The following is a 345,607-nucleotide window of genomic DNA, read 5'->3' on the forward strand; positions in this document are numbered from 1 at the left end:
AACAGCGTGGTCACGCGTCCTCCAGAACCTCAGCCTTTTCAATAACGACATCGTCGGCGGGTACATCCTGGTGGCCTGCGCGCATGGTGGTGCGCACAGCGCGGATCTTATTGACTGTGTCCATGCCTTCGGAAACCTTGCCGAATACGCAGTAGCCCCAGCCTTCTGCGTTTTTGGCAGTGTGATCGAGGAAACCATTGTTCTCAACGTTAATAAAGAACTGAGCGGTGGCGGAGTGAGGGTCCATGGTACGGGCCATAGCAATGGTGCCCTGCATGTTGCTCAGGCCGTTGTCGGCTTCATTCTGGATCGGGTCGCGGGTTTTGCGCGGCGCCATGCCGGGCTCAAAGCCGCCGCCCTGAATCATGAAGTTGCTGATGACACGGTGGAAAATCAGGCCGTCGTAAAAACCGTCTCGTACATACTGCTCAAAATTTTTGGCGGTTTCCGGTGCCTTGTCATAATCCAGTTCGAGTTTGATGTCACCGTAGTTAGTAGTCAGCAGAATCATCAGGGTTTCCTGTTTGCAAAGGTTGATCACAATAGAAGCGCTATTGTACTGAAGAGTTTGCCGCTATGCATGAGTCCGGGATGGATTTATGGGTATAATACGCGGTTTCAGATTCACACCCCTGTCAACAGAGAACGTATGAGCGCCGAGTCGAAGAAAGCCCATAACTTTATCCAGAGCCTGATCGAAGACGCCATCGCCAAGGGCGAACACACCGGGAAAGTGGTTACCCGTTTTCCGCCCGAACCGAATGGTTACCTCCATATTGGCCACGCGAAGTCTATCTGTCTGAACTTCGGCATCGCCGAAACCTTCGGTGGTGAATGTAACCTCCGGTTTGATGACACCAACCCGGAAAAGGAAAGCCAGGAATACATTGATGCGATCAAGCAGGATGTTGAGTGGCTTGGCTATAAATGGGCGGGTGATATTCGCTATGCGTCAGATTACTTTGATGCCCTCTATGACTTCGCAGAAGAACTGATTCAGAGCGGCAAGGCCTACGTTTGTGAGCTGTCGGCCGAGCAAATGGCAGAGTACCGTGGCAGCCTGAAAGAGCCTGGCAGGAACAGCCCGTACCGCGACCGGTCCGTCGAGGAGAATTTGCAGCTGTTCCGGGACATGCGTGCCGGTAAGTTCGGTAACGGTGAAAAAGTTCTGCGGGCCAAGATCGACATGGCGTCCCCGAATATTAATCTGCGGGACCCGATCCTTTACCGTATCCGGTATGCAGACCACCATCAGACTGGTGACAAGTGGTGCATCTATCCGATGTACGATTTTACCCATCCGATTTCCGACGCGTTGGAGAGTATTACCCATTCCCTGTGCACGCTGGAATTCGAGGATCATCGCCCTCTCTATGACTGGGCGCTCGATAATGTCTCCGGGCCATGCCATCCCCGCCAGATCGAGTTTGCGCGCCTGAATCTCAACTACACCATTACCTCAAAGCGTAAGCTCAAGCGCCTGGTGGATGAGAATTTCGTGGATGGCTGGAATGATCCCAGGATGCCGACGATCTCTGGCATGCGTCGACGTGGCTACACGCCGGAATCCATTCGCGCTTTCTGCGACATGATTGGCGTAAACAAAGCGGGTGGAACTGTTGATGTGAGCATGCTGGAATTCGCTATTCGCGAAGACCTGAATGCCCGTGCTCCCCGCGCCATGTGCGTTATGCGGCCATTGAAGGTCACCCTGACCAACTATCCGGCAGACAAGACAGAAACGCTGGTTCTGCCTGTCCATCCGCAAAATCCGGATATGGGCGAGCGCGAGGTGACCTGGAGCCAGACGCTGTACATCGACCGCGAGGACTTTGTCGAAGAGGCTCCGCGAAAGTGGAAGCGTCTTGCTCCGGACCAGGCGGTACGATTGCGCGGCGGCTACGTAATGACCTGTTGTGAGATTATTCGTGACGATAGCGGAGAGATTGTTGAACTCAGGTGTGAGTACGATCCTTCGACCCTTGGCGTTAACCCCGAAGGCTACAAGCCGAACGGAGTGATTCACTGGGTATCGGCATCTGACAGTGTGGAAGCCGACATTCGCCTCTACGACAGACTGTTCAATCACGAGTCGCCGGACAGTGATAAGGAGGGTGACTTCGTGGAGCACCTGAATCCGGAATCCCTGGTCGTGCTTGCGGGCGCGCGAGTCGAGAAAGGCCTTGCCGATCCGAGAACGGACCTGCCGTACCAGTTCGAGCGTGAGGGCTATTTCTTCTGCGATCAGCAGCTTTCGGCCGAGGCAGGTCGTCCCGTCTTCAATCGTACGGTTACCCTCCGGGATTCCTGGGGCAAGGGGGGCAAATGATTCGCATATACAACACTCTAACCAAGGAAAAAGAAGAGTTTCATCCGCTGGAGCCCGGCAAAGTTCGGATGTATGTCTGCGGGATGACCGTTTACGACTTCTGTCACCTCGGCCACGGTCGGGTACTGGTTGCCTTCGACGTGATCACCCGTTACCTGCGCCATCGTGGCTATGATGTTCATTACGTGCGGAACATTACCGATATTGATGACAAGATCCTGCGTCGGGCAGATGAAAACGGTGAGGTCTATACCGATCTGACCGACCGCATGATCCATGCGATGCATGAAGACGAGGCCCGTCTTGCTGTCCTTCCGCCCAGCGAGGAGCCGCGGGCAACGGCTTTCATCGACGACATCATCGCTATGATCCAGAGGCTGGTTTCCACTGGCCACGCCTATCCGGCAGACAATGGCGATGTTTATTTTGCAGTCGAGTCATTCCCGGATTACGGCAAACTCAGCCGTAAAAAGCTTGATGATCTGGTGGCTGGCGCCAGGGTTGACGTTCAGGAAGCGAAGCGCAGTCCGGCGGATTTTGCGCTCTGGAAGGCGGCGAAGTCGGGAGAGGTCAGTTGGCAGTCTCCGTGGGGTGATGGTCGACCGGGATGGCATATCGAATGCTCTGCGATGTCCACCAAATGCCTGGGAGACACCTTTGATATTCATGGTGGAGGCCCGGATCTGCTGTTTCCGCACCATGAAAACGAGATCGCCCAGTCCGAGTGCGCTACGGGCCACAAGTTCGTTCATACCTGGATGCATGCGGGTGCTATCCGGGTCAATAAAGAAAAAATGTCCAAGTCTCTGGGTAACTTCTTCACTATCCGCGAGATTTTGGAAAAGTATCCCGCCGAAGTGGTGCGTTACTTCCTGGTTTCCAGCCATTACCGGAGTCAGGTGGACTACTCGGAAGAAAGCCTGGCCGAAGCAGGACGAACGTTGACAAAGCTTTATCATGCCCTGCGCGGACTGATTCCGGCCAAGGCCAGCGAAGTCGAAGAAACCGAGCATGATCGCCGCTTCGAAGACGTTATGGATGATGACTTCAATACCGCCGGTGCCATTTCCGTGCTTCACGCTGTTGCGGGTGAAATCAATCAGCATCGCCGCGATGGTAATGAAGACGAAGCGTCCAGAGCGGCCGCAGTACTGGTTCGGCTGGGTGCGGTTCTGGGTCTCTTGCAACAGGACCCGGAGGCCTTTTTCCAGGTTGGTGGCAGTGAGGGGCTATCCCCGAAAGACATCGAAGCAATGATTCAGGCGCGTGCCGATGCTCGTAAGGCCCGGGATTTCGCTGAGGCAGATCGTATCCGGGATGAATTGCTCGAAAAGGGCATTATCCTGGACGATTCCTGTGAGGGAACCAGCTGGCGGAAAGCCTGATTTTTCCGTGAAATAGCGCATGGTCAGACCAGTTTTGCGTGTGCAGGAATGATCTCGTAAGGATTTTCCCGTACAATGCGCGGCTCAAATTAGAAAGCCCCCTCACGGTGAAGGGGAGTCGGGAAACATAACCCACTGAGGCAGACAACGATGACAGAACGCGTACAAATCGGCGGCATTCAGGTCGCGAAGAATCTGTATGATTTCGTAAACAACGAAGCGATTCCGGGAACCGGCGTCGACGCTGATAAATTCTGGGCGGAATTTGACAAGATCGTAAACGAACTGGCTCCGCGCAACCGTGAGCTGCTGGCCAAGCGTGATGCGATCCAGGAAAAAATGGACAGCTGGAACCGGGACCACAAGGGCCAGAAGCTGGATATGGCTGAATACAAGGCCTTCCTGACTGACATCGGTTACCTGGTTGAAGAGCCTGCTGATTTCAAGATTTCCACGTCCAACGTTGATCCTGAAGTGGCCACTATGGCCGGTCCTCAGCTGGTTGTGCCGATCATGAATGCGCGTTTCGCGCTGAATGCTGTCAATGCGCGCTGGGGCAGCCTGTACGACGCGCTGTACGGTACTGACGCAATTTCCGAAGAAGGTGGCGCAGATAAGGGCGCTGGCTATAACCCGGTTCGTGGCGCCAAGGTTATCGAGTGGGCCCGAAACCTGCTGGACGGTTCTGCACCGCTGGCTTCCGGTAGCCATAAAGATGCTGTCAAATACTACGTCGATGGCGGCAAGCTGGCCGTTAAGCTTCAGAACGGTGAAGTGACTGGTCTGAAAGACGAAGCTGGATTTGCCGGTTATGTAGGTGCGGCTGACGCGCCGACCGGTGTTTTGTTGTCCAGGAACGGCATGCGTTTCGAAATTCAGATCGATGCAACCCATCCGATCGGCAAAGATGACGGTGCTCACGTCAAGGACGTTCTGATGGAGTCTGCTCTGACCACCATCATGGACTGTGAAGACTCTGTTGCGGCAGTTGATGCTGACGACAAGGTTGTTGCCTACAAAAACTGGTTGGGCCTGATGAAGGGTGACCTCGAAGAAACCTTCGAGAAGGGCGGCAAGTCCCTGACCCGTAAGATGAATGGCGACCGCGTATACACCGGCGCTGACGGTGGTGAGCTGAGCGTCAAGGGGCGCAGCCTGCTGTTCATCCGCAACGTTGGGCACCTGATGACCAACCCGGCTATCCTGTTGAGCGATGGCAACGAGATTCCGGAAGGTCTGATGGATGGCCTGATGACATCTCTGATCGCGATCCACGACCTGAAAGGCAACAGCCGCTTCCAGAATACCACTCAGGGTTCTGTCTACATTGTTAAGCCTAAGCAGCATGGTCCGGAAGAAGTTGCGTTCACCAACGAATTCTTTGGTCGTGTTGAGGATGCCCTTGGTCTGCCGCGCTTCACCCTGAAAGTTGGCATCATGGACGAAGAGCGTCGTACCACCGTTAACCTGAAGGCCTGTATCCACGCTGCTAAAGATCGTGCGGTGTTCATCAACACTGGCTTCCTGGATCGTACCGGCGATGAAATCCATACCTCCATGGAGCTGGGTCCTTTCATCCGTAAGGGTGAAATGAAGCAGGCCGTCTGGATCAATGCTTACGAAAACGCCAACGTGGATATCGGTCTGGAAACCGGTTTCTCCGGGGTGGCTCAGATTGGTAAAGGTATGTGGGCAATGCCAGACCTGATGGCGGGCATGCTCGAGGCCAAAATTGGTCATCCTAAGTCTGGTGCGAACACTGCCTGGGTTCCGTCTCCGACTGCCGCTACCCTGCATGCGACACATTACCATCAAGTGAATGTGTTTGATGTACAGAAAGAGCTGGCTAGCCGTCAGCGCGCAGCGGTGGAAGACATTCTGACCGTTCCGGTTCTGGAAGATCCCTCCACTCTGACTGCTGAAGACATCCAGCAGGAGCTGGATAACAACGCCCAGGGTATTCTTGGCTACGTTGTACGCTGGATCGATCAGGGTGTTGGCTGCTCCAAGGTGCCTGACATCAACAACGTTGGCCTCATGGAAGACCGCGCAACCCTGCGGATCTCTTCTCAGTTGCTGGCCAACTGGTTGCGTCACGGTATCTGCACTGAAGAGCAGATCGAAGAAACCATGAAGCGCATGGCTGCGGTTGTTGATCAGCAGAACGCTGGTGATGCAGCTTATCGCAACATGGCTCCGAACTTCGATGACAGCGTGGCGTTTGAAGCTGCAATGGCGTTGGTTCTGAAAGGCTGTGAGCAGCCGAACGGTTACACCGAGCCACTTCTGCATGCATACCGTCTGAAGGCTAAGGCCAAGTACGGCGCGTAAGCGATTCGCAGTAACAAAAAAACCCGCTCAGGCGGGTTTTTTTGTGCTCCGGATTCGGCTCGGGCTGTTACTGAATCCGGAATGGGTTGTTCTGTCAGTCTTTGTGCAGGACGTCTGCTGCGTAAAGCGTATTCTGCAGCAGGGTAGCAATGGTCATCGGGCCGACGCCGCCAGGAACGGGTGTTATATAGGCTGCGCGCTCAGCAGCTGCATCAAACTCCACGTCTCCCTTGAGTTTGCCGTCTTCCATGCGGTTGATGCCTACATCAATCACAGTGGCACCGGGTTTGACCCATTCGCCTTTTACCAGGCCGGGTTTTCCGGCAGCAGCAATCAGTATGTCCGCTTCCCCAACGAATTTGGCGAGGTCGGGAGTAAAACGGTGGCATACCGTCGTGGTGGCGCCCTTTAGCAGTAATTCCATGCTCATGGGGCGTCCGACGATGTTGGATGCGCCAACGATGACCGCGTGCTGGCCCTTGTATGGGGTGTTGATGCTGTCCAGTAAGGTGATGACACCTGCTGGTGTGCACGGGCGCAGGGTAGGTTTGCGCTGCATCAGGCGGCCGATGTTGTAGGGGTGGAAGCCGTCAACATCTTTGTCTGGGCGAATCTTGACGAGAATCGGGTCCGCATCCAGATGCGCTGGAAGGGGTAGTTGCACAAGAATGCCGTCGACTGCCGGGTTCTCGTTAAGTTCGTCTATCAAGGCTTCCAGGGCGCCCTGTGAGGTGTCCTCGGGCAGGTCGTAGGAGAGCGAAAGGATGCCGGCCTGATCGCAGGCTTTGCGCTTGTTGCCTACGTAAACCTGGGAGGCGGGATCGTTGCCGACCAGTACGACCGCAAGGCCCGGAGCTCTCAGCCCCTTTTCTTTGCGGGCTTCAACGCCGGCAGCAACCTGCTGTCTGACATTGGCGGCTATTTCTTTTCCGTTAATAAGTTTGGCGCTCATGTCTCGTCTTGTAGATTAAGCATGGATAAATGAAGGTCGCGCATTGTCTCATGGTTATGGCGGAACTCCAATTGGCCATTAGGCCGTTGAGCGGGAACTATTTGGTGTGCCATTTGTCTGTTGATGAGCAAGTGTTTCAGATAATTTGAAATTGTCTGTTGACGAGGCCGCCCAGCGCCGGTAATATGCGCGCCAACTTTGCTGAGGCACTTGTTGTTCAGTCGAATCGGGGTATAGCGCAGTCTGGTAGCGCGCCTGCTTTGGGAGCAGGATGTCGGGAGTTCGAATCTCTCTACCCCGACCATTTTTCTGGATATTCAGGTGGGCGAACGGTTAAGCGCCCGTAGCTCAGCTGGATAGAGCATCCGCCTTCTAAGCGGATGGTCGCAGGTTCGAGTCCTGCCGGGCGCGCCATTAAGCCGTCGGTATGGTAGGTGTGTCATCCGAGGCCACCGTTGCCAGCAAAGTTGAAGTATCAGATAGCCGGCCTTGTGTCGGTGGTGCCAAACGGTACTGTCCTTTGTGGTGGACGTAGCTCAGTTGGTAGAGCTCAGGATTGTGACTCCTGCGGTCGAGGGTTCGAACCCCTTCGTCCACCCCACTTTTCCTTCTCCGTGTGTTGCTTGAAGCGGTCCCTAAAGGGTGAGGCTTCATGCAACGTCTACCAGGAACGCGGGGCGGGTCAGATTTCAGGTTTATGCTCAGGTGGCGGAATTGGTAGACGCGCCAGATTTAGGTTCTGGTATCGAGAGGTGTGAGAGTTCGATTCTCTCCCTGAGCACCAATCTTCAGAAAGCCCCCGGAGAGTCTTCGGGGGCTTTTCTGTTTCTGGGTTGCTGATCTTCCTGTCTTGCTGGTTTAACCCGTCAAATCCGCGAAAGCTGTCGTTTGGTTCATGCTCTGGAACACTGTGGTAAGTAGGTGATTCTCTCGGCGGGGCAAACCGTGATAAACTACCGGCTTTTAATTTTCGGTCCTTTTCCGGGAGTTAGCCCGAAACTGGACTTTTTGCTTTAAATTCATTCATATACCGAACCTGTAATTTGAGGATCTTCCATGCAAGTGTCTGTTGAAACGACCTCCAACATCGAGCGTCGAATGACGATTGGTGTGCCCGCCCAGGAAATCGACCAGGCGGTTCAGAAACGCCTGCAGGAAACCGCACGTACCGTGCGTCTGAATGGTTTCCGCCCGGGTAAGGTGCCCATGAGCGTGGTCAAGCGTCGTTTCGGTGCCAGCGTCCGTCAGGAAGTGGTTGGCGAGGTTATGCGCGACAACTACATCAAGGCACTGCAGGAGCAGGACATCAATCCTGCCGGTTGGCCGCAGTTTGAACCGAAGACAATGGAGGAAGGTAAGGATCTGGAATTCGTAGCCGTCTTCGAGGTTCTGCCGGAAATCGAACTGGGAGACCTGAGCAAGATCTCCGTTGAGAAGATGAACTCCGAAGTGACTGACAAGGATATCGATACCATGATCGATAACCTCCGTCGCCAGCAGGCCACCATGAAGGAAGTCAAGCGTAAGTCCAAGAACAAGGACGTGCTGACCATTGATTTCAAAGGCTTCATCGACGGTGAAGAGTTTGAAGGTGGTGCCGCTGAAGGCCATCGTCTGACACTGGGCTCCGGTCAGATGATTCCTGGCTTTGAAAAGTCTATCCAGGGCGGTAAAGCCGGTGAAGATCTGGAAATTGAGGTGACCTTCCCGGAGGATTACCAGAACGAAGAACTGGCTGGTAAGCCTGCCAAGTTCGAAATCAAGATTCACAAGGTAGAAGAGCCTCAACTGCCGGAACTGGATGCCGAGTTCTTCCAGAAGTTCGGTATTGAAGCTGAAGACGAAGCCGCGTTCCGTGAAGAAGTGAAGAAGAACATGGAGCGTGAGCTCAAGCAGGCGATTTCCAACAAGGTCAAGAATGACGTTGTTGACGGACTGCTGGAAACGACTGAACTGGAAATCCCGACCGCGCTGGTTGATCAGGAAATCGATCGTCTGCGTCAGGACGCAGTCCAGCGCTTCGGTGGTCAGGTTGACTTCCAGCAACTGCCTAAGGAAATCTTTGAAGAGCAGGCCAAGCGTCGCGTGAAGACCGGTCTGCTGTTCCAGGAAGTGGTCAAGAAGAACGAGCTGAAGGCAGACCCTGCCAAGGTAGAAGAGAAGATCCAGGAAATCGCTTCTACGTACGAGCAGCCTGAAGAAGTTGTTGCCCACTTCAATGGCAACCCGGAGCAGAAGTCGCAGATCGAGTCTTCTGTTCTTGAAGACGCTGTTGTTGACTGTGTTCTCGAGCAGGCCCAAGTCAAAGAAAAGAAAGTTAAGTACGAAGACGCCGTCAAGGCGGGCCAGGCCCAGCAGGGCTGATCGTGCCGGGACTGGTAACCATTCCGGTCCCGTAGGCCGACCCTATAAAACAGCCGGCTTGTCCGGCTGTTTTCATCTGGGGCTACTGCTGGCAAAGTATGGGGTGGAATTACACCTATAATGAATGACGTGGCTGCGAGTCCACGACCCATTGTCCATAAGGAGTTCAGGCGTATCATGACGCAGAAACCAATTGATGGTCCCGCAATGATAACCAGTTCCGGCCTGGTGCCGATCGTTATCGAGCAGACAGCCCGGGGTGAGCGCTCTTTCGATATTTACTCCCGTCTTCTCAAGGAGCGGGTGATTTTCCTGGTAGGCCAGGTCGAAGACCATATGGCTAACCTGGTAGTGGCTCAGCTGTTGTTCCTGGAGTCCGAGAATCCGGACAAGGATATCCACCTCTATATCAACAGTCCGGGTGGTTCAGTGACTGCAGGCATGTCGATCTACGACACCATGCAGTTCATCAAGCCTGACGTCTCCACCTTGTGCATCGGGCAGGCTGCCAGCATGGGCGCCTTCCTGCTGGCTGGCGGAGCAGCTGGGAAGCGTGCCTGTCTGCCCAACTCCCGTGTAATGATCCATCAGCCGTTGGGTGGTTATCAGGGGCAGGCGACGGACATTGAAATCCACACCCGTGAGATTCTCAAGATTCGTCATACGCTGAATTCTATCCTTGCCCATCACACGGGCCAGGACCTCGAAACCATCGCCAAAGACACGGATCGGGACAATTTTATGGACCCGACCCAGGCGAAAGAATACGGCCTGATCGATTCGGTACTTGATAAGCGCGTACCGAATCAATAATACTGGAAGTAATTGCATCATTATTGGCCGGCGCCTCAGTGTGGCGCCGGCAAACCCGAAACAGAGGTAATTCAATGGCAGATGAAAGAAACGGCAGGGGCGACGATAACGGCAAGTTGCTTTACTGCTCGTTTTGCGGAAAGAGCCAGCATGAAGTCCGCAAGCTCATTGCAGGGCCCTCGGTGTTCATCTGCGACGAGTGCGTAGACCTGTGCAATGACATTATCCGGGAAGAAATCCAGGAGAATGCTCAGGAGGAGGCCAGCGATCGTCTGCCGACACCCGCTGAAATCCGCGACACCCTGAATGAGTACGTGATTGGTCAGGATCGTGCCAAGATTGTTCTGTCAGTAGCGGTGTACAACCACTACAAACGTCTTCGCTATGGCGAAGGCAAGTCCGATGTGGAGCTTGGTAAAAGTAACATTCTGCTGATTGGCCCTACCGGTAGTGGTAAGACACTGTTGGCTGAAACGCTGGCTCGTATGCTGAATGTTCCGTTCACCATTGCGGATGCTACGACACTGACGGAAGCAGGTTACGTTGGCGAAGATGTTGAGAACATTATCCAGAAGTTGCTTCAGAAGTGTGATTATGATGTCGACAAGGCCCAGCGCGGCATTGTGTACATCGATGAAATCGATAAGATCTCGCGCAAATCGGACAACCCGTCCATTACCCGTGATGTGTCCGGTGAGGGGGTTCAGCAGGCTCTGTTGAAGCTCATCGAGGGTACGGTTGCGTCGGTACCGCCGCAGGGCGGCCGAAAGCATCCGCAGCAGGAGTTCCTGCAGGTGGATACGGGTAACATCCTGTTTATCTGTGGTGGCGCGTTTGCCGGGCTGGACAAGGTTATCCAGGATCGTTCCGAGCGTAGTTCTATTGGTTTCTCTGCGACGGTCGTCAGCCAGGATGACAGCAAGAGTACCGGTGACATCATCAAGGCTGTTGAAACAGAGGATCTGGTCAAGTTTGGCCTGATTCCCGAGTTCGTCGGACGCCTGCCTGTTGTGGCTACCTTGACGGAGCTGGATGAGGAAGCTTTGGTTCAGATTCTCACCGAGCCGAAGAATGCGCTGACCAAGCAGTATCAGAAACTGTTCGACATGGAAGGCGTCGAGCTGGACTTCCGTGAAGATGCGCTGCGTGCTGTTGCCCGTAAAGCGATGGAGCGGAAAACAGGTGCCCGCGGTCTGCGGTCCATTATGGAAGCAACATTGCTCGATACCATGTACCAGATTCCCTCTGAGCATGATGTCAGTAAGGTGGTGATTGACGAAAGCGTGATCAAGGGGGATTCAGAGCCCTTCAAGATCTACGCCAGCAGCGACCACGCCAAGGCTGTGCCTGAAGATTGATCAAGTCCGGGCCAGATGAAACTCCTTCATCTGGCCCTTTTTGTTTTTGCAGTATCCCTCCCCGCTGTCACACTGTGTTTTTCCTCCTGTAAAAAGATTGCAATTTCCGGAGCCGCCCCAATGAAGGGTGATATGCTGAAAGAAATTCCGTCAGAGGACTCCCTATGACCCGGATACCCGAGAATACTGTGCAAGAATACCCGCTGCTTCCATTGCGCGATGTGGTGGTGTTTCCGCACATGGTGGTCCCCCTCTTTGTGGGCCGAGAAAAATCCATCCAGGCGCTAGAGGCCGCCATGGAAGGGAGCAAGGAAATCCTCCTGGTTGCCCAGAAGGATGCTTCCACTGACGAACCTGGCCCGGATGATGTGTTTGAAATGGGCACGCTGGCAACGGTCCTGCAGATGTTGCGGCTACCGGACGGTACCGTGAAGGTGCTGGTGGAAGGCAATGCCCGTGCAACGATCAGCAACATTACCGAAGGTGATTACCTTTCCGGTGGGGCGATGCTGATGGATGAGGACTCTCTGCCTGAGCGTGAGCAGGAAGTGCTCAACAAGACGCTGATGGATGAGTTCGAGAAGTACGTCAAACTCTCCAAGAAGGTGCCCTCAGAAGTCTCCAATGCATTGACTGGCATCGATGAACTCGAACGCTTGGCGGATACCATGGCCGCGCATCTGGAAATGCGCATCCCCGAAAAGCAGGAGCTGTTGGAGGCGCTTGATATTCGCAAGCGTGTTGACCTGCTGCTGGGCAAGCTGGATGGCGAGATCGACCTGATCGAAGTTGAGAAGCGCATCCGGGGCCGTGTGAAAAAACAGATGGAGCGAAGTCAGCGCGAGTATTACCTGAACGAGCAAATGAAGGCCATCCAGAAGGAAATGGGCCAACTCGGAGAGGGTAATAACGATTTCGAAGAGCTGGAACAGAAGCTCGAAGAGGCCGGTTTGCCGGAAGAGGCGAAGAAGAAGACCGAGGCCGAACTGAACAAGCTCAAGATGATGTCGCCGATGTCGGCCGAAGCCACTGTGGTACGCGGCTACATAGACTGGATGCTGGCCGTGCCCTGGAAGAAGCGTAGCCGGGTTCGTCACGACCTTGAGAAAGCCCGGGAGATTCTGGATCGCGATCACTACGGTCTGGACGAAGTCAAAGAACGTATTCTGGAGTACCTGGCAGTGCAGAGCCGGGTCAAGAAAGTCAAAGGTCCTGTTTTGTGTCTGGTCGGGCCTCCGGGTGTGGGTAAGACCTCGCTTGGGCAGTCCATTGCCAAGGCGACTAACCGAAAATATACCCGTATGGCGCTTGGTGGTGTGCGGGACGAGGCAGAAATTCGCGGCCATCGTAAAACCTATATCGGTGCGTTGCCGGGTAAACTGCTGCAGAAGCTGTCCAAGGTTGGCGTTAAGAACCCACTGTTCCTGTTCGATGAAATCGACAAGATGGGTATGGATCACCGTGGTGACCCGGCCTCTGCGTTGCTGGAAGTTCTGGATCCGGAGCAGAATCACACCTTTAACGACCATTACCTGGAGGTGGATTACGATCTCTCGGATGTGATGTTTGTGTGTACCTCCAATTCTATGGACATTCCTCCCGCGCTGATGGATCGCATGGAGATCATCCGGATCCCCGGGTATACGGAGGACGAAAAGGTCAACATTGCCCTGCGTTACCTGTTGCCAAAGCAGATAAAGGCTAATGGGCTGGGTAAGGATGAACTGAAAATTCCTGAGGAAACCCTGCGGGATCTGATCCGCTACTACACCCGTGAGGCGGGTGTGCGGGGGCTTGAGCGAGAGATTGCCAAGATCTGCCGGAAAGTGGTGAGGGAGCACGTAGAAGGCTCTGACAAAGCTACAGTAACGCTGACACCTGAGATGCTCGAAGACTATTCGGGCGTTAAAAAGTTCACGTACGGTCTGGCGGAAGAGAAGAACCAGATTGGTCAGGTCACCGGCCTGGCCTGGACTCAGGTGGGCGGTGAATTGCTGACCATCGAATGTGCGTTGACGCCGGGTAAAGGGAGGGTCGTCAAGACCGGATCCCTCGGGGATGTCATGCAGGAGTCCATCCAGACAGCTTTGACCGTGGTTCGTAGTCGGGCACCTGGATTGGGTGTTGCGGATGATTTTCACGAGAAGCACGACCTGCATGTCCACGTTCCCGAAGGTGCAACACCGAAAGACGGTCCGAGCGCTGGTATTGGCATGTGTACAGCACTGGTCTCTGCCTTGACCCGAATCCCGGTTCGCGCAGACGTTGCGATGACCGGTGAGATCACTCTGCGCGGGCGTGTTCTGCCCATTGGCGGGCTTAAGGAAAAGCTCCTGGCAGCCCATCGTGGCGGTATCAAGACCGTACTGATCCCTGACGAGAATGTTAGGGATCTCAAAGAGATACCGGACAACATCAAGGAATCTCTGGAGATTCGTCCAGTCAAATGGATTGATGAGGTTTTGGATATCGCGCTGGCTTATCCGCCGGAGCCCCGTACTGAAGAAGCGTCAGATGAGTCCGGTTCTGCGAAACCGAGGGACGAAGATGGCGACAGTGCAGAACGCATAAATACGCATTAAACACTTGATGAGTTGTTGACACGCCGGAGAGCCCATTGGTATAACTGTTTCGCCGTGAAGCAGCCAATACCAAGGGCTCCCGCGCAGTATGTGCCTATTCCGAACACCGGTTAACAACCGAAAGGAATAAGAATACAGAAGAATGGAATTCTCTGACCGCTTATGCGATAGTCGAGAACGTCCGAGAAAAAACAAACCAACCTATAACATCTTCAACCTGGAATCGAAGGGGTTTAGTGTGAACAAGTCCGAACTTATCGATGCAATTGCAGAGTCTGCAGATATTTCCAAAGCCGCCGCTGGACGTGCTCTGGACGCAATGACTAACTCTATTACCGGTGCACTGCAAAAAGGCGATCAGGTGACTCTGATCGGTTTTGGTACATTCTCCGTTAAAGAGCGTGCTGCCCGTACTGGTCGCAACCCGCAGACTGGTGCCGAGATCAAGATTCCGGCCTCTAAAGTGCCTGGCTTCAAGGCTGGCAAGGCCCTGAAAGACGCCGTTAAGTAACGGTTCTTTCTCTGGCAGCTCGCGTCATACCGGGCTGCCCAAGAAGAGTTCAAGGCGCATTCCGACAGGGTGCGCCTTTTTACGTTCAGCTCACCCAAAGGTGGTCGTCAGATAAAAAGGCTGGACGACCTTGAACAGGGATCCGAGAGAAACATGCTTCAAGATATTCGGGAAAACGCCCAGGGCACCATTGCCAAGATCATCATCATTCTGCTGATTGTGTCGCTATCGATCTGGGGAATGGATGCCATTATTGGCGGCTTCTCCGGTGAGCCGGAAGTAGCCACAGTGAATGGCGAAGACATCACAGAGCGGGACTTCCTCCGGTTGGTTCAGATAGAGAGTCAGCGCAGGCTCACTAATATGGAAACGCCTGATCCTTCGCTTCTGGATGAAGGTCAGATCCGTAAAGACGTTCTGGAGTCCCTGATTCAGCAGCAGGTTCTGACTCAGGATGCCCAACAACAGGGGCTGGAACTCAGCGACGCCGATATCGATGCGCTGATTACCCAGATGCCGCAGTTCCAGGTGGACGGCAAGTTTAACCGGGATCGTTTTGTCGCGACGGTCAGGAATATGGGATTGGGTGTCGCGGAATTCCGCGACACCATGCGTAAGCAGTATGTGATCAACCAGATTCGCGCGGGAATTGCGCAAAGCGGCATTGCGACTGACGAGAACGCAAAGCAGTTGCTCCGGATTCAGAATCAGACCCGTGATTTCCGTGTTCTGACGATTCCTGCATCAGCGGTTGCTGGTCAGATTGAAGTCAGCGACGACGAGATCCAGGCTTACTACGATGACAACAAGGCGAGCTTCAAACAGCCTGAGCAAGTTGATGCCGCCTACATTTCACTGTCTCTCGGGTCACTTGCCGAGGGCGTGGAAGTAAGCGATGAGGAACTGGAATCGTACTACCAGCAGCGGGCATCCGATATGGCTCGTGAGGAGCGTCGTGCGGCGCATATCCTGATCGAGGATGGTGAAGGGGCCGACGAGACCATTGCTACCATTCAGGATCGTCTGGCGAACGGAGAGTCGTTTGCGGATCTGGCAAAAGAATACTCCATTGATACCGTTTCTGCCGAGCAGGGCGGTGATCTCGGGTTTGCGGGCCGTGGTGTATATGATCCCGCATTTGAAGAAGCCTTGTTTGCACTTGAGCCGGGAGAAGTGTCTGGTGCAGTAGAGTCGAGTTTCGGTGTTCACCTGATCAAACTCGAAGATGTTCGCCGTTCCGATGTTCCGACCCTGGCAGACATCGGCGATCAACTGCGTAACGAACTGGCGATGAGCAAGGCCGAGGAGCAATTCGCGTCGGTGCGAACCAAACTGGCGGATGCAGCCTATGCGGCAGACGATCTGGCGGGGCCGGCAGAAGAGTTTGGTCTTGAGGTTCGGGAAGTCACTGGCATAACTCGCGATGGCGGTTTGGCGCCTTTCGATCACGAGGGGTTGGTTCGCCAGTTGTACTCAGATGACGTGCTCAACGCTGGCTACAACACTGAGCTGATTGATGTGGGAGATAGTGTGTCTGTGGTTGCCCGTGTTCGCGCCCATCGCGATGCTGAGCAGCTAAGCATGGATGATGTACGTGAAGACATTCGCGGTGTACTGATCGCTCAGGAAACCCGGAAGGCGCTTTCCGAGCGTGCTGATGAGATCATAGCGGGACTTGAAGGCGGAGCGTCCCTGGAAACTCTGGATGCAGGGGAGTGGCAGTACTACGAAGCTCAGGGCCGAACGTCTGCCGACGTGAGTATGACAGCGATGCAGACCGTATTCTCCATGGCTCGTCCGGAAGAGGACGGTGTCCGTTATGGCCAGTCGGTGACAGCCGATCAGGCTGTGGTTGTTGCTCTGGATAAAGTGAATGATGGTGAAGTGAATCAGGACGGCACCGAGTTTGCCCAGTTGAGTCAGTTCCTCGCTTCGCTGGAAGGTCAGCGTGAGTACACGGCTTACCAGCAGTACCTGCGAAACAAGGCTGAGGTCGAGCGCCCGTAAGGGTGTTCGTTCAGGTCAATGAAAAAGCCCGGCGTATGCCGGGCTTTTTCATTATTGAGAGGGCTGCTCAGGAGGGTGGGAATCGCGTTGCCCTCAGACTTTCCTTGATCTTTTTCAGGTGACCAAGAAAGTCTGCGCCGCGCTTGAGAGTCACCCCTGTGGCAAGGATGTCGATAACGGCCAGATGAATGATCCGGGATGACATCGGCATGTACACCTCGGTGTCTTCCTGCGCTGTCACCCCAAGCACAACGGTACAGATTTCTGCCAGAGGTGAGTCCGGGTTGGTGATACCTATGACGGTCGCGCCGTTGGCTCGTGCGAGCTGTGCAATATCTACGGTTTCCCGTGTCCGGCCGGTATAGGAGATCAGCACGATGACATCCCCGACGTTTGCACCAGCGGCGACCATTCGCTGCATCAGTGCATCGTCATAGGCCATAACGGGGATATTGAATCGGAAGAACTTGTGTTGAGCGTCCATCGCCACAGCGGCCGAGCCGCCCATGCCAAAGAAATTGATCTGTTTGGCCTGGATAAGATAATCAATGGCGAGGGCGAGTGCTTTGGAGTCGAGGGCCTGCCGTGCTTTATCCAGGTTGGCGATGGTGCTGAGCATGATTTTATCAGCGAATTCGGCGACGGTGTCATCGGGTTCAACGTTCTGGCCTACATAGGGGATGCCGGTGGCAATGCTCTGGGCCAGTCGGATCTTGAAGTCGGGAAAGCCGGTGGCCGAGAATCCTCGGCAGAAACGGTTGACGGTAGGCTCACTAACGTCGGCGGCCCGGGCCAGGGCTGCGATGCTGTATCGGGTAGCTGCGCTGGGATCCCGGAGTATGGCTTCAGCTACCTTGCGTTCGGATTTGTTGAGGCTCTCCAGGCGAGCCTGGATATCCTCCAAAAGGTTGTCGTCGCGGTGAGCCTGGGACATGGCCATCGAAGAAACTCCCTGAATCGTGGCTTAGTTATTTTGAAAGTGCGCCGATTATAGCGCTTTTTGCAGAGCCAAGTTGTAGTAAAGTTGTCACATGAACGATATTTTTCTTGGAATATGCCGCTGCGAGTGTAAGTATTTTCTTAAAGTTACGACATTTTGCCTATAGATAGAATGTTCTGGCTGGCCAGGCCGGCACAGTAAAATTCCGTTTTGATCGGGGTGCCGCGTGTCTTTGATCGGGTGTTGGTCGGGTGTTGGTCAGATAGTTGCTTGAATAATCATGTATAGCTAACCGGGTTGGCGTGTACTCTACAGGCGGAGAGAAAGGAAATGGTCAATAACATGGATACCCGTTGCGACCTTATGCTGTTCGGTGCTCTGGGCGATCTGGCGCAACGCAAGCTGTTTCCGGCGCTCTATCAACTTGAGCGGGCAAAGCTCCTGGCAGACGGCAGTCGTATTCTGGCAATCGCTCGTACCGAAAAGGATACGACGGGTGTCCGCAAGCAATTGTTCGAGAAGCTCCAGAAGGCCATCAAGCCCGATCAGTTTGAACCTTCTGTTGCCGAAGCCTTTCTGCAACGGGTTGACTATCAGGTTCTCGATTTCAATGATCCTGAAGGGTTTTGCCAGCTGAATGACTGGCGCGACAGTGACAACAATGAACTGATCGTTTACATGGCGACGCCGCCGTCAATGTATGGTGTGATTGCCAGAAATCTTCGGTCCGCCCAGTGTTGCACCGAAAAGACCCGGGTGGTGGTGGAGAAGCCGATCGGTCATGACCTTGAGTCCTCAAAGGTTATCAATGATGAGCTCGGTGAGGTCTACAGAGAAAGCCAGCTGTTCCGTATCGACCATTATCTGGGTAAAGAAACGGTCCAGAACCTGATTGCACTCCGTTTTGCCAATAATCTGTTCGCCTCCCAGTGGGATCAGAATCATATTTCTCATGTCGAGATCACAGTGGCCGAGGCCGTCGGTATTGAAGGGCGCTGGGGGTACTTCGACAAGGCAGGCCAGATCAGGGATATGATCCAGAACCATCTGCTGCAACTGCTATGCCTGATAGCCATGGACCCACCTTCGGACCTCTCAGCGGACAGCATCCGTGATGAAAAGGTGAAGGTACTAAAAGCCCTGCGCCAGATAACGCCCGACATGATGGAGCGCTATGTGGTCCGGGGTCAGTACACCGCCGGGACCAGTGCAGGCCAGCCGGTTCCCGGCTATCTGGAAGAGGAAGGAGCAAATCGGGGTAGCAGCACCGAGACCTTTGTTGCGCTGAAAGCCGAAATTGATAACTGGCGATGGTCTGGTGTGCCTTTCTATATCCGTACCGGGAAGCGCCTTCCCGAAAAACTTTCCCAGATCATCATTCACTTCAAACCAGCGCCACACTACATTTTCGACCCGGATCAGAAACATCTTGCGAACAACAAGCTGATCATCCGTCTGCAGCCGGATGAAGGCATGGAGCTGAAGATCCTGACCAAGGATCAGGGTTTGGACAAAGGCATGCGGTTACGCCAGGGGCCATTGGAACTTACCTTTTCCGAAACCTTTGATGCTGAGCGCATACCGGATGCCTATGAGCGTTTGTTGTGGGAGGTCATGAAGGGTAATCAGTACCTGTTTGTCCGCCGTGATGAGGTTGAACATGCCTGGCGATGGGTTGACCGGGTAATCCGCAACTGGCACGACAGTGGGGAGCCGCCAAAGCGCTACGCAGCCGGAACCTGGGGTCCTGTTGCCTCCATTGCCATGATTACCCGTGATGGCAGGAGCTGGTATGAAGATGTCTGATCTTACTTTACCTGACGGCGTTATTGCCCATCTGGGTAGCAGTGCTGAGCCCGTAGCGCAGTCCCTGGCTGATGAGGTCGCGAATGTGCTCTCAGAACGACTGAGCAGCGCACCAAGGGCTAGCCTCGCAGTATCCGGAGGTTCAACGCCCGTACCTTTTTTCCGGGCATTATCGGATAAAAACCTGGACTGGTGCCGCGTTGATATTGTGCTGGTGGATGAGCGGTGGGTCGATGAAAACGACCCGGCCAGTAACACCCGGCTCGTGAAAGATAATCTGCTCCAGGGACCATGTGCCCAGGCTCGGTTTTTCTCGCTCAAGCAGCCCGGCGAGTCTCCTGCTGCGGCATTGTCTGAGGTAGAGAAGGTTCTCGACGGCCTGTGGTTTCCGCTGGATGTTCTGATTCTGGGAATGGGAACCGACGGCCACACAGCGTCTCTGTTTCCGGATGCTCCGGAGTTACCGGAAGCGCTGGCGCTGGGCGGTTCCGCCAGAGTTGCTGCGATGACACCGATTTCCCAGCCGCAACAGCGGATTACGCTGACTTTTCCTGTTCTTGCGGCAGCAGGCTACACCGCTCTGCACCTGCGGGGAGATGACAAGCTCGAAACACTCGCCCGGGCGCTTGCCCACCCGAATCAGATCGAAGCAATGCCTGTACGAGGGTTTTTGAAGCCCGGGCTGCGTCTGTTCTGGAGCCCCTGAACCGGTGATCCGAACGGCAGTCCTGTTGCTATTTCATGGAGAGATTTATGACCCAGCTATCCAATGACCATAGGGAACAAGTCAAGGCGGTGCTTGCGGCTTCGCCGTTAGTCCCGGTGATTGCAATCCGGAAACTTGAGGATGCGGTACCCCTGTGCCGAGCCCTCGTCGATGGCGGGATTAACGTCCTGGAGATTACCTTGCGCACGGAACATGGGCTGGAGGCCATCAAGCAGGTACGCCAGGCGATTCCGGAGGCGTGGGTGGGGGCGGGGACCGTCACCAGTATTGAGCAGTACCGCCAGGTCGAAGCAGCCGGTGCGCAGTTTGTGATTACGCCGGGGGTGACGGAATCCATTCTCGAATTCGGATTGACCTCGGAAGTGCCATTGCTTCCGGGGGTGGCGTCTGCGTCGGAGTTGATGTTGGGGTATGCCCTTGGCTACCGGGAATTCAAGTTTTTTCCGGCAGAAGTGGCTGGGGGGAGGCCGGCCCTGAAAGCGTTTAGCGGCCCGTTCTGGGATGTAACCTTTTGTCCCACAGGTGGCATCACAAGAGAAACCGCCAGAGATTATCTGGCATTAAGCAATGTGCAGGCTGTTGGGGGATCCTGGCTGACACCCGCTGAGTTAGTGGCTGCAAAAGACTGGCCGGGAATAACCGAAGTTGCCCGGTCCAGCCTTGAGGTCCTGACGCGTTAACGAATGTCGGGGCCGACCCGCACAATTTTCATTGTGTTGGTTCCGCCCTGGGCATTGACGTAATCGCCTTTGGTAAGGACGACGAGATCGCCTTCCTTCACCACTTCCTGATTCACCAGTTCCTGAACCGCGAGGGCATTAGTCTGGTCGTTAGCAACCTCCGCCGAGTCAAACGGTACAGTCTGGACGCCTCGGAAAAGCGCGACCCGGTGCTGAGTTGAGTGGTGCCGGGAAAACGCGAAGATTGGCAGGCTGGATTTGATACGTGACATCAGCTTTGGTGTTGCTCCGGTTTCCGTCAGGCAGATAATCGCGGTCACACCGTCGAGATGGTTGGCAGCGTACATCGCAGACAGCGCAATGGCTTCATCCACCCGTTCCATCGCTTCGTGAATGCGGTGTTTGGACTGGTGCATGGAGGGGTGCTTTTCCGCGCCAAGGCAGATGCGCACCATGGCTTCCACCGCTTCGACGGGGTAGTCGCCGACGGCCGTTTCGGCTGACAACATGACCGCATCGGTGTAATCCATCACCGCGTTCGCCACGTCAGAGACTTCTGCGCGCGTGGGCATCGGGTTGGTAATCATGGATTCCATCATCTGGGTTGCCGTGATAACCGCTGTATCCAGCTGGCGGGCACGTCTGATGATGTGCTTCTGCACAGCGACCAGTTCAGCATCGCCGATTTCCACCGCGAGGTCTCCGCGGGCAACCATAACAGCGTCAGACGCTTCGATAACTGCATCCAGAGCTGCTTCGTCATAGGCGAGTTCTGCCCGTTCGATCTTGGCGACAAGGCCAGCATCAGAGCCAGCATCTTTTAACAACTGGCGGGCAACGTGCATATCTTCAGCGGTCCGTACGAAGGAAACCGCAACGTAGTCAGCGCCCAGTTGTGCTGCTGTTACAATGTCTTTTTTGTCTTTCTCGGTGAGCGCGTCTGCGGACAGTCCGCCGCCCCGTTTGTTCAGGCCCTTGTTGTTGGATAGTGGGCCGCCGATAAGAACTTTCGATGAAATGCTGTGGTCATCAACAGCCTCCACTTCCATTTCAATGCGGCCATCGTCCAGTACCAGGATGTCGCCAGGTTCAACGTCCTGAATCAACTGCTCATAATCAATACCGACACGGTCCGGGGTGCCTGCGCTCTTGTCCATTGAGGCATCAAGCACGAAGGTCTGGCCTGCGGTGAGTGTAACCTTGTTATCGGTGAAACGGGCGATCCTGAGTTTCGGGCCCTGAAGGTCAGCAAGTAATGCGACAAATCGTCCCTGTGTTGCGGCGGCTTCGCGAACCCGTCGGGCTCGTTCAATATGCTCATCGGCGCTACCATGGGAGAAATTCAGGCGAGTAACATCGACGCCGGCCTTGATAATGGCGGACAGCGATTCCGGGGAGTCCGTTGCCGGGCCGAGGGTTGCGACAATCTTTGTGCGCCTGAGCATGTTCTGTGTCCTTCTGGTTGTTGGGGGTAGTGCAGATCCTGTTTTTACGATACCGGTTTACACCACGGGCGTCGCTTATCATTTGGTCGTTGGTGCGGGAGTTGCAGGGTTGTGAGTGGGCACCACCGAATATGTTATGCACGCTATCATATTCAGATGGACCGTTTGTTTCAGCAACGCCCAAATGATCTCTTCCTTGGTGGATGAAGCTGTCATCGCCAAGTTTATGTAGTAAAAATATCAATAAAATGGTGTCTGTGCACGATATTTGTCGTTAGAGGCACTAAAAAGAACGTAATGCTACGTTTATAGCTCGAAATGTCAGAGGCCATTGGAGATTGTCATGCACCCTATTGTAGACAAGGTTACCCAGCGGATTATCGAGCGCAGTCGAGATTCCCGCCAGGCATATCTTGACCGCATGAACCGGTTGAAAGAGCAGTCACCTCACCGGAGCAGCCTGTCTTGCGGGAATCTCGCCCACGGATTCGCCGCCTGTAATCAGAACGACAAAGACGTTCTGAAGTTCATGAACCGGGCGAATGTGGCCGTGGTTTCGGCCTATAACGACATGCTCTCAGCCCATCAGCCCTATGAAAAATATCCCGATATCATTCGAGAGGCGGCGCACGGCATGGGGTCTGTTGCACAGGTTGCTGGTGCTACGCCGGCTATGTGTGATGGTGTAACCCAGGGGCAGCCAGGGATGGAGCTGAGTCTCTTTTCCCGAGACACAATAGCCATGAGTACGGCGGTCTCCCTGAGCCACAACATGTTTGATGCCGCCCTGTTATTGGGCATCTGCGACAAGATAGTTCCCGGATTGTTGATCGGGGCCCTGAGTTTTGGGTACTTACCAACGGTGCTTGTGCCATCTGGCCCTATGCCGTCCGGCTTGCCCAACAAGGAAAAACAGCGGATTCGTCAGCTCTATGCCGAGGGGAAAATTGGCAAGGATGAGCTGTTGGAGGCGGAGAGCAAGTCATATCACAGCCCGGGAACCTGCACGTTCTACGGTACGGCAAACAGCAACCAGTTGTTGGTCGAGGTCATGGGGTTACACATGCCCGGAGCGGCCTTTGTTAATCCCGGTACGCCATTAAGAGATGCGTTGACTCGGGCCGCTACCGAACAGGCGATAAAACTGTCGAAACCCCACGGTGGCCAGTTGGGGCTGGGAGATATGGTTGACGAAAAGAGTATCGTTAACGCACTGGTGGCATTGTTGGTGACGGGGGGCTCTACCAACCATACGATTCACTGGATCGCCATTGCGCGGGCGGCGGGCATCATTATCGACTGGAATGACTATGCAGACCTGTCCGCCGTCGTACCATCGATGACCCGAATCTACCCGAACGGACAGGAAGACGTTAACGCATTCCATGAGGCCGGTGGAACGCCGCTCCTGATCCGCGAGCTACTGACTGCAGGCTATTTGCACAATGATGTGGAAACGGTGATCGGCCCGGGCCTGGAAAACTATGCCCAGATGCCGGTGATGGAGAAGGGGGCCTTGCAGTGGCAGCCGGCACCCGGGAAAAGTCTGCGACCGGATGTTCTAAGCTCAGCGACCGAGCCGTTCGCGCCTGATGGAGGGCTCCGGGTGCTCGATGGCAATCTCGGTCGAGGGGTCATCAAAGTATCAGCGGTTGCCGAGGAGCATCGCGCGGTGGATGCCCCTGCGGTGGTGTTCAACGACCAGAACGAACTCAAGAACGCTTTCGAAGCCGGGCAGCTTGACCGGGACTGTGTTGTGGTGGTCCGATTCCAGGGGCCGAAGGCCAACGGTATGCCTGAATTACACAAGCTGACGCCTTATCTGGGAGTGCTCCAGGATCGGGGTTTCCAGGTTGCTTTGGTGACGGATGGCCGTATGTCCGGTGCCTCCGGTAAGGTTCCGGCAGCGATACATGTATACCCTGAGGCTCTGGACGGTGGGCCACTGGCGCGCATCAGGGATGGTGACAGGGTAATCCTCGATGCGGGTACGGGCAAACTGACGGTCGATGTTGAGGCGCGGGAGTTTATGGCCCGGCCACTGGCGGAGGTGGATCTTTCTGGTAGCCATCAGGATTACGGGCGGGAGCTGTTCGGCTGGATGCGTCGGGGAGCAAGTACGCCGGAGGAGGGTGCCAGCTCATTCTGGACAGCAGGCCCATGACAGAACATCAGTATGCCCTTGTGGGTGATATTGGTGGCACCAATGTGCGCTTTGCATTGGTGAAGCATGGTATCCCTTCGTTTGGACGAGCAGACGATGGGAGAGCAATGTCTGGGCTTGAGTCCGTGGAGAGCTTGCCCTGTACAGGCTATCCGGATATTTGCGCAGCGATTGCAGACTACCTTGGTCACGTGGGAGTGGGCTCGGTGGTATCCGCCTGCCTTGCCGTGGCGGCACCGGTATACGGAACCCAGGTACGTTTGACCAATAACCCATGGCAGTTTGACATCGAAGAACTCCGGCAACGCTTTGGCTGGGAGAGGTTCGAGGTGATAAACGATTTTACCGCTATGGCGCTCGGGGTTAGTGTTGTGCCGTCCGATGAGCTGATCCATGTCTGCGGTGGTATTGGTGACGCCAGTGCCGTCCGGCTGGTCATGGGGCCTGGTACCGGGTTGGGGGTTTCCGCTCTGGTACCGGTTGGGAATGGATGGGCACCACTGGAAACGGAAGGTGGCCATGTGGATTTGCCGGTTACCAACGACCTCGACATGGAGATTCTTAAGCGATTGCAGGCCCGGTTTGGCCGTGTTTCTGTAGAACGTGTTCTCTGTGGTGATGGTCTGGTGAACCTCTATAGAGCATTGGCTGACATCAGCGGAATCCCGGCCCCACTGGTCAGCCCGGAAGCCATAACTGAATCAGCAATTGAGGGGACTGATGCCCTGGCTGTTCGCACCCTTCACACGTTTTGCGAGATACTGGGGCGCACCGTTGGAAACAGTGCATTGACGTTGGGTGCTACCGGAGGAGTCTACCTTTGTGGCGGTATCCTCCCGAACATTCTGGATTTCTTCCTTAAAAGCAGGTTCCGGCAAGGGTTTGAAGACAAAGGGCGCATGCGACCAATCATGGAGCGAACGCCAGTGTTTGTGGTTACTGATCGGTTTACCGGTTTGCGGGGCGCTGCGGTCGCTCTTGGTTCAGCGGTTGGGGAAGTGTATGAATAGTGAACTGGCCGACCTGCCTTTCGACGCCCTGATAAGAAAGGTTCGTGCGTGCACGCTGTGTGCTGGCGCGCTGGACCATGAGCCTCGCCCGGTTATACAGCTGTCCGAGAGTTCCAGAATTCTCGTGGTTGGGCAGGCGCCGGGGCGGCGGGTCCATGAAACCGGTTTGCCATTTAACGATCCCAGCGGAGACCGGCTAAGGCAGTGGATGGGTATCACCAGGGATACCTTTTATGATGAGCAGAAACTGGCGATTCTCCCAATGGGCTTCTGTTACCCGGGAACCGGTAAATCCGGTGACCTTCCGCCAAGACCCGAATGTGCCCCGGCCTGGCGAATGGCGCTGCTGGACCGTTTGAAGAATATCGAGCTTACGCTGGTTATCGGTCAATATGCCCACGCCTGGCATCTCCCTGAACCTTCCGGGTCTGTCACCGAAAACGTCAAGCGGTGGCGTGAATTCTGGCCTTCAGTGGTGCCATTACCTCATCCGAGCCCCAGAAATAACCGCTGGCTGAGAACCAATCCCTGGTTCGAGTCGGACGTTGTGCCCGCTCTTCAACAGGTGGTCAGGGACACACTTGCCGGCTGATCAGGCTCGTGCGGGAACCTTGTCTGCGAGATAATTCTCAAGCTGGCCGAGATGTTCCCCGCTGATATAGAGCCCCTGTTTGGTCCGGCGCCATAGAACATCTTCTGTCGTCTGGGCCCACTCATTGTCAATCAGGTAGTCAACTTCACGTTGGAACAGGGTATCGGTAAACGGTGTTCCCAGATCCTCAATCGTGCGACATCCTTCGACGATTCTGAAGCTGTCGGTTCCGTAGGTGCGGACATAGCGCTTGATGACCGAAGGCGGAAGCCAGGGGTGCCGAATTTCAAGCTGCTCCGCGAGAGTTTGCTGGTTACTGAACTCCCCTCCCGGCAGCACTGCGTTGCGGGTCCATGGTTCGCCGGCTCCAGGGAAGTACGTGCAGAGACGATTGGTGGCGGCTTCGGCCAGTTTCCGAAAGGTGGTGATCTTGCCGCCAAATACGGAAATCAGCGGAGCATGTCCCTCCGCTTCATTAACCTCAAAGGAATAGTCTCTGGACGCTTTTTGGGCAGCTTCCTCTTCGCCATCCATCAGTGGCCTGACACCAGAGTACGACCAGACGACATCCGATGGTTGCAACTGGTGTTGGAAGTATTCGTTGATGACTCCCAGAAGATAGTCGGTTTCCTCTGGCGAGATTTGTGCCTTTTTCGGGTCTCCGTGATATTCCACGTCGGTCGTACCAACGAGAGAGAAGTGGTCTTCATAGGGAATGACGAAGACTATGCGTTCGTCTTCGTTCTGGAGTATGTAGGCCTCGCTGCCCTGGCTGATCCGGGGTACGACGATGTGACTGCCTTTTACCATACGTATCTGCTTTGGCGCCTTCATCGAGAGGCTTTCATCGAACAGCCGGCTTACCCAGGGGCCAGTCGCATTGACGATGACTCGTGCCGACACGTTCTTTTCGGTACCAGTCACCATGTCTCTCAGCTGAGCGTTCCATTGCTCCTTGCCCCGTGTGGCTTTGATGCACTTCGTGCGGGTCAGAATGGTGGCACCGTGTTGTTGGGCGTTGCGTGCGGTGAGTACAACCAGCCGGGCATCGTCCACCCAGCCATCCGAGTATTCAAATCCCCGGGTAATTTCGGGCTTTAGAGGAGAGCCAGGACCGAAGCGAATGGAGTGCGAGCCCGCCAGGGTTTCGCGCTTGGCCAGGTGGTCATAGAGAAAAAGACCGGTTCTGATCATCCAGGCTGGGCGGAGATGAGGGCGATGGGGGAGCCTGAATCGCATGGGCCACATGATATGTGGTGCATTGCGCAAGAGTGCTTCCCGTTCAGCAAGGGCCTCTTTGACGAGTCGGAATTCGTAATGTTCGAGATAGCGCAGCCCACCATGAATTAACTTGCTGCTGCTTGATGAGGTGGCCGATGCGAGGTCATCCATCTCGCATAACAATACTTTAAGGCCTCGCCCCGCCGCATCAAGGGCAATTCCCGTCCCGTTTACGCCTCCGCCCACGACGAGTACGTCATAGAGGTCGGTCTCAGTTTCCATGGCTCGATTTCCTAAAACGAACATTGAATGTTTGAAAACGACTATAAATAGTGGGGAATTGTTCGTAAAGGGGAATTTGAGGTGCTTCACCTGGAGCGTGAATCAGGCCTCAACTCAGACGATATGCAGGGCCACACCATTGTCTTTGAGGGCGCGGGTGATTTCCCTGGGCGGTCTGGCGTCGGTAAACACCTGGTCTGCCTGTGTGATGCTGCCAAGCCGGACCATGGCGTTACGCCCGAATTTAGAATGGTCAGCGGCAAGCAATACCTGGCCTGAATTGGCAATGATGGACTGGGCAACGCGAACTTCCCGGTAGTCAAAGTCCAGCAGCGAACCGTCAGAGTGGATACCGCTGATCCCGATAATGCCAAAGTCCATTTTGAACTGGTTGATGAAGTCGACCGCGGCCTCTCCGACGATTCCGCCATCCCGGTTGCGCACCTCGCCCCCGGCAATGATGATGTGGAAATCCTCACGGGCAGAGAGAATGGATGCCACGTGAAGGTTGTTGGTAACAACCCGTAAATTTCGCTTGTCGAGTAACGCGCGGGCAATGGTTTCTGTGGTTGTACCTATATTGATGAACATGGAGGCGCCATCCGGTATCTGCTTCACGAGTGCTTTGGCGATGCGTTCCTTTGCCTCCAGGTTCATGATCTTCCGCTCCTGGTAGGCGGTGTTCACTGTGCTTGAATCGATGCCCGCGCCGCCGTGATGACGGGTGAGTTTGTTCTGGCTGGCCAGTTCGTTCAGGTCGCGCCGAATGGTCTGGGGGGTTACCCGGAACTGTTCGACCAGCTGCTCCGTGGTAACGAACCCGCTGCGCTGGATCATCTCCATGATCTGGTCAAGGCGGCGCTGCTGGGACATTCTGAAATCCTTCTAGTGTTCGGAAACGAAAGTCTAAGTGTTCTGAGGCCCCGATTCTACGGGGCCTTCTCCTTTCGATTCTGAACATTGCGCAAAGGGGGCGTCACAGTGAGGTGGATTTGCCAGCCGCGCGTCGTCGGGCTTCCCATTCTTCCCTGGTCTGGGCAGCCTCATCCCCGACCATTGAATCGATAATGGTGAAGTAGTCCGAGCTGTAGGCATCCTCGACAATGCTGTTGCGCGGCTTCACCTTGACCACATACACGGTCTGGATGTTTTGGTGATCAAAGTCTCGCCAGTACTGTTCATCCTTCAGGAACGTGTAGTGGTGGCCTTCAAGCGCATCGATGACACGACTGGTATCGGTGGTGCCGGCACGTTCGACAGCATCCTTGTACTGATAGACGATGCTGTAGGCGGACGCCGCAGCTGTCGAAGGCCGCATCTCATAGCGCTTGGAGAACGCTTCGACAAATTCCTTGCCACGGGGGTAGTTGAGTTCGTACGGAGCGTTCCAAACCCAGGGAGAACCGCCGATAACGCCTTCCATAATCGTCGGGCCTACCTGCCGCGCCATGCCCAGCGTCAGGTTTGGAACAACGATCTGCAGTTTGTCCTTAAGGCCCATTTCGTAGGCTACATTGAGGGCACGGACCATATCGTCACCGAACAGGACCATCATCAGGACTTTGGCGCCGCTGGTTTCGGCCTGTTCAAGCGCGGTGCGAAAATCGCTGATCAGAGCCCTTGGGAAGGGAGTTTTAACACCGGGATTCGTGGCGGTATCTTCCGTTCCTGAGAATTTGCGGACGGACTCTTCAACAGACCAGCCCCAGGTGTAATCGGCAGTGATGTAGAAATATGTGTCGTCAGCATGATTCGCGCTGAGATATTTGCTCAGTGCTTTCGCGGTCATCCAGGCGTTGTAGGGTTCCCTGAACATATGGGACTGCCCCTCTTCGCCGGTCGTTGCGTTGGAGTAGGTGAGAGTACCGAAGTATAAACGGTCGCGGGCTTTGGCTGCTTTCCCTGACGCAATGGCGACAGCGCTTGAAACGCCGCCAAATACCATGCTGGCGCCTTCCTGATCGATCAGCTCTGCGGTATTGCGGGCACCCTTGTCAGGCTCGCTTCGGGAATTGCGGATAACCAGTTCCAGTTGCCGGCCCATAACGCCGCCTGCCTGGTTGATTTCGTCAATGGCGAGAAAAGCGCCAAGCCGCTGTTGCAGTCCCTGATCCTTGTAGCGCCCGGTTTGGGGGTAGTTCAGCCCCAGCTTCAGGGTTTCTGCAGATACAGTTGAGCATGCGAGCAATAGCAGGCACGCAGAAAAGAGTGCTTTTCTGAAAGTCATTGTTGTTAGCCTCTGGGGATACTGCCCCACCTTGGGCGGAACAGAGGTGTTGTTGTTTGTTGTTGGTCGAGGGTAGTTTCATGGTTGGCAAAGTAGGCAACAATCGGACTAAAGTGGTAATTTGAGTAACAAATTGTTAGGCCGTCCGGAGGGCCCTGCTCATGTCTGCTCAACACGTAGGTTCCGGTGAAATCATCACCTGGCAAGTGGGTAACTGTTATCTGGGCTCTGTGCTTGTCGCCCACTCGGATCACGGTGTGTGTGCGGTTCTCCCGGGGGATAGCACCGAGGGTTTGCTTGCGGATCTTGCTGGCCGCTTTCCGGGGGCGCAGTTGCAGCACTCTGAAACCTCCAGTGAGGACTGGTTCAGTGAGGTGATGGATTACCTCGTTGATAGTCGCCATACGTTGGGGGTTGATCTCGATCTTCGCGGGACGGAGTTCCAACGCCGGGTCTGGCAAACACTGAGAACGATCCCTTCAGGAAGCCGGGCCAGTTACGCCGAAGTGGCTCGTAAGGTGGGCGTACCGTCCGGATCCAGGGCTGTTGCTGGCGCCTGTGCGGCTAATCACCTGGCGGTGCTGGTGCCTTGTCACCGCGTGGTTCGGTCTGATGGTTCTCTTTCCGGCTACCGTTGGGGGGAAAGCAGAAAGAGGGCATTGCTGAATCACGAACAGGCATTGTCTGACCGATGATAGGCCTTGAAGGTCCTAGAAATGCTCCAATATAGTGCCCTGCTCTGTTGGGGTGCACATTTTGTGCGCCAATTCAGGGCATTTTGTGCGTTGTGTTTTTCCTGACTCCTCGGATATAACCTCCTTTGAAACCAAAGAATTGCGGGGCTTATTCCTGTCCAACGGAAATGGGCCTGATCCTTGCAGCGCTTATCCTCTTTTCCGGAGTGACTGCCCTGGCCTGGTGCCAAACAGTCTCTGATGTACGGTTTGGAGGATGGTGTAATGACCCTTAAAAGCGACGCAATGAATCTCACTGACAAGGAGCGTGGCTGGCTGCCGATATGGGGCTCAACAGGGAAGCTTGCCATGGGCTGGTCCTGTTTTCTGAACAGGAAAATGTACAGCACCAATGAGCAGATTTTTGAAAGTGTGGCCCGTACCCGGCGCGATGGACTGGTGGCCTGGGCAGAGCACAAGTGGGTATTCATGGAATCCCTGGCCGCGAGGATTAATGGTCAGGACGAGTCTGCAGTTTGCGAAGTTGTTCGGGCCTCCGGAGGCAGACTTCGTGAAATATCTGAACTGTTTGTGATTGATCAGGACGGTGTCGTACTGGAATCCACCGCCAGGAATCGCCAGGGTAAGTGTGATCTTCCCCGGTCTGCGGTTGAGAAAGGTTTGCAGGGGCGTTTTCTGCACGGACCCTATCGGGATCCGGTCACTCAGGAACTGGGAGCCACGACCTCCCGGTTTCATGATGCAGTCACCCTGATGTTCTACCAGCCAGTCACACTGGACGGTAATCGGTCAGCCGCTATCTGTGCCCGCATCCCAAACGATGTGATGAGCGATCTGATTCAACGGGAAGCGGGCCACGTGTTCGAGGAATCTGGCGACAACTACATTTTTATGATCGAAAGTCGCTTTGATTCCACCATTCTTCCTGGCACTGCGCTTTCCCGTTCCCGGTTCGAGGACGCCACCTTCAGCCACGGTGATAATCTCAAAGACGGTATTCGAACGGGTTTTGGTACCGTCGGGGTTCGTGAGCACACGGAATTTGAAATCCGCTTTACCGACCCCGCGACTGGTCAGTTACACCCAGGGGTCAGGGAAACCATCGCCAAAGGTGAGAACCTTTATGTGAAGTACCCTGGCTACTCGGACTACCGACATATCCCTGTCATTGGTAAAGGCGTGACGTTCCAACTGCCCGGCTCACCCGATCGTTGGGGCATGATGTGCGAGGGAGATCTCGAAGAAGTCTATCGACGTCGGTCCGTATCCTTCCTGTTATCGGCCAGACTGGCATTTTTTGCAGCCGTACTTTGGGGCATAAATCTGGGGCTCTTGGTCAGTGGTGTTCCTGTCTGGGTTAATGCGGGTGTCAGTGCGCTGGCAGCAATGATGATGGTGTTGATGTTCCGGGCCACATCGGTTCGACCGTATTCGGAACGTCTGGGCGCTATGGCGGATGTCATCAGAAACATAGCTGAAGGTGGCGGAAACCTGCGCCAGCGCCTGGATCTGTCAGAAATGAAACGGGATGAGTCAGGAGACCTCGCTCGCTGGATTAACAGCTTCATCGATAGCCTCGATGGTATGGTGGGGCAGGTTATTACCCTGGCGGCCGATACGCGGCAGGCGGGTGATCAGTTGATGACTCAGAACCAGTTGGCAGATGAACGGATTCGACAGGTGCTGGAACACATTGATGGAATGGTGCAGGGGGCAACCGCGCAGGAGAATGAAATCACCAATGCCTCGACCACAGCTCAGGAAATGCGTTCAAGTATGGAAGAAGTGGTTGAGCGGGCTCGGCAACAGTTTGCCCGGGTAAGCCAGGAAACCCAGAGTATCCGCGATGTGGTTAATCGATCTGCAGAAGGTATTCGGGCGGCTAATGACCGTACCGAAGAAATCAGCAAGACGGCGCTGGTGATCAACGACATTGCGGCCCAGACCAATCTGCTGGCACTGAACGCTGCCATTGAGGCAGCCCGGGCAGGGGAGTCCGGCAAAGGTTTTGCGGTTGTGGCGGATGAAGTGCGCCAACTGGCCAGCAGAACCGCTCAGGCAACCAAGGATATTGGCGAGCGCCTGAGCGGAGTGCAGGATGAAACCCGAAGAGCCGTTCAGACCATGGAAGAAGGCATGTCTGAAATGGAAGAGCGTCTGCAGAAAGCGGAGGCCGCGGCCGATGACAATTCAGCTTTGCATCACATGGTCGAAAAGCTGTTCCGGGCGATTTCAGGCATCGAAGAGACCAATCGTCAGCAGAGCGCCCAGACCACTGGTGTGGCAGAAAGCGCCTCGGTAATGAATGGCGTCATCAATCAGTTGACGCTCAGCTCGGAACGAACACAGGCTTCGGCGAACAAACTTCAGCGCCTGACGGGCCAGTTTCAGGTCTCCGGCCAGGCAGCCTGAGGTCAGAGTGTCGCCCGGCTGAACGCTCGCGCTGCCTTTCATGGCGTGATTTTGACGGGCATCAAGCCGAAGATCGGCTTATGCTCTACTGTAGTGGAATATCTGACATTACTGGCATCAAGCCGTAACGGGAGGTGTGCACTATGAGTAACAGAAAATCTGAGCTGGAAACCCTTAGGGCGGATCTCAAGGCCCGGTTGGCGCGGTATGAAGCTCATCAGCACCGGGAAGGCGGTGCGCTGGACAAAGATTTTGAAGAGCAGGCAACTCAGACCCAGAACGATGAGGTAGTGGACTCCCTGGAGTCTGAAGTTCGTGAGGAGCTGGTTCAGATCGAACGGGCTCTTGAGCGGATCGACAACGGCATCGGGGATGAATGCGAGTCTTGCGGTGAGGAAATTGATCCCCGACGACTGCAGGTGCTGCCCTATACAACACTATGTGTTGATTGTGCAGGTGACTGATCAGCGCGCTTGAGTCGCGGATGGATGCTATGAGCCGGGAGCCGGTTTTTCATACCAGCGGGCTGACCAAAATCTATGATCAGGGAGAAGTCGAGGTCCGGGCACTCCGGGGCGTAGACCTTGATCTCTATGCTGGCGAACTGGTGGTCATGCTCGGGGCATCCGGCTCCGGTAAATCCACGCTTCTGAATATTCTTGGCGGCCTTGATGTCCCCACCGGTGGTGATGTCCGGTATCGGAATGTCGACCTCAGCAAGGCCAATGACCGTGAACTGACACGCTATCGCCGCGACCATGTTGGTTTTGTCTTCCAGTTCTATAACCTGATACCCAGCCTGACCGCCCGAGAGAACGTGGCGGCGGTCACTGAAATCGCCAGAAGTCCGATGACGCCGGAAGAGGCCCTCGATCTTGTGGGGCTGAAGGACCGGATGGACCATTTTCCGGCCCAGTTGTCCGGTGGTGAGCAGCAACGGGTAGCGATTGCCAGAGCGGTGGCCAAGCGGCCAGATGTGCTGTTGTGTGACGAGCCAACCGGAGCACTGGATTCCACCACCGGGATATTGGTGCTGGCGGCGCTGGAAAAAGCCAATCAAGAAACCGGTACAACCACGGTCATCATTACTCACAATGCCTCTATTGCGGGCATGGGCGATAGGGTCATTACGCTTTCTGACGGTAATATCAGCGGAGAGCAGCGAAATACCCGGCGCCAGGACCCGCACAGCCTGAGCTGGTGATGCGATGAGTATGTTCGCCAGCGTACTGAACACCAAACTCCGCCGTGAACTCTGGCAGATGCGTGGTCAGGTCTTTGCCATTGCGCTTGTGATCGCAGGCGGTGTGGCTGTGTGTGTGATGTCTCTCCTGAACTACTCATCTTTGTCTGCTACCCGTGCCCAGTACTACGAGCAGTACCGTTTTGCCGAGGTATTTGTCGGTTTGAAACGGGCACCTGCACATGTGCTGGAGGAGGTGGCTTCAGTTCCAGGTGTGGGTGCTGTGTCTGCACGGGTTGAAGGGGGCGCGAAACTCGATATCCCGGGGTTTGACGACCCTGTGTCGGCTCACCTGGTGTCATTACCCAAGTCTGGCCAGCCTGACGTGAATCGGATATTTGTCCGTGAAGGTCGCCTTCCAGCCAGTGGCCGCAGCCGGGAAGTGGCCTTGATTGGCAGCTTTGCTGAGGCGCACGGACTTGGTCCCGGAGACCGTTTCGACGCCATTATTAATGGTCGCCAACAAATGCTGACCGTGAGCGGCGTTGTCGAATCTCCCGAGTTTATCTACGTGATTCCGCCCGGTGGAATGCTTCCTGATTTTAAACGCTATGGCGTGCTCTGGATGAACGAGGAAGGGCTGGGGGCGGCCATGGATATGAAAGGCGCGTTCAATAGTCTGGTGCTGCAGGTGCAGAGTGGCTATCCGGTGGCTTCGGTTATTGATGCCCTGGATCGCCTGCTGGACCGGTATGGTGCTGCTGGTGCCTTCGGCCGTGAAGACCAGTTCTCCCATCGTTTCCTGACTGATGAGCTCAGCCAGCTTAAAACCATGGCGACAGTCTTTCCGCTCATTTTTATGAGTGTCGCCATGTTTCTGCTGAACGTAGTCATTACCCGGCTGATCAGTACCCAGAGGGATATTATTGCTGTGTTGAAGGCCTTTGGTTACAGCAACCGGGATATCGCGGCGCACTACAGCCAGTTGGTCCTGGCTATTGCAGTGCTGGGGCTGGTTCTGGGGCTGCTGATCGGATTCTGGCTGGGGCATGGGCTTGGCGAGATGTACATGCAGTACTACCGTTTCCCGCGGCTCCTGTTTCGTATAAATCCCTGGTGGATTGCGTTGCTGGCGGGCATCACCTTGCTGGTTGCCTGGCTGGGGGGATGGCGCGCTATTCGACAGGCAGCCATGTTACCCCCGGCGGAAGCCATGCGTCCCGAGGGACCGGCAAAGTTCCGTATTACTCTGGCGGAGAAGCTGTTGTCCGGCATCCGGTTCAGCCAGCCCTCCCGGATGATCGTACGCCAGACCATGCGCCGTCCTGTCAGGACTCTGTTTTCAATGCTGGGAGTGGCCATGGCAACCGGTATTATCATGGTCGGTAACTTTCAATTTGATTCTGTCACCCTGATGGTTCATGCACAGTTTGCCCGGGTACAGCAACAGGACCTGAGCGCAGCCCTGATCGATCCGGTAAACAGTGCCGTGCTTTTCGGCATGAGCCGGCAGCCGGGTATTCGCTATGCTGAGGGGCGCAGAACGGTCTCGGCCCGCCTGGTGAGTGAGCATCGGGAATGGCGAACGGCGATTACCGGAATCCCGCGGGAGGCTCGTTTGCAGCACATTATTGATGCCAATCTGGAGCCGGTTCCGTTGCCGGAACGGGGGCTGCTGTTAACGGATTTTCTCGCCAGAAAACTGGCGGTCTCGCCCGGTGATCGTCTCGACATCGAGATATTGGAAGGCGACCGTCGTTGGATCACCACGACGGTGGCGGGTGTCACCAGTGAATTTATCGGAGTAGGGGCGTACATGAGCCTTGATGGTCTCAATAGGGCGCTCGGCGATGGTCCGTTGGTCAATCAGATACTGATGAATGTTGACCCGGCTCGGGCAGACAGTGTTTACCGGGAACTCAGGGAAACCCCCAAAGTGTTGGGTATTGCCATACGGCAGGCCATGCTCGACAGCTTTTACGAAACACTCGCCAAGACCTTTCTGACATTCACCTTTTTCAGCAGCCTTCTGGGGGGCGTTATTGCATTCGGCGTTATCTACAACACGGTTCGCATATCGCTCGCAGAAAAGGGGCGTGAGTTGGCAAGCCTTCGGGTTCTGGGCTACACCCACAACGAGATAGCGCATATTCTTCTCGGCGAGATGGCCGTGTTGCTTGTGCTGGGTATCCCGCTGGGCTGGTTGATCGGAGACGGATTGGCAATACTGCTGATCACTGCCATGCAGACGGAACTGTACCGGGTACCTCTGATTGTTACTGCCCAGACGCTCGGGATATCTGCTGCCGCGGTGGTGTTATCCGCAGTGGCCTCCGGAGTGATCGCATGGTGGCGACTTCGAAATCTGGATCTGGTGGCAGTACTGAAAACCCGGGAATAATCACGGCTGTTATTCAGCGGGGTAATCCAGGAGACAAGCTTATATGGTGACAAAAGGTTCTGTTGGTAAGTTGAGCTTCTGGGCGGTGGTTGTATCGCTGGCAGGCGTTGTTCTGTTCATTGCGCTTCGTCCCGATCCGGTCTGGGTTGATCTGGCAACGGTCACGAGGGGGGAGCTTGAGGTCTCGATCAGTGAAGAGGGCAAAACCCGGGTGAAAGATCGCTACCTGGTATCGTCCCCCGTTGCGGGTTACCTCCACCGTGTTCCCCTGGAAGTCGGTGACCGCGTGTCGCCGGGGCAGTTGCTTACCGAGGTTGATCCCATGCCATCCAGCGTGCTTGATGCCCGCAGCCGGGCAGAGGCGGAGGCACGGGTCGCCGCTGCCCAATCGGCCCTGAATTCGACCCGTCAGAAAGTTGCAGCAGCCCGTGCGGAAGCAGAACTGGCGGAAAAGGAACTGGTGCGGTTGCAGTCACTGAGTGCTGACAGGTTCGTTTCCAAGGATCGTCTAGAACAGGCGGAGTCAGCCGCTGATCGTGCCAATGCCATCCTCCGCTCTGCCAGGTTTGATGAAGAAGTCATGATTCATGAATTAAAGGCCGCGAGAACCCGGCTTGAAGTGTCTGCAGCGAGCTCGTCCGGTAACGGTAATGTGGAACGGGTTGGGGTGAGGTCTCCGGTGGAGGGGGCTGTCTTGCAGATGGTTCGAAAAAGTGAAGGAGTCATCCAGGCGGGAGAGCCGATTGTAGAAGTGGGAGACCCCGCTGCTCTCGAAGTGGTGGTGGATGTTCTCAGCTTTGACGCGGTAAACCTTGCACCTGGGGTGGCCGTGCGCCTCTCTGGTTGGGGGGGGAAGGTGCTTGAAGCTGTTGTTCGCCGGGTTGAACCGGTTGGTTTTGAGGATGTGTCTGCGCTGGGAGTGGAAGAGCAGCGGGTCAAAGTCGTTGCCGATATCGTCAGCCCGACACCGGATTGGAGCACACTTGGTGATGGCTACAGGGTGGACGCAACCTTCGTGCTGTGGTCGGGTGGGGATGTGCTGAGTGTTCCGACGTCAGCAATATTCGATCATCTGGAGGGCAAGGCTGTGTTCCGGGTTGAGGATGAGGTCGCGGTGCTGACGGAAGTGACAATTGGGAGAGGTAACGGACTTGATACGGTGATTACCGAGGGGCTGGAGGCGGGAATGACCGTTATCCGCCATCCCGACCGGCAGGTTGAGGATGGTGCCCGGGTTCGCGAGCGCTAATGGCTTGCGGTTGTGTATCCGTACAATAACGGGCTGCAGGCACCGGTAACCTGTCGATACCATCGCGCCGCAGTCACCATCAGCTGAATGACGGGGGTTGTATGAATAGCAGGTTGTCTGCACCGGTTCTGCTCTGGACCTTTGTTTATCTCGCCGTCCTGATCTGGTCGGGTATCGGGCCCAAGGATCGGATGACCTGGGTGCTGGAAGTGCTCCCGGCTGTTATCGGTCTGGTGCTGGTAGCCTGGTGTTGGCTTCGATTCCCGTTAACGCCGCTGCTCTATGTGCTGATATTGTTCCACGCCGTGATCCTGATGGTCGGCGGCCATTACACCTACGCCGAAGTGCCGTTGTTTGACGGGCTGGCGGACTGGTTTGGTTGGGAGCGCAATAACTACGACAAGCTGGGGCATTTTGCCCAGGGGTTTGTGCCGGCGATGATCGCCCGGGAGCTGGTACTGCGTTTCGGGGTCTTTGCTCGCCGGGGTTGGCCGTCGTTTTTCATTGTCTGCTTTTGTCTGGCGCTGAGTGCTTTTTATGAACTCATCGAATGGTGGGTTGCTCTGGCCAGCGGCCAGGCTGCAGATGCATTTCTTGGTACTCAGGGCTACATCTGGGATACCCAGTCGGATATGGCATGGGCGCTGTCTGGTGCCATTCTGGCGTTATTTGTTCTTGGCCGGTTCCATGACCGCCAGCTATCTGAATTGACAACGCATTAACCTCACCGGGAGCGGTATTAGATGTCTGACTCGAACCAACCAACGAGCGCTGAAGGCTTGCCTAAAACTCAAGTCATCGGGCTGTTCCTCGGTGCTTTTTTCCTGTTGTTTACCTTGCTGGTTCCCGCTCCGGAATCCATGAAGCCTGAAGCATGGTCTGCTCTTGGGTTGATGTTACTGATGGCCACCTGGTGGTCCACTGAAGCGATACCGATCCCCGCTACGGCATTGTTGCCGATTGTCCTGGTTCCGGCCTTGGGGCTGGGCAGCATTGGTGATGCGACCGAACGTTACGCGCACCCGATTATTTACCTGTTCCTTGGTGGCTTTACCCTTGGGCTGGCCATGCAACGATGGAATCTTCATCGCCGTATTGCGCTCTTGACGCTGAAGGCCGTGGGAGATGAGCCGAAACGACAGATAGGCGGGTTCATGATCGCAACGGCATTCCTCAGCATGTGGGTGAGTAACACTGCGACCGCGATCATGATGCTACCCATCGGGTTGTCGGTGGTGGCCATGATGGACGATTCTAATCCTGAAGGCGTTCGCCGTTACGCAGCGTCGCTGCTCCTGGCGATTGCCTATTCAGCCAGTATTGGTGGCATGGCAACGCTTATCGGGACACCTCCGAATGCCTTGCTGGCTGCGTATCTGGCTGAGAATCAGGGCATTGATATCGGGTTTGCCCAGTGGATGTTGCTGGGGGTTCCAGTCACTGTAGCAATGTTGGCTGCTGCCTGGTGGTGGCTTACCCGCAAAGATTTTGGTGTGTCCAGAAAGGGCGGTACTGGAAGCGGTGTTCATGAGGAACTTGCGGCCCTGGGGCCATTGTCCCGGGGCGAAAAACTGGTTGCTCTGGTGTTCGTACTGACGGCTGCAGCATGGATTCTGAGGCCCCTGCTTTCGAATGGCCTGATGCCGTGGCTAAGCGATACAGGCATTGCGATTGCTGCGGCGATTGCGATGTTCACCATTCCTGTGAATACACGGGAGCGGGTTTTCCTGCTGGATTGGGAAAGTGCCAAAGGCATTCCCTGGGGCGTTCTTCTGCTGTTTGGTGGAGGGCTGGCAATGGCGGGGGTCATCAGCAGTTCAGGGTTAGCGGACTGGATTGCAACCAACCTCGGAGCTGCGGGCTTCCTGCCGCCTCTGGTGATGATCGCACTGGTCACCACAGTGATCATCTTCCTCACTGAAGTTACCAGTAATACGGCGACGGCAGCGGCGTTCCTGCCACTTCTGGGTGCCGTGGCGTTGTCTCAGGACGTGTCGCCGTTGCTGCTGACGGTTCCTGCTGCTGTGGCCGCCAGTTGTGCCTTCATGATGCCTGTGGCGACGCCGCCCAACGCGATCGTGTTCTCGTCAGGACATATGCAGATCGGTGATATGATTCGTGCCGGTTTCGCACTCAACCTGATTGGCGTCGTGGTAGTCACTCTGTTCAGCTACAGCCTGCTCGGGTTTGTGTTCTCCCTTTGAGGGGTTGAACCAGTTCTCAAAACAGGTCCCTTCGGCCTCTTATGCACCAGCAGATTTGAGGCACAGTTATCTTTAAGGGCGGGGTGTTTTCGGTATCTTACCGTAACAATATGTAACCCCGCTCAAAGGTTACTGCCAATAACAACAGGGACTGCCGCGGACATGTTGCTGGTACTTGCCGGATCCATCCTTACATTCACTATGGTGCAGGAAGCAACCGTGGTGGAGCCGTTTGAAAAAGGCACGGTTGTCATCGAGCAGGATGTGGATTCCGGTCCCGTCAAATTGCGTTCAGACGTACAGGTTGAACCGCTGGTAGAACAACGTTACCGGAATATTGTTCGCCAGGCCTACGATTACAGCTGTGGCAGTGCCGCACTGACCACGGTGCTGAATTATTACGTCGGACGGACTCTGTCAGAACGCCAGGTGATGGAAGGGCTGCTTCACTACGGCGAGAGCGATCGGATTGTCGAACGGCGTGCGTTTTCGATGCTGGATATGAAGCGGTTGGTCACGGCCCTGGGTTATCCATCCGGTGGCTTTCGTGCCACCATCGATGACCTCAAGGACCTTGATCACCCTGCCATCGTTCCGATCCACCATGCCGGTTTCAAGCACTTTGTGGTGCTCAGGACCATCAGGGATGGCCGGGTCTACATGGCGGACCCCTCTGTAGGCAACATCTCCTTTCCCTTGGCCCAGTTCGAGGAAAAATGGGACGACAACGTCCTGTTTATTGTTTTTCCCGGAAGTGACACGCCGCTGGATAACCTCGAGCTGAAAGAAGAAGACCTCCGTTTTATAGATGACCAGACAATGACGCTGCTGGCCCTCGAACGAATGCCAGCGTTTCATGAGGCCACAGAGAGGCGCGTGCAGAACCTCCTTGAGCGGCAGAAGAACAATCCCGACGGTACGGTCGAAAATACCCGAAAACAACTTTACTACCGTCGCAACTAAAGCCCCGGACCAGACACCGGGACGACAACCAGATAAATATAATCATAGGGAGTCAGGATGAATCGTTGGTTTGTGCGAGGCGTTATCCTTGTTTCCGCAACCGGTCTGCTTCCAGGAATGGTCCTGGCACAGGAAGGCAGTGTGGATCAGGCGCGGGAAGCGCTGGCCCGGCAAGAGGGAGACGAAGATGCCTCCCAGCAGCTGGAAGAAGTGTTTCAGGCAGCGGAAAAGAACTACTCCCTCCAGAAAAAGGGAACCCATTCGCTTAATTATTCTTTTGATTACTCCTACACCGGCGACCAGCGGCTGGATCTTGAAATCGTAGGTGGGTCAGTACGGAACATGGACATCGTACCGTCGGCTACCCACACCTTTACCAACGCCTTCTCTTACGACTACGGTCTGTTGAACAACCTTACGGTAGGCACACGTATCCCGTTGGTCGTGAAGTACGACACTGAGGATGAACTCAACGTATACGACGTTGGAGATGTGTCGTTTACCGGCCGTTGGCAACCTTTTGCCTATGTTCCCGGCAAGATGTCGACCACCTTCTTCGGAACCCTGACCACAAAAACCGGAGTCAGCCCCTACGAAATTGACATCAAGGAACAGCTATCTACCGGGAGTGGTTATTACTCCATCGGTGGCGGCGCGAGTATGTCCAAGGTGCTGGATCCCGTGGTGGTCTTCGGCTCCGTTAGTGCCACCTATAATCTGCCGGCAGAAGATCTCCAGCAGGTGCGGGGGGCCAGATTGTTGCTTGAGGTGGATCCCGGCTTCGGCTTGTCCGGCTCTGCAGGATTTGCCTACTCCCTTTCCTATGACATCTCCCTGAGCATGTCCGCTCAGATCAGCTATAGCGATGAAACCGTTCTGACCTTCAGCGACGGCTCGCAGGCTGTCGCTCAGGATCAGATGACGGGCTTCCTGAGTATGTCCCTGGGTACCCGTGTGAGCGACACCACCATCGTAAACACGAGCCTTGGTATCGGTCTCACCGAGGATGCCCCGGACTTTTCCCTGGGTATATCCCTGCCGATTAATTTCTCCGGCCTCAAAGAGTGATTGACGCTGCTGACGTTCGACGGGAAGGGAAAGACTCCATGGCACATTGCAGCCACAAAAGGCAGACTCTTGCGGCGTTGATGGCCTTGAGCATCTCGTGTGGTGCCGAGGCCCAGTTTGCCCAGAACCTGACGATTCACCCGAAGGCTCTGGCGTTGGGGAATGCCGTTACCGCTGACCCGCCCGGGGTGATGGCAATTCACTATAATCCTGCGGGTCTGACCAGGCTGGACGACCGCCAGCTTGAAGTAAACCTGATGAGTGTTTACCTGGATATTGATGCTGATTTCATCGCGCCGGAGGGGTATGAAATTTTTGGTATTGATGGCCTGGAAACAGATCCGCGTACGGGCAAACAGCGTGATCCGGTAGCCAATACCCATAGCCACACCAACAACGTTGCTCTCTTCGTTCCGGGATTTGGAATCCTGCGCACTCCCCCGGGGCCTGCTATTGCCCCATCAGCCGGAATCAGTATCAACCCTCCTGGGTCGAAGCTGACGTTTGCGAATGCCTTTTATCTTCCGCTCGCGGCCGGTTTTTATCGGGATAAAGATGACCCCGGACGCTACCAGCCGCAAGCCACCGCCTTGCAACGTACAACCTACCTGTCTCCTTCTGTGGGTTATGAACTTAACGATGAATGGTCGGTCGGTGCTGGTATCCACCTCTCCCATATGGGGATTGCCGCTGATCAGTACATGCGTGCCCCGAACATGTTGCTCGGTGTGGCTGAAGTCCTGCAGGATGCTTTTAACTGCGAAAGCGGCGATGAGCCGCTACAGCCCTGGCTGGCACTGTGTGGAGGCAATGTGGGGCCGTGGGATGACATCGGTGCTTTGAGCATTAACGTTCAGGAAACGCTGTCACCCACCTATACCCTGGGGGTTATGTGGGAGCCAACGGACTGGTTCAGCTGGGGGGCAAGTTATACCTCTGAAGCTGACATGAACATGAAGGGTACCTTCGAGATTGAGTATACGGATGACTGGTCCGGGTTCTGGCAGAGTGTGAACGGCTCGGTACTCGGAGCCATTACCTCGGCGATTCTGAGCCTGCCGTCAGGTGCCCCGAGGGAAGCCGGTAACGTCAGCATGGATCTGGTCTATCCTCAGCATTTCCAGACCGGTATCAGCGTGGATGTGCACCCGAAACTGACGCTGAATGCTGATATAGGCTGGACGGATTACGCTCAGTGGGATGCCTTTGTGTTTCGCTTTGACAGAAACCTTGAGTTTCTGAATGCTGCAAAAATACTGTCACCGGATAACGCAACGTCCAATACTTTGCGTTTGCCCCTGGGCTTCAAAAGCCAGTGGACATGGGCCTTTGGTGCGGAGTTTCACGCATCGACGCGGCTGGACCTGCGAGCAGGGGTGGAAATCCGTGATTCGGTGATACCGGATGATCAGCGCCAGGTGATGGCTCCATTCGGCGGTGCAAACCTATACAGCATCGGGATGGGATACCGCTGGGACAAAGACACAGAAATCGATATGAATCTAAGCTACCTGCAGTCCATTGAGACGATCCCGGCAGACACCAGTTGCAATGTAAACTGCGATAACATCACCAATATTATCTACAACCCTTATGCGGGCCTTGATATCAAAACCTCACTCCGGGTTGTGATGGCGGGCCTAAGCTTCAGAACCAAGTTCTGACATAAGGACAGAGTTCCGGCAACTGCATGACGATGATTCGTTCCCGATACGTTCGATATTCTGGCCTGATACCCGTCGCGATACTGCTCGCTGGCTGCCAGGTGGGCGGTTCGACGGTTTCGCAACGGGAAGGATATTTCACCTGGGTTGATGAACAGGGCAGGGTGAGGTATTCGCCGATTATCGAAGCCGACGATCAGGCGTCCGCACGCGATTTGGAAGAACAGCCTCAGGACGCAGAATCGGAATACACGTTGGAGAATTATCCCGACGCTGACGAGTTGGCAAAGGATGGTTATGTCCGGCCGGGCGAACGCCAGCCTTACTTCACCTGGCGGGATGCCGAAGGCAATGTCCGGGTCAGCTACTACCGGCCTGATGTTCGTTCGGATATTGAAAAAGGGCTGGTCCCACCTCCCATTGAGATTACTCAGGCCAGTGTCTACTACCCCGGCCCGGAGTTGGTTCCAACTGAACCGGTCGAAGGATATGATCCGCAAGTCTTTGAGCTGTTGGGCGTTGAAAACGGTACCGGCAACTTTTTCGAGCAGTTTGCCGGAAGCTGCTGCCAAGGTCTTGAAACTGAGGGCTATACCGAATGGCAACAAGGGCGGGAATTCGGAGTTGATATTGCATCACAGTCACCGACCCATCAGTTCGTGACCGGAGAAAGTCCATACCACCTGATTGCCCTGTCCAGCGTCATAACCCGGCCGGATTTTGTGATGCGATTGCGGTCCTTTGCCCGGGACGGTGTTTTTGTACCCTCGCTGGCGTTTCTCGACCGTAATTTCCAACCACTGAGGCTGGTCACGGATATTGTCAGTCGCTATGAGCCGGAAAACTGGCATCGCCGAGGTTTCCTTGAAGCGTGGGTGCCCGTATTCCCGGGGCAGGGCGAACGTTGGATTCTTGTCTTTACCCGGGAGGAGGATTTGATGACCCAGGACGTTATTGAAAGCTCCCGCGGGCCCAGGGCCATCCCTCATATAAACCAGGGTGAGCTGGGCCTGATGATGTTTGAGGAAGAATGACTTCCGACGTCAGTCCTCTGGCTGCGCCAGATCAAGCCACTGCTGCGACATCCAGTAAAACCGGCCACTATTGGCAGGATAGGTACAGTTGTATCGGAACCGCCTGCTGCTGAAGGATTTGGGGGCCATGACCTCGATCATGCCTTTATCGGTTACCTCAAAGTCGATCGCGCCCATACCGGACGCAAAGCAGGTAAGCCGGGATGGGGGCATCGACTCGGGCAGAGTAAATGTCAGTTTCGGAGGATTCCGCTGAATAATGCCGTCCGGGAACTGACGCGTATCGACAGGGAAGGCTTTGCTTCTGAGCTTGTCTTTCAGGCTGTCGAGTTGGCCATAAGCATTGGCCATAGGAAATCTGGGCAGTCGTCTCGGGTCTGAGTCCTTGCCGATGGCGCCTGATTGCTGGCCATAGCCGTACCATCGCCGATCCGAGATCTTTTCCAGTAGCGCTCCGTCAAATTCGCCATAGGGATAGGCGACCATCGGGACATTGGTTCCCAGCCGTTGCTTCAGTGCTGCCTGGGCATCATCAAGGCTGCTCTGAACCCGTGACTCCCAACCTGCTGCGGCTTCACCGGGCTTTCGTGCGAGGTGGCCGTGATCGGCGCTGTGATTCGCCAGCGTGACTCCCTGCTTTGCGCCTATCTCCGACAGTTGCTCCCACGTCATATAGCCATGGCGGCCTACGGCCTCGGTGTTTACAAAGACTGTGTAGGGGAACCCGAAGGATTCAAGCAAGGACGCTGCATTGGCGTAAACCGACTCGTAGGCATCATCAAAGGTGATGGCCACGAGTTGCTCATCAGTAGCCTCGCCAGCCAGAGCTTCACGAGTTGCGGTTTCAAGCGGAGCTACCTCCAATGCCATGTCCGAGATCATCCGGAGCTGCGCTTCAAAGAGCGAACGGGAGGTGCTGGTTGATGATGGTGTTGAGTCGCTCACATGATGATACTGAAGCACAACCAGATCGGCGGATGCTTGAGTGGCCACTAGCAGAAACAGTGCAGGGCGGAGAGCGTTCAGAAAACGTCGGTAGATCATGTCATGCTCCTTGAAACAACTTTGGAGGCAATCTGGATTGGCGTCATTAAAGCTTGCCCGTCTGAAAGTGGGCCTTGAGTACCGAGAATGCATGGTTGAGCTGCTGAATCTGTTCCGTATCACCGCCCCGGTCCGGGTGAGCGTACATTACGGCCCTACGGAAACGGTGTTTGACGATGGAGAATTCAGGCGGGATCCCTTCAAATCCGAGTGTTTCCGCAGCTTGCTGAATGTCTTCCGGGGCGAGTGCAGCGGGGCTGCGACCAGCCCAGAAGTCCTCCATCATTTTGTGAATGGCTGATTCCGGCAGTTCATACTGGGACAGATCGAGGTAGAACTGGCGAAGCTCATCGACGCTATCTGGCAGGCCGGTTCCTGCAACTGTATCCTGTGGAGTCAGTTGGATATTCAAGGGAGAAATGTGCAACTGTTCATTACCCTCGGCCAACTGATCCCGCAACTGGTAGAGCACATGAAACAGCAGGAAATGGACCGGGTACAGGGCTTCGGGTTCATGGAATGATACCTGGCCAATCAGTTCCCACGGCGCTCGCTGCAACGCTCTGATCAACTCCAGCTCGCTGATGCCTTCTTTAGCGGCCCTGAGTTCGTGCTCGACAGCTACCAGCATGAGCTGGATATGGCCATCGAGCATCGTGCCGGAATCCGATTGGATCGGCGTATCGGCTTGTTGTCTGCTGGCTTCTGTTGTAATCATGGCTTCATACTAGGCAACTCACGCCTCTCAGGAAAGGCTGGCCAGCTTGGGAATACCACCAAGAAACAGGTTGGTGGAGAAGTTGGCGGCCCTCAATGCTTCCTCACTGGCGGTATCTGGCTGCTTGTGAGCGCGCCGGGCGACCGTCATGCTGGTTTCGTAGGCAACCCCAAAAAAAGCAGAGCACAGGTAGGTATGATCGACGTCTGGTAACAACCCCCGGGTGATGGCCTCACCAACGTCTTCTTCCAGCGACAGCATTGTCAGGCCAAGGATATCCGAACCGAAGAGCTCTTCGAGCGCCCGGGCGTTTCGGTGGGCGAGTTCGTAGACCAGAGGGTCGTTTGCCGTTGCGGTGTAAAGAGCCAGATAGGCGTTGTGGATGAAATCCCGGGTGTTATTCGACTGACGCCGATTCTGGCTCAGGCTTTCGTTGAGCTGGGTAAAAAAGTGGGTGAGCAGGTCTGAAAAAATGTCCTGTTTGTTTGAAAAGTAGTTGTAGAAGGTCCCGGCAGCCAGATCAGTCTGACGGATAATATCCCTGATGGTGGTGGCATCGTAACCCTTGTCCCTGAAGCATTCACGGGCGGCGGAGAGGATGGCCTGGCGGTTCCGGATCCGGTTGAGTTCACGTTTGCCCGGAATCTGGTCTGATGAGTGCAACATATCCATGTCTGTATCCTGTCCCTGGCCTCATGGGAGGCGTATAATCCGTCGTTCATTTTCCTTATGAACCTGGTTGGTATGTCCGAAGCAGCAATCACCCCTCCTGAACCGTCTTCTGCTTATGAACTCGAACGCAGTCAGAAGCTGGAACTGAACAAATTGCAGAAGCGTCTGCGCCGTGAGGTCGGGCAGGCCATTGCCGATTTCTCGATGATCGAAGCTGGTGACAAGGTTATGTGTTGTTTGTCCGGTGGCAAGGACTCCTATGCCATGCTGGACATTCTCCTTAACCTGCAGAAAAGCGCCCCGGTATCGTTCGAAATCATCGCGGTAAACCTTGACCAGAAGCAGCCCGGATTTCCGGAGGAAGTTCTGCCAGAGTACCTGAAGTCGATGGGTATCGAATATCACATCATCGAAAAAGACACCTACAGTATTGTTAAGGAAAAAGTGCCGGAAGGGAAGACGACCTGTGGTCTCTGCTCGCGGTTGCGTCGCGGTATCCTATACAACTTTGCAGAAGAACACGGAGTGACCAAGATTGCCCTGGGTCACCACCGGGATGATCTTCTGGAAACCCTGTTCCTCAACATGTTTTATGGCGGCAAATTGAAGTCCATGCCTCCGGTTCTGCACAGCGACGATGGTCGCAATATCGTTATTCGTCCAATGGCGTACTGCCGTGAGAAAGATATTGCCCGCTACGCGTCGCTGCGGGAATACCCGATCATTCCATGTAATCTTTGCGGCTCCCAGGAAAATCTTCAGCGTCAGGTAATCAAGGAGATGTTCCAGAGCTGGGATAAGCAGCACCCCGGTCGCCTTGAAACCATGTTCAGGGCCATGTGTAACGTGGAGCCGTCTCATTTGGCCGATACTGACCTGTACGACTTCAAGGAAGGTAAACGACTGGGTGGCAAACGACAGGCTGTTGTCCAGGTGGGTGGTGCCGAGGAAACCGGTAACTTCGGCCGGCTGGATGTGCTGAATCTCTGATTAATGGAAGTTGGGTAGCAGCGCAGCCCAGGGAAGGCTCCAGAGCCCGAAGATAATCAGTAGCGTGCCGGTTATTCGCCTGAAAGCCGGATTGCCCCTGAGGTTGCTCACCCAACCTGCCGCATACCCAGTAGCCAGCATGGATGGCAGGGTGCCGAGTCCGAAAAAGACCATAGTCAGGGCGGCCGATGCAACGGTAGGCTGCAGAGCTGCCCAACCTAACGTACTGTAAATCAGGCCGCAGGGCAGCCAGCCCCAGAGCGCCCCCAATGCGAGCGCCTGTCCGGTGTGATTGACCGGTAACAGACGGCGGGTCAGGGGCGACAGACGTTTCCAGACCGGGGCACCCACTTTCTCGATATAGCGAATACCCTGCCACCACTGTGCCATGGAGAGCCCCATGAGCACCAACAGGAGCCCCGCCAGACTTCTCAGGGCTGTTCCCAGTTCCGACCATTGGTTGACTGCGGAGGTGCTGAGCAGGGCGATCAGTGCGGCGATAACGGCGTAACTGGCAATCCTCCCTCCATTGAACGCCAGTAGCATCAAGGTCTGACGAACACGGAATCCTTTGCCGACCGGAAGCGCCATGGACAGCGAGGCACTGATACCACCACACATACCGAGACAATGGGTACTGCCGAGCAGGCCGATCAGGAAAGCACTCGAGTAACTGAGATAGAGCTCTGGCGACATCAGCTTTTCGGCTCTTCCTCATCGTCAGGCTTTTTATCGACACGGGCTTCTTCGGGAATCATGTCCTTGTCGTCGTCATACAGGATCCGATGGGCCGGTCCCTCCAGGTCATCGTACTGGCCACTTTTGACCGCCCAGGAAAACAGGAGGACACCCAGCCCCACCACGATCAGGACCAGTGGTACCAGGATCATGACTATTTGCACGGTTAAATCTCCACAAAAGGATTTGTATCACGGTATCAGGACGCGGCCGGGGCGCCAACCGGGGCACTTCCGGGATCTTGCCGGGGTTTAGGCGCAATACCAAGCCTGAGAGCATTCAGAACGACGATAAGCGAGCTCACTGACATGCCGATCGCTGCCAGCCAGGGTGGAACCATCCCGGCAGCCGCAAGTGGCAGGGCGCACAGATTGTAAACCAGAGCCCAGATCAGGTTTTGACGAATAATCCGGCGAGTCTTGAGGCTGGTTTTCAACGCTTCGACAATTTGCAGCAATTGTCCGTTCAACAGCACTGCATCCGCTTTCAGCTGCGTCAGGTCTGCCGCGGTGCCCATGGCGACTGACACACCAGCCCCGGCCATGGATGGCAGATCATTGAGGCCGTCACCGACCATCATGATATGTCGGCCTTCGGCGCGGAGTTGTTCAAGCACTGAAAGCTTCTGTTCCGGTGAGGCTTCGCCAATAGCAGTTTCAATACCCAGGCGTTCGGCTATGCTGGCGACGTGTCCCGAGCGGTCACCACTTAGCAGGATCGTCCGGATCCCCTCGTGTTGCAGGGCCTGTATGGCCGCAGCGGCGTCTTCTCTGGGTTGATCGTCAAGTCGGAAACAAGCCAGCCATTCACTGTCCGTTGCCAGCCATATTTCCATGCCTTCATGGGGAGGAAGCTCGGGCGCCGGCTGTTTAACGTGCTCTGCAACGAAGGGCTTGTGACCAACAAAGTAGTTTTTGTTGTCGAGGCAGCCTGAGAGTCCGCCGCCGAGATGATTGATCACCCCGGTAACGTCGGCGGCGGGAAAATCCCGGAATACCTTGGCAATCGGATGCTCTGAATGCCGCTCGAGCCCGGCAGTCAGTCTGAGGCAGGTTTCAGCATCATGCGTTCCGGTCGTTTCCTGACCAACCAGGCTGAGTTCGCCTTTTGTTAGCGTGCCGGTCTTATCGAATACGATGGTATCAACATCATTCATCGACTCCAGAGTGTGCCCCCGGGTTGGCAGGAAACCCAGACGACGCAGCTTGACGGTTGCAGAGGTGATGGCGGTGGGCGTTGCCAGAGAGAGTGCACAGGGGCAGGTGACTACCAGCACCGAGAGGGTTATGTCGAAAGCGTTATCGGCACCGGCCAGCCACCAGCCAATCCACACGACGGGTGCCAGGATCAGTACGCGCCCGACAAATTTCCCAGCCATCCGGTCCGCCATTCTGGCTACTTTAGGCTTTTCTGACTGAACCCGGTCCAGCACCCGGAGTATGCCGGACAGCCGGGTTTTTGCACCGGCTCTCACCACGCGAATATCGAGGGGGTTTTCACCGTTGATACTGCCAGCGTGTACCGTATCGCCGGGCCCGCGGGATTCAGGAAGGTATTCCCCGGTCAAAGCTGCTTCGTTCAGGGTGGAGTGACCGCTGACAATCTTGCCGTCTACGGGCAGGGTCTCGCCTGGGCGTACGCGAATTATGTCGCCAGCAACGATGTCGTGGGCAGGAACAATGTCTGTGTTTTCACCGTTTACCCGGGCCGCGACAGTCGGGTGAAAGCCGGCGAGGGCGTTACCGGTCAGGCCTGCCCGGTAGCGTGCCTGCACCTCTATAAAACGGCCCAGGAGAAGAAAGAAGGTAAACATGCAGACGGACTCGAAATACACTTCGTCGCCCCCAAACACCGTGACCCAGGCGCTGGCGGCATAGGCCAGGCCTATGGCAATCGCTACGGGTACGTCCATGGTCAGGTGTCTGGATTGCAGATCCCGGCGGGCGTTGCGGAAAAAGGGCCGGGCACTGTAGAACACCACCGGCGTAGCAATCAGCAGGCTGAACCACCTGAAAAAAGTCACGAACTGCGGATCGACTTCGGTAATCATGTCGAAATACAGGGGGAAGGCCAGCATCATGCTTTGGAATGATCCTACACCGGCCAGTGTCAGCCTGATCAGCATGGATCTGTGTTCGGCCTTCAGCGCTTGCTCGGCCTCGTCCGGCTGGTATGGTCGGGCAGTGTAGCCTAACTCGTGGATAGCAATCAGCAGGTTGCTGAGCGTCGTCTGATCCGACGCCCACACCAGGCGAGCCCGCTGGGTCGTATGGTTGACGGAGAATGCCTGGACGCCGGGCTGCTGCTTCATATGATTTTCAAGCAGCCAGATGCAGGCGGCACAGGTAATGCCACCGATCAGCAACTGGGCTTCCTGACCACCTTTAACTGGCGCAACGAAGGATTGCTGCACCAGCGGGTGGTCCAGCTCCCGGAGGCGGGCTTCTTCTGAAGCGGTCAGCTCGCGGGGAGTAACTGCGGATTCCGTACGCAGTGCATAGAATCCGGTAAGGCCTTCGTGATGGATGGTTTCGCAGACGGCTTTGCAGCCCTGACAGCAGAAATGCTGTTCTTTGCCATCCAACTCAAGAATGATGGGCGGTTCGCCGCTGGCTGGCTCACCGCAATGAAAACAATCGACTGGCATTAGCCTTGGCTGGCGTCTTTAGCTTGAATCTTCAGTCCATTTTCCGCAGGCAGCCAGGCTTCTCCCTTCAGGCGCCACTCGTTGCTCGGGCCGCGGAGGTCGTAATACCAGCGGCCGTCGATGTCTTCCAGCATCTTGCCACTGTAGTGGCCATTGCCAGTAGCCTGGAACTGGATCGTGCGGTCATTTTCCGAGAGCGTCGGATGGTACAGATTGAGAACCAGGTACGGAAAGTCAGCAACCCCTTCGTTGGATTCCAGCGACATGTAGAGGTCACGCCCCTCAAAGTCCAGCTCTGCGACCATGCCGAGGGCGGTAGCCCTTTCATCCCGGGCAATGTCCATGTTGATACTCCGACCTTCCTTGGAATAATCGTCTGTCACCATCGGGTCTCTGGTATTGATGGCAACGATGATCATGAAGATGCACCAGATGATCGCAGCCAATGGGAATATGGTCAGGAACCAGAACCATGGCTGTCGATACCAGGGTGCTACGGGAGCTTGATCAGTCATAAATCTCTATCTCATTGATGAATCTTGTCGGAGCGCTGAACCTTCAGGTCAGCGCGTTGGACCGACAAAACGGCTTTCAGTTTCAAGAATCAGGGAAGTATCTGTCTCGGACACCGCCTTGAAGAGAATCTCGTTGTTGGACTCAGAGATTGACTCGGGAGGAACATCAACCACGGTTGGCAGCGAGCGGTTCTCTCCGCTGGCGACGGTTACGCGAGTCTCGGTAAGGATCTGAATGTCATCCAGGCCGGCGACCGAGAGCGTGAAGGTCTGAGGGACTTCCGACATGTTTGCGATTTTTAGGGTATAGGAGTTCTCTATACGACCCTGGCCATTAAAGCTGAACAGGGCACCCCGATCGCGGAGAGCATCCATTTGAGCCGGTACCCGGGTGGCAATGGTCACGATGATGGCAGAGATCATCAGCGCCAGCATAATGCCATAACCGAAGGTGCGGGGACGAAGCAGTTTCGATTGCTTCCCTTCGAGCTCGTTTTCGGTGGTGTAACTGATTAACCCCTTCGGATAATCCATCTTTTCCATGATTTCGTCACAGGCATCAATACACAGTGCGCAACCGATGCACTCGTACTGGAGGCCATCCCGGATATCGATACCCGTCGGGCACACCTGAACACATTGCCCGCAGTCGATGCAGTCACCCAGGCCCGCTTCATCAGGTTTGACGCCTTTTTTGCGGCCGCCCCGGGGTTCTCCACGATTCGGGTCGTAGGAAACAACCCTGGTATTCGGGTCAAACATAACCGATTGAAAGCGGGCGTATGGGCACATGTACAGGCAGACCTGTTCGCGCATCCAGCCGGCATTGAGGTAGGTGGCAACAGTGAAAAAAGCGACCCAGAAATAGGCCCAGCCGTTGGCCTGCAGGGTAAACAGGTCAACGATCAACTCCCGGATGGGATAGAAGTATCCGACGAAGGTCAGCCCGGTCGCCAGGGCAATCAGCAGCCAGACAGTATGCTTTGCGGACTTCTTGATGATCTTTCCTGAACTGCTGGGGCTCTTGTCCAGTTTCATCCGCTTGTTGCGGCTACCTTCGATGCGTTCTTCAACCCACATGAAAATGAAAGTCCACACTGTTTGCGGGCATGTGTAGCCACACCAGACCCGGCCAAACAGGGTGGTGATAAAGAACAGTCCGTAGGCACAGATGATCAGCATGCCGGAGAGCAGGATGAAATCTTTCGGGTAGAAAGTGGCGCCGTAGAGATGAAATTCCCGGGCAGGCAAATCAAAGTGGATTAACGGCTGGCCATCCAGAGTAAGCCAGACGAACAGGAAGTACATGCTCATCAGCAGAGTCAGGCTCACATTGCGAATGCGCTGAAAAAAGCCTTTGACTTCCTTAACGTAGATCTTTTTGCGACTTGCGTAGAGCTCGACCGTTTCGCCTTTGTTGTTTTTATTGGAGGGGTCGGAGGAAGGGTCAATCTGTTTGACCGGAATTTCACTGCTCATCGTTACCTCCCGAGGATAAGGAAAATCTGGGAGCGGGCCCGGAGGGGTCTGCTGATCTTTTCAAGCCTGTGCCCGCATAGCAGACACAGGGTTGAAAAGACCAGTCAGGGCAGGGTTGCCCTGACTGAATCATTTTCAGTTAGATAGGCTGTAAACGTACGCAGCCAGGATCTGGATCTGGTCTTCGGTCAGACGACCTTCCTGCGCGGGCATCTGGTTCTGACGGCCGTGCATGACAGTTTCCTTGATCCAGTCGTAGGTGGAGCCATACAACCAGGTGTTGTCCGTCAGGTTCGGGGCGCCCATGGCTTCCATACCCTTGCCTTCCGGTCCGTGGCAGGCTACGCAAGCCTGAGCAAAGACGGCTTTACCCGCTTCTGCAGCGTCTGCATCTTTTTCGCGGCCGCTGAAGCTCAGCACGTAGTTCACCACCTGATCAACCTGTTCGTTGGTCATGCCAGGCATCAGGCCTTTGGCAGGCATGTTACCCATGCGACCGATTTTGATGGTCTCGTGGATCTTTTCAGGAGACCCTCCGTGCAACCAGTCGTTGTCAGTCAGGTTCGGGAAGCCAACCTGGCCCCGGGCTGCTGAACCGTGGCAAACCGCACAGTTGTTGGCAAACAGGCGCTGGCCGATTTTCAGCGCATCTTCGTTAGTAGCGAGTTCTGCTACCGGGGTCTGGCCGTACTGCGCGTAGATCTCACCATACTTTTCCTCAGCTTCAGCAACTTCTGCTTCCCACTGGTTATGAGAGGTCCAGCCAAGCAGGCCTTTGTAACTGCCCAGGCCCGGGTAGAGTGCCAGGTATCCAAGAGCGAATACGCAGGTCGCCATGAACAGATAGAACCACCATTTGGGCAGAGGGTTGTCATATTCCTCAATGCCGTCGAAGGCGTGGCCCATGGTGCGGTCTGTTTCAACGTCCGTGGTCTGGCTCTTACGGGTTGCCCACAGAAGCCATACACAGCCAAAAACAGTACCGAGCACGATCACACTGATCCAGATGCTCCAGAAGGTACTCATTGTTTCTTCTCCGTTTTTTCCTGTTCGAGAGTACGCTTTTCGACGTCATCGTCATCGAAGGGCAGATGGGCTGCTTCGTCATTGGCTTTCTTGCGGTGGGCACTGTAGGCCCACCACACGATGCCGAAGAAGGCTGCCATTACCAGAATGGTTTGAATGCCGCGTAACTCATTGATATCCATGGGATCACCGTTTGTCTGAAATCACAGTACCCAGATGCTGCAGGTATGCGACCAGCGCTTCGATTTCAAACTTGCCTTCAACCTCTGCAGGCCCGTTGGCGATCTCTTCGTCAGAGTAAGGCACGCCCAGGGTTTGCAGGGTTTCCATCTTCGCTGCCGTCTGGGTGTGATCTACCTTATTCTCGAACAGCCATGGGAATGCTGGCATGTTGGACTCGGGTACCACACTGCGTGGATCGAAAAGGTGCTGGCGCTGCCAGGCATCAGAGTAACGGCCGCCTACACGGGCAAGGTCAGGACCAGTCCGCTTGGAGCCCCACAGGAACGGGCGGTCGTATACGAACTCGCCCGCCACGGAGTAGTGACCATAGCGCTCGGTTTCAGCCCGGAAAGGACGAATCTGCTGCGTATGGCACACGTGACAACCTTCACGGATGTAGATGTCCCGTCCTTCCAGTTGCAGAGCGGTGTAGGGCTTGAGGCCCTCTACCGGCTCATTGGTCTCCTTCAGGAAGAAGAGGGGAACAATCTCAACAAGAAAGCCGCCGGAGATGGTCAGGATGATCAGGATGATCATCAGACCAAGGTTCTTTTCTACTATTTCGTGATTCATCTGGTCTCTCTCCCGTTACGCCGCCTGAGCTGCTGCGTTGTCCTGCGCAACCGCTTCCTTCTGGCGAACGGTCATGTACACGTTGTAGGCCATGATGAGCATGCCGCTCAGGAAGATGGCGCCGCCCAGGAACCGGACAAAGTAACCCGGGTAGGAGGCTTCCACGGACTCTACGAAGCTGTAGGTCAGGGTGCCGTCAGCGTTAACTGCACGCCACATCAGGCCCTGCATGATGCCGTTAACCCACATGGCGACGATGTACAGTACGGTACCGACAGTAGCCAGCCAGAAGTGGATGTTGATCAGGGCCGTGCTGTACATGGCCTGGAGGCCCCACAGCTTGGGAATCAGGTGATAAACAGAGCCGATACTGATCATAGCAACCCAGCCCAGTGCACCGGAGTGTACGTGGCCGATGGTCCAGTCAGTATTGTGAGACAGCGCGTTTACAGTCTTGATGGCCATCATCGGGCCTTCAAAGGTAGACATACCGTAGAAGGACAGGGATACCACCAGGAAGCGCAGGATCGGGTCAGTGCGCAGTTTGTGCCATGCGCCGGACAGGGTCATCATGCCGTTGATCATACCGCCCCAGGATGGAGCCAGCAGGATCAGGGACATTACCATGCCTGCGGTCTGTGCCCAGTCTGGAAGGGCAGAGTAGTGCAGGTGGTGGCCACCAGCCCATACGTAGGTGGTGATCAGAGCCCAGAAGTGAACGATGGACAGGCGGTAGGAGTAAACCGGGCGCCCGGACTGCTTCGGTACGAAGTAGTACATCATGCCCAGGAAGCCGGCAGTCAGGAAGAAGCCTACTGCGTTATGGCCCCACCACCATTGCATCATGGCATCGGTCACGCCGGCGTATGCAGAGTAGGATTTGAAGGCGCTGACAGGCAGTTCCAGGTTGTTACCAACGTGCAGGAAAGCAACGGTGATAATGAAGGCACCAAAGAACCAGTTGGCAACGTAGATGTGCGCAGTGCTGCGCTTCATCACCGTGCCGAAGAAGACCAGAGCATAGGTAACCCAAACCAGGGTGATGGCAATATCAATCGGCCATTCCAGTTCGGCGTACTCCTTGGTTGTGGTCAGACCCATCGGTAAGGTGATCGCTGCCGCAACAATGATCGCCTGCCATCCCCAGAACGTGAAGGCGGCAAGGCTGTCTGAAATCAGGCGAGCCTGGCAGGTGCGCTGCACGATGTAATAGGAGGTAGCAAACAGGGCACTTCCACCAAAGCCGTAGATTACGGCGTTGGTATGCAGCGGCCGCAGGCGACCGAAGTGGGTAAAGGGCAGGTCCAGGTTCATGGCGGGCCAGACGAGTTGAGAAGCGATCAACACGCCAAGGCCCATCCCGACGATACCCCATACCACTGTCATGATGGCGAACTGTCTCACCACCTTGTAGTTGTATGTCAGGTTTGGATTTACTGTGCTCATAGCCTTACCAATGGATTTAGAATGGGGAAATGTGCGGGCGCAAGTATGGAGAAACCATTAGCTCTTTGCAATGACTCAGGTCAACTCCATATGCCTGTCAAATGCGCCGGAATCAGCAACATGGCATCCTTTCCACCTTCGTTATTCAGGGGCTTTCTTGTATAGGTTTGAGACGTTGCTTGAGGTGTAATGATAGCCCCTAAGACGGGTAAGGTGAATTTCGTGAAATTGATTTATACCAAAGAATATGTAAACAACCCGGAAGTTGTACTGATTCTGGCGCATGGTGCCGGCGCTCCAGCCGATTCTTCGTTTATGGAAGCGCTTGCAAGCGCTTTGGAAAAGGAAGGGATAGCCTGTGTCCGGTTTGAGTTCCCTTATATGGTGAAACGGAGGGAGGATGGGAAGAAACGCCCACCAGACCGGCAACCGAAGCTGCTTGAGTGCTTCTCCGGTGTCGTGGATGCCGTCCTCAAGGATGTCGGTCCGGATTCACTGGTGCTGATTGGCGGGAAATCCATGGGTGGGAGAATGGCCACTCTGCTGGCCACGGAAAAGAAAGGAATCGAGGGTGTCGCCTGCTTTGGGTACCCGTTCCATCCTCCCGGAAAGTTGGATCGGTGGCGAACGGACCACTTTAAGGATGTCGAGGCGCCTGTGCTGATTGTCCAGGGCACCCGGGACCCTTTTGGCAAACCGGATGAAGTTGCTGATCATTTGGGTGCACAACCCGGTATCCTTTTGCACTGGCTGGAGGGTGGTAACCATGATTTTCAACCGCCAGTGAGGCTGCAGAAATCCCAGCAGGGGCTCATTGAAGAGGCTGCGGCTGAAACGCGGCGGTTCATTGACGAAAACCTTAACGTTCGTGGCCGCTAGTCAGCTCACCGGGATTTCATCTGCGACTACCGTTCGGTTTCTGCCACTCTGCTTCGCCTGGTAGAGAGCGTTGTCGGCACGGCTGAAGAACGCATCCTTATCCTCGCCGGCAATCAGCGAGGCTATGCCTGCACTGAGAGTGATCCGGGCGGGTGTCCCATCGGGGCCTGTCAGCGATGAGCGTTCAGCGTTGTGTAGAATCCCTTCGCAGACTTTCTGAGCACCATGAATGTCCGTGCCCGGCAACAGCAGCGCAAATTCCTCGCCGCCGAATCGTATGGCGATATCCCGGGGTCGTTTGACATGCCGGGTCAGCACCTCGGCGATACACTGAAGGCAGGAGTCGCCGAAACCGTGACCCCAGGTGTCATTGATGGTCTTGAAGTGGTCGGCATCAATCAGCGCCAAGGTAAGGGGTTGTCCGGTTCTCCGGGCTTCGGCACAAAGCTCCGGCAGGACATTGTCCATGTGTCTACGGTTGTACAGGCCAGTCAGTGAATCGTTGAGACTCAGTGTCGCGAGCTGTCGGTTAGCTTTCTCCAGCTCTCTCATTGTGTTTCGCAGCTGGGCTGTACGCTCATGGACTTTGAATTCAAGCTCGGTCCGTGCGTTGTGCTCTACCGCAAGAAGCTTCTGATTCAATAGCCGCCAGCGCTGTACCATGGCGTAGTTCAGGAGGATCACCTGGCCGCCCACAGCCATTTGCATTAACGATTCCTGGGCGAGGAAATCGTTCAGATATCCGAACGCCGCGAGAGCATAGATGAGGGCACCAATCAGCATGATGAGCCAGGAGGCGATGTACCAGACCGCCGGCTGATAGCCCTGTCGCCAACGAATGAGTGCGATGACGAACAAGCTGGCAATGACGGTCAGAGTCAGTACCGTGTTTAAAAGAATGGTCTTGGTATAAGGAAGTAAGAAGGTCAGAGCGAAAAAACCTGCGCAACACCAGGCAAGTACTTTGATAGCCATGGCTGGCTGGGTTTTTTTGTCGATTTCCAGAAATGATCCCCCGAACAGAGTCATCGAGAGGGCGCACAGCGCCAGGGCGAGGGGAATTGAGGTATTTGCAAACCCGGTGCTGTCTGGCCAGAAATACTGGTTGGCGAAACCACCCATGGCGAAAAGAAACAGGCCCATTGTCGCCATGTAGAAGGCGTTATAGAAGTAATAGACTGTCCCCGCGCTGAAAAATAGCAGCAGGTTGAAGGCAGCGAACACCATCAATGCGCCATAGAACATACCATGGGTCAGTGTCAGGTGGTTGCTGTGGGAAATAACGTCACCGGGCGTTTCAAAGCTCAGGGGTACATTCAATGCGCCGCTGCTCTTCACCCGAAGGGTAATGATTTGGCTTTCTCCAGCATCAAGCGTGACGGGGAGCAGGAAATACCGGTAGTCTACGCCCCGCGAAGCAAAGGGATGGAGATCCCCGGTTACAATGGGGTCAGCGGGAGCCTGGCCGGAATGCCAGAAAGTTACCTCATCCAGCAGGGGGTAGTTGAGCTTTAAGTACCATAGCTGCCGGGAACTGCGGGAATTGACGACCTGAAGCCGAACCCAGTAAACAGAGTTGGTGTGGCTGAACACCAGATCATGGCCGTTGGCAGGTGTCCATTGAATGCCCTCTGCCAGTTGATCGGGCGATGGGGCTTCGTGAGCCGGATCTCCCGGTGGTGCGCTGTGGTAACAGACATAGTCCATCAACGACTGCCGGGCAAGATAGTCTGCGGCGTCAAGAGTTCGGCATCCGGTGTTTGAATCCGGGGTTGTGGCCATGGTCCCGGCCAATGTGCCAACGGTTATCAAAGTAAAGCTGACAGCGACAAACAGGCGGGTCAACAGTGACATTTCAGGCTTCCGCAATTCATAAGGCCGAAAATGTAGCTGAAGTACACAAGTTTCGCTGTTAAACAGATTCAAATTTAGGCGGTTGGCTTGCAAGTCAGCGCCAGAGAATGGGTAAGGTATGGAGCAGATCCTCGCATTCTGCAGGCCGGGTTTCGAAACCGAAGCCGGGCGGGAATTGACTGACGTGGCCGGGGGGCAAGGCCTGTTTGGCTACTTTGAACCCCAAAAGGGACAAGGGCTGGTGTGGTTTACGCTGACGCCTCCGGCGAGTTCAGACGCGCTGATGAAGCGTGTGCATCTGGAAAACCTGGTTTTCGTCCGTGACTGGTTTGTGGTGCTAGGGCAGTTTACCCTCCCAGATCAGGATCGTGTGGGTGCTGTGATCGAAGCCTTGTCGGATGTTGAACGGGATATTCCCCGTTGTGCCCGGCTGGAGGTTCGCCTTCCCGAAAACAATGGTGATGGTGATCTTGGCAAGTTTTCGCGGAAGTGGGTGTCGCCATTATCCCGAAGCTTGAGGAACGCCGGATTCCTGTTGGCGGACCAGGACGAGCTTGCAGATGCGCGTCTTGAAATCCTGCTGCCGGACTTTTCGTCCATGGTTATCGGGTTCAGCCTTGTGAAAAACAGGGCTCGCTACGTTAGCGGTATTCCCCGGCTCAGATTACCTGCATCGGCACCGAGCCGTTCTGCCTCGAAGCTGGAAGAGGCCTGGAAGGTGTTTCTGCCGCCAGAGCGGGAGCTGGAATATCTTGGTGGTGGAAAGAAGGCCGCAGATCTGGGGGCTGCCCCCGGTGGCTGGACCTGGCAACTGGTTCGCCAGGGGATGATGGTCACGGCCGTGGATAATGGGCCGATGAACGAGGAATTGATGGCTTCGGGGCAGGTGGAGCATGTTCAGGCTGACGGTTATGCCTGGAGACCGAAGCGGAGCATCGACTGGATGGTTTGCGACATTGTTGATCAGCCAAGAAAAACAGCAAAAATGGCTGTGGACTGGATCGCCAATGGGCACTGCCGGTTCACCATTTTCAATCTGAAACTACCTATGAAGAAGCGCTACGATGAGTGGTTGATTTGCCGTGATATTATCCATAGCGGGTTGGTAGAGGCAGGCGTGGTGTTTCAGCTAAAAGCTCGCCATCTCTACCATGATCGGGAAGAGATCACCTGCTTTATCGAGCGAACCGGTTAGTTCAGCTCTGGTGCAGGACTGTGATGGTTTCGTCTTTATCCATCATCGGGACCAGTTCCGTCATAAGCTCCCGCCGTTTGTTGGATTGGAACCAGCGATCCCAGTCCGCTTCTGAGCGCCAGTTGGCGAGCGTGATGCGGTGATTGGGGTCATGGCTGTCTGACAGGGTCTCTCCGGAAATAAACCCCGGTGCGGCAACAGCCTGCTGGAGCACCAGGCGAGCTCGTTCCTCATAGGCGGATTCCAGTGATTCCGCGATGTGGCGTTCGATCAGCACCCGAATCATGACTTACCTCCGTTTTTTTAACTGTTATAAACAACAATTTAGCAGGTCTTTCTGGAAAATCAGCTGAAATTAAAGGAGTTGGCTTTGACCGCCCCAAACTATGATTCCGAACTGGATGCCCGGGGGCTGTTTTGCCCGGAGCCGGTAATGATGCTGCATAACCGAATCAATGATGTTGAGCCTGGGAGGGTACTCCGCGTGGTGGCGACAGATCCGTCTACAACCCGTGACATCCCTCGGTTCTGCCAGTTTCTTGGCCATGAACTTGTCAGTGAGCAGGAGCAGGGTGGCGAATATATCTACCTGATTCGCAGAGGCGAGGCGTAAGGCTTCATCATCTCAGGCTCCCGGGTTGAGTCCCCTGATATGGGTAAGGAACTCGTCCTTATCCATTTCTCCAAGAACCCTTTGTTGGGACAGCTCGTCACCTTTTGAGCGGTAGAACAGGATGGCGGGTGGCCCGAACAGTCCCAGTTCATTCAGTAAAGCCTGTTGTTCGGGCGTGTTGTCGGTGATGTCGATTTGTAGCAGGGTAAATGGTGTCATGGCTGCTATGACTTCGGGGTCACTGAAAACGGTGCGTTCCATAACCTTGCAGGAGATGCACCAGTCAGCGTAGAAATCCAGCATGACAGGTTCTCCCCGGTCTTTTGCCTGAGCAAGCAAAGACCGGATTTCTGACGTGGAGTCAGTGCGAAGGAATCCCGCATGCTGCGTTGCGTTACCCGGTGTCGTTGTGGCATGTGCCGTAAAGGGTTCAAGCGGTTTGAGAGGATCGTTTGCGCCGGTAACAGCGCCTGCCAATAGTGCGATGCCATAGGCAAACATGACCAACCCGAGGCCTTTGCGTGTCCTTTCCCAGCCTGCTTTGGCGGCATCAAATGCCCCAAGCTGAACCCCTGTAATCGCGACGAGCAATCCCCACATTGAGAGTGATGCCCACGCCGGGACCAGTCGCTCTACCAGCCAGATAGCGACAGCGAGCAGCATGACACCGTAAAAATGCTTTACTGCCGTCATCCAGTGCCCGGTTCCGGGCAGCAGCTTACGCCCTCCCACCGCAACCAGAATCAGTGGTACGCCCATGCCCAGCCCCATCGCAAACAGAGCGATACCTCCAACTACGGCATCCTGGGTGGTGGAGATATAGAGCAGACTACCTGCCAGTGGGGCAGAAACGCAGGGCGAAACGATCAACGCCGAAAGGGCGCCAATTCCGAAGATGCTCAATACCCGCGATCCTGTCAGCCGGTGGCTCGCATCGTTCAGCGGTTCCCGTATGAAGCGCGGTAGCTGGATCTCGAACACGTCAAACATCGATAGTGCAAAGACCACAAACAGGGTTGCAAACAGGCCCAGTACAAACGGTGACTGTAGTTGCGCCTGAAGATTGAAACTGGCGCCCAGCAGGCCAGTAATCACGCCAGCAGCTGCGTAAGTCAGCGCCATCCCCAGTACATAGCTGGATGCCAGCAACAGGGCGTGGCCGCTGGTGCGGGTATTATGCCCGGAGACCAGGCTGGAAATTATCGGGACCATCGGTAACACGCAGGGCGTAAATGTCAGCCCGAGACCCAACAGGAAGAAAACGCCGGCAATGACCAGCGTAGATTGGCGGGCAAGAAAGCCCGCCAGACCCGTGGCGGAGGACGTATCGAACTCTTCGGCTGCCGGGCTTGATGTTTCTGGAACGGCTCCTGTGTCTGCTTTTGCGTCAGGCGTTACGGAGTTGCCGGGGTAAAACAGGACTTCACGGGTTTGCGGGGGATAACACAGACCCGCCTTGGCGCATCCCTGGTAGGTCACTTCCAAGGTGGCTTCTGTGGCATTGCCGCTGAGCTGAACAGGAACCCGGGCTTCTACCGGATCGTAGAATACCTCTACCTCGCCGAAATACTCATCCTCGTACGGTTCGCTTTTTAGTGAAAACTCGGGTTCGCCGAGCTTTACGTTGTCTGAGGTTGCAGTGACGCTGATCCGCCCTTTATAGAGATAGTGCCCCGGGGTTATATTCCAGGACAGTACGACACTGTCGTTATCAGTGCGGTCTGAAAAAGGAAGTGCCTCGTCAACCGGCAGAAAACCGTTGTTGCTCTCTCCAAACAGGGAAGAAGTACCGAAGGCGAACACCGAGCCTGTTGCGCCAAACAGGGAGATAAAGAACAACAGATAGAGCGCCAGCCGAACAGCCAAACGATGCCGGAAAATGGTAGATGGGGCAGTCATGCGTTATCGTAAATCCTGTCTGATGAACGGTTCGAGCCAATGGACAGAGGCCGGGTGGCAAAGTTCCCTCTGGTATTGACTGAAGTAAAGTCGCACAATAGCCACCCAATGAAACACTGTCCGAACGATCTTATCATGCTGTTCAATGACCTGTTCCGGGAAGATTACCGGACAATTCTGGTCAAGGGCAGTGACGAGCCGGAGTATCTGCCTGCAGTTGAACCCGCAGGGGTGGCGCAGGTGGTATTTGCCCACGGCTATTATGCCAGCGCTTTACATGAAATCAGCCACTGGTGCATAGCGGGTGAGCGGCGGCGTACTCTCCACGATTATGGTTACTGGTATTGCCCGGACGGTCGGACATCGGAACAGCAACGGGAATTCGAACAGGTAGAAGTGAAGCCTCAGGCGATCGAATGGCTGTTTGCGTTGGCTACTGGCTCTCGCTTCCATATCAGTGCCGACAACCTGAGCGGTGACGGCGCGGCCGACGATAAAGGGTTTCGGACCCGGGTACGGGCACAAGTCGAGAAATACCTTAACTCGGGGCTCCCGTACCGGGCCAACCTGTTTTTTGAAACACTGAAGACCTTTTATGGAACCGGAGATCGGCTAGTTCAATCCTGGGAACTGGATAGAACTCGTGTCGCCCCGGCCGATTCTGAATCTGACGCATATAGAAAAGCAGAGGTTGTATGACATCTGATCCAAAGCACACCGGTGATTTGCGATTCCGGGATCTCCACCTGGATAAGCGGTTACTGGATGCCATCACGGCGATTGGCTTTGAGTACTGCACGCCAATCCAGGCAGAGACTCTACCGTGGACACTGGCCTGTGAAGACCTTATTGGCCAGGCCCAGACCGGTACCGGAAAGACCGCAGCTTTTCTGATTACTGCTATTCAGGCATTGCTGGAAACGCCGGTTTCAGAAAAGGAGCGCTTTGCTTCTGAGCCACGCGTGCTTGCCCTCGCGCCTACCCGGGAGTTGGCCATGCAGATTGCCAAGGATGCAGAGCAGCTCTGTAAGCACACCGGGCATAACGTGGTTACCGTGGTTGGCGGGATGAACTACGACAAGCAACGGGATCAGTTGCAGAATGAAATCGTCGATATTCTGGTCGCAACCCCGGGCCGACTGATTGACTTTCTGGGGTCTCAGGACGTGTTCCTCGATCAGCTCGATATCCTGATTCTGGACGAAGCCGATCGCATGCTGGACATGGGCTTTATTCCGGATGTAAAGCGGATTATTCGAAAGTGCACGCCTAAAGATGACCGCCAGACCCTGCTGTTCTCCGCTACCTTCAATCAGGACGTTCTTAACCTCGCGTCCATGTGGACCAAGAACGCTGAATTCGTAGAAATTGAACCTGAGCAAAAGACCGCAGAACGCGTCGAGCAGACGGTTTACCTGATCGGCGAGGAAGAAAAGTTGCCGGTATTGGTGAATTACCTGAAGCGTGCTGAAGTCGAAAAGGCGATTGTATTCGCCAATCGACGGGATCAGTGCCGTGATCTGGAAGAAGATCTGAAAAATCAGGGTGTGAAAGTTGCTCTGATGTCCGGTGAAATTGCCCAGAACAAGCGCCTCAAGACCCTGGATCAATTCAAGAAGGGGACCATTCAGGTACTGGTTGCAACTGATGTTGCGGGGCGGGGAATTCACGTAAACGGCGTCACCCACGTGTTTAACTATAACCTTCCTGAAAACGCGGAAGATTATGTACACCGCATAGGACGGACAGGCCGGGCCGGGCAAACCGGTGTATCGGTCAGTTTTGCCGGTGAGGACGACTCTTTTGCCCTCCCGGAGATTGAGAAATACATCAGTCAGAAACTGAAAACCGCCGTGCCGGATGAAGCTCTGATGGCAGAGCTGGAAAAGCCACGGATTACCCGCCGGCGCGGAGGCCGACGCCCCCAGCAGGGTGGTCGCAATCAGCGCCAGCGCAGGAGCTGACGAAGAGACGGCAGTGCTGAGCGTGGTCTAAACCGAGAGAAGTCAGAGATGTTGATTGTAGCCGACGAGAATATACCCTTACTGGACTCATTCTTCGGGGATATCGGGGAAATCCGCCGTGTGCCCGGTCGCACCATGAGCGCCGAGGATGTACGTGATGCTGATGTCCTGCTGGTTCGCTCGGTTACCCGTGTTGGCGCTGAGTTACTTGAGGGAAGCCGGGTTCGCTTTGTTGGAACATCCACGATTGGCACAGACCACATTGACCAGGACTGGTTAAAAGACAGAGGCATTGCCTTCTCGGCAGCACCTGGTTGCAACGCCAATAGCGTAGCGGAGTACGTGCTCTCGGTTCTCCTGCTACATGCTGAGCGCCAGGGCCTGGACGACTGGACCAATCTGAGTGTTGGCATTGTTGGTGTAGGGAATGTGGGTAAAAAGGTAGCCCACAAGCTGGAACGTCTTGGTTTTGATGTACATTTGTGTGATCCACCGAGGTCGGAAGATCCGGGGGATCAAGACGCTGAGCGCTTTGAGTCACTGTCCGATGTGCTCAAATGCGACGTGGTGAGTCTTCATACGCCGTTAACGCGAGATGCCCGCCATGCGACCTGGCATATGATTGGCAGCGCCGAGTTGGCTGGTCTGAATGCATCGCAGTTATTGATCAGTGCAGGTCGCGGCGAGGTTATCGATTGCACGGCCCTTTCAGAACGTCTGGATCAAGCCGGTGCGCCGGTTGTCGCCCTTGACGTTTGGGAGCCAGAGCCTGCCATAGAGCCTGAGTTGCTGACCAAGGTTTGGTTGGCCACGCCCCACATTGCAGGCTATAGCCTTGAGGGCAAAGTCCAGGGAACTGAAATCGTGTACCAGGCGCTGAGCCGTTTTCTGGGGTTGCCTGTTCGCAAAAAATCCGGTCAGTTCCTGCCTGAACCCGCGCTTAACAAGGTATCGTTTACCAGTTCCGCTGACGAGGGCGACGCTCTGCGTGTTGCCCTGTTGTCCTGCTACGACCCTCGACGGGATGATGCGCGCATGCGGGCGGCGATCAAAGGAAATGCGAAAGAGCGGGCCGAGGCATTTGATTTGCTGAGGAGAGACTACCCTGTCCGACGGGAGTGTTCGAGCCTGAAAGTGCAGCTCAAGGGAACCAGTAAATCCCTTCAGGATAGTTTTCGGACCATCGGGTTCAAGCTGAAGATCTGATCACCATGCTCGATTGAAGAAAACAAAAAAACCGGGGTTATTGCCCCGGTTTTTTGTTTGAACGTTATAGCTGCGCTTGCTGCAACGCCTGGATACGTTCGTCGAGCGGTGGATGAGTCATGAACAAGGCACTCAGGCCACCTCGGGCACCTTTATTGATTGCGAAGGCCTGAAGAGTATCCGGCATCTGATCTGGAATTTCGCTTTCCTGTTTCAATCGGGAAAGAGCTTTGATCATAGCGGACCGGCCAGCCAACTGGGCGCCGGCGATGTCTGCGCGGAATTCCCGTCTACGGGAGAACCAGAAAACAATCGTGCTGGCGAGAATGCCCAGTACAAGTTCCGCAACCATACTGACCACAAAAAATCCGATACCATGGCCATTCTCATTCTTGAACACGACACGATCGACGAAGGAACCGATTACCCGGGAGGCAAAGATAACAAACGTGTTTACGACACCCTGGATAAGCGCGAGAGTGACCATGTCGCCGTTTGCCACGTGCCCGATTTCATGGCCCAGAACTGCCCGGATTTCGTCCTTGTCAAAACGCTGAAGGAGTCCTTCGCTAACCGCAACCAGCGCATTATTCTTGTTCCATCCAGTGGCAAATGCATTGGACTGGGTAGCTGGGAAAACGGCGACCTCAGGCATGCCAATGCCGGCATTTTTAGCCAGTTCCGCTACGGTGTCCACCAACCAGCGTTCGGCAGGGTTACGGGGTGAGGAGATAACCTGGGCGCGAGTGCTCCACTTTGCCATGGGCTTGGAAATCAGGAGCGATACGATGGCTCCGGCGAAACCGAAAACCGCAGCAAATGCCAGCAGTGGGCCATACTGGATTCCGTGTTGCGACAGGTAGCTATCAACGCCAAGCAGGCGTAGGGTGAAACTGGCAACCAGAATAACGGCAAGGTTTGTAGCCAGAAACAGCAGTATTCTCATTTGGTTTCCCTGAGTAGTTGAACGAACACAAACGTTGAGTCCTCAGACCGGAATATGTGGGCGAGGTTCAAAGCTTCAACAACTTTACGTCGATTTAATGCGCCTGGTCGGCAAAGAATGTTGCCTGCATGATCCGGCTGATCCGCCCGGAGTGGCCGTCTTTCAGCGCAGTGCGGATCAGGTGGATATAGGTGGAGAGGTCTTCTTGCACGGACGTAGGAAGGTGCTCTTCAGCCCGTTGGTGGCTCTGACCGAACTCCCGTGTGAGTGGTGCAGGTGCCGGAGCGCTCAGACGGATAAAGGCATCACGGGTCAGAACCGCCTGATCGAGTGCCTCCTGACGGATCGTATCGACGTATCGAAGCAGGCCTTCTTCCTGCAACCAGAGCAGGGCACCGAAACAGGCCATATGGCGCTTGCTGTGAAGCCCGAATTCATCCGGTTCGTCTGGGCCTGCGATGTCCTCGACAAACAGGTTTACCCGCCTTGGGAAAGCGCCGTAGAGCTGAACCAATGCGATGGCAACGTCCTTGTAGAATTCCTCGACATGTATGTCGGCCATGAGTGCTCCGCGTTACTGCTGGTATTTATCCAGGAAGCGCCCGAGGCGCATCATGGCGTCTTCGAGGGTATCCACCCGGGGAAGAAAGACCACCCGGAGATGCTGTTTGTCATCAATATTAAAGGCTGAACCCTGAACCAGAAGGATTTTTTCCTGTAGGAGCAGATCCAGTACCAGCTTCTCATCATTGACGATCGGGAAGCGTTTCGGGTCCAGTTTCGGGAACAGGTAGAGCGCTCCCTGGGGCTTGACGCAGCTCACACCGGGTATGTCGTTCAGCATCCGCCAGGCGGTTTCACGCTGTTCGTAGAGGCGGCCTTCCGGTGCCACCAGGTCATTGATTGACTGGTATCCGCCAAGAGCGGTCTGGATGGCGAGCTGGGCCGGAACGTTGGCGCAAAGACGCATGTTGGACAACATCTCGATGCCTTCGATCAGGTCAGTGGCACGGTGTTTGGCGCCGCTGATAATCATCCAGCCGGAGCGGTAACCAGCTGCGCGGTAGTTCTTGGACAGACCGTTATAGGTGAAAAACAGAACATCATCCGCAAGCGAGGCCGTGGAGACATGGGTCGTGCCATCGTACAGGATCTTGTCGTAGATCTCGTCGGACAGCACGATCAGGTTGTGTTTGCGGGCCAGCTCAATCACCTGCTCGAGGAGCTCGGTGGAGTAAACGGCGCCGGTCGGGTTATTAGGGTTGATCAGAACAATAGCCCGGGTGCGACTGGTGATCTTTTTCTTGATGTCATCGATATCCGGGAACCAGTTCTGCTGCTCGTCACAGCGGTAGTGCACGGGCTTTCCGCTGGACAGAGTGACGGCTGCGGTCCAAAGCGGGTAATCCGGAGCCGGGATCAGTACTTCGTCGCCGGTATTGAGCATGGCCTGCATCGACATGACGATCAGTTCGCTGACACCATTGCCGAGGTAGATGTCATCGATATCCACCTTGTCGATGCCCCGTTGCTGGCAGTAGTGCATGACTGCCTTGCGGGCGGAGAACAGGCCTTTGGACTCAACGTAGCCCTGAGCCTGATGCATGTTGTAGATGACGTCCTGCTGGATTTCTTCCGGCACGTCGAGTTCGAAGGTGGCCGGGTTGCCAATATTGAGTTTGAGGACCCGATGTCCTTCTTCCTCGAGACGACGCGCTTCACGCAGAACTACGCCACGAATTTCGTAACACACATTATCCAGCTTGGCGGATTTGTAGTAGTTCTGCATGGAATGGGGCTTCCTTTATCTGAAAATGGAAAACGCGAAACAGGCTTTATTCTAGCGGAGCTGAGGGGGGCGGCAACAGGGGAATTATGATGAATTGTGGCGTGATCCTGCAGATTTAGCCGGTAAACCTCAGGATGATTTGAAGGTGTTCTGCCTCTGAGCTGAAAAAGGTGTACCTTCAATTAATATTGTGCACAATATAACGGTGCAACATATAAGATAACAGCTGACGGAGAACAGGGTATGTCTGATAGCACCGTTTACGACTTTACGGTCCGGGATATCAAGGGTAATGAGAAGAACATGTCGGAGTACCAGGGCAAGGTACTGCTGATTGTGAATACTGCGAGCAAGTGCGGCTTTACGCCCCAGTTCGAAGGACTGCAGACGCTGCATCAGGAGCTCGGCGAAAAAGGTCTGGAAGTGCTCGGTTTTCCCTGTAACCAGTTTCTGAGCCAGGACCCGGGTGATGACGATTCCATCAGTCAGTTCTGCAGTCTTAACTACGGTGTCGATTTTCCGATGTTTTCGAAGATCGAAGTGAATGGTCCCGGGACACACCCGCTTTACCAGTTTCTGAAGAAACAGGCCAAAGGGGTTATGGGGTCCGAGAAGGTAAAATGGAACTTCACTAAATTCCTGGTTAACCGGAAGGGAGACGTGGTCAAGCGTTACGCGCCGACTGTGAAGCCTGAGGACATCCGTGCGGATATCGAAAAGCTGCTCTGACCATGGTGGATAATGGCGATAGCCTGAGCCTCGATGACCAGATCTGTTTCGCCCTTTATGCCGCCAACAGGGCCGTTACCGCCCGTTACCGGCCGATTCTTGAGGAGCTTGGTCTGACCTACCCCCAGTATCTTGTGATGCTGGTGCTGTGGCAGGAACAGTGTGATAACGCTGCAGATATAAGCAATCCCGAGGGGCTCAGGATTTCAGATCTTGGCCGTAGGTTGAGGCTTGATACCGGAACACTGACCCCGCTACTGAAAAGGCTTGCCGAGCGGGAAATGCTGACTCGCGAACGCAGCAGCAGGGATGAGCGGGTGGTGGAGGTCAGGCTCACGAAAAAGGGCGCAGCCTTGAGGGCGCGAGCTCAAGGCATTCCGGGCCGGTTGCTATGCGGACTGGACGTTCAGCCGGAGCGGCTTATTGCGCTGCGTACAGAATTGCAGGACATGCTCAGGATTCTTGAGGAAACGGGCGGGTCCAGCGGTTGATGGCAGCTCGAAGTTCATTTCGTTTGTATGGCTTGGTGATGTAGTCGTTCATCCCGGCAGCGATACAGTCATCACGATCACCTTGCATCACATTGGCGGTCATGGCGATGATGGGGAGGGTTCGCCAGTCCGGATTCTCCCGGATTTTTCTGGTGGCGGCGTAACCGTCCATAACGGGCATCTGGCAGTCCATCAGAACAAGGTCATAGGCGTGGTTCTGTAGCGCCTCAATAGCTCTTAGCCCATTCTCGGCATGATACACCTGATGCCCCATCTTCTTTAGCAGGCTGCTGGCCACCAGTTGGTTTACCTGATTGTCTTCGACCAGCAGTATATTGAGCGGGCGCTGCGGGCCGCTAACGGAGTCGTTGTGATCAATAGCTGAGGTGTCCAGGTCCGTCATAACGCCAGCGGCCCGGCACAGCGTTTGATACAGATTGCTTCGATTCAGTGGTAGTGGCAGAACCTGATAGGCTGGATCAGCGGGTACCGTTCCGGTGGTATCGGCAATGATCACACCGGCCCCAGTCCAGCGGGTTGCTGTGCCAGTGATGTCGGATGGGGTATCCGCAAGGGCAATCAGGATGGCATCTGGTGCTTGATTCGGACTGCTCACCGGTATGCCCCAGGCTTCAAGTTGACGCTTCAGGGACTGGCCGTGGGGGCTGGTGTCCGGAAAATCCAGTGCGACACCTATCTGTTGCAGGCTAGAAGCAACATCAGGCAGTTGGAGTGTGCCGCTGTCCTCGTGAATCGGGAGTGGGAGGGTAACCGTGAAATGGGTACCTTTGCCCTCCTCGGAGGTTACGGCTATCTGGCCGTGCATCCGTTCGACCAGTTGGCGACATAGAGCAAGCCCGAGCCCGGTGCCGCCATAAAGCCGTGTGGTGTCGGCATCGGCCTGGGAAAAGGGTGAGAAGATCTTCTGGAGGCCTTCGCCAGACATGCCGATGCCGGTGTCTATGACGTCAAGATGGAAGATGCCTTCCTTGTGGTACGCACGGATACGGACGCTACCTTCATCGGTGAACTTGATGGCGTTACTGACGAGATTGTTGACGATCTGACGAACCCGCGTCGGGTCGCCCAGGAAGTTTTCAGGGAGCTCGGGATCAAGATCCGTGACCAGGTCGATGTTTTTCCGGCGAGCCTGTTGGGCATGAAGGGTGGCGCATTCCTCGATCAATGCACGGGAACTGAAGGGTATGTTCTCCAGGTTGAGTTTGCCCGCCTCGACCTTTGAGATGTCAAGAATGTCATTGAGCAGACCGAGCAGGCTCTCGCCGGCATTCAGTGCGATCTCCAGACGATCGCGCTGGGAGGGATCGGCTTCCCCTTCCAATGCCAGGCCAAGCATTCCCAGAACACCATTCAGTGGTGTTCTGATTTCATGGCTCATGCTGGCCAGGAAGTTGGCCCTTGAGCGAGCTCGGCGGACAGCATCTTCCTTGGCCCTTACCAGAGCGCGGTTGCCTCTCTGCAGAGCGTCATTTTTTTCGGAAATTTCCCGGGTGCGGTCTTCGACTTCCTGTTCGAGCCGGGAGGAATAGTTCTTCATCGCACTCTCGGCCAATCGTAGCTGGGCAAGCGTGGAGTCTATGGTTTCGAGATGCTGGTTGATGATCCCGACCATGGTGCCGATTTCATCTTCGGTATGACCTGCAGGAACCGGGAGTCGCATTTTTTCCGGGGTCCTTGGGCGAGCCTCGCTCAGGGAGCTGATCACGTTCAGCATGGGTCGGGTCAGAACGAGATAGAAAATTCCCAGCAATGCGGCAGAAAGTACCAGGCTCTTGAACAAACCGCTCACCAGCGTGTAGCTGGATCTTTGTAGAAACTGAAGCCCGTAGTGGTAGGTGTCAATGGTGACGGTCAGTTGACCAAGTGGCAGGTTCTGGAGTTGTGGTACCTTGAGTTCCTGACTGAATGCACGGCTGGAGCCGAACAGCAGGTCACTGACCCAGCGATAAGGCGAGTCCGGGCTGCGCTTGCTGGCAGCGGCCATTGTCTGTTTCTCGCTGTCGAGAATCCTGGCGTCGATGGTTGCGGGATGCCTCAGCAGGCCGTCCAGCAGTTCCTCTGCCAGACGCACGTCGATGTTGTACGCTATCTGTGATGCCGGGCTGAGGCTGATCATCAACAGCGCCTGAATTTCCTCTTCCATGGATTCCCGGGCGTTGAAGAAGTCCAGGGTAATCTGAACGATATTCAGGATAAGGCCGAGCGTCATGGCAACGAGGACGGTGTCCCTCGTCAGGCGATAGGAGAGGCGCTTTCTGAAGCCTTTAATCACGGTGAGTCACAGTCCTTGTATGCGAGTCATGATCAGGAATTGTCTGGCCTTGGATCAGTTATCGTAGTCGGCCTTTTTCTTCCATTCATCATCGTGAAGGAAAGTATCCCATTCCCGGTCAAGCTTGGCCTGGGATTCTGCACTCGCGTTTTCCTTGCCTTCGGCGGCGCCCATAGCTTCAAGCTCCTTGATACGGGTACGGAAACTCTTCACCGCCTTCATGGCTAATGGATTGTCCCGGGATTTACCCATCTCGGTGCTGGCAAGGTGGTAGGCGTGGATGGCCTTGCGGAACTGATTTTGTCGGACGTAGTCCCGGGCCTGAAAAACATGAAGGTCAGCATGAGTCTTGTGAATCAGGAACAGCACATACTTGAGATTTTTTTTCGCGGCAGCGGTATTGACTTCGCGCGCTTTGTGCATGCCCTCAATCATTTTGAACAGATTCTGGAGCAGCTCTTTGACGTAGGCGGACTTCTCTGGAGAATCGATTTTGACAGGTGCCCGGGTATCCCGCTTTTCCAGAACAGCAGTCTTCAGCTCTTTTGTGCTTTCCTGCCAGTTGCTTACCGGAAGATCAGATTTGAGTCCTGACAGCTCATTACAGGCTGATTCCATTCGTTTGATCAAGAGAAGCTTGAGGTCGGTTGTCAGGTACTGACCCGGAATCTCCGAATACAGACGGTTGGCCCGGTTGAAGATGTCTTCTTGTGACGTAATCTTGCGCATACGCTCAATGCGGGCGCGTTCCCGCATCTGGGTAGCAACAATAATGGCGATTGATAGGGTAACGATACCCACCAACACAAGGACAATCGTCGTGGTATCCATGCTGTCCGTTACGACTCCGGGTTATAGGTCAATCCATGGAAGGCTCAATAGCTCTGCCAGGAAATGACGACATTATTCTGCAAGTTACAGAAAGACTAGCAGAAATCCACAGTTGAATCTGTTTTCTAAAGTTACAGTTGATGGCTTTATTTTTTTGGTGAATTATCACTGGTGTATATATTATTGTGATGAATGTAGGAACGTTGAACCTGTGCCCTGGAGTCCCTTATGGATATTTCCCGTGTGGATCTCAACCTGCTGGTCTATCTCGATGTACTTCTTCGAGAGCGAAATGTTACCAAAGCGGCGAACCACCTTGGCATTACTCAGCCAGCCATGAGTAATGGGCTGCGGCGGCTTCGGGATCTGTTCAGCGATCCGTTGCTGGTTCGTACCAGTGAAGGTATGACGGCAACGGAGCGGGCCAGAGAGCTGCAACCGCTGGTGCGCGGCATCTTGTCAGATATCGAGCAGGCGGTTCAGGAAAAAACGCCATTCTCTGCACTTGAGAGCCAGCGGGTATTCAGGATCATGGCCAGTGACTATGCTGAGTCGTGTCTGATGCCGCGTGTGTTGAGGCGGATTCGTCAGGAAGCTCCTCATGTGACTCTGGACGTATTGACTCCCAGTGACGTAAGTTTCCTCGACGTCGAACAGGGGCGGTTGGATATGGCCATCAACCGCTTCGACAAGATTCCCCAGTCTTTCCATCAGAAGACCCTCTGGACAGAATACTTCGCCTGTCTGATGAACGCCCGCAATCCTATCCTGAAAGAGCCGTTTACCCTCGATACCTACCTGGACGCAAGCCATATCTGGGTAAGCAAGACGGGTTTCGGTGTCGGGGTAGGGGTCAATCCTAAAGATGTCCAGCGCCTTGGCTGGGTTGATGAAGCTCTGACGCGGATGGGAAGGAAGCGGCAGATTTCGGTTTTCACCCGGCATTATCAGGTGGCGATGTTGCTGGCGGAACAGCACGATCTGATTGCGACCTTGCCATCACGGGCAGCCTGGCTTCAGAGAGATAATAACAATCTGGTGGTCAAGGTCCCGCCGTTCGACGTTCCTCCCTTCGAGCTGAAGATGGCCTGGAGTCCACTGCTGCAACACAATGCAGACCATCAATGGCTGAGAAAACTGATCATGGAAGTGGCGGAAGAGGTCGATCGCGAGTTTGCAGAATTCGGGGCTCGTTTTGAATCACCCGACACCCCACAGTTCCACCACTCAGAGCGGTAGTTCCCTTAGTTCAAGGGAGCTTCGGCTTGCATCCCACATGCGCTGAAACCGTTCTGAGAGAAGCTTGACCCTGCCGCCGTCGGCAAAGTTTGCGAAGCCTTCAGGTTTGTAAAAGTCATGTCGGTAAACAACACCTTCCCGATCGGCCAGCATGAACGGCTGATCATCAGCGGGGTATTCGTCGTTGACCAGTCTGAGCTCAATTTTGCTCGGCAGACGGCGCATGAGTTCGACAAGCTGGTGACGCCTTTTTACCAGTGGTTTGTCGTCATGAATCAATAGCCGGACTTCGCTGATCCTGTGACGACGGGCAAGGGAAGAAATCAGTTCCCGGAAGCGGTGACGATCATACAGGTCATGTTCCAGAAAACGATCGTAGATCCATAGCCGCTGTCGGGCCTGGCCTGCCAGGGAGTCCATCAGGTTCAGCATTCGTGGTTCATCAGAGAAAAGCCAGGATTCGGTATCCTTCCCCATCAGCAGGGGGCGTTCTCGAGACTGAAGTGCTTCATGCTGCAGGGCAGGGGAGAGACTGCGCATGTCAACATGGGGAATGCCTGCATCGTCATAGGTCTCGGAACAGACGTGAAAGCCAGCCTTTTCATAAAACGGAATGGCGTATTCCTGAGCTGAAAGCACCAGTTCCTGATAGTTTTCTGCCGCCTCAGCAATCAAGTGCCTGAGCATCGATTCACCGATACCCAAACCGCGATACTCGGGGAGAATGGCCATTCGCCCGATACGTGCGGTTTCCTCGAGCGCTGTAAACATACGGGCAACCCCCATGGGTTTATTGTCCGGGGTTACGGCAAGGTAGTGGTCGGCGATTTCGTCGGTGTCGTCCCACTCCAGCTCAGGGGGGACTTTCTGTTCGTCGATGAAAACGGCCTGCCGGATATCTTTGATGGGCCCAGGGGCCAACTGCCAGCTGTATTTCCGGATTCGTGTCTTCATGGAGAAACTTATTCGAAGTAGATAGAGCCCTGATTGTACAGTGTGCAGAGCAACCCGAGCAGCGCCTCATCCTGAGCTAACCGGCACAAGGCCGTCATCTCAACCCGGGAGCTGGCACAGAGTAAGGGGGCCAGGGGGGTAGCATCTCCGCGAAGCAGGTATTGTTCGCCGTCCACGAACAGGGCGGTTTCATCGCCCAACTCGTGATACGCGAACCGGGAGCCCTCGTTCCAACGCAATTGCTCACCACTGGAGAGTGCCTCTGCAAAGTCTTCGGGAGCGGCGGGGGCTTCGGCAGGAACGACGATATCCATGCTCTTGGGAGCGGTGGTGTACTGTCCGAACCAGAGGGCCAGGTTGCGCCGATCTCCCAATTGCTCGCGAATGATGTGGTCAAGCTTGTCGATAACATCTGTTTTGATGGTCCCGGGATTTTCCTGGACAGTCAGGTCCGGGTCGTTGATGTGCTCTGCCGCTGCTGACTTGCTACACAGGAAGTCAGTGAAGCCGGTGAGAACATCGTCCACGGTGGGTGCCCGGAAGCCAACCGACAGGGTAATACAGTCATCTTCAGCTACGCCGTGGTGGCCGATACCCGGAGGCAGATAAAGCATATCGCCGGGCGCAAGAGTTACGGTTTCCTCGCCATCCCAACTGCTCAGGATGCGAAGTGGCGTTCCTTCCACCCTTGGTGAGGTATGATCGCAGTGGCCGCCAAAGGTCCAGCGCCGGTGTCCCTGGGCCTGAAGCAGGAATACATCGTACTGGTCGTAATGGGGGCCTACGCTGCCGCCTACGGGAGCATAGCTGGCCATGATGTCATCCAGCCGCCAGTTGGGAACGAATCGGAAATGCTCAAGAATGTCTGAAATTTCCGGTACCCAATGGTCGAGGCCCTGAACCAGCAGTGTCCAGTCTTTTTCTGGCAGTTCGCTGAACTGCTCCGGGCTGAAGGGCCCATTATGCAGCTGCCAGGGCTTGCCTTTGTCGTCCTCGATGACAATTCGGGACTCAACGCCTTCCTCACAGGCCAGCCCAGCCAGTTCATCTGCGCTGACCGGGCACTCGAAAGCAGGAAACGCCTGACGGATCACCAGTGGTTTTTTCTGCCAGTAGTCACGCAGAAATTCAGAGGGGGTGAGGCCGCCAAGCATGTCCATGGTTAAACTCCCGGATTCAGATGTTGTTTGCCTGATCGACCGCGTTGCCGATATAGGAACCTGGCGTCAGGGCCATCAGTTCGGCTTTGGCGGCTTCAGGAATATCAAGCGTTTCTACGAAATTCTTGATGACTTCGGGAGTCATTGCCTTGCCCCGGGTCAACGCTTTCAACTTTTCATAGGGCTTTTCGATGTTGTAACGGCGCATCACGGTCTGGATGGGTTCTGCGAGAACTTCCCAGGCGTGATCAAGGTCTTCATCGAGACGGGCAGGGTTGATTTCCAGTTTGCCCAGGCCTTTGAGGGTTGCTTCATAGGCGATCAGGCTGTGGGCGAAACCAACACCGAGGTTCCGGAGAACGGTAGAGTCGGTCAGGTCACGTTGCCAGCGGGAGATCGGCAACTTGGCGGACAGGTGGCCGAACAGGGCGTTGGCAATGCCCAGGTTACCTTCGGAGTTTTCGAAGTCGATGGGGTTTACTTTGTGGGGCATGGTGGAAGAACCCACTTCACCTTCAACAGTCTTCTGCTTGAAATAACCGAGGGAAATGTAGCCCCAGACGTCCCGGTCCAGATCAATGAGAATGGTGTTGAAGCGGGCAACCGCATCATACAGCTCGGCAATGTAATCGTGAGGCTCGATCTGGGTGGTGTATGGGTTCCAGTCAAGGCCCAGGCTTTCAACAAATTCCTGAGCGTTGGCCGCCCAGTCCACCTGCGGGTAGGCCGAAATGTGCGCATTGTAGTTACCTACAGCCCCGTTAATTTTGCCCAGCAGTTCAGATTCGCGGATCTGCTTGAGCTGACGGCGCAGACGGTAAACCACGTTGGCCAGTTCTTTGCCGACTGTTGACGGAGAGGCGGTCTGGCCATGGGTCCGGGACAGCATCGGCTGCTGCGCATGTTCCTGTGCCAGTTCGGCCAGCTTGCTTACAACCCGGTCCATGGCAGGCAGCATGCCCTGGTCCAGACCTTCCCGCAGCATCAGGGCGTGGGACAGGTTGTTAATATCTTCAGAGGTACAGGCAAAGTGTACGAATTCCGTGACGGCGTGCAGTTCAGGCACGTCAGCAATCTTATCCTTGATGAAGTACTCGACCGCTTTGACGTCGTGGTTGGTGGTACGTTCGATGGCTTTGATGCTTTCAGCGTCTTCCAGGCTGAATTCGGCAACCAGTTTGTCCAGGAACGCATTCGCCGCCGCAGAAAATGCCGGTACCTCAGCGATTTCCGGATGTGCCGCAAGTTTCTGGAGCCAGCGGATCTCAACAGTCACGCGGTTCCTGATCAGGCCATATTCACTGAATATTTCACGAAAAACGCTGACTTTGCTGCCGTAGCGTCCGTCGACCGGGGAAATGGCGGTCAGGGCGGTGAGTTCCATTGAAAACCTCTCAAATCGTCAAAGAATCGGGTCAAAAAAGATTGGGCTGCACATAATACACCAGCGCAGCCCGGGAATCAGTCGTGTCGGTGCTTAAAGGGGGTGGTTCGCCTGTTCAGCAAGCTGTTTCGCATGCTGGATCACTTTCCTGCGGGAGAAAATGAGCTGCCAGCGTCGCCCGCCACTCTGTCTCCAGAGCACCGCTGAGCGTATGCCGGCCAGCAGCAACGCACGAACTTTTGCTGCATTTTCTTCCCTCTGCAGAATGGACGGGTTGCCACTGACCTGAATGCGCAGCCGGAAAGTGCTGATGGTGTCGGTGTAAATCGAAGCCAGGTTACTGACAAGGTTGCTATGGGTGTAGCCGAAATGACTTGCTGTATGCCGTGCCTGATCAATGCGGCTGGAAATCACGTCCAGCATGTCAGGCCTGCGATTCAGTTTCGATTCAAGGTGAATCAGATTCAGGGTATAACGGAGCACCTCAGCGTCCTGGGCTCTGCTCTGCTGGCTCATTACCGAGGACAGTGTGACCAGACCTTCACGGATATCTGTCAGATCTCCACCATACACATCCAGCGTGGTCGCGGGGTTGGTCGCAAAAAGTGAGCGAATGCAGGTCTCAAAGGTAGCGTTTGAGCACTGTCCGTTATGGGCAATCTGCTGGACCAGGTTGGCAGCCTGGAACAGCCCTGCCAGTGCCAGGGTCTGGTCATGCAGGGAACGGCTCATGCATTTGCTCCCTGGCTCTGGATCCCGGTGAGGCGAACCGGAAGGGCTTCGCCATCACGCCAGGTTTCCTCGATTACGCCACCGCCCAGGCAGATGTCGCCGTCATAGAATACGACAGATTGTCCGGGAGTAACGGCACGCTGGGCATCATCAAACACCACTTTTACACCGTGTTCGATGACGGTGACCTCGCAGTCCTGATCTGGCTGGCGATAGCGTGTCTTTGCCTTGCAGCGGAACTGCCTGGCGGGCGGTTCTCCAGCTACCCAGTCAACCGGGCCGGAAACGAGACCACGAGAGAACAGGAGTGGGTGATGCTTGCCCTGAACCGCGATCAGTACATTACGATCAAGATCCTTTTCCGCGACATACCAGGGTTCATCGCTGTAGTTGGCCAGGCCGCCGATACCGAGGCCCTGACGCTGACCAATAGTGTGGTACATCAGGCCCTGATGGCGACCTATCTTTTCGCCATCGGGGGTTTCGATGTCGCCGGGCTGGGCCGGAAGGTACTGCTTCAGGAAATCGGTGAACTTGCGTTCGCCAATGAAGCAGATGCCGGTCGAATCCTTCTTGTCGTGAGTAACGAATCCTTGTTCTTCAGCAATCCTGCGCACCTCCGGCTTTTCAAGCTCGCCAACAGGAAACAGTGTGCGGGCAATGCGGTCACCAGATACGGCGTGCAGGAAATAGCTCTGATCCTTGTTCGGGTCCAGCCCTTTCAGAAGCAGTGCCCTGCCTGAACCGTCGTCAAGAGGGCGTTGGCGGGTATAGTGGCCTGTGGCGATGTAATCAGCGCCCAGGGTAACGGCGTAGTCCAGAAAAGCCCGGAACTTAACTTCCTTGTTACAGAGAATATCGGGGTTGGGTGTACGGCCAGCACGGTATTCTGCCAGGAAATGTTCGAACACCCGGTCCCAGTATTCATCCGCAAAACTGGCGGTATGAAGTTTAATGCCGATAGCGTCGGCCACGGCCTGGGCGTCTGCCAGGTCGGTCATGGCTGTACAGTATTCTGTGCCGTCGTCCTCGTCCCAGTTTTTCATAAACAGGCCTTCAACCTGATAGCCCTGGTCCTTGAGCAGCCAGGCGGCGACGGAGGAATCCACGCCGCCGGACATGCCGACGATAACGCGAGTGTTTTCCCTGGAGGGGGTAGAGGACGTATTGGTCATGAGTACTTCAGTGCCGGTGAAAAGCTGGGAATTTTATCACTTCCGAACGATTACGTCTGTGTATCGACGATAACCTCCAGGGGAAAGCAGCGCCCGTTTCGGTAATCTTCTATACACTCAAGCACCAGTGGACTGCGTAGCTTGTCGCCGAGTGCCCGGATGTCTTCGATACTCAGCCAGTGTGCAGCAATGATTCCGGAGTCCAGCTCACTGGAGACCTGGCGCAGCGCTCTGGCTGCGTAACAGAACCGGAAGTAGGTAACGCCGTTGGCTGGTGCCTTGTAGGTGTACATGCCGAGGAAGTGAATGGGTTCGATTTCCCAGCCCGTTTCCTCTAGAGTTTCCCGTCGTACAGCATCGAGAATGGCTTCATCTTCTTCAATATGGCCGGCAGGTTGGTTGAACACCACCTGACCACCACTGAATTCCTCTACCATCAGGAAACGACCTTCCTGATCTTCAACAATCACTGCCACCGTAGCATGAGGTGTCCAGGTCATTATTTTCGCGGTCTCCTTGAAGGATTTGGGGACTTTCGCCTGCCCTGAGTGGGCTTGTTGACGCGGGCTCCGGGAAGATTGACGGTTTCGGTCCGGTATTGTCCCGGTGCCAGATCATCCAGGGTCCAGTTGCCAATCCGGTAACGGATAAGGCGAAGTGTGGGGAAACCAACGGCGGCAGTCATGCGCCGGACCTGCCGGTTCCGCCCTTCGCTAATGGTGAGCTCGACCCAACTTGTCGGCACAGACTCACGATACCGGACTGGCGGGTTGCGAGGCCAGAGATCCGGTTCGCCTATTCTGGTGGCCTGGGCTGGCCGTGTCAGGCCATCTTTGAGTTCAACGCCTTTGCGGAGTCTTTTGAGGGCATCTTCGGTGATCTCACCCTCGACCTGAACCCAGTAAGTTTTTTGCATCTTCTGTGCGGGATTGGCGATGCGATGCTGCAGGACGCCGTCGGAGGTGAGTAGCAGCAAGCCCTCAGAATCATAGTCCAGGCGGCCAGCAGGGTATATCCCCGGCTTGTTGATCCAGTCAGCCAGGGTGGCGCGTGCCGGTTGGCTGCTATCAGTCCGCTCATCGGTAAACTGACTCAGCACCTGAAAGGGTTTATTGAAAAGGAAAAGGTCTGCCATGTTGCTCGGTCGGGTCCAAAGATCAATCAGGATGTCATGACCGCAAGGTTACTGGATTGGATTGTTTTGGCAAAATCGGAGAGTAGCGGTGTTGTGGAGACACTCACCGCCTGTTTCGCCCATCGTTGGCCTGGATGGGCGAAGAAATGTATTTGGCAGCCCGATCTTCAGGCGTTCACAGCACGGGGCGGGTAGCCGCCTCGGTGGGTATCGTCTGAGTCGCTGTTGTTCGCTGTAGCTTCGTGATCAGTCTGAGACTGTTCGTCAGGAACGATATTGACAGCATGGACGCCCTTATCGCTGGGCTTTTTGTCAAAAGTGACAGCCTGCCCGGCTTTCAGGGTCTTGTATCCATCCATTTGCACCGAAGAGAAGTGAGCAAACAGGTCGTCACTGCAGCCATCTTCGATGATGAACCCGTACCCTTTGGCATTATTGAACCACTTTACTTTGCCTCTTGGCATGATGAACTCCCCTGTTCCTTTCCTGTCACATCTTGTTGTAGGTGTTCTGGGCATGCCGAGCGGACGCAGCCAGCTCAGCTTTCGTCAGTCGCCTGGTTACATAAATAACGCATGCGTTAACATTATTTTACATTGCACATTAACTTTCGGCCAATCAGGGCGGCGAGTCAATAGTTTCTATCACAGGAATGTGTGGTTGAACGCAGTCTGGAAGCGGTATCATGCTCAGATTGATAAATTTCTCACGCCCGGCACCGGTGTCAGCTTGAAAACACGGGGACGGACATCCACATTTAGAAAAGAGTACCGATAATCCGGTAAAGAATGATGCGAACTATCGAAAATTCTCTACTAGTATTTAATCAGGGGGGAGATGATCAGCCGGAGCGGCAGGACGATCTCAGTGTAGCCCCGGAAAAGCCTGCTCTGAAGCGCCCGGCGCGTTATCGGGTAGTGTTGTTGAATGATGACTACACGCCGATGGATTTTGTGGTAGACGTATTAATGAAGTTCTTCGGAATGAACGAAGAGAAGGCGACGCAGGTGATGCTGCTCGTCCATACGCAGGGAAAAGCTGTATGCGGGGTATATACCCGGGATATCGCCGAAACAAAGGCAGCACAGGTGAACCAGTATTCCTCGGAATGCGAACATCCGCTCCTTTGCGAGATTGAACGTGCGGACTGACAGACGTTGGGGTGGCCCATGCTGAGCAAAGATCTAGAAATTACGCTGAATACGGCTTTCAAAAATGCCCGCGACAAGCGTCATGAATTCATGACTGTGGAGCATTTGTTGTTGGCTCTGCTGGATAATGAATCGGCTGTCGGGGTTCTCAAAGCTTGTGGTGCAGATTTGAAACGGCTGCAGGATGAGCTCGTGGAGTTCGTTGATTCAACGACACCGCTGATTCCGAGCAACGACAGTGAGCGTGAAACCCAACCGACCCTGGGGTTCCAGAGGGTTCTGCAAAGAGCTGTGTTCCATGTCCAGTCTTCTGGCAAGAAAGAAGTTACCGGGGCCAATGTGCTGGTGGCGATCTTTAGTGAGCAGGAGAGCCAGGCGGTTTATGTTCTCAAGAAGCAGAACATTGCGCGTATCGACGTGGTGAATTTTGTGTCCCACGGCATTTCCCGGGTTCAGGGTGCCGAGGACCAGGAAGGGCATGATCAGTCGGCTTCGGAAGAAGTCGGAGAAGAGAGCGGCCATTCCAAACCATTGGAAAGCTACGCAACCAACCTTAACGAACAGGCTCGACTTGGCCGGATTGATCCGCTGATTGGCCGGGAACATGAGGTTGAACGGGTTGTGCAGATCCTTGTTCGCCGCCGTAAGAACAACCCTCTGCTGGTAGGCGAGGCTGGCGTTGGTAAGACCGCCATTGCAGAAGGGCTGGCCAAACGAATCGTTGATGGCCAGGTGCCAGAGATTATCTCTGATGCGGTGGTCTATTCCCTGGATCTTGGTGCTCTGCTGGCAGGGACCAAGTATCGCGGGGACTTCGAGAAACGCCTGAAGGGTCTGTTGGCTGAACTCAAGAAAGAGAACCACGCCATCCTGTTTATTGATGAGATTCATACCATCATTGGCGCCGGGTCTGCGTCTGGTGGCGTGATGGACGCCTCGAACCTGCTCAAGCCGATGCTCAGCTCTGGCGAACTGCGGTGCATTGGTTCCACCACGTTCCAGGAGTTCCGCGGGATTTTCGAGAAGGATAGTGCGCTCGCCCGTCGCTTCCAGAAGATCGACGTTAATGAGCCGAGCGTTGAAGATACCTATCTGATTCTCAAGGGCCTCAAGCCGAGCTTTGAGAAGCACCATGACCTCGAATACACCGACAAGGCGCTTCGCGTGGCGGCAGAACTGGCTGATCGCTATATCACGGATCGCCATCTGCCAGACAAGGCGATTGACGTAATCGACGAAGCCGGTGCCCGACAGCGCCTGGTGGAGGAAAGCAAGCGCAAGAAAACCGTCGATGTCGAAGACATTGAGGATGTGGTGGCCAGTATCGCTCGCATTCCACCCAAAAATGTCTCTACCAGTGATAAGGATCTGCTCCGGAATCTTGAGCGTGACCTTAAAATGGTGGTGTTCGGGCAGGATCCGGCCATCGAATCTCTGTCTACAGCAATCAAGCTTGCAAGGGCAGGCTTGAAAGCACCGGAAAAACCGGAAGGTGCCTTCCTGTTTGCCGGCCCGACAGGTGTTGGTAAGACGGAGGTCACTAAGCAGCTGGCGAAGGTTCTGGGTATCGAGCTTGTTCGCTTTGATATGTCCGAGTACATGGAGCGGCACACGGTGTCTCGCCTGATTGGCGCTCCTCCGGGGTATGTCGGCTATGATCAGGGCGGATTGCTGACCGAAGCCGTCAACAAACAGCCGCATTGTGTGCTGTTGCTGGATGAGATCGAGAAGGCGCATCCGGAAGTGTTTAACCTGCTGCTGCAGGTGATGGATCACGGCACGCTGACTGACAACAATGGCCGTAAAGCTGATTTCCGTCACGTCATCCTGGTGATGACAACCAATGCGGGCGCCGAGAGCATGGCTCGTCGTTCAATCGGCTTCAGCGAGCAGGATCACAGTACCGATGGCATGGAAGTGATCACCAAAACCTTCACTCCGGAATTCCGGAATCGCCTGGACGGCATTATCCAGTTTGGCGACCTCCAGAAGGACACGATCACCCATGTGGTCGACAAGTTCCTCACCGAGTTGCAGGCGCAACTGGATGAGAAGCATGTGGTGCTGCACGTGGATGAGGATGCCAAGGTCTGGTTGGCGGATAAGGGGTATGACGTCACCATGGGCGCGCGCCCGATGTCACGCCTTATTCAGGACAAGATCAAGCGTCCGCTGGCGGAGCAGATCCTGTTCGGGCGGCTATCCGAGAAGGGTGGAGATGTCTTCATCCAGCTCAAAGGCGACGAGCTGGTTTTCGAATATGAGGACGAGCCGGCCGAGGCGGTATGACGGTCTTCCGAATCAAGGCATAAAGAAACAAAAAAAGCCCCGTTTTCGGGGCTTTTTCAGATGCCTGCAGCCTTAACGGGCCCGGTACACGATGCGGCCTTTGCTAAGGTCGTAAGGTGTCAGTTCCACCTTGACCTTGTCGCCGGTGAGGATACGGATGTAGTTCTTGCGCATCTTTCCGGAAATGTGTGCAGTCACCACGTGTCCGTTGCTCAGTTCAACACGGAACATGGTATTTGGAAGCGTATCAATGATTACGCCTTCCATTTCAATGACATCTGTTTTCGCCATTCAGTAGAAACCTCGTTGGAATGTGCTTTCTCGTGATTTTAAATTGCGCAATTCTGCCTGAATTATCGGCATTTGGCAAAAATCAGTCGATTTGAAGTTCTCGCCAATGACCATCGCGCAATGCTTCGATGGGTCTGAAGCGGGTTTTGTAGCTCATTTTTCGGCATTCGCGAATCCAGTAACCCAGGTAGAGGTGGGGTAACCCCCTGCGTTGAGCCTCCTGCAATTGCCATAGCACTGCAAAGGTACCCAGGCTTCTATCCTCGTGAGAAGGGTCGAAGATGGTGTAAATTGCTGAAAGTCCGTCGTCGAGCAAGTCGACGGCTGCCAAGCCTACCAGGGCGCCATCCAGTCGTATATCGAGAAACCAGGAGTCGGTTGCACCTTCCACCAGGAATGAAGTGAATTGCTCCCGTGAAGGTGGATACATGTCACCATCCTTGTGGCGTTGCTCTATGTAGTTTTCGTAAAGTTGGTAGTAACTTTCTGAAAAGCTGGCAGGTACCAGCGTGCATTCCAGATCCTCGTTTCTTTTCAGGACCCTGCGCTGATTTCGGTCTGGCTTGAATTCGGTTGCCTTCAGGCGAACGGGTACGCAGGCGTTACACTGCTCGCAGTGGGGGCGGTAGTAGTGGGAACCACTGCGGCGAAAGCCGAGCGCTGTTAACTGGCTGTAGAGCTTTTTATCAATGTTCGCTCTTGGGTCAACGAACATGGTTGTGGCTTCGCGATCTGGCAAATAACTGCAGTCATGAGGCGGTGTCGCGAAGAATACCAATGTCCTGAGATTACTCATTCACACCTCCGGCTCCGGCCAGCGCCAGTGAATTTCCCAGTTCTGTTGATCAGGTTGTTGATCAACATTTGCCTTGAGTATAGATAAAAACTCGCTTCTGGGTATGCTGCGAGCTCCCATCGTCAGGAGGTGCCGGCTTTCTACCTGGCAATCCATAATCCGGTAACCCCACTCTCGTAGCTGGTTCGCGAGATGGACCATCAGAACTTTGGATGCATTGGTTTCCAGCGAAAACATCGACTCGCCAAAAAAACAGCGACCAATGGCAAGTCCGTACATGCCGCCTGCAAGGTCACCCTGGGAGTTCCATACTTCGATGGAATGGGCTATTCCCTGATGGTGCAGGTCCGAATAACTGGCCATCATGTCTTCGGTGATCCAGGTACCTTCTGCGCGGGTTGTGGCGCACAGCCGGATGATGCGGCCGAAGCACTGGTCTGCCGTTACCCGGAAATGTTGCCGGTTGAGTGTGCGGCGTAGGCTCCTGGATACATGGACTTCCTCCGGGAAAAGGACGCAGCGAGGATCCGGTGACCACCAAAGGATCGGCTGATCGTCGCTGAACCAGGGGAAGATGCCATTGCGGTAAGCCAGCCCCAGTCGTTGGGTGGACAGGTCGCCACCGAGGGCCAGCAGGCCGTCAGGGTCTTCGAGGGCTTCGTGGGCGGGGGGGAACCAGAGTTGGTCGGGGTCAAGCCAGGGTAGTGAGCTCATCCTGCTCCGCTTTCAATTGAACTTCGCGGTGATGCTATCGGGAGTTCCGGCTGGCAGGCACCGGCTTCTGAAACACGCTGTTGATACTTCCATGTACGCTTGGCTCCGCCATCCCTGGCTCCGCACAGTTTCAGAAGCCGGCGCCTGCCAGCCTTGGCTAACCGACGCGCTTGGCCTCAGTTTAGCTCAATTAGAATCAGTCTTGCTGGTCCAGATACTTTTCGGCATCCAGTGCAGCCATGCAACCGAAGCCGGCTGAGGTAACGGCCTGGCGGTATACGTGGTCTGCCACGTCGCCGGCAGCGAATACGCCTGGAATGCTGGTTTGAGTCGCCATACCTTCCAGGCCTGAACGAATTTTCAGATAGCCATTGTGCATGTCCAGCTGACCGTCAAACAGGCTGGTGTTCGGCTTGTGACCGATGGCGATAAATACGCCGGCCAGGTCGATGTCCCGGGTTGTGCCATCTTCAGTGCTTTTGATGCGCATACCGGTAACGCCGGTACCGTCGCCCAGGACTTCGTCCAGGGTGTGGTTCCAGACAATATTGACGTTGCCGTTTTCAGCCTTTTCGAACAGTTTGTCCTGCAGGATCTTTTCAGAGCGCAGGCTGTCGCGGCGGTGTACCAGGGTGACTTCGTCTGCGATGTTGGACAGGTAGAGGGCTTCTTCAACGGCAGTGTTACCGCCACCGATAACGGCGACCTTCTGTTTGCGGTAGAAGAATCCATCGCAGGTTGCGCAGGCGGAAACGCCCTGTCCTTTGAATTTCTCTTCCGAGTCCAGGCCCAGATACATGGCGGAGGCGCCGGTGGCGATGATCAGTGCGTCGCAGGTGTATTCGCCGCTATCACCCTTAAGACGGAACGGGCGGTTTTGCAGGTCGGCTTCATTGATTGTGTCGTAGACAATGCTGGTCTCGAACCGTTCTGCGTGTTTCTGCATCCGCTGCATGAGTTCAGGACCCTGAACGCCGTCGTTGTCACCAGGCCAGTTATCAACGTCAGTGGTGGTAGTGAGCTGGCCGCCGACTTCAATTCCGGTGATCAGTGTAGGGTTCAGGTTGGCGCGGGCAGCGTATACAGCCGCAGTGTAGCCAGCCGGGCCGGAGCCTAGGATGATCAGTCGGGAATGTTTGGTTTCGCTCATTTGTGTGTCTCTCACTTCGAATTCGGTGCAATACTGACATCAGTTGAGGGTCAGTTTGGCGGGGAAAGGGCCAAAGGCTACCACGAATACGGCAGCCTGCCATTCATTTTGGCCAATCCAGCTTATAAATCTTTGCTATTTATTCAAGGACAGAAACCGTTGCCAGGAGCTGGCGGACTCTTTCGGCGCTTTTGCCCGAGTCGCCCTGTTCCAGGCGATGCTCCGCGATGGCGGGGAAGACAGCCTGGATATCGTCGGGCAGTACATGGTGTCGTCCTTCCATGAGCGCCCAGGCTTTCGCTGCTCGGAGTAATCCCAGCCCGGCACGGGGTGAAAGTCCGTACAGCAGACCAGGCATGCGACGACTTTGTTCCAGCAACCTTTGGACGTAATCGAGCAGGGCAGGGCTCGCGTTGACGCGGTTGACAGCTTGTTGGAGGGTGTTCAGTTCCTTTTCAGGTAACAACGCGTTCAAGCGATCTGTCATGGTCCGGCGGTCTTCGCCTTCCAGCAACTCCCGCTCGGCTCGTGGGTCCGGATACCCAAGCCTCAGGCGCATCAGAAACCGGTCGAGCTGGGACTCCGGCAGCGGGTAGGTGCCTCCCTGTTCAGTCGGGTTCTGGGTGGCAATGACGAAAAACGGTTCGGGCAAAGGGCGTGTTTCTCCTTCAATAGACACCTGGCGTTCTTCCATTGCTTCAAGCAAGGCGCTCTGGGTGCGAGGCGACGCCCGGTTGATTTCATCAGCCAATACTACCTGGGCAAAAATTGGCCCTGGATGAAATACCAGTTTCCCTGCTTCTTTGTTGTACATCGAGTAACCCAGGACATCGGCGGGCAGGAGGTCGTTAGTGAACTGGATTCTCTGATAGCTGAGCCCCATTACTTTCGCCAGGGCATGGGAGAGGGTTGTTTTGCCCATGCCGGGAATATCTTCGATAAGCAGGTGGCCCTTGGCCAGCAGGCCACAAAGTGCCAGGCGTACCTGCTGCTCTTTGCCGAGGAGAATCTGGTTCAGTTCGCCAACAACCGAGTCGACAAGTTTTTTCATTCTCCGGTCAGTCCCTTACCCGTTTGATAATGTCGCCATAAGCGTCGATGCGCCGATCCCTGAGGTATGGCCAGATCCGGCGCACGGATTCCGTGCGCGTGCGGTCAAAAGTGACCGACAGAATTGATTCGCTGCTGTCATCAGCCCGGGCAAGAAACTCCCCTTGGGGGCCACAGATAAAACTGTTACCCCAAAAACGAATGCCATCTGAGTTGCCGGAGGGGTCAGGTTCTGTACCAATGCGGTTTGGCGCGATCACCGGAAGGTTGTTCGCAACGGCGTGCCCTCGCTGAACGGTAACCCACGCTTCTAGTTGTCGCTCCCGTTCCCCGGCATCGTCGGTGATATCCCACCCGATCGCTGTCGGATAGATCAGCACTTCAGCGCCTGCGAGAGCCATCAGCCGGGCCGCTTCCGGGTACCACTGATCCCAGCAGACCAGAACGCCCAGTTTGCCGACGGAGGTTTCGATGGGGCTGAAGCCGCTGCTGCCATCGTTGAAGTTGGCGTCTCCGGGCGTAAAGTAGAATTTTTCATAGAACCCGGGATCATCCGGGATGTGCATTTTTCGGTAAATTCCCGCGATACTGCCGTCCTTTTCGAAAACGACGGCGGTATTGTGGTATACGCCATTCATCCTGCGTTCGAAGATGGACCCTACCAGAACTATACCGAGTTCTTTGGCCAGGTTTGCCAGGCGTTCACTGGTGGGGCCGGGAATGGGCTCGGCCAGTTCATATACCTCCGTGTCTTCTGTCTGACAGAAGTACAGCGTGGCGTGGAGTTCCTGCAGAACCACCAGTTCAGCACCCTGTTCGACAGCTTGGCGAACCAGTCGTTCGGTTGTTGCCAGGCTTGCGGCTTTATCGGAATGACAGGTTTGCTGGATTGCGGCAACGTTTAACTTGGCACTACTCATGGATTAACCACTCCGGCCGGAATCTGCATGGTGACACAGTGAAGGCTACCATGTTGGTACACCAGTGGTCGGCAGTTGATCGGGATAATTTCCCGGTCAGGGAAGATTCCCTGCAGTACAGTAACCGCCTGTCCGTCCTGGGGTACTCCGTAAACCGGTAGCAGAACGGCATCGTCAATGATAAGGAAGTTCGCGTAGGTTGCCGGCAGGCGTTCTCCTTCTTCGTCGTAGATCGCATCCGGCCACGGCAGGGCGGTGAGTCGGTACGGGCTCCCGTCTGGCTGACGGAACTCCCGTAATTCTTCTTCCATGGCCGCCAGAGCACTGTAGTGCTCATCCGCAACGTCCGGGCATGCCACGTAAGAGATATGGTCTGGGGCGCAAAAACGGGCCAGAGTGTCAATGTGACTGTCGGTGTCATCGCCGGCCAGATAGCCGTGGTTAAGCCAAAGGATACGATCCGTGCCGAGCACCTCGCCAAGAAGCTGCTCAATGGCGGAACGATCCAGGGAAGGATTCCGACTTGGGGCCAGCAGGCACTCGCTGGTAGTGAGTATAGTGCCCTGGCCGTCGGATTCTATAGAGCCGCCTTCAAGGATGAAGTCGACCGCCTGAAGCTGGCTCCGGCCAAACGTTCCCGCGTTCGCAATGTGTTCGTTCAGGGCGTTGTCTTTTTCCCAGGGGAACTTGTTGCCCCAGGCATTGAACCGGAAATCCAGAATGATGTCTTCGCCATTCTCCAGGACCGTTATCGGTCCGTGATCCCTGGCCCAGGTGTCATTAGCTGGCGCAGGCACTGCCAGAACCCGCCCGGGCAAACCGTGTCGCCTGGTGTAGGCAGTCAATTCCCTTTCCAGTTCCTGAAGCCGGGCGACGTGCTCGCAACTGATGACCAGGTGTTCAAAGCGAAGAACCGCCTTGGCAATTTCGAGAAACACCGGCTCCACTTCGGTGAGGATGTCGGCCCAGTCTGTACCCGGGTGGGGCCAGGTCAGCATTACGGCGCTTTGCGGAGCCCATTCTGCGGGCAACACGCGTCTGGATGTCACGTTACAGGGTCCTTAGATATCAGGAAGTCAGTGTTTCCGCTTTAAAACGGTATGAAGAACCTTGTCGTTCTCGAAGTAGACAATAAAGTCCGGATAGTGCCATTGCGAGATTGCCGGTTCTCCTACTGGACCCTGAATCTCGGATGGGGTTCCCCAGGTAGCGCGCACAGAGCTCTGGCTCATGCCCGTTGTAGGCAGTTTGACGGCACTGCGGTCCCCCTGTTGCCCGACAGGAATGGCAATTTCTTCTGCGAATACGCTGGTTCCCGGAGCCAGGCCCAGCGTGGCGGCGAGGGTCAGTGCACAGAACAGCGATTTGTTATGGTTCATCCGTAATCTCCATGGCTACTTCGGATCCTCCCGGGCTGAGCCGGAATGGATATGGATAAAACGTAATATCCGAAAAAGACTGATAAATGTCACTCGTTTTCCGAGTCTATCCTTTTTGTCGTTGCCGAATCTGCCAACGCATCACATGACGGGCTATTTGCTGGCGGTCGCCCTCACTGATGTGCTCAAACTCGGTGTGAAGTGTGTTGTGGCCGCCAGTAGCGGGTGTTATGCCGGTAACGCGGGTGGTGGCCTGAAGCTGAAAAAGTTCAGGCGGTAGCGTCAGACGAATGGCTAACCTGTCGCCGGTATGCCACTCAGAATCCGAACTGATAAACGACAGCCCGCCTTCACTCAGCGTAACATCCCGCCAGTCCTCCGGTTGCAACGGATTTTGCTCAAAGGCCATAATGCGCGCGAGCATATCCAGCTTGCCGTTGAGAGACTTGATCAGTCCGGTCAGAAGCCGATCCCGTTCTGCCAGACTGGATAGTTGGGATTTGACGTCCTGATCGAGACGCCTGAACTCGGCCTTCAGGCTTTTCAGGTGGTTGTCGTCAAAAGCGTGCTCTTCGGCGGGGCCAGTGGGTGCCAGCCTCCGGATCTCCAGGCCAACACGGTCTTCGATGCGAAAATAATCCCGGCGCTCCGACAGGGAGTCAGTCGAGTCGCTGGGAAGAGTGTCTGACGGCATCCTGGCTCCGTGGATCAGAAATGTTATTGGTAAAGAGTAGTTTAGCAGTTTCCTGCCGTGCTGAAAGCGTGCGGGGAATACCCGAATCACTACAGACCCGAAGGTAGCGGCAGGCTCACCACATGTTCAAACCCTTATCGTTCTATATAGGTTTGCGGTATACCGCGGCCAAGCGTCGCAATCACTTTATTTCCTTTATCTCTCTGACATCCATGATCGGACTCATGCTAGGGGTTGCTGTACTGATCATTGTGCTTTCGGTGATGAATGGCTTTGACCGGGAGCTCAAACAGCGAATTCTGGGCATGGTTCCACACGCCGTGATTAAAGGGGCCGGTCCATTACCGGACTGGCAGCAAGTGGACCGCCTGGTGGAAGAGCATCCACGTGTGTTGGCTGCTGCGCCATTTGTTCAGGGGCAGGGCATGGTCACCGGCGGTGGTAATGTTCGAGGCGTCATGCTGAACGGGGTGTTGCCTGAGCAGGAAAAAACCGTATCGATTATTGAGAACCACATGGTCGAGGGAAGCCTGGATGACCTGGTTTCAGGTGAATTCGGCATCATCATCGGGAAGTTGATGGCGGCCAGTCTGCGCCTTGGCATCGGTGACAAGGTGACGGTAGTTCTGCCTGAAGCATCGGTGACACCAGCGGGGGTTTTGCCCCGCCTGAAGCGTTTTACGGTCAAAGGTATTTTCAGCGTAGGTGCCGAGCTTGACGGTAACTACACGCTGATCCACATGGATGATGCGTCCAAGCTGATGCGAACCGGAGGTAAGGCCGAAGGTGTCCGCTTATTGGTGGATGACCTGTTTGCGGCTCCGAAGGTGGCGGAAGAAGCGGCCCGAATGCTGGACGGCCGTTATTATATTTCAGACTGGACCCGAACCCACGGCAATCTGTTTCAGGCCATCCGGATGGAAAAAACCATGATTGGTTTGCTACTGATGTTTATCGTTGCTGTAGCGGCCTTCAACATTGTGTCGACCCTCGTGATGGTGGTAACGGATAAAACCGCTGACATTGCCATCCTGCGTACGATGGGTGCGACGCCCGGACGTATTATGCGGATATTCATCGTTCAGGGCGCGGTTATTGGCATATTCGGAACGCTGGTCGGAACCACGCTGGGGGTTGTGGGAGCGCTGAATATCAGCGACGTCATTTCCTGGATCGAAGGCATACTTGGCCACAAGTTCTTGAGTGCAGACGTCTATTTCATCAGTTATCTGCCTTCCCAACTCCAGTGGCAGGACGTATTTATTATCAGCGGTGCCGGCCTGGCTATGAGCCTTCTGGCAACCATCTATCCCGCCTGGAGAGCGTCCAGGGTCGATCCTGCGGAGGCGCTGCGCTATGAGTAACACTAATCCCGGCATGCAATCTTCACTGGTCATCAATTGTCGGCAGGTTACCCGCACCTACAGTGAAGGGCCTGAAAAATTAACGATCTTCTCTGATATTTCACTGCAGGTTAATACTGGAGAGACGGTTGCTATTGTAGGTAGTAGTGGCGCCGGTAAGACCACCTTGCTGAATCTGTTGGGCGGGTTGGACAGACCCTCCTCGGGTGAAATTGCCATCTGCGGAAAGGATATACACCGGATGTCTGAGGCGGGCCGGGCCCGCTTCCGTAATAGGCATCTCGGGTTCGTTTATCAGTTCCATCATTTGTTGCCCGAGTTTACGGCGCTGGAGAACGTAATGATGCCTTGCGCTCTGGGCGGGCAGTCAGTACCCAAAGCCCGAGCCAAAGCGAGCCGGCTGCTGGAACAGGTCGGGTTGGCGGAACGCCTGACCCACAAACCGGGGGAATTGTCCGGCGGCGAGCGCCAGCGAGTGGCAATAGCCCGCGCACTGGTGAACGAACCGGAATGTGTCTTGATGGATGAGCCTACCGGTAACCTGGATGAGCACACGGGCGAGGGGGTTCGCGGGCTTATAGAGTCACTTCGGGATCAATTGGGTATTTCGTTCGTGATGGTGACGCACGATATGGCGATGGCCCGAAGCCTGGGACGCGTGCTTCGGCTGGAGCAGGGAAGGCTGGTTCAGGAACTCTGATCGGTGGTTTGGCGGCGTTGGCTGCGCTCCGCTCTGCGGGAGTGCCAGTCAGACCGGATTTTTCTGCGCCAGAGGTACTGTATCGCCAGATAAGACAGGCAAGCTGTCACTGTTGCGACAATCAGTGAGCCCAGGTAAAGGGGAATGCCAATATCCACCAGTCGGTGGCTGATCCAGGCCCAGGATAACTCGAAGTCGAAATCAAGAACCGGTCTGTTCAGCGCCAGCGCGCCAATCTTGTAATTGAAATAGAACAGCGGCGGCATGGTGATCGGGTTGCTGATCCATACCAGCACAACGGATAGCGGCAGATTGGCATTGAACCAGATAGCAAAGAAAGCAGCTGCCACCATCTGGAATGGCATTGGAATGAAGCAAAACCAGATGCCAACCAGAAATGCCCTGGCAACGCTGTGACGGTTGATGTGCCAAAGGTTGGGTTCATGAAGGATATCCCCGAGAAAATGAAGCGACTTCATCGCTTGCACCTTTTCGGGTGTCGGTAGATAGCGTTTCATGAACTTCTTTGGCATAGGAAGTTCTGCCTGTAAATAATGGAACAGCCTGCCGTATGGATATGGCAGGCAGACAATAGTCAGTATGCTCAGGAGGACATGGATTGTCCGAAGGAAAAAACGGCTATCCTGGACTCCCGGTCCGGCACGGCCGGGCGATTCAGGGAGTGTTCGCCTTTGCGTGCGGCGCTATCTTACTTTATCGGTTAACAGTGTTGCCACCTTGGGAGTGGTTCATTGTTGCGATGGTTGCTGTATTTTTGATTTGTTATGCCCTGCGTGCGGCCCTGCCAGGATGCATTCTGGTCTGTATCCTGGGGCTTGTTCTGGGTGTGTCCTGGACCGCCTGGCACGCGGGGAATCGCCTGTCCCAGCAGTTGCCGTCCTCTATGGAGGGCGAGCGCCTGACGGTCTCGGGCTATCTTTGCGATATCCCCTCTGTAGGTGGTTTCCGAAGTGTGCGATTCAGTCTGTGTGTAACTCATTGGCATACGCCTTCATCCGGCAACAAGAACGCCCCCAATCTCCCCCGAAGAATCCGGCTCTCCTGGTACGGAACGGCTCTCACAGACCTGCCCGGTCACCGCATGACCATGGAAGTGGTGCTCAAGCGACCACACGGCACCCTCAACGGAGCTGGCTTTCGGTATGAGGACTGGCTGTTTCGCCAAGGTTACCGAGCCACCGGAACTGTGAAGGCTGCTTCACTGAATGAAAGTGTGCCCTGTGGCATTCATTGCACTTACCGTAAGTCACACGCAGAGCTGGTGCTATGGGTTCAGCGGGCGTTTGGGGAGGCACGACAGTTTCCGCTGATATCTTCTCTGATGGTTGGTTACCGGGGCTATCTGACGGATACCCACTGGGATGTGCTGAAAGCGACGGGAACGATTCACCTGGTTGCTATTTCAGGTCTTCATCTGGGGCTGATTGCCCTGGGGGCGGGTTTTTTCTGCCGACGGGTTCTCTTACTTATACCTGGGCGGTGGGTGTCTGAAGGCCGGATCCGGGTGTTGTCGTTTGTTCTTGTTGTTGTTTCCTGTCTGGTATACGGGCTGGCTGCCGGGTTTACGGTTCCTACCCAGCGGGCGCTGGTCATGGTAACGGTTGCTGGCTGGTCTTTGTTGGTTGCTCAGGAGCAAACTCCCTGGTCAGCTTGGGTTCTGGCATTGGTATCGGTTTTGTTGCTGGATCCGTTCGCGCCTCTGGATCAGGGCTTCTGGTTGTCCTTTGTCGCCGTGTCGGTGCTTATCTGGGTCTTCTCGGGGCGGTTTCGGCAGGTGTCCTGGATTAAAGGACTGCTCATCGCCCAGTTAGCGATCTTCGCCGGTCTCTGGCCTGTCCTTGAAGGCCTGGGGCAGGGGCAGCCTTTGGCGGGAGCGGCAGCCAATCTTCTCGCAATACCCTGGGTGTCGTTCGTGGTGATGCCGGTGGTTATTCTCTCAGGGCTTCTGGTGGCTGTGTTCCCGGCGGCAATGAACGTGGCCATTCCTTTGCTGGACCTGGTGCTTGGTGGGCTCTGGGATGCTCTTGTGTGGGTTGCATCATGGCCGGTTCCGGAGTTTCGGTTGCCAGTGCCGTTGTTGGCCGCGTCGGCAGTGATGGTGCTGTTGATGGTTTGGGTTCCGTGGATTCGTCTTCAGTTGGCGTGTGCGGGGATACTTGGCGTGACCCTGGTCTCGATGTGGGATGAAAGCGGGCAGGTCAATCCCTATGTCGAAACCCCGGAAGTGCGTATATGGGATGTGGGACAGGGGCTTTCAGTACTGGTGCGACACCAGAGAGATGTGCTGCTTTACGATACTGGCCCTGAAGTACCCGGGCTGTTTTCGAGTGTTGAGTCGACTGTATTGCCGGAGTTGCGGAGACTCGGCGTGAAACGCATCGACACGCTGGTGATCAGCCATGGGGATAACGACCACGCTGGCGGAATGGAAATGCTGGTGGAAGGGGTGGAGGTCGGAAGCATCGTATCGGGTGAACCCGGGGTGGTCCGTGAGCGGTTGGGGCATGCCGAAGCGGGGGTGACGCTCTGTAAGCAGGGCATGTCCGCGAAGGTGGGTCGCCTGACGACAGGCTACTGGCGATACAAATCAGGAATCGAAGGTAACGATGCTTCCTGTGTACTAAGTATCCGCGATCATGAGTTCGGACATGAATGGATACTGCCGGGGGATATAACCGTCAGGTCCGAACAAGCCTATATCAATGATCGTCGGCGCTACGGGGATCTCGCAATACCAGGTAAACGACTGGTAGTGGCTCCACACCATGGCAGCAAAACCTCTTCTTCTCAGGCCTGGGTAGAGGACCTCCGTCCGGATTACGTGGTTTATTCAGCGGGATACCGCCATCGTTTTGGTCATCCTCATAAAGATGTCGTGGCGCGTTATCGGGAAGTTGGAGCGACACCGCTGAACACTGCCTGTAGTGGAATGATCACGGTATCGGCAGGCGTTAATGCCATGATCATAAGGGAAATTCGTGATAGTGCGCCATTTTGGATCAAGGCTCCGGGCCTCGCTCGTGACCAATGTAAAATACCGTGACATTGCGGGTGTGGCCCGGACCCGCAGCTATGCTAAAGTAGCGCGGCTTGTAAATTTTCAGGGAGACCGAGCGTGTTCGAGCTGTTGAAAGCCGGTGGCATTCTGATGGTGCCAATTGTTGCCTGTTCCATTCTTGCCCTCGCAATAATTCTGGAGCGGTTCTGGACTTTGCGTGCCTCGCGGGTGGCGCCACAGGAAACCATTAATGAATTGTGGCGCTGGATCAAGAAGAAGGACCTTAACGGACGTAAGCTCAAGGCGCTGCAGGGCTCCTCACCGGCAGGGCGGATCCTGGCGGGCGGGCTGCTCAACGCGAAGCACGGCCGTGAAATCATGAAAGAAAGCATCGAACATGAAGCCAGTCAGGTGATCCACGAACTGGAGCGCTTCCTGAACCCGCTTGGTACGGTTGCCACCATTGCGCCATTGCTGGGGCTGTTGGGTACTGTCATAGGCATGATCAAAGTGTTTGCTGAAATCCAGCTCGCTGGTGTGGGTAATGCGGGTAACCTTGCCGGCGGTATCTCAGAGGCTCTGATCACCACTGCCGCTGGTCTGAGTGTGGCTATTCCGGCGCTGATCGCGCACCGCTATTTCATTCGCCGGGTAGATGAATTGGTGGTAGGCCTTGAACAGGAAGCGATCAAACTCGTGGAAGTGGTTCACGGTGATCGTGAAATTGACGTGGAAGGAGCCTGAACGTCGTGAAGTTCAAGCGCCAGAGAAGTCAGGAAGTCGGGGTAGACCTGACACCACTGATCGATGTGGTATTCCTGCTGCTGATTTTTTTCATGGTTTCCACCACGTTCACCCGGGAAAGTCATCTCGAGGTAGAGCTTCCGGAAGCCAGCGGTGAACCTGCCTCCCCAGCTGAGGTCAGGCAGATCGACGTAGTGATCAATGCTGCGGGCCAGTACACCCTCAACGACCGGGCTCTGGTCAATAATCGCCGTGAAACCCTTGAGCGTGGAGTAAAGGAACTTTCCGAGGGTGATAGCACATTGCCGTTTATTATCACGGCCGACGCACGCACACCCCATGAATTTGTTGTCCGAGCCATGGATGTTGCAGGCCGTCTGGGTTTTGCCAAACTGAGCATAACCACAGAACGCGAGGCTGAGAGCCAGTGAGCAGTATTGAAACTGATCCGACCCAGTCGCCAGCGCTGCCAGACAGCAGTTGGGGAACCTACAAACGGCTGCTTGCCTATGTAAAACCCTTCTGGCTGGCGTTTGCACTTGCTGTCGTAGGTAATGTGATTTATGCCGGTGCGTCGACCGGCATGGCAGCGGCCATGGAGTATGTCATCGCGGCTATCGAGAATCCCACCGAGGACAATCGCCTATTGCTCACGGTCGTGATTGTCGGCGTGTTCGCCTTGCGGGGTGTCGGTACGTTCATGAGCCAGTACTTCATCAACTACGTTGGGCGCCAGGTGATCAATGCGTTGCGGAATGATGTCTTCGACCGCCTGCTGACGCTGCCTTCCCGTTACTTCGATGACAATGCGGCTGGTCGTCTCGTCTCCAAACTGACGTTCAATGTAGAGCAGGTGGCCGAGGCCACGACCAATGCGGTAACGATATCCCTCCGGGAAGGTCTCACCATTGTTGGTCTGCTCAGTTTCATGCTGTACACCAACTGGAAACTTACCCTTATTTTCCTGGCTGTAGGCCCCATTATCGGCGCTGTTGTCAGTTATGCGAGTAAACGTTTTCGTCGCATCAGTAAGCGTATCCAGGGTTCTATGGGTGATATTACCCATGTCGCTTCCGAGTCCATTTCAGGCTACCGGGTTGTGCGGACCTTCGGCGGTGAGGATTACGAACAGCAACGATTCCGAGAGGTTAACGAGAGAAACCTAAAGCAAAGTCTTAAGATGGCTTCTACCCAGGCGATCAGCGTACCGGTGATTCAGGTGCTGGTTGCAATAGCCATTGCGGCACTGGTCTGGACCATGTTGGCTCCGGAAATTCGTGGCGGCATGACCACCGGTCAGTTGGTGGCATTCATTACCGCGGCGACCACCATGGCCAAGCCCATTCGGCAGGTGACCTCCGTACACGCCAAGATCCAGAAGGGTGTCGCGGCAGCCTACGATGTGTTTGAAACCATCGACGAACAGCCGGAACAGGACCCTGGTACCTATTCACCTCAGCGGGTAGAAGGCACGATTCAGTTCAAAGATGTGGCGTTTCGCTACCGGGACCAACTGGATAATGTTCTTGAAGGCATTTCTGTCGAGATCCCGGCAGGCCAGAGTGTTGCTCTCGTTGGTCGTTCCGGCAGTGGCAAATCCTCCATGGTCAGCTTGTTGCCCCGTTTCTATGAGTTCACCGGTGGAGACATTCTGATTGACGACCATTCCCTGCGTGAATACTCCCTCAAGGCACTAAGGTCCCAGATTGCACTGGTGACGCAGAATGTCGTGCTGTTCAATGACACCATTGCTGCGAATATTGCTTATGGTGCTCTGAGAGACTGTGGCCGGGAGGAAATCCGCGAGGCAGCCGCGAAGGCCCACGCGCTTGAGTTCATCGATCGTATGCCTGACGGACTCGATACCATGATCGGTGATAATGGTGTGATGTTATCCGGTGGTCAGCGGCAGCGTCTGGCCATTGCCAGGGCATTGCTGAAGAATGCGCCTATCCTCATTCTGGACGAAGCTACCTCGGCTCTGGATACCGAATCCGAACGTCACATCCAGGAAGCTCTCGAAACCGTTATGAAAGGCCGTACCACTCTGGTGATCGCTCACCGCCTTTCCACCATCGAGACGGCCGATCGTATCCTGGTGATGGACAACGGCAGAATTATCGAGACTGGTCGCCACGACGAATTGCTGTCAGCGGGAGGGGCCTACGCTCAACTGCATCAAATGCAGTTCAGTGATCAGACATGAGTTCCTTTGTAGATCGCGTCTGGTATGGCGGTAACAGGCCTCTGTGGTTCCTCTCTCCGTTGGCCTGGCTGTTCCAGTCAGTGTCCGAGTCCCGGCGCAGGAAAGCGTGGGAAGCCAATCGCCATAGTCTTCCTGTCCCGGTAGTCGTGGTAGGCAATATCACCGCTGGCGGAACAGGCAAATCCCCCCTCACAGCCTGGCTGGTGAAAGCCCTGGCCGCTGATGGCTGGCGGCCTGTCATTATCAGTCGCGGCTATGGTGGAAAATCCCCTGAATACCCTTTACTGGTGACCCCTGAGACAACACCCGGGATGGCCGGAGATGAGCCCGTCATGCTGGCTGATGCGACAGGCGTTCCTGTCGTGGTTGACCCGGACCGGCGCCGCGGCGCCTGCTGGGCGCTGGAGCAGGGGCTTGGTGATGTGCTGATCTGTGACGACGGGCTTCAGCACTACCGTTTACCCAGAGACATCGAGCTTGCCGTTTTTGATGGGGCCCGGGGCATTGGCAACGGCGCGATTATCCCCGTCGGCCCGCTTCGCGAACCGGTATCCCGCCTGTCATCGGTGGATTTCCTGGTGATCAACGGCGGCAGTGAGGACTCGGATCATCCCCTGAATTCATTTCAGGGCATTGAGCATCCGGCCATTTATTCAATGTCGCTTGCGCCTTCCTCCCTGGTGAACCTCCGGTCTGGTGAATTCCGGCCGCTTGCGGATCTTGATGGCAAAGTCGTCAAGGCGGTTGCGGGTATCGGTAATCCGGGCCGGTTTTTCGATACCCTCAGGGCTCTTGGGGCAACTGTCTCAGAGGCCCCGTTTCCGGATCATCATGCGTTTAAGGCGCATGACCTTGAGGCGCAGGGCGATCAGTGGGTGGTTATGACCTCCAAGGACGCCGTAAAATGCCGGGAATTTGCGTCAGACAATGTCTGGGTCCTGGCCGTGGAATCCAGGTTACCCGAGGCTTTTGAACAAGCCGTGCTGGCCGCTGTGCGGGCATGTGCTGATCAGGTTGTTACTACTACAGTTGATGAGATGCATCATGGATAAAAAACTTCTGGGCCTGTTGGCCTGCCCGGTGTGCAAGGGCGAGCTCAAACTGAACGACACCAAAACCGAACTGGTGTGCTATCAGGACGCCATGGCGTTCCCTGTACGGGAGGGCATTCCTGTCATGCTGGCCTCCGAGGCCCGTACGCTAAGCACCGACGAACGTCTTGATAAACGATAACCGACTTTTCTGAGGCCGTTAGCCATGTCCTTTACCGTTGTCATTCCGGCCCGATACGGCTCCAGTCGCTTACCTGGTAAGCCGTTGGCTGAGATCGCAGGCAAGCCCATGGTTCAGCACGTCTATGAGCGGGCTATGGAGAGTCGGGCTGATCAGGTGGTCGTCGCGACGGATGATGATCGTATTCGTACAGCCTGTGAAGCTTTCGGGGCGGAAGTGGTGATGACATCACCAGAGCATGCCAGTGGAACAGATCGCCTCGAAGAGGTTGCGCGAGTGTTGGGGTTTGGCGGTGATCACCGGGTGGTGAATGTTCAGGGCGATGAGCCTCTGATCCCTCCGGCGTTAATCAATCAGGTAGCAGATAATCTGGAGCGATATCCTGAGGCTGCAATTGCGACTCTGTGTGAACGCATTCATGACGTGGCACAGGTCTTCAATCCGAATGTGGTAAAGGTGGTCTTTGATCAGACCGGGATGGCCCACTATTTCAGCCGGGCTCCGATTCCCTGGGCAAGGGATCTCTGGCAAAACGGCACGCCGATGACGGGTGGTGATGTTTCGCTGCCAGAGGGCATTGGTTATTTTCGTCACATTGGCATCTACGGATACCGGGCCAGTGTGCTGGGGCAGTTCGTGAGCTGGCCGCCGGCGCCGACAGAAACCGTGGAATCGCTGGAGCAGCTTCGTGCGCTCTACAACGGCGCGGGCATTCATGTGGATGTGGCGGTTGAAAACCCACCCGCGGGTGTCGATACCGCAGAGGACCTCGAGAGGTTGCGTCAGAGAATGGAATCAGGGGGGTAACGTCATGTCCGAACCGGTAAAAGTTCTGTTTGTCTGTCTTGGTAATATATGTCGCTCACCCAGTGCCGAAGGCGTGTTCCGTACCTTGGTAGAAACACACGGGCTGACGGAGCGTATCCATATTGATTCATGCGGAACCGGTAACTGGCATGTTGGAAATCAGCCTGATCCCCGAGCGATTGAGGCGGCAAACCGTCGTGGAATCGACATCAGTCAGTTAAGAGCACGGCAACTGGACTCCGGCGACCTGGATACCTTTGACTATGTGTTGGTGATGGATCGGCAGAACCTGGCCGATGTAAAGGACATATGGCACCAGAATGGCGGCACTGAGCCGTTGTTGTTTCTGACTTTTGGTCGTTCCGGACATCAAGAGGTTCCAGACCCGTATTACGGCGGTGATGATGGCTTTGAAACGGTACTGGATATGATCCACGAGGCAGGTGAAGGCTTATTGGCCGAGATCAGGGGGCGCCTGGCTTGAGCGCTGCGCTGGATGTCCGCCGTGATGTAGAGCTGGTTTCGCTGAACTCCATGCATTTGCCTGCTACGGCGAAATACTACGTGGAAGTGACCGACGCCGGGTCTTTGGCCGGAGCTCTGGGCTGGGCGAAGGAACACGCGGAACCCGTGCTTATCCTGGGCGGTGGTAGCAATCTGGTCTTTACCGGAGATGTTGAAGGGCTTGTCATCAGGCTGTGTATCCGTGGCCGGTGCTGGGAGCATGCCGAGGGTAACGAAGCAACGCTGGTCCTGGGAGCGGGGGAAAGTTGGCATGAATCGGTACTGTACGCCGCCCGTTCCGGTTACCGGGGTATAGAAAACCTGGCTCTGATTCCAGGCACGGCGGGCGCTGCTCCGGTCCAGAATATCGGTGCCTACGGTACTGAATTAAAAGACACTCTGGAATCGGTCACTGCGTTTGATCGGGAATCCGACCAGTGGGTTGAGCTGAAGAATTCGGACTGTGAGTTTGGCTACCGGGAAAGTCTGTTCAAACGGCTTCCAGGGCGTTATGTCATTACTGAAGTGAGGCTCAGGCTCTCACGGGTGAGGGCTTTCCAGACTGCTTATCGCGATCTTGAGGAATACCTCGGAGACACCGCAAAAACTGACTTGAGCGCAACGGCGGTAGCTGAAGCCGTGATGGCTATACGCCGCCGGAAGTTGCCGGATCCGGAAATTCTGCCTAATGCAGGGAGCTTTTTTAAAAATCCGGTGGTTACGAAAGAAGCCTATTCAGCGCTCAAGGCCGGACATCCGGAAATTGTAGGCTATGAGCAACCTGAAAATGTAAAGCTGGCTGCGGCCTGGTTGATTGATCAGTGTGGCTGGAAGGGTTACCGAAATGAGCGGGTTGGGGTGCACAACCGCCAGGCTCTGGTACTGATCAATCATTCAGAAGGTAATGGTCAGGACATACTCGCGCTGGCTGAACGTATCAAAGCATCCGTATTCGAGAAATTTGGGGTAGCGCTGGAGATGGAACCGGGAGTTGTCGGCAAACTATAGCGAGGGTTTGCCGGAAATGATTGCTTCGGTCCTGACAGAACGTGAGCGATATTCAACAAAAGGCCCCGGTGTGATCGGCTCATACCGGGGCTTTTTCATTCTGCAGGATCAGAGTCCCTTGCGTGGGGAAGCTTTAACCAGGAAAGACAGAGCTTCTTCCACCGGGATGTCCTGCTTGTCCTCGTCGCGGCGGCCCTTGTATTCCAGGGTGCCCGCAGCAAGGCCGCGATCGGAGACCACGAACCGGTGCGGAATACCGATCAATTCCATATCGGCAAACTTGACACCAGGGCGCTCATTACGGTCATCCAGAAGTACATCGTATCCTGCCTGGCGGAGCTGCTCGTAGAGCTTCTCAGCGGCCTCGGCCACTGTCGGAGACTTGTGGCCGTTCAGGGTGACAATAGCGACTTCGAACGGGGCGATGGCATCCGGCCAGATAATGCCCTTGTCGTCATGATTCTGCTCAATGGAGGCAGCGACGATGCGGGACACTCCGATACCGTAGCAACCCATCTCCATGATCACGCTTTTTCCGTTTTCGTCGAGTACAGTCGCGTTCATGGCCTGGCTGTATTTGTTGCCCAGTTTGAAAATGTGGCCAACCTCAATACCACGGCGGATCTCCAGAGTGCCCTTTCCGTCCGGGCTGGGGTCGCCTTCGACCACATTGCGAAGATCCTCAACGCGGGTGAGCGGCACGTCCCGCTCCCAATTCACTCCGGTAAGGTGGAAGTCGTCCTTGTTGGCGCCGCAGACGAAATCTGCAAGGTGAGCAGCACTTCGGTCGACAATGACGGGAACGCTGAGATTGACCGGGCCGATAGAGCCTGGTTTGCAGCCCACCGCTTTTTCTATTTCTTCATCAGTTGCCATGGTAAGTGGTTCGGCAACGCCTTTGAGATTCTCGGCTTTGATTTCGTTGAGGGTGTGGTCACCACGGAGAATCAATGCCACCAGGCCGGCTTCTTCACCTTCCTCGGCTTCGGCTTTGACCAACAGGGTTTTTACCGTACGGACGGCATCAATGCTCAAAAACTGGGCTATCGCATCGATGGTACGCTGGCCAGGTGTTGAAACTTCCTGCATGTCTTCAGACGGGGCAGGCCGATCTCCGGCAGGTGCAAGCGCTTCCGCCTTTTCGATATTTGCTGCGTAATCACTCTCGGTGCTGAACGCAATATCGTCTTCACCTGAGGAGGCAAGTACGTGGAATTCATGGGACGCGTTGCCGCCGATGGCGCCGGAATCCGCTTGTACCGGGCGGTAGTCAAGCCCCAGTCGATCAAAGATCGCGCAGTACGTGCGGTGCATGACGTCATAGGTTTCGCCGAGAGATTCGGTGTCCAGATGGAAGGAGTAGGCATCCTTCATCACGAACTCACGGGCGCGCATCACGCCGAAACGGGGGCGACGTTCATCGCGGAACTTGGTCTGGATCTGATAGAAATTGGCCGGTAGCTGTTTGTAGCTCTTGAGCTCATTACGAATCAGGTCAGTGATGACTTCCTCGTGGGTCGGGCCGAAACAGAATTCCCGTCCATGACGGTCGTTCATACGCAGGAGTTCGCCACCATACTGGGTCCAGCGACCGGATTCTTCCCACAGTTCTGCCGGCTGAACCGCAGGCATCAGTACTTCCTGAGCACCGCTCTTGTCCATCTCTTCACGAACAATCCGCTCAACCTTGCGCAGGGTCTTCAGCCCCATAGGCAGCCAGGTGTACAGGCCAGCGGCCAGTTTGCGGATCATGCCTGCACGCAGCATGAGCTGGTGGCTGATAATTTCGGCGTCTGCCGGGGTCTCTTTCTGGGTTGCAATCAGATAGCGGCTTGCTCGCATCGTATCTTCCGTTTGGTTCAGAACAGGGTTGTTAGACTAATGGACAGGCGGGGGTTGGCCCGCGGAAGCCTTTATTTGTCGTAGAGTGGTGGTTATTGTACGGAGCCTGTCGAACAAGGTACAGATGATGACTGACGAAACTATCGATGTTACTCCCCGGCGGCGTCCGGTACAGGCTCGCAGCCGAGAACGGGTGAATGTAATTCTGGCCCATGCTGCGGCGATCTTTCAGGAGCATGGTGTCGATGCGACCAGCATGTCCGCCATCGCGCGAGGCTCGGATATGTCGCTCGCATCGCTGTATCGTTATTTCCCTAACAAGGCTGCTATCGTGCATGCGGTGGCTGAGCAGCACGTGGAAAAAATGGAAACGGCACTGCGGGAGCGCCTTCCAGAGCTTGGCTTAAACGAGGCGGTAGACGTTCTGCTCGACCAGTTTTACGAGTTCTATCGCACCGAGCCTGCCTACTCAGCAATCTGGAGCGGTATCGAGGCGATGCCTGAACTGAGAGAGCTTGATCTGAGGGAGTTATACAGTAATGCCCGGGATCTGGACGCTAAACTCAAGCAGGAATGCCCTCATATTCCTGGGGATCGCCGGTGGACCGCCAGCGTCCTGCTGCCGCGCTCAGCCGGGACCATTCTCCGCCTTGCCGCAACCTTGCCTGAGGACGAAGGGCGGCGGATGGTGGACGAACTGAAGTGCATGGCTGGCGCCTACGTGCGCGAGTTGATTCGCTAATCCTGTCAGTCCAGATAGCCCAGAGGCAGCGATGTGCTGTCGATGACCCGCCTGAGCACAAAGCTTGAGTGAACTCCGCTGACACCCTGGATCCGGGTAATCCTGTTGAGCAGAAACTGGTGGTAGTGGTCCATATCCGGTACCACGATTTTCAGCATGTAGTCTGCGTCTTGTCCTGTAATCAGGTAGCACTCCTGAACTTCAGGGTACTCGGATACCTTCTCTTCAAATTCGGCAAATCGTTCGGGTGTGTGGCGATCCATGCCGATTAATATAATAGCGGTCAGGTCCAGGCCGAGTTTTTTGTGGTCCAGAATAGTCACAGTGCGGACGATGATGCCTGCCTCTTCAAGCGCTCTGACACGCCTGAGGCAAGGGGAAGGTGAGAGTCCGACTTTGTCTGCCAGCTCCTGATTGGTTAAAGAGCCGTCCCGTTGGACCTGGTCCAGGATTCGTCGATCCGTTTTGTCGATTTCTAACAGATTTTTTCTTTTGATTGGCATAATATTGCGTCAAAAATGATTTAATGGGTTTTTAATGGCCAAAAAATAGTATTTTTCTTTGAAAATAGCAATCAAATGCCGGCGGATAGCGGTTAATCTATATCAAGCTAATTAAACCACCAGCGCAGCAGCAAGGAATCACCACCATGGCTTTCGATCATCGCAAATATGTTGCTTTCAAACCTGTCGGCAAAACAGACCGTCGCTGGCCTGACAAGGTCATCGAAAAGGCGCCTGCGTGGTGCGCGGTCGATCTCCGGGATGGCAACCAGGCGCTGGTCAAACCGATGACGGTGGCTCAGAAACAGAGGTTGTTCGATCTGCTCGTCAAGCTTGGTTTCAAAGAAATTGAGATCGGGTTCCCGGCGGCCAGCCAGCCCGATTTCGATTTCTGCCGGAAGTTGATTGATGAAAACCGAATTCCGCACGATGTGAAGATCCAGGTACTGACCCAGGCCCGTCCAGAACTGATCGAGCGCACTTACGAGGCGCTGGACGGTGCAAAGCAGGCCATTGTTCATGTCTATAACTCCACGTCTACGGTCCAGCGTGAGCAAGTGTTCGGGCTCGATCGTGCAGGCATTCGTGATATTGCAGTTCAAGGCGCGACGCTGGTTCGTGATCTGGCGGCTAAGCATCCGGAAACCGAGTGGACTTTCCAGTATTCCCCTGAAAGCTTCACAGGAACCGAACTGGACTTTGCTGTGGATGTTATCGATGCGGTGACTGAAGTCTGGCGTCCGGATCAGGGGCAGCCGGTTATTATTAATCTGCCGGCTACGGTTGAGATGGCGACACCCAATGTATTTGCGGATCAGGTCGAGTGGGTGTGCGATAACATCAAACGTCGGGAGCATGTGAGCATCAGTCTTCATACCCACAATGATCGCGGCTGTGCGGTCGCTGCAGCAGAATTGGGTGTGATGGCAGGTGCTGATCGGGTGGAAGGCACTCTGATGGGTAACGGTGAGCGTACTGGCAACATGGATCTGGTGACCATGGCCATGAACCTTTACTCACAGGGCATTGATCCGACCCTCGATCTGTCCGGAATGGCAGAAATTACCGAAGTGGTTGAAGCCTGTACCGAGATTTCCACACATCCGCGGCATCCTTACGCTGGTGAATTGGTCTTTACTGCCTTCTCCGGTAGTCACCAGGACGCCATCCGGAAATGCCTGTCCAAGCGCAAGGAAGGAGATGTCTGGAATGTGGCGTATTTGCCGATTGATCCGTTTGACGTCGGGCGCCGTTATGAAGAAGTTGTCCGTATTAACAGCCAATCGGGCAAGGGCGGGGTGGCTTATGTGCTGGAGCGTGATTACGACATTACGTTGCCTCGCTGGCTGCAGATTGAATTCAGTAAGGTCGTCCAGCGCGAGGCTGAGAATAATGGCGGTGAGATCGATTCGTTAACCATCCATCGACTGTTTGAAGATCGTTACCTGAAAGTGCATCGTGACTGGGCTTTGCGCTCCTATGACCTGCATCGGGATGAAGATGGCGTGCGCGCAGAGGTTTCGGTCGGTGACCCGGAAGCCAGTGTTCAGCTCGAAGGCCGTGGGCTGGGTGCTGTGGAAGCTGTGTCTGAGGCGCTGGAGCAAAGGTTTGGAGTTGCCATTGCAGTGGAGGCCTACGATGAGTTTGCGCTGGGTGAGGGAACTAATGCCAACGCGTTGGCCTGTATCCGACTGACCGTGAATAGCGAACACAGCAGTGCCGCAGCGTTGGCTGAAGACACCACGTCGGCCACCCTGCAGGCTTTGCTGTCAGCAGTGGCGCAGGTTGTTGGTGTGACCATGCCGGCCCAGGTAGGAGAGTCAGCGTTGGCCTGAGTGTCGGCGTTTTGAGCGGATATAAAAAAACCGGCGGAATCTCCGCCGGTTTTTTTGTTTCTCCAGTGCCCGTGAGGGGCAGCAGGGGAATAGGTAACCCTTAGAGCGGGGTTACGTTTTCCGCCTGAGGGCCTTTAGGGCCCTGTGTCACGGTGAACTGTACCTGCTGGCCTTCAGCCAGGGTACGGAAACCGTTTGAGTTAATTGCGCTGTAGTGAACGAATACGTCACTGCCACCGTCCTGAGCAATAAAGCCGAAGCCTTTTGCTTCGTTGAACCACTTCACGTGACCGGTTTTGGTATCGGACATTGATCTTTCCTGTCTTTCTGAAATTTAGCCCTCACGGGACCTTCAATACTGCAAGTTTTGTCTGAGCAATTGCTGAGAAATCCAGAGAGTACTGAGGAAGGGGCAACGCTGAGCTCTTGGGCAGGACGTTGGAACGCATTCACCAAATACCGCTGTATTTTCACAGCAATTTCAGTATAGACCGACTTTGGGGGTCGTCAACGCTTTTTTGGGGATTTATTGCGAATTTTAGTGGTTTAAAAACAAGGGGTTGCTTCAAAAGGGTGCAAAAAATCATCCGACCCCTTTAAGAGTCGGATGAGAATTCAGGGTAGCGGGGATCAGGCGCGGAAGTGCTCGCTGATCTCTTCCAGAATGGCTGGATCATCGATGGTGCTGGGTACGGAATACTCTTCACCGTCTGCGATCTGGCGAATAATCCGGCGAAGGATTTTGCCTGATCGGGTTTTAGGCAGACGTTCGACCACCATGGCTCTCCGGAAGCACGCGATCGCACCGATCTTGTCGCGAACCATTTCCACGAGTTCGTCTTCAAGCTCATCGTGGTCGATGGTCGCGCCATCTTTGATAAGCACCAGGCCGACGGGAATTTGCCCTTTCATATCGTCATGAGCGCCGACGACGCAGCATTCTGCAATCGCCGGGTGCGAGGCGACCACTTCTTCCATTTCACCGGTGGAAAGGCGGTGGCCTGCGACATTGATAACGTCATCAGTCCGGCCCATGATGAAAACGTAGCCGTCGTCATCGATGTATCCGCCGTCGCCGGAGCTGTAAAAGCCGGTAATAGGTTTCAGATAGCTGCTCTGGAACCGTTCATCATCGCCCCATACCGTTGTGAGACACCCTGGCGGCAAGGGAAGCTTGACTGCGATCTGGCCCTGCTCGCCCGCAGGGACCTGGCTACCATTGAGGTCAACAACCTGAACGTTGAAGCCCGGGGATGGTACGGTGGCAGAGCCGGGTTTGGTTTCCATCATTTCAATGCCAACCGGGTTGCAGCAGATTGCCCACCCGGTCTCGGTTTGCCACCAGTGATCGAGAATGGGGAGGCGGGTGTGTTCCCTGAGCCACTCGTAAGTGGGTGGGTCCAGGCGTTCGCCAGCCAGGAAGATACGTTTCAGTGAACTGACGTTATAGCGCGACAGTTGGTCTGCCTCGGGATCTTCTTTGCGAACAGCGCGAAAGGCGGTTGGGGCAGTAAACAGCAGATTAACAGAGTGATCCTGAACCACTCGCCAGAAAGCGCCCGCATCAGGGGTTTTCACTGGCTTGCCTTCGTAAAGTATTGTGGTGCAACCGGCAAACAGCGGTGCGTAGACAATGTAACTGTGGCCGACAACCCAGCCTACGTCTGAAGCTGCCCAGTAGACGTCTCCGGGGTTGGCGTCATAGACGACACCCATTGAATATTTGAGGGCTACTGCATGGCCGCCATTATCACGAACCACGCCCTTGGGTTTGCCTGTTGTTCCGGATGTATACAGGATGTAAAGCGGATCGGTGGATTTCACGGGTACAGGGTCGATTGGGGTCGCTGATGTCATCAGCTCGTTCCAGTCGTAATCCCGGCCGGTCTGCAATGTTGCCTCGACCTGGGGGCGCTGGTACACGATGCAGCAGTCTGGCTTGTGGCTGGAATGCTCAATGGCTTTATCTACCAGAGGTTTGTATTCGATGACCTTGGTGATTTCGATGCCGCACGAGGCGGTAACCACAGCCTTCGGTTTGGCGTCTTCGATCCGGACCGCGAGTTCGTGTGCCGCGAACCCCCCGAATACGACCGAATGAATCGCGCCGAGTCGGGCGCAGCCGAGCATCGCGATGGCTGCTTCGGGAATCATCGGCATATAAATAATGACCCGGTCGCCCTTGCTGACGCCCCGTTCTTTCAGGGCGCCGGCAAAGGAGGCTACCGCATCTCTGAGTTCTGTGTAGGTGTAGGAACGCTGGGTGTTGGTGACCGGGGAGTCGTAGATGAGGGCTGTCTGGTCCCCGCGGCCTGCCCGGATATTGGCATCCAAAGCCACGTCGCTGGTGTTGAGAACACCATCGGGGAACCACTCGCCGTGACCGTTGTCCTTGGCTTGCCAGATGGTTTTCGGCGTCTCGATCCAGTCAATTCTGGTCGCCTGCTCGCGCCAGAAGTCCTCCGGTTGATCGACTGAACGCCGGAATTCTGAGTGGTAGTCCATAGTTTCCACCTCGTTGTGCCTGTTGTTGTTTTGTTTGGTTTGTAAACAACTTTAGGCAGTTTGAGGTCTGGAACTAGTAGACCATAGGCTTAGTCTAATCTGTTTTTGGTGTTATTCCGCCCCCGAATTGACGGAGGTCACAGAAGCTGAGATCTCACCTCCCGAAACGCGCGCGGTGATCTGGTCGCCATGGGTGAGGGATGATGGGTCCCGGACAATGGCTCCGTCGGCGTCTTTGACGATGGCATATCCGCGCCCAAGCGTCGCCAGGGGGCTGACTACGTGGAGGGTCTTTCCGAGATGCTCCAGACGATCCCGGCGTCGGCTCATCTGATGGCTGGCGCAGCTTGCCAGGCGCTCCGAGAGGCGGTCCACAGTTTCCCGGTTGGCCGATAGCTGGCGCTCGGGGGATTGCATGGCCAGGCGCTTTGCCAGGTGCTGTTGGCGCACAACTGATCGCTCAAGCCGATTCCGGATCACTTTGGCCAGCCGGATCTCTAGGTCATCCATGCGCTGGGCCTTTTCCTGGAGGTCGCGCCGGGGATCTCTCAGGCGGGCCGACAGGTGACTGAGCTGGGTAGCCTGTTTGAGCAGGGTGCGCCTGACGGCATTCGCAAGTCGCAATTCCCGGTCCGCCAGTTGCTTCAGCCATTCTGATTGATCTGGCGAGACTTTCTCTGCCGCCGCAGAGGGAGTCGGTGCCCGGAGGTCGGCAACGAAATCTGCAATGGTGAAATCAACTTCATGCCCGACCGCACTGATCGTCGGGATCGGGCTGTTGGCGATGGCTCTGGCAATGGCTTCCTCGTTGAAGCACCACAGGTCCTCGAGGGAACCACCGCCCCGGCCGACGATCAGCACGTCAGCGACATTGTGCGCGTTGGCCCGGTTAATGGCGTCAACGATTTCGGCAGTTGCAGCCTTGCCTTGAACTGACGTCGGGTAGAGCGTCACCGGAATGGCAGGGCAACGCCTGGCAAGGACCGTCAGTATGTCGTGTATGGCCGCGCCGGTCGGCGAGGTGATGACCCCGATATGGCGTGGAACTGTCGGCAATGGTCTTTTCCGCGAAGGGTCAAACAGGCCTTCGCTCTGTAATTTGCGCTTTAGCTCGTCAAAGGCCTGCTGCAGCGCGCCGAGTCCGGCGGGTTCAAGATGTTCGACAATGATCTGGAAGTCCCCCCGGTTTTCATAGAGGGTAACCTTGCCCCGAATACGGATCTGATCGCCTTCCTTTGGCAGGGTTCGTATACGCTGATTCGCACCGCGGAACATCGCACACCGGATCTGACACTTCCGGTCCTTCAGGGAAAAATACCAGTGACCTGATGACGGGCGCGAAAACCCGGAAATTTCTCCCTCAACCCAGACCTGCATAAAGCTGGTTTCCAGCAGATGCCGCGCCTGGTGGTTGAGCTCAGAAACCGTCAGCGCACGGGGCCGGGTGTCGGAAAAAGGTTGGGAAAACGGGGGTGTACCGAGTTGATCCATACGCAATAGCCGAAAATTGGGGAGGTAAAAATAACGAAAATTCAAAAAGATGCAATCGAACCTTAAAAATGCCCCGGTTTACTGTCCAGGAGAGCCCCTTTATAATAGGTCGATTAAGGATTTTGCTTTGCTGCGCCGTCGCGGCGGCGGCACGGAAATTCCCAACTTAGCACGTTCAAAAGGCGGATCCCAATGCTGCGTATTGCCGAAGAAGCCCTCACATTTGATGATGTTCTGCTTGTCCCTGGATATTCTGAAGTTCTTCCTCACCAAGTCAACCTGCAGACCCAGTTGACCAGAGGTATTACTCTGAATATTCCTCTGATATCCGCAGCCATGGATACAGTGACCGAAGCCGAGCTGGCCATAGCCATGGCCCAGGAAGGCGGCATCGGTATCATGCACAAAAATATGTCTGTTGAGCAACAGGCCGCAGCCGTTCGGAAGGTCAAGAAGTTCGAAAGCGGTGTGGTCAAGGACCCGATTACAGTATCTCCGGATACAACCGTTCGGGAACTGGTCGACATCACTATCGCCAACAGCATTTCAGGTCTTCCGGTTGTGGATGGTCATGACCTTGTGGGTATCGTCACTGGTCGTGATATTCGTTTTGAAAGCCGCATGGATACGCCGGTTCGGGAAATTATGACCCCGAAAGAAAAGCTGGTTACGGTGAAAGAAGGTGCCAGCCTGGATGACGTCAAGGAGCTGCTCCATCGTCATCGCATCGAGAAAGTCCTGGTCGTCAATGACAACTTCGAGCTACGCGGTCTGATTACCGTTAAGGACATCCAGAAGGCGAAAGACTATCCGCTGGCCTGCAAAGACGATCAGGGACGTTTGCGCGTCGGCGCTGCTGTCAGCACTGGTGGTGACACCGAGGCCCGGATTACCGCGCTTGCTGAAGCGGGTGTTGACGTGATCGTAGTTGATACAGCCCACGGGCACTCCGCCGGTGTTATCGAACGTGTTAGCTGGGTCAAGAAGAACTTTCCGGAAGTTCAGGTGATCGGCGGCAACATCGCTACGGCTGAAGCGGCTATCGCGCTGGCTGATGCTGGTGCAGATGCCGTCAAGGTTGGTATCGGTCCCGGTTCTATCTGTACCACCCGGATCGTTGCTGGTATTGGTGTTCCGCAGATTTCTGCAGTTTCCAATGTGGCCGCAGCCCTGAAGGAGCGCGGTGTACCGTTGATCGCTGACGGTGGTATTCGTTTCTCCGGCGACATCGCCAAAGCCATCGCTGCAGGCGCTCACTGCGTGATGGTCGGAAGTCTTCTGGCGGGTACTGACGAGGCTCCTGGTGAAGTGGAGCTCTTCCAGGGTCGTAGCTATAAAGCATACCGGGGCATGGGATCTCTGGGTGCTATGGGGCAGGGCTCCAGCGACCGCTATTTCCAGGACGCCAGTAAAGGTGTTGAGAAGCTTGTGCCGGAAGGTATTGAAGGTCGGGTTGCCTGCAAAGGCCCGATGCGCAACATCGTTCATCAGTTGGTAGGTGGTTTGCGTGCTTCCATGGGTTACACCGGTAGCGCGACCATGGACGCCATGCGTACCCAGCCGCAGTTCGTGCGTATCACCAACGCTGGTATGCGTGAGAGCCACGTTCACGACGTGACCATCACCAAAGAAGCACCTAACTACCGTATCGGTTAAACTACTGTTTCGGTAATGTCGGCACATTGACCGATGCCTGACTTCAACGCGGCTCCCTTTGGCGGGCCGCGTTTGTTATTTCTGATTCCGAGGACTCCATGGCCCAGAACATCCACGACCACCGCATCCTGATACTCGATTTTGGCTCCCAGTACACCCAGCTCATCGCGCGCCGGGTTCGGGAAGTTGGCGTCTACTGTGAAATCAGGGCGTTTGATATCACCAACGAAGAGCTCGAAGAGTTTAATCCCAAGGGTATTATTCTCGCGGGTGGACCGGAATCTGTAACCCAGTTGGGTGGGCCGCGGGCTCCGGAAGGTCTGTTTGAAAGGGGCATTCCGGTTCTCGGTATCTGCTACGGCATGCAAACCATGGCGGAGCAGCTGGGTGGTCGTGTTGCCAGCTCCGAAAAGCGGGAGTTCGGGTACGCCCAGGTAAAGGTTCGTGCCAAAGGTCCTCTGCTGGCTGACATCTCCGATCACTTGACGGCAAACGGGGACACCCTGCTGGACGTCTGGATGAGCCATGGAGACAAAGTCGTTGATATGCCTGAGGGCTTTGAGCTGCTGGCCTCAACCGAGAGTGCACCCGTTGCAGCGATGCAGGATGTGGGGCGTGGCCTTTACGGCGTACAGTTTCACCCGGAGGTAACCCATACCTTGCAGGGCAAACGAATTCTGGAGCACTTTGTACTCGGTATTTGCCAGTGCGAGGCGCTGTGGACTCCTGCCAAAATCGTTGACGATGCGGTTCAGCAGATCCGGGCCCAGGTCGGCAATGACAAGGTTCTGCTGGGGCTTTCGGGCGGTGTGGATTCTTCTGTGACCGCGGCATTGCTGCACCGGGCAATTGGTGATCAACTGACCTGTGTTTTCGTGGATAACGGCCTGCTTCGACTGCACGAGGGCGATCAGGTGATGGATATGTTCGCCAGCAATATGGGTGTAAAGGTCATCCGCGCAGATGCAGAAGACCTGTTCCTCTCCAAATTGCAGGGAGAAAATGATCCGGAGAAGAAACGGAAGATCATCGGTAACACCTTCATTGATGTGTTCGATGAGGAAGCGACGAAGATCAAAGACGTGAACTGGCTGGCTCAGGGCACCATCTATCCGGATGTTATCGAATCCGCTGCTTCAAAAACCGGCAAGGCCCATGTGATCAAGTCCCACCACAACGTGGGTGGCTTACCCGAAACCATGAAGCTCAAGCTGGTTGAGCCGCTCCGTGAGCTGTTCAAAGATGAGGTTCGCCGTATCGGCCTGGAATTGGGGCTGCCATATGACATGGTTTATCGCCACCCGTTCCCGGGTCCTGGACTGGGCGTTAGGATCCTCGGTGAGGTGAAGAAGGAGTATGCGGATATCCTGCGCCGTGCAGATGCCATCTTCCTGGAAGAACTGCACCGAGCGGACCTGTACCATAAGACCAGCCAGGCATTCGCGGTGTTCCTGCCGGTCAAGTCCGTGGGCGTTGTTGGTGATGCGCGGCGCTATGAATACGTTATTGCTCTGCGTGCCGTCGAGACGATCGACTTCATGACCGCGCGCTGGGCACACTTGCCGTATGAGTTGCTTGAAACGGTCTCCAACCGGATCATCAATGAAATTACCGGGGTCTCTCGTGTGACTTACGATGTATCATCCAAGCCGCCGGCTACGATCGAGTGGGAGTGATCGGAGCAGGCTGCAGTTAATGAGTTCGCAGTGTTCTGCAGATGAGTTCTGGATGGGGCGCGCCCTGGAACTGGCCGCGCAGGCGGCCGCCAGGGATGAAGTGCCCGTCGGGGCGGTTGTGGTGTTGGATGGTAAAGAAGTCGGCGCCGGCTTCAATGCGCCGATTACCGGTTGTGACCCGACCGCGCACGCTGAAATCCGGGCGTTGCGGGATGCAGCAGCGAGGGTAGGGAACTACAGGCTCTCCGGCGCTACGCTTTATGTGACGCTGGAGCCCTGTACCATGTGTGTTGGTGCGATCGTGCACAGCCGCATCAGCCGGTTGGTATACGGCGCCACAGAGCCGAAGGCGGGGGCAGTGGAGTCAGCCCGCAAAACGTTGGAAGAATCTCACCTCAACTGGGTTGTGGAGCCGGTTTCGGGTATTCTCAGCGAACAGTGCAGTCAGATCATCAGTGATTTTTTCAGCAGGCGCCGAAACGAAATCCGGCAGCGGCGCAATCAATCATCAGGGAAGGAGTGAACATCTGACATGAAAGTTCTCGTTACTGGCGGCGCCGGCTATATCGGCAGTCATGTGGTGCGCCAATTAGGGCAGGCCGGGCACGATATCGTGGTCTACGATAACCTGTCGACCGGGTATCGTTGGGCTGTGACAACCGGGGAGCTGGTTGTTGGAGACCTGGCGGATGAAGCGGCACTGGATGCCGTGTTCGCCCGGCACCGGTTTGACGCGGTTCTTCATTTTGCCGCCAATATCGTTGTGCCCGAATCTGTTGCCAACCCCCTGAAGTACTATAGCAATAACACCCGCAATACTCTGAATCTTCTCAAAGCTGTCGAGAAGTATGATATCCCCTATATGGTTTTTTCGTCGACGGCGGCAGTTTACGGCATGCCCGACGAGACAGTGCTGACTGAAGATATGCCATTGGCTCCGATAAATCCGTACGGAGCCTCCAAAATGATGAGTGAGCGGATGATCATGGATCTGTCTGCTGCTTCCAGTCTTAACTACGTTATCCTTCGCTACTTCAATGTTGCCGGCGCTAATCCGGATGGTCTTCTGGGGCAGGCAACACCCGAGGCGACACACCTGATCAAGGTAGCCTGTGAGTGTGTTACCGGTCAGCGGAGCGGGATGAGTGTATTCGGAACAGATTACGACACCCGCGATGGCACCTGCATTCGCGATTACATCCACGTGGAGGATCTCGCCAAGGCTCACGTGATGGCGCTGGACTACATGAGCCAGGGTGGCGAGTCGAAAGTATTGAATTGCGGCTATGGCCGCGGCTTCACGGTTCGCGAAGTCATTGATGTGGTGAAAAAGCAGTCCGGAGTCGATTTTCCGGTCGAAGAAACCGGCCGGCGAGCGGGCGATCCGGAGGCGCTTATGGCTGATAATAAGCGGATCAAAGAAGCCCTGGGGTGGGAGCCGGACTACGACGATCTTGAAACGATTGTTGGCACCGCGCTCGCATGGGAAGCGATTTGGCTGAACAAGAAGTCTGAACAGAATCATTGACGTTTTACATTGGAATTACAGGGATATAGCCAGTGAAAATCACGATTTTTGGTAGCGGTTACGTTGGGCTCGTAACAGGGGCCTGCCTTGCTGACGTTGGCCACGACGTTTTGTGCATGGATGTGGATCAAAGCAAGATTGATCGCCTGAAAAACGGACAGATTCCAATTTATGAGCCTGGGCTGGATGCCATTGTCCGGCATACAGTTGAAGCCGGGCGCCTGTCCTTTACCACAGATACAGCTGCTGCTGTAAAGCATGGTCAGCTGCAATTCATTGCTGTGGGAACCCCGCCGGATGAAGACGGCTCAGCCGATCTTCAGTACGTTACGGCTGTTGCGAAGTCCATTGGCGAGCATATGGACGAGTACAAGGTAGTTGTCGACAAGTCTACTGTGCCGGTCGGTACTGCGGATAAGGTTCGGGCGGCTGTCAGGGCACAGTTGGATCACCGTGGCCTGGAGCTGGATTTTGATGTTGTTTCCAATCCGGAATTCTTGAAGGAAGGCGCTGCGATTGGTGATTTCATGAAGCCGGATCGCATTGTGGTCGGTACCGACAGCGACAAGGCGACCGAGTTGCTGCGTGAAGTTTACTATCCCTTCAATCGCAGCCACGACCGGATGATCTTTATGGATGTCCGCTCAGCCGAACTGACCAAGTACGCGGCAAACGCGATGCTGGCGACCAAAATCAGCTTCATGAACGAAGTGGCGAACCTTGCAGAGCGGTTGGGCGCCGATATTGAAGCGGTGCGTCGTGGTATCGGGTCGGACCCGCGGATTGGTTACCACTTTATCTATCCGGGCTGCGGATACGGTGGGTCCTGTTTCCCGAAGGACGTGCAGGCTCTTGCCCGCACCGCCAGCGGTTGTGATTACGACGCGAAACTTCTGCAGGCGGTTGAAGCAGTCAACTACGCCCAGAAGCATGTGTTGTTTGACAAAATCAGTCACTATTTTCAGGGTGACCTGAAAGGCAAAGTTGTGGCGCTTTGGGGGCTGGCTTTCAAACCCAATACCGACGATATGCGCGAAGCCTCAGCCCGCACTCTGATGGAAGATCTCTGGAAAGCGGGTGCGGTTGTGCAGGCGTTCGATCCGGAAGCGATGGAAGAGACCCAGCGCATCTATGGTGATCAGGATGGTTTGACCCTGTGCGGCACCAAGGAGCAGGCGCTGAAGGGGGCAGACGTTCTGGCTATTTGCACCGAATGGAAGGAATTCCGGTCTCCGGATTTCGACATGGTGTCTTCCGCCTTGCGGGAGCCAGCTGTATTTGACGGGCGTAATCTCTATGAGCCCGAGATGCTCGAGCGTTATGGTCTGGTCTACTACGCCATTGGGCGTGGCAGAAACCAGTTTCATTCGGCATGAGTGCGCAATCGGGTCAGGGCTTCCAGCTGAACGAAAGGCTGGAAGCAGACACCGTAAGCCTGGGCCAAAGCCGGTTGTGTGATATCCGCCTGATGAACGACAGTACCTGGCCGTGGATTATCCTGGTGCCACGGGTTGCCGGAATCCGGGAAATTTACGAATTGTCGGATGAGCAGCAAAGGCGCTTGCTGGAAGAGTCTTCTTTGCTCAGCAAAGGGATGATGGAGTTGTTCGGTGGCGACAAAATGAACGTTGCTGCGTTGGGCAATATGGTGCCGCAACTGCATTTGCATCATATTGTCCGCCTGCAGGGTGATCCTGCCTGGCCCGGGCCTGTGTGGGGTGTTCAGCCTCCGGTGCCTTATTCGGAACCGCAGCTGATTGAGGTGGTTGGTCGTCTCAAGTCGGTTATTGAACAGCTCCAGTGACGATTATCCACCGGTAGCGCGCTTGCATAAAAAAGCCCGCCTTGGCAGGCGGGCGGAAATGCCCATTTGGGCAGCGACTCAACAACGGGTAGGCTCGTACCCGTATTAGTTGAAACGTGCCGCTTGCCAAAAGGTTCCATCGGCCTGCCATATTATTTTCTGGCCAGAGTCTGGGCGCCGACCAGAATCATCCTCAGCTCAGTTTTCAGTTTGGTTTTCAGCTCTTCCCGTTCCGTCGGGGTTGCATCCAGCGCCTCTGCCCCCTGGTTGAACACCAGCGTGACCATGGCTTCTGCAACCAGGCGGGCATCGGACAGTGACTTGCCCTGTTCTTCTGCGAAACGATTCAGGTCATCCACCAGTTCGGTCACGAAGTGGTCGATCTCGGCCTTGACGGCGGTCCGGAACGGTTTTGATACGCCGGTCCGCTCCCGCAGCATCAGACGGAACAGGTTGGCGTTATTGCCCAGATACTCCATAAACGTTTCCACCGAGGTGGAAATGGCGCTGCCGTCTCGCGCAATCCGTTTTCGGGCCTGTCGCATCAGTTGCCGCAGGGCAACACCGCCTTCATCCACGAGTGCCAACCCGAGTTCGTCCAATTCCGAGAAGTGCCGGTAAAACGAGGTGGGCGCTATGCCGGCTTCCCGGGCGACTTCTCTCAGGCTCAGGCTGCCAAAACCCCGGTCTGCACTCAGTTGGGCCAGGGCCGCGTCCATGAGTGCCCGGCGGGTACGAAGTTTTTGCTCTGCTCTGGATGACAAGGCAGGACTCCAATAGCTTGGTGAAGGCAGCATTCTAACGGCCCGCCAGGGGTGAGTCATCCGGCACGTTTTTCCCATAGAAACACGCCTGATTTTCAGGACCATTGTGTTTATAATGGGCGGCTTTTCCAGACATCGCGAACAAACGAATACATCTGACATTACGGGAACCGGTATGCGCAGTCATTATTGCGGTGGGATCAATGAATCCCACATCGATCAGGAAGTCACTCTATGCGGATGGGTACACCGCCGCCGTGACCATGGTGGGGTTATTTTCCTAGATCTGCGGGATCGGGATGGCATGTCCCAGGTGGTTGTGGATCCTGATACCCCCGAAAGCTTCGCGCTGGCAGAGAAAGTTCGTAGCGAATTTGTTGTACAGGTGACTGGCCGGGTGCGTCGCCGTCCCGCAGGTACCGAGAACAACAACATGCCGACCGGTCAGGTAGAGCTGCTCGGTAAGCAGGTTGCCATTCTGAATGCCGCCGCGACGCCTCCCTTCCCGCTGGATGAGCATGTGGACGTGGGTGAAGACGTTCGTCTGCGTTACCGTTTCGTGGATCTTCGTCGTCCCGAGATGATCAATCGTCTGCGCTTCCGTTCACGGGTAACCAGCTATATCCGTAACTACCTCGACAGCAACGGCTTCATGGACGTTGAAACACCGATCCTGACCCGCGCGACACCGGAAGGTGCCCGTGATTATCTGGTTCCCAGCCGTACTCACGAAGGATCATTCTTTGCGTTGCCGCAGTCTCCACAGCTCTTCAAGCAGATGCTGATGGTGTCTGGCGTCGATCGTTATTACCAGATTGCCAAGTGCTTCCGCGATGAAGACCTTCGTGCCGATCGCCAGCCTGAATTTACCCAAGTGGATATCGAGGCTTCTTTTATTGATGAAGAGACCTTGATGGCACTGAACGAAGACATGATTCGCACCCTGTTCAAGGACGTGCTGGATGTCGAGTTGCCAGAATTCCCGCGCATGCCGTATGCCGAAGCCATGAGTCGCTTTGGTAGCGACAAGCCGGATCTGCGTATTCCTCTGGAACTGATTGACGTTGCCGACCTGGTCGAAGGCGTTGACTTCAAAGTCTTTGCCGGCCCCGCCAAGGATCCCAAAGGCCGGGTTGCAGCGCTGCGCGTGCCGAAAGGTGGCGAGCTGACCCGCAAGCAGATTGACGAATACACCAAATACGTTGGTATCTATGGTGCTAAGGGGCTGGCCTACATCAAGGTCAACGAGCTGGCCAAAGGTGTTGAAGGCCTGCAGTCCCCGATCATCAAGTTCCTGGGTGATGACGTTGCCCTGGCCATGATGGAGCGGGTAGGTGCTGAAGACGGCGATATCGTGTTCTTCGGTGCGGACAAAACCACCGTTGTGAACGAAGCTCTGGGCGCACTGCGTATCAAGGTTGGTCACGATCTCGACATACTCACCAGCGAGTGGGCGCCTATGTGGGTGGTCGATTTCCCGATGTTTGAGGAAACGTCTGACGGCGGCCTGACCGCCATTCACCATCCGTTCACAGCACCTTCCTGTTCTCCGGAGGAGCTGGAAGCTAATCCTGCAACCGCCTTGTCCCGCGCTTATGACATGGTGCTTAACGGCACGGAACTGGGCGGTGGATCCATCCGTATTCATGACGAGAAGATGCAGGAAACCGTGTTCCGCATTCTCGGTATTGGTGAAGAAGAGTCCCGAGCCAAGTTCGGCTTCCTGCTGGATGCACTGAAGTTTGGTTGTCCTCCTCACGGTGGTCTGGCCTTCGGCCTGGATCGCCTGGTGATGCTGATGACGGGCGCCAGCTCCATTCGTGACGTGATTGCGTTCCCGAAAACCCAGAGTGCCACCTGTCTGATGACTCAGGCGCCGGGTGAAGTAGACGAAAAGCAGTTGCGAGAGCTGCATATTCGCCTGCGTAAATCTGCCAAGGCTGCCGAAGGCAACAAGGCGGAGAGCCAGTAAGCAGTAGCGAGGTTCGATGTGGCGATCATTCTGGGCGTTGATCCGGGTTCACGAATTACCGGCTACGGTATCATTCGGGCTCAAGGTCGCCACATCGAATACATCGACAGCGGATGCATCCGGGTTGGTGAAAAGCCCATGGCCCAGCGTCTGCAAACCATTTTTCAGAGTCTCGCCACGCTGATCGGTGAGTATCGCCCCGAAGAATTCGCCATAGAACAGGTGTTCATGGCCCGGAATCCGGATTCAGCGTTGAAGCTTGGTCAGGCGCGTGGTGCAGCCATTGTAAGTGCCGCCAACAGCGGCCTTGCTGTACACGAATATTCTGCCCGCCAGGTAAAACAAGCGGTTGTCGGTACGGGTGGGGCGGACAAATCTCAGGTACAGCACATGGTCCAGGCTCTTCTTTCCCTGTCCAGAAAACCTCAATCTGATGCCGCGGATGCGCTTGCCATTGCACTCTGTCATGCCCACATGAGCCAGAGCGTCTTAAAGGTGGTCAGTGCCGGTGGCAAGGTTCGGAGTGGGCGGGTAAGGAAACAATAATACGCTCTTCGGAGCGACAGGAGGCTGCTCTTGATTGGTCGTATCCGTGGCACACTTGTAGAGAAAACACCTGGCCAGGCGTTGGTGGAATGCGCTGGGCTGGGTTACGAAATTGACATCCCCTATACCACCTTCTTTCACCTTCCTGATGTGGATCAGGAGGTCATACTCCATACCCATTTTGCTGTTCGCGAAGATGCTCAGAGTCTGTTTGGTTTTGCTTCAAAGCTGGATCGTGATCTGTTTCGTCTTTTGATCAAGGTTAACGGTGTGGGCCCGAAAATGGCCGTTGGTATTCTGTCTGGTCTCGATGCCGCTCAGTTCATTCGTGTTGTTGAAGCGCGGGACGCCTCGGCGCTGGTGAAGCTACCGGGCGTTGGCAAAAAGACTGCAGAGCGGCTTCTTATTGAAATGGCAGACCGGATCGGGCAACTTGAAGGTCAGTTTATACCTTCGTCGGCGGACACCGTGGCACCTTCGGATGTGGTTTCCACAATCGGTATGCATGGGCCTGATCCCCGAGAGGAAGCTGAAGCTGCACTGATTGCCCTGGGCTATAAGCCTCAGGAAGCGAGTAAAGCGGTCAGCAGGATTGCTGAAGAGGGAATGTCCAGTGAAGAACTGATACGTCTGGCCCTCAAGAACATGATTCCTGCCTGATAACATAACGGTAATATGTCGTCTGCGTAGCGCCAATTGTGTAGAGAGCGTAACGTGACAGCCCCAAAGCCGTTTGTACAATTGGCACAACGTTAACTTTCAGGCGATTACGCAGGCACGATGTTGATTCCCGACAAATGGGTGATGCCATGATTGAATCCGACCGACTGATTTCAGCCGGTGCTGGTGAATATGAAGAGGTGCAGGATAGGGCTATCCGTCCGACGTTATTGTCTGAATACGTGGGTCAGCCTGCGGTGCGTGAGCAGATGGAGATCTTTATATCTGCAGCCCGTCGGCGCGAGGAAGCGCTGGATCACGTACTGATTTTCGGTCCTCCGGGCCTGGGTAAAACAACCCTGGCCAACATCATTGCCAATGAAATGGGTGTTTCCATAAAGACCACCTCCGGCCCGGTTCTGGAAAAGGCGGGTGACCTTGCGGCGATGTTGACCAACCTCGAGGAAGGCGATGTCCTGTTTATTGACGAGATTCATCGCCTGAGTGCTGCTGTAGAGGAAGTCCTTTATCCCGCCATGGAGGACTACCAGCTGGACATCATGATTGGTGAAGGTCCGGCGGCGCGATCGATTAAACTCGATCTGCCCCCTTTTACCCTGGTAGGCGCTACCACAAGAGCCGGCCTGCTGACGTCACCCCTCAGGGATCGTTTTGGCATCGTTCAGCGTCTGGAGTTCTACAACACTCAGGACCTGACCAATATCATCATGCGATCCGCCCGCCTGTCTTCGGTGGATATTGATGAAGCCGGTGCTTTCGAAATTGCCCGCCGCTCCCGTGGTACGCCGAGGATCGCCAATCGCCTGCTCAGACGGGTGCGCGATTATGCCGAGGTTCGTTCCAACGGGCATATCAGTTCCGACGTTGCCGATCAGGCCCTGAACATGTTGAAAGTTGATAATCAGGGGTTTGATCACATGGACAGGCGGTTGTTGCTGGCGATGATCGAGAAATTCGATGGAGGCCCGGTGGGCGTCGAAAGTCTGGCAGCAGCTATTAGCGAAGAGCGTGGAACTATAGAAGATGTTCTTGAGCCCTTCCTGATCCAGCAGGGATTTATGGTACGCACACCCCGCGGGCGGATGGTTACCTCTAACGCCTATCAGCATTTTGGCGTGTCTCCGGCGAGATCAGGAAAGGAGGACGATCTCTTTGACTGATCAGCAAGAGTCTCCTTTATTTGAATTACCCGTTCGCGTGTATATAGAAGATACGGATGCCGGTGGCATTGTGTATCACGCGAATTACCTGCGTTACATGGAGCGGGCCCGAACAGAGTGGGTCAGAAGCTGTGGTGTCGGTCTGCGTGCCGGGCTGGCAGAGAATATCAGCTACGTGGTCCAGAAAATGGCGATCCACTATGTAGCACCGGCCAGGCTGGATGACGAGTTGCTCATTACCGCTGAACCCACTGGGTTTGGGCGAGTATGGATGGACTTCAGGCAGCGTGTGATTCGGTCCGGGGAACGCAAAGTGCTGTGTGAAGCCGATGTGCGCGTTGCCTGTGTGGCTCTTGATAGCGGTCGCCCGAGGCGACTGCCGGACAACATGAAGTCGTTGCTGACAGAACAGGTTCAGCTCATGGAAACAAAAAACGGAACTAGCCAGGAGTAAAAGGTGGAATCAGAAGTTTCAGTCTGGTCTCTAATTGCGAATGCCGGCCCACTGGTCAAGCTGGTGATGCTGTTGCTTATGCTCGCCTCAGTTGTCTCCTGGGCCCTGATTTTTCAGCGCTTGCAGGTATTCAAGAAAGCCAGGCGGGCCCAGCTGGCATTTGAGGAGCGTTTTTGGTCTGGCATGGACCTCGGGCAACTTTATCGTGAAGTGAATGCGGATCCAACGCCGTTTTCTGGCATGGAGGCTGTGTTTCGGGCCGGTTTCAAGGAGTTCTCCCGTTTGCGCCAGCAGAGTCGTGATGCAGATGCTGTGATGGAAGGGGCACAACGTGCTATGCGCGTGGCGTTTTCACGGGAACAGGAGCGCCTGGAGACACACCTCCCATTCCTGGCAACCGTAGGTTCCACCAGCCCATACGTAGGCTTGTTCGGAACGGTGTGGGGCATCATGAATTCATTCCGCGGGCTGGCACAGGTTCAGCAGGCAACACTGGCAACGGTAGCACCGGGTATTTCAGAGGCGTTGATTGCAACGGCAATGGGTTTGTTTGCGGCGATCCCGGCGGTTATTGCCTATAACCGTTTCTCCGCCATGTCTGATGCATTGCTCAAGAACTATGAAACTTTTGCGGAAGAGTTCTCGAGCATTCTTCACCGCCGTGTTCATAGCAGTGAAAAAGGCACCGCATAATGTCTTTGTCTGTTGAAGAGCGGAGCGTAACACAATGAAAGGTATGGGAATGATGCCTCCGCATCGGCGCAAGCCGATGTCCGAGATCAATGTTGTCCCCTATATCGATGTCATGTTGGTGCTGCTGGTTATTTTTATGGTCACAGCCCCGATGATGACCCAGGGTGTAAAGGTGGATTTGCCTGAGACAACCTCCGATCCGATCCAGACAGACAAGGATGTGGAGTCCATCGTGGTCTCGGTGGATACCAATGGGGCCTATTATCTGGAAGTGGGGGATCAGGGCAGTGATCCAATGGCGCTCAGCGAGTTGCGGGCCCAGGTATCCAAAATTCTCTCACAGCGGGCGAACAGCGAAGTTCTCGTGCGCGGGGATGAGCACGTTGAATACGGTACTGTGGTTCGTTTGATGGCGGAGTTGCAAGGGGCTGGTGCCAGCAGCATAGGCCTGATTACCGACGTACCGGCGAATGACGAGTGACAGGGACACAGGCGGAGTTGTTGTGACAGGTCACGAACGGGAAGAAACCAACACAGGAGTGCCTCACTGGAAATCTCCTGTGGCGATGTCGGTCGCACTGCATCTGCTGATTGTTGTCGTGGCAGTGGCGGGGTGGTCCTGGTCCGATCCGGATCATGAGGCGCCACCTCGGAGTATTTCGGCCCGATTGATCGCTCCGGAACCCGCGCCAAGCCCGGTAGTGGACAAGGTTGATCAGCCGGATCGCGATGCTGAACGACGTGAAGAGCAGAAGCGTCAGGCTGAAGAAAAGCGTAAAGAAGAAGCTCGCAAGGCTGAGGCAGAAAAAGCCCGTGTCGAAAAGGAGCGTAAGGCCAAAGAGGAAGAGCGTCAGCGTCAGGAAGCGCTAGCCCGAAAACAGCAGGAAGAAAAGGCCAGGGCGGAAGAGGCTGCCCGCCAGAAGGCTGAGGCTGAGGCCAAAGCTCAGGCACAGCGCAAAGCGGAGGAAGAGGCTCGTCGCGTAGAAGCCGAACGGCAGAAAGCGGAAGAGGAGCGCCGAAGGCAGGAAGCGGAAGCAGAGCGTAAGCGACAGGAAGAAGAGGCCAGAAAGGCCGCTGAGCAGAAGCGTCTGGACGCCGAGCGTCGCCTGAGGGAGCAGCAGCTTGAGGCGCTGGCGGAAGAGGCACGCCGCGCTGAAGCGGCGGCAGCGCAGGAAAAAGCCCAGGCTGCGGCCGCACGTGCCCGGGAAACTCAAATGCTGAGTGAGAGCGAGAAGTATCAGGCATTGATCAGGGAGCGGCTGAGCCAGGCGTGGTATCCGCCGTCCTCGGCAACCGAAGATATGACGGCTCGTCTTCAGATAACTCTGCTACCGACGGGCGAATTGGCCGGAGTCAAGCTGGTCGGCAGCAGTGGTAACACGGCTTTCGATAATTCGGCATTGAGCGCGGTGCGTTCACTGTCCCGGTACCCGATACCCGATGAGAGGGATACGTTTGAGCGCTATTTCCGCCAGTTTACAATTGAATTCAATCCTCGCCGGCTAAGATAAGGAACGGATAACACAATGAGACAGCGAGTTCTGACTATGGGGTTCTTCAGGCTATTGGTCGCCACGGCGCTGCTGATTCTGGCTTCGGCGAGCGCTAACGCTGAGTTACTGATACGGATCACCGAAGGCGCTGATTCCGCGCTGCCAATTGCCGTTGTTCCGTTTGCGGAAAATGGTCAGATCCCACCTGGAGACAAGGTAAGCACTATCGTGCAATCGGACCTGAACATGAGCGGTGAATTCCGTACGCTGCCGCCTTCGAAGATGCTGAGCCTGCCGTCCAAGCGTGAGGAGGTGTTCTTTCGGGACTGGAAGATGCTCGGCCAGCGTTATGTTCTGGTTGGCGATCTGAGCCGCTCTGCTGACAAGGTAACAGCGCGCTATGAGTTGTTTGATGTGAACCGTGAAGAGCGGATTTTAGGTGAGCGCGCAGCCGCCCCGGCTACGAACATGCGGTCGTTGGCCCATCACATCAGTGACAAGGTCTATGAAGCGATTACTGGTGTGCAGGGAGCATTTTCGACCAAGCTGGCCTATGTCACTCTGGATTCGTTTAACGGCAAGCCCCGTTATCGGCTCCAGGTCAGCGATGTTGACGGAAAGCGGGCGAGAATCCGCCTTGAGAGTGAGGAACCGATTCTGTCACCGGCCTGGTCGCCCGATGGAAGGCAGCTTGCTTACGTTTCCTTTGAAACCGGTAAGCCGGTGATCTTCCTGCACGAGTTGTCCAGTGGCAAGCGTACAAAGATTGCCGATTTTCCAGGGCTTAATTCAGCGCCCGCCTGGTCAGACGATGGCCGCTCTCTGCTCATGACTCTGTCAAAGGATGGTAATGCTGAAATCTATCGGATGGATCTGCAAAGCCGGCAGGTGACCAAAGTCACCAACCATTGGGCGATTGATACCGAGGCCAGTTGGGACCATACCGGTAAAGGTCTGTTCTTTACCTCGGACCGTTCCGGGGGGCCGCAAATTTATCACATGGACCGTCCGGGCGCAGAACCCAGGCGTATAACCTTCGGTAGTCGCTATAACGCCCGGCCGCGGCCGGATAATGAAGGCAAGTATGTGTATTACGTTCATCAGCGCGAGGGCGCGTTCCATATCGCCCGAACGAACCTGAATACAGGTGAGGAAACCGTACTCACCCGGACACAATCCGATGAATCTCCCAGCGTCTCTCCCAACGGACGTATGCTGATTTACGCGACGAAACAGGGGAATGATAGCGTGCTCACCGTTATTTCCGCAGACGGCGGCGCGGCATATAGTCTGCCAGCCTCTGAAGGAGGGGTTCGGGAGCCCGCATGGGGACCGTTGGTAAAGTAGAGCAGCGTGCCATATGCCTTCAATCAGAGGGGCGCTGCATAAACAGATCGTCAATCAAACCAAGCAACTGAAAGGAAATGAATATGATGTTCTCGGCAAAAACCAAGGCATTTGCACTGCTGCTCACCGTTGGTCTTTTCGCAGGCTGTAGTTCCACCGGTGAAACCGTTGAAGACGGCACCTATGGTTCTGACGTTGCTGCTATCGATCAGGACGGTGGTTCAACCGTATACGGCGGTGACGACCAGGGCGGAATTTCCTCTTCCAGCCTGACTGAAGAAGAGCGTATGGCTGCTCAGCAGCAGGCCGCTCAGGAAGCACTTCGTGATATTACAACCTTCTACTTTGATTTCGATACTGCCGAGATCAAGCAGGATGCACGTGATGTGCTCGTTGCTCACGCCCAGTTCCTGGCTGCAAACCCGGGCCAGACAGTTCGCCTGGAAGGCCACGCTGATGAGCGTGGTACCAAGGAATACAACCTGGCTCTGGGTGAGCGTCGTGCCAACGCAGTTCAGCGTTTCCTGATCGTCAACGGTGCTTCCCGTGGTCAGATTGAAACCGTAAGCTATGGTGAAGAAAAGCCGGCGGTCATGGGTTCCACTGAAAGTGCCATGGCACAAAATCGCCGTGTTGAGCTCGTATTTGAGTAAATACATGACTAATCAGGTATCTCCATGAGAAAGCACCTCATGGCGACAGTGGTTTTCCCGCTTGCCCTCGGGCAGGCGGGACTGGCGCTGGCGCAATCCTCTACTCCCGCATACCAGAATAACGCCTCAGAGGCGCAGCGTAAGGCAAATAGCAGCCAGGCAACGGCTGAGCTGTTTTACATGATCCAGCAGCTTCAGGGCGATGTGAGGCGTCTTCAGGGGCAGGTTGAAGAACAGCGGCACCTGATAAAACAGCTGCAGGAGCAGGGCAGGGATCGTTATATCGATCTCGACCAACGTATTCTGGATCTCTCCGAAAAGGTCTCGGCGCAGCCGGAGGCTCCGGCTCAGGCAAACTCTGGTGAGGCAGCTACGCCGGTAGCCATCTCCAAGGAATATCGCCAGCCTGACGCGAAAGAGCGTAAGGAGTACGAACAGATTCAGGATCTGATCCGAAACCAGAAAAAGTACGATGAGGCGATTAGTCGAATATACGAGTTCCTTGATACTTATCCGGACGGTGACCTGACGGTCAACGCCTACTACTGGCTGGGAGAGGTCTATCTTGTTAAACCTCAGCTTGAACAGGCCAAGCAGGCATTCACTATCGTTGCTACGCGCTTCCCCGATCACCGTAAAGCGCCGGACGCGGTTTATAAACTGGGCATTACCCTGGACCAGTTGGGTGAAAAGGACGAGGCGCGCCGGAGAATGGAGCAGGTCGTCGGAAGCTACCCTCAAAGCAGTGCGGCCAAACTCGCCCAGAAGTTTTTGGGTGCAGAAAACGGTTAAAATATAACCGTTGAAAAAATATTGAGAAACCTCGAAAAAAGGGGTTGATCAACGGAAAAAAATCATTACTATATGCGCCTCGTTTGGGTCGTTAGCTCAGTTGGTAGAGCAGTTGGCTTTTAACCAATTGGTCGAAGGTTCGAATCCTTCACGACCCACCAAACACGAGCTGTCGGAGTTTTCTGAGTGACTTCGGTAGCGGTTAGGCAGCAGGTCCTGACCAGCAGTTGCGGGTCGTTAGCTCAGTTGGTAGAGCAGTTGGCTTTTAACCAATTGGTCGAAGGTTCGAATCCTTCACGACCCACCAAATAGCCGGGATACAGCATCCTGGCGGAAAAAAGAGCCTCCGGGCTCTTTTTTTTTGCCCATAGGTTCATCTGACGGGTGGCGAGTAGAATATGCCTGATCACCGGGTTGTTACAGAGCCATGTCAGAACCGTTAAAATGGGTATCGAGGTGATATACTCCCCGGAAACGCAACACAGAGATGTAGTAATGACACACGCTGAAGACCGCATTCTTGTTCAGGAACATCTGGCCCACGCTGCAGAACCGAAGCCCCTGAGTGCCGAGGAAAAGGCCGATTTGGAAGCCCGGATCAAGGCTGAGCTGAAAGCGAAGGATGCTGTGCTGGTTGCTCATTACTATACAGACCCGGATCTCCAGCGCCTGGCTGAGGAAACCGGTGGTTGCGTGGCGGACTCACTGGAAATGGCTCGTTTTGGCAATCAGCATCCGGCATCCACGGTTGTTGTGGCGGGCGTGCGTTTCATGGGCGAGACGGCCAAGATTCTGAATCCCGAGAAAAAGGTGCTCATGCCGACGCTGGAGGCAACCTGCTCGCTTGATGTGGGCTGTCCTGCCGACGAATTTGCCACCTTCTGTGATCAGCACCCGGATCGTACGGTCGTGGTGTATGCCAATACTTCTGCAGCGGTGAAGGCGAGGGCTGACTGGGTTGTGACATCCAGTTGCGCTCAGTCCATTGTTGAGCACCTGGATTCTCAGGGGCAGAAAATTCTTTGGGCTCCGGACAAGCACCTTGGTCACTATGTTCAGAAAACTACCGGCGCCGATGTGCTCTTGTGGGATGGCTCATGTATCGTGCATGAGGAGTTCAAGTACCGCGGTCTGGAAGATCTGAAGGCTCTGTACCCTGATGCTGCTGTACTGGTTCATCCTGAGTCGCCGGATGCGGTCGTACAGATGGCTGATGTCGTTGGGTCAACGTCTCAGTTGATTCACGCGGTTCAGACTTTGCCTAATGAGAAGTTTATTGTTGCGACCGACAACGGCATCTTCTACAAAATGCAGCAGCTGGCCCCAAACAAAACCTTGATTGAGGCGCCTACCGCCGGTAATGGTGCCACCTGTCGTAGTTGTGCTCATTGTCCCTGGATGGCAATGAATGGACTGGAGAACCTGCTTCACGTCCTTGAAACAGGTGATCAGGAAGTGTTTGTGGATGATGCCCTCAGGGAAGATGCCCTGAGGCCCCTGCGACGAATGCTGGATTTTACTGCCAACATGAACCTGCAGGCAGCGGGCAACGCCTGATTCACTGTTCGGGGCGCATACGCCGGGAAAACTCCGCCAGGCGCTCCGAGACGACCTGTCTCTCTGTGGATCCCGCAGGTAGTTTCTCCTGTGCCTGCCGCAGCTGGCGCTGGGCTGACTCGAAATCCCCCATCAGGGCGTAGTATTCCGCTCTTGCCCGGTGTACACCCACAATGTTTCGGGCCATGCCCTCCGCTTCCGCTAACCGCAGCCACAGGTGCTCCTGATCCGGTAGGCGCCGGGTCAGCTGTTTGAGGTATTCGGCGGCCGCGTCACCGTTGCCATCCTTGATTTCCACCCTGGCCAGGGTTGATGTGATGGGATAGTTGTCCGGGTTCCGTGACAGCGCTTTTCGAAGCAGCATTCTCGCTTCGCTGACTTTGTTCTGTGCCATCAACGCTTCGCCAAGGGTAACCTGCAATGTAATCCGTCCGGGATTGCGTTCGAGCAGGTCGCGGAGGATGTTTTCTGCCTCTGCGGGTTGTTGGTTCTCCAGATAGGCAACCGCCAGCCCGTAGCGTATGGCATCGTTCTGTATCGCCTTGGGGTTGTCCAGGTAGGCTTTGAATGTGTTTACCGCGATTTCCGGTGACTGTGCATAATGAACCTGCAGTCGGCTGCGGATCAGGTGGTATTCCTGCCCGTCCCGGATATCTGTGTGAGGGTACTGCTCAGCCCGGTTGCGGGTGTCGGATACCCGGCTTTGGGTCAGGGGGTGGGTGGACAGATATTCTGGTAGTCGATTTCCCTGCAGTCGGTTCTGCCGCATCATGATCTCGAACATTTCAGGCATTCCCCTGGGGTCAAGCCCGGAGGACGCGAGAATGTCGAGGCCGACGCGATCGGCTTCCTGCTCGTGGGCGCGGCTATAGGACAGCATGTTCTGCACGGCCATCGCCTGGGTGCCGGCAATCGCGGCAATGCCAAGATCCGATTGAGTGACAGCTGAAAGTACGATGCCGGCAATCATTCCTGCGAGGGTAAGTGGTGCACTGGTTTCCTGTTGTTCCAGTCGACGGGCGAAATGCCGCTGGCTGAGGTGGGCCAGTTCGTGCGCAAGCACTGAGGCGAATTGCTGCTCGGTCGTCGCATTGAGGAACAGGCCTCCGTTGACGCCTACAACCCCTCCGGGGACAGCGAATGCATTAATCGCGGGGTCATCAATCAGCGTCAGCTTCAGATTACGATTCTCAAGTGGTGCAGACGGTACCAGGCGATAAGTGATTTCACTGAGGTAGTCATAGACCAGTGGGTCGGTAATCCTGGGGGTGGACCTGCGTATGGTCATCAGAACCTGTTGGCCGATTTCGGACTCCTGCTGATCAGAAATCAGGCCGCCACCGGTTCCGCCAATCGATGGAAGCTCCTGGGCCTGGCTCGGTGTCTGTGCGAGTGTCAGTCCTACCGCCAGTGCTATGGCTCTGGTCGCGCCGCTGAGGCGGCTCTTGGGGAGTTTTGCAGGGATCATGCGAAATGCGTTGCCTTTGTCCGGATCGCAGGCGCCTGATTTAAAAAGGTGCCGACAGCATACGATAAACAGTGCGTACAGCTTACGACAAAAACTTCCGGGTTTTCGATTAAAAAGTATTGTGGTGCAATACATTATCACTCTCGGCATAATGCGTATTGCCCGGTTTTATTGGCTGTCGTTTCTGAATATCAAATTATGGTGTCTGTCCCTTCTATGGCTGATCGTACTCTCGATGCATCCGGCCTTCGTTGCCCAATGCCCCTCCTGAAAACCAAACTTGAACTCAATAGCATGTCCCCAGGCCAGGAGCTTGAGGTTATTGCGACCGATGCTGGTTCGGCGCGGGATATTCCGGCTTTCCTGAAGTTGTCGAGTCATACTCTGGTGACGGAGTCTGAACTCAATGGGGAATACCGGTTTGTGATAAAGTGCGGCGGCTAATTATTCGGAGACATTCATGATCAGGATCCTGCGCGGTCTCGCACATAAGTATTTTTCAGATGAAGAAGCGGTCATCCTCTTTCTGCTTTTGGTTGCCGGTACCGCGTTCATCATCTGGTTCGGCGCCATGCTGGCACCGGTCATTGCGTCGTTGATTGTTGCGTTCATTCTGCAGGGTCTGGTAACCAAGCTGGTTCGGATGGGGGCGCCAGAAATCGTCGCGATTCTTGGTGTTTTTACCGTCTTTATGGGTGTGATGGTCGGCTTTATCTTCGGGTTGCTGCCGCTGATCTGGGTTCAGGTTGGGAAATTGGCCGGAGAAACCCCACGAATTATTGGTGAACTTCAGTCCTATCTGGAAGTGCTTCCCCAGGAATACCCCCAGTTGATCTCCGCGGAAGCGGTCAACACCCTGTACCAGCAGGTGTCGACGGAAGTAGGACATATGACCCAATGGCTGGTCTCGTTTTCACTGTCCAGTATTCCTGATCTGGTGGCATTGCTGATTTATGTGGTTCTGGTGCCGATCCTGGTGTTCTTTTTCCTGAAGGACCGCGAAGTGATTCTCGGCGCTATAGCGCGCTTGTTGCCTCCCCAGCGTCCGATGATGCTGCAGATCTGGCACGAGGTGAACCTTCAGTGCGCCAATTATGTCCGTGGCAAGGCGCTGGAAATACTGATTGTTGGCGGTGCGACCTATATTGCGTTCAAGCTTCTCGGGATGCCTTATGCGGCATTATTGTCGCTGCTGGTAGGGTTGAGCGTGGTGATTCCCTATATCGGCGCGGCCGTAGTGACCATACCTGTGATGGTGATTGGTCTGTTTGCCTTTGGCTGGGGAAGTCACTTCATCTGGGTGATGGTGGTGTATGGCGTTATTCAGGCGCTGGATGGTAACGTTCTGGTACCTGTGCTTTTTTCCGAGGTGAATAACCTTCATCCGGTGGCGATCATCGTCGCGGTGCTGTTTTTCGGAGGTATCTGGGGGCTTTGGGGGGTCTTTTTCGCGATACCTCTCGCCACGATGCTGAAAGCGGTCTTTACCGCCTGGCCGGTTGCGTATTCGATACCTGAACCGGCCGGGGATGATGTTGCAGAATAAAGGATGATCAGAGGGCTTTGACAGCCTCAAGCACTTCATCGGCGTGGCCTTTAACCCGGACGCCGCGCCATTCGTTGCGGAGTACGCCGTTGGCGTCGATCAGGAACGTGCTGCGATCAATCCCGAGGTACTCTTTGCCGTAGAGCTTTTTGAGTTTGATAACGTCGAACAGCTTGCACAGCTCTTCATCTTTATCTGAAATCAGGTGAAACGGAAACTCGTGCTTTGTTCGGAAGTTCTCGTGGGCTTTGAGTCCGTCACGGGATACACCAAAGATTTCCGTATCCAGTTCGGCAAAGGCCTGCATGCGATCCCGGAAATCCTGTCCTTCGGTGGTACAGCCCGGGGTGTTGTCTTTCGGGTAGAAATAGATCACGACGTTTTTGCCGCGAAAATCGGCAAGTCTGACGAGCTGGTCACCGGTCGCCGGACCTTCAAAATCCGGGACGGTTTTATTCAATTCAACGGATGACATGACATCTCCTTTAATTCCCTTGTGTCAGTTCGTGCCCAACATTACCATATCGGTTTTATTCGGACGGAGCATTTATGATTACGGGTAGCCTTGTCGCACTGGTCACGCCCATGCACGCCAGCGGTGATATTCACTGGGAAGAGCTGGACAGACTGGTCGACTTTCACATCGAAAACGGCACTCACGGTATCGTGGCTGTGGGTACCACCGGCGAATCCGCAACCCTGGATCCTGAGGAACATATCCAGGCGATTGGTCATATCATAAAACGTGTGGCCGGCCGGATTCCTGTTATCGCTGGAACCGGGGGCAACAGCACCCGGGAAGCCATTGAGCTGACAGCAGAGGCGCACAAACTGGGCGCTGATGCCTGCCTGCTCGTTGTGCCTTATTACAACAAGCCGACCCAGGAAGGCCTGTATCAGCACTTCAAGGCAATTGCCGAGGCAGTGCCTGGCATGAAGCAGATGCTCTACAACGTGCCGGGCCGTACTTCCTGCGACATGCTCAACGAGACCGTTCTGCGACTGGCCGATATCGAAAACATCGTGGCCATCAAGGATGCTACCGGCAATATTCCGCGCGGCATTGAACTGATCGAAGGGCTAAACGGTCGTCTGGCCGTGTATTCCGGAGACGATGCTACCGCGGCCGAGTTGATGTTGGCCGGTGCTCAGGGCAATGTCTCTGTAACAGCCAACGTGGCTCCGAAGGCGATGTCTCAACTGTGTGAAGCCGCAGTTGCGGGTGATCGTGAAGAGGCAGCTCGCCTTAACGAGCAACTGATGCCCCTGAACCACAAGCTGTTTGTTGAAGCGAACCCGATTCCGGTGAAATGGGCCCTTCATCGTATGGGGCTGATCAGTGACGGCATTCGCCTTCCGCTGACACCGCTGAGTGAGAAGTTCCATGCAGAAGTCGAAGAAGCACTGAAAGCCTCAGGTGTACTCTGAGTTTGCTGAAATTATCTCTGACCCGGAGTAACCAGATGCCGGTTCTTTCAGGAACCCGTTATACCTCTTTTTCAAAACCTCTGGCTTTCGCTGCCGGGATGCTGGCTCTGACCAGCCTTTCCGGCTGCAGCCTGCTTGACGATCGTTCTGAAGAATACGTCAACGCACGGGATGGTCGGACTCTCGACCTCCCGGAAACCGCGGACCAGTCACGGTTCGGCCAGGCCATGCCCATCAGGGATATCAGCTCGGCCGATGCCAGCAAAATGTACCCCTCGGATATCCCACGTCCCCCGGACATGACATCCGAGATTCTCGATGAGAACTACGTCATTGAGGAGCTTGATGGGCGTGCATGGTTACTGGTCAACGATGTTCCGGGGCGCCTCTGGCCTGCAGTTACGGCATACATGTCTGACCGGGGGTTGGGTGTCAGCCAGGATAATCCGCAGATCGGTCTGCTGCAGAGCGAACTTCTCAACTTCAGTAAGCGCGCGCGGGAACTGGCTGAGTTGCCGGATAACCCCGGTGCGGCAGAGCCGCGTGTCGTACTTCAGGTGCGCATGGCGCCCGGCGTCAGGCGCAAGACCTCTGAAATCCAGGTGCGTAAGCTGGTCGTCTCCGATCAGGCAGACGAGCTGATCCCCTGGAACAGCACGACTGCACCGACATCCGATGAACTGGAGCTGCAAAAGCATGTGCTGGCGGATCTGGGTGAGTTTCTGAAAAACCGCGAAGAAAGCAAATCCTTCTCACGGGCTGCTTCCGGTATGGTCAGCTCCCCGCTGGTAAGGCTTGAAGCCGACGGTGATGAACCGACGTCGATATCGATGTCACTGGATTTTGGCCGTTCGTGGGCCGAAGTAAATCGTGCGCTTTCAGAAGCGGGCATTCCTGTGGTTGATCTTAACCGCAGCGCAGGCTGGTTATACGTCGACTTCCGAACCGCTGATGAGCGCGAATCCGGTTGGTTTGGCTGGTTCAGTGACAAGGAAAAGCCCCATCATACACATACCCTTACTCTCGCAGAGCGCGAAGATGCGATCGAAATCACCGCTCAGAGGGAAGACAGTTACGATGGCGAACAAAGTGCGCCAGACTTGCTGACACAACTTTTTGATTATCTATACTGATTCAGTGCCGGGCCGCTTTTGCGGTCCCACTTCGGAGACCCCTAATGGAAAAGCGTGAAGAGCTCTACGCCGGCAAGGCAAAATCCGTATTCAAGACTGACGATCCCGAGCGGTTTGTGCTTGTGTTTCGTGACGATACCTCTGCATTCGACGGCGAAAAGAAAGAGCAGCTTAATCGCAAGGGCATGGTGAACAACAAGTTCAATGCGTTCATCATGCAAAAGCTTGAAGAAGCTGGTGTACCGACACATTTCGAAGGGTTGCTGTCTTCTACAGAATCCCTGGTGAAAAAACTCGATATGATTCCGGTTGAATGTGTCGTGCGGAACATTTCTGCAGGCAGCCTGTGCCGTCGTTTGGGTGTTGAAGAAGGGCAGGAGCTCAATCCGCCGACATATGAGCTGTTCCTCAAGAACGATGCGCTCCACGATCCGATGGTCAACGAATCCCTTTCCATCAGCTTCGGTTGGGCGACATCTGAAGAGCTCTCCCGGATGAAAGAACTGACGTACAAGGTTAATGATGTGCTGAAAGCCCTGTTTGATCAGGCTGGCATGCTGCTCGTGGATTACAAGCTCGAGTTCGGGCGCAGCGGCGGCGAAATTGTACTGGGCGACGAATTCAGTCCTGATGGATGTCGTATCTGGGACAAGGAAACCCGCAAAAAAATGGACAAGGATCGTTTCCGGCAAGGTCTGGGTAGTGTTATCGAAACCTACGAGGAAGTTGGGAGCCGGCTTGGCATCGAGTTCGACTGATCCTGAAACACAACAAACTCAATGGGTGCGTTATGCGTAGATTGATGGTTGCACTGGGTGGGGCGCTGGTTCTGGCAGCCCCGGTAGCTCAGGCAGACGTGGTTGGACTTGGTGCGAGTGTAAACTACTGGAACTCTGACCTGACCGGCAATGTTCGGGACGGCGGAGATTTTGTTGATGTCGATAACGAGCTCAATCTTGACGAAGATTCCAGCGCAAACGCGGCTTTGTACGTTGAACACCCGATTCCCATCCTGCCAAACGTTCGTCTTGCCTACACGCAGGTAGAGCAAAGTGGGCAGGGTGTTCTGACCGCTGATTTTGGTGGTGTGAATTTTTCCGGAATCAATGCGAGGTCGGATCTCGATCTGGATCAGTTTGATGTCACGCTGTACTACGAGATTCTGGACAACTGGGTGAACCTTGACCTGGGTGTAACCGCGAGAGACCTTTCCGCTGAATTGGTGGTCCAGGATACTGTCGGTGCCGGTTTGAAAAACACGACAACCATTGATGGCGTTATTCCCATGGGCTACCTGGCGGCTCGCTTTGATCTGCCGTTCACAGGCGTATCCGTGGGTGGTGAAGGCAACTTTATAAAGTTTGATGGCGACTCGCTCAGAGACTTTAACGTCTACGGTCAGTATGAAATTTCGCTGTTGCAGCTTCGCGCAGGGTATCGCCAGATGGCTGTTGACTATGAGGACGGAGACGATCAACTGGATGTGGAAATGGACGGCCCGTTTGTAAGTGCCGGTCTATCATTTTAAGGAGAAAATGCGTTGAAGATTCTCGTTACGGGAACTGCGGGATTTATTGGCTCCCATCTTGCCCATCGCCTGCTGGATCGCGGCGATGAGGTTATCGGCGTTGACAATGTCAACGACTACTACGATGTGAACCTCAAGGAAGCTCGCCTGGAGCGGCTTACCTGTAAGTCCGGCTTTACCGAAGTCCGTCAGGATGTGTCGGACCGGTCCGCCATGGAGAAACTCTTTGCCGAGTACAAGCCGGAGAGAGTAGTGCATCTGGCAGCGCAGGCGGGCGTCCGGTATTCCATCGAGAACCCTCACGCTTATGTAGACGCCAACCTGGTTGGCTTCATGAACATTCTTGAGGGGTGTCGGCATCATGATGTGAAGCATCTGGTGTACGCCTCCAGCAGCTCAGTCTACGGTGCGAACGAGACCATGCCGTTTTCTGTGCATGATAATGTTGATCACCCCCTCAGCCTTTATGCGGCTTCCAAGAAAGCCAACGAGTTGATGGCCCATACCTACAGCCATCTCTATAACCTGCCCACTACCGGGCTTCGGTTTTTCACTGTGTATGGCCCCTGGGGGCGCCCGGACATGGCGCTGTTTATCTTCACCCGGAAGATCCTCGCAGGCGAGCCTATCGACGTGTTTAACCACGGTCATCACAAAAGAGATTTCACATACATTGATGACATCGTCGAGGGTGTTATACGTACACTGGACCACGTTGCTGAGCCAAATGACAGCTGGACTGGGGCGCAGCCAGACCCGGGTACGAGCAAGGCTCCCTATCGGATTTACAACATAGGCAGCAACAACCCGGTGGAGTTGTCCCGATTCATTGAGATCATCGAAGAACGGATTGGTAAAAAGGCAGACAAGAATCTGTTGCCCCTGCAACCGGGTGATGTGCCGGCTACCTATGCCAATGTTGATGACCTGATCAATGATGTAGACTATAAGCCCTCGACGACCGTCGAAGACGGCATTGCCAATTTTGTGGACTGGTATCGCAGTTTCTACAAGATCTGAGCCCTCTACCCGAGTGTAGAAGAAAGGCGCACCCAGTTACTGGAGTGCGCTTTTTTTGTGCCTTCGTAAATTCGATGTAAACGCGAATCAGGTGCATCATAAAACTGAGATAATCCCGCTAAAGTTCTGATGATCACGGAAGCCAGTGCTGTCTGCGGCAAGGTGATCCGATCCCTGATAGAAGGAGTTTACTTGATGGCGGGCCCCATTCGCCGGCACCCGGCGCTGCGTTTTGTGTTGCCATTAGCGATTATTGCAGCGATAGCTGCCACAACGATGGGCTATTACACGTTCGGTGCTGGCGGTGATCATGGTCCAGATTTGCCGACGACCACCGTTACCCGGGGCGACCTTCAGGTACTGGTTAGCGCAACGGGAGTGCTGGAGCCCTCCAGCTATGTTGACGTTGGTGCCCAGGTCTCGGGGCAACTCGATCGGATCCACGTAACTGTTGGTCAGGATGTCCATAAAGGGGACCTGCTGGCGGAAATCGACCCCACGGTCTACGTGGCGAAAGTTGATGGCACCCGTGCAGAACTGAAGAACCTGAAGGCTCAGGTGGCAGATCGAAAAGCGCAGTTAAAACTGGCGGAGATCCAGTTTTCCCGACAGCAGAATCTCTACCGTGAAGAAGCCACGACCCGGGAATCCCTGCAGACGGCTGAAGCCAGCCTGGCGTCTGCCAGGGCACAGCTAGCCATGCTTCAGGCCCAGATGGAGCAGACGGAATCGAGCCTCCGCGCCGAGGAGGCTAATCTCGAATACGCCCATATCTATGCTCCCATGGATGGGACCATTGTTTCCATTGATGCCCGGCAGGGCCAGACGCTGAATACCAACCAGCAGGCACCGGTACTCATGCGGGTCGCTAACCTGAATACCATGAAAGTGCGTGCGCAGGTTTCTGAGGCGGATGTCGGCAAGCTTCGTCCCGGAATGCCTGTTTATTTCACGACGTTGGGCGCTGCCGATCAAAGGATTCATGGTGAATTGCAGTACGTGGAGCCCACACCGGAAGTCGAGAACAATGTGGTGCTCTACAACGCCTTGTTTGACGTGGCCAATGACAGTCGCCGACTCCTGCCAAGTATGACTGCCAAGGTCTTTTTCATCGCGAGGCAGGCACAGGGTGTGTTGCAACTGCCACTATCGGCTGTAACCCGGGGGACTGTTCGTATTAAGACTCCAAAAGGGGTAGAGGAGAGGGCCGTTGAGACCGGCATCAGCAACAGGGTACAGATTGAAATCCGGGAAGGCGTGACTGAAGGTGACGAAATACTGCTCCCTCTGGCTGCCGGCGGATCTGGCGGAGACCGGGGGCCCGGCTTCCGGGGTATGCTGCGATGACCTCCGCTGCTGCCCCTGTTATTGAACTCAGCGATATTACCCGCGTTTTCGGTGAGAGAGACCTGGCCGTTCCTGTGCTGAAGGGGATAGACCTGACGATAAACGCCGGCGAGTTTGTGGCCATCATGGGGCCGTCGGGTTCCGGGAAATCCACCCTGATGAATATTCTGGGCTGCCTGGATAAGCCAACCGCTGGTGACTATAGGTTCGCCGGCGAGTCTGTGTCAGCAATGAGCGCTGATGACCTTGCCGAACTTCGACGAGAGGCGTTTGGCTTCATCTTTCAGAGCTACAACCTGTTGCCTGGTATCAGCGCCCGGGAAAATGTCGAAATACCTGCGATCTATGCCGGTACCCAGAGTAATGAAAGAAAGCAGCGGGCGGAGAAGTTACTGACTGAACTGGGCCTGGGACACCGTCTTGATCATACGCCATCCCAGTTGTCCGGCGGGCAGCAGCAGCGGGTGTCTATCGCACGGGCCCTGATGAATGGTGGCCGGATTATCCTGGCAGACGAGCCTACAGGTGCTCTGGACAGTACCAGCGGGCAGGAAGTGATGCGATTGCTCCAGGAATTGTCTGACCGGGGGCATACCGTCATTCTGATCACTCACGACCCCGACGTGGCCGCGATCGCCCAGCGCCAGATCACCATCTCGGATGGTGTCATTACCGGCGATACGGCATCTTCCGGCCGCTCGCAAACCGTGCCTGGGGCTTTGGAGGCTGTAATAAAGCCCGAAAGCAGTGGATCCTGGGGCCATTGGCTCGAAGCCGTTAAAAGCGCTGTCCGCTCGTTGCACAGCAACCTTTTCAGGACAGCCTTGACGCTGCTGGGTATCGTTATCGGAGTTGCCTCCGTGATCACCATGCTGGCCATTGGCGAAGGGGCGAAGAAGGACATTGTTGATCGAATCAGCTCCATGGGGAGCAATCTCCTGCTCGTACGCCCGGGCGGCCCTGATCAGCGGGGTGCTCGCTGGAGTGTGACCACGCTGGTGCCTGAAGATTTCCTGGCGATCAATGACATGCCGGGGGTATTGGCGGCAATACCGGAACTCACCGGAAACCAGGTTCTCCGATTCGGCAACCTGGACCATCAGGCCGAGATTAAGGCTACCTCGCACCAGTTTCCGGTCGCTCGCCAATGGAATCTTGAATCCGGAACCTTCTTCAATTCAGACGATGAAGACAGCTACGCTGCTGTCGCTGTGCTTGGGAAAACGGTGGCGGATTCACTGTTCCCTGATGGCGACGGGCTTGGCCAGTACCTGATGGTCAACAATGTCCTGTTCCAGGTCATTGGCATCATGGAGGAACGGGGCGCCTCGCCGATGGGGCAGGACCAGGACGATGTGGTGTTTGTGCCCTATACAACCGGAAGCCTGCGGATATTCGGGCAGACCCACCTGCGGAATATCACGGTTGCCGTTTCGGATGCCAGTGCCGGGGCAATGGATGGTATACAGCAACAGGTGCACTCCCTGTTGCTGGCGCGCCACGGAGTTGAGGACTTCCATATAAGGAACATGGCCTCGCTGATTGAAACTATCTCGGAGACGCAGAACACTCTGACCTGGCTCCTTGGTTCCATTGCAGCCATCTCGCTATTGGTGGGAGGTATCGGGGTGATGAATATCATGCTGGTAAGCGTCACAGAGCGCACACGAGAGATCGGAATACGGATGGCAACCGGAGCGCGAGCCTGGAATATCCTGCAGCAATTCCTGACGGAGGCCTGGTTGGTATCCGCTATCGGGGGGCTGATCGGGGTGGCCCTGGGAATCGGCGCCACGATGGTTGTGTCCGGATTGGGGACCCCGGTTCACCTTACGGTGTTTCCGGCGGTATTGGCGTTTACCTGTGCTTTTTCCACCGGCCTGATATTTGGATTCCTGCCCGCGCGGAAAGCCGCACGTCTTGATCCTGTTCGGGCATTGGCGACGGAGTAACGGATGAGAACTGTTGTACTAGCCGGTTCCCTGCTGATCGCCGGGTGTGCCGGATACCAGGAAAAAGCCATTGAACTGCCCGTGGTTGCCCCTGACCAGTGGCATGTGGAAGGGGTAAGCGAGTCTTCGGAATCTCATGCAGCACTGGACCCTGATTGGTGGCATGCCTTCGGCGATCCGACACTGGTTTCATTGATTGAACGCGCAGTTGCTGCCAATCCCGACCTGAAAGCCATCGCCGAGACGATGATTCAGGCGCGCTTACAGTTCCGGAATGCTGAAGCGCCCCGATACCCTTCGATCGGGGCAGGGGCCAGCGTCAGTGAGCAGGCTCGTCACTCTGATGGTGCCAGCACGGAAACCGATGGCTCCACAAGCCTTTCGTTGGATATGAGCTATGAACTTGATCTCTGGAACCGGCTATCTGCCAATGAGGCCTCTGCTCTGGCTGGCCTGGAAGCGGCAGGTTATGACTTTGACGCAGCCCGCCTGAGTCTGGTTGCTTCAGTTGCCACCAGTTGGTTCAGCTTGCTGGAAGCCAGGGATCAACTGGAGATTGCGCAACGCAACCTCGACATCGCCCGGAAAACACTGACCCTGGTCGAAGTACGTTTCCGAAACGGTGTGGCTGACCGCTCTGAGGTGTTTCGCCAAAAGACCGCTGTCCTGAGTTTGAGCAACCAGTTGCCGGGCCTTGAATATGCGGTCAGCCAGGCGGAGGCAGAGCTGAATTTGCTTACCGGGAACCTGCCTTACGGGCCTGCATTCGATAGCGGTGAGTTGGATAGCTTGTCCATCCCGGACATTTCACCGGGATCACCGGTAGACCTGATGACACGGCGCCCGGACCTGGCCGCCGCAGAGGCTCGTTTGAAAGCAGCCGATGCCGATATCGAAGCGGCCCGGGCAGCGTTGCTCCCGTCCGTCTCGATTTCCGGTGCGCTGCAACTGTCAGCAGATGGGGCATTCAGTCTGGCTGACCCTGTGTCGGCGGCAAGTGCCCTTGCCAGCCTTTCGCAAACCCTGTTTGATGGGGGGCAGCGTGACAATGCGGTTGCCCTTACCGAATCCAGAAAGCGTGTTCTGATTGAGAACTATCGTACTGGCTGGCTGGAGGCCCTCAATGAGGTCGGCGATGCTCTGGAGAGAGTGCGGTTGTACGAAATGCAGGAACAGAGGCTGACAACCATTGAAATAATGGCGGAAGAAACACTCCGGCTGACGGAAATCCGTTACCGTGAAGGTGCCGATGATTTACTGACCCTCCTGGACAGCCAGAGCAGCTTGTTTGATGCCCGTCAGCAGCGAAAGGAAGCTCGCCTGAACCGACTGAGCGCTGCCGTCGATCTGTTCAAGGCGCTGGGCGGAGGATTCAGTCGGCCAGAGAGTTCAGGTGATCAGGCAACCTGAGGCTGACAGGCTTCCGGGTGACTGGGCAGTCGAACGATAACGACACCGCCAGCAGTTGAAGGGTTCCTCCCGTCGCCTGGCCATAAAGGCGGTCACCCACAATCGGATGACCGATTCCGGATAGGTGTCGGCGGATCTGATGCTTTCGCCCGGTTTCTATCTGCACCTGCACGAGGCTGGTGTCGTTGCCGCTGTCACTGGACGTTTCGGTTGACTGAGTGGTAACGCGGCTCAGGGCTTCTTTGTGCTCTACGGGCGCATCGATCAGCAGGTTGTCCGCATGCAGTATTCCCTGAACCCGTGCCAGGTAAACCTTGGTCATGGTGCGACCTGAAAAGCACTGTGAGAGGGCTGCCGCGGCTTTACCGTCGTGGGCAATCAGCATCAGACCGGCAGCGTCGGCATCGAGCCTGTGAATAAGAAAACAGGGTCTGTTCAACTCTACTTCTGCCAGTCTTAGCAGGCTGCAGTGATCGCCCCATTGCGATCCCTGGGAGAGTAAGCCATGAGGCTTGTACCAAACACTATAACGACTTTTATCTTCCAGTAACGCCGGCGACTCGGGCTTTCGGGCCAGTACCTGGTCGTCGTAGAACAGTTGCACCCTGGTTCCGGCCTTAAGTTCGCGTTTGGCCTTGCGTAAACGCACCTGTTTGCCTTTCTGGGTCCACCAGCAGGCACCTTTCGCCATGGCATCCTTTATACGCTGTTTGGGTAATCCCGATGCTTCAGCGAGGGCATCTACAGCGGTCGTTGGGGAGTTCGGTGCTATGTCGAAGTGTTTTCTCATTGGTAGCCGGCAGGGAGTGGAGGGCCGAGGCGTCATCTGATCTGGATTTTACCCCGAAAGCCCGCTCAAGGGGGAGCGCAGATCTGGCAAATCAATTTCACAAACTTTCACCCAGAGCTAATGGAAGAAAAGTGTGATCTGCATCACAATCGTCTGGTTTTCCCTGACTGGACCCTCAACATTTGCCGAGCGTACCGTGGAACGTTTTTTTATCCTGATTTTTCTCTGTTTCATGGCGGCATCAGCCCACAGTGGGGAAAGGGTCTCTATCGGCGATGGAGAAGTAAATCTCACGACGTTTCCGATGGCCTACTTTGCGGATGTAACGGGGGCAATGGCTTTTGACTCAGTCAGGAAGCAGGCCTTTGTTCCTTCGCCGAACCGCCTGTCTTTGGGAACAGAGCCGAAGGCAGTCTGGAGCCGGATAGAGATAGTGAATTCGGGTGACTATCCAAGGCACCTGTTCCTGCATCATCCCTACGTGTACCACAGCAAGCTTGCCGGTTTCTATCTTGAGGATTCGGGCGAGTTAGTCGATAGGCAGGTTCTGGATCTGGATGATGCATCAGACAGCCCGCTGATGTACCGGGGCAGTGCGGTATACGAGTTTGAATTACCGGTTGGCGCAACACGCACGCTTTATGTCCAGACTGTTTCATATTCCCATCAATGGTTTACGCTGCTGTTGGTCGATCAGGAGCATTCCCGGCGAATGCTGATTGGTACCCACAATGATATTGCAGTCCTGATCGGCGTACTGGTCGCCCTGATTTTCTACAACTTCCTGCTGTATTTCGCGTCCAGCAACAAAGAAAACATTTTTTATTCCCTTTATCTGGTTTCAGGTGCGGTCTGGATTTCTCTCTCCTATGGATTACTGGCAAACGTCTTTAATGTTTATGGCGCGGGCATTTTCAAGCTGCACCTTTCGCTGATCAGCATGCCGATCTTCCTGACATTGTTCATGATGTCCATCCTGGGTACCAAGGACGATTATCCCCGTGAGCATCTGATACTGAAGGTGATGCTGTGTACACTCACCCTCCAGTTCACCTGGGGGCTTTTCGATATACACGGTGCTCTCAAGCCTGCGAGTACGATGGCGGCATTGATGATGCTTGTCACCATGGGGGTAACCATTTCGCTGGTACGCAAAGGCAACTTACTTGCGAAGTTCTTCCTGATTGGGCACTCGTTCTTCCTGTTATTTAACGGGGTCGCAGTACTCTTCTATAAGGGCATCATTGGCTTTACCTATGTTGCCAGCCATGGTGTTGGTATAGGGATCACCCTCGAGGCGCTGATGCTTGCGTTTATCATTGCCTACCGGATCAGGATTCTTGAGGGAATCAAGGATTCACAAGTTGAGCTGAAGCGGCAGGCTGTGACCGATCCGCTCACGATGCTGTTCAATCGTCGATACTTTTTTACGGAAGCCAAAGATATAGTCGCGTTGGCCAAAAAACACGGTCGTGCGGTGTCGGTATTCGCAGTCGATGTCGACCATTTCAAAAGTGTGAACGATCAGTACGGCCATCAAATTGGTGATGAACTGTTGGTGAACCTTGCTGACACCCTCAAATTCCACTGCCGCTCTACGGATCTCATCGCTCGTTTTGGTGGTGAAGAGTTTGTATGCTTGCTCCCGGGTTGTGATTTGCCTGAAGCAACAGGCGTAGCCGAAAAGCTCAGACAGGCTGTTGAAGAACAGACCGTTGTTCTGGATGGCAGCGAGCCACTTAGATTTACGATCAGTGTAGGGGTTGCCTCTGTCGATATGGCTAGTGGAGATATCCAGGAGGCGCTGAATGAGGCGGATCGTGCTCTGTATCAGGCTAAGAACGCTGGAAGGAATCGGGTTCGTGCAATTGAAAGCCCTGAGGTGTCAGGGAAGACGTTACAACCGGTTTCTTGACCGATTCAAATAATTAATGAGGTTCTAATGCCTATTTCTATCCGAAGTCGCCTGCTGGTACTGGCGATGGCACCGGTTATTGCCCTGGCGGCTGTGCTTTTCTTTACCTTTACCTACCAGACCCAAAGCCTGGTGGATGAACAGATGCGTACTGCCGAAACCCGTGTTTCCGAAGTTAAGCGTGCAGAACTCAAAGGCCTGATGGACATGGCTTACACCTCCATCAAGCACATCTATGAAAACGGAGGCTCTCTGGAAGAGGCGCTGCCTATCCTTCGTGACCTCCAGTTTGGCCAAAACGGATACATTTTCGGTTACAGGGACAACGGTGAGCGGGTTCTTCTGGGGCAGTCCGATAAAGGCCTCGGTGAGAACCTTTGGGACCTGCAGGATAGCAAGGGCAATTACCTTGTTCGTGGTCTGGTCAACGCTGCTAAAACCGGTGATGGCTACTATACCTATTGGTTCCCAAAACCCGGACAGGAAGAGGCTTCGCCCAAACAGTCCTATTCGATTTTCCTCGATCGCTGGGGAGTCATGATCGGTACAGGCTTCTATTTCGATGATGTTGATGCAGTTCTGGCGGAACTTCGGAGCAAGGGCGATGAAGAGCTCTCAAAGAGTGTTACCGCGATCCTTCTCATCACGCTGGTTGCGGTGATTGCGACCGCCATTATTGGTCTTGGATTCAGCCTGACGATTATCCGACCCCTCTCGAAAATTACAGATTCGGTTCGGGCACTTTCTTCGGGAGATGCCGATCTTACAGCCAGGGTCTCAGTCAACGATCGGTTTGAGCTGGGCCAGTTGGCCGAGCACATCAACACCTTTATCAAACTGCTGGCGGATCTGATCCAGGACGTAAAAAGCAACGCCCGGTTGACGCATCAGAACGCCGAAACCATTTCTGGCCACACGGACGCACTGGCAACCTTGGTCAATGAACAGGACGCAGAAACCGATCAGGTGGCCACGGCCGTAACCGAGATGACGTCAGCGGCCAGCGAGATATCTTCCAGTGCTGCCAGTGCGGCAAATTCTGCCGCTGAGGCAAACCAGGAAACCGGAAACGCAAAAGGCATTATTTCCAATGCTGCTGCGGAAATGAATGCACTGAATAATGACATCGGTTCATCGGCCTATGAGGTTGAAGAGCTTGGCAAGGGAGTTGAGGGCATCAACTCTGTTATTGAGGTGATCAACACCATCGCAGATCAGACCAACCTGCTGGCACTCAATGCAGCGATTGAAGCAGCACGGGCAGGTGAGCATGGTAGAGGATTCTCCGTGGTTGCGGATGAGGTTCGTAGCCTGGCCCGGAAAACCCAGTCGAGCACCGAAGAGATTGATGAGATGATCCGCAATCTCAGCAGCCGGGCGTCTGCTGCCGTATCCTCTATTCGCACTTCGAGTGAGCGCAGCAGTAAAGCCCTGAGTGCGAACACGGAAGCGGTTGAAGCCATTGATCGCGTCGTAGAGGCTATTGGTCAGATCACGCAAATGAACGAACAGGTTGCTGCTGCCTCAGAAGAGCAGAGCAGTGTGTGCGAGGATATTACCAAGCGCCTGGTCACCATTTCTGACAAGTCCAAGGAAACCAGCGAGAAGGGGCGTGAAAGTAACGTGTCGGCCAATACTCTGCTGGGTAATGCTGATGGGCTGCAGAAGCTGGCAGGAAGGTTCCGGACGTCCTGATCAGCTGTAGCAGGAGCATCTTTTAGCGGCAGTGGGCGTGGCGTCCCGTTGTTCAGCCTGTACGGATCCTCGGTTTAGTTGAGCTTTTTCGGAGCTCAGTTTTGAAAACATCTCTATGCGAAGTGTGTTAACGAAATATGTAGCTGGTATAATCAGTATTAAGCTTATACCCGAAGTAAGACAAGGAATGTTGCGGTGGCTCAAGAACGCTTGTATCAACTCGACTCCCTCCGTGGGATGGCTGCCTTGATGGTGGTGGTCTTCCATTATTTTTACCATTACAACGTCAAGTATGGTCACTCATTTGCAGTTCCTGACTGGTTACATCTGGGCAAATCCGGCGTATATCTGTTTTTTATGATCTCGGGCTTTGTGATCTTCTGGACGATAAGTCGTGCTGACAAACCCATGGATTTTTTGTTCAGTCGATTTTCCCGACTTTATCCAGCATTTTGGGCAGCATTGATAGTTACCTTTGCGTTTACGTCCATGGTTGGTCCTGCAGACCGCGCCGTTTCCTGGGCAACCTTTGTGGTCAATATCACCATGTTTCATGAATTCCTTGGTTATAGGCATGTTGATGGCGTGTATTGGACTTTGAGTATTGAACTGACCTTTTACATTCTGGCGTTTGGCGCGATGGTCTTCGGGCTACTTCGTTTTGTGGACTACATCTGCCTTGCTTGGCTTGCGGTATCGTTTGGCCATGCAGTGTCTGGTGTTGATTTCGGGATCGTAAAGAGCGCCTTGCTTTTGAAGTACAACCTGCTGTTTGTCGCTGGCATTTCTTTTTATCGGATCTGGTCCCGGCAGGCCGTATGGCTGCCGATGTTGTGTTTGGTACTGGTGGTAACGTTGGCCTATATTCGGTTCCCGCTTGATGTGGCAGCTACCATCACCGTCTGGGTTTCGCTTTTTGGCTTGGTTATATCGGGGCGCCTGACTTGGTTGAATCAGCCCATACTGATTTGGCTCGGCTCAATCAGTTATTCGCTGTACCTCATCCATCAAAATATCGGTTACGGCATCATAGAATGGAGTTATAGCGTTGGCGTTTCGCCAGTTGTGAGCATTGGTGTTTCTCTTGTGTTCAGCTTTTGTGCCGCCCACGTTATCACTTTGCGTGTAGAGAAACCGGCGCTCCAAGCCATGCGGTCCTGGTATAGCGCAAGAAAGGCAAGGGCTAGCGCTGATGCGACTGCGGCGGTTGAATACAGTTAAATTTGGCAGGCGAGTTTGAGGGAGGCAGGTCAAAGCAGCTGTCCACAGATTTATTTACCAAGAAGCTGAGCTGAGATGCTGCCCTCTGCGATCAAGCCAAAGCTCGCGCCATACCTTGCCCCTGCTGTTCTGATATTGATCGCTGGTGCTGCCGGCACATTCTGGAGGCTCTGGAATGACCCGGATTAGCTGTTGTAGAAGACTGCGCGCCAGCAGGCCAATCAACTGGCCGAATCCTGGATGACGGAATACAACGATGAACGTCTCCACGATTCACTGGAGGACCTGACGCCGTGGGAATGCCTGGCGAAACACTCACTGGCGGAAAGTTCTAATCAGCGGTGGAACTAAAACGGGGGTGTTTACAACTGCGCCACAATCGTTGAATTTGGTGCGCGTGTAGCGGGAAATAAGCTAGTCCGGCTCTCGCTCAGTGCGAGCCCGCATCGAAATACGCTCAGGAAGACTGAAACCGAATTGGCGGATCCAGTTTCCAGTTGGTCGCTCGATAAACCGGTAGATGCCAAACGCAACAGCCAGCATGAACACGATTGCCAGCGTTACTCCCAGCCATTCCGGCACAGGCAGGGAGTCGATAATTGCTTTGCCGGCCCGGTTATGAATTAGGTAAAGCGGGTATGTCATGGCTCCGGCGGTTACAACCCAAGAGGCGTGAGGCATATCAAGCTTACCCACTGCAATGGCCAATAGTGTGGCCGCGAATAACAGGATCACACTGGCCGCTATAGCGCTTTCGGTATGCGATGGGGATGAAATAAAGCTCTCAGCTGAGCTGAAGGCACGGATGGTAGCCAGGATAAGGGCGCCCGCTAACACCCCGACATTAAACCTGTTTGCTCCCTGGTCTTGGATCAGGTAGATCGAAACACCGGTTATAAAGAACGGCGACCAACTCGGAGAAATGAACCACCCCATAAACCATGGTTGGCCAGTCACCATGTGCGCCGCGGTCAGGGCGAGCCAGGCTGAAAGCCAAAGCTTGAAGTGCTTGAATAACCCCGTTGCCACCAGCAAAAACACGCAGGCATAAAATTTTAGCTCGGCATGCAACGTCCAGTACACGCCATCAATATCAGGCTGGCCGATGTAGTCATTCAGTAGCGTCGCATTTGCAAACATTGTCCATAAGTCTGTGCGATTTCCTGTCAGAAGGTAGACCGTCGTTACTGTGAAGATAAGCCCTACCCACAAGGCAGGATAAAGCCTGGCAAACCGCGACACACAAAATTGATACGCAGATCGTCCATTGGCTGATAGTGCTATGACGAATCCGCTGATCATGAAGAAGACAGGGACGCCTAAGTAACCGAATCGGCTGACTGTAGAGAACAGATCAAATGCCCCGTCTGGACGGGCGGTGTAGTGGTAAAGAACCACTGCGAATGCGGCGGCAAAACGAAGCAGATCAAGTGTGTAAACCCGGTTTTTGAGTCCATCCATAAAACATCTCCCTATTTGCCATCATTTAGCGTAGCAAACTTTTTGTTTGGGCGGTGCGTCCAAACAGGCATCTGCCAAGGTCAATCGCATCGTAGGTTGATGGGAAAGCGCATGGTTGGGGTGAACTGCCCCGCCCAATCGTCTGAACCACTCACTGACCGTACTGTCGTCAGAGGCAACGGTGGACCGTTAATGAAATGAAGCGCGGAATAACCCGACGAGAATTAACTAATATTGGGATAATCTGAGGGCAGCGTAAACTCCTTTTGCTGACTGTTCAGACACGAAAAAGCCGCCCGGAGGCGGCTTAATCTGAATACTGTATAGTCTGTTTATTTTGCCAATTTATTGCCAAAATTTTGCCAAGACTTCTGCAGAACCAATCTAAGTTATTGAAAGATTGGTAGGACCACCCAGATTCGAACTGGGGACCTCTACCATGTCAAGGTAGCGCTCTAACCAACTGAGCTATGGTCCTGTCCTGCAACGGAGACGTAATATACTGATGCGCCTGGGGGCGGTCAACCACTTTATGCGGTTTTTTGCTTCCTCAATAAACTTTTGATGCCTTTGCTCACAGCACTCCACCGGTTAACGATCAGAGCCGCGAAAATCAGCCCGCAGCCTCCCATTTGCAGTGGTGTCATCATCTCTGAGAACCAGACCGCCGCAAACAGCGTAACCCACACAGGTTCAAGTACAAGAATGACAACGCCATGGCTATGGGCTGAAAGGCTCTGGGCAAGCGTTTGCAGCACAAAGCGTCCTGCGGTACCTATGACAGCGCTGGCCGCAACCCACCAGATCAGCATTGGATCAGGGTTGCTGAATGTGGCTTCCCAGGATTCCAGAGCGAACGAGATAGGCAGTGTCACGAGTCCCACTGTAAGCAGAGCCAGAGCGGTCAACGGGAGGGGAGGGACCTTTTGCTTCTCGATCGTTTGCCCTTGTCGGTTAACCACCGTTCGTTGATTGGCTGCCCGGGTATTCAGCGTGAAGTAAAGCGCGAAGATCGCGGCAGCGATAACGAAGAAAATCTGTCCGGCCTCCGGATTGAATCCGTTTTTGAGGGAAAGGAGTGCCAGACCGGCGATAGCGATAGGAAGTGCCAGCCAGGTCGATGTTGGCTGCGCTTCCTTAAACAGGAGTCGTGCAATGACGGGTACGATAACAACGCCGAGACTGGTCAGGAATGCGCCTTCTCCGAGGCTCGTAATATGGAACAGTCCCATTACCCAGAAACTCATAGCAATCGCGAATACCAGGCCGACACCGGCGCTTCGGCTGACCTGGTCCCGGTTCAGCTTTCTGACGGCAGGCCAGGCAATGACGGTAAGAACCGCTCCCGCTATGAGAAATCGCGAGGCTGAGAACAGAAGCGGAGGCATTAAAAGGATTGCCTCTTTAGAAAACATCCAGCTGATAGCCGCAAGCAGGGTAACGACAACAAGGAGGAGGTCAGATTTCTGGGCGTTCGACATCGGGTTTCCGTCTTTCTTATTCGGGGAGAGGCAGGCCGAACAATGTATAGTTTGCGAACTAAAAAAGAAAGGGGGAGGGAAATCACCGGCTGTTGGCCATTAGTCGAGTCCTTGTTATTTTTATTACCTCTCTGGTCATTTAACATGCAGACTGATTGTTTAAGGGTCACGTTTCTATTCTGAATCATTGGGTTATTAGGGTGGGCATTAGCTATGCGGTATCTGGAAACCTTTCACCGTCGATTGCGGCGTATTCGGGAAGATGGCCGGCTTTCAACTCTGGATGTTGCGGAGATGTGTGGAGTCGATGAGACCCGAGTCAAAAGCTGGGAACTCAATGATGCGAGGCAGCGCGGATATCCGGGAGTCACGGAGCTTCTCGACTTTTGCCTGAAAACAGAAACCCCGCTTGAGAATCTGCTGGATCTTGACGATCCCGGTGATGATGGACAACTCGAACTGCCGGGGCTGGCCTTCAGTAACAGTGATGACCTTTCAGTAGCGTTGAAAGAGTTGGAGGCGGAGATTGATCGTGTTCAGCTCTCCGATGAGGAGGCAGAACTGCTGCGCCGGTTCCGTAAGACGTCTTCCGATAACCGGCGCATGGTGTTGCAGATTCTGGGCGACTCATAGTCGCCCTGAAATCACTTTCCCTTCTTGTAGATGTTTTCGTACACGTAGTTGGTCGCCTCGACGAAACCGTCAATGCTACCGCAGTCGAACCGGCGTCCCTTGAACTGATAGGCGAGTACACAGCCCGTTTTTGCCTGCTGGAGCAGGGCGTCGGTAATCTGGACTTCCCCGTTTTTACCGGGTGGGGTGTTCTCGATAATTTCAAAGATGTCCGGCGTCAGGATATACCGGCCGATGATGGCGAGGTTGCTCGGCGCGTCTTCCGGAGCCGGCTTTTCCACCATGTCGGTGATTCGATAGAGGCCGTCCTTCATGGGTTCGCCGGCAATCACGCCGTATTTGTGGGTTTCATCTTCCGGTACTTCTTCGATTGCGACGATTGAACAGCGGAACTGTTTGTACAGTTGCACCATTTGCGCCAGTACGCCGTCTTCACCCTCAGGTCCCATGCAGAAATCGTCAGCGAGTACTACCGCGAAAGGATTGTCGCCAATGAGGTTGCGGCCTGTAAGGATGGCATGCCCGAGACCTTTCATCTCGTTCTGGCGGGTAAAGGCGAAGCTGTTGTTGTTGATGAGGTCACGAATGGAGGTCAGCAGGTCTTCTTTACCAGACCCCGCGATCTGATGCTCCAGCTCGTAGCTGATGTCGAAATGGTCTTCGATAGCCCTCTTGCCTCGACCGGTCACGAAACCGAATTCGTGGACCCCCGCTTCGGCGGCTTCTTCCACCCCGTACTGAACCAGCGGCTTGTTAACGACTGGTAGAATTTCCTTCGGCATGGCCTTGGTTGCCGGAAGGAACCGGGTGCCGTAACCGGCAACGGGGAACAGGCATTTCTTGATCATGGTGCTCGTCCTTTTATTCAGCTTTCTGCCTTGAATTGCTTTGGTGTCAATAACGCTCATTCACAAATTGTGCCGAGTGTACCCAAACCGATTCCCTAAATGGAGTCTCTGGGCCGTATTTGCTTGTTATCAGAATGGTACTGGAATGCTTCCAACTGAGTCGAATTGTAACGTTTGGCAAGCTCCACTGGTGTGCCAGAAGCCGAATGAATACATTACATGGAGTTAAGGTTTGCGTGCCTCAGATCAGTGTGTTTTGAAATCAGAGATAGAATCCATACGTGAAAGCGGTTTGTCTTTTTGCACTAACATGGTGCGCGGCAGTTCAGTCTGTTTCCGCGGCCATGATCGAAAAGGACCATTCACCCTGGTGGGCCTCCAAGATACGTTTGTCCGGCGCCTCGGCGCATACCAGCGAACAGTTTCGTGGCCGCGTGGAAGTTGATGCCAGTGGATTGACCTTCTCCGGTCATTCAATGGGCGTTGAGTTCCGGAACGATACAGCTCGCAAGACCGACAACCAACTTGATTACCTGAGTTTACGGTACGGGTTCCCGTTTGAGGGATCGCAAATTCGGGTTAATGTCTCCCAGCGCACCTACCGGAATGCAACAACCAGCGGCGGTGAGCGGGTATCTGAGTCTGGACGCAAACGCTCAATGTCGCTCATGATAACCCGCCCCCTCTTTTCCTTTCACGCAATAGAATTCGACAGTACGTTGCGGCATTTTTCCCGGGAAACCGACGAATACCAGGCTGGTGCCTGGCAAAGTAATGACCTGGACCGGCGTTCGTCGGTCAGTTTGAAAGCGTCGAGTCGTGGGGAGCTTGATTCGGGATTTGTCCTGCATACCCGAATGGATGCCCGTATTGGGACTGAGCACCTTTCAACCCGTGAAAGCAGTAGCATTAATGAATCCGATCTGAGTTATCAGAAGCTGGCGGTGTCGTCTTCGCTCAGCCGGACGCTGATCAACTGGCGGGTCGCTTTGGATGGACATTACCAGTTTTCTCGCGATCCCTTACCGGACTCTGAGCATGTCACCGTGGCATCTTCTTCGTTGCTCAGGGGGTTTTCGGACAACTCATTGTCATCCAGTGAGGGTGGATGGCTTAAGATCAACGCCCAAAGCCCGGCGTTTGAAATTCCGTTTACCGGCACCATGAAAACCCACATTCGACTGGCTACACTGCGTGGCTGGGTCGCCGATTCATCGCCACAGGCTGATGATTCGGCAAGGGCCAGTGCTTATGAGGCGTCGTTGCTGATGCGCGGTGGTGAATTCAATGCAGCGCTGACCGTTGGCAGAATGTTTGAGTCTGCAGGACATGCTTTTGAAGTGCCGAATTCGCCAGACGTTTCATTCGCCATGCAGCTACAGTTGTAAGCATTGTTGTACCAACATTGTTAACAATGTCCGAAAGAAAACTCGTCTTTATCTTATAACCCACTGTTTTAAATAAAAGTCCTCCAGCTGAAAGGCGATAGGCCCCTTTTCCCATTTGTCGTTATTGTTGACAATCCATGCACGGAAGCGTACTTTTTCGTCATTCCCATCAGGATTGTTGACAAAAAATGGCAGAAGCACCGATTCAGACTCTAACTCGTGCCGATGAAGCCTTCGATTGTTTGCAAACGGCCATCGTAACCGGTGGCCTGGCCCCCGGTGAAAAAATTGGTGAAGTAGAGCTCTGTTCACGTTTCAACCTGACCCGTGGGCCTTTACGCGAAGCCCTGGGCCGCCTCGAATCACGAGGTCTTCTGGTTCGTCGACCCCATGCCGGCGTCAGTGTCGTTTCCGTCAGCGCTTCTGAGTTGCTTGAGCTCTATCGCATCCGCGAAGTTATGGAGGGCCTTGCGGCGAAGCAGGCTGCCGAGCGAATGACCGATGAAGAAATCCGCGATCTTCAGGCCACCCTGGACAGCCACGAGAAAATGATCGAGCAAGCTCAGGGTCAGGCGTACTATCAGGCTGAGGGCGACTATGATTTCCACCATCGGATAGCCACAGGAAGCCGCAATACTAAACTGGCTCAGATGCTCCTGGGCGATCTCTACTACATGGTGCGTATGTACCGTTACCGGTTAAGCACCTCGGCCGGGCGCCCCCATCTGGCGCTTGGTGAACACCGCCGTATCGTCGAAGCCATTGCCCAGCGGGATGGCGAACTCGCCGAATTTCTGATGAAAAGACACATCAACGCCGCGCGTTTGAATATCGAGAAAAAGATTGAAGAAGGCGTTCTAACGATCTGATAAGAGAGGATATTGTTATGGCTAATAAGCTTTCCCCGGGTGCTCGCTTTCGCAAGGCACTGGCTGAGAACCAACCGCTTCAAATCGTTGGCACCATCAACGCCTATGCAGCCATGATGGCCGAACGGGTGGGGCATCAGGCTATCTATCTGTCTGGTGGTGGTGTGGCCAATGCGTCATACGGCCTTCCTGATCTCGGCATGACCAGCATGAACGACGTGGTTGAAGATGTGCGTCGTATTACTGCTGCTTCTGAACTGCCTCTGTTAGTGGATATCGACACTGGTTGGGGTGGGGCATTCAACATTGCCCGCACCATCAAGGAAATGGAGCGTGCTGGTGCCGCTGCCGTCCACATTGAAGACCAGGTTGCCCAGAAGCGCTGCGGCCACCGTCCGAACAAGGAAATCGTCTCCAAAGAGGAAATGGTCGATCGCATCAAGGCCGCGGCAGATGCCCGCGAAGACAAAGATTTCTTCATCATGGCCCGTACTGATGCGTTCCAGAAAGAAGGCCTGGAAGCGGCCATTGACCGTGCAAAAGCCTGCATTGAGGCGGGTGCTGACGGCATCTTCGCCGAGGCTGTTCACGAACTGTCTGATTACAAGGCCTTCGCTGAAGCTATCGATGCGCCGATTCTGGCAAATATCACCGAGTTCGGTGCTACCCCGCTTTATAACAAAGCTGAGCTGGCAGAAGCCGGTGCTGCCATGGTTCTGTATCCGCTGAGTGCGTTCCGTGCAATGAATAAAGCAGCGCTGACTGTATTCCAGAGCATTCTGGAAAAAGGCGACCAGAAAGAGGTGGTAGACCTGATGCAGACCCGTATGGAACTGTACGATTTCCTTAACTACCACGATTTCGAGCAGAAGCTGGACCAGCTTTTCACCCAAAACAAAGGTTAAACAACGACTAGAGGGAGAATGACCATGGCTGAAGCAAAAAAACTTGGTGGTGCAGGCCTGCGTGGGCAGGTTGCCGGCGAAACCGCTCTGTGTACCGTTGGTAAAACCGGTACCGGCCTGACCTATCGCGGCTATGACATTACTGATCTGGCCGATAATGCCCAGTTCGAAGAAGTGGCTTACCTGTTGCTACGTGGCAAGCTGCCGAACCAGCAGGAGCTTGATGCATACAAGCAGAAGCTTCAAAGCCTGCGTACTCTGCCTGAGGCACTTAAGACCGTTCTTGAGCAGATTCCCAAAGACGCACATCCGATGGACGTGATGCGTACCGGCTGTTCCATGCTGGGTAACCTGGAAACTGAGCAGGACTTCAGCGAGCAGGACGACAAGATTGATCGGATGCTGGCGGTGTTCCCGTCCATCATCACCTACTGGTATCGCTTTGCGCACGAAGGCGTGCGTATCGACACCAGTGCGACCGAGAGTGATTCCATTGGTGGATTGTTCCTGGAACTGCTGCATGGCAAGAAGCCAAGCGAACTTCATGAGCGCGTGATGAACGTGTCTCTGATCCTGTACGCAGAGCACGAGTTCAACGCTTCTACCTTTACCGCTCGTGTGTGTGCTTCCACCCTGTCTGACATTCACAGCTGTGTAACCGGCGCTATTGGCTCACTGCGTGGCCCGCTGCACGGTGGTGCCAACGAAGCCGCGATGGAGCTGATCCAGAAATTCCAGACTCCGGAAGAAGCAGAGTCCGGCCTGATGGGCATGCTGGAGCGCAAAGAAAAAATCATGGGCTTTGGCCATGCGATCTACAGTGAGTCTGATCCTCGCAACGTGATCATCAAGAAGTGGTCAGAAAAACTGGCGCAGGAAGTGGGTGACACGGTTCTGTACCCGGTCTCGGTTCGCTGCGAAGAGGTTATGTGGCGCGAGAAGAAACTGTTCTGTAACGCTGACTTCTTCCACGCATCGGCTTACCACTTCATGGGCATCCCGACTGAGCTCTTTACGCCTATCTTTGTAATGTCCCGCGTATCCGGCTGGACTGCACACGTGAAAGAGCAGCGTGCCAATAACCGGATTATTCGCCCGAGTGCGGAATATACCGGTCCGGAAAGTGAAGAATGGCTGCCGATTGACAAGCGTAGCTAACGGCAATTCGAGGGCTGCCATGGGCAGCCCTGTTTTTTGGGCCGAATGCCAAGAATTGAGAGACCAACGACCATGAATACTGAATACAGAAAGTCCCTTCCGGGTACCGACCTGGAATACTACGACACCCGTGAAGCCGTTGAGGCTATCCAATCTGGTTCCTACGACAAGCTTCCATACACCTCGAAGATTCTGGCGGAGCAGCTGGTTCGTCGTTGTGACGCGGAGTCCCTGACAGATTCGCTCAAGCAGCTCATCGAACGTAAGCGTGACCTGGATTTTCCCTGGTATCCTGCCCGTGTTGTCTGCCACGACATCCTCGGCCAGACTGCTCTGGTAGACTTGGCTGGCCTGCGTGATGCCATCGCCGAGAAAGGCGGGGATCCTGCAAAGGTAAATCCGGTCGTACCGACCCAGCTTATCGTTGACCATTCTCTGGCGGTTGAAGCGCCGGGCTTTGATCCGGACGCATTCGAAAAGAACCGTGCTATTGAAGATCGCCGTAACGAGGACCGCTTCCATTTCATCGACTGGACCCGAACTGCGTTCAAAAACGTCGATGTGATCCCGGCCGGTAACGGCATCATGCACCAGATCAACCTGGAGAAGATGTCTCCGGTCATTCAGGATCGTGCAGACGAAGATGGCCACCGTATCGCTTTTCCCGATACCTGCGTTGGTACCGATAGCCACACCCCGCATATCGACTGCCTGGGCGTTATCGCCATTGGCGTAGGTGGCCTGGAAGCCGAGACCGTTATGCTGGGTCGTCCTTCCATGATGCGTCTTCCGGACATCGTTGGCGTGAAGCTGACGGGTAAGCGTCAGCCGGGTATTACCGCAACTGATATCGTTCTGGCCATCACCGAGTTTCTCCGCCAGGAGCGCGTAGTAGGCGCCTACCTGGAATTTTTCGGGGAAGGTGCCTCAAGCCTGACCATCGGTGATCGCGCAACCATCTCCAACATGACCCCGGAATACGGTGCTACTGCGGCGATGTTCTACATCGACGATCAGACCATTGATTACCTGAAACTGACCGGCCGTGAGCCCGAGCAGGTAGACCTGGTTGAGAAATACGCCAAGGAGACCGGCCTCTGGGCAGACCAGATGAATGAAGCCCAGTACGAGCGTGTGCTGGAGTTTGATCTCTCGACGGTCGTTCGCAACATGGCCGGTCCGTCCAACCCGCATCGTCGCCTGCCGACGTCCGCGCTGCATGAGCGCGGCATTGCCAAGGATCTGGACAAGGCTCTGGCGGAAGAGAAAGAAGGCAAGATGCCGGACGGTGCTGTGATCATCGCGGCGATTACCTCGTGTACCAACACCTCTAACCCGCGCAACGTGGTTGCCGCTGGGCTTCTGGCCAAGAAGGCAAACGAACTGGGCCTGATTCGCCAGCCGTGGGTGAAGTCCTCCTTTGCGCCAGGCTCCAAGGTTGCCCGTCTGTACCTGGAAGAAGCGGGCCTGTTGCCTGAGCTGGAAAAGCTCGGCTTCGGTATCGTTGCATACGCGTGCACCACCTGTAACGGTATGTCCGGTGCTCTGGATCCGAAGATCCAGAAGGAAATCATCGATCGTGACCTCTACGCCACAGCCGTTCTGTCTGGTAACCGTAACTTTGATGGCCGGATTCATCCTTATGCCAAGCAGGCGTTCCTGGCTTCGCCGCCGTTGGTCGTTGCCTACGCTATTGCTGGTACGGTCCGTTTCGACATTGAAAAGGACACCCTGGGTTACGACAAAGACGGCAATGCCATCACCCTGAAGGATATCTGGCCTTCCGATGAAGAAATCGATCGCATCGTTGGTGAGTACGTGAAGCCTGAGCAGTTTAAGCAGGTGTATATCCCGATGTTTGATCTGGGCGACGCAGAGCAGGCGGAAAGCCCACTGTATGACTGGCGTCCACAGTCCACCTATATTCGCCGTCCGCCATATTGGGAAGGTGCTTTGGCTGCTGAGCGTACCCTGACCGGTATGCGTCCGCTGGCGGTACTGGGTGACAACATCACCACGGATCACCTGTCGCCGTCCAACGCCATCATGATGGACTCTGCTGCTGGTGAATACCTCCACAAGATGGGGCTGCCGGAGGAAGACTTTAACTCCTACGCGACCCACCGTGGCGATCACCTGACTGCGCAGCGTGCGACCCTGGCTAACCCGAAAATCCTGAACGAAATGGTAAGGGACGAGAAGGGTGAAATCATTCAGGGCTCGCTGGCGCGTCTGGAGCCGCAGGGTGAGGTCAAGCGCATGTGGGACGTGATTGAAACCTACATGAAGCGTAAGCAGCCGCTGATTATTGTTGCCGGTGCTGACTACGGCCAGGGCTCTTCTCGAGACTGGGCGGCCAAAGGGGTTCGTCTGGCAGGTGTTGAAGCGATTGTTGCCGAAGGCTTTGAGCGTATTCACCGCACCAACCTGGTGGGCATGGGTGTTCTACCTTTGCAGTTCCGGGAAGGGGAGACCCGCAACACCTATAACATCGATGGTACGGAAACCTACGACGTGAAAGGCGACATCGCTCCGGGCGCAGAACTGACTCTGGTTATTCATCGTAAGAATGGCGAGAGCGTGGAAGTGCCGGTGATCTGCCGCCTTGATACCGCTGCCGAGCTGGGCATCTACTCTGCGGGTGGTGTATTGCAGCGTTTTGCCAATGACTTCCTGGAGTCAGAGGGGGCTGCATGAGCTTCGCGCCGCAAATAAAAGTACCTGCCACCTATATGCGTGGCGGGACCAGCAAGGGTGTGTTCTTCCGGCTGCAGGATCTGCCGGAAGCATGCCAGGTCCCGGGGGAAGCCCGGGACAATCTGCTGCTTCGAGTCATTGGTAGCCCGGATCCGTACCAGAAACAAACGGATGGTATGGGCGGGGCAACCTCCAGTACGTCCAAAACCGTCATTCTGGCTGAGGCAACTCAGCCAGATCATGACGTGGACTACCTGTTCGGACAGGTATCCATCGACAAGCCATTTGTCGACTGGAGCGGAAACTGCGGAAACCTGACGGCTGCTGTAGGAGCCTTTGCCATCAATGGCGGGTTCGTTGCGAAAGATCGGGTTCCAGACAATGGCATCTGCACCGTTCGTATCTGGCAGGCCAACATCCGTAAAACGATAGTGGCTCATGTGCCCATCACTGACGGCGAAGTTCAGGAAACCGGCGATTTCGAGCTGGACGGCGTAACTTTCCCGGCGGCAGAGGTGCAGATCGAGTTCATGGATCCGGCCGATGGCGAAGGAGCCATGTTCCCGACGGGCAATCTGGTGGATGATCTTGAGGTTCCCGGGGTAGGGACCCTCAAGGCCACCATGATCAATGCCGGCATCCCGACCATCTTCGTCAATGCTGATGCGATTGGGTACAAGGGCTCGGAGTTGCAGGATGACATCAACAGCGATCCCAAGGCGCTGGAAATGTTTGAGACCATCCGGGCCCATGGAGCAGTGAAAATGGGGCTGATCTCCGATGTCAGCGAAGCTGCAGGTCGGCAGCATACGCCCAAGGTTGCCTTTGTGGCGGAGCCTCAGGACTATACGGCCTCCAGCGGTAAAGCAATTGCGGTAAATGACATCGATGTACTGGTACGTGCCATGTCCATGGGTAAGCTGCACCACGCCATGATGGGTACGGCTGCTGTAGCGATTGCAACAGCCTCCGCCATTCCGGGCACCCTGGTGAATCTTGCTGCCGGTGGTGGAGAGCGCAACCAGGTAACTTTCGGACACCCTTCCGGAACTTTGCGTGTCGGTGCCGAAGCGAAGGAGGTTGCCGGGCAGTGGACAGCCACCAAGGCGATAATGAGCCGTAGTGCCCGAATACTGATGGAAGGCTGGGTGAGAATACCCGGGGATGTATTGTAAGTATTGGATTTGATCGATTTTGGGTAATACAAAAAAGCGGAGCTTTCAGGAGCTTCGCTTTTTTTTGTCGAATTATTTTACATTAATGCATATGTGATAGGTCTGATAGTCATTTAGTTTATTGTAATATAAGAAAAAAATAACGGTGGCCCGGCTTTTGCAAAAGTGATGGTGCGCGGATAAGTATTATGAATGTCGCACTTTATTTGAGGAGCTACACATGATTAAGGGAAAATTTACAGCAAGGACTCTTGGCGTAGCGTTGTCCATGATGGGCGCGGTTACTGTTGCCGAAGCTGCTCCTATTCTGAGTATTAGTGGAGAAGGTGCTGCTGCGTCAGAAGCGGCGGAAGCACAGTTTCTGTCGTACCTTCAGGGTGATTCAATCATCCAAGAGGGGTTTGAAGGGTTTGCTGACGGAGTACAGCAGAACTCTTTTAACACCGCTGTAGGCGTATTCACTCAGACTGTCGCTGGTGGTGACCCTACCGGAGCATGCGTGCCAACTTGTGCAGACGGTCTGGCAGTGTTGAGCGATAATACGTCGCCGTTTACCGGGCGTTTTCCTGCGCCGGATGAGGCTGGTAACAATCAATGGCTCGATAGCTTTGACTCAGAAGTTATGACGCTGAGTGTTGCTGCCGGGGTAAATGCTATCGGTTTCTATATGACTGATCCAAATGACCGGGACGGTCGTTTGTCCGTCGGTGGCGTTGATTTCAGCTTTGCCGATATTTTTGGCCAAAGTAATGATGATGCAGAGGTTTACTTCATCAGTTTGTTTGATGCGGCGGGCCTCGGTGATATCGTATTTTACGCAAACAGCGTAGACGATGGCTTTGGTATCGATAGTGTAACGATCGGCACTGTACCGGAGCCAGGCACTCTGGCGTTGATGGGATTGGGTTTGATTGGTCTTGGCATTAGTCGCCGCAAAAAAGCTGCCTGATAGCACGACGGCGTTTCTGATTTGGCCCTGACTTGTTCAGGGCCATTTCGTCAGTAATTTTTACACTTTCTTGTGCTATATGTAGTAAGTCGGAGATTGATTGAAGTTTGGATTCTTTGCAGTACAATCTCTCACACTATGAGTTATTTCCGTCGCAGTGGATGCGCGGACCTCTATCAGGTGTGATCAGCACAAGGAGTTGACGTGGCTCACGTCAGATTGTTCAGGCATTACATTCACTTTCCATTTGTAATACTGGGGTTAATTGATTTCCTGGTATTAGTAGCTTCCTTCATAATTACCGTTTTCTTTCGCTATTTTGGCGAAGTCGACTTCTTTCTTTTAAATCTGGGTTTTGTCATCCCGTCTGCCTTCATATTTGCTCTTATGAATATGTTGGTCATGGTTGCCATCGGTGTACATCAATCCCGTCTGGAAGACGGTATGTCGGGAATGATGCTAAGAACGATTCTGGCACTTATCTTCAGTTTACCCCTGTCGGGGATAGCCTACCTGGTGGCAAATGACTGGCTCTGGTACCTGGGTACCGTTGGCGTTCTGACCACCTCGTCGGTCATTGGCTTCTTCCTGCTCGGGATTGCTCGCACACTGTTTTTTGCCATTGCAGGTAAAGATGCCTTCAAGAGGAAGGTGCTCGTGCTTGGTGCGGGGGTGAGGGCACGTCAATTGCTGGAAGATCTGCAAACCCCATTTAACCGAAAGGGGTTCACGTTTGCAGGGTACGTGGCTCTTCCCGGCGAACCTGTTGAAATCTCCAAAGATCTGCTGATTGATCCTGTCGTTCCGTTGCATCGCTATATCCAGAAACACCCCGTGAGTGAAATCGTCGTAGCGGTTGATGATCGCCGAAAGGGGCTGCCGATGGAGGATCTGTTGGAATGCAAAATGGAAGGTGTCCGCATTGTTGATGGTGCGACGTTCTATGAGCGCGAGTCCAGAAAAGTCGCGTTGGAAATGATTTCTCAGGGATGGCTGGTCTTTACCGATGGTTTTACTGTTTCTTCGGTTTCGGGTTTCAGCAAAAGGGCCATTGATCTCCTGGCTGCGGGGCTTTTGTTACTGGTGTCATTCCCGTTGATGCTGTTTACGGTCATGGCGATCAAGCTTGAAGATGGTTTGCGTGCGCCTGTTTTTTACAGTCAGGAACGGGTCGGGCTCAATGGGCGGCCGTTTAAGGTCCATAAGTTTCGGTCGATGAGAACGGATGCAGAAAAAAATGGCGCCGTGTGGGCCCAAAAGAATGATAACCGGGTAACGAAAGTTGGTGCGTTTATCCGGAAGGTCCGGATCGACGAGCTGCCGCAGATTTTTAACGTATTGAACGGCTCCATGGCATTTGTGGGCCCGCGGCCGGAACGCCCCGTGTTTGTGGAAAAGCTGGCGGAATCAATCCCTTTTTATAACGAACGGCACAGGGTAAAGCCGGGTATTACCGGCTGGGCTCAACTCTGCTTTGCTTATGCAGATAATGAGGAAGATAGCCGTGAAAAACTTCGATACGACCTATACTACATTAAGAACCAGAGCCTGTTACTGGATCTTCTGGTGATTATTCAAACGGTTGAAGTGGTTCTTTTTAAAAAAGGATCGCGTTGATTAAGTGCTGGACAAACTATAAAAGGTTGCTGACATGGAAACAGGAAAGGGGCGTGTTATGTCGCATAAGTTGGGTTTAGCCGGAGGCGTGATGTCTCTGGTGGTTGCGTTGATGTTGTCTGGCTGTGCGTCAGGCCCAAAAGCCTCGTCTGATGAAAAAATTCAGCAGGCGCTGGCACTGGATACGACTACCAGTGTCGGGCGCTATGTCCTGGGGCCGACAGATGTCGTCAGCGTATCTGTGTGGAGAAATCCGGAACTCAGTATCACCGCTCCGGTCCGCCCTGACGGCATGATCTCTGTTCCTTTGATTGGCGATGTGAAAGCGAGCAGCAAAACACCTGAACTCCTTGCGAGCGACATCAAGGGTGGGCTGGCCCGGTATATCCGGGAGCCACAAGTCAGCGTTGTTGTAAATTCCATGGGCAGCCATGAGTTTTCAGATCGCGTACGGGTTACTGGCGCTGTGCGTTCGCCTGTGTCCGTGCCCCACCGCGCGGGCATGACGGTAATTGACCTATTCCTGAGTGCGGGTGCTGCGAATGAGTTTGCTTCGTTGAATGATGCCATGCTTTACCGACTGCTCGGTGATGAAGTGGTGGCTATTCCTGTCCGGCTGGAAGATATTCTGGAACGTGGCGACATTAAAACAAACTATGCCATGCGTCCGGGCGATATCCTTTCAATACCGGAGCGCAAGTTCTGATCTGGCGAACACCGATAATTTTTGAAGCAAGCAGGCCGTCGCGCTGCGCTGCGAACAGGATCAAGTGAGAGCTTATGGCACTTCCGTTGTCACAGTTGCCAGTTGAAATCATCAGAGAAATCCGCGAACGGAAATGGCTGGCATATCTGATGTTTCTGGTGATCAGTTTCACCATTCTTGGATTGGGGTTTGTCTGGCCTTACAAATACCAGTCCGAGGTTGTGATTTTTGTGGATGACAGCAACATCATTCAGCCGTTAATGAAAGGCAGTGCGGTCACAACTGAGGTTTCTGATACCACTACAGCTGCCAGGGAAATGCTGCTCACCCGCAAGGTCCTGGCCCTGGCTGCGGAAGACAAGGATATTTTTTCAGATTCGGCGGCGGTAACACAGAACGTAATAGAGCAGCGAATCAGCGCTCTGCGTTCCGGGCTTTTCGTAAAACGTAGGGGGGGCAACTACTTCACTATTGGGTATGAGTCCACTTCCCAGGCTGAGGCGTTTCGGGTGGCTCAGAAGCTCGCTCAGCTCTTCATTGCGGAGAGTAGTGAACGTAAGCGAACCGAAAGCCGTGGCGCCTATGACTTTATCGACAGTCAGGTTAAAAGTTATGAACGGCAGCTTGCGGAAGTAGAACGCCGGCTGCAGGTTTTTTTATCTGGAAATGTTGATGGAACGGAAAGCGAGGCTAATGCCAGGATGGCGACGCTCAGGGGGCAGATAGAGCTTGCACAACTGGAGAGAGAGCAGCAGGTTACAAAGGCCCAATCTCTGAATCAGCAACTCAATGAGATCAGTCCGACAATACGTCGCGAGCAAACCGCTGACCAGTTCTCTGATCGAATTTCCTCACTTGAGGAACAATTGGATTCGTTGAGACTGCGCTACCTTGATACCTACCCAGATATTGTGATCCTTCGCGAACAAATAGCTGAATTGAAACGCCAGCGTGCCAGGGCGCTGGCTGATGGCGAAGCGGTTACAGTCATTAGTGATGACGTTGATAATCCGCTATTTCGGGAACTGCGTGCTTCTCTGGCCAAAACGCGCACTGACATTCAAACGATTGATACTCGGATTAATTCGCTTACTCGGCTCCTTGCACAACAAGAGGCCCGAATGGAGCGTATTCAGGAGAATAAAACTGAGTACTCTGAATTAACCCGGGATATGGAGGTCAATCGGCAGATTTATGATGACTTGCTCAAACGGAGAGAAAGAGCCCGAGTCTCTATGCATCTGGATGTGGAAGGCCAGGGGCTGAACTACCGAATTAACGAAGCTGCTCAGTACCCTTCTTCTCCAACCGGACCGAAATTCCCGATGTTTGCATTGAGCGGCCTGATTCTTGGAATTTTAGCGCCCTTTGGGGCCGCAGCTGGGCTTTTGCAAATCGATCCGCGAGTAAGGGCAAAGGAACAGCTTGAAGAGGACATCGGCCTTCCTGTTTTGATAGAGATCCCGGAAGTTCGCACTCCTTTTGAAAAGCGCCGTGATCGCCGCCTGACTAATATGGTGGTGTTTTGTTCAGTTATAACTGCAGTGGTCTACATTGTAATAGGTGTAGCGCGTGGGGTCGGGTATTTTTGATGTCTGAATCGAACCGTCGTACCGAAAATGGCAACCGGGCAGGTAACGAAGAACCTGAGGTAACGGACCCTGCAAACGAGGTCACCAACCGGAACCCCTATTGGAACAAATCCTCCGGCGAGGTTGACGACCGCAAGGTTGCTTACTCCGATTGGCAGGATTCCCGCCTGTTGGTGCCGAGTTCGTTTGATCTCGGATCCGGGGCGGTTGATCGCTATGTCATCAGTAAGCAGATCGCCAAGATGCAGGAGCCGCGCACGCTCACATCGGACGATCTGGATGAGCGCCGGATTATTTATCCCGAGTCCAAAAACAGGGCGTTGGTCAACCGCTTTCGAAGCTTGAGAACCAAGCTCCTCGAATTGTCGGGAGGCAACAACTTTACACTGGTGGTCAGTGGTGCCTGTGAGGGTTCAGGTTCCTCCTTCGTTGCCCTGAACCTCGCCGCTGCGTTTGCTTTCGATCAGGCTAAAACAGCGCTGATTATCGACTGCAACCTCCGTAATCCGACCATTCATTCCCGGCTCGACATCATTACCGACAGTGGGCTTACCGATTTCCTGGATGATCCTGATTACGACATCGCCCGGATTCTGTACCCAACGGGGATTCCCCGACTCCGATTGATTCCGGCGGGTAGTCAGCGGGAAAGCGCCGCTGAGTTCTTCACCTCGTTCAGAATGAAGCAGTTTATTCAGGCAGTACGTCGGCGCTATCCCGATCGATTCATCGTTATTGATACTGCCTCCGTTGATGAGAGCCCGGACGCACGGATTCTGGCTGAACTGTGTGACTATTCAATGCTTGTGGTTCCGCATGGCAGGATGACTCCCGGGGCGGTTGAAGCCGCGGCCCAGTCCTTTGATCCGAACAAATTTGTCGGGGCCGTGATCAATGGATAAGGTTGTCCTGAAAAGGTTAGCGGCTTTGTCGTCGTTGGTTGCCTGCGGGAGTTTTTCGTTACCTGCAGCGGCGGAGCCGATTGCATATTCGATAGGCCTGGAAGAACGGTACACTGACAACGCCAAACAGGTAAGCAGCGGAGAAGAAAGCGATCTTGAGAGTCGGGTCAATTTCGGCATCAACTATAATTCCGATCCCGGTCGTTGCAATGGCTCGATTGCAGCAAAACTAGGCTATGGCCGCTGGCTTGATGATACCTACGATCCGGAAACTTACATTGACAGCGACCTGTTGGGTGATTGCCAGCTAGCCAATAACCTCTATTGGGATGTATCCAATCGTACCCGGGATGTTGTTCAGGACTCCCGGGGGGGGAATAACCCGGACAACACTTCCCGCAAGAATATTTTCAGTACCGGGCCCCGGTACATGATGCGTCTGTCGCCACAGGATACGCTCACATTGGACGCGCGATTTGAGTCCACTAATTACGATGAGCCAGACGAAACGGACAGTGACCGGTACGTGGGCACTGCCGCATGGAATCACCTTCTCTCCAGTACCTTCTCCGGTGGTCTGAGCTTCCAGCTGGACCAGTCTGAAATGGATACCGGCCAGGAAATAGACCGCCAAACTGCAAACGTTAATTTTAATAAACGTTGGGTTTCCACGGTGGTCAGCGGGTCGGTTGGGGCGAGCAAGATCGAGAGTAGTTTTGCTGGCTTCAGTTCTGACAATAATGGAATGGTTTGGAGCTTGTTTTTAGAAAGGGAATTGAACTCTTCTTCAAGCATCACCCTTTCTGGCAGCCATCAACTTACAGACCAGACTTCCGACTACGATATTGTTTTCGCCGGATTGGTTTTCAATGTTCAGGAAACCGAGGCAATCGAATTAACGGTAGTACGGGCGGCTTACCGAAACAACTTGTCTAATGGTGATACTTTCGAGCTTGGAGTGTCCTACGACGTAACGGATTATTTGTCGTCTGGATATCAAGAAGATAGTTACGGTATTGATGCAAGCTACAACCGAAAGCTAACGAGCAGATTGAGAGGGCATGCATCTGGTTCCTTTAACTCAAATTCTTACAGTGATGACGATACGGACGACCAGACCGTGACGACTTCTCTTGGATTGCAGTACGACATGAGCCGCTCGCTCAGTAGTCGCCTTACAGTCGGACGGGAGGAGCGGATCAGCGACGTAACCTCCCGGGAATACGTCGAGCACTGGATTGTTCTCGGTGTGAATTACCGATTCCAATAACGGCAACAATAAACAGGATTGTTGTTGACTCAAGGCCAGGGAAGCCATGACAGACATTGCAAATGCTTTAACCATCGACGTAGAGGACTACTTTCAGGTCGCAGCACTGGCTGAAGCGGTGCAGCGAGACGATTGGTCGTCTATGGAATACCGGGTTGAAGCGAATACAGACCGCCTGCTCGCTATGTTCGCGGATCGTGATATTAAAGCGACCTTCTTCACTCTCGGATGGGTTGCCGAACGCTCCCCGGAACTCGTCAGGCGGATCCGTGATGGTGGCCATGAGATTGCCAGCCATGGTTACAGCCACCAACTAATCTACACCCAGACCCCCGACGTGTTCCGGGACGAGACCCGCCGATCCAAGCGGATTCTCGAAGATATCACCGGGGCGCCGGTTACCGGGTATCGCGCTGCAAGCTATTCGATTACTGCAAAATCCCGATGGGCGTTAGATATTCTCGCGGAGGAGGGCTTCACGTGGGACTCGTCTATTTTCCCAGTCCATCATGACCGCTATGGCATGCCAGGAACGCCTCGTTGGCCCCATCGCCTGAAAACAGATGAGGGCCATGAACTCGCGGAATTCCCGCTGAGTACCCTGAAATTTCCCGGTTATACCTTGCCCATTGCAGGCGGAGGCTATTTCCGTCTTTTCCCTTATTGGTTCAGTCAATGGGGGCTCGGGCAGATCAATCGGCAGGGTCAACCTTTCGTATTCTACCTGCACCCCTGGGAAGTTGACCCGGGGCAACCAAGGCTGGACGTAAAATGGTTCTCACGTTTTCGCCATTACAACAACCTTGACGTCTGCCAGGCCCGGTTGGACCGCCTGATCAATCATTTCAGCTTCACTACGATGAGCGAGGTTCTGGTCCAGCAGGGTGTGTTGGACTCCACACAGGCGGGGAACGGTTAGTCATGCTCATGGCGATATTCTGGTTATCGTTGCTTGCATTGGTATACATCTATATCGGTTACCCGATAGTCGCTCGCTTGCTTTCCAGCTTCGTTCGCTCCGACGTCAGACGGGACGACAGTTTCGAGCCGACGGTGACCATACTGATTGCTGCATACAACGAAGCGAACGACATCCGTGCAACCCTCGAGAACAAGCTGGCTCTGATTTATCCCTCGGACAAAGTTGAGATACTGGTTGTTTCTGATGAGTCTGATGACGGAACTGACGACATCGTCAGGGACATTGCTTTAACAGCAAAGATTCCCGTAAGGCTCCATCGACAGATTCCACGCCAGGGCAAGACGTCAGGCCTCAATCTTCTGGTCCCTATGGCTCAGGGGGACATCATCCTGTTCTCAGATGCTAACTCTGAATGGGACCCGAACGCATTACGGTGTCTCGTTCGGAACTTTGCAGACCCCCAGGTAGGTTACGTCACCGGCAAGATGATTTACGTTAACGAGGACGGCAGCCTCGTGGGCGATGGCTGTAGCGCCTATATGAAATATGAAAACTGGTTGCGGGTGCAGGAAACCGGTTGCGGCTCTGTGGTTGGTGTCGATGGTGGCATCGATGCCATGAGGAAAGATTTATACCAGCCCCTAAGGAATGACCAGCTACCGGACTTCGTACAACCCCTGAAGGTTGTTGAACAGGGCTATCGGGTTGTTTATGAGCCTGAGGCGCTGTTGAGGGAGCATGCTCTGGCGGACGGCAGTAGTGAATTCAGTATGAGGGTAAGGGTCAGTCTCAGGGCCCTGTGGGCATTGAAGGATATGGCCCACCTGATGAATCCTGCCCGATTCGGATTGTTTGCGGCGCAGATGCTTTCTCATAAGTTGTTACGTTATCTCGCGTTTATACCGTTGATTACCTTCACGTTGGCCGCATTCCTTCTGGCGGGTAAAGGAGGGGTTTATACGCTCGCCGCCTTGGGCATCGTGGTGTTCTACGGGCTGTCCTGGGCCGGCCGGATGAACGAGGAAAATGGCCGTGAGATGCCTGTCTATTACTCCATTCCGTATTACTTCATGCTGCTGAATATTGCTTCACTCAAGGCGACGTTAGCGTTTGCCAGGGGAGAGAAGAAAGTTATCTGGACTCCCCGGAAAGGCTAGCACTATGAAAATCCTGCATCTTATTGACAGCGGCGGCCTGTACGGTGCTGAAAAAATGCTGCTCGCCCTTGTCCAGCAACAACAGCACCAGGGGTTGTCGCCGATGATTCTGAGTGCCGGTGAACCGGGAATTGGCGAAAAGCCCCTGGAAGCAGAAGCCCGGCGATTGCGATTACCAGTCATGCCCTGGCGCATGAGGCCGGGATTCAATCTGTCCGGCGCCAGAAAGGTACTGCGGTGGGCTCAGGAAAACGGATTTGAATTGCTTCATTCCCACGGATACAAATTCAACGTGCTCATGGGCATATGGCCACGTTCATTTAGGCGGTTGCCGTTAATGGCAACGCTGCACGGATATGTTAAGGCGCCCCGATATACCAAGTCGTGGCTTTATGAACTCCTCGATCGAATGATATTGCCGCGCCTACACCAGATCATTGTGGTCTCTGAGACGATGAGAACTCAGATACCCCAGAGCCTGGCTTCATCCGGCAAGGTGTCGGTTATCGTAAACGGCCTTTCGACAGAAACCGTTCTTGAAGATAGCTGCCGCCCGGTTGGTGAACCTCTTAGTAGCTTTTTCAGCAAACATCGCCAGATTGTACTTGGTGTAGGTCGTCTATCCATGGAGAAGGGGTTTGATCGCCTGATCCAGGCCTTTCAGAGTATTAAACAGTCAGACCCCAAGGTGGGTCTGTTAATTGTGGGAGAGGGCAGGCAACGCGAGGTGCTTGAACATCTCATCCACGAACTGGAACTCGACGACAACGTGCTCTTGCCCGGATACGTTGCCAACGTATCTGCTCTAATGGCAAAGGCATCCGTACTTTGCCTACCCTCCCATACAGAAGGGTTACCGATAACCCTGCTGGAGGGAATGACAGTCGGAGTCCCGGTTGTTGTGTCATCCGTAGGAGAGATGCCTTCAGTGCTGGGGCATGGCCAAGGAGGCGCTGTGTTGGAGGATCTTTCTGAGGGTTCCCTGGCTGGGGCACTGTCGGAGGCCATGGCGGGCAATCCAGGGGTACCAGAATCGATTGCATGGGCCAGGGAACGGGTTCAGAGCTGCTATTCTGATAAAGCAATGGCCGCGAATTATCTACAGGTATACAAGAAGGTGTTGTCGTGAAGCTGGCAATTATTATGGATCAGTACAACAACCCTTTTGCCGGTACAGAAAGCCAGGTACTGAAGCTTGTTGAAGGCCTCAAAGCCGTAGGATGGGATATCCGGTTTGCGGTATTCCGGGAAACCGGTTTTACCCGTAACGGTGATTTTCCCGTCAGCGTGGATCACCTCGGAGTAGGCAGTATCTCAAGCCCTGGGAGTTGGCTGGGTGTGTATCGGTATGCCAAAACGCTAAAACGGGAAGGCTTCGGCCTTGCTCACGTCTTTTTTAACGATGCTTCGGTAATTTGTCCGCCAATGATGCGGCTTGCCGGTTTAAGGACCATTATTTCCAGGCGGGACATGGGGTTCTGGTACAACACGCTCTACCTCAGGGCTTTGGGCGTGACAGGGCGCTTTGTCAGTGCCGCGGTGTGTAACAGCCAGGCGGTGGCGGACATTACCGGAAAAATGGAACACCTCAGCCCGGAAAAACTCCATGTTATCTATAACGGGTACCCCGATGTGGAGGCAGCCCCGATAGAAAGCAATCCTGGGAAAGATCCCTTAAAACCCATTATTGGCCTGGTGGCGAACCTGCGCCCCATCAAGCGTATTGATGACCTGTTACGGGCCTGTGGTCTGCTCCGGGACCGCGGTTATAACTTCGAACTGACCATTGCTGGTGGCGGGAATCAGGAAAGTTACCGGGAACTGGCTGAAGACCTGAATATCGGTGACAAGGTGACCTTCCTTGGAGGCGTAAGCAACCCTGAAGAGCACATACAACAGTTCGACGTTGCCGTTCTGTGCTCGGAAACTGAAGGGTTTTCTAACGCAATCATCGAATACATGAGGGCTGGAAAGCCAGTGGTATGTACGCGAACCGGGGGCAATCCGGAGATAGTGGCGGATGGCGAAAACGGCTACCTGGTTCCCGTTGGCAATGTGGAAGCACTCGCGGATGCTATTGGCAGGCTAATGGATGATCCGGAATTAAGGACGAAGATGGGGAAGGCGGCACTGGCAACAATGGCTGGAAAATACTCAATGGCCAACATGATCCAACAGCACATTGACCTGTATGCACGGCTTCAGACCGGAGGTGCCAGGGCATGATGGCATACTTGTCCAAGCATGTGTTTTACCCTTTATGGGATGCAAAAGATAAAAGCCGGAGACTGCAGGAATGGAAGCGTCTGGAAACCCAGCAGTGGTGGCCCAGAAAACGAGTGGAGGCCTACCAGAGGGAGCGCCTTACCGAGTTGGTTAACTATGCAGCGGTAAAAAGCCCTTACTACCGAGAAATTTTCAGTACTCATGGGATCAGCACGGGTAGCGCCGATAGCGTCGATCTGATGACATTTCGCCAGATTCCTGTGACCACCAAACACGATATACGGAACAATCTGAACAGGTTCATAAGCGATGATTACCAGAAAAATCGACTGGTAAAAGCAAAGACCGGCGGATCTACCGGTGTTTCATTAGAACTCTACTTCGATGAGGAATGTCAGGAGTATCGGAACGCAGCCCAGTTACTTGCAGATCGCTGGTCTGGCTGGGATCTCGGTATGAAAAAGGCGTCGGTATGGGGGAATCCGCCGGTGCCCAAGGGTGTGAAACAGGTACTGCGGCACCACCTCCTGGATCGGACCATCTACCTGGACACCATGGACCTCAACCCGCAATCCATGGGGGCGTTCGTACAACGCTGGCGAAGAGAGCATCCCGGCGCAGTATTTGGCCATGCTCACTCCATCTACATTTTTGCGAAGTATCTCGTTGATGAAGGGATTACGGACCTCCGGCCCGAAGGCATCGTGGCCACGTCGATGATGCTGCTTGAGCACGAACGCAAGGTGATTGAGCAGGCTTTTGACTGCAAGGTAACCAATCGCTATGGGTGTGAAGAGGTAGGCTTGATTGCCTGCGAATGTGAAGAGCATCAGGGCATGCACCTGAACATGCCCCATGTATACGTCGAATTTCTCGATGCGAATGACCAACCGGTTGCACCCGGAGAACCGGGTAAGATCGTGCTGACAGACCTCAACAACAGGGCGATGCCACTCATACGCTACCGGGTTGAGGATGTAGGGGTCTATTCTGAACGAGTATGCGGGTGTGGGCGTGGCTTTCCCATGTTGGAGCGCCTGGAAGGGCGGGTTGCGGATTTCCTCAAGCTACCGAGTGGTGGGCAGGTTGCAGGCATATCGTTGGTAGAACGAACGTTGACCAAGGTACCCGGTGTCGAACAGATGCAGCTTATTCAGGAATCGATCGACCAGGTCCTCATAAATCGTGTAAAGGGGCAGGAATACGACGTACATACAGATCCCAGCCTCATTTCCGCGTTGAGAGAGGTATTTGACGAACAAGTCGATCTGGTGATTCAGGACGTGGCATCCATCCCCCAGGAAGCGTCGGGCAAGTACCGTTTTTCGATATGCAAGGTTTAAAGATGACGACAGAACCAATGGTCAGTGTGGTGATCGCGACCTACAACATGGGGCAGTACTTGCCTGATGCGGTGTCGTCAGTTCTGGCGCAGAACTGGACTAATCTGGAAGTGATTGTCGTGGATGACGGATCTACAGATAACACGTCAGACCGTATGGAAGTATTCAACGGTAACCCCCGAGTCAGGTATATACCTACAGAAAACCGGGGACAACCAAAAGCCAAGAACCGCGGGCTCAATGAGGCCAAGGGCGAATTTATCGCATTCTGTGATGCGGACGATCTCTGGGACCCCAAAAAGCTGCATGTACAGATGCCCCACTTTAACGATCCCACGGTAGGGGTGGTTTACAGCGAGGTGACGTACATCGATCAGGATGGCAACCCGATCACCAAACCACAACCGTACGAAAGACACAGCGGGAAAGTAACCAATAATCTGGTAGTAAAAAACTTCGTGCCCTTCGGCAGCGCAGTTATACGCCGGCGGTGCCTTGAGCAGAACGGCTGTTTCGATGAAGCGCTTCCAATGGGCATTGATTGGGATCTTTGGCTACGGTATTCCGTTGACTGGCATTTCACCTATGCACCGGAAGTAACCTATATCTACCGGATTTGGCCAGGGCAGATGTCGAAGAATTTTCGTGGCCGGTACGACAATGCATTCAGGATTCTGAATAAATTCCTTGATAACCACCCGAACGCGATCAATGAAAGTCTTAAAGCGCGGGCATGGGCTGATATGTATATCAGTCGGGGAATGGCTGTAGCTGGGGGGGAAGATCTATTTTGGGAGCCTTTGAAAGACATTTTTAATGGTCTTCGCCGTGATTTTTCATATATGCCGGCTTGGCGGGCTCTTATAAAATTAATTTTAAGGCGGGCCTGATTCTTTTATGAATAAATATATATATATATTTATAAGGTGGTTTTACGGGCTTTCCGTATGTCGTTTTTTGTCAAGAAAACATCCAAAAATTTTGATGTACCACAGAGTAACCCCGGGTGGAGATAATGGATCTGTTTCCCTAAATAATTTCATAAAACAAATGGAGTTTGTTAAAAAAAATTTTAACCCGATTTCTCTTGATTACTTGCTGTCACGTCGCGATGACGAGAAAAAACCTAAGAATCCCATAGTGCTTACATTTGATGATGGGTATTCAGACTTTTATGAATATGCATTTCCTGTTCTGAAAAAGCTAGAGCTTCCAGCAACGTTGTTTATAACAACAGGGTTTGTTAATCAGGAGCTGTGGCTCTGGCCAGACAAGGTTAAGTACGCATTGACCGAAAACCCAAAAGTATCAAATAAATTTAATTTTGAAGAGATGGAGTTTGATCTAACAAATAATATTGATTCTGTTTGGGGGTGTATAGCCGATTACTGTCTCACGTTGCCCGATAATAAAAAAACTGAGCTTATCGACTGTCTTTATCAAGAGGTAGGTTTGGAGATGCCTGCCCTTGCACCGGAAAACTATCGCCCGTTAACGTGGCTAGAGATCTCTAGGATGCGAGAATATGGTTTAGGGGTCGGTAGTCATTCTCATAGCCATCCAGTAATGACAAAGTTAGATGATGAGGAACTGAATCGAGAGTTGTTTTTATCAAAAGCTATAATAGAAGAAAATCTAAATATAAAAGTCGATACGTTTTGTTATCCTAACGGCCAGCCACTTGACTTTGATGACAGGGTGAAAACATTCCTTAAGAGTAAATCGTACAAGTTTGCATTCGTCGCATATCCTGGAAGTGATCCATTGAAAAATAATTTAGAGATAAACCGCTATCCTATTGCAAATGACTGGATCGAGTTTGAAAAAACGGTTTCGGGATTTAAATATTTGATTGGTAAAATTAATAGGGTATAGAGAAAACTTCATGGTGTCAGATAGAATCTGGATAACGTGGGAGTACCATACTAGAAGCCGTAGTTTGTCAAAGGAGGTCGGCGCTGAATTATTTGAGATAGTAGTACCCGGAAACAGGGTGAAGAGGTATTTTATATCATCGATTAAAACTTTATCGATATTGAATAAGTTTGGTGGAAGGGTGGTTTTTTTCCAGAATCCATCGGTAATACTTTCCATCGTTATGATGCTGTATAAGTTTATTTCAAAAAAAAAGTTTGTCATGGATTGCCATAACGCCGGCGTTTTCCCATTCGAGGGGAGAAGTAGAATTTTTAACAGCGTCTGCCTATTCTTAATAAAAAAAATGGATCTATCGATAGTTACAAATAAAGCCTTGTTTGACTATATAAACAAAAAAGGTGGAACTTCGATTGTGCTACCCGATCCATTGCCTATGAGGTTTTACCAAAATTTACCGTGCCTACCTAGTTCAAAACTGAAGGTTGTTTTCATATGCACTTGGGCGAAAGATGAACCATTTGATGAGGCTATAAAGGCATTTTCTAATATTGATGAACCCATAACTTATTATATTACAGGTCGCCCCCCAGAGTCGTACAGTAATAAAGTATATCCGGAAAGTATAATTTTAACGGGATTTTTGTCGGATGATGAATATTTAAATCTAATTCAAAGTGCAAATCTTATTATAGATCTAACTCTCCGGGATAACTGCCTGGTTTGCGGCGCTTATGAGGCAATGGCAGCTGGGGTTCCTTGCATAGTAAGTGATTTCATGGTGTCTAGACAAGTTTTCAAAAAGGGGTTTGTTTATAGTGAAAATGATGTCAGCTCAATAACTAAGTCAATTAAGTTTTCGTTGAAAAACTTAGGGAATCTTAGCCAAGAGATGGTCAAGTATCGAATAGATCATCAGAATTTTATCAGAAACGAGATTGAAAAAATGGAGTTACTTTTATAATTAAAGGTAATTAGCTGGACCCTTTTAAGTATTTTACTTACTGGACAATTTTGTCGACACTTGCTTAAATTTTACTTATCCAACTTCCATAACGACGATGCTAAGCGAGGGTTTACCTATGAAGCTAAACAATTCGGGAGCAATCCTTCAAAGGATATCCTTTGCAGTAGGGCTCGTAGTGATATCGTCATCGGTTTTTTCGGAGCCTAGAATTTCCTCCGTTACGGGCGAGTTGAGTGATGGCGGACAGTTGATTATCTCTGGATCGGGTTTTGGAAATTTTGGTGGGAGGATTATCGCTTGGGATGATTTTGAACAGCACAATATTGGGGAGTACGTCAATGGCTTGCAGTCAGAGATCGGTAAGGCTTGGAGTACCCAGTATGGATATGTGGGGCCAGGTCTGGCGGTAGACGGAACCAAGTCAGTTAGTGGTACAAAGTCAGTCAAAATTGATTGGTCTGCGGATGGTGGAAACTCGATAAGAGCATTTGGATGGAGTAGCGAAGGGCCGATAGATAAAATCTATATCAGTTATCACCGATACATGGAGGGGGCTTACAAAGCTGCCTCGGGATATAACCATAAGCAATTTTATCTATTTGGAACTAATTCAGAGTTCCCTCAATTTATGCCGCTGATTCCTGGGGGTGAAACAGGGTGGGCCGTTTATAACAACTCTGGAAGCTTTTCACAAGTGCCAAGCGGAGAGCGAGGGTATAGCCTTCAGAAGTTAAGTTACTCCAACACAGAAGGCCAGTTTCAGAGGTGGGAATGGTTTTTGAAGCTGAATAGCCCCGAAACGAGCTACAACGGAATCGTTGACGGTTGGGTTGATGGAGCAGTTAACTGGAATTTTGATGATTTTCGAATAGGGTATAAAAGCGGGTCTTTTGATGATTTCCGCTTAGGTCATATGGCTCAGGGCTTCACTGACTCGGCTCGGGCGTGGTTTGATGATGTTTATACAGCCACAACTCCTGCTAGGGCAGAAGTGTGTTTTTCCGCTGAGTGGGCAGCTTGTGGGAAAGAAAAAACTGTACTCATTCCCGACCCCGATCGGTGGGGAGATGGCCAAATTGTAGTTAACTTCAGACAGTCAAACTACTTGAGTCAGGGGAAACTATATCTGTATGTAATAGATAACAATGGAGTTGTTAACCAATCCGGATACCAATTGGATGCGGTTGTAGGTGGTAGTTTACCAATGCCACCCAACCCAGTTCAGGTTCAGTAGGATTGTCCTTTGAGGAGCTAGGATGGCTAAATATGCATTAAGTTTTATTTTGACTTTATTTTCTATTCAATCCGCCTATTCGAGTGTTATAGAGTATTCGTGGAACGGGCAGCTATATTTGCTTGAGGGTGGAATTGAAAAAGACGAGGTCAAGGTAACAAATTCTCTGATTTACGACGACGAAAATGGAGAGATTACAGGTTTAAGCGTTTCGAGCGATATATTCAATTTTCGTAGTAACCAAATTGTATTTCCGACTTTTGAAATGCTTTCCAATGAAGAGATATATTGGTATCTCGGTAGTTTCGAATTTAGCGCTGTAGACTTAGTTGCAGGGCTTCAGTGGACAATCGCTCTATATGATTTTAATATTTTCTTACCGGAGGCATATGCGCTTTTAGGGAATAGTCCTCTTGAATACTTAGACGAAGCTCATGTTTCAATTTATACGACAATTTTTGATGGCAGTGGAATCTCTTTTTCTGGCTTTACGGGCGAGAATATTCGTAGGGTCGTATCTGTAATAGAACCTAATAGCTTTTTGATTTTTTTATCTGGATTAATTTTATTATTTTGGTCTCGTTTCTTTAGTTTGCCTAAATTCAATAGTGATTTCATGCTTGACCTTCTAAAAGGAGATAGAGGTGGACGATAAAACACTAGATTCGCGACATAGATCTGAGGAAGCATTTCACGATCGAAAATACTCCACGGAAAATTCCTCTCCAAAGCACTATTCTTACGGTCCGACCTATCGCATATTTCAGAGTATGAAGGAGATGCTAGGCGATGTGAGTGATAAAAAAGATACTTGAATATGGCTGCGGTAACGGGTGGATGACTGCAGAATTATCAGCTATGGTCCCAGACACCTCAGTAGTTTTGACATTTCTGATGAGGCTGTCGGGACAACGAGTCAATTGTTAGAAAAAAAGGGTTTTATATCGGATGTCTCGGTCGAGAAAATGGCTGCAGAAAAGTTGAGCTATCCAGATAATTCATTTGATGTTATATTTGGGTTTTCGATACTCCATCATTTGGATTTGGATTTGGATTTGGATTTGGATTTGGATTTGGATTTGGATTTGGATTTGGATTTGGATTTGGATTTGGATTTGGATTTGGATTTGGATTTGGATTTGGATTTGGATTTGGACTTGGATGTAGCGATGGCAGAGTTATACCGGGTCCTGAAACCTGGTGGTTTGGCAATTTTTCCCGAGCCATTGGAGAGCAATCCTGTGATTAAAATATATAGGTATTTCACGCCGCAATATAGAACGCCTGATGAAGAGCCTATAAATATTAAGCAATTTGACCAGCGTGCGAGTAGGTTTTCTAGCTTTCGGTACGACTCTTATTATCTTGCCTCGCTGATTTCCTTTGTTTTTATATACTTGCCGAAGCTGTTATGGCTTTATAACCCAACGCTTTCTATTTTAGGTGGTCTGGATAAGGTTATTTTTAAAATTTTTCCCTTTTCTAAAAAATATGCTTGGTATTCAGTGTTTAGGATGGTGAAGTAGCTTGATTTCTGAAACTAATGGTGGGTTTTTTGTAAAAAAAACGGTAAATAGAAATTTTTCGGATCCTAAAAGGAAAGAAAGTAAAGTATTCGTTTTTTTGGTTTGTGTTTATATATTGACGTGGTACCTTCAGTTAAATGGTAGAGTTGGTATTTTAGGTGCAATAAGGTTCGAGTTTATTTTAGGCCTGCTCCTTAGTGCATCGGCGGTTTTTGTTGTGATTGGCTCTAAAGCAAAGCCAACTCCTTTGAAGTTTCCAGTCTTTATGCTTTTTTTTCTTTTGGCTTTATATACTGTGTTTTCGTATAACAGGGAGGCCTCTTTTAATATATTTTTTGATAAAGTTTTTAAGGCTTCTATGCTTGCCTTGTTTTTTGCTGCGTTCATAAAAAGCCCGTGGGCGCTCAAGTTGGCTATAGCGGCATTTTTATTAGCAATGTTTAAAATTACCCAAGAAGGATTCTTGGGGTGGGTAACTGGATCGCTGGTTTGGGAAAATCAGGGAATACCACGGTTGCATGGTTCCACTGGAATGTACCGTCATCCGAATTCTTTTAGCGGTTTAGCATTAGGGTGTATTCCATTTATCTATTTTTTGTATCCTGTAGTTAATAAATGGAAAAAAATATTTCTTCTGGTCTTGGCTTTGTTTTGTATTACTATTGTAGTTTTTACTGGATCCAGAACGGGTTATGTTGGCGCTGCATTGCTGTTCGTTTATTTTTTATGGCAGCAAACTTCTCGGACAAGAACTAAGGCCTTATTTTTTAGTGTAATAATGGTTATCGTGGTTATTCCATTTATTCCTCAGGATTATGTTGGTAGATTTGAATCTATCTTTACGCTTGAAGAAAAGGAAGGGGCGTCATCTGAAAAGAGGATTCAGATTTTGGAAGATGCGGCAATGGTTTTTATTGATAAGCCGTGGGGGGTCGGTGTTGGAGCATTTCCCTCTGTTAGAGCTCAAATGTTTGGACGTTATCAGGATACGCACAACATGTATTTAGAGCTTTTGACAAATATGAGTATTTTTGGGCTCGCCGCTTTTATTTTTCTTGTTTATAAGTTGATATCTTTAAACAAGCGCCTACAACGTACCTTGGATGCACTGGATCACGATTCTTTTCATCATCAGGACATCCGTTTTTTGAACGCATTGTCAAAGGCGATAGTCGCGTTTCTCTTCCTGAGGTTAGTTTTAGGCGCGTTTGGAATGGATTCTTATGAAATATACTGGTGGTTTTCTATGGGTGTTACGATTTCCATTTATAGATGTGTGGAAAACATGAGTTATAGTTCCAAAAAACCTACTTCTAATTTTTTGTAGAATATTAAATATAATAAGTTTCCATTGGTCCTTTGTTAGAGTTATTTTAATTAATTAAACTAATGCCAAGTTTTATTATTTTAAGTTTAACAAATAAGATTGCATATTTGTTGTTATTTTAGTCGTCGCACTTAGATGCGTTGTAGTTTTCTTCTTATTTTATGATTTTTGGTTTGTTGATGAATTAGGTTTTTTTAAATTGAATTTAATTATTTTTAAGGGTGTATCTCTGGATTTTTTTGTAATTGTTAGTGTTAAGATATAAATATTTTTAAGTTATATTGGTTTTTTAGTGGTCACGGTTCACACCCGCGACTTTATTAATCCTCTCGTTTACCTGCTTTGCTACTTTAATGCTTAGGAGTACCGCGTTGCGCCCATCAAGCAGTCCGCCTACGGTTACTTGCTGCTTCACGGGTTGTTAAAAGCCGAAGGGCTTGTGGTGAACAGGAAGCGGACGTATCGGGTTTACACTGAAGAAGGGCTTCAGGTGCGGACCAAAAAGCGTAAAAAGCTCCAGCGGCCACGGCAGCCAATTGAGGTACCAACGTGTGTAGATGAGCGCTGGTCCATGGACTTCGTTTCAGATCAGCTTGCCAGTGGTAGACGCTTCCGGGTGCTCAATGTCGTCGATGATTTCTCGCGTGAAGTCGTTGGTCAGTTGGTATCAGTCTCGATCAGTGGGCGCTAAGTCGCACGCTTTCTGGATCAGCTGCTTGAGCTACGCGGAATACCGAAAAAGATAACCTGCGACAATGGCGCGGAGTTTACCAGCAAGGCTATGTTCTTTTGGAGCCGGGAGGCTGGCGTTGAGCTTGGGTTCATCCAGCCTGGCAAGCCAACCCAGAACGCATTCGTCGAAAGCCTGAACGGCAAGTTCCGCAACGAGTGCTTGAATCGTCACTGGTTCAGAACGCTCGACGAGGCGCGAGTAAAAAATGATTTGTGGAGAAACCACTACAACCAAGTGAGACACATAGTGCTCTTGGCTACGAGCCACCAGAACAATATGCGAAGCAAGCAGCATAATGAAATCTCATCCGGGCTACGGTACTAACTGTGGGGAAAGGTCAGGATTAATAATCCTATACTGGAAGCCTAGGGATTGTCGACAGACTGGGTTTAGGAAACAGAATTCACTGCTTAAGAAAAGTTCTGTAATTATACAAATTGGTTGTCCCACGTTTTTTGGGGTCGCTAAGGTAGAATGACGTGGAGTAAGGTAATCAGAGAGTCGCGGGCTGAGCTGGCACTATTTTCGTATGTGTATTAAATAGTACAGGCTGTACATTTTGAAATGATTGGGTTTCTAACGGAAGATATTATGCGGATAGCGATCTATTCAGACTGCAATTCCCGTGGTGGGGTTTGGGCTTATAGTATACGCACAATTATTATGCTCAAGCGGTTGGGGTATAAAGTTTACTTGGTGTCACATAAGCCTAGGAATGACGTCGAAGAATCTTTGCTTAACGACCTTGGGCGTGATGTGGATTCTTCTCTGATTCTAAGTCGGGATTTGGGTGAAAAGAGCCTTGCTAATGATATCTGCAAATTTCTTTTATTGAATGATATTGACGCATTTATACCGAACTACAGACGAATCTCTTATTATGCAGCCGCTAAGGCGACTAGATTCAAGAGAATAGATATTATTGGGGTCTGCCACAATGATCATGAGAGTTATTATTCTGTTTTAATCCGGTTCCAGAATATTGTATCAGTTTTTATTTGCGCTTCATCAAAAACCAGTCGTGTTTTATCTGCTAAGCTTAGCGAACGTAATAGAGATAAGGTATTTTTGATTCCTCATTATATTAGCAAAAAGCCTCTTGAAAAAACCCGGTATAAAAAGGAAGAGTTTACCGTGGTTTATCATGGGAGAATACAGGAAGAGCAAAAAAATTGTTCTAAAATCATTGAGATAGCTAGCTTGGTGTGTCGCGAAGAATGTAACATACGATTCCTGTTGATTGGAGACTCAAACGATTCGGGTTTTTATCGAAGGCTAATCGAACAAAATGGAATTTCTGATCAAGTTAAACTTTTGCCTGGTGCCCCATGGGAAGAGATCAAGCTTATACTTAGTGGATCACAGGTGGCATTATTAACATCTTCCTACGAAGGATTTTGTTATGGTGCTGCGGAGGCACTAGCCTGTGGCGTTCCGGTCGGCGCCTATGATTGTGGGGAGGTTATTAAAGACTTCTTGGTTACTGGTAAAAACGGATTGCTTGTGGGGTGGGGGGAATCAAGAAAATTAGCTAACTGGATTTTAGAGTTATACCACGATGAGGCAGAGTGGAGGCGATTATCCGACGGGGCGTACGATATTAGTAATGACTATTTCTCGTTTGACCGGATTTCTCAGAAATATAAAAAGGCAATTGGCGGCTCTATACATTCTGGAAGTAAGTGGCCTTTAATAAGGCCATTGTTCATTCCGGAGAAGGGAAGGTCTATTCGATCCTTTATCGATAGACAGGGAAGGAGATTTGGGGTGTGGCCATGAACAACTCTGGGTTAGTTTCAGTCATAATGCCTGCCTATAATGCAGAAAGCACGATATTAGAATCTTGCCGTTCTGTGCTAAACCAAAGTTACGATAATATAGAGTTAGTCGTTGTGAACGATGGCTCAACTGATGGAACACTATCGAAGATAGAAGAGCTACGTCATTCCGACCCAAGGGTGGTGTTGGTTACTTTGAAAAATGGTGGTGTGTCGAAAGCGAGGAATTTCGGCATATCTGTTGCCAGGGGATCTTTTATCGCTTTCTTGGATGCGGATGACATCTACGATAAAGAAAAGGTAAAAAAGCAAGTAAAAGCCCTTAACAACCTAAAGTGTGATGCTGTTATTAGCGGTGTGAAGCGCTTTACAGAGACGCTGGGGGATAAGCGTTGGTTACAGGGCTCGCTGCCGCCTCGAAATAATGAGTACATATCTTTTTCAGATGTTCTGTTAAGACTTCCAACTTCGAATTACGCCTTGTTCCATACGGCTCTCGCGAGAAAGGAAGTTTTTAGATCTGGTGAATGTTATAGCGAAAGCCTTAAAACTGGTGAAGACTGGGACTACTGGTTACGTTTAAGTCAGAAATTCAGATTTCGAGCGTTGTATGAAGAACTTTACTTTTATAGAAAACACGACGCTAGCGCTACTTCTTCCTATACAGATCTGATGACCTTGAAAACCCATTTAGAAATATTTAATAAATATCATTCCGCCCATGCGCTCGGTAGATCTGAAGCAAGGAAGTGGATACTTGCTAAGTACCTCGAGTTTTTTAATAATTGCCTGTACAAGTCCCATTATCGTGAGGCAGGAGCGATATTTATCAGGGGGGTACTTAACACCTCGATGATTTTTAGAAGACGTTTTTATGAAATTTTGAAGGATCGGATCAAAGAGAAAGTTTTTTGATTATGGAGTAATTGGTTTAATGGATATATCCGTACTTATTGCGACTTTTGCGCGAGAGGAATCCTTGTCACGAACTCTCGCATCCATCAGTCGCAACGTTTTTGATGGTGAGATACAAGTTTTAGTGGCGGATAATGCTGTTAGAAACGAAACAAAGGTGCTTTGTGATAGGTATTCCAATGAACTTAATATCATATATGTCGAGGCACCGATAAAGGGAAAAAATAATGCTCTTAATACCATAATTCCGTCTGCTAATGGACGTATATTCGTTTTTATTGATGATGACATTGTATTATCGAACGACTGGTTTAAGGAGATCTGGGAAGGGACAGAGCGATATAAGGGGGCTACGTTGTTTGCCGGGAAAGTTGTGCCAGAACTTCCCTCCGGAATGCTTATGCCAGACCATTCGATGGTAGAGAAATTCGTTAATGCAGGCAACTGGGATCTTGAAGAGGGCCCGATCGAGAACCATCAGGTCCTGGGTACTAGCATGATCGTCCGCAGGCACGTATTTGACGAAGGCATGAAATTCAACCCGGATGTTGGTCCTTGCGGACAGGATTATATGATGGGGAGTGAAACTGAGTTTAATTTGAGGCTTTTCTTCTACGGTCACACTGCAATTTACCTACCCAAAGCCCGCTCATTTCACTCAGTCCGCACGGTTCAGGGATCGGTAGAATGGTGGCTTAAACGCATGAAAAGAAGGGGAAGGGGGAGCGTTCTTATGCAGCCAGAGCCAGATGTGGTTCGGTTGTTCGGTGCGCCCCGGTACCTTTTTAAGCATTGTCTTCAAAGTTTAATTTTTATGCTTTTATACAGAGTGGTTGGAAATCGGGAAAAGTTTATTCATCAAAAATCAGACTATCTGTTTACTAGAGGAAAGGTTCAACAGTATAGAGTTGATTATTCAGGAAATCGAAGATCACTATGAATCTGGCTAAGGCATTAGTAAAGGGCTCGCTGTTTAGAACGTCACACACGCTGATTACGATGATCGTCAGCTTTATCATGATGCCGGTACTCATTGAAGGTCTTGGTGATCATTGGTACGGAATTTGGGCGATAGTGGGTGGATTTATCGGCGTCTACTATACGTTCGATCTTGGTGTTACGAGTGCAGTTTCCAGATATATTAGTCGATACCTTGGGAAAGATCAGTCTGATAATGTCAATGCGGTAATCAATACCTCGATTGTAATATTTTCGGTATTGGGGGCTGGGATTTTCATACTCTCGTTGGTTATTTCGATTTTCTCGGATAACTTTGTAGATAGCGTTGATGATTCACGACTTATCTCAACACTTATTATCATAACAGGACTTTCGGTTGCACTTGAATTTCCGTTTAATTCGTTTGCAGGCATTGCTGAAGCCAAGGCTCGTTATGATCTTATTGCGCTTTCCAGAATTATTATCTTGCTCACGTCAAGTGCTTTCACATATTACTTCGTAATCTCCGGCTATGGAGTATTGTCAGTTGCAATAATAAGTTTCTGTTCTGCAAGGCTTTCTAATTTAGTTTATTTGTTAATTGCGCTAAAACAGTTTCCTAAAATAAAGTTTGGATCAAGATATATAAAAAGAAGCACTTTCAAGGAATTGTTCTCATTTAGCTTATGGTCTTTTGCAGTCGAATTGACAGGAAATCTACCCTATCGAACCAATCCGATAATTATTGGTTATTTCCTTTCAGCATCGTCTGTCACAGTTTATGTCGTCGGGCAACGATTGGTAGAATACTCTACAAAATTCTTATACCAGGCCACGAATATGATGACCCCCGTTTTCTCTCGTTATCACGCTACAGGAGATTATGAGGGAATCCGGGAAAAGACTGTTCTTGTTACCAGAATTAATGCGTTCCTAGGTTGCTTGGCAATAAGTGGGTTGATTATATTTTCGATGCCATTTATTGACAGGTGGGTCGGTCATGGATATGGCGAGGCGGTTAACGTTGTCTTTGTAAGGGTTTTTGGAACCATTGGAATATTCGTTTTTTCGCAAGTCAATAGCGTCCTTTATGCAATGAATCGGCACTCTATTATCGCAAAGGTCACGCTCATAGAAGGGATGTCTCTTGTCGTGCTTTCTATCATTCTGGTTCAATATTATGGAATTGTGGGAATTGCTCTGGCATCGACGATTCCAGGCCTTTTATTTCGGGGGATTGTATTGCCGGCGCTTTGCACAAAAATGATAGAGCTCCCTTATTTACGGCTTGTTAAGGAAGTTCTTCCGGTTATGGTATTTACCGTTGTATTCGCAACGTTGTACGATTATGTTCTTTATAACTATTTTACGGTTCGAACCTTTGGGGAGATTTTGTCGCATTCAATTATTTACGCGGTGATTTTTCTATTAAGTGTTGCATTCTTGTTTTTGAAAGATTATGAATGGACTCTTTTGGAAGGAGTGGCTCCTGTGATAAAGAAGGTTAGGAATAGGCGTAATGTTTAATGTCAAATTCGGTGAGCCCTTAACGGTCATAGTTTGTGATGGTAAGGGCAATGATATTTCCCATGTCGATTATGAGAACTCAAAACTGGTTCCCGTTAATTTTGATCAGGTAGAGGAGATCAACGATGCAATTTATAAAGCCGCTTCGAACTTGGTCCTCATTGTTCCTGGGAGTATAGACTTTTCCTGTGCCGAGCTAATTGAGTCAATGTGCCGTCATCGTCGTCTTGCTGTGAGCATCGGTGTTAATCGAGCGCTCTCGTCTGATGAAAATGAGTTTGAATCTTACCAAGCTATTTTAAATGAGCTAAATACACTAGACTGCTCAACGGATGGTCAAAGAGGCGCAAAAGAGCCAGTTTTGTTTTATCGAACGGCGGCTAAAAGAGTTGGCTATTTAGATTCCAGCATGGAGCAAGATGCATGGTTTTATTTTTTCCTTAGACTTAATCGTTACTACCCTATTAGAATTAGTGGCTTGGGAAACACTCTTGCTTCGGCTGGTTATGAGTCAGGTCACTTGTCAGCTGAATTGTTTTATAAGCTTTATAACAGTGAGAATAATGTCGAAGTTAGGGGCGATATTCTATTGGGGATTGTTTCTATATTAAATAAATGGTCATTTTTAAAAAAACTAAATTTTTTAGTCTCAACAAAAGATCCAGCTTTTATCCTCAAAGTGTTATTTTTTTGTTAAAGAAAGGGGGGGGCCGCTCTTGTGATATTGAGCTACTCCTAGCCAGGTCCAATACGACATAGTCTCGTCAAAATATTGATTGTGATTTCGGGTCAATAGAAAGGCCAGGGATCGAAGCTTCGACAGTGCAAGCTTTTTATAGATAAACCGGGGTATTCCTGCGATTGTTTTGAAACGACCATATTCGTCCGCAATGGCAGCTTTTCCTCGGCCCATACGTAAAGCCCGTTGTTTCATCCATTTAATTGATGTTTGTTCTGGCCTTATTTGATGAAGTACGTGAGCCTTACTTAGATATATGGACTTAAATCCAGCTTTCTCGGCTGGAATTAGAAGGGAGGCTTCGCTGCCCATCGTGTAATTTTGCTTTTGTGATGGGCCGACGGAGTTGTCGAATGCCAATCCGGAGTCGAAAACCTCCCGTTTCACCGCCATATTGGCTCCCCAGATATTATTGGCGGTAATCTCCTGGTCCTCTGGTCCAAGGTCAAGTATGCCATAGGCTGTCTTTGAGATTGGGTGTTCCAGATTTATACATTGGTCCAAAGCCCGCTCTGGCGGAAACGTTGGAGTTATTTTTCCGCCAAACATGTGGTAGTTCGGAAAGTTCTGACTACCTATGAGCATGTTTAGCAGCCAGTCCTTGTCCGCAACGATGTCGTCGTCTGTAAATACAAGCAATTCGCCCACGGAATGGGAAAGCCCTTTGCTAATTGCATAATTCTTTCCGGGCCTGGTTTCCTGTAAAAATTTAAGTGGAAGCAGGTCGGTATACGACTCAACTAGCTTTTGTGTTGATTGTAGCCCGCAGTTGTCTACGATAATAAGCTCCCAAGAAAATCCGTCAGTATTTAGGTTTTCGAAGCTTTTTAACGTTTTCTGAAGAATGTCATCCCTGTTGTAGGTTGCGAGGATTACGCTTATGTCCATTTTTCGTCCAACTGAATTGAAAGGGCCTAACCTAGTAAGAAGGAGGATTCTCGAGGAAAGGCCTAGGCACTAAGAAAGGGGATCCCAATTTGGAAATGCTACAAAAGAGGCTGGAAATATACCAGCCTCTTTTGTCGTCGAATTTCAGAATTTAAGAATTTCGTGGATCGATGAGAAGGATGAACCACTTTGTACGCCCCCACCAATAATGTGAACCACATTGTCGACGGTTGCAGTTGCAGCTCCGTGTCGAGGCGTGGGAGCGTCAGTGAGGCTGCGCCATATACCGTTGGAAGGGTCGTACTCTTCTGTTTGTTCGAATACACCAGACGCGTTGTTCGGATTGAATTCTCCACCGGTTATCTGGATCCGACCATTTGCATTGCCCACTGACATCGCACGCCTGCCAGTAGGCATGGGAGGGAGATTTTGCCAAGTAATACCTGTATATTTTTCGACAGACGTCATCGCTGGATCAGGAGAGGTTCCGTCTGGGTTTCTTATCCGTCCTCCAAATACCATTAACTCCCCATCTACGACGGCAGAGCCGGCGTTATCTCGACGATTTAGCATTGGCGGTCTGGTTTGCCAACTTCCCGAGGCGGGATTGAAAGATTCCACAGTAGCCAACGAGGAGCCTTGGCTGTCCATCCCCCCCAATACATAAATGTTTCCGTTAAGAACTTGTGCGGTGGCCCCGCCGCGTGGTGTGGGCATGTTTGCTAGCGACTGCCAACTGTTTGTAGCTGGGTTATATACCGAAGCATGCCCAACTGCGCCGGAAAAGGGAGCTGTCGATCCTCCAAAAACGTACAGAAGGCCGTTGTAAACAGCAGTCGCAGGGTTTTCAACTCCCGTGGTTGGCATGTCTGCACCTGGAGACCAAGTGTTGTTGTTTGTATTGTATATCCACAGGCTGGACATATGCCCTGATTCGTTTTTCCCCGCAATGACGTATATATTCGCTCCGATTGCGGCTGCGTTGGCGTCCAAAAGGTTAATGGGCGCTGGTGCTAGGGTGGCCCAGCATCCAAGGCTAACGGGTTGTAGCGAGGTTAGTTTGTTTCCTCCAAATTGGCCAACGAATAGAACGCCGTCCGGCCGCTTGGTAAGTGGTAGGGGATCATTGAAACCAGTTATTAAAGGTTCACCTTCCACTACTGTGTCGCCAGTTTCGTTTAGCATGACTCTATAGATATCGTCGCCAACTGAATAGTTCGTGAGCAAAAGCTGGCCATTTAAGTACTCTCCAACACATCCGGTTGCGCCACCATACTCGATGATCGCGTTCGAGGAGGTATGTTCACCGATTTCAAACAGCGGGGGCTCATAGCTCAAAAGTGGCGAAACGTTTTGATATGACCCGTCCTTGAACACGCACTCGTCCCTTGATGGATTTGGGTGGCCGTAGTACTGGCCTTCTTGAACTAGAAGTAGAAGGTCTGGTTGGGGGCCGGGGTTGTGACCGCCATCTTTGTAGCTGGCTGTGCTGGCGAAACCAGAGCAATCGGGTTCGGGTTTGGGGGGGTATGTGCCGGTTACTCCTAAGCCGTTGTCTGTGGCGTACATATTCCCGTTACTATGAAAGACGAAATCATAGCTGTTCCTAAGACCCGTGGCATATGGCACTACGTCGCAAGGAGGTGGGCCATACATATTGAGCGTATTCGCGCAGCTTCCATCAAAAGACGCTGAATTAACATCAGCGACTAGGATCGCGGCGCTCAGAGGTTGCTCACCCCGCTCACCAAATTCTGTATTGGCCTGATTAGGTGCACCGGCGCCAGTATTACCGCCCATTGCGATATAGAGGCGATCATCCGATCCGAAATGTATTGAATTGATAGAATGATTGGCAATTGCCCTCGGTAACCCCGTAATTATGTGGTCGACCACTGAGAAATTTGATCCACTAAGTCTGGTAACCATACCTGAATCCACCTCGCCATTGTCCACGGATGGACTTGAGTGGGCTACCCATAATCTTACGTCGGCAGGAGTCGAGTCAGGAGATACAGTTATCCCCAATGTAAGTCTTGGACCAACATCATTCAGCAATGACTCAATAACCTGGTCGTTAATAAGATTCATTTCGGAATCAAAGGTCAGAGCATGAATAGTCCCAAATAACTCTGTTACATAGAGGCGGTTATCAGGGCCCCATACCATTGATGTGGGGAAACTTAAATCATAATTCTTCCGTGTGAATTCGACAGCGGTATCGGGTGATAAAGGTCCTCCGCCCGCTTGTAATGTGAATTCATCAAAACGGTAAGTTATCGGGACGGTCGCATTGCGGTGTGTCGCCAGAATCCCGGCGAAACTTCTTGTGCCAATTTCGGGATCTATACCAGCTGCGTCAAAGCTGAAAAATTCATCAGGAGGTGACACTGTTCCTGCGAGCTGACTATTCCCTCCTTCGATCTTGTAGGTAAGGTCAATATTTTTTTCGTATGGGTTAATAGACATCGAAAGCACAATGTCAGCTCCCTCGAGCGTGCTTAGGGTTATTGTTTTTTCTGCCGCAGGCTCACCAGCAAGTTCGAGGAGGTACTGAATGGATAAGCCTGCGGGTTTTGAGATAACGACCAGTTTTACATAGTTATCGTTATTATTGCCGAACCATAGCCCCGCTTGCTCATAGTTGCCAGAACCAGCCGGTATATCCAGGATTTCTGTTGAGGCCTGTGTTATTTGGTTGGGGGCGGCAAATCCTACTCCCAAAACGTTATCTTGGTTATTGCTCGCCAGATAATGGATGCCTGCTGTTGTGGTGAACTCCAGAACCCCTTCGTAGAAGCTCATATTAAGATTGTCAGGAAGGTATCCGTCACCCGTCCCTGTTTTATCTAACCAGGTAAAGCCTGTGCCCCAACCATTCTTGTCCGGATAATGGCCCTGACCTTCGGTAAAGGTAAGTTGATAGGGAAGGCTAACCCGTACGTCGCCGCATGGAATCGGGGCGCACTTGTCGTTGCTGGAAAGCTCCATGGAGACCGGTATGTTGATCGAATTATTGTTGGGCGATGAGATAGTAACTGTTCCGCTGTAGTTTCCGGTTGGCATGCCGGAACTATCAACACTGATGTCAATGCCTTGGGGAGTCGTTCCGGAGGTTGGATTGGCATGCAGCCAGGGCATATTGGTACTCACTGTGAAGTCGTGGTTGCCGCTGTCTGAATGACTCACATTGAGTACCTGGCTGGCAATCGGCGCATCTGGCTGCCCACTGAATGAAAGAGATGTGGGCGTTGTCAGTAAACCCTGAGGTCCGTCGGTTACCGTGAGATTGAAGGTAAGGCTGCCTGTGGAATATCCGTTAGCTGTTGCCGTTATACTCCCTGCATACACGCCCGCACTTAACCCAGCCGGATTTGCGGTTACGGTCACCGCTGCTGGTGTTGTTGAGGAGTCTGCGTTCCCTGTCAACCAGCTTGCATCACTGGCCAATGTAAATGCTGCATTGGAATCATCGCTCGCGCTCAGGTCAACAATCTGAGAGATTGGTTCAGGGTTGTCGATGTGGCGTGATCCGGAGAGATTTGTAGAGCTAAAGGCCAGTATTGGCCCCTGATTGGCGACAGTAAAGAAGTCTGTAACTTCATGGGTGCCGGAATCGCTCGTGGCGATAACTGCGGTGACGGTATGATCACCATCGTCCAGTTCATTGGTGTCATAGGCTATGGCAGAATCATCTGCGGACGTCCCTGCCATATCATATGGGGCTTTGTTTTCGGTTTGGTCAGGCGAGCCGGATTTGTTCGGGTTGTCGATGTAGAATCGAACTCGAGTGATATTCGGCTGTGTTGGTATGAATACGAAAATGTCGCCGGAAACTGTGGCGCCCCTGAGTGTTGTCTCGCCACCTCTGTCCGGGTTTGTGCTCACCATAAGGGAGAAGCCGTTGGGATTGTCGGCAACAACAGTGAGGCTAACGGAGAGTGTTGTGCTTGCTACGCCGTTTCCGCTGGCGTTGATGATGCCCGTGTATTCCCCGGGAGCCAGGCCTGAGGGATCTACGCTTATTGTGATGTTCAAAGGAACAGACCCGGAGGCCGGGGTTGTTGTTAGCCAGTCAGCATCGTCTGAAAGGTATATGGTCGAAGCAGTTTCTTCACTGGCCTCAAGGGAGACTTGTGCGGTTTTAACAACCGGGTCGCTTTCGGGTGTCGTAAATGCCAGTGTTGATTGAGAAAACGACAGTGCCGGTATGGTGTTGTTTACGGTAAATGCTGCTGAGAGTATCTCTGTAGTTGCATTGAGATAGGTAACTTCGGCGTATATGGAATGTTGGCCATCGCTAATGCTGGAGGTATCAAATGGATACGCGGTGTCATTAGGTGCTGTGCCTGCAAAATCATAAGGCCCCAGGTTTTCGGTTTGTCTGGGTGAAGCCGGCGGTGGTGCATCGAGATAAAAGCGGACCCGGGTTACGTTCGTGGGTGAGCCTATGAAAATATAGGCATCGCCCGTGAGTTCTGCTCCGGCCAGTGCTGTGGGTGCAGCTCGATTAGGTGCGTCACTGACCTGCAGGCTGGGGGCTGCCGAGGCTATGCCAGATAGAATTAACAGACAGGTGGCCACGAGCACATTCAGAAAACGTCGTGCTTTACCTGAAGTGAATCTGCCGAGTATATGAAATCCTGTATTATTCTTGTGCTGAATGGAGCGCATTGGCTTAATACCTCCCACCGAATGGAAACGACTTCATTCGGTAGAGGACGCATCAATGATGCCAGAGCCACTTTTTCGGCCAAAATACAGTCCATTATTCTGACTTAAGGTTGCGCCAATATTACAGGACTGTAAGTTTTTTCGACGCTGCCCAAGGCTAAGAAGGACGTGCCTTTATCGTGAGCCTTTTCCAAACTAACGCATGGCAGGACGCCTGGTGGGCGATATGGGGGAGTACACCCGGATTTCGTCATATTCAATCCTGTGAACAGGAAGTCTCTGGCCTGTATCAGGATGTATATAGGCTATACGGCTGCATACCCATCCGGTGTTTTCAGTTTATCGGTACTAACTACCGGCGAATTTCGACGCCACGCACGGAGTACAACTCCCTGTTTCATGGTGGCGATACTGTTTCAGGGCAGGAGCCTGCTTTCACCGAGTTGCTTGATTCAGGGGAATGGACCGAAGCTGTTTTTCGTGATGTGCGGGAAGACGCTCCGGATCTAGAAATTCTTCGACGTCTGGCTGTATCGCGAGGCTGGTCCATGCGAACGCTGGCCACCGATACAGCTTATGCGGTCGATACCAGGGGCAGTTTCCAAAGCTATCTGGCAGGTTTGGGAAGTAATACTCGCCTCAAGCTCTATAACCGTCGAAAGATTCTTGAAGGGTTGGGCACTGTGGCCCTCGAGAATGCCTGGCCCAATCGCGTTGATGAGTTTTTTGATTTATTGAACCGGTTTCATCGGGTTCGTTGGGGCGTCGAGTGTTTCAATAAGGAGAGCCTGGAGTTCCACCGCTGTTTTCTGGAGCAGATTTCAAAGGATGGCGGTGGACCGTCCCTCTCGTTACTACTTTGTGGTGATCGGGTTATATCGGTTGTCTACAATGTTTGCTATAAAGGTTGCGTATATAACCTGCAGTCTGGCTATGTCGAGGATTTCCATCGAAAGATAGCGTTGGGAACCCTGCATCTGGGGTATTGTATTGAAACGGCATTTTCCAGCCCGACCCTTCAGATGTTCGACATGTTAGCGGGAACAGGAAAGAACGATAACTATAAGGCCCGGTTGGCAACTCAACATGTGGAACTCCGGTCAGTTATGGTAGTCAGGAGTTGGCTATCAAAGATCCTGTACCGTCTGAAAGACGGAACGGGCTGACCGGAACAAATCTGTCGACGGAAATAGAGAGCTGTATACATGGATCGTAGTTCTGAAGTAACTCTAATTGACCGGCTGTCTCCTTTGGTTTTTCTGGCGCTGTTTATCGCCGGGACCTGGCCGGTACTTGAGGGGATCGGCGCCCGTTGGTTGAAGTTTGATGAGTCGTATTCCCACGGGTACCTTGTGCTGGCGGTCAGCTTGTTTTTTTCCGTCCGGAAATGGCAGGAAACCAGGCCGGTTGCTGGTTTCTATCCCTTGTGGTTCATTCCTCTGGTTCTGTCCGCTTTCCTCTACCTGATTGGCGGTATCCTGCTCATTGAAGCTTTTCAGCAGGTGTCATTATTGCCATTGTTAATCAGTGGGTTGTTGGTGTTATGGGGCTGGAAACAGGCAAAGGATTTTTTCCTCCCCATTGGAGTCCTGCTGTTTACCATCCCGATCTGGGATTACCTGGCCTGGTATCTTCAACTGATCACAGTGGCGGTGAACCAGTTCATTCTTTCCTGGCTGGACATCGAGTTTATTGTTGAAGGGATCATCGTGTACTTTCCCGGAGTCGGGGCATTTGAAATCGCCCACGGTTGCTCCGGATTGAGATACCTGTTGGTCGGATTAACTCTGGTAGTTCTCTACAGCGAATTGAATCTGAGCCGGCTTCGGGAACGGGTCCTGCTATGTGTTGCGGGTGTTATCCTTGCGCTGGTAGCCAACTGGATCAGGGTGTTTGTCATTATCTATGTGGGTTATGAGTCGAACATGACCTCTTCGCTCATCCACGAACATGATTTTTTTGGCTGGTGGGTGTTTGCCGGTACCCTGGTTCCGCTTTTTCTATTTGCTCGCTGGCTGGAGCGGCGAGAGAGGCCAACAACGCTTAGTCGCGCTCAGTCTGATGGAGCAAGCCGTTCATCCGTCGGAGTGAAGCTCTTATTTTCCCTGTCAGTGGTTTTTATTGCCCTATCCTGGTGGACGGCGCCGGGAAGGGATGACAACTCAAGAGGGACATTAAAAGCCCATGAGAACCCTTTCGCCGGGGAGTTGTCAGAGTGGTTGCCTATGTTTCAGGATCACCTTCTTGGGTGGCAACCGACCATAGATCGCCCGGATCGCTCATTTGGAAAAACCTTCTTTTTGAGGGGTAATTCTGAATCCGGCTCTGGAAACGGGGAAAGGGTGTTCCTGGGGTTGTACAGCTACGACTATCAGCGGCCGGGAAGGGAAGTCGTGCAATATCGTAATCGCCTTTATGTTCCTGAATACTTTCTGCCAAATGTAACCTTCTCAGTCCCGGTCTCTCCATCCGAGGATCTGGCGGGGATGAGGCTTAAAGCACTTGGTGGTGAGCGGGAAATCTACGTAGCTTATGGCTACTACGTCGAAGGTCTTTGGGAGACCAATGACCTTGAAGCGAAGCTGGCGCAGCTTCCTGGCATTTTCAACAGCCGAACAGATGCATCTTTGCTGGTCATTGGGTTTGTTTGTGATGAGTGTAATGGCGCCGAGCGGCTGAAAGCGATGGTTCCGGGTATTAAAAAAGCGGCCCAGAATTATCTGGACCGCTTATACAATTAAGCAGGTAGGCGCCGGCTTGCTATTTAACCGATGCGCTAACCATGTCAGAGGGCGCGCTCTTCAGCCCGTCCAGGTCTACCACCGTTACCGTGAAGTACCAGGTTCCTGCGGACAAACCTGTGATCGTTTCTGATGTGTTCTCGGAGCTTACCTGTGGCCAGGTCTGGTCAAGGTTCGCAGAATCCTGGCCGTAGTGGATGAGGTAATAGGCTATTTCGCTAAGGGAAATAGATGTGCCATCGACCCGGGTCCCCGGGGCTGTCCAGGATAGGGTAACTTCACCAACGGAAGGTTCTGGTGTGGGGGTTACAGTCTCCGACCCTGATCCGTCACCACCGTCGGCCACCGATTCGAGCGTAAATGGATCCAGACTGGATTCGTACGCTTCCAGATTGCTGATACCGCTTGCGTTGTTAACGGATGTTGCATCGTTGACATAGGCATCCAGCCCATATTTCAGTTCCCAGACATCCGGGATACCATCAGTGTCGGAGTCCAGTGTGCTGGTAGACGTCAGGTCATGGGCAGCGACGGTCTCGGAGATTGAAACGGCTGAGCCGGTAGTGGCATCGTTGATGGTTAAGCGTGCGAAGGCACTGCCACGCCCCTCGAAGTTCTCCATGGTAATACCCACGGATTCGCCAGCACCCAGCGATAGGGTGTAGCTGTTATCCCGGGTTGGGGCACCATTCCAATCATCAATCACTGTCTTTCCGTTCAGACGCAACCGCACGCCGTCATTGGTTGTGGTCACGAATTCGTAATTTCGGCTGCCACTGCCATGGGGGGCGGTAAACTCTCCACTCCAACGGGCACTGAACTGATCGTCAGGAAGCTCTGGCGCCGGGCTTCCTTTGCCCCAGTCAAAATCTATGGTCGGGTCATACTTGGCCAGTACAAAGCTGTCGAAGTCGGTTCCGCTGTAATACTGCCCGACGAAGCCGCTGACAAGTGTGGGCTCAGGTTCGGGTTCTGGTGTTGCCGGAACACTGGCTGCATTATCCAGCTCTGTACCCGCCAGGTACTCATCCAGATTGGAGTAACCGTCGTTATCCAGGTCACCGACCGCATCTATGGGGTCCAGAGGGTCGAGTGCAGAGGCAAACTCAACACCATCCGGGAGGCCGTCGCCATCGCTGTCCGGGTTATTTTCAGACGTGCCGATCAGGAATTCATCGGCAGCCACAAGAAAGTCGCCGTCGGGATCACTGGTCGCATCATTGGGATCATTGGGATTCAGACCGTTAACAACCTCCCAGTTGTCATAGATACCATCCTGATCCTGGTCGGCCGGCGGAAATCCGGGGTTGAATGCGAGTCCTTCATTGCCATCGAGAAATCCGACACGATAGCCCAGATTATATGCTTCCTGATTATTTTGCCCTGTATCGATAGTGGGGTTGGCCCAGCTGTAAATATAGGAACTGTCAATGATTGATTGAGCTATTCCTGGCCCTTCCCAAGCGACTTCGAAGTGGTCCCGTCCGTAGCCCTCTTTATGAAGTATTTCAAAGTAGTAGCGTTGGTCTGCGTTGAGCGATACGTAACGTGAGGTCTGAGAGGAATACTTGTTGAATTCATTTATACTTGTCCATGCCGGGGCCATGGACAAAAGCTCAATGTTCTCAGGGCTATCGGATGTGCTGAGCCAGAACTCTGCTGTATCGTTACCACTTATAAAAAAGCGAAATTGGCCTGCAGTTGGTGGTTTGATAAACCCCCGGACATACGAACCAAAGTACTCTGCTCTGTTCTCAGGCCCTTCGAGACTTGTGAGCTCGCCAACCTCGTCGGGATTATCCGGGAAATTAGGAGATGAGGTCAGCGTCGCAACTTCCGCTCCGTCAATATTATCGAAATAGCGAACTTCTACGACCCCTTGCTGGCTTGTCTCGGGCAACGCCGCAGTAGGTGGCTTATTCTCGATGTCACGATACTGCCAGCTCTGACATCCTCCTATGAATACGATGGTGCTTCCCAGCCCAATTACCTTTACAACAGACATAAGCCACCCGCTTTCTGTTATTAAGTCAGTCTGTTAAGTATTGTGTCGCGACGTAACCTCTGCCAGTCGCTGGTAGGACTGTTTCGGTATTTAAGTGCGGCTGTTATAGCGGATAAAACTGAGGCAATAAAAAAAGGGAGCTCACGGAGCCCCCTTTTGGATTGGCGGCAAGGTTCAGCCGTTACTGCCGACGCTGTCCAGGATGGCTTTGGCCTCTGCGGTTCTGCCAGCAGCCTTGTAAGCTTCCGCCAGGTGCAAGGCAATTTCGTCAGAATCCGGCTCGAGTTGGTGAGCTTTTTCAAGTACTGGCAGGCTTTCATCCGCCCGCCCGGCCTTGAATAGAATCCAGCCATAGGTATCTGCTATCGCAGCATTTTCAGGGCTCAGCTCGTAGGCTCGGCCTGCCAGCTCCATCGCCCGCTCATTGCCTGCTTCATGATATAGCCACGCCAGGTTGTTAAGGACAATGATGTTGTCAGGAGCGATGTTAAGTAACGCTTCATAGGCAGATTGCGCTTTCTCATTCTGCTGCTGGCTCTGGTAGAGCAGGGCAGAGTTCATCAGCAATGCAGGATGGGCCGGGTATTTTACCAGGGCGGAATCTGCAGCTTTGACAGCGTTTTCGCTCTGGCCGTCCTTTTGCAAGCTTCGGATATAGGCGACCTGAGTGTTGGGTGCGTCAACTTTTGCCAGAGCGAGTTGATAGAGTTCAGCTGCTTGCTGGTATTCCTCATTTTGCTCATAGAAAGCCGCTTCAACAAGATAAGGGTTGGCTGACTCAGGATGGCCCTGCTTCACCTCCTGAATGATTCCCCGAGCTGCATTTGGCTGGCCGGACTGGAATGCCAGTTCGGCAGCCTGGATCGCAATCGGCTCGCTTTGCGGAAATAGTACCCTTGCACGATCCAGAATGGCCTTGGCTTGATCGGGAGATTGCTCGCGGACGCGGTTTGATGCTGCGCTGTAGATGTTGATGACGGCCGGTTCAGTGGCTGCTGGCGTCTGTGGTTCAGTGCGTTCAAGCAACTGAGCGGAGAGCTCATCTGCACGAACGTGATCTCCATTCAGTAGTGCTGATTCGAGAAGAAGAAGCCTGGGACCAACCGCTTCTGACTGGCGTTCTGCGAGTTGCGTCATCAGTTCAATGGTGGCATCGCCGGTGCTCACACGGGCATAGCCGGCGATCGCCGCGCGATTGTCCGCATCCAGATCCAACGCACGCTTGAAGTAGCCTCGGGCTTCATCAGGTGCATCTTGAACCACAGCAAGATTGCCCAGTGCCACCAGTGGAGCAGGTGAGTCTGGAGCGGCGTCGGCCGCCTTGGAGAAGTAAGATTCGGCCTGCTCCGGTTCACCGGAATCAAGTGCCAGTTGCCCACGGGTCAAGACTGCTCCCATGCTGTCCGGCATGTCCTTCATCCATACCTCTGCTTCTGCAATCGCTTTGGGAGTCTGATCGGCATTCACGTAAGCCCGGATAAGGATAAGACGTGCAGTTTCTTTGGTGGGCTCCGCTTTAATGACGATCCTCGCGTTGTTGATGGCATCGTCAAACCGTCCGATGCCTGTCAGATATCGGGCATATCTCAGGCGCAGTTCATGGTTATCCGGATTTTGTTCCAGAGACTGCTGAATCAGAGCCTCGCCCGCCTGCTGGTCACCGGTGGAGAGTGCTGCAATACCGGCGAGCGCCAATGTTGACGGGTTGTTGTCAGAGTCACCGAGTTTCTCGAGGACAGATTGTGCACCTTCAGGATCGTGAAGCTGCAGGCGTGTTGCGGCGAGCAGACGATTGGCTTCGCTTGACCCTGTCAGTTCAGCAATAGGTGTCAGTAGCTTTTCCGCCTCTTCCACCCGGCCTTGACGGAAGCGGATCATCCCCAGCATCAGGTTGCTTTGTTCGTGGGCGGGCGCCTGGCGAAGAATTTCCTCGAGGTATTTTGCAGCTTCCTCCAGTTCTCCGCGGCTGTACGCGTCCTTGGCAGCAATAAGGTTGCTGCGGACCATGCCGGGGCCTGACTTCGCCAGAATTTCCTCATAGACGAATGCTTCGGCGGATTTCCCCTCAGCGCGTAGAACAGAGATCAATGAAGAAATGGTTTCATACTTCTTGCGGGTCATCACATCGACCTGTCCGATGGTGTCCAGCGCTTTGATATAGGCCTCTTCTGAGGTCTCCCATTGTTCGCGGCCCTGAGCCAACTGAGCTTTCCAGAGCCACAATTCAGGCTCTTCCGGATCAAGTTTTTCGGCCTGGCTGACATAACTGTCAACCCCGGCCTGATTGCCCTGGCTGAATGCAATGCGGGAGAGCCCGATTAATGGGAGGGGGGAGTTGCCATCGATGGCCTGAGCGGCCTTGTATGTATCCTCTGCTTTATCCCGTTCGCCAGATGCGTGATAGATGCGCGCTTCCAGAAGTTTGGCTTCAAGCTGGTTGGCTCGGTCGTCAAATGATGCAGAGGAAAGGGCTGCCAGTGCCTGATCAAATTCCCGTTGGTAGAAATTAGCCTCAGCCCGGATCAGGCTGGCCCGGTTCTGATTGGCCGGGCTGATTTCCGTTTTATTCTCTTTCATGGCCTCCAGGAGCTGATCAAGCTGGCGCTCTGCATTTTCGGCGTCGCCGGCTTTCAGGAGGTTCTCAAGAATAACGAAGTAGGGATCCGGTTGGCTGGCCTGAAGCTCGATGGCACTGCGAGCCTCCAGAGTACTTGCCTTCAATTCCCCCTGACGCTGAAAAAAACGTGCCTGATCCAGGTGGCTGATGTACTGAATTTCTTCCTGGGACATTTCCTGGGACTCTTCGCCGCATCCAGCCAGAGACAGAGCAATGGCCGTGGAAAGAAGAGTAATACGCGCTGCCTTTAATGCTTTCATGCCCTGTTCCTTCGTTAATCGGGTCTTGTTTTGAATTCCGTGCTGTCGCATATCAGGTTCCGGTTTCTGTCTGGGATGTGTCGATCCGGTATTTGTCCGTCAGGTTATAGAGTGTAGGCCTGGTAACACCGAGCAGGCGGGATGCCTGGGCCATGTTGAAATTGCAGGAACGAAGCGCCTGGATAATGGCCTGTCGTTCTGCAATTTCCCGAACCTGCCGCAGGTTCAATTGATTGCCCATCGCTGTAGCATCGCAGGGGAGTTCGAGGTCCTCAGCGGTCACCCGCTTGCCGTCAGCCATGATGGTTGCCCGTTTTACTTTGTTGATCATTTCCCTCACGTTACCTGGCCAGTTGTAGCTGGTGATGGCATTGACTGCATCTTCTGAGAAGGAAAGGTTATGGCGATCCATTTCCTTGCCCAGGTTCTTGAGAAGGGACTGTGCTATGACCAGAGAATCGCCTTCCCGTTCCCTTACCGCGGGAACATCCAGAGTGATTTCGCTGATTCTGTAGTAGAGGTCCTCCCGGAAATCGCCCGCCGTGATGAGCTCTTTGACATTTCGATGAGTCGCGCAGACGACCCGCACGTCTACCGGTATAGGTTGAACGGAGCCGACTCTGTCCACCATCCGTTCCTGAAGAAAGCGAAGCAATTTGGCCTGCAACGCCATTGGCATATCGCCGATTTCGTCAAGGAACAGCGTACCGCCGTTGGCATTCTCGATTTTGCCTTTTTTGCTCTGGGTTGCGCCGGTAAAGGCACCTTTCTCATACCCGAACAGTTCGCTTTCCAGCAGGTTTTCGGGGATGGCAGCGCAGTTTATGGCAGCAAAGGATTTGGAAGCTCTGGGGCTGAGATCGTGGAGTGCACGGGCAAGGAGTTCTTTACCAGTGCCGGTTTCACCTGTAATCAGTGTCGTTACGTCTGTGGGGGCCACTTTCTCAAGGGTGCGGCAGATGCTGAGCATCTGCGGGCTGGCGGCGACAATGCCTTTGATTCTGGTACCGTTGCTCTGGCTGGCCAGCGCCTGGTTTTCCCGTTCGAGTTCGGCAAGCCGGAAAGCGCGGTTTACAACGAAGGTAAGAATGTCCGCATCGAGGGGTTTCTGGTAAAAATCAGAGGCTCCCATGCCGATGGCTTTGACTGCATTTTCCTTGTCTTCCCGACCTGTCACTACAATGACCTTGGTCAGCGGCGCAAGGCGGAGAATCTCTTCAAGGAGCGCAAAACCTTCGGTGGCGCCGCCGGGGTCCGGTGGCAGCCCGAGATCCAATGTGACGACATCCGGCTCTTCGCGTCTCAGCGCAGCGAGCGCTGTTTCCCTATCAGAAGCCACGGCCACTTCCAGATCTTCACTGAAACACCACCGCATCTGGCTTTGCAGGCCGGGGTCGTCCTCAACTATCAGGAGTCGTCTAGTCACAACAGCAACATATCCCTTGCTTGTATTGTTAATAGTGCCGGAACATTCCGTCCCGATTCTTCCCTAATTCAAATTCTTAACCGAACATTGACACTTTGCAATGCTTGTCTTTTGGAAATTCCTGAATTGACGACTATTTGACGCCTTCTCTGGGCTGATAGGTGTCGGAAATCGATCGATGCCCCTGCTCGACAGGCATATCGTTAACCAAAGGGATACGAACAGAGAAGCAGGAACCCACGCCGGGTTCGCTGGTAACATCGATATTTCCACCGAGCTTCTGAACATACTCTCTGGCCTGGTAGGCGCCGATGCCCATGCCGGTAAGTCCTTTTGTGCTCTCAAACGGTTTGAACAGCCGGGAACTGATGAACTCTTCGGTCATTCCTGAGCCGGTATCCTGAATGAACAGAACCACGTTTCCCCGGGCATTTTTCAGCGTCAGGGTAATCTCGCCGTCCTGTGGCGTAGCGTCCTGAGCATTCTGAATAAGATGGCCTAATACACTTCTCAGTTGCTCTGCATCGGCTCTGACCATGGTCGGGGCCGGGTTACCCTCAATCTGTGGTTTGGGTTGCTGGCGACCATAATGTTCAATCAACTGGTTCACCAATTGTGTCAGATCCAGCGGTTTAACCGGCTCGGATTCGCTCATGGTTGGCTTGCGAATGTGATCCACAAGATTCGACATTTTTCGGACTGCATGCTCCGTTGTATTGATCATGTCATCAATAAACGCCGGATTGTTGCGGTGTTTAGGGGCGTTCTTGACCAGTAGCGAGAGCTGAGCGATCACCGTTTTAAGATCATGCACCATAAACGCCGAGGCCTTGCTGACCGCCTCAAACTGCATGGCGCGGGACAGGCGATGCTGTGCATCCGCCTGGGCCAGAAGGTTACAGGCCTGGCGGGCAACGACTTTGATGAGGTCGAAGTTCTCCCAGTTGAGTTCCACTCTGGCATAGGGCGTGCCCACCATCGCTATGCCATACAATTCGTTATCGAGAAACAGAGGGATGATTAACCAGGCATCCGGAGTTTGGGAAATGGCGTCCGGTATTTCCAGCAGGTTGTAGCTAATGGGGTCGGCCCGGTATTCGTTAAGATTAACAATCCATTCCCGGTCCTTGAGGAAGTGGACAATGTCTTCGTGTTCGTCAATAAGAGTGTATTTCGGCGGGGTCAGGTTGATTGAGGCTTTCAACACATAGCTGCCCTGATCGCTCTTTAGCCAGATGGCGCCGGCATTGCTCTCTACCAGTCCTGCCAGTATCCGGATGACTCGCTGGGCAAGCGGTGGTTGCTCGCTCAGATCGGAAAGCTCGCGGGTCATTTTCAGCCATTCTTCGCGGTAGTCGTATTTGTAGTCAAAGAAGTTCTGGCTGATCATCACCATCAGCCTGGCCCGTATTCTTCGGGATACCAGCAGGGTGACCAGAAACGTCAGGGAGATGGCCAGGAACAGAACCTGGAGAGCTTCCCCCCAGTCGCCCCCAAGCATTCGGACGTAATAGCCGCCGATGGCCAGAAACAGCAAATAGCCGCCTGCAAACACCAGCGTACTTGCATGGAATACCGCGGAGCGAGAGAGCTGGAAATCCACAGGCTGTTTGCGAGTATTGATCACATTGACTGCGAACAGTGGAACGAGGAGGGCGTTAACCAGCCCGCGCGCGTTCCAGAACGACTCTGCAATTTCACCGAACAGCAGGGCGTCGGCGTACATGAAAAAGTCGAAAGCGAAAATGGTGGCAATACCGATGCAGATATATTTGAGGCTGGAACGACCTACACCGGGATTGTTACGCCAGATCTGCTCCACCAGAGACAGGCCGAGCAGAGACAGCGCTATTTGCCCAAGTACTTTGGTTTTACCGTCAAGGATCGAGAGTCCTGCAACAGACTCCAGCAAACCGAATCCACCGAGGAGGATGAGCAGTGCAAGGGCGGACACGCCCAGAACCCGCTTGAGCTGCCCCGTCAGGTTTCCTTGCCGAAAGGAGTCCCGGAGCATGGCGAACAGAAGGGTGATCCAGGTGGCGTCCCGTAGCAGTTCCAGGAAATACCGGATAAAAAAACTCGGGAAGTTCCAGAGTGATTGAGTCACCATGGCAGCCGCCCAGAGAGAGGTCACTATAGCAGCCAGGAATAAGGCGCGGTCGACATCCCGTCTGAGGTATCTGGTGGCCACGAGGATGGCCAGCAACCCATAGGTGAGGGTTGCAGCCGCGTGGCTGATCAGGCTGAAATCGCTTAGCATCCTTTGCTTCCTGCGCCTTTACTGCGGTCTATGGCACTTGCTATGGCACTTGGGGTGCCATCCCTAAACCGGCTTCTTATTATCCCGGTAAAACCGGAAGATCTCCATCAGCGGGCGCTTGGGCTCAAAATCGAATTCCCGGGCGAACGCTCTGCCGTCGATAACGACAGGATACTTGAAAAATGCCATCAGGTACGACGGAAAACTTCGGAGTTTCAATGTCCGGAGGATAAGTTTCGGCACGGCCGGTGGAATTGACGGGATCGGAATTCTTTTGCAACCGCAGAGCTTGAGGGCGTGCTGGTATGCCACCCAATCCTGTGGTGCAACATTGAACACGCCTCGAACAGGTTTCTTATAGGCCTGCACGATCGCATCGGACATGTCGTCGATGTGAATGAACTGCATCATGGGTGAAAAGCCGGCGAGTGCCGGGGCTCTCTCGCTGGCGAGAAGGTTGCTCATGGTATTACGTACGCCAGGACCGACGATATTGCAGGGGCGCAGAATTGTGATGTTGAGGTCTGGATAGCGCCACAGATAAATGTTGGCCAGGTTTTCCAATTCGACAGAATCGACCAGGTCTGCACTGAGCCCGGCACTTTTAAGTGGTGCGGATTCGTCAATCAGTGCAGGGTTATAGGCGACGGCGCCGTATACATGGAATGTCGAAAGTACAACGACCCGTTTGATGCCATATTTGTGACTTAGATCCAGAAGCTTTTGGGTGCCGAGTACGTTCGCGTTATAGCGCCGCATGCGGGTCAGCTGGCTCGACATGATGCGGCCAAGATGAATGACACCGTCAAACTGGTATCGCCGGAACAGGTCTTCGAACACCCGCTTGGTGAAATCGATTCGATAGCTCGGTATGTCGTCCCCGAGATACACCTGTTCGCGGAAATCCACCGCCACCAGGTCGCAGGTACCCCTGAGCTGATTGATGACTTTCTGGGCCAGCGCGCCAGCGGCACCGGTGACAAGAATATGTGGTCTGCGTTTCTCGCTCATCAGAACAGCCTTTTCCTTTCGCTGAGTCCTTTATCGATCAGTCGGCTTATCTCGGCTTTGACCATTTCGACGCGTTCCGTAACTCGCTCTTCCGGAATTTCGAGATCGTCGAAATACATGGGGGCGCCGACGTTGAGATGAACCTTTGCCGGGAGGATGACCGGTAGGGCAATCGGCGCATAGGGAATGCCGAGTGCTTTGGCTAATGGTTTGATATTCGCGATCGCGGGAATAGTCTCCTCGCAGCCGACCACGCCAACCGGAACGATCGGCGCGTTGTATTTCATCGCCAGGTGCATGAATCCATTGCCAAAGCGTTTGAGTTCGTAGCGATCCTGATAGAGTTTTCCGGAGCCGCGGACGCCCTCCGGAAAGACGATGACAGCTTCGTCGTTGGCCAGCATCTTGGCGCAGTTAACGGGGTCTCCGAGCACTGCGCCAACTTCGTTAAGTAGGTTGCCCAGCCAGGGTACGGTTGGGAAAAAGCGCTCAATCATCGCCCGCGGAATGCGTGGATCTTTTTTGCGGGACGCCAGGGCATAACCGATCAGCAAGCCATCTATAGGAAGTTGGCCGCTGTGGTTGGCGATGATCAGAACCGGACCGTCGGCCGGAATGTTTTCGATACCATCGGCTGATACCCGGAAGTATTTTTCGTAGATCTGTTTGGTTAGGGCGAAGCCGTATTTGATCGCCTCGTTGTTGTAACCCCAGGGGTCATATCCGAGCGTCCCGATGGGTTTGCGAATACGGTTGATGTGCTGATCCAGTTCCTCCGGAATCAGACGGGATTTCAGAAAAGTTGCCAGGCTCATACTGTTTCCTGCTGCAAGGCTGGTTTGATCGCCGAGTTACTTGCGCCCGATAAACACCCCTAGGGTGTGGCTTTGTCCTTCATTAAGCACTCTGTAGTCACTTGCTGCATTGGCGGTTTCGACACAGAGCATGGTTTTCCAGCCACTATCGGGAAAATCCGAGAGTCTCGCGGCTTTATCCGGTCCGGGATTCCACACCACTGTGGAATCGCTTCCAACCGAGGTCAGCTTCCTGCTACCCAGTGGCGTTACAACGGTAAGCGATTCTCCGGTTTCGTAGATGCGGTCGGTTTCTCCGTGAAAATAGACTGGGCCTTCCTGGGTGCGATACTCCCAGTTCTCCAGGGTGTCAATGTAATGGCTTTGGCCAAGGCCCAGCAGTCGCGTGCGTTCAATGTCCGGAGTTGGTAAGTAGGTGTGTAGTGCCTGGCTGAATGCCAGGGGGGAAGTGCCGAGGTTGGTCGTGGTCAGGGCAATCTGGCAACCTTTTACCGAAAATACAAAGGTAATCAGCGCCAGTGCGCGACCAGTCCATACCTCGCTGAAATCTTCGTTTGCATCCTGAGACAGACTGATTTCTACCTCGTGGGCATTCTCCCTCACATCTTCAAGTTTCCACAGAGCCGTGCGGGCGAAGCCGTGGGCGGCCCCGGTGTTAATGCGCTTGCGTACCTCCGGCGGATTCCGTGCCGGATCACCAAACCATGGCCAGCAGATGGGGATGCCACCCCGAATCGCTCTCCCGGGCTCGTAGCGGGCTTCACTGCTGAGCCAGAGCCAGTCGGTATGCTCCCGGGGTGCAAAATGGGCCAGGTGGGCGCCCTGAACAAAAAGTGTAGCCCGGAAAAGAGGGTGGTGAACTTCCAGGGCTTCCAGCTGCCCTATGGTGTTCCAGCGTGTGAAGGACCATTTGCCGGGAGGTATGGAAAGAGGTGGTCTGTTACTGCTTTCAGACATGGTTTGATAGAGCTGTCAGTCAGTTTAAGGGTATATGCCTACACCTGAAGAGTAATTTAAAACTGCCCGCCCGGCGAGGAATGAGCATAAAATACTCGCAATTCTCTTTGGAGGTCTGTGATGGACTCTCAGGTTGTGACTCCGCTTCAAGATGCGTTGCCGGAAAAACCGGGAATCGTGCCCGGCTTTCCGAACGTCGCTGACGATTGGCTTGACCTCATTGCAGACGGGTTGGGTGAGTATGGCTGGCTGACGCTGGATGCCTGTGCAGTGTTTGGCCGAGGGTTGTTGACTCAGATCGCAGAGGAAGTAGCGATTCTCGATCGCACGGATAACCTCCGGAACGCTGGGGTTGGTCGGGGGCTGGATCACACTCGGGACCGCTCTGTGCGGCGGGACAAGATAGCCTGGCTTCAGGGTGTGACTCCCGCCCAGCAGCAGTTCTTTTCATGTCTTGATGAGCTTCAGAATGGGCTGAACAGGCGTCTTTTTCTGGGGTTGAAACGATTTGAGGCCCATTACGCCACCTATCATGAGGGTGATTTCTATCGGAGGCATCTGGATAGCTTCCGGGGACGGGCATCCCGGGTAGTGAGCCTTGTCTTGTATCTCAACGAGGGGTGGCAGTCCGGTGATGGCGGGGCGTTACAGGTCTTCAACCGGGATAACGAGAATGAAGTTTGTGGCGTTGTTACGCCAGAAATGGGGCGAATGGTCATTTTCATGAGTGAAGAAGTGCCCCACGAAGTACTGCCCGCAAACCGCACCAGGTACAGCGTGGCCTGTTGGTTCCGACAGGATGAGGTTCCAATACCTCTTTGATATGGATGGGAATGTTAGCGCCTGATCGATTGATGGCATTTCCCGTTGTAGTCCGTGAACCCTTTTGCTAATATGCGCGCCGCTTTCGGGGGAAATCCCCTTGAGCGTCGTTATGGTGGCCCCATTGGTGCCCCCGCAACATGAAACCGTGAACCCGGTCAGGCCCGGAAGGGAGCAGCCGCAGCGGTGGAATTGTGTGCCGGGGTGTCGCTGATGGGGTCACCCCCAGAGCTTTCCTTTCCCTCTGTAATTTCTCGATTTTTTGCTTTCCTGCTGGTTGATTCCGGAATCATCTTCGCTTCTTATCAAAGCGGGTCCATGCTATGGTTAAGCCCGTTTTTAACTGCAGTTGACGGAACATGAGCTACCAGGTACTTGCCCGTAAATGGCGCCCCCGGACCTTCGAGGATATGGTGGGGCAGGAACACGTGCTTCAGGCATTGATTCATGCTCTGGAGAACCAGCGCCTGCACCATGCATACCTGTTTACCGGCACCCGAGGTGTAGGTAAGACCACCATCGGCCGATTGCTGGCCCGGTGCCTGAACTGTGAAACGGGAATTACCCCCAGGCCTTGTGGACAGTGCTCCAGTTGCAAGGAGATTCAGGACGGCCGGTTCGTTGATCTCATTGAGATCGATGCCGCTTCCCGGACCGGTGTGGACGACATGCGGGAACTGACCGATAACGTCCAGTATGCGCCAACCCGTGGCCGCTACAAGGTGTACCTCATTGATGAGGTGCACATGCTTACGAACCAGTCTTTCAATGCGTTTCTGAAAACGCTTGAGGAGCCGCCTGAGCACGTCAAGTTTCTGCTGGCAACCACCGATCCCCAGAAATTGCCGGTGACTGTGTTGTCCCGGTGTCTGCAGTTCAATCTGAAACGGATGACGCCGGAACATATTGTCGGGCATCTCCAGCACGTCCTTGGCGAAGAACAGATTCCCTTCGAAGAACCGGCCCTTTGGCTACTGGCACGTGCTGCAGATGGCAGTATGAGGGACGCCCTGAGCCTGACAGATCAGGCTATAGCTTTTGGTAACCAGAAGCTGGCTGCCAGCGACGTCAGCAACATGCTGGGCACGATTGATCAGCGGGATATTGAAAAACTGGTTAGCGCTCTGGTTGAAAGGGATGGACCTGGGCTGCTGGCGGAAATTAGCCGGATTTCTGACTTTGCGCCGGATTACGGAGTGATCCTGGCGGATCTGCTGTCACTATTCCACCGTGTGACCATGGAGCAGGTTGTGCCTGGCAGCGCTGACAATTCCCTGGGTGACGCAAGCCAGGTGCAGACGCTGGCACGAAAACTGAGCGCAGAGGATGCCCAACTCTTCTACCAGGCTGCGTTGATGGGCCGCAAGGATCTGGCGGTTACGCCGGATGCCCGGATGGGCTTTGAAATGACTCTTTTGCGGATGCTGGCATTTAGACCGGGTGCAGACCGGCGCGAACCGCCGGTGATCAGTAACACCCGTGAACCCGATAGTGCAGGGGCTGCTGACGAACCTGAGCCTGCCCGGGACCCCGTCGAGAGCCAACCGGAGTCAGATCCGGTTGCGCCCGAAGCTGTTGCGTCTCCGGAAGGTGATCAGGTGGGCGAGCACGGAAGGGCAATGGAAGAGCCTGCAACTGAATTGAAGGCAGCCGAGTCGCCGACAGAAGCCGACGCGCCGTTTTTTACCGATACGCCCCCGATCCAGGACATTGATTCACCGGCGGATAATGTGTCGGCACCGGAACCTGAATACGACTCTGAGCCCGTTGCCCCGGCGCCGGAGGATATTTCCACAGAGCCGGAGGCCGTTGCCACGGTGCCAGAGGCCGTTGCGATAGCGCCGGAGGCTGTGGAGGCTGCCCCGCCAACAGTCGATCTTTCTGTGCCGGTTGAGGAACAGCAGGATGGCTTCAGCTGGGAACGGGATTTCCGGTCACTGGGCATCGTTGGTATGCCAGGTAACCTGGCAAGCCATGGTTCCATGAGCTGGGATAAAGAGGCCATCGTACTGACCATTGATGAAGGCCATGCCCGGCTTCTCAATGCCCGCCACGAGGAAAAGATACTCGCAGGCTTGAGAAACCGGTTTGGCGACTCCACTCAATTACGGATAGAGCAGGGGACAACCGGCCCCCATACGCCAGCAGCCTACGAAGAGCGGCAGCGGATCGCAAGGCAGCAGGCGGCTGAGGAGGCCATACGCCAGGATCCGGTGGTTCAGTCCATTGTTGAACGATTTGAAGCGCGGGTAGTCGAAGAGAGTATCCGGCCGATAGAGACAAGCAGGAGATAACCGCATGATGAACAACATGGGCGACCTGATGAAAAAAGCCCAGAAGATGCAGGAAGAAATGCAGAAGGCTCAGGAAGAAATCGCCAAGGCAGAAGTTACCGGAGAGTCCGGGGCGGGCCTGGTGAAGGTCACCATGAATGGTCGGCATGATGTCCGTAAAGTGGAGATTGACCCTTCCCTGATGACCGAGGACAAAGAAATCCTTGAAGACCTTCTAGCGGCGGCAGTCAACGACGCCGTTCGTCGTGTTGAGAGCAACCAGAAAGAAAAAATGTCTGGCATGATGTCTGGTATGGGCATGCCACCTGGCTTCAAAATGCCGTTCTGAGTTAAATGATCTGATAGCAGTAAGGAATATCCATGGCATTCAGCCCACTGGTGGATGAGCTGGTCGAATCGCTTCGGTGCCTGCCGGGGGTCGGACAGAAAACCGCGCAAAGAATGGCGTTCCATCTTCTGGAACGTGGTCGTTCCGGCGGTTCCCGTTTGTCGGATGCCTTGAGCAACGCCATGACCGGCGTCCGCCGTTGTGAGCGGTGCCAGAATTTCGCAGATACCGAGCTGTGTGGTATCTGCGAAAACCCCCAGCGCACCAATGGCACCATTTGTGTCGTCGAAAGCCCCTCGGATTTGCTTGCTATTGAACAGGCGGGAGATTATCGCGGAGGCTACTTCGTTCTGATGGGCCATTTATCTCCGATTGATGGCGTCGGGCCAGAAGAGATTGGTATAGAGCGCCTTCTGGATCGAATCCGGCAAGAGGGTGTCAGCGAATTGATCCTGGCAACCAACCCGACTGTTGAAGGCGAGGCGACCGCGCATTACATTGCGGACCGGCTTGATGGGCAGGGGATTCTTATTACCCGCCTGGCTCATGGAATCCCGGTTGGCGGTGAGCTGGGATACGTTGATGGCTTTACCCTGACTCATGCGTTCCGTGGGCGCAAACCTCTCATTGAATAACTCTCGCGACAGGAAGCTTTATGGTGTCCTCCTCCCCGGCAGTTGACGTACCCCCGGCTCCGGAGACCATTGTCTGGATCGAAACCCCCGAAACGCTCGACGAGTGGCTCGCTCAGGGTAAAGGTAAGCCTTTGTCCCTGGATACGGAGTTTGAACGGGTGAATACCTTTTACCCGATTCCTGGCCTTGTTCAACTCGGGATTGATGGCGAATTCAGGCTCGTCGATCCAGAAGTTGCCGAGCAATCGGCGCAGTTCAGGGCTGTTCTGAGCGATCCGGGCACCCTGAAGCTGCTCTACGCCATGAGCGAAGATCTGGAGCTGTTCCGGCAGTGGCTGGACGTAGAGCTGATCAGCGTTCTGGACCTGCAGATTGGTGCTGCTCTGGCCGGGGAAGGTTTTTCACTTGGCTATGCCCGGATTGTTGAAAATCTGTTCGGAACCGTGTTGGATAAATCGGCCACCCGGTCAGACTGGTTGGCAAGGCCGCTTTCTGATGCTCAGCAGCGGTACGCCATTGAAGACATACGCTTTCTGGAACCCCTGTATACGAAGCTCATCGACTCGCTGAAGATCAGAGGGTTGGAAGATGCTTTTGTCGAGGAATCTGCCCGTTTTGCCGCAGAGTTGGGCACACAAGAGGATCCGGGCGAGCACTACCTGAAATTGCGTGGCGGCTGGACGCTTTCTCTGGAGCAGCAAAGTGTGCTGCGCGAACTGGTTCGTTGGCGTGAACAGGAATGCCAGAAACGCGACAGGCCCAGAAACCGGGTATTGGCGGACGCATTACTGATTGCTGTTGCCGAACGGATGCCAGCCTCGCTTTCACAGTTGGGCAATATTCAGGGTGTTCCATCCGGCATTGTACGGCACCATGGTGAAACTCTGCTGGAACTTGTTGCAGCAGGTCGTAGTAACGATAATCCGGATTTTAAGCGCATCTCTCCTCCGTTGACGCGGGAGCAGCAGGGCTTATTCAAAAATCTGAAGCGAATTATTAGAAAAATGTCGGAAAATTTTGATATTCCGATGGAAATCCTTGCGCCGCGCAAGCGTTTGGAAAAAGCGATTCAGGATCAAAGTATCACCGACCAGGCATTTTTTGCCGGTTGGCGGGCCGACATTCTGGCTCCTGTAAAAGACGATATTGAGGAATTACTGACATCATGAGTGAGCGGCAGTTTGTTTCTGTGTTCCGCAGCAGCAAAAAAAACGACACCTATATTTTTGTCCGTCGCGGGCAAAACTGGGACGACCTCCCTGAGGCGCTCCGAAGTATTTTTGGTGCCCCGGTTCACTCCATGGACCTGATCATAACACCGGATAAAAAGCTGGCACGCACGACTGGCCAGCAGGTGTTGGACGCCATTGAAGAAAAAGACTTCTATCTGCAGATGCCGGAAGAACGTGACGGCTATGTCGTAGAATTCCAGCGTAAACTGGAGCAGCACAAAAAATGATCGCCCAGATTCCGTTCTGGCAGCGTAAGCGGCTCCACGAAATGACGCCTGCGGAATGGGAATCCCTGTGTGATGGTTGTGGCAAATGTTGCCTCAACAAACTGGAAGATGAGGACACCGGAGAGGTTTACCACACCGATATGGTGTGTCGGTACATGGATCAGGAGACCTGTCAGTGTACTGTCTATACAGAGCGACTCAGGAAAGTACCCGAGTGTACCGTGTTAACGCCTGATACAGTGGCTGACTACTCCTGGCTGCCATTGACCTGTGCTTATCGAACCCTCTCCGAAGGACGGCCACTGGCGCCTTGGCATCCGCTGGTCAGTGGTGACCCGGATTCGATTCACCAAGCCGGTGTCTCTATTCGCGACAAGGTGGTTTCGGAAGACCAGGTTGCTGAAGATGACTGGGAAGAACATATTATTCATTGGATTCTGTAATGATCGATGCTGATGCTCAACTGGCCTACGGCGTGTCCTGGGCTGCTTATGGGATTGCCTTCATCGTGTTTTTCTTCATGATGAAACGGTTGTTTCGTGTTTTGCCGCTTTATGGTCTGAGAACATTGCTACTTGCGGCTCTGGTTGTCCTGTTCCTGACGCCGGTTGAATCTCCTGATGTTGCCGGCTGGTGGGTTCCGGCCTGGCTGTTCGGCGGATACGAGATGATTCTTGGTGACGGGGATGCTGTAGGCCTTGCGATATTCAACCTGGGTATCGCCGGACTTGTGATGCTACTGGTGTGGATTCTGGACCTGGTGCGCTATCGCCTGGTAAGCCAAAGGACTTGAACTCAACGGATTGCAAGCTGATGCAACGTTTCTTTTTACAACTGACATTGATCATAGCCCTGATCCCCGGAGCGCTTTGGGCGCAGTCTGAACCTGAGTTGACGGTGCCGGAACAGTCTGATGTCCGGATCATCGTCGATATCTCCGGTTCCATGAAAGAAACGGATCCCGACAATCTCCGTCAGCCAGCCGTCAGGCTGCTGGCAAGGATGCTTCCGGAAGGCACAACCGCCGGTGTCTGGACGTTCGGCCAATATGTGAACATGCTCGTTCCGCACCGGGAAGTTACCGGGGCGTGGCGGGAAAATGCCATCGCTGAATCGTCGAAAATCAACTCAGTAGCGCTGAGAACCAATCTCGGGAAAGCCATTGAGGTGGCCAGTGACGATTACTTCACCCAGGGACAGCTTGGTCATACCCATTTCATTCTTTTGACCGACGGAAACGTTGATGTTTCCGACAGCCCCACGGCGAATGCCGAGGAAGAATCCCGGATTCTCGAACACATCATTCCTCAGCTCATCTCCCGGGGGGCTACCTTTCACCCGGTTGCCTTGTCGAATCAGGCAGACGCAGGGTTCCTGAAAAAGCTGGCGGATGAATCTGGCGGACGGTTTCAGGTTGCTGAAAGTGCCGACGCACTTAGCCGAGCCTTTCTTGAAGCCCTGAATGCAGCGGTTCCGCAAGAGCAGATCCCTATTGAGGGCGATGGCTTTTCGGTCGATGGGGAAGTCCGGGAATTCACGGCCCTGGTTTTCTGGGGCGCTGGCGAAACCGGGGATACCCGTGAGATGGCTCTGCTAAGGCCGGACGGCCAGCGCCTGGTTCTGGATTCCGGGGAACCGAACGTTCGTTGGGCCCGTGAATCGGGATACGATCTGGTCACCATTGATACCCCCCAGGCCGGTAGATGGAGCATTGAGGGCGAACTGGGCGAAGGCAGTCGGGTGACGGTGGTCAGCGACCTGAAGATGGTGGTCAGCCCATTACCCCCGAGCTTCTCTGCGGAAAACCCGGTTGATCTGAACGTCGCGTTTTTTGAAGATCAGAAGAAAGTTACCAGCCCGGACTTCCTTGGGGTTCTGAACGTAAGCCTGACCATTACGGCTGAAGATGGTCGTAGTGGCACTAAGGTGCTGTCCGCTGAGCAGCCACCGGAAGACGGTGTCTATTCAGATGCCATCGCAAAACTCCCGAGCGCAGGACTCTACAAAATAGACGTAATAGCCGACGGTAAGACCTTCGCGCGCAAGTTCAGCACAACCACGGGGTTTACAGTGCTGGAAGGTGCAGATGCCGCACCCGTTCCGGAAGAACAGGCATCGCCTGTACCTGAGGTAGAGGGGGTAGAACCGGTTGCGGAAGAGCCTGTGGAAGCGGAGCCTTCAGCTTCGAAACCAGAGCCTTCAGCTCCGGAAAAAGAGCCTTCCTCCCCGGAATCAAAGCCTGAACCGGAGATCACGGCGCCAATCGACGTTTCGCAGGCGGAACCCTTAGAGGTTCAATCGCCAGAGAGTTCCGTTGATGAGGAAGATTCGGGTTTTGAGTTTTCGTTCCCACTCTGGTTACCGATTGTTGCAGGCGGTGGCCTGGTGGTTTTACTGGTCGGCTGGTTTGCGTTGAAGCAGCGTAAATCCAGAACGGAGGCTCAGGAGAAAGCGGCAGCTGAGCGGGAAACCCTTGAAGACCTTGAAGAAGAGCTGCCAACACTTGAGGCCGAGATCCCCGATGATCCGGAGGAATTGCCTGAACTGGAGGAGCCTGCAGATGAAATACCCGAGCTGCAGCCAGAGGTAGAGGTTACAGAACCTCTCGTTGAGTCCCCCGAACAGGCACCTGATGAAGATGACGAAGAATTCGGACTGGAAGACTTTGATTTGTCCGAATTTGATGACCTTCCCGATTATGAAGAAGATGAAGACGGTCAGCCTGCGAAAAAGTCTGATCCGAAAGACCAGAAAAAATAACGAACAGGAACGTGACAGATGAAGTTTACCGGTACCGACAAATACGTTGCCACGGATGACCTGCAGATGGCTGTGAATGCGGCTATCGCGCTCCAGCGCCCTCTGTTGATCAAAGGGGAGCCGGGAACCGGCAAAACCCTGCTGGCGGAGGAAATGGCATCGGCCCTGGGTATGAGGCTGATCCCATGGCATATCAAGTCCACCACCAAAGCCCATCAGGGGCTCTATGAGTATGACGCGGTGTCTCGTTTGCGTGATTCTCAGCTGGGCGATGAGAAGGTGAAAGACATCCGTAACTACATCGTCAAAGGAAAGCTCTGGGAAGCGTTTGAGGCTGATGAGCAGGTGGTTCTGTTGATCGATGAAATCGACAAGGCAGACATCGAATTTCCGAATGACCTGTTGCTTGAACTGGATCGGATGGAGTTTTTTGTCTACGAAACCCAAGAGTTCGTTAAGGCGCGTAAGCGTCCTATCGTGGTCATAACCAGTAACAATGAAAAGGAATTGCCGGATGCTTTCCTGCGCCGCTGTTTCTTCCATTACATCAGCTTCCCGGACCACGACACCATGAAGGACATCGTGGATGTCCACTTCCCGGGTTTGCAGCAGGAAATCGTACGGGATGCACTGGAAGTGTTCTTTGATGTTCGCAAGGTTCCCGGTCTGAAGAAGAAACCTTCTACCTCGGAACTGATCGATTGGCTGAAGCTGCTTATGGCAGATGAGCTGACAGCGAAAATGCTGCAGGAAAAGGACTCGAGTACTGCTCTGCCGCCGCTTTACGGTGCGCTGGTGAAGAATGAGCAGGACGTTCACCTGTTGCAGAAACTGGCGTTCATGGCGCGGCGTCGTAGCTGATCCTGGCAAGAGTCTCGTTGATATGCTGATTGATTTCTTTCTCGAAGTACGGCGGGCCAAGGTACCAGCTAGCCTGCGAGAATTTCTCGACCTGCTGGAGGCACTCAGGAATCGCCTCGCGTTCGCAGACATGGAGGAGTTCTATTACCTGGCACGTTTGTGTCTGGTGAAGGACGAGCGGCACTTCGACAAGTTCGACCGTGCGTTCAAAGCCTATTTTGAAGGCATTGAAAACCTTGACGATTTGATGGAAGCGTTGATTCCGGATGACTGGCTTCGTGCGGAATTCGAAAAGCACCTGTCGGAAGAAGATAAGGCAAAAATTGACTCCCTGGGTGGGCTTGAAGAACTGATCGATACCTTCAAAAAACGCATGGAAGAGCAGAAGGAGAGACACGCAGGGGGCAATAAATGGATTGGTACTGGCGGCACCTCGCCATTCGGGGCCAATGGTTATAACCCGGAAGGCTTCCGGATCGGCCAGAAGGACGGGCGTCAGGGGCGAGCGGTTAAAGTCTGGGAAAAACGCCAGTACAAGGATCTGGATGACGGCATTACCCTTGGCATTCGCAACATCAAGGTCGCACTGCGGCGGCTACGTAAATTTGCGAGGCAGGGAGCTGCCGATCAGCTGGATATGGACGATACGATCCGATCAACTGCGCGGAACGCGGGTTATCTGGATCTCAAGATGGTGCCTGAGCGCCATAATGCCGTAAAAGTGCTGATATTCTTCGATGTTGGCGGCTCCATGGATCCTCACATCCGGGTCTGTGAAGAGTTGTTCTCGGCAGCGCGACTCGAGTTCAAGCACATGGAGTATTTCTACTTCCATAACTTCATCTATGAGAATGTGTGGACCAACAACATCCGGCGAATGAACGAGACGACCAGCACCTGGGATATCCTCCACAAGTACACACCGGACTATAAGGTAATCTTTGTCGGTGATGCCACCATGGCTCCGTATGAAATAAGCCATCCTGGTGGGTCCATCGAGCACTGGAATGAAGAGGCGGGCGCAACCTGGTTCCAGCGCGTTACCGAACATTTCCGCAAAGTAGTGTGGCTTAACCCTCTTCCTGAAAGTTACTGGGGGACGGGAGGCTCGCTAGGCATGACCCGGAAGTTGGTCAATGAGCACATGTATCCCCTGACTATTGAGGGGATGGAATCTGCCATGAAACAGTTGAGCAAATAAAAAAAGCCGATGCGGTTGAGGGCATCGGCAAAGCTCGGCATATCAAACGGGGTTGCCCTTACTTGGGCTACCCCGTCCCTTCCTTACGAGCAAATATAAGACCACTCCAATAAAGTCTTTTTTATTCAATTGGTTGGAGGGGCTTTTTTAGAGTTCAATCCCAATGATCTGACACTTTGTTACTTCTGTGTCAAATTAATCGACACATTACCTCTCTTTCTAAAGCGGTTTTCCATTTGGTGATCTGGATACCGTTCTTGTGAGTAACCAAGTGTTACGCTTCCTGTCGTCTTGTTACATAAGATTGCCGATGATGCACAGGCAGGAGGCAGCTCACCCCATGTTCGGCAAAGAACAATTACCAGTATGCCGGATGATCTCTCCCAGAGTATTCCGTGTTGCCGCAGTGGTTGCGGCCGTTTGCCCTTTCGTGACGCTCGATGCGACTGCCGGAATGTCCATTGAAAGTCCTACAGACAAGCTCCGGGCAAAGGTGACCGCTCACAGTGCAGAGGTTCATCAATTCGAGCAGGATTTGTTGCAGCCGATTGATACCCGAGTGGCAGTTTTTCTGACACTTGCAAGCCGGAACGATCTGGATGTCGATGCCGTCGAGCTTTCTATCGATGAGCAACCGGTTTCTGCGCACCTATACTCCCCCCGTGAACGGGAGGCCCTTGAGAGAGGTGGAGTGCAACAACTGTTTACCGGCAACCTGACTAACGGAAAGCATGTACTGAAAGTGGTGTTTTCCGTACGAACAGCCAAGGATCAGTTTGTTCGTCGCGAAGCCACACACCACTTTTACAAGAAAACGGGTACCTATCGGGTTCAGCTCGTGCTTGAAGCTCGTGCGCCGGATTATGAGCCGTCTGTTAATGTCCTGGAATGGCAGTAACCCGGATGATGCTCCAATACGGTCCTGTTTCCTTTCTCCCGAATTTTCTCATCTGCTTTGCTCTGGTTGTTCAGCTGCCAGGACTGTCTGGTGCCGCCAGTGCCGCCGAGGGTCTTCCACCTGATCGATTCGAAGCGGGCCTTGTCACCTTTGCACTGGCCACTGGAAACATTGTGCCGGTATTGCCTCTCAAAGACAGCCTGCGGGGCGAGTCAGCGCCTTATTTGCGGGCTCTGTTATTGATTGAAAGCGGGCAGGTGGACGAAGGAGTGAGCGCTCTGGACGCAGTGGTGCAGTCCGGTTATCACCGGGGAGAAGCGGCATTGGTTCATGCCCGCATTCTTGCTGAGGCGGGGAAAAGTGACGAGGCGGTTAACTGGTACGAGCTGGCAGAGAATACGGGCTTTGGCGAAATCCGTCAGGAGGCACGTTTTGCATTGGCTGATTTGGCTCGGCAGGCGAACCAGCCGGAGGCTGCGGGGAAAATCCTGGCGTCAATGCAGGCCGGATACTGGGCCGCTGTAGGCTATCTTAACCTCGCCAATGATTTCGCATCCACCGACCTCAACCCCTCTCGGGCCCTGGTTGCGCTAAGAGTTGCACTGGCGATGACGGAAAAGGACAGCAACGAGGAGCGTGCCCGGGATCTCCGGGGCCGCTTGCTGGTGCGAGCTGGTCAATTAGCATACGTCAGCGGGGATTATGACAAAGCCATAGGGTTTCTGAAGAGGGTGCCATTGGACAGCTACAGGGCTCCACAAGCTCTGTACCTTCATGGCCTGGCCCTTTCTGAGCGGGGTAATTATCGGGAAGCGATGCAGAGTTGGCATCGGGCAAAGAAATTCCCAATGGCCTATCCCGGGGTTGCTGATGCCTGGATCGGAATGGGGCGGGGTTATGACCTTGCGGGCTATCTCGGTCAGTCCGGCGAAGCGTTTCTTGCGGCTAGTGCAGCCTACGAAAGTGAAAGGGTTACCCTGCGAAGGCTCCGTGATCGTGTCCGGGAGATAGGAGCCTATAAGGCGTTGGTCGAAGACGCACGCAATATCGACGAAGAGTGGTTCCTTGCGGACAGCCGAACTCTGACCCAGCCCCGTATGGCCTACCTGTTCGGGTTTATGGATGCCCCCCTGGCCCAGAGGACTGTAGCCCAAGTGGCTGAGCTGGAAGATCTGCTTACTGTCCTTGAGCAACAAAGCCGCGATCTCACCGTATTTATTGTTTCCATCGATGATTTTTTGGGAGGCAAAGCGAAGACACAGGCGGGTTCGATGCGTGTAAAACGTTCAGAGGCAAAACAACTGCTGGCTACTAGCCGCTCGCTCATTTCGGAGGTAAAGCAGGCTCGGGATGTTGCCAGCTCTGAGCTCGATATTATCGCCCTGGACTATATCGCACGACAAGATCAGCGCATGGCATTTGCCCTGAATAAAGCTGATCAACAGGTTGCCCACCTGTACGAATACCTGGCCCTCAGGAAGCTTGAGGAACAGTCGCCATGAAGCGGGTTCTGTTCATTGTCGTGGGCCTCATTCTGGGTGCACCGGTTGTAGGTCAGGAGAGTTTTCGAGTGGAACTGGGGCGAGACGGCGACACCATTGAGGATATGCGGCCGGTGTTCCTGACCTTCGAAACCAGGCCGTTACCAGCGATCTCGCCTGCGGAAGTGGCCAGGCGATATCAGCAGCTCTTTGAAGTCTCAGACGAGCCGGAAGTCCGTATCGATGCTTTGAACCGGCTTGGCAATATTCGGGATCGCTCCGGGGAGAGCATAGGCTTTTCCCCGGAGCAGGAAGTCGCAGTCTACCAGCAGGCTCTGGACAGCTATGAGTCAATACTTGCTCACGGTTCGTTCACCGGCAGGTTGGACGAACTTCTCTATCAGATGGCGAAAGCTCACGCTCTGACCGGAGAGTCCGAAAAGTCCATTAACCGGCTGAAGCAGTTGGTCGGCCTGTATCCGAAGTCCCCACTGGTAGCCGAAGCCTATTTCCGGATTGCTGAGTCGGCATTTGCCAGCGCCGAGTATGCTGTTGCAGAAACGTTCTATCTGGACGCAATAAATACAGCGCATAGCTCAAATGCAGGGCATAGAGCCGGCATGGCTGAAAAAGCCCGCTATATGCTCGGCTGGAGTCAGTTCAAACAGGGGCAAGCGGCCTGGGATCGCGCGGGAAAGACATTCTGCCAGGTACTCCAGGAACGGATTCCGAATACGTCTGTGCTCGAATCGGTGAGGGATACTGATGCCGATACCATAGACGACACCCTGCGCATGCTCGCAGTGATGGCTGCCCGCCAGAAGGGTGGCGATAGTCTGATTGCCTGGCTTGGAGGCAAGTCTGAGCTCAAGGCGAGCCACGGTGAGACGGGTAGTCGGCGGTGGGCATACCTGGCGTTCGACCGACTGGCTGATTATTACGCCGCCCAGGGACACTTTGAAAAGAGCGTTGAAGTAAACAGGTTGTTTGTTGCGATTGCGCCGGATCATCCAAGGAAAGCGGATTTCATGGCACAGATCGCTGCCGTGTGGCAGTTGGCAGGCGACCTCCCCAAGGCCCGGGAAGCGAAAGCTGATTATGTCGAAATGTTTGGTTCGGATGCTGGCTATTCGAGCCTGCAAATGGCTGAGCAGGCCCGATGGCAGGTGTTAAGCAGGGAACTGGCAGATTACTTCTACTACCGGGGCACGGAGCAGAAGCAACAGGATGTTGCCGGATACCAGGCGTCTTTTCAGAAGGCCGGTACTTACTACTTCGGTGTTGCGCGCCGTCAGGCGCAATCGGGTGAGGTATGGCGTCTTGCCGGTGACGCGTTTCTGCAAGCGGGCAATGCTGCGAATGCGTTAGACAGTTTCCGGACGGCAGCCTATGACATCGCTGATTATCCGGAAGCGGCTGATTCCGGTTGGGCCGCGGTTGCGGTGCTAAGGGATCACTATGAATCAGATCTGGAAAGCGTGACCGCTGAGTCCGACAGGTTCGCCATGGCCTTTCATGATGACCCCCGACTTCCCGGGTTGATGGTTTTTGTGGCCAGGCGATGGCGCGAACAGGGGCTGCCAGAGGTAGCATTGGCCTACGCGGGGAAGGTTCTGCTTCTTGAACATTCAACGACACCGGAACGTTATGCCGCCTGGGTATTGATTGGCAATGTTCGTCAAGAGACGGGGGAGTATGTTCTCGCTGAAGAAGCATGGACTCACGCGCTTCAATTGATGGAGGCGGAGACGTGGCCAGAGTTACCTGAGGGAGCCGAGCAGCAGGTCCGCCGGCAGCTTGCAGGAGCAATCTACCAACAGGCTGAGCACGCCAATGCCACTGGGAAGCCGATTCTGGCAGTGGGGCATTTCCACCGGGTAGAGGCGGCGATGCCCGGTTCGGAAATTGCCATCAAGGCAAGGTTCGAGGCGGCCAATACTCTGCTTCAAGCCGCTGAATACAGCGATGCGATCCCTGAACTCATCTCATTTCGCAAGGCATTCCCTGACCACCCACTGGCTGGCCGCATTAAAGACAAACTTGTATTCGCCTACACAAGCTCCGGCCAGCCGTTATCGGCTGCCAATGAACTGCTTGCCGGGATAGACCTGGAACGCGACCCGTGGTCGATAAGGCTTAGGGCGGCAGCGCTGTTCCACGAAGCCGGCGATAAAACTCGCAGAAATGAACTCTATCTGAGCTATCTGAAAACCGGACCTGAGGCAGACAGTGCTGCCAAACACCTGGAGCTTCAGACAATACGTAATCGTCTGATTGCTTCCATGGACGATCCTGGCCGATTGCGGCAGGAAATGGTGGCACAGGAGATGGCAAGTCCCTGGCATTCGCAGGAAACGTTGGCCTGGTCCGCACGGCAGTCGCTGGTGATGGGGGCAAGGGCTGCCGCTGTATTTTCCTCTGTTCAGCTGATGCAGCCCTTGGCGGCGTCGCTTGATCGCAAGCAAAGCGCCCTTGAATCCGCACGACAGCATTTTCTGGATGCTGAATCACTGGGCGGGGAAGCTGTACGCTCCGAGTCTCTCTACCGCCGTGCAGAGTTGTACCGGACTCTGGCAAGGGACTTGATGGCGTCATCCGTGCCGGAAGAACTCAACGAACTCGAAGGCATGCAATACCAGATGCTTCTTGAGGAAGAGGCTTTTCCCTTTGAAGAGAAGGCTATTGGATTGCACTCAGATAACCATCGCCGCATTGCGGAGGAAGGCTATGACCCATGGATTGGAAAGAGTATGGCGGTATTGGCAAGGCTGAATCCGGGGCGTTACGACCGTTCTGTCCGATGGATGAGCTGGACGAAAGAGGATGACGATGATGCTTCGTAATCACTACCCTGGCGGCGTTTTATCGTTATGCGTGCTGCTTGTGCTTGTGGGCTGCTCGACAGCTCCTTTGCAGTCGGTTTCCACTGAGCAGGGTGAGGCCCATGCCCGTCAACAGGCAAAACAACTGGTGCGGGAAGGGCGGCTGGCCTTCGATGAGGGGCGAAAACACAGTGCTATGGACTCCTGGCAGGCTGCTGTCAATCTGGACCCTGAAGATGCCGCCACGGTCAATAACCTTGCGCTCCTGTACTCCGAAGACAAACGCTTCAAAGATGCCATCAGCCTTCTGGAAACAGGGTTGGCCTATTCCCCGGATACCGCTGAACTGCACTTCAACCTTGCGGTGATCAGTGAGCTCTATCTGCTCGATCTCGAAACAGCGCTTATCCATTATCGCCATTACCGGGAATTGAACGGAGACGGTGATACGCGAGTGGCGGGATGGATTGCCGATCTTGAACGGAGGATAGATTGAATGAGGATATCACCGTTCTATTCGTTGGTAGCCGCTGCGGTATTCGGAAGTTTTGGTAGTCAGGCAGGCGCTGCGAACGAAGGTTCATCGCAGGTTAGCAGAGAAGTCCGTGAGGTAAGGCTGTCCGTGGAAGGTATCTCACGATCTATGGGGGAGGATGAACCCCGGGTGCTTTATATCCTGCCATGGCAGGCACCCAGTCTCCCGCGCCGCCCGAGAGCCGATTTGAATGTCAGTGCACCGAACCTCGAACAGGCTTTGGATCCGAGGGCGATTGAGCGCCATCGATTATTCAGAGAAACCCTGAATCCCCTGACTCTGCGCCCCGTTGGCGCTCAGAGCCCGATGTAATAGAAAGACGGAGATAACACTATGCTGGAAACAACGATTCGTTTCTTTCAGGAGGGCGGAGCCTTCATGTACCCGATCGCGGTGGTACTCGCGGTAGGGCTGGCGATAACCATAGAGCGTTTTATTTATCTGGGGTCGGTCCGGCGTCGTAACCGGGTGGCGTTTGAACGCGGTATTTTGCCATTGCTGGAAAAGCGGGATTATCAGCGGGCTATGAAGGTAGCGAACGGGTCGACCAGCGCCATCGCATCCATTATGGGTGCCGGCCTTGGACGGCTGTTATCCGACAGCCGTCGTGAAGATATTGAATATGCGATGGAAGAAGGGTTAATGGAGGTACTCCCGCGACTGGAAAAACGCACGCAATACCTGGCAACGCTGGCTAACATCGCGACACTTCTTGGACTTCTCGGAACCATCATTGGCCTGATCGCAGCGTTCACCGCCGTGGCTGCTGCAGATCCTGCACAGAAAGCCAGTTTGCTGTCCGAGAGCATTTCTGTGGCGATGAACACCACAGCATTTGGCCTTATGTCTGCGATACCCTTGCTGATGTTCCATGCGGTTCTGCAAACCCGAACCAACGAGATCGTGGACAGTTTCGAGATGGCAGGGGTGAAACTGCTCAATATCGTATCTGATCCAATGAACCAGGCTGCGGCCTGAGTCCGCAGGAGGTGGTAGGTGAGACGACGCCACAGGAAGCGCAGCACATCGGCAGAGCTGGATATCACGGCATTCATGAACCTGATGATTATTCTGGTGCCGGTTCTGCTGCTGGGTATGGTGTTCAGTCAGATCAGGATGATTGAGCTGAATTTTCCCGGAGACGCAGTCGGCGAGGAAGTCGTAGCCGAGACGATCAGCCTTATGGTGACTCTGATCCCGGAAGGCATCGAGATATCTGACAGCGAAAGAGGGTTGATCAGCGTGCTTCCAGCCGGAGTATCCGGTCAGGACTTTAAGGCCCTGCGCAGTGAACTGCGTAGCATCAAGGCGAGGTTCCCCGATAAAACCGACATCACACTGGAGGTGGGCCCAGAGGTGGATTATCAGACTCTGGTGACCGTGATGGATACCGTGCGCTCCTATCCGGCAGTGGTTGCGGCAAGCCTGGTCGAGGGCGAGCTATTTCCGGACGTGTCCCTGATCGATGCGCCCGAAAACCGAAAACTTGCCAAAGCTCGGGCTCCGGAGCAAACGGGGGTTGGCGCATGAAACCTTCACGGAAATCAAGACGCCTGCAGCGCCACTACGGCCGCATGCACCGGAGCGGTGGTCTGAATCTCGTTTCTCTGATGGATATTTTCACCATCCTTGTGTTTTTCCTGATGGTGAATTCGTCAGATGTGAAAGTCATGCAGAACACCGCCAACGTGCCGTTGCCATCCTCTACTGCCAGAGAGCAAGCAGGCGAGAATCTGACGGTTCAACTCGTGGCAGGGACAATACTCGTCCAGGGGCGGGAAGTGGCGCGCATCGACGGTATTAAACCGAATGACCGTACAGTTGCTGGCCTTTCGGAAGAGCTGGCTTATCGGCGCGGGCAAAGGGAGGCCGTGCCGGAGGAGGGGCTTCCGGTGACGATAATGGCAGGCCGGGATACTGATTACCGTCTACTCAGAAAGATTATGCAAACCTGTGTGGATGAACAATTCAGACAGGTCAGGCTTGCAGTAGAGGCGGAGATCCGCAATGGCTGATGTGAGCGGGTTGGGGTGTGTGGGATCAGGTCTGCCCTGGGCCAGCGGGCATCGTGAAAATCAATGGTTCGGGGTCATACTCGGGCTGATGATTGCCGCGTTTTCTTTACCGGCTGTGATGATCCCGATAATCGATTTGCCAGATCTTGAGCGGGCAACAGCAGAAAAAATTCCACCGCAACTGGCGAAGCTTCTGCAGCGACCTGAACCCTCTGATCCGGTTACGGTTCAACCGCTTGAAGATGAGCCGTTAGCCAATGCAAAGCTCCCCAGGGAAGAGGTAGCACCTGCTCCAGCGCCCGTAGAGCAGACAACACCGAAGAGTGCTGAAGAGCCTGTGGCGCAGAGCGTTGAGGCTGCCAGGGAAAAAGCGTCTCATTCTGGGCTTTTGGCCATGAAAGACCGGCTTGCAGCCCTGCGAACTCCGTCGATCTCTGAGCCCCGGCGACTGGAAGCTAACGTCGGGAATGAAACAGCGATCGAAGTGAAAGATCTGGCGACGGATACAAACAATCCGCCGAATGTTCTTCGGGGCAGTGGCGGAATCGAAGAAGTCTCAAGGCCGGTTGTGGACGCCCTTGTTGCAGCTCATACCGTTAAAAAGGTAGACACAACTGCGGTAGCTGAAAAGCAGGTTGCCAATGCTGGTGGATCGCATAAGCAAAGCGCGTCCGGCAGGGGTGATGAAGAACGGGCTATGAGTACCATCCGTCGCGTGTTTGATGCTCAGAAAGCGGCGCTATATTCGCTGTATCGCCGTGAACTTCGCCAGGACCCGACCCTGGAGGGAAAGGTTACCCTGGAGCTGGTAATCGAACCTGACGGTTCAGTATCCGATTGCAGGGTAATCGGCTCAGAGCTTGCAAACCCCTCGCTGGAGCAGAGAATTGCCATGAGGGTGCGTCTGTTCGATTTTGGGGCAGAAAACGTGGGAACCAGAAGAGTCAGGTTCCCGATTGATTTCCTGCCCGGTTGAACGGCGCCCGATCAATCTTTGATGGCGATATCCGGCAGAACCGGCTTCGGCAGGGAGACTTTTTCGGTGGGTGCGATGACCTTTGCTTCGCCTGATACGACCTTCTGGTTGTTCTGGTTGGTGACGTCGCACTTGAATACCACACGGTTTTTCGGGTCCTTCCTCAGAACACTCAGCGTCACCGTCAGGGTATCATCCAGTTTGACCGGGCGTTTGAACGCCAGATGCTGCTCCAGATAGATGGTTCCCGGGCCGGGCATGACAGTTGCAAGTGCAGCGGATATCAGCGAGCCGCTCCACATTCCGTGGGCGATACGTTCACCAAACATCGACTCAGCAGCAAATTCGGGGTCGAGGTGCACGGGGTTCACGTCTCCGGAAACCGCGGCGAACAGAACAAGATCATTCTCGGTCAGGGTGCGGGTAAAAGTTGCAGAATCACCTTCATTGAGTTCGTCGTAGGTGATGTTTTCCAGCGTATCAAGCGGGCTGCTCATATTCGTGCTCCGTACGTTATTGATTTGAGTACAGGTGTTCGGACTTGGATTCCGAAAGCTACCTCATCGTTAACAAAACTGCTATTCTCTCCCCACTTTTTCGAGGGTGATACTTTTGTAGGGTTGATTTTTGGGTCAGAACTACACTCGTAAGTCATTACAATCAAAAAACGCCAAACAGGAGATGGTGATGGATTTTGAGCAGTTCTATCAGGACAAATACCCCGCCGGCGTGCCCCGGGAGGTGGACCTGAGTAAGTACAAGAGCATGGTGGAAGTGTTCGAGCAAGCCGTAAAGAAATATGCGGATCGCCCGGCCTTCAGTGCTGTTGGTGCAACGCTCACTTACCGTGACCTGGATACCCAAAGCCGTAATTTTGCTGCCTGGCTGCAAAACAAAACCGATCTCAAACCCGGCGACCGCATTGCTGTTCAGATGCCGAACGTTACCCAGTATCCGGTGGTTGTGTTTGGCGCCATGCGCGCGGGCCTGATTGTAGTGAATACCAACCCGTTGTACACCACCCGGGAAATGGAACATCAGTTTAATGACTCCGGCGCTAAAGCGCTTGTTGTTCTGGCAAATATGGCAGAGAACGCCGAGAAGGTTCTGCCTCATACCGGCATCGAACACGTGATCGTGACCGAAATTGCTGATATGCACTCGCCGATCAAACGGACTTTGATGAACGCGGTCATCAAGCACGTTAAAAAAATGGTTCCGCCGTTCAATATTCCCGGCGCCCATAAACTGCCGGCCGTTCTCAGTGCGGGAGCCCGTGAAAAGTTCACTCCGGTCGACTGCAAGTCTGATGATATCGCCGTTCTCCAGTACACCGGCGGGACTACCGGCGTAGCCAAAGGCGCAATGCTGACCCACGGTAATCTGGTGGCGAACCTGCTGCAGACCCGTCCGATGATGGGGGATATCGTAGAAGAAGGTAAGGAGGTGGTCATCGCGCCTCTGCCGCTCTACCACATCTACTCCTTCACTCTGAACTGCGGGATCATGCTGGAAGCTGGGGCCCATAACGTGCTGATTCCGAACCCCCGCGATATTCCCGGATTCGTCAAGGAGCTCAAGAACTACAAGTTCTCGGCATTCCTGGGCCTGAATACCCTGTTTGTTGCACTTTGCAATAATCAAGAGTTCCAGGGCCTTGATTTCAGTTCCCTGAAGCTGACGTCATCTGGTGGCATGGCACTGACCAGCGATACTGCCAAAATGTGGGAGCGGGTGACCGGCTGTGAGATCTCCGAAGGTTACGGTATGACCGAAACCTCCCCTGTGGTGACTTTTAACCCCCACGTTGCGATCCAGTTGGGCACCATTGGCCTGCCTATCCCATCCACTATCGTCAAAACCATTGATGAAGAGGGCAACGAGACTCCGCTGGGTGAACCGGGCGAGCTTTGTGTTCAAGGGCCTCAGGTTATGCGTGGCTACTGGCAGCGTCCGGAAGATACCCAGAAGTCATTTACCGATGATGGTTTCCTGAAAACTGGCGACGTTGCGCTGATTCAGGAAGACGGTTACATCAGGATCGTTGACCGCAAGAAAGACATGATCATTGTTTCCGGCTTCAATGTATTCCCGAATGAAATCGAAGACGTGGTAAGCAGTCATCCGAAAGTGGTTGAGTGTGCCGCAGTTGGTATTCCTGATGCGAAGAGTGGAGAGGCGGTAAAAGTCTTCCTCGTTGCTACTCCGGAAGGTGTCTCCGAAAATGAGCTCAAGGAATTCTGCCGGGAGCGTCTGACAGCGTATAAAGTGCCTAAGCACTTTGAGTTCCGGGATGAGCTGCCTAAGACCAACGTTGGTAAGATCTTGCGTCGTGAACTTCGGGACACGGCCAACGGCTAAATGTCGATAAGATGCTCTGAATGACTTGATCGTGTTCAGGTCTGGTAAACAGAAAACCCCGCTTCGGCGGGGTTTTCTGTTTTTACAACGAGGTCTTTCCCGATAGACTGTCGCGAAATTCTGCAAGCCACCGGTAACGAGAGAAAGTCGGTTCACTGATGACAAATGCCAGCACGGATACTTCGCGGTCCCCGAATTCTCCGGGGCAGGGCAAAACTGCCGTAAGCGCCATTCTGGAACAGTTGGGTACCTGTAACCAGCAGGAGGCCGCGCGAATCCTTCGGGCTGCGTCCAGAAACAAGGGTAACCCGGCCGCCAGGGATCTGGAGAAAATGACCCAGTGGCTCGACCGTGGCCTGGCGAAAGTGCGGGCGCGGCAGGCTCTTCATAAGCCGGTGACATTCCCTGACAGTTTGCCGGTGTCGGCGCGTGTTGATGATATCCGTGAAGCGATCGAGAACCATCAGGTTGTGATTATTGCGGGTGAAACCGGCTCGGGTAAAACCACCCAGATACCCAAGATTTGCCTGGAGGCAGGCAGGGGCACGCGGGGATTGATTGGGCATACCCAGCCTCGAAGGATCGCGGCCCGTAGCGTCGCAGCCCGAATTGCTGAGGAGCTGGGTGAGCAGACAGGGCAGCAGATTGGTTATCAGGTCCGTTTTACCGACACGACTTCCGAGCACTCCCGGGTCAAAGTGATGACGGATGGTATTTTGCTGGCGGAAGTCCAGCACGACCGCTTCCTTGATCGTTATGACACCCTGATCATCGATGAAGCCCATGAGCGTAGTCTGAACATTGATTTCCTGCTCGGCTATCTGAAGCAATTGCTGCCCAAGCGGCCAGACCTGAAGGTGATCATTACCTCTGCGACCATTGAGGTCGATCGGTTCAGTGAGTTTTTCAACAAGGCCCCGGTTATTGAGGTAAGCGGCAGGACCTTCCCCGTAGATATCCGCTACCGGCCGTTAATCGGCGATGAAGATGATCGTGACCAGGGCTGGACAGATGGTGTTGTTCAGGCCCTGGACGAAATAGAACAGCACGAGAGGGCCGAAAAGCAGCCTCCGGGTGACGTTCTGGTGTTCCTGCCAGGAGAGCGGGAGATCCGTAACCTTAGCAAGGTTTTGCGGCACGTTGACCTGAAACACACAGAGATACTGCCTCTGTATTCCCGGCTGAGTAATCAGGAGCAGAACCGGGTGTTTCAGTCCCACCGCGGACGGCGGATCGTGTTGTCTACAAACGTTGCCGAGACATCGCTTACCGTGCCCGGTATTCGTTATGTGATCGATACCGGCGTCGCCCGGATCAGCCGTTACAGTGTACGCTCGAAAATCCAGCGATTGCCGATAGAGCCTGTTTCCCAGGCCAGTGCCAACCAACGGGCAGGGCGTTGTGGGCGGGTGGCACCAGGTATCTGTTTCCGTCTGTATGATGAAGCGGATTTTATCAACCGTCCTGAATATACCGATCCTGAAATCCTTCGTACCAACCTGGCATCGGTCATTCTTCAGATGGCGACATCCGGGCTGGGAGAGATCCGGCATTTCCCGTTTCTTGAAGCTCCGGATCGCCGCCAGGTCAACGATGGTTACAAGCTACTCGAAGAGCTGAGCGCGGTGGATGGCCACCGAAAGGTGACGAAACTCGGACGCACCATGGCACGACTGCCGCTGGATCCGAGGCTCGCCCGAATGCTGGTGACGGCTGCGGACCTGGGCAGCCTGTCTGAAACGCTGATTATCATTGCTGGCCTGAGTGTTCAGGACCCCCGGGAACGCCCGCAGGACAAGCAGCAGGCGGCGGATCAGGCGCACGCACCCTTTAACGATAAAGAATCTGATTTTATCACGCTGCTCAATGTCTGGAATTTTTATGAGGAGCAACGTCAGGAGCTGTCCCAGAATCAACTCAAAAAGCTCTGCCAGAAAAGCTTTCTGAGCTGGATGAGAATGCGTGAATGGCGGGACATACACCGGCAGCTGACATTGATCTGCCGAGAGCAGAAGCTGTCATTCAATAAAGATGCGGCCAGTTATGACAAGTTGCATAAGGCCATACTTGCCGGGCTGCTCGGGCAGGTGGCGGTGAAAGTTGAGAAACGGGAGTACCTGGCGACCCGCAACCGCAAGGTGATGATTTTTCCGGGCTCGAAGGTTGTTAAAACCGCGCCCAAATGGATTGTTGCCACTGAAATTGTTGAAACCAGCAAGGTCTTTGCCCGTATGGTGGCCTCGATTCAGCCGGAGTGGATAGAGCCCCTTGCCGGACATGTGGTAAAGCGTCATTACTTCGAGCCGCACTGGGAGCAGAAGCGTGCTCAGGTGATGGGGTATGAGAAAGTCAGCCTTTATGGCCTGGATGTGGTGCCCAAGCGGCGGATTGCCTATAGCAAAATTGACCCGCAGGAATGTCGAAACCTGTTTATTCGTCGGGCCCTTGTTGAAGGGGACTACCAGAGCAAAGCGCCATTTATTGCCCGCAATCGGGAGCTTCTCGATACCGTCGAAAACCTTGAGAAGAAAACCCGCAGGCGGGACCTTCTGGTTGATGATGAAACCCTCGTCAATTTCTACGATGAACGGCTACCCGAGGATGTCGTCAGTGGTCGTCATTTTGAAAGCTGGTGGAAGGGACTTTCGGCTGAAGGATTGAAAGGCCTTGAGCTGACGGAAGAGGATATTCTTCAGCGCCCGATGGATTCCGGCGCTGCTCAGCAATACCCGGATTACCTTGAGTGGGAAGGTGTTCGCTACCCATTAAGTTATGAATTCGAACCCACCAGCGAACGGGATGGCGTGACGCTGCAAGTGCCGTTGATGGCGCTTAAGCAAATCCCGTCCCGGCGGATTGAATGGATTGTCCCTGGCCTGTTACGGGAAAAGTGCATAGCTCTGGTGAAAGGGCTGCCGAAATCCTTGCGTCGGAATTTTGTGCCGGTGCCGGACTTCGTGGATGCAGCACTGGCTAACATGCAACCCTCAAATGAGCCGCTGGCTTTGCAGCTTGGAGAACAGCTTCGCCGGATGACGGGGGTTCGGATTGATCCTGAAGCCTGGACCGAGGCCGATCTTCCCCGTTACCTGCGAATGAACGTGCGTGTCATGGGCGACAAAGGCAAGGTTCTTGCGGAAAGTCGCGACACCTCAAGCCTCCAGAACCGCCTTGAAGGTAAAGCCGAAGAGGCCCTGGCGTCTGCTGCTTCGACCGAATCCGACAGACGGGAGGCCAGGGAGTATGCAGACTGGCAGTTCGGAGCCATTCCTGACTCCGTTCAGACCGAAAAAGGGGGGATGCAGGTCACTGTCTACCCTGCGCTGGAAGACCAGGGCAAGAATGTTCGGGAAATTCGGTGTCTCGATCAATTGACGGCGGAAGATGAGACCCGAAAAGCCGTCGCCCGACTTATCATCAACCGATTTGGTAAAACACTCGACGGGCTTGAGCGCAAGCTGCCGAAGTTCAAGCACTCGGCGCTGATGTTTGCGCCGGTGGGGCAGGCAAAGGTTCTCCTGGACGACCTCCTGCTGGCTACCGCCATCCAGCATTTTCTTGCTGAAGAGTTGCCACGGTCAGCAGATGGATTCGATCAGGTTTTTAATCGCCATCGTGGCGATTTCATCCCGGCGCTGGAGCAGGCCGACGAGCGGCTATACCAGGCTATGTCTGGGTACCAGAAGGTGGCGAAGCAGCTCAAGGGTAAAATCAACCTGGCCCTCGCCAACAGCATGGCCGATATAAAGTTTCAGCTTGAGAATCTGGTCTATCCCGGTTTCCTGGTATCTACACCCGCAACGTGGCTGGATCAGTTTGGCCGCTATTTCGAGGCCGCTTTGGTGCGCCTGGAAAAAATGCCCAGGGAAATGGGGAAAGAACGAGAATTTCTGCATACCATCGAACCGTTGTGGTCACGCTATGCGACCAAGCGGGATGAGCTGCAGCGCCAGGGTGTCCGGGACCCGGAATTGGTGCTCTATCGCTGGATGCTGGAGGAGTTCCGGGTATCGTTTTTCGCTCAGCAGTTGGGTACCGCAATGACGGTTTCCGTCAAACGGTTGGACAAACAGTGGGAACAGACCAGAGTTTAGCGCCTTCGGTCAAATGCACAGAATCGGTGCTATATGCACTGTTAGCTGGCGAGCAATTACGAGAGACTGTGTTACTATTTCCTTAACTACGACATTCATGTCGCCCGATTTTACAAACATGACGTGGGGTTAGCGTGATTAAAGCCGTCATTAGCGGTACCGGTCTCTATACACCGCCTGCAACGATTGATAATGATGAACTGGTAGAAGCTTTCAACCAGTACGTAGAGCTATACAATGCCGAGAACGCAGATGCGATTGCCAGTGGCGATCTTGTGGCACTGCAGCCTTCATCTTCTGCCTTTATCGAGAAGGCGTCAGGAATCAAGCGACGCCATGTGATCGACAAGGAAGGTATTCTCGATCCCGACCGGATGACGCCGTACATTCCGGAGCGGAGTAATGACGCGCCATCCGTTCAGTGTGAAATGGCCGTCGCTGCCTGTAATGAGGCGTTGGCTCAGGCAGGTAAAACGGTTGCCGATGTCGACGCGGTGATCGTCGCTTGCTCGAACATGCAGAGGGCTTACCCGGCTGTCTCTATCGAAGTTCAGGAAGCGCTTGGTATTGAAGGCTTTGCCTACGATATGAACGTAGCCTGCAGTTCCGCCACTTTCGGCCTGCAGGCGGCTGTAAACTCGGTCGAGAATGGCGCGGCGCGTTCCGTTCTGGTTGTAAGTCCTGAAATCTGTTCCGGCCACCTGAACTTCCGCGACCGCGACAGCCACTTCATCTTTGGTGATGCCTGCACGGCCATTCTGGTTGAGCGTGAGGAAGATACCGCATCAGGGCAGGGCTTCGAGATTCTGGGAACCACTCTGAAAACCAAGTTCTCCAACAACATCCGTAATAACTTCGGATTCCTGAACCGGGCGGATGAATCTGGCATCGGAAAGCCAGACAAGCTGTTCATTCAGCAAGGCCGGAAGGTCTTCAAGGAAGTTTCACCGTTGGTCGCTGAAATGATCCAGAACCAGCTTCAGTCTCTGTCACTGGCTCCGGACGACCTGCGTCGGATGTGGTTGCACCAGGCGAACCTGAATATGAACCAGTTGATCGCTCGCAAGGTTCTCGGTCGCGATGCCACCCTGGACGAGGCTCCAGTGATACTGGATGAGTACGCGAACACCAGCTCTGCTGGCTCCATCATTGCGTTCCACAAGCACAAGGATGATCTGGTTTCGGGCGACCTGGGTGTGATTTGCTCGTTTGGTGCTGGTTATTCCGTCGGCAGCGTTGTGATACGCCGCCGCTAGTACGGGAATGACGTGAAATCAGCGGGCTGCCAATGTTCTGAGAACATCGGGCAGTGCCGCTGAAGTTCTTGCTGTGCGATCAAACCAGACTATCTTGGCGTAACCCTCCGCATAGACTTCTCCGCTGTCCGCATCCGTTAGCAGATGGTAAGTGTCCAGGCTGGTATTGCCTGCTTTGTCTGCGTATGTTTTTACGATGACCGTGGCGGGATGCGTGAGCTCTTTCAGGAAGGTAGCGCTGGTTTTTATGATCACGGGCCCGGTAGGTTCTTCCGGGCCGCCAATTTCCAGAGAGGCCAGCCATACGATACGGGCTTCTTCAAAGAAGCGGAAATAGGTCGTATTGTTGGCATGCCCATAGGCGTCCATGTCGCCCCAGCGAAGCGGCATGGTAATCGTGCTAACGTGATTTCCTGGTACGGACATCAAGTGCCTCCAGACAGCGGTGAAGTTTAAATAAATATAAATAAGCGCCGGTATTTTCGACGAACTGAAACTCTATAGACAACCCAAGAGCAGATGATGAGAGAAACATTCTTCCGGCGCTGGCAGCTAGGGCTTATTCTGACTACCGCAGTTTTTCTGGTACCTGTGGGGTTTGCCTCCGCACAGACGGCGGAAAACTATGAATCCGATGAAGCCAATAATGTTGATCCGGTAGATCCGTACGAGAACTGGAACCGCAAAGTATTCTCCTTCAATGAAACCATGGATCGCTGGATTCTCAAACCGGTAGCCCAGGGCTATCGGGCGATTACTCCGGATTTTGTAGATAAAGCGGTCACCAACTTCTTCAATAACCTGCAGGAAGTCAGAAATCTCACCAATAGCATACTGCAATTGAAGGGAGAGTCTGCGGTGGTGGCTGCAGGGCGCTTCACCTACAACACCGTTTTTGGCCTTGGTGGTCTTATTGATGTGGCCACGGCGTTTGACTTGCCTGAACGCCCGGAAGATTTCGGGCAGACCCTCGGCCACTGGGGGGTTAATTCCGGCCCCTACCTGATGATGCCGTTCCTTGGCCCTGCGACCCCCCGTTACTTTACAGGCCTCGCAACGGATGGATTTGTGATGCCATCGCTGTGGGATAACGTGGACAGCCCGGAAAACTGGTATGCCCGGGGGCTCCAGATCATCGACAAACGTGCGGACCTGATACCCGCTGAGGGCTTCATTTCCGGAGACAGTTACATATTTGTTCGTAATGCCTTCTTGCAGCGTCGGGAATTCCTGATCAATGATGGTAAGGTGGTTGAAGATCCTTTCGCAGCTGGCGACGATGAAGATTTGATGCTTGAGGATTTCTGACGAATTCTGAAAGAGACAGGAGGTCAGGGTGATTAAGGATCCACGGATCAACAAGTTCCGGAAGATGCTTGCGGAGGCGCCGAACTACGAGGTGTGGAAAGCCGCTGCGCTGGAACTGGATTTCCTTGAAGGCAATGCCGACTGGAAAGAGGATTTCGCTTCCGACCTCTATCATTACGAACTGATCTACGACCGTCTCAGCAACCTCAAGCAATACCGCCAGCAGAACGATTTTGATCGTCTTAAGCGGGCCCTGCGCGAAGGTCTGCACCACGATCTGGGCAACATGGGTAACCCGGCCCTGTACACCCGTTCCAGAGTGGGCACAAAGCACCTGATTGAGGAATATATCGCACAGGTCTGTGAGTCTCTGGACTTTCTCTGTGACCACCCGGTTCCCGGCTTTTCAGAAGCCGACAAACTTCAGTTTTTCCGCGACACCCTCACGAGCTATGGCCGGCCATCACTGCTGCTCAGCGGCGGCGCAACGCTTGGTATATTTCACTTTGGCGTGATCAAGGCGCTCTGGGAAAAGGGCCTGCTTCCACAGGTAATTGCCGGTTCCAGTGCGGGTGCCATTATTGCGGGGATACTCGGTGTCCATACCGACGCAGAAATTCCCGACATGCTGATACCCGAGAGCCATAATCTCAAAGCCTGGAAGTGGAAGGGGTTGTTAAGCGCATTCCGCGGTGAAGGAATGATGGACCAGGAACAACTCCGTTCCTGCCTGAAGGCGAACATCGGGAATTATACCTTTGAGGAGGCATTTCAGCGCAGCGGTCGTTCGATCAATGTCAGCGTATCGCCGGTGCAGGCCCACCAGAAGGCGCGGCTGCTGTGTGGCTACACATCGCCCTACCTGCTTGTCTGGAGTGCTGTTCTTGCCAGTGCCGCAGTGCCGATGATCTTCCCGCCGGTCACTCTGATGAAGAAAGACCTTCAGGGAAATTCGCTGCCCTATATGCCGCGGCTCAGGTTTGTTGATGGCTCGGTGGTCAGTGATTTGCCGGTTGACCGCCTGATGCACCTGTACGACGTCAACTTCACCATCGTCAGCCAGACAAATCCCCACGTTGTGCCATTCCTGAATGGAAAAGGTAGCGATGAAAAGCTGTCGCTGGCCAATCTTCCGATGCACCTTCTGAAATCGGAGGTTCAGTTCCATGGTACCGGGGTGTTTGACTATCTTCGCAAACGGGTCAGGCCGGAACTGCTCAGGCAATTGTCGGGGCAGGTTTACACCATGCTTGCCCAGCGTTACTCCGGCGATGTAACTATTGCACCTACATATACGGCCAGGCATTATCGGCGCATTATTTCTAATCCCGATCCGGAGTTTATCCGAGAACTGATTCTTGCCGGGGAACGGGCAACCTGGCCCAAGATTTCCATGATTCGCTCCCATGCTCGTATCAGTAAAACGCTTGAGCGGTGTGTACAGCGCCTGAAGAATCAGAATCGCCGAAAAGCGGAATTGCGTCTGATAAGTAATACCGATTCAGGCGCTTCCTGAGGTGACAGGCCCTTCTGGCGGACGGTATGATACCGCGATATCCCGGCGAGGCATGAAACCTGAGGCAAGCCCGGCGCCTGAGCACCAGACTGGACACCCATGTATTACGACTTTTTCGGCTTTCGGGAACCTCCGTTCTCCATAGCCCCTGATCCCCGATACCTGTATCTCAGTGATCGCCATAAAGAAGCGCTTGCTCACCTGATGTACGGGGTTCAAGGCCAGGGCGGCTTTATTGTCATTACCGGAGAGGTCGGTACAGGAAAAACCACCGTTTCCCGGTGTTTCATCGAAAATGTGCCGGATAATGTCGACATCGCTCTGGTGCTCAATCCGAGGCTTTCTGCCAGGGAATTGCTGTCCAGCGTTTGTGATGAACTGGAGATTCAGCATGACGTCGGTGCCAGCATCAAACAGCTTGTTGATCTCATAAATCAGGACCTGCTTAAAGCCCATGCGGCGGGTCGGCATAAGGTATTGATGATCGACGAGGCCCAGAACCTCTCAGCGGACGTTCTGGAGCAGCTGCGACTGCTGACAAATCTGGAAACCGCTGAAAAAAAACTTCTGCAGATTGTTCTGCTGGGGCAGCCAGAACTTCAACAGATGCTGGCGCTACCGGAACTCCGGCAACTTAACCAGCGAGTAACGGCACGCTACCACCTGGATGCCATTGAGCGACCGGAACTTCCGGCCTATCTCCGGTATCGTCTGAGCGTGGCCGGCCTGCGCGGTGATATCTTTTCCGCAGCCGCCATCAAGCGTCTCTACCGTGAAAGCCAGGGTATTCCCCGCCTGATTAACCTTATTAGTGATCGCGCGCTGCTTGGTGCGTATGCGGAAGGTGAGCATCAGATCACGCCTGCCCACATACGTTTGGCAGCCAGGGAAGTTCGTGGCAACACGCTTGGGCCTGAGCCAGCTGGCGCAAAATCAGGGGTTTTGGGAGCGAACAGAGTGCTCATGGCGTTGGCTGTGGTGTTACTGACTGTCATCGCTACAGTATGGCTAATGGAGCCCTGGTTACAGACCAGCGCTGCGTCAGGAGACGACAGCGGGGCACCTGTGAACAATCAGGAAGCGTTGAGTGTTCAGGGTGGGCTTATCGTTCGGGATCAGCCCGCGCCTCCGTCGGAAGAGCCTGATACACCGGAAGCGATTCAGTCTGCCGGTGCAAGAAGCTTTTCCTTCGGCAATGATTCGCACAATCTTGCGACAGCGTTCCGGCTGCTGTTTTCAGCTTGGGGCAGGGATTACAATCCCGCTCAGTCTCCCATCGCCTGCGACTTTGCCCTGGAAGCTGGCTTGGGGTGCCTTGAGCGACAAGGCAGCCGTCGCAGTATCGAGTTCCTCAACCGACCGGTGATGCTGTTTTTGCAAGGTGATGGAGGTCGGCAGGGCTTTGTGGTTATTCGTAGCCTGCAGGGCGATGTAGCGGAGATATTGACTACCAGCGGCCCGGTTTCCGTCTCGTTCAATAGCATCGAACCTTATTGGTTCGGAGAATATCGCGTGCTGTGGCAGTTACCGGAATACCGGACGAACGATGAGTTTAATCTGGCGGGCAATGGAGAATCTCTCTGGATTGGCGCACGTATGATGGAGTTGGCTGATCGTCTGAACCTCACGGAGGTTGAGTCCGCCCGGGTGAAGCGATTGGCCGCGGAAGAGCAGGTTCGCTGGTACCAGTCCCGGAAGGGCCTCGTAGTCGACGGCATTGCGGGCGCGATGACCCTCATTCAGATCAATAATGACCTGGATGTGAAAGTTCCCCGTCTGCTTCCTTCGCCAGTAACGGAGGGCTGATCGATGTCCTACATTCTGGATGCACTGAGAAAGTCGGAAACCGAACGCCGACAGGGCAAGGTTCCCGATCTGGGGCAGCAGGTCCAGCTTATCCATCGGCCTAAAAAGAAAGGAATTTCACCGGCTGTATGGATTGCCCTTGCGCTTGTGGTCAATGCTGCTGTCCTTGCGGTGATTTTCTGGCCCGGAGATTCTGCAGGCCGGAAGGTGGCAGCGGTTCCCTCCGGCGGCGCAGCCGAGGTACAGGAATCTTCAGTGCCTGTGGTCCCGGGTCAGTCTCAAGAAGAGACCGTCGCACCGGAAAGTGCCCCGGACCTTGACGTACCGGGTGATCCGGAAGCGCCCGCTGCTGATCCCGCTGTATCCGAATCCGGCCGCAATGAACTTGTCGAGCCGGTTCGTGAAAAGGCAACGATTATTGTGCCATCCGCCGCGTCCAATGATGAAAGCACCCAAACGCCCGAACCCGAGTTTAGTGAGCGAGTCCCGCATCTTGTGGAGCTGCCACTTTCATTTCAAAAGAGCATTCCCGATTTGACGTTTAACAGCCACCTTTATGCTTCTGACCCTTCCGCTCGTCGTGTGATGATCAACGACCGCTATCTTCGCACCGGCGACCGGTTCGACGGCCTGCTCGTCGAACGCATCACCGAAGAAGGTGTCGTTCTGAGCAAACAGGGACAACGCTTCCGTGTTGGTATCGTGCGTGACTGGGTGAGCCCCCGGTAATGGCGCTTACGGACGACATCAAGCAGCAGATTCAGCAGAGCTACCGTGATGTCCTTTCGGGCAAGGACGTAAAAGCCCGTTACGGCCAACGGTTGATGATTGCGGAAATCGCCCGATACATGGGTGATATTACTGAAAATGACGGCCAGCGTACGTCACCGGCCTCGGCTTGCGTGGTTGAAGCCGGTACGGGTACCGGAAAAACACTTGCATACCTTATTGCCGCGATTCCAGTGGCCAAGGCTCTTGGTAAAACGCTGGTGATATCAACAGCGACGGTGGCATTGCAGGACCAGATTGTCCTCAAAGACCTGCCGGATCTGAAAAAACACAGCAAACTGGATTTCACCTGGACTCTGGCCAAGGGGCGGGGGCGTTATCTGTGCATGTCCCGACTGGAGGCCCGGTTGCACGACGAGGGTCATGGCGACAGCGAGACAATGCCATTGTTCCTGCTTGACGGCCCGCAGGGTGAAGAACCAGGCACCAAAGCCTTCTTTGAAGAAATGCTCGCAAGTTACGGCTCCCGTGACTGGGATGGCGACAGGGACCACTGGCCGGAACAGATTCCCGATGATGTCTGGCGGCAGGTCACAACGGATCACCGGCAGTGTACGAATCGCCATTGCAGCTATTTTGACAGCTGTGCCTTCTTTGATGCCCGAAAGGATCTCGACGAAGCCGATGTGATTGTTGCCAACCACGATCTGGTCCTGGCGGACCTGGCTCTGGGGGGCGGGGCGATTCTGCCGGAACCGGAAAACGCGCTGTTTATCTTCGACGAGGCACACCACCTTCCTGATAAAGCCCTTAATCATTTTGCGGCTTCTGTTCCTCTGAACTCCACTCGCCAGTGGCTGAAACAACTGTCTCAGGCACTGGCAAAAATGCAGCCTTACCTGACCCCGGGGACACAGGGAGCTAAAGCGTTGGAGCGCATCAGTTCGGCTTCCCGGGAGGTGGACCTTGTTCTTACCAAGGTATATGAAGAGGCTGAGCAGAACACGGGGTGGGAATTCAATGAGGAACGCCGTACAGCACAATGGCGTTATCCTGAAGGTGAGCTTCCAGAGGCGCTGGCCGAACTTGCTGCCGAAACCCGAATTGCCACCGCAAATCTGGTCAGGCAACTGGGCGTGCTGAACGATGAGCTGCAGGCTGCTTTCGACGAGCGTAAGGAACATGATATCGACCGTGACACCGCCGAGGCCTGGTTTCCGGTAATCGGGTCATTCCATAGCCGGTCTGAAGACCAGTTGCGGTTGTGGGCTGCGTGGTGCGAGCAGACCGGACAACCCAGTACCGATGAATCGTCGGATGAAACGGAAGGAAAGGGCGTTCCTGCCAAGAGCTACAAGAGTCCAGCGCCAGCCCGGTGGTCTGTCCGGCAGCGTTGGGATCACGCGGAAGATATCACGCTGTTCAGCTCGCCGGTACTCGCAGACAACCTCTTGTATTCGCGGTTATGGTCCCGCACGTATGGCGCCGTGTTAACCAGTGCCACGTTGACCGCGCTGGGAAAATTCGATCGTTTAAGGTCGAGAGCGGGGCTGCCGGAGGCAAGCCGTTACCTGGTGGTGCCGAGTTCTTTCCGCTATGGGGAAATGGCGACGGTCGAAGTACCCGCGATGGCGGCCATGCCGACCGACGACACCTTTGGTGATGAATTGGTCAAACGCCTGCCGGATCTGTGGGCGGGGGAAAAGGCAACACTGGTTCTGTTTACTTCGCGGCGACAGATGCAGCAGGTGAGAGATGCTCTCGCCCCGGAATACCCTGATCTGATCCTTACTCAGGATGATATGGCCAAAGGCGAAGTGCTCAAGCAGCACTGTCTGCGCGTCGACGAAGGGCGGGCCAGTGTTTTGTTCGGTGTGGCGAGTTTTGCTGAGGGGATCGACCTGCCTGGTAAATACCTCCACCACGTTGTGATCACCCGGTTGCCGTTCTCCGTTCCGGACGATCCGATAGAAGCGAGCCTTGCTGAATGGGTAACCCAGCGTGGGGGAAACCCGTTTATGGAAATCACCGTGCCCGATGCGTCTATCAAACTTGTACAGGCGGTTGGTCGCCTGCTCCGCACCGAGAACGATACCGGTAGGGTAACCATCCTTGACCGGCGTATTGTTGCCCGTCGCTATGGCCAGCTGTTATTGGATGCGCTGCCGCCTTTTCGTCGTATCATTGAACACTGACAACGTGCTCCTCCCAAAAAAAAGAGCCTGCCCACGGGGGGAGGCTCTTATCAAGGTGGGTTCTGTCGAACCCGGGCGTCGAAACAACGCGGAACAAGAAATCTGAAGGCCTGAAGTTTCAGAAATCGCGGCAAGGCTTCGCCTTACCTTGAATGAAATCATAGGTGATCAGGGGGCGTACCCGGATCGTCCAAAGGGCGTAGGCCCCTGAAAAATTTACGGGAAAGTGTGACAGTGGTCACAAAGTGGATGCGGATTCAGCTCGTGAACAAGCCTAGTTGGCGAGCACGGGCCAGCGCTTCAGTGCGTCGGCCCGCGCCGAGCTTGCCGTAAAGGTTGCGGATATGGGCTTTAACTGTTGCGGGCGCTACATTCATACGGCTGGCTATTTCTTTGTTGGAATGGCCATCGTTTATGAGCGACAGCACTTCCTGTTCCCTTTGGCTAAGTGGTTCAGCAAGCGCCTGACTTGGCGACCGTGCTGATGGACGTGAGGAGTAGCGAACCTCCTCCTGTTCTTCCTGAAGCATGGTCAGAACCGACTGTTCCCAATCTCCTGAAGATTCTGTTAGCGCGGGGTGATTTGCCAGCAAAGATTTTACGATCTGGCTTTCATCGGCCATTAGCCTGATGAATCCGGCTTGCCTCGCATGGAAGATAGCGTCTGCTAATGCTGTCTGGGTCTCTTCGATCTGTCCTTTCAGGTGCAGGGCTTCCCCATATATCAGCAGAATCTCGACAAGATGCCGGTTGTGAGCATTGTTTTGTGCTAACGGGCGCAGCGATTGCAGTATCTCTATGGCTCGATCTGCCTCACCCCGTGAAACGGCGACCCGTGATTCACTGATCAGGATTTGCTCGCCATGAAGAGGGTTTTTCAGGCGGTTCCGGTCTTCTGAATCGAGACAGGACTGAGCTTCATCGACCTGATCCATTGCCAGAAAGCACCGTGCCAGTAAGGCAGAACTGGCCGGAGGTTCAAACAGAATGGCCTCCCGGCGGCGCCGACCAACCTGTGCCGCATCCTGGAGAACAGAGATTGCTTCACTGTAGCGACGTTCGCTGAATGCCAGATGACCACGAACGTACTGGATGATCACGTGCTGACCTGCTTCTGTGCCCTGTTCGACGTGTTCAAGCAATGGTGCAAGGTGAGTTGCAGCCAGGTCGGGGGCATTCCGTTCACGATATATTTCGGTCAGCGCGCTGTTCTGCCAGCAGGATATGAGGCGTGGCTGGCTTGGATCAGAGTAATGATCGTCCACCCATTTCCTTACGTTGGTTGAGGTATCCAGGGCGCTATCGATATCCCCCCGGTTGTACTGGATCCAGGCCAAAAGGCCGCCGCTCGTCAGTACAGTACTTGGCTTGTGCTCAAGTTGCCCATAACGAACAGCGGAGCTCAGCGTTTCTTCTGCCCCCGTCAGGTCGCCTTTGCCGTACTTGTCGAGACCCACGCCATAATAAGTGACGGACTTGAGGGGGATCTGTGTGTGGTCAATATCCTTCAAAACCTGGAGCGTAAGATCGGTGGCGCTCTTGTCGTCATCTTTTGTACGGGCAAGATAGGAGCGGATGAGTGAGATCTCGCTGTGCAGGCCCAGCGCACCTTCAGCATCCGGATGTGAATCAGCAACCCGGCGGTCGAGCAGGTCCTCCAGAGAGGTCAGCAATGGTTCGAGGGCAGTGACACGGTTGGCAAAGAATAAGCCCCATATGCGAAGCATCTGGAGCTGCGGACGGTCGCCAACAAGCTCCGGTGGGAGAGTATCCAGCCATTCCAGCACTGGCAAATGGTAACCCCCGTGAATGAGGTTATTGCCATGCTCTGCAAGAATCGTTGCAAGCCAGGACCAGGCCTGGTGTTTGACCACCTGGCCAATGGCTTCCTGGAGGTGGCCGTGGGTCAGTAACCAGTTGACCGTCCTGTGCCACAGAGCATCGGCCCTTTCCGGTTCCCTGTGCCGTATTCGAAGTAGCAACGCCTCGCGGAACAGGTCATGGTAGCGGAACCATTCATTCTGGGTGTCCAGTGGAATCAGGAAGAGGTTCTGGGCCAACAGTTGTTCCAAACGCAGTTGGCTGCCATCGGCTTCTAATATAGCGTCGCACAGAGATGAACACAGCCGCGGACAGCAGGCTGTATCCAGCAGAAAGCGTCTCAGCTCTTCGGGTTGCTGGTCGAGGACCTCTGTCAGTACGTAATCACTGATGTAGCGTTCATCAAGGTTGATTTTCGACGTTGTTCCAGGCTTGCTGCCTGAATTCCCCCCGGAGAGGGCTGCAAGTTGCATGGCTGCAACCCATCCCTCGGTTTTTCGAAAGATAGCTTCCGCGTCGCTTTCCGCAATATCCAGCCCCATGGTGTCCCGGAAAAACGCGAGACACTCCGTTTCAGAAAATGCCATCAGCCCCGGATGGATATCCTTGATCCAGCGCCTTACGCGCCAGCGAGCCAGTGGCAGCGGCGGCTCGGTTCTTGAGGCAACGGTCATTGTTATGCCAGGGGGCAGGTAATCAATGAAATACGCAAATTGCCGAAGTATGGCGCTGTCGTGAATGAAGTGGAAATCGTCTACAACAAGGTTCCATTCAGTATCACCAGTGCTAAGGGCATTGATAAGGCCGGTAATCGCTGCAGTAACGGCATCCTCAGAGTCTTTTGTCAGAAGCTTCCTGCAATCCTCAAGCCCAATCATCCCGGCGTATTCGAAAGCTCCTATGACGTATTCCCAGAAGCGGCGGGGAGAGTTGTCGTGTTCGTCCAGGGATAACCAGGCACTGGCTGATGGATACTGCGAGCACCATTGTGCTAACAGGGTCGTCTTGCCGAAGCCGGCGGGGGAGACCACAAGATTAAGGCGGGTGGGGGAGCCGGACTCCAACAACGTGCTCAGTCGCTCACGTTTTACCGAGCGTGGATCCGGGGTAGGCCTGAGAAACTTCGTTGTTAGCAGCATTGATTCCCTGAATGCGCGGAAAAGTATCGATACCGGATTGTCTGCTATAGAGCGGTCAAGTCAAGGCCTGAAACGTCTAAGTGTTCTGTCACCGCCTGCGGAAATTCATTTTTGGTCTAAACTGATCAGGAGAGTGTTCCTATGCGAAAAAGAAATGAAAAAAACTTTTTTTATGCGTATTCTTCAGGCTTGTCCTAGACTCACTATGAATATGCCTCCGGACGGTGACCGGGAAGCCAGGGAGCAACCAACCCGATGAAACTACAACAGTTGCGTTATATCTGGGAAGTCGCGCACCACGATCTGAATGTGTCCGCGACTGCTCAAAGCCTTTTTACCTCTCAACCCGGTATCTCCAAACAGATCCGTCTTCTTGAAGACGAACTCGGGCTTGAAGTGTTTGCCCGAAGCGGCAAGCACCTTACCCGTATAACGCCGGGTGGAGAAATTATCATACGTGAAGCCGGCGAAATCCTGCGCAGGGTAGAGGGCATTAAAAAAATAGCCCAGGAATTCAGCAACCAGCGCAAAGGCGACCTGAGTATTGCCACTACCCATACCCAGGCGCGGTATGCGTTGCCACCGATTATTGGTGGATTTATCGAAGCCTATCCGGATGTGTCCCTGCATATGCATCAGGGGACACCCATGCAGATTTCGGAGATGGCTGCCAATGGTGCGGTGGACTTCGCCATTGCCACCGAGGCCATGGAGTTGTTTAACGACCTGATTATGATGCCGTGCTACAAGTGGAACCGGACAGTCATCGTGCCCAAGGACCATCCGTTGGCCCAGAATCCCGAGCTGACGTTGCCAGAACTTGCTGAGTATCCTCTGGTTACCTATGTGTTCGGTTTCACTGGCCGCTCGAAGCTTGACGAGGCTTTTCAGTCCCAGGGGCTGACACCGAAAGTCGTGTTTACAGCGGCCGATGCGGACGTCATCAAGACCTATGTGCGACTGGGTCTGGGCGTGGGAATCATTGCTTCCATGGCATTCGATCCGAAAGCTGACCCGGATTTGGTGGCACTGGACGCAAGAAAGCTGTTCCGCCCAAGTGTCACTCGCATCGGTTTCCGGAAAGGAACATTCCTGCGCGGTTATATGTATGACTTTATCGAGCGCTTTGCTCCGCACCTGACCAAAGAAAAGGTCGACGAAGCGGTCTCTCATCAGGGCAGTCGGTCAGAAATAGAAGAGCTGTTCAAGGACGTGGAACTGCCCACCTACTGACAGGGTGGGCGTAAACAATGAGGGATCTCTTAACCCGGAGCTTTCAGCTCCGGGCAATCAGGTTTCCTGCATGCAGCCCACATTCTTTCTGGGTCGCCTCTTCCCACCACCAACGACCTTCTCGCTCATGTTGTCCGGGCAGGACCGGTCGGGTACAGGGCTGGCAGCCGATACTGATAAAACCCTTCTCGTGGAGCGCGTTGTAGGGCGCTTCCGACATTCTGATGTAGTCCCAGACTTCCTTCGAACTCCAGTTTGCCAGCGGATTGAATTTGATCAGTGCCTTGTCGCCGCTCGAAAAGGTGGCATCTTCCTGAACGACGGGTACGTCATTGCGTGTTCCGGGGCTCTGATCCTTACGCTGACCGGTGATCCAGGCATCAACGGTTGCCAGTTTTCGTCGGAGAGGTTCTACTTTCCGGATACCGCAGCACTCGGAATGGCCGTCTTCGTAAAAGCTGAACAGTCCCTTGCGATTGACGAGCTCCTGAACGGCGCTGGTTTCTGGGAACAGCACTTCGATCTCGATACCGTAGTGCTTGCGCACCTTTTCGATGAATTCGTAGGTTTCCGGATGCAGCCGACCGGTATCCAGTGTGAATACCTGAAGGTTGTCCGTCAGCTTGTGTGCCATCTCGATAAGTACGACGTCTTCAGCGCCGCTGAATGAAATAGCGATATTGTCGTACTGTTTGAGAGCAGCCTTGAGAATCGAGCGAGGGCTTTCGCCTGCCAGTTCCTGCTGCCATTGCTGGATGTCGGTCATAATCATCACGTGGCTATTCGAAATGTAATGGAAGGCTAACACTAAATGCCTCATTCCTTGAAGGAATGACAATCTATATCTTTATACCGATAGCGTCGGACCGTCGTGCAAACTCTACGATGCATTCCTGTCCGGTTTTTCTTATCATACGGCGCTGATCATCAAGCTTATAAGCCTACTAAACCAAACTGTCTATCAGGAGACCATTGTGGAACTCGCATGCCTTGACCTTGAGGGAGTATTGATCCCGGAAATCTGGATCGCATTTGCCGAGAAAACCGGTATTGAGGAACTCAAGGCGACTACCCGTGATATTCCTGATTACGATGTGCTGATGAAGCAACGTCTGCGCCTGTTGGACCAGCATGGCTATGGTCTTCCACAGATTCAGGAAGTTATTGGTGAATTGGACCCTCTGCCAGGTGCCCGCGATTTCCTGGACTGGCTGCGTGAGCGGTTCCAGGTGGTTATTCTCTCCGATACCTTTTACGAATTTGCCATGCCGCTGATGAAGAAGCTGGGATTTCCGGCGCTGCTATGTCACAAGCTGGAAGTGGCAGAAAACGGCCAGATTACCAACTATCTGCTTCGCCAGCGTGATCCCAAGCGCCAGTCTGTTCGCGCCTTCCAGCTGCTGAACTACCGGGTGATTGCGGCGGGTGATTCCTACAATGACACGACAATGTTGGGTCAGGCAGAGGCTGGTATTTTGTTCCATGCCCCTCAGAACGTGATCGAAGAGTTTCCCCAGTTCCCGGCGGTGCATACTTTTGACGATCTGAAACAGGAGTTCCTCAAGGCTAGTGCGGTGCATAGCGCCTGAGACCTGGACCTCTTGTTTTGATTACAGAGCCGGAGCAGGGTGGTGGTTGAGCCCTGCTTCCGGACTATAGCTCTTCCAGAAACTTCATGAGTGAACCAACCTTTGCCAGGGTCTCCTGGTACTCCGACTCTGGTTCCGAATCCGCAACGATACCTCCACCTCCCCAGCATCGGATCGTGCCATGTCCGTCGCAGAATAAGGTGCGTATAGCGATGTTGCTGTCCAGGGTGCCATCCAATCCGCGGTAAAAGACCGAACCGCAATAAGGGCCTCGCCAGTGGGGTTCGAGTTCACGGATGATCTCCATCGCCCGGATTTTGGGTGCTCCGGTGATAGAGCCCCCCGGAAAAGCGTCGAACAGCGCTTTCATGGGAGTAACACCTTCTGCCAATTCGGCACGGATGTGGCTGACGAGATGGTGTACGTTCCGGTATGACTCCAGGGCAAATAATTGATCGACCGTGACGGATGCGGTGGCAGCGTTGAGGCTGAGGTCATTCCGCAACAGATCCACAATCATCAGGTTTTCCGCCCTGTCCTTCTCGGAGGAGAGAAGCTCGCCCGCCAGGCGTCGATCTTCTTCAGGGGTTTTGCCCCTTGGGCGCGTGCCTTTGATGGGGCTGGTTTTTACGATGCCAGCTCTGATGTCCAGAAATCGCTCTGGCGATATGGATAGGACGGAACGTTCCGCGGACCGGACAAATGCGCTATAGGGCGTGGGATTTGCCTCGGAAAGCGCCTTGAAAGCCTGCCAGGGGTCTCCGTCATATCGGCCTGAAAATTCCTGGGACAGATTGGCCTGGTAGCAGTCCCCGGCATCGATGTAATCACGAATACGCTCAACGCTATCTCGGAATTCTGAGGGTTTCTGCCTGGGTTGAAATGGTGACACCATTCGCCAATCACCTGAGGCATGGAGCGTATTGCATGCGCCATCAAGGGATGTGTCAGAGACAAGCCAGTGCTCTATTTTTTCCCTGGTCGAAGCAGGGCAGCGGGGGTGTATCCAAAGATAGTGGGTGCCCGTTTCACGGTTATAGCTGGCGGACCAGAGATAAAAACCAGCTGAAATCAGCGGAGCATCGATCGTTGGGCACAGCCCACTTAACTTTTTTTCTCTTACATAGCCCAGTTCATAGCTGATATACCCGATCCAGCCACCTGTAAGGTAGTCGTCAGCTGGCACCTTGAAAGCGGCAACCTGAGCTTCCATTTCGCTGGCAAGCTGGTCCGTGTCCAGTATTCCGTTGACACTCGCTTCCCGAACAATAGAAGCCTCTGCGTGGGCTGAAAACCCACAGAGTTTCCCTCGGCCTTGTCCTTCGCCAACGCTTCCGATGTACACAAAATCCGGCTCAGATGAAGCGTGGGCCAGCAAATGCTGGTAGGTCTCAAGGGAAATTGGCTGATGGAACGGCGCGCTCAAGGTGTCCTCATGAAATTTTGGAGGAATGATAAACAGCCCACAAAAAGGCCGTTGTCGGCCGCTGAGTGACGCTGATCTAATAAAAGGAGCCCGGTATTTTACCCGAGTTGGTCCCGTATCGCGTGGGAAATCAATGACAATAAAACAGGAATAACAACATGGCTAACCTTAAAGCTTCCTTCATCTGTGCTACGTTTATGACCGCGCTGGGGTTTTCGTCCATTGCAGTGGCAGAAGACAGTATTGCAGTAAAAGTACCGGAGAATTCGGTGATCTCCGACGGAAAACTGACCAAGGAAGAGCTCGCTCAGTATGCTGTTGCCGGACAGCAGCAACTGGTTCATCTCATCGAAGAGGCCACTAAGCAGTATTCGGAAACCCTGACTGACGATACACCGAATATGCCTGCTGCCTGGATGTTGATGGATGATGGTGAAACGGTCAAACGGATCAATATAGATGACCAGGCGGGTGAGGCGCCGGCCCAGCTTCGTATTCTGATGTACCGCGCAGCGCTCAAATCCATCGCCCGCCGGGGGAAAGTCAACGCGGCCGCCATTCTTTATACCGGCAAAGTGAATGAGGGGAGTGATGAGCAGGCGCTGGTTATCGAGCATGAACACCGGCTGGGTATCTCCGGTAATAAGGTGATTCCGTATGAGGTGAAAGGCGGAACAGTGAGTTACTCCCGGGCGGTAAACAGTGAAAAGCCTTTTCAGATGTTCTATGACGAGAAACCGGGAGCGGCGGGAAATCACAGCTGAATTGAGAAGTGGTCGCGGTTTGTTTCAGCTTGTTACCAACCGGTAAAGAACTGTGAGCAGAGTCACGGACTAGGGCTGTAAAACAATCTTAAATGGAATCGTGGAGTCGCGAATTCCACAACAAAACCAAAAAGACTCAGATAAGAACAAAAGAGTTTATAAGGAGATAAGAATGAAAGGCCTGAAGAAAATTGCTCTTGCAACCGCAATCGCTGCCGCTCCTTTTGCAGCCAACGCTGACCTGAAAGCTCTGGACGACAGTGCGATGGGTAACGTCACCGGTCAGGCTGGTGTGACCATCGAGCTGGAAACCAAAGTTAGCATCGGTCAGTTCAAGTACACCGATGAAGGCTCATTCGCTGTGAACGACTTGGTTCTCGGTGGTGCTGGTGTTACAGCCGCTGGCGCGGCGGCCGGCTACACTGACTTGTTGGATCAGCTGAAAATTGATATCGACGTTGCTGACGATGGTGATGCGATCATCCACGTTGGCACCCTTGACGGTAACCCGATTGATTGGGGTGTAACTGTAGGTTCCATGCAACTTCTTGCAGGCGCTACCGGTAGCGACAGCACGACTCTGATCTCAAACATGAGTGGCTTTGGTAACCTGGCTCAACTCGATATTTCTGTTGATACCGCTACTGACCACCTGAACATCGCAGCTGCCTTCAACGTTGTGGATATGGACTTTGATGTTGAATTCCTGGGTATTGGTGTTCGCGACATGGTAATCACCGGCGCTGGCACTAACTTTGACTATGATGGCGATGGCCAGACCATTGACGATGGTGCTGCCGAGTTTGGTGGCGCGTTGACTCCGCAGCAAGAAGCAGTCATGACTACATTTGCTAACGTTAACCTCGACGTTTACAAAGGTTCAGGTCTGGGCGGTGCAACTCCTGTTACCGACGTTCTGCGTATCGACGTAAACAACGTTTACATGGATATGTCCATCGGTGCAGTTGAAATCGGCGGTACTTCCATCGGTTCCATCGCCATCGACAACCTGGCTGTAACCGACACCAAGCTGGCTGTCTACGGTCACTAATCTGACCTGACACCAGACGTGTTGAAATGCCCCGCCTTGGCGGGGCATTTTTGTTTGGGTTGAAACGTTGTCTGACCCAAAAAAAACGGCAGCTTGAAGGCTGCCGTTTTGTTATAACGATGAAAAAATTACTGATCGGGAACGGCAATAGAAAGATCAAAACCACCACCGGGGCGTGGCGTAAGACTGATCGGACCTTCATTGATGGCCTGCGGAATCTGGATCTGATCGATGCCCGGTGGGTTGCCGATCGAGAAGTTGAGATTCTGCCCATCGAACCCGACGCTCAACTGATCGTTCAGGAAGGTCTGAGTAAATGGTTCGTCGGGTATTTCAGCCTGCTGCCCATAAATAATCGGTGGGATGGTCGGCGTAAATTCTGCTGGAGGCTGGGCTTTGGCTATCTCGTCTATTGGCAACAGCAGCGCACGTCGAAGGAACTCGTCTTCCGCACTTTGCAGACCATCCTCGCGTCCTTCTTCCATATACCGCTGCAGAGCTTCTCGGTAGGCTTCTTCTTCAGCTTCGGTTATGACGGGCTCCCCGGGTGATATGGTGAGCGAGCGGAGAATGCGCTTTCGGTCTGCTTCGGATTTCTGGCGTTCTTTCGGTACGATGATAACGGCAGAATCCTTGACGTAGGTTTCTACCATTTCGTCCGACGTCAGTGTTTGCACCCCAGAGAAAGCTGGGCTGGACAGGGCTATCCCGGTTATTGCAGCGGTGAGTGACAGTCGGCGTTTCATGGCGAGACCTTTTCATCGTTGGTTCGTGGCAGCGTTCCTGAGGTCAGATCGCTCCTATCATCGAGTATTCGGTTTGTCCGACAGTTTTTCAAGGTACTACGCTGGTAATTGTGACCGATATCCGCGATTGCCAGGGTATGGCGTTACCGTCGTTAATAAAGCCTGAAGAAAAAGGTATATTCGCGGAACTTTTTATGGCCTTACGGGCCTCAATGTCAGTATTTCACAGGTGCATACAGGCGCATGCAGGGACAGGTAGAGGGACAGGTAGAGGGACAGGCAGGATGATCAGCCAACTTCGTTCTCGGTGGCAACAGTGGGTGCATCGCAGAATCCCCCGTTCGGATAACCAACTGCTCAATCAGAAAAACGTGTTTATCCTGCCAACCGGTGCGGGCGTAGTGTTCGGGATTTTGCTGATGGTTATGCTGATTACCGGTATCAACTATCAGAACAGCCTGATTTATCTGATCACCTTCCTGCTGGGCGCTGTATTTGTCGGGGCCATGCACCAAACTCATCGCAACCTTTCCGGCCTGGAATTGACGCTCCTTCAGCCTGGAGAGGGGGTTGCCGGTGAGGATATTCCCTTCCGATTCCGCGCAACTGCGGGCCCGAACGATGCGGTTGCTGTGCGTTTATCGGTAGATGACTCCGTGTTGGCACCGATTCATATAAGCGCTGGTCAGGCCACCGACGTAGTGATTCCGGTGCCTTCCGCCTACCGTGGCTATTTACGCCCCGATCGTATACGCATCGAAACGCGTTTTCCCTTTGGTCTCCTTAAAGCCTGGTCCTGGATGCGACCGGCATCGGCGGGCATTGCATTTCCGCGGCCATTGGCTGCACCGGATGTTCTAAGCTCGGTGCCAGACGGTTCTGATGCCGACAATGTTCGTTCAGTCGAGGGGAATGATCACGCTGATTTGCGTCCCTGGCGGGAAGGGGATATGAGCCAGCGTGTAATGTGGAAACGATACGCCCGTAGTGGCCAGATGGTGGTTGCAGACTGGGAAGGTGAACAGGGAAGTCCTCACTGGCTGGACTTCGATGCCTTTCCCGGCACAGATCACGAAATGCGGCTGGGTTACCTGGCTTACCTTGTTGGTGAACGGGAGAAGCGGGGCGGTCGTTATGGACTGAATTTGCCGGGCAGGGCCATTGACCCGGATTCTGGGGCTTCCCACGCCCAACGCTGCATGAGAGCACTGGCAGTTTGGGGTGAAGAACCACCCCGGGAAACGCTACCTGAACCCCATGGTACACGCAGTGACCAGGACCTGACGCACCCAATGGACAGCCAGAGCGCATGAGTTTGTTAAGCCGTATTATGGGGGACTCACCTTCGGACACTGCGTCCGTCGCCGCTATCCCTTCAAGGGCGTTGGCCTGGCTGGTTGCCAGTTTCGCGCTGTTGTTAATACCGCAATGGGATCGATTGCCGATCTGGCTGCTGGCTGCCTGTGGCGTTCTGGCGGGCTGGCGCTGGCTGGCTCAGTATGGTCGGGTCCGGTTGCCGGGCAGGCTGCTTCGCACGGCTATCATGCTGCTATTGATCTCGGTGTATGTCGCAACCGTCAGTGGCCGGTTTACCGTCGATACTGCCGCCTCTTTCTTTGTATTGGCTGTAGGACTCAAATGGCTCGAAACCCGTAGCAGTCGGGACTTTTATGTTCTGCTGTTTATCGTGATCTATCTGGCTACTGTCAACTTCCTGTTCCGGCAGGAGATTCTCTGGACCCTGGTCAACCTCGCGGGGGTAGCTTGTCTTCTCGTAGGCCTGCAAGTGCTGAATGCACCGGATCTCCCTGCGAACATGAGATCAGGCTGGAAACGATTGGGGCTTCTTTTACTCAAAACGCTGCCGATTGTGATACTGCTGTTTTTGTTCTTTCCCAGGATTGCGCCTTTGTGGAGCGTACCGCTGGTGTCTGGCCAGGCGCGAACCGGTATCAGTGACTCAATGCGCCCCGGGGACATTTCGAATCTTGCGCAGAGCAGTGAGCGAGCGTTTCGCGTGACCTTTGGCGGTGAACTTCCAGCCTACCGCGATCGTTATTGGCGAGGTTTGGTACTTGACTACCTCGACAGTGAAACCTGGAAACAATCCGGCTTCGAATCCTACCGTCCGCCGGGAAAAGTTGATCTCGATGGCGGCATCGGCGACCTGGGCGCGCGAGAATACGATGTCCTTATGGAACCGACCGATCAGCGCTGGGCGTTCGGCCTTGAGAACTCAAGGGCCGTGTCCGGCAATGTCATCGAGCAGGACGATGATCTTTTCAGGTTCCGTCGCCCGGCTGATACGGCGGTCCGGTATCGTCTCGCCCGGGAGGAGGTCTCACAAGGTAGTCCGGCTGATGAGCTTTCAGCGCTGGAAACGCGACGCTATCTTCAGCTTCCGGTCAGCGGCAACCCCCGTGCCCGTCAACTGGGACGTTCGTTAAAAGAGCAGAACGACGCCGAAGGTGTTATCCGCGCGATGCTCAGCCGTTTCCGGGATCAGGAATATTTCTATACCCTGCGGCCGCCGGCAATGGCCGAAAACGGTATCGACACCCTGCTGTTTGATGAGAAAAAGGGGTTCTGTGCCCATTATGCCGGGGCTACGACGTTTGTGCTCCGGGCTGCTGGTATTCCTTCACGTATTGTTGCCGGTTATCAGGGCGGTGAACCCGGTGCAGGCGGGGAATACCTTATTGTCCGTCAGTATGATGCCCATGCCTGGGTTGAAGCCTGGATTGAAGGCCGGGGATGGGTACGTATCGATCCAACGGCTGCTATCGCACCGCAACGAATAGAGTCCGGTCTTCGGGAAGCGGTTGCAAACGAAGGTTCTTTTCTTGAGGAAGATTGGGCATCACCCCAGCGGTACGGTGATGTTCGGTTGATCCAGTGGGCCAGTCTTCAGCTGGATCGTATGAACTATCAATGGCAGCGCTGGGTTGTAGGGTACCAGGGGCAAAGCCAGATGGATCTTATGTCCCGTCTGCCCGGCCGGTTCGGGATGAAAGAGTTGGGCTATCTAACGGCGGCTGTTGTCGGGGGCGGGCTGCTTCTCGCCGGATTGGTGTCTGCGTGGCAGATGCGCCGTGGCGTTAGGTATGATGCGTTCCGGAAGACGGTCGAGGGCTGGCATATGCTCTGTGTTGGCAACGGTGTTCCGGTGCGTTCCGGAGAGACACCCTCTGTACTGGCTGAGCGGTTTGCCGAAGCCCGGCCAGCAGCGGCTGATTCAGCCCGTCGTTTTGCCCGGATGGTCAACAGCCATTACTATAGTGCTTCGCCTTCCAAAACTGCGGCCGCTGATCTGAAGCGATTGCGCCGACTACTGGCCACGATGAAGAAGCAACTCCGGCGTTCGCAGCAGAAGAACCGTAAAACAGGAACCCGTTCGTGACCGACATTGCCCTAGAAATGCCCTGGCTAACGCAGGCCTGGACCCAGGTTCAGCAACGATATGCCGAAGACAGGTTACCTCACGCATTAATTGTGACCGGTGAGCGTGGTGTAGGAAAGCGGGCATGGGCAGAAACGGTAGCAGGGCTGTTGCTTTGCGAATCTCCCGAGTATAAGGCGCAGGGCGAACCGATCGCCTGCGGCCGTTGCAAACAGTGCGAATTGCTGGCTGCCTCCAGCCATCCAGATCTGAGGATTTACGCTCCGGAAAAGTCCCGTATGGTGAAGGTCGATCAGGTGAGGGCGCTGACATCGTTTGCGGTTGCCTCGCCCCAGGTGGGCCATCATAAAGTCGCGATTATCGACCGGGGCGATCAGTTGAATATCAACGCAGCCAATGCGTTGCTGAAGACGCTGGAGGAGCCGTTGCCGGATGTCACCCTGCTGCTATTGCAGGAAAGTGGCCGGCCGCTATTGCCTACGATTCGTTCCCGCTGTCAGACCCTGACGATACCCATGCCGAGCCAGGATCAGGCGAATCGCTGGCTTGTCGATAGGGTATCGCTGCTCGAAGACGCAGACAGGCCATCTGCTGAAGTGTTAGCTAAGGCGCTGATGCTTTCGGGCAATGCGCCAAGGCTCGCACTGGAATATGCGACAGGTGAATTCATTTCGTTGCGTGACGAAGCGTTCGAGCGTTTCAAGCAATTCATGAAGGGGCAGATTCCCGTCGGCGAAGCAGCAAAATCGTTCAAGGCTTTGGGCCTGGAGGATAGTCTCTGGCTGTTTGAAGGCTGGTCTGCCGATCTTGCCCGTCTCGCCGCAGGAGGTCAGGCCGTCGACACAGAAGCCGGTGAAATGCTCTCGTTTCTGGCGGCAAGGAACCCGCCATGGCGAGCCCATGAGTTGCTGGACCTTGTGAAGCAATCCCGGGAGGCTGGCGTCTACAATGCCAACCCTGAGCTGGAAGCGAGCCGGTTGCTGATTGCGTGGCAGAGATTAATGCCGGTCAAGCGCCGGTCTGCCTGAAGCAAAAGACGCAGGCATTGCGTTATTTCATTCAACTACTGCTATGATTGCGAAAAGACAGGATTTTTCCTGAGTAGGAATCTCGGCAGCAAGATAACCAAAAGGTGTGAATTATGGGCCCCGGATTTGGCGCACGGAGTGGCATACTGACTCTGACCATCAAGGATAAGGCAGTTTTGTACGCGGCATACATGCCCTACATTCGCCAGGGTGGACTGTTCATACCAACGCAGAAACAGTACCAGCTCGGCGATGAAGTGTTCCTCCTTCTGAACCTTATGGATGAGCCTGAAAAAATACCAGTGGCTGGTAAAGTTATCTGGATCACCCCCAAGGGAGCCCAGGGTAACCGGGCCGCGGGCATTGGTGTTCAGTTCAACGGCGATGATGAATCCGCCCGAACCAAAATTGAATCCTATCTTGCCGGCTCCCTGAGTTCCGATCGCCCCACCCACACTATGTAAGGCAAGGTTGCGGTATGAATTCGATGTCCACACCTGCCAATGACGTTGATGCCCCGAGCGGTTTCCGGGAAACTGAATGGCCGCTTCGGAATATAACCCTGTCCGGTCTGACCTGGCAGGGACAGAACGCCACCCGCCCAGCCGGGCGACCATTGCTGATGCTCCATGGCTGGCTCGACAACAGTCTCACCTTTGCAAAGCTTGCGCCTCAGCTGACAGAGCAATGCGACGTTCATGCTATCGACATGGCCGGGCACGGGCATTCGGGCCACCGTCCTGCGGGGCAAAGTTACCAGCTGATGGACTATGTTGCCGATCTTGCCGAGCTGATTGAGGAACATATCCATGAGGTTGACCCAACGCCGGTTGATCTCGTAGGGCACTCGCTTGGGGGGATTGTGAGTGCCTTGTATGCTGCTGCATTCCCTGAAAATGTACGAAAGCTGGTGATGATCGACAGCCTCGGAGCGATCAGTCGGCCGGTGTCAGAAACTATTCCTCAGCTTCGAAAGTCGATCCGTAAGCGGATTTCCGGGTCCGGTCGCCAGGTTGTCTATCCGGATGTCGAAACAGCGGCGAAAGCGAGGGAAGGTGGATTGAGTCCACTCAGTCCTGAAGCGGCGCTGACGCTCATTCCCCGCAATATGAAACGGAAGGCTGATGGGTTCGTTTGGCGAACGGATTCCCGTCTCAGGCATCCTTCACCATTGATGATGACTGAAGAACAGGTCTATGCATCCTTGAAAGCTCTTCAGACTCCCACGTTGTTCGTGAGGGCTGAAGAGGGGCTATTGTCCTATCGGGAAGGATTGGACGCCCGTGCTGATGCTATCCCCCATTTGGAAATAGCCAATGTCCCCGGTGGACACCACTGCCACCTTGATGGAAACACCGCGCCTTCTATCGAAGCGATCAGGACGTTTCTCTCCAATGATTAATAACCCGTTCCGTCGTTTTGGACTATGGTGTGTGGCAGCACTGCTGGCAGCCCAGCCCGGTGGGGTTTTGGTTGCTGCGGTGGCCCTGCCTGAGCCATTCCCTCAATCCTCTTTGCAGTCGACGATGGATATAGACTCGCCCGGACACCTGGTGCTCTTCAGTCCGGTCAGGGAGGTTAACAGTGAAATCCGTTCTGAAACCATGGCTCGTCTGCCTGTGTCGGGGCAGGGGCAGCTGTATGAAATATCGAAAGATTCCAACCGTCAGGAAGCGCGTGATCACTACGTGAAGTTGCTACAGGCAGAGGGCGCTTCGATACTGTTTGAGTGTGCTGGTATCCGTTGTGGACGCAGTAACGTGTGGGCAAACCAGGTGTTTGGGCAGAGGGAGCTCTATGGCCGCGACGGTACCCAGGACTATCTGGTTGCCGGGGCTCGGGCACCCGATGGCGGCATCATACTGACGTCGGTCTATACCGTAACCCGCGGTAATCTCAGAGAGTATGTCTGGGTGGAACGGCTCCAGGTTGCGACCGGTGCAAGTGTTCCGGGAATGGATAATGGTCAGGACCGAATCCTTGGCCCTGTGATTGTGCACTGGCAGGGTGGCGTGACCTACCGGTTTGACTGGACCGCTACTGACCGGCGTAGAATCAGGGAATGGGCTGGAGAAGGTGCCAATACGGTGGTTCTCACGGCTTTTGCTGAGTTGGAAGCGGGCCAGACGTTTGAAGAATCAATGGTAAACGCTGACAGAGCTGCGCGATCCTTGTTGGAAGTACTTGAAAAAAGCGGTGTCCGGGTCGACCAGCAGAAAATGATAGTGATTGGGCCTGTGGTCAGTTTCTCTGACCCGGAAAGACAGGGTAACCGCGTCGAAGTAACGGTTATCAGGCAGCCCTGATCCGGAAAAGCAGTCACTGGCGAAAAGTGTCAGGCAAGACGTACCAGGTAAGTAACGATGGGAATAACCAGATCAGACGATAGCCAATCAGCAGAGCCTTCAGCTGAGAGCAGTACCGATCCGTCTGCAATGCCGACCAACAACGTCGCTGATTTGTCAGGTGCCACAGTTGGTCACGCTCACGAATCCCAGGCTCCCCAAAAAGCAGAACGCAGGAAAACGGTCGCGCTTACACTCGGAAGCGGTGGTGCACGGGGCTACGCCCATATAGGTGCTATCGAAGTCCTTATTGAGCGGGGTTACGACATCAAGGCAATCTCTGGATGCTCGATGGGAGCGTTGATCGGTGGGATGTATGCCGCAGGTAAGATGAAGGATTATAAGGACTGGGTGACAGGCCTTGGTCAGTTTGACGTGCTCAAGCTACTGGACGTCACTTTCAGTTCGTTGGGGGCTATTCGAGGCGAAAAGATTTTTTCGGTTGTCCGGGAAATGCTGGGTAATACGCGGATTGAAGACCTCCCCATACCTTACACAGCCGTTGCAACTGATCTTCTGGGTCACAAGGAAATCTGGTTTCAGGAAGGTCCGCTGGATCAGGCCATCAGGGCCTCAGTGGCTATTCCGGGTGTCGTCACGCCGCTTGTTCATCAGGGACGCGTATTGGTGGACGGTGCTTTGCTCAATCCTCTTCCGATCATTCCAACTATATCAGCCCATGCCGATCTGATCGTCGCGGTTAACCTCAGTGGCGAGGATGAGCGCCACCAGCGCATACCTGATGCAGCCTTTATCAGCCCCGACGATGGTCCGGATATGGAAGAATGGGTATCTAACCTCCGGGATAAAGCTTCGCGCTGGTTTGATTGGGATAACCTGAAATCCCTGGGTGGAAAGAAAGGCGAGCATGAGGAAAGTCCTGAAGAAAAGATCACCCGGGAAATGAAGAAAAAAGAACTTCAAAAGAGAGAAGCGGCGCACCACCCGGAACGAAAAGCTCATGATGACCATGAAACCATCGACTGGGACAAGTTGGGAATCGGCAAGTTTGATGTCATGAACCTGACCATTGAAACGATGCAGAGCGCCCTGATTCAGTACAAAATCGCCGGTTATCCGCCCGATCTTCTGGTTAATATTCCCAAGAATGCCTGCCGTACATACGATTATCACAAAGCACCGGAATTGATCCAGTTGGGCCGGGACAGGATGTCAGCAGCGCTGGATCGCTTCGAAAAAAACCGGGCAAGCTCAGGGCCGTTGTCGGTCTGATCGAACTTAACCTCCCGGTTTCCGCGAGGAGGCTGCAGGGGGAGGCATAAACAGCGTATAATCCCGCGCTGACACTTCCCTGAAACAGGAACCTTCATTCGTGACCAGCCATATCGATGACCTTCACACTGTCCGGGATTATTTGCGCTACGCGGCGTCCCGGTTTGCTGATTCACCGCTGTTTTACGGTCACGGAACGGATAACGTATGGGATGAAGCCGTTCAACTGGTGATGCGCTCCCTGAAGTTGCCGCTGGAAAACAACACTTTGTTTCTGGATGCCCGGCTGGTGCGGGAAGAACGTCAGTTGATTCATGAGCGTATTGAACGCCGCATTCAGGAACGGGTTCCTCTCGCCTACCTTCTAGGTGAAGCCTGGTTTATGGGAATGCCCTTCCATGTGGACGAGCGTGTATTGGTGCCGCGCTCGCCGATCGGTGAATTACTCGAAAAAGGACTTCAGCCGTGGCTTGGTGATAAGCAGGTCACCCGCTTGCTGGATCTATGCACGGGAAGCGGTTGTATTGGTATCGGCGCAGCAACCGTTTTCGAAGATGCTGAGGTGGATATTTCCGATATATCGCCTGTTGCCCTCGACGTTGCAGCGTCAAACATAGAGCTGCATGGCGTGGGTGACCGGGTGACGACCATCCGCTCCGATGTCTTTGATAATATCGATGGTGTATACGATGTCATCGTGAGCAATCCTCCCTACGTTGATGCGGGCGATCTGGCTGATATGCCGGATGAATTCCGTCATGAGCCGGAGCTGGGCCTGGCCGCTGGAAATGATGGTCTGGACATCGCCCACCGTATTATTGATCAGGCGGCGGACTACCTTTCACCTGGCGGTTTGCTGATTGTCGAAGTGGGTAACAGTTGGGTAGCGCTGGATGAAGCCTATCCGGACCTGCCGCTTACCTGGCTTGATTTCGAGCGTGGTGGAGACGGCGTATTCATGGTCACCGCTGAAGATCTGCGTGCCTGGAAGGCAGGAAGAAGTTAATCTGATTTCTTACAAAAACTGGATAACTGGCTGAAAAATGTCTGGAAATACGTTCGGAAAACTGTTTACTGTTACCACCTTTGGCGAAAGCCATGGCTTGGCTCTCGGCTGCATTATTGACGGATGTCCTCCGGGACTTGAGCTTACTGAAGCTGATTTGCAGAAAGATCTGGATCGGCGTAAACCTGGCACGTCCCGCCATACAACCCAGCGCCGTGAAGCCGATGAGGTTCGTATCCTGTCTGGTGTATTCGAAGGCAAGACCACCGGAACCCCGATTGGTCTTCTGATCGAGAATACAGACCAGCGCTCCAAGGACTATTCGAAAATTGCCGGACAATTCCGTCCTGCCCATGCCGATTACACCTACATGCACAAGTACGGCATTCGGGACTACCGTGGCGGCGGCCGTTCGTCAGCCCGCGAAACGGCTATGCGAGTTGCCGCAGGTGCTGTAGCGAAGAAGTTCCTTGCTGAACGGCTGGGAATTCAGGTTCGCGGTTATCTGTCTCAGTTGGGCCCGGTGAAAGCTGAAAAGCTTGATTGGGACCAGGTCATGGAAAACCCGTTCTTTTGCCCTGATGCTGACAAGGTTCCTGAGATGGAAGCCTATATGGACGCACTCCGGAAGGAAGGCGATTCCATTGGTGCCCGCATCAATGTTATTGCGGACGGCGTGCCTCCCGGGCTGGGGGAGCCGATTTTTGACCGGCTTGATGCGGACCTTGCCCATGCACTGATGAGTATTAACGCAGTCAAAGGTGTTGAGATCGGAGCCGGGTTCGATTCGATTGAACAGAAGGGTACTGAGCACAGGGATGAAATGACGCCTGAGGGATTCCTGTCCAATAACGCCGGCGGCGTTTTGGGGGGCATTTCATCTGGCCAACCGATTGTGGCCAGCATTGCACTGAAGCCGACTTCCAGTCTTCGGTTGCCTGGCCGGGCTATTGATGTCGATGGTAATCCGGTTGAGGTGATTACCACCGGACGCCACGACCCTTGCGTTGGAATTCGTGCAACACCCATTGCCGAGGCCATGATGGCCATCGTGTTGATGGACCATTACCTCCGGCATCGTGGTCAGAATGGCGATGTAGAGGTCAATACTCCGGTTTTGGGCCAACTCTGAGCCTCGGTTCTGCTTCGGGTATAGGGATTCCGGCAGGGCATATCCTGTCGGAATCACCCGAACTTTTGGTCGATGTCGTCTGAAAGGAGTCGTGATATTTACTGGCGACTTTCCAATCTCTATTTCTGGTTCTTCGCCCTGTTGGGTGGCCTTCTTCCATACTGGTCGCTTTACCTTCAGGACCAGGGTTATTCCTATCTCCAGATCGCTACGTTGATGGCGACAATCCAGTTAACCAAAATTCTGGCACCCAGTGTTTGGGGCTGGCTCGGAGACCGTAGTGGTCAGAGGGTCCGCCTTGTCCGGTTCGGCGCCATTACCGGTTCACTGTTTTTTGCCGGTGTGTTCCTTGAGCCGGGATTTTACGGCTTGCTGCTGGTCATGCTGGCGTTCACATTTTTCTGGAACGCGATCTTGCCCCTTTATGAGGTGATTACCCTAAGAACTCTAGGCTCGCAGAAAGAGAAATATGGACAGGTTCGCCTCTGGGGTTCCGTGGGGTTTATTGGAGCCGTCGCTGGCGTAGGCGGTGTTCTGGAAGTCATTCCGGTTCATTACCTCCCCTGGTTATTGCTACCTGTGTTCGGCGGCATTGCGGTGTCTTCGTTTCTGGTGCCGTCAGAAAAAGGAGAGAGAAAGGAAAGGGCTCCCTCTGGAAGCCTGAAGGCGATCGTGACCAATCCGGCGGTTATTTCGTTTTTCGCCATGAATTTTTTGCTACAGGTCTCCCACGGGCCTTACTACACGTTTTTCAGTATTCACCTGGAGCAGCATGGCTACGGCAAGCTGCCCATAGGATTGCTGTGGTCACTGGGTGTGTTGTCGGAGATTTTGCTGTTCTTAGTAATGCATCGGTTTACTCGTCACCTGACGCTACGCCATATAGCGGTTGGTGCACTGTTGCTCAGCATGGTTCGCTGGATTCTGATCGCAGAACTGACCGATGTGGTCCTGGTTCTGATCTTTGCTCAGGCTCTTCACGCGGCGTCATACGGGGCGCTCCACGCGGTATCGGTTCAGTATATTCAGGGGTATTTTGGCAAGCACCACCACGGTCAGGGGCAGGCGCTATACAGTGGCCTTACATTTGGGGCTGGCGGTGCTGTAGGGGCCTGGATGTCAGGCTTCCTCGTTGAAGGCTTCAGCACATCGGCAGCCTTCCTGGGTGGTGCAGTGGCGCTTGTGTTGGCGGTTTTCATCGCCTGGCGGGGACTGGAGTCTCCGCCAGGCGATCGATGAAATTCCCTTTAAACTATGCTTGCTCGTCGGGATCTTCCTCATCCTCCTCAAGCTGGAGCGACAAGCCGCTACCAGAAGGGGATGCTGGTTTGGACTGGCTGGATGAGTCCTGGCCGTGCAGTTTAATCTTCAGGCGGAGGTTGTTTGCGGAGTCAGCGTTTTTAAGGGCTTCCTCTTCTGAAATCTTGCCTTCTTTCCAAAGGTTGAACAGTGCCAGGTCAAAGGTCTGCATACCAAGGTTTGCAGATTTCTCCATAATTTCCTTGATACCATCGATTTCGCCGCGAAGGATCAGTTCGCTGATGGTCGGGGTGCCCAGAAGAATTTCTATTGCTGCACAGCGCTTCTTGTCGATCGTGGGGATCAGGCGCTGTGAAACAAACGCCCGAAGGTTCATCGCCAGGTCCATCAGCAATTGAGGTCGGCGTTCTTCCGGGAAGAAGTTGATGATGCGATCCAGTGCCTGGTTGGCGTTATTGGCGTGCAGAGTCGAAATACACAGGTGGCCGGTTTCCGCAAACGCCAGGGCATGCTCCATGGTCTCGCGGTCGCGAATTTCGCCAATCAGGATAACATCCGGCGCCTGGCGCAAGGTATTCTTCAGGGCCTGGTGGAAGCTACGTGTATCGACGCCGACTTCTCGCTGGTTGATGATGCTCTTTTTGTGCCGGTGGATGTATTCGACCGGATCTTCAATAGTGATGATGTGGCCAGCAGAGTTGGTGTTCCGGTGGTCAATCAAAGCAGCCAGCGATGTGGATTTACCGGAGCCGGTTGCCCCCACAAAAAGCACCAGACCGCGTTTCGCCATCACCACATCTTTAAGAATTGGCGGCAGCCCCAGATCGTCCGCGTTCGGTATTTCGGTGACAATGTTCCGGGCAACGATCGAAATTTCGTTACGCTGACGGAAAATATTGATCCTGAATCGGCCAACATTGCGAATGCTGTAGGCCAGATTCATCTCAAGCTCCTGCTCGAATTCGGCGATCTGCTCGTCATCCATGATGCTATAGGCGATCTCTTTGATCGTCCCTGGCGCCATCGGTGTACGATCAATGGGCTTCAGGGTACCGTGAAACTTCGCGCAGGGCGGTGCGCCGGTACTCAGATACAGGTCCGAGCCGTCGTGTTTGGCCAGAATCTTGAGGTAATCGTCAAAGCCCATGTCGTCTCCTGATTATAAGAGTTCTAAGTTTGATCGCCGGTTTCTTCCTCATGCACAACGTTCAGCAGCACCCGTGCAGCCTGGCTCAACTGACGACCGGCAAGGCCAACCGCCCCAAGCACCCGATTGACGGAATGCCCCGTCTCAAGTCTGTGGAGGGATTCGTCCGCCATGCTCAACGGCAGCACACTCCATCCCAGGCCCACGCTGGTCATCATCTTGATCGTCTCAAGGTAGTTGGTGGGAATCTGCTGATTAAGCGGAAGATTCGCCTCCAGAAACAGCCTGCTGACCGTCCGATAAGTCGCCGTCGTGGTATCCGGTAGCAGCGCGGGGTAGCGGGCAAGCTCCTCCAGAGTTGCAGAATCCTGTCCTGAGAGATCGTGATCCGGCCCCACCACAAACGACATCGCATCCGGCCACTGTTGATATACCACGAACTGGCTGCCCATACTGTCACTGAGTGTGACAAAGGCCAGCTCCGCGTTACGTTTGAGCATCTGAGTGTAAGCCGCATCCGATTCCATAAACTGCAGGTTCAGCCTGACCTCTGGATAATCCCGGGAGAATCGTCGCAGCCAGTTGGGTAGGTGATGAAGCCCGATGTGGTGAGAAGCGATAATGTTCAGCTCACCCCGAATCGCACCGGTGTCTTCCGACAAGGCCATGCGGGCATTATGAATCTCATCGAGAATCTTCCGGGCATGGGGCATTAGCCGGGCACCGGCGTCGGTAAGACGAATTTCCCGATGGCTGCGATCCACCAGCTTTTCTCCGAGCAGGTTCTCCAGAGAGGCCAGTCGTTTGCTGATGGCTGGCTGGGTTAGATGAAGGACTGCTGCGGCTTCGGAAAATGATCCGAGATCCACTATCGTCAGAAATGCCTTAAGGGAGTTGGAATCCATTGGTGATTTCCTATAACCAGAACGCCAAATGTATGGGGCCGGCTCTGGCATGGCTTCCCAAAACTGTGCGGAGCCATGGATGGCGGAGCCCAAGCGATCCCATGGATGGGCTTGAGCGGGTTTTGGGAAGCCATGCCAGAGCCGGACCTCCCCAAACCTAGAGTATTCCTATAGGGAATTCAAAGAATAAAAAACATGAATTGAGGTTATTGAGCGTAGGGGCGTAAAATGGTGTCCATAGCAGTCAAAACCAGAAACCCCCAGACAGTGAGAGAGAATCATGGCGGGCAAGACCTTATACGACAAATTGTGGGACGACCATCTGGTCAAGCAGCGTGACGATGGCTCTGCGCTGATCTACATCGATCGTCAGTTGCTGCACGAAGTTACCTCACCGCAGGCCTTCGAAGGCTTGCGCATCGCCGGTCGGAAGCCCTGGCGCCTCGATGCCAACCTGGCAACCCCCGATCACAACGTGCCGACAGTCGATCGCGAAAAAGGTATCGATGGCATTGTCGACCCCGTGTCACGCACCCAGGTTGAAACCCTGGACAAGAACTGCGATGAGTTCGGAATTCTCGAATTCAAGATCAAGGATCAGCGTCAGGGTATCGTCCACGTTATCGGGCCAGAACAAGGGGCGACGCTGCCGGGCATGAGCATCGTATGTGGCGATTCCCATACCTCTACTCACGGCGCGTTCGGCTGCCTGGCACACGGTATCGGCACCTCTGAAGTGGAGCATGTACTGGCAACCCAGTGCCTGGTCCAGAAGAAAATGAAAAACATGTTGGTCAAGGTGAACGGCAAACTGGGCCCTGGTGTAACCGGTAAAGACGTTGTGCTGGCTATCATTGGCAAAATCGGTACAGCCGGCGGAACTGGCTATGCGATCGAGTTTGGCGGTGAGGCGATTCAGAGCCTGAGCATGGAAGGCAGGATGACCATCTGCAATATGTCCATTGAGGGTGGCGCTCGTGTAGGTATGGTGGGGGTTGATGAAACCACCATAGAGTATGTGAAAGGTCGTCCTTTCTCGCCGAAGGGTGAGCAGTGGGATAAGGCTGTGGAGTACTGGAACACATTGCACAGTGATGCCGATGCGGTATTCGACAAAGTGGTTGAACTCGACGGTTCCGGGATCAAGCCACAGGTAAGCTGGGGCACTTCACCGGAAATGGTTACCGGCGTTGACGGCCTGGTACCGGATCCTGCGAAAGAAGAAGACCCGATCAAGCGTGAAGGGATTGTGCGCGCCCTGAAGTACATGGGCCTGGAAGCAAATCAGAAAATTACCGATATCCAGTTGGATCGCGTGTTTATCGGCTCGTGTACCAATAGCCGGATTGAGGACCTGCGCGAAGCGGCTGCGGTTGTCAAAGGCCGCAAGGTAGCTGCTTCCCTGAAGCAGGCGATGGTGGTTCCGGGTTCCGGGCTGGTCAAAGCTCAGGCGGAGAAAGAAGGCCTCGACAAGATTTTCATCGAAGCTGGCCTCGAGTGGCGTGATCCCGGTTGCTCCATGTGTCTGGCGATGAACGCGGACAAACTGGGGCAGGGCGAGCATTGTGCTTCTACCTCAAACCGGAACTTTGAAGGTCGGCAGGGCTTTGGTGGTCGCACGCATCTGGTCAGCCCGGCTATGGCTGCTGCTGCTGCGGTAACTGGCCACTTTGTTGATGTCCGCGAACTGACACACTGATCCACAGGAGAGAGACCATGCGAGCATTTACGCAACACAAGGGCATTGCCGCCCCCATGGACCGTTCCAATGTGGATACGGACATGATCATCCCGAAGCAGTTCCTGAAGTCCATCAAGCGCACCGGGTTCGGGCCGAACCTGTTTGATGAATTGCGCTATCTGGACGAGGGTAAGCCTGATCAGGATTGTTCGCAGCGACCGCTGAACCCGGATTTTGTTTTGAACCAGGAGCGTTATAAGAATGCGAGTGTGCTGCTCGCCCGAACCAACTTCGGGTGTGGTTCCAGCCGTGAGCACGCGCCCTGGGCGCTGGATGATTTCGGATTCCGTGCCGTTATTGCTCCGAGCTTTGCCGATATTTTCTATAACAACTGCTTTAAGAATGGCTTGTTACCCATTGTTCTTGAAGAAGAAGTTGTTGATAAGCTCTTCCGGGAAACGGCAGACACCGAAGGTTACCAACTGACCATCGATCTGGAAGCGAAAACCGTTACCACACCTTCGGGTGAATCGTTCAGCTTTGAGGTGGATGACTTCCGTCGTCACTGTTTGCTGAATGGCCTGGACGACATCGGTGTGACCCTCGAAGATGCTGATTCGATCAGTGATTACGAGAACAACCGCAAGCAGACAGCTCCCTGGCTGTTTAATGCCGGCAACTGATTCAAATAGACGTTAAGGAAGAATTCATGTCACGAAATATCCTCTTGCTGCCGGGTGACGGTATCGGCCCGGAGATCGTTGCCGAGGCAGAAAAGGTACTGGGCAAGGTTAATGAGCAGTTTGATCTGGGGCTTAACTTTGACACCGCCCTGGTCGGTGGCGCCGCTCTTGATGCGACAGATTCACCTCTGCCAGACGTTACGCTGGAAAAGGCGAAGGCTGCGGATGCCATTCTGCTTGGCGCCGTTGGTGGGCCCAAATGGGATAGCCTGCCCATGGCCAAGCGCCCTGAAAAGGGCCTGCTGGGATTGCGCTCCAATCTGGAGTTGTTTGCAAACCTTCGCCCGGCGATTCTGTACCCGCAACTGGCGTCAGCGTCATCGCTCAAGCCGGAAGTTGTTTCGGGCCTGGATATCATGATTGTTCGCGAACTGACCGGTGGCATCTACTTTGGTCAGCCTCGTGGTGTGCGCGATCTCGAGAATGGCGATCGTCAGGGTTATAACACCTACGCCTACACGGAATCAGAAATCCGTCGCATCGGTCGTGTGGCCTTTGAAGCTGCTCAGCAGCGCGGCAAGAAGCTCTGTTCTGTCGACAAGGCAAACGTCCTGGAAGTGACGGTCCTATGGCGGGAAATCATGGAAGATCTCAAGCGGGAATACCCGGAAGTCGAGCTCTCCCACATGTATGTTGATAACGCCGCCATGCAGCTTGTTCGGGCACCAAAGCAGTTCGACGTCATTGTGACTGGAAACATGTTTGGTGATATTCTTTCTGACGAAGCTGCCATGCTGACCGGTTCCATTGGCATGTTGCCATCCGCATCCCTGAACTCGCAGAAACAGGGCATGTATGAGCCGTGTCATGGTTCTGCGCCGGACATCGCCGGGCAGGGTATTGCCAACCCGCTGGCGACTATTCTCAGTGCAGCGATGATGTTGCGCTACAGCCTGGGCGAAGAGCAAGCCGCCGAGGCCATTGAGGCCGCAGTCAGCAAGGTACTGGATCAGGGCTTGCGCACTGCGGATATTATGTCGGAAGGTGCGACCAAGGTGTCCACCCGTGACATGGGCGAAGCGGTTTTGGCGGCTCTCTAACCGGCTATCACCGGTTTCAGTAAATTGAGAACCCGACGGCAGCGACATGCTGCTGCCGCGGGGTCATCCATCCTGTCCCTGCCAGCGATAACGGTAGCGGGCGGGCATAAAAGAGGTTCAAAAGTCGCACATGAAGCGAGTTGGACTTGTAGGTTGGCGCGGCATGGTGGGCTCTGTCCTCATGCAGCGCATGCGTGAAGAAAACGATTTTGCCGATATCGATCCGGTATTTTTTACGACTTCCCAGACCGGGAAGCCTGCGCCGGAAGTCGGTAAAGAGGGTGTTCCTGCGCTGCAGGATGCCTTTGATATCGACATTCTGAAAACTATGGATGTCATCGTGACCTGTCAGGGTGGCGATTATACAACCAAGGTGTATCAGCCACTCCGTGATGCCGGGTGGGAGGGTTACTGGATTGATGCGGCATCGACACTTCGGATGGTCGATCACTCCGTCATCGTGCTCGATCCGGTTAACCGGAATGTTATTGATGCCGCTCTTGATAATGGCGTTAAGGACTACATCGGTGGCAACTGTACGGTCAGCCTGATGATGCTTGCCCTTGGTGGCCTGCTTGAGCAGGACCTGATCGAGTGGGTATCGCCGATGACCTACCAGGCGGCGTCCGGTTCCGGTGCACAGAATATGCGTGAACTTCTGAGTCAGATGGGTGATCTGCGTGACAGTGTGAAGTCCGAACTGGAAGACCCGTCATCTGCGATTCTTGAAATCGACCGCAAGGTAACGGAAACCATGCGTGGCGACAGCTTCCCGACCGAGCATTTCGGTGTGCCGCTTGCCGGTAGTCTGATTCCGTTTATCGATAAGCAGCTCGATAACGGTATGAGCAAGGAAGAGTGGAAGGCCGGCGTTGAGACCAACAAGATTCTGGGCCGCAGCGAGAGCCCGATTCCCATTGACGGGCTCTGTGTCCGGATTGGTGCCATGCGTTCCCACAGTCAGGCTCTGACCATCAAGCTCAAGAAGGATCTTTCGGTTTCTGAGATCGAAGGCATCCTGGCCAAGGCCAATGACTGGGTTAAGGTAATTCCGAATGATCGCGATGCGACCATGGAAGAGCTTACACCGGCGAAGGTTACCGGCACGTTGAGCATTCCGGTTGGTCGTATCCGGAAGCTCTCCATGGGACCGGAATACATTTCTGCGTTTACCGTAGGGGATCAGTTGCTGTGGGGGGCTGCGGAGCCCTTGCGTCGCATGCTGAGGATCCTGCAGGAACGTTAAGATTTGTTACACGGCGGTAATTAATGCCAACTGTGTCCGGTTTTGATCAAGCCGGTTGGGGGCGAAGGCTGATTTCAGTCTTCGCCCCTGTTATTTTTCAGGGATTATTTCAGCGGCATTGGGAAGTTCCGCCGGATAGATACAAAATTGCTACAAGGATTGGCGCTGATTGATTGATAAAGCGGGTATTATCAACAATACTTGCCGGATTGAACGTTAGTAAGAAAGCCATAATAACGATAAAGAATCAGCCAGAAAAAATTAGATGGAAATTATCCAACCTCGTCCGATGTCTGCCTGAAAGAAGGTAGCAATGAACAACGGAGACTGGAAAGGAAGAAGCATGAAGGTACGCAAGCTTGCGGTTGCACTGGCTCTGGCGGGAGGGCTCGGGTCCAGCGTCGCACAGGCCCTGGGGCTGGGGGAAATCGAACTTCAGTCATATCTGAATGAACCACTGGATGCGCAGATCGTTTTGCCGCAGAGCCGTGGTGTTAATCCCAACGATGTATTCGTCAATGTTGCCCCGGATTCGGCTTACGAAAGAGTCGGGCTGGATCGAAACCTGTTCCTGAGCAAGCTTCAGTTCAAGGTTATAACCGGTAGTGATGGCAGTCTCATCGTCAATGTCTCCTCCCGCGAGCCGCTGCGGGAACCGTACCTCAACTTCCTGTTAGAGCTCACCTGGCCAAGTGGCCGGTTGATGCGAGAATACGCAGTATTGGTGGACCCCCCCGTCTACGCTGAAAATTCCGGAGTTCAGGAAACCGTCTCGGCACCGACTACAGTACGCACACCAGCGCCGACGACAACGACAACGACCCGAAGTCCCGAATCCGTTCGCCGCCAGACCCAGGCGGAGCAAAGTCTGGCCCGCAGTTCAGGTTCTGGCTACCAGGGCGAGACTTTTGGCCCGACGGGTTCATCGGATACTTTGTGGACCATCGCCTCCCGCGTTCGTCCCAATGACAGCGTTTCCATGCAGCAGATGATGCTGGCATTGCAGGATCTGAACCCCGACGCCTTCATCGGTGGCAATATCAATCGACTCAAACGCGGAGAGGTTCTCCGTGTGCCCACTCTGGATCAGATTCAGAGTCGTACCCGTGCTGAGGCAACCCGCGCTGTTACTGCTCAGAATGAAGAACTCAACGCTCCAAAGCGTACCGTTGATGCAACTGAGACAAAGCAGGAACAAAACGTTGAGGCAGCCGCGTCGGGCGCTGCACCAGGTTCCGCTGGAGATGAGCTGAAACTGCTTGTTGCGGATGCAGAGTCCGATGCGGGTGGGGAAGCCGGTTCTGCTGGTGGCGACAGTGATTTGCCAGGCGGTGTTGACGCAGGCACAGCTGTTGCGATGGAAGAGCTTGATAGCGTACGTCGTGAAAACGACGAGTTGAGCGGCCGCGTTGAGGATTTGCAGAGCCAGGTAGAAACCCTGCAGCGTCTGCTGGAGCTTAAGAACAGCCAGTTGGCTGATATGCAGGAGCGCGCTGCTGACTCCAATGGGGGTGCAGCTGGCCAGGAACAGGCCTCCGCTGTAGGTTCCGGCATGGGTGCTGATGAAACCGCTTCAGGTACAGACTCTGTTGTAGAGAGTCTCGACGCTGAGGGCACCCCATCTGTTGACGGCTCTGAAATCGCTGAGGGCTCTCAAACCGCTGAAGGCTCTCAAACCGCTGAAGGCTCTGAAACCCCAGCAATGGCCGTTGAGGAATCTGACGGTGGTGAGGGTGAATCGGCGGCTGATGTCGGGCTTGAGGCGAATGCTCAGGACGACATGGCTGGTGGAGAATCGATGGCTCCTGCCGATGCGCCAGACATGGCAGCGGAAGCTGAATCCGGAGAAGTTGCATCTGAGGCCGCGGCACCTGCAGCTGCTCAACAATCAGAGCCCGCTCAGCCTGTAAGCAAGCCGGTTACTCAGGCGCCTGCACCTGAAAAAGCATTCCCCGGCAACATCATCGATATGATTATGAGCAACCCGATGTACCAGATTGCCCTGGGTGGCGGTCTCATCGTGTTGTTGCTGATTCTCCTGCTGCTTGCCCGGCGTAATGCCAACCGCGAAAAGCAGTTCTATGACGAGCTTAATTCAGATTCCGATGATAGCGGTGACAGTATCGATCTCGGTCTTGACGAAAGCGGCTCTGAGGACGGTGGTGCGACTGACGCCATCGCTGAAGCTGATGCCTATATCGCCTATGGTCGTCTTGATCAGGCTGCCCAGGCTTTGGAAGGCGCTATTTCCCGCGAGCCAAGCCGTACCGATCTTCGCCTGAAGTTGCTTGGTGTCTATGCAGATGCCGAGGATCGCTCTTCATTCGAAAAGCAGTACGGTGAAATTGAGGCTCTGGACGACGAGCAGGCGCTTTCCGCAGCTAACGAACTCAAGCTTCGTCTTGAAGAAGCGGAGTCGATGCCGAGTATTGACGACCTTGAATCCCAGCTTCGTTCTGACTCATTCAGTGCCACTGACACTGACACTGCAGTGGATACTCCCGACGAGGAGGTCTCTTCCGAGGAACTGTTAGCGGATCAGTTTGAAGCTGCCCAGGACGAGGGGCCTGCCGAAAACGAATTTGGTGAACTGGATTCTGATCTTACCGACTTCGATCTGAGCGATACTGATGATGCGGCAGCTTCATCTGTTGAAGACGATGCTCAAGAATCTGTTGAAGAGGCCGCCGAAGGCGTGGATCGTGACAGCCTGATCGAATATGACCTGTCGGATGTATCTCTGGATCTGGAGGACGCTGACGCACTCGAAACAGAGTCCGATTCGACGGAAGCCCTGAAGCCCGATGAGGACTTCACTGATTTCGATATTGATCTCGAGGAGTCTCTGGAGTCAGGCGAAGACAGTGCTCCTGAGGAAGAATCCCTGGGCGATCTGTCCGAAACCGGGCTTGAGCTTGAGTTTGATGAAACTGCCTTCGGTGAGGAAAGCTCTCAGGATGAGGTGGTTACAGATGAACTGCCGGGCGACAGCGAAACTGAAACCGAAACCGTTGACCTGTCCGACGAATCAAATCTTGAATCCCTTGATGAGTCCTTCCTGGATGAGCTGGATGCCGAACTCGACAAGGTGGCCAGTGAAGATGAAGATCTGGGCGCTCTCGAGGGGGAAGAGTCTTCCCTTGATGATCTCGAACTCGATGTGTCTGACGAAGACCTGGCTTTGATCGAAGAGTTTTCGGAGTCATCCGAGCCGATGGAAGAAAGTCCCGATATGGTCTCCCTGGATGAAGAGTTGGGACTTGAGGATGCACTGGAGGACGTGAGTGGCGAGGAATCTGAAGAATCTCTAGAAGAAACGCCTCTTGACCAACCGGAAGAGCTTGAGGACTTCGGTGATCTTGGCGATTTGGAAGATCTGAGCGAGTCGCCAGCCCCTGATGATGTCCCTGTCGCGTCGGACAACGTGGATGAGCCGGTGGGTGCTTCTGGTCTGGATCTGGATGAAAGTGATCTTGGCGAAGAAGACGACTTTGATTTCCTTGCTGGAACAGACGAAGCAGCCACCAAGCTTGATCTCGCAAGAGCCTATATTGAGATGGGAGATAGTGATGGTGCCCGGGATATTCTTGAGGAAGTGGCGCTCGAGGGCGATGATGCCCAGAAAGCCGAAGCTCAGGAACTCCTTAAAAATCTGTCCTGATTCGTTATAATCGGATCAACGACGCTAAAAGCGCCGGCGACCGGGTTCTTCCCGGGTTCAGCCGGCGCTTTGTTTTTTGTAGAACGGAACCCGCAATTGTTTCTTGAATCCCAACAACTGACTACTGACACAATGATTGGCCAAGGGCGGGTTGCTCTTGCATTCGAGTACGACGGCCGCGAATTTCACGGCTGGCAGTTGCAGAAATCGGGTGTGCGTTCGGTTGAGGCCGAACTTGCCAGAGCTGTCGCCAGGGTCGCGAATCACCCGGTTGATCTGGTGTGTGCGGGTAGAACGGATGCGGGCGTTCATGCCAGCTATCAGATTGTCCACTTTGAGACGCCGGCGATTCGTACTCTGCGTTCGTGGGTGATGGGTATAAATACGTCGTTGCCGGATGACATCGCGGTCCACTGGGCGGGTAACGGCCCCGGCGATTTTCACGCTCGTTTTTCAGCCTTTTACCGGCGTTATCGCTATGTAATCTACAACGGTCCTGTCCGGCCGGGGATTCAGCGCGGGCAGGTTAGCTGGACATACCGTCCGCTGGACGCCGTTCGTATGCACGAAGCTGCCCAGGCGCTGATCGGGGAGCATGATTTCTCTTCTTTTCGGGCGGCGGGCTGTCAGTCCCGTTCTCCTGTTCGGTTTATGGAGCGCATTACGGTAAGCCGAAAAGGAGATTTCGTCGTAATTGATGTGCAGGCCAACGCTTTCCTTCATCATATGGTACGGAATATTGCTGGTGTGCTGATGGCGGTAGGTTGTGGTCAGCAATCACCGGAATGGGTCCGGGAAGTATTGGAAAAACAGGATCGTACTGCTGCAGGTGTGACGGCGCCTCCACATGGGCTTTACCTTGTGGATGTCGGATACCCGGGGTGGTGTGGCATTCCTGAAGCTGCGTGTGGTCCCGGGTTTCTCCGGCCATGGTTTACCGATGCAGAAAATGCACCCGTGGCGCCGACCCACATTCACCCGAGGGAGCCGATGCCATCATCGTGAACACCCGAATAAAGATCTGTGGTCTGACCCGGGCTGAGGATGTCGACGCAGCCGTTGCCGCTGGAGCTGACGCCATTGGGTTGGTGTTTTATGACCCCAGCCCCCGATCCGTTACTATCAAGCAAGCGGTGGCTCTCGCCCAGCGGGTACCGGCATTCGTTTCTCTTGTGGGCTTGTTCGTGAATCCTGACAGGGAGTTCGTTGACGCCGTCCTGCAACAGGTTCCACTGGATCTGTTGCAATTCCATGGCGACGAAACGCCGGACTACTGCAATAGCTTTGGGCGGCGCTGGATTAAGGCTATTCGTGTTCGTGAAGCGGGACAGATCGAGAAAGCGTTTAGTGATTACCAGCGTGGCGCCGGTTTGCTCGTTGATGCCTGGGATCCGGACCGCTATGGCGGTACCGGGCATTCCTTCAACTGGCAGCTTATCCCTGAAGAGCGCTCCATGCCGCTTATATTGGCCGGTGGTTTGACATCTGATAACGTATCCGGCGCAGTTCAACAGGTCAGACCCTGGGCCGTTGATGTCAGCGGTGGCGTGGAAAGCAGCAAAGGTATCAAGGACATCAAAAAAATATCTGACTTCATTAAAGAGGTTCATCGTGTCTGTAAAACTGACTGAAGAAATGCTGAGTGCACTGCCGGACAACCGGGGGCACTTTGGTGTATTCGGCGGGCGATTCGTCTCCGAGACCCTCATGGATTCCCTGATGATCCTGGAAAAGGAATACCTTCGCCTGAAGGAAGATCCTGAGTTCCAGGCTGCGTTTGACAAAGATCTTGCCCATTATGTTGGGCGTCCCAGTCCTTTGTATTTTGCTGAACGCCTTACCCGTGAAACCGGTGGAGCCCAGATCTGGCTAAAGCGCGAGGATCTTAACCATACTGGCGCGCATAAGGTGAACAACACGATTGGCCAGGCCCTGTTGGCTGCGTTTCTCGGTAAAAAACGCATCATTGCCGAAACGGGGGCTGGACAGCATGGTGTGGCAACAGCGACAGTCTGTGCTCGCCTGGGGCTCGAATGTCATGTGTTCATGGGGGCTGAAGATGTCCAGCGCCAGGCACTGAATGTGTATCGTATGAAGCTGCTCGGGGCCCAGGTACACGCCGTCGAAAGTGGTACCCGTACGCTCAAGGATGCGATGAACGACGCCATGCGTGACTGGGTTTCCAATGTGGATGATACCTTTTACATCATCGGAACCGTTGCCGGACCGCATCCGTACCCCTTACTGGTTCGGGATTTTCAGGCAGTGATCGGCCGTGAACTCCGGCAGCAGGCACTGGAGCAAGCCGGAAAGCTACCGGATGCTCTGGTTGCCTGTGTTGGTGGTGGCTCCAATGCGATCGGCATGTTCTACCCGTTCCTCACTGATGAAAGTGTTGAGCTTTATGGGGTAGAGGCAGGCGGTCACGGCATTGAAACCGGCGAACACGCAGCCCCGCTGTGTGCCGGTCGTCCGGGTGTTTTGCACGGCAACCGCACCTATCTGATGGAAGATGAAAATGGTCAGATTTCCTCCACACATTCTGTGAGCGCAGGTCTGGATTATCCGGGCGTCGGTCCGGAACATGCGTGGTTGAAGGATGTGGGTCGGGCGAACTATGTTTCAGTAACCGACGAGGAAGCCCTGGATGGTTTCCGGACGCTTACCCGTGTTGAAGGTATTATGCCGGCACTGGAGTCATCTCATGCCGTGGCTTATGCGCTCAAGCTCGCCGCTACAATGGACAAGGATCAGATGGTTGTGATCAATGTTTCTGGTCGAGGTGATAAAGACATCCATACCATTGCTCAAATCGATGGCATTGAGATCTGATTAACATACAGGAGCTGGCATGAGCCGGATTGAACAGGTTCTGCAAACCCTTAAAGGGCAGGGAAGAAAAGCCCTTATTCCGTATATCACTGCGGGGGATCCTCATCCGGACAAGACGGTTGAGCTGATGCATACACTGGTTGCGGCCGGTGCAGATATTATTGAGCTGGGTGTGCCATTCTCCGATCCGATGGCGGATGGCCCGGTAATCGCTCTGGCCTGCGAGCGGGCGCTTGCCCACAACACGTCGTTGCGTCAGGTTATTGCGATGGTGAAGGAGTTCCGCAAGGATGATGGGCGCACGCCGGTTGTTCTGATGGGGTACCTTAACCCAATGGAGGCGATGGGGTATGAGGCCTTTGCCGATGCTGCTGCAGACGCCGGCATTGATGGTGTGCTTACGGTAGACCTTCCTCCAGAGGAAGCCGAGGATGTGGCACCGCTGTTTGCGGCCCGCAATCTGGATCCTATTTTCTTGCTGGCGCCAACGACAACGGATGAGCGAATCCGTGCTATCAGCGAGCACTCTTCCGGTTATGTGTACTATGTTTCATTCAAAGGTGTGACCGGAGCTGCCAAAATTGATGTGGACGAAGTTGCAGCGAAAGTCGGCCATATCCACGAGTTGACCGCACTGCCGGTTGGCGTTGGCTTCGGTATTCGTGATGCTGAGACAGCTGCGGCTGTTGGACGGGTATCCGATGGTGTAATTGTTGGCAGTGTACTGGTCGATACAATAGCTAGAAATCAAGCAGATACCGATCAGCTTAAACGGGCACTGACGGATCTGCTCCACCCAATGCGTGAGGCACTGGATAGTCTGGCGTCCTGATAGGGCGCGGGGCTTACAGGCATCAAAGGACAGGATGAGATCATGAGTAACTGGCTTGATAAGATCATGCCGAGCAAGATTCGCTCGGAATCCAAGCAGAGGACCGGCGTTCCCGAAGGTTTGTGGAAAAAATGCCCCAAGTGCGGCGCCTTTCTCTACAAGCCTGAGCTTGAGAAAAACCTGGATGTCTGCCCGAAGTGTAATCACCACCTCAGAGTGAGTGCTCGTCGCCGCCTGGATATCTTCCTTGATAAAGATGGCCGCGAGGAGATCGCTGCAGATCTGGAGCCATGGGATCGTCTCAAGTTCAAGGACAGTAAGCGCTATAAGGACCGTCTGTCGCAAGCACAGAAGTCGACCGGCGAGAAAGATGCCTTGCTGGCCATGAAAGGGACCACTCTGGGTGTCCCCCTTGTTGCCTGCGCCTTTGAATTCAATTTCCTTGGCGGGTCAATGGGGCAGGTCGTTGGTGAGAAATTCGTTCAGGCGGCTAACGTGACGCTGGAGCAGCGTATTCCGTTGATTTGCTTCTCTGCCAGTGGTGGTGCCCGTATGCAGGAAGCGATTCTTTCGTTGATGCAGATGTCCAAGACCGCTGCGGTTCTTGAGCGGATGAAGCAAGAAGGGATCCCTTACATCTCAGTGATGACAGACCCTGTCTTCGGTGGTGTATCGGCGAGTCTTGCCATGCTGGGGGACCTCAATATCGCTGAGCCCAACGCGTTGATCGGTTTTGCTGGCCCGCGGGTTATCGAGCAGACGGTTCGGGAGAAACTGCCGGAAGGGTTCCAGCGAAGCGAATTTCTGCTGGAGCACGGTGCTATCGACATGATTCTGCACCGGCATCAGATGCGTGAACGTATCGCCCACCTGCTGGCGAAGTTTACGGCTGACGAGCGCCCGGGTACGGAAGCTCCCATCGAGTTTGAAGTAACGGAAAAAACTGACAACGATGCTCCCGCCGAGTAATGCCTCTTCCCACTCCCCGGATGCTCCGGGGAGTGGGGCCACTGTCGATCAGTGGCTTTCCTATCTGGAAGCTATACATCCTACTGAAATTGACCTCGGGCTCGATCGGGTCCTGGTGGTACTTCGTCGCCTTTTCCCCCGAAAGCCCGATGCGCGGATCATAACCGTGGCGGGTACAAACGGTAAGGGCAGCGCTGTTGCCACCATCGAGGCGCTGCTGCAGGCTGCCGGACGTACGACAGGTGCCTATACCTCACCGCACTTGCAGCTTTATAACGAACGGGTCAGGGTCAAGGGTGTTGATATCAGCGATGCCGATCTGGTGCGGGCGTTCGAACAGGTGGAATCAGCCCGGCGTCAGGTATCTCTTACCTATTTCGAATTCGGTACGCTGGCTGCGTTCGTTGCCTTTGCCGAATCAGGGGTTCAGGACTGGATACTGGAAGTAGGGTTAGGCGGACGTCTTGATGCCGTTAATGTTCTGGATCCTGATTTTGCGATCATTACCTCCGTCGATATTGACCATGTAGCGTTTCTCGGCGACAACCGCGAGATCATCGGCTTTGAGAAGGCGGGGATCCTTCGTCCGGGCATTCCTGCAGTCTATGGTGCTTTGGAAGCGCCCCGATCGGTATTACAGCAGGTTAACGCTCAGAAGGTCTCTCTGGCCCTTGCGGGGAGAGATTATCAGGTCACTGTTAGAGAGGTCGCCCGATCTGTCGATGGTAACGAACTGACGTCTGCAGTTCTCGATTACGGTAGCGATCACATTGTACTTCCCAGCGGACCACTTCCGGTGATGAGTGTGGCGGCGGCGACCGTGGCTATCCGACAGTTGGAGCCATCGCTTTCCATTGCCGATATCGAGGCAGTGCTGTCCGACGTTCGGGTGCCAGGTCGGTTTGAGCAGTTGGCATCCTCCCCGGGGGTTTACGTCGATGTTGGGCATAACCCCCATGCCGCTTCCTGGCTGGCAAGCCGGATTCAGGCGATAGCAGGCCCTGAGCAGAAGGTTCATGCAGTCTATGCTGCCTTGGCGGATAAAGACGTTGAGGGCGTACTGGAGGTCATGGATCCGGCGGTTGACCGATGGTATTTCGCCGGCCTGGATGTTCCGCGGGGGCTAAGTTGTGATGCATTGAAGTCACGCGCAGGATGTTTGGTCGACTCTACAATCGAGCGGGCTGAGACCGTTGCGGAGGCACTTTCCGTTGCCTTGGAAAAGGCAGCGGCAGATGACCTCGTGATTGTTTTCGGTTCGTTCTTTACAGCGGCTGAGGCCAGGACTTCGCTACTGGGTTCATGACCTTAAAGTTTGTCCATGGCGGTGGCTGTGGCTTTGAGTTCTTCCCGGGCGGCAGTTACTATCGTTCCTGAATTCACTTTGGGTGTATGTTTAACTGTCGGGGGGCAAAAACGTGGATGGATTAAAGCAACGGATCATCGGAGCATTGGTTCTGGTTTCGCTTGCGGTTATCTTCGTGCCTATGGTCTTCGATGAACCCCATTCAGAGCGAACATCCACATCCATCAAGATCCCTGAAGAGCCTCCGTTTCCAGAAGTGACCGCGCCTGAATCACGGGACGTCGATTCTCCCAGCTATAATTCTGCTGGTACAACTGACGGAGCCAGTGACCCGGTTGCTGACCCTGTAGATGACGCCCCTGGGTATCGTCTGGTCGAAGAGCCTGATGTCACACCACCACAAACCGCAGAGGCAGACCCTGTGGACGAGCCTGCCCCGGTTAAGTCCCAGGCTGAACAGGAGAGTGCTCAGAGCGCTGCAGCAGAACCTGAGAAAAATGCGAAGGTTGAAGCCAGCGAATATACCCGTTCCCTTGAGGGGGCCTGGGTTGTTCAGTTGGGTAGCTTCGGTAATGCCGACAACGCAAAGCGGCTGAGAGATGGTGTCCGGGAAAAAGGCTACGGAGCTCACCTTCAGCAGGTAGCGCGGGGCGATACGACGCTAACTCGTGTATTCAGTGGGCCTTTTGTCAGTAAGTCCGATGCGGAATCCGCAAAGAAGGTTCTCGACAAGGCGTTCAGCCTGAATAGTCTTGTGACCACAGGCGATAAATAAGCGTTTTCCACCGCCTTTATGGGCAACAGGCGGTTTGGTGATGCTTCGATTCCTGTTAGAATTCGCGCTTCCTTTTTTGCACCGGGTTCCAAATGGAAGCGCTGATCTGGATTGACTGGGTCATCATTGCCCTGATAACAGTTTCCACGCTTATCAGCCTGAAGCGGGGTTTCGTTAGAGAAGCCCTGTCTCTGGTTACCTGGGTGGGCGCGTTCATCCTGGCGCGTACCTTTCACCCGCAGATGCAAACCCTACTTGAAAGTACCGTTGAAACACCGCTGGTCAGATTGATCGCTGCGTTTGCGATTCTGTTTTTTGGCACCCTGATTGTCGGTGCGATCATCAATAATATGATCGGACACCTGATTCGCGTAACGGGGCTCTCTGCGACCGACAGAGTGTTGGGGATGGGATTTGGTTTATTGCGGGGCGTTGTGGTGGTTATCGTCGCCATCGCGTTTACCCGCTATACGCCGTTGGCCCAGGACACCTGGTGGCGAGAATCGTTGATGATCAATCGTTTGGCAGTTGTTGAAGATTGGTCCCGGCGTACTCTGGGCGACGAGTTTGCCCGATTCCTGGGCCCCGCGCCTGATAGCAACGGCGTACCAGAAAGCAGTACAGAGCAGGAAGGCGTGGAACCGGCGTCCACGTCCAGCTAACATTCAGTTTTAACACTCGGAGAAAACCGTATCCATGTGTGGCATTGTCGGCATCGTCAGTACATCCAACGTCAATCAGTTGCTTTATGATGCGTTGACCGTTCTTCAGCACCGGGGCCAGGATGCAGCCGGCATTGTGACATTCCAGGATGATCGTTTCTTCTTGCGCAAGGATAATGGTCTGGTACGGGATGTATTCCATACCCGCCACATGCGTCGTCTGGTCGGTAACGTTGGCATCGGTCACGTCCGTTATCCGACGGCGGGTACTTCGAGTTCTGCTGAAGCCCAGCCATTTTACGTGAACAGCCCGTACGGTATTACTCTGGCCCACAACGGCAACCTGACCAATGCGGACGATCTTTCCAAAGACCTGTTCCGCACAGACCTGCGGCACATCAATACCAACTCGGATTCCGAAGTTCTTCTGAACGTGTTTGCCCATGAACTGCAGAAGCAGGGCAAGCTAGTTCCGACCCAGGAAGAGATCTTCTCTGCGGTTCAGGCGGTTCATAAACGTTGTCGTGGTGCTTATGCCGTTATCGCTATGATTACAGGGTACGGCATCGTCGGGTTCCGTGACCCGAATGGCATCCGCCCGGCGTGCTACGGTGTTCGGGAGGCCGAGGACGGTCGCAAGGAATACATGATTGCGTCCGAAAGCGTTGCGCTCAATGCTGCCGGATTTACTCTGGTTCGCGACATTGCCCCGGGTGAAGCGGTTTACATTGAAACCGACGGTACTATCTATACCCGCCAGTGTTCTGATAACCCCCACCTGTATCCGTGTATATTCGAGCATGTGTATTTTGCTCGTCCGGATTCCATCATGGACAAGGTGTCTGTCTACAAGGCCCGCCTGCGTATGGGAGAAACCCTCGCGGACAAGCTGCTGAAGGAATTCCCGGATCACGAAATCGATGTAGTCATGCCGATTCCGGATACCAGCCGGACCTCCGCTATGCAGATGGCTCATCGTCTGGGCGTCAAGTTCCGGGAAGGTTTTATCAAGAACCGCTATATTGGCCGCACGTTCATCATGCCTGGCCAGAAAATGCGTAAAAAATCTGTTCGCCAGAAGCTGAACCCGATTGATCTGGAGTTCAAGGACAAGAACGTCATGCTGGTGGATGATTCCATCGTGCGGGGGACAACCTGTAAGGAAATCGTCCAGATGGCGCGGGATGCAGGTGCCCGGAACGTTTATTTTGCCTCGGCTGCACCCCCGGTTCGCTACCCGAATGTTTATGGTATCGATATGCCGACAGCCAGCGAACTGATCGCGCATGATCGGACGGTAGACGAAATTCGTGATCAAATTGGCGCAGATTGGCTGCTCTATCAGGATCTCGAAGACCTCGTTACCTGCGTAAGCGACGTTAACGAAGAGATAGACGGCTGGGAGTGTTCTGTGTTTACCGGTGATTATATAACCGGTGATGTCGATCGCGCGTATCTGGATCGACTTGAGGATGCGCGCAATGACAAGAAGCGCTCCAAGCAGGACGGAAACAGCTCGTCCGACAACGGAATTATCGACCTGCATAACGACGAAGCCTGACCCACAGAACTGAAGAACAGGAGTACATGATGACCCACCGCCGCGAAGAGAACGTCTGGATTCCCGAGTCGGATCTTGACGGTATGACAGTAGATACCCTGGCGGTGAGGGCAGGGCAGATTCGTACTGGCCAACTGGAACATAGCGACCCTATTTTTCCCACCTCCAGCTTTGTATACGGCAGTGCGGCCCAGGCGGCTGCACGCTTCGGTGGTGAAGAGCCAGGTAATATCTACTCAAGATTTACCAATCCGACGGTACAGGCGTTTGAAGGCCGTATTGCAGCTATGGAAGGCGCCGAACGCGCCGTCGCCACTGCCTCAGGAATGGCTGCCATCCTCAGTACCTGCATGGCGCTCCTTAAGGCTGGCGACCATGTTGTGTGCTCCCGTGGTGTATTCGGCACGACCAATGTCCTTTTCCAGAAGTATATGGCGAAGTTCGGTGTCGAAACGACGTTTGTCAGCCTGACTGACATGGATGCGTGGGCATCTGCTGTTCGGCCAGAAACCCGGATGCTGTTTATCGAAACTCCGTCCAACCCGCTGTGTGAAGTGGCAGATATGGAAAAGCTGGCGGCATTGGCCAAGGCCAGTGATGCCCTGTTTGTGGTCGATAACTGTTTCTGCACGCCTGTACTTCAGCGCCCACTGGATTTTGGCGCAGATATCGTCGTGCACTCTGCGACCAAGTACCTTGATGGTCAGGGACGCTGTGTTGGTGGTGTCGTTGTTGGTCCAGACAAGCTGGTTGATGAAGTTTATGGATTCCTTCGTTCCGCTGGGCCCACAATGAGCCCTTTCAATGCGTGGGTATTCCTCAAGGGCTTGGAAACGTTACCAATTCGTATGCGTGCTCACTGCGACAATGCGTTAGAGTTGGCTCTATGGCTGGAGCAGCAGGAGGCTGTGGAGCAAGTGTTCTATGCCGGCCTGGAAAGTCATCCGCAACATGCACTCGCGGCCCGACAGCAAAAAGGGTTTGGTGGCGTTTTGTCGTTCCGGCTGAAAGGCGGCCGGGAAGAAGCATGGCGTTTTGTCGATGGCACACGGATGATTTCAATCACCGCCAATCTTGGCGATGTGAAAACGACGATAACTCATCCGGCAACCACCACCCACGGCCGGCTGTCGCCTGAAGACAAAGCGGCTGCAGGCATTACCGAAAATCTGATTCGGCTTTCGGTGGGTATAGAAGCAGTCGAAGATCTGAAAACTGACCTGTCCAGAGGTTTTCACGCTCTTCAGAACCCGAGCAATTAACGTCCAGGTATTCATGGCAGAGTCCGCAAAAGCGAAAAGTGCACCAAATGAACTGACGGAAAAACAGCTACGCTTTCGCCGTCTGGTCTCTCAGGGCGCAAGGGAAGGAGCGGTCATCGCGCTCATTGCCTTGTGCATATACCTTGCTATGGCACTGGTAACATTCAGCCCGTCAGACCCTGGATGGGCCAGTATCGGGCACGACACCAGTGTTCAGAATTCAGCCGGGCGTACAGGCGCCTGGCTTGCCAGCCTGTTAATGGACTTCTTTGGCCATGTGGCCTACCTGTTTCCAGTCATGATCGCGGGATACGCCATTATGCTGATTCGTCGGCGTAATGATTCCCTTGATCTGCACTGGCCTCTGTTCATGGTCCGTTTCGGCGGATTTCTTCTGATCCTGCTTTCAGCCACCAGTCTGCTTTCTCTCTACTCGGTCTTCGGTCTCGGAGCGTCATCAGGTGGGGTATTGGGAACCGCGGTGTCTGAAGCGATGGTGCGGTTTTTTAACCTCCCGGCAACAACACTCCTTCTGATCGCAATTTTTCTGTTTGCCTTGACCGTGACTACCGGTTTGTCCTGGTTCTGGCTGATGGATCAGGTTGGAGGTCTGACACTGAAGTTGGGTCTTGCGGTGAAAGCGATGGTCACCAAGGATCGGGATGCTTCCGGCTCAGAGGAACGGCAACCTGCTCCACAGCCCCGACGAGAGGCGAAAGTTGAGCCGCCGGTTGTCAACGAGCGGGTATCGGCGGACGATCAAGGTGATGAACCTCGTTGGTGGCACAAACTTCCGGGATTTGGTCCGAAAGCTCCCAAGGCGGGGGAAAAGCCTTCAAAAGGTCCCGGGCAACGCCCGGAACGGAAAGAGCCAGGGCTGGAGGGGGCGCTTCCTGAGATTGATCCGGATCCAGTCGCACTGGAGAGTTTCAGCTCCCGTGACGATGCGCCCCCGGCAAGGTCTGCCAAGCCGGTACCGAAAGCAGCGGAAGCCGAACCCCGGCAAGCGCAGCAGGCTACGTCCCGCTCTCTGAGGATTTCACCGTTCAAGAAAGAAGATCAGGGCGCCGCCAGGAAAACGAATGGCAGTCAACAGCCATCCTTGCTTGAAGACATTGAGAGCCCGATACCTCCCATAAGCCTTCTTGACCCACCGGAGGAGCACAAGGAACGGGGTTACTCCGAAGAATCCCTTGAGCATATGTCCCGTTTGCTTGAAGAGAAACTGAGTGACTTTGGTGTCTCGGTCGAAGTGGTGGAGGTCAACCCAGGACCTGTCATTACGCGGTTTGAAATAAAGCCCGCGCCAGGCGTGAAGGTCAGCAAGATTTCGAACCTTGCGAAGGATCTCGCGCGCTCGCTCGCGGTGCTCAGCGTTCGCGTGGTAGAGGTTATTCCCGGTAAATCTGTTGTCGGTATCGAAATACCGAACGAGGAGCGGGAAATTGTACGATTGAGCGAAGTTCTCGGCGCCCGTGTATTTGAGGAATCCAGCTCGCCGCTGACGCTGGCGCTGGGTAACGACATCGGTGGTAACCCGATGGTCGCCAACCTCGCTAAAATGCCGCATCTGCTGGTTGCTGGTACCACGGGGTCCGGTAAGTCCGTTGGTGTAAACGCCATGTTGCTTAGCATGCTGCTGAAAGCAACTCCGGATGAAGTCAGGTTTATTATGGTGGACCCCAAGATGCTCGAATTGAGCATCTATGACGGAATCCCTCATTTGCTGGCTCCGGTAGTGACGGATATGAAAGAGGCCGCCAATGCATTGCGCTGGTGTGTGGCAGAGATGGAGCGGCGCTATCGTTTGATGGCAAGCCTGGGCGTTCGAAACATTGCGGGTTACAACCGTAAGGTAAAGGACGCGATCGCCGAGGGTGAGCCGCTTCTCGATCCTCTCTGGAAGCCCGATGAGTATCTGGCAAATGATGAGCAGGAACGCCCTGAGCTGGAAACCTTGCCGTTTATCGTTGTCGTGATTGATGAATTTGCAGACATGATGATGATTGTCGGCAAAAAGGTCGAAGAGTTGATAGCCCGTATCGCACAGAAAGCCCGGGCGGCGGGTATTCACCTGGTTCTGGCGACTCAGCGGCCGTCAGTAGATGTGATTACCGGCCTGATCAAGGCCAACATTCCAACGCGGATGTCTTTCCAGGTTTCTTCGAAGATTGATTCCCGTACTGTTCTTGACCAGGGCGGCGCTGAGCAACTTCTTGGTCATGGGGATATGCTGTATCTCCCACCCGGATCAGGTTTGCCGGTCAGGGTTCACGGTGCGTTTGTTGATGACGATGAAGTTCACCGTGTTGTGAATGCCTGGAAAGCGCGTGGTGAACCTGTCTACGTTGATGATGTACTGAACGGCGCGGAGGGTGAAAACCTGCCTGGTGTACCAACACTCAACGAGGGTGGTGGCGACAGTGAAGGTGATGCGCTCTACGACGAAGCTGTGGCCTTTGTCACCGAAGGGCGTCGGGTATCCATTTCATCAGTTCAGCGCAAATTCAAGATCGGTTACAACCGGGCTGCAAACCTGGTGGATGCAATGGAGGCTTCAGGGGTTGTCAGTGCCGCAGGGCATAATGGAACCCGTGAAGTACTGGCTCCACCACCTCCGAAAAACTAGGAGTTTTCACTATGCAGATCAGAACAGTGTTCGGGGTATGGGTGACATTGCTTGCGTTAGTGATGGCATTCGGCGTACGTGCTGACCAGCCCGGCCAGGAAGAGCAGGGCAGCCTCATAGCTTCCAATGAGCTTGCATCCTTGTTAAGAGGTTATGAGTCATATCAGGCGAATTTCATTCAGATTGTTGTGAATGAACAGGGTACGCAGGTGCAGGAAACCAGGGGTGCTCTGAAGGCCAAGCGGCCGGGGCTGTTTTACTGGGAAAGCAGCGAGCCTCTCGCGCAGTTTATCGTTAGTAACGGTGAAACTGTTGAGGTCTACGATCCGGACCTGGAGCAGGTCACTGTCCACCACCTTGATGAGCGGGTTCAGACTACTCCCGCATTGCTCCTGAGCGGAGAAGTGGGCAACCTCAATGAAACTTACCGGGTTTCTCAACGCTCAATCGGCGACCATACTCGGGAATTCACTTTGGAACCCCGTAGCCCGGACTCACTGTTTGTGTCCCTTCGCCTCACATTCTTCGATGGTGAGCTGCAGGAAATGCGTATGCGCGACTCCCTGTCCCAGATGAGTATCCTCAGCTTTAACCAGATTGAGCTGAACAAGGCTCTGGATAACAGTGTGTTTACGCTGGAGTACCCGAGTACTGTGGATGTGATTCGGGACGGCGCCTGATGCAGGAGGGGCTGTTTGATAGTCAGCCAGGATTCCAGCCGCTGGCTGCGCGCATGCGGCCTCGTTCGCTGGATGACTATGTGGGCCAAGAGCACCTGGTTGGTCCCGGGAAACCGCTGAGAAGGGCGGTGGAACAAGAACAGCTCCACTCGATGATACTCTGGGGGCCTCCCGGCGTTGGTAAAACCACGTTCGCGCAGTTGCTTGCGAATCTGGGCGGCCTGAGTTTCGAAACCCTTTCCGCGGTTCTGAGTGGCGTAAAGGATATTCGTGCGGTTGTGGAGCACGCGCGCAGCCGAAAGCAATCTCAGGGCCGTGATACCCTTCTTTTTGTCGACGAAGTACACCGGTTTAACAAAAGTCAGCAGGACGCGTTCCTTCCACATATCGAAGATGGCACGTTCATCTTTGTTGGTGCGACCACCGAAAACCCGTCTTTTGAACTTAACAGCGCGCTGCTTTCCCGAACCCGGGTTTATGTTCTCAAAAACCTCGCCGAGATCGATATTCTCCGTCTGCTAAGCCGGGCCTTAGTCGCTGATGAAGGGTTTGGAGGGCGACTGGACGTTGACCCCGATACATTGCAGGTGATTGCGGCCGCCTCCGGGGGGGATGCTCGGCGGGCACTGAACATTCTCGAAGTTGCTGCAGACCTCGCAGAACCGGCACCGGATGGCCGGGAATCCATAGGCCCTGAGCAGCTTGAACAGGTCATGCAGACCAGCCTCAGGCGGTTCGATAAGGGCGGAGATGTCTTCTATGATCAGATTTCGGCCCTCCATAAATCAGTCCGGGGTTCAGATCCCGATGGCTCCCTGTATTGGCTTTGCCGGATGCTTGATGGTGGGTGCGACCCTCTGTACGTCGCCCGACGACTAGTAAGAATCGCCAGCGAAGATATTGGCAATGCGGATCCGAGAGCACTCCAGCTCAGCATGGATGCCTGGGATGTCCAGGAGCGCCTCGGCTCTCCGGAAGGAGAATTGGCCCTTGCCCAGGCCGTGACTTACCTTGCTCTCGCTCCAAAGAGCAACGCTGTCTATAAGGCGTTTAATCAATGCATGGCAGATATCCGTCAGGACCCGGATCACGAAGTGCCGGTACATCTCAGGAACGCACCTACCAAACTCTTGAAAACCATGGGCCATGGTGAGAGCTATCGCTATGCGCATGATGAACCCGACGCGTTTGCCGCTGGCGAATGTTACCTCCCGGAAGCGATCCGCGAACGCCAATACTACCAACCTGTAAACCGTGGGTTGGAAATCAAGCTTCTGGAAAAGCGCGAGCGACTTCATCGAATGAATGAGGCGAGTACACGTAAACGCTATTCCTGAGCACTTCGCCCGGTAGCCACAAGCCTCTGTGCAGGTATAATGGCCTGTCATTCAAACCATCACCAAACCGGATATTTTCAGGATAACCATGCTCGATCCCAAACGCGTCCGTACCCAGACAGAAGAGATCGCCCGTCGGCTGGCAGTAAAGAACTATGCTTTTGATACTGCTGCCTTTGAGCAACTGGAGCAGCGCCGCCGCGAACTTCAGGTGCGTACCGAAAACCTCCAGAGCGAGCAGAACAAACGGTCGAAATCCATTGGTAAGGCAAAGGCCGCCGGGGAAGACATCCAGCCGCTGTTGGACGAAGTGGAAAGCCTGAAGACCCAGAGATCCGAGGCGGAGGATGATCTCAGAGCCCTGCAGGAAGAGCTCAACAGCTTTCTGGCCGGTATCCCGAATCTTCCGGATGAGGGTGTACCTGAAGGCGCGAACGAAGACGATAATGTAGAAGTTCGTACCTGGGGTACGCCCAGGGAACTGTCGTTCGAAGCCAGGGATCATGTAACCCTGGGCGAAAACCTCAAGGGGCTGGACTTTGAAACGGCTAGCCGGCTCGCGCATTCCCGGTTTGCGGTTATGCGCGGCCAGATCGCCCGTTTGCACCGGGCGCTTGCCCAGTTCATGCTGGATCTCCATACAGGGGAGCATGGCTACACCGAGGCCTATGTACCTTATCTGGTGAATGCCAACACCCTTTACGGAACGGGTCAGCTTCCTAAATTTGAGGAAGACCTGTTCAAAACGGAAGGCGAAAACCCGCTCTACCTCATTCCCACAGCGGAAGTTCCGGCTACGAACCTGGTCGCTGATTCCATTCTCGATGCGAACGAACTCCCTCTCAGGATGGTTTGCCATACACCCTGTTTCCGCAGCGAAGCCGGTTCCTACGGTCGCGACACCCGTGGCATGATCCGTCAGCACCAGTTTGACAAGGTCGAGCTTGTTCACGTTGTTCGCCCGGAAGAATCCGAAGCAGCGCTGGAGGCGCTCACCGGTCACGCCGAGAAGGTACTCCAACTGCTGGAGCTACCATATCGTGTGGTCGTATTGTGTGGTGGCGATATGGGGTTCTCGGCTGCCAAGACTTACGACCTTGAAGTCTGGCTCCCGGGTCAGCAGAAATTCCGGGAAATTTCCTCCTGCTCTAATACTCGTGATTTTCAGGCACGTCGCATGCATGCTCGTTGGCGTAACCCGGAAACCGGTAAACCCGAGCCTGTGCATACACTGAATGGTTCAGGCCTCGCCGTTGGTCGCGCACTGATTGCGGTGATGGAGAACTACCAACAGGAAGATGGCTCTATTCTGGTTCCGGACGTACTCAAGCCGTATATGGGAGGCATCGAACGGATCCAATGAGCAAATTATCAGGTAACGCACCAGGTCAGGGCGCTGGAACTGCGCACGCACCAACAAGGTACAAAGTGAATCCGGTCACCGATAACCCGAACAGCTCGTCCGGGGAAGTTGCTCTGGTTGGCGCAGGTCCCGGGGATCCAGAATTGCTGACCCTGAAAGCGTGGCGATTGATCACATCTGCTGAAGTCATTTTGTATGACCGCCTGGTGTCACCTGAAATTCTGGCTCTGATCCCGGATACCGCTGAAATGATCCATGTGGGAAAACGGCGCTCGGACCACACCTTGCCTCAGGATCAGATCAACCAGAAGCTGGTTGATCTGGCCCGCGAGGGTCGTAGGGTGGTTAGACTGAAAGGTGGCGACCCATTTATTTTCGGCCGTGGTGGAGAGGAAATTGAAACTCTCGCAGAAGCTGGAATCCGTTTCCAGGTTGTGCCGGGTATTACGGCAGCCTCTGGCTGCGCTGCTTATTCCGGTATTCCTCTCACGCATCGAGATCACGCGCAGTCTGTCCGGTTTGTGACCGGACACCTGAAAAATGACACCTGCGATTTGCCATGGAACGACTTCGTACAGAACAACCAGACACTGGTTTTCTACATGGGGCTGGTGGGTTTACCGATTATCAGCAGTCAGTTGATCCAGCATGGGATGTCACCGGAGATGCCGGTCGCGCTGGTTTCCAAAGGTACCACACCAGAACAGGTCGTGGTTACAGGTAGCTTATCCAACATCGTCGAGCGGGTATCTGAGAGCCAGGTACAAGCTCCAACCCTGGTGATTATCGGTCATGTGGTGGCTTTGAGGGACAAATTGGACTGGATTGGTGCATGAGCTGCCGAAACTGGCCGTATCATTAAAAAGGGGAGCCGCGGCTCCCCTTTTTAGTGCGATGAGCAGACTGATTTACTTGCCCGCTCGGGTCGGAAGTACGTCTTTCAGCTTGTCGCGCATATCGCGGATCGCTTTTTCGGTGGTTTCCCAGTCGATACAGGCATCGGTTACGGATACGCCGTACTTCAGGTCTTCCTTGTTTTCCGGGATAGACTGATTACCCCAGTTAATGTTGCTTTCGACCATCAGGCTCTGGATGGACTTGTTACCCTCAAGGATCTGGTGAGCCACATCCTGCATGACCAGTGGCTGGATGCCGGGGTCTTTATTGGAGTTGGCGTGGCTGCAATCCACCATGACCGAGGCGCGCAGCCCGGATTTCTCAAGTGCCTGCTCACAGAGGGCAACGCTAACGGAATCGTAGTTCGGCTTGCCGCCGCCACCGCGAAGGACCACGTGGCCGTAGTCATTACCCTTGGTGCGGATAATGGCGACTTTGCCTTGCTGGTCGATGCCGAGGAAACTGTGTGGGTGAGAGACGGATTTCATCGCATTCACTGCGACATCAAGGCTGCCATCAGTACCGTTTTTGAAGCCGATCGCCATGGACAGGCCGCTGCTCATTTCCCGGTGAGTCTGGGATTCAGTGGTGCGTGCACCGATGGCGGACCAGGCAATGGTATCCTGAAGGTATTGCGGTGAGATCGGATCGAGAGCCTCTGTCGCGGTTGGCAACCCCAGCTCGTTAATATCGAGCAACAGACGGCGGCCAATGTGCAGTCCCTGTTCGATATCAAAGGTATCGTCCAGATGCGGATCGTTGATGAGCCCCTTCCAGCCTACGGTGGTGCGAGGCTTCTCAAAATAGACGCGCATGACGATCAACAGGGTATCACTGACTTCATCGGAAAGCTTTTTCAGGCGCTTGGCATAATCCCGGGCAGCCTCAACATCATGTATAGAGCATGGGCCCACAACCACAAACAACCTGTGATCCTTGCCATCCATGATGTCATAGATAGCCTGGCGGCCTTTGGATACGGTTTCAGCGGCTTTGTCGGAGAGTGGCATCTCCTGTTTAAGTGCTTCAGGAGTAATCAGCGCTTCCTGGCTAGCCACATTCAGATTCTCAAGTTTGGTGCCGGACATGTTGTTGTGCTTCCCAGATTTAATTCGAATGACGCCGGAATCCGGTTGCGGTCAACCCCGGCGAGGTGGTTATACTGCGTCATTTGATAGGCCTTTTCAACGCTTCTTCAGTATAGGAACCGGATGTCAGACAACAGGATGAACGGGAGCCCGGGGGTTACCAGACGAGCTCTTTCCGGCAAGATCAACGAAGTGCTCTGTGGTATCCGTATACCTGACCTTCCGTACCCAGCGGCAACGCCTGCAGTCGAATCCACGCCTGACTGGAGACCGCTGTTGCTATCCTGCTGGAATGAACAGCGTGATGAACGGGTAACCCATCTCATAAGGTCGGTCAATCTTGAATGGTCAGCACAGCAGATCAATGCTGCCTACCTTGCTGACCGGATCATGGATGTCTTTCTAAAAAGCAGCGGCCTTCACCCGATAATCGCCAGACGGATAGCGCGTCTTCGGTTTTTTCTTGCCTGGAGGATGAATCTGGACGGTGCTTCTGCATACAGCCCCATCCTGATGGAATGGCTTGATCAACTCCAGGAATGGCGGGGCTGGAGCGATTCAGGTGGCCGTTCTGCCAAGCATTTGCTGGACAGGCTTGATGCCCTCGTTATTGCAGTATCCGGCTGCTTTGAGGCGGAAGCTACGTCGTCGCTCGAATCCTTTTGTGCTGATTGGCAGGCGGATACGGTCCGGAGGCAGGCCCAAACGGGTCGATTAAAGCAGCGACTTCTGGACACCGAACGAGGGGCTGCCAGGCAGCGCCGGGCCGACGCGACCGCTCGTGCGCTGGTGGGACGTGCGCTACAGGGCCGGAACATACCGCCGGCAATTGCAGATTTCATATTCAGGCACTGGCTTGGCTTGCTCAAGCAAGCGGTACTTGAATTCGGGTTGGAAAGTGCCTCCTTCAGGCATGGTTCTAAGTTGCTGGAATGGTTGGTCTGGGTTGGTGATCCTTCGCTCTCGGACAGGGATCGGGACCGGCTTTTTCATGTAGGTGAGCAGATTGGTGATCGGATTCTCGATGTGTGGCGACGCGTGTTTTCCGCTGAGCTTCCTACCTCACAGTTGTCGGGTATTGAAGCTGTGATGGTTTCTCGGCTCAAAGGTGAAGTGCCGGCTCTGGAGCCCGCGCTGCCGCCTCAGGGAGAGTTTCATTGGGACGCTGGTTGGCTTGAGGTTGAAAAGCCAGATACCACAACAATCTCAATGGCTGAAGATCAGTGGTATGTTGAAGGAGAAGGGCAGCAGGAACATCGGCGATATTTCTTTGCTTACCTTGAGGACACTGGCGAAATTCTCTGGACGAATGGAGCTGGCGTAAAACTCGGTTTACAAGCCTGGAGCGATTTTACGGTGGCAAGGCGAGAAGGCGGTTTGCGTCAATTGCCGCAACCTACACCTTTTGGCGACGTACTTACGGATACCGTGGGCGTGCTCTGTGAGGTTGCGGAAAAGCAGCGGCTTCAACGGGAACAAGCGGCCCGGGAGGCCAGAGTCAGGGCTGAAGCTCTGCGTAAGGAAAAAGCCGCTGCAGAGCAGGCTCGCCAAGAGGAGCAGGCAGCCCGGGAAGCCGAACTCGAGCGGCTCAGGCAGGAAGCCGAAGCGCAGCGCGTGGCTGATGAGGCGGCAGAGCAGGAACGTCTGCGGATTGAGCAAAAGGAATTGGCCCAGCGGCAGGTGGATAGTATTAAATTGGGTGGGTGGATTGCGCTCAGTGATGAGCCACCGGGCGGTGATACGGTGAGAATGAAACTGGCTGTGCGAATCAACGCTTCCCGAAAACTGGTGTTTGTTGATCGTCTGGGATTGAATCGCAGGGAATATCTTGAAGAAGCATTGGTCCAGGAGGTTCTCGGAGGAAAAGCCCGGGTGCTGGGCAGTTCGGCAGAATTCGACGATACGCTGACCCGGGTTGTGGGTCGCATTCGGGTGGGACGAAACGGATGAGTGGGAAGCCTTGACTATGTCAGACACAGATTATGGTTTTGGCAACACCAACGAAGCCTCCGTCCGTGCTGAGAGCCGGAGAGAATACCGGTTAACGGTGCGGGCCATTGCAATGCTTGAAATGGAGGCGTCAGATCCGGAGGGTTCCGGAGAGGGCACTCAGGGACGGGCGATTCATTGTCGTATTCGGGACATTTCCGCGGCCGGGTTTTCCCTCTATTGTGATGAGCCCCTTACCGAGGGCGCTTTGTTACCTGTCACCATTGACTTGGATAATCCTGTCGCGCCGATTGGACTCATGGTGGAAGTGGTCTGGTGTTGTCCCGATGAGGCCGCCTTCCTGGCTGGCTTGCATATCGTGGAATCTGATGGAACAGGTTACGTCGAGTGGGTAGAGGCGGTGGCATCCGCTATGGTTGACGGGTAGTCGGGGCGGACCACAAGGAAAGAGTAAAAAATAGCCGGCGGATCGCCGGCTCTTTTTCTTTCATGGACGGGGAGATCAGTCTTCAATCTCGCCCATGCCAGTAATATTGAAACCAGCATCTACGTACATGATTTCACCCGTGATTCCGCTTGCCAGGTCAGAACCCAGGAATGCCGCAGCGTTACCCACTTCATCAATAGTCACGTTACGCTTGAGCGGTGCACGCTTCGCATTTTCTGCCAGCATGCGACGGAAGCTCTTGATACCGGACGCTGCCAGGGTCTTGATCGGGCCAGCAGAGATGCCGTTCACCCGAATACCTTCTTTGCCCAGGCTGACGGCCATGTAGCGGACGTTAGCTTCCAGGGATGCTTTGGCCAGCCCCATCACGTTGTAGTTCTGCAGAACGCGTTCAGCACCCAGGTAGCTCAAGGTGAGGAGGGAGCTTCCTTCGTGCATCATCTTGCGTGCGCCCTTGGCAAGCGCCACAAAGCTGTAGGAGCTGATGTCGTGTGCGATTTTGAAGCCTTCACGGGTGGTTACGTCGACGTAGTTTCCATCCAGTTCATGGCCGGGGGCGAAGCCAACGGCATGGACGATGATGTCGATGTTGTCCCAGTGCTTGCCCAGTTCAGTGAATACGTTTTCGATTTCTTCATCACTGGCGACATCACAAGGGAAGGTCAGGTTGCTGCCCCATTCCTCGGCGAATTTCTCTACGCGCGGCTTGAGCTTTTCGTTCTGGTAGGTAAATGCCAATTCGGCGCCTTCTCGGGCAAACGCATCGGCAATGCCGTAGGCGATGGACAGTTTACTGGCGACACCAACAATCAGTGCTTTCTTGCCACTGAGTATTCCCATGGGTAAATCTCCCTTGTTCCTGATTTTCGAGCATTATCCCTGATGCCGGAGGTGGCGGGTAACGCTCAATTGGTCGTAGTGCTGTTCTGGTAGAAGAATGCCGCGCTCAGCAGTTCCTGAGTGTAACGCTCCCGGGGAGACCGGAATATGTCACCGGCATTCCCGTACTCAATGATCTGGCCGTGTTGGAGCACCAACAGCTTGTGGCTAAGCGCCCGGACGACTGCAAGATCATGGCTGATAAAAATGTAGCTTAGACCATATCTAGCCTGAATATCCCGAAGTAGCTGAATCACCTGCTTCTGGACCGTACGGTCCAGGGCTGAGGTAGGTTCATCCAGGATGATGATATCCGGCTGTAACACCAGGGCACGAGCAATAGCAATACGCTGGCGCTGCCCCCCCGAAAATTCGTGGGGATAGCGGTGCCTTGCATCAGGGTCCAACCCGACATCCCTGAGCGCCTGAATAACCTTACTTTCGTGTGCAGCGGCGCCATCAGGGTCGTGGATACCAAGTCCCTCGCCGACAATATCCTGAATGGACATTCTGGGGCTGAGGCTGCCGAATGGGTCCTGAAAGACAATTTGTATACGGCGGCGCCAGGGCCGAAACTGCTTCTGGGTCAGTGCTTCGAGCCGATCGCCGTCCATTTCAATCTCGCCGGTCGACGCTGTGAGCTTTAGTAAAGCATGCCCAATGGTGGTCTTGCCGCTGCCACTTTCGCCCACGATCCCGAGGGTTTCACCCCGGCCCAGGGAGAAACTCGCTTGTTGCACCGCATGAAAGCTACTGGTCACCTTTCCGAAAAGGGATCGCTTGAGGGGGAAGCGAACATCCAGTTGGTGAACGTCGAGCAACCTATCGCGGTGATCCTGTCGCACGGGCGGGGTCGTGGGTGGCTCAGCATCCAGTAATTTACGGGTGTAAGGGTGTTTCGGTGCCGAAAACAGGCTCCCGGTATCTGAATACTCAACGCGGTTACCGTGTTCCATGACGGCAACCCGATCCGCATATCGGCGAACGATGGTCAGGTCATGGGTAATCAACAGTATGGCCATACCGAGTTTACGCTGAAGGTCCTGCAACAGCTCCAGGACCTGCTTCTGAACCGTCACATCGAGTGCCGTTGTGGGTTCGTCGGCAATGAGCAATTCAGGTTCATTAGCCAACGCCATGGCAATCATGACCCTTTGCTTCTGGCCACCGGACAGTTGGTGGGGATAGCTATCGAGTCGGCTTTCAGGGTTCTGTATACCGACCAGGGCCAGCAACTCAAGGCAGCGATTTCTTGCCTGCGCGCCCCGCATGCCTTTATGAAGTTCCAGCGTCTCGCTGATTTGCTTTTCTACCGTATGCAACGGGTTCAGGGATGTCATCGGTTCCTGGAAAATCATGCTGATTTCCTGGCCACGTATCTGCCTGAGCCGTTTTTCGCTGGCCTGAAGCATATCCTCGCCCTGGAACAGAATTTCACCTTCAGGATAAGACGCATGCCGCTCATCGAGTAGCCGGAGGACCGACAGAGCCGAAATGGATTTGCCCGATCCACTCTCGCCAACCAGGGCAAGGGTCTCTCCCTTTGCGATGCTGATGGAAAGACTGTCCACTACCCGTGGGCCATGATCAAAACAAATCGATAGATTGCGTATATCTAACAGGTTGCTCATATCAGCTCTTTCTGGGATCGAAGGCATCGCGGACGGCTTCGCCGACAAATACCAGCAATGTCAGCATGACGGATAGTGAAACAAAAGCCGATATACCGAGCCAGGGCGCATGCAAGTTAGCTTTGCCCTGGGCGATAAGCTCCCCGAGGGAAGGTGAACCTGAAGGGAGTCCGAATCCAAGGAAGTCGAGTGAGGTGAGGCCCGTGATTGCTCCGGTCAGGATAAATGGCAGGAAGGTGAGGGTAGCTACCATGGCATTTGGCAGGATATGCCGGAACATAATCCGGCGGTTATCCAGGCCAAGTGCCCGTGCCGCTTTGACGTATTCAAAATTGCGAGCGCGGAGGAATTCGGCACGCACCACGTCAACGAGCCCCATCCAACTGAATAAAAGCATGATTCCCAGTAGCCACCAGAAATTGGGCTGAACGATACTCGACAGGATGATGAGCAGATAAAGAACGGGTAGGCCGGACCATACTTCGATAAAGCGCTGGCCCAGGAGATCAATCTTGCCACCGTAATAACCCTGCAGGGCACCTACCGCTACCCCTACGACACAGCTGGCCAGGGTGAGGGTGAGCCCGAACAGAACGGAAATGCGGAATCCATAGATAACTCTGGCAGCGACATCCCGCCCCTGATCATCGGTTCCAAGCCAGTTAACGGAGCTCGGTGGTGCTGGAGAGGGTACATCCAGGTCGTAGTTAATGGTGTCATAGCTGAAGCGGATCGGGGGCCAGAGTATCCAGCCATTGGCGTTGATTTCTTCAGCGATGAACGGATCGCGGTAATCGGCTTCCGTGGGCAAGAACCCGCCGAAGGTTTCTTCTGTAACTGTTTGAACTACTGGAAAATAGAGATTCTCTTTATAGGAAACAATCAACGGTGAATCGTTGGCAATGACTTCGGCGATCAGGGAAAGCCCGAAGAGCAGGAGGAATAGCCACAGGGACCAGTAGCCCCGACGATTGGCTTTGAAGTTGCGCAGCCGTCGCTGTTGAATCGGGGAAAGGGGCTTCACCTTTACGCACCCTCCCGGCTTTCAAAGTCAATTCTCGGATCAACAATGACGTAGGTGATGTCGCTGACGAGTTTCAGGATCAGCCCCATCAGGGTGAAAATATAAAGTGTCCCGAACATCACAGGGTAATCACGATTCAGTGCTGCCTCGAAACCGAGCAGTCCGAGCCCGTCCAGAGAAAAGATGACTTCAATCAGCAGTGAACCGGTGAAGAACAGGGTTACGAGCACACCGGGCAGGCTGGCAATAACAATAAGCATGGCATTACGGAATACGTGTCCGTAGAGGACCTGTTTCTCTTCCAGGCCTTTTGCCCTGGCGGTTACTACATACTGCTTGCTGATTTCATCAAGGAAGGAGTTTTTGGTGAGCAGCGTGAGCGTTGCAAAGCCGCCAATCACGTTGGCAGTGACCGGTAGCGCCAAGTGCCAGAAGTAATCGCCGATTTTCTGATACCAGGTCAGCTCATCAAAGTTCAGTGAGGTGAGACCCCTGAGCGGGAACCAGTCGAAATAGCTGCCGCCCGCAAATACCACGATTAACAGCATGGCGAACAGGAAACCCGGGATAGCGTAGCCGATGACGATGGCAGAGCTGCTCCATACATCGAAACGCGATCCGTCGGTGACGGCCTTACGGATGCCCAGGGGGATCGAAATGAAGTAGATGACCAGCGTTGACCACAGGCCGAGCGAAATGGATACGGGCATCTTGTCGACAATCAGCTCGACAACGCTCTTGTCACGAAAAAACGAATCTCCGAAATTGAAGGTCGCGTAATCGCCGAGCATCTTGATAAAACGTTCTGGAGCAGGCTTGTCAAAGCCGTACATGACTTCTATTTCTTTCAATAGCTCATCGGGTATACCTCGGGTGGCGCGGCTATCGCCGGACGTGGTTGCCACCTCACCGCCGGTATCTCCGCCCGAAGCCCGTGAAAGGGCACTGCCTCCATGCCCTTCCATTTCAGCAATGAGTTGTTCTACCGGGCCGCCGGGGGCGGCCTGAACAATAATGAAATTGAGAAGCATGATCCCGATGAGGGTCGGGATGATCAGGGCCAGCCTGCGGAAAATGTAGATGCCCATCTAGCGACGTATTCCTTCCGAAACTTCGTGGGTCAGAATCATTGGCTCAGGGCTTTATCCACCAGTTGTCAGGATCTACCCCGTTTTTAGGGGTGTTTTCAGGCCGTGCCAGGGTATTCCAGTAGGCAACCCTGTCCTTGTCGAGGTACCAATTGGGAATTACGTAGTGGCCGTGCAGCAGAACGCGGTCCAGGGCTCGGGTACGGTAAACCAGTTCCTGTCGGTCCGGGGCCTGGATCAGCATGTCCACCAGTTCGTCAACGACAGGGTCCTCAACTGCCATATAGTTCCGGGAGCCAGAAACATCTGCGTTGGATGAGTACCAGAATTCTCTCTGTTCATTACCTGGTGAGTCGGATTGTGCAATCCCCTGTACCGCCATATCGTAGTCAAACTTGCGCATGCGTTGTACGTATTGATTGGTATCAACCAGGCGGACTGACATATCAATTCCAAGCCGTGCCAGGTTGTTCTTGAAGGGCAGTACAACCCGCTCAAATGTCTTCTGGTATAGCAGGAATTCAAACGTCAGGGGCTCACCGCTCGCCTCATTGACCATCTTGCCGTCGCGAATGGCGTAGCCAGCCGCTCGCAGTAGCTCCAAAGCCTTCCGGAGGTTTTCCCGAAGCCCTTTCTGGCCGTCTGTTGTTGGCGGAGCGTAAACCTCGGTAAAGACGTCATCGCTGACTTTTCCGCGGAATGTGTCGAGTATCTCCAGTTCCCGACCTTCAGGAAGGCCAGAGGAGGCCAGCTCGCTATTGGCAAAGTAACTGTCAGTACGGGTGTACTGATCGAAAAACAGGTTTTTGTTGGCCCACTCGAAATCAAAGGCATAGGCGAGGGCTTCTCTTACACGTGGATCCTTGAACACCTCCCGACGGGTATTGAAGGCAAAAGCCTGCATGCCGGCAGGGCGGTGATGCTGGATGGCTTCGGTCGCAATCGAACCGTTCTCGAACTGGGGGCCTGTGTAGGCCGTTGCCCAGTTTTTAGCCGAGGATTCCACCCGAAAATCGAAGTTGCCGGCCTTGAAGGCTTCCAGTGCAACTGTATCGTCGGTGTAGTAATCAAAGCGGATTTTGTCGAAGTTGAAACGACCTTTCCGGGTTGGGAGGTCTTTGGCCCAATAATCATCAACCCGTTCGTAGGTAATTGAGCGCCCCGCTTCGAAATCGCCGATGCGGTAGGGGCCGCTGCCGACCGGAGCTGTCAGACCGTTGTCGCCGAACTCCCGGTCTTTCCAGTAGTGTGCCGGAAGTATGGGCAACTGCCCGAGAATCAGTGGTAGCTCACGGTTGGTTGTTTCCTTGAAGTTAAAGCGTACACGATGAGGGCTTTCTACCGTAACTTCGGCGACGTCTGCATAGTAGTTACGGAACATCGGGTGCCCCTTGGTTACCAGCGTCTCAAAGGAAAACTTTACATCGTCTGCAGTAATGGGCTCGCCATCCTGGAAACGAGCCTCTTTGTTCAGGTTATAGATCACATAGCTACGATCATCCGGGGTCTCGATGGATTCGGCAATCACGCCATAGGCCGAGAATGGCTCATCTGCAGACGATTCCAGCAAAGTGTCATACAGGTAACTTCCAATGCCTGTCGCCGCCACGCCCCGGATGACGAAAGGGTTAAATGAATCGAAGCCATTGGCGACGACGGCACGCCTGAGCGTGCCACCTTTCGGGGCGTCAGGATTTACATAATCGAAGTGCGTAAACCCGGGCGAATATTTGGGACTGCCGTGCATGGCAATACCTTCATGTACCTCGGAGGTACGCGAAGTAATATCACTGGCCAGGGAAGGTGGGGAGACGGCCAGCAGGGCCAGGGAAGAAAGGATCGTCGTAAGGGTAAAAGCTGTCCGTATGCTCGTCATGGGTCTCGCACGTTCCGGATGATCAGGCCGGTGTGCCGAAGTCCGGTCCGGCACACCGTTGGACTCTTGTTGAGCCCTTATGATTCTTGTCGTTGCGGAAAGTTCCAGTGAATGCTTCAAACCAGTCAGGGACTATTCCGTATGTCCACGTAGAGTACCAGACTTTGCCCTGGTTGCAGATAACGGGCTGTATTGAGGTCATTCCAACTTGCGATGTCGCGCACATTCACCGAAAAACGACTGGCAATGGTGGAGAGGGAATCGCCCTTGCGAACCCGGTAGCCGACCTTTCTCACCATTGCCTTACCGCGTACGCTGTTGCTGGCTACCACCGTAGGCTGTGAGCTTTTTGACCAGATCACCAGTTCCTTTCCGGGGATCAGCGGGTCACCGGGTGCCATGCTGTTCCAGGCGGCAACTTCCCTTACCGTAACGCGATGCTCCCGTGCGATATCCCAGAAGGTGTCACCCCGGCGGACGGTGTAACGGACTTTTGCGCCGTTACGCTGTCGGTCCTGTTTGCGCTCCAGCCTCTGGGAGGCGCTAAGGGCATAGGTATCGGAGCCCTGGCTTGCGGAAGGAATCATCAGGCGCTGGCCGATCCGGATCATATCGCCATTGAGCTTGTTCACCTGGCGTATGACGGAAGGCGTGGTCGAAAATTTTTGGGCAATTCTGATCAGGCTGTCACCGGACTGAACCTTATAGTTTTGCCAGGAGACTCTCTGGGATGGGGGAATTTCCGTAAGCGCATTACGGAAAGTCTCAGCGTTGCTCCGTGGAACCAACAGCCGGTGAGGGCCGTCCGGATTTGTGGCCCAGCGGTTATAGGACGGGTTCAGCAGATAAATTTCGTCAATATCGACCTGTGCGAGCTTTGCTGCCTGAGCGAGATCCAGCTGGGATCCGGTGTTAACAACTTCAAAATAGGGCTCGTCATCCAGAGGCGGAAGTTCGATACCATAGGCTTCGGGGTTATCGAAAATCTTGGCCAGAGCAATGAGCTTCGGTACGTAGTGGCGGGTTTCCTGGGGTAGCTGTAGCGACCAGAAATCTTGCGGCCGGTTGGCCTTACGATTTCTGCGCATGGCGCTGGATACTGTTCCGCCACCGCTGTTGTACGCAGCCAGAGCAAGGGTGTAGTCGCCATCAAACCGGTTGGCGAGGCGTTCGAGATAGGTGAGTGCCGCGTCCGTTGCTGCGACGACATCGCGACGATCGTCATGCCACCAACTCTGGGTTAACCCGAAGTACTTGCCGGTTGACGGAATGAATTGCCACAGACCAGCGGCCCGCCCGTGGGAGTATGCGAACGGGTCAAAGGCACTTTCTACCACCGGTAGCAGTGCGAACTCTGTGGGCAAGCCCCGCTTTTCAGTTTCTGAAATGATGTACTGCAGGTAACGGGTGCCGCGATCGACTACGCGATTAATGTATTTCGGGTGTGTCGAGTACCAATTTAGCTGATCCCGGACACGCTCATTATCGATACTGTGGTCGAGTGCAAACCCCGCCCTGAGACGTTGCCAGAGGTCAGAATCTTCGGGGTTATCGGCCTGATCCTGTGGGTAGGGCGTATTCAGTGAATCGCGGGCCTCTCGGGCGGTGGCCTGCAGCTCTGGAGAAATCGCATCGTCCAGGGGACGGTTAAGGTCATCACCGCCATTTGTCTCCAACGACTGCTTGAGTTCGTCGTCGCCGGTGGCGACAGTAACCTGGTCCGAATCCAGCGGGTTAGTGTCAGCGTCCGATGCCTGAAACCAGGTAGAAGGCGAGCTCCAGAAAGAATCTTGTTGCGGAGCGGCACTGCATCCGCTGATGAGGGTGCCAGTGAACACCAGCAGAGAAAAACGTCTGACCGACATATCGTCATTCCGGTAGTAAGGTTTTGCCGGCTTGTGTGTAAAATGCCGGCAGATTTATAGGCTTACGGTCACAAACTTGTAACGATTCTAAGGGCCCCGTTTTGGGAGGGTCAAGAAACCTCTCGTTACGGCCGTGAGAGGAATTGTTAACCGATCAGAAATGGTCCTTTCCGTGGCGAATGGCAGCAAAGATGTCGTCTTCCGTTTCCGAAGGCAGTCCAGCCTGCTGGCAATAGCGTTTTGCGGCTTCGATTACCATCGGGTCATCCCAGCGTAGAAAAGGGTTCAGCTTTCGCTCGGTGCCGATGGTCGAAGGTACCGTTGGCTTGCCCGCATCCCGGTCAGCCGCGCATTGCTGTTCAAATGCTGCGAGATCCAAATCACCAGGCAGTAAATCCCGGGCAAACCGGAGATTGGCCAGCGTGTATTCATGGGCACAGTAGACGGCTGTTTGCTCAGGAAGAGAGCGAATCGTATCCAGAGAATGGCGCATCTGAGAGGGCGTGCCTTCAAACAGTCGGCCACAGCCGCTTACGAAAAGCGTGTCACCGCAGAAAAGCACGGGGCGGCCGTTTACGCTCTCGCTGCTGAAATACGCAATATGATCGAGGGTATGGCCCGGCACGCCATGAACTTCAAAAGTCAGGTCTCCCCATGTCAGAGTGTCGCCCGGTAGTACGGCTTCCGTAGAACCTTTGAAAGGTGAGTCTGCAGGTCCGACTATGCGGCACTCGGGCCATTTATCCAGAAGCGATTTAACTCCACCTACGTGATCCGGGTGGTGATGGGTGATCAAAATGGTATCGAGGGTGAGGTTGTTGGCCAGCAAATAATTAATCACCGGCTCGGCTTGCCCAGGATCAACCACCAGTGCTTGCGATGTTTGTGAGTCCGTCAGGCACCAGATGTAATTGTCGGAGAAGGCCGGGATAGCGGTGATGGTCAGCATATGTGCCCCTGTAGCTGTTCTGGGAGTGTGGCTGATATGATAGAACATCGAACCGCAGCATAGAAACGGGGCATCTGACTGTCTGCCCGCTCAGATCATACGAATGCACGCTAACCGGGGTCGCCAGGAGTGAAACACACTGACGCTATTGATTATCCCGCACGCCATGAAAGCTTTGAGCGCTGGTTCCAGACGCCGTTAGGCCGTTCGTTGCTGGCGGATCAACGCAATATGCTGGACCGCGAATTGGCTGCGTTGACCGGCGCCCGCCAGTTGCAGGTGGGCATCAGCCACAGGTTGCCGCTGGCTACCAGCACGGATTTTGTCCAGAAAATCATCACCACGCCCCGTTGGTATCCTCATATTCCCGAGGGGGTTGCGGTTTGTGATGCTGATGAGCTGCCATTTCCCGGTGATTCCATGGATTTGGTGGTACTGCACCATACCGCGGACTTTTCCGAATATCCCCACGAAGTACTTCGGGAGGCTGCCCGGGTATTACGAGGTGAAGGCAATATCGTGCTGATGGGGCTGAATCCACTCAGCCTCTGGGGCGTGAGGCGGCTGGTGTCCAGACACCATGAAGGACCTTGGGGCGGAAGATTCCTGTTGCGGGGGCGGATGGAAGACTGGCTCCACTTGCTGGGTTTCAATATAGAAGCTTCAACTACCCGGTTTTTCCGTCTGCCACTCCAGCGTAGCGGGCGGAAGCGTCGAAGCCGCATTGATAACAGACTCTCCCAGAACCCATTCCTGCCCGTGGGCGCTTATTACTGTATCCTTGCGAGAAAGCGGGTAGCCGCCGGTATACCGAAGCGGCCTGTGTGGCGGAAAAACGTGATTGCCATGCCTGGTGCCGGTGCTGTAGGGGCCTCTCGGGGTTGTGCTCGTCAGCAATCCCGCAACTGAATCAACGTGAAGTCATCGAATATCAGGAGTTTCAATGTCTGGCAAGGTGGTTCTATATACCGACGGGGCGTGCAAGGGGAATCCCGGTCCCGGCGGATGGGGGGTGGTCCTGCGTTATGGTGATGCAAAAAAGACCCTTCACGGCGGAGAGGCTGATACCACCAACAACAGAATGGAGTTGATGGCGGCAATAAAGGGGCTTGCAGCACTCAAACGGTCGTGCCAGGTGGAGCTTTATACCGATTCCCAGTACGTGCGCAAAGGCATAACGGAATGGCTCGCTGGATGGAAACGCAACGGCTGGAAAACTGCAGCAAAAAAGCCCGTCAAAAATGCTGATCTTTGGCGTGAGCTGGACACTGAAGTGGCCCGCCATCAGGTAAACTGGCACTGGGTAAAAGGCCATGCAGGTGTTCCCGATAACGAGCTGGCGGATGAGTTGGCGAACCTCGGCGTTTCCGAACTCGCCAATGCATGAATGTCCGAAAGGCTGATGAGTAAGTTATGAGACAGATAGTACTGGATACTGAAACCACGGGTATCGACCCGAACGAAGGCCACCGGATCATCGAAATCGGTTGCGTTGAGGTGATCGAACGGCAGCTGACCGGTCGCCACTACCACGTGTACGTCAACCCGGAACGGGAAGTTGAGGCGGAAGCCATTACCGTACACGGCATCACGAACGAATTTCTGGCGGACAAACCGAAGTTTGCTGAAGTTGCTGACGAGTTCTTTGAATTCATCAAAGGAGCGGAGCTTGTCATCCATAACGCGGCGTTCGACGTGGGCTTCATGGATTCGGAATTTGCCCGTCTCAAGCCTGTCCGAAAAACGGCTGACCATTGCGGTATCGTCGACTCCCTTGCAATTGCGCGCGCCAAACATCCGGGCCAGAAAAATAATCTCGACGCGTTGTGTAAACGGTATGGCGTTGATAACAGCAGCCGGGAGCTTCACGGAGCACTGCTTGATGCTGAAATCCTGGCGGACGTTTATCTCCTTCTGACCGGTGGGCAGACGGCGCTTTCCCTGGATGCAGGGTCGGAAGAGGGTGGGGCCGCAGGAGGAATCAGGCGCCTGACCGGAGATAGATCACCGCTTGCGGTTGTTCGTCCAACGGATGAAGAGTCGGGCGCCCATGAAGAGTTCATGGCGATGCTGGAAAAGCAGGCCGGTGAAACAGTGTGGGGACGCTTACAGGCGCAGGAATGAGAACTGAGTCGGCCTGTACCAAATGTTACATTCCGGCTTTCTTGAGGTACTTGAGTTTTATGTTATAAGTAATGATAAGTTCGCCAGTTTTTTACGACCACGTTTTGTAAAGGTGAACCTCTGCCGGGTAGGATTGGTCCGGTGCATAACAAAAAAGTCCGCTCGCCCCTTGGGCGGACTGCAGTCATTAAGAGGACGCGGTAGTCTCCGCAAAGTTAACAGGAAGCGTTTATGGTTCAATCGTCTCTAGCGACGAAATCGCAGTCGTTTGATCTGGTCAAGGGTGAAATTGAACAGACCATCAAACAGGCAGAATCCAGCCTTGAACGCTTTCAGGAGAATCGTGAGAGTGGCGAAGATCTCCAGAACTGCGTGGACTACCTTAACCAGCTCCGAGGTATCTTCGTACTCGTGGAGCTTCGGGGTGGAACCCTGCTATGTCAGGAAGCGGTCACCATGGCGAACGACGTTCCTGTTGGCGCCAACGATGACAAAAACATCCTGTTAACCACTCTGAACAGTGCCTTGTTCATTCTCCGTCGATACGTTGAGTATTACCATCAGCAGCGAGCCGATCACCCGGAGCTTCTGTTGCCCGTGATCAATGATCTGCGGGAAGCCCGTAAAGAAAAGCCTTATCCTGAATCCTGTTTCTTCGATGTCGACGTCAAGGAACGGCCCGATTTCTGTCGTAGCGTTGCTGTGCCAGTCTTTGAAGGCGACGAGAGCGAATACGAGATTGTGGCCCGCAGAATGCGCCTGACCTTTCAGGTGGCATTGCTTGGGATGCTCAGAGACAGGAACGAAGTGGTCAGCAAAAAGCTGATTGGTCGTTCGGCGCGTGGGCTTGCCCGTCTGTGCCAGGACGCTCCGATGGGCCAGATGTGGTGCTTGGTCGCCACCGTTGCCGAGGCGATGCTTGATCGTACTATGGTGATCGGTAAAGCTCGCAAACGCATGTTCATGCGTATCGAGAAGTACGCCCGTGAACTGGTTTATGTTGGTAAGGTTGCTGCGGCCAAGGATGCCCCTGATTCCCTGATCAGGGATCTCGTGTACATTCTGTATCGCAGTGGGTCTGCTAATCCGGAAGTTACCGAGGTGCTGTCTGCATTCAACCTTACGCCGGCAGAATTCCCGGATGCCATGCTTGATGCCCACGCCCGTCGTCTCTACGGTCCGGGCACCGATGTGCTGCGTTCGCTGTCGGAGGCTTTGCAGGAAGAACTTAACCAGTTAAAAGACAAGCTCGATATTATCGAGCGTGGCATTGAGCCGGATCTCGCTGAATTGGCATCCATTGCCGAGGCTCTCGAACGTCTTGCCAATACCTTGGTCATGCTGGATCTGAACAAGCTTGCTGCTATATCCAGGGAAGAAGCGGCCAAACTGCGGGTATGGGAAAGCGAAGCGCGCCTGCCTGGCGACGAAGAGCTGTACCGGTTGGCAGACTCGGTGCTGAGTGTCGAAGATGCCATCATGCAGATTGTTACCCGTGGAATAACATCCGAAACCGACGCCCTGGCCAGTGGCCACCGGGAACGGGATGAGTCTCTGTATCTGCAGGAAGCGCTGTTTGTAGTTGCTGACGAGGCTCGTAGCGCGTTGACCCTGGCAAAGCGGGCGATTACCGCGTTCATCGAATCTGACTACGACAAGCTCCACCTGGCCAATCTGCCCGCGACGCTCCACAGTATTTGGGGCGGATTGCAGATCGTTGGTGATCCGCAGGCAGCTGATGTGCTCCAGCGGGTGGCTGGTTCCATTCAGGAGCGCCTGCTGGATGAGCGTGACGCGCCGTCCAGGCAGGTTCTGGAAGCCCTTGCTGACGCTCTTACATCGCTGGAATATTACATAGAAAGTATTGGCAAGCGGGAAGAAAAGAATGCTGATCTTTTGAAGCTTGCGGTCAGTTCTCTGGATGATGTAGGCCTCTAGGGATGTCCCGGGAACTGGCGACCATCGTACTGACTGCGCTGGGCGCAACCCTGGTCATTGCGAGCCTGCTCTTTTTTCTTCGTCCCCGCTGGCTACTTGGCTGGCTCAAAGGGATGCTGGTTTTCGGTATCCTTCTGGCTGGGCTCTATACCCTTGCGATTGCAGTGAACGTGGCTGGCTACCAGTCCCTGTCGGGGATGCAGACGGTCGCCAGTATCGGTACCCGTAAACAGGGTGACGAAATCTGGCGGGTGACCCTTGAGCCTGCAGAAGGGAATCCGCTCATCCAAACGGTTCGCGGTGATCAGTGGCAGGTTGATGCTCGAATAATCCGTTTTTCCGGGCCATTGCGGTGGCTAGGCGTGGCTCCGGGCTATCGGCTGGAGCGTCTGTCTGGTCGGTATATGTCGCTGGAGCGCGAACGGAGCGCGCCTCGTACGGTTATAGGGCTCTCAGACGGAGATTGGCCTGATCTCTGGGCGCTGGAGCAGGAGTTTGATTTGCCGTTTGTCGAAGGGATCTACGGCAACGCCACTTTTATGCCAATGCGGGACGGAGCTGTGTTTGATATCCGCTTGTCCGCATCGGGATTGGTCGCGGTGCCTATGAACGAACAGGCAAGGCAAGCGGTGCGTTTTTGGGATGAATAACCCGAGTTGGGGGAGTGATAAAAAAACCTGCGCTGTACGCAGGTTTTTTTACGTCTGTTCCGTGAGGGAAAACTCAGCCCACGTTGAACAGTTCACCAAGTTTTGTTGCCAGCATCATGTCGCCTTCAGCGCGCAGCTGGCCTGCCATAAAGGCTTGCATACCGTCGGTTTCACCGGAAACGATGCCGTTCAGGGTCTCGGAGTTCATGATCAGGGTAACGGACGGATCATCGTTAGCGCCTTCGTGCATCTTGCAGGTGCCATCGTTGATGACCAGATGGTAGGTTTTATCGTCTTCGATATCGAACTGGAACACCAGATCCAGGCCTTGTGCGGCGTCTGCGTTAAAATTCTGTTCGAACTTTTCAAATACCTGAGCTACAGACATTGTCTTACCCTTTTGGTGGTTATCGTGTCATGTTGTGACGGCTTTGCTGTCCAAGACTGCCGGAGCCTGTTCGGAAGCCTGGCGGTGCCGACCTCGCAATCCGACTTTATGGTTAGTCGGTAATCCTGTCAAGCTCGATCGAACGCTTGTTTTAATTTTTTGATCTTCTTATCACTGAAGATTCGCTGAGTTACACTCACGACTTTCCATAACGACCTGGAGATGCATTTTGGAGTTTCTGACTGACTACGGATTGTTTCTGGCCAAAGTGGTCACTTTTGTAGTGGCCGTTGTAATTGTGATTTCGATCATTGTCTCATCAGCGCAGAGAGACCGTGACGATCACGAAGGTGAAGGCGAACTGAAAATCCGCAAGCTCAATGAGCACTATAAGAAGCTAAAGGAGGCAATTCAGGCCAGACTGATGACGGACGCTGAGCGCAAGGCATTTGAGAAGAATCAGAAAAAGGAAAAGAAAGCCGAAAAAAAGGCCTCCAAGGCCAAGAAGCCGGATGCGGAAACCAGCGAAGCGCCCAGATCCCGTATCTTCGTTCTCGACTTCGATGGTGACATCAAGGCGTCTGATACAGATCCTCTTCGCCGCAGCATCACTGCAGTGCTTAGCGTTGCAGACCCCGAGCGTGATGAAGTGGTTATCCGTCTTGAAAGCGGCGGCGGTCTGGTTCATGCCTATGGCCTGGCATCGGCCCAGCTTGACCGGATTCGTAGTAGAGGCATCCCGCTGACTGCCTGTGTTGACAAGGTCGCTGCCAGTGGTGGATACATGATGGCCTGTGTCGCAGACCGCATCATCGCATCCCCCTTCGCAATCCTCGGATCCATCGGCGTTGTTGCCCAGTTGCCCAATTTTCATCGTCTGCTAAAGAAAAACGACGTGGATTTTGAAGTGCTTACCGCGGGGGAGCATAAGCGCACCATGACAGTCTTTGGTGAGAATACCGACAAAGGCCGCCAGAAGTTCCTGGAAGATCTTGAAGATACTCATGTGTTGTTCAAGGAGTACGTCAGCGAAAGACGTCCTGATGTTGATATTGCCAAGGTTGCCAATGGCGATATCTGGTTTGGCAAGCGTGCGCTGGACGTAAAATTGATCGATGAAATCAAGACCTCCGACGAATATCTGATTGAGGCTTGCGATAGGGCGGATGTAGTGTCAGTAGCCTACCAGCGTAAACGCACCCTGCCTGAAAGACTCGGGCTGGCAGCCAGCGTAGCGATGGAGCAAACCGTATGGCGGGTGCTGAGCGCCTTCCGGAACCAGAAAATTCAGTAACGGACAGGAAACGGGATACAACTATGACAATCAATACCGAATTCCAGGCCTGGCGTGTTCAAGAAAACGATGGCGCGTACGTAGGCGGTGAAATGACACTCAACACAGCAGACCTGCCCGAAGGTGATGTGTTAATCCGGGTGTCACATTCGTCGCTGAACTATAAAGACGCACTCTCAGCATCAGGGAACAAAGGTGTTACCCGGGTATTTCCCCACACGCCGGGTATTGATGCCGCTGGCGAAGTTGTCGAATCGGCAAATGCGACACTGCCTGCCGGCCAGGCCGTCATTGTTACCGGGTATGATCTGGGCATGAACACGGACGGCGGATTTGGCGAATACATCCGTGTACCGGCATCCTGGTGCATCCCGATGCCGTCGGGATGGAATGCCCGTACTGCAATGATCTACGGTACAGCCGGGCTCACAGCTGGCTTGTGTGTGCAGAAATTGCTGACCATGGGAGCGAAACCGGAGCAGGGTAAGGTTGCGGTTACCGGCGCTTCGGGTGCCGTCGGCTCAGTGGCCGTAGAGCTCCTCAGCAAGCTCGGCTTCGACGTGGTTGCCATCAGCGGCAAGGCCTCTCATGCAGAAAGCCTGAAGGCGTTGGGAGCATCTGAGGTTGTCGGCCGCGAAGCGCTTGCCGAAGATAAAAAGCCATTAGCCAAACCGGTCTATGCGAATGCCGTCGATACGGTGGGTGGAGCGCCATTGGCGGAACTGCTCAAGCAGGTTCAGCACAGTGGATCCGTCTCCTGCTGTGGCCTTGTCGCCGGCCCGGCACTTCAAACTACGGTACTTCCGTTCATCCTCAGGGGTGTGAACCTGTTGGGCGTCGATTCGGTTGAAATCCCGCTGGAAGCCAAAGCGGCAGTTTGGGAAAAGTTCGCGTCTGACTGGGCCTGTGAGAAAACCGAAGCCTCGGCGAAGGATATTGGAAGGGCAGAGCTGGATCGTGCTTTGAAAGCGTTTCTGAAAGGCGAGTCATCCGGAAAAATCGTTCTGGATCACACGCTGTAGCCGAAAATAAAGCCGGCTAAATAAATCGTCTGGATAGAGAGAAGGGCTTCTACCCGTCAAAACCCGCTCAGGCACATCCATGTGTACGCTTGAGCTTCGCCATCCATGGCTACGCACAGTTTTGACGGGTAGAAGCCCTTCTTTCGTATACCGTGTCAGGAAGCCCGACGACGGAACAAAGGCTCATCAGTATCGGTAGCAGCCTGATAGCCCTGGCTAAAGAAGTTCAGACACTTCGCAGCCTTGGTAATGTCCTTGTCTTCTCGCAGCGCAAAGGTATCAAAGCCACAGCGCTTCATGAACTGCAACTGGTCCAGAAGAACATCGCCAATGGCGCGCAGCTCATTGTTGTAGCCAAAACGCTCCCTCAATAACCGGGCAATGCTGTAGCCCCGGCCATCGCTGAACTTCGGAAAATTCACTGCAATCACTGGCAGCTCATTAACCTTGCCCGCAAGCACTTCAGGTTCTTCGTGGCTGTCAAACCATACACCAATATCCTCACGGCCGGCATAATGCTCGTGTCCGGCGAGCCACAGGTCCGCTGGAATCAGTGAACGCTGCCCCTCAGGCACAGCCAGGGAATCGCCGTCAGCGGGGCGGGGCACGACAGCCCAGTCATCATTGCGGATGCTGCCATCCAGAGTAATTAAATCAGGCATAAACCCGCTCCTTGAAAGGTTCGATACCCACGCGGCGATACGTCTCCAGGAAAGACTCCTCTTCGGTGCGCTTCTCTACGTAGACATCGATAATTTTTGAGACCACATCGGGCATATCTTCCTGGGCGAAGGACGGGCCAAGAATCTTGCCGATAGAGGCGTCATGGTGAGACGAGCCGCCCAGGCTGATCTGATAGAACTCTTCACCTTTCTTGTCGACACCCAGAACACCGATGTTACCAACGTGGTGGTGGCCGCAGGCATTCATACAGCCGGAGATATTGAGGTCAATGGCGCCCAGGTCATAAAGGTAGTCCAGGTCATCAAAACGACGCTGGATCGCCTCGGCGACCGGGATTGACTTGGCATTTGCCAGGGCGCAGTAGTCGCCGCCAGGGCAGCAGATAATGTCGGTCAGCATGTTCAGGTTGGCTGTAGCGAAGCCCATCGGAGTGATGGCTTGCCAGAGCTCGAACAACTGATCCTGGCGAACGTCTGCCAGAACCACGTTTTGCTGGTGGGTCACCCGAACTTCGCCGAAGCTATAGTTATCTGCCAGATCGGCAATTTGTTCAAGCTGACGGTCAGTGACATCGCCCGGCGGGATGCCAGTCTTTTTCATGGTCAGTGTAACGATGGCATAACCCGGTTTCTTGTGGTTGTCCACGTTGTGGGTCAGCCATTGGTCAAACTGACGGTTCTCGAAGCGTTGTTCCGCGAGCAGGTCAGTTGCGTTATTCAGCGTCGCATAGTCAGGTTCGGTGAAATAAGCCTGAATGCGCTCGATCGCGTCATGGGTGAGTCGAGTTGGGGAATCCTTGATATGGGCCCACTCGGCTTCAACCTTCTCGGCAAAGGCTGCAGGGGTAAGCGCCTTCACCAGGATCTTGATACGTGCCTTGAACTTGTTATCACGGCGGCCGTAACGGTTGTAGACCCGAAGAACAGCCTCAAGATAGGTTAGAAGATCCAGTTCCGGCAGGAATTCACGAATGACCGGGGATACCATCGGAGTACGGCCAAGCCCGCCGCCAACGTGGACTTTGAACCCGAGTTCGCCAGCTTCGTTGCGGACAATCTGCAGTCCGATGTCGTGCACCTGAATGGCAGCTCGATCGGTTTTCTCGGAAGAATTTACCGCAATTTTGAATTTCCGTGGCAGGAAAGCGAATTCCGGATGGAATGTGGACCACTGACGGATGATCTCGCAGTATGGCCGGGGATCAACCAGTTCATCAGCCTGGACGCCGGAAAACTGGTCAGTGGTTGTGTTCCGGATGCAGTTACCACTGGTCTGGTTTGCGTGCATTTCAACTTCTGCAAGCTCTGCAAGGATGTCGGGAACATCCTTCAGCTCCGGCCAGTTGAGTTGTACGTTCTGGCGAGTAGTGAAATGCGCATAGCCCTTATCGTAATCGCGGGTAATGCGGGCCAGACGGCGAAGCTGGGCGGAACGCATCATGCCATAAGGCACGGCGATCCTGAGCATTGGTGCTAGACGCTGAACATAGAGGCCATTCTGGAGGCGGAGGGGAAGAAATTCGTCTTCTTCCAGTTCTCCCGCCAAAGCCCGTCCGGTCTGGTCACGGAACTGTGCCACCCGTTCGACAGCAAACTGCCGATCGTGCTCGTCGTATACGTACATAAAGAAGGTCCTACCTGAAACCGTTTCTGAGGGCCCGACGGTCGGGTCCTTATATCTGCGGGGCAGGATAACACCACGTTTTTATTCTTAAAATGATTATTTCAAAATATGTTTATCGACTCAGGCGATAAGCAATCGGCTGTCGCGCTGGACGAATGTCAATTTGCGGACTTAACTGGATGTGACACAAAAACAATATCAGGAACGTGTGAACGAGGTGATATTCATGAAAAAGAATTCTACCCGCACTGACAGTCAGGTTGATGCCATCGCAGCAGTGTCGCTGGTCTTTCTGGTCGTAGCTTTCGCCGTGATGTGGGTGTCGGGGCAGTAGGCACTACTGATTGGCAAGAACTATCTGGACCACCACAATCAGTCCCACCACAAAAATTGCGGTAAACAGAATACCGGCCACGATATAAGGCCACGGACTGTGGCTCGAGAAGTCTTCTTCCCGGCGCCGATTGGATTGAACACCAAGGGCGCCGGCAAGTACGCTTTGCATGATTTTCAGAATGCCAGGTCGGGGTCCGGGCTTGTTGCTGTTTTTATTGGTATCCGAGACATCTGTCATCTTGTTACCCGCTGAACGTTTGCACGTCGAATCCCGGTTTACTCAGCGGGGTCATAGGACAGGCTTGGTGCCAGCCAGCGTTCGGCCTCCGCTTTCGAGATTCCCTTGCGTTCAGCATAGTCTTCAACCTGATCGGCGCCAATTTTTCCAACGGCGAAGTACTTGGCGTCAGGGTGGGAGAAATACCATCCGGACACGGCAGCCGTCGGGAACATGGCGAAGTGCTCGGTTAGCTCGATACCGGTGTTATTTGTGGCATCCAGAAGACTGAACAGCGTGGCCTTCTCTGTATGGTCCGGGCACGCGGGGTAGCCTGGGGCAGGGCGAATCCCTCGATACCGTTCCTTTATCAGGTCTTCGTTCTGCAGTTCCTCGTCTGGTGCATAGGCCCAGAATTCGCGTCTTACACGCTCATGCATCCGCTCTGCAAAAGCTTCGGCCAGGCGGTCGGCCAGCGCTTTCACCATGATCGAGTTGTAGTCGTCGTGGGCTTCCTTGAACTCCTGGGCAAACTCTTCTGCACCAATGCCAGTCGTCACGGCAAAGCCGCCAACATAGTCAACAGCGCCGCCTTCCGGAGAAACGAAGTCCGAGAGGGCCATCATGGCCTTTCCGGGCGCCTTTTCGTCCTGCTGGCGCAAGTGATGCAATACAGTCAGTTCCTCAGAGCGCGATTCGTCGGTATAGACAACCACATCATCGCCGCGACGGTTCGCCGGCCAGAAGCCGATAACGGCACGGGCTGTTACACGCTTTTCATCGATCATGCGCCGCAGGATTTTCTGGGCGTCATCGAACAACGTGCGTGCGGCTTCACCCCGTTTCGGGTCATCAAAGATAGCGGGATATTTCCCTGACATATCCCAGGAAATAAAGAACGGTGTCCAGTCGATGTAGTCGACCAGCTCGTTCAGGTCATATTCTTCGAATGCGCGTACGCCGGTAAACGCAGGTTTGGGAATATCATAGCCCTCAAATGCGATGTCCGGTGCGCGCTCACGGGCTTCCTTAAGGGATACCAGCTTGGTTCGTTCGCCACGGTTTTTACGGCGCTCACGGATTTCATCGTATTCTTTGCGGGTGGCTTCCACCAGCTTTGGCTTTGCTGTTTTGCTCAAAAGCTGGGAGGCGACGTTAACGCAACGCGAAGCGTCCGATACGTACAGGGCGATGTCATTTTTGAACTGGGGCTCAATCTTGACCGCCGTGTGTGCTTTGGAGGTGGTAGCACCACCGATCATAAGCGGAAGGTTGATATCGAGCCGTTGCATTTCCCGGGCGACGTGAACCATCTCGTCCAGAGAAGGTGTAATCAGGCCACTAAGGCCGATGATGTCCACGTTTTCTTTGCGTGCGGTTTCAAGGATCTTGTCGCAGGGAACCATAACGCCGAGATCGATCACTTCATAGTTGTTGCACTGCAACACAACGCCCACAATGTTTTTACCAATGTCATGCACGTCGCCCTTGACCGTTGCCATCAGGATTTTGCCTTTGGCTTCCTGTCCTTCAGATTTTTCCGCCTCGATAAACGGAATAAGGTGGGCGACAGCCTGCTTCATTACCCGGGCGCTTTTTACGACCTGAGGCAAGAACATTTTTCCGTCACCGAAGAGATCGCCGACCACGTTCATGCCATCCATGAGTGGCCCTTCGATAACTTCAATCGGGCGCTCTGCGTTCAGGCGGCAGGCTTCGGTATCCTCAATGATGTAGGTGGTGATTCCTTTAACCAGGGCGTGCTCAAGCCGCTTCTCAACCGGCCACTCACGCCAGGCAAGATTTTCTTCCTGGGTTTTGCCACCCTGTCCTTTGAACCGTTCCGCAATTTCAAGCAAACGGTCAGTGGCGTCGTCTCTCCGGTTCAGAACGACATCTTCTACCAGCTCTTTCAGTTCCGGGTCAATCTCATCATATATCACCAGTTGGCCCGGATTCACGATACCCATGTTCATTCCGGCCTTGATGGCGTGATACAGGAACACCGAGTGGATAGCTTCACGGACTACATCATTGCCACGGAACGAGAATGAAACGTTACTCACGCCACCGGAAATTGATGCGTGGGGCAGGTTCTCACGAATCCAGCGGCTGGCATTAATGAAATCCACCGCGTAGTTGTTATGTTCTTCGATACCGGTTGCAATGGCGAAGATGTTCGGATCGAAGATAATGTCGGCCGGATTGAAGCCAATACCGGTGAGCACGTCGTAAGAGCGTTTACAGATCTCTGTCTTGCGCTCGTAGGTATCAGCCTGACCCTGTTCGTCAAATGCCATAACAACGACGGCTGCGCCATAGCGCATACAGTCTTTTGCCCGTTTGATGAATTCTTCCTCGCCTTCCTTGAGGCTGATGGAATTCACAACAGCCTTGCCCTGGATGCAGCGAAGACCCGCTTCGATTACGTCCCATTTTGACGAGTCGATCATAACGGGAACGCGGGAGATGTCTGGCTCAGAGGCGACCAGATTCAGGAACGTAACCATGACGTCCTTTGAATCGAGCATGCCTTCATCCATATTGATATCGATGATCTGGGCGCCATTCTCAACCTGGTCCCGGGCAACGCTGAGAGCCTCTTCGTACTGCTCCTCTTTGATCAGGCGCAGGAAACGCTTGGAGCCAGTAACGTTGGTACGTTCACCCACGTTGATAAACAGGGTGTTTTCATCGCCGGTGAAGGGCTCCAGGCCAGAAAGACGAAGCGCTTTGGGACGCTCAGGAATCTTTCGGGGGGCATAAGGAGCAACGGCTTTCGCGATCGCCTCGATATGGTCCGGGCGTGAGCCGCAGCAACCGCCGATGATGTTGAGGAATCCGTCCTGGGCAAAACTTTTGATGATCTCGGCCATTTCTTCCGGCGTTTGATCGTATTCTCCGAACTCGTTGGGCAAACCAGCATTGGGGTGCGCACTGACGTAGGATTCTGCTTTGTTCGACAGTTCTTCGATATAGGGACGCAGGGCGTCAGCACCCAGGGCACAGTTAAGGCCCACGGAGATCGGCTTGGCGTGGGCAACCGAGTTCCAGAAAGCCTCGGTTGTCTGACCGGAGAGCGTGCGGCCGGAGGCATCGGTAATCGTGCCGGAAATCATGATAGGCAGTGTGATGCCGCTGTCTTCAAAGTATTGCTGGGTCGCGTAAATGGCGGCTTTTGCGTTCAGGGTGTCGAATATGGTTTCGATGAGAATCAGGTCAGAGCCACCTTCGACGAGGCCTTCGACTGCTTCGTAGTAGTTGTCGACAAGTGTCTGAAAATCGACATTCCGGAATCCCGGGTTATTCACGTCCGGAGAGATGGAAGCTGTTCTGGAAGTCGGGCCAACAGCACCGGCTACAAAGCGCGGCTTGCTCGGGTTTTTGCGTGTGAATTCGTCGGCGATTTCCCGGGCAAGCCTGGCGCCGGCAACGTTCAACTCTTTGGCAATGTCTTCCAGACCATAGTCCGCCTGGGACAAGCGAGTAGAGTTAAAGGTATTGGTTTCGATTATATCTGCGCCGGCATCCAGGTAATCCGCGTGGATATTGCGGAGAAGGGCAGGCTGAGTGAGGTTCAGCAGGTCGTTGTTGCCCTGGATTTCACGATGATAATCCGCAAACCGATCTCCGCGGAACGCCTGTTCGTCCAGCTTCTGATTCTGGATCATTGTCCCCATGCCGCCATCAAGAATCACGATGCGATCCTTCAGAGCTTGGTTTAATTGTTCCAGACGGGTATTACGATCGGTCATAGCGTCAGTTCCGGATGTCGTTGTTGGCGGCGCATTTACATTAATGGCGCGGGATCATAGCAAAAATGCCGGGTGTCGTCTTAGTACGAATGATCATTATCAATTGCCCCGATGATTTGCACCCTATACGGGAAATTAAGTAGTCCCGTTAATGCCCGACTATTTTACTTGGTCTTTTATGTTCCTGAGAACTCCCTTAAAATGGTGACAAACACACTAATGGGTTGGAATCATGGCATTGGTTACTGTGACAGATCCCGCACGGGATTACCTTGCGCAACTTATCGAGAAGCAGGACGTAGAAGGCATGGGGGTGCGTATTTTCGTGACCCAGCCCGGTACCAAGAATGCAGAAACCTGTCTTGCCTACTGTCCACCCAACGAGATCGTACCGACTGACGAACAAGTGGACCTTGGCAAGTTCACACTCTACCTTGACCACGCATCGGTGCCGTTCCTTGAAGAAGCCTATGTCGATTACTCAAAGGATCAGATGGGCGGCCAACTGACGATCAAGGCGCCAAATGCCAAGGTGCCGAATGTGGACGAGAACGCTCCGCTTCCGGATCGGGTGAATTACGTTCTGGCATCTGAGATCAACCCGAACCTTGCCGCTCACGGCGGTGAAGTTTCCCTGGTTGAGATCGTTGACGAATCTGTGGCCGTGCTTCGCTTCGGTGGAGGGTGCCAGGGGTGTTCAGCTGTGAGCCTGACGCTCAAGCAAGGTGTTGAGACCACGTTGACCGAACGCGTTCCGGAGATTACGGAAGTGCGTGACGTTACAGATCACACTCAGACCGAAAACGCCTACTACCAGTAAGTTCCGGCAGCCCGGCTGTCCCGGGTTGGCTTGTATCGCCGCGCCTGACAGGGCGCGGTCGTCCCTTCAGATCCACGGCAAGCTGCCGCATTTCCACTTCAAGACTGGCGTCACGGCCAATGTTGCGACAAGCCAGTTGCTTCATGATTTGTCATATAAACGGCTACAACCTGGCTCTACCATTCAGGCTGTATACGAAAATATGAATATTGGCATTTAATGCCGCGTTTATTATCAGGGGTTCAACTTGTTCGACGCTGCGCTTCTGTCAGTGCCTGTGATGGCCGCCGTTGTGGGCTGGTTCACCAATTGGCTTGCAATTCAGATGTCCTTCTATCCGGTCCAGTTCATCGGGATCGGATCGGTTGGCTGGCAGGGCGTTATTCCCCGAAAAGCGGAAAAAATGGCGCATATCTGTATTGATCGAACTCTCCAGCAGTTTGGAGACCTGAATGCGGTTTATCAGAAACTGGAGCCCCAACGGATCGTTGAACAGGTGGTATCGCAAGTGACGCCAAGGCTGGATGAGTACATCGACGAAGTGATGTACGAGATCCAGCCAGTGCTATGGGACAACCTGCCACTGTTTCTGAAAAACCGTATCTACCAGTGGGCAAGGGAGCAATTACCCTCCCGTATCGAAGAACTTATGGAAGATTTCGGCGATGACCTCGATGATCTGGTAGATCTCAAAGCACTACTCAGTCGCGAGCTGGCCTCCCATCCGGATCTGATGAATCGCATTTTCCAGCAGGCAGGCTCGGTTGAATTGCGTTCTGTTATCAACCGGGGCGCCGGTATAGGCGCGATTCTTGGCGCGGCACTTGTTCCCCTGTGGACCCATTACCCTGAACCCTGGCTACTGCCGATAGGTGGCTTTGCCATTGGTTTTTTGACCAACTGGATCGCAATCAACCTGATTTTTTCGCCGCTTCGTCCTCGACGGGTGCTTTTCTGGAAAATTCAGGGCCTGTTTCTGCGCAGACAGTCCGAAATCAGCGATATCTGGGCGAAACTCGTTGCCGAAGAACTGATTACGGTCGAGAAGGTGGCTGATGCCATGGTGAACGGCAATCAGGGTGAGCGGACCCGCGCCATCATCCAGAAACACCTGCGCCCCCTGCTGGATAATTCAATAATTATGAAGCTGTCAGCTCAGGTCACCGTGGGCATGACCGGCTATACCGAACTCAAGAAGGTGATGAACCAGAAAGCCGTGCTGGCGACAAGGGATGTGTTCAGTGACCCCGATTTCAATCGCGAAAGAGCTCCAGTGGTTGCGGAAGTGCTGTCTGGCCAGATGAAATCCCTTGGCCCCGTTGAGTTTCAGGACATCCTCAGGCCGGCGTTTCGCGAGGAAGAGCTTCGGCTTATGTTGGTTGGGGGTATATTCGGGGCGATGGCGGGAGCTCTGCAGTTCATTTCACTCACCTCTCTGACTTTCCAGGGCCTGTTTGCTTGAAACGAATGTCGGCCGCGAGATTAAGTAAAGGAGACAATCAATGCCAATCTGGTTAACGGTTCTGGTTCATGCGCTGGCATCGGCAGTGGCAGTCCTTCTGGTTATGCTGTCGTTCTGGCACCTGATTGTGCGCCCCTACCTTAATGCCAGAGTCGAAGAACTCATCAAGGCGACAAATGAGATAGAGCCAAAGGTAACCCGAGGTGTAAAGGCTGGTGTTTCGGAAACCTTACGAGAGCTTCCGGAAGTAGCACTGGATGGTACCGTTCGCGAGTCAACGCGCCAGTTTTTGAAGTTTGGAAGCGGGTTGTTCGAGAATGGCCTCAGTGCTTTTCTCGGCTCGGCGTCCGACCTGGAACGACATAATCAGAACCGGGACGATCAAACGTCCCGGGAATAATCAAAGGCAGTTAGTCGGTCTGGGTAGGCCGGCAATCCGGCACGCAGTTTTCGCAGGTGTGCCGGGGAACAGTTGCATCAGGTAAATGCTATTACCTTTTTCTTCGCCCAACGCTTCACGCACCGCTTTCACAAACAGGCGGTTTGAGGGTGGAGATATTTCATGTTGTTTGTAAAATTCCCTCAAAAACCTGATGATTTCCCAGTGTTTTTCGCTTAGTTCAATGTCGCCCTCACGGGCAATGACTTCGGCTATTTCCCGGCTCCAGGCAAAGGCATCCTCGAGAAAGCCTTCGTTGTTTCTGGCGGGGAGGTTTGAGGTCGTCATGATTACCAGCAAATAACTCGTTTGGCTTTGAGAGACAGTTCAACCATACCCTGATAGTCGATGGCACCGACGTTGCTCTGGTGAGTGTCTATAGCGCGTGCTGTCAGGTCTGACTTCAGTGCATACACGGTCCGGTCGCCAAGTACACGAGAGGTAGTCAGCGCGAGAACACCATTCTCGGTCAGCAGCAGAGCGTCATCCGATGAAGACATCCCCAAACATTCGGAGAAACGAGGGTGGTCCGGGGTCTTGTTCAATATATGCAGAGTATGGAAGTCACTCATCATTAATGCTCTAGTCTGGTCAATCTTATCATTGGTAGGTCGCTTCAGCCGGCAAACAGCACATTCTGGTATCGGCCGATCATGTCAGCATTTCCGTCGATCAGGGTAATGCCATCAGGCAGGTCGTCGACGGTCAGCCCAAAGCGTTCACAAGATGCACTATCAACAAGCAGTTGCTCTATACCGAAAATGGGAGCTGCCGAAAGGTTCTTCTCAACGGATTTCTGGTGAATCGAATCAGGTGCCTGGCCTTTGCGCAGCCAATGCACGCCCGCACCGGTAAACAACAAGCTCGCGGGTTGGTCGAACGCGGCCAGTGAAAAAGCCATGTCCAGCGCTTCACGGCCAGCGAAGCTGCCATAAGGCGCTTGGTCAATGACGATCAGGGTTTCCATCAATCAGTCCCCCGCATGGAAATAGAGGGTCTTGGTGGATTTGATGGTGCTCTCCACCCATTCGCCAAGCCCGGCAATTTCAAAAGCAGGTAGCAGGTTGCTGGCACTCAGTTCGTACCTTTTCTGCTCCTGTTCATTAACCAGTCCTCTGCGTAGCGCTGAGGCGATACAAGCGACGGCGGGAATGTTGTGTTCAGCCAGAAATTCTGACCACAATTTCGGCAGGTTCATCTCATCTGACGGCGGTGCGATCAGGGCTGAAGCAAGGTGAACGCCATCGCCATAGAGAAATACCCGGTCAATACGGTGTCCTGCTGCGATAACAGCCTCTGCGAAAGCAAGCGCGGTCTGAGGCGCCTGAGAGGAATAGGGTGCGCCGGTAATGACCAGTGAAAAGCTGTGTTCGGTTGTGTTGCTCATGATTACCGGTCTTGTCTTGGGTAATGATCAGTTTACTGAAAGCAAAAGCCCCGGCAAGGGCCGGGGCTTTGCTGGAGGGGAGGTTGCAATCAGTCGTCGCCGCTGAACGCCCCAATAAGCTGAAGCAGTGCCACAAACAGGTTGTAGATATTCAGGTACAGACCGGTTGTTGCCATGATGTAGTTCTGCTCGCCGCCATTGATGATGCGGCTGGTGTCATAGAGAATAAATCCAGACATCAGGAATACAATGGCTGCACTGATTGCGAGGCTGAACGCGGTGATTGCAACACCGAACATGCTGGCAACCAGAGCGCCCAGGGCAGCTACCAACACCACGACCAGACCAGCTACGAGCATTCCGCGCATAAAGCTGAAATCTTTCTTGGTGGTCAGGACATAGCCAGACAAAGCAAAAAATACCAGGGCCGTGCCGCCAAGGGCCTGCATGACGATCTGGCTGCCATTAGACATCTGCAGGTAGTAGTTCAGGGTCGGTCCAAGAGACAGACCAAGAAGGCCGGTGAAGGCGAACACAACACCAATGCCTGCGCCGCTGTTCGCGGTACGGGGCAGAACCAGCCATACCAGCGCCAGAGCACCCAGGCTGCAGATCAGGCTGGCACCGCGGCCAAGGCCGATGTTCATGGAAACCGCTGCCATAATTGCGCTGAACAGCAGGGTCATGGCGAGCAGCGTGTAGGTGTTCTTCAGAACCTTGGAGGCCGCAGGGCTGATGGCAGCCGTCGCGGACCCGCGGGCAATCATATTGCCCCGGTTCTGTTCGTAGCCGTAATCTCGGTTTTGCATCTCTCTCTCCGTTAGGTTCCTGTTTGTTGACAGGGAAGCCTGGGTTGTTAATGAAAGAATCTGAGAAATCTAGTACTGATGATAATGGCACATTCCGGACTTTCAATCATTTATGACCGAAAACCGTACCCGAGATTCCATTAAATAGAGTTAATGTAAGAAACCCCGGCGAGATTTATGCAGGGCGTTGACAGCTCAGGCAAATCCGGTATCATGCACCCCGCTGTCGATGAGGCAGCAATGGAAAAACGGTGGGCTGGCAGAGCGGCTGAATGCAGCGGTCTTGAAAACCGCCGAAGGTTAGTAGCCTTCCCGGGGTTCGAATCCCTGGCCCACCGCCATTTTTTCCTGACTCTTCTTTATCAGCCTGTTCTGGCATCGAAATTTCCCAACTGCATTGCTTTCATTCCGGCCTCTGTTCGCTGGTGTTTGCCTCGGATAACTGCTTATTGGCTGCCGTCTGCCGGTATGGTCATAATGGGCCTGATTGCACGATCCGTATTTGGGTCAGGAGGGCGCATGACAGATACAGGTAAGAGCTTCGTGGATAAAACTCAACACGCGTCTGTAGAGCGCGATGACCGGAAATTTTTTGTTTCGGCAAATCGTGGCCGGGCGAGCCACCGAATCCGTTATGTGGAGTCCGGTGGCGCTGCCGTCGATAATGAAGAATGCACCTTCTGTCAGGCTGTGCCTGTGGCATCTGATGCCGAAGAGGAACGGAGCTAGGCCGGATCAGATGTCCCGGCCTGGAAAGGTCTGTTGTTTCCGGCTGTCAGCTCGTTGTTGACGTTCAGTAAGAGCAGTCTGATCTCCTGATGGGAGTTCCCATCCCTTCAGGTTCTCCTCAATTAGTGCCACCAGCGCTTCAATATGAACCGGTGAGGCATTCAGGGCGGGTATATAGCTGAATGCTTCTCCACCCGCCTCCATGAAGTATTCCCGGTTTTCCTCGTTTATCTCCTCAACTGTCTCAAGGCAGTCCGCAGAGAACCCAGGACAAAATACATCGATGGACTTAACGCCTTTACCCGGGAACGCCTTGAGCGTTTCATCGGTATAGGGCTTAAGCCACTCCTCACGGCCAAACCGCGACTGGAAGGTCGTCATGTAGTCATCATTGCCAAGACCGAGTCGCTCAGCCAGTAGCCGAGAGGTCTTGTGGCACTCGCAATGATAGGGGTCGCCTTTCTGGAGGTATTTCAGTGGAACCCCGTGATAGGACAGGATCAGCTTCTCATGGCGGCCGTGGTTCGCCCAGTGGGATTCGATATGGCGGGCCATTGCCTCGATGTAAGGCGGAAAATCCGGGTAATGCGAAATGAACCGTAGGTCCGGCAGCCATCTCCGCTGCATGAAATCCTTGGCGATAGCATCAAAGGTGGACGCGGATGTAGACGCTGAATACTGAGGGTAAAGCGGCAGGACCACCAGTTGCCGAACGCCGGCTTCCTGCATTTTGTCCAGCGCACCGGCAATGGACGGGTTGCCGTAGCGCATGGCGAACTCGACGACGACATTGTCGCCGTAGGACTTTTTCAGCGCTTCGCGGAGCCCCTCAGCCTGTCTTGAGGTATGGATCAGCAGTGGCGATCCGTTCTTCTCCCAAACTCCGGCGTAGGCTTTGGCTGACCGGCGGGGGCGGAAGCGCAGGATTATGCCATGGAGGATAAGCCACCAGAGTGCTCGTGGGGCTTCAACGACTCGTGGGTCCGAGAGAAATTCAGCGAGATAGCGGCGAAGTGCTGGCGTTGTCGGTGCATCCGGTGTTCCAAGGTTAGTGATAAGAACACCAAAACGGTCTGGCTGCTTGTGGCTGAAATTCTCCGAACCTTTGTACTGCATGAACGAGTCCTTGCCTCTGATGAGTGAATCGGAACCTCAGTTAACCGGCTTGTTGTGCCATCCTTGGTGCCAGTCCGCTAATGTCATAACCGGCATTGCGAGCTTTGGCGACAACATCCGAAGCGGGTAGCGTTCGGGCGGCGCTGAGTGCCCATAGAATGGTACAGCGTGTACCAGATCGGCAGAAGGCCAATACGGGCTTTTCCGCATCCCGGATCATCGGCGCAAAGCGATCCACGTCGCCGTCAGTGATATTGCCGGACTCTACCGGCATATAGACCCATTCGAGACCGCTTACACGGGCTGCATTTTCAATATCAGCCATCAGAGGCTGGCCTGGTTCTTCATGATCCGGGCGATTTGCGACGATGGTCTTGAAGCCAAGCTGTGCAGCTATGGCCACATCTTCAACGGAGATTTGCGGAGATACCGAAATCGTATCGTCAATTTTTCTCAAATCCATGGTTTTCCTCCGGAAGTGGTTTGGCTGGCGACTATGATTACACAGTTGCCCTGGCTCTGGCGCGCTCAATCACCTCGAAGATGATCATTCCAGCAACCATGGAGGCAACGAATACAACGGCTTTGGCTTCACCCGCTCCCAAGGCAACAAGCCCGGGCCCGGGGCAGAAACCGGCGATTCCCCAGCCCGCACCGAATGCCAGGCCGCCAAAAATCAGGCGTTTGTCGATATGGGTATGAGGCGGAATTTTCATGTTAAAGCCAAGGAAGGACACAGTGCGACGGCGTGCGACGGCAAAGGCTCCCAGCCCCACGACAATGGCACCGCCCATCACGAATGCAAGGGAAGGATCCCAAAGCCCTGCGATATCCAGAAAGCCGAGTACTTTTTCGGGGTTAGCCATACCAGAGACGATCAGCCCAAGCCCGAAGATCAGGCCCGCAAACAAAGAAGCGATTGAATATTTCAAGGTATCACACTCCCAAAACGTGGCGGATGATATAAACAGTCACAAACCCGGCGGCCATAAAGCTCAATGTGGCGGCCAGTGAGCGCAATGAAAGACGGGACAGACCACAAACGCCATGGCCAGATGTGCAACCGGAACCATACCGGGTACCAACGCCAACGAGTAACCCGGCTGCAATAAGGGCGGGATATCCTGCGTTGATCTCGATGGCGGGCAATTCTGCGCCGAGCATCCAGACCGTTGGTGCACCGATGAGGCCAATCAGGAAGGCGATCCGCCAGGCGATATCGCCACGGGCAGGGACCAGCAAGCCTCCGAGAATTCCGCTGATTCCGGCAATGCGGCCGTTCAGCAAAAGAAAGCTGGCAGCAGCAAGTCCGATGAGAATGCCGCCGAATAGGGCGGACCAAGGGGTGAAGCTACCCCACGCAATATCGATCATTTTAAGTCTCCAAAGTAATGCATATGCCTATTATGGAATAAGCATATAATTGGGGGCAATTTAAAAGAAAAAAAGCCCGGCAGAGATTGCCGGGCAGAGGCGTGCGAGTAGTATCCATGAAAGACTTCCAGACAAACCGGCATCAGCAGGGACACCGGTATAGGGAAGTATTGACTATAATTTGAACACTTCAAGCAAAGGTCACTTATGTTTGAAAACATTTTTTCATATTGGAAGGGTGTTTATACTGAGGCCTTGTGTGGCAAGCGTTTCAGGCTAACTGAAATCCCTGCTTTAGTGTAATACAATGGCCCTTCACAGCGTTTTTCCCGTCCTGAGGTTGTTACATGTCTGAAGAAAACGACAAGAAGCCGGAGAATGATCCGCAACTGGCTGCAAAAATCAAGGATTCTGCTCGTCAGATCTGGCTTGCAGGGCTCGGTGCATACACCAAGGCCGAAGAAGACACCGGTCGTTTCTTTGATCGCCTCGTTCAGGAGGGCGAACAGCTGGAGAGCAAAACCCGGGGCGTTGTCGAGAAGCAGATCAAAACTGTCGAGGATAGAGTCGGTGATGTGAAAGAGCGCGCGACCGGGACCTGGGACAAGCTTGAAAACATGTTCGATGAGCGGGTATCAGGTGCGCTCAGGCGGCTTGGTATTCATCGCAGAGAGGAAATCGAAGCGCTGGAACGTCGTATTGACGCGCTCGAAGGGGAGTTGGACAGACTTCGTAATGCCTCTGGCAGTGACGAAGAAGAGTAAGAAGCCGGGCCGTTGGCCTCAGAGATAATCCCGGCTCATCATCATTGCCTGCATCTGCTCATCCGATGCCAGGTAGGGGGTGATCAACTGGATCATTTGGTAAACGCCCCGGCCGGGGTCGACCGACTCCCGGTCGTTCAGATGTGACAGGGAGTCGAAACTGCTCCAGTAACAGGATGTTAGCGTTAATTGCTCACATAATGCTGAAAGTGTTTCGGCTTCAATTTCCATCATCCCTTGGCGCCGGAAACTGCCGCAGATAAGTTCAAACGCCCCAGTCTTCTTTTTCAGTATTTTTCGAAACCTTCCCTGAAGCTGATCGTAGCGGGACAGAACGTTAACCAGATCCTGATAGATAAACCGGTACCGCGCAACAGCCTCAAACAGCATGTGCAGAAAAAAACCGAGCTGATCGAGGCTGATGTCAGCGTCTTCCGGCACAGCGAGGAGATCAAGCATTTCCTCTTCAAAAACCGCGAACAGCTCCTCAACAATGTCACCCTTGCTTTTGAAGTGGTAATACAGGTTTCCCGGGCTGATATCCATTTCGTCGGAAATCAGCAGGGTCGTCACATTGGGTTCCCCGGCGCTGTTGAACAGCGCCAGGCTTGTATTGAGGATACGGTCGCGGGTTTTAATTTTTTTCATGGCGCGCCGGAGTAACCTTAAAGATCGAAGCTGGCCCAGATCGGGCAGTGGTCTGAAGGCCGTTCCATCCCACGAACATCGTAGGACACGCCAGACTCCTTCGCTTTCGGAAGAAGGCTGTCACTGGCCATGATGAGATCAATCCGGAGTCCGCGCCTGGGTTCACGCTCGAACCCCTTGCTGCGGTAATCAAACCAGCTGAAAGTGTTGGATTCTTCCGGGTGCAGGTGACGGAATACATCGGTAAAGCCTCTCTGCTCGACCTGGCCGAGCCATTCCCGTTCTTCCGGCAGGAAACTGCATTTGCCGGTTCGTAGCCAGCGTTTGGCGTTGTCCGGGCCGATGCCGATATCTTTGTCGGTCGGTGAGATGTTCATGTCGCCCATGACAACCACATGCCCGCCTGATTGCTTGAGTTCATCGAGATATTTCATGAGATCTGCGTAGAACTTCTCTTTCGCGGGGAATTTTACCGGGTGGTCCCGGCTTTCGCCCTGTGGAAAGTATCCGTTGATGACGGTGAGCGTTTCGCCATTGACTGTGAACTTGCCAGTAATCAGGCGGCGCTGAGAATCCTCGCCATCCCAGGGATAGCCTTTGACGACCTCTTCAGGCTCCATCTTCGACAACAGGGCCACGCCATAGTGTGTCTTCTGACCATGAAAGTGCACGTGGTAGCCAAGCTCTTTGACTGCGTCGACCGGGAACTCTTCATCGCGGACTTTGGTTTCCTGAAGCCCGATAAAATCCGGGTTGAGGGTTTTTACAACTTCCTCAAGCTGGTGCAGCCTGGTGCGTATGCTGTTGACATTGAATGAAACAAACATCATGGGTGTCTTGTCTCCGGGATGGATTCCGCCCGGAGTTTATCACAGGAAACCATGCTGGAGTCTGTGGCAAGAGCGACGGGGCTTTTGGGGCTGGCCGGATCGTTACCTGGGTCATTAATGGGTCAAGTTACATGCAGGGGCCTGGTCGAGTGTGTAGCGGATATGTGCCGTATAGTTCTCATTCCTGCTTTTGCGGATGTTAGTCAATCCCACGTAGTCCGTCAGAAAGCCCTGTTGGTTGTATCCGAGGATAATGGGATCCACGAGGAAGCGAAGAACAAGCCCTCTGGGACGAATTTTCACCACATGGTCGGCGCTTATACCGCTATCCATCGCTGGCTCCATGACGAAACCGAAGGTTTCCCCGCGTGTCGGTGCCAGGAATTCAAATTCGACTGTGCGCCCCTCCTGAACACGTTTCCAGTTATCCCGTACCAAGTGGTCGAACCCTGCATCGACGACAACATCATTGGCGTATGCTAAATCGTAACGCCGGGTTTCTTTGTTTGAGCCTGCCGCCATGGTCCAGCTGATCTGCAGGCGGTCGTTATCCGGGTAGTGAATATCCAATGTTTCGGAGTAATCGGGCTGTTGGAACTCGACGGTGGGTCTGAGTAGTGAGCGCTCATAACGCAATATCTTCCGGGCGAATGATGCGCTTTCTTCACGGAGTTGGTAGGCAATTTTCTGCACCTCGGGCCGGAATGTTCCGGTGCCGCAAGTGCCGCTGACACTATGGGTTTCTGTGTACAGCGTATCGCCGTTTTCCTGGCGCGCGGTACCCGTAAACGTCATGCGCTCGGTTGCCCAGGAAGCAACCGGTAGTGCGACGAGAATAGCGATTTTGATAATGATTTGGACCGTAGCCTGCACTAACCCGTTCATCTCACCAACTCCGGATAGAGCAGTTTTCGCAAGTAGGTGAGTAAGGGGAAGAGCACCAACCAACCGGTTGCCAGGGCAGCTATTGACCAAGCGGGTTCGGGCAGTTCGATCGCCCCAAGTTCCGCCGCTGACCAGTACGCCAGCGGTCCCGCAACAGGCGGAAGCAATAGCAGAGTCAGGCGTTTGCGGGTTACCCAGCTCAGAGAATGGCTGAATGTCGTCATGAACGTGGCCCAGATCGCGACGAGCCAGGGGGGAGTGAGCTGCAGGGCCCCGGTACCGTCATCCAGGATACCGAGCCGAAACCACAGGCTGTCGAGCATGCCACCAAGCACGGTACCGAGGCCGATAAATTGCACTTCCGCCCAGCGGTTCCGGCTGATGGCTATGAGATGAACCATCACAAACATGAGTGCAAGAACCACGGCGGGCAAACCGGGATAGAGTACGCAAATGAACCAGGCCGCCTGAAACAGAACAAAATTAAGGGCGTTTGCTGCTCCTTCTGGCCTGATCATACGCTCAACAGGTTTTCCTGCTTGTTGCCTGGCTTCGCTAAGACGATTTGGGAAACCCCGATCGCCCGCTCACTGAAACCAGCCTCGCAATAGGCAAAATAGAAGTGCCAGAGGCGACGGAATTTTTTGTCGTACCCGAGTGATTCCAGTTCATCGCGCTTCGCCATAAACCGTTGGCACCAGTCATGCAAGGTACGCGCATAGTGGAAACCGATGTCCTCAGCATGGCTGAGCACCAGATTGCTGTGAGTACGAACAGAATCCAGAATCGCGCCCAAAGAGGGAATGAAGCTACCCGGGAAAATGTACCGCTGGATGAAATCAACGTTTTTCAGCGCCCGGCGGTACCGTTGCTCGGGCATATTGATTGCCTGGATTAATGCCAGCCCATCAGGCTTCAGAAGCGCACTGATCTGGTGAAGATAACTGTCGAGGAACTGTGGCCCTACGGCCTCGATCATTTCAATGGAAACAAGCTTGTCAAACTGGCCTCCCAGATCCCTGTAATCATCGAACAGCAGAGTAATACAGTCCTCCAGCCCTTCTGACAGCACCCGTTCCCGGGCCCAATCAAGCTGTTCCCGTGAAATCGTGGTGGTGGTTACATGGCAGCCATAATGCCGGGCAGCATGAATTGCAAAGCCGCCCCAGCCAGTGCCGATCTCCATGACGCGGTCACCCGGTTGCAAATTCAGTTTCCGACAAATGGTGTCGAGTTTGTGAACCGCCGCTTGTTCCAGTGTTGAGCTGGCATCTGGATAGATCGCGGATGAGTACATCATGGTGGGATCAAGAAACAGCTCAAACAGTTCGTTGCCGAGATCGTAGTGGGCGCTGATGTTTTTCCGGGAACCCTCAGGGGTGTTGCGATTCAGCCAGTGAAGTGCCTTGAGGGCGGGTTTGGTGATCCAGCTGAAGCGGTCTTCAAATTCATTCATCCGGTCCACGTTGCGGGTAAAGAAGCGGAGAAGGGCAACCAGATCCGGTGAGGTCCAGTCTCCGGAGACATAAGCCTCGGCAGCCCCGATACTTCCACCGGTCAGGAGATCGCTCCAGGTGCTCGGTGTATGAATGATCAGCTCAGCAGCAGGGAAGCTGGTATCTCCATCCCCGAATGTCAGATCGTCGAGACCCGCCTCCCGCACGACCAGTACCCCGGAACTCAGTCTTTGTAATTGCTGAATGACAAGGCTGCGGGCAATACGAGTGAACGTGGAAGGTGAGCTTCCAGAGCTGCTGGCGGAAGGATCAGACGAAGTTAACGAACGATTCAGGTTCTCCATGAGCCTACCTTTCTAGTTTATCCGGATGTGTGTAAAACGGAGCACCCTTGAGCTTAAGGCGAAGGGCATTCCAGTAAATACCGGCTGTAACCTTCATGGCTTCAACGGGAAATTGCCGCAGGCTCCGATGAACTACTTTACGAGTCAGAGGGGTTCTTTGGACCACCAGTGTGGCGTCAAACTGCTTTTCGCCTCCTTCAATCACGTTCATGTGAATCCGGAGTTCAGATTCCCTGAAGCTGAACGTCCACTGATACTGCTGGTCCATACTGTTGAACGGTGAAACATGAAAGCGCTTATCGAAGGTGAACTTTTCGGTGCGCCAGCCAGATGTGTTCGCTGGCGTGTCTGACGTCTCCAGGCAATAAACGTGGCGCTCCTTCCACGGGGTGTTAGTGATCTGGGCAAGAATCACTTTGGGTACAGCTCCCTGGAGCGGCGAGTCTCCAGCTGCGTAGCAGAAGTAGAAGCTCACGGGGTTAAATACATAACCGAAGTAGCGTGGGTGGGTAACCAGTTCTATGGGTCCATCAGGCAGCCATCCACAGCACTCTGCCACGTAATCTCTGACCGCTGATAACAGGTCGCCATGGTCAGGTTTAAGGTAATCCCGACGTCGGAGTGCGAGCCAGTTGAATCGTTCAAGGGAAAAGAACGGGCTCACACTGGTTACGTTCTGCCATTCGTCGAGAGCCAGCGCCATCATTCCGGTTTGATACTGGAACTCGTGACGGACGGGTGTGTGGCGTCTGTGCCTGATTGTTCCTTCAAGCCACTGGCTGCGCATGCTCATAAGTCTACGCCGAATGCGCGGGTGACCCTGAGCGCGCTTTTTACGCCGTCTTCATGGAATCCGTTGAACCAGTATGCCCCGCAAAAATGGGTGCGGTTCTTATTACCAATTTCGTCATACCGGCTCTGGGCGGCAACGGACTCCAGCGTAAACACCGGATGGGAGTAGTCGAATTTTTTGATGATTCGATCAGGGGCAATGTCGGAAGACCGGTTCAGCGTGACGCAAAAGGTTTCCGGTGCGTCATGGAAGTTTTGCAGGATATTCATGTTGTAGGTGACGGACACCGGTTGAGACGGGAGTGCCGGCATGAAATAGTTCCACGCGGCCCAGGCACGGCGATTGGAGGGCAGTAACCGACTGTCTGTGTGCAGAACGACGTCATTGCTCTGGTACCTGATGGCTCCCAGGATGTCTTTCTCTTCCTGAGTCGGAGCATCGAGCATATGCAGTGCCTGATCGCTATGACAGGCCATAATGACCTGATCGAACCGGTGTTGCTCCCCATTTGCCAGGACCGTTACGCCCTCACTGTCTCGCGAGATGCTTTTTACCGGGCTGTTCAGATGGATACGTTTGCCGAGTTTATCCATCATTCGGTCCACGTAGCGGGCGGAGCCGCCGGAAATTACCCGCCAGGTAGGCCGATCGTCCACCGAAAGCATGCCATGGTTATTAAAGAACTGGAGGAAGAAGCGTATTGGGAACTGCTCCAGGACAACCTCGGGGGCGGACCAGATCGCTGCCCCCATCGGCACGATGTAATAGTTCCGGAAATAGCGGGAATAGCGCTTTCTGTTCAGGTACTCACCCAGAGTTTCCGTGTCATTGATGGTGTCGGCTTCGAGGTCGGCACGGGTTTCCCGATTGAACCGGAGTATTTCACGAATCATTCCCAGAAAGGGGAGGTTGAGGAGATTCTTTCTCTGGGCAAACAGCGTATTCAGGTCTGTACCGTTGTACTGTAGGCCGGTGGTCTGGCAATCGACACTGAAACTCATGTCGCTGACTTCAGACGCCACTCCCAGCTTGTCCATCAGGCGGATGAAATTGGGGTAGGTCCAGTCATTGAAAACGATAAAGCCGGTGTTGACCGGCCAGAGACGACCGCCGGCTTCAACTTTTTCGGTATTGGTATGGCCTCCGGCGTATTCATTGGCTTCAAACAGCTCCACATCATGCTGCTCGGCAAGTAGCCAGGCAGCGGTCAGGCCGGACACCCCGGCTCCAATTACGGCAATACGCTGACGATTGTCACTCATGCAAAAAGATCCTGATTAACGAATAGGTTTTCGTGTCATTCTTGCGGCCATGCGGTCTACCAACGGCTGGGGTAGTGCGCCGAGCAGTGCGAGCAGGCAGGTGAAACGCCGTGGGAACGCGATCTCGGTTTTGCCTTTCGCGATTCCGCTGATGATCCGGTCTGCAGCCTCTTCAGCCGTCAATAAAAAAGGCATAGGGAAGTCATTCCGGTCGGTCAACGGTGTTTTCACGAATCCGGGAGAAACCACCACAACGTCGATACCTTCATGGGTAAGATCCGCCCTTAATGACCGGGCCAGGTAGGTTAACGCCGCTTTTGAGGCCCCGTATCCTTCGGCACGGCCGAATGGAAACCACCATGCCGATGAGCTGATAATGACAACTGTTGCAGGCTGGCCCTGAAGACTTGCCTTTCGCAGAGCGGGCAAAGCAACTTCGATACTCCGGGCTGTACCAACCACGTTGGTCTGCAGGTTTCTTTCGACAACCCCACTGTCGAACTGATCTGTGTCCATATACTCACAGGTACCGGCATTCAGTATCGCCATGTTGAGGCAGGGGATATCGGCAAGGGCTTGGGAAACCGACTGAAGGCCATCAGGGCTTGTGGTATCTCCCGGGCAAACATCTATCCGGGTGGGTGCAAGCTCCTCGAGTACCCACAAGCGAGTTTCCCTCCGTCCGGTCAGCAGAAGACGGTGGTTACCTGAGGCAAAGGCACGAACCAAAGCCTCTCCAATGCCCGAACCGGCACCGGTTATCCAGATGTTTGAAGGATGCGCCAGACGTCGATTCATCCGGCGTAACCTTTCACCCAACGAACGAGGCGGCCAACGAGGGGCAGGTGTTCGTAAATGAGCTGGCCTGCATCGTAATAATCACGGTGATAGCAGATTTTTCCTTTGCGTATCTCTAAATGGCTGATGCCCTCGACTCGTATCTCCCGACCTTTTTTGATGCGCTTGTGACAAAGTGACATGGTCCAGGGCAGGGTGACATAGGGACCGTTGACCACTGCATCAGCAAAGGCGAACTGGCAGCTGATGGCGTTGGTGTAGGCGTGAGCGAAATAGCGGGTAAGGTCGTCCAGTCCCTCTACACTGCTCAATGGGTCCTGAAATCGAATATCCTCGCTGTACAGCTCAGACAGCCTATGGAGATTGCCTTTATCCAGCGCGTTGAACAGGCTCCTGAACCGTTCCAGGGTTGCTGGTACAGCAGATTCAAATGAACCGATTTCGATATTTGAGGCGGTGGTCATTCGCGGTTCCTCCTCCTGTTGTCCAGTGTGATGGTCTCTTGCCGGATGTGTTCAGGAATGGGATTGAGATCCCAGATAATGCCGAGCTTTGCCAGAAGCCACAGCCCATACCAGGTGACGTCAATTTCATACCAGCGAAATCCCTGGCGAACGGACTGAGGCCAACGGTGATGATTGTTGTGCCACCCTTCACCCAACGTCAGCAGGGCTAGCAAGAAATTGTTGCGGCTGTCGTCACTGGTTTCGAAGCGTCGCTTTCCCCAAACGTGAGCGAGGGAATTGATTGATACGGTGGCGTGGAACAGTGCAACGGTGGAGATAAAAAAGCCCCACACCAGCAACTGAAGGCCGTTGGTGCCCAACCCCGGCGCGGTGGCTGCCAGGATTTCCCCCAGCCCATAAATCAATATCGCCGCGAGCGCGGGAATCAGCGAGTCGAAGCGGTTGATCAGTCTGAGTTCCGGGAAACAAAGCCAGTCACGCACCCGGCGTTCATTGGTCACGAAACCTGCGTCGCAGGTAAACCAGCCTGCGTGGGCCCACCAGAACCCTCCCTGATGAGGGGAATGCAAATCCTGTTCAGCATCTGAATGCTGGTGATGGTGGCGGTGGTGTGCTGCCCACCATAACGGCCCCCGTTGTGCTGCACTGGCACCGAGAATGGCAAACAGAAATTGTGCAGTGCGACTGGTTTTGAAGGTTTTGTGAGCAAAGTAACGGTGATAAAAGCCTGTAATGGCAAACATCCGAATCACGAAAAAAGCGGCTGCGAACCCGGCAGCGAAAGCACTGACTCCGGTATAGAACGCTATCAAGCAGGCCACGTGCAACGCGATAAAAGGAACGACGCGCGCCGCGTTGAATGATCTGGAATGACTGTTAATGTGATCCGTTCCTGCTTCGGAGTCGAACCATCTTAGAATGTTTATCAGCAAAGAATGCACGTCGATATCACTCACTTTGGATTCAAAATAGATCATGCCCAAGAAAAGTCATTGCGCGAATATACGTCGCATTGCGGTTATTGGTTCAGGTATTTCCGGCCTCACCAGCGCAATTTTGTTACAGGACAACGGCCATCAGGTTGTTGTTTTTGAAAAGAGTCGCGGCCCCGGTGGTCGCCTGGCTTCAAAACGGGTCCCGAAAAGCTCTGCCGACATCGGTGCACAATACTTCACCGCACGAAATCCAGAGTTTCTGCCGTTCCTTACGTGCTACGCCGGGCCAGACAGTTTCAGGGTGTGGGAGGGAAAGATCGGTTTCAGAGATGAGTCGGGAGAATGGTCAGAGTTCCCACGGGAAGCCCGATACGTAGGCGCCCCTCGGATGACGGCGATAAGCCGGCAGCTCTCAGCACATGTTGAAATGGTCGCTGAGACCAAAATCGCAACATTTCAGAAGAGGAACGGGCTTTGGGATCTGACAGATACCAATGGCCAAAGTCATACCGGGTTTGATCAGATCATCCTCACCGCGCCTCCTGCCCAGACACAGACACTTCTGGAAGATAGCGGACTTGAGGATCTTGCCGATTCGCTGAACGATGCTGTATCCCGGGTTTTGCCTTGTTGGGCGGTAGCGGCTCATTTTCATGAGTCTCCCTTTCATGCGTTTCCCTGGCGGGCATATTCCGGGGCACGGGTGGAACACCCAGTACTTTACTGGGTGGGCAACAACTCCAGCAAACCTGAACGGAATGATCAGGGCGAATGGTGGGTTCTTCATGCTAATGCTGAATGGACGCAGGCCAACGTAGACCAGGACCCGGAAAAAGTAGCGCAGTTAATGTGTCAGGCGTTCACCGACATGGTTGGTTTTGATGGCGAACCAACCGCAGTAGTACCTCACCGTTGGCTATACGCACGATCAGAAGGTGGCGAAACGCCGGGGCACCTCTGGTACCCGGAGCAGGGCATTGGCATCGCGGGGGACTGGCTGGCGGGAGGCAGGGTCGAAGGCGCGTTTGATAGTGCTTGGGCTCTCATAAGCGCCATCGAACATTGAGGCCCCGCGCCTTTCCGGTTGTGCTGGTTATTCGCGCAGAGGTTCCGGTGCCTGCGTAGTAACCTCCGGCCGGGCGTAGAAGTGCGTGATAGTGCCGTCTCCGAATTTGCTGAAAAAAGCACTCACATCCGTGATGCGCCGCAGAGATCTTGTTCGGTTGATCGGATCTCGGGTCAACACCTTGATGCCATTAAAGTTCTCCTGGATCTTCGAGAACCTGGCTCGCATCGAACAGGTGACCACGGTGTCCGGGTCCAGCGAAAGCTCCTGAGCAAGCCATGCACAGTGGCGATTGATGCCTTTCGGAGACAGATCTTCGCGAGTATCCAGGTGTTTGAGCTTCACCCTGTTGACGATACAGAAAGAAAAGCTTCTTTGGTTTTTACGGGCGACTTTTCTGAAAGCCTCCCAGAAAAAGTTATCAGTGAGTTCAGCAAACCAGTCCATGTTGCTCAGGCAAGTGTCTACCCATTCGAAATTCTCTGCGTCTTCGAGCACTTCGTTGATCGCTTCCCGAAGGAGCCAATCAAAGCCCAGAGCGGTTTTGTGGGCGTACACCTTCCGATACATCTGGTGCCGGCTATAGACGAAGTCTTCCAGTGCGCCCAACCCCTTCTGGGTGATAGCGAGCCCCAGCCATGGCTCGTGGACGTCCCAGCCGAACCGAAGGTTGCTTAGCAGATGATCAAGGTTAAAGCCGCCGATGGTAACGGACGAATGGAAGCCGTCCCTCAGCATGTAATCAGCGCGATCTGCGTCGATCTCGCCAGACACAATGGAAGACAACAGGTCCATAACCAGTCGCGGAATATTATCGTTGATCAAGGCGCCTGAGGCTGCCTCTTCGCCGGCAATAAACCCCCAGAACGTGCGGGCATGGCGACAGAATGCTTCGCTGGGCTGAACGTTGGTCGTTTCCATAATGCCAATAACATTTCTGGCAGCCAGCCCTGCGCTTTGCAGATCAATGGATGACAGCACTTCATGGGCTACGCGAACGGAATAATGTTCGTGCTCGAGCTCCTCGGGCTCTTCATCGTGGTAAATCGTATAATCCACGCCTTCCCACAAATCCCTGAACCTCTCCGGCCGTGACATCAAATCACGGATACGACGGGCCTGGGTGAACTGGTGGGAAAAGCTCGAGTGCCCGCTGTCATGGAGGAGGCATCCCAGCCGGATGATTTTTGCGAGGTAATCAATCGCGTCCAACTGACTCAGGCTCAGGTCCGTCTGTTCGCTCAGCTTTCGTTCTCGCAGGTAGGCATCGATCATCGCCCGGAACATGCGGGTTCCGACGTGCATGACGCCTATGCTGTGGAGAAATCGGGAGTGCGTAGCGCCAGGAAAAACCAGGCTCAGGATATCGTTCTGGCAAATATTGCGCAGGCGCTGGAACAGCGGGTGATCAATCACTTCAATTTCATGACGGTATAGGGGTATCCCACCATGAACCGGATCCATGATCAGCTTGTCATAGGCACCAAGCAGGTCGTTAACGGCACTTCGCATCGTTACGATTCTCCCAAATTCGCCAAACTGGCCTTGTTATATCACAGGGTCGTGCCAGAATAGGCTTAATCATGCCAATTTTTCTTTTATCGCTGGTAGTTTAGGGCAGTAACCATGACTTCGCGCACCGAGCGCATTTTGATTATTGATGCCGATGAAAAGGCCCGAGCAGACCTGTCCCGCTATCTGGAAGCCCGAGGCTTTTATGTAACCGGCTACCCCGATGTTTCCGCAGCCCGGACGTTATTCGTTGATAACCTCCCGGACGTTATTTTTGCGGACCTTTCGCCAGCTGCCATCAGAGACCTGGCGGCACGTCTGGAAGAAACGGAAACATTCACTCCGATCGTTGCCTGTTCTTCGACAGCGTCCAGTACCGACGTGGTTGACGCGCTGCGTGCCGGAGCTGCAGATGTGGTGCTGAAGCCCTGCAATGACGACAAAGGCGCTCTTGATGACGTTATCGAAAAGCTGTTCGACAGGGTTCGGGTCAACAGACTGAATCAACTCTATCGACAGGAACTGGAAGAAGCTAACCGGGATCTCCGTGATGGTATTGCCGAGCTAAGGGCGGACCAGCGAGCCGGCCGCAAGGTACAGTTGAGGATGCTGCCGGATCGCGAGCAAGAAGTTTCCGGAATACATATTGACCACCTCATCAAGCCCTCGCTCTATCTGAGCGGCGATTTCCTCGATTATTTCCCGATTTCGGAAGATAAAGTGCTGGTCTATATCGCCGATGTATCAGGCCACGGTGCCAGCTCTGCATTTGTCACGGTGTTACTGAAAAATCTGACCAATCGGCTCCAGCGGAATCTGCGACGTCAATCCAGTGATGACATACTCTATCCTGAGCGTTTCCTTGAACGAATCAATACCGAACTGCTGGATACCGGGCTCGGGAAGCATGTCACTGTCTTCGTAGGCATCATCTCCATTGAAGAACGCACACTGCGTTACGCCGTTGGGGCCCATTTCCCGATGCCAATTCTGTCTTTTGAGGGCGGTGAAACGGCATTTCTGGAGGGCAGTGGGCTACCGGTTGGCCTGTTTGAACAACCCGAGTGGGAAGTGTACGAAGTCGCCCTGGACAAGCCTTTCCGGCTGATTTTGTTTTCAGACGGTATATTGGAGGTCATCAAGGCAAAAAGTCTTGATGAAAAGGAGAGAACACTACTTGAACTCGTATCAGGAGGTCGTCACACTATCGCATCTTTGAGCGATGCTCTGAATCTCGATGAGATTGCAGAGTTACCTGACGATATCGCTATTGTTGCGGTGACTGATACGATAAACGGATCAGAACTCACGTCGTCGAATTAGTGGCAGTGTGAACATGGCTGGTTACAAAATCCTGCAAGCTGAGAAACAGGGCATTTACGTCCTGAAGTTTATCGGGGAAATCCGGCTGAACCTGTGTTCGACGCTGGACAATCTGGTTGAGTCCATCACTCAGGATCCCGAGTTCAAGACCGTGGTGATCGACCTCACAGAAACCGAGATTATCGATAGCACCACACTCGGTTTGCTTGCGAAGATTGCCATGGCCGCTCAGAAGCAGAGTCATTTCCTCCCGACACTGATCTCCACGAATCCAGACATTACCCGCATTATCACCTCCATGGGCTTCGACAAGATTTTTATCATTGTTCGAGAACCCGCATCCCGTATCGAAGAACTGGAAGAAATTCCGGTGTTAAAAGCCAGTGAACAACAGGTTCGCGACAAGGTTCTGGATGCGCACAGGGTGCTGATGGGCCTGAATAGCCGTAATCGGGAAGAATTCAAGAATCTGGTACGTGCTCTGGAATGTGAAGAAACCGGCTGAGCCGATTTCTTCATCATTTGCCGGAGCACTCCGGACTTCCCCTATAAAACAGACATAACGGGACAACTATGCCTGACTATAAAGCGCCTCAGGATAACGGGGCTCAGGGGCCAGTACATGACGTTACCGTATTGGGTGGCGGCAGCTTTGGTACAGCAATGGCCAAGGTGCTTGGTGAAAATGGTCATCGCGTTCATTTCTGGATGCGCGATGAAGCCCAGGTAGCCGAAGTTCGGGATACCGGGGTAAATAGCCGCTACATGCCGGATATCAAACTGGAAGGGGATATCCAGCCTACAACGGACTTCGATGCTGCCATCGATAAGTCCGATGTCATTTTCGTAGCGATTCCCAGTAAAGCGTTTCGTTCGGTTATCCGCGAACATAGCCAGCAATTCCGGGAAGGTCAGATTGTCATCAGTCTGACCAAAGGGATTGAAGAGCATGGTTTCAAGTTGATGAGCGAAATCCTTCAGGAGGAGATCCCACGGTGCCGCATCGGTGTTCTCAGCGGTCCCAACCTTGCGGGCGAAATTGTTAACCGGGACCTTACTGCGACGGTTATTGCCGCGAAAGACCCGGACGTGCGCCGGGCGGTGCAGGGCCTGCTTGGCTGCGAATATTTTCGCGTTTACGCAAACGTCGATATCTACGGCGTCGAGCTGGCCGGTGCTTTGAAAAATATCTACGCCATCGTGGCCGGTATGGCATCAGCTCTGGACATGGGCGAGAACGCAAAGGCGATGCTTATTACCCGTGGGCTGGCGGAAATGAGTCGGTTCGCTGTCAGCCTTGGTGCGAACCCGATGACGTTCATGGGCCTCGCGGGTGTTGGCGATCTCATCGCGACTTGCACATCCTCCAAGAGCCGGAATTTCCGGGTAGGGTATGCGGTTGGCAAAGGCCAGAAGCTGGATGATGCTGTTGCGGAATTGGGGCAGGTTGCGGAAGGTATCTACACCCTGAAACTGGTCAAGGAGAAGTCTGAAGCCATCGGTATCTACATGCCGCTGGTGCGTGGCCTATATGAAATCCTGTACGGCTCGGCTTCCATTAACGCCGTTATTAGCAGCCTGATGATGGCGGTGCAGAACTCCGATGTGGAGTTTATTCTGCCGCGCACTATTTCTCAGCAATAGAAATTCCAGGAGGTTGGCCAGTGCATCTTATTATCATGCGCCATGGAGAAGCCGGCTGGCATACCCTGGATCAGGACCGGGAACTGACCGAAGTAGGGCGGTTTCAGGTGTCCAAGGCGGCAGCTGAGATTGCCGAGTCACCTTGGCGGCCCGAGCTGATCTGGACAAGCCCCTACACAAGGGCCCGCCAGACAACGGGGATTGTGGCCGAAATTCTGAATTGTCCGGTGGAGGAAAAATCATTCATTACACCGGATGATGACCCCGGTGCTTGTCTGGACGCGTTGCTCGAAAACCAGTCGACGCCACTGATGATCATTTCCCATATGCCTCTGGTTGGGAGTCTGTCGACGCTGCTTGTTGATGGTCATCGCCGTGGAATTCCTTTCATGACCGCACAGGCAGTCTTACTTGAGATGCCCGTTGTTGGCCCGGGCTGTGCAGATTTGAGAGCACAGTTTTTGCCCTGAACATCCCCCGTCATTCAGTGTTTCCGAGAGTTAAGAATGTATAGCTTTCCCATCGATTACATAGAGCCGGTTTTCCGGCCACCTAGTGAAGCCAAATCACTGATTCTGCAAGTTACCAACGGGTGCTCATGGAACCAGTGTACATTTTGCGAGATGTACACCCAGCCACAAAAGAAATTCCGGGCTCGTAAGCCGGAAGACATCCGGCGAGATATTTCCAATGCAGCCCGCAGCCTTGGCGGTGTCAGGCGGGTCTTCCTGGCTGATGGTGATGCCATGGTGTTACCGACCCGGCGGCTGCTTGAAATTCTTGGGGATCTGAAAGCCGCATTACCGGAGCTTCAGAGGGTTTCGAGTTACTGTTTACCCCGAAACCTGGCTAAAAAGAGTGTTGAAGAGCTGGCACAGCTACGTGAAGCGGGATTGCAAATCCTCTACGTAGGTATGGAATCCGGAGATGATGAAGTGCTCAGACGGGTCAATAAGGGGGAAACCTGGGAATCGACACGTTCAGCCCTGGTCAAGATCAAAGAAGCCGGTCTGACCAGCTCGGTCATGGTGCTGAATGGCCTCGGTGGCAGAGTGCTTTCCCGCCAACATGCGATAAATACCGCAACGCTTTGCAATGAGACCCAACCTGATTACCTGTCGACCCTTGTCGTCAGTTTCCCCCAGGGAGAAGAACGTTTCAGAGAGGGCTTCGGTGACGATTTCGTGCCACTCTCTCAGGAAGGACTGTTTGAAGAGATCCGGTTGTTCCTCGAACATCTCGAACTCGAACGCACCGTTTTTCGCAGCGACCATGCTTCAAACTACCTGGTGCTCAAAGGTACGCTCGGACGCGATAAGCAAAAGCTGCTTGATCAGGTCAATCTGGCGATCACCAGCCCTGGTGCAGTTCCGCTCAGAGCAGAGTGGATGCGGGGGCTCTGAGCTCCATGCTGAAACCATTTCAAACGGACAATTACAATGAGTCAGGATCCTGAAAAGCTTGCGGGCCAATTGGATAAATCAACGCGGACGGGCGGATTGCCTCCACTCGAAAAATGGCACCCGGAACTGTCTGGCGATATGGATCTACGAATTACGCGAGATGGGACATGGTTGTTCAAGGGCAGTCCGATCGCCCGAGAGGAAATTGTCAGGCTGTTTTCTACAATTCTCAGGCGTGAAGAAGATGGTGAATACTACCTGGTGACGCCCGTCGAGAAATGGCGGATTCAGGTTGAAGATTCGCCATTGCTGGCCCATACGATGAAAGTAGAAAATGCAGGCACAGAGGCTCAGGTCGTCACCCTGACCACCAATATGGGCGAAACTCTTGAAGTGGGAAATGAGCACCCCATCGAAGTAGGGCTGTACCCCGGGAGTGAGGATCCGAGGCCCGTAGTTATGGTACGCCATGGCGTGGAAGCCCGTTTGGTTACCGCAGCTTACTATGATCTGGCCGAATATATTGTCGAGTGCGAGATAGCAGGAGTTCCCGCACTTGGCGTTATGAGTCACGGAATTCTCTATAAAATCGGTGACGCCGGTTGAAAAGCGGCAAAGCGACCCCAGAACTCACGGTAGAAAGCACACTCCGACACTTGTTAAACTGTGGTTTCTGACTTGTTATCGAGCCTGGCTCTCTAACGAGGCCCGGTGGTCGTTAGTCCCTCTGTGCAGTCTGGCTGTTCACGATCACTTTCGATTGCCTAAATCCAATTAAACAGTCAATTGCGAACTGCAAGGAGAACACATGGCCCAACCACGCGTTGTTACCATCCATTACACGCTCACTAACGACCAGGGAGAAGAGCTAGACTCCTCCCGCGTAGAAGGCCGTGAGCCTCTGACTTACCTGGAAGGTGCACAAAACATCATCGGTGGTCTGGAAAGCGCACTGAACGAAAAGGGTGCTGGTGATCAGCTGAAAGTATCTGTTGCTCCGGCAGACGGTTACGGCGAGAAAAACGAAGAGCTGATTCAGCCGGTTCCGCGTACTGCGTTTGAAGGCGTAGACACCATTGAGCCGGGCATGCAGTTCCAGGCGCAGACTCCGGGCGGCCCTCAGATCGTTCGCGTTGTAGAAGTGAGTGAAGAAACTGTCACTATCGACGCAAACCATCCTCTGGCTGGTGAAACTCTGCACTTCGACGTTGAAGTCGTGGAAACTCGCGATGCTACCGATGAAGAGCAAGAGCACGGCCACGTGCACTAAGCTGTTGCGGCAGTAGCAAAAACGGCTCCTTGTGAGCCGTTTTTTTATGCACGAATGAAATTGGACAGGCCAAATAAAAAAAACGGCCCCAATTGGGACCGTCTTCTGGATCGCCGAGCTTACATGTTGGGGTAGTTCGGGCCACCGCCGCCTTCCGGCGTTACCCAGGTGATGTTCTGTGCAGGGTCCTTGATGTCACAGGTCTTACAGTGAACACAGTTCTGGGCATTGATCTGGAACTTCTTACCGCTGCCGTCGTCAGCTTCAACAACTTCGTAGACGCCAGCCGGGCAGTAGCGCTGGGCCGGCTCGTCAAACTTCGGCAGGTTTTCCTTCAGTGGGATATCCGGATCGGTCAGCTTCAGGTGAACCGGCTGATCTTCCTCATGGTTGGTGTTGGAGATAAACACAGAGGTCAGGCGGTCGAAAGTCAGCTTGTTATCCGGTTTTGGATAGTTGATCTTCTTACACTCGGACGCCGGCTTCATCGTAGCGTAGTCCGGTGTGGTATCGCGGAAGGTGATCGGCAGACTGCCACGCAGGATGTTCTGCTCGAAGAAAGCTACCGCACCTCCTATGATGTTACCGAACTTGTGCATGGCTGGACCGAAGTTCCGCTCAGCATAAAGTTCTTTGTACAGCCAGCTATCTTCAAAACGTTTCTGGAAGCTGGTGATTTCTTCACCGGTCTTGCCTTCTTTCAGCGCTTCGAACACTGCTTCCGCGCCCAGGAGCCCAGATTTCATAGCTGTATGGGAGCCCTTGATCTTGGAGCTGTTCAGGGTGCCCGCATCACAACCCAGCAGCAGACCGCCAGGGAAGCTCATCTTCGGCAGAGCGTTATAGCCACCTTTGGCAATGGCGCGCGCACCATAGGCAACACGCTTGCCGCCTTCCAGATATTTCTTAACTTCCGGATGATGCTTCAGGCGCTGGAATTCCTCGAACGGGCTTACGTGCGGGTTGCTGTAGGCCAGATCGGTAATCAGGCCTACATAGACCTGGCCGTTTTCCAGGTGATACAGGAAAGAGCCGCCGGTGGAGCCAGATTCATTCAGCGGCCAGCCAGTGGTATGAACAACCAGGCCTGGCTCGTGTTTAGCCGGGTCGATATCCCACAGTTCCTTGATACCGATACCGTAGTGCTGTGGGTCTTTACCTTCATCCAGCTTGTACTCACTGATCAGGCGCTTGCCCAGATGGCCGCGGCAGCCTTCAGTAAAGAGGGTGTACTTGGCACGAAGCTCCATGCCCGGCATATAGCCATCTTTCTCGGAACCGTCACGGGCTACGCCCATGTCACCGGTAATGATGCCCTTGACCTGTCCGTCTTCAACGATGGTCTCGGACGCGGCAAACCCCGGGTAAACCTCAACGCCCAGCTGTTCGGCCTGCTCAGCAAGCCAGCGGCACAGGTTACCGAGACTGATAATGTAGTTGCCGTGGTTGTGCATGTTTTTCGGCACAAACGCGTTCGGGATTTTGGTGGCGTTTTCCTGATTTTTCAGCAGGAAAATGTCGTCACGGGTGACCGGCGTATTCAGCGGTGCACCTTTTTCTTTCCAGTCCGGGAAGAGCTCGTTGAGGGCAGTGGGCTCAAATACAGTACCGGCGAGGATATGCGCGCCGATTTCGGAACCTTTCTCTACTACACAGACAGTAAGTTCTTCGCCAGCTTCCTGTGCCAGTTGCATGACACGGCAAGCTGCCGACAGGCCCGCAGGGCCGCCGCCGACGATAAGAACATCAAATTCCATCGATTCGCGTTCCACGTTGGTCTCCTCAAACATCTTTTTTAATGGGTATAGTCAGCCCGTAGGCACTTGTCACTGGGCCGTCATCATACCGGTAAAAATACCTACAGACGACCGTAAGAAGCCGATAATCGCTACTTTAATTGTATAGGAAGGATACCGTAATTGAAGAATCAAACAAACGTTTGTTTGAAATTTGGATCATCCTTTGGCATTGTACGTACACACCGAAACATCGTGTGTTTTGAGTCGAAAGCTAGTATCGTCTCACCGCCAATTTCAGTCAATACATGAAATTGGCCAGAAAGGCAGTTCCGGCGCGTTGCTTGAGGCTATTGATTCTGCCGACTGTTGCCTCCATCATTAGTGCGCACTTAATTTCGGCAGGCTCTGCGTGAGAACTGCAAGTCATAAACCCATCGTAGAAGAACGAGGAATCTATGAAGGTTCTGGTCGCTGTAAAACGAGTAATCGACTACAACGTAAAGGTGCGCGTCAAGCCGGACAACACCGGCGTTGATCTCGCCAACGTCAAGATGGCAATGAACCCGTTCTGTGAAATCGCTGTTGAAGAAGCGGTTCGCCTGAAAGAAAAGGGTGTTGCCAGTGAAATCGTGG

General features: G+C 53.9%; 307 protein-coding genes, 8 tRNA genes, 1 other RNA gene and 4 pseudogenes (1 of these 320 running past the window's edge). 210 read left to right on the top strand and 110 right to left on the bottom strand.

The features are described 5' to 3' along the window. On the bottom strand, positions 1–14 hold the start of the coding sequence (locus tag FWJ25_RS05815; RefSeq protein ID WP_149599318.1) for a UDP-2,3-diacylglucosamine diphosphatase. 712 nt of this gene lie to the left of the window's left edge; 14 of the gene's 726 nt are visible here — the first part of the coding sequence; its start codon is at positions 12–14; its stop codon lies off the left edge, out of view. Then, positions 11–511, bottom strand: a complete 501-nt coding sequence (locus FWJ25_RS05820; RefSeq protein WP_149599319.1) for a peptidylprolyl isomerase — start codon at positions 509–511, stop codon at positions 11–13. Before FWJ25_RS05820 ends, FWJ25_RS05815 begins: the two co-directional genes overlap by 4 nt. Before the next feature lie 138 nt (positions 512–649). Between FWJ25_RS05820 and FWJ25_RS05825 the strand changes: the two genes are divergently transcribed. The 3 genes from FWJ25_RS05825 to FWJ25_RS05835 all read left to right on the top strand — a co-directional run bounded on the left by FWJ25_RS05825 (position 650) and on the right by FWJ25_RS05835 (position 6,045). Beyond that, entirely contained in the window at positions 650–2,329 is a 1,680-nt protein-coding gene (locus tag FWJ25_RS05825) for a glutamine--tRNA ligase/YqeY domain fusion protein (RefSeq protein WP_149599320.1), read from the top strand. Continuing rightward, complete coding sequence (cysS, locus tag FWJ25_RS05830) at positions 2,326–3,714, top strand: cysteine--tRNA ligase (protein WP_149599321.1); 1,389 nt, start codon at positions 2,326–2,328, stop codon at positions 3,712–3,714. The genes FWJ25_RS05825 and cysS overlap by 4 nt, the downstream gene beginning before the upstream one ends. Positions 3,715–3,864: 150 nt before the next feature. Further along, positions 3,865–6,045, top strand: coding sequence for a malate synthase G (locus FWJ25_RS05835; protein WP_149599322.1), 2,181 nt, complete (start codon positions 3,865–3,867; stop codon positions 6,043–6,045). A 94-nt stretch (positions 6,046–6,139) separates the two neighbouring features. Here the strand turns inward: FWJ25_RS05835 and folD are convergent, their stop codons facing one another. Further along, complete coding sequence (folD, locus tag FWJ25_RS05840; protein ID WP_149599323.1) at positions 6,140–6,997, bottom strand: bifunctional methylenetetrahydrofolate dehydrogenase/methenyltetrahydrofolate cyclohydrolase FolD; 858 nt, start codon at positions 6,995–6,997, stop codon at positions 6,140–6,142. A gap of 227 nt (positions 6,998–7,224) precedes the next feature. Between folD and FWJ25_RS05845 the strand changes: the two genes are divergently transcribed. The 10 genes from FWJ25_RS05845 to FWJ25_RS05890 all read left to right on the top strand — a co-directional run bounded on the left by FWJ25_RS05845 (position 7,225) and on the right by FWJ25_RS05890 (position 16,632). Next, positions 7,225–7,301, top strand: a tRNA-Pro gene (locus FWJ25_RS05845). A gap of 33 nt (positions 7,302–7,334) precedes the next feature. Further along, positions 7,335–7,411, top strand: a tRNA-Arg gene (locus tag FWJ25_RS05850). Between the two features lie 111 nt (positions 7,412–7,522). Next, positions 7,523–7,598: transfer RNA gene (locus FWJ25_RS05855), tRNA-His, on the top strand. Positions 7,599–7,696: 98 nt separating this feature from the next. Beyond that, positions 7,697–7,781, top strand: a tRNA-Leu gene (locus tag FWJ25_RS05860). A gap of 272 nt (positions 7,782–8,053) precedes the next feature. After that, positions 8,054–9,361, top strand: coding sequence for a trigger factor (tig, locus tag FWJ25_RS05865; RefSeq protein ID WP_149599324.1), 1,308 nt, complete (start codon positions 8,054–8,056; stop codon positions 9,359–9,361). 177 nt (positions 9,362–9,538) lie between these two features. After that, on the top strand, positions 9,539–10,174 hold the full coding sequence (gene clpP / locus FWJ25_RS05870) for an ATP-dependent Clp endopeptidase proteolytic subunit ClpP (protein WP_149599325.1): 636 nt from the start codon (positions 9,539–9,541) through the stop codon (positions 10,172–10,174). Positions 10,175–10,248: 74 nt separating this feature from the next. Then, positions 10,249–11,532 carry an ATP-dependent Clp protease ATP-binding subunit ClpX gene (gene clpX / locus FWJ25_RS05875; RefSeq protein ID WP_149599326.1) on the top strand — a complete coding sequence of 428 codons (1,284 nt, stop codon included), beginning with the start codon at positions 10,249–10,251 and terminating at the stop codon, positions 11,530–11,532. Positions 11,533–11,696: 164 nt separating this feature from the next. Beyond that, complete coding sequence (gene lon / locus FWJ25_RS05880) at positions 11,697–14,114, top strand: endopeptidase La (protein WP_149599327.1); 2,418 nt, start codon at positions 11,697–11,699, stop codon at positions 14,112–14,114. A gap of 238 nt (positions 14,115–14,352) precedes the next feature. Beyond that, entirely contained in the window at positions 14,353–14,625 is a 273-nt protein-coding gene (locus FWJ25_RS05885) for an HU family DNA-binding protein (RefSeq protein WP_091848473.1), read from the top strand. A gap of 153 nt (positions 14,626–14,778) precedes the next feature. Beyond that, positions 14,779–16,632 carry a SurA N-terminal domain-containing protein gene (locus FWJ25_RS05890; RefSeq protein ID WP_149599328.1) on the top strand — a complete coding sequence of 618 codons (1,854 nt, stop codon included), beginning with the start codon at positions 14,779–14,781 and terminating at the stop codon, positions 16,630–16,632. A 67-nt stretch (positions 16,633–16,699) separates the two neighbouring features. Here FWJ25_RS05890 and FWJ25_RS05895 read toward each other — a convergent pair whose 3' ends face one another. Next, on the bottom strand, positions 16,700–17,572 hold the full coding sequence (locus FWJ25_RS05895; protein ID WP_149599329.1) for a MurR/RpiR family transcriptional regulator: 873 nt from the start codon (positions 17,570–17,572) through the stop codon (positions 16,700–16,702). Positions 17,573–17,902: 330 nt separating this feature from the next. Here FWJ25_RS05895 and zwf point away from each other — a divergent pair, with 330 nt between their 5' ends. Genes zwf through FWJ25_RS05910 form a run of 3 tightly spaced genes read left to right on the top strand, consistent with a single transcriptional unit; the run spans position 17,903 to position 20,785 of the window. Further along, positions 17,903–19,378, top strand: a complete 1,476-nt coding sequence (gene zwf / locus FWJ25_RS05900) for a glucose-6-phosphate dehydrogenase (protein ID WP_149599330.1) — start codon at positions 17,903–17,905, stop codon at positions 19,376–19,378. Next, a complete protein-coding gene (pgl, locus tag FWJ25_RS05905; RefSeq protein WP_149599331.1) occupies positions 19,371–20,084 on the top strand; it encodes a 6-phosphogluconolactonase in 714 nt (237 codons plus the stop codon). The genes zwf and pgl overlap by 8 nt, the downstream gene beginning before the upstream one ends. 47 nt (positions 20,085–20,131) lie before the next feature. Then, a complete protein-coding gene (locus tag FWJ25_RS05910) occupies positions 20,132–20,785 on the top strand; it encodes a bifunctional 4-hydroxy-2-oxoglutarate aldolase/2-dehydro-3-deoxy-phosphogluconate aldolase (protein ID WP_149599332.1) in 654 nt (217 codons plus the stop codon). Here the strand turns inward: FWJ25_RS05910 and pyk are convergent. Further along, a complete protein-coding gene (gene pyk / locus FWJ25_RS05915) occupies positions 20,782–22,230 on the bottom strand; it encodes a pyruvate kinase (protein WP_149599333.1) in 1,449 nt (482 codons plus the stop codon). The genes FWJ25_RS05910 and pyk overlap by 4 nt on opposite strands. 343 nt (positions 22,231–22,573) lie before the next feature. Here pyk and edd point away from each other — a divergent pair, with 343 nt between their 5' ends. The 3 genes from edd to FWJ25_RS05930 are packed head-to-tail and all read left to right on the top strand — an operon-like array spanning position 22,574 to position 25,996. Further along, positions 22,574–24,394 carry a phosphogluconate dehydratase gene (gene edd, locus FWJ25_RS05920; RefSeq protein WP_149599334.1) on the top strand — a complete coding sequence of 607 codons (1,821 nt, stop codon included), beginning with the start codon at positions 22,574–22,576 and terminating at the stop codon, positions 24,392–24,394. Continuing rightward, complete coding sequence (gene glk, locus FWJ25_RS05925) at positions 24,391–25,404, top strand: glucokinase (protein ID WP_149599335.1); 1,014 nt, start codon at positions 24,391–24,393, stop codon at positions 25,402–25,404. The genes edd and glk overlap by 4 nt, the downstream gene beginning before the upstream one ends. Further along, positions 25,397–25,996: a uracil-DNA glycosylase family protein gene (locus FWJ25_RS05930; RefSeq protein WP_149599336.1), complete on the top strand. Its 600-nt coding sequence runs from the start codon at positions 25,397–25,399 to the stop codon at positions 25,994–25,996. Before glk ends, FWJ25_RS05930 begins: the two co-directional genes overlap by 8 nt. Here FWJ25_RS05930 and glpD read toward each other — a convergent pair whose 3' ends face one another. The 3 genes from glpD to FWJ25_RS05945 all read right to left on the bottom strand — a co-directional run bounded on the left by glpD (position 25,997) and on the right by FWJ25_RS05945 (position 29,726). Continuing rightward, a complete protein-coding gene (gene glpD, locus FWJ25_RS05935; RefSeq protein ID WP_149599337.1) occupies positions 25,997–27,499 on the bottom strand; it encodes a glycerol-3-phosphate dehydrogenase in 1,503 nt (500 codons plus the stop codon). A gap of 114 nt (positions 27,500–27,613) precedes the next feature. After that, a complete protein-coding gene (locus FWJ25_RS05940; protein WP_149599338.1) occupies positions 27,614–28,372 on the bottom strand; it encodes a DeoR/GlpR family transcriptional regulator in 759 nt (252 codons plus the stop codon). 103 nt (positions 28,373–28,475) lie between these two features. Beyond that, the gene (locus tag FWJ25_RS05945) at positions 28,476–29,726 is read right to left on the bottom strand and encodes a substrate-binding protein (protein ID WP_149599339.1); all 1,251 of its coding nucleotides are present in this window, start codon (positions 29,724–29,726) and stop codon (positions 28,476–28,478) included. A gap of 161 nt (positions 29,727–29,887) precedes the next feature. Here FWJ25_RS05945 and FWJ25_RS05950 point away from each other — a divergent pair, with 161 nt between their 5' ends. The 12 genes from FWJ25_RS05950 (at position 29,888) to FWJ25_RS06005 (ending at position 44,599) form a co-directional block, all read left to right on the top strand. After that, complete coding sequence (locus FWJ25_RS05950; RefSeq protein WP_149599340.1) at positions 29,888–30,421, top strand: methylated-DNA--[protein]-cysteine S-methyltransferase; 534 nt, start codon at positions 29,888–29,890, stop codon at positions 30,419–30,421. Positions 30,422–30,685: 264 nt separating this feature from the next. Continuing rightward, positions 30,686–32,833, top strand: a complete 2,148-nt coding sequence (locus FWJ25_RS05955; RefSeq protein ID WP_149599341.1) for a methyl-accepting chemotaxis protein — start codon at positions 30,686–30,688, stop codon at positions 32,831–32,833. Between the two features lie 143 nt (positions 32,834–32,976). Continuing rightward, a complete protein-coding gene (locus FWJ25_RS05960; protein WP_149599342.1) occupies positions 32,977–33,297 on the top strand; it encodes a TraR/DksA family transcriptional regulator in 321 nt (106 codons plus the stop codon). A 29-nt stretch (positions 33,298–33,326) separates the two neighbouring features. Next, complete coding sequence (locus FWJ25_RS05965; RefSeq protein WP_246166668.1) at positions 33,327–34,037, top strand: ABC transporter ATP-binding protein; 711 nt, start codon at positions 33,327–33,329, stop codon at positions 34,035–34,037. Positions 34,038–34,041: 4 nt separating this feature from the next. Continuing rightward, a complete protein-coding gene (locus FWJ25_RS05970; protein ID WP_149599344.1) occupies positions 34,042–36,417 on the top strand; it encodes an ABC transporter permease in 2,376 nt (791 codons plus the stop codon). 43 nt (positions 36,418–36,460) lie between these two features. Further along, positions 36,461–37,666, top strand: a complete 1,206-nt coding sequence (locus tag FWJ25_RS05975) for an efflux RND transporter periplasmic adaptor subunit (RefSeq protein WP_149599345.1) — start codon at positions 36,461–36,463, stop codon at positions 37,664–37,666. A gap of 101 nt (positions 37,667–37,767) precedes the next feature. Continuing rightward, the gene (locus tag FWJ25_RS05980) at positions 37,768–38,388 is read left to right on the top strand and encodes a DUF2238 domain-containing protein (RefSeq protein WP_149599346.1); all 621 of its coding nucleotides are present in this window, start codon (positions 37,768–37,770) and stop codon (positions 38,386–38,388) included. A 21-nt stretch (positions 38,389–38,409) separates the two neighbouring features. Next, the gene (locus tag FWJ25_RS05985; protein ID WP_149599347.1) at positions 38,410–39,870 is read left to right on the top strand and encodes an SLC13 family permease; all 1,461 of its coding nucleotides are present in this window, start codon (positions 38,410–38,412) and stop codon (positions 39,868–39,870) included. Positions 39,871–40,032: 162 nt separating this feature from the next. Then, positions 40,033–40,833, top strand: coding sequence for a C39 family peptidase (locus tag FWJ25_RS05990; protein ID WP_149599348.1), 801 nt, complete (start codon positions 40,033–40,035; stop codon positions 40,831–40,833). A gap of 57 nt (positions 40,834–40,890) precedes the next feature. Beyond that, complete coding sequence (locus FWJ25_RS05995) at positions 40,891–41,901, top strand: transporter (protein WP_149599349.1); 1,011 nt, start codon at positions 40,891–40,893, stop codon at positions 41,899–41,901. A 38-nt stretch (positions 41,902–41,939) separates the two neighbouring features. Next, positions 41,940–43,565, top strand: a complete 1,626-nt coding sequence (locus tag FWJ25_RS06000) for an OmpP1/FadL family transporter (protein ID WP_149599350.1) — start codon at positions 41,940–41,942, stop codon at positions 43,563–43,565. A gap of 26 nt (positions 43,566–43,591) precedes the next feature. Then, positions 43,592–44,599, top strand: a complete 1,008-nt coding sequence (locus FWJ25_RS06005) for a MalM family protein (protein ID WP_246166669.1) — start codon at positions 43,592–43,594, stop codon at positions 44,597–44,599. Positions 44,600–44,608: 9 nt separating this feature from the next. Here FWJ25_RS06005 and FWJ25_RS06010 read toward each other — a convergent pair whose 3' ends face one another. From FWJ25_RS06010 to FWJ25_RS06020, 3 genes are read right to left on the bottom strand one after another with little or no spacing between them, the layout of a single operon-like run. Beyond that, positions 44,609–45,643, bottom strand: coding sequence for a polysaccharide deacetylase family protein (locus FWJ25_RS06010; RefSeq protein WP_149599351.1), 1,035 nt, complete (start codon positions 45,641–45,643; stop codon positions 44,609–44,611). Positions 45,644–45,689: 46 nt separating this feature from the next. After that, positions 45,690–46,361 (bottom strand): DNA-J related domain-containing protein, encoded by a 672-nt coding sequence (locus FWJ25_RS06015; protein WP_149599352.1) that lies wholly within the window; start codon positions 46,359–46,361, stop codon positions 45,690–45,692. A gap of 27 nt (positions 46,362–46,388) precedes the next feature. Next, positions 46,389–47,033: a TetR/AcrR family transcriptional regulator gene (locus tag FWJ25_RS06020; protein WP_149599353.1), complete on the bottom strand. Its 645-nt coding sequence runs from the start codon at positions 47,031–47,033 to the stop codon at positions 46,389–46,391. A 72-nt stretch (positions 47,034–47,105) separates the two neighbouring features. On the opposite strand from FWJ25_RS06020, the gene ttcA reads away from it, so the two are divergent. Next, positions 47,106–48,023, top strand: a complete 918-nt coding sequence (gene ttcA, locus FWJ25_RS06025; RefSeq protein WP_149599354.1) for a tRNA 2-thiocytidine(32) synthetase TtcA — start codon at positions 47,106–47,108, stop codon at positions 48,021–48,023. On the opposite strand, the gene FWJ25_RS06030 is transcribed toward ttcA, so the two are convergent. The 9 genes from FWJ25_RS06030 to ccoN form a co-directional block, all read right to left on the bottom strand. After that, on the bottom strand, positions 48,024–48,719 hold the full coding sequence (locus FWJ25_RS06030; protein ID WP_149599355.1) for a sulfite exporter TauE/SafE family protein: 696 nt from the start codon (positions 48,717–48,719) through the stop codon (positions 48,024–48,026). Continuing rightward, the gene (gene ccoS / locus FWJ25_RS06035; protein WP_149599356.1) at positions 48,719–48,925 is read right to left on the bottom strand and encodes a cbb3-type cytochrome oxidase assembly protein CcoS; all 207 of its coding nucleotides are present in this window, start codon (positions 48,923–48,925) and stop codon (positions 48,719–48,721) included. The genes FWJ25_RS06030 and ccoS overlap by 1 nt, the downstream gene beginning before the upstream one ends. Positions 48,926–48,960: 35 nt before the next feature. Further along, on the bottom strand, positions 48,961–51,408 hold the full coding sequence (locus tag FWJ25_RS06040) for a heavy metal translocating P-type ATPase (RefSeq protein WP_149599357.1): 2,448 nt from the start codon (positions 51,406–51,408) through the stop codon (positions 48,961–48,963). Then, positions 51,408–51,923, bottom strand: a complete 516-nt coding sequence (locus FWJ25_RS06045) for a FixH family protein (protein WP_149599358.1) — start codon at positions 51,921–51,923, stop codon at positions 51,408–51,410. Before FWJ25_RS06045 ends, FWJ25_RS06040 begins: the two co-directional genes overlap by 1 nt. 48 nt (positions 51,924–51,971) lie before the next feature. Then, positions 51,972–53,402 carry a cytochrome c oxidase accessory protein CcoG gene (gene ccoG / locus FWJ25_RS06050; RefSeq protein ID WP_149599359.1) on the bottom strand — a complete coding sequence of 477 codons (1,431 nt, stop codon included), beginning with the start codon at positions 53,400–53,402 and terminating at the stop codon, positions 51,972–51,974. A 135-nt stretch (positions 53,403–53,537) separates the two neighbouring features. Continuing rightward, on the bottom strand, positions 53,538–54,428 hold the full coding sequence (ccoP, locus tag FWJ25_RS06055; RefSeq protein ID WP_149599360.1) for a cytochrome-c oxidase, cbb3-type subunit III: 891 nt from the start codon (positions 54,426–54,428) through the stop codon (positions 53,538–53,540). After that, positions 54,425–54,610, bottom strand: coding sequence for a cbb3-type cytochrome oxidase subunit 3 (locus tag FWJ25_RS06060; RefSeq protein ID WP_149599361.1), 186 nt, complete (start codon positions 54,608–54,610; stop codon positions 54,425–54,427). Before FWJ25_RS06060 ends, ccoP begins: the two co-directional genes overlap by 4 nt. A gap of 4 nt (positions 54,611–54,614) precedes the next feature. Continuing rightward, a complete protein-coding gene (gene ccoO, locus FWJ25_RS06065) occupies positions 54,615–55,223 on the bottom strand; it encodes a cytochrome-c oxidase, cbb3-type subunit II (RefSeq protein WP_149599362.1) in 609 nt (202 codons plus the stop codon). Between the two features lie 15 nt (positions 55,224–55,238). Then, positions 55,239–56,669, bottom strand: a complete 1,431-nt coding sequence (gene ccoN / locus FWJ25_RS06070) for a cytochrome-c oxidase, cbb3-type subunit I (RefSeq protein WP_149599363.1) — start codon at positions 56,667–56,669, stop codon at positions 55,239–55,241. 222 nt (positions 56,670–56,891) lie between these two features. Between ccoN and FWJ25_RS06075 the strand changes: the two genes are divergently transcribed. Next, positions 56,892–57,548 (top strand): alpha/beta family hydrolase, encoded by a 657-nt coding sequence (locus FWJ25_RS06075; protein WP_246166670.1) that lies wholly within the window; start codon positions 56,892–56,894, stop codon positions 57,546–57,548. Here FWJ25_RS06075 and FWJ25_RS06080 read toward each other — a convergent pair whose 3' ends face one another. Then, positions 57,549–59,402, bottom strand: coding sequence for a sensor domain-containing diguanylate cyclase (locus FWJ25_RS06080; protein ID WP_149599365.1), 1,854 nt, complete (start codon positions 59,400–59,402; stop codon positions 57,549–57,551). 118 nt (positions 59,403–59,520) lie between these two features. Here FWJ25_RS06080 and rlmM point away from each other — a divergent pair, with 118 nt between their 5' ends. Beyond that, positions 59,521–60,597: a 23S rRNA (cytidine(2498)-2'-O)-methyltransferase RlmM gene (gene rlmM / locus FWJ25_RS06085; RefSeq protein WP_149599366.1), complete on the top strand. Its 1,077-nt coding sequence runs from the start codon at positions 59,521–59,523 to the stop codon at positions 60,595–60,597. Between the two features lies 1 nt (position 60,598). Here the strand turns inward: rlmM and FWJ25_RS06090 are convergent, their stop codons facing one another. Beyond that, positions 60,599–60,883 carry an antibiotic biosynthesis monooxygenase family protein gene (locus FWJ25_RS06090; RefSeq protein ID WP_149599367.1) on the bottom strand — a complete coding sequence of 95 codons (285 nt, stop codon included), beginning with the start codon at positions 60,881–60,883 and terminating at the stop codon, positions 60,599–60,601. 84 nt (positions 60,884–60,967) lie between these two features. On the opposite strand from FWJ25_RS06090, the gene tusA reads away from it, so the two are divergent. Then, positions 60,968–61,210: a sulfurtransferase TusA gene (gene tusA, locus FWJ25_RS06095; protein ID WP_149599368.1), complete on the top strand. Its 243-nt coding sequence runs from the start codon at positions 60,968–60,970 to the stop codon at positions 61,208–61,210. A gap of 12 nt (positions 61,211–61,222) precedes the next feature. Here tusA and dsbD read toward each other — a convergent pair whose 3' ends face one another. Continuing rightward, positions 61,223–63,109: a protein-disulfide reductase DsbD gene (gene dsbD, locus FWJ25_RS06100; protein ID WP_149599369.1), complete on the bottom strand. Its 1,887-nt coding sequence runs from the start codon at positions 63,107–63,109 to the stop codon at positions 61,223–61,225. Positions 63,110–63,244: 135 nt separating this feature from the next. On the opposite strand from dsbD, the gene FWJ25_RS06105 reads away from it, so the two are divergent. From FWJ25_RS06105 to pdxB, 3 genes are read left to right on the top strand one after another with little or no spacing between them, the layout of a single operon-like run. Continuing rightward, entirely contained in the window at positions 63,245–63,808 is a 564-nt protein-coding gene (locus FWJ25_RS06105; protein ID WP_281292522.1) for an elongation factor P hydroxylase, read from the top strand. Further along, on the top strand, positions 63,805–65,073 hold the full coding sequence (locus FWJ25_RS06110; protein ID WP_149599371.1) for a DEAD/DEAH box helicase: 1,269 nt from the start codon (positions 63,805–63,807) through the stop codon (positions 65,071–65,073). The genes FWJ25_RS06105 and FWJ25_RS06110 overlap by 4 nt, the downstream gene beginning before the upstream one ends. A 48-nt stretch (positions 65,074–65,121) precedes the next feature. Next, positions 65,122–66,279, top strand: coding sequence for a 4-phosphoerythronate dehydrogenase PdxB (pdxB, locus tag FWJ25_RS06115; RefSeq protein ID WP_149599372.1), 1,158 nt, complete (start codon positions 65,122–65,124; stop codon positions 66,277–66,279). A 64-nt stretch (positions 66,280–66,343) separates the two neighbouring features. Here the strand turns inward: pdxB and htpX are convergent, their stop codons facing one another. The 3 genes from htpX to FWJ25_RS06130 form a co-directional block, all read right to left on the bottom strand. Continuing rightward, positions 66,344–67,225: a protease HtpX gene (gene htpX / locus FWJ25_RS06120; RefSeq protein WP_149599373.1), complete on the bottom strand. Its 882-nt coding sequence runs from the start codon at positions 67,223–67,225 to the stop codon at positions 66,344–66,346. 94 nt (positions 67,226–67,319) lie between these two features. Then, positions 67,320–67,787, bottom strand: coding sequence for a hypothetical protein (locus tag FWJ25_RS06125; RefSeq protein ID WP_149599374.1), 468 nt, complete (start codon positions 67,785–67,787; stop codon positions 67,320–67,322). Between the two features lie 12 nt (positions 67,788–67,799). Continuing rightward, positions 67,800–69,014 carry a pyridoxal phosphate-dependent aminotransferase gene (locus FWJ25_RS06130; protein ID WP_149599375.1) on the bottom strand — a complete coding sequence of 405 codons (1,215 nt, stop codon included), beginning with the start codon at positions 69,012–69,014 and terminating at the stop codon, positions 67,800–67,802. A 243-nt stretch (positions 69,015–69,257) separates the two neighbouring features. Here FWJ25_RS06130 and FWJ25_RS06135 point away from each other — a divergent pair, with 243 nt between their 5' ends. Further along, positions 69,258–69,743, top strand: coding sequence for a glutathione peroxidase (locus FWJ25_RS06135; RefSeq protein ID WP_149599376.1), 486 nt, complete (start codon positions 69,258–69,260; stop codon positions 69,741–69,743). A 2-nt stretch (positions 69,744–69,745) separates the two neighbouring features. Continuing rightward, positions 69,746–70,234 carry a MarR family winged helix-turn-helix transcriptional regulator gene (locus FWJ25_RS06140; protein WP_149599377.1) on the top strand — a complete coding sequence of 163 codons (489 nt, stop codon included), beginning with the start codon at positions 69,746–69,748 and terminating at the stop codon, positions 70,232–70,234. Here FWJ25_RS06140 and FWJ25_RS06145 read toward each other — a convergent pair. Further along, positions 70,197–72,527: a hybrid sensor histidine kinase/response regulator gene (locus FWJ25_RS06145; RefSeq protein ID WP_246166671.1), complete on the bottom strand. Its 2,331-nt coding sequence runs from the start codon at positions 72,525–72,527 to the stop codon at positions 70,197–70,199. The genes FWJ25_RS06140 and FWJ25_RS06145 overlap by 38 nt on opposite strands. 54 nt (positions 72,528–72,581) lie before the next feature. Beyond that, positions 72,582–73,358, bottom strand: a complete 777-nt coding sequence (locus FWJ25_RS06150; RefSeq protein ID WP_149599378.1) for a hypothetical protein — start codon at positions 73,356–73,358, stop codon at positions 72,582–72,584. Between the two features lie 228 nt (positions 73,359–73,586). Between FWJ25_RS06150 and FWJ25_RS06155 the strand changes: the two genes are divergently transcribed. Next, the gene (locus tag FWJ25_RS06155) at positions 73,587–74,597 is read left to right on the top strand and encodes a LysR family transcriptional regulator (RefSeq protein ID WP_149599379.1); all 1,011 of its coding nucleotides are present in this window, start codon (positions 73,587–73,589) and stop codon (positions 74,595–74,597) included. Here the strand turns inward: FWJ25_RS06155 and FWJ25_RS06160 are convergent. The 8 genes from FWJ25_RS06160 to FWJ25_RS20000 form a co-directional block, all read right to left on the bottom strand. After that, complete coding sequence (locus tag FWJ25_RS06160) at positions 74,586–75,551, bottom strand: GNAT family N-acetyltransferase (protein ID WP_149599380.1); 966 nt, start codon at positions 75,549–75,551, stop codon at positions 74,586–74,588. The genes FWJ25_RS06155 and FWJ25_RS06160 overlap by 12 nt on opposite strands. Positions 75,552–75,559: 8 nt before the next feature. Next, positions 75,560–76,711 (bottom strand): cupin domain-containing protein, encoded by a 1,152-nt coding sequence (locus FWJ25_RS06165; protein ID WP_149599381.1) that lies wholly within the window; start codon positions 76,709–76,711, stop codon positions 75,560–75,562. Between the two features lie 16 nt (positions 76,712–76,727). Further along, complete coding sequence (gene purB, locus FWJ25_RS06170; RefSeq protein ID WP_149599382.1) at positions 76,728–78,095, bottom strand: adenylosuccinate lyase; 1,368 nt, start codon at positions 78,093–78,095, stop codon at positions 76,728–76,730. Between the two features lie 93 nt (positions 78,096–78,188). Then, positions 78,189–78,827: a high frequency lysogenization protein HflD gene (gene hflD, locus FWJ25_RS06175; protein WP_149599383.1), complete on the bottom strand. Its 639-nt coding sequence runs from the start codon at positions 78,825–78,827 to the stop codon at positions 78,189–78,191. Then, positions 78,824–80,002: a tRNA 2-thiouridine(34) synthase MnmA gene (mnmA, locus tag FWJ25_RS06180; protein WP_149599384.1), complete on the bottom strand. Its 1,179-nt coding sequence runs from the start codon at positions 80,000–80,002 to the stop codon at positions 78,824–78,826. The genes hflD and mnmA overlap by 4 nt, the downstream gene beginning before the upstream one ends. Positions 80,003–80,052: 50 nt before the next feature. Then, a complete protein-coding gene (locus FWJ25_RS06185) occupies positions 80,053–80,502 on the bottom strand; it encodes an NUDIX hydrolase (protein WP_149599385.1) in 450 nt (149 codons plus the stop codon). Next, positions 80,502–81,137 (bottom strand): pseudouridine synthase, encoded by a 636-nt coding sequence (locus tag FWJ25_RS06190; RefSeq protein WP_149599386.1) that lies wholly within the window; start codon positions 81,135–81,137, stop codon positions 80,502–80,504. Before FWJ25_RS06190 ends, FWJ25_RS06185 begins: the two co-directional genes overlap by 1 nt. 167 nt (positions 81,138–81,304) lie before the next feature. Further along, a complete protein-coding gene (locus FWJ25_RS20000) occupies positions 81,305–81,601 on the bottom strand; it encodes a cold shock domain-containing protein (RefSeq protein ID WP_149599387.1) in 297 nt (98 codons plus the stop codon). 327 nt (positions 81,602–81,928) lie between these two features. Between FWJ25_RS20000 and clpS the strand changes: the two genes are divergently transcribed. After that, positions 81,929–82,288, top strand: a complete 360-nt coding sequence (clpS, locus tag FWJ25_RS06200; protein WP_149599388.1) for an ATP-dependent Clp protease adapter ClpS — start codon at positions 81,929–81,931, stop codon at positions 82,286–82,288. 18 nt (positions 82,289–82,306) lie between these two features. Next, positions 82,307–84,577: an ATP-dependent Clp protease ATP-binding subunit ClpA gene (gene clpA, locus FWJ25_RS06205; protein ID WP_149599389.1), complete on the top strand. Its 2,271-nt coding sequence runs from the start codon at positions 82,307–82,309 to the stop codon at positions 84,575–84,577. 72 nt (positions 84,578–84,649) lie between these two features. Here clpA and infA read toward each other — a convergent pair whose 3' ends face one another. The 9 genes from infA to FWJ25_RS06250 form a co-directional block, all read right to left on the bottom strand. Next, on the bottom strand, positions 84,650–84,868 hold the full coding sequence (infA, locus tag FWJ25_RS06210) for a translation initiation factor IF-1 (protein WP_007350942.1): 219 nt from the start codon (positions 84,866–84,868) through the stop codon (positions 84,650–84,652). Between the two features lie 82 nt (positions 84,869–84,950). After that, positions 84,951–85,664 carry an arginyltransferase gene (locus tag FWJ25_RS06215; RefSeq protein WP_149599390.1) on the bottom strand — a complete coding sequence of 238 codons (714 nt, stop codon included), beginning with the start codon at positions 85,662–85,664 and terminating at the stop codon, positions 84,951–84,953. After that, on the bottom strand, positions 85,665–86,378 hold the full coding sequence (gene aat / locus FWJ25_RS06220; RefSeq protein ID WP_149599391.1) for a leucyl/phenylalanyl-tRNA--protein transferase: 714 nt from the start codon (positions 86,376–86,378) through the stop codon (positions 85,665–85,667). A gap of 196 nt (positions 86,379–86,574) precedes the next feature. Continuing rightward, a complete protein-coding gene (gene trxB, locus FWJ25_RS06225; protein WP_149599392.1) occupies positions 86,575–87,528 on the bottom strand; it encodes a thioredoxin-disulfide reductase in 954 nt (317 codons plus the stop codon). Positions 87,529–87,667: 139 nt separating this feature from the next. Further along, complete coding sequence (locus tag FWJ25_RS06230) at positions 87,668–88,579, bottom strand: AAA family ATPase (RefSeq protein ID WP_149599393.1); 912 nt, start codon at positions 88,577–88,579, stop codon at positions 87,668–87,670. A gap of 7 nt (positions 88,580–88,586) precedes the next feature. Continuing rightward, positions 88,587–89,498 carry a carbon-nitrogen hydrolase gene (locus tag FWJ25_RS06235; protein WP_149599394.1) on the bottom strand — a complete coding sequence of 304 codons (912 nt, stop codon included), beginning with the start codon at positions 89,496–89,498 and terminating at the stop codon, positions 88,587–88,589. Beyond that, positions 89,495–90,496 (bottom strand): agmatine deiminase family protein, encoded by a 1,002-nt coding sequence (locus FWJ25_RS06240; RefSeq protein WP_246166684.1) that lies wholly within the window; start codon positions 90,494–90,496, stop codon positions 89,495–89,497. Before FWJ25_RS06240 ends, FWJ25_RS06235 begins: the two co-directional genes overlap by 4 nt. A 78-nt stretch (positions 90,497–90,574) precedes the next feature. Further along, positions 90,575–90,877, bottom strand: coding sequence for an outer membrane protein assembly factor BamE (locus FWJ25_RS06245; RefSeq protein ID WP_149599396.1), 303 nt, complete (start codon positions 90,875–90,877; stop codon positions 90,575–90,577). A gap of 106 nt (positions 90,878–90,983) precedes the next feature. Continuing rightward, positions 90,984–91,571, bottom strand: a complete 588-nt coding sequence (locus FWJ25_RS06250) for a PilZ domain-containing protein (RefSeq protein WP_149599397.1) — start codon at positions 91,569–91,571, stop codon at positions 90,984–90,986. Between the two features lie 122 nt (positions 91,572–91,693). Here FWJ25_RS06250 and FWJ25_RS06255 point away from each other — a divergent pair, with 122 nt between their 5' ends. Further along, complete coding sequence (locus tag FWJ25_RS06255) at positions 91,694–92,935, top strand: lipoprotein-releasing ABC transporter permease subunit (RefSeq protein ID WP_149599398.1); 1,242 nt, start codon at positions 91,694–91,696, stop codon at positions 92,933–92,935. 13 nt (positions 92,936–92,948) lie between these two features. Then, positions 92,949–93,635 (top strand): lipoprotein-releasing ABC transporter ATP-binding protein LolD, encoded by a 687-nt coding sequence (gene lolD, locus FWJ25_RS06260; RefSeq protein ID WP_188093583.1) that lies wholly within the window; start codon positions 92,949–92,951, stop codon positions 93,633–93,635. Here lolD and FWJ25_RS06265 read toward each other — a convergent pair. Further along, positions 93,623–94,168 carry a DUF2062 domain-containing protein gene (locus FWJ25_RS06265; RefSeq protein ID WP_149599400.1) on the bottom strand — a complete coding sequence of 182 codons (546 nt, stop codon included), beginning with the start codon at positions 94,166–94,168 and terminating at the stop codon, positions 93,623–93,625. The two genes, lolD and FWJ25_RS06265, sit on opposite strands and share 13 nt — an antisense overlap. 86 nt (positions 94,169–94,254) lie before the next feature. On the opposite strand from FWJ25_RS06265, the gene FWJ25_RS06270 reads away from it, so the two are divergent. The 9 genes from FWJ25_RS06270 (at position 94,255) to murB (ending at position 103,156) form a co-directional block, all read left to right on the top strand. Further along, positions 94,255–96,699, top strand: a complete 2,445-nt coding sequence (locus FWJ25_RS06270) for a DNA internalization-related competence protein ComEC/Rec2 (RefSeq protein WP_246166672.1) — start codon at positions 94,255–94,257, stop codon at positions 96,697–96,699. Between the two features lie 72 nt (positions 96,700–96,771). Continuing rightward, the gene (gene pocA, locus FWJ25_RS06275) at positions 96,772–97,398 is read left to right on the top strand and encodes a flagellar polar localization protein PocA (protein WP_149599401.1); all 627 of its coding nucleotides are present in this window, start codon (positions 96,772–96,774) and stop codon (positions 97,396–97,398) included. Positions 97,399–97,403: 5 nt separating this feature from the next. Further along, positions 97,404–97,829 (top strand): ExbD/TolR family protein, encoded by a 426-nt coding sequence (locus FWJ25_RS06280; RefSeq protein WP_149599402.1) that lies wholly within the window; start codon positions 97,404–97,406, stop codon positions 97,827–97,829. Continuing rightward, entirely contained in the window at positions 97,826–99,604 is a 1,779-nt protein-coding gene (msbA, locus tag FWJ25_RS06285; protein ID WP_438616554.1) for a lipid A export permease/ATP-binding protein MsbA, read from the top strand. Before FWJ25_RS06280 ends, msbA begins: the two co-directional genes overlap by 4 nt. Further along, complete coding sequence (gene lpxK / locus FWJ25_RS06290; protein WP_149599403.1) at positions 99,601–100,656, top strand: tetraacyldisaccharide 4'-kinase; 1,056 nt, start codon at positions 99,601–99,603, stop codon at positions 100,654–100,656. Before msbA ends, lpxK begins: the two co-directional genes overlap by 4 nt. Beyond that, positions 100,649–100,837: a Trm112 family protein gene (locus tag FWJ25_RS06295; protein ID WP_149599404.1), complete on the top strand. Its 189-nt coding sequence runs from the start codon at positions 100,649–100,651 to the stop codon at positions 100,835–100,837. The genes lpxK and FWJ25_RS06295 overlap by 8 nt, the downstream gene beginning before the upstream one ends. A gap of 24 nt (positions 100,838–100,861) precedes the next feature. After that, positions 100,862–101,644: a 3-deoxy-manno-octulosonate cytidylyltransferase gene (kdsB, locus tag FWJ25_RS06300; RefSeq protein WP_149599405.1), complete on the top strand. Its 783-nt coding sequence runs from the start codon at positions 100,862–100,864 to the stop codon at positions 101,642–101,644. A gap of 4 nt (positions 101,645–101,648) precedes the next feature. Beyond that, positions 101,649–102,128: a low molecular weight protein-tyrosine-phosphatase gene (locus tag FWJ25_RS06305; protein WP_149599406.1), complete on the top strand. Its 480-nt coding sequence runs from the start codon at positions 101,649–101,651 to the stop codon at positions 102,126–102,128. Next, the gene (gene murB / locus FWJ25_RS06310) at positions 102,125–103,156 is read left to right on the top strand and encodes a UDP-N-acetylmuramate dehydrogenase (protein ID WP_149599407.1); all 1,032 of its coding nucleotides are present in this window, start codon (positions 102,125–102,127) and stop codon (positions 103,154–103,156) included. Before FWJ25_RS06305 ends, murB begins: the two co-directional genes overlap by 4 nt. Positions 103,157–103,264: 108 nt before the next feature. On the opposite strand, the gene FWJ25_RS06315 is transcribed toward murB, so the two are convergent. Continuing rightward, positions 103,265–104,998 carry a proline--tRNA ligase gene (locus FWJ25_RS06315; RefSeq protein ID WP_149599408.1) on the bottom strand — a complete coding sequence of 578 codons (1,734 nt, stop codon included), beginning with the start codon at positions 104,996–104,998 and terminating at the stop codon, positions 103,265–103,267. Positions 104,999–105,125: 127 nt separating this feature from the next. Between FWJ25_RS06315 and FWJ25_RS06320 the strand changes: the two genes are divergently transcribed. After that, positions 105,126–105,740 (top strand): TetR/AcrR family transcriptional regulator, encoded by a 615-nt coding sequence (locus FWJ25_RS06320; RefSeq protein WP_149599409.1) that lies wholly within the window; start codon positions 105,126–105,128, stop codon positions 105,738–105,740. Between the two features lie 5 nt (positions 105,741–105,745). Here the strand turns inward: FWJ25_RS06320 and FWJ25_RS06325 are convergent, their stop codons facing one another. Beyond that, positions 105,746–106,243: an Lrp/AsnC family transcriptional regulator gene (locus FWJ25_RS06325; RefSeq protein WP_149599410.1), complete on the bottom strand. Its 498-nt coding sequence runs from the start codon at positions 106,241–106,243 to the stop codon at positions 105,746–105,748. 146 nt (positions 106,244–106,389) lie between these two features. On the opposite strand from FWJ25_RS06325, the gene leuA reads away from it, so the two are divergent. Then, on the top strand, positions 106,390–108,078 hold the full coding sequence (leuA, locus tag FWJ25_RS06330) for a 2-isopropylmalate synthase (protein WP_149599411.1): 1,689 nt from the start codon (positions 106,390–106,392) through the stop codon (positions 108,076–108,078). A 100-nt stretch (positions 108,079–108,178) separates the two neighbouring features. Here the strand turns inward: leuA and FWJ25_RS06335 are convergent, their stop codons facing one another. The 3 genes and pseudogenes from FWJ25_RS06335 to xseA form a co-directional block, all read right to left on the bottom strand. Continuing rightward, complete coding sequence (locus FWJ25_RS06335) at positions 108,179–108,388, bottom strand: cold-shock protein (protein ID WP_149599412.1); 210 nt, start codon at positions 108,386–108,388, stop codon at positions 108,179–108,181. A gap of 320 nt (positions 108,389–108,708) precedes the next feature. Further along, positions 108,709–110,610: pseudogene (locus FWJ25_RS06340) on the bottom strand (propionyl-CoA synthetase); the annotation flags it as partial. Between the two features lie 84 nt (positions 110,611–110,694). Beyond that, complete coding sequence (xseA, locus tag FWJ25_RS06345) at positions 110,695–112,074, bottom strand: exodeoxyribonuclease VII large subunit (protein ID WP_149599414.1); 1,380 nt, start codon at positions 112,072–112,074, stop codon at positions 110,695–110,697. Positions 112,075–112,266: 192 nt separating this feature from the next. Between xseA and guaB the strand changes: the two genes are divergently transcribed. The 6 genes from guaB (at position 112,267) to FWJ25_RS06375 (ending at position 118,738) form a co-directional block, all read left to right on the top strand. After that, positions 112,267–113,730, top strand: a complete 1,464-nt coding sequence (gene guaB, locus FWJ25_RS06350) for an IMP dehydrogenase (RefSeq protein WP_149599415.1) — start codon at positions 112,267–112,269, stop codon at positions 113,728–113,730. Between the two features lie 98 nt (positions 113,731–113,828). Continuing rightward, entirely contained in the window at positions 113,829–115,406 is a 1,578-nt protein-coding gene (gene guaA / locus FWJ25_RS06355; RefSeq protein WP_149599416.1) for a glutamine-hydrolyzing GMP synthase, read from the top strand. A gap of 19 nt (positions 115,407–115,425) precedes the next feature. Then, complete coding sequence (gene tadA, locus FWJ25_RS06360) at positions 115,426–115,929, top strand: tRNA adenosine(34) deaminase TadA (RefSeq protein ID WP_149599417.1); 504 nt, start codon at positions 115,426–115,428, stop codon at positions 115,927–115,929. 9 nt (positions 115,930–115,938) lie between these two features. Next, entirely contained in the window at positions 115,939–116,934 is a 996-nt protein-coding gene (gene galE / locus FWJ25_RS06365; protein ID WP_149599418.1) for a UDP-glucose 4-epimerase GalE, read from the top strand. A gap of 32 nt (positions 116,935–116,966) precedes the next feature. Then, positions 116,967–118,310 (top strand): UDP-glucose dehydrogenase family protein, encoded by a 1,344-nt coding sequence (locus FWJ25_RS06370; protein WP_149599419.1) that lies wholly within the window; start codon positions 116,967–116,969, stop codon positions 118,308–118,310. Beyond that, on the top strand, positions 118,307–118,738 hold the full coding sequence (locus tag FWJ25_RS06375) for an HIT domain-containing protein (protein WP_149599420.1): 432 nt from the start codon (positions 118,307–118,309) through the stop codon (positions 118,736–118,738). Before FWJ25_RS06370 ends, FWJ25_RS06375 begins: the two co-directional genes overlap by 4 nt. A 152-nt stretch (positions 118,739–118,890) precedes the next feature. On the opposite strand, the gene fabR is transcribed toward FWJ25_RS06375, so the two are convergent. Beyond that, the gene (gene fabR / locus FWJ25_RS06380; RefSeq protein ID WP_149599421.1) at positions 118,891–119,502 is read right to left on the bottom strand and encodes an HTH-type transcriptional repressor FabR; all 612 of its coding nucleotides are present in this window, start codon (positions 119,500–119,502) and stop codon (positions 118,891–118,893) included. A gap of 175 nt (positions 119,503–119,677) precedes the next feature. Between fabR and aspS the strand changes: the two genes are divergently transcribed. From aspS to nadA, 14 genes are all read left to right on the top strand, one after another. Then, entirely contained in the window at positions 119,678–121,474 is a 1,797-nt protein-coding gene (aspS, locus tag FWJ25_RS06385) for an aspartate--tRNA ligase (protein ID WP_149599422.1), read from the top strand. An 18-nt stretch (positions 121,475–121,492) separates the two neighbouring features. Beyond that, a complete protein-coding gene (gene ruvC / locus FWJ25_RS06390; protein ID WP_149599423.1) occupies positions 121,493–122,020 on the top strand; it encodes a crossover junction endodeoxyribonuclease RuvC in 528 nt (175 codons plus the stop codon). Between the two features lie 30 nt (positions 122,021–122,050). Next, the gene (gene ruvA / locus FWJ25_RS06395) at positions 122,051–122,680 is read left to right on the top strand and encodes a Holliday junction branch migration protein RuvA (protein WP_149599424.1); all 630 of its coding nucleotides are present in this window, start codon (positions 122,051–122,053) and stop codon (positions 122,678–122,680) included. Positions 122,681–122,829: 149 nt separating this feature from the next. Continuing rightward, positions 122,830–123,861, top strand: a complete 1,032-nt coding sequence (gene ruvB / locus FWJ25_RS06400; RefSeq protein ID WP_149599425.1) for a Holliday junction branch migration DNA helicase RuvB — start codon at positions 122,830–122,832, stop codon at positions 123,859–123,861. Continuing rightward, a complete protein-coding gene (gene ybgC / locus FWJ25_RS06405; protein WP_149599426.1) occupies positions 123,854–124,315 on the top strand; it encodes a tol-pal system-associated acyl-CoA thioesterase in 462 nt (153 codons plus the stop codon). Before ruvB ends, ybgC begins: the two co-directional genes overlap by 8 nt. A 3-nt stretch (positions 124,316–124,318) precedes the next feature. After that, entirely contained in the window at positions 124,319–125,008 is a 690-nt protein-coding gene (gene tolQ / locus FWJ25_RS06410; protein ID WP_149599427.1) for a protein TolQ, read from the top strand. Positions 125,009–125,042: 34 nt separating this feature from the next. Then, a complete protein-coding gene (gene tolR / locus FWJ25_RS06415; protein ID WP_149599428.1) occupies positions 125,043–125,489 on the top strand; it encodes a protein TolR in 447 nt (148 codons plus the stop codon). A 79-nt stretch (positions 125,490–125,568) separates the two neighbouring features. Beyond that, a complete protein-coding gene (gene tolA / locus FWJ25_RS06420) occupies positions 125,569–126,519 on the top strand; it encodes a cell envelope integrity protein TolA (protein WP_149599626.1) in 951 nt (316 codons plus the stop codon). Between the two features lie 36 nt (positions 126,520–126,555). Next, positions 126,556–127,848 carry a Tol-Pal system beta propeller repeat protein TolB gene (gene tolB / locus FWJ25_RS06425; RefSeq protein ID WP_438616557.1) on the top strand — a complete coding sequence of 431 codons (1,293 nt, stop codon included), beginning with the start codon at positions 126,556–126,558 and terminating at the stop codon, positions 127,846–127,848. Between the two features lie 83 nt (positions 127,849–127,931). Beyond that, a complete protein-coding gene (gene pal, locus FWJ25_RS06430) occupies positions 127,932–128,501 on the top strand; it encodes a peptidoglycan-associated lipoprotein Pal (protein WP_149599430.1) in 570 nt (189 codons plus the stop codon). A 24-nt stretch (positions 128,502–128,525) separates the two neighbouring features. Then, on the top strand, positions 128,526–129,293 hold the full coding sequence (gene ybgF / locus FWJ25_RS06435) for a tol-pal system protein YbgF (RefSeq protein WP_149599431.1): 768 nt from the start codon (positions 128,526–128,528) through the stop codon (positions 129,291–129,293). 85 nt (positions 129,294–129,378) lie between these two features. Next, positions 129,379–129,454: transfer RNA gene (locus FWJ25_RS06440), tRNA-Lys, on the top strand. Between the two features lie 70 nt (positions 129,455–129,524). After that, positions 129,525–129,600: transfer RNA gene (locus FWJ25_RS06445), tRNA-Lys, on the top strand. Positions 129,601–129,788: 188 nt separating this feature from the next. Next, positions 129,789–130,850, top strand: coding sequence for a quinolinate synthase NadA (gene nadA / locus FWJ25_RS06450; RefSeq protein ID WP_149599432.1), 1,062 nt, complete (start codon positions 129,789–129,791; stop codon positions 130,848–130,850). 1 nt (position 130,851) lies between these two features. Here nadA and FWJ25_RS06455 read toward each other — a convergent pair whose 3' ends face one another. Further along, complete coding sequence (locus tag FWJ25_RS06455) at positions 130,852–132,318, bottom strand: M48 family metalloprotease (RefSeq protein ID WP_149599433.1); 1,467 nt, start codon at positions 132,316–132,318, stop codon at positions 130,852–130,854. 216 nt (positions 132,319–132,534) lie between these two features. Between FWJ25_RS06455 and FWJ25_RS06460 the strand changes: the two genes are divergently transcribed. Further along, complete coding sequence (locus FWJ25_RS06460; RefSeq protein WP_149599434.1) at positions 132,535–132,762, top strand: sulfurtransferase TusA family protein; 228 nt, start codon at positions 132,535–132,537, stop codon at positions 132,760–132,762. Positions 132,763–132,778: 16 nt separating this feature from the next. After that, positions 132,779–133,864, top strand: a complete 1,086-nt coding sequence (locus FWJ25_RS06465) for an AI-2E family transporter (protein ID WP_149599435.1) — start codon at positions 132,779–132,781, stop codon at positions 133,862–133,864. 7 nt (positions 133,865–133,871) lie between these two features. On the opposite strand, the gene FWJ25_RS06470 is transcribed toward FWJ25_RS06465, so the two are convergent. After that, positions 133,872–134,339 (bottom strand): peroxiredoxin, encoded by a 468-nt coding sequence (locus FWJ25_RS06470; protein WP_149599436.1) that lies wholly within the window; start codon positions 134,337–134,339, stop codon positions 133,872–133,874. A gap of 74 nt (positions 134,340–134,413) precedes the next feature. Between FWJ25_RS06470 and dapA the strand changes: the two genes are divergently transcribed. The 8 genes from dapA (at position 134,414) to FWJ25_RS06510 (ending at position 143,682) form a co-directional block, all read left to right on the top strand. Then, positions 134,414–135,292 carry a 4-hydroxy-tetrahydrodipicolinate synthase gene (dapA, locus tag FWJ25_RS06475; RefSeq protein WP_149599437.1) on the top strand — a complete coding sequence of 293 codons (879 nt, stop codon included), beginning with the start codon at positions 134,414–134,416 and terminating at the stop codon, positions 135,290–135,292. Between the two features lie 35 nt (positions 135,293–135,327). Further along, positions 135,328–136,425, top strand: coding sequence for an NlpB/DapX family lipoprotein (gene bamC / locus FWJ25_RS06480; protein WP_149599438.1), 1,098 nt, complete (start codon positions 135,328–135,330; stop codon positions 136,423–136,425). A gap of 44 nt (positions 136,426–136,469) precedes the next feature. Next, on the top strand, positions 136,470–137,183 hold the full coding sequence (purC, locus tag FWJ25_RS06485; protein WP_149599439.1) for a phosphoribosylaminoimidazolesuccinocarboxamide synthase: 714 nt from the start codon (positions 136,470–136,472) through the stop codon (positions 137,181–137,183). A 32-nt stretch (positions 137,184–137,215) separates the two neighbouring features. After that, positions 137,216–137,953, top strand: coding sequence for a TIGR04219 family outer membrane beta-barrel protein (locus tag FWJ25_RS06490; RefSeq protein WP_149599440.1), 738 nt, complete (start codon positions 137,216–137,218; stop codon positions 137,951–137,953). 12 nt (positions 137,954–137,965) lie between these two features. Further along, complete coding sequence (locus FWJ25_RS06495; RefSeq protein ID WP_149599441.1) at positions 137,966–138,973, top strand: NAD-dependent epimerase; 1,008 nt, start codon at positions 137,966–137,968, stop codon at positions 138,971–138,973. Between the two features lie 195 nt (positions 138,974–139,168). Then, positions 139,169–140,320 carry an efflux RND transporter periplasmic adaptor subunit gene (locus FWJ25_RS06500; RefSeq protein ID WP_149599442.1) on the top strand — a complete coding sequence of 384 codons (1,152 nt, stop codon included), beginning with the start codon at positions 139,169–139,171 and terminating at the stop codon, positions 140,318–140,320. Then, positions 140,317–142,272, top strand: a complete 1,956-nt coding sequence (locus tag FWJ25_RS06505) for a MacB family efflux pump subunit (protein ID WP_149599443.1) — start codon at positions 140,317–140,319, stop codon at positions 142,270–142,272. The genes FWJ25_RS06500 and FWJ25_RS06505 overlap by 4 nt, the downstream gene beginning before the upstream one ends. Positions 142,273–142,275: 3 nt before the next feature. After that, on the top strand, positions 142,276–143,682 hold the full coding sequence (locus FWJ25_RS06510; RefSeq protein ID WP_149599444.1) for an efflux transporter outer membrane subunit: 1,407 nt from the start codon (positions 142,276–142,278) through the stop codon (positions 143,680–143,682). Here the strand turns inward: FWJ25_RS06510 and FWJ25_RS06515 are convergent. After that, on the bottom strand, positions 143,645–144,472 hold the full coding sequence (locus FWJ25_RS06515) for an RluA family pseudouridine synthase (protein WP_149599445.1): 828 nt from the start codon (positions 144,470–144,472) through the stop codon (positions 143,645–143,647). The genes FWJ25_RS06510 and FWJ25_RS06515 overlap by 38 nt on opposite strands. Before the next feature lie 133 nt (positions 144,473–144,605). Between FWJ25_RS06515 and FWJ25_RS06520 the strand changes: the two genes are divergently transcribed. From FWJ25_RS06520 to FWJ25_RS06535, 4 genes and pseudogenes are all read left to right on the top strand, one after another. After that, the gene (locus tag FWJ25_RS06520; protein ID WP_246166673.1) at positions 144,606–146,387 is read left to right on the top strand and encodes a sensor domain-containing diguanylate cyclase; all 1,782 of its coding nucleotides are present in this window, start codon (positions 144,606–144,608) and stop codon (positions 146,385–146,387) included. A gap of 27 nt (positions 146,388–146,414) precedes the next feature. Continuing rightward, positions 146,415–148,082 carry a methyl-accepting chemotaxis protein gene (locus tag FWJ25_RS06525; RefSeq protein ID WP_149599446.1) on the top strand — a complete coding sequence of 556 codons (1,668 nt, stop codon included), beginning with the start codon at positions 146,415–146,417 and terminating at the stop codon, positions 148,080–148,082. 195 nt (positions 148,083–148,277) lie between these two features. Further along, a complete protein-coding gene (locus tag FWJ25_RS06530) occupies positions 148,278–149,303 on the top strand; it encodes an acyltransferase family protein (protein ID WP_149599447.1) in 1,026 nt (341 codons plus the stop codon). A gap of 219 nt (positions 149,304–149,522) precedes the next feature. Next, positions 149,523–149,654 (top strand): annotated as a pseudogene (locus tag FWJ25_RS06535) (IS3 family transposase); the annotation flags it as partial. Between the two features lie 63 nt (positions 149,655–149,717). Here FWJ25_RS06535 and FWJ25_RS06540 read toward each other — a convergent pair. The 3 genes from FWJ25_RS06540 to FWJ25_RS06550 all read right to left on the bottom strand — a co-directional run bounded on the left by FWJ25_RS06540 (position 149,718) and on the right by FWJ25_RS06550 (position 152,245). Then, entirely contained in the window at positions 149,718–150,764 is a 1,047-nt protein-coding gene (locus tag FWJ25_RS06540) for an acyltransferase family protein (RefSeq protein WP_149599448.1), read from the bottom strand. A gap of 401 nt (positions 150,765–151,165) precedes the next feature. Continuing rightward, positions 151,166–151,242: transfer RNA gene (locus FWJ25_RS06545), tRNA-Val, on the bottom strand. A gap of 52 nt (positions 151,243–151,294) precedes the next feature. Next, entirely contained in the window at positions 151,295–152,245 is a 951-nt protein-coding gene (locus tag FWJ25_RS06550) for a DMT family transporter (RefSeq protein WP_149599449.1), read from the bottom strand. 213 nt (positions 152,246–152,458) lie between these two features. On the opposite strand from FWJ25_RS06550, the gene FWJ25_RS06555 reads away from it, so the two are divergent. Further along, entirely contained in the window at positions 152,459–152,878 is a 420-nt protein-coding gene (locus FWJ25_RS06555) for a helix-turn-helix domain-containing protein (protein WP_149599450.1), read from the top strand. Positions 152,879–152,889: 11 nt separating this feature from the next. Here FWJ25_RS06555 and galU read toward each other — a convergent pair whose 3' ends face one another. Next, complete coding sequence (galU, locus tag FWJ25_RS06560) at positions 152,890–153,726, bottom strand: UTP--glucose-1-phosphate uridylyltransferase GalU (protein ID WP_149599451.1); 837 nt, start codon at positions 153,724–153,726, stop codon at positions 152,890–152,892. 344 nt (positions 153,727–154,070) lie between these two features. On the opposite strand from galU, the gene FWJ25_RS06565 reads away from it, so the two are divergent. From FWJ25_RS06565 to FWJ25_RS06710, 30 genes and pseudogenes are all read left to right on the top strand, one after another. Then, a complete protein-coding gene (locus FWJ25_RS06565) occupies positions 154,071–155,114 on the top strand; it encodes a ShlB/FhaC/HecB family hemolysin secretion/activation protein (protein ID WP_149599452.1) in 1,044 nt (347 codons plus the stop codon). Positions 155,115–155,302: 188 nt separating this feature from the next. Then, a complete protein-coding gene (locus tag FWJ25_RS06570; protein WP_149599453.1) occupies positions 155,303–155,983 on the top strand; it encodes a GntR family transcriptional regulator in 681 nt (226 codons plus the stop codon). 17 nt (positions 155,984–156,000) lie between these two features. Continuing rightward, positions 156,001–156,888: a methylisocitrate lyase gene (gene prpB, locus FWJ25_RS06575; protein ID WP_149599454.1), complete on the top strand. Its 888-nt coding sequence runs from the start codon at positions 156,001–156,003 to the stop codon at positions 156,886–156,888. Between the two features lie 24 nt (positions 156,889–156,912). Further along, positions 156,913–158,046 carry a bifunctional 2-methylcitrate synthase/citrate synthase gene (gene prpC, locus FWJ25_RS06580; RefSeq protein ID WP_149599455.1) on the top strand — a complete coding sequence of 378 codons (1,134 nt, stop codon included), beginning with the start codon at positions 156,913–156,915 and terminating at the stop codon, positions 158,044–158,046. Between the two features lie 72 nt (positions 158,047–158,118). Continuing rightward, positions 158,119–160,743 carry a Fe/S-dependent 2-methylisocitrate dehydratase AcnD gene (acnD, locus tag FWJ25_RS06585; protein WP_149599456.1) on the top strand — a complete coding sequence of 875 codons (2,625 nt, stop codon included), beginning with the start codon at positions 158,119–158,121 and terminating at the stop codon, positions 160,741–160,743. Continuing rightward, on the top strand, positions 160,740–161,918 hold the full coding sequence (gene prpF, locus FWJ25_RS06590; protein WP_149599457.1) for a 2-methylaconitate cis-trans isomerase PrpF: 1,179 nt from the start codon (positions 160,740–160,742) through the stop codon (positions 161,916–161,918). The genes acnD and prpF overlap by 4 nt, the downstream gene beginning before the upstream one ends. 220 nt (positions 161,919–162,138) lie before the next feature. After that, positions 162,139–162,867 carry a PEP-CTERM sorting domain-containing protein gene (locus tag FWJ25_RS19860; protein ID WP_246166674.1) on the top strand — a complete coding sequence of 243 codons (729 nt, stop codon included), beginning with the start codon at positions 162,139–162,141 and terminating at the stop codon, positions 162,865–162,867. 204 nt (positions 162,868–163,071) lie between these two features. Next, positions 163,072–164,484, top strand: a complete 1,413-nt coding sequence (locus tag FWJ25_RS06600) for a TIGR03013 family XrtA/PEP-CTERM system glycosyltransferase (RefSeq protein ID WP_149599458.1) — start codon at positions 163,072–163,074, stop codon at positions 164,482–164,484. 58 nt (positions 164,485–164,542) lie between these two features. Next, positions 164,543–165,190 (top strand): XrtA/PEP-CTERM system exopolysaccharide export protein, encoded by a 648-nt coding sequence (locus FWJ25_RS06605; RefSeq protein WP_149599459.1) that lies wholly within the window; start codon positions 164,543–164,545, stop codon positions 165,188–165,190. Positions 165,191–165,264: 74 nt separating this feature from the next. Beyond that, positions 165,265–166,782, top strand: coding sequence for an XrtA system polysaccharide chain length determinant (locus tag FWJ25_RS06610; protein ID WP_149599460.1), 1,518 nt, complete (start codon positions 165,265–165,267; stop codon positions 166,780–166,782). After that, positions 166,782–167,684 carry a P-loop NTPase family protein gene (locus FWJ25_RS06615; RefSeq protein WP_246166675.1) on the top strand — a complete coding sequence of 301 codons (903 nt, stop codon included), beginning with the start codon at positions 166,782–166,784 and terminating at the stop codon, positions 167,682–167,684. Before FWJ25_RS06610 ends, FWJ25_RS06615 begins: the two co-directional genes overlap by 1 nt. Continuing rightward, positions 167,677–168,954 carry an outer membrane beta-barrel protein gene (locus tag FWJ25_RS06620; RefSeq protein ID WP_149599461.1) on the top strand — a complete coding sequence of 426 codons (1,278 nt, stop codon included), beginning with the start codon at positions 167,677–167,679 and terminating at the stop codon, positions 168,952–168,954. The genes FWJ25_RS06615 and FWJ25_RS06620 overlap by 8 nt, the downstream gene beginning before the upstream one ends. A gap of 46 nt (positions 168,955–169,000) precedes the next feature. Continuing rightward, a complete protein-coding gene (locus FWJ25_RS06625; RefSeq protein ID WP_149599462.1) occupies positions 169,001–169,873 on the top strand; it encodes an XrtA system polysaccharide deacetylase in 873 nt (290 codons plus the stop codon). 2 nt (positions 169,874–169,875) lie between these two features. Further along, on the top strand, positions 169,876–171,033 hold the full coding sequence (locus FWJ25_RS06630) for a glycosyltransferase family 2 protein (RefSeq protein WP_149599463.1): 1,158 nt from the start codon (positions 169,876–169,878) through the stop codon (positions 171,031–171,033). A gap of 4 nt (positions 171,034–171,037) precedes the next feature. Then, complete coding sequence (locus tag FWJ25_RS06635; RefSeq protein WP_149599464.1) at positions 171,038–172,162, top strand: glycosyltransferase; 1,125 nt, start codon at positions 171,038–171,040, stop codon at positions 172,160–172,162. Then, on the top strand, positions 172,159–173,259 hold the full coding sequence (locus FWJ25_RS06640; RefSeq protein ID WP_149599465.1) for a glycosyltransferase family 4 protein: 1,101 nt from the start codon (positions 172,159–172,161) through the stop codon (positions 173,257–173,259). Before FWJ25_RS06635 ends, FWJ25_RS06640 begins: the two co-directional genes overlap by 4 nt. Then, positions 173,256–174,602, top strand: a complete 1,347-nt coding sequence (locus tag FWJ25_RS06645) for a phenylacetate--CoA ligase family protein (protein WP_149599466.1) — start codon at positions 173,256–173,258, stop codon at positions 174,600–174,602. The genes FWJ25_RS06640 and FWJ25_RS06645 overlap by 4 nt, the downstream gene beginning before the upstream one ends. Before the next feature lie 2 nt (positions 174,603–174,604). Next, complete coding sequence (locus FWJ25_RS06650; RefSeq protein WP_188093573.1) at positions 174,605–175,492, top strand: glycosyltransferase family 2 protein; 888 nt, start codon at positions 174,605–174,607, stop codon at positions 175,490–175,492. Between the two features lie 7 nt (positions 175,493–175,499). Then, entirely contained in the window at positions 175,500–176,477 is a 978-nt protein-coding gene (locus FWJ25_RS06655; RefSeq protein WP_149599468.1) for a polysaccharide deacetylase family protein, read from the top strand. Between the two features lie 64 nt (positions 176,478–176,541). Then, entirely contained in the window at positions 176,542–177,441 is a 900-nt protein-coding gene (locus FWJ25_RS06660) for a glycosyltransferase (RefSeq protein ID WP_188093574.1), read from the top strand. Positions 177,442–177,559: 118 nt separating this feature from the next. Beyond that, a complete protein-coding gene (locus FWJ25_RS06665; protein ID WP_149599470.1) occupies positions 177,560–178,678 on the top strand; it encodes a hypothetical protein in 1,119 nt (372 codons plus the stop codon). Positions 178,679–178,700: 22 nt separating this feature from the next. Beyond that, positions 178,701–179,333, top strand: coding sequence for a hypothetical protein (locus FWJ25_RS06670; protein WP_149599471.1), 633 nt, complete (start codon positions 178,701–178,703; stop codon positions 179,331–179,333). Positions 179,334–179,511: 178 nt separating this feature from the next. Further along, positions 179,512–180,204, top strand: coding sequence for a class I SAM-dependent methyltransferase (locus FWJ25_RS06675; RefSeq protein ID WP_149599472.1), 693 nt, complete (start codon positions 179,512–179,514; stop codon positions 180,202–180,204). Between the two features lies 1 nt (position 180,205). Continuing rightward, positions 180,206–181,531, top strand: a complete 1,326-nt coding sequence (locus FWJ25_RS06680) for an O-antigen ligase family protein (protein ID WP_149599473.1) — start codon at positions 180,206–180,208, stop codon at positions 181,529–181,531. 391 nt (positions 181,532–181,922) lie between these two features. After that, positions 181,923–182,560, top strand: a pseudogene (locus FWJ25_RS06685) (IS3 family transposase); the annotation flags it as partial. A gap of 295 nt (positions 182,561–182,855) precedes the next feature. Beyond that, on the top strand, positions 182,856–184,043 hold the full coding sequence (locus tag FWJ25_RS06690) for a glycosyltransferase family 4 protein (RefSeq protein WP_188093575.1): 1,188 nt from the start codon (positions 182,856–182,858) through the stop codon (positions 184,041–184,043). Then, positions 184,040–184,957, top strand: coding sequence for a glycosyltransferase family 2 protein (locus tag FWJ25_RS06695; RefSeq protein ID WP_246166685.1), 918 nt, complete (start codon positions 184,040–184,042; stop codon positions 184,955–184,957). Before FWJ25_RS06690 ends, FWJ25_RS06695 begins: the two co-directional genes overlap by 4 nt. A gap of 19 nt (positions 184,958–184,976) precedes the next feature. Then, entirely contained in the window at positions 184,977–185,897 is a 921-nt protein-coding gene (locus tag FWJ25_RS06700; RefSeq protein WP_149599476.1) for a glycosyltransferase family 2 protein, read from the top strand. After that, on the top strand, positions 185,894–187,423 hold the full coding sequence (locus FWJ25_RS06705) for an oligosaccharide flippase family protein (RefSeq protein WP_149599477.1): 1,530 nt from the start codon (positions 185,894–185,896) through the stop codon (positions 187,421–187,423). The genes FWJ25_RS06700 and FWJ25_RS06705 overlap by 4 nt, the downstream gene beginning before the upstream one ends. Continuing rightward, complete coding sequence (locus FWJ25_RS06710) at positions 187,416–188,120, top strand: hypothetical protein (RefSeq protein ID WP_149599478.1); 705 nt, start codon at positions 187,416–187,418, stop codon at positions 188,118–188,120. The genes FWJ25_RS06705 and FWJ25_RS06710 overlap by 8 nt, the downstream gene beginning before the upstream one ends. Here the strand turns inward: FWJ25_RS06710 and FWJ25_RS06715 are convergent. Continuing rightward, complete coding sequence (locus FWJ25_RS06715; protein WP_149599479.1) at positions 188,106–189,050, bottom strand: glycosyltransferase family 2 protein; 945 nt, start codon at positions 189,048–189,050, stop codon at positions 188,106–188,108. The genes FWJ25_RS06710 and FWJ25_RS06715 overlap by 15 nt on opposite strands. A gap of 144 nt (positions 189,051–189,194) precedes the next feature. Beyond that, positions 189,195–193,724, bottom strand: coding sequence for a Kelch repeat-containing protein (locus FWJ25_RS06720; RefSeq protein ID WP_149599480.1), 4,530 nt, complete (start codon positions 193,722–193,724; stop codon positions 189,195–189,197). A gap of 179 nt (positions 193,725–193,903) precedes the next feature. Between FWJ25_RS06720 and FWJ25_RS06725 the strand changes: the two genes are divergently transcribed. After that, positions 193,904–194,890: a GNAT family N-acetyltransferase gene (locus FWJ25_RS06725; RefSeq protein ID WP_149599481.1), complete on the top strand. Its 987-nt coding sequence runs from the start codon at positions 193,904–193,906 to the stop codon at positions 194,888–194,890. Between the two features lie 39 nt (positions 194,891–194,929). Then, entirely contained in the window at positions 194,930–196,465 is a 1,536-nt protein-coding gene (locus FWJ25_RS06730) for an exosortase/archaeosortase family protein (RefSeq protein WP_149599482.1), read from the top strand. A gap of 19 nt (positions 196,466–196,484) precedes the next feature. On the opposite strand, the gene FWJ25_RS06735 is transcribed toward FWJ25_RS06730, so the two are convergent. The 7 genes from FWJ25_RS06735 to FWJ25_RS06765 form a co-directional block, all read right to left on the bottom strand. Further along, positions 196,485–198,470: a PA14 domain-containing protein gene (locus FWJ25_RS06735; protein ID WP_149599483.1), complete on the bottom strand. Its 1,986-nt coding sequence runs from the start codon at positions 198,468–198,470 to the stop codon at positions 196,485–196,487. Positions 198,471–198,644: 174 nt separating this feature from the next. Further along, on the bottom strand, positions 198,645–201,347 hold the full coding sequence (locus FWJ25_RS06740; protein WP_149599484.1) for a tetratricopeptide repeat protein: 2,703 nt from the start codon (positions 201,345–201,347) through the stop codon (positions 198,645–198,647). A gap of 52 nt (positions 201,348–201,399) precedes the next feature. After that, positions 201,400–202,773 carry a PEP-CTERM-box response regulator transcription factor gene (gene prsR / locus FWJ25_RS06745; protein ID WP_149599485.1) on the bottom strand — a complete coding sequence of 458 codons (1,374 nt, stop codon included), beginning with the start codon at positions 202,771–202,773 and terminating at the stop codon, positions 201,400–201,402. Positions 202,774–202,906: 133 nt separating this feature from the next. Further along, positions 202,907–205,033 carry an XrtA/PEP-CTERM system histidine kinase PrsK gene (gene prsK / locus FWJ25_RS06750; protein ID WP_149599486.1) on the bottom strand — a complete coding sequence of 709 codons (2,127 nt, stop codon included), beginning with the start codon at positions 205,031–205,033 and terminating at the stop codon, positions 202,907–202,909. A 63-nt stretch (positions 205,034–205,096) separates the two neighbouring features. Continuing rightward, positions 205,097–206,044, bottom strand: a complete 948-nt coding sequence (locus FWJ25_RS06755; protein WP_149599487.1) for an SDR family oxidoreductase — start codon at positions 206,042–206,044, stop codon at positions 205,097–205,099. Continuing rightward, complete coding sequence (locus FWJ25_RS06760) at positions 206,044–206,859, bottom strand: lysophospholipid acyltransferase family protein (protein WP_149599488.1); 816 nt, start codon at positions 206,857–206,859, stop codon at positions 206,044–206,046. Before FWJ25_RS06760 ends, FWJ25_RS06755 begins: the two co-directional genes overlap by 1 nt. A 36-nt stretch (positions 206,860–206,895) precedes the next feature. Beyond that, a complete protein-coding gene (locus tag FWJ25_RS06765; RefSeq protein ID WP_149599489.1) occupies positions 206,896–207,816 on the bottom strand; it encodes a D-hexose-6-phosphate mutarotase in 921 nt (306 codons plus the stop codon). A 120-nt stretch (positions 207,817–207,936) separates the two neighbouring features. Here FWJ25_RS06765 and FWJ25_RS06770 point away from each other — a divergent pair, with 120 nt between their 5' ends. The 21 genes from FWJ25_RS06770 to FWJ25_RS06870 all read left to right on the top strand — a co-directional run bounded on the left by FWJ25_RS06770 (position 207,937) and on the right by FWJ25_RS06870 (position 226,903). After that, entirely contained in the window at positions 207,937–208,638 is a 702-nt protein-coding gene (locus FWJ25_RS06770) for a 2OG-Fe(II) oxygenase (RefSeq protein WP_149599490.1), read from the top strand. Positions 208,639–208,760: 122 nt separating this feature from the next. Next, an RNA gene (gene ffs, locus FWJ25_RS06775) (signal recognition particle sRNA small type) lies at positions 208,761–208,857 on the top strand. Positions 208,858–208,997: 140 nt separating this feature from the next. Then, positions 208,998–210,932 carry a DNA polymerase III subunit gamma/tau gene (gene dnaX, locus FWJ25_RS06780; RefSeq protein WP_149599491.1) on the top strand — a complete coding sequence of 645 codons (1,935 nt, stop codon included), beginning with the start codon at positions 208,998–209,000 and terminating at the stop codon, positions 210,930–210,932. Positions 210,933–210,936: 4 nt separating this feature from the next. Next, positions 210,937–211,260 (top strand): YbaB/EbfC family nucleoid-associated protein, encoded by a 324-nt coding sequence (locus FWJ25_RS06785; protein ID WP_149599492.1) that lies wholly within the window; start codon positions 210,937–210,939, stop codon positions 211,258–211,260. Positions 211,261–211,292: 32 nt separating this feature from the next. Next, positions 211,293–211,895, top strand: coding sequence for a recombination mediator RecR (gene recR, locus FWJ25_RS06790; protein WP_149599493.1), 603 nt, complete (start codon positions 211,293–211,295; stop codon positions 211,893–211,895). Between the two features lie 20 nt (positions 211,896–211,915). Further along, positions 211,916–213,064, top strand: coding sequence for a ribonuclease D (locus FWJ25_RS06795; protein WP_149599494.1), 1,149 nt, complete (start codon positions 211,916–211,918; stop codon positions 213,062–213,064). Beyond that, positions 213,061–213,354, top strand: coding sequence for a YcgL domain-containing protein (locus FWJ25_RS06800; protein ID WP_149599495.1), 294 nt, complete (start codon positions 213,061–213,063; stop codon positions 213,352–213,354). The genes FWJ25_RS06795 and FWJ25_RS06800 overlap by 4 nt, the downstream gene beginning before the upstream one ends. Then, on the top strand, positions 213,351–213,797 hold the full coding sequence (locus FWJ25_RS06805) for a YcgN family cysteine cluster protein (RefSeq protein WP_149599496.1): 447 nt from the start codon (positions 213,351–213,353) through the stop codon (positions 213,795–213,797). Before FWJ25_RS06800 ends, FWJ25_RS06805 begins: the two co-directional genes overlap by 4 nt. Then, on the top strand, positions 213,797–214,147 hold the full coding sequence (locus FWJ25_RS06810) for a hypothetical protein (protein ID WP_149599497.1): 351 nt from the start codon (positions 213,797–213,799) through the stop codon (positions 214,145–214,147). The genes FWJ25_RS06805 and FWJ25_RS06810 overlap by 1 nt, the downstream gene beginning before the upstream one ends. A gap of 20 nt (positions 214,148–214,167) precedes the next feature. Beyond that, a complete protein-coding gene (locus FWJ25_RS06815) occupies positions 214,168–216,114 on the top strand; it encodes a VWA domain-containing protein (protein WP_149599498.1) in 1,947 nt (648 codons plus the stop codon). Between the two features lie 18 nt (positions 216,115–216,132). Further along, a complete protein-coding gene (locus FWJ25_RS06820) occupies positions 216,133–216,975 on the top strand; it encodes an AAA family ATPase (RefSeq protein ID WP_149599499.1) in 843 nt (280 codons plus the stop codon). Between the two features lie 22 nt (positions 216,976–216,997). After that, on the top strand, positions 216,998–218,176 hold the full coding sequence (locus FWJ25_RS06825) for a vWA domain-containing protein (RefSeq protein WP_149599500.1): 1,179 nt from the start codon (positions 216,998–217,000) through the stop codon (positions 218,174–218,176). 340 nt (positions 218,177–218,516) lie between these two features. Continuing rightward, on the top strand, positions 218,517–219,074 hold the full coding sequence (locus FWJ25_RS06830) for an AraC family transcriptional regulator (RefSeq protein ID WP_246166676.1): 558 nt from the start codon (positions 218,517–218,519) through the stop codon (positions 219,072–219,074). Next, positions 219,065–220,576, top strand: coding sequence for a tetratricopeptide repeat protein (locus tag FWJ25_RS06835; RefSeq protein WP_149599501.1), 1,512 nt, complete (start codon positions 219,065–219,067; stop codon positions 220,574–220,576). Before FWJ25_RS06830 ends, FWJ25_RS06835 begins: the two co-directional genes overlap by 10 nt. Then, on the top strand, positions 220,573–223,398 hold the full coding sequence (locus FWJ25_RS06840; protein WP_149599502.1) for a tetratricopeptide repeat protein: 2,826 nt from the start codon (positions 220,573–220,575) through the stop codon (positions 223,396–223,398). Before FWJ25_RS06835 ends, FWJ25_RS06840 begins: the two co-directional genes overlap by 4 nt. Continuing rightward, positions 223,385–223,873, top strand: coding sequence for a hypothetical protein (locus tag FWJ25_RS06845; RefSeq protein ID WP_246166677.1), 489 nt, complete (start codon positions 223,385–223,387; stop codon positions 223,871–223,873). The genes FWJ25_RS06840 and FWJ25_RS06845 overlap by 14 nt, the downstream gene beginning before the upstream one ends. Beyond that, on the top strand, positions 223,874–224,224 hold the full coding sequence (locus tag FWJ25_RS06850; RefSeq protein ID WP_149599503.1) for a hypothetical protein: 351 nt from the start codon (positions 223,874–223,876) through the stop codon (positions 224,222–224,224). It begins immediately after the preceding gene. Between the two features lie 21 nt (positions 224,225–224,245). Continuing rightward, the gene (locus tag FWJ25_RS06855) at positions 224,246–224,890 is read left to right on the top strand and encodes a MotA/TolQ/ExbB proton channel family protein (RefSeq protein ID WP_149599504.1); all 645 of its coding nucleotides are present in this window, start codon (positions 224,246–224,248) and stop codon (positions 224,888–224,890) included. Positions 224,891–224,908: 18 nt separating this feature from the next. Continuing rightward, on the top strand, positions 224,909–225,442 hold the full coding sequence (locus tag FWJ25_RS06860; protein ID WP_149599505.1) for an ExbD/TolR family protein: 534 nt from the start codon (positions 224,909–224,911) through the stop codon (positions 225,440–225,442). Beyond that, the gene (locus FWJ25_RS06865; protein ID WP_149599506.1) at positions 225,439–225,927 is read left to right on the top strand and encodes an ExbD/TolR family protein; all 489 of its coding nucleotides are present in this window, start codon (positions 225,439–225,441) and stop codon (positions 225,925–225,927) included. Before FWJ25_RS06860 ends, FWJ25_RS06865 begins: the two co-directional genes overlap by 4 nt. Further along, complete coding sequence (locus tag FWJ25_RS06870) at positions 225,920–226,903, top strand: AgmX/PglI C-terminal domain-containing protein (protein WP_246166678.1); 984 nt, start codon at positions 225,920–225,922, stop codon at positions 226,901–226,903. The genes FWJ25_RS06865 and FWJ25_RS06870 overlap by 8 nt, the downstream gene beginning before the upstream one ends. 11 nt (positions 226,904–226,914) lie before the next feature. Here the strand turns inward: FWJ25_RS06870 and FWJ25_RS06875 are convergent, their stop codons facing one another. Beyond that, positions 226,915–227,400, bottom strand: coding sequence for a MaoC/PaaZ C-terminal domain-containing protein (locus FWJ25_RS06875; RefSeq protein ID WP_149599507.1), 486 nt, complete (start codon positions 227,398–227,400; stop codon positions 226,915–226,917). A 190-nt stretch (positions 227,401–227,590) separates the two neighbouring features. On the opposite strand from FWJ25_RS06875, the gene FWJ25_RS06880 reads away from it, so the two are divergent. From FWJ25_RS06880 to FWJ25_RS06890, 3 genes are all read left to right on the top strand, one after another. Next, on the top strand, positions 227,591–229,264 hold the full coding sequence (locus FWJ25_RS06880) for a long-chain fatty acid--CoA ligase (RefSeq protein WP_149599508.1): 1,674 nt from the start codon (positions 227,591–227,593) through the stop codon (positions 229,262–229,264). Positions 229,265–229,422: 158 nt separating this feature from the next. Further along, positions 229,423–233,358 (top strand): ATP-dependent RNA helicase HrpA, encoded by a 3,936-nt coding sequence (gene hrpA / locus FWJ25_RS06885; protein ID WP_188093576.1) that lies wholly within the window; start codon positions 229,423–229,425, stop codon positions 233,356–233,358. Positions 233,359–233,492: 134 nt separating this feature from the next. Further along, positions 233,493–234,614, top strand: coding sequence for a beta-ketoacyl-ACP synthase III (locus FWJ25_RS06890; RefSeq protein WP_149599509.1), 1,122 nt, complete (start codon positions 233,493–233,495; stop codon positions 234,612–234,614). An 18-nt stretch (positions 234,615–234,632) separates the two neighbouring features. On the opposite strand, the gene FWJ25_RS06895 is transcribed toward FWJ25_RS06890, so the two are convergent. Then, positions 234,633–235,040 carry an acyl-CoA thioesterase gene (locus tag FWJ25_RS06895; protein WP_149599510.1) on the bottom strand — a complete coding sequence of 136 codons (408 nt, stop codon included), beginning with the start codon at positions 235,038–235,040 and terminating at the stop codon, positions 234,633–234,635. 96 nt (positions 235,041–235,136) lie between these two features. On the opposite strand from FWJ25_RS06895, the gene FWJ25_RS06900 reads away from it, so the two are divergent. The 5 genes from FWJ25_RS06900 to dinG all read left to right on the top strand — a co-directional run bounded on the left by FWJ25_RS06900 (position 235,137) and on the right by dinG (position 242,168). Beyond that, on the top strand, positions 235,137–235,922 hold the full coding sequence (locus tag FWJ25_RS06900; RefSeq protein WP_149599511.1) for an MlaA family lipoprotein: 786 nt from the start codon (positions 235,137–235,139) through the stop codon (positions 235,920–235,922). 28 nt (positions 235,923–235,950) lie between these two features. Then, positions 235,951–237,438 (top strand): DUF3336 domain-containing protein, encoded by a 1,488-nt coding sequence (locus FWJ25_RS06905; protein WP_149599512.1) that lies wholly within the window; start codon positions 235,951–235,953, stop codon positions 237,436–237,438. A 99-nt stretch (positions 237,439–237,537) separates the two neighbouring features. Continuing rightward, a complete protein-coding gene (locus FWJ25_RS06910) occupies positions 237,538–239,244 on the top strand; it encodes an ExeA family protein (RefSeq protein WP_149599513.1) in 1,707 nt (568 codons plus the stop codon). A gap of 3 nt (positions 239,245–239,247) precedes the next feature. Then, positions 239,248–239,973 (top strand): general secretion pathway protein GspB, encoded by a 726-nt coding sequence (locus FWJ25_RS06915; RefSeq protein WP_149599514.1) that lies wholly within the window; start codon positions 239,248–239,250, stop codon positions 239,971–239,973. After that, positions 239,973–242,168: an ATP-dependent DNA helicase DinG gene (dinG, locus tag FWJ25_RS06920; RefSeq protein ID WP_149599515.1), complete on the top strand. Its 2,196-nt coding sequence runs from the start codon at positions 239,973–239,975 to the stop codon at positions 242,166–242,168. Before FWJ25_RS06915 ends, dinG begins: the two co-directional genes overlap by 1 nt. A 257-nt stretch (positions 242,169–242,425) precedes the next feature. On the opposite strand, the gene FWJ25_RS06925 is transcribed toward dinG, so the two are convergent. Further along, complete coding sequence (locus FWJ25_RS06925; protein ID WP_149599516.1) at positions 242,426–245,128, bottom strand: winged helix-turn-helix domain-containing protein; 2,703 nt, start codon at positions 245,126–245,128, stop codon at positions 242,426–242,428. 255 nt (positions 245,129–245,383) lie between these two features. On the opposite strand from FWJ25_RS06925, the gene cysB reads away from it, so the two are divergent. Continuing rightward, positions 245,384–246,361: an HTH-type transcriptional regulator CysB gene (gene cysB / locus FWJ25_RS06930; RefSeq protein WP_149599517.1), complete on the top strand. Its 978-nt coding sequence runs from the start codon at positions 245,384–245,386 to the stop codon at positions 246,359–246,361. Positions 246,362–246,404: 43 nt separating this feature from the next. On the opposite strand, the gene FWJ25_RS06935 is transcribed toward cysB, so the two are convergent. Then, positions 246,405–247,127 carry a phosphoadenylyl-sulfate reductase gene (locus FWJ25_RS06935; RefSeq protein WP_149599518.1) on the bottom strand — a complete coding sequence of 241 codons (723 nt, stop codon included), beginning with the start codon at positions 247,125–247,127 and terminating at the stop codon, positions 246,405–246,407. A 208-nt stretch (positions 247,128–247,335) separates the two neighbouring features. Here FWJ25_RS06935 and thrH point away from each other — a divergent pair, with 208 nt between their 5' ends. Beyond that, the gene (gene thrH, locus FWJ25_RS06940) at positions 247,336–247,950 is read left to right on the top strand and encodes a bifunctional phosphoserine phosphatase/homoserine phosphotransferase ThrH (RefSeq protein ID WP_149599519.1); all 615 of its coding nucleotides are present in this window, start codon (positions 247,336–247,338) and stop codon (positions 247,948–247,950) included. A gap of 64 nt (positions 247,951–248,014) precedes the next feature. Here thrH and pabB read toward each other — a convergent pair whose 3' ends face one another. After that, a complete protein-coding gene (pabB, locus tag FWJ25_RS06945; RefSeq protein ID WP_149599520.1) occupies positions 248,015–249,376 on the bottom strand; it encodes an aminodeoxychorismate synthase component I in 1,362 nt (453 codons plus the stop codon). A 158-nt stretch (positions 249,377–249,534) separates the two neighbouring features. Between pabB and FWJ25_RS06950 the strand changes: the two genes are divergently transcribed. Both FWJ25_RS06950 and FWJ25_RS06955 read left to right on the top strand, forming a co-directional pair. Further along, positions 249,535–250,140 (top strand): hypothetical protein, encoded by a 606-nt coding sequence (locus FWJ25_RS06950; RefSeq protein ID WP_149599521.1) that lies wholly within the window; start codon positions 249,535–249,537, stop codon positions 250,138–250,140. A 172-nt stretch (positions 250,141–250,312) separates the two neighbouring features. Beyond that, complete coding sequence (locus FWJ25_RS06955; RefSeq protein WP_149599522.1) at positions 250,313–251,191, top strand: DUF6160 family protein; 879 nt, start codon at positions 250,313–250,315, stop codon at positions 251,189–251,191. A 128-nt stretch (positions 251,192–251,319) separates the two neighbouring features. Here FWJ25_RS06955 and FWJ25_RS06960 read toward each other — a convergent pair whose 3' ends face one another. Next, the gene (locus tag FWJ25_RS06960; RefSeq protein ID WP_149599523.1) at positions 251,320–251,937 is read right to left on the bottom strand and encodes a hypothetical protein; all 618 of its coding nucleotides are present in this window, start codon (positions 251,935–251,937) and stop codon (positions 251,320–251,322) included. A gap of 284 nt (positions 251,938–252,221) precedes the next feature. On the opposite strand from FWJ25_RS06960, the gene FWJ25_RS06965 reads away from it, so the two are divergent. From FWJ25_RS06965 to FWJ25_RS07010, 10 genes are all read left to right on the top strand, one after another. Beyond that, positions 252,222–253,250, top strand: a complete 1,029-nt coding sequence (locus FWJ25_RS06965) for a DUF58 domain-containing protein (protein WP_149599524.1) — start codon at positions 252,222–252,224, stop codon at positions 253,248–253,250. After that, entirely contained in the window at positions 253,247–255,337 is a 2,091-nt protein-coding gene (locus tag FWJ25_RS06970; protein WP_149599525.1) for a transglutaminase TgpA family protein, read from the top strand. Before FWJ25_RS06965 ends, FWJ25_RS06970 begins: the two co-directional genes overlap by 4 nt. Next, positions 255,334–256,365: a DNA polymerase III delta subunit-related protein gene (locus FWJ25_RS06975; protein ID WP_149599526.1), complete on the top strand. Its 1,032-nt coding sequence runs from the start codon at positions 255,334–255,336 to the stop codon at positions 256,363–256,365. Before FWJ25_RS06970 ends, FWJ25_RS06975 begins: the two co-directional genes overlap by 4 nt. A 113-nt stretch (positions 256,366–256,478) precedes the next feature. Then, entirely contained in the window at positions 256,479–256,829 is a 351-nt protein-coding gene (locus tag FWJ25_RS06980; RefSeq protein WP_100688667.1) for a PilZ domain-containing protein, read from the top strand. Positions 256,830–256,843: 14 nt separating this feature from the next. Then, positions 256,844–257,767 (top strand): alpha/beta fold hydrolase, encoded by a 924-nt coding sequence (locus FWJ25_RS06985; protein WP_149599527.1) that lies wholly within the window; start codon positions 256,844–256,846, stop codon positions 257,765–257,767. Then, positions 257,760–258,671 carry a DUF4892 domain-containing protein gene (locus FWJ25_RS06990; RefSeq protein ID WP_149599528.1) on the top strand — a complete coding sequence of 304 codons (912 nt, stop codon included), beginning with the start codon at positions 257,760–257,762 and terminating at the stop codon, positions 258,669–258,671. The genes FWJ25_RS06985 and FWJ25_RS06990 overlap by 8 nt, the downstream gene beginning before the upstream one ends. Before the next feature lie 63 nt (positions 258,672–258,734). After that, positions 258,735–259,943 (top strand): patatin-like phospholipase family protein, encoded by a 1,209-nt coding sequence (locus FWJ25_RS06995; RefSeq protein WP_438616558.1) that lies wholly within the window; start codon positions 258,735–258,737, stop codon positions 259,941–259,943. Positions 259,944–260,043: 100 nt separating this feature from the next. Next, on the top strand, positions 260,044–260,949 hold the full coding sequence (gene prmB / locus FWJ25_RS07000) for a 50S ribosomal protein L3 N(5)-glutamine methyltransferase (protein ID WP_149599530.1): 906 nt from the start codon (positions 260,044–260,046) through the stop codon (positions 260,947–260,949). Between the two features lie 37 nt (positions 260,950–260,986). Beyond that, positions 260,987–262,081: a chorismate synthase gene (aroC, locus tag FWJ25_RS07005; protein WP_149599531.1), complete on the top strand. Its 1,095-nt coding sequence runs from the start codon at positions 260,987–260,989 to the stop codon at positions 262,079–262,081. 72 nt (positions 262,082–262,153) lie between these two features. Then, positions 262,154–263,320 carry an MFS transporter gene (locus FWJ25_RS07010; protein WP_149599532.1) on the top strand — a complete coding sequence of 389 codons (1,167 nt, stop codon included), beginning with the start codon at positions 262,154–262,156 and terminating at the stop codon, positions 263,318–263,320. A gap of 13 nt (positions 263,321–263,333) precedes the next feature. On the opposite strand, the gene FWJ25_RS07015 is transcribed toward FWJ25_RS07010, so the two are convergent. After that, positions 263,334–264,488, bottom strand: a complete 1,155-nt coding sequence (locus tag FWJ25_RS07015) for a PilT/PilU family type 4a pilus ATPase (protein WP_149599533.1) — start codon at positions 264,486–264,488, stop codon at positions 263,334–263,336. Positions 264,489–264,511: 23 nt separating this feature from the next. Continuing rightward, the gene (locus tag FWJ25_RS07020) at positions 264,512–265,393 is read right to left on the bottom strand and encodes a LysR family transcriptional regulator (RefSeq protein ID WP_149599534.1); all 882 of its coding nucleotides are present in this window, start codon (positions 265,391–265,393) and stop codon (positions 264,512–264,514) included. A 280-nt stretch (positions 265,394–265,673) separates the two neighbouring features. Between FWJ25_RS07020 and leuC the strand changes: the two genes are divergently transcribed. The 20 genes from leuC to cobA all read left to right on the top strand — a co-directional run bounded on the left by leuC (position 265,674) and on the right by cobA (position 290,808). Next, complete coding sequence (leuC, locus tag FWJ25_RS07025) at positions 265,674–267,092, top strand: 3-isopropylmalate dehydratase large subunit (RefSeq protein WP_149599535.1); 1,419 nt, start codon at positions 265,674–265,676, stop codon at positions 267,090–267,092. Between the two features lie 17 nt (positions 267,093–267,109). Continuing rightward, a complete protein-coding gene (gene leuD / locus FWJ25_RS07030; protein WP_149599536.1) occupies positions 267,110–267,757 on the top strand; it encodes a 3-isopropylmalate dehydratase small subunit in 648 nt (215 codons plus the stop codon). A 26-nt stretch (positions 267,758–267,783) separates the two neighbouring features. After that, positions 267,784–268,857: a 3-isopropylmalate dehydrogenase gene (leuB, locus tag FWJ25_RS07035; protein WP_149599537.1), complete on the top strand. Its 1,074-nt coding sequence runs from the start codon at positions 267,784–267,786 to the stop codon at positions 268,855–268,857. 130 nt (positions 268,858–268,987) lie between these two features. Continuing rightward, positions 268,988–270,103 carry an aspartate-semialdehyde dehydrogenase gene (gene asd / locus FWJ25_RS07040; protein ID WP_149599538.1) on the top strand — a complete coding sequence of 372 codons (1,116 nt, stop codon included), beginning with the start codon at positions 268,988–268,990 and terminating at the stop codon, positions 270,101–270,103. Between the two features lie 343 nt (positions 270,104–270,446). Next, on the top strand, positions 270,447–273,764 hold the full coding sequence (locus FWJ25_RS07045; protein ID WP_149599539.1) for a FimV/HubP family polar landmark protein: 3,318 nt from the start codon (positions 270,447–270,449) through the stop codon (positions 273,762–273,764). Positions 273,765–273,860: 96 nt separating this feature from the next. Beyond that, positions 273,861–274,769: a tRNA pseudouridine(38-40) synthase TruA gene (gene truA, locus FWJ25_RS07050; protein WP_149599540.1), complete on the top strand. Its 909-nt coding sequence runs from the start codon at positions 273,861–273,863 to the stop codon at positions 274,767–274,769. Next, positions 274,766–275,395, top strand: a complete 630-nt coding sequence (locus tag FWJ25_RS07055; protein ID WP_149599541.1) for a phosphoribosylanthranilate isomerase — start codon at positions 274,766–274,768, stop codon at positions 275,393–275,395. The genes truA and FWJ25_RS07055 overlap by 4 nt, the downstream gene beginning before the upstream one ends. Then, positions 275,388–276,596, top strand: a complete 1,209-nt coding sequence (gene trpB / locus FWJ25_RS07060; RefSeq protein ID WP_438616559.1) for a tryptophan synthase subunit beta — start codon at positions 275,388–275,390, stop codon at positions 276,594–276,596. Before FWJ25_RS07055 ends, trpB begins: the two co-directional genes overlap by 8 nt. 19 nt (positions 276,597–276,615) lie before the next feature. Beyond that, on the top strand, positions 276,616–277,428 hold the full coding sequence (gene trpA, locus FWJ25_RS07065) for a tryptophan synthase subunit alpha (RefSeq protein WP_149599543.1): 813 nt from the start codon (positions 276,616–276,618) through the stop codon (positions 277,426–277,428). A 42-nt stretch (positions 277,429–277,470) separates the two neighbouring features. Further along, a complete protein-coding gene (accD, locus tag FWJ25_RS07070) occupies positions 277,471–278,397 on the top strand; it encodes an acetyl-CoA carboxylase, carboxyltransferase subunit beta (RefSeq protein ID WP_149599544.1) in 927 nt (308 codons plus the stop codon). Continuing rightward, complete coding sequence (locus tag FWJ25_RS07075) at positions 278,381–279,703, top strand: bifunctional folylpolyglutamate synthase/dihydrofolate synthase (RefSeq protein ID WP_149599545.1); 1,323 nt, start codon at positions 278,381–278,383, stop codon at positions 279,701–279,703. The genes accD and FWJ25_RS07075 overlap by 17 nt, the downstream gene beginning before the upstream one ends. A 112-nt stretch (positions 279,704–279,815) precedes the next feature. Continuing rightward, entirely contained in the window at positions 279,816–280,478 is a 663-nt protein-coding gene (locus FWJ25_RS07080) for an SPOR domain-containing protein (RefSeq protein WP_149599546.1), read from the top strand. A 92-nt stretch (positions 280,479–280,570) separates the two neighbouring features. Next, entirely contained in the window at positions 280,571–281,140 is a 570-nt protein-coding gene (locus FWJ25_RS07085; RefSeq protein WP_149599547.1) for a CvpA family protein, read from the top strand. 34 nt (positions 281,141–281,174) lie between these two features. Beyond that, positions 281,175–282,701 carry an amidophosphoribosyltransferase gene (purF, locus tag FWJ25_RS07090; RefSeq protein WP_149599548.1) on the top strand — a complete coding sequence of 509 codons (1,527 nt, stop codon included), beginning with the start codon at positions 281,175–281,177 and terminating at the stop codon, positions 282,699–282,701. Positions 282,702–282,730: 29 nt separating this feature from the next. Then, positions 282,731–283,963, top strand: coding sequence for an O-succinylhomoserine sulfhydrylase (locus FWJ25_RS07095; RefSeq protein WP_149599549.1), 1,233 nt, complete (start codon positions 282,731–282,733; stop codon positions 283,961–283,963). A gap of 13 nt (positions 283,964–283,976) precedes the next feature. After that, on the top strand, positions 283,977–286,592 hold the full coding sequence (locus FWJ25_RS07100; protein ID WP_149599550.1) for a DNA translocase FtsK: 2,616 nt from the start codon (positions 283,977–283,979) through the stop codon (positions 286,590–286,592). Positions 286,593–286,654: 62 nt separating this feature from the next. Further along, positions 286,655–287,272: an outer membrane lipoprotein periplasmic chaperone LolA gene (gene lolA / locus FWJ25_RS07105; RefSeq protein WP_188093588.1), complete on the top strand. Its 618-nt coding sequence runs from the start codon at positions 286,655–286,657 to the stop codon at positions 287,270–287,272. After that, positions 287,272–288,609: a replication-associated recombination protein A gene (locus FWJ25_RS07110; RefSeq protein ID WP_149599552.1), complete on the top strand. Its 1,338-nt coding sequence runs from the start codon at positions 287,272–287,274 to the stop codon at positions 288,607–288,609. The genes lolA and FWJ25_RS07110 overlap by 1 nt, the downstream gene beginning before the upstream one ends. An 88-nt stretch (positions 288,610–288,697) precedes the next feature. Further along, positions 288,698–289,972 (top strand): serine--tRNA ligase, encoded by a 1,275-nt coding sequence (serS, locus tag FWJ25_RS07115; protein WP_149599553.1) that lies wholly within the window; start codon positions 288,698–288,700, stop codon positions 289,970–289,972. Continuing rightward, positions 289,969–290,808, top strand: coding sequence for a uroporphyrinogen-III C-methyltransferase (cobA, locus tag FWJ25_RS07120; RefSeq protein ID WP_149599554.1), 840 nt, complete (start codon positions 289,969–289,971; stop codon positions 290,806–290,808). The genes serS and cobA overlap by 4 nt, the downstream gene beginning before the upstream one ends. A gap of 72 nt (positions 290,809–290,880) precedes the next feature. Here the strand turns inward: cobA and FWJ25_RS07125 are convergent, their stop codons facing one another. Continuing rightward, positions 290,881–291,957 carry a 3-deoxy-7-phosphoheptulonate synthase gene (locus tag FWJ25_RS07125; RefSeq protein ID WP_149599555.1) on the bottom strand — a complete coding sequence of 359 codons (1,077 nt, stop codon included), beginning with the start codon at positions 291,955–291,957 and terminating at the stop codon, positions 290,881–290,883. A 123-nt stretch (positions 291,958–292,080) separates the two neighbouring features. Between FWJ25_RS07125 and FWJ25_RS07130 the strand changes: the two genes are divergently transcribed. Together FWJ25_RS07130 and FWJ25_RS07135 are read left to right on the top strand one after the other, a co-directional pair. Beyond that, a complete protein-coding gene (locus FWJ25_RS07130) occupies positions 292,081–293,907 on the top strand; it encodes a DUF1631 family protein (RefSeq protein WP_149599556.1) in 1,827 nt (608 codons plus the stop codon). Between the two features lie 16 nt (positions 293,908–293,923). Further along, positions 293,924–294,334: a PilZ domain-containing protein gene (locus FWJ25_RS07135; protein WP_149599557.1), complete on the top strand. Its 411-nt coding sequence runs from the start codon at positions 293,924–293,926 to the stop codon at positions 294,332–294,334. A gap of 75 nt (positions 294,335–294,409) precedes the next feature. Here FWJ25_RS07135 and FWJ25_RS07140 read toward each other — a convergent pair whose 3' ends face one another. From FWJ25_RS07140 to gloB, 7 genes are all read right to left on the bottom strand, one after another. Continuing rightward, entirely contained in the window at positions 294,410–295,195 is a 786-nt protein-coding gene (locus FWJ25_RS07140) for an enoyl-ACP reductase FabI (RefSeq protein ID WP_149599558.1), read from the bottom strand. Positions 295,196–295,260: 65 nt separating this feature from the next. Continuing rightward, on the bottom strand, positions 295,261–296,865 hold the full coding sequence (locus tag FWJ25_RS07145) for an ABC transporter ATP-binding protein (protein ID WP_149599559.1): 1,605 nt from the start codon (positions 296,863–296,865) through the stop codon (positions 295,261–295,263). A gap of 1 nt (position 296,866) precedes the next feature. Further along, positions 296,867–297,889 carry an ABC transporter permease gene (locus FWJ25_RS07150; protein WP_149599560.1) on the bottom strand — a complete coding sequence of 341 codons (1,023 nt, stop codon included), beginning with the start codon at positions 297,887–297,889 and terminating at the stop codon, positions 296,867–296,869. 2 nt (positions 297,890–297,891) lie between these two features. Next, positions 297,892–298,977 carry a microcin C ABC transporter permease YejB gene (locus FWJ25_RS07155; RefSeq protein WP_149599561.1) on the bottom strand — a complete coding sequence of 362 codons (1,086 nt, stop codon included), beginning with the start codon at positions 298,975–298,977 and terminating at the stop codon, positions 297,892–297,894. Between the two features lie 46 nt (positions 298,978–299,023). Beyond that, a complete protein-coding gene (locus FWJ25_RS07160) occupies positions 299,024–300,853 on the bottom strand; it encodes an extracellular solute-binding protein (protein ID WP_149599562.1) in 1,830 nt (609 codons plus the stop codon). A gap of 125 nt (positions 300,854–300,978) precedes the next feature. Next, positions 300,979–302,718, bottom strand: a complete 1,740-nt coding sequence (locus FWJ25_RS07165; RefSeq protein WP_149599563.1) for a lytic transglycosylase — start codon at positions 302,716–302,718, stop codon at positions 300,979–300,981. A 154-nt stretch (positions 302,719–302,872) separates the two neighbouring features. Next, a complete protein-coding gene (gloB, locus tag FWJ25_RS07170; protein WP_149599564.1) occupies positions 302,873–303,667 on the bottom strand; it encodes a hydroxyacylglutathione hydrolase in 795 nt (264 codons plus the stop codon). A gap of 129 nt (positions 303,668–303,796) precedes the next feature. Between gloB and FWJ25_RS07175 the strand changes: the two genes are divergently transcribed. From FWJ25_RS07175 to FWJ25_RS07195, 5 genes are all read left to right on the top strand, one after another. Beyond that, positions 303,797–304,576 (top strand): class I SAM-dependent methyltransferase, encoded by a 780-nt coding sequence (locus FWJ25_RS07175; protein ID WP_149599565.1) that lies wholly within the window; start codon positions 303,797–303,799, stop codon positions 304,574–304,576. 34 nt (positions 304,577–304,610) lie between these two features. After that, a complete protein-coding gene (gene rnhA / locus FWJ25_RS07180; RefSeq protein ID WP_149599566.1) occupies positions 304,611–305,054 on the top strand; it encodes a ribonuclease HI in 444 nt (147 codons plus the stop codon). Positions 305,055–305,080: 26 nt separating this feature from the next. Then, complete coding sequence (gene dnaQ / locus FWJ25_RS07185; protein WP_149599567.1) at positions 305,081–305,791, top strand: DNA polymerase III subunit epsilon; 711 nt, start codon at positions 305,081–305,083, stop codon at positions 305,789–305,791. 231 nt (positions 305,792–306,022) lie between these two features. Continuing rightward, positions 306,023–307,729 (top strand): FimL-related protein, encoded by a 1,707-nt coding sequence (locus tag FWJ25_RS07190; RefSeq protein ID WP_149599568.1) that lies wholly within the window; start codon positions 306,023–306,025, stop codon positions 307,727–307,729. A 2-nt stretch (positions 307,730–307,731) separates the two neighbouring features. Then, positions 307,732–308,379: a multidrug transporter gene (locus tag FWJ25_RS07195; RefSeq protein ID WP_149599569.1), complete on the top strand. Its 648-nt coding sequence runs from the start codon at positions 307,732–307,734 to the stop codon at positions 308,377–308,379. Between the two features lie 73 nt (positions 308,380–308,452). On the opposite strand, the gene FWJ25_RS07200 is transcribed toward FWJ25_RS07195, so the two are convergent. Then, complete coding sequence (locus FWJ25_RS07200) at positions 308,453–308,767, bottom strand: SCP2 sterol-binding domain-containing protein (RefSeq protein WP_149599570.1); 315 nt, start codon at positions 308,765–308,767, stop codon at positions 308,453–308,455. Between the two features lie 229 nt (positions 308,768–308,996). On the opposite strand from FWJ25_RS07200, the gene sohB reads away from it, so the two are divergent. Then, a complete protein-coding gene (gene sohB / locus FWJ25_RS07205; protein WP_149599571.1) occupies positions 308,997–310,061 on the top strand; it encodes a protease SohB in 1,065 nt (354 codons plus the stop codon). A 23-nt stretch (positions 310,062–310,084) separates the two neighbouring features. Further along, positions 310,085–311,083, top strand: coding sequence for a YhdH/YhfP family quinone oxidoreductase (locus tag FWJ25_RS07210; RefSeq protein WP_149599572.1), 999 nt, complete (start codon positions 310,085–310,087; stop codon positions 311,081–311,083). A gap of 155 nt (positions 311,084–311,238) precedes the next feature. Here the strand turns inward: FWJ25_RS07210 and FWJ25_RS07215 are convergent, their stop codons facing one another. The 4 genes from FWJ25_RS07215 to metH form a co-directional block, all read right to left on the bottom strand. Then, entirely contained in the window at positions 311,239–311,745 is a 507-nt protein-coding gene (locus FWJ25_RS07215; protein WP_149599573.1) for a DUF934 domain-containing protein, read from the bottom strand. Then, positions 311,738–313,390 carry a nitrite/sulfite reductase gene (locus FWJ25_RS07220; protein ID WP_149599574.1) on the bottom strand — a complete coding sequence of 551 codons (1,653 nt, stop codon included), beginning with the start codon at positions 313,388–313,390 and terminating at the stop codon, positions 311,738–311,740. Before FWJ25_RS07220 ends, FWJ25_RS07215 begins: the two co-directional genes overlap by 8 nt. A gap of 337 nt (positions 313,391–313,727) precedes the next feature. Beyond that, positions 313,728–313,964 carry a DUF2970 domain-containing protein gene (locus FWJ25_RS07225; protein ID WP_149599575.1) on the bottom strand — a complete coding sequence of 79 codons (237 nt, stop codon included), beginning with the start codon at positions 313,962–313,964 and terminating at the stop codon, positions 313,728–313,730. 38 nt (positions 313,965–314,002) lie between these two features. After that, a complete protein-coding gene (metH, locus tag FWJ25_RS07230; protein ID WP_149599576.1) occupies positions 314,003–317,698 on the bottom strand; it encodes a methionine synthase in 3,696 nt (1,231 codons plus the stop codon). Between the two features lie 232 nt (positions 317,699–317,930). Between metH and nfuA the strand changes: the two genes are divergently transcribed. The 3 genes from nfuA to FWJ25_RS07245 all read left to right on the top strand — a co-directional run bounded on the left by nfuA (position 317,931) and on the right by FWJ25_RS07245 (position 320,380). Beyond that, positions 317,931–318,518: a Fe-S biogenesis protein NfuA gene (nfuA, locus tag FWJ25_RS07235; protein ID WP_149599577.1), complete on the top strand. Its 588-nt coding sequence runs from the start codon at positions 317,931–317,933 to the stop codon at positions 318,516–318,518. Between the two features lie 247 nt (positions 318,519–318,765). After that, on the top strand, positions 318,766–319,980 hold the full coding sequence (locus tag FWJ25_RS07240; protein ID WP_188093577.1) for a DUF445 domain-containing protein: 1,215 nt from the start codon (positions 318,766–318,768) through the stop codon (positions 319,978–319,980). Positions 319,981–320,020: 40 nt separating this feature from the next. Then, on the top strand, positions 320,021–320,380 hold the full coding sequence (locus FWJ25_RS07245; protein ID WP_149599578.1) for a hypothetical protein: 360 nt from the start codon (positions 320,021–320,023) through the stop codon (positions 320,378–320,380). On the opposite strand, the gene FWJ25_RS07250 is transcribed toward FWJ25_RS07245, so the two are convergent. The 5 genes from FWJ25_RS07250 to FWJ25_RS07270 form a co-directional block, all read right to left on the bottom strand. Further along, the gene (locus tag FWJ25_RS07250) at positions 320,381–320,707 is read right to left on the bottom strand and encodes a TusE/DsrC/DsvC family sulfur relay protein (protein ID WP_149599579.1); all 327 of its coding nucleotides are present in this window, start codon (positions 320,705–320,707) and stop codon (positions 320,381–320,383) included. A gap of 2 nt (positions 320,708–320,709) precedes the next feature. Beyond that, the gene (gene tusB, locus FWJ25_RS07255; protein WP_306462853.1) at positions 320,710–320,994 is read right to left on the bottom strand and encodes a sulfurtransferase complex subunit TusB; all 285 of its coding nucleotides are present in this window, start codon (positions 320,992–320,994) and stop codon (positions 320,710–320,712) included. A gap of 41 nt (positions 320,995–321,035) precedes the next feature. Further along, positions 321,036–321,386, bottom strand: coding sequence for a DsrE family protein (locus FWJ25_RS07260; RefSeq protein WP_149599581.1), 351 nt, complete (start codon positions 321,384–321,386; stop codon positions 321,036–321,038). 3 nt (positions 321,387–321,389) lie between these two features. Beyond that, positions 321,390–321,806 carry a sulfurtransferase complex subunit TusD gene (gene tusD / locus FWJ25_RS07265; protein ID WP_149599582.1) on the bottom strand — a complete coding sequence of 139 codons (417 nt, stop codon included), beginning with the start codon at positions 321,804–321,806 and terminating at the stop codon, positions 321,390–321,392. 89 nt (positions 321,807–321,895) lie between these two features. Continuing rightward, positions 321,896–322,615, bottom strand: a complete 720-nt coding sequence (locus FWJ25_RS07270; protein WP_149599583.1) for a Bax inhibitor-1/YccA family protein — start codon at positions 322,613–322,615, stop codon at positions 321,896–321,898. A 250-nt stretch (positions 322,616–322,865) separates the two neighbouring features. Between FWJ25_RS07270 and FWJ25_RS07275 the strand changes: the two genes are divergently transcribed. Then, positions 322,866–322,956: transfer RNA gene (locus FWJ25_RS07275), tRNA-Ser, on the top strand. Between the two features lie 178 nt (positions 322,957–323,134). Beyond that, on the top strand, positions 323,135–323,344 hold the full coding sequence (locus FWJ25_RS07280; protein WP_149599584.1) for a hypothetical protein: 210 nt from the start codon (positions 323,135–323,137) through the stop codon (positions 323,342–323,344). 6 nt (positions 323,345–323,350) lie between these two features. Here FWJ25_RS07280 and hemH read toward each other — a convergent pair whose 3' ends face one another. From hemH to FWJ25_RS07300, 4 genes are read right to left on the bottom strand one after another with little or no spacing between them, the layout of a single operon-like run. Next, positions 323,351–324,460, bottom strand: coding sequence for a ferrochelatase (gene hemH, locus FWJ25_RS07285; protein WP_149599585.1), 1,110 nt, complete (start codon positions 324,458–324,460; stop codon positions 323,351–323,353). A 40-nt stretch (positions 324,461–324,500) separates the two neighbouring features. Continuing rightward, positions 324,501–324,923, bottom strand: coding sequence for a protein tyrosine phosphatase family protein (locus FWJ25_RS07290; protein WP_149599586.1), 423 nt, complete (start codon positions 324,921–324,923; stop codon positions 324,501–324,503). Positions 324,924–324,960: 37 nt separating this feature from the next. Further along, positions 324,961–325,392: a DUF6691 family protein gene (locus FWJ25_RS07295; protein ID WP_149599587.1), complete on the bottom strand. Its 432-nt coding sequence runs from the start codon at positions 325,390–325,392 to the stop codon at positions 324,961–324,963. Positions 325,393–325,396: 4 nt separating this feature from the next. Next, positions 325,397–325,834: a YeeE/YedE family protein gene (locus tag FWJ25_RS07300; RefSeq protein ID WP_149599588.1), complete on the bottom strand. Its 438-nt coding sequence runs from the start codon at positions 325,832–325,834 to the stop codon at positions 325,397–325,399. A gap of 347 nt (positions 325,835–326,181) precedes the next feature. Between FWJ25_RS07300 and FWJ25_RS07305 the strand changes: the two genes are divergently transcribed. Continuing rightward, positions 326,182–326,598, top strand: a complete 417-nt coding sequence (locus FWJ25_RS07305; protein ID WP_149599589.1) for a phasin family protein — start codon at positions 326,182–326,184, stop codon at positions 326,596–326,598. An 18-nt stretch (positions 326,599–326,616) separates the two neighbouring features. Here the strand turns inward: FWJ25_RS07305 and FWJ25_RS07310 are convergent, their stop codons facing one another. The 10 genes from FWJ25_RS07310 to FWJ25_RS07355 form a co-directional block, all read right to left on the bottom strand. Next, positions 326,617–327,246 carry a TetR/AcrR family transcriptional regulator gene (locus FWJ25_RS07310; protein WP_149599590.1) on the bottom strand — a complete coding sequence of 210 codons (630 nt, stop codon included), beginning with the start codon at positions 327,244–327,246 and terminating at the stop codon, positions 326,617–326,619. Positions 327,247–327,263: 17 nt separating this feature from the next. Continuing rightward, positions 327,264–328,076 (bottom strand): exodeoxyribonuclease III, encoded by an 813-nt coding sequence (xthA, locus tag FWJ25_RS07315; RefSeq protein ID WP_149599591.1) that lies wholly within the window; start codon positions 328,074–328,076, stop codon positions 327,264–327,266. Positions 328,077–328,190: 114 nt separating this feature from the next. Further along, positions 328,191–328,961 carry a hypothetical protein gene (locus FWJ25_RS07320; protein ID WP_246166680.1) on the bottom strand — a complete coding sequence of 257 codons (771 nt, stop codon included), beginning with the start codon at positions 328,959–328,961 and terminating at the stop codon, positions 328,191–328,193. After that, positions 328,958–329,479 carry a DUF2878 domain-containing protein gene (locus tag FWJ25_RS07325; RefSeq protein WP_149599592.1) on the bottom strand — a complete coding sequence of 174 codons (522 nt, stop codon included), beginning with the start codon at positions 329,477–329,479 and terminating at the stop codon, positions 328,958–328,960. Before FWJ25_RS07325 ends, FWJ25_RS07320 begins: the two co-directional genes overlap by 4 nt. Further along, on the bottom strand, positions 329,476–330,762 hold the full coding sequence (locus FWJ25_RS07330) for an SAM-dependent methyltransferase (protein ID WP_149599593.1): 1,287 nt from the start codon (positions 330,760–330,762) through the stop codon (positions 329,476–329,478). Before FWJ25_RS07330 ends, FWJ25_RS07325 begins: the two co-directional genes overlap by 4 nt. 4 nt (positions 330,763–330,766) lie before the next feature. After that, positions 330,767–331,549, bottom strand: a complete 783-nt coding sequence (locus FWJ25_RS07335; RefSeq protein WP_149599637.1) for a DUF1365 domain-containing protein — start codon at positions 331,547–331,549, stop codon at positions 330,767–330,769. Positions 331,550–331,551: 2 nt separating this feature from the next. Further along, the gene (locus tag FWJ25_RS07340) at positions 331,552–332,817 is read right to left on the bottom strand and encodes an NAD(P)/FAD-dependent oxidoreductase (protein WP_149599594.1); all 1,266 of its coding nucleotides are present in this window, start codon (positions 332,815–332,817) and stop codon (positions 331,552–331,554) included. 15 nt (positions 332,818–332,832) lie between these two features. Continuing rightward, a complete protein-coding gene (locus tag FWJ25_RS07345) occupies positions 332,833–333,615 on the bottom strand; it encodes an SDR family NAD(P)-dependent oxidoreductase (protein ID WP_149599595.1) in 783 nt (260 codons plus the stop codon). After that, positions 333,612–334,079, bottom strand: a complete 468-nt coding sequence (locus FWJ25_RS07350; protein ID WP_149599596.1) for a nuclear transport factor 2 family protein — start codon at positions 334,077–334,079, stop codon at positions 333,612–333,614. Before FWJ25_RS07350 ends, FWJ25_RS07345 begins: the two co-directional genes overlap by 4 nt. Beyond that, the gene (locus FWJ25_RS07355) at positions 334,076–335,059 is read right to left on the bottom strand and encodes an acyl-CoA desaturase (protein WP_149599597.1); all 984 of its coding nucleotides are present in this window, start codon (positions 335,057–335,059) and stop codon (positions 334,076–334,078) included. The genes FWJ25_RS07350 and FWJ25_RS07355 overlap by 4 nt, the downstream gene beginning before the upstream one ends. On the opposite strand from FWJ25_RS07355, the gene FWJ25_RS07360 reads away from it, so the two are divergent. After that, on the top strand, positions 335,058–336,083 hold the full coding sequence (locus tag FWJ25_RS07360; protein ID WP_149599598.1) for an NAD(P)/FAD-dependent oxidoreductase: 1,026 nt from the start codon (positions 335,058–335,060) through the stop codon (positions 336,081–336,083). The genes FWJ25_RS07355 and FWJ25_RS07360 overlap by 2 nt on opposite strands. 27 nt (positions 336,084–336,110) lie before the next feature. Here the strand turns inward: FWJ25_RS07360 and FWJ25_RS07365 are convergent, their stop codons facing one another. Beyond that, positions 336,111–337,595, bottom strand: coding sequence for an HD domain-containing protein (locus FWJ25_RS07365; RefSeq protein WP_149599599.1), 1,485 nt, complete (start codon positions 337,593–337,595; stop codon positions 336,111–336,113). 114 nt (positions 337,596–337,709) lie between these two features. Here FWJ25_RS07365 and FWJ25_RS07370 point away from each other — a divergent pair, with 114 nt between their 5' ends. From FWJ25_RS07370 to FWJ25_RS07400, 7 genes are all read left to right on the top strand, one after another. Then, entirely contained in the window at positions 337,710–338,918 is a 1,209-nt protein-coding gene (locus FWJ25_RS07370) for a PP2C family protein-serine/threonine phosphatase (protein ID WP_149599600.1), read from the top strand. 13 nt (positions 338,919–338,931) lie between these two features. Then, complete coding sequence (locus tag FWJ25_RS07375) at positions 338,932–339,423, top strand: STAS domain-containing protein (RefSeq protein WP_149599601.1); 492 nt, start codon at positions 338,932–338,934, stop codon at positions 339,421–339,423. Positions 339,424–339,491: 68 nt separating this feature from the next. Next, a complete protein-coding gene (locus FWJ25_RS07380; protein ID WP_149599602.1) occupies positions 339,492–340,562 on the top strand; it encodes an NAD(P)H-dependent glycerol-3-phosphate dehydrogenase in 1,071 nt (356 codons plus the stop codon). Between the two features lie 20 nt (positions 340,563–340,582). After that, a complete protein-coding gene (locus FWJ25_RS07385) occupies positions 340,583–341,032 on the top strand; it encodes a SixA phosphatase family protein (RefSeq protein ID WP_149599603.1) in 450 nt (149 codons plus the stop codon). 36 nt (positions 341,033–341,068) lie between these two features. Next, complete coding sequence (locus FWJ25_RS07390) at positions 341,069–341,965, top strand: radical SAM protein (RefSeq protein WP_149599604.1); 897 nt, start codon at positions 341,069–341,071, stop codon at positions 341,963–341,965. 36 nt (positions 341,966–342,001) lie between these two features. Continuing rightward, positions 342,002–342,571 (top strand): DUF1285 domain-containing protein, encoded by a 570-nt coding sequence (locus tag FWJ25_RS07395; protein ID WP_149599605.1) that lies wholly within the window; start codon positions 342,002–342,004, stop codon positions 342,569–342,571. Positions 342,572–342,773: 202 nt separating this feature from the next. Beyond that, positions 342,774–343,235, top strand: a complete 462-nt coding sequence (locus FWJ25_RS07400; RefSeq protein WP_149599606.1) for an FKBP-type peptidyl-prolyl cis-trans isomerase — start codon at positions 342,774–342,776, stop codon at positions 343,233–343,235. A gap of 119 nt (positions 343,236–343,354) precedes the next feature. On the opposite strand, the gene FWJ25_RS07405 is transcribed toward FWJ25_RS07400, so the two are convergent. Further along, positions 343,355–345,007, bottom strand: coding sequence for an electron transfer flavoprotein-ubiquinone oxidoreductase (locus FWJ25_RS07405; RefSeq protein WP_149599607.1), 1,653 nt, complete (start codon positions 345,005–345,007; stop codon positions 343,355–343,357). Between the two features lie 422 nt (positions 345,008–345,429). Here FWJ25_RS07405 and FWJ25_RS07410 point away from each other — a divergent pair. After that, a pseudogene (locus FWJ25_RS07410) lies at positions 345,430–345,607 on the top strand (electron transfer flavoprotein subunit beta/FixA family protein); the annotation flags it as partial.

Source organism: Marinobacter salinexigens, from assembly GCF_008370345.1.
GTDB classification, from domain to species: Bacteria; Pseudomonadota; Gammaproteobacteria; order Pseudomonadales; family Oleiphilaceae; genus Marinobacter; species Marinobacter salinexigens.

Bases quoted from the DNA above. Each gene is read 5' to 3' on its own strand.
- FWJ25_RS05820 (WP_149599319.1), bottom strand. From the start codon at position 511: ATGATTCTGCTGACTACTAACTACGGTGACATCAAACTCGAACTGGAT.
- FWJ25_RS05825 (WP_149599320.1), top strand. From the start codon at position 650: ATGAGCGCCGAGTCGAAGAAAGCCCATAACTTTATCCAGAGCCTGATC.
- cysS (WP_149599321.1), top strand. From the start codon at position 2,326: ATGATTCGCATATACAACACTCTAACCAAGGAAAAAGAAGAGTTTCAT.
- FWJ25_RS05835 (WP_149599322.1), top strand. From the start codon at position 3,865: ATGACAGAACGCGTACAAATCGGCGGCATTCAGGTCGCGAAGAATCTG.
- folD (WP_149599323.1), bottom strand. From the start codon at position 6,997: ATGAGCGCCAAACTTATTAACGGAAAAGAAATAGCCGCCAATGTCAGA.
- tig (WP_149599324.1), top strand. From the start codon at position 8,054: ATGCAAGTGTCTGTTGAAACGACCTCCAACATCGAGCGTCGAATGACG.
- clpP (WP_149599325.1), top strand. From the start codon at position 9,539: ATGACGCAGAAACCAATTGATGGTCCCGCAATGATAACCAGTTCCGGC.
- clpX (WP_149599326.1), top strand. From the start codon at position 10,249: ATGGCAGATGAAAGAAACGGCAGGGGCGACGATAACGGCAAGTTGCTT.
- lon (WP_149599327.1), top strand. From the start codon at position 11,697: ATGACCCGGATACCCGAGAATACTGTGCAAGAATACCCGCTGCTTCCA.
- FWJ25_RS05890 (WP_149599328.1), top strand. From the start codon at position 14,779: ATGCTTCAAGATATTCGGGAAAACGCCCAGGGCACCATTGCCAAGATC.
- FWJ25_RS05895 (WP_149599329.1), bottom strand. From the start codon at position 17,572: ATGGCCATGTCCCAGGCTCACCGCGACGACAACCTTTTGGAGGATATC.
- zwf (WP_149599330.1), top strand. From the start codon at position 17,903: ATGGTCAATAACATGGATACCCGTTGCGACCTTATGCTGTTCGGTGCT.
- pgl (WP_149599331.1), top strand. From the start codon at position 19,371: ATGTCTGATCTTACTTTACCTGACGGCGTTATTGCCCATCTGGGTAGC.
- FWJ25_RS05910 (WP_149599332.1), top strand. From the start codon at position 20,132: ATGACCCAGCTATCCAATGACCATAGGGAACAAGTCAAGGCGGTGCTT.
- pyk (WP_149599333.1), bottom strand. From the start codon at position 22,230: ATGCTCAGGCGCACAAAGATTGTCGCAACCCTCGGCCCGGCAACGGAC.
- edd (WP_149599334.1), top strand. From the start codon at position 22,574: ATGCACCCTATTGTAGACAAGGTTACCCAGCGGATTATCGAGCGCAGT.
- glk (WP_149599335.1), top strand. From the start codon at position 24,391: ATGACAGAACATCAGTATGCCCTTGTGGGTGATATTGGTGGCACCAAT.
- FWJ25_RS05930 (WP_149599336.1), top strand. From the start codon at position 25,397: ATGAATAGTGAACTGGCCGACCTGCCTTTCGACGCCCTGATAAGAAAG.
- glpD (WP_149599337.1), bottom strand. From the start codon at position 27,499: ATGGAAACTGAGACCGACCTCTATGACGTACTCGTCGTGGGCGGAGGC.
- FWJ25_RS05940 (WP_149599338.1), bottom strand. From the start codon at position 28,372: ATGTCCCAGCAGCGCCGCCTTGACCAGATCATGGAGATGATCCAGCGC.
- FWJ25_RS05945 (WP_149599339.1), bottom strand. From the start codon at position 29,726: ATGACTTTCAGAAAAGCACTCTTTTCTGCGTGCCTGCTATTGCTCGCA.
- FWJ25_RS05950 (WP_149599340.1), top strand. From the start codon at position 29,888: ATGTCTGCTCAACACGTAGGTTCCGGTGAAATCATCACCTGGCAAGTG.
- FWJ25_RS05955 (WP_149599341.1), top strand. From the start codon at position 30,686: ATGACCCTTAAAAGCGACGCAATGAATCTCACTGACAAGGAGCGTGGC.
- FWJ25_RS05960 (WP_149599342.1), top strand. From the start codon at position 32,977: ATGAGTAACAGAAAATCTGAGCTGGAAACCCTTAGGGCGGATCTCAAG.
- FWJ25_RS05965 (WP_246166668.1), top strand. From the start codon at position 33,327: ATGAGCCGGGAGCCGGTTTTTCATACCAGCGGGCTGACCAAAATCTAT.
- FWJ25_RS05970 (WP_149599344.1), top strand. From the start codon at position 34,042: ATGAGTATGTTCGCCAGCGTACTGAACACCAAACTCCGCCGTGAACTC.
- FWJ25_RS05975 (WP_149599345.1), top strand. From the start codon at position 36,461: ATGGTGACAAAAGGTTCTGTTGGTAAGTTGAGCTTCTGGGCGGTGGTT.
- FWJ25_RS05980 (WP_149599346.1), top strand. From the start codon at position 37,768: ATGAATAGCAGGTTGTCTGCACCGGTTCTGCTCTGGACCTTTGTTTAT.
- FWJ25_RS05985 (WP_149599347.1), top strand. From the start codon at position 38,410: ATGTCTGACTCGAACCAACCAACGAGCGCTGAAGGCTTGCCTAAAACT.
- FWJ25_RS05990 (WP_149599348.1), top strand. From the start codon at position 40,033: ATGTTGCTGGTACTTGCCGGATCCATCCTTACATTCACTATGGTGCAG.
- FWJ25_RS05995 (WP_149599349.1), top strand. From the start codon at position 40,891: ATGAATCGTTGGTTTGTGCGAGGCGTTATCCTTGTTTCCGCAACCGGT.
- FWJ25_RS06000 (WP_149599350.1), top strand. From the start codon at position 41,940: ATGGCACATTGCAGCCACAAAAGGCAGACTCTTGCGGCGTTGATGGCC.
- FWJ25_RS06005 (WP_246166669.1), top strand. From the start codon at position 43,592: ATGACGATGATTCGTTCCCGATACGTTCGATATTCTGGCCTGATACCC.
- FWJ25_RS06010 (WP_149599351.1), bottom strand. From the start codon at position 45,643: ATGATCTACCGACGTTTTCTGAACGCTCTCCGCCCTGCACTGTTTCTG.
- FWJ25_RS06015 (WP_149599352.1), bottom strand. From the start codon at position 46,361: ATGATTACAACAGAAGCCAGCAGACAACAAGCCGATACGCCGATCCAA.
- FWJ25_RS06020 (WP_149599353.1), bottom strand. From the start codon at position 47,033: ATGGATATGTTGCACTCATCAGACCAGATTCCGGGCAAACGTGAACTC.
- ttcA (WP_149599354.1), top strand. From the start codon at position 47,106: ATGTCCGAAGCAGCAATCACCCCTCCTGAACCGTCTTCTGCTTATGAA.
- FWJ25_RS06030 (WP_149599355.1), bottom strand. From the start codon at position 48,719: ATGTCGCCAGAGCTCTATCTCAGTTACTCGAGTGCTTTCCTGATCGGC.
- FWJ25_RS06040 (WP_149599357.1), bottom strand. From the start codon at position 51,408: ATGCCAGTCGATTGTTTTCATTGCGGTGAGCCAGCCAGCGGCGAACCG.
- FWJ25_RS06045 (WP_149599358.1), bottom strand. From the start codon at position 51,923: ATGACTGATCAAGCTCCCGTAGCACCCTGGTATCGACAGCCATGGTTC.
- ccoG (WP_149599359.1), bottom strand. From the start codon at position 53,402: ATGAGCAGTGAAATTCCGGTCAAACAGATTGACCCTTCCTCCGACCCC.
- ccoP (WP_149599360.1), bottom strand. From the start codon at position 54,428: ATGAGTACCTTCTGGAGCATCTGGATCAGTGTGATCGTGCTCGGTACT.
- FWJ25_RS06060 (WP_149599361.1), bottom strand. From the start codon at position 54,610: ATGGATATCAATGAGTTACGCGGCATTCAAACCATTCTGGTAATGGCA.
- ccoO (WP_149599362.1), bottom strand. From the start codon at position 55,223: ATGAATCACGAAATAGTAGAAAAGAACCTTGGTCTGATGATCATCCTG.
- ccoN (WP_149599363.1), bottom strand. From the start codon at position 56,669: ATGAGCACAGTAAATCCAAACCTGACATACAACTACAAGGTGGTGAGA.
- FWJ25_RS06080 (WP_149599365.1), bottom strand. From the start codon at position 59,402: ATGTCACTGTTGACCCGCCTGTTTGTCGCTGTCAGCTTTACTTTGATA.
- rlmM (WP_149599366.1), top strand. From the start codon at position 59,521: ATGGAGCAGATCCTCGCATTCTGCAGGCCGGGTTTCGAAACCGAAGCC.
- FWJ25_RS06090 (WP_149599367.1), bottom strand. From the start codon at position 60,883: ATGATTCGGGTGCTGATCGAACGCCACATCGCGGAATCACTGGAATCC.
- dsbD (WP_149599369.1), bottom strand. From the start codon at position 63,109: ATGACTGCCCCATCTACCATTTTCCGGCATCGTTTGGCTGTTCGGCTG.
- FWJ25_RS06105 (WP_281292522.1), top strand. From the start codon at position 63,245: ATGCTGTTCAATGACCTGTTCCGGGAAGATTACCGGACAATTCTGGTC.
- FWJ25_RS06110 (WP_149599371.1), top strand. From the start codon at position 63,805: ATGACATCTGATCCAAAGCACACCGGTGATTTGCGATTCCGGGATCTC.
- pdxB (WP_149599372.1), top strand. From the start codon at position 65,122: ATGTTGATTGTAGCCGACGAGAATATACCCTTACTGGACTCATTCTTC.
- htpX (WP_149599373.1), bottom strand. From the start codon at position 67,225: ATGAGAATACTGCTGTTTCTGGCTACAAACCTTGCCGTTATTCTGGTT.
- FWJ25_RS06125 (WP_149599374.1), bottom strand. From the start codon at position 67,787: ATGGCCGACATACATGTCGAGGAATTCTACAAGGACGTTGCCATCGCA.
- FWJ25_RS06130 (WP_149599375.1), bottom strand. From the start codon at position 69,014: ATGCAGAACTACTACAAATCCGCCAAGCTGGATAATGTGTGTTACGAA.
- FWJ25_RS06135 (WP_149599376.1), top strand. From the start codon at position 69,258: ATGTCTGATAGCACCGTTTACGACTTTACGGTCCGGGATATCAAGGGT.
- FWJ25_RS06140 (WP_149599377.1), top strand. From the start codon at position 69,746: ATGGTGGATAATGGCGATAGCCTGAGCCTCGATGACCAGATCTGTTTC.
- FWJ25_RS06150 (WP_149599378.1), bottom strand. From the start codon at position 73,358: ATGGATACCACGACGATTGTCCTTGTGTTGGTGGGTATCGTTACCCTA.
- FWJ25_RS06155 (WP_149599379.1), top strand. From the start codon at position 73,587: ATGGATATTTCCCGTGTGGATCTCAACCTGCTGGTCTATCTCGATGTA.
- FWJ25_RS06160 (WP_149599380.1), bottom strand. From the start codon at position 75,551: ATGAAGACACGAATCCGGAAATACAGCTGGCAGTTGGCCCCTGGGCCC.
- FWJ25_RS06165 (WP_149599381.1), bottom strand. From the start codon at position 76,711: ATGGACATGCTTGGCGGCCTCACCCCCTCTGAATTTCTGCGTGACTAC.
- purB (WP_149599382.1), bottom strand. From the start codon at position 78,095: ATGGAACTCACCGCCCTGACCGCCATTTCCCCGGTCGACGGACGCTAC.
- hflD (WP_149599383.1), bottom strand. From the start codon at position 78,827: ATGAGCCGTTCCCTGCATGACCAGACCCTGGCACTGGCAGGGCTGTTC.
- mnmA (WP_149599384.1), bottom strand. From the start codon at position 80,002: ATGACCAATACGTCCTCTACCCCCTCCAGGGAAAACACTCGCGTTATC.
- FWJ25_RS06185 (WP_149599385.1), bottom strand. From the start codon at position 80,502: ATGACCTGGACACCTCATGCTACGGTGGCAGTGATTGTTGAAGATCAG.
- FWJ25_RS06190 (WP_149599386.1), bottom strand. From the start codon at position 81,137: ATGGCAGACCTTTTCCTTTTCAATAAACCCTTTCAGGTGCTGAGTCAG.
- FWJ25_RS20000 (WP_149599387.1), bottom strand. From the start codon at position 81,601: ATGCCAAGAGGCAAAGTAAAGTGGTTCAATAATGCCAAAGGGTACGGG.
- clpS (WP_149599388.1), top strand. From the start codon at position 81,929: ATGCGAACTATCGAAAATTCTCTACTAGTATTTAATCAGGGGGGAGAT.
- clpA (WP_149599389.1), top strand. From the start codon at position 82,307: ATGCTGAGCAAAGATCTAGAAATTACGCTGAATACGGCTTTCAAAAAT.
- infA (WP_007350942.1), bottom strand. From the start codon at position 84,868: ATGGCGAAAACAGATGTCATTGAAATGGAAGGCGTAATCATTGATACG.
- FWJ25_RS06215 (WP_149599390.1), bottom strand. From the start codon at position 85,664: ATGAGTAATCTCAGGACATTGGTATTCTTCGCGACACCGCCTCATGAC.
- aat (WP_149599391.1), bottom strand. From the start codon at position 86,378: ATGAGCTCACTACCCTGGCTTGACCCCGACCAACTCTGGTTCCCCCCC.
- trxB (WP_149599392.1), bottom strand. From the start codon at position 87,528: ATGAGCGAAACCAAACATTCCCGACTGATCATCCTAGGCTCCGGCCCG.
- FWJ25_RS06230 (WP_149599393.1), bottom strand. From the start codon at position 88,579: ATGAAAAAACTTGTCGACTCGGTTGTTGGCGAACTGAACCAGATTCTC.
- FWJ25_RS06235 (WP_149599394.1), bottom strand. From the start codon at position 89,498: ATGAGTAGTGCCAAGTTAAACGTTGCCGCAATCCAGCAAACCTGTCAT.
- FWJ25_RS06240 (WP_246166684.1), bottom strand. From the start codon at position 90,496: ATGCTGACCTGGCCCCACCCGGGTACAGACTGGGCCGACATCCTCACC.
- FWJ25_RS06245 (WP_149599396.1), bottom strand. From the start codon at position 90,877: ATGAACCATAACAAATCGCTGTTCTGTGCACTGACCCTCGCCGCCACG.
- FWJ25_RS06250 (WP_149599397.1), bottom strand. From the start codon at position 91,571: ATGCCGTCAGACACTCTTCCCAGCGACTCGACTGACTCCCTGTCGGAG.
- FWJ25_RS06255 (WP_149599398.1), top strand. From the start codon at position 91,694: ATGTTCAAACCCTTATCGTTCTATATAGGTTTGCGGTATACCGCGGCC.
- lolD (WP_188093583.1), top strand. From the start codon at position 92,949: ATGCAATCTTCACTGGTCATCAATTGTCGGCAGGTTACCCGCACCTAC.
- FWJ25_RS06265 (WP_149599400.1), bottom strand. From the start codon at position 94,168: ATGCCAAAGAAGTTCATGAAACGCTATCTACCGACACCCGAAAAGGTG.
- lpxK (WP_149599403.1), top strand. From the start codon at position 99,601: ATGAGTTCCTTTGTAGATCGCGTCTGGTATGGCGGTAACAGGCCTCTG.
- FWJ25_RS06295 (WP_149599404.1), top strand. From the start codon at position 100,649: ATGGATAAAAAACTTCTGGGCCTGTTGGCCTGCCCGGTGTGCAAGGGC.
- kdsB (WP_149599405.1), top strand. From the start codon at position 100,862: ATGTCCTTTACCGTTGTCATTCCGGCCCGATACGGCTCCAGTCGCTTA.
- FWJ25_RS06305 (WP_149599406.1), top strand. From the start codon at position 101,649: ATGTCCGAACCGGTAAAAGTTCTGTTTGTCTGTCTTGGTAATATATGT.
- FWJ25_RS06315 (WP_149599408.1), bottom strand. From the start codon at position 104,998: ATGCGAGCAAGCCGCTATCTGATTGCAACCCAGAAAGAGACCCCGGCA.
- FWJ25_RS06320 (WP_149599409.1), top strand. From the start codon at position 105,126: ATGACTGACGAAACTATCGATGTTACTCCCCGGCGGCGTCCGGTACAG.
- FWJ25_RS06325 (WP_149599410.1), bottom strand. From the start codon at position 106,243: ATGCCAATCAAAAGAAAAAATCTGTTAGAAATCGACAAAACGGATCGA.
- leuA (WP_149599411.1), top strand. From the start codon at position 106,390: ATGGCTTTCGATCATCGCAAATATGTTGCTTTCAAACCTGTCGGCAAA.
- FWJ25_RS06335 (WP_149599412.1), bottom strand. From the start codon at position 108,388: ATGTCCGATACCAAAACCGGTCACGTGAAGTGGTTCAACGAAGCAAAA.
- xseA (WP_149599414.1), bottom strand. From the start codon at position 112,074: ATGGATCAACTCGGTACACCCCCGTTTTCCCAACCTTTTTCCGACACC.
- guaB (WP_149599415.1), top strand. From the start codon at position 112,267: ATGCTGCGTATTGCCGAAGAAGCCCTCACATTTGATGATGTTCTGCTT.
- guaA (WP_149599416.1), top strand. From the start codon at position 113,829: ATGGCCCAGAACATCCACGACCACCGCATCCTGATACTCGATTTTGGC.
- tadA (WP_149599417.1), top strand. From the start codon at position 115,426: ATGAGTTCGCAGTGTTCTGCAGATGAGTTCTGGATGGGGCGCGCCCTG.
- galE (WP_149599418.1), top strand. From the start codon at position 115,939: ATGAAAGTTCTCGTTACTGGCGGCGCCGGCTATATCGGCAGTCATGTG.
- FWJ25_RS06375 (WP_149599420.1), top strand. From the start codon at position 118,307: ATGAGTGCGCAATCGGGTCAGGGCTTCCAGCTGAACGAAAGGCTGGAA.
- aspS (WP_149599422.1), top strand. From the start codon at position 119,678: ATGCGCAGTCATTATTGCGGTGGGATCAATGAATCCCACATCGATCAG.
- ruvB (WP_149599425.1), top strand. From the start codon at position 122,830: ATGATTGAATCCGACCGACTGATTTCAGCCGGTGCTGGTGAATATGAA.
- tolR (WP_149599428.1), top strand. From the start codon at position 125,043: ATGAAAGGTATGGGAATGATGCCTCCGCATCGGCGCAAGCCGATGTCC.
- tolB (WP_438616557.1), top strand. From the start codon at position 126,556: ATGGGGTTCTTCAGGCTATTGGTCGCCACGGCGCTGCTGATTCTGGCT.
- pal (WP_149599430.1), top strand. From the start codon at position 127,932: ATGATGTTCTCGGCAAAAACCAAGGCATTTGCACTGCTGCTCACCGTT.
- ybgF (WP_149599431.1), top strand. From the start codon at position 128,526: ATGAGAAAGCACCTCATGGCGACAGTGGTTTTCCCGCTTGCCCTCGGG.
- nadA (WP_149599432.1), top strand. From the start codon at position 129,789: ATGACACACGCTGAAGACCGCATTCTTGTTCAGGAACATCTGGCCCAC.
- FWJ25_RS06455 (WP_149599433.1), bottom strand. From the start codon at position 132,318: ATGATCCCTGCAAAACTCCCCAAGAGCCGCCTCAGCGGCGCGACCAGA.
- FWJ25_RS06460 (WP_149599434.1), top strand. From the start codon at position 132,535: ATGGCTGATCGTACTCTCGATGCATCCGGCCTTCGTTGCCCAATGCCC.
- FWJ25_RS06465 (WP_149599435.1), top strand. From the start codon at position 132,779: ATGATCAGGATCCTGCGCGGTCTCGCACATAAGTATTTTTCAGATGAA.
- FWJ25_RS06470 (WP_149599436.1), bottom strand. From the start codon at position 134,339: ATGTCATCCGTTGAATTGAATAAAACCGTCCCGGATTTTGAAGGTCCG.
- dapA (WP_149599437.1), top strand. From the start codon at position 134,414: ATGATTACGGGTAGCCTTGTCGCACTGGTCACGCCCATGCACGCCAGC.
- bamC (WP_149599438.1), top strand. From the start codon at position 135,328: ATGCCGGTTCTTTCAGGAACCCGTTATACCTCTTTTTCAAAACCTCTG.
- purC (WP_149599439.1), top strand. From the start codon at position 136,470: ATGGAAAAGCGTGAAGAGCTCTACGCCGGCAAGGCAAAATCCGTATTC.
- FWJ25_RS06490 (WP_149599440.1), top strand. From the start codon at position 137,216: ATGCGTAGATTGATGGTTGCACTGGGTGGGGCGCTGGTTCTGGCAGCC.
- FWJ25_RS06500 (WP_149599442.1), top strand. From the start codon at position 139,169: ATGGCGGGCCCCATTCGCCGGCACCCGGCGCTGCGTTTTGTGTTGCCA.
- FWJ25_RS06505 (WP_149599443.1), top strand. From the start codon at position 140,317: ATGACCTCCGCTGCTGCCCCTGTTATTGAACTCAGCGATATTACCCGC.
- FWJ25_RS06510 (WP_149599444.1), top strand. From the start codon at position 142,276: ATGAGAACTGTTGTACTAGCCGGTTCCCTGCTGATCGCCGGGTGTGCC.
- FWJ25_RS06515 (WP_149599445.1), bottom strand. From the start codon at position 144,472: ATGAGAAAACACTTCGACATAGCACCGAACTCCCCAACGACCGCTGTA.
- FWJ25_RS06525 (WP_149599446.1), top strand. From the start codon at position 146,415: ATGCCTATTTCTATCCGAAGTCGCCTGCTGGTACTGGCGATGGCACCG.
- FWJ25_RS06540 (WP_149599448.1), bottom strand. From the start codon at position 150,764: ATGGATGGACTCAAAAACCGGGTTTACACACTTGATCTGCTTCGTTTT.
- FWJ25_RS06550 (WP_149599449.1), bottom strand. From the start codon at position 152,245: ATGTCGAACGCCCAGAAATCTGACCTCCTCCTTGTTGTCGTTACCCTG.
- FWJ25_RS06555 (WP_149599450.1), top strand. From the start codon at position 152,459: ATGCGGTATCTGGAAACCTTTCACCGTCGATTGCGGCGTATTCGGGAA.
- galU (WP_149599451.1), bottom strand. From the start codon at position 153,726: ATGATCAAGAAATGCCTGTTCCCCGTTGCCGGTTACGGCACCCGGTTC.
- FWJ25_RS06565 (WP_149599452.1), top strand. From the start codon at position 154,071: ATGATCGAAAAGGACCATTCACCCTGGTGGGCCTCCAAGATACGTTTG.
- FWJ25_RS06570 (WP_149599453.1), top strand. From the start codon at position 155,303: ATGGCAGAAGCACCGATTCAGACTCTAACTCGTGCCGATGAAGCCTTC.
- prpB (WP_149599454.1), top strand. From the start codon at position 156,001: ATGGCTAATAAGCTTTCCCCGGGTGCTCGCTTTCGCAAGGCACTGGCT.
- prpC (WP_149599455.1), top strand. From the start codon at position 156,913: ATGGCTGAAGCAAAAAAACTTGGTGGTGCAGGCCTGCGTGGGCAGGTT.
- acnD (WP_149599456.1), top strand. From the start codon at position 158,119: ATGAATACTGAATACAGAAAGTCCCTTCCGGGTACCGACCTGGAATAC.
- prpF (WP_149599457.1), top strand. From the start codon at position 160,740: ATGAGCTTCGCGCCGCAAATAAAAGTACCTGCCACCTATATGCGTGGC.
- FWJ25_RS19860 (WP_246166674.1), top strand. From the start codon at position 162,139: ATGATTAAGGGAAAATTTACAGCAAGGACTCTTGGCGTAGCGTTGTCC.
- FWJ25_RS06605 (WP_149599459.1), top strand. From the start codon at position 164,543: ATGTCGCATAAGTTGGGTTTAGCCGGAGGCGTGATGTCTCTGGTGGTT.
- FWJ25_RS06610 (WP_149599460.1), top strand. From the start codon at position 165,265: ATGGCACTTCCGTTGTCACAGTTGCCAGTTGAAATCATCAGAGAAATC.
- FWJ25_RS06615 (WP_246166675.1), top strand. From the start codon at position 166,782: ATGTCTGAATCGAACCGTCGTACCGAAAATGGCAACCGGGCAGGTAAC.
- FWJ25_RS06620 (WP_149599461.1), top strand. From the start codon at position 167,677: ATGGATAAGGTTGTCCTGAAAAGGTTAGCGGCTTTGTCGTCGTTGGTT.
- FWJ25_RS06625 (WP_149599462.1), top strand. From the start codon at position 169,001: ATGACAGACATTGCAAATGCTTTAACCATCGACGTAGAGGACTACTTT.
- FWJ25_RS06630 (WP_149599463.1), top strand. From the start codon at position 169,876: ATGCTCATGGCGATATTCTGGTTATCGTTGCTTGCATTGGTATACATC.
- FWJ25_RS06635 (WP_149599464.1), top strand. From the start codon at position 171,038: ATGAAAATCCTGCATCTTATTGACAGCGGCGGCCTGTACGGTGCTGAA.
- FWJ25_RS06645 (WP_149599466.1), top strand. From the start codon at position 173,256: ATGATGGCATACTTGTCCAAGCATGTGTTTTACCCTTTATGGGATGCA.
- FWJ25_RS06650 (WP_188093573.1), top strand. From the start codon at position 174,605: ATGACGACAGAACCAATGGTCAGTGTGGTGATCGCGACCTACAACATG.
- FWJ25_RS06655 (WP_149599468.1), top strand. From the start codon at position 175,500: ATGAATAAATATATATATATATTTATAAGGTGGTTTTACGGGCTTTCC.
- FWJ25_RS06665 (WP_149599470.1), top strand. From the start codon at position 177,560: ATGAAGCTAAACAATTCGGGAGCAATCCTTCAAAGGATATCCTTTGCA.
- FWJ25_RS06670 (WP_149599471.1), top strand. From the start codon at position 178,701: ATGGCTAAATATGCATTAAGTTTTATTTTGACTTTATTTTCTATTCAA.
- FWJ25_RS06690 (WP_188093575.1), top strand. From the start codon at position 182,856: ATGCGGATAGCGATCTATTCAGACTGCAATTCCCGTGGTGGGGTTTGG.
- FWJ25_RS06695 (WP_246166685.1), top strand. From the start codon at position 184,040: ATGAACAACTCTGGGTTAGTTTCAGTCATAATGCCTGCCTATAATGCA.
- FWJ25_RS06700 (WP_149599476.1), top strand. From the start codon at position 184,977: ATGGATATATCCGTACTTATTGCGACTTTTGCGCGAGAGGAATCCTTG.
- FWJ25_RS06705 (WP_149599477.1), top strand. From the start codon at position 185,894: ATGAATCTGGCTAAGGCATTAGTAAAGGGCTCGCTGTTTAGAACGTCA.
- FWJ25_RS06710 (WP_149599478.1), top strand. From the start codon at position 187,416: ATGTTTAATGTCAAATTCGGTGAGCCCTTAACGGTCATAGTTTGTGAT.
- FWJ25_RS06715 (WP_149599479.1), bottom strand. From the start codon at position 189,050: ATGGACATAAGCGTAATCCTCGCAACCTACAACAGGGATGACATTCTT.
- FWJ25_RS06720 (WP_149599480.1), bottom strand. From the start codon at position 193,724: ATGCGCTCCATTCAGCACAAGAATAATACAGGATTTCATATACTCGGC.
- FWJ25_RS06730 (WP_149599482.1), top strand. From the start codon at position 194,930: ATGGATCGTAGTTCTGAAGTAACTCTAATTGACCGGCTGTCTCCTTTG.
- FWJ25_RS06735 (WP_149599483.1), bottom strand. From the start codon at position 198,470: ATGTCTGTTGTAAAGGTAATTGGGCTGGGAAGCACCATCGTATTCATA.
- FWJ25_RS06740 (WP_149599484.1), bottom strand. From the start codon at position 201,347: ATGAAAGCATTAAAGGCAGCGCGTATTACTCTTCTTTCCACGGCCATT.
- prsK (WP_149599486.1), bottom strand. From the start codon at position 205,033: ATGCTAAGCGATTTCAGCCTGATCAGCCACGCGGCTGCAACCCTCACC.
- FWJ25_RS06755 (WP_149599487.1), bottom strand. From the start codon at position 206,044: ATGAGCGAGAAACGCAGACCACATATTCTTGTCACCGGTGCCGCTGGC.
- FWJ25_RS06760 (WP_149599488.1), bottom strand. From the start codon at position 206,859: ATGAGCCTGGCAACTTTTCTGAAATCCCGTCTGATTCCGGAGGAACTG.
- FWJ25_RS06765 (WP_149599489.1), bottom strand. From the start codon at position 207,816: ATGTCTGAAAGCAGTAACAGACCACCTCTTTCCATACCTCCCGGCAAA.
- FWJ25_RS06770 (WP_149599490.1), top strand. From the start codon at position 207,937: ATGGACTCTCAGGTTGTGACTCCGCTTCAAGATGCGTTGCCGGAAAAA.
- dnaX (WP_149599491.1), top strand. From the start codon at position 208,998: ATGAGCTACCAGGTACTTGCCCGTAAATGGCGCCCCCGGACCTTCGAG.
- FWJ25_RS06785 (WP_149599492.1), top strand. From the start codon at position 210,937: ATGATGAACAACATGGGCGACCTGATGAAAAAAGCCCAGAAGATGCAG.
- recR (WP_149599493.1), top strand. From the start codon at position 211,293: ATGGCATTCAGCCCACTGGTGGATGAGCTGGTCGAATCGCTTCGGTGC.
- FWJ25_RS06795 (WP_149599494.1), top strand. From the start codon at position 211,916: ATGGTGTCCTCCTCCCCGGCAGTTGACGTACCCCCGGCTCCGGAGACC.
- FWJ25_RS06800 (WP_149599495.1), top strand. From the start codon at position 213,061: ATGAGTGAGCGGCAGTTTGTTTCTGTGTTCCGCAGCAGCAAAAAAAAC.
- FWJ25_RS06805 (WP_149599496.1), top strand. From the start codon at position 213,351: ATGATCGCCCAGATTCCGTTCTGGCAGCGTAAGCGGCTCCACGAAATG.
- FWJ25_RS06810 (WP_149599497.1), top strand. From the start codon at position 213,797: ATGATCGATGCTGATGCTCAACTGGCCTACGGCGTGTCCTGGGCTGCT.
- FWJ25_RS06815 (WP_149599498.1), top strand. From the start codon at position 214,168: ATGCAACGTTTCTTTTTACAACTGACATTGATCATAGCCCTGATCCCC.
- FWJ25_RS06820 (WP_149599499.1), top strand. From the start codon at position 216,133: ATGAAGTTTACCGGTACCGACAAATACGTTGCCACGGATGACCTGCAG.
- FWJ25_RS06825 (WP_149599500.1), top strand. From the start codon at position 216,998: ATGCTGATTGATTTCTTTCTCGAAGTACGGCGGGCCAAGGTACCAGCT.
- FWJ25_RS06830 (WP_246166676.1), top strand. From the start codon at position 218,517: ATGTTCGGCAAAGAACAATTACCAGTATGCCGGATGATCTCTCCCAGA.
- FWJ25_RS06835 (WP_149599501.1), top strand. From the start codon at position 219,065: ATGGCAGTAACCCGGATGATGCTCCAATACGGTCCTGTTTCCTTTCTC.
- FWJ25_RS06840 (WP_149599502.1), top strand. From the start codon at position 220,573: ATGAAGCGGGTTCTGTTCATTGTCGTGGGCCTCATTCTGGGTGCACCG.
- FWJ25_RS06845 (WP_246166677.1), top strand. From the start codon at position 223,385: ATGATGCTTCGTAATCACTACCCTGGCGGCGTTTTATCGTTATGCGTG.
- FWJ25_RS06850 (WP_149599503.1), top strand. From the start codon at position 223,874: ATGAGGATATCACCGTTCTATTCGTTGGTAGCCGCTGCGGTATTCGGA.
- FWJ25_RS06855 (WP_149599504.1), top strand. From the start codon at position 224,246: ATGCTGGAAACAACGATTCGTTTCTTTCAGGAGGGCGGAGCCTTCATG.
- FWJ25_RS06865 (WP_149599506.1), top strand. From the start codon at position 225,439: ATGAAACCTTCACGGAAATCAAGACGCCTGCAGCGCCACTACGGCCGC.
- FWJ25_RS06870 (WP_246166678.1), top strand. From the start codon at position 225,920: ATGGCTGATGTGAGCGGGTTGGGGTGTGTGGGATCAGGTCTGCCCTGG.
- FWJ25_RS06875 (WP_149599507.1), bottom strand. From the start codon at position 227,400: ATGAGCAGCCCGCTTGATACGCTGGAAAACATCACCTACGACGAACTC.
- FWJ25_RS06880 (WP_149599508.1), top strand. From the start codon at position 227,591: ATGGATTTTGAGCAGTTCTATCAGGACAAATACCCCGCCGGCGTGCCC.
- hrpA (WP_188093576.1), top strand. From the start codon at position 229,423: ATGACAAATGCCAGCACGGATACTTCGCGGTCCCCGAATTCTCCGGGG.
- FWJ25_RS06895 (WP_149599510.1), bottom strand. From the start codon at position 235,040: ATGTCCGTACCAGGAAATCACGTTAGCACGATTACCATGCCGCTTCGC.
- FWJ25_RS06900 (WP_149599511.1), top strand. From the start codon at position 235,137: ATGAGAGAAACATTCTTCCGGCGCTGGCAGCTAGGGCTTATTCTGACT.
- FWJ25_RS06910 (WP_149599513.1), top strand. From the start codon at position 237,538: ATGTATTACGACTTTTTCGGCTTTCGGGAACCTCCGTTCTCCATAGCC.
- FWJ25_RS06915 (WP_149599514.1), top strand. From the start codon at position 239,248: ATGTCCTACATTCTGGATGCACTGAGAAAGTCGGAAACCGAACGCCGA.
- dinG (WP_149599515.1), top strand. From the start codon at position 239,973: ATGGCGCTTACGGACGACATCAAGCAGCAGATTCAGCAGAGCTACCGT.
- FWJ25_RS06925 (WP_149599516.1), bottom strand. From the start codon at position 245,128: ATGCTGCTAACAACGAAGTTTCTCAGGCCTACCCCGGATCCACGCTCG.
- cysB (WP_149599517.1), top strand. From the start codon at position 245,384: ATGAAACTACAACAGTTGCGTTATATCTGGGAAGTCGCGCACCACGAT.
- FWJ25_RS06935 (WP_149599518.1), bottom strand. From the start codon at position 247,127: ATGACCGACATCCAGCAATGGCAGCAGGAACTGGCAGGCGAAAGCCCT.
- FWJ25_RS06950 (WP_149599521.1), top strand. From the start codon at position 249,535: ATGGCTAACCTTAAAGCTTCCTTCATCTGTGCTACGTTTATGACCGCG.
- FWJ25_RS06955 (WP_149599522.1), top strand. From the start codon at position 250,313: ATGAAAGGCCTGAAGAAAATTGCTCTTGCAACCGCAATCGCTGCCGCT.
- FWJ25_RS06960 (WP_149599523.1), bottom strand. From the start codon at position 251,937: ATGAAACGCCGACTGTCACTCACCGCTGCAATAACCGGGATAGCCCTG.
- FWJ25_RS06965 (WP_149599524.1), top strand. From the start codon at position 252,222: ATGATCAGCCAACTTCGTTCTCGGTGGCAACAGTGGGTGCATCGCAGA.
- FWJ25_RS06970 (WP_149599525.1), top strand. From the start codon at position 253,247: ATGAGTTTGTTAAGCCGTATTATGGGGGACTCACCTTCGGACACTGCG.
- FWJ25_RS06980 (WP_100688667.1), top strand. From the start codon at position 256,479: ATGGGCCCCGGATTTGGCGCACGGAGTGGCATACTGACTCTGACCATC.
- FWJ25_RS06985 (WP_149599527.1), top strand. From the start codon at position 256,844: ATGAATTCGATGTCCACACCTGCCAATGACGTTGATGCCCCGAGCGGT.
- FWJ25_RS06990 (WP_149599528.1), top strand. From the start codon at position 257,760: ATGATTAATAACCCGTTCCGTCGTTTTGGACTATGGTGTGTGGCAGCA.
- aroC (WP_149599531.1), top strand. From the start codon at position 260,987: ATGTCTGGAAATACGTTCGGAAAACTGTTTACTGTTACCACCTTTGGC.
- FWJ25_RS07010 (WP_149599532.1), top strand. From the start codon at position 262,154: ATGTCGTCTGAAAGGAGTCGTGATATTTACTGGCGACTTTCCAATCTC.
- FWJ25_RS07015 (WP_149599533.1), bottom strand. From the start codon at position 264,488: ATGGGCTTTGACGATTACCTCAAGATTCTGGCCAAACACGACGGCTCG.
- FWJ25_RS07020 (WP_149599534.1), bottom strand. From the start codon at position 265,393: ATGGATTCCAACTCCCTTAAGGCATTTCTGACGATAGTGGATCTCGGA.
- leuC (WP_149599535.1), top strand. From the start codon at position 265,674: ATGGCGGGCAAGACCTTATACGACAAATTGTGGGACGACCATCTGGTC.
- leuD (WP_149599536.1), top strand. From the start codon at position 267,110: ATGCGAGCATTTACGCAACACAAGGGCATTGCCGCCCCCATGGACCGT.
- leuB (WP_149599537.1), top strand. From the start codon at position 267,784: ATGTCACGAAATATCCTCTTGCTGCCGGGTGACGGTATCGGCCCGGAG.
- asd (WP_149599538.1), top strand. From the start codon at position 268,988: ATGAAGCGAGTTGGACTTGTAGGTTGGCGCGGCATGGTGGGCTCTGTC.
- FWJ25_RS07045 (WP_149599539.1), top strand. From the start codon at position 270,447: ATGAAGGTACGCAAGCTTGCGGTTGCACTGGCTCTGGCGGGAGGGCTC.
- trpA (WP_149599543.1), top strand. From the start codon at position 276,616: ATGAGCCGGATTGAACAGGTTCTGCAAACCCTTAAAGGGCAGGGAAGA.
- accD (WP_149599544.1), top strand. From the start codon at position 277,471: ATGAGTAACTGGCTTGATAAGATCATGCCGAGCAAGATTCGCTCGGAA.
- FWJ25_RS07075 (WP_149599545.1), top strand. From the start codon at position 278,381: ATGCTCCCGCCGAGTAATGCCTCTTCCCACTCCCCGGATGCTCCGGGG.
- FWJ25_RS07085 (WP_149599547.1), top strand. From the start codon at position 280,571: ATGGAAGCGCTGATCTGGATTGACTGGGTCATCATTGCCCTGATAACA.
- purF (WP_149599548.1), top strand. From the start codon at position 281,175: ATGTGTGGCATTGTCGGCATCGTCAGTACATCCAACGTCAATCAGTTG.
- FWJ25_RS07095 (WP_149599549.1), top strand. From the start codon at position 282,731: ATGACCCACCGCCGCGAAGAGAACGTCTGGATTCCCGAGTCGGATCTT.
- FWJ25_RS07100 (WP_149599550.1), top strand. From the start codon at position 283,977: ATGGCAGAGTCCGCAAAAGCGAAAAGTGCACCAAATGAACTGACGGAA.
- lolA (WP_188093588.1), top strand. From the start codon at position 286,655: ATGGCATTCGGCGTACGTGCTGACCAGCCCGGCCAGGAAGAGCAGGGC.
- FWJ25_RS07110 (WP_149599552.1), top strand. From the start codon at position 287,272: ATGCAGGAGGGGCTGTTTGATAGTCAGCCAGGATTCCAGCCGCTGGCT.
- serS (WP_149599553.1), top strand. From the start codon at position 288,698: ATGCTCGATCCCAAACGCGTCCGTACCCAGACAGAAGAGATCGCCCGT.
- cobA (WP_149599554.1), top strand. From the start codon at position 289,969: ATGAGCAAATTATCAGGTAACGCACCAGGTCAGGGCGCTGGAACTGCG.
- FWJ25_RS07125 (WP_149599555.1), bottom strand. From the start codon at position 291,957: ATGTCCGGCACCAAACTTGAGAATCTGAATGTGGCTAGCCAGGAAGCG.
- FWJ25_RS07130 (WP_149599556.1), top strand. From the start codon at position 292,081: ATGTCAGACAACAGGATGAACGGGAGCCCGGGGGTTACCAGACGAGCT.
- FWJ25_RS07135 (WP_149599557.1), top strand. From the start codon at position 293,924: ATGTCAGACACAGATTATGGTTTTGGCAACACCAACGAAGCCTCCGTC.
- FWJ25_RS07140 (WP_149599558.1), bottom strand. From the start codon at position 295,195: ATGGGAATACTCAGTGGCAAGAAAGCACTGATTGTTGGTGTCGCCAGT.
- FWJ25_RS07145 (WP_149599559.1), bottom strand. From the start codon at position 296,865: ATGAGCAACCTGTTAGATATACGCAATCTATCGATTTGTTTTGATCAT.
- FWJ25_RS07155 (WP_149599561.1), bottom strand. From the start codon at position 298,977: ATGGGCATCTACATTTTCCGCAGGCTGGCCCTGATCATCCCGACCCTC.
- FWJ25_RS07160 (WP_149599562.1), bottom strand. From the start codon at position 300,853: ATGACGAGCATACGGACAGCTTTTACCCTTACGACGATCCTTTCTTCC.
- FWJ25_RS07165 (WP_149599563.1), bottom strand. From the start codon at position 302,718: ATGTCGGTCAGACGTTTTTCTCTGCTGGTGTTCACTGGCACCCTCATC.
- gloB (WP_149599564.1), bottom strand. From the start codon at position 303,667: ATGCTGACCATCACCGCTATCCCGGCCTTCTCCGACAATTACATCTGG.
- rnhA (WP_149599566.1), top strand. From the start codon at position 304,611: ATGTCTGGCAAGGTGGTTCTATATACCGACGGGGCGTGCAAGGGGAAT.
- dnaQ (WP_149599567.1), top strand. From the start codon at position 305,081: ATGAGACAGATAGTACTGGATACTGAAACCACGGGTATCGACCCGAAC.
- FWJ25_RS07190 (WP_149599568.1), top strand. From the start codon at position 306,023: ATGGTTCAATCGTCTCTAGCGACGAAATCGCAGTCGTTTGATCTGGTC.
- FWJ25_RS07195 (WP_149599569.1), top strand. From the start codon at position 307,732: ATGTCCCGGGAACTGGCGACCATCGTACTGACTGCGCTGGGCGCAACC.
- FWJ25_RS07200 (WP_149599570.1), bottom strand. From the start codon at position 308,767: ATGTCTGTAGCTCAGGTATTTGAAAAGTTCGAACAGAATTTTAACGCA.
- FWJ25_RS07210 (WP_149599572.1), top strand. From the start codon at position 310,085: ATGACAATCAATACCGAATTCCAGGCCTGGCGTGTTCAAGAAAACGAT.
- FWJ25_RS07215 (WP_149599573.1), bottom strand. From the start codon at position 311,745: ATGCCTGATTTAATTACTCTGGATGGCAGCATCCGCAATGATGACTGG.
- FWJ25_RS07220 (WP_149599574.1), bottom strand. From the start codon at position 313,390: ATGTACGTATACGACGAGCACGATCGGCAGTTTGCTGTCGAACGGGTG.
- FWJ25_RS07225 (WP_149599575.1), bottom strand. From the start codon at position 313,964: ATGACAGATGTCTCGGATACCAATAAAAACAGCAACAAGCCCGGACCC.
- metH (WP_149599576.1), bottom strand. From the start codon at position 317,698: ATGACCGATCGTAATACCCGTCTGGAACAATTAAACCAAGCTCTGAAG.
- nfuA (WP_149599577.1), top strand. From the start codon at position 317,931: ATGGCATTGGTTACTGTGACAGATCCCGCACGGGATTACCTTGCGCAA.
- FWJ25_RS07245 (WP_149599578.1), top strand. From the start codon at position 320,021: ATGCCAATCTGGTTAACGGTTCTGGTTCATGCGCTGGCATCGGCAGTG.
- FWJ25_RS07250 (WP_149599579.1), bottom strand. From the start codon at position 320,707: ATGACGACCTCAAACCTCCCCGCCAGAAACAACGAAGGCTTTCTCGAG.
- tusB (WP_306462853.1), bottom strand. From the start codon at position 320,994: ATGATGAGTGACTTCCATACTCTGCATATATTGAACAAGACCCCGGAC.
- FWJ25_RS07260 (WP_149599581.1), bottom strand. From the start codon at position 321,386: ATGGAAACCCTGATCGTCATTGACCAAGCGCCTTATGGCAGCTTCGCT.
- tusD (WP_149599582.1), bottom strand. From the start codon at position 321,806: ATGAGCAACACAACCGAACACAGCTTTTCACTGGTCATTACCGGCGCA.
- FWJ25_RS07270 (WP_149599583.1), bottom strand. From the start codon at position 322,615: ATGCAAAACCGAGATTACGGCTACGAACAGAACCGGGGCAATATGATT.
- FWJ25_RS07280 (WP_149599584.1), top strand. From the start codon at position 323,135: ATGACAGATACAGGTAAGAGCTTCGTGGATAAAACTCAACACGCGTCT.
- hemH (WP_149599585.1), bottom strand. From the start codon at position 324,460: ATGCAGTACAAAGGTTCGGAGAATTTCAGCCACAAGCAGCCAGACCGT.
- FWJ25_RS07290 (WP_149599586.1), bottom strand. From the start codon at position 324,923: ATGGATTTGAGAAAAATTGACGATACGATTTCGGTATCTCCGCAAATC.
- FWJ25_RS07300 (WP_149599588.1), bottom strand. From the start codon at position 325,834: ATGATCGATATTGCGTGGGGTAGCTTCACCCCTTGGTCCGCCCTATTC.
- FWJ25_RS07305 (WP_149599589.1), top strand. From the start codon at position 326,182: ATGTCTGAAGAAAACGACAAGAAGCCGGAGAATGATCCGCAACTGGCT.
- FWJ25_RS07310 (WP_149599590.1), bottom strand. From the start codon at position 327,246: ATGAAAAAAATTAAAACCCGCGACCGTATCCTCAATACAAGCCTGGCG.
- xthA (WP_149599591.1), bottom strand. From the start codon at position 328,076: ATGATGTTTGTTTCATTCAATGTCAACAGCATACGCACCAGGCTGCAC.
- FWJ25_RS07320 (WP_246166680.1), bottom strand. From the start codon at position 328,961: ATGAACGGGTTAGTGCAGGCTACGGTCCAAATCATTATCAAAATCGCT.
- FWJ25_RS07325 (WP_149599592.1), bottom strand. From the start codon at position 329,479: ATGATCAGGCCAGAAGGAGCAGCAAACGCCCTTAATTTTGTTCTGTTT.
- FWJ25_RS07330 (WP_149599593.1), bottom strand. From the start codon at position 330,762: ATGGAGAACCTGAATCGTTCGTTAACTTCGTCTGATCCTTCCGCCAGC.
- FWJ25_RS07335 (WP_149599637.1), bottom strand. From the start codon at position 331,549: ATGCGCAGCCAGTGGCTTGAAGGAACAATCAGGCACAGACGCCACACA.
- FWJ25_RS07340 (WP_149599594.1), bottom strand. From the start codon at position 332,817: ATGAGTGACAATCGTCAGCGTATTGCCGTAATTGGAGCCGGGGTGTCC.
- FWJ25_RS07345 (WP_149599595.1), bottom strand. From the start codon at position 333,615: ATGAATCGACGTCTGGCGCATCCTTCAAACATCTGGATAACCGGTGCC.
- FWJ25_RS07350 (WP_149599596.1), bottom strand. From the start codon at position 334,079: ATGACCACCGCCTCAAATATCGAAATCGGTTCATTTGAATCTGCTGTA.
- FWJ25_RS07360 (WP_149599598.1), top strand. From the start codon at position 335,058: ATGCCCAAGAAAAGTCATTGCGCGAATATACGTCGCATTGCGGTTATT.
- FWJ25_RS07355 (WP_149599597.1), bottom strand. From the start codon at position 335,059: ATGATCTATTTTGAATCCAAAGTGAGTGATATCGACGTGCATTCTTTG.
- FWJ25_RS07365 (WP_149599599.1), bottom strand. From the start codon at position 337,595: ATGCGAAGTGCCGTTAACGACCTGCTTGGTGCCTATGACAAGCTGATC.
- FWJ25_RS07370 (WP_149599600.1), top strand. From the start codon at position 337,710: ATGACTTCGCGCACCGAGCGCATTTTGATTATTGATGCCGATGAAAAG.
- FWJ25_RS07375 (WP_149599601.1), top strand. From the start codon at position 338,932: ATGGCTGGTTACAAAATCCTGCAAGCTGAGAAACAGGGCATTTACGTC.
- FWJ25_RS07380 (WP_149599602.1), top strand. From the start codon at position 339,492: ATGCCTGACTATAAAGCGCCTCAGGATAACGGGGCTCAGGGGCCAGTA.
- FWJ25_RS07390 (WP_149599604.1), top strand. From the start codon at position 341,069: ATGTATAGCTTTCCCATCGATTACATAGAGCCGGTTTTCCGGCCACCT.
- FWJ25_RS07395 (WP_149599605.1), top strand. From the start codon at position 342,002: ATGAGTCAGGATCCTGAAAAGCTTGCGGGCCAATTGGATAAATCAACG.
- FWJ25_RS07400 (WP_149599606.1), top strand. From the start codon at position 342,774: ATGGCCCAACCACGCGTTGTTACCATCCATTACACGCTCACTAACGAC.